The following is a 459,844-nucleotide window of genomic DNA, read 5'->3' as shown; positions in this document are numbered from 1 at the left end:
CGCCCTGCTGCTACCTGGAGCCCTTTGCCGGCGACATCCGCCGGGACGGTCTGGAAACGGTCTGGAACTCGCCCCGGGCCAAGGCGCTTCGGGCTTCGATCCTGGACGGCTCCTACCGCTTCTGCGACCCGGCCCGGTGCGCGGGCATGCAAAAGGCGCTGGCCGGGCTTCGCGGCGAAACCGTGGCCCGGGCCTACCAGACGCCCTACGAACTGATGCGCGCAAGCGAGTTGGACGCGGCCGGGCTCGGCTGGCTGATCCGCCTGGACCCCCGGGCCCCGGTTCCCGCGCCGAGTATCGTCTCCCTGGAGGACGACCCCACCTGCACCCTGTCGTGCCCCTCGTGCCGCACCGCCCCCCTGAAACTGGACCCCGGCGAAAGCCTGGCCCTGTCGCCCATCCACCAAGACCTGGCCGACCGGCTGGACCGGGCCGGCGGCGAACTCTGGCTCTGCGGGGCCGGCGACCCCTTTGCCAGCCCGGCCTATCGAAACTTTCTGGAGACTTTCGACCCGACCGCCCGGCCGCGCCTGAGGCTGCGCATCGACACCAACGCCGACCTGCTCACCCCGAAGATGTGGGCGCGCACCTGGGCCGCTATCCCGAGCGGGTGACGCTCCTGGCCGTGTCCGTGGACGCGGCCGAGCCCCGGACCTACACCCTGTTGCGCCGCGGAGGCGACTGGAACCGGCTCCTGGAGCGCCTGGCCTTTCTCGGGGCGCGCCGGCTGGAACACCCCTCCATGCGGTTGGCTTTGCGCATGATCGTGCAGGAGGACAACCTGGACCAGATGGCGGCCTTCGCGGACCTGGCCCGGTCCTTCCACGCCGACCGGATCGTGTTTTCGGCCCTGGACAACTGGGGAACCCGCGACGAATCCACCTGGAAGGCCCTGGCCGCGCACCGCCCCGACCACCCTCGCCACGCCACGCTTCTGGAGGCGCTGTCCCACCCGACCCTGAGCGGCCCGGACGTGGACCTGGGCAACCTGACCGCCCTGGCCCGGCGGAAGACGCCATGAGGACGCACGTCATGCCGGATTTTTCCCCATCGCCCCGGTCCACGGTCCGGACGGACCGCTCCGACTCCCCGACCAAGCGGTCCATGGCCCTGGCCTTTCATCTGCCCCAGTTCCATCCCATTCCAGAAAACGACGCCTGGTGGGGCAAGGGATTCACCGAATGGACCAACACGGCCAAGGCCGTGCCCCTGTTCGCCGGCCACTATCAACCCCACGTGCCGGCGGACCTGGGCTTCTACGACCTGCGCCTGCCGGAGGCCCGGCAGGCCCAGGCCGACCTGGCGGCCGAGTACGGCCTGGACGGCTTTCTCTACTGGCACTACTGGTTCGGGGGCGGGCGCAGGCTTCTGGAACGCCCGGTGGAGGAGATCGTGAGCTCGGGGCGGCCGGACTTTCCCTTCTGCCTGGGCTGGGCCAACCAGACCTGGTCCGGGGTGTGGCACGGCGCGCCCGACCGGGTGCTCATCGAGCAGACCTACCCCGGCCCGAAGGACGTGCGCGCCCACTTCGAAGCCCTGTTGCCGGCCTTTGCCGATCCGCGTCACTTCAAGATAGAGGGGCGAAACCTCTTCCTGGTCTACAATCCGGCCGGGCTGCCCGATCCCGAAGGTTTCACCGCGCAGTGGCGCGACATGGCCAGGGCGCACGGCCTGCCGGATTTCCACTTCATCGAGCACGGCAGCGCCCAATTCGTGGGACGCGGCTTCGACAGCAGGGTGGAGAACGCCCCGTTCATCGACTTCTGCCAGGCCAGGTCGCGCGTGGAATTCTTCGACGCGGCAAACGCCCCCACGGTGCGCGACTACGCGGCCTACGTCCGCCACATGGAGACCAAGCCCCTCGGGTCGGACGAACACCCCCTGGGCGTCAACGCCTGGGACAACACCCCCAGAAGCGGCGCGCGGGGCCACGCCCTGCACGGGTCTTCGCCGGAGCTCTTCGCCCGACACCTGGAATCGCTGCTGAAAAAAATCGAGGACCGCCCGGCCAGCCGACGCATCCTTTTTCTCAAGTCCTGGAACGAGTGGGCCGAAGGCAACCACCTGGAGCCGGACCTCAAGTGGGGCCGGCGCTACCTGGAGGTCTTGCGCGACGCCCTGTTCTCCCGCGCCCCGGGCCCGGAGTCGGCCCCCGAAACCGCAACCGTCCGGGAGGAGTCATGAACACCGCCCACGTGGAGCAGCTCTTCGACGACTACCGCATGGTGGCCATCATCATCCGCGCCGCCTACGACCGGCCGGGCATCGCCTTTTTCACGCCCAGCAACTTTTCCCAGCAGTTGGCGGCCATGCGCCACCCCAAGGGGCACACCATCCAGGCCCATCTGCACAAGCCCGTGCCGCGCCAGGTGCTCTACACCCAGGAAACCCTGTTCGTGCGCCAAGGCCGGGTGAAGGTGAATTTCTACGACGAGTCCAAGCGCTACCTGGACACCCGCATTCTCGAAACCGGAGACGTGATCCTGCTGGTTTCCGGCGGACACGACTTCGAAATGCTCGAAGACACGGTGATGATCGAGGTCAAGCAGGGGCCCTACGCCGAAAACCAGGACAAGGAGCGGTTCACGCCCGAACCGCGCGAGACGCCCGAAAAGACCTGAACACGCCGCGGCCCGGACCGCCCGCCCCGAACCGCTCGCGCCGGGACCCCGACGAAAGCCCTTTCGGCGCTGCGGAGCGCACCGTTGCGGGCCGAACGAAAGGGGCGTCTCGCGCCCGGCGTCACCGCGGGTCGGCATCGCGCTCCGGGTCCGGCTCCAGCACGTCGCGCGTCCAGCGTCCGCCTTCCTTCCGCCAAACCCGGGGGTCGCGAAACGTGTCGGCCACCCGGTCGAACTCCTCTTCCTCCATGCCCACGTATTCCAGCCAACGGGCCAAATCCCTGGGCTTGACCGGATCATAGCGGTTGACCAGCTCGATGGCCCGGTTCCTGGTGAGCAGCCCGGCCCGAATGTCCTTGGAAGCGTGGTCCGTGGCCCGGCCGTAGCCGAACTTCACGTACTTGAGGTAGTCGTGCACCCCGTTTTCGTGCATGTCGTCAAGGTTGGACATGGTGCGATAGGTGCGGTCGAACGGTTCGCTGGCGATTTCGAATCCGTAGCGTTCGGTCACCAGCTTGATGTGTTCATTGGCTTCCCAGGGAATGAAGTTGCCCAGATACAGGCCGCGCAGGCCGGTTTCCAGGATGCGGGCGTCGCTTGGATAGCGCCACAGGGAGAGATCGCGCGCGCTCAAGCCGTCACGCCCCACGAAATAGGTCCACTCGTAGCCCCTGGCGAAGTGTTCGAGCCGGTAACGGTAGCTCATCTCCGGGAAGTCGTTCATGGAGAACTGTCCGCTGAGGTCGGTGTAGCCGTGTTCGCCGTAGAACACCAAGGGAATGCCCCGCAGGGCCGCCTCGCGCATGGGAACCGTGGAGATGCCCACATGGGAGTGCCAATTCATGTCGCCCATAATGAAAAAGGCCAACCGGTTCAGCTTCTTGAGCGTACCTACCGAAGGGCGAACGATCACGTGATCCACGTCGAAGACCTCGCGCATGCGCAGGAGGTTTCGCCAACCCGGCGGCGTCCAGTTATTGCCGTCGTAGGTCACGAGCAGGGGATTGAGTCCGAACTCCTCCTTGAGCACATGCACCTGGAAATACGAGTCCTTGCCGCCGGACACGGCCACCACCACATCGTGGCGAGCGCCGTCCGGGCAGCGGGCCTTTTCCACGATGGCGCGCAACAGCTCCTTGCGTCTCGCCCACTCGCCCGGCGTGATGTTCGCCTTGGCCTCCGCGGTCTGGCACCCCGTGCAGACGCCCTGTTCGTCATAGTCCATGGGGGCGGCGGAAAGCGACGGATAGACGCAACGCACACACCAGCGCGCCCCGGGCGCCCCGCCCGCCGGAGGCTCCAGGGACCGGCCCGACCGGGCCCGGCGCATCCGCTCGGCCAGGCGCTTGTCCTCCCTGGCCTTGTCGTAGCGCGGTTCCCTCGGAAAATGGCGCGAACCGATCCCCATCGGCCGCATGAACGCTCCGGCGTCCAGGCAGGCCTGCTTGGCCAGGGGATAACTGAGCTCGAAAAAATGGAAGATATTGGCGGCCGCGGCCGCGCTGGCCCCGGCCTTGAGCACGGCGTCGGCAAAATGGGCGTAGGTCCCCACCCCGCCGCAGGCCACCACGGGGACATCCACGCGGTCGCTGACCAGCCGGATGAGCTCCAGATCGTAGCCGAGCCCCGAGCCGTCCCGGTCCACGGAGTTGAGCAGGATTTCGCCCGCCCCCCGTTCCCGGCAGGCCCAAGCCCAGTCCGCCGGGTCCAGGCCCGTGGCCCGCGAAGCTCCCGCCACCAGGACCTCGTATCCCCGGAGCGTCTTGCCGACATCCACGCTGACGACCACGCACTGGGAGCCGAAACGCTTGGCGGCCCGCTCCACCAGGTCGGGATCGTCGAACGCGGCCGTGTTCAGGGTGACCTTGTCCGCGCCGCCGACCAGACGCTTTTCAATGTCTTCCAGGGTGCGCACGCGTCCGCCGAACGTCAGCGGTATGGAGCAAACCTTGGCGATTTCGCGCAGCACGTCGAGCACGGAACTCCCCGCGTAGTGCTGTTGCAAGTCGTCACGGCGCAGGTCGTGACGACCGAGCGTGTCGCGACTGATGTCGAGCACCACCAGTTCGTCCACGTTCCAGCTCGACAGCCGCTCCACCGTGCTCATGGGATTGCCGATGACCTGATGCACCCGGAAGCCCTGGCTGCGCACGATCAGTCCGTTCTTGAGCAGCAACACGGGAACAAGACGCGGCCTGGCCCCCTTGTGGATCTTTCGTTCCGCCTGGAAACACGCTGTCATGTAAAGCCTCCCGCGCTTCAGGACCTGGCCAGCCGCGCGAAGTTGTTCAAGATCTCCAGTCCCGCGTCCTGACTCTTTTCCGGGTGGAACTGCACCCCCCACACCCTGTCGCGCGCGACCGCCACGCACACCTCCCCGGCGCCGAAGGCGATGGCCCCCACGCAGTCGCAGGACCGGGCGCATTCCAGGTGATAGCTGTGCACGAAATACAGAGACGCGCCGTCCTCCACGCCGGCGAACAGGTCGCTCGGGCGGGTTTGACGCACGTCGCACCATCCCATGTTCGGCACCCGTTCTCCGGGATCAACGGGCGCGAGGCGGCGCACCCGTCCGGGCACCAATCCCAGGCCCCGATGCAGGCCGAATTCCTCGCTCTCGTCGGCAAGAAGCTGCATGCCCAGGCAAATGCCCAGCACCGGCCGGCCGCTACGCGCGAAGTCGAGCAAGGATTCCACCAAGCCCAGACGACGCAGGCTGTCCATGCCGTCGGCAAAAGCCCCCACGCCGGGCAGTACGATGCCCGAAGCCTTGTCCAGGTCCCCGGGGCCGACGGCCACCTGCACCGGAACCTCCAGCCGACCGAAGGCGGACACCACCGAACCGATGTTGGCCACGGCGCTATTGATCACCGCGATCATGCGTCTTGTCCTCCCTGGAAGCGGGCCCCCCCGTCCGACACCCAGCGTTCCACCCGTTCGAGGTCCCGGGCGCTGTCGAATTCCGCCCAGGGAAAGCGGGCCGCCACCGCGCGCACCGGATAGCCCCGGGCGATAAGCCGGGACAGGGCCCCGGTCATGTCCAACCGGTCGCGGACCCGCCGGTCCAGCCCGGCGCGCAGGGCCTCCAGGGCTTGCCAGGACTGCGGCGTGAAGCGCAAAAGCCCCATGTACTGTCCCTCGATCTCCTCCACCGTGGACGGCTTGCCGCCGATTTCCACGATGTGGCCGTCTCGCAGGCGAAAGGTTTCGGCGTCGGCCAGGGGGTCGTCGAAGCGCGTCCGCCACAGGGCCAGCCAGTCCGGGTCGTAGGCCACGGCCAGGGGCGCGTCGCAGGCCAGGAGCTCGCGCACGGCCCTGGCCCGATAGACGATGTCGGCGTAGCAGACCAGGCAGGGCGAAGCCGCGAGCCATTGGCCGGCGCAAGACAGGGAGCTGACCATGTTGGTGTCGGCCCAGTCCGGGTTGTGGAACTCGGTGAGCCCGAATCCGGACAGCGCCTCGCGCCGGTAGCCGGTCACCACGGCGATGTCCTCCACGCCGGCCTGACGCAGGGCGGCGAGCTGCCAGTCGAGAAGCGGCCGGCCGAGAAACTCCACCAGGCACTTGGGCCTGTCCTGCGTGAGCGAAAGCATGCGGCTGCCACGGCCGGCGGCCAAAATCACGGCCTTGATCACATGGTTCTCCTCAAAAATACCCGTCGCCACTGGCGGGCTCAAAGCCGGGACCGACCTTCAAGCACAGCCCGCACCAGGGCCAGGTCCTCGGGGTGAAAGGGGTCTTCGCGTTCGGGATGCCAGAGCATGCCCCAAAGCGGGGCGTGGCGGCGGCGAACCAGCTCCGCCTTGCCGTCCGGGGCCGTGGCCAGGATTCGCCAGGCCGGACCGGGGTCCGACACGCCGTAGCGGTGAAAGCTGTTCACCTCGCGCTCCACGGCCCCGACCAGACGGTGACGCGTCCCGGCATGGCCGTCCACCGCCGTGAGCGTCGCCGCGTCCCGGGCCAGCAGAAATTGCATGCCCCGACACACGCCCAGCACGGGACACCCGGCCGCCAAGGCGGCCTCGGTCAGGGCGGCCTCGGTTTCGTCGCGCTCGGGCGCGTCCCCGCCGAGCGCGGCCAGGTCGTTGCCGCCCGAAAGCACCAGGCCCGCCGGGGCAAGCGCCCGCCACAGGGCCAGGGCCACGCGAACGTCGTTGGGGACGGGCGCGGCCAGAAAGCCGCACGCGGCCAGAAAGCGGACCATCCGCTGGTCCAGGGCGTCGCGCCGTTCGCCCCGGCCGGGAACCACGTCCACCCGCTGGGTAACCAGCACCGGCTTCAAGGCCGTACCCCGTCGCGGAACGCAGGCCGTCCCGCCGCCCTCTCCCCGGAAAGCGCGCGGTTCACCGCAGCACCTCCACCTTGCGGTTGGCGCAGTCTACGTCCAAAACCGCCGCGCTGGACCACACCTGGTACAAGCCCTCGCCCGCGCCCACCACGGCGGGCACGCCCAGTTCGTTGGCCCGAATGGCCATGTGGCTGTTGGCCCCGCCGTAGGCCGTGACCAGACCGGCCACCCCCCGCGAAAAGATCCAGTCGAAACCGGGGTCCGCGCTGGACACGCAGGCGATGCGCCCGGCCAGGCCGGCTGGGTCGTCCAGGGAGCCCACCTCGGCCCGCACCCGGCCCAGGGTCACGAAATTGGGTTGGGTCGGAGGCGGACAAAAGCTCCACACGTCCCGCTCGCTGGTGATGAGCGGAGGCAGAAGCAGGCTCAGGCACCGCTCGTGACCTTCACGTCCTTCGGCTATGGAGCGCCTGAACACGTCGCGAATGTCCGCCGAAGAGCGATGCAACTCGTATATCGTATCCACGGTCAGGTAGGAGAGGTCGTCGCGGGAAAAGCCGTGGCGTTCGCCCAGGTCGCCCAGAAAGGCCAGGGCATCGCTGACGTTGCGGGTGAACTTGAACTTGGCGGACTCGCGCAGCTCGATGCCGGCCTGGAGGAAGTCGAAAAAGCCGATGACATCATGGTCGAGCCCGTGGTGCCTGAGCAGCTTGGCGATCTCGCGCATCTGGGGCAGGCTCAGGGTGAAGGGCTCGCGCTTGTGGTTGCGGGGAAAGCGCGCGTTCCAGTCGAAGTACCTGTCCGGGGCCTCGTCGTAGCGTTGGGACAAAATGTCGTAGGTGCCGGGGCGCAGGTGACCGTACTTGGCCAGAAACACCGAGCGCTCCAGGCTGGCGAAGTCGCGGGGCAGTTGGCTGGACACGGTGTCCAGGTTGTTGAGGAACCGGTCGCGCTCCTGCGGGCTCACGACCCCTTCGGCCACCAGGGAGCGCAGCAGGATGACCGCGATGAACCCGGCCCTGGCCAGCCCGGCGAAGGGCAGGGTGCCGTGGCGCTTGCAGTCCTCGAGCAGCCAGTAGATGCGCGTGACCGGATCGGTGGCCCCCTGATAGAGCCTGGCCCGGCGTTGCCCCAGGCGTTCGATGCGTTCGGCGTCGTCGAGCCACAGGCCGCTCTTGGCGTTGATGATGCGGTTGGTGAGTCGACGCAGGCTCTCGGTCAGGGTCGTGCGGTCGGCCTCGGAAAACCCGGCCTGGCGCAGGGCGTCGAGCTTGGCTTCCAGGTCGAAGCTGTAGCAGGTGAACACGATCTCGAATTCGACCTTGTCGTGCAGATGGGGATTGGCCAGCAGCCGCTCCAGGTAGTAGTCGGCCAGCCGGTCCGCCAGGGAGTCCTCGATGTCGGCCGGAATGAACGAATTGAAGCTCACCCGCACGTCCACGTAGGGCTGGCCGCCGAAGTCGCGCAGCAGGGGATGACTGCGCACGTTCTTGTACCCGTACTTGTCGCGCTGGTAGGCCCAGGTGGAGTTGGTGATGAGCTCGCGGTAGAGCGAAAAGGCCAAGGGACGGGGCCGCACGCCGATGATCTCGGCCGGGTTCCAGTCGGGCATCACGCCGTAGATCGTCCGCCGGCCGTGGAGAAAGGGATGCGGCGCGAACCCCTCGGCCGCCTTGGCGGCCACGGCCCGCACCAGCGCGGCGTGCCGCGCCGGGTCCCGGGGGCTGGCGCGCATGACCAGGGGCCTGGCCTGAAGGAGGACCACGCCCTGCTCGTCCTGGGCGAACTCCACGTCCAGGGGCACGTCGGGGAAAAGTCCCTCCAGCTCGTCGATCAGGGCCGCCACACCGGCCAATTGCGGGGGAGCCGCGACCTCGGACCGGCTGTGCCGGCACCAGGTCGAACCGGCCTGGCCGGCGGTGACCGCCGCGGTGTCCCGGCCTTCGGTCCACTGCACCAGGGCGTAGGGCGCGCCCGAGGCCGGATCGCGGGTAAAGAAGACGCCGGCCCGCACCACGCCAGAAAGCGAGGGCTGCACCAGCACCTCGTCGCCCGGAGCGCTCCGCTCGCCGTAGGAGGCCACCACCGTGTCCACGGCCCGGCGCAGGGCCCCACGGCCCGACACCTTGTCCACGGAGGCGAACTGTCCGGCGCAGGAGGCCTCCCGGGCGTCCTCGGCCTGGCAACTCGAACGCACGATGAGCGTGGCTTCCCGGCCCAGGCGGGCCAGCGCCTCGTCGCACACGGCCTCGGGTTCGGCCCGCCAGCGGGTCACCGGAAAGCGGACCAGGGGCAACACCCTGGCGGAACGCACCACCGGGGCCAGGGCTTCGAGAGTGGCCGCCTTGGTGCCGAATTTCAGGTTCGCGGTCATGGAGCGCCTCGTCCGGGTCCGGGTCCGCGCGGGTCGCTTACGCGCCGGCGGGCTTTCGGGCCACGATCACGTAGATGTTGCAAAACTGGTCCGGAAAAAACCGCATGAGCGCATCTTGCAAGATTTGCCCCAGCCGCGACAACCTGTACCCCTCCCGGCGGGCCATGTTTTCGTCGAACACCTTGTGCCCCTGCGCGCGAAACATGGCGAACTTGTAGAAGATGGGCATGTTCTCCACGGGAAACAGGCTCTCCACCGCGAACCCCGCCCGCTCGAAGGCGGTGGTGAACTCCTGGCGGGTCAGATTCGCCTTGTGAAAACACCGGGTCCCGGACGTGCGCGAGCCCGACGGGGCTCGCGCGGCGGCCAGCCAGTCGGTGAGCCTGGTCTGGAAGTTGTCCGCGCGAAACGAGGCGCACACCCGTCCTCCCGGTTGGAGCACGCGCCGGGTCTCGGCCAGGGCCTGATCCAGGCCCGTCTCCAGATTGTGGTACAGCCCGAAGGCCAGCACGTGGCGAAACGCCCCGCTTTGAAAGGGAAGGCGCAAAATGTCCGCCACGGACAGACGCAAGGTCTGGTCCGCGCGTTTGAGCTTGGCGCAGGCCGACTCCACGAAATCCATGCCCACGATGTCGCGGCCCCGGTCGTGATAGGCGCGAAGCACCCTGCCCGCTCCGCATCCGGCTTCGAGCACGCGCCCCGGTTCGTCCTCCACCGTGATCCGGGCGTACTTGAGGGGATAGCCGTCCGGGTTTTCCGAGGCGTCGTCGGCCTCGACCGCGGCCCAGCGGCGGGTCCAGTAGTCCTTGTTGGAAGCCTGACGATAGGTGATGCGCATGAATGCCTCGCTTACAGGTTTGGACCGAGCCGATCGGCCACAAGCCGACCCACCAGGACGTTGCCCTTGGCGCTCAAATGCCCGCCGTACACATCTTCCACATACAGTTCGTCCAGGTCCCGGCCGAAAAAAGCCTCTGTGGCGTCCAGCACGGGAACCGCGTCCGCACAGCTCGTGAAAAACTTTCGGTATCGGTCGACGCCGGCCTTGGGGCTTTTCAGGTCCAGGAGCTGGGGCAGCACCACCGCCAGGGGAACCTGTCCCCTTGACCGGGCCGTGGCGGCGAATCGCGCCAGCACGGCCCGAAAAAGCGCCGTGGCTTCGGCGTCGTCGTACATGGCGTGGGCCTGGGCGATGTTCGCCCGCATGACCTCGGCGAAGGGGGCGGCCTCGACGCCGGGGCCGGACCGTCCGAGGCTTCGCGCCACCCGGCGCAGGATCAAAAGCCCAAGCAGGCGCGCTTGTCGCCCGGGGCGGCGAAAGAAACTGACCAGATACGGCCTGCGATACTGCAGAAGACGATATTTCTCGCGATAGAAGCGATCCTGGGCCTGGAGCGACTCCAGCCTGTCGGCCAGGGCGTACACGTCCTCAATCCCGTTCACCGGGCAGGGAACGCGTTCCAAGCGGTTGCCCGGGACAAGCTTGAAGCGCGGCTTGAAGGCGAAGGTGTTGCCGAATTCCAGGTAGTGTTTCCAAACACTCTGAATACGGCAGATGGTCTCGGGCACGAAGGCCAGCACCGTCGCCCTGACGCTTCGCGCCTGCGCCTGGAGTTCGTAGCGCATCAGAGCCTGGTCCACCCCGTAGTTGCCCACCCCGTAGTTGCCCACGCCCACGCCCAGAATGCGCGACACCTCGTTCTCCCAGGTCTCGTGGTCCGCCACCTGTCGACAAAAGGCGTAGGAATCGCCGAAGACCGAAACCGCTTCGTCCAGTTCGGGTCGGCTCCTGGCGCGCGAGCCGGTGGCGTCTATGCTCCAGGGTGCCGGTCCGTCACGGCCGCTCTCCAGGCCGGACTGGCCGGGTCGGCGTGTCCAGCCCAGGGCCGGGTCGAAACTGGAAGCGAAATACTTTTCCAACGCGGCCCGGTCGAAGTCGGGCAGGTCGTCGGCTTCGGTCACCAGCCATTGAAAATCATGCCGCAGACCACGTACCAGGACCTCAAGCCCGGCCTCGGCCAGCCCCAGACCGGCCAGCGCCCCAACAAGGACCAGGCTCATGGCCAACCCTGCCCGTCCGGGTCCCCAGCGCCCGAGGCCGACTCCCGGTCGTGCGCTCCGACCGGCGTCCGGCCTCCCGGTCTGGCCCGAGACGAGCCCTCCGCGTCCTGCGCCGTGGCGAAGTGCGCGCGCGACAGCGCGTCCGGCCCGCAGGCCAAGCCGGCCCGGCGGGCCACGGCCAACGCCAGCTCGCGCGGGGCCACGTCGAAGCCCGAGTTGTCCAGGACCATGTCGGCCAGGGGCGGACGGGGAAAGGCGATATCCACCCCCACCACGTCGCGGGTCTTGCCGGCCAGGGCCGGACCGTAGAGGCCCTTGTCGTCGCGCGCGGCGAGAACGTCCAGGGGAACATCCACGAACACCTCGAAATAGCGCGAATAGGTCGTCCGGCACCGGGCCTGGATGTCGGGAAAGATCGACAGCAGGCAACAGACCACGTTGATGTTTTGCCGGTCCAGCCAGGCGCACATTTCGAACAGGCGCACGGCGTTCACCCTGCGCCCTTCCACGGTGTAGTCCGCCGGGGAGCGGTCCTGGCCGAAGATGGCGCGCACCTGATCGCCGTCCACCAGCACGGTGGCCGGCTCGCGGGACTGCCACAGCCCGTGCAGGGCCCGCCCGATGGAGGTTTTTCCCGCCCCCGAAAGTCCGATCAGCCAGATGACCACGCGCTACTCCGACCTGCGGCCCTGGCCAAAAAGTTCCAGGAAAATCCTGGCGTTGACAAACGAAAAAACGAACTTGCTCAAGTGGTTGGGCAGGCGCTCCTGGCGGCAGAGCCGGTCCATGGATTCGCGGCGCACCAGGTCGAACACCGCCGCCGAGGGATCGAACAGGTACTCGCGCACTTGGGGATCGTCAAAGTCGATGATGCTTCGCACCGAGGTGTTGAAGCCCTTTTTGCGCCTGTCCAGACGCACCGCGTCGCAGAGCAGGCCCCGCACGGCCTGGCGCAGCACGTACTTGCCGTATCCGTCGCGAATCAGGTGACGGGAGGGGATGGCGTTGGCGAAGGTAAACAGCTCGGTGTCGAGAAAGGGGGTGCGGTTCTCCACGGAGCAGCGCATGGAGTTGAGATCGTCGGCGTCAAGAAACACGGGGGTGGCCTCGTGGAACAGCTCATTGAGCATGCGGTTACGCAAGAGGTCGTCGGTATAGGCTTCCTCGACAAAGGGCTCGTCGCAGGGGTCGACCAGAAAGGCGGCCAATTCGTCGCGTCCGTCGTAGACATGGTCGCGGAAGTCGGGGCGGGCGTCGTACAACCCTGGGTCGCGCAGCACGGGATTGCGCACCAGGCCCGCGATGTGGCGTCGCCAATCGTCCAGGGCCCGGCCGTATTCGGGCGTCCCCTTGAGCACGTGCAGGTGCAGGAGAAAGTGGTCGTAGTACCCGGTGAAAAGCTCGTCCGCCGAGCAGCCGGACAGCACCACCCGATACCCGGCCCGGCCCATGGCCTCGGAGAGTTGAGAATGCACGAAATAGGTGGCCGTGGCCAGGGGGGCGTCGTGGTCGGACACCAGCCCCCGCAGGCGGTCCAGCCCGCCCCGGTTGGAGACGGGCAACAACTGGTGGGGACACCCCAGGTCGCGCACCGTGGCCAGGATGTTGTCCCTTTCGTCGTAGCGCTCGTCCGTATCGACGATGGAAAAGGTCTCCAGGCGGGCGCCCAGGGCCTTCACGGCCACGCTGGCCAAGGCGGTGGAGTCCACGCCGCCGCTCAGGCACAGGGCCACGGGAACGTCGGCCCGCAGGCGCAGGGAAACGCTTCGTATGAGCCGGGTTCGCACCCCGTCCACGGCTTCTTCCAGGGTCATGCACGGGTCCTGGCGCACGACCGGAGCCCAAAAACGCCGGGCCGGGCCCGCGCCTTCGGGACCGACCGTGAGGACATGCGCGGGCGCAAGCTCCTCCACGCCTTCGAAAAAGGTGCGCCCGGTCTTGTGCAGGGCCTTGTAGCCCAAGGCCAAATAGCGCCGGACCTGCTCCCGATCGGGCCGGGGCCAGACCCCGGACAGCCCGGCCAGGAACTTGACCTCCGAGGCGAAATAGATCCCGTGCGGAACGCGCAGCAGGCGCAGGGGCTTTTCGCCGAACCGGTCGCGGGCCAGGGTCAGGCGGCCCGTGGAGGCCTCGAACACGGCGAAGCTCCACATGCCCTCGAAACGGTCCAGGCATCGCTCCCCGTACCGCCGCCAGCAGGCCAGCAGAACCTCGGTGTCCGACCGGGTGGAAAACGTCTCGCCCAAAGATTCCAGGTCGCGGCGAAGCTCGGGATGGTTGTAAAGCTCGCCGTTGAAGACCACGGTGGCGTCTGCCCTGGTCATGGGCTGGTCGGAGCGGGAATCCAGGTCCACGATGGACAGGCGCGAATGCAAAAGCAGAGCCGTGCGCCCTCCCCCGGCGTCCAGGCGGACGGCCCGCTGCCGGTCGGGCCCCCGAAGGCGCATACGCTCCAGGGTGAGGCGAACGGCCGCTTCGTCCGGGGGGCGCGAGCCGAAATAGCCGGCTATGCCGCACATGTCAGACCGCCGCCACCCGAAGCAGACCGAAAGGATCGGCTCCGGCCCGGTTGACGCCGTCCATGGCCGTGGGGCAACAGCGCACGCCACGCTCGGCCAGGGCCCGCGACACGGCCGGGGAGAAGCAGTGGGCCAACCCCTCGGGATAGGAATAATGCGTGGGATCGACGCCCGCGCGCTCGCGCAGCAGGTCGTGGCAGGCGCCCAGCTCCGCGTCCAGGGCCCGGGGCGACAGATGGCTCAGGATGGCGTGGGTGTGGCTGTGGCCGCCGATGGTGAACAGGCCCGAATCCCGGGCCTGGCGCACCTGGTCCCAGGTGAGCTTGCGGTCCAGGGGATGGTCCGACGACAAACGACCGGGACGGCCCAGCTCGGCGCACAGCGCGTCGGCGAACAGGTCCGCGTCGCAGGCCGGGTCGTTCTTCACCCGGTCGCGCACGGCCATGAGAAAGGCGACGCGACTTTGGGCGTCGTCCAGACGGAAGGGCTCCTCCCGCCAGTTTACGCGCAGGGCGCGGGCCGAAACGTCCTCCACCACGGACTCGATCCGGTCGATCCAGGACATGGCGTTGTGTTCGACGAACCCCGTGGTGACGTAGATGGCGGCCGGAATGTTGAAATCCGCCAGGATGGGAGCGGCCACGCTCAGGTTGTTCTCGAACCCGTCGTCAAAGGTGACGGCGAAGCTTCGGGGGGGAAAGCTTCCACCCGGCCGGCAGCCGGCCAAGGCCTCGTCCATGGTGACGGCCCGGCCCGCGCGGGCCAGCCGCTCGATGCAGCGGGCGAAGGTCGCGGCCTCAAGGTGTTTGAGGTTGGCGTTGCGCACCGCGCTCGTCTGCCTGGGGATGACCCCGTGAAAAAGAAAGATGGCCAGCGCATCTTCGCTCAGACGCGCCTCCAGGCGCTCGGGCAGGTCGAGGTCGGCGCGCGTCATGGGACAAGCCCCCGCGTGTGGGCGGCGAAACGCTGGACGCAGAGGTCCTTGAGCACGCCGGGCATGGCGGAATAATAACGGCCCGTGCGCCGCTGGGGCCGCGAGAGCACGTCGTTTTGCCGCTCCATCATGTCGGCGGCGCACACGCACAGCCGGACGCAGGCCTCGGTGTTGACGGCCCGCAGGGCGGAAAGGGGCATGCCCGACGTCAGGCGCAGGGCCTCTTGCAGCACGATGTCGCCGGTGTCAAGACCGGAGTCCACCCGGTGCAGGGTGGTGACCAAGCCCGCGAAGTCACCGTGGTAGATGGCCCACAGGTGGGAATCCAGGCCCCGGTAGTCCTCGGGGTCGCCGCCGTGCAGGTTGAGAAGCGGTCCGGGCGCGGCCTCGACCACGGCCCGGCCCAGGCGGCCCGCGCCGAACACCACGGCCAAGTCCGCTTTTTGCTCGGCCAGGGCGGCCACGGCCTCGGGGGCGTTCAGGTTCGAAAAACGCCGGGTAGGCAGCACGTCTTCGAACGCGGTCTCGACGCCGCCGAACCAGCGCTCGCGCTCCAGCCTTTCGCGCTCCTCTTCGAAGGGGTGCGCGGTCTCGAAGGGCCAACTCGGCCCTTGCGTCTCGCACAGCGCCGTCACCTTGTCGAAGCGGCGGGCCATGGCCCTGGCGAAATAGGCGTGGTGAATGGTCGGGGTGGTGAGCAGGACGATCTTCACGGCTCCAGGTCCTCTTCGGAGAAAATTTCGCCCAGGGCCAGGTCCCGGCGCAACACGCGCCCGAGAAGGCGGCCTTCCTCGCCGGGCGCCATGCCCGAACCGGGACGCACCCAGGTAAGGTCGTCCAAGGCGAGCGCGCGCCCGGCCTTCAGGCCGCGCCCCGCCGCGATGGATCGGCGCACCGCCATGCCCGTCGCGGCCTCGCAGGGCTGCGGGGCCTTGTGCGGGGCGCCGAGCATGGCCGACACTTCGCGGATGGCCTGCACCATGCGCGCCAGGTCCCTCGGGTCGGCGGAAAGCTGGTGGTCACGGAAATCCGAGTGTTTTTTGTTCAGGGTGAAGTGCTTCTCGACGATGCGGGCGCCCGCGGCCACGGCGTATATCGCCGCCTCCACGCCCAGGGTGTGGTCGGAATACCCCACCTCCACGTCGGGAAAGGCCTCGCGCAGCACGCGTATCGCCCCGAGCCCGGCCTGGTCGCCGGGCGTGGGGTAGCTGGCCACGCAGTGCAGCAAGGCCAGGCCAGGGTCAACGCCCAAGGCGCGCCACGCGGCCTTAACCCGGTCGCGCGCCCGCCCGGCCAGGGCCAAGTCGGCCAGACCGGTGGAGACGATCATGGGCTTGGCGAAACCGGCCACCAGGTCGATGAGCGGCCAGAAGGTGTTGTCGCCCGAAGCGATCTTGAACGCCGGCTGCATGTCACGCAGCAGGCGCGCGCTGCCCAGGTCGAAGGGCGTGGAGAAAAAGATCAGTCCCAGATCGGCGGCCTGATGGGCCAGCTTGGCGAACTCCTCGCCGCCAAGGCGCAGGGAGCGCAGGCGGGCCAGGCGCTCGGCGTCCGCGCGGGTGACGTAGTGCTCGGGCGTAAAGGTCTGGAACTTCACCGCGTCGGCTCCGGCCTCGGCGGCCAAACCCACCAAGTCCTGGGCCAGGGCGAAGCTGCCCTCGTGGTTGTTGCCGATCTCGGCCACGATGAAGACCTGTTCATCGGTGTCGAACGACCCGATTTTCATGCCTGTTCCCCCCGCCGGTGCAGATGTAAAGAGTACGACGCCGAAACCAAGCGAAAGCCCAACCCCTCGTAAAGCCGCATGGCCGGCGTGTTACCCCGCTGGGTGCCCACGCGCAAGGGCGACCAGGCCCCCCGGCAGGACCGGGCCGCGAAGGCGATCATGGACCGGGCCGCGCCCAGGCCCCGCGACGGGCCGTCTACGCCCACCAGGTCGATGACCACGGTGGCGTCCTGGGTCGCCAAAAGCTGGAGAAAGCCCTCCACCCGGCCCTCGCGCTCGCTCACCACCATCCAGTCTCCGCGCTTTCCAGTAAAAAAATTGGCCGCCCAGGCCTCTTTGATCCGCCCGGCCGCCTCGTCCCCGATCAAGGGATCGGCGTGGAACCGGTCATGCGCGAAGCCGTGACGGGCCACGGCCCGCACCCTGTCCTCGTCGCCCGGACGGGCAAAGCGGACCCGGAGCGGTCCCGGGTCCAGGGGAGCGGCCTCGCGTGCCAGGGTCAAGGTCGTGGCGACCACGCGAAAACCCACGGACCGCAACCGGGCCAACGCGTCCCGGCGCTCCGCCCCCAGGCTGGTCCAGACCAGACAGGGACCGGGCGGCAAATCGCCCGGGGTCACGGTCCCGCGCCCCGAAGACAGGACGTGGCACGGCTTGCCCAGCAGCCCGGACAGCCAGGCGTCGCCGGCGAACACGACGGGCGAAGCCTCCATGGCGGACCGGACCTAGTCGTTCACCTGAGGCGAACAGCCCCGAGCCTGGGGATTGAGCGTGGCAAAGAGCCGTTCGTACCAGTCGATGTAGCGCGGATAGCCCTTCTCCAGCGGATAGGCCGGCTCGTAGCCCAACAGTTTGCGGGCCTTGTCCACGGAAAGCGACCCGCGTTCCGGCATGAGGGCGTCGCGCTCCATGTGGCGGACCTTGACGCTTGGAAAACGGCTTTGCACCATAGCGGCCATTTCGTTGAGACTGCGCCCCTGTCCGTAGGTGAGGTTGAAAATCTGGTCGCGGGCCTCGGGACGTTCGATGGCCTTGCACACGCCCTGCACCATGTCGCCGATGTAGGTGAAGTCGAGGCGCTCCTCGCCGTCGCCCTTGATGACGATATCCTGGCCGCGCAGGGCGTTTTCGATGAACACCTGCCCCACCCGGCGGCTGATGCAGCGCTCCCCGTACAGGGCCGAAGGGCGAATGATGGTATACGGCAGGCCGAACACCTGATTGTACCCGATGACCAGCTTCTCGCCGCCGAACTTGAGCGCTCCGTAAATGCCCAGGGGATTGCAGGGGCTTTCCTCGGTGACCGTGCCGGACTCGAAATTGCCGTACACCATGCTCGACGAAAAGTAGATGAACTGCTCGACCTTGCCCCGCGACTGGTCCAGGGCGTTTTCCAGGGTGCGGAAGCTGTGGTCGAAGGTGCTGTAGGGGTCCTTGTTGGACTTGCTTGCGTGGGCGATGGCCGCCAAAAGTACCACTACATGGGGCTTGATCCTTTCGAGAAGCAAGGCCAGCCGAAAGTAGTCGCGCACGTCTTCCACGTAGAGCGGCACTCCGGCGTCTTGCAGAAGCTTGAGCCGATTCTGCACGATGCTCAAATAGAGGTCGCGTTCCTGCCCGGTGTAGTTCGAGCAATAGAGCGACAGCAGGTTGTTCACTTCCAGTCCGTCGATGACCGACACCTCGGCACCGCGTCGTTTGAGCTCCAGGGCCAGGTTGTGGCCGATGAATCCGGCCCCGCCGATGAGGACGATCCTGCGATTCTTGATGTCGATGGTATTGGCGTCCATAGGCCTCACTCGAAGGGCTAAAGGTGTTGGCGCACGACCGCGACGACCCGGTCCGCCACGTAGTCCATGTCGTCCGGGCCCAGGTGCGGCCCCACGGGCAGGGCCACGCCGCAATCGCTTATCGCCTCGGCCACGGGATACCGCTCGCGCGCATAGGGGGCCAACCCCTGGTAGTAGCGCATGCGCGGCACGGGTTGGGGATAGTAGACGCTCGTGCCCACGCCCGCCTCGCCAAGGTCCCTGGCCACCGCGGAACGCTTGGTCGCCAGGGGGCCTTCGAGCACCATGACCAGGCAGTAGTGCGCGCTTTCGGCCCGGGGATCGGTTGCGTCGAGCACGCGCACGTGCTCCAGGCCCGAAAGGCCCGCCTTGAGCCGGGAAAAGTTCTCCTCGCGTCGCCTGAGGATTTCGGGCAGCCTGTCCATTTGGACCAGGCCCAGCGCGGCCTGAAGCTCGCTCATGCGGTAGTTGAGCCCCAAATCCACCACGTCGTACACCCCCGGCTCGGACCGCTCGGCGTGGGACCGGTCCACTCCAAAGGCCCGCTTGCGGGCGATCCGCGCGGCCAGCTCTTCGCTTTTGCAACTGAGCATGCCGCCCTCGGCCGTGGTGATATGTTTGACCGGATAGAAGGAAAAACACCCCGCGTCGCCCCAGAGTCCCACGTGGACGCCGTTAAAACGCGCGCCCACGGCCAGGGCGCAGTCCTCCACCACGGCCAGTCCCCGATCCCGGGCCAAGGCCATGATGGACTCCATGTCGCAGGGAATGCCCAGGAAATGCACCAGGGTGACGGCCCGGGTACGCGGGCTCAGGGCCTTTTCCACGGCTTCGGCCGTGATGTTGCCCGTGGCCGGGTCGGCGTCCACGAACACCGGCCGCGCCCCGACGGCCATGACGGCGTGGGCCGTGGCCACGTGGGTCATGGCCGGCGTCACCACCTCGTCGCCCGGTCCGATCTCCAGCCCGATCCAAGCCATGTGCAGGGCCGCCATGCACGAACTCATGGACACGCAGCGCGCGCCCTGGCCCAGCCAGCGGGCGAAACGCTCCTCAAAGGCCCGGCACCGGGGGCCGTGCGTCAAAATGTTGCCGCAAAGGACCTCCTGGACGGCCTGACGTTCCTCGTCGCCGATCCAGGGTCGGCCGAAAGCAATGGTGCGGGAAGGGTTCATGCGTAGTCCACCTGTATGGGTTGGCGCTCGGCGTGGGACTTTTCCACGGCCGCGCACACGGCGATGACGTCGAGATACGAATGCACGTCCCGTGCCCAGTCGCGTCCCTGGCGGATTCCCAGGAGAAACCGGGAGAGGGATTCCCCCCTGTCGGCGGGCACGGGATCGTCTTGCCACGCCACCGGAGGCGTCCGGGGATCGCGGCTTGCGTGCAGCCTCGCCCCGGAGTCGTCGTAGAGAAAGGACCCCTGGGTTCCGTAGAGTCTGAGCACGTGCTGATGGCGATGCACGCAGCCGAAATTGGCCGTGAACCGGGCCACGGCCCCGCCGGACATGAGGGCCGATGCGGTCACGAAGTCGTCGTAGCGAAAAACGGAATCCCGCGTGCAGATCCGGTTGCCCAGGGCGAAAACCGATTCGGGACGTTCGCCCGTGATCCACAGGGCCAGATCGATCATGTGCACCCCGCCGCCGGCCATGACCGAGTAGTCGTCCTCGCGTCCGCGCCAGCCGGTCAGAATCTTTTCCAATCGGCCGTAAAGGTATTCCCCGTCCAGGGCGTAGATGCGGCCCAGTTCGCCCTGGCGCACGGCCCGGCGCAGGCGGCGATACAGCGGAGCGGCGCGCAGCACGAGGTTGCACCCCAGGGCGCGCGGAGGCGTCCCCGACGCCTTCCAGGCCGCGAGCAGCAGACGGGCTTCCGCCAGGGTGCGGCACACGGGCTTTTCCACGAACACGTGCTTGCCCGCCTCCAGCGCCGCCACCGCCTGACCGAAATGTTGGGCATCGTAGGTGGCGATGGAAACCACGTCCACTTCCGGATCGGCCAGGATCCGGGAAAAATCCGTCGTGGGGCGTCCCTGGCCCAGGGCCGCGGCCGTGGCCCGGGCCTTGTCCCGGTCCAGGTCGCACAGCCAGAGCAGACGACAGCCGCCCTCGGCCCGGTAGACCCTGGCGTGGCGTTCGCCGACGCCCAGCCCGACCACGGCCACTCCCAGAAGCCCCGCGTTCACGGCTCCCCCCGGCGACTCCATCCGTCCCCACAGGGCGCGCCGCGACACGTCCGCTCCTCGTTCGCCAGGCACCAGTCCTCGACACGCGCCAGATCCCCCGGTTCGTCCACGGCCAGGCTGAACCCCCTCGGGGCCGGCTCCGGGTTGGCGATGCTCACGATGCGAAAGCGCCCCGCGTTGGCGTAAAAATATTTCGTGACGTGTTCGCGTTCTTCCGGGAGCGAGGCCGCGCGCTCCACGGCGCGAAACGTCTCGGTCCGCACCAGTTCCACGCTGCGCCCGGGGGGGTAGGTGCGCGGCAGCACGTTGGTCACCAGGTCGCACGGCTCGTGGGCGAAGACCTCGGCCGCCCAGGCGAAAAGGGCGGGATCCAAGACGGGACTGTCCGCGCAGACCCGAAAAAAAGCCCGGCAGGGATGGCGGTCCAGGGCGAGCATGAAACGCCCCAGCACGTCTTCCAGCGGGCCGCGCGTGACGGCCGCACCCAGGCTGGCGGCGAACAGGGCCAACGGGTCGTCGCTGGCCTGGTCGCTGGTGGCCACCACCACGGGCAGGGCCGCATCGAAAGCGCGCAGGCGCTCCACCACCCGGGCCAGCAGGGGCTTGCCCAGAAACGGGGCCAACACCTTGCCGGGAAACCGGCGCGAACTCATGCGGGCCTGGACGATGGCGATCAGCGGCTTCATGCGAAAATCCTTCTCACCCCTGGACCTTGGCCGGTCCGGCCATCCCCTGGGCCAAAAACCGTTCCCGCAAGGATTCGGGCATCAGTTCCTCCAGGTCCCGGTCGCGCAATCCCATGAGCCTGAGCCAGGCCATGCAGAGGTCCCAGGACATGACTGTGGGGCCGACGCTGTCCAGCAGGGGCAGGGGCGGCTCCTGGGAAGGCCGACCGGCCAGAAGGAAAACGGCCCGGCAGGCCAGTTGAAACGAGAGGTTTTCCAGCCGTCCCAGGGCCGCATCCCGGGAAAACCCCGCCAGGCAGGCGTCCAGGTCCCGCTCGCGCAGCCAGCGCATGAGCCCGACCTGGGCGTATAAGCCCATGAAAGCCGGAAAATAGGCGTATACCTCCTCGACCAAGGCAGAGGCCCTGTCCAGGTCGCCCTGAAAAGCGCAGAGCGCGGCTTCGTACCCCTTCCAGCTGATATCCAGGCGACCAAGCGCCCTGTCGCGCTCGAACCAGAGCAGGGCCGCTTCGGCGTCGCGGCGTTGCACGAAATCGCCATGCCATCCGATCATGGCGAAACCGTTGCCGACCGAGTTGTCCTTGGCATAGGCCCTTTCCACCGTATCGGAGGCTTCCTCCCACCTTCCGGCCGCGGCCAGGGCGGCCGCGTGCAAAATGACGAAAATTCCCGTCAGCCGATCCTGGCGAGCGTCCCTCTCAAATCCCGGCAGGGCCTTGACCATGTCGTAATCTCTGGTTTGAAAGCGCCAAAGACTCGTCACGGCATGCAGATTGTATAAATACGGGTAACGGGCATAGGCGGCCTCGGCCACGGCGTGGGCCTCCCGGTCCCGGCGGCACACGGCCAGGGCCTCGCACAGATGGACGGTCCACCGAGCGGACATTCTTCCCGGGGAGGCGTCGCGTTCCATCCAGTCCAGGTATTGGTCGAAAAGAAACACGGGACGCAGGCAGAGCGCGCCGATACGGGAATGCTCGTCCCGCAGCCAGGGGCTGCCCGCATAGCGCCATCCGACCAGCTCCAGGGCCTGGTCGCGCCATCCCCGCACCGCGAGGGACACGGCGATATCCGCCGACCAGACAGGCGAAAGGCCCAGCGCCAGGGCCTGGTCGCGCAGGGCCGCGTACCCCCGGGCCACGTCCCCGCCGCGTGACCGGACCCAAAGGGCGAGCAGTTCTTCGCTCGGCTTTTGTCGCGCCTTCTCGTCCAGGAGCGTTTCCCGGCGGCAAAACGAACGGGACTGATGAAACGTGTGCACGCGCAGGGGCAGCAGGCCGAACGCGCGCTCGTCGTAGTCCGCCACGGCCTGGGCTACGGTCGCGCGCTCCAGGGTCAAGGCCGCCTGCCGGTCGGCCACATCGGCAAGCAGCCGCAGGGCCTGAATCAGGTCGGCTTCGCACGCGGCGCGCCCGGACGGGTCCGGGGACGCCGGATCGGCCTCCATCGTGTCCAGGGCTTGGCTCGCCCGCGCTAGCGTCGCGTCCAGGGCCGCGCGGCGGTGGAGAAACTCCCGGAGCCCGGGATGCTCGAACGCGTCCGGGGCCGTGCGCTCCGGCTCCTCGCCGGGGGTCGGGATCGCAACGGGCGTGGGGACGCGCCCCTCGCGCGCAAGGCGGGCGCGGGCCTGGTCGATCACCAGGGGAAACACCTCGCCCCCCCCGGCCAGAAAATCCTCGGGGCTTTCCAGGGCTGGACCGCGAAATCCCACCAGGGAGCCCTCGGGCTCGTACACCTCGGGAAAGCTCTGCCGGCCGCGAATACACTCGCCCGTGCCCGTGTTGCGCGTGGCCATGTTCCAGTCGTCGCGCCACCACCCGCCTCGAGGGGTCTCGAACGGCACGGCGATGTCCGCCTTGGGCAGCCGGGCCTGGGCCAGCAGGTTGAACACCGCCACCCGCGAGCGCGCCAGGGGGGCGGCGCGACCGGCGAGAACATACGAACGCCCTTCCAGGACCACGGTTTTTTCCGAACGGACCGGGAACAGGCCCCCGGGATCGCCTTCGCCGCGCGGGGCGTCCCGGGTGGGCAGCCCGAACAGGTGATAGCGGCAAGCGCCCCGGACCCGACTCGAAACGAGCGTGTCCCAGGCCTCGGCTCCGCGCAGAAAGACCGCTTCGGCACGACCCACCGAACAAAACAGGGGCAGCGCCGCCAGATCGCACGCGGAAAAGGCCGCCTGGCGGACCCGGCCGTCCTCTTCCAGCACGAGGAACACCCGGTCGCCAAGATCACGGCCGGTCTCATGGGACGCCCGCGCGCTTCCGAGAAGAACGCCTTCGTCGGGCAGCCATTCGAGCACCCGACCGGAAAAATCCCCCTGGGGCCAGGGGGCCGAGGAAGGCATGCGCACCGGCAAACTCACCCGCGCCGGCCCCGACGCTCCCACCGCCCGGGCCAGAAGCTCCCGCGCGCCCTGCGCCTCGTCGTCCACCGGAACGTAGGCCCGGCTGGCCAGCACGTCGAAGAATTCCTCCCACTGGCAGGGGTGGTCGCGGCTGGGGGTCATGGCGGCCACGGCCTGAAACGGTCCTTGGGTCAAGGCCTGCGCCGCCCGGGCCACCAGGTCCCGGTTCAAGGAGGCGGCGACGGGACGGACCACGAGCACCGCCGCTCCGGGACGTTGCCGGGCAAGGACGCGCACGGCGCCCCGCCATCCGGCGGGAAAGGGCGTATCCGGTTCGTCCGGCAAGGGGTCCGTATGCGCCATGACCCCGGCGGGCGGGTCGATCCGCCGACCTGGAGGAAAAAAAACGTGAATTTCGGCGTCCGTAGCCGCCCGCACCATCTCGAGAACCGTTTCCAGCCCGTTTTCGGACGCATCCTCCCCCTGGTCGAGGCAGGGAATGGCCACGAGAAGGGTCATGCCCGGCTCCATGGCCCAGGCGGGCGCGTTTTCGACGAAAATCGCCCCCTTCGGCCGGCGTCTGGCCTCGCGCCCCCTGGATGCCGCCCGGCCAGGCGGTTTCCACAGACGCGCGCATCAAGCAGAGAGAGTGCGGATCTCACGTTGAAAAAGCCCACGACGGGCTTTTTCAACGCACGGCTACGGCGCATGGGGCGTTTCCTCCTCCGGGTCCCAGCGGGCGAAGAGCTCGTTGGCCCGGGCCAGGTGATGGGGTTCGTCGATGTCGAGCAATTCGGTTTCGGCGCGTAGGGGATGGATGTAGAACTCGTGGAGACCTCCGGGTTGCAGCCAGAACCCGGAAAATAGGCCATACTCCCTGAAAAAACAACGCGAAGACAGTTCGCCCGGTCCGGCCAGGGGCAAAAGCCCTCCTCCCGCGCCGGGCACGTAATGGCTCCGGTCTCCGGCCGGCATGGCCCGCACCGTGCGCACGGAGCGGTAGCCCCGCGCCAGCTTGGAGACCAGCAAATCCATGAGGGCCCGCGTGCGAAACGGATGCGTGGGATAGAGCATGGCCATGGCCGAAGGTTCGTAGTTTTCGGTGCGCTTGAGCGTTTGCAGGACGTGGGAGATGACGTCGTCCAGGGAGGCGGTGTCGTGGGACAGCTCGGCCGGGCGCAGAAAGGGGACTTCCGCGCCCCAACGCCTGGCCACTTCGGCGATTTCCGGACTGTCGGTGGAGACCACCACCCGATCGAAAAAACGGCAGTTCACCCCGGCCAGCACGGAATGGGCCACCAACGGCTTGCCCCCCAGATCGGCCAGGTTCTTTCCCGGAATGCCCTTGGAACCGCCCCTGGCCGGGATCAGGGCCAGGATCTTGACCCCTTCGGGCTCCTGGCCGGGCATATCGACTCCGACTCGGCTCATATCGGCCTCCCCCGAAGACATCGACGCGTCAGGTTACGCCCCGGCCTTGCGGCGCGCCTCGCGCGCTTCCCGGTGGGCGCGCCACGCCTCCATGCCCCTGCGCTGGGCGGCCACCAGGGCCTGGCCGCTGATGGTGGGCAGGTCGAGCGCGCAATCGTTGAAGCCGTCCAGCCTGCCGCCTTCCACCAGCCAACCGTTGGCCAGGGCCTGTTCGTGCAGACGGGTGCCGGGAAACGGCGTGCACAGCGACAGTTGCAGTTCGTCGGGATCGAGCTCCAGGGCCAAGTCCATGGTGGCCCGGGCGCTGGCTTCGGTCTCGCCGGGCAAGCCCAGCATGAAGGTCAGGTGCATGCGAATGCCGAGCTCCCTGGTGATGTCGCAGGCCCGCTTGACCTTATCCAGTCCCAGGGCCTTGCCCGAGCCGTCGAGAAGGGACTGGCTGGCCGACTCCACCCCGTATTTCACCGCGCGCATGCCGGCGGCGTGCAGGGCTTCGAGAATTTCGCGGTCCATGAGGTCGGCCCGGGCCATCATGGCCCAGGGAACGCCCAGACGCCTGGCGTCCAGGGCGCGGGCCAGGGCCAGGGTGCGTTCGCGGCCCACGTTGGTGGTGTCGTCGTCGAAATAGTAGGATTGAAAATCGTAGGTCTTGACCAGCCACTCCACCTCGTCGGCCACCTTTTCGACGCTCCTGGGCCGAAAACGGCGCTGACCGTAGACCACCTGGGGCCACACGCAAAAGGTGCATCCAAAGGGACAGCCCCGGCTGGCCCACACCTGCACCGAAGGGCCGGGCAGGCCGAAGGGATTGTCCTTGTAACGATGCATGGGCAGGTGATGGTAGGCGTAGCGCGGCAGGCTGTCCAGGTCGTCGCAGGGCGGACGGGGCTCGCCCGCCCGGACCGTCCCGTCGTCCAGGCGCACGTGCGCGCCGGCCACCGGCGCGTGCGAGCCGGACAGGCGGGCGCGCATCAGGGCTTCGAGGGTGAGCTCGTATTCGCCGAAGCAGGCGAAGTCGACCAGGGGATGCCCGGCCAGCCAGGCCGGATCGCCCAGCGGCGCGTGCGCCCCGCCCAGTCCGACGGTCACGCCCGGCAGCAGGGCCTTGAGTTGGGCCACGGTGTCCAGGTCGCAGTCGATGGACGGGGTGGAGACCTCCAGAAAGATCACGTCCGGGGCGTAGGACGAAGCCCGGCCCAGAAAGGCCGGCAGTTTCTCCCCCTGGGCAACGCTGTCCACAAGAAGCACCCGCAAGTCGGGAATGCGTTCGAGCAGGGCCGTGGCCTGGGCCAAAAAATGGGGAAACGGCAGGTAGGGCGGCGGGGCCTGGTCGGGCCGCCAGCCTTCCATGTGCGGCCAGCGCGAGCCAGCCCGCACCCCCCACAGCCAGGGGCGCGTTTCGTCATGCCACGAAGCGTTGGCCAGCAGAATCTTGCAGGGCGCTGCGGATGTCATTTCGTTCTCCCGTGATGCGGTTGTCCTTGGCCAGCCCCACCATGACCAGGGCGGTAAAGACCATGGCGCGGTCCCGGCTGAGCCAGGGCTGGTGTCTGGCCACCATGTCGGCCAGTTGGCGAATGGTGCGCTTGCCGTCCATGGCGTCCCAGAGAAAGGCGTGGGCCAGCACGTAGCGCTCCATGTCTTCGAGGGTCCAGTCGTGCACGTAGCCCGCGATCAGATGCAGATGCGGATACGGCGAGCCGGACGTGGCGGTCAGGCGACGAGGCGTATCGTCGAGCAGGCTGTCGGGCAGAAAGTTCACCCGGTGGTGCACGTAGTGGGCGTTCTCGCGGCTCATGACCGTGCCCATGGTCAGGGCCTCGGCGGCGAACTCCGTGCCCCGGTGGGGCGTGGTGAGCTGGCCCAGCCCGCCGTCGGAACGCAAGTGTTCGGGCACCTTGGAGTTTATGCGCTCCAGAAAGCGCTTCTTGGCCGGATAGCTGGCCAGGTCTTCGCCCGGAGTGAAGAGCATGTGGGTGTAGAGCGGGGCCAGGCCGGCCCGCATGAGGTTTTCCGCCGCCTGGGCCATGGCGTCTATCTCCTCCCCCTTGTGGGTGAGGTCCGCGCTCTGCTGAGTGAAGGACTCGATGCCGATCTCCATGCCCACGCATCCGGCCCGCTTCATGAGCGGCAACAGCTCCTTGCGGCGGTTGATGTCCGAAGCGCGCGAAAGCCCCAGCCAGCGAAACTCCACCCCGCTTTCCAGCACGAGCTCGCATACCCGGTCCATGTGTCCGGGCTTGAGCAGCAGGTTGTCGTCCCAAAAGTGGAACTGGTTCACTGCGTAGCGACGATGGGCGGCAAACATCTGACCGGCCACGTACTCGGGACTGTTCCAGCGCACCCGGCGGTTCCACATGAGCGGCGAGGAGCAGAACGTGCATGCGAACGGGCACCCCCGCGACCCCATCAGCGGAAAGCGGTATCCGCCCACCACGTGCAGGGGATAGTTGTACAGCCGCCAGTCGGGCAGAAGCTCCCAGGCGGGATAGGGCAGAATATCCAGGTCCTTGATCATCTGACGCCCGGGATCTTGCCCCTTGGCCACGCCCACGCCGTCGATTCCAGACGGGTCCCCGCCCTCGCGCAGGGCCTCCACCAGGTCGCCCAGCGGAAGCTCGCCCTCTCCGGCCACAATGAAGTCGGCGTGCTCCAGGGTTTCGTCCGGGCACAAGGTGGCGTGCACTCCGCCTATGACCACATAGGCCTCGCCCTTGGCCCGCACCGCGTCGGCGATGGCGAAGGCCATGGGGGCCTGGGCGGTCCAGGCGGTGAGGCAGACCAGGTCGTAGTGGCGGCCCAGGATGTGGGCGATGACCTCGGCCGGGGCCGTGTCGGTGATGTGGGCGTCGACAAGCTCGACCTGAATGTCGGGAAACCGCTTGCGCAGCCACCCGCCCAACGCAAGAAGTCCCATGGGCATGGTCTTCTTGTGCCGCCGGTTGGCCCGGGCGAAGGGCGGATGCACCAGCAGCACCCGGTTGACGAAGCGCGACCCGCTCCGCGACCGGGCCACGCCCGGTCCCGGAGCGTCCCCCGGGGTCGGCGGAATGCGCAGGTCCGCCAGGGGATCGTAGGCCACCCGGACGAATTGGCGCACCCGGTCGGCCGGAGTGTACATGTCGTGGATGCGTTCCGCTTCCACCCCGCGCGTCAGCAGCCATTCGCGCAGGTTTTCCTGCTGAAAGTGGGTGCAGAGCACGAAATGGGCCGATCCCTGAAGGTCCAGTTCCGAAAGGGGGCTGACCGGCAAGGCCAGGGGCTCGGACTCTTCGCCTTCGTCCAGATGGTCGTAAAGGCGGTCGGTCCAGGCGGAAAGGTCCAGACGTTCGAGCACGCGCCGGGTGTGCTCCCCCGCGCCGAGCACGGCCAGGGGCAGACCCCGCTCCGTGAGCTCCCGCAGCGTTGCGGCCAGGCGTCTTACGGCCTCGGCGAAATGGTGCGAACGGTAATCCATGTCGGTCATTCCCCGCAAAGGGTCAAGGACCCGGCCCCGGCCTTGCCGGGGGTTTGCCAAACGTCGCGCTCCCCGGCCAACAGCCCGGCCAGACGGCCGGCCGCCGCGCGCAGGCTGTAGCGCCGCTCCACCAGGGCGCGGGCCTTGCGGCCCATTTCCAGGCGCAGGGCCGGATCGGTGAACAGGCGCTCCATTTTGTCGGCCATTTCGCGCTCGGTGGAGGCCAGAAAGACTTCCTGCCCGTCCACGCCCACGCCGGCGGCCTCCCCGATGCGCGTGGCCACCACGGGCAGGCCGGCGGCCATGTACTCGAAAAGCTTGGTGGGGCTCTTGGCCCGCATCCACTCGTAGTCGAGGCTCACGGGCTCAAGCGGCACAACGCCCACGTCCATGCCGGCCAGAAGCCCGGGCACGCGGTCGGGCGCGGCCCAGCCGTCGTAGGACACGGGCAGCCCCGGGAAATTCAGGCGCAAATGTTCGGGCACCACGTCCTCCATGCCCCGGCCCACGATGTGGAAGCTGAAGGGAATCCCCTTGCGGTGGACCCTCCGGGCCGCCCGGCAGGCCAGATCCAGGCAGTCGAGGATGCGCTTGCCCCAGATCTGGCCCAGCCAGACCATGCGCGGAACGGCGCTGGACGCGGCGCGTTCCGGGCGGTCCGCCGGGACGAAGCGCTCCGTGTCGGCCACGGTTTCGAGCAGGTGCACCCGGTCGTTGAAGGCCGAAAGGATGGGCGCGAGCGCCCGGCTGGACGCCAGACAGAAGCGGGCGCCGGAAGCCACCGCGCCAAGCGTTTGCGCCTGGCCGACGACCCCGAACCGGCGGGCGTTGACCTCGGGGTCCTTGAAGAGCGAAGACCGGCCCCGGTCGTCGTCGTCGTAGTCCAGCGCGTAGGGCCAGCCGTGGCGTCGGCAGACTTCCAGAACGGCCGCGGCATGGTAGTGGACCTTCTGGATGACGAAAAACGCCGGTCCCATGGCTTCAAGCCGGGCCACGGCCCTGTCCGTCAGCTCCTGCTTGAGTTCTTCGGCCACGTACAGCATGGCGGTCATTTCCAGGCCCTTGAGCGCCGGGGGGGCCAAATCGTCCTGAAAAGAAAACACCCGCGCGTCCACGCCCCGCTGCGCCAGGGCGCGGGCGAAATTGTAGGCCCGTATGCGGGTGGGGGCGTTGGTGTAGTCGGTGAGTCCCACGAAGACCACGGGCAGGCCGCTTTTCATGCCAATATTCTCCTAGCCTGCGGCCCGCGCGCCCCGCAACCGCTTGTCGGGGATGGCCGCCAACTCTTTTTCGAACATCTCAATCCTCCGCCTGTCGTGTCCGGTCGGGAAACAGCAGGGGAAGCACCCCGCCTTGCACCACGGATTCCCACCCGTAGCGCTCCTCGGCCAGGGCGCGCCCGGCCAGGCCCATGGCGTGGCCGCGCTCCGGGTTTTCCAGAAGCTCCCGCAGGGCCGCGGCCAAACCGCGCACGTCGCCCGGCTCCACGTAGAGCCCCTGGCGCCCGTGGGTAAAAAGCTCTCCCAGTCCGCCCGTGCGACTGGCCACCACCGGCCGACCGCAGGACATGGCCTCGATGGCCGTCATGCCCAGGGCCTCGGGCCAAAGCGACGGAACCAGGCACACCGCCGAACGGGCCATGAGCCCGGCCAGCTTGGCGTCGTCGTTTATCCAGCCCACGTTTTCCAGGTAGTCGCGCGTCACGGGCTTGCCCACCCCGGTGGTGAGCAGGGAAAACTCCACCCCGCTCGCGGCGAGCAGGTCGCAGGCCTCCAGGGCCCAGGAAAATCCCTTCTTGGCGTCGTATACCCGGCCGGCGAAAAGAATTTGTCCGGGCGTCACTTCGGCCCGGTCCACGGGCGCGAAGCGTTCCAGATCCACCCCGGAAGGCACCACGTGGGTCTCGGGGTTGTGGCGCGAGAGGATGTCGGCCATGGCCCGGTTGTAGCAGACAATGGCCGAGGCCTTGCCCAACGTGCGGGACACGAATTCGGGGTAGCCGGCCTCGAAAGCCCCGGCGTGCACGAGCTCGCGGCGAAAAAAGGCCTCGCGGGGGTTTTCCTGGGTGAAATAGTCCAGGCAGCACTCGATGCAGCGGCGGTGATGCGCCGGGTCCAGGGTCTGAAGCCAACTGTCCGGGCAGGGCTCGCCCTGGCGGAAGCGTTCGCCCGCCCCCCGAAAGCAGGCCACCTCGTAGGCATAGAAGCGCACCACCGGCCGGTAGTCGGCCAGGGCCGCCACCACGGCCGGCTTCATGGCCCAGCCGTCGCCCACGTACACGGCGTCGGGCGCGAAGGCGTCCACGGCCTGGCGCAGCTTTCGGCCCACCGTGGCGTCGGTGTATTCTTCGGGAGTCATGGCCACGAGCTGGGTCTCGAAAGGCAGCCGGGCCTCGATTCGGCCCCTGGTCATGAGGCCGTCCTTCACGGCGGGCAGAATGAAGCGCACGTGATGGGTCTTGGCCAGGTGGCGAAAGACCTCGTAGATGTCTCGCGGAGCCCCGCCGTGGGGCGGCCAGCCAAAGAGCAAGTCCACCACGGCGATCTTCTTGCCCGGTCCGGGCGCAAGCGTGCCCGGCAGCAGGATGTCCGCCCCTTCGGCTGCGCCGGCCCTGGCTTCGGCCTCCAGCCTGGCGGCCGCGATGCGCTCGGCCTTTTGCGCCCGCAAGGCCTGATCGCACACCCCGAGGGCCACGGCCTTGTCCAAGGCGGCCTCGGCCTCGTCAAAACGCAGCGCCCGGCGCAATATGTCGCTCTGGTTCAGATAGGCCGAGGGCTCCCCGCGATCTTCGGCCAGGTGGCCGAAGATCGCGATAGCTTCTTCCAGCCGGCCGGATCCCACCAGCAGCTCGGCCCTGGTGCGCAGGCAGGCGATATTTTCGGGGTTGTGCGCCAAGATTTCCTCCAAAAGATGCTCAAGCCGCTCCCAGGACAGCAGGCCCGAAGCGCCGGGTCCGGCCACGACCCGGTTCAGGGCCAGAATCGAAACAGCCGGCGCGGTTCGCGGCGCGACGGTCAGCACGTCCAGCAAAACGGCCTGAGCCAGGTCGTGGCGACCCCGGTGGATGTGATACCACACCCGGTCGCTCAACACGTCCAGCAGGGCGACGAACGCCTCCTCCCGGCCCAGGTCGCGGGCCAGACCCGCCAAATGTTCGACGCGCGCGCGACTCGTGGCCAAACGCTTGACCACCAGGTCGCTCTGGACGTCGATCCAGGCCTTGACATCCGGGTGGTCGGGCCGGGCCCTGCACAGGGTTTCCAGCAGGGGACGCCCCAGGCCGGCGCGTCCGGCCTCTTCGAGGTGCGCGGCCCGCAGGTAGGTGGGCCGGGTGGCTTCCGGAGCCAGGCTGGCGGCCTTGTCCAGGCAGGCCAGGGCCTCTTCGGAGCGGCGCGCCTCGCGCAACGACAGGGCTTTATGCAAATACCAAGCCGACGCCCGTGGGCCGTGGGGTTCGGCTTGCAACAGGGCCTGGTTGCGCCGGGCGGCGTCAAAAACCAGAGGGTCAGGACCGGCCGGCGCGCCCAGGCCGAAGAAGCGGTCCGCGCCGGTGAAAAAGGCCTCGCGAGTGAAATGTTCGGCAAAGGCCCGGCAGGCCGGGGCGCGTTCTTCCCTGGGGTAGTCGGCCAGCGCCCGGGCGGCCCGGGAAAAATCCTCGGCCGATTCGTGGGCGAACACCTCGCCCAGGCCGTGCTCCAGGGTGCGCCGGGCCGTCAACCCGTTGTCCGGGACCAGGCAGGGCAGACCGGCCCGCAGAGCCATGAGCTGGATGCCCGAGGAAATGTCGTGGCGGCGGTACGGCAGGGGCAAAATGCGCACCCGGGGACTTTGCAGGGCGGTTTCGAGAAACGCGTCCGGCACATAGTCGGCCAGTCCGAAGAACCGGCCCTGGTCCGCAAGGCGGGCAAAAAGCCGGGCTGCCCGCCGGTCTTCTTCCAAAGGCAGGTTGCGCCGGCCCAGGGCCACCAGGGAGAGGTCGTCACGTTCTTCCACCAGATCAAAGAGCCAGGAAGCGTTCTTGCGGGCCTCCAACAGGCCGGGCACGAGCAGCACCGGGCCGTCTCCGGCTTCCAGAAACGCGCGCAGTCCGGCCAGGCGCTCGCGCTCCTCGTCCGCAAGGTCCTCGGGCGGTCCCAGGCGGCGGTACGGATCGGGCACGTAGCGCAGAACGCCGTCCGGGGTGTCCAGGGCGGCCGCCTGGTATTCGTCGCTGGTGGCCACGGCCGTAAACAGTCGCTGGCGAGCGAGAAAATCCGGCAGGTCGCGCGAATGCAGCCCGCAAGGGTCGTAGCGCAGGCCCGAGGCGTAGAGCAGCCACAAATACGTGGGGCGGGGAAACCCCTCGCCCCGGCCGACCATGGCTTCCCACTGGTCCCACATCTCGTCGCCGTAGAGCACAAGCGTCAGGTCCGGTTCGAGCCGGGCCTGCATGTCCTTGAGCGCGGCCACCTGCACGGCCGGGCCGTCGTCGTCGAAGAGAATGGTCCTGAGCCGGTCGTAATAGAAGCCGGTCTCCCCGAGTTCGCGCACCAGGGCCTTGAAATCGGCCCGGTGGGCGAAGCGGCCCGGGTCGAAGGCGTGGAAACGCACGCGCGGATGGTCGGCGAAGCGGCGGTGAAAGAGGCCGCCTTCGTAGTGCAGCCCCAGGAAATGCACCTCGAACCCGCGCGAAAGCCCCCACTCGACGAAATTTTCCGCATAGATCAGGTGGTGGCCCATGGCCAGGGGGTCGTAGAGCAGGAGCCGGGGCATCAGTCCTCCTCGCCCACGCGGCGGGCCAGGTCGATCCAGTCCATGCCCAGGGCGTAGGGGAAAAGGGCCAGGGTCACGCCCAGGCATCCCCAGTCCCGGTCCGCCACGTCGCGACGCAGGATGCCCCACAGCCGTCCGGCGTGGCGCAGGTTGGAACGCGCGGCCCGCCCGACCCGAGGCGCGCTGAAGCAGCCGTAATAGTACCACTTCCAGAAGTTTTTCATCACCGAGGGCACGGTGTCGCGGCGCAGGTGCATGGCCCGGGCCCTGGGCTGGTACACCAGCACGTGCCGGTCGCGGATGAGTTCGCAGAGCTTGACGTCCTCGGCGTTGGTCCGGCACCGCTCGTTGTAGTAGCCTGCGTCCACGATGGCCTGGCGGCGAAAAAGGGAGTTGGAGCCCCAGACGAACGCCGGACGCCAAATGCGCTCCGGCCCCCGGCGCTGGAGCATGTGCCGGGCCCGCCAGCGGTCGGCCAGGACGGTCCGGTAGGTCTCGCGCAGTTCGCCGCCCACGGCCGAAACGTCCGGGGTCATCTCGGCCGCCAGATGCTCCAGCCAGTCGGGCTGCGGGGCCACGTCGGCGTCCACGGCGGCGATCAGGTCGCATTTGGCCTCGCGCACTCCGGTGTTGCGGGCGCTCGCCAGGCCCAGATTGCCAGGATGACGCACCACCCGCAGAGGATAGCGGGCGTTTGTCCAGCGCTCGGCCAGGGCCGCGGTGGCGTCGGTGGAGCCGTCGTCCACCACGAGCACCTCCTCGATCGGATGCGTCTGGGCCATGACGGCGGCCAGCACCCGGTCCAGGTAGGCGGCCGCGTTGTAACAGGGAATGTACAGGCTAACCCCCGGCACGAGTCCGCTCCTTTGCTTGGCGATGGGCTTTCCAGGTCTCCTGGAAGACGCGCAGGCCCTGTTCCAACTCCCGGCTGGTCAGGGCCTCGGTACGCACCGTGGCCCGGTTGCTGCCGTCGAACAGGTCGACCCGGTCGGCTTCGAGAAAACCGTTGGCCACGGCGAACGCGTGGAAAGGCGTGCCCGGAAACGGCGTGGCCAGGGAGACCTGAAGGGAATCGGGGTCCAGCTCCAGGGCCAGGCGCAAGCTGTCTCCCATGGTTCGCACGGTCTCTCCGGGCAGGCCCAGGGTAAAGGTCAGATGCGTCTTCACCCCAAGCGACCGGGTGTGGCGGATGGTGCGCTTGGCCGCTTCCAGGTCCAGGCCCTTGCCGCAGCGGGCCAGAATGTCCGGGCTGGCCGATTCCACGCCGTATTTCACCGCCACCAGACCGGCCGCGCGCAGGGCGTCCAGCATTTCCCCGTCCATGGAGTCGGCCCTGGCCATGACCGCCAGGTCCGCCTCGATCCCGCGCAGCCGGATCTCCTCGGCCAGAGCCAGCACGCGCCGCTTGCCGATGTTGAAGGTGTCGTCATCGAAATACACGGTCTTGAACCCGTAGGTCGCCACCAGGTGGGCCATCTCGTCGGCCACGTCGCGCGGGTCGCGCACCCGGTAGGCGTGCCCGCCGTACATGACCTCGGGCCACAGACAGAACGAACAGCGATGCGGACAGCCCCGGCTGGCCACCATGTTCACCATGAGGCCGGAGATGCCGCAGAAGTAGTCCTTGTAGCGGGTCATGGGAAAATGGCGGTAGGCGGGCCAGGGCAGGTCGGCCAGGTCCCCGAGCGCCCGGCGGGCGTTCACCCTGGGCGAGCCCGAGGCGTCGCGCCAGGCCAGGCCGGCCACGGCCGACGGGTCGAAGCCGGGTCGCGACAGGCCCTCGATCAGTTCCAGGGCGGTCCACTCGTATTCGCCCACCAGGCAGAAGTCCGCCTCCGGGTGTTTGGCCAGAAGGGCCGCCGGGTCCACGCTGGCCTGGGGGCCGGCCAGGACGGACACCACCCCGGGCAGGGCGGCCTTGGCCGCGCGGGCGTGGGCCAGGTCGTGGTCGAAGGACGCCAGGGCGGTCTCGGCGATGAGGACGTCGGGGGCGAAGTCTTCCACCCGCTTCCGGTAGGCCTGGACGGTCAGGCCCTCGGCGATGGCGTCCACGGCCAGCACCTCGGCGTCGCTTCGCTCCTCGGCCAGGGCGGCGGCGTAGGCCAGAAAAAAGGGAAAGGGAATATAGGGCAGAGTGGTTTCGTCCCTGGTGGGCATGGTGAAGGGCCAGCGCGACCCGGCGCGCACGCCGAAACGGCCCTCGGCCTTTTTCCAGGGCGGATTGGCGAAGAGAACCTTCACGCGTCCTCCCCCGCCGACGCCTTGCGGACCGGGCCGCGCAGGGCCGCGAGCGGCGCCTTCTGGGCCGCCTTCACCACGTGGGCCTGGGCGTAGTCCAGCCGTTGCCGCAGCAGCGGTCCGCGCAGGTCGGCCCGGTCAAAGGGGCGCAGCTCGCGCGAGCCCAGGCGTTCCAGATAGCTGGGAGCCATGCCGTCGCAGGCCGCGCGGGCCGCGCAGGACGCGCAGGGGCCGGGGAAGAGCGAAAACCGCTGGCCGCGCATGCCCACGACGCGCTCTCCGCCGGGCAGGATCTCGTCGACCGCGCGGTAGGCGAAGATTTCGCGCACTCCGGTCTCGGGGATGGGCAAGATCTCGGAACAAAATCCCGGCCCCCGGTCGAAGTTGCAGGCCCGGTTGCGCCACTCGAAGGGGTCGTAGGGCAGTCCGAGCACCCCCACCACGTGGCGGGCCAGGCCGGGATAGACGCAAAGCGGCATGTAGCGCAGGTTCACCGCCACTCCGGCCGCGTCGAGAAGGGCCACGGCCTTGGCGATGCGGGGGGCGATATCGGCGAAACGCGCCTGCACGCCGGCCACGCGGTGCTGGGAATTCCACTCGTGGTAGGCGTTGAAAAGAATAAAGTTGTGTACGTACACGCCGCGCGACACGCTTTCCCTGGCGATGGCTTCGAGTTGGTCCAGGTTTCCCTCGAAGATGACGGTGTTGGCCCCGTAGGGAACGCCGGCCCGGTCCAGACGATCGAGCGCCCGCCGCAGCCTGAACCAGGACCCGCCGGTAAAGCGCGCAAACGACTCCTCCTCCACGCTGTGCATGGAAAAGAGGAAGTCGGTCAGGCCCGCGTCCAGCAGCCGGCCCAGCAGGTCGTCGGGTCCGTCCAGGAACTGGCCCAGGGTGATGAGCCGACCGGACAGACCCCGCCTGGCGCCATGGGCCACGATCTCGACGATTTCAGGATGCAGCGAGGGTTCGCCGCCCGTTACGTCGTAAAAGGAAAGTCCCTGGTCGGCCAGTCCGTCCAGGATGGCCCGGCAATCGGTTCCGGACCGAAAAACGGCTCGGCGCAAAGCCCGGAACTGGTCGTCGGACTTGTCCCAGAAACTGTAGTAGCAGAACCGGCAGGAATGGACGCATTTGAGGCCCACGTCCAGGATGCCGCGCGGGCTCAAGGCGCCGGGGGGATGCCGGTAGACTTGGCCTGGTGGATGGTTGCTCACCGTTTCGACTCCCTGAGGTTTCGCGCCGCCGGCCTGGTATCGGCCCGGGCTTCCGGCCGGGGGCGGATGGCGGAAAATTCCGGCGCGGAAAATTCTTGCAAATGGCGAGCCGAACGTCCCGGGACGCGGCTTCGCGGCAATGTTGCGCGCAAGCGGCCGCATGCGAGGGACGCGCGGACGTCAAAAGCGCGACGCCGGGTGCGCGGCTTTCGCAAACCGCCGGCCGGGAGCCGGACGCTTGAAGGATGGCGTTTTGTCCCGGTCACCGCCCGTTCCCGAAGGAGTCGAGGTGCCGGCGGGCTTCGAGGACCAGGCGTTTGGACTCGCCGATGAGGCGGCGCCAGTTTTCCGGGGCGTGGATGTGCACCTCGCGTTCGCCGGCGTGGTCGCGCTTGGCGTAGAGGGCCTTGCCCACGTGAACGAACCGCGCCCCCCCCAGGGCGAAGCGCAAGAACAGGTCGTGGTCGTGGGCCAGGAGGGACTCGTCGTAGAAGCCGTGGCGCTCATGCAGACTGCGGCGATAGAGTTTGGCGTCTCCGCACAGATACCAGTCGCAAAACGAACGCGCGAAGCTGTAGTCGGGCAGGTCGAAGCGTCGGACCACCTCGAAGGCGTCGTTGACCACGAGCATGTCGGCGAAGACGAAGTCGGCCGGGGTTTCCTCCAGGGCGCGCACGAGTTCGACGTAGAGACCGGGCATGCACCAGTCGTCCGAAGGAACGTAGGTCACGGCCTGGCCCGTGGCGGCGCGAAAGCCGGCGTTGAGGGCCGCGGCCAGCCCCCGGTTGGTCTCGAAGGCGATGACCCGCACAGCGCGTCCCCGGGCCGGATAGCGGGGGTGATGCACGCGCAGGAGCGTGTCCGAGGTTTCGTCGTAGCGGCTGGCGTAGGAAGCCGTGTCCGCCCCCACGCGGGCAAGCCAGCCCTCCAGAACCCGGGCCGTGCCGTCGGTGGAGCCGTCGTCGACCACCACGATCTCCATGTCGGGATGGTCCTGGAACCACAGGGAGTCGAGGCAGGCGGGCAGATACTGGGCCTGGTTGTAGGTGGGCACGACGACGGAGACTTTCATGGACCGGTCCGGTTGGGGTTGGGCCGGCTGGACCGGCCTGGTGGCCGGTTACGGTACGGCAAAGCCCGGCCTGGCGCAACGGGGAGACGGCCGGACTTCGCCGGTTCCCCGCCCCGGGACGTGCCGTCCCGGACAAGCGGACCCGAGGCAGGAAACGAACCCGAAGTCCGCCCGAAGCGTTCCTCGCTGTTGCCCCGGACGCCCGCATGGGCTAAGCCTGGGGGGCATGAAATCGTTGGCGGTTTTCGAACAGCTCGGACTCTTGGTCAGGTCCTGCTCCCGCGGGGGAAGCGCGCCCCAGGGACAGGTCCACGCCTTTCATCACCACACGCCGCTGTGGGCCTACTGCCATCCCGGCCTGGCCAGGCCCTATGCCGGAAACGAGAAACTGCCCGACGTCTTTGCCGAACCTCCGGCGGGAACCACCCTGGCCCAGGCCATGGCCCGCACCCAACTGCTCGTCTTTCTGGGCGCGGCCCACACCCCCCAGCTCGAAGCCGCCCTGGCCAGGCCGCACGGCGTTTGCCTGGTCTTCGAGCCGGACCCCGAACGCATGGAGGCCTACCTTTCGGCGGTCAAACCGCACACCCTGCTGGCCCGCAGGAACGTGTTCTTCGTCACCGGCGACCCCGACGACATGATTCCGCCCCTGCTCTTTCTGCTGCCCGAGGACATCTGCGACCAAGGCTATCCCCTGTTCTTCGCCCGGGAGGGCCTGGCCGAGGCCCTACCCGAATACGTCCGCCGGGTGGAGGAGATGATTGAACTCTTCTACTACCGCAACGTCATCTATCCCCTGGACAGCCAGGAACACGTACGCGGCCTGCCCATCCGGCCCATGCTGCGCGAAGCCATCTACGACCGCTTCAAGCACCATTACGAGAACCTGCTGCCCTGCCTGACCTCGGGGACCCTGACCGACCTCACCGGAGCCTGCGCGGGGTATCCGGCCATTCTGTGCGCCGCCGGCCCGGCCCTGACCGACAGCGTGGATTTCGTGCGCCGCAACCGGGACCGGGCCGTGGTCATCGCGGTGAACAACGCCCTCAAGCCCCTGCTGCGGGCCGGCGTGGAGCCCCATTTCACCGTGATCAACGACACCTCGGTGGAGTCCGAGCGGAGCTTCGCGGACTTGGCCAAGCTCACCCACTGCGTGCTGGTGGCCCATTGCCAGTCCTGCAGCGGACGCGGCGCCTTCGCGAAAACCTACTTCTTCGGCAACTTTCCCGGCCAACCCTTTCCCAGGCGGGCGTCCCTCCTCCTGCACGGATCGGTCATCACCACGGCCTTCTCCCTGGCGGAACTCCTGGGCTGCTCCCAGGCCGTGCTGGCCGGCGTGCAACTTTCCTCGCCCGATCCCTTCGCCCTCAACTACGCCCCGGGCAGCATGCACGAAGCCCACCGCTCGGGATCGACCGACAAGACCGCCCTGCCCGGCCGCTGGCCCCAACTCTATCCGGCGCGCACCCTGGACGGACACCTCCACTACACCACCCTGAACTTCTTCGACGCGGCCCAGTGGTTCGCCGACCGCATCGCCCAGGCCACCCTGCCCGTGACCAACCTCTGTCCGACCAGCATCCTGGCGGGGCGCTCCATCCTCTTCGATCCCGATCCGGCGCTGCCCCCCCTGGACGGGCTGGACGAACGCCTGGCCGCCCTGCCCCGCGCGGACTTCTCCGGGCGTCGCGACCGCGTGATCGATCACATCCGACAGGAGATGACCCGGATCAAAACCAAGCAACTGGCCGCCAGGCAGGCGGGAACCAGCCTCGAGGCCGCCAGGGCTTTCATCGCCCAGTGCGACGCGGACAACTTTTCGTTCATGGTCCAGCGTTTCGCCGACTTCGACAACAAACGCTTCCATGCCGGATTTTTCGCCAGCCCAGACCCGAACCGGCAACAGGAAGCCGCCGCCTACTTCCTCACCCGCATGGACGCCATGTGCGCGACGCTGCTCAAGATTCTTCTCAAGCAGCACGCCGGCGCCTCCGCCCTGGCTCGCTGATTGTCTTTCGAGAAACGCGGCCCTCACAGGCCGAAGTATGCGCGCAGAAGCTTGGCCCCTTTGCGGCCCTGAAACAGACGACGCACCGGGCCGGAACTTACGGCCAGGGAACCCTCCAGCCAGGCGGGGGGACTTTTCGAGGAAAATCCGAGCCCCAGCCGGCCGCGCAACCAGGCCCGCAGGGCGTCGGACAGGGTCAGGGGCCGGCACAGGGAGCCAAGGCCCGATTCGCCGGGCAACTCGGCCACGGCCCGGGCCATGTACGGTTCGGGAAGGGACAGGAAACGGCGCAGGGACTGCACCGCGGTTTCGCGCAGGGCCAGCGCCACCTCCTGGCTCCAGCCGAATCGGACCAGGCTCCGGGCGAAAGCCAGGACGGTCTCCTGCAGCTCCTGGGTGTGCTCCTGTCCCATGGGCGCGGGTCCGAACAGGGGAACCGGCGCGCCGCTGCGCCGGGCGTATCCCAGCACGCGGCCGTGGTCGGCCCTGGTGAAGATGCGTTCGAGAAACAACACGTTGCGAAAAAGCAGGCTGTCCAGGGATCCGGGCACGGCCTGGGCCGCCCGTTCGATGAACAGAGCCCGGTGCGGTCCGGCCTCGCTTCGGCCCAGGCGTTTGTTGGTCAAACCGAAATACCAGCCGCGCACATCGGCTCCCTGGGGAGCCAGGACCGCGCGCAAGGCCTGTTGTGTGGTCAGGGTCCAGCCCATGTCGGCCACGGCCAGGACCGGCTCGTCCAGCGCCCCCTGGCTTTTCAGGTAGTCCAGAAGCGCCGTGCCGGCCTCGCGGGACTTGCGCGAAAGCAGCTCCCGACCGGGGGGGGATTCGAGAATCCGCCACAGCTCGTCGAGCGATTCCCGGAACGGCGGTTTGGCGGAATACAAGGCCGGCAGAGACTTTCCGGCCGCCTGGGACACCTCCTCGGGGGTCAGGCGCAGCCTGGTCAGCAGCTCCCCCACGGGTTTGCCCTTTTCGGCTCGGGCCAACCAGTCGAAATCCCTTCGCGTGAGGCCTTCGAGCCCCGTGGCGTTGAGCGCGCCCAGGGAGATGTGCAGATAGCGCGGTTCCGGGCCGCCCACCACGGGCGAAAGAATACGAGCCAGGCGATGAAGAACCTGGCCCTCGCGAGCCAGAAAGTAGAGCCTGCGCGCGCCCAGGCCTCCGGCGTCCTCCAGGGCCCAGGCCACGAACGCGGTCAGGGCCGGCGCGGCCACGTCGGCCGCCAGGGCGCGCAGACCGGAAAACCCCGGAGTCTCGGGAGCGCGCAGCCGGGCCAGGCGGCAGGCCCCCACCGTGCGCGACAAGCTGGGTCGGCAGTCCTCGTGCAAGCGCAGGAGCCTGGACTCGTGGCGGGTGAGCCGGGCTTCGGCAAAGGGCGCGACGCGCACCCCCAGCTCGCGGGGAGCCCGAACGTCCGCCCGAAGATCGGCCCCGGTGTGCTCCATGTCCTCGGGCAGAACGTTCTCCGCCGCCAGCACGTGGCGATACAGGGAGCCGGTTTCCTTGGCCTTGCCCGTGTCGCCCGAGCAATAGACCTCGCCGGCGAAGCCGTGGGTCTCCAGCAGCCGCCGAAGCGCCGCCGCCGGAATCTGGCTGCCCGAGACGTACACCACCCGCTCGCCGCGTCGAACAAGTCCGCGCACGCGGGCCAGGATCTCGGGCGCGGGCGCGACCTGCGTCACGATCAGGTCCTGTTCGGAACTCAGGAGTTGCTCGGGATCGAGCCCCCAGGGATTGTCCCGGGGAAAGCGTTCGTAGACCAGTCCCAGGCCGGCGGTTTCGACCTTGAGCTGGGACTGGACCGTGCGCTGGGCCTCCAGACGCAGACGCACGAACTCGTGCATGTCCTCCCGGACGGATCGGTCCGGCAGGACTCTGGCCGCCAGAAGGAAAAACAGGTCCGTGGGCCGGACGTAGGCCCGGATCAGGCAGGTGTCGAACACGGCGAAGGAATGCACCACGGCGGACATGCGCCCTGCTAGCAGACGCCCGGGCGCCCCGGCAAGCCCGGTCGCGCGCCCGGCTTCGAACATCCCGGCGCCGCGCGCCCTCCCCAGGCGCCGACGGTTGGGGCGCGGCGCCCCTCAGTACTTGAGGCTGGCGTCCACCCGCGCGCCGGAGACGCCCTTGATCTTGGGCGGTTTGAAGGGATCGGCCGTCATGGTGAACACGCGGGACTCGCTCAGCTTGGCCACGTCCACCAGATACCGCCGCGCCGCTTCCAGACGGTTCGCGGCCAGCCGTCGCCAGTCGTCGGGCAGGGGCATCACGGTCTGCGCCTGGGCCGGGGTCGGGGGCTCCTTGGCCGGGGACGTTTCCTCTCCGGCCTTTCCCTTCCCGGGCTTTGCCTTGCCGGGCGCGGGTTCCGTCCCGTCATGCCCGGAATGTCCCTCGGCCAGCGCCACCGAAAAGGCTCCGGTCTCCGTGGCCGTGTCCACATAGCTGGAAAGCTCCAGGTTCAGACGCGGGCGCTGGGCCAAGGCCTGGGCCAGTTCGGTGAGGGTCTTGGCCCCCTCGGGAGTGAGCTGGGCCGTGCCCGGCTCAAAGGGCACGGGAGCCGTGCGCCCGTCGGTCTTGGCCACGTTGAGAAAGGCCAGAGGCGAAAATAGAATCTTGGTGAAGGCCCCGGCCATGGCGCTCGATATCACGCCGCTCAGGTCCACCTTGAGGTTGTCCGTATCGCCGCTGACCGGAATGTCCATGGTGATGACCCCGTTGCTGTCCGTAAGCAGGCTCACGGCCAGGTCCAGGGGAATGTCCTTGCCGCCGGCGACCCGGGCCTTGGGGCCGAGCTGAATGCCCAGCACCACCACCCGGTTCTTGAGGTCGAAGAGCTTCTTGCCGGCCTTGTAGTCCAGGGTCAGGCCCAGCTTGCCCCGCGTGATGGGAAAGCCGGTGAACTGACGGCTCACGGACGAAAGTTCGGTAAGGTCCAGGTTGTCGAGCTTGGCCTTGAGGTCGAGCATGGGCTCTCCGCCCACCCAGCCGGCCTGGCCCTGGCCGGACAGGCGTCCCGCGTTTCCCACCACCGTGGACAGGGTCAGCTGGCCCGGTTGGCCGGTCTTTACGGGTTTGGCCTGCACGTTCAGGTCGGAGAGATCCAGGCGCGCCGGAGGATTCACCCCCAGAAAGCTCACGTCCAGACGCCCTTTTTGCAGAGTAAATTCGCCCAGATCCAGGGTCAGGGACGCCTGGTCCTTGGCCTCGGCCCGCGCCTCCCCCTTGGCGGGGGCTTTGCTCTTGGCCGCGTGCGCCGCTTCCTTCTTGGCCGTCTGGGCTTTGGTCGCGCCGGTCTTGGCGGCCGCCGGCTTGCCGGTTGCGGCCTCGCCCGGCAGCACGGGCTTGCCGTCCTTGTCCAGGGTCAGGACCAGGGCCGGGGCGGTCAAGCTCACGGACTTGGCCTTGACCACGGCGGAAGGCCAGGCGCAGTCGATGCCCCGGGCCGAAAAATCCGTCAGCCCGAGCAGGGGAGCCGTTTGTCCGGGCGCGGTCACGGAAATGCCGCTCAGCCCCACGTCGCCGACATAGCGCGCCGAAGGCGACGGGTCGGAAAACGACGAGGACAGCTCGCCGGAAAGCGTGAGCAGGCCGCCGGCCACCGTGACGGGCAGGCCGGGAACCAGACGCGCCGCGTCCGGCAGGGACAGTCCGGCCAGATTGAGCTTCACGGCCCCGTTGTGTCCAACGGGATCGGCCCGGCCGGACACGGAAAAACTTCCCTTGGCGAAGGCCTGGCCCTTGGCGTCGAACTCCACCGGGGCGGCCAAGGGAAACCCCGCGCCCCGCACGGAAAGCGAGTCGAACCGCACCTGGGCCGGCTTGGCGGCGGTGTCGGCCTGATAGTCCACCGTGAGGCCAGATGCCGCCAGTTCCCGCACGGCGTAGCGCCCCGCGCCGGAGGAAGCGCCCTGGCCGGCGGCGTTTCCGCCCTTGGCCGACTTGGCGTTCTTGTATCCGCCCGGTTTGGCTTCGGCGCTCCCCTGGTCCTTCGCTCCCGGAGACTGCTCGACGGCCTGGGCGGTCGACGCGGCCGCCCCCTGATCCGAAGCGGAACCGCCCGAAGCGGTCCTGGGCTTCGCCGCAGCCCCGGAGCCGCCCGGAGAGGTGGAAAAGAGGCGCTCCAACGTAAAATCGCCGGCCTGGTCGCGCACCAGGCGCAACCCGGCGTCACGGACCTCGACCTTGTCCACGTTCACGGACTTGCCCGCCAGGTCGGTCTGCACGCCGCCCAGACGCAGCCCGCGCAAGACCACCAGGGGCTTGTCGCCCCCGGTCCCGGACAGGCTGAGGTCGCTCGCGGACACATCGGCGGTGATCTTGCCCGTGGGGGAGCCGGCCTTTTCACCCACCTGGAACGAGGCCTTGCCCTGCGCCTTGCCGGCCAGGACCAGGTTGGGCAAAAGCCGGCGCAGCACCGGACCGGGCTTGGTCAGGTCCACGCCGTCCAGGGAGAGGCTCCCCGAGAGGTCAAGGGGCGAAAACCCTCCCGAAACCGCGCAGTCCAGGGACTCGAAATGGCTGCCCTGCCCCTTGAGGGTCAGTTTGCCCAGGCGTCCCGCGCCGAGGTCGAAATCGGCCAGGTCCAGGCGCAGGCCTTCCACACTGGCCTCCAGCCCAAGTCCCTTGTCCTTGAGGGTCGCCAGGCCGTTTTTCACCTCCACCTGGGCCACCTTCACCCCGAACGGGGGAGCCGGCTGCTTGGACTGCTCTTGCGGCAGGTCCACGGATTCCAGCAGGGCGTCCAGGGTGGTGCGGCCGTTTTCGTCGCGCACGAAACGCAGGGTGGGAGACGAAATCTCCACCTGCTCCACCGTGAGCCCGGGCGCGCCCAGGTCGAGTTCGGCCCCGTGCACGGACATGGATTCCAGGCCGAAAGCCGGGTTGCCTTCCACGGCCAGTTGCAGGCCGTCGAGCCGGGCGTCCACATCCACCACCGGGCTGCGGTCGCCCTGGGCCAGGTGGGGAAAGCGCACCCCGGCCAGGACGCCGATCCGGTCCAGATGAAATTCCAGGTTGTCGGCGGTCTTCAGGTAGGGAGCGTAGGGCTTGAGGTCCACGTCCTTGACCGAAAGACGGACCTTGGCCTCGGGCGCTGGACCAAAGGGATCGGCCTTGACCGTGAGCTGCACGCTGGACTTGTTGATCACCCCGCCGGAGGAAAACAGATCGCGCAGTCCGGGCTCGTCGCTGGTGAGCGACTTGATCCCAAAATGCAGGGCGGTCAGTTCCTGGCTCGATCCGGTCAAGGCGTCCTCGAAGAGCACCCCCCCGTCGGCAAGCAAGACATCGCGCAGGCGAAATCCCAGGCCCGGACGGGCGAAAATCACCGTTCGCGGCCCCTCCTGGGCGCTGGCTTGCCGGGACTGGCCGGCGGGTGGCGAGGCCTGGTTTTCAGAAGCCGTGGGTGGCGCGCCGGACGGTTGTCCATCCCCCTGCGGCCGGGAGTCGGCCTTGCGGTCGCTTGGAGACGGGGTCCGGTCTTGCGAAGCCTCGGGTTGAGAACCGCCGCCCTGGGCGTCCCGGTCCGGCGTCTTCTCGGTCCGGGCGTCTTGCGCCCGGGCGTTCGAGGCCGCCTGATCCTCGGCCTGGGGTTCGGGCAGCAGGTCGGCGATGTTGAGCCGACCCTTTTCGTCCCGCGCCAGGCGCACGAAGGGTTTTTGCACCAGCAGCCGGTCCACGGCCACACGGCTGGCCACAAGCTCCGAGGGGTCCAGATTCACCTCGAAATGCTCGAAGGAGACAAACACCTTGGCCCCGCCCGGTTCGCGCATGATGAAACCGTCCACGATCAGGTCGAAGGTCAGGGGATTGAAGCGAATGCGCTCCACGCTGACGGGGCGTCCCAATTTGGTGGCCAAGCGGCCTTCCAGCATGGCCTTGGCCACGGGCGGGACCAGAAAAAAACCGCACAGGGTGTAGACGACCAGGGCGTGCAGCGCCACCAGGCAGGCCGCGCCCAGGCGGCCCGACAGGATCGAACGCGCCTTGCGGACCGCCGCGACCGGCCAGCCGGCGCCGCGCCAAAGCCGTCCCACGGCCTCGAACCACCGGGCCAACGTCTGCTTTACTTGCCTGATTTTCTGATGGAGGAAGAACATGACAGTCGAAACCTAGCATAGATATGACCCGACCACGAATGAAAAATGCCCCGGACCAGCCGGGGTTGCGTTTTTTTCCCCCTGGGAGCACAAATGTCTTTTTGCACGCCACCCAATGAAGAACATAAAGGATATCGTTCATGGACCAGGCCGAAATCGTCATTGTGGGATCTGGAATCATCGGGCTCACCCTGGCCCGGGAACTGGCCGCCAGGGGCGCGTCGGACATTCTGGTCCTGGACAAGGAAGACACCGTGGCCCGTCACGCCTCGGGACGCAACTCGGGCGTGTTGCACGCGGGCATCTACTACGCGCCCGGGTCGGCCCGCGCCGCCACCTGTCTGGCCGGCAACCGGCTCATGCGCGCCTACTGCCAGGAACGGGGACTGCCGCTCTTCGCTTCGGGCAAGGTCATCGTGACCAAGGACGAGTCCGAAATCCCGCTTCTGGAAAACCTGTATCAAAAGGCCCTGAAAAACGGGGCCGAAGTGCGCCTCATCGACGAAAAGGAGCTGGCCGACATCGAGCCCTTCGCCATGACCCGGTCCAAGGCCCTGCACTCCCCGCTGACCGCGGTCGTCAATCCCAAGGCGGTCATGGCCAGCCTGCGCAAGGACATGGAAGCCTCGGGTCGGGTGCGCCTGCGCTTCGGCGTGACCGCCAAGGGACCGGCCGGGCCGGGACGCCTGGCCACTAGCGCCGGCGAGGTGGGGTACAAGCGCCTGGTCAACTGCGCCGGAGCGCACGCCGACGAAGTGGCCCATGCCTTCGGACTGGCCAAGCGCTATATGCTCATTCCCTTCAAGGGAATCTACCGGCTGCTGGTCCCGAGCGTGAACCACTTCGTGCGGGCGAGCATCTATCCCGTTCCCGATCCGGCCACCCCCTTTCTGGGCGTGCACTTCACCCGATCGGTCAAGGGCGACGTGTACGTGGGCCCCACGGCGATTCCCGCCTTCGGGAGGGAAAACTACGGCATTCTTTCCGGTCTCGACCGCCAGGCCCCGGAATTTCTCTGGCGCGACGCCAGACTGTTCCTCGCCGACAAGACGTTTCGCTCCGTGGCCCTGACCGAACCGCGCAAGTATTGCCCCTCCTTCTTCTTCCGCGAGGCGGCCAAACTGGTGCGCGGACTCTCGCCCGAACACCTGGCTCCCACAACCAAGGCCGGCATTCGCCCCCAGTTGGTGGATCGCCAAACAAACGCTCTGGTCATGGACTTTCTCACCGAAAGCGGCCCGGCGGAACTGCACGTGTTGAACGCCATCTCCCCGGCCTTCACCAGTTCCATGGCCCTGGCCCCGGCCCTGGCCGACCGTGTGGAAGCCCTGGCCGGCTGAGACACCCCTCCGAAAGCAAAAGGCCCCGGGGACGCGCAACCGTCTCCGGGGCCTTTTTCATCCCTCCGGCAGGCCAGGCACGCCCAAACCGTTCACGAGGGTCTTTGCGGGGGCGTGAAGTCGCGCGTCCAGCGGGCGATTCCCTTGGAAACACGCATAGTGGCGATTTGGCCCGGGAAGTAGTACGAGCCGACAGTCCAGTAGCCTATGTCATACACTGTAGAATTAGACACTGAAAAGGACTCATTCCCCGTGAGCGTGTTGGCGCTGAACGTAATGGCCACTCCATCTTTATATATACGCATCGCGCCGTCAGACCGCACCCACGCCAGATGCGACCACGTATTCGCTGCCAGAGCGGAACAAGGTCCGCTTACATAATGCTGCGACCCGCCGACTTCGTGCATGCACCGAAGGGAACTCCCCGCAAGAATCATAAAGTCAACCCGATTGTTGTTGTCAACGTACTGTTGGAACAGCGCATAGTTGTTTGGCAACGCATTGTACGGGCATACCCACGCGTCAAGGGTAAAGTCGCCAGATCCGAAGTTGAAGTCGTCGGAATACGGAATCGCCAGCTTCGCGCTGCTTCCGTTGAAATACAGCGACTTGGCTACACCGGCCGGCTTGTCCGTTCCGGTGGCGTCCATCACGGTGACGCCGTTGTTGGTCAGGGTCCGGCCCGACAGGGACGCGTCTGCCACGGCGTCGCCGGTCAGAAGCAACTTTGTGTAGGGATCGCGCCCGCGTTGACTGGGAGGCGAAACGATCACACCCATAATCTACTCCAACACCAGGTTGACGATTACGGTGAGGTCGCGCGCGTCGTCGTTGGTCCCGGCCGCGTCGATGACCACTTCGAGCGGCTGACCAAATCCAATCGCCGCGTTGGCCGCGGAGATGTCCGTGGTGGTGGCTGTCCAGGCCGCATCGCTCACGGCCAGGCCGGCACCCGCGTTGGCCGTCCCGACCAGCGCGCCGTTGCACGAGACGTTGACGTGGGGCTGGTCTGCCCCGGAATCGTCCACCAGCGGGCGCACCCGGAAGCCCACGCAATGCGCCGCCCCGCGCGTCCAGACGTACCGGAGCAAAAGCATATCCTGGATGGCCTGGGTGGTGGCCACAGCCGCGAAGCGTCCGGCAAAGGCGACGGTCTCCTGTACCAGGCGGGCCATGTCGCCGGAGTGCATCTCGCGGGCGGCATCACCACCAATGGTTTCCGTGTAGGGCGCTCCGGCGATGGTTACCACGCCCGCGTTGTAGGCCGTGACCAGGGCGTAGACCCAAGACGTGGACGAATTGGCGCGAAACCGGATCGGCCGCCCGGCCACAAAAACCGCCTGATTATCGGCGGTGTCTGCGACGGAGACGGTGGAATCATCGGTGCGGGCGGGAAGGGCGTCGAAGGTCGTCCAGGCTCCGGCGCTGGGGGCCACGTACTTGAGGCCGCAGGCCTGGCCGCTGTCGGCGACGAGCACCTGGCCGTCCGTTCCGGCGGGCAGACGGGCCGGCGTCCCGGCGGCGCTGAACGCGATCAGGTCGCCCTTGGCCTCGCCCACGCGCCGATCCACGGCCGGAACGTTCTCCACCAGGTCCAGGCCGAGGGTCTGGGCGTCCAGGGACTGCCAGGTGGCGTCGCCGCGCAAAAACCTCGCCTCGTCGCCCGCCGCGGGAGCCGGCACCAGACCGGCGGCTCCGCCCTGGTCCGCCGCGGCCCCGGCAAGATCGGAAACCGAAAGCGTCAGCCGTTCGTCCCCGCCGGGGTTCTCGATGGCCATGCCCATGGGGGCGTTGACGTCCAAGGCCTCGGAGAGCGTGGAGGCGGTTGTGTCGGCCACGCTCACCTTGACCGCGCCCACGCTGGCCACGGCCTGGTCGCGGGCGGCCTGGGCCACGGTGGCCGAAGACTGGGCCGAAGCGGCCGAGGCGGCCGAAGCGGTCCTGTCGGACTGGGCCGACGTGGCGTACTCCCGGCACTGGCGCAGGGCGGTGTACTGGCCGTAACTGCCAATGCTCGCCGGGGTGCGCAACACGATGCGCTTGACCTGCGTGCTCATGAGCGGGTCACCTCCGGGCTGACGGCCACCTTGCCCTCGGCCAGGCGGCTGACCGTGCCGTCCGGAGCGGTGAGTTCGCAGTCCCACACCCCGACGGATCTGACCAGGGCGGCGGTCTGGGCGGCGTTGAGATCCAGGTTTACCACGCCCAACTCGGCGTTGACCGTGCAGAGAAACACGGCGGCCGCGTTGTCGTCGGCGTGACGGTAGCGGATTTGGGCCGCGGCCCGGTATCCGGCGAGATTCACGGGTTGGCTGTTTTCGTCCTGGCACTCGATGTCCAGGCCAAAGGACGCGCCCTGGTCAATGCGAAGATCGTAGCGGTATGCCATGGATTACTCCGTGGGAAGCGCGGGCCAGGGGGTTTCGGGCGTCCAGTTCTCGGTCAGGTCGCGCAGGGCTTGGCGATAGGCGCGCCATGCCTGGCGGGTTTCGTCGGGCATGTTCACGTCGGGCATCTGGGTCCAGTCCGTGTCAGCCAGGCGGACGTTGCGCTCCCGGCGCAGGGCGGCCAGTTGCAAGGCGAGGTCGGCCTGCCAGGCCTGTCCGTCCCAGACGTGGCAGTCCGAGGGCGGAACGCTCAGGGTGAAGCCTTCGGGAACCGCACCCACGGCGTCCATGACCCGAGGCAAGCGGGTGGACGTGTCGTAGACCAGGGAGCCCCTGTGGTCTTCGACCAGGGTCCAGGTCTGCCCGTCGAAACGCGCGGCCCGGCCCGTTTCGGCTTGTGGAGGCGCCTGGTCGGTGGTTCCGGCCGGTCGCAGATAGTTGGGACGCCCGTCGATAAAGGGACGCGCCGGGGACAGCGGAGCGGACACCGGTCCCACGTAGGCCCCGGCGGCGTTGTAGCAATAGAGGATCATGCGGTTATCTCCATTTGATGCAGTAGAGCAGCGCGATGTTGGCGGGGCGGGTTTCCAGGCCCTGGGGCACGTTGGCGAAGGCGCTCGATATGAGTCCGTCGCTGGAAATGGTCATATCCAGGGTGTAGACGTTGTAGGGCGCGCCGGACTTGTTCCAGGCCTGGTAGTCGAGCAGCGCGCTCGACCCTTGCGCGCCACCGCCGTTGCCCAGGGGGTGGTTGTGTTTCTTGATGCTGTCGTCCTGAGTGCTGCCCACGTGATCGCCGCCGTGGCGCAACGCGGCCTGGGGGTCCAGCCCCCGGCTGTGATCCCATCCGCGCAGGAAGCGCCCCCGCAGGTCCGGCAACACGAAATAGCCGGGATCGCCCAGGCCGAACGCGTTGCCGATCACGTCGTAAAGGGCCTCGTAGTCGGCGATAAGCAGTTGGGAACCGTCGCATTCCAGCCAGTTGCAATCCGTGGGCAGGGATTCGGCGGCAAAGGTCGCCACCAGGCCCACGGGAAGATCCGGCGCGGTGGAAGGAAGTTGGGACGTGGCGATGAGCCCTTCGTCGTCCAGACGGGGCACGCCGCTTGGCTGGTTGTAGACGGACTGGTCGATCTTGAGCGCCAGCCCGGACTGAATCTGGTTGAGCCCGTCAAAAGCCGCCGTAAGGTCGCAATCCAGGTCGAGCACGGCCTGCTTGACCGAATCGCCCGACGGCGAAGCGTCGATGACGGTGTTGCGCGTAAACGCCATAGGCCTCCCTGCCAGGGGATGGCCCGCATCTTACGCAGGGATTGGCCGCCCGCACCCCACATAGGGCTATATGGGGGAAAAAAGCGCCCTCGGTTTGTTTTCAGCCGAATGAAAAAGGAAAAAGCACGCTCCTGCCCGGCCCGCAATGGCGGGGAAACCCCGCGCGACCCTTCTGGCGCCCTCCGCGAGGACGCCCGAAGGTTGCCGCTCCCGAAAACAAGAAGCGTTTTTTCGTGGGCCCCGCGTTAGTGCCTTGGCGTCCCGGAGGGGTCTTCGCCCGGGGAACGGGTGGCGTCCGCGGCGGGATCGGCCGGGTCCGGCTTCGGCGCGTCGGACGGAATCGGAGCGCTCCGTTGGTCCTGGCCGCCGGGACCGACATTCGCGGGCCAGAACGTCGTCTCTCCTGGCAGGGGGCCGCAGGAGTCGTGATGGGGCAAGCCCCGCAAGAACCGGTAGGCCAAAGCGAACACCGCCGCGTTGATCACCGAGGCCATGAAAAAAAGAATCAGGTTCAGGGGAGCCAGCAGCAGGGTTTTGCGCAGGTCCTCGGCGGCCCCGTAGTGACCGCCGATCATTTCCACCACCTGCCCGAGCACGCTGAAAAGCGCCCACGGCATGGCCATGAGCAGGAACAAGCGCATCTTGCAGTGCGCCCCAAGGGCGTAGGCCTGGGAGAACGAGGGCGCGCGCTCCAGGGCCGCGGCGGGAAACGCCAGGTAGACCGGGCAAAACAGAACCAAGAAAGCCATCACGAGCCCGACGGAAATCATAATCGACAAGGCCTTGTCGGCGTTGATCACCGTGACCTCTCCCACCGCTCCGGCCAACATCCCCGGCAAAAGGGCCAGGATCAGACCGACCGTCAGGGTAACACCCGCGAACAGCCAGTAGCCCACGTAGCGCAGGGATTGGCTGGTGAAGACGGCGGACAGGTAGCTTGAGGGGTCCATCTCGCCCAGTGCGGCCAACTGATAGGTGCGCAGCATGCAGGGCGTTATGGCGAAGACGCAAAACACCACGCAGGGAACGGTCGCCAGCCAGGTTTTGGTGAGGGCGTAGCCGCCCGCTCCCAACGCGGCCGCCGCCAAGACCAGTCCCAGGGCAGTGGCGTAAAGTTTGATCAGGGTCTTCAGATTGAGGGCGAGAAAGACAAAGGCCCTTTTGATGATGGGAAAAACGGGCAACGTGGGCATGGATACCACCGGGTTCGGGTTGAGCTTCCCGGTATGGTGACAAATTGTACCCGCACCCGTCAAATGTCTTCACTTGTCGGGCGTTCGCCATCCCTTGCGCTTGGCGGCGAAACGTTCGGTAAGGGCCTTGAACTTCTCCACCTGGCCGGGTTCGAGCTGGGCGGCGATGCGGGCCTCTCCCTCGGCCAGCACGCGCTCCTCTTCGGGCAGGCACGGGGCCTTCACCCGGCGCAGATCGTCCAGGGTTTGCGCCAGGATGGGGCCTATGGCGCTTTTTTGCCGCTCGGAAAGGTCGAGGGCCGAGTCGAGGCGTTCCATGAAGATGGCCTGGGCGGACATCTTGTCCTTCTTGCCCAGCAGGGGGTGGGCCGCCCGGATGTACAGGGCCGTGCCGGTGCTTCCGGCCAGAACGCCGGCCAGCAGAATGCCGATGCCGGCCCATGCGAGTTTGCGTTTGTCCATGCTCACGCCTAAAATCCCAGCCAGTGGGCTTCGGTGAACAGTCGGGAGAGGTCGCCCAGGGCGCTGGTCCGGCCGAACCAGGCCCAGGCCCAGGCCATTGCCGCGGACGCCAAGCCGCCGCCCGCCATGATCGGCGCGGCCACCCGGCGCAAGAACCAACTGTCGAGCATGTCCGCGGAGCGTTCGCGCACGTGGGCCATGACCTTGGCCGCGAACCAGGGCGGGACCTCCACGTTCGGCCGGGCCTGCACCACGGCCGCGCACACGGCGTCCAATCGCGTTTGGTCCTTCATGTCCGCTCCCCCTCGCGGCCAACCAGCTCCCTGGCCTTGGCCGCCATTTTCTTGCGCGCCCGGTGCAGGCGCACTTTCACCTTCGATTCGCCCCAGCCGAGCATGTCGGCTATCTCCGCCACGGCGTATTCTTCCGTATAGTAGAGTTCCAGGGCCAGCCTGTCCTCGACCGAAACCTCGGCCATGAGCAACTCCACGAGCTTTTCCGCCTCCCGGCGCGCGGCCAGCTCCTCATAGCCCTGGGCGCTGTCCGGGGACAAGACGTCTTCCAGCCAGGCCAGGTCGCGCGGATCGGAAAAATCCACGCTGCGCTCGCCGCGTCGGGCGTTTTCGCGCCAGTAGTCCGCGCTGCGCTTGAGCGCTATGGCGCACAGCCATGGCCGGAACCTGGCCGGATCGCGCAGGGCCGCCAATCCCACATAGGCGGCCACGAACGCTTCCTGGGCCACTTCGGCCACTTCGGCGCGCGGCAGATGGCGCGAGAGCACGCGAAAGAGATGATCCTGGTGACGGCGCACCAGCACGTCGAACGCTTCCGTGTCTCCCGCAAGAACGCGCTTTACGGCGTCAGCGTCGTCGTGCGGTGTCGTGGCCACGTCTCCTCCGCCTGATGTGTCGAAGCACATGCCGATTCGGTTACGTCCGAAGGCCGCATGACCGTCTTTTTGCCAACTCCGCGGCGGACGCGCCACGGGCGGCGCGACCCGGCTCTCCCCCGAAGCGAAACCCTTTCCGGTCCCGAAGCGGACTACAGGCCCGCCGGTTCTTTGTCAAAACGCCTTGCGCCCGATTTGCGCAGGGCGTAATAACACCGTGTTTTTCCAAGACGCGCGACGCCGCTTTTCCGAACGTCGCGACGCGCCGGAAGAACGCTTTCCGCGCGCCATCCCCGAGAGACAACGCCGCTCCCGCCCGGCACAACCCCTTCGTCGGAGGCAACGACATGTCCCTGCCCTCCACCGTCACCCACGGGTCCGCCGCTCCCTCCAGGCTGCCGGCCCTGCTGGACTGGCTCCAAATGCTTTCGGGCCTCGGCCTGACGGCTTTCATGGTCCTGCACCTGGCCTTCGTCTCCAGCGTGCTGGTCGGCCCCGGCCCCATGGACCGCCTGGCCGCGTTTTTCGAGACCTCGGGACTGGCCCAGGTCGGTGGAACGCTCGTCTTTGCCCTGCTGCTGGCCCACTTCGCGCTGGCCGCGCGCAAGATCCCCTTCGCCACCGACCGCCAGCGCGCGCTTTTGGCCGGGGCGCGCCGCCTGCGCCACGCCGACACCTGGTTCTGGGTGGTCCAGGCCGCCACGGGCATGGCGATCCTGGTCATGGGCTCCATCCACGTGTGGACCGTGCTGGCCGACATGCCCATCACCGCCCGCAAAAACGCCCTGCGCCTTCAGGACGGCTGGGCCTGGATCGGCTTCTATCTGGTTTTCGCCCCGGCCGTCTGGGCCCATACCGGCATCGGCGCGTACCGCGTGCTGGTCAAGTGGGGCCTTCTCGCCCCCCGGGGACGGGACGGCTTCAAGAAAAAGGACGCCCTGGCCGTGGCCGTGGCCCTGTGCCTGGGCCTGGCGGCGCTTGCGCGACTCGTGTTTCTCTCCACCCAATAAGGACGGGCTCATGCGGATAACGCAAACGGACCTCTTGTGCATCGGCGCGGGCCTGGCCGGCGAGCGCGTGGCCATAGAGGCGGCTGGCCACGGATTTTCGGTGGTGTGTCTTTCCCTGGTTCCGGCCAGGCGGTCGCACTCCTCGGCGGCCCAGGGCGGCATGCAGGCGGCGCTGGGCAACGCGGCCATGGGCGAGGGCGACAGCCCGGACATCCATTTTGCCGACACCGTGAAGGGATCGGACTGGGGCGCCGACCAGGAGGTGGCCCGCATCTTTGTGGACAACGCCCCCGTGGCCATGCGCCAGATGGCCTTCTGGGGCGTGCCCTGGAACCGCGTGGTCCCCGGCGAGCGGACCTATTACAAAGGCGGCAAGCCCTTTACGGCCTACGAAAAGCCGGAGAACGAGGGTCTCATCCACTCGCGCAATTTCGGCGGCACGGCCAAGTGGCGCACCTGCTACACCTCCGACGGCACGGGCCACTGCGTGCTCTACACCCTGGACAACCGGGCCGCCCAGATGGGCGTGGACGTGCGCGACAAGACCGAGGCCGTCGCCCTGATCCACGACGGCCAGGCCTGCATGGGCGCGGTGGTGCGCTGTCTCAAGACCGGGGAACTGAGCGTCTGCCTGGCCCGGGCCACCCTCATCGCCACGGGCGGTTACGGGCGCATCTACCGCGAATCGACCAACGCGGTGATCTGCGACGGCGGGGGCCAGATCCTGGCCCTGGACACCGGCGTGGTGGCGCTCGGCAACATGGAGGCCGTGCAATTCCATCCCACGGGCATCGTGCCCACCGACATCCTGGTGACCGAAGGCTGTCGGGGCGACGGCGGCACCCTGCTCGACGTGAACCTCTACCGCTTCATGCCCGACTACGAGCCGGAAAAGGCCGAACTGGCCTCGCGCGACGTGGTGAGCCGGCGTATGACCCAGCACATGCGCAAAGGCCTGGGCGTGCAAGGCCCCTACGGCGAGCACCTCTGGCTGGACATCCGCCACCTGGGCGCGGACCACATCAACACCAAGCTGCGCGAGGTCAAGGAGATCTGCGAATCGTTCCTGGGCGTCGACCCGGTCACGCAGCTCATTCCCGTGCGGCCCACCCAGCACTACTCCATGGGCGGGGTGCGCACGGACAAAAACGGCGCGGCCTACGGCCTTACGGGCCTGTTCTCCGCCGGCGAGGCCGCCTGCTGGGATCTGCACGGCTTCAACCGCCTGGGCGGCAACTCCCTGGCCGAGACCATCGTGGCCGGCATGCTGGTGGGGGCCAAGGTGGTGGAATACCTTCAGGGAACAGACGCCGTGTTCAAGACGGCCTGCGTGCGCGACGCCCTGGACCGGCAAAAGGCCCGCATCGCCGACCTGACAAACGGCGCGCGCGGGCGTGAAAACGTCTACGCCGTGCGCAACGCCATGTACGACGCCATCATGCGCGGCGCGGGCATCTTCCGCAACGCCGGCGACCTGACACAAGCCGTGAACACCCTGCAAGAGGTGCTGGACCGGGCCCGCAAGGTGGGGCTGGCCAGCGACGGAATCGGGGCCAACCCCGAACTGGCCCTGGCCCTCAAGATCGAAGGCATGGTCAAGCTCAGCCTGTGCGTGGCCAGCGGGGCCCTGGCCCGAACCGAGTCGCGCGGCGCCCACACCCGCGAGGACTTTCCCGACCGCAACGACCGCGACTGGCTCACCCGCACCCTGGCCACCTGGAAGCCCGGCGCGGACCTGCCCACCCTCGACCACGAACCGGCCACCCGCGTCTTCGAGCTGCCGCCCGGCGACCGGGGCTACGGCGAGGGCAAGATCATCCCCATGGAAACCCCGCCCAGGGCCTGAGCCGGGAGACGAGGACCGAACATGCCCAGAACGCTCACGTTCAACATTTTTCGCTACAACCCCCAGGACGCCGGAAGCCTGCCCCGCATGCAGGCCTTCTCCCTGGAGGAGACCGGGGCCATGACCCTGTTCATCGCCTTGAACCGCATCCGCGAAGAGCTCGATCCCGGCCTTCAGTTCGATTTCTGTTGCAGGGCCGGCATCTGCGGGGCCTGCGCCATGGTCATAAACGGACGGCCCGGGCTGGCCTGCAAGACCAAGACCGTGGACCTGCCGGACGCGATCACCCTCATGCCCCTGCCGGTCTTCAAGCTGGTGGGCGACCTCTCGGTGGACACCGGTTCCTGGTTTCGACAAATGTACCAGCGCGTGGAATCCTGGTGCCACACCGACAAGGCCTTTGACCCCGAGGCCCGGGAAGCGCGCATGGACAACGCCCTGGCCGAGCAAATATACGAGCTGGACCGCTGCATCGAGTGCGGCTGCTGCGTGGCCGCCTGCTCCACGGCCCTCATGCGCGAGGACTTTCTGGGGGCCGTGGCCCTGAACCGCATCGCCCGCTTCATGCTCGACCCCCGCGACGAGCGTACCACGGACCAGTACTTCGACGTGGTGGGAACCGACGACGGCATTTTCGGCTGCATGGGCCTGCTGGCCTGCCAGGACGTCTGCCCCAAACACCTGCCCCTGCAGGAGCAACTGGGACGCCTGCGCCGCAAGATGGCCCTGGCCGCGGCGGGGAATCTGTTGCCGAAGTTTCTGAAAAGGATGTTGAAGTAAGAGGGAAAAGAGGGGGAGGAAGTCCGGGGGGAAACTTTTTTTCAAAAAAGTTTCCCCCCGGACCCCCTTTCAAAAAACGTTGTGTGGGCTCGGGGGATAGTAAACGGCACGGGGTGAAGCCGGGCCGAAGCCCGTCGTCTTTGAAAGCGCTCCTGAAAGCCGCAAAGCGGAAACCGAGCGGATTGAAGCGGGACCGCAGCGCAGGCGTTTCAAGAGGCGGGCAAGAAGTCGTTTCTGGAAACAAAACCGTCGATATTTCAAGAAATAGGATTCGTCTCGGGAGAAACCGAGTAAAGCCGGAAGGTCCTCAGGGACCGAAGAGTGTGAAGCAAGGAGGAGCCATGCGAACCATCGCCGCGCAAACGGTCGTCGACGCCGTGGCCAAGATGTGCGTGGACGCCAACCGCGACCTGCCCGAAGACGTGCTGGCGGCTCTCAGAAAGGGGCTGGAAAACGAAACCAGCCCGGCGGCCGTGGAGGTGTTTCGGCAGCTTCTGGAAAATTCCGACCTGTCCAAGGCGACCGGCCTGCCCCTGTGCCAGGACTGCGGCTTGGCTGTTTTCTTTGTGGAGCTGGGCGAAGATGTCAGGGTGGAAAACCCGGGACTGAAGGCCGCCATCACCCGGGGCATGGTCGAAGGTTATGAAAAAGGCTACCTGCGCAAGTCGTCGTGCGACTGGCTGACCCGCAAGAACACCGGAGACAACAGTCCGGCCATCATCCATTTGGATCTGGTTCCGGGCGACACGCTCAAGATTTCGATGATGGCCAAGGGCGGCGGTGCGGAAAACATGTCGCGCGTGGTGATGTTTCCCCCGGCGGCGGGCTGGAAGGGCATTCGCGAATACGTCATCACCCGGGTGGCCGAGTCCGGCCCCAACCCCTGTCCCCCGGTGGTGGTGGGCGTGGGCATCGGCGGCAACTTCGAGCTTTCGGCCATCAACGCGAAAAAGGCCCTGCTCAGGCCCCTGGACGACACCCATCCCGATCCGGAGCTCGCCCGCCTGGAAGTCGAACTTCTGGCCGACATCAACAAGCTGGGCGTCGGTCCCATGGGGCTTGGCGGCAAGACCACCTGCCTGGGCGTGAAGATCCTCGCCGTCCCCTGCCACCTGGCCAGTCTCCCCCTGGCCGTGAACGTGCAGTGTCACAGCTCCCGACACAAGGAGGTGGTGCTCTGATGGCCGTGCACCATTTGCGGACTCCGCTCACCGACGCGGATATCGAAACCCTGCGATCCGGCGACGTGGCGTTCGTCACCGGAACCGTCCACACCGGCCGCGACGCGGCCCACAAGCGCCTGATCGACGCCCTGGACCGGGGGGAAGCCCCGCCCTTCGAGCTCGCGGGCGCGCTCATCTACTACGTGGGACCAAGCCCCGCCCCGCCGGGACGGCCCATCGGCGCGGCCGGTCCCACCACCTCCTACCGCATGGACACCTACGCCCCCCGGCTGCACGCCCTGGGCCTGAAAGGAACCATCGGCAAGGGTCGGCGTTCCCAGGAGGTCAAGGACGCCATGGTCGCGTGCAAGGCCGTCTATTTCGGGGCCACGGGCGGGGCCGGGGCGCTTCTTTCCCAGCGGATCAAGGCCGCCCGGATCATCGCCTACGAGGACCTTGGCCCCGAGGCCATTCGCCAACTCACCGTGGAAGACTTTCCCCTGCTGGTGATCAACGATTGCCATGGGGGGGAACTCTACGCTACCCCGGACCTCGAGGCGGCCCTGGGCAAACCTTGACGCCGCCCGAAAGGGGCGTTTACAGCCTCCCGGGTCTTCTCCAGGCGCTTTCGGACGGACCGGAAGCCCCCGCCGGCCGACGCCGTTTCAACGGCCGCGCGTATCGAGAACAGACGAAAGCCTTCATGAACCCTCAAGGAGCCTCCGACATGCCTTCCAGGATCGTCAAGAAGCGCAGCCTCATCCCGGGGCAGACCAGCGAACTGGTCATCGACGCGCCGCACATCGCGGCCAAGGCCCAGCCGGGCAATTTCATCATCCTGCGCGTGTGTCCCGAAGGGGAGCGCATCCCCCTGACCATCGCCGACACCGACAAGCAGGCCGGCACCATCACCATCGTCTTTCTCGTGCTCGGCAAGACCACCGCGCACCTGAACACCCTCAACGAGGGAGACGAAATCCTCGACCTGTGCGGCCCCCTGGGCAAACCCACCGCGATACACAAGGTCTCCGGCCCCGTGATCTGCGTGGGCGGCGGAACGGGTATCGCGGCCATGCACCACATCGCCAAGGGCCACCACCAGGCCGGCAACCACGTGGTGGCCGTTATCGGCGCGCGCACCAAGGACCTGCTGCTCTTCGAAGACGAACTTCGGCGTTTCTGCCCCGAAATGCTCATCACCACCAACGACGGATCCTACGGCCGCCAGGGCATGGTCACCGAAGTGCTGGTGGAACGGCTTGAATCCGACAAGACCGTGGCCGAGGTGATAGCCATCGGCCCCGTGCCCATGATGGCCGCCGTGGCCAAGGCCACCAAACCCTTCGGCGTCAAGACCACCGTAAGCTTAAATTCGATCATGGTGGACGGCATCGGCATGTGCGGCGCCTGCCGGGTGAGCGTGGGCGGAAAGACCAAGTTCACCTGCGTGGACGGCCCCGAGTTCGACGGCCAGCAGGTCGATTTCGCCGAGCTGACCCAGCGTCTTTCGTCCTTCAAGGAACAGGAACGCATTTCCTACGAGGAGTTCAAGAAAAGCCATGTGTGCAACTGTACCCGCTGAACCGAAGAAGGGGGCCAAGACGCCCCGCACGCCCATGCCCGAACAGGACCCCTCGGTCCGGGTGACCAACTTCAGCGAAGTCGCCCTGGGCTACACTCCCGAAATGGCCGCCGCCGAGGCCGCGCGGTGCATTCAGTGCAAGAAGCCCGGCTGCGTCAAGGGCTGCCCGGTGGAGATCAACATTCCCGGCTTCATCGCCAAGGTCAAAGCCGGGGACCTGGACGGCGCCTACAAGGTCATCAAGGGAACCAACGCCCTGCCCGCGGTGTGCGGACGGGTCTGCCCCCAGGAAAACCAGTGCGAAGGCTCGTGCATTCTGGGCAAGAAGGGCGAACCCGTGGCCATCGGCCGGCTGGAGCGTTTCGTGGCCGACACCTTCATGGCCAAGGACGCCTGTGAACAGCTCACCGGCGACGAGGCCTGCCACCTGCAACGCGAAGGCCTGAAAGTGGCCTGCATCGGCTCCGGGCCGTCGAGCCTGACCGTGGCCGGCTACCTGTCGTCGCTGGGCGTCAAGGTGCACGTGTACGAAGCCCTGCACGAACTGGGCGGGGTGCTGGTCTACGGCATTCCCGAATTCCGGCTGCCCAAGGCCATCGTGCGCAAGGAAATCCAAGCCATGTCCGCCCAGGGCGTGGAATTCTTCCCCAACTGGGTGGGCGGCAAGACCATCACCGTGCCCGAACTGCTGGAAAAGGGCTATAACGCCGTGTTCATCGGCGTGGGCGCGGGGCTTCCCACCTTCCTGAACGTGCCCGGGGAAAACCTGATCGGCGTGTTCTCGGCCAACGAGTTTCTCACCCGCGTGAACCTGGGCCGGGCCTACAACTTCCCCAAGACCGACACCCCGGCCTTCATCGGCAAGCATGTGGCCGTGTTCGGCGCGGGCAACGTGGCCCTGGACTCGGCCCGCACTGCCAAGCGCATGGGCGCGGAAAAGGTTTCCATCGTCTACCGCCGCACCGAAAAAGAGATGCCCGCCCGGCTCGAAGAGCTGCACCACGCCAAGGAGGAAGGCATCGAACTGCTCTGCCTGAACGCCCCCATCGCCTTCCACGGCGACGAAAACGGACGCCTGAAGAGCATGTCGCTCCAGCGCATGGAGCTCGGCGAACCGGACGAATCCGGCCGCTGCCGGCCCATCGCCTGCGAAGGCGACACTTGCACCCTGGATGTCGACATGGCCATCGTGGCCGTGGGCACCAGCGCCAACCCCCTCATCACCCAGACCACACCGGGCCTGGAAAAGACCAAGAGGGGCTACGTGGTGGCCAACGAGGAAACCGGCGAAACCAGCCTGCCCGGCGTCTTTGCCGGCGGCGACATCGTCACCGGCGCGGCCACGGTCATCTCGGCCATGGGAGCGGGACGCAAGGCCGCCAAGGAAATCGCCAAGCGCCTGCTGGGCGAGGCCGCGGTCCAGTAACGCACCGATCCGCCGACTCGATCTGACGACACACGGGGCGGTCCTTCCCAAGAGGGCCGCCCCTGTTTTTCCCCGCGCGTCCCCTTCCCGTTGCCTCGCGCCAGGCCTTGCGCTACGCCAGACCATGCTCGCCGAACTGGTCGAATACCTGCTCACCCCCTGTTCCGGCCAGGCCAGAAGGCTCGGCTACATGAGCCAAGCCGTGGGGCTTCGCGCCCGCCACCGCCGGCTGCGCGCAGCCTGGCGCGAACACCTGGAGCGAACCAGGGCCTTCATCCTGGAAGCCGCGGCCCAGGCCGATCCGTCCGGCCCGGCCCTGGTGCTGGGTTCCGGGGCGCTTCTGGACATCCCCTTTCGCGCGCTGTGTCAGCGCTTTCCTTGCGTGGTGCTGGCCGACATGGCCCATCCCTGGCCGGCCCGATTGGCCGTCTGGAGGGCGAAAAACGCCCGTCTGGTCCCTGTCGACCTGACCGGTTGCCTGCCCGAAGTCCTGGCCGGACGCCTGCCCGAACCCAGGGCGCTCGACCTCTTCGCGGACCTGCGCCCGGCCTTCACCGTATCGGCCAACCTCCTCTCCCAATTGGCGTTTCTGCCCGTGGCCAGACTCCAACACAGCGGACGCCACCAGCCCGAAGCCCTGAAAGCCTTTGCCCGAGGCCTGCGCCGGGAGCACCTGGAATGGCTTCGTCGCCTGCCCGGGACGCGCTGCCTGGTCACGGACCAGGAAAGCCGGCTGGGCGAAAGCATCCTCCCCCTGGTCGAAACCGCCGCTCTCGGCCCGCCGGCCGCCCGTTGGACATGGAATTTCGCCCCCCGGCCGGAAGTGAGCCGCCACGCCGACGAAGTGCGCCAGGTCGGAGCCTACCTGCTGTAGGGCTTCGCCCCACTCGCCCGGAGGGGACCCGCCCGTCGGCTTGGCCGTTTCGCCGCCCCGGTATTTTCCCTTTCTTCCCACATAAGGCCATATGGGTGGCGTTTCGCCTTTTCCTGAAGATAATCAGCCTTCGACTCTGCGTGAGAAGGAGGCTTCATGGCTCAGTCATCGGCCAAACAGTCGCGCGTCACCCAGGCGGTCATCGCCTTTGACGGCGGGCTCAACCGGGCCGACATGTTTGTTTTTTCATATTGAAATAAAACGATAATATTCATCTACTCAAACCACATGCCCCCAATAATGCCCCCAAGATTGCGCGGTACCCCTTTCAGAAGTCCAAAGGGGCACCAATGAAAAAGCCGCCCCGGAAGGCGGCCTTGACTGCCAAAGGGTCTATCTTCCCCCTCCCTGAAAGACCCTTTCGCGCATGTCTCCGTCGATTGCCGTTTCAAGTTGCTCCTCCATGTTCGGAGCAAGCCCCTTGAAAAAGTTGAGCCCGGTCTTTCCTTCAATGGCACGGATCGTTACGGCGTCTTCCCTGGACAAGCCCCGCCTTGGGGTCTCCTGCGGGAAAAAGAAGGCGATGGCCCTGGTATTGGTCGGATAGCCCGTTACGATGATCTTCCAATAGCCTGACGGCACCTTGTGAGGCGTTGTGGTCCTTGGCAACGGAGGCTGTTCATTCTCGTATGTGGTGCCGGTCATCACGAAGACTTCGCCAGCCTGGGCAAACTGTTTTTCTGCATCTTCCAGTTGCTCCCACGCCCCCATATTCAAGCTACCCTGCTGAGGGGTTATGTTCGAGAGGTAGTTCGTCTTGTACCATGAGTCAGTCCCTTTGAAGTCCGCCAGGGGGGCTTGGTGGCCGCGTTGATACCCTTTTTCGGACAGGCCGGCATAGTCTGCTGGTCGCGTCAAAGACAGCCTTCCTCGCGGCCTCCAGGCTCGGGGGCGCAAGCGACCTCCAGGGGCAAGGGGGCAGGCTGTGTTCTGGTCAAGGCCGTTCCCCACAAGAAAGGGCCAGCCTCGATTGAGACTGGCCCCGTGTGTGTTGTTGGCGGGCCGCCCATTGGCAACCCGCCAGATTGCGTCTAAATCTCCCAGCTTACGTCAGGGTGGCCAAGAATGACTTCCGCGCGTTCAACCAGGGCTCCCAGAACCTCCCCGGCGTGCTTGCCGTCCACCTCGGGGCAGGACTTTCCCCCATCGAGACACATGGCGAAAGCATAGATCGGCTTAAGAGCGCTTTTGACGGCATCGCGTTGATTGAGGTCGCGCCAATGGTCGGGAACGGGCAAGGACTCCTTGTGGCCGCATTCAGGCGGGTTACTGGCCATGCGACACCTCCCCGCCGGGCTCCTCATGCGTTTCGCCAACTCCTTCGAGCATCAGCGTAGCTCGCTCGTGCAGGGCCAGCACGACTTTGCCGGCGTCCGTCAGGAGGTCACTGGTTGCGTTGATCATGGGCATTTCCTGCAGGATGAGACCAAAGGATTCGAACGGTTCCAGGGCTTGCCTGATCCTGGCCGCTTCACCGATCTCCCAGGACGCATAGGCGATGCGCTTACCCATGGCGCACCTCGCCAGTCGCGGAACCCAGTACGTCAGCGGCAGGCCAAAGCAAATTCTCGCAATATTCGAGGATGTGTCCAACGCCTTCAAGCTCAACCTCCGAGAACGGCGGTTCGCCGCTGATCGAATCCGGCCGAAAGGCCCTGGCCAGGAACCGCATGATCTCTTGAACCTGCCCAACCCCCTTGGAAGCCAGGGCGCGGTTGTCTTCCTCGGTCTTTGCCGCTACCGATTTGTCAGCCATGATGCACCTCCCGTGTGCGTCTGGTCAGGCCCTGGCGGGTGTTGGCGCACCCGTCAGGGCCGTTTGCTTATCTCCGTTGACTCGATATATCGAGCATAGGCACGTTCACCAAGGTGTGTCAATAAATCGAGCCAGAGGAGGACAGCATGATTCAGGGGAAGGTCAAACAGACCATGGACGCGAAGGGGTTTTCCATCAGGGACTTGAACAAGGCGACGGGATTATCAACCAACACCATTCACCGGGCCAGGGGGGAGCAGTTCACGAAATGCACGCTCGAAACCCTGGCGGTCATCGCCGGGGCGCTGGGGGTGACGACGAAAGACCTCTATGATGAAACTCAATGAACTGGGGAAGGGCGATGGACGACCACCAAAGCACGTCCTGGCGGATCATGGCCGACTACGGTTGCGGTCTTTGGGATGACCAAGGATGGGGAACGGGGCCGGATAACGCGGAAATCAATGCCCCTGAGGGCTATGTAAAACGCTTTGACGAATGGCTTGATCGCTATGCAATTGAAGAAGAGGGTCTTGACCTGGATAGTTTCAATGAAGAAGGGCGCGCATTGGCCGTCGAATTGAAGACCTTGGTCGGGCCTGCCGTCAAGGTCACATACGTCTACGAGAAACCAACAGATGCCACTTACACCGGCCCTGATGAAGAAGAGATTGTTAACCCATGAGGAGTTGTCAGAAGCCGCCAGTATGGATATTTCAGCCCTGTCAGGCGCATCTCCCTGGCTAATAGAGGGCCAGACATGATCTCTGCCCTGGCGTTTTCGGAAGGCCCCGGCTTCGGCTGGGGCCTTTCTGTTGCTGGCGGATGGGCGGGACATCAACAAAAGAAAAACCCCGGAAGGTCAGAGGTCCGGGGGGCTCCAATTGCCCAAGGAGCTAACCTTCCGAGGCAGAGGGATAGTATTCATCGAACAGGATGTAGGCAATCCCTTGGACGAAGCAGCTTCCAGTTCAGAATAGCCCCTGTTCCGCCGTGCGGCCCAAGTCGTTTCCGACACCACCTGGTCACGGGCTTCAAAGAACATGCTCGGGCTGGCGGATGGCTGGGAACATTCCGGGCCCACCCCCTTCCCAAACAGGAACAGCCGCGCTGAAGGACATGTCCGGCCCTCTATTAGCCGGGGTTCTTCGTGCGCGGCTGCAATCTGGAAAATGCTGGGAACCCTGCCCGGAGTCAAGGGGCGTGCTCGGGCTGGGCATCCTTTTCCCTGGAAATAATCACCACGCGCTCTCGGGTCCCTGAAACCATACGGTTCACGAAGTCGGTATCATTTTCGCCTTGCTCACGGTCGAAAACCTGCCCGTTGGCGACCGCCCTCTGGCAGTCCCGGCCAGAGTGCACAATCACCACGCGGGGAATGGCGTCCGCGACATCAACCTTGCTTTCAAGGCGCGCAAGACGTTTTTCTATGCTGCTCATGCCTACTTCTCCTTTGCTTCCAGTGCCGAAAGCCTCTGTTCAATTTCGGTCGTCTCGATGGCTCGCCTATGGTGCTCCACCAGCCCGGCCAGGGTTTGGCCCTCGCTCGGGGTGATGGTCCCTTCAGCCACGGCCTCAAGGATCGCGCCCGTGGCTTTGGGCAGGTCCGCCGTGGTTTCGATCCTGGGCAACCCGGCCAAAGTCACGGGGGAATCCTTCCTGGGCGGGCACAGGCGGTCCAGCATGGCCCTCAACACCGGGCCATCCCCCCCAAGGGCAAGCTCCATCGCCTTTTCCACCAGGGCCTCGGCTTGCCCGTCGATCAGGGCTTGAGCCAACAGCGTGGACTTGTTCCGGCTTCCCTTGGGCCTTCCCGCCGGGTTTCCGGACTGTCCAGGACGCCAGGCGGAAGCTGGCGGCTTACGTGCTGTTTTCAGTGATTTTTCAGACATTGCTATTCCCCTCGGCATTGGCCACGAGTCTCGCCACGGTTGCCCAAGCGAGCCAGGCGGCTTCGAGAATCCCATATTCACACATCCACTGCTCGCGCACTTTGTCAGGCACACAGGACAGTGTGGTGAAAGCCTCATGCGCTTCGCGGTCGAACTCGTCCCCCAGGCCCGTATAGGTTGCCAGCCGTAGGATTTGCTCCAGGGTGTGGCAGGCGAAAGACGCCATGTCGTGCTGCTTCTCTTCCCAAGGCATTAGACCACCTCCAGAGGGTAGCAGGAGCAGAGGAAACAGGCCTGAAGGTCCAGAGCCACCCCGGAGGGACATGCTTTCGGGAGGTACAAGCCCTTCCAGCAGGGCAGCACGTAAAACCCGTGCCTGACGTGGGCGCTTTCCGCACGTTCGAGAAAATCTCGCGCGTCCATGGGGAGCAGCATGGGCACGGCCGTTGGCCAGTCCCACGCATCGCGGGCGGAGTCCCACATGAGGAGTGTATTGCGTGTCCAGGGAGGCTCGGCCAGGAGGAATCGGTTCCCTCGGGGAGTTCTCCATGGGGTGAAGAGACTATCCATGGCTCACATCCCTGAAGGGGTTTTCCACCTCCTCGGCCGGGACAGGGACACGGGACATGGGACACCCCTTGTAGGGGTGTGTCCCGGATGTCCCGGTAGTGTCCGACGGGACATTTCCTAAATGTCCCGGACATGTCCCGGATGTCCCGGTAGTAGAGGCCTCCCAGAGCGATTCAACCTCTCTAACCAAGCCGGCATCTGTCAGCTCACGTCGGGCACGAAGGAAAGCCTTCCTCCGAGCATCGGGCTTTTTGTCGGACATTCCGCCTGCATAGGTGGCCGCCCGCCATATATCTTCAGCGACAGGACCGCCCTCGACCTCGCAAGCTGCAACCAACGCATCAAGGGCCACCTGTTGGGCTTTGGGCAGCGCAGTGGATTGGGCCAAGGTGGCTAAACGCAGCACGCAAGAGGTGATTTCCCGCAAGGTCTCCGGGTCCGTCCAGCCCGTGCCGATTTCACCGGGCTCGAAGGCCATGTCCTGCGGGGGCTCGCAGTCCTTGCTCTTCGTGCAAGACAGCACGCGAACCTCACCCCGGGCCGCGAGGCGATATTCAAAGTCCAGGGCCGCCCGGAGCACACTCGAACCCCGAGAGCGGTCCTTGTTGGCGAGGCCGGAATGATGCACCACCAGGATCGCGCAACCGAAGCGGGCCTTCAGGGCGTCCAGGGCCGCCACGAAAGCGGTCATATCCTGGGAGCTATTTTCATCGCCCGCGCCGAAGTTGCGGTTCAAAGTGTCGATGGTCACAAGCCGGGGCTGGCCGTGCTGCTCCGCAAGTTTCGCCACCGCGCCCACCACGTCCGCCACGCCGTCGGCGTCCAGAAGCTGCGCCGGGGCGCTGGAAACGAAAAACGAGGTGGTGGCCGGGTCCACGCCGTGGGCCACGGTCCAGGCCCGTATGCGCTTGGCCAGGCCGTGGAACCCTTCGCCGGCCAAATAGAAGACCGGGCCGGGGTTCGGAACGGCGTGGCCGTGCCAGGGCGTCCCCGAGGCAATGCAAAGCCCCTGGTCAATGGCCAGGAAGCTCTTCATGCTTCCGGCCTCGCCGAACAAAACCGAGAGGCTTTCCGCCTCCAGGTAGTCGCGGATGAGCCAGCGCGTGGGCCTGGGAACGGCCAGAATCTCGTCAAGGGGCAAAAACCGGAAGGCTCGCGCTTGAGCCGCCGCCTGGTCCCCTGAGGGCTTCCACTCCTGAGCCGCCTTTGCCAAGTCCACCAGGGCCTCGCGCGTTCCCCCGGCCCCCAGCCAGTCGGAAACGTCGCCTTTAGGCGGGAGGCCGGGCAAGTCGAGAACCTTGACCGCCTCGGCAATTCCATGAAGCTGCGCGGCCACGTCCTGGGCGTGCTTTCGTCCAGGCTCGTCATTGTCGGGAAGGATGACCACAACCTTGCCCTGAAAGTGACTGTTGTACTCGGGCCGCCACTTGCCCGCGCCCATCGCGTTGCATGTGGCCGTGAGCCCTAGTTTTTCAATGGCATGTACGTCTTTTTCGCCTTCAGGGACGTAGACGGTGCCTGCAATCAACACCTCCGGCAGTCGGTAAGGCACAAGGTCGATTCCCTTGACGCTGGGAATCCAGCCACCTTGGCCGTCTGGTCTACGCTGCGTGAAGGTCTTGGGTTCCCACCGGGTCACCTGGAAGACAAGTTGACCGTCCGCCCCTAAATAGTCGTAAGCCGCCACCACGCGCTTGCGCGCCTGCTCCCTTGTCCCGGACGGAGCCGCGCCGCCCCCAGGATCAAGGCCAAGCTCCCGCGCCAGCTTGCGGGCGGCTTCTCCCTGCTTGAGCCCCTGAAGGGCCGCATACAGGCTTACAGGGTCATTCCATCGCGCTTCCCCCGCGAAGTCCCCACCCACGCACGTGGCCAAGTTCGTGGAGCACGAGCTACCGGGTTCGCCTCCGATGGAGCCGCAAACCCACTCGCCCCCCTCGCGCTTGCCGCCGGGCAACCACCGCTCCAACAGAGCGGGCAGGTTCGCCAAGGCCGCCGCGTTGATGCGGGCGAAGTCGATGCGACCGTTCATCTCGTCCCTTCCCCCTGGCGCAAGATGTACCGGGCCACGCGGTGCGGCCTGCCCTCGGGCGTGAGGTCCGTTGTCCAGACGGTGACGATGCTATGCCCCCGGCGGCGAAGCTCCATGACGCGCGCGGCGGGGTGCAGCACGTCCAGCTTGCTCCGGGCCTCCAAGGTGGTCAGGCTTTCACGGCGCAAGGCGTCCAGAAGGCGGGCGCGCTGGACTGAAGCGGTGTTGTTGTCGTGTTCCGGCATCAGGCCACCCCCAGGTGAAGGGTGTGAGCCAGGAAATCCGCCAGGACGGCGGGAGCACATTCGCAGGCGGCCAGAGGAACGAGAAACGCCTTGACGGCGCGGGTCTGGTTGGCGAGAAAAGGGGTGTCCGGTCCCATTTCCCGCAACCCCCGGCCCATGTGGTTGGGGGTTTTGCGTTTCATGGCTACGCGCTCCGCCGTCCGGCGACGATCTCTTCCACGATGGCGTCGATTTGCGATTCGGGCCAGGCCACGGCGCGCGCCCCCAGCTTCACAGGACGCGGAAACACCCCCTGACGGACTAAATCAAGGAAGCGGCTACGCTTGTAGGGAATGCGTTCGAGAACGGCTGGGAGGCGAAGAAGGCGTTCAGGTCGAGAGGCGGAAGGCGCAAGATTCTGCGTGTGCATCTGGACATTCTCCAAGATTGGGAGTGGCCGCCCTCCAGAGGGCGAATGTCCAGTTGATGCCGAAAAACGCCAGTGTACGCACAAGGGAAAGTTTGGTGTATTTTTTGATCAAACTTTTCCATGCCTAAAACCCGCATGGTTGCTAGGTTTTCAACTCCCTAATGATTTTTCCAAGGTTTTCCCTGCCAGCGCGGGAAGGGTCTATTTGCTCAATAAGGGCAACGCTGATTTCAAGAAAATCGCCCTTAGATTCGCCAGATACCCGGTCAACGTAACACCCCAGCCCCGAACCTCCGGCTTCGCGGTAAAAGACGTGCAGGCTTTCGAGGAACCCTTGCAGCGCGAAACCACGCAGAGGGCCGGTCTTCGCCTTCTTACTGATAGCCGGGCGAACGTTCATGCGGAAGTGTCGAAGATAGTCGCTTACGATATCATGCGATGGAAGCCCGCAGTGTCGGGGAAGTAACCATGCGACTGACCGCAGCACTAGAAGATCATTCCTTTTCTCTTGTAGCCGGTTGGCTTGCAGAATCTCAATAAGAAGCTGTGCTGCTTTGTCAGCCTCTCTTAGTTTGGCCTTGATTACCCTGGATGGCGCGGTCTCTTCTGCCTCCTTCGCGGCAAGATACTTTGCCGCCAACCACCGAATACTTTCCTTGCTCTTATCCGAAAAGCTCAACTGCGTGACCAGAAGAACCCTGTCGAAGTCGATGGTTGGTAAGCTGTCCTCGGTAATGACATAGGGATTGCATCGAGTGAACATATCTACGCCTCCCGGTGCAACGGCACCACCTTTCCTCCGGCCTTGAGCGCGTCCAAGTAGTCCGCCCATGCTTGCATCATCTTCCGGCGCTCGGGCAGATATTGCGCCCGGTCATAGGCCCGCGACACGCTGTTTCCGGTCACATGGGCCAACTGCGTTTCGATCAGGTGGTGCGGAAAGCCACACTCCCGAAGCAGCGTTGACGCCGTGGAACGGAAGCCGTGCGCGGTCATCTCGTCTTTGGTGTAGCCCAGACGACGCAAAGCGGCGGCCAAGGTCATCTTGCTCATTGCCCTGCCCGGCGTCTGATAGCTCGGGAACACAAACCGCCCTTCGCCGGTTATGGGCCGTAGTTCCTCCAGGATGACCAGCACTTGCCGGGACAAGGGCACGACGTGAGGCAAGCGCCGTTTCATCTTCTCGGCAGGTATGCGCCACTCTGCGGCTTCCAGGTCGAATTCCGCCCACTCAGCGCGGCGCAGCTCACCTGGACGCGTGAAGCAGCAGGCGGCCATTTGCAAAGCGGCCCGCGTCAAAGGGCCGTCATATCCTTCTATGGCCCGCAACAGGCCCGCCACGCCTTTCGGGTCGGTAATGGCGGCCCGATGCTGCACGACGTGCGGCGACAAGACCTTCTCCAGGCCCGCCGCCGCGTTCAACGTGGCCCGGCCCTCGGCAATGGCGTAGGCGAACACCGCTTCACAGTATTGGCGCAGGCGCTTTGCCGTATCGTTGCGGCCAAGCCCTTCGAGCACGCGAAGGGGGGCGAGAATGTCCGGCGCGCGAAGGTCCGTAATCGGAGCGGCCCCAAAAGCCGGGAACAGGTAGCGCTCCAGCCGGCGAATAATCTTGTCGGCATGGGGCTTCGTCCAGACGGCGACTTGCCGGGCGTGCCAGTCGCGGGCCACCACCTCGAAGGTCGCAACGGCCTTCTCGGCTTCGGCCTTGTCCTGCTTGCGCTTCTCGCTAGGGTCCACGCCTTCGGCCACCAGGGCGCGGGCGTCGTCCCGATGCTGGCGGGCCTGCTTCAAACTCACGTCTGGCCACAAGCCGAAGACCAGCCGCTTTTCCTGCCCGCCGAAGCGATACTTCATCCGCCAGGACTTGCCGCCCGAAGGCAATACTTCCAGGTACAGGCCGCCGCCATCGGACAGCTTGAAAGCCTTCTCCTTGGGCTTGGCGTTGCGGACTGCGGCGTCCGTCAGGGGAAGAATCTTTTTCGGCACGGGGGCACCTCCACACACAAAGGGGGCATCTTTTTAGGGGCACTGCCGAAAGCAGCACTTTATGCCCCTACGAATGCCCCCAAACTTGGCGGAAGTCAACGGACAAAACTGCCCCTTGCTGGACTATCTTTTTGGCCTATTCCTTGTAATTGCATGGTTTATCGGACAAGGAAAAAACTAGTCGGAATCTACTTGGTTGCCTCAACCGGGCGGACAACCCGGACAGCATCGCCGACAACCAATTGGTCGACGCGTGCAACATGTACTACGAAAGCGGGCAGAACATTCTGACCACCAGGCCGGGCCTCATGTGCGCGGCCGCCCCCCCGCCCGGCGCGCCCGATATCGTCAAGCTGCACGCCTACGTCAAAGGCGTGCTCGATGCGAGGATCCTGGCCGCCACAAGCGACGGCAAGCTCTACAGCCTGGATCTGGCGCCGGCCGAACCGGCATGGACCCTGGTCACGGACCTGGCCCAGTCCGGGGTCACGCCCTGCCTGGTCACATTCAACGACACCCTGATCATCGCCGACGGCGGAGCGCATCTGCGCGCCTTCGACGGTGAAACCGTCACCGAACTGGACGACTCTCCCTCGGCCACCGCCCTGGTGGAAATCGGAGGACGCCTGGCGGCCAACAGCGCCAGCGACCTGGACGCCGTGGTCTTCAGCCAGCCCGAGGACGCCACCGGCTGGAGCCTGACCGACGGCGCGGTCCTGGTGCGGGCCGGCTACGGCGACGGCCTGCGCGTTTCGGGACTGGGCGTTTTCAGCCAGGACCTTCTGGTCTTCAAGTCCGGCCAGGCGGGCAAACGCATCATGCGACTCAACACCGCCGGAACAACTTCGGACTGGTCGCTTTCCCAGATCTCGTCCCACATGACCGCCTCCAGCCCCCACGCCGTGGAGTTCGTGGGCAACAACCTGCTCTTCGCCGACAAGGGCGGCATCCACGACCTGGGCGGCGTGCAACAGTACGGTGACATTCAGGTGGGCGGGGTGGGCAGACCGATCAACCCCCTCCTGGGCGGCAAGAACGTGGCCGAACTCAAGCTGTTGCCCCGGCTGGGGGTCATGCTGGCCTTCGTGGAGGGCGACAATCAGGTGTTGGTGTTTCATCCGCACAACGGGACCTGGACCCGCTTCGATTTCCAGGGCCTCTTCCTGAAAACCGCCTGCCAGGCCGGGGACACCCTCTACCTGGCCGGAGCGGGAGGACGCCTTTACCGCCTGGGGCTGGGCGAATCGCGGGACGAGGTGGCCCCGGGCGACAAACGGGAAATCGCGGGCCTGGCCCGCAGCAAGGTGTTCGCCATGCCCGGAGAAGCCGTGCTGCGAAAATCCACCCTGAGCTACGAGGCGCTCACCCCCTGCCAGGGGACCCTGGCCGTGCTGGGCGCGGATCAGGTCAGCCCCGTGAACCTGCTCGACCTGCGGGGCAGCCCGGGCCTGGGAGCGCTGGCGGACGCCACCGGCTCCCTGGACGAGGCCACCCAGGCCCTGGGCGTTTCGGCTGAGGCCAAGACCGTGTCGCGCTCCCGCTTTCGGGACGCGACGCTGTCGTTTCAGATCGCAACCAGCAGCGGACGCATCCGGCTTCGGCAGTGTCAGGCCGAGATCGCCGCCGTCAACGGATAGACAAAGGAGCTCCCATGACCACCACATACGGACTCACGCAGTCCTACAACTTGGCGCAAGCCAACAACGTGGACCCCTACAGGCCCAAATCCTACCTTTCCGACAACCAGTGGTGGGGCAACACGGCCCAGAGCCCGGCCAGCACGACCTGGACCGCCCCGACCTACCAGAACTACAACTTCCAGAAGCTCGACTACTCCACTCCGGCCCCCACGTACCAGACCTATGCCCAGGACGCGCCCACCTACAAGGGACTCAACGGCGGAGACTACAACCGCTACGAACTCTCGGTGCGCACCCCCGGGGAACTGGCCGCCAACACGGCCTACAAGACGGCCAAGACCGATCTGGCCGACGCCTACTCGGCCAAGGGGCTCTACGGGTCGAGCCAGTACACCCGGCAGATGAGCGACAACCTGCAAAACAACTACATGAACACCCTGACCACCAATGCCGCCAACGCGGCCACGCAACGCTACAACCTGCAGCAGCAAGACCAGCAGTTCGCCTCCCAGCAGGAGATGCAGGCCTGGGTGGCCAGGATGCAGGAGAACCAGGCCGCCAACCAGCAGCGTTTCCAGTCCTGGACCACGGACTACGGATACAAGCAGAACGAAAACAACCTGCTGAACCAACTCGGCGCGCAGAACAACGCGGCCATGAACCAGTTCAACTACCAGAGCAGCGTGGCCCAGCGCGACTGGAACGATCAGCAGGCCAACCGGCAGATCAACTTCCAGAACTCCCTGGCCCAGGACCGGCAAAACTGGGACTTGCAGCGCCTGAATTGGGACACCACACAGAACGACAACGCCTGGAACCGCATTTTCGGCGTCTACGGCGACTACGATCCTGAAACGGAGCGCTACCAGAAGAAACTCCTGCGCGAACAGGTCAAGGCGGCGGAAAACTCCAATTCGAGCGGAGGACTGCTCTCCATTGGCAAAAGCCTCCTGAGCGGGCTGGGCGGACTGGGCTCCCTGGCGAGCCAGTTCTCTACGTTGGGGAAAACCACGAAATAAGTGCCTCCGTATTCCATGGACCGCACGTTGCCTTCGCTCGGTATCGCCTAGAGCAACACGCTCAGGTACTTTCTAAGGACGCAAGGCAAAAGCTCGGCAGGCCCGCAGGCGGGTCGCCCGGCAGAAAACCGCAGCCGGGTTCCGCACGGAACATCCGCGCGCCACCCACCCGGTACATTCCCCGCCTGGCGCAACAAAGAGGGGCTCCCCGGAGCCCCTCACATTGCGGTCATCCCTCAAGGACGAATTTCGCGCGCCGCGTCCAGGCGACGCAGCCGCCGCGCATCGCGCCGCGCTGGACTGTGGGCAGTGATGCGGCGACGCGCGGTCCCTGCTCAATCCTGACGCAAATCGAGCACGCGGGAGGTTTTGCCCGTTTCGACGCGCGGAAGGCTTCCGCTCTCCACGAGTTTTACTTCGAAACCGACGCCCAGCCCGGAGGCGAGGCTTTTCTTGACGCGCCCAAGAAACTCCTGCTGTTCGCGCATGCGGTCGAAGAGCACGTTTTCGCTGGCTTCGACTTCCACGGTGGCCTTGTCCAGGCCTTTTTCGCGTTCCAAGCGCACACGCCAATGGGGGGTGGCCCCTTCGACGTCGAGCAGGACATTCTCGATCTGGCTGGGAAAGACATTCACCCCGCGAATGATGAGCATGTCGTCGGCCCGGCCTCGGACGCGGGCCATGCGCACGAGGGTGCGCCCGCACGGGCAGGGTCCCGGCAACAGGCGGGTCAGGTCTCCGGTACGAAACCGCACCAGGGGGAACGCTTCCTTGGTGAGGGTGGTGAGGACGAGTTCGCCTTCCTCGCCGAAGGGCATGGGCTCGCCGGTCACCGGGTCCACAATTTCGACCAGGAAATGGTCTTCGTTCACGTGCAGGCCGTTCTGATGCAGGCACTCTCCGGCCACGCCCGGCCCCATGACCTCGCTGATGCCGTAGTTGTCCGTGGCCGTGAGCTTGAGGCGGTCTTCGATGCCGCGCCGGGCGGCTTCGGAGAACGGCTCTCCGCCGAACAGCCCGTAGCGCAGACTCAAGGCGTTGGCGTTGACGCCCATTTCCTCAAGGGTTTGCGCAAGGTACAGGGCGTAGCTGGGGGTGCAGACGAGCACGCTGGTCTTGAAGTCCTGCATGATGGCCACCTGGCGGCGCGTGCTGCCGCTGGAGGCCGGGACCACGGCCGCACCCAGGGCCTGCGCGCCCTGGAACAGACCGAAGCCGCCCGTGAACAGGCCGAAGTTGAAGGCGATCTGCACCACGTCTTCCCGGGTGACGCCGCCGGCGCAGAGCACGCGCGCCACCAGGGAGGTCCACTTGGCCAGGTCCCCGGCGGTGTAGCCCACCACCACCGGTCTGCCGGTGGTGCCCGACGATCCGTGCAGGCGCACCACCTCGCGCAGGGGCACGGCGAACATGCCGTAGGGATAGGCGTCGCGCAGCACGGACTTGTCGGTGAACGGCAGGCTGCGAAGCTGATCGAGCGAGCGGAAATCGTCGGGGTCCACGCCCAGCTCGGCGAACCGGCGGCGATAATAGGGCACGTTGCGCCCCACCCGGGTCAGGGTGGACTGCAACCGTTCGAGCTGGAGCTGGTCGAGGCTTTCCCGGTCCAGGGTTTCGTACTTGGGTTCCCACAGCATGGTCGGCTCCTTGGCGGGCGGGTCGCGGGGCGGCAACGGGGGAGCGCGCCGGAGCGCGTCGGCTCCCCCGGATGCGAGCGGGGCTGTTACGGCTTGGCCTTGCCCGCCTTCATGTCGTCGTTCATTTGCCGGTACAGGGGCATGTAGGCGTACTGCACCGCGACGACCTTGCGGCCGTCGTCGTAGGCCAGCTCGATGCTCACCTCGCCGCAGGTATAGTTGAACACCTTGGCGTTCTTGGCCATCTGCGTCGGCTGGCCGTACGTGGAATCGAAATAGCTCTTGAAGGTGTTGTAGGCGCTGGGGCCGCTGGCGGAAAACAACACCACGCAGAACCTGTTCTTGTAAAAGCCGTAACTCAGATCCTTGACAGGCACTCCTTGAAACGTCTTGTCGTCCTGGTATTTCTTGTAGAACTTCAAGTCGCGGCCCTTGTCCAGGGGAGCCATGTGCTCCATCTGACTCAGGTCGGCGCCGAACTTCATGCCCCGAAATTCTGTGACGATCCCGGCCTGGGCCAAAACGCTGGAAGCCGCGATCAAAAGTGCGGCCAGTGTCAAAATCGCCTTGCGAATCATGAGAACCTCCTCGCGGGACCTGTCCCGCATCTCAACGACTGGTGTCGCGCCCCAGGTAGGCGCGCTGCACATCCCGGTTGGCCATAAGCTCCCCGGCAGGGCCTTGCAGAATGACCCGTCCCGTTTCCATCACGTAGCCCCGGTCAGCCAGACGCAGGGCGAGCTTGGCGTTCTGTTCAACCAAGAGCACGGTGAGCCCCCGCCGGTCACGCAGTTCGGCGACACGGGTGAAAATATCGCGGCAGATGGTGGGAGCCAGGCCCATGCCCGGCTCGTCGAGCAAAAGCATCCTGGGTCTGGCCATGAGCGCGCGGCCGATGGCCAACATCTGCTGTTCGCCGCCGGAGAGGGTTCCGGCCGGCTGGCGGCTGCGCTCGGCCAAGACGGGAAACATGTCGTAGACCAGGCGCAAGTCCTCGTCGCGCTCGGCCCGGCGGGCCCGGCCCCGGCGGGTGTAGGCGCCGAGAAGCAGGTTGTCGGCCACGCTCAGGGGCTTGAACACCAGGCGGCGCTCCGGCACGTGGGAAAGTCCCAGGCGCACCACGGTCTCGGGAGCGGCACCGGTAATGTCCCGACCGTCAAACACGGTCTGTCCGCCCCCGGGGCGCAACAGGCCGGAAAGCGCGGCAAGCAGCGTGGTCTTGCCCGCGCCGTTGGCGCCGATCAGGGCCACGATCTCGCCGCTGTCCACGTGCAGCGAAACCCGGCGCAAGGCCTTGACCGCGCCGTAGGCCACGTCCAGGTTGGTCACGCGAAGCATCTATTGGTCCTCGCCCAGATAGGCCGCCACCACTTCGGGGTTGGCCTGCACCACGGCGGGCTCTCCCTGGGCCAACACCCGGCCGAAGTTGAGCACGGTCACCTGGTCGGAAATGTCCATGACCAGATCCATGTCGTGCTCCACCAGCAGCACGCCCACGCCCAGCTTGTCGCGCACGCGGGCGATGAGTTTGGCCAGGGCGGCGGTTTCGCGGGTGTTCATGCCCGCGGCCGGCTCGTCGAGCAGAAGGAGTTTGGGAGAGCTGGCCAAGGCCCTGGCCAGTTCGAGCAGACGCTGCTCGCCGTACGGCAAATCCCCGGCTGGCAGCGCGGCCTTGTCGACCAGGCCCACGAAGGCGAGACGCTCCAGGGCCAGCTCGCGAAGGCGACGCTCCTCGCGGTGAAAGCGCGGCGTGCGCAGCACGCTGTCGAGCACCGAATACCGGGCCAACAAGTGCGCGCCGGTCATGACGTTTTCAACCACGCTCATGGTGGTGAAGATTTCCAGGTTCTGAAAGGTGCGCACAACGCCGGCCCTGGCCCGCTGATGGGGCTTTTGTCCGCCGATGTCGCTCCCGGCGAGTTCGATGCGCGCTCCCGGCGAGGCCACGGCCCCGCTGATCACCCCGAGCAGGGTGGTCTTGCCCGCGCCGTTGGGCCCGATGACGCTGACAACGGCCCGGTGCGGTATGTCCAGCCCCACTTCGGAAAGGGCCTGCACGCCTCCGAAACGCACGCTTGCCCCCCTGACGCGCAGAAGCTCAGTCACGACCGGCCGCCTTGGCCTGGACCGCTTTCAGTCTGGCCGACCTGAGCCTGGCCACGATCCCCCTGGCCGCGCCGGCCAGGCCGCCGGGCAGGAACATCACGCAGGCGATGAGCAGCGCGCCGTAGACCAGGATGTCCACTTCCTCGAACATGCGCAAAAATTCCGGCAGGGAGGTGAGAAAGAACCCTCCGGCCACGGCTCCGGTGGTGCTGGCCATGCCGCCCAGAACCACCATGGTGAGCAGTTGCACGGACACGTTGAATCCGAAGGACGAGGGCGCGATAAATCCCAGGCAGTGGGCGTAGAGCGCTCCGGAAACTCCGGCGTACAGGGCCGAGAGCACAAAGACGAACAGCTTGTGCCGGGCGATGTCCACGCCCACGGACTGGGCCGCCGACTCGCTGACGTGCAGGGCGCGCAGGGCGCGACCCGTGCGCGACTCCATCAGGTTCTGGGACACGGCCACGCCCAGGACCAGCACCAGGGCGCACAGGGCGTAGTACGAAGTGTCCGAGGTGAACGTGTAGCCGAAGAGACGCAGGCGCTCGATGCCCGTGAAACCGGAGGGCCCGCCCGTCAGGTCCACGGCCTCGTTGAAGGCGATGGAAACGATGATGCCAAAGCCGAGTGTGGCCATGGCCAGGGAGTTGCCCTTGAGTTTGAGGGTGGGCATGCCGATCACCCAGGCCACCAGACCGGAAAGAACCACGCCGCCGCACACGCCGGCCCAGATGGGCCAGTGCCAGGTGACGGTGAGAAAGGCGGTGGCGTAGGCCGAAAGTCCCACAAAGGCCGCGTGCCCGATCGAAACCTGTCCGGCGTAGCCCATGAGCAGATTCAGGCCGAGCACGGTCAGGGCGTTCAGACAGCAGAGAATGAGCACGTTCAGGTAGTAGTCGTTGGCCAGGGCCACCGGGGCCAGGGCCAGAAGCGCGCATAGGCACGCCAGGGGGAGCAGGCGCCTGGGCCCGGACATGCTACACCCGCTCCGCGGAGCGGGCTCCGAAGAGCCCTGTGGGGCGCACGAAAAGAAGCCCCAGCAGGATGATGAAGGCGAAGGCGTCCTTGTAGGCCGAGGACACGTACCCCGCACCCAGGGCTTCGAGCACGCCCAGCAAGAGTCCGCCGAAAGCCGCACCGAAGGGGCTGCCCAGCCCGCCCAGGATGCAGGCCGCGAATCCCTTGAGTCCGAGCATGACGCCGACATCGTAGGAGGTGAGCGTCACCGGGGTGAGGATGGCCCCGCCCAGGGCTCCGAGAAAGCCCGACAGGCCGAAGGAGGCCATGGCCATGCGGGGAACGCTTATACCCATGAGCGCCGCGGCCTTGGGATCGGCGGCGCAGGCCAGCATGGCCTTGCCGTGGATGGTGATCGAAAAGAAGGCCTTGAGCAGGGCCAACACGGCCAGGGTGATGGCCAGCACCCAGAGGCTTTGCGGCGCCACGGCCGCGCCCAACAGGCTGATGGGCTTCGTACCGGAGAAGGCCGGCAGGGCGAAGGTATCCTTGCCCCAGAGGAGCATGGCCGCCCCGCGTACGAGAATGGAGATGCCTATGGTGACGATGACCAGTTGCACCGGGCCGGCGTTGGCCACCGGGCGCACCACGGTCCGTTCCACCAGCGCGCCCACCAGGGCGGTGACGAGCACGGCCAGGGCGACGGCGGCGGGCAGGGGCGCGCCCACGGCCATCAGGGCCACGGCCAGCATTCCCCCGAGCATCACGAACTCGCCCTGGGCGAAGTTGATGATGCCGGTGGTGTTGAAGATCATGGTGAAGCCCAGTGCGGTCAGCCCGTAGGTGGCTCCCGTGGTCAACCCCGAGATCAAATATTGCGACGCGCCGTGCAGCATGAAAAAAACCGGCGGCCCTGGACGGGCCGCCCGGGGATTACTCCTTCACGATTTTCCAGTCGCCGCCCTTGACCTCGATGAGCTCGAAGGCGTTCTCGTCCAGGCCGCCGTGGTCCGTGGGAGTGAACGTAAACACTCCGCCAACACCCGGGAACTTGGCGATCTTTTCCAGATTGGCGCGAATGTCGGCGGGCTTGTCCGACTTGCCGTCCTCGATGGCCTTGCAGACCAGCCGCAGGGAGTCCCAGCCGTGGCCGCCGAAGGTGGAGACCGGCGACTTGTACTTGTCCTGGTACTCGGCGGTGTAGGCCATGAGAAGCTTCTTTTGCGGCTGGCCATCGGGCAACTGGGAAGCCACGATGAGATGACCGGCCGGAAGCTTGAGGCCCTCGGCTGCGGGACCGGCCAATTCGATGAACTTTTTCGAGGCCACGCCGTGGCTCATGTACAGCGGAACGGCGATACCCAGTTGGGCGCGGTTGCGCGCCACCACGGCAGGTCCCGGATTGGTGCCCCAGCAAATGATGGCGTCGGGCTTGAGCCCGGCGATCTTGGTGAGCTGCGCGGTCATGTCGGTATCCTTGGGACCGTAGACCTCGTCGGCCGTGAGCGTGAAGCCCTGGGCGGGAATGAGCTCCTTGAGCACCTCGCGCCCGGCCTGTCCGAATCCGTCGGAAACGGTCAGGATGGCCAGATTCTTGTATCCCTTGGCCTTGGCGTCCTTGAGGATGCGCGCAGCCGCATGGCGGTCCGAGGGGGCCACCTTGAACACGAAGGGCTTCACCGGGTTCACGATCTTTTCGGCGGCGGACATGGATACCATGGGCACCTTGGCCGCTTCGGCTTTGCCCATGATGGCCAACGTGGACCCGGACGTGGTGGCCCCGATCAGGGCGCACACGCGGTCGCGCTTGAGCAGCTTTTCCGTGGCCAGGACCGCCTTGTTCACGTCGGATTCGTCATCATAGATGATGACCTCCACGGGACGGCCCAGCACCCCGCCGGCGGCGTTGATCTCTTTCTGCACCATTTCAAGGGTGTTCTTCTCCGGCTCGCCCAGAAAAGAAGCCGGGCCCGTGACCGAAACCACCGCGCCGATCTTGATCGGATCGGCCGCAACCGCCACCTGGGCCAAGGCGCACACCGCCAGCACCGCCAAAACGAAAACCCGCATTCGTCCTCCCCCTTCACCTGTCAGCGTTGTGTAGGCCCAAGGCCCGTGCGGCCAGGCGCACACGCCCCGCCGACTCCCGCCGCGTTTTCGCGCGACTCGATCCGCCTCGATACAGACCGCCGCCGGTCATGCGACGGCTTCGCGGCCCCGCAACGGCGTCCGGCACCCGCGGCGGCAAACGGCAATCGCCGTCCGCGCTTCAGGTCTCCAGCCTTGCGAATCTTTTTTTTGCGCTGCCCCGCCCTTACCGGTCAACCGCTTTGGGGTCAACCGCCTGAACGCAACGCGTGATCCTTAAGCCTGCGCTTTCATCCTGACCGGTTTGTTCCCACCCGGAAACCGTTTCCTTGCCATTGCATCCGACCCGCGTTGCTTCGGCTGGTCAGCCGGAAGCAAGTCTGCTAGCTCCTGTCCGCCCTGAGTTGGAGGCCATCCCATGAATTTCGTCCAAGCGTTCGTCCCCCACCCCCAGCAGATGCGTCAGGCGGTCAAGACCGCCCTGGCCGCCGTCATCGCCTACCTCCTCACCACCTTGCTGCGCCTTCCCGAAGGACAATGGGCTGTCATCAGCGTGGTGGTCGTCAGCCAGACCCACCTTGGCGGCTCGCTTCGCGCCGGCCGGGCGCGCATTCTCGGCACTGCCGTGGGCGCGGCCCTGGGCGTGGCCGCGCTCCTTGTCTTTGGCGCGAACACCTCCGGCCTGACCTTGGCCATCGGCCTTTCCATCGGCCTCTGCGCCTCCCTGCTCCATGTGCACGACAGTTTTCGCATGGCCGGCCTCACAGCCGTCATCGTCCTGGCCGGCGGCCACTACGACACCCCCCTGCTCTACGGCTTCACGCGGTTCCTCGAAATCTCCATCGGAGTGGGCGTGGCCCTGGCCGTCTCCTTCCTGCTCTGGCCCGCCCGCGCCGGCGAGGCCCTCAAACACGGTGTGGCCGAAACGCTTCGCCTGGAAGCCCGCTACTTCCAGGCCCTGGCCCACTGTCGCTTTCCAACCGACTGCAATCCCGAGAACGAACTGGCCGCGCGCGACGCCCTGGACAAATCCCGGACCACAAACCGCACCCTGCTGGACCAGGCCCGCAACGAACCCGCAGGATTCACGCGCGAAGAACACCTCGTCGTCTCTCTCTACAACTTCACCGAACGCATCGCCGAGCACCTGCTGGCCATGGAGCACGCCGTCCATTTCCCGCAGATCGAACCCCTGCACGGGCAGGTTTTCGAAGCCATCGAAGACCTTTGGACAAGCTGCACCGTCACCATGAACGCCCTGGCCGACTCCGTGGACCGCGACGTCCCCCTCCCCCCACTCGCCACCCTGCGCCTGGCAGCGCACAACGCCGACACGTCCTTCTCCCGACTGCGCGACACGCATGTAACACATGGATTTTCTTTGGAATCAGTCATGCGCTTCATGACCTACTACTTCAACATGCGTGAAGTCGCCGCAGAACTCGTCGGCATGGCCGATCGCGCCGAAATGTTGGTGGCACAAACGCGGTAAGGACTCGGGCGGAGGGAGGTGAAAGACGAACCCAGCCCCGCGCAAGCACACACCCTGCGGCGGGGAATCCTTTTTTCGCTCCGACAGCGCCTCGCCGCACGCCGAAACCCAGGCTGTTCAGACCGGCGAATGGACCAGGAAGCTTCTCCCCCGGCGCAGGCCCTGGAGCGACTTCGCCGCCCTGCTCGTCGCCCTCTCGGCGTCAGTCACAACGCCGTTCGGCATATTGCCTGGCGGCGCGTACGAAATTCGGGGCCCAGTGCGGAGCGCTCAAGGCGTGAATATGAGTATAGGCGGCAAAGGTATTCTGGAAGATGACACCGTCACGACCGTTCAACATGCCGGAACCGCGCTGCATTTCCAGGGCGAAGGTCGGCTTGGCGCCATGACCGGTGTAGCTGGAACGGGCCAGGCAGCGCGAATAATGAAACTCATGCCCGAGCAACGTATGCCCCAAAGGATGAAACGGGTTCTCATCCACGACAGTGGCCTTGGCGTAGCCCAGTCCCTGGGGACGCGCGCAGAGCGTTGTGGCCAGGGGAAACACGCCGGCCAGGGGATAGATGGCGTCCTCCACATGGAGTTCTTCGCACAGGTACATGAACCCGCCACATTCGGCATAGATGGGCATTCCGGCACGACTTGCCGCGCGCACGCGCTCGCGGGTGGCGGCGTTGTCGGCCAAGGCGGCGGCCTGCGTCTCGGGGAAACCGCCCCCCAGGTACAAACCGTCGAGCTCCGGCCACGGATCGCGCGAAAGCAGGCTCACGGGAACGAGTTCCGCGCCGGCCCGGCGGAGCGCATCGAGGTTTTCCTGGTAATAAAACCAGAGGGCCGCATCGAGCACGTAGCCTATGCGTGGCGGAACCCCGCCGCTGTTTTCGGACTCGGGCCATATGGACAGGCGGGGGACTTCCAGGTCCGGGGCCGTCCGCGCCGCGTCGAGAATTTTTCCCATGTCGCAACAGTCGCGCACAACCTGGGCCAAATTGTCGAGGATGGCCTCTTGTCCGGCGTATTCCCGATTGGAAATCAGGCCCATGTGCCGCTCGGGAATGGGATTTTCCCTCAACTTGGGCAAAAGCCCCAGCACCGGAACGTCCGTGTATTCCTCGATGGACTGCCGCAACACGCGCCGATGCCGCTCCCCGGCCGTTCGGTTGCAGACCACGCCGGCCAGCTTGAGGCCGGGTTCGAACGTGGCGCATCCGTGCACAATGGCGGCGGCGGTTCGGGTCATCTTGGTGGCGTCGAGCACCAGGAGGACGGGGGTGTCGAGTTGTCTGGCCAGACGGCTGGTGGAAAATCCGCCCTTGGCGTCCTTGCCGTCGAAGAGCCCACGGTTGCCTTCCGTGAAACTCAGATCCGCGCCGCGCGATTTCTCCGCGAACAGTGCGCGCAAAACGTCTTCATCAAGCAGATACGGATCAAGATTCGAGGCTGGACATCTCGCGGCGAGTCCCAGCCAAGCGGCGTCGATGTAGTCGGGACCTTTCTTGAAAGGGGCCACGTTCAGGCCGGACTGGACCAAAGCCCGGACCAAACCCAGGCTGACAATGGTCTTTCCGGCTCCGCCGGAGAGTCCCGCCAGGACCAGTCGGGGGATGTGCAGCATGCAAAGTGGCGGGCCTGGCGACCCGAGGAATGTTTGGGTTGAGTCCGCATCCCGCGCCCGGCGGCCAGAGGTTCGCACCCTTGGTGAGTTGGACGCGGGACGAGGACGGGTTGAAAAAGTGCGGCTATTCGCCTTCTTCGGTGGCGTGCTGCTTGCCGACGCCCTTGAGGCCGATCATGGTGGTGGAGCCGGAAGACCAGTACTCGAGGGTGCCTTCGGCGACCATCGTGTTAACCAGCTTCGAAACGGCCATCTTCTTCATGTCGGGCAGAAAGGCATAGAAGTCTTTCAGATAGAACTTGGACTTGTTCGTCTTGGCCTTCAGCGTGTCAATAATGACTTGCTTGGCGGTTGCGTCATCCATGGTGGACCTCGATGTGGATTGCGGGGGCGCGCCACGCGCGCCCCCGTCGTTACAAGGCTAGAACTTGAAGTTGGTCGACTGACGCCAGGTGAAGTAGGCGGGGTCGCGGAAGTCGTCGATCAGGTGGTGGGTGAACTCCAGCTCGCACTTCTTGAAGAAGCTCTCCCAGCCGATGCGCTCGGCCCAATCGCCCAGGCGCTCGTACTTGTTGGCTTCGGCGGCGTAGACGGAGATGATCTTCTTGACCGTCTTGGCCAGGGTGGGCCAACGGGGGGGCTCGTTGGGAATAAAGGCAACGGCCACCTTGGAGAACTTGGGCATGGAGATGCGGTTGGACACCTTGCCGCCGACCATGATGATCACGCCGTCACCTTGCTTGTCGGAAAGGGGCAGCGAGGGGCACATGGTGTAGCAGTTGCCGCAGTACATGCAGCGTTCCTGGTTAACCATGATGGTGTTCAGCTTTTTGCCGGCCACTTCGGTCTTGCCGGGCTTCAGAGCGCCGGTGGGGCAGGCGGCGATGGCCAGGGGGATCTCGCACAGGTTGTCGAGATACTCGTGGTCAACGATGGGGGGCTTGCGGTGGAAGCCCACGATGGCCACGTCGGAGCAGTGGCAGGCGCCGCACATATTCAGGCAGCAGGCCACGGCCACGCGCACGATGGCGGGCATTTTCATGGAGGTGAACTCTTCGAAGAGTTCGTCCATGATGACCTTCACCGTGCCGGAGGCGTCGGTGGCGGGGGTGTGGCAGTGCACCCAGCCCTGGGTGTGCACGATGTTGGAAACCGAAGCGCCGGTGCCGCCGACAGGGAACTTGTGGGAGCCCTGGGCGAACTTGCGGTTGTTCAGCTCGGTCTTGAGAGCCAGGGCTTTTTCCTTGGTGTCGACCATGAACTCGACGTTGTTCCGGGTGGTCCAACGCAGATGGCCGCCGCCAAACTCTTTGGCGATGGCGCACAGCTCGCGGACGTACTCGGTGGAAGCCAAGCGGGCGGAACCGCAACGCACGGTGTAGACTTCATCACCGGACTCGGCTTTATGCATGAGAACGCCGGCCTCGATGATTTCGTGGTAAAGCCATTTGCCGTAGTTCTTTTCCAGAACCGGGGGCAAGAATTCCTTGTAGAACCGCGGTCCGATGTCGGTGATGCGGTTCTCCATGGGCTTTGCTGGATTGTATCCGGAAGAAACGAAAGCCATAGTGGTTCCCCCTTTTTAGCGCTGGTGCAGTTTGCGGTATTCGTTGATATCGCGGGTCCAACCACCGGGCACTTCGTCTTCCTTCCAGAAGATGTAGGGGTTGGTGCGGGGCTCTTTGACATGCTGGGGCATGGCCGGCAGGCCGATGACGTCCAGAAGCTTCTGGAAGCCAACGCGCTTCATGGTCTCGCCCAGGCGTTCACGGTTCTTGCCTTCATCCATCCACCAGTCCCAGATGTTCTCAACGACTTCCTTGACTTCGTCATAGGGGTCTTCGCAGGGAATGAAGGGCACGAGCAGCGAGCTCATCTGAGCGCCGTCGAGGATGGGGGCCTTGGCGCCGCACAGGATCGAAGCGCCGCGCTCGTCACCCACGCGCAGGGCCTTGGGCATGACGTTGATGCAGTGCATGCAGCGGTAACACTCGGGGGTGTTGATGGTCAGCTTGGAGCCGTCCCAGCTCATGCACTTGGTGGGGCACTTCTCGATGACTTCCTTCTGGATGTCGAACTTGCCCCAGTTGCGGTCGGCGTGGGCGCCGGCGTTGGGGGCGATTTCGCCACCGACGTAGGCTTTCACAGCGGCCTGGTCGATCTTGATGTCGTCCTTCCAGGTGCCGATGACCGAGAAGTCGGAACGGGCGATGGCGCACACGCAGCCGTTCGGGCAGCCGTCGAATTTGAACTTGAACTTGTAGGGGAACTGCGGACGGTGCAGCATGTCCTGATATTCGTTGGTGAACGTATGGCAGATGTGCTGCGTGTCGATACAGGCGAATTCGCAGCGGGACATACCCACGCAACAGGCCGGGGTACGCAGGTTGGAGCCGGAGCCGCCCAGGTCCTGATTGAGGTTGTGGGTCAGCTCGTAGAAGATCTCTTCCAACTGGGGAGTGGTGGTGCCCAGCCAGATGATGTCACCGGTGGAGCCGTGCATGTTGGTCATGCCCGATCCGCGGAAGTCCCACAGGTCGCAGAGTTGCTCGAGGTATTCGGCGGTGTAGAACAGGCCGGAAGGCTGGTTCAGGCGCACGGTATGGAAGTGAGCAACGCCGGGGAACTTTTCAGGCTGGTCGCAGTAACGGCCGATAACGCCGCCGCCGTAACCGAACACGCCCACGATGCCGCCGTGTTTCCAGTGGGTGGTGCCGTCTTCGTACGACATCTCGAGGATGCCCAGAAGGTCGTCAATGGCGTCAACAGGCACCTGATAATCAATGTTTTTGGAATTCTTGTGCCTCATCTCCGCCGCGTTCTTCATGTCGGAGACGAAGCTGGGCCACGGTCCGCTCTCCAGCTGGTCCAGCAAGGGGGTCTGGTGTTTCGCCATGTGTTCCTCCAAAGAGTTGAAAGAGTTACAGCCCTATTTACGAAATCGCGCCCCGCCTTGACACGGATGGCGACGTTTTCCCACTTCGCTGGGCGGTTATGCCCCGAAAATGGGGAGGGAGTCGAGAGGCGGCAACGCTGAGAGGAGATGCACCGTTCATGCAAGTACCCGGCATTATTGCCAATCCGCCCAAATCAACCCACGCGTGAAGAATGTAACACGCTTCCCATTCGGGTGCAAAGGAAAAACACCCCCGACAAGCATTTGTACGCCTTTCCAGGCTTTCGGCTTGCCGGCGGCCAACCAAGCTGTTACTAATTTCACAAGAAATGGCAACGATTATTTCCATTCCAAATACCTGCAAACGATGCGGCGTCTGCTGTCAAAAAGGCGGTCCGGCCCTTCATGTGGCCGACACCGTTCTGCTGGGCGGCGGTCTTCTCCTGCGCGAGCATCTGGTGACCTTGCGCCGGGGCGAACCCGCCTACGACAACGTCGCCGACCGCCTGGTGGGACTCGCCGTCGAGATCATCAAAATCGGCGGGGAAAACGGCGCCCAGGCCTGTCGTTTCCACCGGCCCGAGCGCCAGGAGTGCTCCATCCACGAAAAGCGGCCCATCGAGTGCAGAGCGCTCGATTGCCGCGACACTCGGGCCATCGAGGCGCTTTACGACAAGGACCGCCTCTGCCGCGCCGCTCTGGTCAATACCCAGAGCGCGCTGTGGGAGATCGTGGCCTTTCACGAACGAACCTTCAGCGCCATCCATGCGGTGTCCTTGGCCCGCAGGATCGTGGCCGGCGACCGCGCGGCCGAGCACGAACTGGCCGACCTGGCCCGGCGTGAAGCCGACTTTCGCATGGCCTTTGCGGAGCGTTTCGACAATCCTCCGGGAGAAATGGACTTTCTCTTCGGCCGCAGTCTCGCCCAGGTTCTGGCCCCGTACGCCCTGTCCGCTCTTGCCGATCTCTAGCACCCTGTCGAAAACTCCCCGCTGAAGCGGCTCAAACGAACGGGTTGTCCCGCCATCGGGTTTGCTGTCAATTTCTCTCGCACACGGCCGTTCTTCTCTCTGTCGTTGCATCCGCAAATCCCCGGGGAATGGCGTTCGAACCTCCGAAAGGGTTCGCCAGAGGGCTCCCGACAGCGCACACTCGGACGCATATTCTCCAAATACGGTCGAAAAACAAGCGCCAACCGGAGTTGACGCTTCCCGCGGCCGAGTTTGCGGTTTCGCTTCAGGCATAGCGACGCCGCAGGGTTTTGAACAGCGTGGTCAGCCGGTGGGTGTAATCGTGTTGGGCCAGGATGCGTTGCCGGGCCGCTTGCGTGACGGCCACGCGGTACTCGGGATGGGCCAGGGCGTGGCGAACGCGCTCGGACAACTCCTCGGTCGTGGCGTAGATCGCCGACTCGCGATCCGGCTCGAAGAGTTCCGCCAACTGGTCGCGGGCGTCGGTGAGCACGAATCCGCCGCAGGCCGGGATGTCGAACACCCGCTGGTTGACCGCGCCTTTCATCTGCATGCTGGTGGCGTTGACGTTGACGGCGCAGGCCGGATAAAAACCCGGTAGATCCGCGTAGTAGTCGAGGGGCGGATGGTGCGACCACCCCGTGGAGGGCAGCAGGCTCTTCCAGCCGGAATCGCCGGCCACCAGGGGGCCGAAGGGCAAAAGGGCCCGAACCCGCTCCAGCCGGCTCTGCCGAGTGGCCTCGAAAGTGACGTACTGTTCCAGATCGAGCCGCTCCCGGGCCGAGGGCAGCCCGGCGCCGAGTTGGGGAGCCGTTTTGGCCAGAAAGGTGTCGGCCAGTCGCTCTTCGCTTTGGGCGAAGGAGCCGGCCGCTTCCCGAGCCTTGTCCGCAAGTCCGGGAAACCGGTCCAGGCGTTGGCGCAATCGCCGGACCGTGGTCACCATGGAATCGCCCACGAACCCCACCGGAACCGACCAGCCCGACTTGCGGGGCCGACCGGGCGCGAACACCGTGGTATCCGTCGCCAGGGGCAGGTAGGTCACGGATTCGAATCCCAGGGCTCGCAGAGGAGCCACGGTATCCCGGTCCCAGGCGAACAGGGCGCACCAGGAATTTTGCTGCCCGGAAAATTCGTGCAGGATAAGACGGGGACTGTCCACGAACCAGGAGGCCACGGGCAGACGCATGCGCTCGAAACAGCTCAACAGAAGGCCCTTCTGGTCCAGACCCAGGTGATTGACGGTCAAGGCGAAGTCGGGAACGAAACGGGCCGAAGCGTCCAGAAGAGCGGCCAGAAAGGCGGGCTCCAGGGTTTTCCCGCGCGCGATGTCGAGTCCGGCCACGGGCCACCCCAGACGGGCGCAGGCGTTTTCGATTTCGCGTTCGAGAAAGTAGCCCGAACGCAAGAGCAGCACGCGCGGGACCGCTTGTCGAAAACGCGGCCTGGCGACGGCGTTCCAGAAGGGACTTTCCGGAAGCGGTGCGCCCGAACAGGCGCTCGACGCGCCAAGGCGTTGCGAGCCAACGCCCGAGCGGACCCGATCGCGGCGCGCCTCACTGGCTCCCGGTTCCGGCCGAGCCGGGCCGGCGCCTCGCGCGTTCACCTCGGCCGGTCCACCGCTAGCGCTTGGCCTTGCCTTTGGACTGGGCGCTCTTGGACGTCTTGGCCGGGGGCGACGCCTGCCGATTCTTTCTGTCGGCGTCCTTTTTCTTGGTCAGCTCGGCAATCCTGGATTGCAGGGCGTCCACGCGCTGCTTGTTCTGCACGGCCTGCTTTTGCAGACGCTGCTCGAATTGGTTCTTCAGGTCGGCCTCGCGTGCGGCCATGTCGTCCTTGAGGGTTTTGATTTCCGCTTCCTGAGCGGCGATGATTTGGTTTTTCGCGGCGACCTCTTTCTTGAGTTCCTCGCCATTGCACCCGGCCAAGGCAAGAAGGCAAAGAGTCAAGACGACCCAGGCGGATTTCATGGGCATCTCCTATTTGACCTTTTTCACGAGTTTGCCCTGATCGTACATTTCGTCGCGCACCAGGACACCGTTGTCGTCGTATTCGCGGAGCGGACCCGAGAGCTTGCCGCCTTCGAATCCGGCCTCGATACGCAGCTTGCCCGTCTCGTGCCAGAGCTTGCTGCGCTCTGAAATCTTGCGCCCGTTGCGAAAGGTGGCCACCGTTTCTTCTTCGATGCGGCCCTTTTCGTCGTACCGCTTGATGGTCCACACGTCGCCATTTACGGACACGTCTTCGGCCAATTGTCCCGATTCGTACCAGACCTTGCTCGAAGCGAGCTTGCCGGCCTGATATCGGGCCTCCAACCGGGGCTTGCCCGATTCGTGCAGGTCACGGACCACTCCGGTGAAAGGTTGGGCATCCCCGCCCCGGTAGAAGAGTCCGCCGCGTTCCTGCAGATCCTCGGGAGCCGCCGCGGTCTGGGACCACGCCGGAACACCGGGCAACACCACGAAACCCACAACCGCCAACCAGGCGAAGAGTGCAAAAGAGACCATACGCATCCCGGTCTCAATAGCCCCAAGGGGAATTCGCTGGCAAGGCCTTAATCCCCTTGCTTTTGAAAACCGTACACGCTAGCTTTTTCGCCCGGGCCGAACGCCCGTGAGACAGGCCATCGAAGATAGAGCGCATGCGAATCCCCCACGCCAGAAAAAGTGAAAAGTCGTCCTCGTTCCTGAGCGCCCACCGCGGCGATCTTGTGGTCATGATCATCTGGGTCGTCAGCCTCATTCCGGCTTTCACGGTCTCGGTGTTCAAGGGCGATCCCCTGTACGCCTCGTTCATCACCATCCTCACGCAGTTTTTGGCGTCCTTCGGCACGCTGACCCTGTTCGGCGTGATTTGCCAACTCGTGTGTTACCGCTACGTGGAATCCTCCGAGGTCCACGACCGCATGATGGACGGGCTGTTCTACGGATTCCATGGCGGCATGGTGCTGTGGATCCTCTACGGCTTCTACCACATCTTCTTCGGCAAACGCACCATCGGGGAGATCAACTTCCTCATCGGTTTCGTGGGCTTCATGTGCGTCATCAGTTGCGCGGTGGGCATCACCGTGGGCTTTCTCGTGGGGCACGTGGAAGAGGCCAAGCGCCGGAGAAGCGAATAACCCCCCGCATCTGCGACGCCGAAGCCTTCAGCCCTCGGCTTCTTCCTGTTGCCGCGCCACACGGTGCAAATAGGCCGTCAGGTCGAACTTGCGTTTGAGCCCCGCCAAGGTCATGGACCGCACCAAGCCGAACACCGGCCGGTTCCCCCAGGCCCGATCGTGCACGCCGCCCACGCACCAGGCCGCGCCCGCGTAGCCGTTGGGGTCGCGTCCGTCCAGGCTGTACCGGTCGTTCAGGGCGATGACGCGCGCGAGCGCCGTGGCCGCGTCCGGGGACCATTCCAGGATCTTCTTGCCCCAATACATGCGCATATAGCCGTGCATCTTTCCCGTGGACGCCATCTGGCGTTGGGCCGCGTTCCAGGCCGGATCGCCCGTCCGCGCGGCCTCCAGGGTCTCCAGGTCGTAGAGGGCCGGGCGCGGATCGCCCAGATGGGCCTCGTGGCTGGCCCTGGCCCAGGCCGGAAAGCCTTCCACAGAGTCGTAACGCGGCGTGTGGAAACAAAAATTGTCCGCCAGCTCCCGGCGCACGATCAATTCTTCCAGAAAAGCCTCCTTGTCCTCGGCCGGCGCCTGGGCGCGCGCGGTTTCCAGAGCCGCGCGCTGGGCCGAGAGCATGCCGAAATGCAGCCACGGCGACAGGTTGGACTGCCCGTCCAGGTGCGCAAGGTTGCGGCGCGTCGCGTAGCCGGACAGGCGCTCGCGCAGGAAGTCCGCAAGGGCCCGGGCGGCCGCCGCCTCGCCAGGGACGAACGAACGCGGCGGACGAATTCCGGCCACACCCAGGACGCCGCGCAGCCGGTCCGGGTCGCGCGCGTCGGAAAGACTCTCCTGCGCGGTGAGGGCCAAATGCGCGGGCACAGGCGCGGCTTCGGGAAAGTCCTCGAGAAACTCCGGCAGCAGACGATGAATCTTGGGCCGAATGGTCCGCGCCATGTATTCGGCCTTGTCCGAGGCCACGAAGCAGGGAACCACGTTCCGGGAGTCCACTTCGTAGAGCGGACGCCCCAGGGACTTGGCGGCCAGGTCCAGCCAACGCCGCTTGTGCCGCAGGGGATCGAAGTCCGTCACCACTGCGGCGGCGTCCAGCCGGCGGACCAGGTCTGCCAGACGGGCCGGGGGATCGCCAAGCAGCAGCGCCAGGGGCACGTTCAGCCCGGCCAACGCGCGTTCCAGCTCATCCAACCCGGCCAACAAAAAGGCGAAATGCTCCAGCCTGGCGGCAGGATAGTCCGGGTCCAGACAAAAGGCCGCCGCCACGGGCCGCTCCAGGTTGCGGGCCATCTCCAGGGCGAAGAGCAGGGTCCAGTTGTCTCGCGCGCGCATGTCGCGATGCATCCAGCACACCACGGGCCCGGCGCCCGTGCGGCCCCCGGCCAGGAGACGCGCCCGGCGGGGGTTGACGGCAAGCAGAGTCATGTTTGTGCCTAGCGCGCCCGCGCGGTCATGACCAGCGCTTTCGCGCGGCCTTGCTCCTTGCCAAGACACTTTTTGGCGGCTACAGCCTGGGAATCGACTGTTTCACGAAAAATGGAGAACGACATGCCTTCATTCGACGCGGTAAGCCGCGTGGATCTTCAGGAAGTGGACAACGCGGTCAACAACACCATCAAAGAGATCGCCACTCGATTCGATTTTCGCGGCTCCAAAACCGAAGTGAGCCTGAACAAGAAAGACAAGGTCGTGGTCGTGGTCACGGATTCCGAGATGCGGGCCGGGGCTGTGCGCGACATGCTTGTCGGCCACCTGGTCAAGCGCAAGGTGGATACGCGCTCGATCGACTTCGGAGAGCCCAAGCCCGCCGGCGGACAGAATATCCGCATGGAGGCCAAGATCAAGGAAGGGGTGGACAAGGACACCGCCCGCAAACTGGTGGCGCGCATCAAGGAGTCCAAGCTCAAGGTGCAGGCCCAGATCATGGACGACATCCTGCGCGTGACCGGCAAGAAAATCGATGACCTGCAAGGCGTCATCCGCCTGCTCGACGCGGCCGAGACCGACGTGCCCCTGCAATACATCAACATGAAGAATTAGCGCGCCACGCGACCCTAGCAGCCCGTTGAAAAAGTCGATTCTTGCAGCCTGTTCAAAACACTTGTTGGCAAGGCGCGAAAAAAAATCAAGCCCGAAGCGGAGTTGACATCCTTATGAGGGTTTGAGCTTTTCGCAGCAACGCAGCCAGCAAGGAGTTTTCAACAGGCTGCTAGGGGCCGCCAACGCCACCGATGCCGCCGCTTCGCACGCGGTTCGCGGGACACGCGCCGCGAAGCGGCTCCACCGGGACGGATGGTTTCCGTCCCCACGGCCGGCCGGTACGTCGCCGCGTCGCCGGGAACCCACACCCGACAAGGAGGCCATCATGGGAACCATTCAGCGCGCGGCGGCCCTGGCGTTTTGCCTCGCGGTTTTCGGCTGCGCCAACGCCGATCGTCCCATCTCTCTGGACGAATTCTACTCCTTTTGCTGGCCCGCCCAGATCGACTACAACTGCCCGGACGACAACCTCTGTCAGGACTTCAAGGACTATCTGGCCCAGGAACACAAGGGCGTGCAGGACTGCGTGGCCGGCTGCCTGGCCCTCAACCAGGCCAAGAGCGCGGCCTTTCCCCTGAGTTGCGCCTACCCCCTGCAAAACGCCACGGACTGGTGCGAAAGCTATTGTCGCAGGGCCTACGCCCCCGGCGGCCCCCTGGCCGAACAGGCGACCGGGACCCCACAACCCGGCGGTGACGTCACCGAACCCGTGGCGCCCGGTACCGACTAGCGCCTTTGCCCCGGACGCCCGCGTTCCCGGGAAATCATTCGGCGGCTGCGGCGTCCAGGGCGTCGTCCGGGAAGACCTGTCCGCGGCATTGCTTTGACAAAAGCGGCGACGCGGGTTGTTCGTAGCAATCGGCGGTGAACTTGCCTTCGCCGCCCAGATGGCGCTCGTACCGCACCCCCCACTGGCGCAGTCCCATGAGAACCGGAGTCAGGTCCGCTCCCAGCGGAGTCAGGCTGTACTCCACCTTGGGCGGGACCTGGCGGTACACTTCCCGGTGGATGAGCCCGTCGGCCTCCAACTCGCGCAGGTGACGGCTGAGCATGCGATCCGTGGAATCGGGAATGCTGCGCTTGAGCTCCCCGAAACGCATGACGCCCATCAAGGCCAAATGGTAGAGGATGACCGGCTTCCACTTCCCGGCCAACACCCCCAGGGTGAGCTGAAAGTAGCAGCGATACCTCTTGTCCCCCAACTCCTTGACGGTACAGAGCTTGAGCATGTTCCCTCCGTGCTATACATGGGGATAGTATAGGACATTTCAGACCGTACTTGCGCGTTGCGCTCCCATGTGGCAGCCAGTACGTGCCGCACGGTGGTGCGGTCAAGCCCAACCCTGGAGGAAACATCCATGAAAGCAGTGGCCATCAACGCAAGTCCGCGTGAAAAGGGCAATACGGGTCGCCTGTTAAGCGCGGTGCTGGCTCCCCTGAACCAAGCCGGCTGGGAAACCGAACTCGTGCATATCGGCGGCAAGGACCTGCACGGCTGCCGGGCCTGTTACAAATGCTTCGAGAAGAAAAACGCCCGGTGTGTTTTCGCCGACGACACCTGCAACGACTGGCTGGAAAAGCTCTACGCCGCCGACGCAGTGATTCTGGGATCGCCCACCTACTTTTCCGATGTCTCCGCCGAAATGAAAGGCCTGATCGACCGGGCCGGCCTGGTGAGCATCGCCAACGGGGATCTGTTGGCCGGCAAGATCGGCGCGGCCGTGGTGGCGGTGCGCCGGGGCGGGGGCACCCACGCGTTCGACTCCATGAACCACCTGTTTCTCATGTCCGGCATGGTGGTGCCCGGATCGGCCTACTGGAACCTGGGCTACGGCCTGAACGAGGGCGACGTGGAAAAAGACGCCGAGGCCTTCAACAACATGGCCAACCTGGGCCGCATGATCGCCTGGCTGGGCGCGGCCATGGCCGACAAGCGCGACACAATGCCCAAACTGACCCGAGTCTAGCCGCGGATTTTTCCCGGAGGCTTGGCGGCTTCTGTCCTCAAGCCTCCGGCATTGCGGCGCTTTCGCGCGCAGTGCGCGTTCAGGCGTCCGGGTTCCCGGCGTTTTCCCCACTTGACAGGACGCCTATCATTTGAAAACGCCCACTGTATGACAACGAGCACGCGACATGCATGCCCCATGCGCAGGCAGGCGGGCAAAGAACGCTCCTTGTCGCGCATTCTTGCCGCGGGCACGGCCAGAATCCTGCGCGAAGGCCTGGATGGCGCGGCCATCGCCCAGGTCATGCACGACGCGGGCCTGACCCACGGGGCCTTTTACGCCCATTTTTCCGACAAGGACTCCCTGCTGCGCGCCTGTTTCAGCCACGGCCTGAGCGCCAACCGCGCCCGCTGGGTGGGGCCGCCCCGCGACGAACGCTTTGCCGACCGTCTGCGACGTTTGGCCAAGCGCTACCTGACCACGGCCCACCGCGACAGCCTGGAAACGAGCTGCCCTTTGGCCGCCCTGGCCTCGGACGCGGCCCGGTCCGATGCGGACTTCCGCGCCCTCTACGAGGTCGAATTCCGGCATACCTTGGAGGCCGTGCTGGGCGACGACCCCGCTATCCGGGAAAATCCGGCCCATCGGGCCAAGGCTTTGGCCTTTCTGGCCCTGTGCCAGGGCGGAATCCAGCTCGCCCGGGCCGTTGCCGACGACGCCTTTTCCCAGGAAATCCTCGCCGCCTGCCGAAACTTTCTCGAGTCCGAACACGGCGACGACCCCCAGCCCCCGACCGAACCGCAGACATCCTGATTCCACGCCCGGTTCACCCGGTTTGCCCGGTTCACCAAGTTTGCCAGGCTCGCTCGCGCCAGGTTCACCAAGTATGGCCCGCGCCAAGTTCGCCCGCGCCAAGTTCGCCCGGTATCACCCCTTGCCGGGCGTTGGTCGCCGCTGTGACCGGCCCCGTTGATCAGCCCATGAGCTTGGCCGCTATCCTGGCCACATAGGCGCCTTGCCAGCGCGCCGCTTCCAGCTCCACGGGCGACGGCATGCGCGAACCGTCCGAACCGGCGATGGTGGTGGCCCCATAGGGCGATCCCCCCTTGACCTCCTCCACGCCGGTCTGTCCCTGAAAGGCGTAGGGAAGCCCCACCACCACCATGCCGTGATGCAACAGCGTGATGTGAAACGACAAGATCGTGGACTCCTGCCCGCCATGCTGGGTGGCGCTGCTGACGAACACCGATCCCACCTTGCCCAAAAGCGCGCCTTCCACCCAAAGCTGGCCCGTGGCGTCGAGAAACTGGCGCATCTGGCCGCACATGTTGCCGAAGCGCGTGGGCGTGCCAAAGACAACCGCGTCAGCCGAGGCCAGTTCCTCCAGAGTGCACACCGGAACTTCGGCCATGGCCTGCTGCGCCTCAAGGGCGTGCATTTTTTCGAGCACGTCGAGGGGCAGGGTTTCGGGTACGCGACGCAACACCGGCGTGGCGTCGGGAATGTCCGAGATGCCTTGGGCCACGGCCTGGGCCATGGCGTGGATGTGGCCGTACAGCGAATAGTAGCACACGAGCACGTTCATAGGGTCGGTCCTCCCGCTCCGGATTGATGCCGGAGCATAGGCCTGGCGCTTGTTGGTGGCAAGCGCACGGGCAAAAAGCCCGAAACCTGGCGCAAGGTCGAACGGGAAGAACCCGCCCGGGGCGGATGCCGAGTCAGGGGGCGAAGGCGGGAATCAGTCCTCGACCTGCTGGTCGAGCGTGAGGTTGAGAGCCACGGCGTAGAGGTGGTGGAAGAAGTCGACGTACTCGATATAGACGTTGTTCGGGGCGGAGATACGCGCGGGGGCGAAGTTGATGATACCCCGCACTCCGGCGTCGATCAGGTAGTTGGCGGCTCGCTGGGCACGCTCGGGAGGCGTGGTGATGATGCCGATCTCGATGCCCAGTTCGTCGACCTTTTCCTTGAGCCGGCGGGAGCAGACCACTTCCAGGCCGGACACCTCCTCGCCGATCTTGAAGGGATCGCAGTCGAAGGCGCCCACGATGTGGAATCCGCGCCGGATGAAGTCCTGGTGGCGCAGGAGGGCCTTGCCCAGGTTGCCGATGCCCACCAGGGCGGCGTTCCACATGCGGTCAACGCCCAGGGCCTGCTTGATGGAGGTGATGAGGTCCTGCACGAAGTAGCCCACCCCGCGCACGCCGAATTCACCGAAGTAAGCGAGGTCCTTGCGAATCTGGGAAGGATTGACGTTGCAGGCCTTGGCCAGAATCTCCGACGAAACGACTTCGGATCCTTCGCGCTTGAAGGTTTCCAGGACTTGCACGTACAGGGCAAGCCTTTGAATGGTTGCGCGGGGTATATGGTCGCTTTTCACGGGATCAGGCCTGGGTTGGAGGTATGGAGCCGGGACGGAAAAACCGGGAGGACCATGCGGCCCTCCCGGCGACAAAAGACAATTACGCGCCCAGGGGCTTCACGAAGAGCAGGATCAGGCAGACGACCAGGGCGTAAATGGCCAGGGATTCGATGAAGGCCAGGCCCAGGATCAGGGTGGTGGTCAGCTTGCCGCCGACTTCGGGGTTGCGGGCGAGACCTTCGCAAGCGCCCTTGACGCCAAGGCCCTGACCGATGCCGCAACCCAGAGCGGCCAGGCCCATGCCCACGGCGGAGCCCCAGGCGGCCATGGGGGAGATGCCGGAGGCGGCGCCGTCGGCGGCGAAGGCCACGGCGGCCAGACCAAGCAGAGCGATGGTGTTCAGGGCGGTGAAGAGCAATTTACGCATGAGAGGTTCCTCCTCAAGTTACATATGTGTGTTGGCCAAAAAGCCATTTCCCCCGGGATTAGTGGGCGTGTTCGAAGGCTCCCTTCAGGTAGACCAGGGTGAGCATGAAGAACACGAAGGCCTGAATGAAGTCCGACAGGCCGAACAGGAAGTAGATGGGAATCGTGGAGATGACAGGGGCCAACATGAACAGGAGGATGAGAACGATTTCCTCGCCGCGTATGTTGCCGAAAAGTCGCAGGGTGAGCGACAACGGCCTGGCCAAGTGGCTGATGATTTCCAGGATCAGCATCATGGGAGCCAACGCGGGCATGGGGCCCATGAAATGCTTGATGTAGCCGGGGCCCCAGTTTCTCAGGCCCCAGTAGTTGTAGTAGACGAACACGAAAAGCGCCATGGGCGCGTTGGTGTTGAGGCTGTTGGTGGCCGAGTCGAAGCCCGGAATCAGGCCCATGAAGTTACAGGCCAGAATGAATATGAAGAGTCCGCAGAGCACGGGGAACACCCGGCGTCCGTCTTCGCCCATGTTTTCGACGGTGAAATTTTCCAGCCCGCCGATCATGAATTCAAAAAAGTTTTGCAGCCCGCCCGGCACCATCTGCATATTGCGCGTGGTCACAAGGCCAAGAACGATCAAGATGGCCATGGTAAGCCAGGTAAAAAGCACTTCGTTGGGGATATGCAACCCCGCGCTTTTCGCCGCCAGCTCCAAGAATATTACTGGATGATCCAATCCGCCTGCCATACCCTAGGCCTCCTTCGCTCGTTTAGACCCCGCCCCTTTCAGGACGCCCCACGAAACAAGTGTCGCCAACACCGTCGAAACCCCGGCCAGAACCGCCCACACGGGAGCCTTGGCCGTGACGATGAGCACGTACAGCACAACCGTGGTGCCGACAAGGCGCAGGGTGGACCAGAAAATGGTCCGACCGGCCAAGCCGACGGCGTTGCTCAGGGCGTGCTGGCCGAACCGGGCCAGCCACCAGAAATTGACCGTGACCAGCGCCGCCCCCGCGGCGAAGGCCGTTCCCCAAAGCCCTCCCCAGGCAAGAAGAAGGGCCACGACGGATGAACATCCCGCCAAGACGAGTTGCCCCAGCACAAGCCGACGGGCGTCGCGGTGGGTGAACCCCACCCGATAAAGCCCCCTGTCGAGCGCATCGAGCATCTTGCGATACATGCTTCCTCATACCCGGGCGTTCGCCCACGTCTCGCCGTGCGTTCGGCCCGCTCGCGAGCGGCGTCCGAACCGGCCGTCCGAAGCGCTTCAGGCCTTCGGGTCTCCCGATCGCGGAGTCCCGGCCTGCCCGTCGCCTTGCGCCCTTTCGCCCGTTCCGGATTCGTCGTGCGCCCGGTTGATGCGCATGGCCTCCAGATACATGGAGCGAAATCCCGCCACGATGCCGAACAGCAGCCACGCGATAAGCATCCAGGGCGAGGTTCCCAGCCACTTGTCCAGGTAGTAGCCGATCGCCAAGCCCACCAGCGTGCTGGCCACCATGTTGGTGCCCATGAGGCTTGCGCGGGAGATGGCGTCCCAGGTTTTCGAGTCGCGTTTCTTATTAAAGAACATGATCACCGATGCCGTGGTCAGCCCAGGGCTGCCACTCGTGCATTCGTTCACAAGTTTTGGGGAATTAACACAGCGCGCCGGCTTCCGTCAACGCGTCAGGCCCGCGCCACGAGCATTTCCCTTGCCGAACATCGGCCCGAATCCCTCGCGCCATGCGGACAACATCCCACGATACTTGATGATTTGAGTCGAAAAGCCTTTGTATCGCTTCGGTACAAACGTCTTCCGTCCGACTCGGCGCGGCGTGCGCCCGGAAGCGAAAAAACAAAGGCTCCCGAACGCGACAGGGCTTTCCTTCCATGAAGATTTCGGGAAACGCAACAAAAAAAACGCCTGTCCGTCGAGACGCCCGCCGCTTTGCTCCAAAGCGGCGCGCCAAGCCGCAACTTCCCTTGTTCGGCGCTCTTGACCCTGCCCGCATGCGACCAGTAAGAACCCAACCTTGACCTCGGGCAAAGACATCTTAAAGGAATACGACATGCTCACTCCAGATTTCGAAAAGGGCGGCGGCCTTGTGCCCGTCATCGCCCAGGACGCCACCACCGGCGAAGTGCTCATGCTGGCCTACATGAACCGCGAGGCCTGGGACAAAACCCTCGAAACCGGCGACGTGCATTACTACAGTCGCAGCCGCAAGGAGCTCTGGCACAAGGGCGGCACCTCGGGACACGTGCAGAAGGTCAAATCCCTGCGCCTGGACTGCGATCTCGACGCCGTGGTGGCCCTGGTGGACCAGATCGGCGGTGCGGCCTGCCACGAGGGCTACCGCTCCTGCTTCTTTCGCGAGATAAAGGACGGCAAGGAAAGCCTCTGCTGCCCCCGCGTGTTCGATCCGGAAAAAGTTTACGGGAAAAAATAGCGTGAACGCTCTCTCGTCGCACGCCGCGCGCGTGCTCACGGCCGTCGTGGGGCTTTGCGTCCTGGCAGGGGCCATGGCCGCGGGCGGCTGGGCCTGGTTCGTGCTGGTGCTCGCGGCCTGCCTGGTCGGACTGTGGGAATTTTACGCCCTCTTTCCTGCCGTCGGCCCGACGTGGCGCTGCTACGGCCTGGCCTGCGGAGCGGCCATGCTCGGTGCGACATGGCGCTTCGGCCCCTTGGCGGGATTTGGGGCGCTCCTGGCCTGCTTTTGGCTGGGACTGACCCTGCATCTGGCCTTCGGACGCCGGCAAGGCCCGCAAGCGGATCGCCCGGCCAAGGACGTGCCGACAGCGCCAGACACGGCCCATCTGCTGGTGCCCGCCGGCCTGCTCTACGTCCCGGGATGCCTGCTCTTCGCCCTGAGCGTCCCCATGGCCGGGGTGATCACGGTGCTGGCCGTGGTCATGGCCACGGATACCGGCGCCTACTACGCCGGCCACATGCTGGGCGGGCCCAAGATCTGGCCCCGCGTCTCGCCCAAGAAGACCTGGGCCGGAAGCCTGGGTGGTTTGGCCGCCGCCCTGGCCGCAAGCCTGATTTGCGCCCTGTGGCTGGGCGGGCCGGGACTTGGGGCCTGGCTGGTCCTGGGGGTGTGCCTTTCCCTTGTTTCCCAGATGGGCGACTTTATCGAATCCGGCCTCAAGCGAGCCTGCGGCGTGAAGGACTCGGGCGCGATCCTGCCCGGCCACGGCGGCCTGCTCGACCGCATAGACGGCCTGCTGCCCGCCCTTCTCGCCTATGCGCTGGCCCGCGCCCTGGCGGTGTTTCCATGAACGGCTACATCTCGTCCCTGCCCGGGACGGACTTTTCGCCCGAAGGGCCCCGTCGACTCTGCCTGTTGGGCTCCACCGGCTCCATCGGACGTTCGGCCCTGGCCGTGGTGGCGGACCATCCCGAAGAATTCACGGTCGTGGCCCTGACCGGCGGACGAAACGTCGCCCTGCTGGCCGAACAGGCCGCCGCTTTCCGTCCATCGGTGCTGGCCGTGCTCGGACCGGACGAGGCCCGCGCCCTGGCCGCGTCTCTGCCCTCCGGCTACGCGCCCGAAATCCTGTACGGCCCGGAAGGTTTTGTCGCCGCCGCCACCCTGGCCGAGGTCGACGTGGTGCTTTCGGCCATCGTGGGCGCGGCCGGCTTGGCCCCCACCCTGGCCGCCGTGGAAGCCGGAAAAATCGTGGCCCTGGCCAACAAGGAGTCCCTGGTGTTGGCCGGCGACCTGATCCGTCGGGCCTGCGCCCGCTCGGGCGCGGTCATCCTGCCGGTGGACTCCGAACACAACGCCCTGTTCCAGTCCCTGGCGGGACACAAGGGCCAATACGTGGACCATCTGGTGCTCACGGCCTCGGGCGGCCCCTTCCGCACCTGGCCGACCGAGGAGCTGGCCGGAGTCAGCGCGGCCCAGGCCCTCAAGCATCCCAACTGGTCCATGGGAGCCAAGATCAGCATCGACTCGGCCACCCTCATGAACAAGGGGCTCGAAGTCATCGAGGCCTGTCATCTCTACGGGTTGCCCCAAGAAAAGGTGAAGGTGCTGGTGCATCCGCAAAGCATCGTCCACTCCCTGGCCGCCTACCGCGACGGCTCGTTTTTGGCCCAACTGGGCCAGCCGGACATGCGCATCGCCATCGCCTATTGCCTGTGCTATCCCAAACGCCTCCCCCTGAATCTGGAGCCCCTGGACCTGGCCGCCCTGGCCACCCTGACCTTCGAACATCCCAGAACCGACGCCTTTCCCTGCCTGGCCCTGGCCAGACAGGCCCAGGCCGGAGGCCAAGGCTACTGCGTGGTGCTCAACGCCGCCAACGAAGTGGCCGTGGACCGCTTCCTGCGCGGACAGGCGGCCTTCGCCGACATTGCCCGCGCGGTTGACTGGGCCCTGGACGCCTACCCAGGCGATCCCGCCCCGGACCTCGCGTCCATCCTGCAACTCGACCAGGCCACCCGCCTCCAGGTGGCCGACTACCTTTCGGGAGCTTCATGACCGCATTGACCCTCAAGGCCGTATCCGTCGTCGTCGTCCTGGGCGTGCTCATCTTCATCCATGAATTGGGACACTTTCTTTTCGCCAGGCTCTTCGGCATGGGCGTGCGCACCTTCTCCCTGGGGTTCGGCCCCAAGATGTTCGGCGTGATGCGCGGGCAGACCGAATACCGCCTGTCGGCAATTCCCCTGGGCGGCTACGTCCAACTCGTGGGACAGGACGCCGAGGACGACACCACCGAAGGCTTCCCCCGCCAGGCCTGGTTCATTCTGCGTCCGGCCTGGCAACGCATGCTGGTGGTGGCGGCCGGACCGCTCTTCAACTTGGTGCTGGCCCTGGTCATCTATTCGTCCCTCTTCTGGGTGAACGGACGCTACGAAGTGCCAGCCGCCGTGGGACAGGTCACCGAAGGCGGAGCGGCCCAGAAAGCCGGACTCCAGCCCGGGGACGCCATCCGCGCCGTGGATGGACAACCCATCGCCTATTTCGGGGACCTCAAACGGCGGGTGGACCAAAGCGGAGGCCGCCCCCTGGTTCTCACCATCGCGCGCAAGAGCGAAACCTTCGACGTGTCCGTCACGCCCGACATCGTCAAGCGCAAGAACCTCTTCGGCGAAGACATCGCCCAACCGCTTCTGGGCGTGGCCTCGCCGGCCGAGACCATCAATATCCCCCTGGGACCGGGACAGGCGCTGACCGAAGGCGCCAGGCAGACCTGGGAGGTGACGAGCCTCATCGGCCAGGTGTTCGTCAAGCTCGTGCAGGGCGTTGTGCCGGTCTCCAACCTGGGCGGCCCCATCATGATCGCCGAAATGGTGGGCAAGCAGTCCGAACAGGGCTTCACCGCCCTGGCCTTGCTCACGGCCATGATCAGCGTGAACCTGGCCATCTTGAACCTGTTGCCCATTCCGGTGCTCGACGGCGGGCACATTCTCTTCTTCGGGCTGGAAATCATCCTGCGTCGCCCGGTGTCCGACCGCATCAAGGGCCTGACCACCAAGGTCGGCTTCGCCCTGCTCATGGGGCTGCTGCTTTTGGCCACCGCCAACGACCTGACGCGCCTCATCGTGGGAAAAACAGGATGATCCTGGCGGTGGGCGCCGCCGAGGAACGGCTCCAGATCGTACTCGGCGACCAGGACGGCATATCCCTGGTCTTTGAAGAAATCTGCCCCGGCCGCATGAACGAGGTTTTGGCCCCGGCCACGGCCGACCTCCTGGACCGGGCGGGCCTGGCCCCCGCCGACCTGGAGGCCGTGGCCTGCGTGCGCGGACCGGGCAGTTTCACTGGCGTTCGTCTGGCCCTGGCCTTCTGTCATGGCCTGGCCGTCGCCGCCGGGCTGCCCCTGGCCGGCCTGGACTATTTGCCGCTCCTGGCCTCCAGCGCCGCGCGGCGATTCCACGCGGATTCGGGCGAAATCCACGTCCTCACCCATTCGCGCCTGGGCAAGGTCTACCGCCAGGGGTTTCGCCTGCCGGACCTGACCCCCCTGGCCCCGCCGTCCGACGAACCCGCCGAGGAAAGCGCCAGGCACCTGGCCGAACGCGCCACGCTCGGCCAGGTGTTCGTTCTTGGCTCGGGGCTGGCCCGGAACGCCAACGTCCTGGAGAAAATGAAAAACGTCGTCCGTCTGGACCCCGCCGCCAACACCCCCGACTCCGAAACCCTGCTCGCCGCTGCCCTGCAAGCCCCCAGGACCGGACCTCCCGTGGACGCCCTTTACCTGCGCGGCTCCGACGCCGAGGAGAACCTGGACGCCATTGCCCGCAAGCGCGGGCTCGACCCGGAAGAGGCGCGCAAACGACTGGAGACGGCCTTGAAGAAAGGGGAACGCCAGGGATTGTAAAGCGGCGGCATGCCTCCACCGCTCCAGGAGGTCGGACTCCTCCTTCCCCCTCGTTTCCGTGGCGGCCAACGAGGCCTGCGCAGAAAAAACAAGAATATATATTCGGTAGGAAAGAAAAAGATCCTGCGGGCGAAACGTGAGCTTCGCCCGCAGGATCCCGATTCACTTTTCGGGGGCTTTGGCCGGGCCCGGCCGGCCAAAGCCCCCGAAGTTTTTTTGCGTCCTGGCCGTCACGCCTGGCCCCCGTCGGGTCCGGCTGACCGCCGCATGAAAGGCCTCTGCGAATCCCCGAAGAAATTCCTCCGGACCGTCGGAGGCCTTTTTCCCGCTTCCCGCTTACAACAACACGCCTTCTTCCTGGGCGATTTCCCGGCGCACTTCATCCATATCAATGACCAGGGGATCGACCAGATTGAAGCCGCAACCGCCGCCCCAATCCTGTTCGTCGGCGAACTTGCCGTCGTAGCGCACATCGTCGATGATAAGGAAGTCCTTCACCTTGAGCACGCGGTCCCAACGTTGCACGAAGAATTCGAACTTCGCGGGATCGAAATTTTCCACATTGTTCCACTGCCAGGTCATGTTGCAGTACTCGTCGTCATAGCCGAGCATACAGAGATGGCTGACCTTGGTATTGAAATAGATGCGCCGGCGAAGCAGCACGGCGTCGTCTGCGACATGGGAGCTGTCAAAGGGAACGTCCTTCCCGTCAACGGAGACGCGCATGACGCAATCGTCGTCATACTTCATGCCGCAGGTGCTCGTATTGCCGTTCTTCCACCAATGGATGTACTTCTGCTTGTAGATTTCTCTGCCAAGCGTGCGCACCTTTTCGGCGGTCTTTGAAGAAATCGGGTGAAGCGCCAAATCGCAGCGGCGTCCCATGATCGAGAGATGCAACACCATGGTGGACCTCCAAAGGGCGCATGGCAACCGTAGCGGCGACCACGCATCGGGGTTGGGTTTTCTTTTCGGATACTCGATTTCATTCAATTATGCCAGAGCCATGAGCCCTGAACGACCCGATATTGTGAAATTTCTCCCACCTTGACCGATTGCAAGGACCGAGCCAGATTAAGGCGAAACGCCCCGCGCCGGACGCAAAAAAGCCCCGGACACGGCAAACCGCGTCCGGGGCTTGGAGAGTGCGTATCGGCGTCGCGCTAGAGCACGCGCAGATGAACGGGCTCGGCCTTGACAAAGGGATAGGTGCGAATCTTGGCCAACGCGGCCAGCACGTCGCGCTGCCGCGCGTGATGGGTCATGAACACGATGGGCACCACGGTTTCGTCCGGGCAATCCGGGTCGGCCTTTTGCAACACCTGATAGATGGAGATGCCCGCCGCGCCCATGGCCCCGGAAAGGGCGGCCAGCACGCCGGGACGGTCTTCCACCGAGAAGCGGAAGTAGCGTTTGCTCACTTCCTGGTCCGCCGACAGCACGTCGGCCGGGGGCAGGATCTTTTCGGGAAAGCCCGTGTTGTTGGGCGCGGCCCCGTCGCGGGCCAGGGCCATGATGTCGGCCAGCACGGCGCTGGCCGTGGGGCGTCCGCCCGCGCCCTGCCCGTACAGCATGATGGAGCCCACGGCGTCGCCGGTCACGCGCACGGCGTTGAACGCCCCGTGCACCTGGGCCAACAGGTAGGAGTCGGCTAGCAACATGGGATGCACCCCGGCGCTGATCTTGCCCTCCACCATGCTGGCCTTGCCGATGAGCTTGATGCGGCAGCCGAACTCCTTGGCGTAGGCGATGTCGAGCGGCGTGACGCCCGTGATGCCGGTCACGGGCAGGTCGCTCAGGCTGTAGTCGCGTCCGTAGGCCAGCCGGATGAGCAGGGCCAGCTTGTGGGCCGCGTCCACGCCTTCCACGTCCAGGGTGGGATCGGCTTCGGCGTATCCTTTCTTCTGGGCCTTTTTGAGCGCCGCCTCGTAGGACAGGCCCTTGGAGGTCATCCGGGAAAGGATGAAGTTCGACGTGCCGTTCAAAATGCCGGTGACGTCGAGAATGTGATTGCCGGCCAGGGACTCCTTCAGGGTCTGCACGATGGGGATGCCGCCGCAGATGCTGGCCTCGTAGTACAGGCCCACGCCCTGTCGTTCGGCCACGGCGAAGAGCTCGGAACCGCGCTCGGCCAGCAGCGCCTTGTTGGCCGTGACCACGTGTTTGCCTGCCTCCAGGGCGGAAAGAACCAACTCGTGGGCCATGGTCTGCCCGCCCATGAGCTCGACCACGATGTCGACATCCGGGTCCCGGGCCAACTCCCTGGGGTCGTCGACAAGGCGCGCGCCGGCCGGAAAGGGCACGGGGCGCGCTTTGGTCCGGTCGCGCACGGCCAGGGCCATGACCTTGACTTCACGGCCCAGGCGGCGGGTGATCCAGCCGGCGTTTTCCGTGAGGATGGAAGCCAATCCCTGGCCCACGGTGCCGAATCCGGCCAGACCGAGGCGGACCGGAAGCTGACTCACGCCCCCCCCGACAGGACCCGTTTGATGCCGCGCATGGCCTGATTGATGCGTTGGCGGTTCTCCACCAGGGAGAAACGCACATGGTCGTCGCCGAAGTGGCCGAAGCCCAGACCGGGCGAAACGGCCACGTGTCCTTCCTTGAGCAGGAGCTTGGAGAACTCCACCGACCCCATGGCCTTGTATTCGTCGGGGATCTCGGCCCACACGAACATGGTGGCCTTGGGCGAGGGCACGTCCCATCCGGCGCGGGACAGGCCTTCGATCAAGGCGTCCCGGCGGTCCCGATAGACTTCGCAGATTTCGTGCAGGCACTCCTGCGGACCGTTCAGGGCGGTACAGGCGGCGATCTGGATAGGCTGGAAGATGCCGTAGTCCAGGTAGCTCTTGATGCGGGTCAGGGCGTGGACCATCTCCTTGTTGCCGCAGCAAAAGCCCACGCGCCAGCCGGCCATGGAGTAGCTCTTGGAAAGCGAGAAGAATTCCACGCCCACGTCCTTGGCCCCCTTGGCCTGGAGAAACGACGGCGCCTTGTAGCCGTCGAAGCACAGGTCGGCGTAGGCCAAGTCGTGGATGATCATGATGTCGTGTTCTTTGGCGAACTCCACGAGCTTGTCGAAGAAGGCCACGTCCACCACCTCGCCGGTGGGGTTTTGCGGATACGACACCACCAGGGACTTGGGCTGGGGCCATGTCTGCCGGGTGGCGGCCATCAGGTCGTCGAAGAAGTCGCGTCCCTTGCCGATGGGAATGCGGCGCACGTCGGCTCCGGCGATGATGGCGGCATACGGATGAATGGGATAGGCCGGGTCCGTGGCGAAGACCACGTCGCCGGGCTGAAGCATGACCAGGGCCAAGTGGGCCATGCCCTCCTTGGCACCCATGGTGACCACGGTTTCCGTGTCGGCGTCGAGTTCGACCCCGTAGCGGCGCAAGTACCAGTTGGCGATGGCCAGGCGAAGTCCCGCGATGCCGCGCGATGCCGAATAGCGGTGGTTTACGCCCTTCAGGGCTGCTTCGTTGAGCTTATCGACAATGTGCTTGGGGGTGGGAATGTCGGGATTTCCCATACCCAGATCGACGATGTCCACGCCTTGCCGGCGCATCTGCATCTTGAGCTCGTTGACCACGGCGAAGACGTAGGGTGGCAGGCGCTCCATGCGCGCGAATTTGTGCATCGCTTTCAACTCCCTGGTTATGAATAAGCGCGGAGACTAGCCCGACCCGCAACGCCTGTCAAAGGGCAAACCGGCAAATCACGTCTTGACCGCGCGCCCCTTGGCGTTTATGTACGACTTCCCATTCGCGGAGAGGTGTCCGAGCTGGCCGAAGGAGCTCCCCTGCTAAGGGAGTACATGGGCTAAAACCTGTGTCGAGAGTTCAAATCTCTCCCTCTCCGCCACCTTCGAGTGCAAAAGCCCCCGGCGTCAGACGCCCGGGGGCTTTTTCGTGGGCGGAGCGCAAGCGGGACAGGGCCGTTTTCTTTCCCGTCCACGCTGCGTCCACCGCCCGTCGCACAGTCCGTATTTCCTCTGGATTCGCCCCGTACTCGAATTTTCGCTAGAAATTCGCAAAATGCGCCACGTAGCGCAGAATATCTTCGTCGCCGGCCTCGCCCCGGGCCATCTTGCCCTTGAGCCGGGAGATTTCCGACGCCCGGGCCGCCCGGGGCATAAGGCTTTCCCCGCCGTCGTCGTAGGCGAGCACATGGCGCGCGAAGTCCGAATCGCGCTCCATGCGCTGGGCCACCTCTTGATAACGACGCGCGGCGGCGAGTGCTTCTTCCAGTTCGCGCCTGCGGTACAGATGAGCTGTGGCGTTGGCCAAAAGCGCCTGAAACTGAACCTCGTCCAAATCGGCCTCGCCGTGGCCCGCTACAAGCCGAATTCGCCCGGCGGGAACCTCGCGGCCGTTTCGTGACAAAAGAGCCTGACAATGGGGAAAACGCATGACGGATACCTCCGATGGGTCTGATGTCGCCCGGACTTGGCCGGACGCCCTGACGAGACAGACCGTTCCCGATATTTTTCACCCCATATACGGCCATATGGGAAACTATCTTGCAACACTCTTAATTTACAGAATATTTATTACACAGCCCTCACCGTTTCCGACTCGTCGCCACCTGTCGTCGTTGCGCGTTCTCGAAATTCAATGTACTCTATTCCAACATAGCCCTATATGTGGTGAAATTTATTTATTCCACCGTATGATCCTCCGAAAACCGTGCGCTCAAGCCGCACGCAGGAGGACATCATGCCTTATGACAACACACCCGCGCAGCCGGAAGCCCCGGACGCCGCGAGTTCTTTCAGAGGCTGGGGAACAGGATCGGCCGACCTGGGCCGCCAGACGGATTTCGCCAGCCAGGTGAGCGACTTCATGAACGCCGGGACCGCTGGCCAGTCTCAGACCGGCATGCCGGCCTGGCGGCCCATGGGCCTGTCGGCGTCGGGCGACGGCGCAAGCGCCCAGGCCCCGACGCTCCACCCGGTCACGCTGGACCGGGTCCAGGACTTTCTGTCCGGCGGACAGCGTATTCCCCCCTGGACCGGCGCGCCGACCTGGAACTGGTCGGGGCTGTCGTCGCCAGGCGCGACCGGAACGCAATCGCCCTTGAGCCTCACGGGTGCGCCGCAGCCGAACGGAGATTCCGGCGAGCATGCTGGTAAGGACGACCTTACCTGCGTACCATACGGCTACATTGATGCTGAAACCACTGTTCCCGCATCTGGCCCATATAACAGCAGCCCCAGCGCGGCGGAACGCGCCCAGGCCAGAGTGGACTATGCGCGCAGCCAGTTGGGTTCGACAAGGTGGACCATGGAAGACCACTGGTATTCACCAACAAAATATTGGAAATGCAACGAGTTTGTCGCCGCTATTCACCGAAATGGAGATCCTTGCGGATCAAGCTACCCAACCCTCCATCGTGAAGGCAGATTTGGACTGCTCAAGGATATAAGCAAGGCGACTCACATCGGCGAAGACATGCTCCATAACTACACAAATCCAACAGTTACCGATCTTGCAAATCCAGAATTTGAAAAAGACAAACTTGAATATCTCGACGTCAAGAATGCCCAACCAGGCGACATCATTGTTTGGCATATACCCAACACGGACGTACACCACAGCGCCATTTACGTTGGAGATGGCAAGGTGATTCATGCGAATGCGAAGGAAATCGTGGAAAAACCCCTTGCTGATGTTCACAAAGGCGTACAGCCTATTGTTCGGCGATACAACTAAGCAACCCGGCGGCTCACCGTTCCCCCCGGTGAGCCGCCATCAGGATGGCCTTATGGCTTCACAAGCGATCAACACAGGCGCTCAATCCAATCAATTCATCCTATCATGCATAAACACTTGCATACTTTTTATTTTTCAAATTATCCTGTTTGTTTTCATAGGCATACTCTTCCTGCTTCTTCCCTGGAAAACGATCTCAATAGATTACCTCTTCGGAGGCGAGCCGGCATCCAACGCCCTTTGGTATTTAGTTATCGTCTGGACGTACGACATAAAAAAACGCAACAAGACAAGGCTTCCCACAATTGCCTCAACAATTATATTGTGCATCGTTGTAAAACTTTGTTATGAACTATTTTTTTATTCACCAGTTATACTTTACGATCTTGGCATTGAAAAGTACGCTTTATACAAAATTGTCGCATGTTTCGACTCGTACAAATCCGCCATAACACATGCCATAAAGGATTTACCAATTTTCCTGATCGAATTTGCAGTATACAGATATATTGGCTTTATTGTTAACAGAGCAATCCTTCCTGCTGCCGACCGTATGTCTCTACGATTTGCAAAAATATTTCTCCTGCGAAAAGCACACAATATCGATACTTAACCTAAACACTCCTTGCCAAATCTATGGCGCCAACACTGCTACTTTGTTGCCAGAACTCAGCATACCATCTTTAAAATTACATTGACACACAAAAAAGTACCGGCTGTTTGCTCTCCGCTTGCCTTCTAAAATACATGCTCAGTATATTTAAAATGTTGTATCCTGTAGTTATTTAATTTCACAGTAGCCGACCTTGCGAACCCGGAATTCGCAAAAGACAAAATGGATTATCTCGACATCAAGGACGCCCAACCCGGCGACATCGTTGTTTGGTACGATCCTTCCCGTGGAGTCCATCATACAAGCGTCTACAGTGGAGAGGGAAATGTAATCGGTGCTGGACGAAAAGAGGTTACAGAGCAACCGTATAAAGGTCTATTTAATGGCGTTACACCAATTGTAAGACGGTATAAATAACTCAGCAACGAGGCCTCGCCTTGACAAAAGGCGGGGCCTCAACAAAGAATTTCCCCATGACAACAAGACACATTGTTATATGTAGTGTGACAAGTTTTTTATATATTTTTATTTATTTGATTTGCATCTTAATATTACAGATTATTATATACTGCGCATCATGCGTGACCCTAGACGTCTACATATGTCCATCCATACACAATACATATATTAACAGCCGTAACTGCATCCCATCTGCGCTTCGCATTTTGCCATTTCTATGGATATATGATGCGAGTATTAGCAACAATCGCAAGCTGCGATCGATGATCATAACAACCATACTTATCGGAGTTCTTCTTCCTCCCGCAGAAACCGCGCTCTGGTGGCTTTCCATCCCTCTATACAATATGGGATTTATAAACGATCTCGCTCCGAAGCTTCTCATCTCTCCGACTTCGGTCGATGAAGTTATCTGGGACACAGTGCGAACCATCCCCATCTTTCTCGTTGAACTCGCGGCGCTTCGCGCCCTTGGCTACGCCATCAACCGTCGGCTGTTTCCTTGCCTCGAACGCCTGGCGCGGGCGAGCGCGATTCGTATTCATGGCCGACTGCGCCGCCTCTGGCGCGACAAATCTTGACGAGAATCTTACGCGGCGTATGCGGACTGGCGCTGCATACCCGGCCGACACCAAGGGCGCCCAGCCCTCCCACCCGCGCGAAAGCGCCCCATTTCCCTTTCTCCTTCCTTGCCGTCCCCCTCCCCTGTAGGCCCTCCCCCACGCCGCCACCGACACTTTTCGCAATTTTCAAAAATGTCTCTTGCCATGGGGACAAACTTCCTCGCTTTGCGCAATCTTTTTTCCACGGGGATTTCCTGGCGCTGTTGACTTCATCCAGCGGATGGTTCAGAAGACAAGAAAATAACATTTTTGTAAAAGAAGGCCGCCCATGAAATTCACAGGTTACGATGTTGGCCCCTTTTACGACGAGATGTTCGCCGCGCCTGGGCAGCCCCGCGAAGGGGCCAAGCTCCTGGTGGAGAAGATCGAGTCCCTGCCCGACGGAGAGTTCGTGCGCCGTCAGCACAAGGCCGAACAGGCCCTCTACGACCTGGGCATCACCTTCACGGTCTACGGACACGAGGAGGGAACGGAAAAAATCTTTCCCTTCGACGTGACCCCCCGCATCATCGAGGCCAAGGACTGGGACAAGCTCGAAACCGGGCTCAAGCAGCGCATTTTCGCTCTGAACCTGTTTCTTGACGACATCTACCACGAACAAAAGATCCTCAAGGACGGCGTGATCCCCCGCGAGATCATCGAAACAGCCGAGGGATTTTTGCGGCCCTGCATGGGTGCCAGGCCTCATCACGGGGTCTGGGCCCACGTCACCGGCACGGATCTGGTGCGCGACGAACACGGCAAATTCTTCGTGCTGGAGGACAACATGCGCTGTCCTTCCGGCGTCTCCTACGTACTGGCCAACCGCACCCTCATGAAGCGCACCTTGCCCGAAGTGTTCGCGGCCTCCCGGGTGCGCCCGGTGGACAACTATCCGGCAAAGCTCCTGGACCTTCTGCTGCGCATGGCCCCGCCGCGCGCCTCCAGCCCCTGCGTGGCCCTGCTCACGCCCGGCATCTACAATTCGGCCTATTACGAGCATTCGTTTTTGGCCCTGCAAACCGGCATCGAACTCGTGCAGGGGCTCGACCTGGTGGTGGAAAACGACTTCGTGTTCATGCGCACCACCAAGGGGCTCGAACGCGTGGACGTCATCTACCGGCGTCTCAACGACGACTTTCTCGACCCCCAGGTCTTTCGGCCCGAATCCCTGCTCGGAGTCCCGGGCATCCTGTCGGCCTGGCGGGCCGGCAACGTCAGCCTGGCCAACGCCCCCGGCACCGGCGTGGCCGACGACAAGGTCGTCTACGCCTTCGTGCCGGACATCATCCATTACTATCTGGGCGAGGCCCCCTTCCTGTCCAACGTGCCCACCTACCTCTGCTGGCGCGACGACGACCGGGCCTACGTGCTGGACAACCTTGAAAGCATGGTGGTCAAGGCGGCCAACGAATCCGGCGGCTACGGCATGCTGGTGGGTCCGGGCTCGACCAAAAGCCAACGCGAGGAGTTCGCCGGGCGCATCAAGGCCAAGCCGCGCAACTACATCGCCCAGCCGGCGCTCAACCTCTCGCGCGCGCCGGTGATCGTGGACGACCATTTCGAAGGCCGCCATGTGGACCTGCGCCCCTACATTCTGCATGGAGGGGACGACGTGCAGGTCATTCCCGGCGGGCTGACGCGGGTGGCCCTCAAGAAAGGGTCGCTGGTGGTCAACTCGTCCCAGGGCGGCGGCAGCAAGGACACCTGGGTGCTCGAACACTAACCGCAAGGGGAAGGCGTATGCTTTCGCGCGTGGCCAACGCCGTCTACTGGATGAGCCGTTATCTGGAGCGGGCCGGCAACATCGCCCGTTTCGTCGAAGTCAACTGGCATCTCACCCTCGACCAGCCCGGGGCTGGGATGGAGGCCTGGAAACCCCTTATCGTCGCCAGCGGCGACAACGCCCTGTTCGAGGAGCGTTACGGCGAATACGACGCCGCCACGGTCATCACCTTTCTGAGCTTCGACCAGGACTCGCCCAACTCCATCGCTTCCTGTCTGTGGGCGGCCCGGGAAAACGCCAGGGCCATCCGCGAGGTCATTCCCTCGGAGATGTGGGAACAGATCAACATCTATTTCCACCTGGTGCGCGAGGCGGCCAAGCGCCCCCTGGAGGCCGTGGAAAACCCCTTCGAATTCTGCCAGCAGATCAAATTGCGCGACTTCACCCTGGGCGGAGTGGCCGCCGACACCATGATCGAAGACGACGCTTGGCACTTTGCCCGCATGGGCCGCCTCCTGGAACGCTGCGACAAGACCTCGCGCATCCTCGATGTCAACTGCCATCGCATGCTGCCCGGCGAGGGCGGGCCGACCATGGTGTTCGACTCCATCCACTGGGCCGCGCTCTTGCGGGCCACAAGCGCCCTGAACGCCTTCCGACGCTGCCGGGGGCGCATCTCGCCGGCCAAGGTGGCGGACTTTTTGCTGCTCGACCACGAATTCCCCCGCTCGGTGCTCTACGGCCTGACCAACGTCCAGGCCTCGCTGCACGCGATCACGGGCACGCCCTCGGGCATCTTCACCCGCGAGAGCGAGCGCCTGGTGGGCAGGCTGTGCGCCGATCTCTCGTACTTGACCATCGAGGAGGTTTTCGAGCACGGTCTGCACCGGTTCACGGACCGCTTGCAAACCCGCATGAACGAGGCGGACATCCGGCTGGGACGAGAATTCTTCGGCTACCCGGGACCGGAGTCGCAACAACAGGTGGAACAATGACATTCTGTTTGGGGATCACGGTGGAGGACGGCCTGGTTGGCATAGCGGACACCCGCATCACCGCGGGCAACGAGATGACCACGGCCCAGAAACTGAGCACCTACGAAACCCAGTCCGGGGCCTTGTTCTTCATGACTTCGGGACTGCGCTCGGTGCGCGACAAGGTGGTAACCTATTTCGAGGAAGCCCTGGAGACCTGCCAACCCCTGGACAAGCTCTACAAGGCCGTAAACATCCTGGCCGACATCATCCGGCGCGTGGCCAAGGAGGACAAGGAATACCTGGACCAGTCCGGGCTCACCTTCAACATCCACATGCTCATGGGGGGGCAGTTCGAGGCCGACGCCACGCACAAGCTCTACCTCATCTACCCCCAGGGCAACTGGGTGGAGGTGTCTGCCGGCACGCCGTATCACATCATCGGCGAAACCGGATACGGCAAACCCGTGCTCGACCGCACGCTCAAGCACGCGGATTCCATCCACTTCGCGCTCAAGGTGGGCTGCCTGGCCTTCGACTCCACGCGCATCAGCGCCGCGGGGGTGGACTTCCCCCTGGATGTGGTGGTCTACTCCAAAGGCAGTTTCACCCTGATCGAACACCGCTTCGAACAAAAGGAGCTGGCCCACATCTCCACCTGGTGGCAGGAACGGTTGCGGGAAAGCGTCCACGCCCTGCCCTCGGAGTGGATCGAAGCCATCGCGGCCGAACTGTCCCCGGTCACCCGCAAGCTCCACTGCAAGACCGGCGAGTAGAACCGTGCGCTTTCGCGTCGTACACGAAACCCGCTACCGCTACTCCAAGCCGGTGTTCCTGGAGCCGCATCTGGTGCGGCTGTGTCCGGCGTCCGGCCCGGCCCAGCGCCTGGAGAGCTTCGCCCTGGAGGTGACGCCGCGTCCCTCGGGCTCCTGCGCCCTGCTCGACGCCTGCGGCAACACCGTGCACAACCTGTGGTTCGAAGGTCTGTGGGACGAACTCGCGGTGCGCGCCACCCTGACCGCCAGCACGCTGCGGACCAATCCCTACGACTACCTGCTCGCTCCCGGGGCCATGACCCTTCCCGTGGACCTGACCCCGACCGAACGCCTGACGCTTGAACCCAGCCTGGTCCCCACGGGCTGTCCCGTGGCCGGGGACCTCTCCCGCGAACTGAACGCCCTGGTCCAGGGCGACAGCGTGGCCTATCTCCATGCGGCCAACGACTGGCTGCACCGCAACGTGTCCGTCACCCCCAGACCCGAACCCGGCCTGCAAAGCCCGGCCCGCACCCTGGGCACGCGCCGGGGCGCCTGCCGGGACGTGAGCCTGGTGTTCATGGAGTTGTGCCGCCTGGCCGGCCTGCCGGCCCGGTACGTTTCCTGCTACCAGGCCGGCGATCCGGATCAGACCGAACACGACCTGCACGCCGTTGCCGAAGCCTACCTGCCCGGCGCCGGATGGCGCGGCTTCGACCCCACCCTGGGCCTGGCCGTGGCCGACGCCCACCTGGCCCTGTGCGCCAGCCCCTTCGCCGAAGACACCGCCCCCCTGACCGGGACGTTCCGGGGCGATGGGGCCACGGCTCGACTCACCCACCGCATCGTCATCGACATCCTGGACTGATCTCCCTTCGCCCGGGCTCGCGGCGCCAGGGACTTCCGAGCCCGGAACGCCCACAAGCCGAACGCGCGCGTCGGTTTTGCGCGCGTTTTGCGGTTCGCGCCGAGCGTTCGCGGCCGCGTTCCGGGCCGTCTCCTTGTCAGGTATTTACTGCTTTTGGCGAGAATATCTTTACAACAGCAGGCGCATGGGCTAGTGCTCATAGACACGCGGATGAGTATTCGATTACGTCAACGCTGCCGGACGAATATGCCGAGACGCATTCCCGGCGAGGGAGCTGCCATGAGCATGGTGGAAAAGGTCAAGCAGGGCATCGCCCGCATGGCGCGGGACTTCGGCGGGCCGTCGGCCCTTGCCGAGCGTTCCGGCGTGGGCCAGCCCAACCTCTCCAAGTTTCTGGCGGGCAAGGCCATTCCCCGTTTCGACACCATCGCCCGGGTGCTTGAAACCCTGGGAGCCAGGATCGTCTTTCCCGACGACGAAAAGAACACCACCCGGCCGGTGGTCTTCGCCTCCGCCCGGCGCGGCGCGGTGGCTACGGAGAGCGCGCCCCAACCCGCTCCGGAAAACTACATGGCCATCCCCCTGGCCCTGCCCCCCGCGGCGGCCGGTTCGGGGCTCATCCCGGCGGACGCCGTGCGCGGTTGGGTATTGGCCCTCAAGGACCAGTCGTCCATCCGTTACCGCACCAACCTGGTGGCCCTGGAAGTGGGCAAGGGGCAGGAATCCATGGCCCCCACCCTGCATCCGCTCGATATCGTCCTGGTGGATCGCGACGACTTCCGCCCCGAACCCGACGGCTCCATCTTTCTCGTGCGCGAGCCGGGGCCGGACGGCGAAGTGTCCCTCAAGCGGGTGTACACCAGCCGCAAGCAGGACCGGACCCTGCTCACCTTCCTGTGCGACAACCCGGACCGGCGCTCCTATCCGCCCTCGGTCTACTGCCTGGAAACCGACTACCAGTCCGACTTGCGTCGGGCCATGGTGGGACGGGTGATCTGGGCCTGGTCGGACATGACACGCAAATAGACCTCCTCCGTCGCACGGCGGAATGCGGCGGGCGTCCCCGAAGCGTCGGGTTGCGCGGTTTCGACGACCGGACCGCGCGACCCGGCCGGGACGTCCGCCTGCGCCATTTCGGCCCACGCCCGGCCGTCCGGTATTCTTTTTCTCCCATTTTTCTTGCTCCTTATTCTATTCGCACAAATATTCTTAAACGAATAGTTCTTGTACACCAAAGGCCCAAACAATCGCGTCTCCCCGAATTTTCTGGCAGATTCTAGCGCAGCAAGATATTCTTTTAAGAAATTTGATGTTGACTTTAATTCGATTACGAATATTGTCCCCGCCTGACGCCACCTGACGGCTTTCCTGGCAAACGCGGTGAGGCCGGTACCGGCAGACCCAAGGCCAGAGCGCTCCGAGGCCCAATCACGGGGGCCAGGCGGGAGAGAGGGAAGACCACAAGCCCAGCGGCCGGGAAGCGAAATCGACAAGGCGTATTCGTCAGGACTTACCTGACACCCAAGGCCGGCGAGGGAAAAACCATCCGGCCCCGCGCGGCGCGGGTGGACCGCTGCACAGTATCGTCAAACATCCGGCCGGGAAAAACCATGCCAGGGGCTTTCCCGGCCGGGATCAAACCAAGGAGTCCGCCGTGACACGCCCGCGAGCGAACCGTTCGACACGGTTCCCGGTCTCGAATCCGGGGCCTTTTCTGGACCGGCGGTGATCGAACCGCGCTGCGCCTTGTGCGCCCACTGGGACACTCGAGACGCCCTGGTGGGTTGGTGCCAAGAGATCACCGGCGTGTTTCGCGCCCTGCCCGAAACCTGTGTGGACGGATTGGCCACGTGCCGTACGGCCGCCGTCGGAAGCTGTCGCCTCTTCACTCCCTCGGACGAGACCCTGCGGGAGGAAAAGGCCTGGAAAGACCATGAAAACGACCTGCGCCGGGCCGCCGGAACCGACTATCCGGCCAGTCTGGCCCGGTAGTCATAAAAGTAGAGTGCCAAGGAGTACCCATATGGCCTACATCGGCGCGAAACTCGAAGCCGTCCACCCCGAGCCGCCCACCCCGCTGTTGCCCGCGGGAGAATATCCCTGCGTGGTGACGGACAGCCTGCTCATCAAATCCCGTGCGGGCCGGCCGCTGCTCAAGTTGGTGCATGAAGTCACGGAGGGCCCGTACGCCGGACGCAAGATTTTCGACGGCGTCCTGCTGGACCATGAACCCGGACTGGCCCGACTGAAGATGCTGGCCATCAAGTCCGGCCACCCGAATCCGAATTTCGTCAGCGACTCCGAAGAACTGCACGGCCTGCGCTTCGTGGCTAGGCTTTCGGTGGAAACCGGCGACGACGGCGAGACGCCCCTGCGCAATCAGGTCCGGGCCTATAAGGCCCTGGACTCGCGGACCAGCGTCCCGTCCGATTCGCAAGACCGTTTCCGGGCCGGCGCCCGCCAAGTTTTCTGACCGGCGCTCTTTTCGACGAATCGGAACATTTTGTACCTCCAACCAGGCCAGGCGCACCCCCACGCGAGCGAGCGCCGGCCTGTCCCCATAGAGACCGGTCGAGCAGGGCGGACCGGCCCTTCCCACCCCATCCCCGCACCCTCCGGGGGTCGGCATACGCCGGCCCCCGCGCCCGGGGAAAGCCAGAGAGGTTTGCATGCTGTGTCCCGTCTGCGGCCAGGAAACCCGGGTCATCGAAACCGACAAGCTCGAAAGCACGGTGCTGCGCGTTCGCTGGTGCAAGAACCCGAAGTGTCGCCAAACCTTTGAAACCCAAGAAGCCGTTTCGGGTCTGTCCGAGCGCGACGCTTTCCCCAAGAACCCGCCCCGGATGCACACTCCCGGTCCGGGGCCGCGCGCAAAGGGTCCGGGACAGGGCCACGTCTCAAACGCAACTGGCCGTTAAAAAATGCCGATCCACGCGCCCCGTTCAATAGCCTGTTGAAAAATCCTTGCTGGCTGCGTTGCTGCGAAAAACGCAACCCCTCAACGGATGCCAACTCCGCTTCGGGCTTGACTTTTTTTCGCGCCTTGCCAGCAAGTTTTTTGAACAGGCTGCAAGAATCGACGTTTTGGGCGGGCTGTCAACGGCAAACCAAGGGCAAACGCCGACCCAGTTCGATCCCCCGCGGGGAGAGTTCGGCCACATACGGCCACACTTCCACCCCGGCGTCCACGGCCTGCCAGAATTCGCGCGCATAGTCCGGGTCGATCAGGTCGGCCGGTCCGAAACAGGAGGCGTCCGGACGCTGCACGAGAAAAAACAGGGCCGCGCGCGTTCCGTCCCCGGCCAACCGGCTCAACTCCGTCAGGTGCTTGCGCCCCCGCTCGGTGGGCGCGTCCGGGAAAAGAGCCACGTCGTCCTCGGACAGGGTGACGTTCTTGGCCTCGATGTACACCGGTCCCCCCGGACCATCGGCCAGGGCGTCGAGGCGTCCGCCGGGAAAGGGCGGTTCCAAACGCAAACGCGTTGTCCCGGCCAGTTCGGGCAGACGCGCGGCGGCCCAGGCGGCCTTGAGAAGCCGGTTGGGCGTGGCCGTGTTCACCCCCACCCAAAAGCCTTCCCTCCCGGAACCAAAGCGGACCATCTCCAAGGTGTGGACGTATTTACGCGCCGGATTGTCGCTTGCGCTCAGGAGAATCTCGCTCCCCGGACGCAACAGCCCCAGCATGGAGCCGGTGTTGTTCGTATGGGCGGTGAAAGCACCGGACTCGTCGTAGGCGTCCACTAAAAAACGCTTGCGTCTCCCCGCCAAACGGGCCGCGCGAAGCGGAACACGGAAGGGCAAAAGCGGCCGGTATGAATTTACTGTCGGCAATTTTTCCTCTACAACGGGCGCTGGCCGTTTCGCCGTCAACTCGCTCAAAAAGAGACCTCCATGCGCACCGCTCTCAAACTGTCGCGTATCAAGCCCTCGGCCACCCTGGCCATGAACACCATGGCCCAGGAACTCAAGGCCAAGGGCAAGGCCGTCATCAGCCTGGCCGTGGGCGAACCGGACTTCCCCACGCCCGACCACGTCAAACTGGCCGCCAAAGAGGCCATCGACGCCAATTTCACCCGTTACACCCCGGTACCAGGCATCCCCGAGCTGCGCCAAGCCGTGGCCAACTATTTCAGGAATTCCGCCGGAGTCGAGGCCCCGCCCGAGGCGGTCATCGTCTCCAACGGCGGCAAGCAGGTTCTGTACAACCTGCTGGTGGCGCTCATCAACCCCGGCGAAGAGGTGCTCATCCCCGCGCCCTACTGGGTCAGCTACCCCGACATGACCCTGCTGGCCGGCGGCACGCCCGTGCCCGTGCCCAGCGACCCCGAAAACGGCTTTCTGGTCAGCGTTGACGAACTGGAAAGGGCCCGCACCCCGGGGTCGCGCATTCTCATGCTCAATTCGCCCTCCAATCCCACCGGCGGTTGCTACACCCAGGACCAGCTCGACGCCATCATGGAATGGGCCATGGCCAACGACCTGTTCGTCATTTCCGACGAAATCTACGACCAGTTGGTCTATCCCCCGGCCACGGCCGGAAGCTGCGCAAAATGGTGGACCAAGTATCCCGAGCGGGTGGCCGTGGTCAACGGCGTGTCCAAAAGCTTCGCGATGACGGGTTGGCGCGTGGGCTGGTGCCTGGCCCATCCCGACCTGGTGAAGGCCCAGGCCAAGATCCAGGGGCAATCCACCTCCAACGTGTGCTCCGTGGCCCAAAAGGCCGCCCTGGCCGCCCTGACTGGCGGGTTCGAGCATGTGGAGGTCATGCGCCAGGCCTTTCAGCGTCGCCGGGATCTGGCGCTCGAAATCATGGCCGGCTGGCCCGGTGTGCACTGTGCGGTTCCGGGCGGCGCGTTCTATCTGTTTCCCAGTGTGGCCTCGCGCTACGATGCCTCCTGCCCGAACAGCGCGGCGCTTTGCGCGCGCATACTCGAAGAGGCCCTGGTGGCCCTGGTGCCGGGCTCGGCCTTCGGCGACGACCGGTGCATCCGCTTTTCCTACGCCGTGGCGGACGAGACCCTCATCCGGGCGCTGGAGGCCGTGGGCAAGATACTCGGAGCGTAGGGCCGGCCGCGACGCAAAGGCGTATCCCGGCGCGCCGGACCTTCAGCCAGACTGACAACCGATCCCACAAGGAGCAAGCGCTATGTCGAAAAACGTTCTCGACTGGACCAACGCCTTTCCGTCCCGCGTCTCTCCCAGCGCCGGACAGGCCCGCATCGGCTGGTTCGTGGAGAAGCTGGCCACGGAGCTTTCCGGGGCCGACGGCGGCAAGCTGCCCTTCATCAACCTGCCGCACTGGCCGGCCCTCAAGTCCCAGCTGGCCGAGTTGGCTCCCAAGCTCAAACGCTTCGAACACATGCTGCTTCTGGGCATCGGCGGTTCGGCCCTGGGCGCTCGCGCCCTGCAAAAGGCCTTTTTTCCGGCCCAGGACCAGCCCTGCCACGCCGGCCCCTGGCTCTGGATCGCCGACAACGTGGACGCCGCGTCGCTTACCGCCTATTTCACCAAACTGCCCGCAGAAAAGACCGTGGTGGTGGCGGTGAGCAAGTCCGGCGGCACCATCGAGACCACCAGCCAGTATTTCCTGGCCATGCAGTGGCTGCGCGACAACCTGGGCGACGCCTGGAAGGACCATCTGGTCATGGTCACCGGCGAGGAAGGGTTCTTCCGGCAGGAGTCGAAACGCCACGGCTTCGCCACCCTGCCCGTGCCCACCTATCTGGGAGGACGGTACTCGGCGCTTTCGGCCGTGGGGCTCATCCCGGCGGCGTTTCTGGGCATCGATTACGAGGCCCTGGTCGAAGGCGCCCTGGCGGTCACCTCGCCCCTGTTCGAGACCATCCTGTCGCCCAAGATACTGGCCGAACACCCGGCGTGGAAACTGGCCACCTGGAACTGGTCCCTGGTGGACGCCGGGTTCAACCAGCTCATCTTCTTCAGCTACGTGCCGCCCCTGGCCACGTTCGGGGCCTGGTTCGCCCAGCTCTGGGCCGAAAGCCTGGGCAAGAACGGCAAGGGGTCCATGCCCATTCCGGCCGTGGGCGTCACGGACCAGCACTCCATCCAGCAGATGTTTTTGGACGGCCCCAAGGACAAGGGCTGCCTCTTCATCACCAGCGACAACATGCCCGAGGGCTTGGCCTTTCCCGGCTCCCTCCCCGACGAGTTCGGCTACCTGCGCGGCAAGATGCTCGGCGACCTGCTCGACGCCGAAGCCCTGGGCTCGCGCATGGCCATGACCCAAAACAACATTCCCCTGGTGGGGGTCCACCTGTCCCGCTGCGCCGAACACGAGGCCGGACGCCTCATGGCCCTGCTTGAACTGACCACCGTGTTCACCGGCTGGCTCTTGAACATCGACCCCCTGGATCAGCCCGCCGTGGAGCTCGGCAAACGCCTGGCCAAGGCGCGTCTGGGCGCTCAGGGTCTGACAAAAGAAAAGGCCGACCTGGAGGCCTTTCTCACTCAGGCGCCCAACACCACGGAGTTCTAGCACGTGAATGCGCCCCGGGAGGCCGGCGAGGAACGGTCTTTCAACCTGGTCAAGGTGGTCTCCTGGGGCACGCTCGTGCTCATCGTGTTGGCCAGCCTGTTTCTGTCGATGTTTTTGGCCAACTACGCCCGCCAGATGCTCCTGGCGAAACAGCAGGAGTACGCCCTGCTGCTGGCGGAAAACCTCAACCACCAAATTTTTCGACGTTTCACCCTGCCGAGTTTTCTCAAATTCAACGCGGTGGAGCTGTCCAACCCCGAACAATACGCCCTGCTCAACACCGTGGTGCAGTCCACCATCGAAAATTTTTCGGTGCTCGACCTGCGCATCTTCGACCACAACAAGGTGGTTTCCTTCGCCCTGGACAAGAACCTGGTGGGCCAGCCCGGCCTGGCCGGCGAGGCCGTGGAGCGGACCCTGGAAAAAGGGTCCTACAATTTCGACATCATTTACCGAATGAGCGCCCTGGAAGGCCTCTTCAGCCAGGTGATTCCCCCCCAGAGCGTGGTGCTGCGCACCACCTACGCCCTGCGCGCCGAAGTGGGACTGGAAGCCGGCAAGCCGTCCGGCCCCATCATGGGCGCCATGGAGTTCACCCAGGACATCACCGCCGACTACCAGAAGGTGCTCACCTTCGAACGCATCATCGTCTTTTCGGCCCTGGCCACGGCCGTGGCCGTGTTTTTCATCCTGCGCATGGTCCTCACCCGCATCGACCGGGTGAACGCCCAGCGCCAGGGAGAACGCGAGGCCTACGAACGCGAACTCATGCAGCACGAAAAGCTCGTGAGCATGGGCCGCATGGTGGCCGGCATCGCCCACGAGATCCGAAACCCCCTGGGCATCATCCGCTCCAGTTCCGAGCTGCTCATGACCCGGCTGTCCGACAAGGACGCCCTCACGGCCAAGATCCTGGCCGCCATCCACGAGGAGTCGGTGCGCCTTTCCAAGACCGTGGGCGACTTTCTCGACTACGCCCGGCCCAAACCGCCCCAGGTCGACCCCATGGACCTGGCCCTGGTGCTGGACCAGGCCCTGGCCTTTCTCGAACAGCGGTGCCGGGAACTCAAGATCGAAGTCGTGCGCGACTACCCGCACAGCCTCACCGTGAAGGGCGACAAGAACCTGCTCTACCGGGCCATCTACAACGTGTTGGCCAACGCCATGGAGGCCATGGCCGACCTGCCCGCCGACCCCGGGGAAACCCTGCGCGGACAAATCGTCATACGCGGGCTGACCGCCGAGGGCCGGGTGATCCTCTCGGTGGTGGACACCGGACCGGGCTTCGACCCCAAGGTGCGCGACAAGCTGCTCGACCCGTTCTTCACCACCAAGGCTTCGGGCACGGGCCTGGGCCTGGCCATCGTGTCGAGCATCCTGCAAAGCCACGGCGCGACCATGGAGCTCGGCGACAACCCCGAGGGCGGCGCCAGGGTGGACATCACCTTCAGCGCGGCCTAAAATCCCTCCCATGCCCACACAGATTCTCGTCCTCGATGACGAACGCAACTATGTGCTCATTCTGGAAGCCCTGCTCACCGACGCCGGCTACGCCGTCACCGCGCTGGACGACCCGGAAATGGGCCTGGCCTATCTGGAAGAGTCCGAGGTGGATCTGGTCATCACGGACATGAAAATGCCCAAAATGACCGGACAGCAAGTGCTCGAACACGTGCGCAAGGCCTACCCCCACGTGCCGGTCATCATCATGACCGCCTTCGGCTCCATCGAAGGCGCGGTGGAAGCCATGCGGGTCGGGGCCTTCGACTACGTGACCAAGCCCTTCTCCAACGACGAACTCATGCTCACGGTGGCCAAGGCGGCCCAGTTCGCCAAGGCGCAACGCGAAAACATGCTGCTGCGCCAAAGCCTGGAAGAGCGTTTCGCCGTGCACCAGATCATCGGCCGGTCCAAGGCCATGGCCAGCGTGCTGGAGCTCGTGGAGCGGGCCGCCCCCTCGCGCTCCACCGTGCTCATCACGGGCGAGTCCGGCACGGGCAAGGAGATGGTGGCCAAGGCCATCCACTTCGCTTCGCCCAGAAAGGACGGACCGTTCATTCCGGTCAACTGCACGGCGCTCAATCCCGGGGTGCTGGAAAGCGAACTCTTCGGCCACGAAAAAGGGTCGTTCACCGGCGCCGTGGCCAGGCGTCGCGGCCGGTTCGAGATGGCCAGCGGCGGCACCCTGTTCCTGGACGAAATCGGCGAACTGTCGGCCGAGCTTCAGGTCAAGCTCTTGCGGGTGCTGCAGGAACGCACGTTCGAACGCGTGGGCGGAACCGAATCCATCGAGGTGGATATCCGGGTGGTGGCCGCCACCAACAAGGACCTGCAACAGGCCGTGGCCGCCGGAACCTTTCGCGAGGACCTCTATTACCGCTTGAACGTGGTGCGCATCGACATGCCGGCGCTGCGCGAACGCCGGGAGGACATCGCCCTGCTGGCCGGACATTTTCTGCGCAAGTACGCGGCGGAAAACGACAAGGCCCCCCGCTCCTTCACCACCGAGGCCATGGACGCCCTGACCGGCTACGAATGGCCGGGCAACGTGCGGCAGTTGCAAAACGTGGTGGAGCGTTGCGTGGTGCTGGCCGCGGGAGACCAGATCGGCGTGGAGGACCTGCCGGCCGAGCTGCGCGACGAGGAATCGCAGTACAAAAGCGCCGTGGATCTTCTGCCCGTGCGCATCAACCTCGGCGAGACCCTGGAAAAGATCGAGGCCGCCCTGGTGCGCCGCGCCCTGGCCAGAAGCGACTTCGTGCAGGTCAAAGCCGCAGAGATGCTGGGACTTTCCAAGAGCCTTTTGCAGTACAAGCTAAAAAAGTACAATATCGCTGGGCATTAGCCGCCCATTGAAACATCCCTTCGACGAGGTCGATCCGGGCGGACGGCCCGTTCGAAATCCTCTCGCACCGAACACGTGTGATCCACCAAGGGAAGACGCGCACTCCGGAAAAACCGAACGCGCCCTTGGCCGTGTCCCGTGCCTGGTCGTCGAAACAGTCGATTCGTGCAGCCTGCGAGAATGTTGCACCAGGCTGTTCCGCAAGGCGGTCAACGGGCCTCTGTCACCAATCCACCGGACAGCGCACCACCTTGCCCGCCTTGTTGGTGTAGAGCAGGTACCCGTTGTCGCGGCCGAAGAGGTAGAGGTCACGGGTGATTTCCACGTCCTTGCGGCAATAGGCCTCGATATCGGCCAGGCGGCCTTCCTTCCACCATTTGAGCGCCTTCAGGCCGTCGGCGCTCTTGGCCGCGCCCAGGGTGGCCTGGGCCAGGGTGTCGAGCGAGATCCTGACCCCGAGCCGGGCATGAATGCGTTCGAGCATGTCCAGGGTGGGCAGGTCCGCCAGCTTGAAATCGCCGTAGGCCCCCAACACCGAGTAGTCGAACCGCTTGATGTTGAATCCCACCACCAGGTCGGCGGCGCGCAGAGCCTCCACCAGGGCCTGCGCCTGATCCTCGCGAAAGGCCCGGCTTTCGTTCAGGACCGAGTCGTACACCACGCCCAGGCTCATCTTCATGCGGTCGGCGCGCCCCCAGCCGCCCACCTCCTGGGCCGAAAGCTGCGTTTCCAGGTCCATGACCGCGAAGCGGGCCGGGAGGACCTTTTCCCCCGCTTCGGGCTTGGCCGGCTCCGGCGGGGAGGCCACCAGCTCGACCACCGCGCCGTCTCCCTCCTCGGACACGCCGTCAAGGATGGCCTGCAAAATGAACTGCGAGGCCAGCTTGTCGATAGGGCGATTTCCCGAGCCGCACTTGGGCGAATGCACGCACGAGGGGCAGCCGTTTTCGCAGCCGCAGCCGGCGATGGCGGCCAGAGTGCGGGTGAAAAGCTCCTCCATGCGGCCGAAGGCCTGGCGCGTGAGCCCCACTCCGCCGGGCATGGCGTCGTAGATGAACACCGCCGCCCTGGCCAACTGGGGGTGCAGGGGCGTGGAGATGCCGCCCAGGTCGTTGCGATCCGTCAGCACCAGGAGCGGCAGCACGGCTATGGCCGCGTGTTCCGCCGCGTGGATGCCGCCCATGAAGTGGAAAAGCCGCCGTTCCGTCTCGTCCTGCACGGGGCGGGGGATTTCGAACCACAGCCCTTCCGTCTCGAAGGTCAGCGGGGGAAAATCCAGGGGCACGATGTTGAGGAGCTGTCCGCCCCGGGTCTTGCGCCGCTCGTACCCGGTGATGGTCTCGGTGACCTTGAGCCGGCCCAGGCCCACCCTGGCCCCGAAGGCCCGGCCGTGGTCCAGCACTTCCAGGATTTCCGTGGTCTTGTTGCCGCGCACGCGGGTGTAGTAGTCCACTTTTTTCTCTTCCACCCGCACCCGCTTGTCCGCGATGGAGAATTCGGTCACCAGGTAGAGCCGCCCCCGGTGAAGGTAGACCGCGCCGGGGTGGGTCTCGCGAAAGGCCCGGTGCTCGTCCACGAACCCGATGCCCTGTCCGGTCTGATCCTCTATGTGGTAGCGGCCTCCGGCTCCGCGCAGGTCCACGTCCCGATGGGGCGACTTTCTGGCCGCGAAATAGCGTCGCCCTTCCTTGTCGAGCAACAGCTTTCCTTTGGCGGCCAGCATTTCCACCTGCCTGGCCGCTTCGGGCCGAGCCAGCCAGGGTTCGTCCAGGGCCAAGGGGAGTTCGGCGGCCGCGCACTCCAGGTGACGGGCCAAAATGATGGGATTGTCGGGATTGATCACCGCGTCTTCGGGCGGGCGGTCGAAAAAATCCTGGGGATTTCGCATGAAATACTGGTCCAGGGCGTCCTCTCCGGCCACCAGCACCACGGCCGAGTCCCCGAGCCCCCTGCCCACCCGGCCCCCGCGCTGCCAGGTGCTCATGACCGTGCCCGGATATCCCACCAGAATGCACAGATCGAGACCGCCGATGTCGATGCCCAGCTCCAGAGCCGAGGTGGTGATGACGGCCAGCAGGTCTCCCGAGGCCATGCGGGCTTCGATGTCGCGGCGTTCCTCGGGCAAAAAACCGGCCCGATAGGCGCTGATGCGCTTGGCCATGGGGCCGGCCCGTTCGCTGGCCCACAGGGCGATGAGCTCCACCATCTTGCGCGACTGGGCGTAGACAATGGTGCGAAGCCCCCGGTGCAGGGCCGCGCGCAGGAGTTGGATGGCCGTGTTGGCCGCGCCCTCCAGAGGATTGATGAAAAGAAAGTGGCGCTTTCCCGAGGGCGCGCCGGATTCGCTCACGGTCTCCACCGGCAGATCGGTCAGGGCCTGGGACAGGGCGGCCGGGTTGCCGATGGTGGCCGAGCAGAACACGAAAGTCGGCCGGGCCCCGAACCGGGAACACACCCGCTCCAGGCGACGAAACACGTGGGCCATGTGCGAGCCCATGACTCCCCGATAGGTGTGCACTTCGTCCACCACCACGTAGGCGAGCCCGGCCAGGAACGTGGCCCAGGTTTCGTGATGGGGCAGAAGCGAGAGGTGGAGCATCTCGGGATTGGTGAGCAGGATGTTGGGCGGATTTTCGCGCAACTTCTTGCGCCGGTAGGGGCTGGTGTCGCCGTCATAGATGGCGGCCGTGGGCCGCGACGACTTGGGCAAGGGCGCGAGAAACTCTTCCAGGGAGCGCAACTGGTCCTGGGCCAAGGCCTTGAGCGGGAAAAGATAGAGCGCCCGCCCGGCCGGATCGGAAAGCACCTGGTCGAGCACCGGCAAGGTGTAGGTCAGGGTCTTGCCGCTGGCCGTGGGCGTGGCGGACACCACATGGCGTCCGGCCCGGGCCAGGGAGGTGGCCAGCGCCTGATGGCTGTAGAGGCGCGTCAGGCCCCGCGCGGCCAAAAGTTCGCGCACGGCGGCCGTAAAGGGACGCACGGGCTCGCCGTAGAGGGCTTGGCGAGCCGGAAGAACGCGGTGGTGGCAGATGCGGTTTTTGAAACGCTCGGCAGCCTTGAGCGCCGCGACGTATTCCTCGATATCGGATGGATTCTGGGGAAACATGCCCGTCCTTGCGCGATGGCGCGGCCCGCAGAACGCGGGCGTTTGCGCGAGTGTACGGCTCTTGTCCGACCTTGGCAACCGGACGCGCCGGCGCGTCCCTTTTCCCGAGGCCGAGGAGCCCAGCCGGCCAGCAGAGCCGCGCCCCCGGCCCGGCGATCGCGCGGGCGTTGTTTTGCCCGGTGTTTTGGATTACCAAACCGGGCGACGCCACCGTAACGCCCTTCGGCCGACAAGGACGCTTCCCGTATGACCACCTCCGCCTTCCCGGAAAAACGCTCCCGCCTGGACCTGGGTTTCCTGGCCCTTCTGGCCCTGGTTGTCGCGGCCAACTGGCTGGTGGAGCCCAAAGTCGTGCAAAACGACACCAGCGCCGCGCTGCAGCAGTTTTTCTGCATCTACAACGAGTTCTTTTTCCACGGCGAGCTTCAGGGCTGGGACCCCTTCTATTTCTTCGGCGTGGCCACGGACGTGCGCCTGCTCACCGCCATGTCCTGCCCGCTCTATTTCACGGCCGTCGCGGGCAAACTCCTGCACGTGCGCGACGCCTTTACGCTGTTCAAATGCGGGCTGGTGCTCGAACAGATCCTTCTGACCACGGGCGTGTACCTGCTCGGCCAAAGCCTCTACCGCCACCGGCGGGCGGCCCTGTTCACGGCCCTGTGCGCGGCCCTTTCCGCGGTGTGGATCATCCAGGTGTGGTTCAACTTCCGCAACTACGCCCTGATGCCGTTCGTGCTCTTTTTCGGCGTGGAGTTCTTCCGCAAACAGAAACCGTCCCTGCTCTTCGCGGCCGGCGTGGTTTTCGTGCTCTCGCAACTGGGCTCGCCCGGCTATTTCGCCCCCGTGCAGGTGCTGGTCCTGACCGTCTTTCTGGGCCTTTTGGCCCTGACGCGCCGCGCCCGGGGGCTTCCCGTTCTGCCCGGCCCCGGAGCCTGGCTCGCGCCCGGGTCCCTGGCCTGGCTGGCCATTTTGACCGTGATCGGCCTGAGCTTCGTCTCCTTCTGCACCACCCTGCTCCATTACGACGTCATGGCCGGCTACGGCGGACGCGATCCGCTGACCGGCAAGGCCACCCTGCACAACTACCTGACCGTGCTCGACGACCCGGCCAAGGCCTTTTCCAGCCTGTGGGAACTGGTTTACGCCGCTCCCCGGGACTGGATCTTCACCCTCTACGCCGGGCTTTTCGCCGTGCCCTTCGCCCTGTATGGGCTGGCGCTGCGCCGCCACCACCAGAGCCCGGCCCTGGCCCCCACCCTGGCCGCCCTGGGGGCGTGCCTGGCCCTGGCCCTGGGACAGGCCACTTTCGTGGCTCCCCTGGCCTACCACGTTTTTCCCCTCATGGACCGCACCCGCTACCTGCTGGCCCAGTTGGCCCTGGTGAAGTTTTTTCTCATCCTGCTCGCAGGCTTCGGAGCGGACCTCTTTCTGGACGCCCTCGCGGGCGAAGCCGACGAATCCAGACGCCGCGTGCGTCTGGCGGCCTGGCTGTGCGCCGGAGTCTGCGCGGCCGTTCTGGTCGTGGACCTGACGTACGGCATCTCCCACGGCTATCCCTATGCGGCGCAACTGTTGCCCTACGCCTTTCACTTCCTGCCGCTCGGGCTGCTGGGCGGATTCGCCCTGTACCTGTTCACCACCGACCAGGCCCGGACCAGGGCCTTCGCCTGGCTGTTCGGCTTGGCCGGGACGGACCTGGCCTCCTACGCTTTTCTGCTGGTGTTTTCCTTCCTGCCCACGCCCCCGGCGGGCGCTCCCGGCCACACGGGAGACGCCCCGCTCACCGAGCGCCAATTCCGCCAAGGACTCGAAGAAATGCGCCAGGCCTTTCTGGTTCGGCCCTCCGTCTATCAGCAAACCCGTTTTCCCTCGGCCCAACTGGCCATGCGCGATCCCCTGAGCGCCAGGCGCCTGGCCTACTACAACCTCGAATACGGCGACCTCTTCAACTTTCTGTTCCTCGACGTGTGCGACCCGACCCCGCGCGCTCCGGTCACCCACATCAACACGGGCCTGGTGCGCTTCACCCACGCCAAACTCGGCCTGGACCTGGACGAAAGCCTGCACCTGGACAATCCCTGGATCATGAACAGAGTCTTAAGTCCCTGGCGCTACGTGGGATGCGGGACGCCCAAGGCCTTTCTGGCCGCCGACGTCTTCAAGGCCGACAGCCCGGCCCAGGCCGCCGCCTACCTGGCCGAAGTGGGCGACGCCGACGTGCGGCCGGTCGTGTTGCCGGCCGAGCCCTATTACGCGCCCTTGACCGAAACCCAGCGCCGCCTGCGGCCCACGGTGCTTTTGTGCCCGCGCGAGGGCCTGTGCCAGGAGGCCGATCCGGGCGACCCCGCGTTCTGGGACGCGGCCCGCGCCGCCTTCCCCGACTTCCGGCGCACCGTTTTCTACACCTACCCCCAGCCCAAGACCGTGGTGAAATACCGTCTGGGGCCGGACAAACCCGCCGACGCGCCGCTCATGCCCCGCACCTGGACCCTTTCCGGCTCCAACGACGGCCGCCACTGGACCGTGCTGGACCGCCGCGACGACGTTCCCGCCTGGGAGCCGTCGGGACATCGGGATTTCGTGCTTTCGGCCCCGGCCGCGTACCGCTACTACGTGTTTGACGCGGAACGCGCCGGCGAGGGCGGACGCTTCAGCCTGGGCGCGTTGAGCCTGCTCGCTTTCGGCGACCTTGCGCCGCCGGACCGCAAGGCTCTGCCCGTCACGGTGGAGAACTTCCGAGCCAACGGGGTGACCATGCGCGCCGACGTGCCCCCGGGCGAACCGCGCTGGCTGGTGTATCTGGACAACGCCGACCCGGGCTGGACGGTCCTGGTGGACGGCCACAGCGCCCCCCTGTACCTGGCCAACCTGGCCTTCAAGGCCGTGCGCCTCGACCCGGGGTCGCACACCGTGGTCTTCGACTACCGGGGCAAGGGGAAAAGCCGTCTGATCGGCTGGGAATTTCTCGTGTGCGCCACCCTGTTCACCCTCTGGGGCCTGTGGCTGACGGCGGCCCTGGCCTTTCCGGCCCTGCCCCGGCCCTGCCCCCGCACGCCGCGAAATCGGTAAGGAGCCCCCCATCAAACGCTGCCTCGCCTGCCACACCCCCTTCGACCGGACGGACTGGACCTGTCCGGCCTGCAATTTCGTACCGGAGCCGATACGAACCATTCCCGCCTTCGCGCCCGCCCTTTCCGGCGTCGACGACCAGTATCCGCCCGAAGTCTACGAGCGCATGGCCCGACTGGAGGAGACCTTTTTCTGGGGTCTGGCCCGGAACCGCCTTGTGGGCCTAACCCTGGACCGGCTCTTTCCCCGGGCCCGGACATTTTTCGAGGCCGGATGCGGCACGGGCCATGTGCTCGGCCACCTGGCCCGAACCCGCTCGGACCTGGAGCTCACCGGCTGCGACCTGCACCTGGAAGGCCTGGCCATAGCCCGGCAACGCGCGCCGCGCGCGGAGCTTTTGCAGGCCGACATCACGGACCTGCCCTTTCGCGAGCACTTCGACGTGGTCGCGGCCTTCGACGTGATCGAACACCTGGACAACGACGCCCCGGCCGTGGCCGAATTGGCCCGGGCGCTCAAGCCCGGGGGAGGTCTTCTGCTGGCCGTCCCGCAGCATGGCTGGCTCTGGTCCCAGTGGGACACGTTCTCGCACCACCGTCGCCGCTACGGCCGCGGCCGGCTCACGACCCTGGTGCGCGAGGCCGGTCTTACCCCGATCTGGGCCACCTCGTTTCTCACGCTGTTGTTGCCCGCCCTGATGGCCGCACGCATGGTCGAGCGCCTGCCCGGAGTCAAGGCACCCACCGATCCCCTGGACGAGATGCGCCTGGCCGCCCCTCTCAACGCCCTGTTCGCCGGGGTCTGCGCCCTGGAACGCACGCTCATCCGGGCCAAGGTCCCCATGCCGGCCGGCGGCTCGCTGCTCATGGCGGCGGTAAAGCCGTGAACGCGTTCCGCACGTTCGCCCGACCGCCCCGCCCGGACGCCCCGGACCCGCGCGCTCGACACGGAGCGAGGACATGAGCGTGACGAACCGTCTCATCCCCCTGGCCTGGGACAGCGACCACTTCGGCCTGCCCATGGGGCGCATCGAGGCCAGCGGCCTGGAAGACGCGGCCGCCCTGCGCCTGGCGGAAGAGGCCCGCGCCCGGGGGCTGGCCCTGGTGGAGGCCTTTTGCGAAGTCGGCGACCCGGCGAGCGTCGCGGCCCTGGAAGGAGCGGGATTTCGCCACCTGGAGGTGAAGGTCCATCTGGACATGGCCCTGGACGCCCCCTCCGAGACGTCCCCACCCCGGTCCGAGACGGCGCTCTCCCCGGCCACGCCGGAACAGGCCCCGGGCCTGGCCCAGGCCTTTTGCCGCTCCTTTGCGGATTCCCGCTACCTGCGCACGCCAGGCGTCAGCGTGGAACGCGTCCACGCCCTGTACGCCACCTGGATCGACAAGTCCGTTCGCGGGACCTTCGATCACCTCTGCCTCACCCTCACGCGGGACGGACGCGCGGCCGGCATCTGCACCCTGCGCTTCGACGCCGCCCTGGCCCGCATCGGCCTGTTCGCCATGCACCGAGACTTTCGCGGCCAGGGCCTGGGCCTGGCCCTGCTTCAGGGCGTGGCCGACCACGCCAGACAACGCGGCTTGTCCGCCCTCGCCGTCACCACCCAGGGCGGGAACATCCCCGCCTTGCGCCTTTACGGCCGGGCGGGCTTTCTGGTACGTCGCATCCAACTGTGCATGTATCGAAGGCTCCCGTGACCATATCCTCGTCCCCTTTTCCGTCCGTTTCCGTCGTGGTGCCGGTGTACAACGCCGAGCGCAGCCTGTCCGAACTCTGCAAGCGCCTTGCGGCCGTGCTGGACGGCCTGGGCCTCGACTGGGAGGCCGTGCTCGTGGACGACGGCAGTCGCGACGCCAGTTGGAGCGTCCTTTGCGACCTGGCATCCTCGAACGAGCGCCTGCGCGCCGTGCGCCTCATGCGCAACCACGGCCAGCACAACGCCCTGCTCTGCGCCGTGCGCCTGGCGGGAAAGGACGTCATCGTCACCCTGGACGACGACCTGCAACATCCGCCCGAAGAAATTCCCAAGCTTCTGGCAGAGTTGGCCAAAGGTCACGACGTGGTGTACGGCGCGTTCCCCGAGGAGCGTCAACCCCTGCTGCGCCGTCTGGCCACCCGCGTCACCAAGCGCGTCCTGCAAAGCGCCATGGGCGTGAGCGCCGCCAAGACGGTCACGGCCTTCCGGGCGTTTCGCACCGAGTTGCGCCAGGCCTTCGCCGGGTACCAGGGCCCCATGCCCAACCTCGACGTCCTGCTTTCCTGGGGCGCGGCGAAGTTTTCCAGCACCGCGGTGCGCCACAACCCGCGCCAGACCGGAACCTCCGGCTACACCGTGCGCAAACTGGCCGTTCACACCCTGAACATGGTCACCGGCTACACCGTGCGCCCCTTGCAACTGGCCAGCCTGATGGGCTTCGCCCTCACCCTGGTCGGGCTCTGCCTCCTGCTCTTCGTGCTCGGGCGCTACATGGTCTCGGGCACCACGGTGCAGGGATTTCCCTTCCTGGCCTCCATCATCTGCCTGTTTTCCGGCGCGCAGCTCTTCGCCCTGGGCATCATGGGCGAATACTTCGCCCGCATGCACCTGCGCCTCATGGACAAGCCGGTGTACACCGTGGCCGAAACCGTCAACTGCCAAAAGCCCGCACCCAGACCATGACCTACCGCATTCCCTTCAACCGGCCCTGTTTCGCCGGAAACGAACACCGCTACATCCAAGAGGCCATGGCCAGCGGCAAGATTTCCGGCGACGGCATCTTCACCAAGCGCGCCCAGGCCCTACTCGAAGACCGCCTGGGCCTTTCCAAGGCCCTGCTCACCACGAGCTGCACCCACGCCCTGGAGATGACCGCCCTGCTCCTGGACCTTAAACCCGGCGACGAGGTGATTCTGCCCGCTTTCACCTTCGTGTCCACGGCCAACGCCTACGTGTTGCGCGGAGCCAAGCCGGTGTTCGCCGACATCCGACCCGACACCCTGAACATCGACGAATCGACCCTGGCCGGCCTGGTTACGGAGCGTACCAAGGCCGTGGCCGTGGTGCACTACGCCGGAGTGGGCTGCGAGATGGACGCCATTAACGCCCTGTGTCGTCAGCGCGGCCTGGCCGTGGTGGAAGACAATGCCCACGGCCTGTTCGCCGCCTACAAGGGGCGGATGTTGGGGACGCTGGGCGACATGTCCACCTTGAGCTTTCACGAGACCAAGAACATCACCTGCGGCGAGGGCGGGGCCCTGTGCCTGCCGGGGCCGGACTTGGCCCAGCGGGCCGAAATCCTGCGGGAAAAGGGCACCAATCGGGCCCGATTTTTCCGGGGAGAAGTGGACAAGTACTCCTGGGTGGACCTGGGATCGAGCTACGTGCCCTCCGAGGTGCTGGCCGCCTTTCTCTTCGCCCAGTTGGAACGGGCCGAGGCCATCCAGAAAAAACGCCGCGCCATCTGGGAGCGCTACGACGCGGAACTGGCCGACTGGGCGAAGCGCATCGGCGCGCGCCGCCCCGTGGTTCCGGCGCACTGCGACCAGTCCCACCACATGTATTATCTGCTCATGCCCAGCCTGGAGAGCCGCACCCGCCTGATCGAGGCCCTCAAGGACAAAGGCATGCTGGCCGTATTCCACTACCTGCCGCTACACCTGTCCACCATGGGAAGACGCTTCGGCGGCGAGCCCGGCCAGTGCCCGGTCTGCGAGGACGTGTCCGACAGACTGGTGCGCCTGCCCTTCTACAACGACTTGAGCGACGAGGAGCAGGGTGAGGTCATCGCGGCCATGACCGGTTTCGGCGGCTGATCGTTTGCCCTTGCGAAAAGATGTCGCGCGCGTTTCACACCGCTCGAAAAAAGACGCCGACACGACGAAAAAGCCTCTCACGTCCGAAACGCAACGCGCATCCGGCCAGGGCCCGACGTTCTTGCAGACAGCGAGTGAGCGGGGATTTGTGCGACTGGCCTTCAATCACAAGACAAACGGTTGCCGCAGGCGCATGGTCAGCCCCGTCCCGACCGAGACAGAACGCTCCACGCCGTGCCAACGAGACGCCGGACCAGTTCCTTGGCCAGGGTCACACTCGTGAAACCGAGAAGCTGGTTCGCGTGCATGTTGATTTCCGCGGCGGAGCCATCATACACGGAGCGCCCATCCGGCAAAAAGGCGGACGCCGGGAGTTCCCCCGCCCCCAAACCGGGAAGGTCCGAGGCATCGAGAAGCGTGCGACCGTCATGCCCGGAGAAACTGTATCCGAACAGCGCCAAGTCGTTGCGACACTTCTCCGCCACAAGCCGGGCCAAGTCCTTCGTGTAAAATTTTTTGTAATCGCGAAACTGCGCGTCGCGGGAGCTTCGAACGCGTTCGCCAGGCCTCGTTGCCGCCGGCAAACCCAGCTTTTGAAGAAGAGCGTTCAGTGACTGGGTCAACGTTTCCTGGCGCAGAAGATAATGCGGGACCAATTTGCCTTGGGCGTCGAAAAGCTGAAAGTAAAGCGACCGCCGTTGCGCCTCGATAAGCCATGGAAACGCGTCGTCGCAGAATTTTTCGCAAAAGTCTTTAAAGGATGAAAACGGCCAATACAGATTGCATCCGCCACGGGCACGGCATGTTGTCATGGATATTCCCGGGGGCCAATACGGGAACCCGTACGTGTACATCGACACCAACAGGTCAAAGGGATTTCTCACCACCGCTATCCGGACAGAATCCGTAAATCCCTCAGAGTCTTCCGCTTTCACGTTGAACCCTCGGGAAAAATACTGCACCGGTTTCCCGTCGCACACGCAATGGCTTCCGTGATAATAGCGCAACCCGTCTGTGGAGCGCAGGACTTCGTCGAGATATGTTCCCGCAGTTTTCGGGACATGGATAAAAAAAATTTTCTTATCCGCCTGATCTTTGTCGGCATCGATACATTCAGACATAAGGGATGGGTAAGAGTTGATCGTCCTGTTGCAAGAGGAAAATGACAACACGGCATGGCGAAAACGTGAAAGAAAGGCACCCGCAACTGCCTGGAGTCCTGAGGAGCGAGCCCGTTTCCGGTTCTCTTTGGAGTGCTGAAACAGCATCAAGCGCGATACAAAATCCCCGATCGAGCGACCCTGTCGACAACCCGCTAGTCCTTCCAGCTCTTGGCCACGAACCCGCCGTTCACCAGGTCCGGCTTGTTGTAGGGAAAGACTCCCCCTTCCAGGTTGGTGAAGCTCCCGCCCGCGCCCAGCACCACGGCGTGTCCGGCGGCGGTATCCCACTCCCAGGTCTTGTTGAAGCGAATGTAGAGGTGGGCCGCGCCTTCGGCCACGCGGCAGAACTTGACCGACGATCCGGCAACGATGACCTCGCGATTGGGATAGCGCTCCAGGTACACGTCCAGCCTTTCGTCGGGGTGCGAACGGCTGGTCACGGCCACCAGGGGTTCTCCGGGCACGGGCCGGGCCACGGCGATGGGCTCGGCCGAAGCGCCTCCGATCTGACGCAAGGCCCCGCGTCCCGGCCCCCCGGCATAGAGGGTGTCGGTCACGGGGACATAGACCACCCCGAAGATCGGAACGCCGTCCTCGACCAGGGCGATGTTCACGGTGAATTCCCCGTTTCGCTTGACGAACTCCTTGGTGCCGTCCAGCGGGTCCACCAGCCAGAAGCGCCGCCAGGACTTGCGGGCCGCGTATTCCGCTCTGGCCGACTCTTCCGAGAGGATGGGAGCCAGGGGGGTCACGGCCTTGAGCCCTTCCACAATGATGGCGTTGGCCGCCCGGTCGGCCTGGGTGATGGGGGAATGATCGGCTTTTTCCTCCACGGAAAAGGCCGTGGCGTAGATGTCGAGAATGGCCCGGCCCGCTGTCCGGGCCAGGGCGCACAGGGCGTCTTGGTCGATCTGCAACATGGCGGCTCCTTGTATCAAGCCTGTCGAACTCTCGCGCCGGTCAGGGCGCGTACCCGGACAGCACTTCGGACGCCGGGCCGCTGGCCGCCACCCGGCCGGCTTCGAGCACCAGGGCGTGGGTGGTGGCCCAGGGAATTTCCCGGGGATTGTGCGTCACGGTCACCAACTGGCATCCCTGGGCGGCCAGGTCGTCCAGCAGGGCCAGCACGTCGCTTCGGGCCTCCGGGTCCAGCCCGCCCAGGGGCTCGTCAAGCAACAGCACCTCGGGGCCGTGGACCACGGCCCGGCCGATCATGACCTTGCGCGCCTGCCCCTGGGACAGCGCCTCCAAGGGATGGTCGGCCAGGTCGACGAGTCCCAGCCGGGCGAGCAGACCGTCCACGGCCTTGTGTTGACGCTCGGTGGGGGTGTCGTAAAGGCCCATGCTGCCAAAAAATCCCGAAAGCAGGGATTGGCGCGCCGTGGTCTCGGGAGGATACTCGGCCTGCACGTCCCAGGCGGCATAGCCCAGACGGGCGCGCACGTCCCAGAGGCTGGCCGGTTCGGGCAACCCGAAACGAAACGCCTGTCCCGCCGTGGGATGCAGGTCCGCCGAAAGCAGCTTGAGGAAACTCGACTTGCCCGCGCCGTTCAAGCCCAGGACCACCCAGTTTTCACCCGGATGCAGGGCCCAGCTCACGTCGCAAAGCACGTCGCGCCCGGCCAGGGTCAAGCCGGCCCGGCGCAGTTCCAACAAGGGTTGGCCTCCGGTTTCGGTCCGCGCCCGGAAGACCGGCTTGCGCCGGGCCGGGGCCAGGCGTCGCGCGGCGTCGGCCAGGGGACCGGTGAAACGCACCCGTCCTGCGGCGAGCACCGTGGCCGTGAAGTCCAGGTCCGGCAGGCTGGACGGATGGTGGGTGGCGGCGGCCAGTCCCACGCCCTCCTCGGCCAGGCGGACCAGGATCCGCCCCAACCGACGCCGCGAGGGGGCGTCCAGGCCGTCCAAGGCCTCGTCCAGGAAAATCCAGGCCGGCTTGCGCACCAGGGCCCTGGCCAGGAGCACGGCCATGGTCTGGCCCTGGGAAAGTTCGGAAAGGGGACGATAGGCCAGGTCCTCCGCGCCCACGCGGTCCAGCGCATCCAGGGCGGCCTGGCGTTCGGCCTGGCCCAGCGTTCCGGTCGGCAGGGGGGAATCGGTCAGCCCCGCCGCCGCGATGAGCCAGGCGTTCACGGCCCAGCCCCGACGGCGATAGAGGTCGCGCAAATCGGCTCCGGCCAGGCCGATCAAGGGGCGCACGGTGAGAGGGCTGTCCTGGGGCAGGCCGTCCACCACGTAGCGTCTGGTCCCGGCGAAACCGCCTCCCGGCAGTTGGTCGGGCCAGATGTCGCCCCGGGCCAGACGCAACAGCGTGCTCTTTCCCGCCCCGTTGCTCCCGAGCAGGGCCACGCGCCCGCCAGAGGGCAGATTCCAGGTCACGTCGTCCAGCAGCACGTCGTCACCACGGCTCACGCGCACGTTTTCCAAGTGAATATCGAGGTTCATGACCGCGTCACCCTATCCCCAGGCCCGGCAAAACACCAGCCCGACCGGCCCGCGCCCGGACGGGAAGCCGCTTCGGCGCAGGAAGGCATTGCAATCGGAAGAGGGATTGTTCATGATTGTTTTTTCCAGTTCACGACAGGGGAGGATCGCCGTGGCCGAAAAGTGTTCCGTGTTGCTTGTGGATGACGAAGCGGAATTCATCGAAACCCTGGCCAAACGTCTGAAACGGCGTGGGCTGGAGGTCAGCCTGGCCAACTCGGGCCAGCAGGCGCTGGATTCACTGGCCGCCAACCCCGTGGACGTAGTGGTTTTGGACGTGAAAATGCCCGGCATGGACGGCATCGAGGCCCTGACCCGCATCAAGGCCCTGGTTCCGGGGGTGGAAGTGGTCATGCTCACGGCGCACGCCAACGTCGAAGTCGCACTCAAGGGCATGGAGCTGGGCGCGTTCGACTACCTGATGAAACCCGTCGAACTCGACGACCTGCTCTACAAGATCCAGGACGCCAAGAAGAAAAAGTCCCTCGGGGCGTGAAGTCGCCGTCGTGATAGCGCGGGTCAAAGATTTTCTTTCCGGACTGTTCGGTTCCGGGGCCGGCAAGGGCGAGCCGCTTTCCGACGAGGCCATCCAGGCCGAGTTCAAGAAACGCTACCACAACTTCCGTCTCTTGCTCACGGCCAACAAAAAAGCCCTGGGCGTGATGGCGGAAATGGAAAACGCCCTGCGCGGCCAGTCCGTGTTCGGCATGAGCTACGTGCGCTCCCAAGCCACGGCGGCCTCTGTAAACGTGTTCCGCATCGTCAAGCACTTGTCCGAAATAGCGCCCGGCAAGTACGACGCCCTGTTCGAACGCATCAAGGAAATCCAGTCCCGCATCGGCCTGATCCTGGCCCGCCAGGCTCCGACCACGGCCACGGAGTTCGCCGTGCCCCTCGAACGGGTGGGACGCGACATGGTGGACCAGGTGGGGTCGAAAATGGCCAACCTGGGCGATCTCATGACCCGGCTCCATCTTCCGGTGCCGCCGGGATTCGCCATCACGTCGCTGGCCTACACCCGCTTCGTCCGGGACACGGGCCTGCGCGACGAGGTGAACCGGCTCATCCAGTCCGTGGGCGGAGGCGACCACGCGGCCCTTCTGCCCCTGTGCTCGCGCATCCAGCAGATGATCGTCTCGGCCGAACCGCCCCGGGACGTGGTGGAGGCCATCGAACAGGCCTACCGCGAACTGGAGGCCAAGACCCAGCCGGGCGTGCGGGTGTCGTTGCGCTCCAGCGCCCTGGGCGAGGACGCGCGCGGCCAATCCTTCGCCGGACAGTTCCGCAGCGTGCTCAACGTGGCGGCCGAGGACCTCATCTACACGTACAAGGAAATCCTGGCCAGCAAGTACAGCCCCCAGGCCGTGACCTACCGCCTGGCCAAGGGCATCCCCGACGAAGACGTGGCCATGTGCGTGGGCTGCATGGCCATGATCGCAGCCCGCAGCGGCGGCGTGGCCTATTCGCGCAATCCCATCTCCATCCGCGACGACGAGGTGTACCTGCACGCCTCCTGGGGCCTGGCCAAGACCGTGGTGGACGGGGCCGTGGACTCCGACCTGTATGTGGTGCGCCGGGGCAATCCGCCCACCATGGTTTCCGAACGCATCGGACGCAAGGACCGAGTGTTCGTCTGCGACCCGGTGGAAGGCGTCTGCCGCACGGACGCCGCCGGCGACATGGCCGACCAGCCCTGCCTCACCGACGAGGAAGCTCTGCGCCTGGCCGATCTGGCCATCCGCCTGGACCAGGCCTACGGCGAGCCTCTGGACATCGAATGGGCCATGGACGAGGCGAGACGCCTCTATCTTTTGCAATGTCGTCCCTTGCAGCAGATCGAAACCGGGGCCAAACGCCCGGAAGGCGCGTTCGGCCAGCCCCTGGCGGCGGGCGGCGTGACCGGAAGCCCCGGCGTGGGCACGGGCACGGTGCACACGGTGCTGCGCGACATGGACATGCTCACGTTCGCCCCGGGTTCGGTGGTGGTGGCCGTGGACGCGGCCCCGCGCTGGGCCACCCTGTTGCCGGGAGCCGCCGCCCTGGTGGCCGAACGCGGCAGCAGCGCCGGACACTTGGCCAACGTGGCCCGCGAATTCGGGGTTCCGGCCATCATGGGCCTGTCCGGCGCCGTGGAGCTGCTGAAAAACGCCGGAGAAGTCACCGTGGACGCCGACGGCCTGGCCATCTATCCCGGCCGGGTCGAGGCCCTGATCTCCCTGGCCGGCCCCAAGCCCGAAACCCGGGCCGCCCAGTCGCCCATGCACGCCATCCTGCGCGAGGTGCTCGACGAGGTGGCCCCGCTCAACCTGACCGACCCCAAATCCTCCCAGTTTTCCCCGGAGGGCTGCCGCACCCTGCACGACATCACCCGCTTCTGCCACGAGAAGTCCGTGGAAGAAATGTTCCGCTTCGGGCAGGACTTCCATTTCTCCAAACGGGCGTCGAAGCAGCTCAAGTACAAGGTGCCCATGAAGTGGTGGTTCGTGAACCTTGACGACGGCTTCAGCCGCGAGGTGCCGGGCAAGTACGTGCTGATGGAGGAAATCGCCTGCGAACCGGTGCACGCCCTGTGGGAAGGATTCACCGCCGTGCCCTGGGAGGGACCGCCGCCCATGGACGGGGGGGGATTCATCTCCATCGTGGCCCGGTCCACGGCCAACCCCAACATCGACGCCTCGATGCATTCGGCCTACGCCCAGGGCAACTACTTCATGATCTCGCGCCACTACATGTGCCTGAGTTCGCGCTTCGGTTACCACTTTTGCACCGTTGAGGCCCTGGTGGACGACCGAGAGAACGAGAACTACGTCACCTTCCAGTTCAAGGGCGGAGCGGCCGAAGCCGAACGGCGGACCAGACGGGCGATCTTTGTGGGGGAAATTCTCGAAGCCTTCGACTTCCGGGTGGAGATCCACCAGGACGAGATGCAGGCCATCTACGCCAAGGGCCCCATGGATGTCATGCTCGACCGGTTGCGGGTGCTGGGATACCTGCTCATGCACACCCGCCAGCTCGACATGATCATGACCAACGACGCCCTGGTGGCCCACTACCGTCAGCGCTTCCTGCGCGAGCTTCGCGACCTGCTGCGCGCCTCGGGCGAGCGCTACATGAACGAGGCCCTGCGCGGACAGGAGATCGGCTAGCCGCCTGTTGAAAGATCCTTGCTGGCTGCGTTGCCGCGAAAAACGCAAGCCCTCAACGGATGCCAACTCCGCCTCAGGCTTGACTTTTTTGCGCGCCTTGCCAGCACGTTTTTTGAACAGGCTGCACGAATCGACTCGTTGGGCGGGCTGCTAGCCCAGGCCCCGCCGGGCGGCATGGGGCGGACGCCGCGTTCGGACCGACCACGCGGCGCAAGCGCCGCCGAAAAGGCGTACCCCGGCGCGCGGGCGACGGCGAACAGGTCCGGCGTTGGTCTTCCGCTACCGGTTTTCCGTGATAAAGGGCAGAAGGATTTCCGCGACCTTCTTGTGGACCTGTTCGTTGGGGTGCCCGTCGTTGGCGTTGACCACCATGTCGGCAACCTTCCAATCCCTGAACGCGGGGCTCAGATCCACGGCTTCCATGCCGAGGTCACGACAGGCCTGCGTCACCTTGGCCGAAAGCGGAGCGCTTCCCGCAACGTCCTGAAGCAGGGGAAACACCGCCACCACGACCTTGATGTTGCGCGCCTTGCAGTACCGGGCCAAGGCCTCCAGTTCGGAACGGTGTTCCTGCCATACCGCCGGGTCCTCGTAGGCGCCCTGCAGGGCCGACCAGAAGGAGCGCGTCCCCCCCGCCATGTTCCCCATGCGGGCCAATCTCCAGTACACGTAATTGACCAGCGGAGAATTCTTGACGAAAAACCCCATGATCCCGGTGGGATTGCGGATGGTGAAGGGCACGTCGTACTTGTGGACCAGGGCCGCGTGATAAATGTCGTTGAGAACGTAGCCCAGGATGACCACATCGGGCTGCACCGGGTAGGCCTTCAGGGCGGCAAGCTCGTCCACGGTGTCCCAGCCGAGCTTCGACGCCGTGTACACCCGCCACCGCGGCGCAAGGTCCCGGGCCAGGATGTCGCCAAAGCGATCCGCCGGGTCGTTCACCCCGTGTCCGGCGGCGAAGGAGTCGCCAAGGATCATCAGGGTCTTTTGTCCCGGAGCCGGCGGGGTCGCCTCCCGGTCGCGAAAGCCCAGGGAGTTTATCGTGGTCCAATGCCGTTCGAACCACTTCCGGCTGGAGTAGGTCAAATTGAAGCCGTCGGACTGATCCTGGACATAGGTGAAATACAGTTCGATACACGCCAAGGGCAAGGAGATCGAACAGGCCAGGAGCAAAACGGTCATGGCCGCCTTGCTGGCTCTCCACCGGGAGACGGCGACCATGGTCAACACGCCGAGAAACAGAAACGAAAGAACGAAAATACTTATTCCCATGGAAACTCAACAGGGGCGACACCATGCGTTTTCATCGCGAAAGCGCTCCCGCCGGACGCTGCCGTCCAACGAACGCACCCCGCGACCCAAAAAAGCGACACCTTAGCCGAAAAGTCCCCGCAGGCGCGATCCGCCGTGCGGACGCGGTCCCGACACGCGGGCAGTGCGCGTTTCCGGCACGCCCGTGGGCGCGTCAGGCCGGCGCGGGTTTGGGACAGGCGGCGGAAACGGTTGCGTCGCGCATTCCGCAAGGCCGCCTCATGGTCTGGAACGGTACACGACAAGGATTGCCAAGGCAAACCCCGGCCTTGCAAGGCGGAAAAGCCCCGTCGCCCAAAGCCGGCAGGCACCCTGCCGGTCCCTGAAAAGAGGCGATGCGCGCGGCCCTTTCCAATGCGTCGCCGCCACGGCGCGAAAACAATCCCCCGCACCGTGGCTCGTGCCTGCACGGGTTTGGCTTTCGCAAAAAGACACCGCCGGCGGCTTCTTTCCAGAGGCCATCCAGGGAGTATCCCATGCTCAATCCCTTTCCGGTTGAACCCCCAATTCCCGTGGCGTTGCGCCTTGCAGCAGGGCGGTGAGGTTGGCCAGATGGGTTTCCATGGAGCAACGGGTATGGGCATAACGCAGGGCGTTTTCGCTCATGGTGTCCAGGCGTTGGGGATTTTCCCAGAGAAAACGCAGCTTGCGGGCCAAGTCCTCCGCGGAGTGCGCCTGGAAGGTCATGCCGGTGACGCCTTCCTCAATGAGTTCGGGAATGGCTCCGATATCCGCACCCAGCACGGGCGTGGCGTTCAGGTAGCTTTCCACGATGGCCTGGGGGGCGTTGTCCGGGGAGACGCTCGGCACCACGCTCAGCCGAGCCGTGGACACCAGTTCCGACAGGGGAGCCAGGGGCAGGAAGTCCAGAAAACGGATGGACTTGCGGAAGCGTTCCCGAACCAGGGTTTCCAGATGTTCCCGCCAGCCATCGTAGGACCGGCCCACAATGACGAGTTCCGCGTCCAGGTCGGCCATTTGAAAGGCCCGCAGCAGGACGTCGTGGCCTTTTTCCGGGGAGATGCGCCCGAACGCGACAATGGTGCGGGTCTTTTGCCGCCTGGGGCCGTCCGGGCGCACGCTGGTCAGGGTGACGTCCGCCGGCTGGGGCAGGACGGCGATGCGCTCGGCGGGCATGCCCGCGTCGAGCAGACGCTGGGCCATGAACACGCTGGGCGTCACGAAAGCGTGGACAGGACGGTAAATGTGCAAGCGGTCGTGCACGTACATGGAAAAGGCCCGCACGGCCGACGCGCCCAGGCTGCCATGCACGCAACGGTAGCGCACGGCGTTGTAGTGCGCCCTTCGCGAGCACAGGTCGCAGAACTTGCCGTCGCGAATCATTCTGTAATTCGAGCAGATCAGGTTGTAATCGCCCAGGCGCATGACCGTTCGCACCCCGCGCGCGGCCAGGGTGTCGATGATGCTTGGGGACATGAAGTTGTAGATGTTGAGCAGATAGGCCGCGTCGGCTTTGCCCATCCGATCCAGCAAGGCGGAAAGCTTGCGTCTGGCCTCGAAGGAGTAGATCGCCCGTCCCAGCAACCGGGGCAGGGTCCGGATGGTTTTGGGCAATTGGCTAAAATAAATCTGATCCGGCTTGCCGGGCGGTTCGAGAAAACAGGAAGTATACGGACTCGGCCAACTGCCCGCGTAGGCCACGCTGAAGGGGGCCACCTGGTGTCCGGCCTTGGCTAAGCGGCGCATGACATTGCTGAGATAGCGTTCCGTGCCGCCGTTCAGAAAAAAATACTTGTTGCAAAAGACGAGACGCATGATTCGGCCGCCGGGTGAAAGGGGGGGGACGCCAGGGACACGGACCTGACCGGCTTCGATCCCAAGCTCTTAGTCAAAACCGCGCAGTGCGCGGAAATATGGCGCGCATCCGGGTTTCAGGGAACGAAAAACACCTGGCGCAAGCCCCTCTGCGCGGGATTGACCGGATGGCGTCGTCCTCGACGCTCCGCTCTCAGGCCAGGGAAAAGCCCAACCGGCGCAACTCGGCCAGCAGGGCCTCTTCTTCGATGGGCTTTTGCAGAAACGCCACGGCCTCGCCCAGGTACATGGCGTTGTGGGTGTCTTCGGCGTCTTCCAGCACCGAGGTGATGATCACCTTGCACTGGTCGTTTTTTTCCACGCCGTGGTCTTTTTCCACCTCGCGCATTTCACGCAGGGCGTTGGGGCCGTCGATGACGGGCATAAGCAGGTCCATACAGATAAGGCGGTATGGGCTGCCTTGGGCCAAGGCCTGATTGAAGAGCATGACGGCTTCCTCGCCGTTCGCCGCGGTGTCACACACGGCGTAAGGGTGCAGGATATACTCGAGAAAACTTCGACTATAGAAATCGTCATCGACAATGAGCACCCGCATCGTCTCTCCTCGACAGTTGCGGCCCACCGAGTGTGCCCTGTTTTTCCAAGCCTTTTGGGGTCTACCCTCCTCCTTGGCGCGTTGTCAAGAACGCGGCTTGCCGCTCGGAAGACGGAGCGGCAAGCCGGGCTCATGGTGTTACGAGAGCAAAATACGTGTTCCGCAGCCGAACGAAAAGACACAGCCCTCTCGTTTTTCCTGTATTGCTGGTCCCGAACAGGTTTTTGCGGCCAGCGCTAGACCTGAAAGATCAACATGAGGCCGAGAATGGTCAGACCGGCCACGGCCACACGCTTGACCACCAGCGGGCTGACGCGCTTGGCTATCTGCGGGGCGATAAAGCCGCCAAGGATGGCGGCGGGGAACATGATCAGAAAAAACGTGGCGTCGAAATTGCCGAATTGATAGTGGCGCACGCTGCTCATGAGGGTATTGAACGCGATGGCCAAAAGCGAACTGCCCACCACCAGGTACATGGGCAGGCCCAGCACCACGGTCATGAGCGGCACCATGAACGGCCCGCCGCCGAAACCGAACATGGAGGCCACGATGGCCAGGAGAAAGGCCCCGATGCAGCCCACGACGATATTGACTTTGAATTCCTGTCCCCAGAATTCCACGGTGATATACATGGGTGTATTCCTTCTGCTTGTGCGAATGGATTAAGCGGACTTGTCCTTGGAGGATTCCTCGGCGCGCTTCTTGAATTCCTTGAGGATGGCCTGTTCCTTTTTGTTGCGCTCCAGGTAGCGGGGCGTGGTCTGCCAGAACATGAGCGCGGCCAGGACCAAAAGGATGTAGCCGAAATACGACTTGTACTGGCTCACGGTGACCAGCTCGGTCAGTTTGGGGCCGATGAATCCGCCCGCGGCCATGGAAAGCCCCATGATGACGCCAAGCTTCCAGTTGATGAACTTGATCTTCGTGTAATTGTAGACGCCCGAGAGCTGGGAAAACAGGACCGTGGGCGTCACCGTTCCGGCCACCACGGTGTGCGGCAGGCCGGGCCAGATGGTCAGCAGCAGGGGATTGAGCAAGAATCCGCCCCCAGCGCCCATGAGCACGCCGAAAATGCCGATGCACAAGGTGAGCAGAAAGGGCCAGAACACGTTCACGCTGGCGCCCGCGTTGGACATGTACAGGATGGGAAAGGCGATGGAGTTTTCCACCCGCACCGGCTGGGACGCGAGGTCCTTGTCCGAATAGGCGGTCAGGGTGTAGACGCCCGGCGCGCTGCCCGAGGGGATCGTGACCCGGGCCGTGAAGGTTCCGTCCGGCTTGACGTCCACCCCGGGGGCGAGCAACTTGCCCGCCAGTTGGTAGCGCGCCTTGACCAGTTGCATGGAGCGCTGTTTGGTCTGCTTGTCGTCCAGCGGGGGCAACTTGTCCCCGCGCGAGCCGATGATGGAAGCCGTCAGCGAAGTCTGGAACGCGTCGATGGCCACCTTGGCCGGGACCTGATAGGCCACGTCCGCCCCGAGTTCCTTCAGGGCCTGGGAATAGGCGAACTTGCGCTTCTGGGCCTTGAACCGCTCGAAGGCCTCTTTTTTGTCCGCCGGCACATAGATCTGATAATATGCCGGGATGTCGTGCGAAAGATAGAGCTTGTACGGACGCACCCCGTCAGGTCCCGGACGGTTGTCGAAAAACACCGCCCGCACCTTCTTGTCGTTGTACACTTCCACATACACCGGCTTGCCCGGCTCGGTCTTGCCGGTCAGGACCAGTTGCCCGCCGTTTTCCAGTTTGGTCTTGTCCACGCTCAGGCTGATTCCGGCCCGCGCCTGGTCCGCCTGAACCGCGACCGGCGCGGACTCGGGCTGGGTCTGGGTCTGGGTCTGCGCCTGCCCCGAGGGCGTCACGAAATAGGACGCCGCCACGAGGCCAAGCATCAACAGGGCCACAATGCCGCGTTTCGTAGGCATGTTCTCGCTCCTTGTGCTGGCTTGGCCCGACCCCGACAGCCCGGGGCCGGCGTTGTTACCGCACCGGCCGCAACTCGCGTGAAACGCTTGCAGCCGGTGTCCGCTTCCGTTTGTTCGTCCCGGCCCGACCGACGCCTTTCAGACGCTCGGGCGTGGCCGTTTCGTCGCGCGGTGTTTGCAGGGACAACTCAAACTGGACCCGCTCTTGGCTTGGAGCTGCGACTCGGTACGACTCGATCGGATCGAGTTCTCACAATGACACCTTGTTCGAAAACGCGGAAATTTCTTCATCGAAGAAATCGATTCGACCGGCGCGGCAGCGAGCGCGAAAGGAGGGGCCAGAATGCTTGCGGATTAACAATCTGTCCGGGCGAAATCAAGATGGCACCGCGTGTTGGCGGCGCCGTGGCCAGGCAACCGGGAAAGTCGTCCGGCAAATCACGTCTCGTTCCCCCCGCCGCCTCCCTTTGCGCGGGGCGCGCCAGGCAAAAATAACACCGCCACCCCAGGAAGGCACCCCTCCCCGGGATTGCCTTGGAACCGGGCCGATCGTACACTTGAAACATGCGTCAGATCCTCTTCAGCGCCCTCGCCCGGAGCATCGCCCTGCTGGGCCTCTGCCTGTTGACGACCCTGGCCCTTTTCCCCTTCCGCGCGCTCGCCCAGGAATCCCCGCCGCCGGACCCGACCCTGGACCTGCCCCTGCCCCGGGGCGTCCCCACCACCGCGCCCGGGCTGGAACGCCGCATGGCCGCGCTGACGCAACGCCTTTCCTGGGCCAGTCCCGGCTCCGACGAGTCCCTTCGGGCCTCCATGGGCCTTGGCGTCCTCAAAGTGATGGCCAAACGCTTCGACGAGGGCACGGCCCTGCTCGACCCGGTGGCCCGTTCCGGTAGCCCCCTGGCGGGCTGGGCCTGGCTCTATCTGGGGCTGGCCCGGAGAAACCTGGGCGACCCGGCCCAGGCCCTGGCGGCCTTCGACCAGGCCCAGTCCGGTCCGCCCGAGCTCTCGCCGGCTAGGGAGGCCGCCCTTCTGCGCCTGTATTGTCTGGAAGCCCTGGGACGAGACGTTCAAGCCTTGGAGGGCTACCGCAATCTTCTGGCCCGGCCCGGTCAAGCCTTTCGCCCGGTGCATCTCTGGCGCGCGGCCTCACTGTGCGACAAGTCCGGAGACTCGGCCCAGGCCCAAACCTACCTGCGCGAACTGATCGTGCAACACGCCTGGTCCGCATCCGCGCAAAAGGCCCTGCCCCTGGCCCGGGACATGTTCGGCGCGGGACGCGCCGACTGGTCGCCCGACGCCCCGGACGTCCTGGCCGCCCGGGCCGCGACGCTCATGGACCACGCGCTGCCCGGTCGGGCCCTGCCCCTGGTGGACCAACTGGCCGTCACCGCCGGGGCCGATCCGGCCCAGGCCCTCTACCTGCGCGGACGCGTGGCCTACCTGCGCCGACACACCCAGGAAGCCGCCGACGCCTTCGCCGCCCTGGCCGAACTGCATCCCGCCTCGCCCCTGGCGCCGTGGGCGCTCTACCAGCAGGCCCGCTGCCTGTGGCGTTCCGGCGAGGAGAACGACGCCACGGCCATGCGGGAACTGCTGCGGGCCGCCCTGGCCCGGGCCGACCAAAACTCGGACCTTGTCCCCTCGGCCCTGCGTCTTCTCATGCTGGCCAACCTGGAACGCGCCCGCTTCGATCAGGCCGCCGACGCGGCGCGCCGCCTGGCGGCCATGGAGCCGACCGGAAGCGAGAACGCCCGTCAGGCCGTCTGGCTGCTTGGCCTCATCGCCCTGGCCAAGGGGGACTGGGCAGCGGCCGAAACCGAACTGACGACCTGGCTGGGGGAGGCGCAAAACGCGGACCGTTCCGCCGGGCTGTACTGGCTGGCGCGCGTCGCCGGGGCCAAGGGCGACAAGGACCTTGCCGCCGAACGCTTCCGTCGGGCCTTTTCCGCCCGGCCCGGAGGCTACTACGCCGCCCTGGCGGAAGAGCGCCTGGCGGCCATGGGGCAATCCCCGCTCCGACCGGAGCCGGTTCCCGGCTGCCCGGGCCGGGCCAACGACGGGCCTGGGGCCGAAACCAAAACCGAACCGCCCCGGCGGGCGAGCGGCGAATCGCTCGACGCGGCCACCGCCCGAGCCAACGACGTTTCCGGCCTATCCGGCGACGCCACGAGCGGCGCGGCCGCCGACATCCCGGCCTCTTCCGCCGGCGACGATCCCGCCGCCGAGGCCGAAACCACCTCGGCGACGGCGGTTGCCGAAACGCCGGAAGCCTCGTCCGCAGAAGTCCGGACCGGACTGGAGCGGGCCAGACTTCTCGAAGAATGCCAACTGCCCGAACTGGCCGAACGCGACCTGGCCGCCCTCCTGGCCCGCTATCCCACGGCGAAGCCCGTGGCCCTGGCCTGGGCCAAACTGGGCCAATCCCGGGGCGACCCTCTGGGCGCGGCCAGGGCCGTGTCGCGGGCCTACGCCCAGTGTCTGGCCCAGGGCGCGCCGGAAGACCTGGCTCCCCTGCGCGACATTCTCTATCCGCGCCATTTCACCGACCTTTTGGCCCAACAACTCGCCGGCGCCGCGGTGGATGCCGACCTCGTATGCGCGCTCATCCGTCAGGAAAGTTTTTTTCAACCCGCGGCCGTTTCCCCGGCCGGAGCGGTGGGCCTGATGCAGATCATGCCCGCAACGGCCAGGAATCTGGCCGCCCGCCTGGGCTACCGGGACTTCCGGCCCGAATCCCTCAGGGATCCGGCCGTCAACATTCGACTGGGAGTGCGCCTCTTTCTCGACCGCCACGAGCGCTACGGCGGCAACGTGGCCTTCGCCCTGGCCGCCTACAACGCCGGACACGTCAAGCTCAAGGTCTGGGCCGCCCATTTGGGCGGACTCGAACCCGACCTCTTCACGGAATTCATCCCGTACGGGGAAACGCGCGACTACGTGAAGCGCATTCTGGCCAACCGGGCCATGTACCGCCGCCTCTATCCGCAGGGCGCGGCCTCCGGCCCGTCGTAAGGTTCAGGCCACGCCTTCTTCCCTCGCGGCCAGGGACACGGCCCGGCCGGCCGCGCCCCGCAGCCCGGCCAGCTCGTTTCGCACCAGACGGACCCCCATGGTCTTAAGCAACTGCTCGTGGGTGTGGGAACGCGTGAACTCGTCGGCAAAGGCCCGGTGCCGAACGGACCAGAGATTCTTGGCCGCCACTCCAGCGCACACGAAGAGTCCGCCCAGGGGCAGGGTCTCCAGAGCCCAGTCGCGGCAGGCTCGGCCGTAGAACCGGGCGAACCAGGCCGCCGTGGGGTCGTTCTCGCCGACCGTGGCCGACACCTGGGAGGGATCGAGGTCCTGGCCGGTGAGAAAGGCGTGCGTCAGCGCCAGGCCCGACCCGGAAACCACGGTTTCCCACCGGGCATAGGGCTCCCGGGTGCGCGCCAGCACAAAGGCCTCGAAATCGGCCTCGTCCCGCCCCACAAAGGGAAAGGCCGCGTGCCCGCCCTCGGAGGGCAGGACCAGGCAACCGCCGCGCCCGTCCGGCAGGAGCACGCCTTTGCCCAAACCGGTGCCCGCCCCGATGACCGCCTGGGTTTGGCCGGCGTCGAACGGGCCGGGAAGCACCGTGACCAGATCCGCCTCGGCCTCCTCCCGACAGCCCAGGGCCTGGGCCGTGAAATCGTTGAGCAGTTGGGCGCGCCTGGGCAAAAGGCCGTCGGGCAGCGCGTCCAGATCCAGGGTGAAGTCGATGTTGGGCGGACGGCAGAAGCGTCCGCGTTCCACCGGCCCGGCCACGGCCACGGCCGCCGCCTGGGCGCGGCTCACCGACGCGCCCAGGCGGCGGGAAAGTTCGCAAAGCAGGGCCTCGAACGAGGGAAAGGCCCCCGTGGGCAGGGAGACCAGGGCCGCGGGAGGCGCATTGCGGCCGCAACCGTGCGCCGGGAAAAGGGCGAAGCGGCTGTTGGTGCCGCCGATGTCGCCGGCCAGGACCAAAGGCATGTCGCTGTTCATGCCCGAAAAGTAGAGGCAAACGCCCACGCGGGCAAGGCCCGGCTTGTCAGGCGCGGGCTTTTCTGGAAAAACCCGGCCATCTCGTGCGTGCAGGAGGTCCTTATGAAACGCGCACTGCCCGTTGCCCTGGCCGTTGTCCTGGTCGTTCTCGTCGCTTCCGCCCAGGCCGCTCCCGTCCCCTTCAAAACCCTGCTGGACGTGATCACCCTGAAGCTGCCCGGCTGGGAGCCCGGCGAGCCCCAGGGCCAGACCATAACCCAGCCCTTCGAGGCCAGCGTGGCCACGCGGGAGTTCACCAAGGGCGACCTGGTGATCGAAGTGGCCATTTACGACGGCGGCCCCCAGTACGCCGCCGCCATCACGGCCATCAACCATTCGAACATCCAGACGTCCGAACAAAGTGTGAAAAGCCTCACCATCAAGGGGTACAAGGCGGTTCTCTCCGTGGGCTTCAAGGAGGAAGTGGCCGACCTGCTCATCGCCGTGAACGACCGGTTCGTGGTGGGCCTCAACCTGACCGGTTCCGTGGACGTCGAGCTGCTCAAGTCCGCAGCCGAACAGCTCGACCTCGCCAAGCTGGCCGCCATGGCCAAATAATGGACCTGGAAGTCGAAATCCCCAACTTTTTTCCCATCGACGAGCGTCTGGCCTGTTGCGGCCAGCCCCGGCCCGAGCGATTCGCCCTTCTCGCCCGGGCCGGGTTCGAAACCGTGGTCAACCTGGCCACCGAGTCCTCCACCGGTCACCTGCCGGAAGAACCCGCCCTCTGGCGCGACCTGGGCGTGGAGTTCACCTGGCTGCCCGTGGCCTGGGACGCCCCCCGTCTCAAGGACTATCTCGCCTTCGAAGCCTGGCTCGCGCCCAGACGCCCCAGGCGTTGCCTGGTCCACTGCGCCTTGAACTGGCGGGCCAGCTTTTTTGTGTGTCTCTACCGCATTCGACGCGAAAACGTCCCGCCGGGACAAGCCTGGCGGGACGTTCTGGAAGTCTGGGAGCCGACCCCGGCCTGGACCGCTTTGGCCCGCCGGACGCTCGGGGCGCTCTCCCCGGTCTGATCCCGGAGGCACGCTTCACCGGGCGCGCGTCCTTCACGGGGCGACCGGCTCGGACAAGGCCCGCGGCGGCGGAGTTCAGCCGGTCCGACCGCTCACCACCCTCCGGATGAGGGCCAGGGCCACGGGGTCCGGCTTGCGCTCCAACCTGCGGTAGGCCCGACCGTCCGGCGTTCTGTCCAGAAAACCCCGGTCATAGAGTTCGCGACGCAACAGGGCGTGGTCGCCGAAGGTGTGCAGGGTCGCGAGCCGGGCGTTGACCGCGGCCTCGTCCCCGGCCGGACCGGAAGGGAACCGCGACCACACCACCCACAGGCAGTGCGTTTGCTGGCCGTGCTTGCCTGGCCAGCGCGTCATGCGACCGGACTGGTCGAAGTAGCGCAGCAAGCGATTGAGTCGCCGCTGATCCACCGGCTCGGATTGATCCGCACGGCCGTCGTCCGGGGCGACAGCCGGGTCCCGCCGGCCTAACCGGGCGAAGTCCTGTTCCGCGACCGCCTTGGTCCCGCCCGGTCGCGGACCATCAGGTCCGCCTCCCGGCGTTTCTTCCGAAGCGGGCGCGGCCGGAAACGCGGCGACCAGGGCCTCCACCTGGAGACCGGCCTGACTCCGGGCGTCGCGAAGATGCTGAAAGTTTTGAAATCCGGCCGAACGGGCCAACATGTTGAGCAGTTCGAGGTGGCCGGGCGAGCGGCCCAGGGAACAGAGCTGACGCGACAGGGCCTTGGCAAAGGCCGAAACGTCGCGCACGGGCAGGGAAAGCGCAGTGCGGCTCATGACACATCCTCATACGCGCCTCTCCGTCTGACGGAGGCCGGTGGTCGCCGACTTGCGGCTCGGCACGCGCTTGAGGTGTCGAGAGCTGTGGGAATTCCGGCAGGTTTAGCTCCCCTTTCGGGGCGGCGACGCCTGGGTGAACTGCCGACCGGCCTTTTCGCTACACCACGCGCGGGCCATTGGCAACAGGCGGTCCGCCTTCCCGGTTCCTCAGCGCGCAGGCCCCATGCGTCCGATCAGGGCCGCCACTTCGCGCAACATGGCCCCTCCCGTCTCGCGCAGCCCCCGCGAAGCGGCATCGGCCGTATCGTCCACCGCATGGAGTCCGCCGGGAAACACGGCTTCGCCCTGGGCCGGGCCCTGCGCCTCCACCAGAACGGCCTTGGCCCGCGTGACGAGAAAAGCCGTCCCCTCCGGAGAGTCCCCGACCTCCTCGCGAAGCGCGCTTCTGGCGTGACGCACCAACTTGGCTCCGTCGTAGACCTCTTCCAGGTGGTCGCTGCGGCGCTCGTAGCACCACGCGGCCCCCGACGCGTTGCGCCATCCCGGCCGACCGGACTCCTGGCCGCTCTCCACGGCCAGACCGTCCTCCCGGCGCGTGACCAGCCGGCTCGCGTCCGTGGATTCGCTCGTCCACTTGACGCTCAGGGGAACGTTGCGTCCGACGCTTAACCCCTCCAGGCTTTTGCCCGCCATGTGGCCGCGCACGTTCCAGGCAAACGCCGAAGGCAACGCGCAGGCCCGGGAAAAAACCAGCGACAGCAGGTCGCCGGCGGTCAGGGCGTCGGCCTGGCGGACTTCCTCCCCCGTAAGGCCCAACAGGGTCAGCGCCCCGGGAGCCGCCCCGCCCAGGCAGGGCGTGACGGCCTGGCCCCAGGCCCGACCGGCGGACCGGTCGTGCGGCGACCAAGCCGACGAAGCCCGACGCTTGCGCGCCCCGCAGTCCGGGTCCAAAACGTCTGAAAAGGCCGTCTCCCCGGTCTGGCGGCCCTGGTCGTCATAGCGGATGACGAACGCCGACAGGGCCCCGCCCAGTCCCCCCTCCCGGCACGACGTCACGTCCAGGGAAGTGAGCGCGGCCAGCTCGCCGCCGACGTACTCCTGAATCACGGCCGAATAGCGCACCAGCGCCCCGGAATCCGCGGCGGGCAGCACCAGCAGGGCGCCCGCCCCGTCCACGTGCACGCTCACGGTGTCGTACATTTCCCGAATCAGTCGGCCCGCGTTGTACCACCGGACGTCGCGCTGGAGCATGGCCGAAGTGGCCGCTCCGGCCGCCTGTCCCACGCCGTCCACTTCGGCTCGCACCTCCAGGTCGACCTGGCCCGCGGTATCGAAACGGGTCAGGGCGCTCACCGCCTTGCCGCCCGACACCGAAGCCGACCGCCTCGCGCACAGCCGCTTCCCGTCGTACTCCCAGATCTCGGCCCGGGTCCGGTCCACGGTCGTCACCCGCGTGCGCCCTCCCCCCAGGTCGGCCGTCCCGGCCGACCGGCCGAACAGCTTGCGCAAGACCGCGTCGGACGACTCCCCGCGCGACTCCTCGGGGACTTCCCCGCGCGACTCCTGACCTGCGGAAAGAGGCAACACCCCAACGCGCCGCCGACATTCCTCGCAAGAAATGCCCCGCTCCGAAATATCGCGCCGCGACATACGTCGCTTCATCCGCCGCGCGGGCGGTCCGGTCCTGGCCGTGGACGATCCCGACGACTGCGCCATAGCCCCTCCTCAAGACCGAACGAAGCGCTCTTCCTCCGGCCGTTTCGGTGGCGATTTTTCCTCGCTATCGGCCGATTCACGAATTTCTTTACGCGGTTGGGACGGGAAAGACCTCTTCCCCGACAACAGGACGGGTTTTTTGTCCGAACCGGAGCTGACGCTTGCCTCCTTTCCCGCCATCCTGCAAAATGACGCCATGGCGGATTCCACCTCACCCCAGGCCGCGATCGACCTCATCTGCATCCCTCCGGCGGGATACGCGGCCTATTGGCTGTCGATCAAAAAACTCCTGGACGCCAAACGCGGCGCGCAAAACCTGGCCGCCGAACTGACCCTGGCCCAGGAGCCCTATACCCGCTTTCTGCTGGAATCCCTGTCCAGTTCGGCCACGGAAGAAATCCTCCGCCGCATGGCCCACATCAAGGCCCGCACCGTCTCGCGCGACCACCGGCGCAAGCTGCGCCTCATGCGCACCGCCGCCTGCGCCGTGGCTTCCGGGGAAAACCCCCGCAAGACCCTCATCACCCTGTGCGGAGCCTTCGGCATGCCCGTGGCCAGCGAAGACAAAACCATGGAACAAGCCCAAGGACTGCTCGAAAGCCTGCGCGCCGGAAACCTCGACCTGGCCGTGTTCCCGGACGTGTCCCACGCCACCCGCGCCGAGGAACTCATCCTCAAACTCCTCTTCCTTCAACTGCTCAGCCGGCGCGAAGGCAAAGCCAGCCTGCTGCCCTTCCTGCCCGGCATCTCCTTCCCCTACTTGGCCGACGCCCTGCGGCTCTGCATCGACAACATCGACGAACCCTTCATCCGCCGACGACTCGACGCCCAAGCCCGCGAAATGACCATAGACGCCGCGCACAAAATGACCATGGGACTCGAACTCGCCCTGGCCATCAAAAACCGCCGCCCCTACGACGAAACCCTGGCCCTGGCCAAGGCGTTTTTGCTGGATGTGTAGTCCGGGGAGAAAAGAGAAGAAATGAAGAGTGGGAGGTTCCGCCCCCGCACCCCCGCCAGGGGGAATGATTCCCCCTGCCCCCCCGGTTGCCTCCCCGAACGCGCACCGACCCCGCAGGTCCCGTCTTTCCTTCTCTCGCTCTCCCTTGCGGCGGTCTGGGGGCGGAGTCCGCCCCCAGCGGGGTCCAGGGGCGCCGCCTCTGGCCGCCGAAGGCTTGCGCCTCCCGCCGGCATCTACCAGACCGGCTCGTACTTCGAATCGGCCAGGTTCCATTTCCGGGAATGAACATGGACGCGGTCGGTGGGGGCTCCGAGGGGATTGACCAGGGGTCCGTGGACGTGGGTCCAGGCGAGGACGCCGCCGGCCAGGTTCACGGCGGGCACGCCTTGCCCGGCGAGTCGCGCCACGAGGTCCACGCCGCGTTCGCCGTTGGAGCAATAGACCACCACGGTGCGCCCCTGGGCCATTTCGGGATCGGCCAGGAATTCGCTGGCTCCCACGGCGTCGGGCAGCATGGACACGGCGCGTTCGTAGGGTTCGCGGTCGTCGACGAAGATTGCGGTTTGTCGACGCAGAAGACTGAGGGCGTCCCGGGCGGAGATGTCTTGTCCCTCGGGATGGCTTTTCCGAAATCGGGCATAGCGGGAGGCGAGTTCGGCCTGTTTCCAGGCATCGGTGCGCTCCGGCCCGGAATTGGAGCAGGCGGCCGCCAGGACCAGCGCAATGAGAACGAAAAGCAGGGGCCAACAGTGCAAGACGCGAAACGCGCGCGGGGGAAGGGGAACTGTCGTCATACCGTACAGGGCGCAAATCGGGTTCAGGTTGCGTCACGAAAGCGTCCGGCCTATTCGCCGGGGGAGGGGCGACCCGTGGCGGGTCTTGGCGAGGCGAACGAAAAACGACAGTCTTGGCCGCCTCCCCGGAACGTCCTTTCGGATATAGACAAATCCGCGCTCCGATTCCAATTCATAATTTCCATGCAAAGAGGAAAAACACATCCAAGACCGCGATGGAAGCCGTATTGCCACAATCCTGTAGTTGCCTGACGGCGCGGTTTCTGGCATTTTGCGCTGGCTTCCGAGAGGAGAATATGGCCAACACGAAGAAAAAGAAGAGTTTTTGGTTTTCCGCCAGCACGGCCGAAGCCCGGGACACCGGCATGGCCATGACGCTGATCTGCATGCTGGTGGCCCTTTTCGGCGACAAACGTCCGTTTCTGCTGGCCGCCATCGCGGTGCTGCTGGTGAACATGGTGGTGCCCGCGGTGTTCAAGCCGGTGGCCAAGCTCTGGTTCGGCTTGTCGCACCTGTTGGGCACGGTGATGTCCAAGGTTCTGCTGTCGCTTGTCTTTTTTCTGGTGCTGACGCCCATGGGGTTGTTGCGGAAACTGTTCGGCAAGGACTCCATGCAGATGCGTCGGTTCAAGAAGGGCGACGGTTCGGTGTTTCGCGTCCGCGAGCACACCTTCACCGCCACAGACATCGAAACCCCCTACTGAAGCAAGGATACGACTCCATGAGCTTTCTCGGCGATTTGTGGGGCTTTCTCAAAGTCCGCAAGAAATTCTGGCTGTTGCCCATCATCTTGGTGCTGTTGTTGTTCGGCGTGCTCATCGTGCTGACCAGCGGGTCGGCCATCGCGCCCTTCATTTACACCTTGTTCTAAGCGCGTCGGAGGTCCGTTCGGACCTTCGCGCGAAACGCCACATCCGGCGGCCGCGCCCCCCGCGCGGCCGCCAAACCCAGGACTCCCCATGCCCGACGCCATTCTCGGACTGTCCGCCTATTACCACGATTCCGCCGCCGCCCTCATCATGGACGGAAAAATCGTGGCCGCCGCCCACGAGGAACGCTTCACCAGGCGCAAGCACGATCCGTCGTTTCCCACCAACGCGGCTTCGTACTGCCTGGCCGAGGCCGGACTGGGCCTCAAGGACCTTTCGGCCGTGGCCTTCTACGACAAGCCGTTCCTCAAGTTCGAGCGCCTGCTCGAAACCTACCACGGCTTCGCCCCGGCGGGCCTGACCAGCTTTCTTTCCGCCATGCCCGTGTGGATCAAGGAAAAGCTCTTCATGAGCCGCATGCTCAAGGAGGAGTTCGCCAAACTGGGCGACGGCGCTCCCCGGGTGCTTTTTCCCGAGCACCACCTGTCCCACGCGGCCAGCGCCTTTTATCCTTCGCCTTTCGAAGAGGCCGCCATCCTCACCATCGACGGCGTGGGCGAGTGGGCCACCACCACCATCGGCCTGGGCCAGGGCAACACCATCCGTTTCCTGCGCGAGTTGGACTTTCCCCACTCCCTGGGGCTTCTCTACTCGGCCTTCACCTACTATTGCGGATTCAAGGTCAACTCCGGCGAATACAAGCTCATGGGCCTGGCTCCCTACGGCAACCCGAACTCGGAGCGCGTGGAGGAAATCCGCCGGAAAATCCTGGACACGCTCATCGACTTGCGTCCCGACGGCTCCATGCTGCTCAACATGGACTATTTCGACTACGCCACCGGGCTCAAGATGTGCAACGAAACGGCCTGGAAGAAACTCTTCGGCCTGCCCAAGCGCGCCTCGGAAACCGACCTCAGCCAGGAATACATGGACATGGCCCTGGCCATCCAGGAGGTCACCGAAGACGTGGTGCTGCGCCTGGGCCGCACCGCCAAGGAGTTGACCGGCTGCGACTTCCTGACCATGGCCGGCGGCGTGGCCCTCAACTGCGTGGCCAACGGCAAGCTCCTGCGCGAGGGGACCTTCAAGGACATCTGGATCCAGCCGGCCGCCGGCGACGCGGGCGGCGCGCTGGGAGCGGCCCTGGCCGCCTGGCACGTCTGGAAGGGCGCGCCGCGCACCCCGGCCAAGCGCGACTCCATGCAGGGGTCGTATCTGGGACCGGAGTACTCCCTGGCCGACGTCAAACGCGTGGCCGCCCGTTGCCACGCCCCGTTCCACTACTACGACGACTACGACAAGCTCTGCGAAAAGGTCTGCGAACTCCTGGCCCAGGGCAACGTGGTGGGCTGGTTCCAGGGCCGCATGGAATACGGCCCCCGGGCGCTCGGCAACCGCACCATCCTGGGCGATCCGCGCAACCCCGAGATGCAGAAAAAGCTCAACCTCAAAATCAAATACCGCGAGGGCTTTCGTCCGTTCGCCCCGTCGGTGATGGAAGAAGCCATCACCGACTACTTCGAGATCGACCGGCCCTCTCCCTATATGCTGCTCGTGGCCCCGGTGGGCGAAAAGCATCGCAACCCCCTGCCCCAGGGCTACAACGACCTGGGCATGTGGGATCGCCTCTATGTGGTGCGCTCCGACGTGCCGGCCATCACCCACGTGGACTATTCGGCCCGCATCCAAAGCGTCAGCCGCGACGTCAACCCGCGGTACTGGCGGCTTATCGACACCTTCCGGCGCACCCAGGACTGTCCGGTCATCGTCAACACCAGCTTCAACGTGCGCGGCGAGCCCATCGTCTGCACCCCCGCGGACGCCTACCGCTGCTTCATGCGCACCGAAATGGACTTCCTGGTGGTGGGCGACGCGCTGTTCGTCAAGACCGAGCAGCCCCCCCTGCCCGACGACAGCGACTGGCAGAGCGAATACGAACTGGATTAGCCCCAGAAAAAAAAGCGAAAAGCACAAGTGGGGGGCCTGCGCGCCCCCCGCGCCCCGCACTGCTTCGGGGCACGCATGTTTTCCCCTTCCTCTCCCTCGCCCTTGCCGCCGGGCACGAAACGTGCAATGGCATTTGGCATGAAAAAAACGCTACGCATAGTGTTCTGCGCGCTACTGTTGTGGGCAATGGCCCCGCAGGTTCACGCCATGGACGAGGAGTTGGTGGCCCGGTGCGTTTTGCGTGAAATTCTGGCCTCGCTCACCTGCAAAAAACCGTCGGAATTTCGCTACGTCGGGCGACGCGACGAGGTATACGTCTTCAATACGCACTACGGGGCGGTGTTTGCCGAATTCTACTGTCAGGTTTTCGACAAGGACGTGATCGTGACCAGCAAGGCGTGGCAGGGGCACATGGCTTCGGCCCGGCTGAATTTCGAGGTGGCTCCGGGCTGCATCACGGCCACGGTGAATTCGCCCTGGGACGACTGCCAGGCGCCTTCCACGGTGCAATGCTGCGGCACGGATTGACGGCGGATCACCGCAGGCCGCGCAACCAGGCATAGCCCGCCGCCAGGGCGACCACGGGATAGACCGGCCAGGCGAGATGCTCGCCCAGCAAGACGAAGGCCGCGCCGGCAACGCCCAACCCCACCAGCCAGGCCTCGCGGTAGGGGCGCAGCCCGGGGTCCTTGCCGCGCGGGGCCATGTTCAGCAGGGGCACGGGTTCCCGCCGTGTCGGAGCGCTTTCCGAAGGTCGCGGATCGCGCGGGGACTGAAGCTTGTGCCCGCACACCTGGCAGGCCGTGGCCTCGTCGGGATTGTCCGCTCCGCACTTTGTGCAAATCATGCCGGGATCTCGCGTTGACACGCCGGGCCATATCCCGGCACATGTGTTTTTTGAGCAACCCGAAGACACCGCGAGACCGCCATGCCCGACACTCCTTCCCAAAAGCTCTTCAGCATCAATCTGCCAATGTGCCACGGATGCGGGGCCTGCGCCGAAATCGCCCCGGAACTCTTCACCATGGACCCGGACGCCGACCATCCCCGCCAGTTGGTCACCGAAGCGCCGGAGGAGCAAATCCGGCAGGCCATGGCCTATTGCCCCAACGACTGCATAGAAATCGAGGGCGACGCCTGACCAGCCGGCCGGGACGTTCGGAAACCGCCCCGCCCCCGGGAGACGCGCTCCCCTTTTTCCCGCGTTTCCCCCGGCCTTTTCACCCCGCGCCCGCGCTTTCCACCGTGACCAGGGGCGCGTCCGCAAAATCGAAGCACAGGATACGTATGTGCGGCCCCTTGCCGGCAAAGGCTCGGGCGGCGGCCAGGGCCCGGGCGGCGGTCAGGGTGACGAAGCGACCGCGCACCGACGGATCGTCCATGAGTTCCAGGGCGTGGCGGGCGGTATTGGCCTGGGCCACCCCACGACGCAGGTCCAACGGGGCTCCGGCCAGGGAGGCCAGGTCGGCCAGCAGGGCCGTGTCCGTGGCGCCGGCGTGGGCGTGGGTGTACTCAAGGCCCTGGGCCATCTTGACCAGCTTGCCGAAATAGCATCCCCAGACCAGACGCGTAAAACCCAGCCCGGCGGCCAAACGCAGCGAAAACGCGAAAAAATCCGCCGCCTGCACCAGGGCGAGTTCGGGCAGATCCGGGCAGGCCGCAGCCAGCAGACGCTCGCTGCGCCGGCCCGTGGAAAAGCCCGCCACGGCAAGTCCGGCGGCCCGGGCCACGCGCAGGCCGGAATCGATGGTGGCCTTCCAGGCCGCATGGCTGAACGGCTTGACCACGCCGGCCGTGCCCAGGACGGAAAGCCCCCCCACCACGCCCAGCCGGGGATTGAGCGTGCGCCTGGCCAGGGCCTCGCCGTTTTCTATCTCCACCAGCACGCTGGCCGCGCCCGCGTAGACCCCCTGGCGCAGGGCCTCGCGCGCGCCGGCCACGATCTGGGCCATGGGCGCGGGATTGATGGCCGCCCGCCCCACAGGCACGGGCAGTCCGGGACGGGTCACTCGGCCCACGCCCGATCCGCCGTCCACCGAAACATGCCCGGCCGGGCCTGCCGGGTCCAGACGCACCAGGCAGCTTATGCGCGCGCCGTGGGTGGCGTCGGGGTCGTCGCCCCCGTCCTTGATCACAAAACCGCGCCACCCGCCGTCATCGGGACGCACGCACTCCACGGGAACGCGCAGTCGCCCGCCGCCGGGCAGGGGAACGTCGATCCGCTCGGCCACGGGCAACCCCAGCGCGACCAGCAGCCCGGCCTTGGCCGCGGCCGTGGCCGCCGTGCCCGTGGTGAAACCGTGACGCAGGCAACTCGGGTCGCCCGCGCGGCTCACGACGCGCCCCCGGCGCAGCGCATGGCCTCGACGAAGTTGGCGGCCAAGTCCTGGTTGGAGGCGAAATGCACGTGGGTGTAGGCCCCCAGAGTCCGCCCGGAGAGAAAGCCGTCCGGCGCGGCCATCCCTCCCGCACGCCCGGTGCGGACATAGATCCCCGGCCCCGGGGCGTCCTCGAAAAAGGAGTAGTGGAACTCGTGGCCGCGGGCCACGGTCCCGGCCGGTCCCAGCGGAGTGGGCGCCGTGAAACGCGCCTCGCGATATCCCAGGGCGGCGAAGCGCCGCCCCATGCGCGCGCGAAAGGGAAACACCCCGGCCATGGCGTGGAATGTGCCGGCGCCATCGCGCACGCCCTCCATAAGCAGCATAAATCCCCCGCATTCGGCGTATACCGGCCGCCCCGAGGCGCAAAAGGCGCGCAGGCCCGCGAGCATGCCGGTGTTGGACGCCAGTCGAGCGGCGTGCAACTCGGGATAGCCGCCGGGCAGGTACAGTCCGTCCAGCCGCGCAGGCGGATTCGCGTCGTCCAGGGGGGAAAAAAACACGCTCTCGGCCCCGGCGCGCGCCAGCAGGCGCAAATTTTCCTCGTAGCAAAAGGAAAAAGCCCGGTCCCTGGCCACTCCCAGGCGCACGGCCCCGCCAGCGGGCGGGGCGTCGGACTCCAGTCCCCAGGCGGCCAGCAGGTCCGGGGACAGCAGCGGCGCGGCCGCAAGCACGGCGTCCAGGTCCAGACCGGCCTCGACCCAATCGGCCAGGTTTTCCATGAGACGTTCGGTCTCGGCCAGGTCCTCGGCCGTGACCAGCCCCAGATGGCGCGAGGGCAAGACCACGCCGGGGTCGCGGGGCAGAAGGCCCAAAAGGGGCGGCGCGCCCGGACCGGCCAGGGCCTGAGCCAGGATATCGCGATGGCCCGGTCCGCCCACCTTGTTGCACACCACGCCGACCGTGTTCAGGTCCGGGTCGAAGCGGGCGAATCCCCGGACCAGGGCGGCCACGCTGCGGGCCATGCCCGAGACGTCGACCACGAGGAGCGCTCCGGCTCCCGTGAGCTTGGCCATGTGGGCCGCGCTGCCGCGTTCGTCCGCGCCGTCCAGGCCGTCGAAGAGCCCCATGGCGCCCTCGATCAGGGCCACGTCCGCTCCACGGGCGCCGCGGGCGAAGATCCCCCGGTTGGTCCGGTCGGAAAGCATCCAGGAGTCGAGGTTGGTGCTCACCCGGCCGCAGGCCAAAGCGTGCAGCCCGGGATCGATGAAATCCGGCCCGGTCTTGAAGGGCGCGACCGTAAGCCCCCGGCGAGCCAAGGCGCGCAGCAGGCCCAGGGTGAGGGAAGTCTTGCCCCGCCCGCTGCCGGTGGAGGCGACAAGTAGCGCTTTCGTCATGGCCGGGGATGGTATAGCACTGCCGGAAAAAGGCAATCGCATGGACAAACCCGTTGCGCTCAAGGCCTTTCGCCAGATACCGGGCGTGGGGACCAAGTGCGCCCAGGACCTCTGGGACCTGGGTTGCCGCGACCTGGACGACGTGGCCCGACGCGACCCCCGCGAAATGTACGACGCCCTGTGCGCCCTGGCCGGGACCCGCGTGGACCGCTGCATGCTCTACGTCTTTCGCCTGGCAGCCTTCTACGCCCGCACCGGCCCCGAAGACCGGCCCCCGGAAAAACTCAAGTGGTGGCGCTGGAAAGACGACCCCAGCCAGGACCATGCGTGGCCGCAGGGCGAAGGCTAGGGCGCGTCCCTGAAACGCCCGCATCCGGGAACGTGCAAGAGGAATTGTTTGGAATGCCTCCGGCGGCCCGAGGGGGTGACCCCCTCGGGGCTCCCCGATTGCCTGCGGGATGCTGGTCGGCCGCGCCAGGCCCTGAACAGGCGCGAAGAAAAAAAATAATCAGGGCCTGTTTTCGGCTTCGCCGAAAACAGGCCCTGATTTTTATCACTCTCTTTTCGCGTTCGTCTTTCGTTTCGCCCCGTTTCACCTCTCCCGCTCTCCCTTGCGGGGGTCTGGGGGCGGGCTCCGCCCCCAGCGGGGTCCAGGGGCGGCGCCCCTTTGGCCGCCGGAGGCATTGCAACCCGTGATCGTAAAGGCTCCTCGCGCGGTTTTCAAGAACGCGACACGTGCTGGCCGTTTGCCCCGTCCCGCTCCGCGCTGCCCGGCCCTTCCCCGCTCTGCACGGCCCACAGCCCGGCGTACACGCCCTCTTCGTCCAGGAGCTCCTCGTGGGTCCCGCGTTCCACGATGACCCCGTCCACCAACACGACGATTTCGTCGCTGTGGCGAATGGTGGAAAGCCGGTGGGCCACGGCCAGGGTCATGCGCCCCCGGCGCAGCCCCAGGAGATTCGTTTGAATGAGCTCCTCGGTGCGGGTGTCCACGGCCGAGGTGGCCTCGTCCAGGATCAGGATGGCCGGATCGCGCAGCACGGCCCGGGCCAGGGAGATGCGCTGGCGCTGTCCGCCCGAGAGCTTGACCCCGCCTTCGCCCACGGGCGTGTCGAAACCGTGCGGCAACTCGCGGATGAACTCCCACGCACCGGCCACCTCGGCGGCCTGGCGCAGGGCGTCGTCCGGGGCCTGGGGACTGCCCAGGCGAATGTTGTCGGCCACCGTGCCCGAAAAGAGAAAGGCGTCCTGCGAGACGTAGCCCATGTGGCGGCGCAGGCTTTGCAGGGTGTAGTCGCCCAGGGGACGCCCGTTGAGCAGGATCGCCCCGGATGCCGGCTCCACATGGCGCAGGAGCAGCTTGACCAGGGTGGACTTGCCCGCGCCCGTGGGCCCGACCACGCCCAGCACCCGGCCCCGCCGCAGACGCAGGCTCACGCCGTTGATGACGGCCGGACGGTCCGGGTAGGCGAAACGCACGTCGTCGAAGTCCACCCGCTCGGGGCGCTCTTCCAGGGACATGGCGTCCGGCTTGTCGTCGATGCGGGGAGCGAGGTCCAAAAGGGCCGTAATGCGTCCGGCCGCCGCTTCGGAGCGCTGCACCTGATTGATGAGCATGCCCATGACGAAGAGCGGCAGCACCAGGCGCATGGCCAGGAGCACGAAGGTGGCGTAGTCGCCGAGCGTCGGGCCCAGGCCTTCGAGGGTGAGCCACCCCCCGCCGGCGATAAGCAGGGCGTAGGCCACGCCGGCCACGGCGTACAGGGTCGGGATGAAACGCGCCCTGGCCTTGGTCGCCGCGATGGCCTCGTCCCGGTAGTCGGCCGAGCGGTCGCGCACCAGCCTGGCCTGTTCAGCCTCGGCGGTGAAGGCCTGAATGACCCCCATGCCGCGCAGGTTGTTGTCGATCACGGCCGACACCTGGCCCACGGCCTCGCGCGCGGCCCGGTACCGGGGGCGCACCTTGGTGGCGAAGTGGCGCACCGCGGCCACGGCCACGGGCATGGGCGCGAGCAGCAGCAGGGCGAGCCGCCAGTCCAGCCAGAAGAGCACGCCGAAGGTGCCGGCGAAGGTCACCACCAGGCGCACCAGGCTGGTGGTGGCGTCGGCCAGGAAATTTTCCATGGTGTCCACGTCCGAAGAGACCACGGAGAGCAGGTCCCCGGCCTGGCGGTCCTCGAAGAAGCGCATGTCCTGACGTTGCAGGTGTTCGTACAGGGTCACGCGCAGGTCGTGGCGCACCTGCTGGGCTATGTTGTCGAGCTGGTAGTCGCTCACGGTCTGAAACAGCGCCAAGAGCAGAAACGACACCAGCACGGCCAAGCCGTAGTACAGGAGGGTGCGCCAGGAGGTCAGGCCCCCGTGTTGGGCGGCGGTTATGGCGTCCACCACCCGGCCCACCAGCACCATGGGGGCCAGGTCGCAGGCCCGGGCCAGCACGTTGGCCCCCGCGCCCAGCAGGAACCGCCGGCCGTACGGACGCACGAAGGGGATGAGACGGACGAGCCGCCAGGAATGGTTGAGTGGCATCCGCGCGGTCTATCCCAAACCGGTTGCCGCGTCACCCGGCGGCGAATCCGGTCAATGGGGGGGCGGACGCCGCTCCCACAGACGGGATCGAGGAGACAAAAGAGCGCCTTGCCGGATGCCCCGCATGCGACAACCGGTCATGCTGAAACGCGATGCGGACGTTGCCCCGGAGGCTGAGGGGAGCGGGGTCGATCGTCGCGGCGCGTTGCGGGCATGGTCGCTCGCGAAGCGTAAGGCGCGACGTTTTCTTCCGGCCGCTTCCGTTTTACGCCGCTTGCGCGTCTTCGCTGTCCATCTCCCTGCGGGACTTGACGAAAAACCACGCCACCACGCCAAACGTCACGGCGGGCGAGAGCCAGTGGGGAATGTGCATGTCGAAAGCGTCGAGCACCATGATCCAGCCCAGGAAGAAGATCGAGTACATGGCCCCGTTCTTGAGGTAGCGATACTTCTTGATGCGCTCGACGTTTCGCACCGTGAGTTCGCGCACCACAAAGGCCCCCAGGCCGTTGCCCAGAAGGATCAGCGGCACCGACAGGGTGAAGGCGAAGGCCCCCAGCACGCCGTCGATGGAGAAGGTGGCGTCGATGATTTCCAGGTAAAAGATCTTGGCCAGGTCCGACTTGTGGGAATGCATGAGCTCGCGTTCGCTCTGCTCGGCGTTCTGCTTGAAGCCGTGGGTGATGAAAAAGGCCGTGGACCCCACCACGGCGCCAAAGGCCACCATCTCGCCCTTTTTCATGGCGAACCACACCAGGACGGTCAAGAGCACCGAAACCACGGCGTAGAACCACACGCCCTGACGCATGAAAAAGCGTTCGCCCGGCAGACCGAAGTTTTTGTCTTCGAGAAACAGCCAGTGGCAAAAAAGAAAAAGCAGAAACACACCGCCGCCCATGAGCAGAATGGGAGACGAGGCGTCCACCGCAGCCATCACCCGGGGATCGCTGGAAAAGGTGGCGGTCAGGGCTTCCATGGGGCCGACCCCCGGCGTCACCACCCAGACGATGAGCCAGGGCAACAGGCCGCGCACCGCGAACACCGCGATGAGAATGCCCCAGATAAGGAACCAACGCCGGTATTTTTTCCCCATGGTGGAGAGCACTTCGGCGTTGATGATGGCGTTGTCGATGGAGCTTATGGTCTCGAAGAGGCACAGTCCGGCCACGGTGAAGGCTGCGGAAAGAATGGTCATGGTCTGCAGGTGTTGGCTAGGGTTTTTCCAGGCGCGGCCGGGCGCGGGGAGCGCGGGATCTCGCGGTCGCGGGACGCCGTGTTTTCGCCCTGTCGCGGGTTGCGCCCTTGTGGCGGAAGTCCCGCCGCGCCGGCCCGGTTCACAACGCGACGGACCCCGAATCGAGCAGGATCTTCACCCCGATGGCGATGAGCACCAGCCCGCCCAGTATTTCGGCATAGCGGCTCACCACCGCCACCCGGCCCGCCAAGGCCCCCAGATGCAACCCGCAGGCCGTAATGAGCGCGCAGACGAGCCCGATGACCAGGGCGGGAGTCCAGATGGGCGTTCCAAGCACGGAAAACGTGAGCCCCACGGCCAGGGCGTCGATGCTGGTGGCCACGGCCAGGAGCAAAAGGGCCAGGCCGCGAGTGGGATCTTTGGTCGCGCAGGCTTCCTCGTCCTTGTGAAAGGCCTCCCAGAGCATCTTGGCCCCCACCAGGGCCAGCAGGCCGAAGGCGGTCCACCCTGTGTAGCGCTCCACAAAGGGGCGCACGGCGAGTCCCAGGACAAAGCCCGCCACGGGCATTCCGCCCTGGAAGAGTCCGAAGGCTCCGGCCATGCGCAGGGTGTGGCCCGAACGCACCTTGGGCAGGCACACGCCCGTGGCCAGGGCCACGGCGAAGGCGTCCATGGCCAGGGCCACGGCCAGAGCCAGAAGAGTGGGAAAAGGCATAACGCTGTGTCCTCGATGGGTTGACGTCGGGCATCCAGGAAGCTCGGTACGACAGATTCGCAAAAACCAAAATGATTATTGCCGGGCCTTTTTCTCGCGCCGCAGTGGAGGCCGGTCCGGGCGGGCGCGAAAGACCGCGTCTTGGCCAGGAGGAAAAGCGGGGGCTACCAGCCCGCCCAAAAAGTCTATTCTTGCAGCCTGTTCAAAAAACGTGCTGGCAAGGCGCGAGAAAAAGCCAAACCCGAAGCGGAGTTGGCATCCGTTGAGGGGTTGAGCGTTTTGCAGCAACGCAGCCAGCAAGAATTTTGCAACAGGCTGCTACGGGTCGTGGAAGGCGCGGGGCGAGGGGAGCGAGCACGCGCGAAACAAGCCGGGCGGATCGTCGTCCGGTCCGCCCGGCTCGGGAGTCGGCCGGGCGCGGGACACGGAAGCGGGCTATTTGTGGGGGCCCAGCCAGGACAGCAGGTTGAAGGGCGTGTACCCGTTGTCGGGGTCTTCGGCGTACCGGCAGCCCAGGGGGGAGTCCGGTTCCTTGTGCCGAATGGATTCGCCCGACCCGGCGAAGAAGGAGCAGTCGTTGTTGTTGCACACGAGAATAAGGCCCCAGCCGGACTCGGGCGGTCCCACCCAGGGGGAGAGCTGCACCCCGCAGTGGGGGCAGAAGCGGGTTTCAAGCGTCATGGTTGTCTCCTTAGGGGAAAAAAACATCGCCGGACACCGTCCGGCGCTCAGCAACAAGTAGCCACGTCCGGCCCGTCGTCAAGGGCCGCATATCGATGACGCGAACGCGCCCGGGCCGAAAGCCGCCGGTCCGGGCGCGGGAAAGGGAGTCGCTGTCGCTACAGGCTGATGGGATGCACGTTGTCGCGCACCCAGTAGACCAGATTGTACTTTTTGGTAAACAGATCCACCATGGACGAAAGCACGGACTTGTCCACTTCCTGAATGCGGATGAACACCTTGCGATAGCCTTCCTCGGCGGTGTCGTAGGAGGTCAGCACCGAGAGCACCCGGGCTCCGTAGTCCTTGAGGTCGTCGAAGACGCGCTTGAGCGTGCCGGGGACGTTTGGCATGTTGAAGGCCAACTGCACGCCGCCCTCGGTGGCGCCGGTGATGTGCACGAGCACCTTGAAGACGTCGGAATTGGTGATGATGCCCACCACCTTGTTTTCGTCGTCCACCACGGGCATGCCGCCGAAATTGTGGTTCATCATGAGGATGGCGGCCTTTTCCACGGTCTCGTTCGGCTTCACCGAGATCGGGTTTTTGGTCATGATGTCCTTGATCTTGATTTCGGAGAGCAGATAGTAGAGTTCGTGCATGTCCAGGGAGGTGGCCTTGGAAGGCGAAGCCTCCTTGAGGTCGCGATCCGAGACGATACCCACGAGCTTGCCCGACTCGTCCACCACGGGCAGGCGGCCGAACTTCCGCTCCCGCATGATCTTGGACGCCTTCATCATGGAAGTATCGGGCCTGACGGTCACCACGTCTTTCGTCATCCATTCCCGAACGAGCATAGGCTTCTCTCCTTGGGTTGTCCCTGGCGTAGCTGGCCGTTGAAAAAGTCGATTCGCGCAGCCTGTTCAAAAAACGCGCCGGCGAGGCGCGAAAGAAAGTCAAGCCCGAAGCGTATCGCCAATACGCGAAGGTTTGATTTTCGTGAAGCCACGCGGCCCGCGGGGATTTTTCCGCGGGCCGCGCAGGAAAGCACCGTAACAAAAGCCCCCGCCCGAGGGCAATGACCAGTCGCCCCCGGAACGGATGCGATCAGTTCCCGGAAGTCGGGACCAGGCCGGGGAATTGTTCGCGCAGGATGTCGAACAGGCGCTTGGCCACCAGGGCGTTGGCCTGGTCGTCGAAGTGGCACTCGTCGGTGAAGCGTTTTTCCTTTTCCCCGTGAAAGCAGTCCAGCAGGGAGACGTACGCCGCGCCGTGTTTCCGCGCTTTTTCCCACTCGGCGAACCTGGTCTCGGCCTGGCAGAAAAAGTAGTCCTTCGACCCCATTTCATTGTCCACGCTCTGGTGCTCCCGGCACAGCGCGGGCTTGAAGTCCCGGTACGGCTGGAGGCACGCCAGGTATTTTATGCCGAAGGCCTGGCAGATGGTGGCCATTTTTTCGACGGTCGACAGATAGTTGTCGAGCGCGCCCTGAATCCGGTCCGGCAGGGTCGCGTCCAGTTCCGGGCGGATGAGCGGATAATACGACGCCGCCGTCTGGTTCATGTGCTTGGTCTGCTCCGCGCCCAGGTTGTCCCAGCGCATGGGGGGCCAGCCGACCCGGCCGTTGTAGTACATGATGTGCTGGATGTCGTTGTACCCGTCGAACGAGATGACCAGATCCGGTTTTTCGTCCAGCAGGTCCTGCACCAGGACGGCCAGTTCCTGGTTGGAAATAAAGGACAGCGTGGAGGCGTTGATGTAGGCGGTGGGCACGCCGGCGTCCTGAAACAGCCGGGCGAGCCGGGCGATTATGGCGTCCTCGTTGGTGGTGCCCTGAAACGCGACCGATCCGCCGACGATGGCTATGCGAAATTCGCGCTTTTCGGCGGCAAGTTCCGGGGAGCGCTGTCCAAGCGAGTTGGTGACGATGTGCACCGGCCCGGTCCGCGACTGCGCGTCCACCGAGGCCATGGCCTTGAACCCGCAATACGGATGCACTTTCCGGTAGTCGAAGTCGTCCAGGCTCATGGTCTTGGCGTCGCCGGCCGTCTGGTTTTCCACGGCTTTTGATTCGGACAACTGTTTGAGGAACTGACTCGTCCGTTTCTTGTAGACGTGGACTTCGTAAGAATGCAGGTACACGGCCGACAAACCGGCGACAAGGCCGGCCAGCACCACGACGATGATGCCGTAATACAGTATTTTTTTCATGCTCCACACACCGCCTTGCGCGTGTTGCCTCCCGGCGAACCGGCTTTCGCCGGCCGCCGGGCGTTCGTTCACAATTCGTCGGGCTGGCGTATCCCATGCCCCTTCTCCCCGCAAAACATTTTTGGCGGCCGCCGCCCGGCGCCGCCGCCGGCCTTTCGCCCCTGCCGAGCCCTTCGCCGGACCTTGATCGACGGGCCGCCTCGGAGTAGAGTTCCCACGGGGAGTGGTGCGACCCGCGCCCGACCTCCTCGATCCTTTCGTCCATCAGCCAAGGAGAATGCCCCCGCCGGGGCGAACCGTTCTATGGTCAAGCCCGTTCCTTTGCCCGTGCACACGTTGCGCGCCGTCTGTCCGCCCGAATCCATCCCCTACGCCGACAGCCGGGAGATTCCCGCGGGCGAGGTTTCCACCGCGGCCTTTCAGCCCCGGGCCATCTCGGCCCTGGAGTTGGGGCTCTCCCTTTCCGGGCGCGAATACAACGTCTTCCTGGCCGGCGACCCGTATCTGGGCCGCACCTATTTTCTGCAGGGATTCCTGAGCCCCGTGGCCGCCAAGAGCCCCACCCCGCCGGACTGGATCTACACCTACAACTTCGAGGACGAAGACCGTCCCAGGGCCATCCGTCTTCCCTCGGGCCAGGGACGCCGCCTCAAGACCGACCTGGCCAAGGCCGTCTCGGCCGTGCGCGAGGAGATTCCCTCGCGCTTCGAGCAGGAAGCCTACGTGAGCAAGCGCCAGACGCTGGCCCGCTCGTTCCAGTCCGCCCGGGAGGACCTGTTCTCCGAGATGGAGTCCCTGGCCTCGCGCAAGGGCTTCAGCCTGGAAATGGACGACTCCGGCGCGCTGACCCTCTATCCCCTGCTGGAAGGCAAGGTGGTCAGCGACGAGGAGTACGAACGCATGGACCCCGAGGTGCGCAAGCGCCTGAAATCCCAGGGCGACACCGTGATGAACGACCTGGGCGGCTCGCTGCGCAAGCTCTCCCTGGAGGACCGGGCCTACAAGGAACGCGAAAAGAAACTCGACCAGGAGACCGTGGCCGAAGTGGTGGACTGGCACCTGGCCGGCCTGCTGCGCGACTTCATGTCCCACAAGGAGGTCGAGGATTTCCTGCGCTCGGTGCGTCAGGACATCATCGAGAACTTCGAGGGTTTTCTCGTCAAGGACCCCCAGCCCGCCGGACAGCATCCCGGCCTGGACCAGGGCCTGACCGCCGACGACCTGGAAGCCCGTTACGAGGTCAACCTCTTCGTGGACAACTCGCGCACCGTGGGTGCGCCCGTGGTGGTGGAAGACCACCCCACCCACCACAACCTGCTGGGGTGCGTGGAGCGCGAGTCCGACTACGGCGCGCTCTACACCGACCACACCCTGATCAAGGCCGGCTCGCTCCAGCGCGCGCTCGGCGGCTACCTCGTGTTGCGCATCGACGACCTGGTGCACGGCGGCATGGCCTGGGAAGGCCTGTTGCGCGCCCTGCGCTCGGGCCTGTGCAAGATCGAGGACCCCTCGGACGGCGAACAGACCCGCACCCGCACCATAGAACCCGAGCCCCTGCCGCTTACGGCCAAAGTCATCCTGGTGGGCAGCGACGAGGCTTACGAAATTCTGCTCTACGGGGACGAACGGTTCCAGAAGCTCTTCAAGCTCAAGGCCCACCTTCAGGACTACATTCCGCGCACGCCCGAAAACCAGGCCCGCTACCTGCCCCTTCTGGGCCGCATCATCGCCCAGGCCCAGCTCAAGCCTTTCGACCGCCAGGCCCTGGCCCTGCTCGTCGAACAGGCCTCGGCCCTGTGCGAGGACCAGGAGCGCCTCACCCTGCGCCTGCCCCTGCTGCGCGAACTCATGATCGAAGCCTCGGCCCTGGCCGGGCTCAAGGGCCGCACGGTGGTGGACGGGGACGTGCTGCGCCAGGCGCGCGACGCGCGGTTCTTCCGGGCCAACCTGCTCGAAGAGGAATACCTGGTCGAATACGACCGCGAAATCATCCGCGTGGCCACCTCCGGCGAAGCCGTGGGCCTGGCCAACGGGCTTTCCGTGCGCATGTACGGCGATTTCGCCTTCGGGCTGCCCCATCAGATCGCCTGCACCGTGGGCGTGGGCCACGGCGGCATCATGGACCTGGAGCGCGAGGCCGAACTGGGCGGTCCCATCCATACCAAGGGCATGATGATCCTCAAGAGCTACCTCATCAACCAGTTCGCCCAGGACAAACCCGTGGTGCTCACCGGCAGCCTGTGTTTCGAGCAAAGCTATGCCGAGGTGGAGGGCGATTCGGCCTCGGGCGCGGAACTGGCCGCCCTGCTTTCCGCCCTGTCGGGACGGGCCATCAGCCTTTCCTACGCCTTCACCGGGGCGGTGAGTTCGTCCGGAGCCATCCTGGCCGTGGGCGGGGTGAACCAGAAGATCGAAGGCTTCTTCGAGGTCTGCCGCCGCCGGGGCCTGACCGGCGACCAGGGGGTGCTCATCCCGGCGGATAACGTGGTCAGCCTCATGCTCAAGGAAGAAGTGGTCCAGGCCGTGGCCGAGGGAAAGTTTTCCATCCACCCGATCCGAACCATCGAAGAGGCCATGGAAATCCTCACCGGCCTGCCCGCCGGCCAACGCGCACCGGAAGGAACCTACCCGGAAGGGTCGCTGTTCCGGCTGGTGGACGAGCGCGTGGCCTGTCTGGCCAGGCTCGCCGCCAAATGGGGCGGCGGGCGCAACCCCCTAAGCTGCGAGTCATGACGCCCATGTCCAAAGTCTGGATTCGAGAAAAAATGCCGGAGTTCGCCCGCGACCTGTTGCGGGACTTTTGCCTGTCCGTGGACATCCTGGAAGCCCAGTTCATCAACTTCGACGACAATTCCAAGGTGTCGTTCGAGGTCTTTCGCGACCTCCTGGGCGTGGAGATGAACAAGGGGCTGCTCTGGAGACTCAAGGACACCGCCCACCACCTGTTTCAAAACGACGGCAAGCAGGAGCTCACGGGACAGTTTCTCGAATGGAGCCTGGGCTACATCTTCCACGAGACCATGAAGCTCAAGGAAGACGCCTACCAGCAGCAGAACTACGGTCCCTGGTTCACCGAACTGCTCGACCGCGAACTGCCCGAACGCGAACACATCATCTCGCGCGAACTCTTCCAGATGCTCTTGCAGACCAACGAGTCCATCCGGCGCGAGGTGGCCCGGGTGCGTTTTTTCATCGTGCAATGCCGCAAGCTCTTCATCGAATACCTCCGCGACCAGAGGGAAAACGCCCTGCTGGGGCGTCTGCTTTTCGACCATGAAGAACTCATGCGCAAGACCTTCGGAGCCGACTACGACGACCTGCAGCTTTCCATATACGGCCGCCATCCCGAGATGCTCTTCGTCATGGCTTCCCAGAGCCTGCGCCAGGGCGGCTGGATGACCCATGCCCAGGAAGCCGCAGACCGGGCCGCGGCCATGGCTCCGGACAATCCTCGAGTCTTGCGGGAAAAACAAATCGTTGATACCTGGCAAATAAAGGTCAAGTCCTGATGGCCCCCGCCATCCCCTTCGTCCGTCTGCGCCGTTTCGCCAGTCCCCCTTTTTTTCCCCCCAGCCCAAGGAGGATTCTAAAAATATGAGCCTTATGCACTTGAACCGCACCACGCCTCGCCTGCGCCTGGAAAACAGAACCAAGCCCGAACTCTATCGCGAGGCGTTTCCCTATACGAAAATCAGTCGGGTGGCCTTCGACGACACGTTCATCCTGCCCCGCCCGGCCGATCCCATGTTCCTCACGGACACCACCTTCCGCGACGGACAGCAGGCCCGCCCCCCCTACACCGCCAAGCAGATCGCCCACATCTTCTCGCTTCTGCACAAGTTGGGCGGGCATTCGGGCCTCATCCGGGCCAGCGAGTTCTTTCTCTACTCCGACAAGGACCGCCAGGCCGTGGAAGCCTGCCAGGCCATGGACTACAAGTACCCCGAAATCACCGGCTGGATCCGGGCGAACAAGGCCGACCTCAAGCTGGTCAAGAGCATGGGCCTCAAAGAGACCGGCATGCTCACCTCGGTGTCGGACTACCACACCTATCTCAAGCTCGGAAAAGACCGCAAAACGGCCATGAACGACTACCTGGCCGTGGTGGCCCAGGCCCTGGAGTGGGGCATCATCCCCCGCTGCCACTTCGAGGACGTGACCCGGGCCGACATCTACGGCTTCTGCCTGCCCTTCGCCCAGAAGCTCATGGAGCTCTCCAAGGACGCCGGACTGCCGGTGAAGATCCGTTTGTGCGACACCATGGGCTACGGCGTGCCCTATCCCGGCGCGGCCCTGCCCCGGTCCGTGGCCAGGCTGGTGCGCGCCTTCACCGACGAGGCCGAAGTCCCCGGGCACTGGCTGGAGTGGCACGGCCACAACGATTTTCACAAGGTGCTGGTCAACGGGGCCACGGCCTGGCTTTCCGGTTGCAGCGGCGTCAACGGCACGCTGCTGGGATTCGGCGAGCGCACGGGCAACGCCCCCATCGAGGCCATGGTCATCGAGTACGTCTCCCTGACCGGCGAGGACGACGCGGCCAACACGCCGGTCATCACCGAAATTGCGAGCTATTTCGAAAAAGAGCTCGACTACGTGATTCCGCCCAACTACCCCTTCGCCGGACGCGACTTCAACGCCACCAGCGCGGGCATCCACGTGGACGGCCTGGCCAAGAACGAGGAAATCTACAACATCTTCGACACCCAGAAGATCCTGGCCCGCCCGGTGCCCATCATCATCACCGACAAGACCGGCAAGGCCGGCGTGAGCTACTGGATCAACAACAATCTGGGCCTGGACGAAGAGCATTCCGTGGACAAGCGCCATCCGGCCGTGGACAAGATCTACGCCCGTATCATGGAAGCCTACGAAGCCGGACGCAACACCTCCTTCTCCAACCAGGAGATGCGGGCCCTGGTGAAACGCTACATGCCCGAACTCTTCGCCTCGGAGTTCGACCACCTCAAGAAGCTGGCCCACACCATGGCTTCTCAACTCATTCTCAAGCTCTCCGAAGAGGACTGCGTGCGGGCCATCCAGGCCGATCTGGCCTCCGGCTGCATGGAGCGTTTCCTGTCGGAATACCCGTTCATCCAGTTCCTCTACCTGGTGGACAAGACCGGGCGCCTGGTGTGCAGCCACGTGGGCGACCCCATCGACCGGCCCAAGTTCGCCCCCATGGTGCCGGGCGTGAACCTGTCCGACCGGGAATGGTTCATCAACCCCATGCGCAACGGTCGACTGCACATCACGGACTTCTACCGGTCCACCTTCACGGGCAAGCTCTGCCTCACCGTGGCCGTGCCCGTGGCCAACGAGCGCGACGAAATAACCGGCGTGCTCGGCGCCGACATCCGCTTCGAGGAGCTCATCAAACGCCAAAGCGACCTGGAGCATGACCGCGGTCCTCAAAAACTGGCTTAACCGGCCCTTTGTCCTGCCCCTGACCTGCATCATCTGCATCCTGTTGGGGGCGGCGGCCGGATTCGCCCACTACGAGGCCGACACCCAGGGAGAACCCGTGGGGTACTTCCAGGGCTTGTGGTGGGCCATGGTCACCCTCACCACCGTGGGCTACGGCGATTTCGCCCCCAAGACCCTGCCCGGACGCGTGCTGGGCATGGTGGTGATGGGTTCGGGCATCGGTCTGGTATCCACCCTCAGCGGCGCCATGGCCTCCTGGCTCATGGAACGGCGCCTGAAAAAACGGCGGGGACTCGTCAACCTCATGAACGAAGGCCACATCATCCTGCTCGGCTGGAACGCCCACGGCCCAACCCTGGTGCAGAGCCTGACCCGTATTTCCGGCTTCGCCCAAGCCCGGTTCGTGCTCGTGGGCGACATGGAGCCCGCCCGGTTCGAAGACATGGCCGCCGGACTGGGCCTGGCCGACCGCATGGACTTCGTGCGCGGACTGGCTTCGCAAAAAGCCGTGCTCAAACGGGCCAATCCGGCGGCGGCCAAGCTGGCCTACATTCTCTCCTCGGGGGGACTCTCCCCCGAGGAGGCCGACAACCAGGCCGTGCTGGCCGCCCTGACCTTCCGCAGCCTGACCCAGACCGTGCCCTTGTACGCCGAAGCCGCCCTGGAACAAAACCGCGAACACCTCTGGCGGGCCGGCGTCACCCAGGCCGTGGGCCGGGAGGAGCTGGCCGGGCTCACTCTGGGCTTCATGGCCGCCCACCCGGTGATGCACGACATGCTCCAGGCCCTGCTCACCGGCTCCGGCCAGGGATTTCCCCGCTTTCGCCCCCTGAGCGCCGAGGACAAGGCCAAAAGTTTCAAGGACGTGGTGCGCCAAAGCCTGGAACGCGGCGGCGACCTGCCCATCGCCGTGTGCCGTATGCCCCGCGAAATCACCCTGCACGACCTGCTCGACACCACCCAGGCCCTCGACCAGTTCGTGCTCGACCTCTTTCGCAACGCCGGACGCGACACCACCCTGGGCAACCAAGGGCCCAAGGTGGTGCTCAATCCCGGCCCCAACGTCAAATTGGCCGATTTCGACGGCGTCATCAGCCTGCCCAGCCCCCAATGAACGACATCCGCTGGAACACCATCGCCCTGTTCGAGGGCCTGAGCGAGGACGAACTGGCCCTGGCGCGCCCCCTCTTCGACAAGCAAAGCGTGGACAAGGGTCAGGTGGTGGTGGCCGAAGGCGACAAGGGATCGGAAATGTTCGTGCTGGTTTCCGGCAAGGTGCGCGTGGTCAAGTCCATGCTGCTCAGCGGCATCGACATTCCGGCCCTCACCGGGCAGGACCCGCGCAAGGTGCTGGTGGTGCTCACCGGCGAAACCCACCCCATGTTCGGCGAAATGGCCCTCATCGACTCGGACACCCGGTCCGCTTCGGTGGAGACCCTGGAGCCCTCGGTGTTTCTCAAGACCGACCGCGAACGCTTCTTCGGCCTGATCGAACGCGAACCGAAGCTGGGATGCAAGCTGCTCCTGCGCATCGCCTCCCGCATGTCCGCCGTGGTGCGCTCCACCAATCACGAGGTGGTCAAGCTCACCACCGCCCTGGCGCTGATTCTTTCGGGCGCGGGGCAACGCGGCGCATGAGCCCGGCCCTGCCCACCCACCAGGACCTGGCCCGCGCCGCCAAGGTCACCGTCACCACCATCAAGAGTTATCGCCGAAAGTTCCCCGAATTTTTTCCCGTGGCCAGCCAGGGCAAACCCCTGCGCTTCGAGCCCGGAGCCGTGAAGACCGCCTTGGCCGTGAGCCGCCATTTCCGAACCGGACTCAGCGTGGACGCCGTGCGCACCAAACTCGTGGAGGAGTTCGGACCGCCGGCCGGCCCGCGCCTCCCCGAAACCGACGCCCCCGCGCCACCGCCCCAGGCCTCGGACCCCCTGGCCCGCATCGAAACCCTCATGAACGGGCTGTTCTCCCTGCAAAACCGCACCCACTCGCTGATGGCCGAACTCGTCGCCAAGCTGGACACCCTGGCCGACCGGCTCGGACCGCCCCGGGACGCTCCGGCCCCGGCGCCACCGCCTGCCGGTCCGCATCCCCCCGTCGACATGCTCGCCCTGCCCGTGGTCATCCAGGGCGCGAGCGGCCAATACCTGGGCGTCACCACCAAGGCGGGAACGCCCTTTTCCCTGGACCAGTTCGAAGGCTACCTGCGCCGACGCGCCCGGAACCTGGGGTGCCCGGCCTCGTCCTGGGCCTTTCGCCGGGGGTCCTGGGTGCTCGCCCTGACCGGACCGGGCCAAGCCCACGAACACCACTTCCGTCTGGCCCACACCCCGCGCGGCAATACCGTGGCCCTGTTCCACCAACTCGTGGTCGGGGGCAAGGTGGTGTCCGAAGCCTTTTTGCAGACCTTTCTGCGCCAAGTGAAGGAAACCTTTGATGGTTGATCCCATGCTCACCGCCTCGGACCTGGACAAGGAAGAACGCAAACGCTGCGGCGAAGGCCTGGTCCGAACGCTGCACGTCCTGTTCGACCGCCTGCGCCTGGAGCTCGAACGCGAAGACCTCCAAACCGCCCAGGGCACGGCCCGCGCCCTGGCCGCGGACCTGGCCCGCCTGGACGAACTGGTCTCAGGCGACGTTCCCCCGCCGGCGCCGACGCTTCCTCCCCTTCCCGAATCACCCGACGCCCTGGCCATGCAGGCCTTTCGCCGAAAGGCTTGCGCCGCCTTCGAGCATTTCTCCCGCCGCCTGGACGCCCTGAAATCCGGCCCCTGGCGCTCGCGCGTGGACACGGACATCCGCCGGGCCGTGTCGCGCCAGCGGTTTCGCCACGGCCTGGCCCTGGCGGGAGTCGCCCTGATCGCCGGGCTCTGGTTCTGGAGCCAACAGTCCAGAATCCACGCCCAGGAACTCCAGGTGAACCAGGCCAAGGCCCAGACCGCCATGAACACCCTCAAGTTTTTGAGCCTGGCCGCCTGGCAGGCCCAGAACACCTCCGGCAAGACGCTCAACGAACTGGTGCGCGACATGAACGTCGACTGCGCCGGCATCGACATCAACGCCAGCCTTCCCAACTCCCCCTGCCGCGAGGACTGGGTCTTCAACCGCGAAGCGCTGTTCACCCGGTTCATCCCCCCGCCGGGGGAGACCAAGCACGCCCCCGGCGAGATCTATTTCGACCCCTGGGGCGGCCCCTACCTCGTGCTGATCCAACCTGGGCGGCTTCCGCGCATTGCCTGCGCCGGTCCGAGCGGACGCCTGGGCGACCCCGGAAACCTGAGCGTGGACGTTCCCTACTGGCCTGTCGGAACAGACGCCCCGAACAAAGCGGACACAAAGACGGGAGGCGAAGAGGCAAGGCCCTGAGAGCGAGCCTGGGCCCGGGCTCCCGCGATATCGACGCAGCGGCCCCGCCGGGCGACGCCAACAAAGCGTCCGCGCAGCCTGCCGAATACTCCGGGCTGGCCGCGTCCTTGCGCAAAACCCAGCCCCGCAGCCATGCGGGCACCGCTTCGGGCTTGATTTTTTACGCCTTGCCAGCGCGTTTTTTTGAACGGACTGCGGGAAGGAACTTTTCAACGGTCTCGTGACAGGCGACGCCGGCCGCGCGGCGCCAAAGACAACGGCCTTTATTTCCCCTTCTGTCCGCACAGCCAGACAAAATTCTCCAACACCCCGAGTACCTGTCCGCACAGCCCGCCGCCCGCCGCACCCGACCCCGGCGGGGGGCCGAACAGCGTGAGACGGGCCTCGGCCAGCCCCCGCTGGGGCACGGCCTGGGGGTCCACCCGCCACAAGGTCAGCGCCAGGCGTTCGGCCAACAGATAGCCGGACAGACCTTTGGCCAGCAGGTCCGCGTTCCGGGCAAAACCCCGGGCCTGCGCGCGCCAGTAGTCCAGGGCCTGTGGCCCCGGCGTCTGACGGCGGGCGTGGTCCAGCATGGCCAGCAACCCGGAGATCTGCGCCCCGGGCAATCCCTGTCGCCAGCCCAGCAGCCAGGGCTCGCGCCAGGTGAGCAGACCGTGTTCGATGCCCAGGCGGGCCGTGTCCAGCATGGCGTCCATGGCCCGTTCGAGCGCCGGATCGTTCCAGGCGGGATCGCCTCGGCCCATGGCCCAGTCCGGGGCCGGAGAATCCGGAACGCGGGCCAACCCCGCCAACTCGGCCAGGATATGCCCCAACCAGGCGTTGGCCTGGGGAGAGGCCGGAGTTTCCAGGTGGGCGTGGGAAAGCACGTATCGGCCCCGTCCGTGGCGTCCGGCCACGATGCAGGGATCGCCCTCGGAAAACGACGGGGCCAGGCGCACCCCGTAGAGGGCCTCCCAGTCCTCCAGGGTTTCTCCCGGCACCATGGCCAGGGGGATGTCGGCCATAAAGAAATCCGGTCCCGGCTTGCCGTAGCGGGCCACCACCTCCACAGGGCCCTGGTCGGGGGCGCGCGTTCCTTTCGGCCCGCCCCGGCGCGCTCCCTCGCGATTGCCCGGTCCTGGCGCGTCTTGAGGAAAAAAACGGGCCGGCCACCACACCGGGGCCAAGGGCGCGTCGTCGAGCTCGCGGGGCACGTAGACGCTTTCCGGGTCGGGTGTGAGATGCACCCCGCCGCTGGCGAAGTGTTGCAGGCGGGTGGCGAAAGGCGCGCGCGTCCAGGGACAAAGCCCCAGCCCCCCGGGCACCGTGAGGCCCAGGCCGGCCCCGCCGCAGATGCCCAGGTAGGCCCCGCCCGAGGCCACGTACTCGCGCACCGCGGCCAGGCCGGCCCGTCCCAGGCTTGCCCCCTTGCGGCTGGCGAACCCGCCCGGAACAAGCAGACAGGCGGGCCGTTGCTCCGCAAGCGCGCCGGCGCGCACCTGTCGGGCGCTCACCAGACGCCAGGGCAGGTCCCAGGCCGACAGCGCCCGGGCCAGAAGCACGCCCCAGAGGTGGGATTCGTCCCAGAGCAGATGTAGCATTCCCATCCCTACCCCCGAAGGCGGTAAGATGACAACGGCCGGGAAAAGCAGTATGGGCACGGAGTTTGTCTTTGGGCCGCTCGCCGGGCGGCCACTTCCCAAGGAGTCTTCCCCATGTCCGAAACCACCCTGGCCAAGGGCTACGAACCGGCCGAGGTCGAAGCGCGCTGGACCGACTTCTGGCGTGAAACCGGAGCGGGCACCGCCGACCCGAATGCTCCGGGCGAGCCCTACAGCATCGTCATTCCCCCACCCAACGTCACCGGGGCCCTGCACATGGGCCACGCCCTGAACCTCACTCTGCAAGACATTCTCTGCCGCCACATGCGCCAAATGGGTCGCAAGGTCCTGTGGGTGCCCGGCACCGACCACGCGGGCATCGCCACCCAGAACGTGGTGGAGCGCAAGCTGGCCGGCGAAGGGGTGTCGCGTCACGACATCGGGCGCGAAAAATTCATCGAGCGCGTATGGGAGTGGCGGGCCGAATACGGCGGACGCATCCTCAGCCAAATCCGGCGCATGGGCGCTTCGGTGGACTGGACCCGCGAACGCTTCACCATGGATGAGGGCCTGTCGCGCGCCGTGCGCGAAGTCTTCGTGCGCCTCTACGACGAAGGCCTCATCTACAAGGGCGACTACATCATCAACTGGTGTCCCCGTTGCCAGACCGCCCTGGCCGACCTGGAAGTGGAGCACAGCGCCAAGCAGGGCGCGCTCTACCACATACGCTACCCGCTTGCCGACGGCAGCGGCGAAGTGATCGTGGCCACCACCCGGCCCGAAACCATGCTGGGCGACACGGCCGTGGCCGTGCACCCGGAGGACGAACGCTACGCCGGCCTGGTGGGCAAGTCCGTGACCCTGCCGCTGGCCGGACGCACCATCCCGATCATTGCCGACGCCTACGTGGACCGCGAATTCGGCACCGGCTGCCTCAAGGTGACCCCGGCCCACGACATGAACGACTTCGAACTGGGCCGCCGCCACAACCTGCCGGTGATGAAAGTCATGGACGGCCAGGGCCTCATGAACGAGCTGGCCGGTCCGGCCTACCAGGGCCTCACCCGCGAGGAGTGCCGCAAGAAGGTGGTGGCCGATCTCGAAGCCGGCGGCTTTCTGGTGCGCAAGGAAGACCACGAGCACAACGTGGGCGAATGCTACCGTTGCAAGACCGTGGTGGAGCCCTACGTCTCGCCCCAGTGGTTCGTGAAGGCCGGCCCCCTGGCGGCCGTGGCCCGCAAGGCCGTGGAAGACGGTCGCACGGTCATCTACCCCGAGCACTGGACCACCACCTATTACCACTGGCTGGACAACATCCGCGACTGGTGCATCTCGCGCCAGATCTGGTGGGGGCACCGCATTCCGGCCTGGACCTGCCAGGCGTGCGGCAAGCTCATCGTGTCCAAGACCGACCCGGACCGCTGCCCCTGCGGCGGCGAACTCGTCCAGGACCCGGACGTGCTCGACACCTGGTTCTCGTCCGCGCTGTGGCCCTTCTCCACCCTGGGCTGGCCGGACAAAACCCCGGAACTGGCCACGTTCTATCCCACCTCGGTGCTGGTCACGGGTTTCGACATCCTGTTCTTCTGGGTGGCCCGAATGATGATGATGGGCCTGCATTTCATGGACGAGGTCCCCTTCCGCCATGTGTACATCCACGCCCTGGTGCGCGACGGCGAAGGCAAAAAAATGAGCAAATCCACGGGCAACGCCATCGACCCCGTGGAAATCATCGGCAAATACGGCACCGACGCCCTGCGCTTCACCCTGACCGCCTTCGCCGCCATGGGCCGCGACATCAAGCTGGCCGAGGAGCGCATCGAGGGATACCGCCACTTCGTCAACAAGCTCTGGAACGCCGCCCGGTTCAGCCTCATGAACCTGCCCGAGCAGGGCAGGCCCCAGGCCGACCTCACGGGCGAGCTGCCCCTGCATCACGCCTGGATCCTCACCCGTCTCGAAGAGATGAAGGAAGAAACCGCCAAGGCCGTTGAGGAATACCGCTTCAACGACGTGGCCCAGGGCCTGTACTCCTTCCTGTGGCTGGAGTTTTGCGACTGGTATCTGGAGATGGTCAAACCGGACATCTCCTCGGACGATCCCCGCACGCGCGACGTGGCCCAGACCTGCCTGTGGACCGTGCTCTCCGAGCTTCTGGTGCTGCTGCACCCGGTGATCCCCTTCGTCACCCAGGAAATCTGGAGCAACCTGCCCGGCCACGACGAAAAAGACATCTCTCGCGCTCTCTATCCCGAAGCCCGCCCCCACCACCGCCATCCCGACGCCAAGCGCCGCATGGCCCTTTTGCAGGACGTGGTGGTCAGCGTGCGCAACATCCGGTCGGAGCTGTCCATCAATCCGGGCTACAAGCTGGAATGCCTGGTGCGCACCTCCTCGGCGGAAGACCTGGCCGTGCTCAAGGAGAGCGCCGGGCTCATCGCCGTGCTGGCCAAGCTGGCCGGATTCACCGCCGGCCCGGACGTCACCGCGCCCAAGGCTTCCGCCAGCGCGGCCGCGGGCGGCAACGCCGTGTTCGTGCCCCTGGCCGGCGCCGTGGACTTCGACGCCGAACTGGCGCGGCTGAACAAGGAACTGACCAAGACCTCGAAAGAAGCCCAGATCGTGGCCCGCAAACTGGCCAACGAGGACTTCACCAGCAAGGCCCCGGCCGAGGTGGTGGCCAAGGAGCGCGAAAAAGACCAGACCCTGCGCGACAAGGTGGCCAAGCTCGAAGAGCTCAAGACCAGAATCGAAAGCCTCAAGGGATAATCCCGGCCTTTGGCCGTCAAAAAGCCCGGATCGTCGGACGGTCCGGGCTTTTTGACGTTTCGGGGTCTCTCCCCTTGACCCGTCGGCTTCGGCGTGACATTTGTATGTGCAAGCAAACAACCCCGAACGCCATGACCACCACGCAAACCCTGCTCGACCACTGCCTGTTCTTCACTTCCACCGCCCTGGCCCGCACCCTGTCGCGCCTGGCGGAGCAGGTGTTCGCGCCCACCGGGCTCTCCCCCTCGCACGCTTTTTTGCTCATGCTGGTCATCGAAAACCCCGGCATCACCCCGAGCGACCTGGCCGGGCGATTGCACCTGGCCCAGTCCACGGTGACGCGTTTCGTGGACCAGTTGGTGCGCAAGGGCTTGGTGGAGCGCAAGGCCTCGGGACGGTCCGCGCTCATAAGCCCCACCCGGGCCGGGTGCGATCTGTCGCCCGTGTTGTCCAGGGTGTGGCGCGAACTCTACGCCCGCTACAGCGCGACGCTGGGAGAGGACCGGGGCGTGTCCCTGACCAAGGCCGTACGCCAGGCCTGCCGGGACCTGGACGAAAGTTGACCCGGGTCGCGGCTCCGCCCGATTGAAATTTGCGTGTACAAGCAAACGTCGCGGCCGAAATCATCCGCGCAAACCGCAAGGAGCGTCCCGCATGAACATCGTCGATCTCGGTCCCATCAGTTCGCTCTATCCGTCGCTCGCCACCATTGTCGGGTCCATGGCCGACGGCAAACCCAACTTCATGGCCGTGGCCCACGTGGGCATCATGAACCACGGCCAGCCGCAGTACATTTCCGTGGGCATCAACAAGATGCACCACACCCACAAGGCCATCCAGGCCACGGGCGAATTCAGCGTGAACATCCCCGGCGAGGACCTCATGGTCAAGACCGACTACGTGGGCCTGGTCACCGGGCGCAAGACCGACAAGTCCGGCGTGTTCGACGTGACTTTCGGCGAGCTGGCGAACGCCCCTCTGGTGCGCGAATGCCCGGTCTGCCTGGAATGCCGCGTGCATACCGTGATCGACTTCCCGGAACACAGCGTTTTCGTGGGCGAAATCATCCACACCCGAGCGCACGAGGACGTGCTCAACGAAAAAGGCAAGATCGACATCGCCAAGGTCAAACCCCTGCTCTTCGCCATGGGCACCGTGGCCTACTACGGCCTGGGTCCCAAGCTCGGCAAGGCCTGGGGATCGGGCAAGGCGCTGGTGAAAAAGACGGACGAGACCGCAAGTTAGCGGAACGAAGAAACCGGGGAAAAGCGGGGCCGCGCGCCCCGCATCCCGCCAGAGACGCGGATTTCCCCTGCCGCCCGTCTGCGAAACGGAGCCGAAAAGCCGCAAGCCGGACGCGCGCGTTCGCGTCAACGCAGGCCCAGTTGCGCCCGTTGGCGCGGGGTCATGGGTTGGAGATACTCCATGAGCGCCTCCGGCCCCAGGATGTCGAGACTCTGGCGCAAGACCCTGAGCTCCATGTCGGTGAAGGGGGCGGGAACGTTCATTTCGTTCGCCCGGGGGGCGCCGGCCGGCCGAGGCCCGGAATCGTCCAAGGCGCGCGACGCGGCGAAACTCCGTAGCCGCATTTTCCCTGGCAATTCCCCGTGCTTGTTACCGCTTCGTCTCCAAATACCGCCCCAGGCGTTCCAAGCCCAATTCGATGCTTTCCATGTCGCCGGCGTAGGAAAAGCGCAAATATCCTTCCCCACCGGGGCCGAAGTCCACGCCGGGTGTCACGCCCACCAGGGCGTTTTCCAGGATGTCCTTGGCCAGAGCCAGGCTGTCGTGGCTCAAGTGTTTGACGTTGGCCATCACGTAGAAGGCCCCGGTCGGCTCCACGGCCACGCCCAACCCCAGGCGCTTGAGTCCGGTGATGAGGCGCGTGCGGCGTTTGGCGTATTCTGCGGTCATGGCGTCCACTTCGGCCTGGCACTGGGTCAAGGCGGCCAGCCCGGCCCATTGGGCCACGGACCCGGCGCAAATAAACAGGTTTTGCTGCATGCGCCGCATGGCCGGCAGGTAGCGTTCGGGCACCACCACCCAGCCCAACCGCCAACCGGTCATGGCCCACAGTTTGGAGAAGCCGTTCAGGACGAACGCCTGGTCCGTGAACTCCAGCACGCTTCGGGCCCGGCCTTCGTAGGCCAGGCCGTGATAGATCTCGTCGCTGACCAGCACGGTGTCCAATCCGCTGAAGGCTTCCAGGTGCTCGGCGGGAATCACCATGCCCGAGGGATTGGACGGGGAATTGAGCATCACGGCCCGCGCGCGGGCGGCCAGTTCCGGGGTCAGGGTGCGCGGGGTGAACTGGAAACCGTCCGCCTCCTCGGTGGCCACGCGCTCCACCCGCCCGCCGGCCAGGAGCACGAAATTGGGATAGCAGGCGTAGTGCGGGTCCGTGAGCAGCACGGTGTCGCCCTGATGCAACAGGGCGTGAAACGTGAGCAGCATGGCCGGAGAAGTGCCCGACGTGACGATGATGCGATCCGGGTGCAGGTCCACCCCGTACCCCGCCCGGTAGTGCTCGCAGATGGCCTCGCGCAGGGCCGGCATGCCCTGGGAATGCGTGTAATGGGTCTGGCCGTCGCGGATGGCCTTGATGGCGGCCTCCTTGACCGGCTCGGGCGTGTCGAAACCGGGCTCGCCCAATTCGAGATGGGCGACGCGCTTGCCCTGGCGCTCCAGGGCTCCGGCGCGTTCGAGAATGTCCATGGCCAGAAACGAAGTGATCCGTTGCGTGAGGGGATTGGGCATGTCGGACTCCGGGAAGGATGCGAATACGGAAAGGCGCTGCGGGGCCGAGGCGTCGTGTTGGATTGCGGGGCCGATTTTCGGGAAACCGTCCCCGACGGCGCAAAAATGCCATGGCGACGCCGCGAAAGCAAGCCGGACCGGTCGCGGCCTGGCGACATCGCATGCGCGCAAGACGATCCTTGTCAGGAAACACCGATATGGTCTATGTCCAGATATCGAAGAACTCTTTGGGGCCGCCATGCCGGAACACCTTGCCTCTCCCAAGACCATCCTCACCGTGGATGACGACCTGCTCATTCGCTCCAGCCTGGCGGCGTGGATCGAGGATTCGGGCTATCGTCCCCTTCAGGCGTCCAACGGCCAAGAGGGACTGGCGTTGCTCCAGGAACACGCCCCGGACCTGGTGCTGCTCGACCTGTGCATGCCCGACATGGACGGGCTGGACTTTCTCGAAGAAAAACGCCGACGCAACGACGAAACCCCCGTCATCGTGGTGTCGGGCCAGTCCGACCTGCAAGACGCCATCCAGGCTTTTCGCCTGGGGGCCTGGGACTACATCACCAAGCCCATCGAAACATTCGAGCTGCTCGACCACGCGGTCTCGGTGGTGCTGGAACGCCGGGAGCTGGCCAACAAGGTGCACGCGGCGGAAGCCCGGTACGCCAACCTGGTGCAGAATATCCCCCTGGTCATCTTCAGCCTTGGGCCGGACCTGGAATTGCGGTTCGTCAACCGGGCCTGCCACTCCCTGCTGGGCTTTAGCCGTGAGCAGGCCATGGCCGAACCCGGGTGGCTCCTCAAACGCGTGCATCCCGACGAGCGCGAGGTGGTGCGTCACGTGCTCGAACAGAGCCAGACGGACAGCGCACTCACTTTTTCCAAAACCTGCCGTTTCCTACACAAGACCGGACGCCTGGTACACGGCATCATCAAGTCCATCCCCCACGCCGGCGTTGCGCCCAACGGCGAACCGGGCGGGGTGGAAGGCGTGATCGTGGACATCACGGACCGCCTGATGCTGGAAAAGTTCCTCATGCAGAAGGAAAAAATCAAAACGCTGGGGGCCATTTCCGCCGAAGTGGCCCACGAGATCCGAAATCCCCTGGTTTCCATAGGCGGTTTCGCCAGGCGACTGCTCAAAAAGGAGCCGGACCAGCCCGAGGCGGCCATCATCTTCGGCGAGGCCCAACGGCTGGAACGCATCCTGGACCGCATCCGCAACTACCTGAACCCCGTGCGCATGCACCGCGTCGCCTTGCGCTTGTCGGACGTGGTGTACAGTTGCCTGGCGCTTCTGCGCCCGGAGCTGGAAGCCAATCTGGTGGTTCCCCGGCTCGAAATCGCGGAGCACCTCCCGGATGTGGAAGAAGACCCGGACCTGCTCACCCAGGTGGTGATCAACGTAGTGCGTTTCACCCTGTCCGCCATGCCCGCCAAGGGGGAAATGTGGATCAGGCTCTTCGCCAGCGAAAAATACGTGCACGTGGAGGTGGGGGGAGAACAGGCCAAGCCTGTGGAAGACGCGGAAAAGCTCTTTCTGCCCTTTGACGAGGGGGGCGACACCATCGGCCTGCCCTATTGCCATCGTCTGCTGCGCAGCACCGGCGGTTCCCTGACCTTCGAGCAGAAGGACGCCAAGGGAGTGTTCACCGTGTCCCTGCCGCCACGCGCCGGCAGGGCTCCGGAGGAAGCGAGCCCCGCCGACGCGTCGTGATCGGCTGGAAGATCGTCGGGTTTACGGCATCAAGGCCTTCGTCTGGTCCTTGCAGGCCAGGCCCGTGGCGCACATGGCCCCGATGGTGTCCTTGAGATCCCGGGCCACCTTGGCCAAATCGGCGACGGAACCGGACGAATGGTCCATGACGTCGGCCGTGCGGGCGGCGATGGTGTTGATTTCATCCACCGAACGGTTGATCTCCTCGCTGGCGGCGGACTGTTCCTCGGCGGCCGTGGCGATGGTGCGAACCTGATCGGAAGTCTGCTCGATGAGTTCCACGATGGCGGAAAGCGCCTGCCGCGAGTGTCCGGCCTTGAGCGCGCCCTGGTCGATCTGACGCACCGTGTCCTCGGTGGTGGCCACGTTCTTGCGGGCGCTGTCCTGAATGGCCTGAATGGCCTGGGACACTTCGCTCGTGGCGTGCATGGTCTTTTCGGCCAGTTTGCGCACCTCGTCGGCCACAACGGCGAAGCCCCGTCCGGCCTCGCCGGCCCGGGCCGCCTCGATGGCCGCGTTCAGGGCCAGCAGGTTGGTTTGATCCGCGATGTCGGCGATGACGGTCATGATCTGGCCGATACCCTGGGCGTGATGCCCCAGCTCGCCCATGTCGCGCGAGAGGTTGGCGGCCAGGGTGCTCAACCCTTCGATGGCGTCGGTGACCTCGGCGACGCTCTGGGCGCCCTCCTGGGCCTGGGCCTTGGCCTTGTCGGCCAGATCGGCCACCTGGGCGGAGTTCTTGGCCACTTCGAGCACGGTGGCGTTCATTTCCTCCATGGCCGTGGCCACGTCGGCTATGCGGGTGCGCTGGGTGGAGGTGGCGTCGCCGGCGTCGGTCATGTTGTCCTTGAGCTCGTGCGCGGCCACGGACAGGCGCTCGGAAATGTCGTTGGCGGAATCAGCGGCCCGGGCGATGGTGGTGTTTTGTTCCTCCATGGCCTGCTGCTGCTGGCGAATGACCGTCAGATCGAACCAGATGGCCAAAACGCCCAGGGGCTTGCCGTCCATGTCCTTGAAGGGCGTGCTGGTGACGTGGAAGATGCGCTTTTCTCCGCCCGGGGTCACGTAGTCCACTTCGCCGCTGGACATCTGTCCGCTTCGAATGGCGTCGGTCACCGTGGTCTCGCGGCCGGGGTCCTTGAAGTAGAAATCACCCGAGGTCTGGCCCAGGAAGTCCTCCGGCTTGCCCGTATATCCCGCTGCGCTCAACATGTACTGGTTGACGAAAATAAGCTTGTTGTCCTGGCTGTAGACGATACAGGGCAGGGTGACGCCGGCCAGCACGCCTTCCGAAAAGGCCAGCTTGTTGCGCAGCTCGCTCACCATGGTGCGGATGTTGTCGGCCAGGTGTCCGAGTTCGAGCTGGAAGGTTTCGTTGAGTTGGGCGCGCAGGTCGCCCTTGGCCACGGCGTCGGTGAAGGCCTCGATGCGGTGCACCGGGCGGCTGACCAGCCTGATGCTGATGAAGGCCACGGCCCCGACCAGAATGAGCAGGCCGACCACGCCGCTGGTGATGAGGATGGTGCGTTGGCGCAGGGCCAGGGCGGTCATTTCATCGACATAGGCGCTCATGCACACGACCCAGCCGGTCTTGGGCTCAGTGGCGAAGGCCATGAACTTTTCGCCGTCTTTCCACTGGTAGTCCACCACGCCGTTTTTCTTTGCCAGGGCGATCTGGATGAACTTGTGCGAGGCCACGTCCTTGAGGAGCATGCCCTTGTCGGCCGCGTGGGCCATGACGCGTCCCTCGCCGTCCAAAATGAAGCCGTACCCGCGCTTGCCGAACCGCCAGGGGTTCAAGGTGGCCACGGTAAAGGCGTTCAGTTTGGGAAACACCGCCACGCCGCCGAGCACTTTGCCCGATTTGTCCTTGACCGGAGAGGCGGCTGTGAGGGTCAGATTTTCCTTGTCCCCGTCGGCGGCGTGGGCCAAGTTCGAAATATAGGTGGACTTTCCGTCGTCTATGGACTTGACGAACCGCCGGCCCGCGAAATCCTTTCCGGCCAGGTTCCTGCCCGAGTCGTCGAACCCGACCACCACCTTCCCGTTGCGATCGAAAACCAGCATGGCCCAGTAGGAATGCTTGTAGCTCTCCATGTAATTCTTCAGGCGATCGGCGGCGCGCACCGGAGAGAGCGTGAACACCTCGACCACGGCGGCCTGGCCGGCGAGGTTGAGGGCGATGTTCTCGGCGTTGAAAATGAATTCGGCCAGGCTGCGTTCGGTGCTCTCGGCGGCCTGGGTGATGGCTTGGCGCTGCATGGAGCCGGCCATGTCTTCAGAGGAGTGCGATACGTATAGGATAAGCGGAATGAAAATGGCCAGAATGGCCGCGGTGACCGAGACAATTAAAACCGAACTGATGCTTTTTTTAAACATGCCGCCAACCTCCTTACGGGCATTTCGTCAAGAGTCGAAAAAACGGCCTGCCTGGCACTCCTATGGCTGGGGGTTGCCGCCCGAAAGGTTCGCGGGGGGACCCGGCCCGGTCCGGGTATCACAAGAAAGGGGGACCGCCGCCTGTATTCGAAAATACGGGAACCCTGGCGCGAAACCGTTCTTGCCGCTGGGCGCAGAGCGTCGGGATCCCTTTGGCCAAGGGGCTCGGACGCTCGGGAGACTCTGTTGATTTTTTGAGCGTACCACATGGGCACCGATTGCACAACGCTATGATTTGCAAAGATTTTCTGAAGAAAGTCGCCGGACTCCCGGAGCTTGGCCGGCCCGCTTTTGCCGGCTTGCGTTTTGGTGTAGGAATGACGCCCAGATCGCCAAGCAAAGGAGACGCCTGTGCACGAAGAATCCATGGCAAGCGTGATTCGGGATTATCTCACCGGCGAGGAGTTCGCCGAAACCTCGTACGAGGAGTTCCGCCAGGCCCTGGCCAAGCTCCTGGTGGAAGAGCGCGGCTATCCGCGCGAGAGCCTTACCACGAAAATAGGGGTGTGCGTGGACATCGATGGCTCGCCCTATACCCGTATGGTCGACCTGATGGCCAAGGGACCGGACGGACGCCCCTTGTTGTTGGTCATATTCTGTTCGGGCGAGCCGGGAAGCTACGTGCGCGAAGCCCTGGCCGCGGCCCGGCTGCACGAGCCGCCGGTCCCCCTGCTGATCACCACGGACACCAAAACCGCATGCCTGATCGAGCAGGCCGGCGGCGAGGTGCTGGCCACGGGCATGCGGGCCATTCCCTATTACGACGACCTGCCCGGCCTGGCCGAGGCCCATCCCGCGCGGACCATTTCGCCCGAGCAGGCCAAGCGCGAGGGGCGTATCCTGTTCGCCTATTCCGAGTTGCTCGCCGGGGGATGCTCCCGCTCCCAGTGCGCCTGCAGGCCCAAGCCCAAAAACTGAGCCGTCCGCCTCGCGGGAGAGGACTCGGGGGAAGACGCTTTCCGATCGGTTGAAAGCCCCTGCCCCCGGTTTCTTTCCCCATTGGTCCGGAAGTGGTCCGCTCGGGGAGTCGGCGCGTTTTTTCAGGGAAAGAACGGCCGCGGCGTCAGCGCCGCTTGACCGGCAGTTCGATGATGAAGCCCGCACCCTTGCCCGGGGCGGACTCCACGGTGATGGCGCCCTTGTGGCCGTTGGTGATGATGAAATACGAAACCGAGAGCCCGAGCCCGGTGCCCACGCCCGGGGGCTTGGTGGTGAAGAAGGGTTCGAAAACCTTGCGCCGGATGGTTTCGGTCATGCCGGGACCGTTGTCGCGCACTTCCACCCGCACCTTTTCTCCGGCCAGATTGCGGGTGCGCAACAGGATCTTGCGGGGCACGCCGTCGGGCTGCGAGGCTTCGGCCATGGCCTGGGCCGAGTTCTTGAGCAGGTTCATGAAAACCTGCTGCATCTGTATGGGCGAGCACTGCACCTGCGGCAGGGAAAGGTCGTAGTCGCGTTCGATGCTCACGTGCCTGAAGTCGTACTTCTTCTTGAGGTCGTAGTCGGTGGAGCACAGCTCCACGGACTTGTCGAGCAGCTTGTTCATGTCCGCCGGCGCGCCCACCGACTCGTTGGAGCGCGACAGGTCGAGCATGCTGGAAACGATCTGCGCCGCCCGCATGGCCGCAGTGCGCACGGATTCCACCATGCTCACCACCTCGCGCATCCGCAAATAGTCCTGCAGGGACTCGAAGCTGAAGCCGGCCTTTTGGGCCGCCTGCCGGTTGATCGGCGAATCCGAGGTCAGCCGGCGCAACACCACCTGCGAGCTTTGCAGAATGCCGCTCAGGGGATTGTTGATCTCGTGGGCCATGCCCGCGGCCAGGCCGGCCACGGTGACCATCTTTTCAGTCTGGATGAGCATTTCCTGCATGCGCTTGCGCTCGGTGAGGTCCACGAACATCACCATCACCAACTCGCCGATGCGTGACAGGTGGAACTCGATGGTCTTGGTCATGCCGTCCTTGGCCGTGACCTCGGCCTCGAAGGAGGGGATGGGATTCGATCCGTTCCGGCTGGCGGCAAGCTGCTCCCGGAACATGCCCATGCATTCTTCCCGGGTTTGGGGATCGGGGTGCACGTTTTCCCACCACTTGTCCAAGGTGTCCACTTCGTCGGGCGTATAGCCCAGGATCTCGGTGAACTTGGCGTTGGCCCTGGTGCTGCGGTCGCGCAAGTCCACCACGGCCATGGACAGCGGCGAGGTTTCGATGAGCAGGCGGAAGTACTCCTCCTGGCGGCGCAGGTCGTCCTCGGCGCGCTTGCGTTCGGTGACGTCGATAAAGACCAGGAGCTCGTTTTCGCCCAACATGGTCCCATGCACTTCCACCACGCTCAGCGAGCCGTCCTTGCAGGCCACCCGCAATTCGTCCAATTGGGTATGCGCCCTGTCGGACTGCAACAGGAGCTTGTTTTTCCGTATGGTCTCCAATTGGGCCGCGCGCCGGGCCGGATCGGGAAAGGCCCGTTCCAGCCATTTCTCCATGGTGTCCACCTCTTCCTTGGCATAGCCGAAGAGGGACAGGAACCGCTCGTTGATGAACACGGCTTGGCCTTCGGGAGAACTCAGCACAATGGGCACGGGCATGAAAGTGACCAGCAGGCGGAATTGGGCTTCGCTGCGGCCCAGGTCCTCCACCAGGTTGGCCAACTGGGCGGTTTTTTGCCGCACCCGCCGACGCAGGGTGGCGTTGAAAATCACCAGCGCCACCACCACGAACGCGAACCCCACTCCGGCGTACAAAAAACGGCGCAGGACGGTCGGATTGGCCACGGGCGCCCCCATCCAGCGGTTTTCGATGGCCTCGCGCTCCCTGGGGGAGATGCGCTCGAATCCCGTCTCCACGAGATCGAGCAGGGCGGCGCGTCCCTTGCGCACGGCCCGATGGAACTGGCCGGAATAAAGAACGAAGCCCACGCGGAACTCGTCCGCCAGATTGCGCTTGTACAGGTAGTAGAGGGCCGGAGGCCTGTCGATCAGAAACACCCGGATGTCGTGACGCGCGGCGGCCTCTATGACTTCCGCGTAGCTGTCGTACTCCTGCACCGTGGTCACGCCCTGGGCCTTGAGCACGTTCACGCCGGAGTCGCCGGTCTTGACTCCCACGGTGAATCCCTTGAGCGAGGACGTGTCGCGCAGGCCGCTGATGTCCTTATGAAAGAAAATCGGGACTTCCAACGTGACGTAGGGCTTGGAAAAATCGTAGAGCGCTTCGCGCTCCGGGGTCTTGAACAGGGTGTCTATGACATCGGCCTCGCCCGCGGCCATGATCCGCTGGACCTTGTCCCAGTTCGTGGCCTCCAGCTTCACCCGCACGCCGGTGCGCGCCTCCCACAGGCGCCATTCGTCCACCAGGATGCCCTGGAGTTCTCCCTTGTCGTTGCGGAAAACATAGGGAGGATAGTTGTCGTCCAGGACCACGGTGATGCTTCGCGGCAAGTCTTGGCCCTGGAGCCCGTGGCCGACGGTGGAGGCGAACGCGGCGCACGCGCAAAAAACCGCCCACGCCAGGAGGCAGGCCAAAAAGACGGGGCGCGCCCGCCCGAAGACCGCGGCCGTCCGGGAGCGACGCGCTCCGTCCCACGCGATCTTTCGCAAGTCGTTCATCGTGCCCTTCGTATCGGCGAGGGCCTTTCCCGGGTACGCGGCCCGAAGGCCGACCGGTGGAAACATGCTTTCTCCCGTCGTGCGGCCGAATTCTGTCGCGGCCAGGTCGCTCGGCGGATTGGGAAGCGCCACGGCGCGAGCATTTCCCGCGCATCCGGCGCGGTCCGTCGGCGACTGTCGACGGCAGGCTGCGCGGTCGTCTGAAGGCGACCGACTGCGGACCCCGCTTCCCTCGTATTTTGAGGATACATGGGCCTAGCGTAAGACGCAACGTTCCTTCTTGCCGACTTTCGGGCTGTCCGAAGAACAGCGGGAGGCGATTCGTTGAAAAAACAACAAAACAGGCATGTGCTTTTGTAATTTCGCGCCGGATTTTCCCCAGGAATCCGCTTCGCCCGCGCCGGACATCGCTCCGGGAGCGCGTGCAACGCCTCGCGTCCGACTTCGATATTTTCTTGAAAGGCATGCCGACGCCTGGTCCCGCGCCATTTGTCCCAAAATGCGAACCAGACGCCTCCAGGCCTTTTGACGGCGGCCGATCCATTCTGTATGTTTGTTCGCTTCGGCAAATTGAATACGAATCTGGTGAACTATGGCTGAAAAAGTGGTGGTCATCGGCGGATCGGGCTTCCTGGGAAGCCATGTGGCCGACACCCTCTCCGACGCGGGCTACGCCGTGGACATCCTCGACGTCACCCCTTCCCCCTGGCTTCGCCCCGACCAGAACATGATGGTGGGCGACATCATGGACCGCGAAGTGCTCGACCGGACCCTGGCCGGCGCGCGCTACGTCTACCACATGGCGGGCATCGCCGACATTGTCGAGGCCTCGGATCGACCCCGGGAAACCCTGAGCACCAACATCATGGGCAGCGTGGAAGTCGTGGAAACCTGCGTCCGCCACAAGGTCGAAAAGCTGCTCTACGCGTCCACGCTCTACGTCTATTCCGACAAGGGCTCGTTCTACCGCGTGAGCAAGCAGGCGGTGGAGCTCATTCTCGAAGGCTACCACGAGCGCTTCGGCCTGCCCTACACCATCCTTCGCTACGGTTCGCTCTACGGTCCGCGCGCCCAGGACTGGAACGGGCTCATGCGCTTCGTGGTGCAGGCGGTCAACGAAGGCCGCATCGTCTATCCCGGCACGGGTCTGGAGCGGCGCGAATACATTCACGTGGCCGACGCGGCCAAGCTCTCGGTGCGCGCCATCGACAAGGCCTACGACAACCAGTGCCTGACCGTCACCGGCACCCAGGTCATGACCACGAAGCAGATGCTCGAAACCATCCGCGAAATCTACGGCGAAGGGATCGAGCTGATCTTCACCACCCGGGAACACGGCTACAACCTGTTTCGCTACGACACCACGCCCTACCGCTACACGCCCAAACTCGGCATGAAAGTCGTGCCCAACGAATTCATCGACCTGGGCCAGGGCATTCTCGAACTCATCGGCGAGGTGTGCTCCCGCCGCGAACCCCCGAAGGACTGATCCATGCTCCACGAGGCATTCTCCGGCAGCCGCGCCCTGGTGGCCGGCGGCGGCGGTTTCATCGGCAAGGCTTTGACCGCCCGCCTGCGCGCCTTGGGCGCGCGGACGGACGTCTTGGGGCTGCGTCCCGGCCCGGACCGGCTCGCCCTGGACCTGCGCGACCGCCAGGCCCTGGCCCGGGGGCTTGAGGGGCGCGACTACAACTACGTCTTCAACCTGGGCGGCTACATCAACCACGCTCCCATGGCCAAGGGCGGGCTGGACGTGCTGGACACCCACCTGGGCGGCGCCGTGAACCTCATCGCCGCCCTGTCCGGCCATCCCCTCAAGGGGTTCGTGCAGGTCGGCAGCTCCGACGAATACGGCCAAAGCCCGGCCCCCCAGCGCGAAGATATGCGCGAAGCCCCCTTCTCGCCCTATTCGGCGGCCAAGACGGCGGTCAGCCATCTCGTCCAGGCCCTGGCCCGCACCGAGGGCTTTCCCGGCAGCGTGGTCCGGTACTTTCTCGTCTACGGTCCCGGCCAGGACAGCGCCCGCTTCCTGCCCCAAATCATCCGGGGGGCCCTGGAGGACCGGGAGTTCCCCACCTCCCTGGGCGGCCAATTGCGCGACTTCTGCTACATCGACGACGCCGTGGAAGGCGCCCTCCTGGCCGCCTGCCGTCCGCAAGCCCGGGGAGAGGTGTTCAACATCGCCTCGGGCCGGCCCGTGAGCATCCGCGAGATGATCGACACCGTGGTCGGCCTGGTGGGCACGGGCCGCCCCCAATTCGGGGCGCATCCCTACCGGCCCGGCGAGAACATGGCCCTGTGGGCCGACGTGGAAAAGGCGAAGCGCCTGCTCGGTTTTCAAGCCCGCGTAGGCCTTGCGGAAGGACTCGGCCTGACCATCGCCCATTTTCGCGAGATGGCGGAGGACCGCTGATGACCGCGGAGCGCGGCCTGGCCCGGACCGGGTTTCGCCCCAAGGTCAGCGTGGTCATGAACTGCTTCAACGGCGAACGCTACCTGCGCGAAGCCATCGAGTCGGTCTTCGCCCAGACCTACGACAACTGGGAAATCGTCTTCTGGGACAACGCCAGCACCGACGCCAGCGCGTCCATCGCGAAAAGCTACGGCGAAAAGGTGCGCTATTTCCGGGCCGAGTCCACGACCCTGCTCGGCCCCGCCCGGGTGGAGGCCTTCGCCAGGGCCCAAGGCGATCTGGTGGCCATGCTCGACACGGACGACCGCTGGGAGCCGGAAAAGCTCGCCCTCCAGGTCCCCCTGTTCGAGGCCGACCCGATGCCCGGCCTGGTCTACTGCGACGCCGTGCTTTTCGACGAAACCGGGACGCGACGGGCCTTTTTCGATACCGTGCGTCCGGCGCGGGGCCGGTGCTTCGCCGAGCTTCTGCGTTCGAATTTCATCTGCACGGGCACCATGGTCTTTTCCCGTGCGGCCCTGGACGGCGTCCGCCCCCTTTTCGAGCCGGACATGACCATGGTCATGGACTACCTGCTCACCCTCAAGGTTGCCTACGCCCACGGGCTGGACTATGTGGACAGGCCTCTGGTCGGCAATCGGGTGCATTCGGGGAGCGAATCGACCAAAAAATGGGACCGTTTCGCCGTCGAACTCAAACGAGCCTGCGAAAACCTGGCCGCAACCCTGCCCGGAATCGAACGACGCTTCGGCCCGGAACTGGACGCGGCCCAGGAAAGAGCGGACATGGAACTCGCCATGAACGCCTGGATCGCCGGCGACCCGGCCAAGACAAGGAACATCCTGGCCCCGCGCGCCACGTGGCCGGCCAGGCTCATCCGCCTGGGCACGCGCCTCTATCCCTGGCCGTTTCCGGCGGAACACCTGCGCCGCGCCAAGCACGCCCTGGCCGGGCTGCTGGGACGCCCGCGCTCGCCGTTTCGGACGCACGGCGGCCGAGACGAATCGTTTAGCGCCACGAAGGGGAAACAATGCAGACGGTGATTCTGTGCGGCGGCCTGGGCACCCGGCTGGCCGAGGAAACCCAGCTGAAACCGAAGCCCATGGTGGAGGTCGGGGGCCGACCCATCCTGTGGCACATCATGAACATCTACGCCGCCCACGGCCTGACCGACTTCGTGCTGGCCCTCGGCTACAAGGCCGAAGTCATCAAGGACTATTTCCTGCACTACCACGGCCTCACCAGCGACCTGAAGATCCACCTGGGCTCGGGACAGGTGGAGTACGCCAACACCCTGGCCGAGGACTGGACCGTGCACATGGTGGACACCGGCCCGGTCTCCATGACCGGCGGCCGGCTCAAGCGGCTGGAATCGATTCTTCGCCCCGGCGGGACCTTCTGCTTCACCTACGGCGACGGCGTGAGCGACGTGGACGTGGCCGGCGCGCTGGCCTTTCACCGCGCGCACGGGAAACTGGCCACGGTGACGGCGGTGCGTCCGCCGGCCCGGTTCGGGGCCATGGTCTTCGACGGCCAGCGGGTGGTCAGTTTCAAGGAAAAGGTGCAAACCGGGGAAGGCTGGATCAACGGCGGGTATTTCCTCTTCGAGCCGGGCGTCTTCGACTATCTGGAAAACGACGCCACCATCCTGGAGGAAGCCCCCCTCGAACGCCTGGCCGCGGACGGCCAGCTCATGGCCTATCGCCACGAGGGGTTCTGGCAGTGCATGGACACGGTGCGCGACAGAAACCACCTGGAATCGCTCTGGAAGACCGGCAAGGCTCCCTGGAAGGTTTGGCGCGACTGAGGGGCTCCGACGGCCTGTCGCGAAATCCCCGCCGGTCGCGTCGCCCCGAAAAGCCGCCCCTCGGCGGACACGGCCACGACGCTTCCGGCTTGACTTTTTCCCCCGCCCTGGACGAGCGTTTCGTGAACCGGCCGCTGGAATCGACTGTTGGAACGGACTGTTAGGAAGGAGAGACCGATGCGCATTCTCATCACCGGCAACATGGGCTACATCGGCCCCCTGTGCCTGCGGGAATTTCGGCGCACCAGGCCCGACGCCGCCCTCGTGGGGTTGGACGCCGGCTTTTTCGCCCACTGCCTCACCGGGGCCGGGTTTTTGCCCGAATGCCAGGCGGACGTCCAATATTTCGCCGACGTGCGCCAGGCCCCGGACCAGGCCTTCGCCGGGGTGGACGCCGTGGTGCACCTGGCCGCGGTCTCCAACGACCCCATCGGCAAGTTTTTCGAGGCGGTCACCGACGCGGTGAACCACAAGGCCACCCTGGACATCGCCCGCCGGGCCAAGGCCGCCGGAGCCAAGCACTTTGTCTTCGCCTCCAGTTGCAGCATGTACGGCTCCGCATCGGACGCCCCCCGCGACGAGACCTCCACGCTGGCCCCGCTCACGGCCTACGCCCGGTCCAAGGTGGCCAGCGAGAAGGGGTTGGCCGAACTGGCCGGCCCCGACTTCACGGTCACGTCCCTGCGCTTCGCCACGGCCTGCGGGTTCAGTCCCAGGCTGCGCCTCGACCTGGTGCTCAACGACTTCGTGGCCGGCGCCGTCTCCTCGGGCAAGATCACCATTCTTTCCGACGGCACGCCCTGGCGGCCGCTCATCCACGTCAAGGACATGGCCCGGGCCATCGACTGGGCCGTGGACCGGCCCCAGGACCGGGGCGGCGCTTTCCTGGCCGTCAACGCCGGCTCCAACGCCTGGAACCACCAGGTCAAGGACCTGGCCCAGGCCGTGACCCGGCTCGTGCCCGGCGCCACCATGTCGATCAACCCGGACGCGGCCCCGGACAAGCGCAGCTACCAGGTGAATTTCGACCGGTTCGCGGCCCTGGCCCCGGACCACCAACCCCTGGTCAGCCTGGAACACGCCGTGACCGAACTGCGGGAAGGGCTCGAAGCCATGCGCTTCAACACCCCGGATTTCCGCGAGACGGCCTTCATGCGCCTGAAGGTGCTCACCTCCCACATGGAGGCCGGCCGGCTGACGCCCGAACTCACTTGGACCCTCCAACCCAGGAGTTGACCGCCATGCGGTTCACCGCTCTGCCCCTTTCAGGGGCCTATCTCGTGGAGCCGACCCCGTTTCGCGACGAACGCGGATTTTTTTCGCGCATCCACTGCGCCAAAGAGCTTCAGGAGGCCACCGGCCAGACCAAGCCCATCGCCCAGATCAACCACTCCCGCACCGAGGAGCCGGGCTCCATCCGGGGCATGCACTACCAACTGCCGCCCTACGCCGAAATGAAGATCATCAAATGCGTGCGCGGCGCGGTTTTCGACGTGATCATCGACCTGCGCAAGGATTCGCCCACCTTCCTGCACTGGTGCGGGGAGATTCTTTCGGCCGACAACCTGCACCTGATGGTGGCCCCGGAGGGCTTCGCGCATGGGTTCCAGAGCCTGGAGCCGGGCAGCGAGGTCATCTATTTCGTCACCGAGCCCTATGCCGCGGGCAAAGAGGCGGCCGTGCGCTTCGACGACCCCAGGATCGGGATCAAGTGGCCGCTGCCGGTGACCGTGGTCTCGCAAAAAGACCGGGCCACCCCCGACCTGCCCGTCGATTTCGCGGGGCTTGTGCTGTAGGCCCCGCGGCCTCGAAAGAAACCCCTTGCATTTCGAGGACTATGCAGAAAAAACATTTCAACGGGATTCCAAGAGTGCAATGATGTCTGTACGCATGCGGTACACCCCTCAGATGCGCACCTATGACGCCCTGCAGCCGGTCTACCTGCCGCATCTGAACTTTTTCCAGCCCCCGAACTTCACGAGCCCGGTCGTCAATACCGACGCCATGGGCTTTCGGTATTCCTACCTCGGCGACAAGCGAATCGACTGGCACGGCACGAACGAGACAGTGGACGTGCTGCTTGGCGGCTCCACCGCCTTCGGGGTCGGAGCCACCAACGACCGGGCCACCATTCCCTCGATCCTCTCGTCGACAAACGGCGTTCCCTGCCTGAACTTCGGCGGCCGGGCCTATTCCGAATTTCAGGAGCTTCTGCTTTTTCTCCTGTTCGCTCCCGAACTCGCCATACGCAATCTGTTCATCGTCTCGGGCGTGAACACCGTGTATATCGGCCACAACAGTCGCTTTGCCTTGAAAGGCACCACGGGAACCTTTTTCGAGGAAAACTTTCGCCAAGGGTTTTTCGCGGCCCATTTCGGCTGGAAACAACGGCTTGCCGTCCGATTCGCCAAAGCCCTCAAGGGAAAGCCGGGCCGGAGATATCATTTTATCGACTATCTGACATCCCAGGACATCAAAGACCTGTTCCTCGGGAAAACCACCCTGGACGCGCTGGACGCCCGCTACGCCAACGCGTTGTTCACGCTCGACCAGGACGACGCCACGGTCCATACCCGGATCGAGCAGGCCATGCGCACCTACCTGACCACCTTGTCCGGCATCTGCCGTCAGCGAGGCATACGGTTGGTGTTTTTCGTGCAGCCCTTCGCGCCGTGGGTGGAGGGGCCGTTTTCCCCCGAGGAAACCGCGCTTTTTGATGCGCTCGACCAGGCGCAACCCGAACTATGGGAAATCATGAGCACGTCCCTGGGGAAAGCGGGCGCGTGGTATGTCCCGCTTCTGCAACGGCTGTGCGACGAGACGGGCGTTCCCTGCGTGGATCTCAATGCCTTTGTCGCTTCCGTAAAGTCGGGCGAGCGGATGTTTTTCGTGGACAGAGTGCATTTGACTGATGAAGGCTATGAAACGCTTGCCGCACGCATTGCGAAGGAAGGTGACTCGTGATCTGGTGGATTCTCTTGGGCGTGGCTGTCGTCGTGGTTGCGGGTGTTGTCGTTCTCAGACAACGCAAAAAGGAAAAAGACAAGGACATGTATCCGCTCTGGTGACGCCGCCCCGAGCCTTGACCCGCGATGTTTCCCGCCTGGCCCGCGAAAGGACAGAGCGTCTCGAACCTGGGCTATTCGCCGGGGACCCTGGCGACGCACGCCACGGCTCGCGTCCCGCGCGCCCGTGGCTCCGCGCCGCAAGCCGGCCGGCCCTTCGATCCTGACGGCCCCGCCCCGCCTTGACACCCCTTGGCCCCTGGCCTAATCCAGAAGCGCCGTTCCCCCGCCCAATACGAGGATTCGCATGCCCCAAGAACCGGTCATCTGTTCGCGCTGCCTCTACGATACCACCATTCCCTCCATCCGTTTCGATGAAAACGGCGTTTGCCAGTTCTGCAAAATCCACGACGAGATGGAGAAGCTCTACCCCCTGGGCGAAGAAGGCGACCGCCGCCTGGCGGCCATCGTGGACGACGTCCGGCGCAAGGGACGGGGCAAGCCCTACGACTGCGTGGTGGGCCTTTCCGGCGGCACGGACTCCACCTACACCCTGCTCAAGGCCGTGGAATTGGGCCTTCGCCCCCTGGCCGTGCACTTCGACAACGGGTGGAACTCCGAAATCGCGGTGCGCAACATCGAAAACGCCACCAACCGCCTGAAGGTCGACCTCTACACCCACGTGGTGGATTGGGAAGACTTCAAGAAACTGCAAATTTCCTTTCTCAAGGCCTCGGTCTCCGACGCGGAAATCCCCACGGACATGGCCATCCACGCGGTGCTCCACCAGGTGGCCGCGCGCGAGGGGCTCAAGTACATCCTGCTCGGACACTCCTTTCGGGCCGAAGGCATCGTGCCCAAGGAGTGGACCTACTTCGAAGGCCGCTACATCAAGAGCGTACACAAGCGTTTTTCCGGCTCCTCGCGCACCGGCGTGCCCGAACTTTCGCCCTGGGACCTGTTCCGGTTCATGATCCTGGGACGCATCACCGTGGTCCCGCTGCTCAACTACATGGACTACGGCAAGAAGGAAGCCCAGGAGGCCATCGCCAAGGCCGTGGGCTGGGAAGACTACGGCGGGCACCACCATGAATCGCTCTACACCAAGTTCTTCCAGTCGTACCTGTTGCCGGTCAAGTTCGGCATCGACAAGCGCAAACTTTCGCTCTCGGCCCGGGTGCGCTCGGGCAAGATGGACCGGGAGGAGGCCCTGGCCGTCATCCGGGCCAATCCCTATCCCTCGCAGCCGGAGCTCGTGGAGTACGCCCTGGAAAAGCTCGGCATGACCAGCCAGGAATTCGACGCCATCATGGCCGAACCGCCCAAAAGCTTTCACGACTACCCCACGTACTATCCCCTCATGAAAGCCATGAAGGGTCCGCTCACCCTGGGACACCGTCTGGGCCTTGTGCCGTCCATCCTGTACTACAAGTACGTGTACTAGCCACGCCCCATGAACGTCATCGTCGACTATGGACTCGGCAACCTGCGCTCGGTGCTCATGAAGTTCGAGCGGCTGAAGATCGCGGCGGTGGTGAGCGCCGACCCGACCGTGGTGCTCGCGGCCGAACGGCTGGTACTGCCGGGCGTGGGCTCGTTCGACGCGGGCATGCGCAACCTGCGCGAACGCGGCCTGATCGAAGCCCTGAACCGCCGGGTGCTCGAAGACCGCGTGCCGGTGCTGGGCATCTGCCTGGGCGTGCAACTCTTCGCCGCCGACAGCGAAGAGGGCGACTTGCCCGGCCTGGGCTGGATCGACGCCCACGTGCGCCGCATCCGCCCCCCCGAGGCCGCCCGGGGCGTGCGCGTGCCCCATGTGGGTTGGAACACTGTGGAACGCGCCCGCGACTGCCTGCTCTTTACCGGAATCGATCCGGCGCTTCGCTGCTATTTCACCCACTCCTACGCGGTGTTCTGCGATGATCCGACCCAGGCCCTGGCCACCACCACCCACGGCGAAACCTTCGCCAGCGTGGTGGGCAAGGCCAACATCCTGGGCACGCAGTTCCACCCGGAAAAAAGCCACCTGCACGGGCTCGCCATGCTCAAAAACTTCGCCACCCTCAGCTGATGCTGCTGCCACGCGTCATACCCGTCTTGCTGCTCAAGGGTCGGGGCCTGGTCAAGGGCGTCGGATTCTCCAAGCACGTCTATGTGGGCGACCCTGTCAACGCGGTCAAGATCTTCGACGCCAAGGAAGTGGACGAGCTGCTCATTTTAGACATCACCGCCACCCAGGAAGGCCGCATCCCGCCCCTCGAACTCGTACAGAAGGTCGCGGACCAGTGCCTCATGCCTTTCGGCGTGGGCGGCGGCATCCGCACCGTGGAAGACGCCCGGCGCATTCTGGCCGCCGGAGCCGAAAAGGTCTGTCTGAACACCGCCGCCCTGGAAAATCCCGACCTGGTGAGCGAATTGGCCTCCCAGTTCGGCAGCCAGAGCGTGGTGGTCTGCCTGGACGTGAAGCGCGGCTGGCTGGGTGGAGCCGGCGTGTGGTCGCGCTGCGCCGCCAAACGCGTTCTGCCCGACCCCGTGGCCGCCGCCAGACTCATGGTCGAAAAAGGCGCGGGGGAAATCATTATAAGCGACGTGGCCCGCGACGGAACCATGAGCGGCTACAACCTGGAACTCACGCGCCAGGTGGCCGACGCCGTGGACGTGCCCGTTATCGCCCTGGGAGGATGCGGCTCGCTCGAACACATCCGCCAGGCTTTCGACGCCGGCGCCCAGGCCGCCGCTGCCGGCGCTTTTTTCGTCTTCCATGGACCGCGCCGCGCCGTGCTCATCACCTACCCCGGCAAGGACGAACTGGCCGGCATTCGAGGACGGTAAGCGGGAAGATGGGAGGGGGAAGACCAGATGGAAGAGCCTCCGGCGGCCGGGGGCGAAGCTCGCCCCCGGCCCCCCGCGATGGGCAGGGTGTTTTCCGGCCGGGCGCGCCCGGCCGGAAAACACCCTGCCAAGAACGTCAGGCCATGACCGAATCCGTCCCCAACCAACTTCCTCCCCGCGTCGCCCGTCGTCCGGGACCAAGGCGCGCCTTGGCCCCGGACGACGGGCCGCTGGGGAGCCCCGAGGGGGTCACTCCCTCGGGCGGGATGCAGGGGCGGCGCCCCTGCTTTTCTCTTCTCCCCCCCCTCTTCCTCCTTCTCTTTGGAGCCTCCCCATGTGCGGCATAGCCGGGGTGTACCGCCTGGGCGGGGCCAGGGACGACGACGCAGCGCTGGTTGCGGCGATGAACGCGGCGCAGGCGCATCGGGGTCCCGACGCCGAGGGGATTTCGCGGGTGGGGGCGTGCGTGTTGGGGCACCGTCGACTGGCCATCATCGACCTGTCGGACGACGGCCGCCAGCCGTTCGTGTCGTCCTGCGGCCGGTATCATCTGGTATTCAACGGCGAGGTGTTCAACTACATCGAGTTGCGCGAGGAGCTGGAGGCCAAGGGGCGCGTATTTCGTACGAAAACCGACACCGAAGTGCTGCTGGCCGCGTTTATGGAATGGGGCCGTGCATGCCTGGACCGGCTCAACGGCATGTTCGCCTTCGCGGTGTACGACGTGGAGAAAGGGCGTCTGTTTCTGGCCCGGGACCGTTTCGGCATCAAGCCGCTCTACTGGGCCAAGTGGAACGGAGCGCTGGTGTTCGCCTCGGAAATCAAGGCGCTCCTCAAGGCACGGGGACTTTCGCGGGCCGTGCATGAGGGCGCGCTGTTCGATTACCTGGTTTTCAACCGCACGGACGTGGGCGAGGACACGTTTTTCGCCGAGGTGAAGCGTCTGCCCAAGGCCAGTTGGGCCGAATGGGGGCCGGACGGCGAGCGCCGAGGCGTGTGGTGGAATCCGAAAAATTTTCTGGGCCGTCACGAGGACGTGGGCTTCGACCAGGCCGCGGCCGCGGTGGAGGAACTCATCATCTCGGCCGTGACCCTGCGCATGCGCAGCGACGTGCCGGTGGGGTCGTGTTTGAGCGGTGGGCTCGATTCGTCGATCCTGGTGGGGGTGGTGTTCGACCGGCTGGGCGCGGGACCGGGCTTTTCGGCCTTCACGGCGGCGTTTCCCGGAACGGCGGTGGATGAAACCCGCTACGTGGACGACATGGCCAAGCGTTTCCCGTTCACGAACCACCGGATCACGCCCACGGCCGAAACGGCCCTGTCCGAACTCAAGGCCCTGGTCTACCACAACGACGAGCCCACGGGCGGAGCGGCCATCTACGCCCAGTACGAAGTCATGCGCCTGGCCAGGGAGAACGGGGTCACGGTGCTGCTCGACGGCCAGGGCGGGGACGAAGCCTTCGCCGGGTATCAGTATTTCCACGGCTTCTGGCTGTACGGGCTGTTGCGCTCGGGCAAAGTCCGGACCTTCGGCTCCGAACTCGCGCGGGTTCTATCCCGACGCCAGGACAAGTCCGCCCTGCAAACGCTGGTGTTTCTCTGTCTGCCCAAAGCGCTCAGACGCTTGGCCTTGCGCCGGCAAAATCCCTTCGTCGAGCGGGAGTTCTTCGACGCGCACATGGACCAGAGCGTCATCGCCCGGGAGTTTTTCGGCGTCGGGAACCTGGGCGAGTCCCTGGCCGGACACTACGACTACAAGCTCGAACACCTGTTGCGCACCGAGGACCGCAACTCCATGGCCTTTTCCATCGAGTCGCGGGTGCCGTTTCTCGACTACCGGTTGGTGGAATACGTGCTCGGCCTGCCCGACGAATACAAGATTTGCGGCGGACAGACCAAGTACTTGCAGAAGCGGGCCGCCGGGCGCTACGTCACGTCCTCCATTCTGGAGCGCAAGGACAAGTTGGGCTTCGCCACCCCCATGGACGCCTGGATGGCCTCACCCGCGTGGCAAGACCTGGCCCGCCAGAGCGCCGAGCGCGCGGGCAGGGACTTCCCCGGGGTCTTTGATCCGGCCGGAGTGTCGTTTGACAAGGCGGACCATTGTTGGAAAGTTATCCAGCTCGCCCTCTGGCGCGAAATCTTCGCCTAAGTCCCGACCGGACGCCTGCGGGCCTTGAACCCCGCGGACTCGACCCCGGTCCCGGACGCGGCGGTTCCCGAACAAACAGCGAAAAACGAGGCGGATCGTGGTATATATCGGCATCAACGAGGGAATAAACGCCTCCGTGGCGGTGTGCGACGCCGGCCGCATGGTCTACGCCTTGCAGGAAGAACGCCTGAGCCGTGAGAAGAATCATATGGGATTTCCCCATTTGGCCCTGGACGCGGCCATGGATTTCTGCGGGCTCAAGGCGGACGACGTGCGCGGGGTGTGCCTTTCCAACCGACACAGCCCGGATGTCACCCTGGAGGACTTCAAGCGCCAGTACGCCGAAGCCGCCAAGGACTGCACGTCGCTGGTGCGCGACGGCAACGTGGAGACCCTGTGTTACCTGGCCTATAGCCACTTGGGTCCGGGGTTGCGCGGGAAGGTGAAAAACACCCTGCTCAAGGGAAAGTTCGCCAAGCGCAACCGCACCATGGAGGGCCACCTGGCGGCCCACGGCCTGGGCCAGGTCCCGACACTGCGGGCCGAACACCACTTCAACCACGCGGCCGCGGCCTATTACGGCCTGTGCCGGGACTTCTCCAAGCCCTACGTGGTGCTCACCCTGGACGGCGGCGGGGACGACAGTTGCTCCCACGTGTATCTCGCCCGTGACGGCAAGCTCACTCTGCTGGCCAAGACTCCGTCGGGACATTCCCTGGGCCAGATCTATTCGGCGGTCACCTATTTCATGGGCATGACCCCCCACGAGCACGAATACAAGCTCATGGGCCTGGCGCCCTATCCCGACCCCAAGCATTCGGACTGGATCGCGAACACCTTTCGCTCCTATCTCGACCTGGACCCCAAAAACCCCATGCTGTTCAGGCGCAAGATCGCCGAACCCACCCATCGCCTCATGGGCCGTCTGCGCCGAGACTTTGTTCGGGTACGCTTCGACAACCTGGCCGCCGGGCTCCAGGCCTTTGCCGAGGACCTGCTGGCGCGCTGGGCCAGGGCCGTGGTTTCGGCCACGGGCGTGGGCCGGGTGCTGGCGGCGGGCGGGGTGTTCATGAACGTGAAGGCCAACAAACGCATCGCCGAACTGGGCGAGGTGGCCTCGTTCGAGGTCTTTCCCTCCTGCGGGGACGAAACCCTGCCGTTCGGCGCGGCCTGGGCCGCCCAGGCCGAAGCCGACCCGTCCACGCTGGGCAACATGCGTCTGGACCACCTCTACCTGGGTCCCGAGGCCGGCGCCGACCTGCCCCAGGCCCTGAAACGCTTCGCCGGCACAATCACCGCCGAGCGCCTGGACGATCCCGAGGACGCCGTGGCCGGACTTTTGGCCCGGGGACGCATCGTGGCCCGCTGCTCGGGGCGCATGGAGTTCGGGGCCAGGGCCCTGGGCAATCGCTCGATCCTGGCCAACCCCTCGGACCTGGGCGTGGTGCAGGTGATCAACCGCATGATCAAGCAGCGCGACTTCTGGATGCCCTTCGCCCCGGCCATGACCCGCGAAAGCGCCGAACGCTACGTGGCCATTCCCGAATCGTTGCCCAAGGATACCATCTCGCCCTTCATGATGCAGACCTTCGACACCACGGACCTGCGTCCGCACTTCATGGCCGGCGTGCACAACGCCGACCGCACGGCCAGGGCCCAGATCGTCACCGAAAAGAGCAACGCCCGCTTCCACAAGCTCATCGAGCGGTTCGGGCAGCTCACGGGCCAGTCCGTGGTGCTCAACACGTCGTTCAACCTGCACGGCTACCCCATCGTCACCGGGGCCGTGGACGCCGTGGACGTGCTCCTGCGCTCGGGCCTGGACTGCGTGGTGGTGGACGACACCCTCATCCGCAAGACCGCGGGCACGGCGTGAACGTCTGTTTCGACCTGGGCCACCCCGGGCACGTCCATTTTTTCCGCCACGCGGCCAGCCTGCTGGAAGCCAGAGGGCACCGGGTGTTCTTCACCTGCCGGGACATGGCCATCGTGCACCGGCTGTTGGCCGCCCAGGGACGAAAAGCCGCCTCCATGGGGGCCAAGCGCCAGGGACGCCTGGGACTGGGGATCGAACTGGCCGAGCACACGACCCGGCTGGCCGCTTTTCTGGTGAAAAACCGCATCGACGTGACCGCGTCCATAGGCGGAACACTGTGCGTGGTGGCGGCCCGGATCACCGGCCGACCCTGCGTGGTCTTCACCGACACCGACACCGCCACCATGGAAAACCGTATCGTCTATCCCCTGGCCACCTGCCTGGCCACGCCCCAGGGGTATCCCCACGACCTGGGAAACAGGCAGCGCCGCTACCGGGGATTGCACGAGCTGGCCTACGCGCATCCCGACCTCTTCACACCCGATCCGGCCGTGGCCGCGCGCTACGGGCTGGACCCGCAACGGCCTTACAGCGTGGTGCGCCTGAGTTCCTGGGAAGCCGGCCACGACCTGGACATGCGCCGGGCCCAGCCGGCCGAAAAGCTGGCCCTGGTGGCCCGACTGGCCGAAAAGGGAACCGTGGTGGTGGTGCCGGAAGGCGACTACCCGAAGGAACTGGCCGCCGTGGCCCCGCCCCTGACCCCGGCCCTGGCCCCGGAGGACTTCCACCACCTGCTGGCCTTTTCCCGCTTCTGCCTGACCGAAGGAGCCACCACCGCCTCGGAAGCCTGCCTGCTCGGCATTCCCGGACTCTACATCAACCCGGCCCGGCCCTTTTACATCGGTGAACTGGCCGCCTACGGCCTGCTTGCCCTGGCCCGCCCCGGACACGACGACCTGACCCAAGCCCTGGAAGCCCACCTGCCCCTGTCCGACGACCGCGCCACCTGCCGCGACACGGCCCGGCGCATCGTGGCCGAACGGGTGAATGTGGCCGCCTTCGCCGCCGACCTGGTGGAGGAGTTCGGCCGGCGGTAGGGGCAGAGGAAACGGCAAGCGCCTCTGGCGGCCAGGGGCGCCGCCCCTGGACCCCGCTGGGGGCGGAGCCCGCCCCCAGCCCCCCGCATGTGGCGGACTGGCTCCCGGGCCGGCAAAATATTTCGTGAATCACAAGCCCCGGTCCAAAACCGAAGTCTTTATGCGTCTTCAGGCGATGCGCGGATGTCGAATCGCGGTCACGCACAGGGGGGGGACCGGGGGGAGTCACTCCCCCCGGCCGCCGGAGGCATAATTTTACCCGTCAGTCGCTCGCGCGCTCCTGGCCGGCCGCTTCGGCGGCCAACTGTCCGCAGGCGGCGCTGATGTCCTGTCCTTTGCTCTTGCGCAACGTGACCGTGACGCCCTTGTCCCAAAGCATCTTCTGAAACGTTTCCACGCGGCCGGGGTCCGGGGCTTGGTAGGGCAGTCCGGGCGAGGGATTGTAGGCGATGAGGTTGACCTTGCCCTTGACGCGCGAGAGCAGGCGCACCAACTCCCGGGCGTGCTCCGGGGCGTCGTTGACTCCGCCCAGCAGCACGTATTCGAAGGTCAGGCGCTCCCGGGACTTGAGGGGGTACTGGGCCAAAAGGGCCAGCAGGGAATCCAGGGGCAGACGCGCGGCCTTGGGCATGATTTCGGCGCGCAACTCCTGGGTGGGGGCGTGCAGGGACACAGCCAGGGAACCGAGCCCGGTACGTCCGTATTCCAGGATTCCCGGCGCGACGCCCACCGTGGACACGGTGATGCGCCGCGAGGAAAAATCCAGCCCCTGGGGATGGTGAAGCGATTCCAGGGCGGTGATGAGGTTGCGGTAATTGAGCAGGGGTTCCCCCATGCCCATAACTACCAGGTTTCGCAGCCCCAGGCGCCCGCCGGCTTGGGCCAATTCACGCCGGGCCACCAGAACTTGGCCCAGAATTTCGCCGTGGGTCAAATTTCTGGTCAGGCCCAGGGTTCCGGTGCGGCAGAAGGTGCAGCCCATGGAGCAGCCCACCTGGGTGGAAAGACACTGGGTGAAGTGGTCCCTTTCCGGGATGAGCACGGTTTCGATGGCCTGGCCGTCGGCCAGCCCGAGCAGGAGCTTGACCGTGCCGTCGCGACTCTGAAGCCGACTGAGCACCCGGGGGGAGACAAGCGTGGAAACCTCTCCAAGGGCCTTGCGCAGGTCCTTGGAGAGGTTGGTCATTTCTTCCGGGTCCGTGGCCCCTTTCTGCCACAGCCACTGCCAGACCTGTCTGGCCCGGTAGGGCGGCTGTCCCAGTCCGGTGACCAGGGTTTCCAGCTCGTGGAAGCCCAGGTCCAGGAGATTGGGCTTGTCGGAGGAGGGGATCATCCTCCCAATTGTTCCTTCTGGGCATAATGCTTCACGAAATCCACGGCCTGCTCCACCGAGGCCACGTCCCCGCACACCTGCGCTTCGAGCAGGGCGTCGCGGATGATACCCACGGTGGGTCCGGGATGCAGCCCGGTGATGGTCATGATCTCGTTGCCGTTGAGCAGGGGCTCCAGCTCTTCCTCAGGCACGTGCGTGCGTTCGAGCATCTTGAGGTTGTGGTTGAATTCCTTGTAGTTGCCGCCCCGGCTGCGGATATCGGCCCGGGCCAGCTCGATGAGACGGGGATATTCGGCCAGGGCCTGGAAACGTCGGATGCCCTTGTCCGTGAGCATGGAGAAAAACCGCGTGTGGTTGCGCACCAGGTGGCAGACCAGATCGATCTCCGTGGACGTGAAACGCAGGTGGGTGAGGATCTTGCGGGTCACCTTGGCCCCCACCCGGTGATGCTGGTGGAAAGTCCACACGTCGTCCACGATTTCGGCGGTGTAAAGCTTGCCCACACCGATGAACAGGCAGGAAAAGGCCCCGAACCAGTCATAGGGCAGCTCGGCCGAGTAGTTGCGCATCACGGCCAGGGCGTGGTCGAAGACGGTTTCTTCCTCGTTGTCGTTTTTCTTCTGCTTGATGCGGGCCAGGGCCGCCACCTCGGGAATGAGCCCGTGCAGGATCATGGACTCGTAGAGCAGGTTGACGAAGGCGGCCAGGTTGGAGGCCTCGACCTTGCGCCATTCGTCCACGATGTCGGTGACCGAAACGTAGTCCAGCACCCGTTTGGCCCCGCGCAGGATGGCCATCCAGGTATTGGGCTCCACGGGGATGCCGAAATTGGCCGAAAAGCGCATGGCCCGCACGGCGCGCAAGTAGTCCTGGCGCAGGGTCTGGTCGGGAATGCCGCGCAGGCGCACCACGCCGGCGGAAAAGTCCGCGAAACCGTCGAAGGTGTCGGCCACCTTGGGCATGAAGGGACACACCAGGTTGGCCGGCAGTTCGTCGGTTTCGGCCAGATGCTTGAGCATGCGGGTGGTCATGCGGGTGAGGCACTCCTCGGGATGGGAGGCGTCGGCCGTGTCGGCGGGGAGAAAAAAGAAGGTCGCGGCCCCTTCGTGCAACTGGGCGAAGGGTTCGCCCTGGGAAGGCTGGACGCTGGGAAAGAGCTTCTGCAATTCTTCGAAACTGGCGTCGGTGCAGATATCGAGTTCGGGCTTGGGCAGTCCTTTGAGGACTTTGTTCTGCAAGGTGGCGTTGACCACGTAGGCGTCCGACCCATTGCGCCCGATGGCTTTGCAGATGGCGACGGCGTCTTTGTACGGCTGACTCATGAACCCTCCGCGAAAAGCTTTTTGCCGAAAGCCTCATGCACGAGGCGTCCGGCCACAAAATTGGCGCGCACGGCGCCGGTGAGCGTCTGGCCCAGGCAGGGCGTGTTCTTGCCCTTGGACACCAGCGCCTGGGCCGTGACCTTCCAGGAAGCCTGGGGGTCGAAAAGCAGAAAATCGGCCGGATCTCCCGGAGCGAAGCGATTGACCGGCAGGTTGAAAAGCTCACCCGGCCTGTGGCACCAAGCCCGCACCAGGGCCTTGGCGGAAAGCGCCTTGCGGGTCACCAGCCCCCAGGTCAGGCACAACGCGGTCTCGAAACCGGAAATGCCGTTGGGGGCCTCTTCGAAGGGGGTTTCCTTTTCATGGGCGGCATGGGGGGCGTGGTCCGTGGCCAGGATGTCGATCACCCCGGTTTCCAGGGCGTCGAGCAGGGCCTGCTGATCCTGGAGGGTGCGCAGCGGAGGGCTGACCTTGGCGGCGGTGTCATAGTCGCCCACGGCGTCCTCGGTAAAGGACAGATAGTGGGGGCAGGTCTCGGCGCTCACGGCCACCCCGCGCGCCTTGGCCTGGCGGATGACCTCCACGGTGTGGCGGCTGCTCACGTGGGCCAGGTGGATGGAGATGCCCAGGTACTCGGCCAGGAGCACGTCGCGCGCGGCCTGGATGGCTTCCCCCACGTCGGGCTGTCCGCGCAGGCCCAGCCGGGCGCTGAGCACCCCTTCGTTCACGCCCGCGCCCGGGGCCAGAGTGGGGTCTTCGCAGTGGTCGATGACCGTGAGCCCCAGGTCCGAGGCGTACTCCACGGCCCGGCGAAAGATTTCCGTGCTGGCCACCGGGCGTCCGTCGTTGGACACGGCCTTGCAGCCGGCCCGGGCCAGTTCGGCCATGGGGGCCAGACTCGTTCCCTCCAAGCCCATGGTGAGCGCGCCGATGGGAAACAGGCGCGGCCCCCGGGGGTGGGACAGGGTGGCCCGGTCGAGCATGAACTCGGTGACCGAGGCGTTGTCGTTGACCGGACTGGTATTGGCCATGCACATGACGTTGGCAAAACCGCCCTTGGCCGCCGCGGCCAATCCCGTGGCGATGGTTTCCTTCCATTCCTGTCCGGGTTCGCGCAGGTGGGCGTGGGCGTCGGTCAGGCCCGGCAGCAGCACCAGGCCCGAGGCGTCGGCCACCTTGGCCCCCTCGGGCGCGGGCTGGCTTCCGGCCGGTTCGAGCCCCACCACCCGGCCCTTGGCCAGGAAGAGGTCCACCTGATCTTCGGGACGCTCGGCAGGCGTGGCCGCGCGAATCACCATATCGACTTGGGACACGGCGTTACTCCTTGCGTTCCTTGCGGGTGACGAGAAGGTGCAATACGGCCATGCGCACGTCCACTCCGGCGCTCACCTGGTCGAGGATCAGGCTGCCCGGCGAGTCGGCCAGGTCCGACGAAATGTCCATGCCCCGGTTGATGGGACCGGGGTGCATGACGACCACGCTTTTGGCCGCCTTGGCCAGGTGGCGTTCGCCCAGGCAGTAGCGGGCGGCGTATTCGCGCAGGTCGGGCAGAAGTCCGGCCTGCTGGCGTTCGAGTTGCAAGCGCAGGCACATGATGACATCGACCCCGCGCGCGGCCTCGTCCAGGTCGGAAAAGTACGGAACGCCGAAGGACTGGGGCGCGGCCGGCAGCAGGGTGCGCGGGGCGCACAGACGCACCGTGGCTCCCAGCTTGGTCAGAAGGTCGATGTTGGACCGGGCCACCCGGCTGTGGGCGATGTCGCCCAGGATGAGCACGTGTTTCCCTTCCATGCCGCCCAGTCGCTCGGTGAGGGTGAAGGCGTCGAGAAGGGCCTGGGTGGGATGGGCGTGCCAGCCGTCGCCGGCGTTGATCACCGAACAGGCCAGGCGTTTGGCGATGAAGTCCGCCGCCCCGCTGGCCTGATGCCGGATCACGATGGCGTCGGGATTCATGGCCTGCAAGGTGAGCACGGTATCCTTGAGGGATTCGCCCTTGGCCAGGGAACTGCCCGTCTTGGCCAGGGCGAAGGTGTCCGCCGAAAGGCGCTTGCCGGCCACGTCGAAGCTGGTCTTGGTGCGGGTGGAGGGCTCGGCGAAAAACAACACCACGGACTTGCCCTTAAGGATCGGCACCTTTTTCACCGGACGGCTGTTGATCTCGTGGAAAGACTTGGCGGCCCGCAGGATTTCTTCGATATCCTCGCGGGAAAGCTGGTTGATGCACAGCAAGTCCTTATGTGGCCAGGTCATGGAGTTCCTTCCGGCTTTTAAGGTGGCGTTCGGCGCGGCGTCGACGGTTTTCCCATACGCACACCGCCGCGTCAATCGTCCAACGCGATTTCCAGGTCGGCGGGAAGCATGGAGAAACGCGCCTTGGACCCGGCGCGCACGGTTCCGTAGTCGGAAAGGCCCAGCGCCCGGGCCGGAGTGCGGGTGACCATGGCCAGGGTGTCGACCGGGGAACAGGTCCCGGGAAACGTCTCCAGGAAAAAGCGCAACTCGTCAAAGAGGTTGAGCGTCTCCACCGAGGCCGTGGAGTCCGTGCCCAGACAGAGCGGAACCCCGGCCGCCAGGAGCGCCGCCGGATCGGCCCGCCCCGAGCCGATGAGCGCGTTGCTGCGCGGACACAGGCAGACCGTGGCCCCGCTGCGGGCCAGGGCGGCCACGTCCCCAGGGGTGAGATGCACGGCGTGCACGGCCAGGGTGCGTTGGTCCAGAAGCCCCAGGGAGTCGGCCCAGGCCGTGGGGGTGCGGCCCGGCGGTCGGAAATCCTTTGGAATAAGCCCGCGCTTGAGGGCCAGGGCGAACTCTCCCTGTCCCGTGGCCAGGACTTCGAGTTCGGCTTCATGTTCGGAAAGATGCAGGGAAAAGGCGCGTCCATGGGCCAGGTCCCAGGCCTTGGCCGCGCGCAGGTTTTCCGGCGACGTGGAATACAGCGCGTGTCCGGCCAGACTCAGACGCGCGGGGGCCACGTCTTGCGGGAGCGACCAGGGCGCGTAGCCGATGACCTCGTGCTGCACCACGCCGCCCATGTCCGCCTGATCCAAAGCCCGAGCCACCAGGGGAGCCACGCGTGTGGCCACATCGGCCACGGCCGCGGTTCCGCAGGACTCCAGATCGTCCAGGGCCCGGGCCACGTCCTGGCCGGTCACGTCGTACAGGGGCTGGTCCATGAGCCAGCGCACCCAGGCGGGAAATCCCCGGCCCCGAAACGGCGGGGGAGAAAGATGCGAAAGCTCCAGGTGGGTGTGGGCGTTGACCAGGCCGGGCAGGAGCGCCACCTGGCCCAGGTCTTCCACGGGACCGCGGTGGCGTCCGCGCAGGCCCGGCCAGGAACCGACCTCCACGATGCGATCGTCGACCACGGCCACGGCCGCGTCTTCGAGGACCGGACGCCCCGGCTCCATGGAAAGCAGGCGCGCGGCCCGCAACACGTACGCCGGCTTGCGGCGAAGCGCCCTCAGGCGGCGCATGGGTGTATGGTCATGGTGAAACGTTCTCCCTTGATGAACACGATGTCTTTGCGCTCCAGGCCGAGCGCCCGGTAGGCCGGGGCCAACTCCCCGGCGTGGCCGAAGAACTCGCCGCTGAACCGGGATGGCACCTCCAGACGCGCGGCCCTGCGGCCGTCCAGCAGTTCGGCCACGTGGGCGAGAAGCGCCCTGGCCCGCACCCGCATGCCCAGCGCCGGATGCCACGGTCCGGCCAGGCGCGCGGCGAGAAGCCCGGGCTCCGGGGCCAGGCCGATGCGAGCCACGTTCACTCCGGCCCGCCACAGGGCCAAAACGGTTGCGGGAAGGACTTCCAGGCACAATTCCAGAGACCACGGTTCGAACGCGCCCCTCCGCCATACGGCTTCCAGGCCGGTTCCTTCAAGCACCAGACAAGGGTGCAGGCGCACAAAAGAGGCCCCCAGCCTGGCGGCCTCGGCCGCGTCGGCCTCCAGATCGTCCGGCGTGTGCCCGGGCAGGCCGGGCAGCAGGTGCACGCCAAGGTCCAACCCGGCTTCCAGCACCTGTTCGCAGGCCCGGCGGCTGGCGTCGCCGTCGTGGCCACGCCGGGCCAGGGCCAGGGGTTCGTCCTGAAAGGACTGCACGCCAAGCTCGATCCGGGTCAATCCCGCGTCGGCCAGGCGCGCCAGCAGTCCGGGCGACACGGCGTCCGGCCGGGTGGAGCAGCGAATGCCCGATACCGCCCCCCGCGCCCGAAACGGAGCCGCGACCTCCAGAAATCGAAAGGCGAAATCGTCCGGCAACGCGGTGAACGTGCCGCCGTAAAAGGCCAATTCATGCCGACGGGAGGACGTGCGAAGCGCAAGGGCCTGGCCCAGGGCGTCCACCTCGCGCTGCAGATCCGGCCGGGCCTTTCCGGACTGTTTCTCCTGGGCGCAGAAGAGGCAACGTCCGGGACATCCGGCCTGCGGGAGAAAAACTGGAAAAACAGGAAGATACGAAACCGGAGGCTGAGGATGCGAAAAAGGAACCATATTTTCGGCCCTTGCTGGGGTCACTTTTTTCCAAGACCTCTTGCAAAAAAATTTCTCACGCGCTAGCAGAGAGTTATGTGTTTTCCCACGAGCATTTGCCTGGAGGCGGAGAAGAACAGATGACCGATCCGAATTGTATATTTTGCAAAATTGTTGCCGGCGAACTCCCCTGCGCCAAGGTGTACGAGTCCGAGCGCGTCCTTGGGTTTCTCGATATCGCTCCGGTGCGGCCGGGGCATTGCCTGCTCATCCCCAAGGCGCATTATCCCGACCTGTACGCCCTGCCCCCCGAGGAAGGGAAAGCCCTGCTCCACGCGGCCGCCGTCGTGGGCCGAGCCATGGAGGCCGCCTTGGGCTCCACGGGGTGCAACATGGGCATGAACGTGGGAGCCAGCGCAGGTCAAATGGTTTTTCACGCCCACGTTCACGTCATCCCCCGAGTGGAAGGGGACGGGCTGTCCCTGTGGCCTCAGACCGGCTACGAGTCGCCGGATCAAATGCGGAGCTTGGCCATGGCTATCGCGGCGCAAATTCGTTAACCATTACCGCCCCCCTCGGAGGAGCCATGAGCGGCAAGACTTTGACCAAGGCGGACATCGTCGACTTCATCTATGAAAAGACCGAAAAGAACCGGGCGGAAGTAAAGGTTTTGGTGGACAACCTGCTCGATATCATGCGCCAAGCCATCAAGCGCGATGGATCGTTGCTGGTGTCGGGGTTCGGCAAGTTCGACGCCTACGACAAGCGCGCCCGGAAGGGCCGCAATCCGCAGACCAGCGACTCCATCGTGCTGCCCCCCCGCAAGGTGGTGGTGTTTCGGCTGTCGCGCAAGTTTCGGGCGGAACTCAATCCGGAGGAGGAAGCCTAGTACCACAAAACCCCAAAACATGACACCCTCGAATTGATGCGGGTGCGGAGACACGGGTGTGCCGGTTTCCGCACCCGCTTGCAGTCTCGGCCGCGCGTCGACGCGTCACTGGGCGATGACAAAAGCGTCGGGATAGTCCTTGCGCAGCCTGTCCAATCCGGCCTGGGCTTGCGCCAGGGTCGGGAAGGTTCCGGCCTGAACCCGCAGCAGCCATTGCCCCGTCTGGCTTCCTTCTTCTATTCTCGATTCCAGGTATCCCTTGCGCAACATGTGCAAAATGGTTTTGTCGGCATTGGAGCGCATGGAAAAGGCCCCCACCTGCACATAGAACGGGCCGGGCAGCTCGCCGTCCTTCTGGCCCGGAATGGCGCCCACCGTGGCCAGACGCACCCGGGCCGTGCCTTTTCCGGTCATGCCGAGGGCGAGGGCCGCCCCGCGTGAAAGATCCACGATACGCCCCGAGACAAAAGGCCCCCGGTCGTTGACCCGCACATGCACCTGGCGTCCGTTTTCCAGGTTGGTGACGCTCAACATGGTGTTCATGGGCAACACCTTGTGAGCGCAGGTCATTTCGCACATGTCGTAGGTCTCGCCACAGGCGGTGCGCTTGCCGTGAAAGTCGGGTCCGTACCAGGAGGCCACGCCTTCCTCGGCAAAGCCGTGGGCCGAAGCCAAGGGGTAGTAGGTTTTGCCCCGGATGGTGTACGGCCGCTGCGTGCCTTTGCCCGTGTAGACGACGGGCTTTTTCGAGGAACAGGCCGCCAAGGCCAGGCAGAAGAGGACCAGAACAAGGGCCGTGATACGCTGGCGCATGATTGCGGCCTAAGCCAAGCCAGGAATTCCCGCAAGCGGGCGCGCGGGCTTGGGCGGCGTCCGAGGAGAAAAATGCGCCGCAAGGCCAAGAACCTGTTGACAGGCACCCCCTGTTGAGCTAATACCAGCGCTCTCGCGCGTTGGGGGATCGTCTAGCGGCAGGACTATGGACTCTGACTCCATCAACCTAGGTTCGAATCCTAGTCCCCCAGCCAACGCGCACCATGCGTCCCCATCGTCTAGCCTGGTCCAGGACGACGGCCTTTCACGCCGTTAACAGGGGTTCAAATCCCCTTGGGGACGCCAAGAAAATTCAGGGACTTACAGCAAGCAAGCCGTAAGTCCCTTTTTCTTTCCCCACACTCTTCCCCACAAACTCGTTGGAAATCGGGCATTCCACCAGCCCGTCACCCCTTGCTTGTGGGGAGCGTCGAGGGGGAAATGCGTCGCCCGCCATGAGCGGGGGCCTGTCACCTCCGGGCTTCCCCACACGCGTTCCCCACACCTGTCTTCCCTTGTGGCATTGAGATTGCTACGCGCGCACGCGCGTGCGTCAGTGTTCACTTTCGCTGCTACAGCCCCATTTCCCCTATCGCGCGTAGTTGTTTCCGATGCCTATTTTAACCTATCGCGCGTAGTTGTTTCCGCGCCCCCCATGACCACGCAAAAAGGGCCTGCCCCTCGCGGAACAAGCCCCCTTTCCCCGTACCAGGATCGCGCGCACGGTCCCGGACGGTGTATGTGTAGGCCCCGGCGATTAGACCGACAAAGTCGGCTCGATTTTCGCCTGTGAGCCTGTGAAATTCATCAAGCGCTTGCCATGAGCCCGGAGTTTCTGACGCTGTTCAACTCCGATGTTCGGATTTCGCCCAAGACGGTATGGCCAGCACGGGCATGGCTCATGAATGCCGTAGCCCAGGAAGGCGTCGCAGTCCTTCGCGCCCTCGGGCCGGCAGTCGGCGCACTTGCCCTTGATGACACGGAGCAGGGACCGGCTCACGCCCTCGGGGATGCTCCCCAAACGGTAGGGATGGAACGGACACGTCACGGATGGACAAGCCGCCACTTCCGGCGAGGACCCGCCGCAACACCAGACGCAGTAGGCCCGGATCGCCACCAGGGGAGAACGGCGCTTGCCTTGGAAAATGGCGCTCATTGGCCAGCCTCCTCTACCCGCAACCGGGCTTCGTGCTGAATACAGGCTCGCCACCTGGCGGAGTGTGCCGAGTCACGGCTCACGTGGTTCTTCGGCACGGCCAGCCAGGCCACCACGCCATGCGGGTCATGCTCGAACCGGACCAAAGCCGCCAGGGAGGGATCGGTGGGCGGAATGGGAGGGACCGCCTCTTGTCCAAGGCTCAGGGTCGAACCCCTATGCTCAATATTCTCAGTATTCTCAGAATACCCCTCTGAAGCCCCTTTCGGGGCAATTTTGAGGATTGTGAGAATATTGCTCCTAGGTGTTGATCCTTGAGCGCGGGGAGGCTCAACCTCGGACCACTTTTCAGCGAACCCCATGGCGTGCCTCCCAAGTCAGAGGGTTGACCGCATAGGCCGGGCTCGGTTTTCTCCCCGGTCCGGTCCTGTCCGCCTCCATTTGAAAGATGAAGGCCCGTTCTTCCAGGAGCGCCAGGCCGGGGTTGACCTTTTCCATGGTGGGAAAGCGGCCCTTGACCTTTTGGAGCGCGTCCCGCGCCGTGAACCGTTCCACCCGGTCACGCACGATCCAATGCAAGACGGACTTGGCGCACTCTTGGGCCGGGTCCGTGCCCATGAGCGAGTAGGCGGCCCTGGCGTGTTCGGCCAGGATCGCAGCCACGCTCAAGGCGGATTGCATGACCTCTCGGGTGATGGCCTGCCGGTGGGGCTCCTGGACGGTGGCGACATGAAACAGGCCGGCGAGGCGCACGGCCTGACCGGGGAACTTTCCGGCCCAATCCGTCATGTGCTCGAACTCCCCGCCGGGGCGAAGCTCCGTCTCCACCATTTCCGAGAATCGCCGCCACAAGTCATAGGCCTCAGGCTCCAGGCAAACACGGTAGGCGGTGGGCTCGCCGTGCTCATCCAGCGCCCACGGCAGGGCCAAGAGGCGATGCAAGGTGGCCTTCCAGGCCTCGGCAACCTCGAAGGGAATGGGGGGCGTCTCCGTGGTCCTGCTCCCCAAGCGGCTTTGCGGCATGAAGAAAAGGAAACGCCCAACCAGGCCGCGCCCTCGGAAGCCGGGCCGGTTGGCAAGGCCCTGGACGATCTCGGGTTGCGGGGAAATGCACAGGGTCAAATGCGGGTCCGTCAGGAAAATGGAGTCCCGCCCGCGTCGGTCTATCTGGCAGGGCTCCCCGCTCCAGAATTTGAGCACCGCGTCAAGATTGGGAACGCCGTTGGAATACTTCCCGGCCAGGGTGTCGAACAGGCCGCCCTCCGCCTCCAAAAGGCCGATGCGCTCCCCGTGTTTCTCCATAAGCGCCCCAAGAGCTTCCGGCGTGAAGTCATCGGCCAGCAGGCGCGGGGAAGCGGGCACGTCGGGCAGCTCGCGCTCCATGGCCTTGATCTCCTCGACGATCTCCCGCCGGGCTTCGGGCGTGGCGGCCCTGCCCGCGTTCTGCCGCTTCTGCTCGATGGCCTTTTCCAGGGTCTTGCGCTCGCTCTCAGCGTCCCGAATGACTTCGGCGGCTTCTATGCGGGCCTGTTTCTGCCACTCCACCAGGGGACGCTTGCAGGCCTCCACCGTTGCGGACTTTCTTTCCCCCGGAGGCAAAGGGCACAGGGCGTAGTGGTTGAGCCCTTCGGAGTAGCCATCCTTCACCTGGACGCGAAACTTGCGTTGAGCGGCCACGGCGACCGCTCCCAGCGAATTGCAGAGGGCAAGCTCAAAGGGAACTTGTACGGCTTCCGCCAGGGCAGCGGGGAACTCCCGGAGGATGCCGGGCACGATCTCCGGCGGAATGGGCGGCGGGGCCTGCTCCTCGAAGAACACGGGAGCGCATGGCGCTGGTTTGGCCTGCTCAATGCGCTGGGCAACCCCCACCACTTCGGCCAGGTCGCGGGCGTTGTCGTGCGCTCCGTCGAAGATGGCGAGGGACGCATCAACCAGCCGTCGCCGGGTCTCCATCTCCCCGACGATGCGAACGGCTTCATTGAAGTTGCCGGTGAACCCCGACGCGAAGCCAGCCAAGTAGGGCCGCCCCCCGATCAAGTCGAGTTCCCTGGATTGGGCCAACGCTTCGGCCAGGGTCAACATGTCCAGGGGCGTGTTTTGCTCCTTGAGCCGGAGCATGGCCCTGAACACGGTTTGGTGCTCACGGCTGTAGAAGCTCCCTGCCGTCAGACCCACGTCGAGCATCCGCTCGGGGCGCGACAGGATGCCCGCAAGCACCGATTGTTCGGCGTCAGGGTCCGCAGGCGGCGTTCTGGTCAGGTCGGGATTCTGGTTGACGGCGCGGGTCAGGTCGGTCACAAAGGGGGTGCGGAGCCCCTTTCCATTTTTTTCCGCAAGGCCCGGCCCCCCAGCCGGGCTTTTGCTTTGCATGGGGCTATTCGGCATCGGGAGCCCCCTACCGGCCCGCCCGCTCGGGCATGGTGTCGATGGTCAGAACCTTGCGGGCGTTGCGGAAGGATTCCAGGTCGGCGGGATCGTACAGAACGCGCCGCCCCAGCTTGGCGTATTTGGGGCCTTTGCCCTGGCTTCGCCAGACTTCCAGGGTCCCGGCGGACAAGCCCAGAAAGGCCGCCGCGTCTTTGGTGTTGAGACTTTTACCCATGGCGATTCTCCTTGTGGAAGTTTCGGCCCGGTGGGGCCGGGTTAAACTTCTGATTGGAGAACACCTAGGCGAAGAAAAATCGAGGTACGCCGTATCGTAACCCTCTGCCGTATCGTGAAAAAGGTACGCCGCGTCGTGAGGCGGGTTGTTCACGGCGCGGCGCGGGGAAGCACGATACGGCGGGGGGAGCGGGAAGGGGAGAAGCTAAGGATTTACGCGGGCTCCAACGATACGGCAGGGGGATCGCGGTCGCCGTCAACCAAGTCATCCGGGAGCCCCCGACGCATTGCGCGGAGTGCTTCACGAGCAGGCCTAGAGCCAAAACGTGTTTCCCACATTTGCTCGTGTTGAAGGTAGGAACAGGCTTTCCCCGCTTGGGCGCACTCCACGGCAAGGCTAACGGCTTGCTGAAGGCGTCCTGCCCACCGTCCTGCTGTAGTTTGTGCCCGTGCCTCATTGGCCGGGGCGGTTCTGGGGGCCGGCATGTCGTTTTCGTTTGTGCCAGCCTTCAGGCGCTCAATCTCTTGCGTCAGGCGCTCGTTTTCCTGGCGGGCCTGGGCAAGCTGGGTTTCGAGTTCGGCAATCCGCTTGGGAGATTGAGCAGACGGAGCTTTTGAAAAAAGTTCGGGGTGTTCCGATTCAAACTGCTCAATATCCTTGAGATGGAACAATGCTGAATCAAGATTATGCACATCGAAAATCAAATTATCAAACTGGCGCAACCCTTCAAAGTCAGAACGGGACATTGACAATCCTCCAGTACACCGGGAGATGTTCGTTTGATTGGATCAATTTTACGAGCTGTGCAGGGCTTATATTCCACCTCTTACAAAGACAGTCCGAAGTTAAGAAGGTTGTGTTTGATGTTTCATAGTCTTCAATTATTTCGTTTGTGTTGTTATCCGTGGCTATAGGGTACGTTAAAAATGGGCATTGTTTCTCGTGCGCAACAACTTCAGGTCTAACGAGATATATCCCATCTAAATCACACCAGTCGTCATACTTCCAATCAAGTTGAGCTATGTGAGTGCAAAGGTATATGTTTTCGCCTTTTGGATTTATTCTTGGCTGCTTGCGGCAAAGAAACAACGTGAAGTCATATTGTTGCAGTCTTTCCCCAAAATCTGGATTGTCTTCATTCCATCGTTTCCGAACGTCTTCGGCAAGTTCAATGTCATTACTGGAAAGTACTTGCTCTTTCTGAAGCTCAACGCTTCCCATTCTAAGCCCCCTCGGCTTCATCCCTGAATGAATCCCCGCCCAGGCCGCCAGGGACGCGGCTTTTCGGATGGCCTATCCTAGGGCGGGGAAATTGTTCTACGCCTCGGCTGGCGCGTCCGCCTTCGCCGTGGGCACGGGTTCCACGAGTTCCCATCCGGTCGCCTCATGTTCGGCGCACCACAGGGAATGTGCTTGCTGCATGTTCAACCAGAGGTCGGGCGTGGTGTTGAAGGCCCTGGACAGACGCAAGGCCATGTCAGGCGTCACCCCGGCCCGTTCGTTGAGCACGGCGGACAGATGCTTTCGGGACACTCCCAGCGCTTCGGCCAGCTTGGTTACGGTCAGGCCCAAGGGCTCCATATACATGCGTCGAAGAATGCCGCCAGGATGGGACGGCTTGCGCGTCATCTTGCGCCGCAACGGTTCAGTGGTAGTCGAGGTAGTCAACATCGTGGGCGTCTCCTTGCTCCATGCGAAATATCAGCCGCCAGTTGCCAGACACTTTCACTGCCCAAAACCCGGCCCGGTTTCCCTTCAGCGGGTGCAGGGCCGAACCTGGAAAGCCCATGTCCTCGGGACGGCGGGCGTTGTCGAGCAGGTCCAAGATGTCCGTCAGCTTTTGGGCGTGCTTGGCCTGAACGCCCTTGGTGGAGCCGTCCAGGAAAAGCGTTTCCAAGCCCTTGTGCTTGAAGCTCCTAATCACTGTAACCACTCTGGTTGCGGCTGTCGAGATTGACCACCTTGGCCTTGGGTTCTTCCTGGGCAGCTTCACCGAACAGCCGGCCCGCCACGTCGGACGCGCGCTTCAAGGCATCGTCCCTCAAGTGGGCATAGCGTTGGGTCATGCGCGGGCTCTTGTGGGTCAAGAGCGTCTGAAGCTGGTACAGGTCCACTTCGCCGCTTGAGGCCAGCGTGGACGCATAGAGGTGACGCAGGCCGTGCAGCGGGCGGAACTCGGCGGGCAGGCCGGCGCGGGCCTTGATCTTGTTCGAGGCAATCTGAACCGTCGTGCGCTGTCCGCCCCCCTGGCCGGGGAACACGTAGGCGCTGCCCGGCGTCCTGGGATGTTCCTTCAGCACTTGGCGGGCCATGACGTTCATGGGAATGCGCGAGGTCTTGCCGCCCTTGGGAGCCCGCAACGTGATGTGCCCGCGCTCGAAGTCCAGGTCGCGCCATTCGAGCTTGAACAACTCCCCGCGCCGCATTCCCGTGTACAGGGCCAGGAGCATGAGCCCCTTGATTTGAATGTTCGGTTCCTCGGACAGGGCCTTGAGGAGCCGGGCCAGTTCTTCGGGGTTCAGGTCCTCGGTGGTTTCGTTGTCCACTCGGGGAATGGCGATGTGGAGCTTGTGCGGGTCCGGGGCCTCGGCAAGCCCCTTGGCCGCGCCGAAGCGGATGATGCGCCGAAGCAGGGCTAGGACGTGCTTGACCGTCTGGGGGCTCTTGCCGGCCTTGGCCAGCTTCAGACGGAGCCGGTCCACGTCCAGGGTGATGAGCCCGGAAGGCTCCCGATCTCCGAAGGCGGGGAGCAGATACTTGCGGGCGCGGCTGTCATCGGTGCGCAGCGTGTGCGCCCCTGGTCGCTCGGGATGGTGGCGCTTGTACTCCTCCCACAGGCGGGCGACGGTCCAGCGGTTTTCCTCCGCCTCCCTGGCGGCCCTGATCTTTTCCCGACGCACGGCGTTGGGGTCTTCGTCTCCCTGAATGCGACGGGCGCGCAGGGCGTTGGCCTTGGCCGGCGTCATGTCGTCCTGAAACTGCCGCCCCGCCTTTTCCTCGATCAGCTTCCCGTCACGCCGGTAGCGGATGTAGTACACGCGCTCGGGCTTGCCCGTGCCGGTGGCCTTGGCCTCGATGTAGGTGACGCCAGGGTACTGTGTTTTGATTCTCTTGACAGCGGACATGTCGGCTCTCCTCGCGGGGTGTTACAGGGGAGCCGCCAAGGACGGTGTTCACGCGGGAGCCGTCGAAATCCTTCCCCACAGTTTCCCCACACTCTTCCCCACACGCAAGGCAAAAATAGGGGGTAGACGGGGGGAAGTCAAGGGAAAGAACTTCTGTGATTATTGGAGATATTGCGGAAGGATAGTAAGACAGGGTAAAATATATTAATGGCCTTTCACGCCGTTAACAGGGGTTCAAATCCCCTTGGGGACGCCAAGAAAATTCAGCGGTTTACGTCAACCACGTAAGCCGCTTTTTCTTTGGTCCACACGAAGTCCACATCCCTCCCCCTGACGGTAGCGCAAATCGGCCGGCGTCTTGTGCGACAAAGAGGAAGGGGAGGCCAATCTGACCTCCCCCAGCCGTACTCCGCTCAACTATTTATTGAATGATATCATCATCACTTGGCAAATTAAACTTTGGGCTGATAAATAATTCGTACTCCTCGTCAATCGTCTCTATGCCGTGCATGAGATTCGGAACACTTTGCAGCCCAAGGTCAAGCAACCGAGCACCTACTCCACGTACTGGAACTTTCTCGTATGTATTGTGCTTGCCTTTTACCTTTCTAAACATAATGTACGTCACGCCGCGCACAGTTTGCGCATACTCAACTCTTGCATCATTCTTCTTGCTAAGATAAATTGTTTTATGAAGCTTAGACTTTTTCTTTGACATAATATTTTCCTTTGTTTTGTTGTATTGATTAATTGCTTATCCATAAATAATTTTAGGGGTTATTTTCCGTAGTGCGATGATTGACGCCGCCAAGTGGATCAATGCCAAATAGGTTGCCGCAAGCTTTTCATAGCGTATCGTCAGCTTGCGGAACCGGTTGAACCAGGAGTGGCAGGCTTCAACGACCCATCGCCGTGCTTTGAATGAAGGATTTTCCACCTTCTCTCGCCGTTCTTCGCCACGAGGGCGCACGTGGGGCTCGTACCGGCCGCGAGCATTACCTTGCGAGGCGCTTCTCCCGCATATCCAGCATCCGCGCATAGATTTTCGCGCTCGGATTCCATCACCGGCTCTGCAATTTTGTTTGCTAAAACCGCTTTCAACTGGCTGACGTCATGCCGGTTGGCTCCTGTGACGACGACCGATAACGGGACGCCACGCCCGTCCACAAGAATATGGCGCTTTGTTCCTTTTTTTTCCTCGATCCGTGGGATTTTTTCCAGAACCCTCTTTGGCCAATGGAGCCTTGTTCATGCAGCCATCGATTGACTGCCACTCCCAAGCGATTCCTTCCATGTCATCATGCTCTGACAACCCTCGCTGCCAAAGCTCCAGAAAGAATCCAGCTTGTTCCCATTCTCTGAAATATCGGTGAACTGCACTCGGACTACCAAACATTTCCTTGGGCAACGCTTTCCATTGGATGCCAGTCCGCAACACATACACAATAGCGGAAAAGACAGTACGCGGTTCAAGAGGTTTTCTTCCCCCTCCAACCTTGCGTTTATATTGCTTATCCCCGTCCCTCTTTGGCCTGGGGGTCAGGGGCTCAACAATCTCCCAGAACGAGTCGGACACTTCCCATGATTTTATGCTCATCTGCTTGTCTCCACTGGAGAAAAGCATACTAAAACTTGTGTGCCAAGGCAATATTATTTATGGATAAGCTCTAAAAAGCAGGTCTCCATGCAAGGAGAGTACGAGACGCGTGACGGCAGCACGTTGCGGGTGGACTTCACCGGCATCATAGCGGATGCTTTGCTAGTCAAGGACTTCCTTGACCCTCAGCTGCGCGCGACCGACGAAAAAACCTGGAAGTCGAATTTTCCTTGACCTTCGAGGATGGTCTCGGGCTTGATGCCGACGAGCCCGAAATCCTCACTGAGAAACTGTGTAAATTTGGAGCCGGGGGGCTTATGTCTCGGCCCGGGCTAAGGCAAGACTAGAAAATGCGTCATAAAGCGGTTGCTGGCAATAGTTCCGGGAAGACGGTCCCACAGTATGAGCTGCGTGCCCGCCAGCTTCCTTCCTTCGGACTTGAGCTTGAGGTCTGGCAGGTCCCGTCCTCAAGCACGCCTAACGTCACCACACCGGTCCGCATTGCCGGCCTTGGCGGTCGCAACCTTTCACTCATCGAGCATCGCATTGTTCGCCACCTCGGCAGGGCCGGGGTTGACCTGGGCGGGATTGCTTTGACCGGCGCAAAGCATTCACCTTTGGACGAGGATTTGGCCCTGAATCTTGGCCTGCTTTTTCGCATGCTGGCTCCCATGCGCAACCGCGACAACATGCGAGCCGTGGCCCAGGGCATTGAGATCATGGCTAGGGAAGAGGCGGCCTATTGGCTGGGCATGGCCATGCACCGCAAAAATCCCCGTCGGGTGCTTATGGCTCTGCGGATTTTGTTGATCGACCCCAAAGCCCAATGAGGCGAGGCGGTAAGGATGCTCTCGAAGAAACTTTCACAACTCCTGAAAGCTCCCGAAGGAGCCAATGTCGAGTTCAAGGAGGCCAAGAACTCCTTCGATAGGAAGGAATTATTTAGATATTGTATCGCGTTGGCCAATGAGGGCGGCGGGGAATTCGTGCTTGGTGTAACGGACGCCATGCCCAGGCAGGTCGTTGGAACCAGAGCCTTCGGCGACCTCGACGACACCCGAAATGCCATCTACCAAACCACACGCCTGAACGTCGAGATATTCGAGGAGACCAGGGCCGGCGGGCGGGTGCTCATTTTTGCTATTCCCTCAAGGCCCATGGGAATAGCCTTGGAATACGAAGGCCGCTTCCTGATGCGACGAGGCAGCAGTCTCGTTTCCATGACCATCGACCGGCTACAGGCCATTATTGAGGAAACGGTCCCTGATTTTTCAGCCGAGGTTTGTCCGGGCGCAACTTTATCCGATCTGTCTCCCGAGGCTATCGACAAGTTCCGTCATCTCTGGGGACAACAACCTGACCGCTCGCACCTTCTGGACCTGCCCGACCGGCAACTGTTGGAGGATGCAGAATTGCTGGTCGATGGCGGCGTAACCAGGGCGGCCCTCATCCTTTTTGGGACCGCCAAAAGTCTCAGCCGCTATGTGGCGGATGCCGAGATCATTTTCGAATATCGGCACGCGGAGGGGGATATCGACCCCGCTGTCCGGGAATCCTTCCGGGAAGGGCTTTTCCTCTATATTGACCGCCTCTGGGCGTTGGTGAACCTTCGCAACGAAGTCCATCCCTACCAGATGGGCATGGTCCGTCGCGACATCCCATCGTTTCGCGAAGAAGTCATCCGCGAGGCCCTGCTCAATGGCGTTTGCCACAGGGATTACCGCTATCGGGAATCCATCTTCGTCCGCCAATTTCCTGGACTCATCGAGGTCGAAAGTCCCGGAGGATTGCTGCCTGGCGTCACCATTGAGAACATGCTCTTCAAGCGGGCGTGGCGGAATCGCCGCATTGCCGAAGCGCTTGAAAAAGCGGACCTGATCGAACGCTCCGGCCAAGGCGTTGACCGCATGTGGCGGTTGGCCGTCCTGGACGGCAAGCTGCCACCCGACTATTCCCGAACCGACGACCATCATGTGTACCTTCGTCTGCATGGGACCATCCATGACCCGGCCCTACTTCGGTTCCTGGAGGAGGTCGGGGCGGAGCGCTACCGGACGTTTAGCGCCATGGATTTTGCCGTGCTCCATTTCGTGAGCCAGGATCAGGAGATTCCCAAAGATTTTAAAGGGCGCGCCAACGGGCTTGTCGAGCAGGGAATATTGGAACGGGTGGGGCGCAAGTTTATTTTCGCCCGTCGCTACTATGAGATGCGGGGCGAGGCCGGGGTGCATACCCGCAAGCGCGGCTTGGACCGGGAGACGAACCTGTTTCTTGTGCGCAACCATCTCCGGTCCTGCGGGGCGAAAGGCTGTGTTCTGGCCGAGTTGCAGCCCGTGCTCCCGCATGTCAAGCCCCGGATGCTCTCCAGTTATCTGGAAGAATTGAAGCGGCGCGGCCAGGCCCGGGTGATAGGTAAAACCAAGGGAGCCCGGTGGTACCATTTGATCGGGAATGATGGTTAAGTTCGGTCAATTTCGGGTAAATATTTACCAGAAAGATCTGTAACCCATACGTATCATTCAGCTTTGTTTGTAAAGTTGAATTGCCGATTGGTTAATTCCGGGGTAAATTCAGGGGAGCTGTCAGCCGGTGGAAGGCCGCTCGCAATAAAGGGAAAGATTTCATGTCCAAACGCCTGATCGAGTCCTGGCTGCCCATTGCCGAAATCGGCATCGAAAGCCTGCGGGAACGTACCCCCATGACGCCGTTTCCGGCTCCCAATCGCCTCCACGTCTGGTGGGCACGCCGTCCCCTAATTGCCTCCCGGGCGGCTGTGCTGGCCTCGCTCTGCCAGAGGACGCGGATCACGAGATGTTTCTTCGGGTGCTGGGAATTCATGGCGATCCGGTGGCGTGTCGGAAGAGGATCAAGGAAGCTCGGCGCAAGGGGGAACGGTTTGAGGGCGCAGCGTACGATTATAAACGGGCTTTCCAATACTTACCTTCGTCGGCAGAGAAAGGCTGGGTAGCTGAGGAAATCGGCAAGCTTGGCCCAAAACGGGCGAAGTGCCTTGATCCAACGGCCGGTGGTGGGAGCATACCATTCGAGGGGCTGCGTGTAGAGCTGGATACCTTCGCTAACGACATAAATCCGGTTGCGGCCTTCATTTTGCGATGCACGGTGGAATTCCCCTCCACTTTCGGTCTGGCCGTCCTCGATAAATTTCAAAGAATTTCAAATTATTACTTAAAATTGCGTGAAGAACGCTTGCTGCCATTTTTCCCGCCGGAACCCTTCGAGAACGCCATTCCGACCAATTTCATCTGGGCCCGCACCATCACCTGCCCTTACTGTGGTGGCCTTGTCCCTCTTTCCCCCAACTGGCGTCTGACCCCGGAGGGAATCGGAGTGCGGATTCTTCCCCAGGTCGGCGGCGGCCCCTCCTCTCCTGGCCGTATCTGCCAATTTGAGATTGCTCATAAGACGACGGAACACTCCGAGGGCACGGTCACTCGGGGTGACGCCAAGTGCCCGTATCCGGATTGCGGGTTGGTCATTCCCGGCGAGGAGATCAAAGCTCAGGCCCAGGCGGGCAAGATGGGCGAACAGCCCTTCGCCGTGGTCTACAAGAAAAAAATCGTGACCCTGACCAAGGCCGGCAAGCCCCGCGAGAAATGGGAACGCGGCTACCGTGCCCCTCGGCCGGAGGACGACGTGTCGGCCGTCTGGGTCATGGCGACCCGGGGCGCTGCGGTTGCGCTCCGGCTGCCCAACCGGACTTTTCTCTCTTGCAAAGCCACGCCGTCCCGCCTCAACCGACAGATCTTTCCCCTCTTGCCGCCGTGTGCATCAGGGGCATGACAGGCTGTCCCGGATCGCGATTTGATTCCGGCTCCCCTTTCCAGTAGATATGTCCGCGCGACGCGGCCAGGGGCTTCGTCAAGCACAGGAGAGACTCCATGAACAGGGTGGTAACGCCGGCCCGAGGCAGGGCAAGATATTCGAGGTCGCGACCCGGCACGAAGGACTATCGTCCATGACCCTGACCCGCAAATGCCTCTTTTTTTGCTGCCTGATACTGGGCAACCTGGCGCTTTTCGGGCTCATGGAATGGGGCGCCTCGGTCGTGGTCGGCCACTTCGGGCTCAAACAGAGCGAGACCCGTATCTTCAACGCAAAAAACGGCCGAGATGACCGCTTCATCGTCCAGTACGACGAGCGGCTCGGCTATCGCCTTGTCTCAAAAAACCGGGACATCTCCAAGTTCGAGGACTCCACCGGCCGGACGTTTTCCCGGCAAAAGCCCGACAATGTCTACCGCATCGTCTGTCTCGGCGGATCAACCACCTACGGCGTGGGCGCGGACAAGACGAACGCCTTTCCCTGGATCCTGGAGGACCTGCTGGCCCTGGTCTACACCCGATGCGGTTTGCGCTTCGAGGTGCTCAACGTCGGAGTCATGGGTTACCACAGCTGGCACTCGCGCATCCGCCTCAAGGAAGAACTCCTGGCTCTGCGTCCCGACTTGGTCCTGACCATGGACGCCGTCAACGACCTCGTGTGCAGCACGGTGGTGGAGGATTCCCTGGCCTTCATCCAAGAGAAACAACGGCTCCTGGGGCTCACCAACGCCCGCGGCGAACCGAGTCTCCTGGCGCGCGGCGACGCCTTTCTCGGCAAGCACCTCAATCTGTACGTCCTGCTCAAGTACCTTGGCGTCAAGCTCGCCCAGCCGAAAATTTCCCCGACGGACATGGCCGCCAAGATCAAGGCTTTCGGCTACCAGGACAACGTCACGACCATGGCCCGGGAATGTCGGGAGCACCAAACCGATTTCGGCATCATAAACTACCCCTGGTTGGCCACCCCTCATCCTGGTCCTGAAGCCGCCGAAGTGCTGCGGCAGGCCTCGACTCCCCTCTACCTCTTCGGCAAGCTCTGGTTCCCCAAGGCCAACGCCGCAGTGGCCGGGGAGACGGGCGCAACGCACATCAATCCCCAGCCGGTCTTCGATGCCTGGCTGGCCAAGACACCGGACCGGGCCGGCGAACTCTATTTCGACGACATCCATTTCACGAAACTCGGCAACCTGCTCCTTGCCCGCGAGGTATTCAAGGGGCTGGCGCAAGTTCCCTCCTTCCGTCGCTTCACGTCCGGCTGCCCGGTGTCCGATCCGGCGGTCGCCCTGGCCAATGCCGTCAAGCTCCAGGCCCCCCGCATCCACTTCACCAACGGCTGGCCGCGATCGGGAGAGACGCCGTGCCCCTTGAAGCTGGTCCGCACCGAGAACCTTGGCGTCAAGTCTCCGGACGATTCCGGTCGTCAGTTCCTGCGCCCGGCGCGCACCGATCAGCCGGGCCTGGCCTTCTTCACGGCAACCGCGGCCGTCTCCAGCGCCCCCATGCGCTACACGCTCCATACGGCCTTCTTCTTCCCCAGGGTGTCGGGCCCCTCGGACCGGGTGGAAGTGCTGGTGAACGGCAAGGACGTGTTTTCCCTGCGCGGCATGCAAAGCGGCCAGTGGACCGGCCTTTCCGACCGGTTCGGCCTGTATCTGCCGGCCCTGGCCCCGGGCGCGGAAGTGACCGTGCGCCTGTCAGGCAAGGCCCAAGTCTGGCTCGTCGGGGGAGACCTGATTTTCGGCCACGACGAGACCTTTCCCGGCCTCTGAGGGCACAACGCCATTCGCACGACACCTGCGGTTGCGCAACACTCCCCCCAAACGCACTTCCCTGCACGGGTCCGTTGACAGCCTTTTGCCAGAGGCCGTACAGAGAACTCGCAGTTGAGGAAATCCTTCGAGAAACGGAAGACGGTGCAAGTCCGTCGCAGACGCGCTGCTGTAACCGGTCGAACAGGCGGCGACCACTGGGGCAAGTCCCTGGGAAGGACGCCGCCGACATCACAGGCTCGTAGCCTGACGCCGGAAGCCAGAAGACGCCTCGAAGGTCGTCCGCACTGGGCCTCGCGACCTGGGCCTGGGCGATCCGTCGTGCGGCCCGTGCCGCGCGTGTGCGTGATCGTCGGCCCGCTTTCCCTAGGGAAAGCGGGTTTTTTCATGCCGGGACTCTTCCCGGGGCCGGGTCTTGTCCGTGGCCCGTGCGGGTATCCGTCACGGTCTCGCGACCAAAGACCAAGGAGACGATCATGTTGACGCACGTTCTGGGTTTTCCCCGCATGGGACGGCGACGTGAGCTCAAAACCGCCATGGAGGGCTTTTTCGCCGGCCGAGTCGGCCGCCAGGCCCTCGAAGACCAGGCCCGCGCCCTGCGCCTGGCCCACTGGGAAGAACAGCGCCGCGCCGGGCTCGATCTGGTGGCTGTGGGCGACTTTTCCCTCTACGACCACATGCTCGACACGGCCCTGCTGCTCGGGGCCGCGCCCGCGCGTTTCGGCCGCGCCGCTCCCGGCGACCTGGACGCTTATTACCGCATGGCCCGGGGCGCGGGTCCCGAATACGGCGACCAGCCGGCCATGGAGATGACCAAGTGGTTCGACACCAACTACCACTACATCGTGCCGGAGCTGGCCCCGGACCAGGCCTTCGCCCCTGACGCCTCGGCCCTGGCGACCCAGGCCCGCGAGGCCAGGGCGGCCGGACACCGGGTCAAGGTCGTACTGCCCGGACCGCTCACCTTTCTGGCCCTGGCCAAGGGCGACCGGCCGGGCGTCGATCCCCTGGACCTGCTCCATCGCGCGGCCGAGGCCTACGGCGACGTGCTGGAGGACCTGAGCCGGGTCTGCGAATGGATACAGCTCGACGAACCCGTGCTGGCCACCGATTTGCGCCAGGACCTGGCGGAACGCTTCCGCCGGACCTACGAGGAGCTTCTGCTCCGCACCAAACGTCCGAAGCTTTTGCTGGCCACCTATTTCGGGGCCGTGGACCACAACGCCGCCTTTTACGAAGACCTGCCCCTGAACGGTCTGCACCTCGATCTGGTCCGCGCTCCGGGCCAATTGGAGGCGCTGTTGCCGCATCTGCCCCCGGAGACCTCGCTGTCGCTTGGCGTGGTGGACGGACGCAACGTCTGGCGGGTGGAAGCCGACCAGGCCCTGGCCGTCATCGGCCGGGCCATGGATATCCTTGGGGACGCGCGTGTGCTGGTGGCTTCCTCCTGCTCGCTTCTGCATGTACCCTTCGATCTTGAGGGTGAGGACAACCTGGCCCCCGAGGTGCGGGACTGGATGGCATTCGCCGTGCAGAAATGCCGGGAAGTGCGCTGTCTGGCCAACCTGGCCCAGGGTGCGGGCGACAACGGCTGGCTCGAAGACAACCGCCGGGCCTGGCGGGCCAGGCGGGCAAGCCCGCTGGCCAATGACCCGGCCGTGCGGACCAGGGTCCGGACGCTCACGCCGGACATGGGCCGGCGCGCGACCCCCTACGCCAAGCGGGCCGCGATCCAACGCGAGCGCCTGCGGCTGCCCCTTCTGCCCACCACCACCATCGGGTCGTTTCCCCAGACGGCCGCGATACGTTCCATGCGCAGCAAGCAGCGCCAGGGGACTGTCTCGAACAGCCAGTACGATGCCTTTCTCGCCGAGGAGATTCGCGACGTGGTGGCCAAGCAGGAAACGCTCGGCCTCGACGTGCTGGTGCATGGCGAACCCGAACGCAACGACATGGTGGAATACTTCGGCGAGCGCCTCAAGGGGTTCTGTTTCACCAGACACGGCTGGGTGCAGAGCTACGGCGCGCGTTGCGTCAAGCCGCCCGTGCTCCACGGCGACGTGAGCCGTCCCGCGCCCATGACCGTAAAGTGGACCAGCTTCGCCCAGTCGCTCACCGACAAGCCGGTCAAGGGCATGCTCACCGGCCCCGTGACCATACTGCGCTGGAGCTTCGTGCGCGACGACCAGCCCCAGACCGAGACCTGCCGCCAGATCGCCCTGGCCATCCGCGACGAGGTGCTGGACCTGGAGGCCGCCGGCGCGACCGTGATACAGGTGGACGAACCGGCCCTGCGCGAGGGACTGCCCCTGCGCCGCAGGGACTGGGACCAGGCCCTTTCGGCCTACGTGGACTGCTTCCGCTTGGCCTCGAGCGGCGTGGGCGACGCCACCCAGTTGCACACCCACATGTGCTACAGCGAATTCAACGAGATCGTGGACGCCATCGCGGCCCTGGACGCCGACGTCATCAGCATCGAGGCCAGCCGCAGCCGCATGGAACTGTTGGAAGCCTTTCGCGTCTTTCGCTACCCCAACGAGATCGGCCCCGGCGTCTACGACATCCACAGTCCCCGCGTGCCCTCGGCCCGCGAGATGGCCGAGCTTCTGCGCCTGGCCTCAAAAGTGATCCCGGCCGAAAGGCTCTGGGTCAACCCCGACTGCGGCCTCAAGACCCGGGACTGGCCCGAGGCCCTGGCCGCCCTGGCCAACATGGTGGAAGCGGCCCGAACGGTGCGCGCCGAGCTGGAGGCGTGCGCGATCGCCGACGTTCTGGAAGCGTAACAGACCGCGCGGCGGTCCTGGCCAAGACAGGGAACCATGGGCGACTACTCTGCACGCAAAAGTGAAATGACGGCCTTTCTGGAAAGCCCCCCGCTCGACACGAACCTGCGCCAGTATCTTGGCGTGGTCGTGGAGCTTTACGCCCATGGCCGCGACGCCCAGGTCCTGGGCTTGTGCAGAGCCCTGGCCAGGGCCGCCCTTGCCTGGTCCGCAGCCGGATCCTTTCTCGGGGTCGTGGCCTGGCGGCTGGTCCTGCCGGGCCCCGGGGAAATCCCGGCCCGGCAGGCCCTTCTGGACACCATCGCCCTGGCCCGTGCGGCCAGCGGACAGGCTGAAGGCGTGGACCAGGTTCTGCTTTTCGTCGACCTGACGCCGGAGAAAAGCGGCTAGCCCGGGTCCTTTCGCGGTTGTGCCCGCAGACCAGGAGGAACCTCCCGGCAGGGATGGCGAAGGGCTGACGCGCGTCGGCGACCGGCCGCATCACGCCAGAAGACCCCGTTGGCTCGTTGACGCGGGCAGAGGGGGACAACGCCGCCCGCGCCGGGGATGTCAGCCCGAAAGTTCCGCATGGACTGCGGCCGGCCCCCCCCTGAGCGACCTCAAGCCCGGACGGCGGGGCGTCCGACGTAGCCCACGGCCTGCTCAGCATCCAGGACGTCAACGGTTTCGCCTACATCGATCCGTCCATCAACATCACCGCCGCCATCGTCAAGCAGGTCGATCAGGTGAAATGACCGAGAAGGCCGAAAAGGAAGCGCGCGGGTTTTCATAGGCCGGCCTCTAGAAACACCTTGCCGATACGAGCTGTTGTGTTGCCGAGACATGAAAAGCCGGAAAGAATCGTTCTTGCCATGCCTCCTGTCGCGTGGTGCCTCGTTCGAATGCGATGCGTTGGCGACAGGCCCCGAGCCAAGCGCCCGTGCGTCCCCGCATTCGTGACGACGAGCATGTGCGACCCGGACGTGACCGGCCCTGTCCAACTTTCCGCCCGATTGACAAAGAGCGGCTCCCCGAGAACAATGCGCGCAAGAGAAACGCACATCGGCTCCCCTTCGCCAGTGCCCGAGGAAACGCCGCTCCATGCCACGACCATTCTCCCCGACCGCGAATCCGAACCCCACCTGGGAAGCCCGTTACGCGCACATGTTTCCGCCCACCATTCGCAAGCGCGGGGAGGAATACTTTCGCCTGGGCCGGGTCTCGCTGGAAAAAGCCAACCCCAGGACCATCGCCGCCACCGTTGAAGGGTCGGAAGAGTACCTCGTCGACCTGGCGGACGACGGCAGATCCGGCCGGGGGGCCAGGGCGTCCTGCGAATGCTCGCACTTCATGAGCGGGCATCTCTGCAAGCACCTCTGGGCGGCCATTTTGGCCGCCGATGCGGAGTTGAAAGCGCGTTTCCCGGCCCAACACGCTCCGGGGAAAACCGGTTCGCCCTGGCGCGAGCTGCTTTTTCCCGCCGTGTCGAACCAGAACAAGGAGACCGCGTCCAAAACGTCCTCCGGCGCGTACGTCCTTCGCTATGAGCTTTCCATCTCCCGAGGCCGGGTCGCCTTGTCGGCCTTGCGGCAAGCTGTCCTGAAAAACGGCGGGCTCGGCAAACAGGTGGCACCGGCCTCCGCGCAGGTGCTTGACGACGAGAACCTGTCCGAGACGGACCGGTCCATCCTGGAGGCCATGGTTGTCCTGACCGCGCGAAGCTCTCCTCGTTACGGCAGGTGGAACGCCCCCGCCCAGCCGTCACCCCTTGAGGACTGCCGGCTCGACACCCGGGCCTTGACCCGTACGCTCCCCCTGTTGGCCGCCTCGGGCCGCTGTCGGACGTTTTTCGACGGCAGGATCATCGCCGATCCCCTGGAGGCGGGGGAACCGTTCGAGGGCAGGCTGGAGTTCAGCCTGGTCAAGGCCTGTCTGGCGAAGGGCCGCCCGGACCTGGAATACATTCCCCACGTGCGCCTGGGCGACGAATCGGTCCCCTGTTCGCGCATCCCCGTGTTTCTGGACGCCAAGCCCCTGCACTGCATTGTCGAGGGGCGTCTGCACAGCCTGCCCGGTCCCGACCTGCAGTGGGTGCAGCGCATCCGCGACTCGCAGCACAAGGTGCGGGTGCCCAAAACCGACGTCAAGGCGGTGTTCCAACTGGCGCAGGACGGGCAAGCGTTCGGCCTGGAACTGCCCGAGGCTCTGGGGCCGAGGGCCCTGACCGCCGTGCAGCCCCGCCCGTGTCTGGAAATCGAGGCCCTGGAAGGCGGACACGAGGCGCGGCTCTGGCTGGACTACGCCGGATCGGAAATTCCCTTCGAGGACACGCGCCCGTCACTTCTCGACATGGAAGCCTGGACCCGGGTCGACCGCCAGCCCGAGGTGGAACGCCAGTTCGACAAACGGCTGCTCGGGACCGGTTTCGCGAAGCAGGAGGGAGGGCGATACCTGCTCGAAGCCTCTGCCTGGCACATGCTCGCCGCGCTCGCCCCCCTGGTCGAGGAAGGGTGGACCGTACGCAGCCGGGCGGGAAAACCCCTGGTTGCTGGCGCGGTTTCCCCGATACGGGTGACCAGCGGGGTGGACTGGTTCGAGCTGGAGGGCGCGATGGCCTTCGGGGACGTGATCGTGCCCTTGCCCACGGCGGTGCGCGCGTTCCTGCGGGGAGAAAAAACCCTGGACCTGCCGGACGGAACCACCGGCGTGCTGCCCGAAGACTGGCTGTCTTTGCATGCGCCTGGCCTGTCGTTGGCCGGAGAAGAACGAACCGGAAACGCGGGTTTGCGGTTCCATGCCGCCCATGCTCCGCTGCTGGACGAATTGTTCGAGGACCGGGCCGTCTCCCTGGAGCGGGACTTCGCCCAGCGCCTTCAGCGCATGAAGGACTTCTCCGGAGTCACGCTTCCCGCTCCACCCGTGGGTTTGCAGGGCGCGCTTCGTCCCTACCAGCGCGAATCCCTGGGCTGGTTCGACTTTTTGAAGACGTTCGCGTTCGGCGGCATCCTGGCCGACGACATGGGCCTGGGCAAGACCGTGCAGGTGCTGGCCTGGCTCATGCTGGAAAAAGAGCGCGGCCAGTCCGGGCCGTCGCTGGTGGTCGCGCCCACGTCGCTGGTCTTCAACTGGCGGGCCGAGGCCACCCGCTTCGCCCCGGACCTGCGCGTTCTCGTGCACGCCGGGTTGGACCGGGCAAGCCGCGTAAAAACCTTTGAAGAACACGATCTGGTGCTCACCACCTACGGCCTGTTGCGCCGGGACGCCCCGGTCCTGCAAAAGACCCGCTGGAAGTGGCTGATTCTCGACGAGAGCCAGGCGATCAAGAACCCCGACTCCCAGACCGCCAGGGCCGCGCGCATGTTGCAGGCCGACCACCGGCTCTGCGCCACCGGCACCCCGGTGGAGAACAGGCTGGACGAACTGTGGTCCCAGATGCACTTTTTGAACCGCGGCATGCTCGGTTCGCGTTCCGGCTTCGACGACCGGTTCGCCAAGCCCGTTTCCCAGGGAGACCAGGCGGCCAAAGACCTGCTGCAACGCCTGGTCCGGCCGTTCGTGTTGCGCCGCACCAAGGAAGGCGTGGCCACCGACCTGCCCGAAAAGCAGGAATCCCTGGTCCGGTGCGAGATGCCCAAGGAACAGCGGGCCGTCTACGCCCGCCTGCGGGAGCACTACCGGTGCGAGATCCTACGCGCCGTGGACGAAGTGGGCCTGGGCCGCTCGAAGATCAAGGTGCTGGAAGGGCTTTTGCGCCTGCGCCAGGCCGCCTGCCATCCCGGTCTGGTGGGGGCGGAGGCCGCCGGATCGGGCAAACTCGAAGAGCTTGTCCGCCTGCTCAGGGAAGTGGTCGAGGGCGGGCACAAGGCCCTGGTGTTTTCCCAGTTCACACGGTTCTTGACGCTCATACGCAAGCGGCTGGAGGCCGAAGGCATCGCTTACGAATACCTTGACGGACGCACCCCGGCCAAGGCCAGGGAGCAACGCGTGGCCGCGTTCCAGGACTCGTCCGGGCCTCCGGTCTTCTGCATCAGCCTGAAAGCGGGCGGCACGGGGCTCAACCTGACTGCCGCCGACTACGTGTTTCTCATGGACCCCTGGTGGAATCCGGCCGTGGAAAGCCAGGCCGTGGACCGCGCCCACCGCATCGGCCAGGAGAAAAAAGTCTTCGCCTACCGGCTCGTCTCGGACGACACCATCGACGAGAAGGTGCTCGCTCTGCAAAAGGAAAAGCGGGAACTGGCCGCCATTCTGGAAGAAGGGGCCACCTCCATGATCGGCGCGCTCACCCGCGAGAACCTGGAGTTGCTGCTTTCCTGAACGCGAGCGGCTTTTGAAGTGGGGCTGTACATGGGCGATCTTGAGGTATGGTTTGTCTACCTGGTGCAATGTTCCGACGGCAGCTTGTATTGCGGAATTACCAAGGACATCCCCAGAAGACTGAAAGAACATAACGGCCTTTTGCCCGGTGGCGCACGGTATACGCGCTCGCGGCGACCAGTCGAATTGATCGCCAGCGTCTCGGTGGGGCAAAGATCAGAAGCCGCCAAGCTTGAATGCCGCGTCAAGCGTCTGCCAAGGGAGAAAAAGCCTCTGTTCTTGCGAAGCGTCGGTCCGCGTCCCTGTGATTCGGTCGGCTAAACGAATGGATGGATGGGACTTGGTCGTCAAGGCGATCAGCAAGGGACGATGTATCTGGCCTGGGACGAGATTCCCCGGTCGCGCGGTCACGCCTTTTACGACCGTCTTCAGCAGATTTTGCGCAAATCCGGGCTTGACGCCTTCGCCGAGAAGCTGTGCAAGCCGTTCTCCTCAGCCAAGGGTCGTCCCTCCATTCCGCCTGGGCGGTATTTTCGGATGCACCTGGCGGGGGTATTTCGAGGGTATCGGCAGCGAACGAGACATCGAGTGGCGGTGCGCCGATTCACTCTCGCTCCGGGACGTTCTTCAGCTTTCGACCAAAGAGTCTGTCCCGGATCATTCCTCGCTCAGCCGGACACGATCGCGATTGCCCTTGGCGATCCACCAGGAGGTGTTCACCTGGGCGCTCAAGGTCTTGAGCAAAGAGGGACTGGTCATAGGCGCCCGGATCGGCGTGGACGCTTCGACCATGGAGGCCAACGCGACGCTCAAGACCATCGTGCGCCGGACACGGGCGAGAGCTACCGGCAGAGGCTTGTGCGCATGGCAAGGAGAGCGGACTCGAGTCTCCGACGGATGAAGACCTGGCGCGGATGGACCGCAAGCGCACGGGCAAGACGCTTTCGAACAAGGACTGGCGTTCTCCGGTCGATCCCGAGGCGAAGATCACCAAGAGGAAGGATGGCCGGACGCACTTGGCGTACAAGCCCGAGCACGCGGTGGATCTGGAAGCAGCGCGGTGGTGGCGGTCGAAGTCCACGAAGCGGACAAGGGCGACACCTCGACGCTGCCAAAGACGCTGGAAGCGGCCCGGGAATGTTTGGGGCGAGTCACTCCCACACCGCCCTGTCCGGACGACTCGGCTGACCTGGTCGCGGACAAAGGGTATTTCTCGCGCGAGGGGCTCAACAGCTTGTTGAAAAATTCTTGCTTGCGCGTTGCTGCGAAAAGCAAGCAAACCCTCAACGGATGCCAACTACGCTTCGGGCTTGATTTTTTCTTGCGCCTTGCCAGCAAGTATTTTGAACAGGCTGCAAGAATCGACTTTTTCAACACGCAGTGAGCCTTCAAGGAAACCTACAACACCCGCTGGCGGATCGGGCGGCATGGCTACAGGACGCCAGAGCGGTACCGGAAGAAGCTCCTTGCGGCCATGGGCAAGGCGGCCTGATTGAGACGAAATACTGTCCAAGAAACCCTGGACCGCTACAGCGACCCGGTTCAAGCCGGTGCTGGACAAAATCAACAAGGTGCTGACGGAATACGCCCAGGACCACGCTCTGCTCAGCATCCAGGACATCAACGGCTTCGCCTACATCGACCCCTCCCTCAACATCACCGCCGCGATCATCAAGCAGGTCGATCAGATCGAAATGAAACTCTTCCCGCAGCTTCCGCACCTCGTTTAGCAGCCTGTTGGATAATCCTTTGAAGCCAGCGCGCGCCGCAGGCCGGGCGGAGCGAGACTGTCCATGCTCCCCCTCGCGCGCATCATCGCCAATTGCCCATCAGGATAAACGGCGCCCAGTAGTACGGATGCGCGAAGGTCGGGCCGGTCCAGGGTGTGGCCTCGACCGGGGCCTGCGTGGGTTTGGCAACAATGGAAAACGGTAGGCCGCGCGCCTTGCCGGCCGCGTCGGTCGCGGCCGCCTCGCCGTTGATGAAGCGAATCTGCGCCTGACGCAACGCTTCGGCCTTGGAAAGATTCTTTTCCTGACGCAGGCGGTAAAAATCCCGCATGAAATACCCGGTGCTCGCATCCGCGACCGGCCAAAGCGTGGCCAGCACGGCCTTGGCCCCCTTTTTCTGGGCGACGATGGCCAAACCATCGAGCTCGCGCCCGTCGGCATCCTGAGGGATGACCCCGGTTTCGCAGGCTGACAATGTCAGCAGGTCGACGCCCGCAAAATCGTAGCTCCCGAGACGAAACTGGGCCAGGGTTAAACGTTGTCCCCCGCCCAAGAGAAGAAACGAGTCCGTGTCCCGACCGCCGGGGTGAAACACAAAGTGCGAGGCCACATGGACCGCCGGCCGGCTCTGCAGCACCTCTTGAGTAAAAGTGCCCAGATTGAAATCCTCGTTCAGGTAGATGACGCCGGACAGTCTTTCCTTGTCCATCGCACCGGAGGGCCGGATGATGCCGTTGAGTTCCTCGACCACACCGGGCAAGGCGGCATACTCGCCGCCTGTGCTCACGCCGAAACCGGTAACGCTCCATTCCCGCCGGGAAGTTTGCCCGAAGTTCCCACGCATAACCGGCGTAAAAAGGGAAAGACTGAAACGCTCAACCAGGTAGGCCTGACCATTGTGCAGGGCGGCCATGGGCACATACCGCAAGGCCCCGTCCAGGGAAAAGACAAGATGATCCGTTCCCAGGCGTTGCAAATCCTTGATCACCGGAGCCAGGAGCAGATCAAAGAGTTTGCGACCGGAGGGAACCGGATCGGCACGGGGATCAAGCAAGGCTTGGCGAAATTGACCGACCAGACGGTTCAGCTCTACGGAAGGAATATACGAACAATAGGAGTGCTCTTCCGTAGCGGTAGTCAGCAGAATGTTCAGACGGTCGGACCTCACGATATAGGAGAGCATGGCCGGCCGACCGGGAACTCCTTCCAGCTCTTTCCCGGCGTCGCCGTCGAAACGCTCGGCCTTGAGCCGCTCATAACGATCGGATTGCACAGAGGCGAAGGCGGCGGCACACTCCTCAAGGAGATGGACGCAGGCCGTGCGGCCAGCCGCAAGTTGGGTTTTTACGGCTTCCAACCGCTCGTTCTCCTCGGGAGCCCTCTGGATTTTCCGCTCAAGTTCCTGGCGCTTGGCATCGAGCTCGGCGAGGCCTGCCGCGGCTTGGGCAATACGATCGGCCCAAGGTGATTCAAAAGAATTATACAGGGCTTGTGCGTGGCGAGGATCGCCCGCACGGATGTCCTTGCGGGTGTATTCGAAGTGCTCCTGCTCCTTGAGCATCACCAGAATTTGTTGCGCTTCGCTCAATCTCCCCTCCTGCATGAGGAGATCGATCAGCTCTCGGTAGATCGTCTGTTTGCGATCAAGAAAAGACTTTTGGAGGATTTTGTCCAAAGGCTCCATACGTTGTCGCAGCGTTTGAACGGCATTGACCGACAGTTTTCCAAAAAAAATCGCTGCGGCCTGATTGTCGGTAGCGCGCAGGCTGTCACGCATGATGCCGCAGGAAGTCTGCACATCCACGATATCGTTATATTGACTGGCCAGAGCAAAGGCAAGGCGGGCCAAGTCCGTAGCGCATTGAGAGTTTTTTCTGTGTTGACAAATGAATGCCAGAACATTTGTTAGAAAAATCGTCTTGGGACTGTTTTCCAACCTTTTGTCATAAATATCCATGCATCGCTGTATCATTTGCTCCGATTCATTATTTTCCTCATCAATATAAAGCAGCACAATGGCAAGGAGCGCCATGCTGTCGGCGGTGTCCGTATGGTCAGGTCCCAAAACATTTGTCTGAATGACCAGCGCCTGCTTCAAAAGTTCAGAAGTCCGAGCAATATTTTTCCGAAGGAAAAACATTAACGCCTTGTTTTTCAAGATATTGGCAAGCTGTAAGTGTTTTGGGCCCAGTGTTTTTTCCGTGATGGCTAGAGCCTGCTCGAAAAACGGCTCGGCTTTGTCATACGCCCCCAAATTACAATACAAGACAGCCAAAACCTCCAGGCCCTTTGCCATGTCGGGCGATTCCAACTCCTGCGATTTCCAAATAGCCAAGGCCTGCTGCAACAGGGACTCGGCCTTGGCATACTCCCCTCGCAGATTGCAAAGAATGGCCAAGCTTTTATAGAGAGTGGCAGACTCTGGGGAGTTCATCTTCCCAGACCGGGAGAGAATATCCAGAGCTTCTTGCAGAACGTGCTCTGCCTGCGAATACTCCCCCATTTGGATATATACATTCCCCAACGAAACAAGGGATCCCACAATGTCAAAACGAGAACTATCGTGGAAGTTGCGAAAGATATGTAGCGCCCTTTGGAGCTGTGCGTCCGCTGTCGTGAGGTCGCCGAGCAAGAAATTGACAAGAGCAAGTCTCGACAGGCTTTGCCCTATATACGGATGCTCAGGGAATAACCTTCGTTCATAGATAGCCAAAGATTCTTCACAGTACTTGTGTGCCTTTTGCAGGTCGCCCATATCAATAGAAAGCATTGCGAGCTTGGCGAGATAATCGGCCGTGTCAGTGTCCGTTCCATAATGCCACTGTTTTACCAATGAGATGGCCCGCAGCAACAGCTCCTCGGCCTGCTGAAAGGAATGCAGCGCCTTATGAATTTCAGCCAGCCTTGCGAGTTGCAGCGCCAACCCCACGTGGTTCGGTCCAAAAGCGTTCTCCCATAACTGCACAGCCTGTTGTGCCACTGGCAATGCCTCAACGTATTGCCCCTTGGCGACGAGTTCAGTCGCCCGAGCTTCAACGTGTCGGACATGATCCAAGACCGCATCGGCGACAAACGAATTCGGTTCCTCGCCTCTCGCCTTGGCCAAACGCGTCCCCAATTGCTTGAGAAATTCCAGATCGCCGCCCTGGTAACTCTTGAGAAGGCCACCCATTGCCTCCACGCCATCGGGATTGTAACGCAAGGCGGCTTCAAAAGCCGCTCTGGCCGCCGCATAGTCTTTGTGCCGGTAGAGTCCCCAACCCAGAAGAACTCTTGCCGCGTAGGAATCCGGCGCGGCCGCCACAGCCTTGCGGTAGGGCTCAAGATCCGGCTTCATCGCCTGCCCGGGGTATCCAGACAGGGACAAGAGATGCTCCCGCCGGACTTCCCCAAGAGTGCGAAGCGCGGCGAGGCTCAATGTCTCCTTCCAAAGCGCCTTGGCCCGAAAGCGTGGATCGATTGCCGGGCCTTGCGTCTCCAACAAGGCCAATGCGGCCGCGCGGAAACGCCGAAGGCCTGTAGACACATCCAACGGTAAAAAGGCCTCTGTTGTCTTTTTGGAAAACGCGTTGTAGAGCCAAGCCGAGACTCCAAGTTGTCCATGCACCGCAATTCTTCCGCCCATGACAAGGCGAGCTTGGGCAATGTTAGCCACCTCACCTGGCGATGGCCCCGTCTCCAGTCCCGCGATATAATCTGTAAATTTCTGACCCTCTGGAAACAGCTTGCCAATGTACCAGCCGAACTGGCAATATCGCAGTTTGCCATGAGCGGCCAACGTTGTTTCCAGCATATATTGCACGCCCAAGCCAATGCAGTCGTGTGACTGCCCTGTGGCTGGAAGTATAGGCAATACCAAGACCTTGAAGTGCGAACTCTCGTAATGCATGTCCGCTTTGTGCTTGGTATCGGCCAGGGCGCACCATGGGAAGGAGAGCAGAAGCAGCAAACACGTCAGGACACGAAAAACAAAAAACGGCATAGACGCACTCCTGAGCTGTGAAGAGTTTGCAGTATACCGTTTCTCTTTTCAAGAACAACCCTGCAGGCGCCGGCCGCAGCGGCGCAAGCGTGTCGCGTTCCACAAATAACTCGGCGCTATATTGGCAGGGCATCCCCTCGTATGTCACCGGATCGTTTGGAAATGGCCGCCACTCGCTTCGGCGTTGCGGGCGTCACGGGCGAGAGTGGCTGTCGTTCAAGCGTCTGGACCGCGACACTCGGCCAACGCGGCGGGCTGCTGGCGCAGCATGTCCTCCGGGATCATTTCGATGATCTTGTCGGCGGCCTGTTCCTCGCTGTCGTACAGCGAGCTGTCTATGGTGACGTGATATTTCGCCGAATTGCGCCATTCTTCCCCCGTGTACTCCAGGCAGTAGTTGGCGCGTTCACGGTCCAGCTTTTCGAGCTCCTTGCTGGAAACCGATGCGCTCACGCCGTATTCCTTGATGATCTTGGACTTGCGGTAGGCCTCGTTGGCATGGATAAAGACATTGAAGCAGTGCGGGTTTTCCTTGAGGACAAAGTTGGCGCAACGTCCCACGATAACGCACGGCCCCTTGCTGCTGATGTCGCGGAGAATCTTGCTTTGCGTCAGGAAAAGCACGTCGGAGGGCGGGAGCTTGTCCTTCACATAGGCGTAGTTCTGCCTATAGAGTTCGTCGAGCAAGGTTCCGGCCAACTTTTGCTCGTTTTCCCGGATGTATTCCTCGGTAAAGCCGCTTTGTTCAGCGGTGATGTTGATGAGTTCCTTGTCGTAGAAGGCGATGCCCAATTTTTTCGCGATCTCCTGGCCGATGCCGTGCCCGCCGCTGCCGTATTCTCGGGAAATGGTGACGACAAGATACTGGTTGCGTTCCGCGGGCCGGGGGGCGAGCCCCTTCGGTCCGGGGGCGCCGTCGCCCAGCCAGGAGTCGATCCAGACGATCTTGCTGTTGTAGAACTTGACAAGAGAGCCGACCAGAAGGGCCGCGAGAACGGTCCCTTCGCGTATGCCTTCCAATCTGTGAAAAAAGAGCACGGTGCTGATCAGGCCGACGACGACCATCGAGCTGTCCAACGTGACCTTGACCTTGCCGAATCCCGTCTGAAACGTGTCGGAAAGGACCACGGCGAAACCGTCGCCGGGGAGATAGGTCAGGTTGGCCTTCACCAGCAGGAACACGCCGAATGCGATGAACACGCAGCTCAACAGGCACAGCGACATCTGCCATGCGTAGGCGGAGACGTTGAGTCCGCCGATGACGTAGAGGGCCAAGTCGATACAGTAACCGAACACGGTGACCGCGGCCAGTTGCGAAAGATGGAGCCAGGTGAACCTCTTGCGCAAAATAAGGAACTGGGCCAGGACAAACAGCGCGTTCATCAGAATGGTCAGCTCGCCGATGGTGAGAGCGAATTTCAGGCTGTATATATACGGAATACAGGAAATGGGCGACACCCCAAGATTGGCCTTGACCGAAAACGCGACGCCGAACGCCAGGACGCTTATGCCGACAATGGTGACAAGGACCCGTTTGCAGGATGTTTTCAAGGGATCTCTCTGGTGCAATTGTTTCACGGGATTGTTTGAATCGGCCGGCTTCGCCCAAAACCATTCATACCGTTCTGAAACTGCAAGGGGCTCATGGCCGTCGGGGATCGAAAAGGGTGGTGAAACGTCGAAAAACTCATGCCCGCACGAGAGGCGAGCTCCTCGATGCGCAACGGCTTGGAGGAGTGCTCCCGCAGCCAGTCCAGCGCTTTCGTGATCTGCTGCCCGTGGCTTCCCTTCATGGCGATCTGGCGCAGAGGCATTCCCTGGTCGCCAACACGCAGCCGGTGGAGGATTTCTTTCCGCAACAACGGAGCCAATATCGGTATGTCCGTCGGCTCGTCAAGCAGCTCGACCACCCACGCCGCCGTCGGCGACGACGACAGCGTCGAAATCAAGACGGTGCCCCGGGTACGGCGCACTCGGCGTTTCCCCGTACCTTTTTGCATCCAGGAAACGCGGTCGCGGGGAGGGACGGGAAGCGCCCCGGCTCGTGGCCAAGGGCGTGTGCCGGAGCCGGAGTTGAAACACGTCGGCCCGGGACGAAATTCCCCGGTCGCGGTTCTCGCGGGGGCCGTAGCCGAAAACAGGCCTTCGCGGCGGCCGGCCGACCTCCCGTGTCCGCGAGTTACTTCCAATTGCCCATGAGGATGAACGGGGCCCAATAGAAGGGATGGCGGTACGTCCCGGCCGGCTCGGCGTGGGCGCTGGTGGGCGTCTGGCGCTGCGCGTCGGTCTGCACGGCTTGGCCGCGCCTGGTCGAGGCGGCGCACGAGGCCTCTCCCTTGATGAAGGCCAGTTGGGCCTGGCGCAGGGCTTCGGCCTTTGAGACATGTCCGTCCTGGTGCAGACGGTAGAAGTTGCGCATGAACAGGGCGGTGCTCTGATCCGCCACGGGCCAGAGCGTGGCCAGCACCCCTTTGGCCCCTTTCTTCTGAACCAGCGCCCCGAAGCCTTCCACCTCGCGGCCACCCTCGCCGTTGCCGCCCATGGCCGTCTCGCAGGCCGAGAGTGTCAGCAGGTCCACCCCGCCCAGGTAGTAGTCGCCGTCGCGGAGTTCCGAAAGCGACAGGGGCTTGCCGTCCCCCAGAAGCAAGAAGGACGACAGGTTGTCGCCCGGCTCGAACTTGAAGTGGCTGGCGATATGCAGGGCCGGGTAATTCTCCACCAGGGCGTCGCGAAAACTGTTCAGGGTAAACTCTTCATCCAGGCGCGCCACACCCGGCATGACCCCGTCCCCGCCCTTGCCGTCGCCCACGATGCTCCGAAGTTCGTCGGGAACCCCGGACAGGGCCGAGAACCCCCCGCAGGCCTTGCTCACCCCGAATCCGGCCAACTTCCACTCCGGTGCGGGTTCGTCCTTGATCTTGTCCCGAGCCGCCTCGGTGAACACGGCCACGGCATAGCGTTCGGCCAGGTACGATGTCTCGTCGCGCAGGGCCGCCACGGGGATGTACCGCAGGGCCCCGTCCAGGGAGACCATGAGGATCTTGGTTCCGGCCTCGGCCAAATCCTTTTCGATGGGGGCGACGAGGCAGGCATGGAGTTTTTTCGCGGCTGGCGCGGGATTGCTCGACGGTTTTTGCAGCGCCTGGCGGAACTCGTGGACCATGCGGTTCAGGTCCGCCTGTTTGACCTCCACCTTGCGGGCCAGAATCACCCTCGGGGTGGTCACCAGGATGCGCAGGCCGTCCGGGAGAACCAGATAATGCACCAGGGCGACCTCCGGTCCCAGGGCACGGACCATCCCCCGCAGGTCGGTGTCGAGTTGCTTGGCGGCCAAATCCGCCTTTCGGTCCTCGCCTTGCGCGTTGAAGGTCGCGACGATCTCCTTGAGGGTTTGCTGAAACGCCCCGTGGGCTTGATTCAGTTCGGCCCTCCCCGCCTTCAGGCGGGCGGTTTCCGCCTCCGTGCGGGCGCTGCCCTTCTTTTCAAGGTCGGCGACCTCCTTGCCCAGGGCGGCCAGGCCCTTTGCGGCCTTGTCCTGGCGGATTTCTGCGGCCTGCTCGCCCGGGTTCAACGAGACGGGAGTGAAGGTGACGTCCGCGCCGGAAGCGTCGCGGCGAACGAAGTCCAGGTATTCTTCCTCCTTGAGCATGCCCAGCACCTGCTGTCCCTCGGCCAGGCGTCCCTGGTCGATGAGCAGATCGGCCAGGCGGCGATAGACGGCCTCCTTGTCTTTCATGAAGGACTTCTGAAGGGACTGCCCAAGCGTGGCGATGTCCCGCCGCAGGGATTGGAGAACGCTCACGGCCCGCTTGCCGAAATAGATGCCCGCGCCCGGATTGCCCGTGCCGGCCTCGATCCGGGAAAGTCCGGACAGACAGCGCCAGAACAGCAGGGGCTCCCTCGTTTCGGTCAGGATGGGCAGGGCTTGTTCGTAGGCGGATCGAGCGGCCGGGATGTTTCCGGCCGCCAGTTCCATCTCTCCGGTCTTGACCAGGACTCGCGCGGTGAGTCCGACCGATCCCATTCGCCTGAAGGCGTCCAGGGACCGGGCATAGGCCTCGCGCGCCGCGTCATAGTCTTCGAGTTTGACATAGCAATTGCCGATGTAGCTTAAGGTATACCCCTGCCCCCGCACGTCGCCGATTTCCATGCGCAAGGCCAGGGCCTCCCGCAGGAACCGCAAGGCCAGCGTATACTGGCCAAGGAGACGATAGGCATCGCCAACGTTGCCGAGGGCGATCCCCTCGCCGCGCCGGTTTCCAATCGCCCGTTTTATCTTCAAAGCCCGCCGGAAATACCGCAAGGCCCTTTCGTATTGCCCGAGATCCTCATACACGACGCCGATGTTGTTGAGCACCGCGGATTCCCCGCTGCGGTCCCCGAGCTCCCGGTCGATCGCGAGCGCCTGTTTGTACAACTCCAAGCCTTCGCGATACCGGCCGCGCCGCTTGTGCACGATAGCGATGTCTCCGAGGGCGTCTCCCTCGCCGGAGCGGTAGCCGATCCTTCGGCTGATCTCCAAGGACAGGTTGTAGTTTTTCAGCGCCTCGTCATTTTGGCGCAGGTCATCGAGCACGGTTCCGACTCTTCTGAGCTGGATGGCCTGGCCTCGCAAGTCGCCGGTTTGCCGCGCGATGTCCAGGGCGAGCCGCACCAGTTGCAACGCCTCGTCGGTCCGTCCCTGCTTGCGATAAATCTTGCCGATGTTGCCCAGGCAGGCTGCCTCGCCCTGCCGGTCGCCGATCGCTTTGAAGAGGTCCAATGCCCGACGGTGCAGTTCCAGCGCCTGGTCGTATTGCCCAAGGTCCTCGCGCACCACGCCCAACCGATTCAGGAACTGGCCTTCGGCGCGCCGGTCGCCCGCCTGGCGGGCCAGTTTGAGGCCCTTTTCAAAAGTCTTCAGGGCGCGTTTGAAGTTGGAGGTCTCCTCCGCCTTGTTCCCCTGTTCCAGCAGGGCCGCCAGACGGCCCTGGCCGGCGGAGGCGGAACCCAGCGCCGCGGCCAACAGGAACAGGGTCAGGAAAACGATTGCGAGGTGTTTCATGGAACTCTCCAAGTCTTGCTGTCCGCGGGCATGCGATGCTGCGCTCCTGCCCGCCCGAGGCGCGAACACAGGGCATGCGGTCCTCTGGCCCAAGAGCCTGGTCGGCGTATGCATCGTCCCCTTGGTAGCCGAAAACAGTTAACGCGTGGCAACGCCGGTCGCTGCGCTCCTTCCAAACAGGAGGCGATACCGGAGACGTGTACCACACAGGCGGGTTCCATGAAAAGCATCGAGAAAACGTACGAACTGGGATCGACAAGGCTTGTCCCGATCGAGCCTGCGGACCCGGGGGACTACCGGGAGTCGCCCCCGGCGACGGGTTCGGCCCGCATATGATGGACCGCGCCGGGATCAAAGGACAGCCGCACCCGGCCTCCCTGGCGAACCTGGCCGCCGATGGCCAGCCGGTGCTCCAGCCGGGCCAGGAAACGCGCCGGGCCGCATTGCACCACGGCGGTCCAGGCGAAGCCGATCCGGTCCAAGGCCACCACCTCGCCGTCAAGGCTCACCCAGTGTTCGGGCGCGTCTAGGTTCAGGCCGACGGCTATGTCCTCCGGCCTGATGGCGGCGTGGCCCCGTTCCCCGGGTTGGCCCTGTCCCGGACCAAGCGCCAGGGACAAGCCGGCGAAGTGGCAGCGGCCGTCGGCGTATGTGGCCGGGAAGATGTTTTCCATCCCCACAAACCGGGCGATGAAGACCGTGGCCGGTTTCTGGAAGATGTCCAGGGTGGGGCCGGCCTGTTCCAGGCGTCCCTTGTTGATGACCGCCGTGTGATCGGCCAGGGTCAAGGCGTCCACGAAATCGTGGGTGACCATGAAGAACACGGCCCCGGTGGCCTGATGCAACTGGATCAGGCTCTGGCGCAGGCCTTCCCGGAACTGGGGGTCCAGCGACGACAGGGGTTCGTCCAGCAGCACCACGCCCGGCTTGCAGGCCAGGGCCCTGGCGATGGCCGTGCGTTGTTTTTCCCCGCCGCTCAGTCCCGCCGGCTTGCGGTCCAGCAGGGGGGTGATGCGCAGCATTTCGGCCAGCTCCCGGGCCAGGCGAGCGCCTTCGGCCCTGCCGATGCCGTGGTAGCGTTGGCCGTAGACGATGTTTTCCAGCACGGTCATATGGGGGAACAGGGCGTTGTCCTGGTAGACCAGCCCCATGCCCCGCCCCTCGGGCGGCAAGCGGGTGATGTCTTGGCCGTCGAGAACGATGCGGCCGTGTTGCGGCTTGGTCAGTCCGGCCAGGCTTTCCAGCAGCAGGGTCTTGCCGGAGCCCGTCGGTCCCATGATGGCGAAAAAGGCGCCCGCCTCCACCCGCAGGGAAACCGGTCCGAACGCGAAGCCGGGAAATTCCAGACGCAAGTCCTTGATTTCGATCACGACGCACGTCTCCTGGGTTGGGAGATCACCCGCAAGAAGAGAAAAAACACCATGGAGACCAGAATGAGGATCACGGCCACGGGCTGGGAATACTTCAGGCCATAGGCGGTGAACCGCTCATACATGAGCACCGGGGCGACCATGGGGTGGTAGGCCACGATGATGACGGCGCCGAACTCGCTGAGGGCCCTGGCCATGCACAGGATCAAGCCCACCAGCAGGTAGCGCCAGGAAAGCGGCAGGGTGACGCGCCAAAACGTGGCCCCGGGCGGGGCCCCCAGGGAGCGGGACACGTTTTCCAGGCGGGCCGGCACGCCTTCGAAGCCCGCCTTCACCGTGTTGACGAAAAACGGCATGCCCACGAACACCAACACCGCTACAATACCGGTCACGCTGCCCAGCAGCGACACGCCAAAGGCGTTCAGGGCGTCGCCGACCCAGTGGCCGCGTCCGGCTATGGAGAGCAGGGCGATGCCCACCACCGGATGGGGGATCATGATGGGCAGGTCGATGCAGCTTTCCACGATCCGTTTGCCCGCGAACTCGCGCCGGGCCAGGAGATAGGCCAGAGGCGTGCCGAACGCCAGGGCGATGAGGGCGGCCGCGGCCGAAGTGGACAGGGACAGCCACACCGCGCGCAGCACGTCGGCGTCATGCAGGGTTTCCCAAAAGATCTTCGGGTCCGGGGCCAGCATCACGTGGGCCAGGGGACCGAAAATAAAAAACAGGACCAGGGCCGAGGAGCTCAGCATCCAGGCGTAAAACGCCATGGACGGGAGACGCCGACGCCTGGCCGGCGTCTCCCGCGCGGCCGCTCCCGGAGGGGCGGTGGGAGTCATGACCTTATGGCTTGACCGCGACATAGGGTTGCAACGCGGCGGGCATGCTCGCTCGCATCTGCTCGGTGGGCACGATCACCGGGATGATCGGCGGCTGGCCCATGGACTTGAGCACCGCCAGGCCGCCCTTGGGATCGAACAGGTATTGCAAAAACGCCTCGGCGGCTTCCTTGTTCGGGGCGTTGTTCAGCATGGTGACGCCATAGGTGATGGACGACCCCACACGCTCGATGGTTTCTCCGGGCTTGGTTCCGGAAACGGACACCTTGGCCTGCGCGTAGAAGGGGTCCATGGCGTAATCGCTGAGATTGAGGTGGTTGTTCAAGGCGACGTACTTCAGGTTGTGCTGCACGGCCACAGACAGATATTCCCAGGCGTAGTCCATATTGCCGGACTCCAACAGGGACACGAGCTCCACGGACTTGGGCCGCACGTTTTCCATGGGCCGGTTGGCCAGGAGTTTGTCGTACAGGCCGGGCTTTTTGTAATAGAGCTGGGCCAGTTGCATCACCATGAGGCTGCGATATCCGCAGGGGTCCACGTTCGGGTCGGCATGTCCCCAGACCACGCCCTTGCGTTGCAGGATCTCATACCAGTTGTCCTGGTTGATCTCCTTGGCGAACTTGGACTTGTCCGTATAGCAGAGCACCATCTGGTTGGAAGCGAACCGGGCGTTCCAGGAGGCGAACTTCGGAATCAGATTCTTGTCGATGACCACGTAATCGGCCGAGGCCATGATGTCGGCCGGTTTTCCCACTTCGGAGATGAGCCGGGCCATCTTGGTCGAGCCGCCGGCTTCCCGCTGGATATCCACCTTGGGGTATTTGGCTTCGAAATCCTTTTCCATGGCCGCAAAAGGAACGGAAAGCGAGCCGGCATGAAAGATAACCAGTTTTCCGGACGGCTCGGCCTGACAGACCCCGCCCAGGGCCAACGGCGCAAGCGCGCCCACGACAAGCAGCGTCATCAGCAGGCGAAACATGACGACCTCCTTACTATTGCGTTTCCGCAGTGTTTGATGGTTGCAAGGCTCTCACAAGAGATTCCTCCCGTCCAGGCCGGCGTTCGCCCCGATGCTCCCGGTTCCCCTGGCCGGCCGGGGAGGCCAGCAGGCCGCCCAAAAAGTCGATTCGTGCAGCCTGCTCAAAAAACTTGCTGGAAAGGCACGAGAAAAAGTCAAGCCCGAAGGGAAGTTGGCATCCGTTGAGGGGTTGAGCTTTTCGCAGCAACCCAGCCAGCAAGTTTTTTTCAACAGGCCGCCAGGCGAAGCGCGCGCCCGGACACGGGCCAAAAGCCCCCCGTCGGTTCGCTTGGCGGGCGCCATTGCCAACCAAAAGTAACCAGTTCAAACCATGTTGACCGATGAGCGAAAATATGAATTATCCTTCCACTGACGACCATGAACTGTCGGCGGTATTGAGCCGGCCCCCCCCTTTTCTTCATGGAGGATTCCGATGAGTGATAAAATCATACGTGTCAATATGTCGGATTTGAGCGCCAAGGTCGAGGCGGTTCCCAAGGACTGGATGGGTCTGGGAGGACGCGGCTTGACGTCCACCGTCGTGGCGGCCGAGGTCAAGCCCACCTGCCACCCCCTGGGCAGGCACAACAAGCTGGTCTTCGCGCCCGGCCTGCTCTCGGGCACGACGGCGGCCAACTCCGGCCGGCTTTCCTGCGGCGCGAAAAGCCCGCTGACCGGCACCATCAAGGAAGCCAACTCCGGCGGCACCTCGGCCCAAATGCTGGCCAAGCTGGGCGTCAAGGCGCTCATCATCGAAGGCAAGCCCGCGCGTGACGACATCTGGTACGGCCTGAGCATCGACGCCAACGGCGCGACCCTCAAAGAGGAAACCGAAACCGTGGGCATGGGCAACTTCGCCGTGGTGCAAACGCTCAATGAACGTTTCGGCCCCAAGGTCGGTGTCATCACCATCGGCCCGGCCGGCGAGATGCGGATGGCCGCCGCCAACATCTCGGTCAAGGACCCCGACAACCACATCCGCTCGCACGGCCGCGGGGGCCTGGGCGCGGTCATGGGGTCCAAGCGCCTCAAGTTCATCGCCATCGCCTCCACCGACGAAAAGGTCGCCCTTGCCGATCCCGAGGCCTTCAAGGCGGCGAACCGCGCCTTTACCAAGGCCCTGGTCAACCACCCCGTCAGCAAGGCCCTGGGGCAGTACGGCACCAACGTGCTCGTCAACATCATCAACGAAGCCGGCGGAATGCCCACCAGGAACTTTACCGCGGGCCAGTTCGAAGGGCACGAAGCCATCTCCGGCGAAACCATGTACGACACCATCGTCGCCCGGGGCGGCAAGCCGACGCACAACTGCCATCCCGGCTGCGTCATCAAGTGTTCGCAGGTCTATAACGACCTCAAGGGCCAGTACCGGACCTCGGGTTTCGAATACGAGACCATCTGGGCCCTGGGCGCGGACTGCGCCATCGACAACCTCGACTGCGTGGCCGAGGCCGACAACCTGATGGACGACATCGGCGTGGACGCCATTGAGGTTTCCGTGGCCTTCGGCGTGGCCATGGAGGCCGGCGTGCTCCCCTTCGGCGACGGCGCCGGGGTCTGCCGTATCCTGCGGGAAGACGTGGCCAAGGGCACGCCCCTGGGCCGCATCCTCGGCAACGGCGCGGGTTCCGTGGGCCGAACCTACGGCATAACCCGGGTGCCGGTGGTCAAGAACCAGGCCCTGCCCGCCTACGACCCGCGCGCCATCAAGGGCATCGGCATCACCTACGCCACCTCCACCCAGGGCGCGGACCACACCATGGGCTACACCATCACCACCAACATCCTGGGCGTCGGCGGGAAGGTCGACCCGCTGAGCAAGGAAGGCCAGGTGGAACTGTCGCGCAACCTGCAAATCGCCACCGCCGCCATCGACTCCACGGGCATGTGCCTGTTCATCGCCTTCGCGGCCCTGGATGACGCCACCTGTCTTCCGTCGCTCATCGACATGATCAACGCCCGCTTCGGCATCAGCCTGACGGCGGACGACGTGACCAACCTCGGCATGAACATTCTCAAGACCGAACACGCTTTCAACTTGGCCGCGGGTTTCACCAACAAGGACGACCGCCTGCCGGAGTTCTTTTCCGAAGAGCCCATCGCCCCGCACAACGTGGTCTGGGACATCAGCGACGAGGCCATCGATTCGTTCTGGGATTTCTAGGAGGTTCGCAAGACAGCCTTTCCACGGTCGGCTCCAAGACGTTTTTTGCCACCTTTGCTTCACAGAACGTTTCGCGCCCCCTGGACAACCGGGGGGCGCGAACCCCAAGAAACACCATGCAATGCACCGTCAAGCTCTTCGCGTATTTTCGGAACAACCGCTTCAAGCAACAGGTCATGGACGTCGCCGAGGGGACCACGGTGGAAATGATCATTGACTCCCTTGGCCTGCCGCGTGATGAAGTCGGGGTGACCATGATCAACTCGCGCCATTGCGAACTGAACCAGCGCCTGGCCGAGGGCAACCAACTGGCCATCTTTCCGGTTATCGGCGGGGGATGAGCCCTCGCCCCGGCCACAGGACGCCAGGCGGCCCGGCCGGACAAAACAGACGCGCGCGGCACGGTTGCGGGACGAATTCCCCGTGAAAACACTCGGCTTGGGAGCGCGAAAGGGTATGGAAGGATTCTTCAATCTGGTTAGTCCGGAACACGTTCTGGCTCTGCTCCAGGAGTTTCCCCCGCTCGGCGCCGAAAACGCGCCCCTGCACGAGGCCCGGGGGCGCATTCTGGCCCGGGAACTGGTCGCCGGAGAGCCGGTCCCGCCGTTTTCCCGATCCACCATGGACGGCTACGCCGTCCGCGCGGCGGACACCTTCGGCTGCTCCGAGTCCCAGCCGGCGCTTTTGACCTTGACCGGGGAGATCGCCATGGGCTCCTCCAGCCGGGATCTGCGCCTGCGTCCGGGACAGGCCGCCCGCATTTGGACGGGCGGGGAACTGCCGCCCAGGGCGGACGCCGTGGCCATGGTCGAGCATACGCAAATGCTGGACCCCGAGACGGTAACCGTGTTCCGGCCGGTCGCGCCGGGAACGAACGTCATCCAGGTCGGCGAGGACATCGCCCCCGGGGCGGTTCTCCTGGACCGGGGCCACTGCCTGCGGCCCCAGGACCTGGGGCTTTGCGCGGGCCTGGGCCTCACCAGCGCGCCGGTCCGGCGACGCCCCCGCGTGGGCGTACTTTCCACCGGCAACGAACTGATACCCCCCGGCCAGGACACGCAGCCGGGCAAAATCCGCGACATGAACTCCACCACCCTGCAAGCCCTGGTGGAGGAAGCCGGCGGCGTCTGCGTTCCCCTGGGCATCTGCGGCGACGACCATGACGCCCTTTTGCGCGTCTGCGCGAACGCCCTGCCCGACATCGACATGCTGCTCGTTTCCGGCGGCAGCTCGGTGGGTCGCGCGGATTTCACGGCCCGCGTTTTTTCCGCCATCCCCGGCTGCTCCCTCCTGGCGCACGGGGTGGCCATCCGTCCCGGCAAGCCCACCATCCTGGCGCGCCAGGGCGACAAGGCGCTTTGGGGATTGCCCGGGCATGCCGCCTCCGCCATGGTGGTCTTTTACTGTTTCGTGCGCCCCCTGCTGCGGCAATACGCGGGCCTGGGCGTATCCCATGGGCTCAAAAGCGTCCGGGTGCTCACCGCGCAGCAGATTCCCTCGGTCGTCGGACGCGAGGACTACGTTCGGGTGCGGCTCACGGCCGCGGCTCACGGCGAATTGCCTCTGGCCACGCCGATCTACGGCAAGTCCGGGCTGCTACGTTCGCTGGTGCGGGCCGACGGCCTGCTTGCCGTCGGACGCGACGTGGAAGGCCTGGACCAGGGGGTCGAGAGCCAAGTGCTGCTGTTTCCCTGAGGTGTCGTCAACCGTTACGGGCCGTGGTCTGTCCAGGGTCCGAAAAATCCGTGAGCATCCTCATGACGCGAAAAATCTATCTCAACATGAAGCCCCTGAAAGAGGCGCAACGGATATTCTGGTCCCGGTTCTCGGACCATGAGACCGGCAAACGGACCATTGCCGCCCGCGAGGCCTGCGGTCGGGTGACCGCCAGCCCCGTCCGGGCGCGCTTTTCCTCGCCCTCGTTCAACTCGGCGGCCATGGACGGCCTGGCCGTGCGGGCCGAGGACACCTTCGGCGCGTCCGACGACACCCCGCTCACCCTGCACGTGGATGCCAACGAAGCCGTGATGGTCAACACGGGCTATCCCCTGCCGGAGGACAAGGACGCGGTGCTCATGATCGAAAACGTGCTCCTGAGCCAGGACGGCGCAAAGGCCGTCATCCGCGCGCCGGCCTACCCCTGGCAGCACGTGCGCAAGGTGGGCGAAGACATCGTGGCCACGGAGCTGCTCTTTCCCTCGGGCCATCGTCTGCGGCCGATCGACATCGGCGCGTTGCTTTCGGCCGGTTGCGCCACGGTCCAGGTACGCATGCGCCCCGCGGTGACCATCCTCCCCACGGGCAGCGAGCTTGTCAGGCTGGAGGACTCCCCGGAGGGCGTCCCGGCCGGAAAGACCATCGAATCCAACGCCTCGGTGCTGGCCGAGCTGGCCGTTCAGGCCGGAGCCGAGGTGCGGATCGAGCCGATCATCCCGGATGATTTCGAGACCATCGTCGAACGCGTGCGCAATGCGGTTTCCCAGGCCGACCTGGTGATCGTCAACGCCGGCTCCTCGGCGGGCAGCGCCGACTACACGGTGCGGGTCATCGAACGGCTGGGGGCGGTTCTGGTTCACGGCATCACCATCATGCCGGGCAAGCCGACGATCCTGGGCGAAATCGACGGCAAACCGGTGGTCGGCATGCCGGGGTATCCGGTCTCGGCCGTCATCGCCATGGAACAACTGGTGCTCCCCCTGCTGCGGCGCATGCAGGCACTGGACGTGCCGGAACCGGACATCCTCCGGGCGGTGCTGGCCAAGGACCTGCCCTCGCGCGTGGGCATCGAGGAGTTTCGCCGGGTGGTCGTGGGCCGCATCGGCGCGGTCCATGTGGCCGCGCCGCTCCAGCAGGGCGCCGGCTCCATCACCACGCTGACCCGCGCCAACGCCATCTTCCGCATTCCCGCCGCGTCCGAGGGGGAAGTCCGCGACCGCGAGGTGGATATCGAACTCCTCGTGCCCCGCAACCAGGTGGAGCGCACCCTCCTGTGCACGGGCAGCCACGACCTCTGCCTGGATGTGCTCGACGACCATCTGCGCCAACGCGCGCCCGCCTATTTTCTGGCGTCCACCCATGTCGGCAGCCTGGGCGGCATCATGGCCCTCAAACAGGGCATGTGCCACATCGCCGGTTCGCATCTGCTCGATCCCGAGGACGGCTCCTACAACAGACGCGCCGTGCTGCGCCACCTGGCCGGCAGGGATATCCGCATCGTCACCCTGGTGCACCGCGAACAGGGATTCATCGTCCGCAAGGGCAACCCCTCGGGGATCGCCGGCATCCACGACCTGACGCGCAAGGACGTGCGCTTCATCAACCGCCAGGCCGGTTCCGGCACACGCGTGCTGCTCGACTACGAACTCTCCCGCAACGGACTCGATGCCGACGACATCCGGGGCTACGACGACGACGAGTACACGCACATGGCGGTAGCCGTGTCCGTGCTCTCCGGGAAGGCGGATGTCGGCATGGGCATCAAGAGCGCCGCCAGGGCGCTGGATCTGGATTTCGTGCCCGTGGTGGAGGAACGCTACGACCTGCTCATCCCGGGAGAACTCTTCGAAACGCCCATGATCCGGGCGGTGCTTGAGACGATCGACGCCCCGGCATTCCGGCGGGCCGTGGAAGCGTTGGGCGGATATTCCACCCGGGAGACGGGACAGCCGGTCCCCCTGGATTGATCGGGCGAGCGGGTCAGGAGTCGTGTTGAACCAGGAAGTCGCATTCCCGGAGGTCAACGTGCATCCAGCCCTCGCGCAAGGCGGAGGGAAGCCCCAAAAGCAGCTTGACCGCCTCCGCGGCCTGAAGGCTCGCGATTACGGCCACGGTGAAGGAAAGGACCGCCGGCGTCTGCGCCGCCGTGGACACGCGCGCCGGATAGAGACGGTCCAGCAGGTCGCCGCCCGGCATGTGCACGCCCACCTGGCCGCACCAACCGGCGACGGCGCCATGCACCAGGGGCAGACCGCGGCGACCGCACAGCGCGGCCAGATCGCGCCGGGCGGGGAGGTCGTCCAGGCAGTCGACCACGACATCCACCCGGAAGGCCTCGTCGGCCTCCTGGTCCCGGAAGTCGGACGCAAAGGCGCGCACCGTGCCGAAAGCATGCACTTCCGACGCCCGACGGGCCGCCGCCTCCGCCTTGTTGCGTCCCATGGTGGAACGCAGGGCGTTGAGCTGACGATTGCAGTTGCTAGGGGAGAACGCGTCCGGGTCGAAAAGGTGCAGCCGGCCCACCCCGATCCGGACAAGTTCGTCGACAACATGGCCGCCCAACCCGCCGCAGCCGACAACGGCCGCGCTTGCGTCGCGCAGCCGGTCTTGCTGCTCCGCAGTGACCGCGCCCAGGTTGCGCAGAAGGGTCTCGGGAAAGGACGACACGGCGTAGGCTCGCTTCACACCTTGCAATGGCATGACGATAGGGCCAGGCATGACCACTGTCAATTGCGGCCTCGACAGACGCGCGCGACAGGGGCGTCGCCGTGCGCAACGTCCTGTCGCATTCTCGATGCCCGGGCGGCGGGCGGCGATCCGACATGACGGCTGCGCGCACAGGGGCCGAAAACGACCGGCAACGGCAATCCCTGCGCTGGCTGGACATCGCCGCGCGCACGGCCCACCTCGGCGCGGCCGCCATGCTGTTCGGTTGCGCGGCGACGGCCGGACCCGCCGGGAATTCGACCCTGTGGCAAGCTGTTGTTCTCGCAACGGGCTTTCTCCTGGCGGCGCTGGAATGGCTCCGGGACCGGCACTGGCCGCACCGCGGAGCCGGCCTTTTGACCTTCCTGCACGTCGGGCTCGTTGTCGTGTTGCGCTTTCATCCCGACTGGACATTGGCCCTGCTCTGGGCAATCCTCGTTGTCGGCAGCGTGTGTAGCCACATGCCTCGCGGCTACCGCCACTGGTCGATTGTGCAGGGCTGGGAGCGACGGGAAAATACCGGCCCAAACGGGGCGGACGCCGGGTAAGCCCACTTTTCGGAGGCGGAAATGACCCATCTGATGACGACCAGGGAAGTCGCCGAGTTCCTCCATGTGAACGAGAAAAAAGTCTATTCGCTGATTTCCGACAACAGGCTGCCCGCGACCCGGGTCGCCGGCAAATGGGTCTTTCCCAGGCACCTGATCGAACAGTGGGTTGAAAACAACACCATCAACTTTCCGGCCCATGCCCGCTCCATAACGACCAATCCACGGCTGGTGGTGCTCGCCGGCAGCAACGACCTGCTCCTGGACAAAGCCATCGCCTTGTACAACCGATCCTTCCCAGGGCGTCTCGCGGTCTTCGCCAACATCGGCAGCCAGGGCGGAATCCTGGCCCTGCGCAAGGACCTTTGCCACATCTGCGCCAGCCACCTCATCCAGGACGACGAAGTCGAATACAACTTCCAGTTCGCGGCCGAATTGTTCGACGAAATGCCCGTGGTGGTCAATTTGTGCCGCCGGCACCAGGGATTGCTCTTCCGCAAGGACAATCCGCTGGACATTCACTCGGTGGCGCACCTGGGACGCCCGGGCGTGCGGCTTGTCAATCGCGCCCTGGGCACCGGCACCCGGGTGTTGCTGGACCGCGAGCTGGAAAAGGCCAACCTCCGGGGCGACAAGATCTGCGGATACGACAATGAAGTCTCCCGGCACATGGATGTCGGCCTGGAAATCCTGGCCGGTCGGGCCGATGTCGGCCCGGCCATCGAGCCTGTCGCGGTCGCCCTGAATCTCGGCTTCCTGCCGTTGCGCTGGGAGCGCTACGACCTGCTTGTCTGCAAAAACGTTTTTTTCGAAAAATCGATCCAGAGCTTCATCGGCTTGATCCGGTCCGAAGAATTCCTGGGAAACGCCAGGGGCCTTGCCGGATACGACACCACGTCAACCGGCAGCGTGGTCTTTCAGGAATCCCAGGAATAGATTCGCCCCTGCGCGCCCCCTCCCCCGCAAACCACGAACAAAAGACAAAACCGATGCCTCCTGAAGCTGATTGCCGAATCACGATGGCGCTTTCGAGCGCCCTGGCGCGTACATTCGCCTCCTTGTTGCAGGAGGGATTTTACTGTTTCCTCGCGGCGCCCGTCTCCATCCGGGACTTCCTCCTTGGACTGCCCGGATTTTCGGCGGATTATATCGAAAACGCGGTGCAGACCATTTTTCACAACGGCGTCGCGACCGACAGCCTGGACACCCCCCTGCGCGCCGGCGATACGCTGGCCCTCTCGGCGGCGATGCCGGGACTTGCCGGAGCCATTTTCCGGCGGGAAGGCATCCACGCCTCCCTGCGCAGCACGGTGGAGGAGCCCGCGCACCCGGCATCGAACCGGGAGGGGTTCATCCTGGTCAAACTCTACAACAACGTTGGCGCCGACCGCATCGTCGATATACTGCGCCACGGCGTGCGTCTCTCCAGCGGCGCGCTGACCAGTTTTTTCAAACGACGCGCCGACTTGTCCCATCAGCCCATGCGGATCTTCCATGAGGGCCACCGCATTGCGATAGACCAATTGCTGGACCTTGTTTCCACGCGGCAACAGGTTGAACTGACGCTGCTGCCCGGCTGAGCGCCGCACGAGGCCCCGGGTGCCTCAACAGGCTGGCGAAAATGGACCTGAGGACCGGACGGCTACGGGCGCTTTCGCCCTTTGGCCGGGCCGGACGCGAGCAGGCGTCGCAGGCAGCCGAGCAGCCTCGGGCCCGCGTTGTCCACCACGTGGCAGGAGAGGATCTTTTTGCGCCCCGCAAGGCCCTTGTCCCGAAGCCGGACCGGATCGGCGATCAGGTCCGTGACGGCCCGAGCCATGGCGCGCGTGTCTTCGAAATCGACCACGACCCCGATATCCGGGGTGATCAGTTGGCAGAATTCCCCCACACCGGCGAAACACACGGCCGGGGAACCGCATTCATAGGCCTCCATGCCGGCCAGGGACGAGTAGTCCTCGCGCGAGGCCAGGAGAAAGAGGTCGCTGGCCAGCAGGTAGTCCTTGTAGTTCGCCTTGGCCCCCAGAAAACGCACCGGGGAATCGGGATCGTCCATGCCCAGCAGGGCGTAATCCAGGTCCGGGGCCGGGGACTTGCCCCCGATCCAGCAGAACAGCACGGGCGAACGGGTCGATCCGCGGACCATTCTGGCCACTTCCACGAACAGATCGGTTCCCTTGCGCCACTCGGCGTAGCCGCATCCCAGCACGATCGTGGCGTCCATGGGCAGGCCCAACGCGCGACGCTTGGCGGCCTTGTGTCCGATCTGATCCCGGGAGACGGTGGGCGCGAAAAACGCCTCGACCACATCAATCCTCTCGGGGGGCAGGGCGTGCCGGGCAACCAGGTTGTCCTTCACCTTCACCGACCCGGCGATGTAGTGGTCGGTGTACGCGAACAGGGCGTCCAGCCGGTCTTGGCCGACATACGTGCGCAGCACGTATTCCAGCTCGTGCACATAGGTGACGATCGGCGCGTCAAGCGAGGCCAACAGGTCATAGGCCTCGGCGCAGAAGGTCGTGTTGCCGAAAACCGCGTCCACCGGCCCGCCGCAAAAGGCCTCGAGCCGCCGCAGGCTCTCCTGGCGGTCCAGGCCCGGGGGCGCGATGTCCCCATGAAATGACAGCACCGGACCGAGCTCCTCGAATTGCCCGAGCAGCTCCCCTCCCCAGAGGGAGAGGATGCGCAGTTCGATATCCGTATGCTCGCCAAGCCAGCGCAGCCAGTGGAGCAACAGAAGCGGCGCTCCCGTGCGGGTGAAATCGTGGGAGATGACAAGCAGTTTCATCCCGGAGCCCCTGGAAGATGTCCGCGGTGCGGGCGCTTCCCCAACGGGGGCGGCGGGGGCCCTCTCCCGGTCCAGACGAACCAGGCCCCGTTCCAGGGAAGCCAGTCGGTTTCGCACCAGAAACCCGGATTTCCAATAGGAACGCTCAAACCCGCTATAGATGCTTTCCACCGAGGGGTCCGGCCCCAGGTCCACGGCCAGGGGCATGCCGTCGCCAACGTGCTCCACGGCGTCGAAATGGACAAGGTCGCCCAGGATGGCGGCCTCGATCGGCCCGGGGTCCCTGGCCAGGTCCAGGATGGCCTCCTGGCAGGCGGCGGGAGAAAACATCGGGTCGTCCATGTCGCGCGGGGCCAGCGCTTCCAGGACGGCCGCCTGGTACACGGACAGTTTTTCGTCGTACTGCCGCCGTTCTTCCGGATTGTCCGCGAACCGGGGACGAAACCGCCCGAAGCGGCTTTCATATCCGCAGACCCCGCCATGCGGCGCGGCGTGCAGCATTTCCATGAGGATGACCGGTCCCAGGGGCGAAAACAGTTTCGGGTTTTGGCAGACGTGTTCGTGCCAGGCGGTCATGGCGTGTTCCAAAAAGCCGTGGAGAACGCGCCCGTCCCGGCGATGGGTGTTGGTGCAGTCGAGCAGGCCGAGATAGTATCCGGCGATATCGCCAGCAAAGCCCAACCGTTGCAGGGCCGCCGTGAAGCTGGCTTGCAGACTGCCGGCCCAGCCCAGATCCACGGCCGCGATGTTCCGAAACCGTTTGAAATCGAAACGGCTCAGGTAGGCGTCCAGATTCGCGCGATGGCGGGCGAACTCCAGGCGCAGCGGAATTTCGATATCGGACAGGAGGCGGCACATCCTGTCCGCAGAGGCCGCGTCCCGGTTCACGACATCGTCCGGGCGCAAGCCGTGGCGGTCGAGAACCTCGGCCAGCCGGTCGGGGGCAAGCCGCACGCCCGTGCGCGTCAGGAAGTCGCGGACCGTCTTGGGCTGGGTGCCGGACAGGAGGAACGTGAACGCCTTTTCGTCCAGAGCGACGATGTTCGCCATGCACAAGGTGTAGCGGGACACGCAGCAGTAGGCCGAAGGAGGCAGGGAGGCGTTCGCGGCTCGAAAGCGATCGTATATCCTTTTGAGCAGATGGCCGTCGCGCGAGAAAAACAGGACCAGATCGTGGCGATTTTGCAGGGCGCATTGGGCAATCCACGCGACCAGGGAACCGTGGAGAATCGGCCCGTGGGTGCGCCCCAGGAAATCGAAAAACCGTCGGGAATCGGTTTCGGCGAGCCCTGACGGCCAATGGGACGCCTTGAGACGGCTCAAGGGGAGAATGTGCCGCTCCAGGGGGCGCGTCTTGGCCATGGCGAGGCGGCGGTGATCATGAACGGCGTGGCGAATGCCCAAACGCTCCGGCATGGCCGCGTCCGCGTGGAGGTTGTCGCCAATATGCAGCACGCGGTGCGCGGCGAGCTCGAACGTGTCCAGAACGGCCCGGAAAAGACCGCCGTCGCCACCTTTGGTCGTCAGCCGCTCCGAGGAGAGAAACACCTCGAGAAAGCCCTCGTAGCCGTTGTCGAGAAGCATGGCCTCGATCACCGGGCGGGGCAGGTACATGTCCGAGACGAACACCACGGGCAGCCTTCTGCCCCTGGCCCGACGGAAAAGGTCCAGCACCAGGGGATCGGCCGTGACGCAGGCGCGTTCAACGGCTATTTCGATCTCCTTGGCCTTTTCCAGCAGCCAGGGCGCCCACCCCGTTCGGACCTGGACGTGGCTGTAGATCGAGGCCAGACTGGTCTCCGCGACTCCGTGCGCCTGCCTGGCCGTCTGTCGGGCCTGGCGTTCGGCTTGGCGTCGGATGCGCGCGAAGTCGGGCAGGATGAAACCTTGTCCGGCCAGTTCCTCCTGCACCTGACAAAATACGTGGTCCGGTTGGCTGAAAGAGCGCCGCAGGGCTGTGTCGAAGATGTCCAGGGAGAGAAGGCGGATGTCGCGGGGCAACACTGTGGGCAGCCCGGACGTCGTCACGATTTTTCCCCCTCGAAATTGTCGATGCGCCACTGCAGGTCCATGGCCGTCTGCCACCACCGGTCGGCGTCCGCCCTGCTTTGGGCGGCGTCGGCCCTGCTTTGGGCGACCAGGTCCCGGGCCTTGCGGAGTGCCTCGTCCCGGGCCTGGACCAGGCCCCGCTCCCGGGCCTCGGCTTCGTGTCGCAGGTGCATCCTGGCGAGGGGCACGGCCGTTTCCAGTTCGCCGATGCGCGTGTAAAACAGGGCCAGTTGGGGCAATCCCACCTCCAGCAGGTGGCGATAGAGCCGATCGCCCTTGGGGAACAGCAGACCCAGCCCAAAAGCGTGCTCGAAAAGCAGCGACGGATGGTCCAGGGACAATTCGCGCCAAAAGCGCGTGGTCCCATGGCGCTCCGTGAACACGTCGTGCAGGAACATGACGCCTTCGTCGGCCAGCTTGGGCAGCCATGTCCGGTAGTCCTGGGCGACCGCTTCGTACGTGTGGAATCCGTCGATGTGGAGCAGGTCGATGGAGCCGTCTTCAAAGTCCGCCGCGGCGTCCTCGAACTGCTTGCGCAGGGCCACGGTCCGCAGGGACGGAAAACACGCGTCGCACACCTTTTGGAAGGTTTCGAAGACCTCCTCGCCGTAAAACGTATCGTGCGCGTTGCCGATCCAGTTGTCCACCGCGTAAAGACGCATCCAGTCCAGGCCTTCGTCCTTGGCGGCCTGACAGAAGGAAAAGAAGGCGCAGCCGTGAAAGACCCCCAGCTCCACGACCACCCCGGGCCGGATGTTCGCGACGTAGTCGTAGGCGAACTGGCGGTGTCCCGCCCACGGCGCCAGGGCGATTTCGGGGTTGAGGGCGTCCGCCTCGTACACGGCGGGCCGGAAGCGCCAACTAGGAAGCATGCCCGCCGCCTCCCTTCCCGACCAGGCCCAACGCGGCTCGCCGGAGGGGCCGCCAGACCGCGCGCAACGGCCAGGTGAGGATCCCCACCCAGAGATGCAGATCCCGGACCTTGGCCCAAACGGCCCCCTCCACCTCCCGGCTCCGGGCGGCCCCTTGCGCCAGGTCGTTGAGCAGCGCATGGTCGCTCGCCAAAAGCCCGGCACGCTCGTCAACCCTCTCCAGGCGCTGGTCGATCTCCCGCAAAAGCCGCTCGGAACGCGCTTGCGCAGCGCCAAGCTCCTCGAGAACCCGCAGTCGCCGCAGGGCCCCTTCCAGGGCGTCTTGCCTGGCCACGACCGCGCGCAGCTCGGCCAGTTCGCGTTTGAGCGCTTCCACCTCCCCCAACACGTCCACCAGAAAGGGGTTCCCCTCCAAAAGCCCGCCGGCCGGGCGCGACGTGTCCGCCAGGGAACGCCGAAGGGCCTGGTTGCGCACCAGGGCCTCTTCCTGTCGGCGGACGTCGCAGTCCCGGCTGTTGGCATAGGGAGTGCCCTGGAGATTCGTTCGGCGATGGCGATACGCCAACGCCTTGGGGACGACGCCTATTTCACACAGGCAGGAAAGCCGGGTGAGAAACTCCCAGTCGCCCAGGGTCCACAGCGCCTCGTTGAGCCCGCCGAGGACATCCAGGGCGGCCCGGCGAAACACCAGCGAGCAGAAGGGAATGTGGTCGCGGACCAGCAGCTTGGAAAACGAGACGGCCGACATGTCCGGGCTGTGGTCCACCTCGTTTTCAAGCAGAACCTCCCCGTTTTCAATGCGCTCGCTGACGAGCCGCGCGCGGCTCGCCACGCCGCCGAGACGTTCGTTGCCCGGGGTGCGCAGGCAGGCGATGGTTTCCTTCAGAAAGTCGGGCGACCACGTGTCGTCGTCGTCCAGAAAGGCGACGAACTCGCCCACGCCGCCTTGCAGGCCGATGTTGGCCGCCTTGGCCCTGCCCAGGCAGACGGGATTGTGCCGTATCTCCAGGCGGTCTCCGAAAAGCTGCCTGTACGGGGCCAGGCAGGCCTCGACCTCGGACGCCGGGCCGCCGTCGTTGACCAGGACCAGGCTCCAATCCGTATAGGTCTGCGCCAGCACGGTTTCACACGCCCGTCGCATCAACAACGGCCGGTCCCTGGTGCGCATGACCACGTTCACCTTCCCCGCGGCGTCTGGCGTCGGTTTGGGCCAGTCGGGGTCCGGGGTTGAGAATGTCATGGTGCGAAGGACGTCCTGCATGGCGATTGTCCCTTTCGAAAAAATTGTCGGATACTTGCGTCCCGCCCTCGGGAGGCGGGTCGCTTCGTTTTTTCCTCACCGCGGCGCGGCCGTCTCAACCGTGCGTCGCGACCGGTCGACACCGGACGAAGTGCAGTGTCCCGTTGAAAAGCCCATGCACGTCCTTGTGCGGGGCGACCCCGGAAAAATGAAAGATATTGTGCGCCCAGCAGACGATCGTATGGGCCTTGGAGGCCAGCCCGTCCCCCAAACCGGGGGTGAGAAAATAGTCGCCCGCGGCGATGTCCGGCCAGGTGAAACTCAAGCTGATGCGGTACGTTCCCGGACGCAGCGGGTCCAGGGGCAGGCCCGCGCTCAAGGTGTTCTGGCCGAAGAGAAAGTTGCCGAAACGGTCCGCGAGCAGGTAGCCGACGATGGGATGGGCGATGTCGCGCAGGACCGTCATATGCAGGTGGAGACGCACGGTCGCGCCGGCCATGACGTGGCCCTGGTGGGGATTGTCGTTCACCTCCACGGCGAAGGCCGTGAACACCGCCCCCAGGTTCCCGCTCAACTTGTCCGGGGGGATGTCGCTCGGGGGGGGCGCCTCCCCGGAGCAAGAACACGCCCCCGTCTCGTTCTCCGCCTCCACCCGGACCTCCGGGGTACGCGCCAGGCGAATGTAGGCCTCGATCCCCTCCAGGGGGGGGCCGTCGAACACGAGCCGGCCCCTGTCGAACACAAGCACCCGGGTGGTCATGCTGGCCACGGTCTCCAGGCTGTGGGTGACCAGGACCTTGGCCACCCCGCGCATCCGGCGCTGCATGAAGAGGTTGCATTTCTGCTGAAAAAACACGTCGCCCACCGCGAGCACTTCGTCGATCAACAGGATGTCCGGGCTGGTGTGCGCCGCGACGGCGAACGCCAGGCGGACGTACATGCCGCTGGAGTAGCAGCGCACGGGCTTGTCGATAAAGTCGCCGATGTCCGCGAAGGAGACGATGTCCGGGTAGCGTCCGCGGATTTCGTCTTCGCTCATGCCCAGCAGGCGGGCGTTGAGGAACACGTTTTCCCGCCCGGTGAACTCGGGATTGAAGCCGGCGCCGAGTTCGAGCATGGTCCCGATCCTGCCGCGGGTTTCCACGTTGCCGCCGCTGGGGGCCAAGGCGCCGCACAGGATCTGCAACAGCGTGGACTTGCCCGAGCCGTTGCGCCCGAGAACGCCCACGGATTCCCCCCGGTCGATGCTGAAACTGACATCGGCAAGGGCCTGGACGTCGGTGTGGTACCGCTTTTTCCAGCCGAAAAGGTACTGCTTGAGCCGGTCGCTCGGGGTCTTGTACAGACGGTACGACTTGGAGAGGGCCTGCGCGCGGATGACGGGCCTAGACGACATCGGCGAAACCCTGGCGCGTTTTCAGGAACCAAACGTAGCCCAGCCAGGCCGTGGCCAGGGAGAGCAACAGGGAAAACGAAAAGGAGGCCCACTGCGGCATGACGCCGAAAAACAAACCGTTGCGAACGTCCTCGATGGCCCAGGCCAGGGGGCTCCAGCCAAGGAGCGTCCCGGTCCAGCCCTTGACGGCGGAGAGCGGATAGAACACCGGGCTCAAGAAGAGGAGCAAGGTCGTCGCCACCTGCGTCAGCGGTTTCAAGTCCCTGAGGTAGACGCCCAGGGACGACAGGAACCAGGTGAGCCCCAGGGTAAAGAACACGAGGGGCAGGCAAGCCACCGGCGCAAACAGGGCGGTGAGCGGAATCTTGCCGAGCAGGACCACGCAACACACGAGCAGGACCGCGCTGCCGAGCGCGGCGTGGAACAGGGCGTCCAGAATGGAGACCCAGGCCAGGATTTCAAGGGGAAAGACCACCCGTTTGATGTAGCTGGCGTCCTCCAGCATGAGCCCCGGCGCCCTGTTGACGCATTCGGCGAAAAAATTGAAGACGATGAGTCCGGCGAAAAGGATCAGGGCGTACTGCGCCCTGGAGCCGTCCCCGCCTTCCCAGCGCACGTTGAGCACGTTCATGAAGACGAAAAGATAGATAAGCGCCGTGGTCAGGGGAAGCCCCACGGACCAGGCGAGTCCGAACAACATTCCCCGATAGCGCGACTGGATGTTTCTGACGACTAGACGGCGTATGAGGGTACGGTTTGCCCAATAGGAAAGCACCATGGAACTCGTCGGAACTGTCATGCGTCATGGGCGCGGCCACGCTCAACAGCCGGCGCGTCCATGCTCCGAATGTCGAAAGGGCTAGCAAAACGCATCCCGCAAGTACAGCGCTTTTCTGACCAAATTCCGCGCAACGCACCACGCCGCCGGCTTTTTCCAGCGACGGCGCAGGGTCATCCGCCCGATGCCGTCGTCGTCGACAACCACCAGGCCGTACCCGGACAAGGCCCCCTGGCGTGGGAGGCGAAGTCCTCTTCAGCCGGGTCGTCCTGGAGAAAATCCGCCTCATCCTGCCCGGGCAGGCCGAACACCACTGCCAAGACCAACCCGCCAACGAACTGAACCTCCCAATATTTCGCCGTGACACTATACCGCCGCTTTCATGCCCCGCCCGGGGCCGAGCGAAGCCGGGAAGGACCCTTGACAAAACAGGAGACGCCTATTAGTTAGGCGACAAACAAAATGTTTAGGCGCCTAAGCATCCCGCCAGCGTCACACCAACCGGAACGAGGCGATGCTCCAACTCAAAGCCCTGCCCAGCTACGAAACCCTCATGGAGAAAGCCCAGCGCTATCCCTCCATGAACATTCAGGTGACCGAGACGTTCCTGCACGTCCTGCGCGCCGGGTGCGCCCTGCGCGAACGCGTGGAGCGACAACTGGCCGCATTCGGCCAGTCCTATCGGCGGTTTTTGCTGTTGTGCCTTCTCAGCCGCGGCCCCGAGCCCGTGCCCATGTCCCGCCTGGCGGAAATGGCCGGCGTGACCACGCCCACCATTTCCGACGTGGTGGCCGGCATGGTGCGCGACCGTCTGGTGGACCGCGTGGAGGACGCCCGGGACAAGCGCAAGGTGCGCATCGCCCTGCGCGCCGAAGGACAGCGCATTCTCGACGATATGCTGCCCAGGCTGCACGCCTTCAAGACCGCCGTGATGCAGGACCTGGACGACCAGGAGCTCAAAACCCTGGTGACCCTGCTTTCCAAGGTCCGGCTCGACGCCGGAGACTCTTCCAAGGAGCCGCGAACGACATGCGACAATCCCTGACCCAACCCGGACAGACTTCCGCCTCTCCCCTGGCCAGGCGCAAGCGGGCCATGCTGGCGTTTCTCGTCCTGCTGGCCGGGGCCCTGGCCCTGGGCGGCGGGCTGTGGTGGTCCCAGGCCCGGGCCTACGAGACCACGGACGACGCCTTCATCGCCGGGCACGTGACCACGGTGTCCGCCCAGGTGGCCGGCCGAGTGGCCGAGGTGCTGATGGAGGACAACCGTCGGGCCGATGCCGGAGACACGCTGGTCCGGCTCGATCCCGATCCGTTTCGGGTGAAGCTCGACCAGGCCAAGGCCGACCTGAACGAAGCCGAACGCAAGCTCGAAGAGGCCAGGTCGCGAAGCCAGGCCGCCAGGGCCACGGTGGAGCAGGCCAGGGCCGACGCCGAGTCGGCCGCCGCCCAGATGGCCAACGCCCACACGGACCTGTCCCGCTACAACCGGCTCATCGCCACGGGGGCGGTGTCGCAGCAGGCCCGCGACAACGCCGACACCCTGTCGCGCACCACCGCGGCGGCGCTCACCTCGGCGCGCAAGCGCGTGGCCGCCGCCGAAGCGGAGGCCACCCTGGCCGCCACCCAGATCGAGACCTCCCGGGCCGGGGTGGAAAAGTGCCGGGCATCGGTGGAGCAAGCCGCGCTCGACCTCTCCTACACCGAGGTGAAAGCCCACGTTTCCGGGCGGGTGACCAAAAAAAGCGTGGAGCCCGGGGATTACGTGCAGCCGGGCCAGACCCTTTGCAGCCAGGTGCGTGACGACGTGTGGGTGGTGGCCAACTTCAAGGAGACCCAACTGCGCGACATGCGCCCGGGACAGTCCGTGACCTTTACCGTGGACGCCTATCCCGACCACGAGTTCAAGGGCCACGTGGACAGCTTTCAGGCCGGAACGGGCGCGGTGTTCAGCCTGTTGCCTCCGCAAAACGCCTCGGGCAACTACGTGAAGGTGGTGCAGCGCGTGCCGGTGAAGATCGTGTTCGACCACAAGCCCGGCGAGGCCGGCCTGCATCTGGCGCCGGGCATGTCCGTATCGCCCCGGGTGCGGGTGGGGTAGCCGTGGCCGCCGCGCAGCCGCAGCCCTGGCGGCCGTCGGCCGGCCTGTGGGTCATCGCCGTTTCGGTGATGTTGCCCACGGTCATGGAGGTGCTCGACACCACCATGGCCAACGTGGCCCTGCCCCACATGGCCGGCAACCTGGCCGCCAGCCAGGACGAATCCACCTGGGTGCTCACGAGCTACCTGGTGAGCAACGCCATCATCCTGCCCCTGACCGGATGGCTTTCCGTGCGCCTGGGGCGCAAGCGGTTCCTCATGGCCTGCGTGGTGCTCTTCACCATGGCCTCGGCCCTGTGCGGCGCGGCCATGAGCATGCCCATGCTCATCTTCGCCCGCGTGGTGCAGGGGGCGGCCGGCGGCGCGCTCCAACCGCTGTCCCAGTCCATCCTGATGGAAAGTGCTCCGCCGGAAAAACGCGGCATGGCCATGGCCGTTTTCGGCATGGGCGTAGTGGTGGCCCCCATCGTTGGGCCGACCCTGGGCGGCTGGATCACGGACAACTACTCCTGGCGGTGGATGTTCTTCATCAACCTGCCCATCGGAGTCATGGCCCTGGTGCTGTGCCAGAGCTTCATCGAGGACCCGCCCTACCTCAAGGAAGCCCGCGAGCGTTCCTCGACCGTGGACTACGTGGGGTTCGCCCTCATGGCCGTATGGCTGGCCACCTTGCAGATCATTCTGGACAAAGGGCAGCAGGACGACTGGTTCGAGGCCGCATGGATCGTCTGGTTCAGCGTGGTGTCGTGTCTCTCCATGCTGGCGTTCATCGTGTGGGAATTGCGCGTCAAGCACCCCGTGGTGAACCTCAGGGTGCTGGCCAACACCAACTTCGCCACGGGAACGGCCATGATGACCCTTTTGGGCATGGTGCTCTACGCCACCATCACCCTGCAACCCCTGTTTCTGCAAACCCTCATGGGCTACTCCGCCCTGGACAGCGGACTGGCGCTCAGTCCCCGGGGCATCGGGGCCATCATGGCCATGGTGGTGGTGGGCCGTCTCATCGGCAAGGTGGATTCGAGAATTCTCATCACCTGCGGATTCACCGTGCTGGCCCTGGTCTCGTTCCACTTCGGCAGCATCAACCTGGATATCACCCAGGCCCACATCGCCATGCCCAACGTCATCATGGGCGTGGCCATGGGTTTCATCTTCGTTCCGCTGACCACGACGGCCCTGGGCGGGTTGCCCCGGGAACTCATGGGCGACGCTTCGGGCATCTTCAACCTCATGCGCAACATCGGCGGCGGCATCGGCATTTCCATCGTCACCACCATGATCGCGCGCAGCGGGCAGTTTCACCAGAACATGCTCTCCGAAAACATGGGACCGGCCAATCCCCGCTTCCAGGAGTTCTTCCAGGGCCTAAGCGTCTACATGTCCAAGATCAGCGACCCGGTGACCGCCAAAATGCAGGCCCTGGCCGTGCTCGATTCCCTGCTCGGCCAGCAATCGAGCCTGTTGGCCTACCTGGACAACTTCCGTTTTCTGGGGGTGCTGTGCCTGCTGTGCATCCCCGGCGCGCTCATCCTGCGCCAGAAGAGCCCGGCGCGCGGTCCCGTGGCCCCGCACTGACGCCGCAGAAGGCTTTGGAACACGCGCCCGCGCCGGGTATTTTTCACATCGGCGCGGGCGTTTTTGCTTCCCTTGCCTCGCGGCCCCGCTCAAAAACCAGCAGACTCGACGAAACAAGCACCACGGCCACGGCGCCCAGGTTGTGGCAGACCGAAGCGGCCACCGGGCTCAAGATCCCGAAGGAGCCGCCCAGAACCGCGGCCGCGTTCACGCCCAGTCCCAGGACCATGTTGGCCTTGATGAGACGGACCATGCGCCGCGACAACCGGACGAGAAAGGGCAGTCGGGCGATTTCGTCCCGCGTGAGGGCGATGTCCGCGGTCTCCAGGGCCACGTCTGTTCCGGCGGCGCCCATGGCCACGCTCGCGTCGGCCTGGGCCAGGGCCGGGGCATCGTTCACCCCGTCGCCCACAAAGAGCACGCGCTGGCCCCGGCGTTGCAAATCCTTGACGATCTCCAGCTTGTCCGCCGGCTTGAGCCCCCACCAGGCCCGGGACAGGCCCACGGAGTCGGCCAACTGGCGCACCGAGGTCTCGTGGTCGCCCGAGAGCACGCCCAGGGTGGTCACGCCCAGGCCGCGCAAGGCCTGAATCGTCGCGGCGGCCGTGGGGCGCACGGTGTCGGCAACGCCGATCAGCCCCAGGGGGGAGGCGTCCCGACTCACCACCAGGGGGGTGACCCCGCTGCGCCGCATGGCTTCCAGGGCCTCGCCCAGCTCCAGCGGCAGGGGTCGGACTCCGCAGACGTCCGCCGCGCCCACCTCCACCACGGACCCGGCCAGCACGGCGCGCACGCCCACGCCGATCTCGGCCAGCACGTTCTCGGCCCGGGCCAGAACCACCCGGGCGTAACGAGCCGCGTTCACCACGGCCCGGGCCAGGGGATGCGCGCAGTGTTCCTCCACGCTGGCCGCCAGGCGCAACACGTCGTCGCCGTCCAGGCCACGCCGGGGCACGATCCGCTCCACCCTGGGCCGGCCCAGGGTCAGGGTGCCGGTCTTGTCGAAGAGCACGGCGTCCACCTTGGCAACGCTCTCCAGCGGCCGACCGCCCTTGACCAGCAGGCCGGCCCGGGCGGCCCGGGCCACCGCGGCCACGGCGGCGGTGGGAGCGGCCATGAGCAACGCGCACGGGCATCCGGCCACGAGCACGGCCACGGCCCGGTCCGCTTCACCGGTGATCCACCAGGCCACGCCGGCCGCGAACAGCACCAGGGGCGTGAACCACCTGGCGTAGGCGTCCACCAGACGGGCGGCGCGGGGCTTTTGGGCCTCGGCCACGGCGATCAGGGCCACGGCCTTGCCCAAGGCCGTGGAGCGGCCCACCTGGGTGGCCACGATTTCGAGCACCCCGTTGTAGCTCAGGGACCCGGCCAGCACGTCGTCGCCCACACCGCGCGTGCGAGGCAGGGGCTCGCCGGTCAGGGACGACTCGTCCACCGCGCTCTGGCCGGCCTCGATCCGGCCATCCACGGGGATGCGCTCGCCGGGACGCACCAGCAGGCGGTCGCCCGGACGCACCCGCTCCACGGGCACGTCCACGGGACGCCCCTCCACAAGCAGCGCGGCCCGGTCGGGAGCCACGGCGGCCAAGGCCTGGATGGATTTGCGGGCCGAGTCCCCCACCGCCTCTTCCACCAGGGAACCCAGCGTCATGACAAAGGCCACCACGGCGGCGGTGAGCACCTCGCCCCGGGCCACGGACGCCACAAGAGCCAGGGCCACCAGTTCGTCCACGTTGACGCGGCGCTCCCACAATCCCTTTGCCGCTTCCGCCACGATGGGCAGGCCGGTCAACGCGGCCGATGCCGCCGCCAGGGACACGCACGCCCAGGCGGGAAACACGTCCCACCGCTGTGCGGCCCAGGCCAGAAGGGCCAGCGCGCCGCCGCCCAGGCAGCGCGCGACCTCTTTCGCCTCCACAAGGTCCCGGTAGGTACCGAGCCGCGAAAATCTTCCGATCATGGTGTGCTCCTCAGATGTTTTGATTTTCAAAATATCTTAGAAGCATTCTGTTTGATCGTCAAACTACTTTTCGCAAAATTCCCCCTCCTCGCCACACCGGACGGCGAACGAAAAAGAAACCGCGCCCCGAGGCCCGGGACGCTAGATCTCGCGCTTGCGGAAGGCGGCGATCATGTCCCAGGTCAGGCTCATCCGGGACTCCTCGGCCGGAAGCTCGGAGCGCGCCACCCAGACCGCCTCGGACAGTTCGTCCGAGTCCAGGGCCACGGTGCGCGCGCCCTGGAGGTCGGCGAAAAACCCCATCAGAATGGACTGGGAAAACGCCCAGGGTTGGCTCTTGTAGTAGCGGACATTGGCCACCTCCAGGCCCACCTCCTCCATGACCTCCCGCGCGATGGCCCCTTCCAGGGTTTCGCCCGGCTCCACAAATCCGGCGATGAGGGCGTAATTCTTGTAGTCGCGGCCGGCGTACTTGGTGAGCAGGATGTCCTCGCCGTCGCGCACGCCCACGATGACCACGGGCGCCACGGCCGGATATTCGACCACGCCGCACTGCGGGCACTGGACCGCGCGCTCCCCCCGCCGGCGTTCGAGCACCCCGGAACACTGGCCGCAATAGCGATTGTGCCCGTACCAGCGCCCCACATGGAACGCGGTCGCGCAGGCGAAGGCCAGCCCGGCCGGACGCACGGAGCGCACCGAGTAGATGTTTCGATACCGGTAGTCTCGCGCCTCGTCCGTCTGGTCCAGCGAAAGAAAGAAGGCGCGGTCGTCGAGGGAGAACAGGTAGACCAGCCCGTCGGTTTTGTCCTGAAGCGCGGGCCGCATCTCGCCGAAGGTGGGCAGAACCAGACTGCCGTCCTCGATCTGCAACAGGACGCGGCTGTCCCTGGTGAAGAGGACGTAATCGTCTTCCCGGGGCGCGTCGCGGTCCGGGGCGTAGACGATCCTCTGCGGGTCGATGTCCTGAAACATGCACTGCCTCGCATGGCTTTGCGCGGCGGCGAAAGACGAAGGCCAGGACGACCTCCCCCGGCGTCGCGCGCGGGGGTGATGATTGCCGTGATGCGCGCAAATGTCCAGAGCCGACGAAACCGGGCCAAAACGCGCAGCCCGGACCGAACCGACAGGAGCGCGGTCGTTGCGGGGCGCGCAAGGCCTGCGCGCGGTCCGAAAGCCCCGGCGCGAAAGACGCTCGCCTACTCCCTCTCGTCGAAGAGGTCCTTGACGTCCACACGTAGCGCTCCGGCAAGCGCTTCCAGGGTATCCAGGCGGCATTTCCTGAATTCCCCGCCCCGAAGGCGCACGATGGTGCGCTCGGTCACGCCGGCTTTCACGGACAGATCGCGAATGCTCGCTCCGTTTCGCTCCATGATTTCTTTTAACTTGCCGACAATCATAGGTCCCCGTAATCAGCCATGAAAGGAGAATTTATACCGGAATTGCAGCGCCTTGAGATGCAGACGCCGCGAGTCCTTGCGCACCCGCTCCCGCACGCGCGCCGCCGGCTCCGCGAGAAAGCAAAAGAACACGGCGTAGGCCATGGCCACATACAGCCATACGGCAAACAAACCGTGCGACACCCGTTTCCACGCGCTTGACGCTTCATTCCTGACGACCATGGCTTGCCCCTGTCGCGCGGCGCGCCTTTGTCCGCACGCCGCGCGCGAGTTTCAAGAACGCCTCCGGGTCTGTCCTTGTGGTGAAACAGGAAAAATCCCTTTCCCGGCCCGTTGCCGGGGCGCGACTCCAGCCGCCCGAGGCGAAGCGGAAATCCGCCCGGCGCTACGCGGCCTTTCTTTTCCTGGTTCGCCTGTTTTTCGACGCGGCCACGCCGCGCATCACCAACACGAAGAAGACCGGCACAAACAGCACGCCCAGCACCGTGGCCGCGAACATGCCGCCCAAAACGCCCGTGCCGATCGCGTGCTGGCTGCCCGAGCCCGCTCCCGAGCTCACGGCCAGAGGCAACACGCCCAGCATGAACGCCAGGGAGGTCATGATGATGGGCCGAAGTCTGAGCCGCACGGCTTCGGCGATGGCCGCGTACATGTCGCTGCCGCCCTCGTAGAAGGTCTTGGCGAACTCCACGATGAGAATGGCGTTCTTGGCCGACAGGCCGATGGTGGTGAGCAGGCCGACCTGGAAATACACGTCGTTGGACAGGCCGCGCCCATAGGCGGCCAGGGCCGCGCCGAACACGCCGATGGGCGCCACCAGCATGACCACGGTGGGCACGGACCAGCTCTCGTAGAGCGCCGCCAGGCACAAAAAGACCACCAGCATGGAGACCGCGTACAGGGCCGGGGCCTGGGATCCGGAAAGGCGTTCCTGGTAGGAGAGCCCGGTCCATTCGAACCCGATGCCGGCGGGCAGTTTGGCGATGAGCGCCTCCATGGCCTTCATGGCGTCGCCCGAGCTCTTGCCCGGAGCGGGCTTGCCCTGGACCTCCACGGCGGGCAGGCCGTTGTAGCGCTCCAGGCGCGGGGAGCCGAAGGTCCAACGCCCTGACGCGAACGAGGAAAACGGCACCATCTGGCCCAGGGTGTTGCGCGCGTACCATTTGAAGATGTCGTCTGGCATCATGCGATACGGGGCGTCGCCCTGCACGTAGACCTTCTTGACCCGGCCCTTGTCGATGAAGTCGTTGACGTAGGCCCCGCCCAGCGCGGTGCTGAGCGTGTCGTTGACCTCGGCCATGGTCAGGTTGAGGGCCCCGGCCTTGGCCTGGTCGATGTCGATCTGGTACTGGGGGTTGTCTTCCATGCCGTTGGGCCGCACCCCCGTGAGTTCGGGGTTTTGCGCGGCCATGCCGAGCAACTGGTTGCGCGCCAGCATGAGCTTGTCGTGTCCCAGCCCGGAACGGTCCTGCAGGAAGAGGTCGAAGCCCGTGGCGCTGCCCAGGTCGATGACCGCGGGCGGGGTCAGGGCGATGACCATGCCGCTGCGCAGGTGGGCCAGGGCCTGGTTGACCCGGCGGGCGATGTCCTGGGCGGAGCGGCCCGGACCTTTGCGCTCGCTCCAGTCCTTGAGCTGCATGAACACGGAGCCCATGTTCTGGCCCCGTCCGGCGAAGCTGAACCCGGTCACGCTCAGGACGGAGTCTACGTCCTTTTCGTTTTCGGTGATGTAGCGCTCCACTTCCTTGATGACTTCCAGGGTGCGCTCCTGCGGGGCCCCGGGCGGCAGGTGGATCATGGCGAACAGGATGCCCTGGTCCTCCTCGGGCAGAAAGGCCGTGGGCAGGCGCATGAAGAGGAGCGCCAGGGCGCCGCAGAGCACCACGTACACGAAGAAGGCCCGGCCCGGTCGACGGATCAGACGCTTCACCACGCTTTGGCAGGCGAGGTTGGACCGGTCGAACGAGCGGTTGAACCAGCCGAAAAATCCCTGGCTGAGGTGGCTGTGCCCCTGGTGGGCGCTCTTGAGAAAGCTTGCGCACAACGCGGGCGTGAGCACCAGGGCCACGAACACGGACAACAGCATGGAGGCCACGATGGTGAGCGAGAACTGGCGGTAGATCACGCCCGTGGACCCGGTGATGAAGGCCATGGGCACGAACACGGCCGAGAGCACCAGGGCCACGCCCACCAGGGCGCCGGTGATCTGCTCCATGGACTTGCGTGTGGCTTCACGCGGGGGCAGCTTCTCTTCGCTCATGATGCGCTCGACGTTTTCCACCACCACGATGGCGTCGTCCACGAGCAGGCCGATGGCCAGCACCACGCCGAACATGGTCAGGGTGTTGATCGAGAACCCGCACGCGGCCATGACCGCGAACGTGCCCAGAAGCACCACGGGCACCGCGATGGTGGGAATGAGCGTGGCCCGGAAGTTCTGCAAAAACAGGTACATGACCAAAAAAACCAGGGCGATGGCCTCGATCAGGGTCTTGATGACCTCCATGATCGAAACGTGGACAAAGGGCGTGGTGTCGTAGGGAAACGTGTAGATCAGGCCGGTGGGAAACGTCTTGGAGAGGCGCTTGAGCTCCTTCTGCACGTTCTTGACCGTGTCGAGCGCGTTGGCCCCGGTGGCCAGCTTCACGGCCAGGCCGGCGGAGGGCTTGCCGTTGTAGCGCGCGATGGCGTCGTAGCTCTCGTTGCCGATCTCGATGCGGGCCACGTCCGACAGGAGCACCGAGGAGCCGTCCGGGTTCACCCGCAAAAGAATCTTGGCGAACTCTTCGGGCTTTTCGAGCCTGGTCTGGGACATGATGGTGTAGCTGATCTGCTGTCCGGCCAAGGACGGCGTTCCGCCCACCTGGCCCGCGGCCACCTGGGCGTTCTGGGCCTGTATGGCAATTTTCACGTCCGCGGGCGTGAGTTTGTAGTTCTCAAGCTTTTGCGGATCGAGCCAGACGCGCATGGCGTACTGCGACCCGAACAAGGTGGCCTCGCCCACGCCATCCACGCGGCTGATGGAGTCAAGCACGTAGCTGGAAACGTAGTCGCTCAGGTCGCTGTCGTTCATGGACCCGTTTTCGGAAACAAAGCCGATGACCATGAGAAAGCTCGTGGAGGCCTTGGCCACCTGAATGCCCTGGCGCTGCACCTCTTCGGGCAGAAGCGGCGTGGCCAGGGAGAGCTTGTTCTGCACCTGCACCTGGGCGATGTCCGGGTCGGTGGAGGGGTCGAAGGTGAGGGTGATGCTGGCCTGCCCTATAGCCTCGCTGGTGGAGGACATGTAGCGCAAGTCGTCGATGCCTTTCATCTTCTGTTCGATGACCTGGGTCACCGTATCTTCAATGGTCTTGGCCGACGCGCCGGGGTAGGTGGCCGTGATGCTGATGGCCGTGGGCGCGATGCGCGGATACTGGGCCACGGGCAGCTTCATGATGGAAAGCGCGCCCGCCAGCATGATGATGATGGCGATGACCCAGGCGAAGACCGGACGATCAATGAAAAATTTCGCCATGATGTGTGCACCGCCTCAGGATTTGGCCGGACCGGCGCTCTGGTCCAGGCGCTCGGGGGACACGGGCTTGGCCTTGGCTCCGGGCCGCACCTTCTGCAATCCGTCCACGATGACCCGATCTCCGGCTTCAAGGCCCGAGCGCACCAGCCACTTGTCCCCCACGGCGCGGCCCAGATCCAGGGTCCGCTCCTCCACCGTGTCGTCGCGGCCCAGGACCAGGGCGGTGGCGGCGCCCTTGGGATCGCGGGTCACGGCCTGCTGCGGAACCAGCAACGCGTTTTCCCGCACGCCCTCCTCCAGCACGGCCCGCACGTACATGCCGGGCAACAGCTCGTGCTCGGGATTGGGAAACGCGGCGCGCACGGTGATGACTCCCGTGCTCTGGTCCACGGTGATGTCGGAGAACTGCAATTCACCCGAATGCCGGTAGGGCGTTCCGTCCTCGAACATCAGGCTGACCACGGGCTTGCCCGCAGCGGACTTCTTGAGCTTGCCGCTGGCGAAATCCCGCTTGAGGCGCAGGACCTCCTGGCTGGGCTGGGTCAGATCCACGTACAGGGGATCGATGCTCTGCACCGTGCTCAACGGCTGGGCCTGATTGGCCGTGACCAGGGCGCCCGGCGTGAAGTTCGACTTGCCGATACGTCCGGAAACGGGCGCGGTGACCTGGGTGTAGCGCAGGTCGATGCGCGCGGTTTCCAGCGCGGCCTTGCAGGCCGCGATTTCGGCCTCGGCCTGGCGGATGGCGGCCTGGGCGTCGTCGTCGTCCTGCTGGGAAATGACCTTTTCCTTGATCAACTGCCGGGTCCGGGCGGCCTTGAGGCGCACGGGCACGGCGTTGGCCTCGGCCTTGGCCAGGGCGGCCTTGGCGTTGTCGTAGGCGGCCTGGTAGCGCGCGGGGTCGATCTGGTACAAGACATCGCCGGCCTTGACGTCCGCGCCCTCCACGAACAGCCTGTTTTGCAGGATTCCGCCCACCTGCGGACGCACCTCGGCCACCAAGTAGGCCGAAACCCGCCCGGGCAGGATGGTGGAGACGGTCACCGGCTCGCTCGCCAGGGTGACCACCCCGACCTCGGGCTGGGGCGGGGCCGCCGGAGGCCCTTCCTGGGCGTGGCCGCCGGAATCTCCACCGAGCCAGAACGTCAGGCACACGGCGGCCACGGCGAAACACAATACGAGAACAAATGCCTTTTTCAGCATGACGAATCCTTTTGCTTGTCGTGTGGGACGCTATGGTACGAGGAGTGCGGCCGTCTCAGGACGCCCGCTGTTTGAGGCGCTCTATTCCGCCGAGGGAAAATTCGGTCACATCTTCCACAAGCCGCTCCATGTCCTCGCCCCTTCCTTCCAGGCTGGGCTGCAAATGCAGCATTGCGCCCTTTTCGTAGACCACGCACTGGCCCGAGATGCTGTAGGCGCAACGCACGGCCACGTCCCGGGAAACGCCCGGCCAGAGTTCGCCCACTATGGCGACGAGGCCTTCGTGGTTCGGCCGGATGTGCTTTTCCAGAATGGGTTCGAAGGCGGAGGACGGGGAAAACATCTCCTGGGCGATCAGCTTGCCGAGCCCCCGCGAAACCGGGTCCTCGTGACCCAGCAGGCGGTTGAAAAAGGCGCGGATGAAGGCCTTGAGCTTGTCTTGCGGCGGCGAATCCGACGTGACCCCGTCGTCAAAGGGATAGCGCACGTTCAAGTCGTTCAGAAACGAGTCGAGCACCATGGTGTAGAGGTGTTCCTTGTTGCCGAAATGGTACTTGACCAGGGCCACGTTGGCCTTGGCTAGGGCGCAGATCTCGCGCAAGGTGCCGTCGTTTGCGCCGCGTGCGGCAAAGACCCGGCGGGCCGCTTCCAAAATCCTGTTTTTTCCCGATGACGAACCGAGCATGGCGGAGAACACCCGTGGCTAAACAGCGTTTAATTTTTGTTAAACGGTGTTTAAGCTCCGGAACTGCCTTTGTCAAGTTTCCAGCGTCGAGGCCGTGCGAAAAACCCGCGCCGCGCGAGGCGACACGGTTCCCGGGGGATCTGGAGTTTCCCGGCGCCCGGACGGCCCGGAGGCCACGGCGCAGGAGGCAAAGACAAAAACGCGGCGCGCCAGCCGACGCGCCGCGTTCGATTCCGCGGAAGGTCTTGAAAAAACGAAAGGGGTGCGGGGGGGGCCGACCTACTGCGCGCCCTGCCCTTCGTGATGCTTCTTGCGCTTGTAGCCCTTGATGCCAAGCAGGGTGAGGGCGCCCTTGGCGAAGAGCATGAACTCGGACAGGCGGCGCACCCGCAACGCCTTGCGCAGGATGGGAAGGGGCCGGAAGTAGAAGCGCCGGTAGCACTTCTTGAGCAGCTCCGACAGCTCGCGGCGCGAGAGGTATTCTTCCCAGATGGGCTCCACGAAGTTGGGAATGGGATTTCTGGCGTGTTTGCGCCAGATGTCCGGGTCGAGGAGCTTCTTTTGCTTGGCCAGGTCGAAGATGGCCGTGCCGTGGTAGATGATGCAGATGTTGAACTGGGCGAAGTCCGAATCGATGGCCACGGCGTTGTCGATGAGGCGCTCCACGTCCTGGCGGGTGCGGTGGTGGGGAAAGCCGATGATCCAGTTCGTCGAGGTGAGGATGCCCACCTTGCGGCACAGGCGCATGGCCCGAAACACCTGTTCCGTGGTGATTTTCTTGTTGATGGCCTTGAGGCCCTCGTCACTGGCGTCCTCGACGCCGAAGAGAATCTGGCGGCAGCCGGACTTCTTCACCAGGACGAGCATTTCCTCGTCCACGGCGTCCACCCGGCCGCGAAACGACCAGACCACGTCCTTCCAGCCTTTGTCCAAAATGGCCTGGGCTATGGTCTTGACCCGCTTGGCCGAGGCGTTGAACAAATCGTCGAAGAAGAAAAATTCCCGAATGCCCTGGGCGTGATAACTTTCCATTTCGGCCAGAATGTTCTCCACGCTGCGCGAACGATACGTGGAGTACGGCTTGCAACAGAACGTGCAATGGAAAGGACACCCCCGCGAACTGCATATGGTGCCCACGGGCAGCCCGGTGCCGATGGCGCTGAAATAGCGCTTGAAGTCCACCAGGTCGTAGGCCGGAAAGGGCAGACGGTCGATGTCCTTGACGTAGCCGGGCTCGCCGGTGTTCACCACGCGGCCGTCCTTGCGCATCCACACGCCCGGGATGGCGTCCAGGGGCTTGCCGTCCTCCAGGGCGTCGAGGAAGTCGGGGAAGGTTTCCTCGGCCTCGCCGGTGATCAGGTAATCCACCTCGGACTGGGCCATGGACTCTTCGGGGAACAGCATGGTGTGCGGACCGCCCCACACGATGGCGGCGTCCGGCAGCGCCTGACGCAGCCTGCGGGTGAGAATGAGCGCGTCGTAGAGGTTGGGCGTGTAGACCGTAAGCCCCACCACGTCCGGACGCCACGCCTGGGCCATTTCAGCCACCCGGGCCGGCGAGAGGCGGTCGAGAATGCAGTCGATCAGGCGCACCTCGTGGCGACCCCGGGCGCGCACCGCCCCGGCCAGGTAGAGGATGCCCATGGGCGGAAACACCCCGATATCCGACGCTTCGATGTCCCAGTCGTCGGTGGTCTTGCCCACGTGGGCGTCCGGTACGTTCATGAGCAGTACGCGCATGTCAGCTCTTCTCTCCGATGTTCTTCAGGACTTTGGCCGGCACGCCGCCGACCACCGTATACGGGTCGACGCGTCCCGTGACCACCGCTCCGGCGGCCACGACGCTCCCCTGCCCGATGTCCGCCCCGCCCAGCACCACGGCTCCAGCCCCGATCCAGACGTTGTCGCCCACCCGGATGGGGCGGCCGGTATAGGCCCGGTCGGCCGCCGAAACGGACGGATCGGCGAAATCGTGATCCCCGGTGACCAGCACCGCGCCCGGTCCCACCAACACCTCCCGGCCCAGGGTCAACCCGCCCTGCCCCGAGGCCAACACCGCGTTGACCCCTATCCAGCAACTGGCTCCGGTGACGATGCCCTCGCCGGGGCGCGCGTTGGAAACATACGAGCACAGATAGGCCCCGCGCATGACCCGGGTGCACTCGCCAAGAATGATCTCGGCCCGCGAGGCGTGGATGCGGCAGAGACGGTCGATGTAGACGCTTTGGCCCAGCACCAGGCTGTCCATGTGAAAAATCTCCACCCCGCTTTCGGCCACGGGCGCGCGTGAGCCCCGGCCCAGAAGCGGCCGGTAGACAAACTGACGGGCGGCCATGCCCACGGGGCCGGGCACCCAGCCCACGGCGTACTGGGCCGACTGCTCCAGCACGTAGCGAAGCGCGGTGCGGGCGCGCGTGCCCAGATAGGTGGCGAAGGACCCGGCCGAGGCCCGGCCCATGTAGTCGCGCAACACGTCCTCGCGGCCGGAAGCGGTCTTTCCGGCCATGTCAGGCTCCTCCCGCGTCGCGCCAGCTCAGGCAGGCCTCGACCACGCGGTCCACAGCCCAGCGGTGCAATCCGGGATGGCAGGGCAGGCTCACCACGCGCGCGGCGTTCGCCTCGGCCACCGGGCAGGGGCCGCCCAGGGATTTGGCCGCCAGATAGGCGTGACGCGTGAGCGCCAGGGGGTAGTGCACCCCGGTGTCCACGCCCCTGGCCTTCAAATGGGCGCGAAAACCCTGGCGGTCGGCCGGGCGCACCACGAACAGATGGGGCGCGGTCCCCTCCGTCTGGGGAACCGGGTCCAGAAATCCGAGTTTTTCCGAGTAGCGGGCCGCGATGTCGCGCCGGATGTGGTTGTCATGGTCCAGAACGCGCAGCCGCTCGCACAACAGGGCGGCCTGCATCTCGTCCAGGCGGGAGTTGAAGCCCGCCATGACGCACTCGCCCGAGGCGTCCTGGCCGTAGAACCGCATGCGGCGCAGGGCTTCGGCCATGGCCGGGTCGTCCGTGACCACGGCCCCGGCGTCTCCGTAGGCCCCGAGGTTCTTGGTGGGATAAAAGCTGAAGGCCGCGGTCTTGCCGAAGCGTCCACAGGAGATTCCGCCCAGACGCGTGCCCGTGGACTGGGCGCAGTCCTCCACCACGGTGAGGCCGAGCTCGGCCGAGACCTTGAGAATCTCGTCCATGGCGCAGGGGCCGCCGTAGAGATGCACCGGCGCCACGGCCACGGCCCCGAGCGCGGCCGCCTGGCGCAGGCCCTCGGGGTCCAGAGTCAACGTGACGGGATCGACATCGACGAAAACCGGCACGCACCCGGCACGCAGCACGGCCACGGCCGTGGGCGGAGCGGTCAGGGCCGGCACCGCCACCGTGTCGCCCGGTTTGACGCCGGCCGCCCACAGGGCCAAGGTTATGGCGTCGGTGCCGTTCGCCACGCCCACGCAGTACTTGGCGCCCAGCCAGGCGGCGAACTCGTGCTCGAAGCGGGAAACATGGGGGCCGAGAATGATCTGCGGCCCGGAAAGGGCCTTGCGGGCGGCCTCGCGAAGCTGCCGGCCCACCGGGGCCGACACGGCCCGCAGGTCGAAAAAACCCACCGGGGCGTCCGGGTCCTCGGGGCGCGGGGCCTGGCCCACCACCTTGTCCACAATGAACAGCGGGCGCTTGCGGGTCTGTTCCAGATTGATCCACAGGTAGCCGCCGATAACGCCGAACCCCAGAAAAAGCACCGTGATGACGACCAACTGGGACAGCATCATGGACGCCCACCCCGGAGTGGAGATGAGCCCGAACATCGAGGCCAAAAGAATGTAGAGCATGCCCAAAAGGCACAGCCCCGTGAGCCCCAGACCCACCAGGCCGAAAAGCTTCATGGGAAAGCTGGAAAAGGCCACGATGGAGTGCAGCGCGTAGGAGAGCTTGCGCGAAAAGCTCCACATGCTGCGGCCATGCTTGCGCGGGGCGCGATGGTAGGGCAGCACGGCCCGGTCGAATCCCGCCCAGAGAATCAGCCCGACCAGGCTGGTCTTTTTTTCGGCGGATTCCAGGATCACGCGCACCACGGCCTTGTCCACCAGACAAAAATCGAAGCCGCCCGGCGGCATGTCCTTGAGGGCGATGCGGCGAAACACCCAGTGGAAGGCGTCGGCGAAAATCCTGGTGACCAGGGGGTCGTCGCGGTCCGCCCGGGAGCAGAGCACCACTTTCTTGCCCTCGCGCCACTTGGCGACCATTTCGGGCAGCATCTCGGGCGGGTCTTGCAGGTCTGCGGAAAGGATCACGGCCGCGTCGTGGTCCGCCACCTGAGCCAGTCCCGCCGCTATGGCCACGAACGAACCATGGTTGCGCGACAACAGAAGCCCGCGCACCCTGGGGTCGCGCCGGGCCAACTCCTCGATGACGGTCTGGGAGTCGTCCGGGGAGCGGTCGTTGACGAACTGGAGCGTGAGTTCGACTCCGGCCTTGTCGGCCGCGGCCACCACGCGCTCGTAGAGTTCGGGCAGGCTTTGCTCGTTGCCGTATACCGGCACCACCACGGCCACGCGCGCCAGAGGCAGGGGGCTAGGCATTGCGGCACCACATGTCGACGTCCGGAGCCTGGCCGCGCCAGTCGCCCTTGGCGCAGGCCAGCCCGCCCTTCACCTCGCGAAGCGGCGCTCCGCAAATGCACACCAGCCCGGCCTCGCGGGCCGGATTGCCCTTGACCAGGGTGAAAGGAGGCACGTCGCGGGTGACCACGGCCCCGGCCGCCACCAGGGCGTAGCGCCCCACGCGCACGCCGGGCAGGATGATCGCCCCGGCCCCCAGCGAACAGCCTCGTTCGAGCACCGTGCGCGGATGCGTCACGGGGCGCCTGGAACGCGGATACCGGTCATTGGCGAAACTGACGCCCGGGCCGATAAACACGTCGTCCTGGACTTCCAGTCCGTCGTAGAGGGCCACATGGCATTTGACCGTCACCCGGTCGCCCAGAACCACCTTGTTTTCCACGAACACGCCATCGCAGATGTTGGCCTCGCGTCCGATCACCGCGCCGGGCAGCACGTGGGCGAAAGCCCAGATGCGTGAGCCCGCGCCCACGTTTTCGCTTTCGCACAGGCCCTGCGGATGGACGAAATACTCTTTTTCAGCGCTCACCAGTAATACTCTTTGTTTTGTCGGTAAAAATCCACGGTCTTGGCGACGCCCTCCCGCAGGGAGGTGGCCGGAGTCCATCCGGTGGCGGCGTGGATCTTGGTAATGTCGGTATAGAAGTCGCCCGGCTCCTGCGCCTGGCGTTCGGCCGAGAACGGAGTGTGCTCGATGCGGCCCGTTTTGGCGCTCTCCACGATGATGCCGGCCATCTCCAGAAAGTTGGAGGGCTGGTCGTGGCCCACGTTGTAGACCTGCCCCACGGCCGCGTCCTCGGCGGCCAGCAGCAGCAGGGCGTCCACGCAGTCGTCGATGTAGAGAAAATCGCGCTTGATGAGCCCGGTGCCGAACACGGGGATGGTCTGGTCGTCCAGGGCCAGGCGCACGAACCAGTTGGCCACGCCGAAACGGTTGTGACGCATCTGGGCCCTGGGCCCGTAGATGTTGGTCAATCTGGTGAGCACGCAGGGGATGTTGTGGTTGCGCCAGTAGGCGGCCAGAATGTGCTCGGCGGCCAGCAGCGAAATCTCGTAGATGCCCTTGGGCTCGGTCTTGGCGTCTTCCTTGGCGGGCAGTTCGAGCACCGAGCCGTACTGCCCCCGCGACCCGAGCTTGATGACCTTGGCCCGGGGGTTGTGCTGGCGCAGGGCCTCCATGACCACGGCGGTGCCGCGAATATTGATGTCGATATCCGGGAAGGGGTCGCTGAGGCTTTTCAAATGGCAGACCTGGGCCGCGCTGTGGAACACGTAGTCCTGCCCACGCACCAGCCAACTCATGGCGTGCTCGTCGCGGATGTCGCTGTAGTTGATGCGCACCGCGTCGCGAATCTCGCGCACGTTGAACGGGTTGCCCCCGTACTCCTCGATCATGGCGTCGACCAGGGTCACCCGGGCCCCGCATCCGGCCAGCCGCAAGGCCAGGCTCGATCCCACGAAGCCCATGCCGCCCAGCACCAGCACGTTCTTGTCCGAAAACGAGGCTTCCACGTCGCGCATTTTCCGGTTGTCCATCGCCATCCTCATCGACCGGCCCGGCCGATCAGAAAAAAATCTTGCCGTCCTTGGTCCACAACTGAGCCCACCGCCCCTGGAGCACGATTTCCAGCGAAGCCCTATATCCCCGGTCGAAGGAGTTGTCCAAGCACGCGACGCACAGCCTATACTGACGGCTGATGGAGGTCCAGGCCCCCTCCCGGCCCTGCAGGAGAAACAACGGCCTGGGCCAGCCCCCGTTCGGCTGGATCACGCTCACCCGCGAGTCGGCCCCGCCCACCCGGGGGTAGAAAAGAAGCTCGTCGCGGTCCTTGATCACCTGAACCCGCACCCGGGCCGGACGCGCCGGATCGCGCGGGGAGAGCGTCATCCAACCCGTGACGTCGGCCGGGGAAAGCGCCACGTTGTCCGCGTCGGTATAGGCGATTTCCTGTTCCACATTGGAGCAGCAAAAAAGCTTTTCCCGGTTGTCCGTGACGGACTGGAACGGGACCGCCAATTCGCACCAGGCCAGGGCCACGGCGTTGGGCGAACGCGCGAACACGATCACGCCGGCCGCCAGCGCCAGCGCGGCGAACACGGCGTCGACCCAGCGCGACGCGAACGGATGTCCCTTGCGTCGCCCACGGCCGGCCGGATCTACGGTGGACATGCCCCCCCCTCGTTTTCGTACAGGCCCTGCGGCCCCATCCTGCCCAGGAGGCGGAAGTGAAACGGCGCCAGGCTCATGTCCTGGGAAAAAGACGACCCCGCGAGATACCGGGAGCGCACCGTGTCCAGCGGCCCCTGGCCGGAGTAGAACTGACAACCGATCCCCAGGGGTACGCTCAGGAGATAACGCCCGTACCCGCTGTACAGCACGGTGTTGCACCAGCGGTCCAGACCGGGCCGGTACGCCATGCGGCCCTCGATGTCGCGCGAGGCCTCGGCCAGGCGGACCTTCAAGGCGGCGGTGTCGTAGTATTCGGCCATGCGGTCCAGGGTGAAAACGTGCAGGCCGAACGGCAGGGCCAGCAGGTTCAGCCCGATCAGGGCCCAGGGGAGCACGGCCCGGCGCGAGGCGGCGTAGACGAAGAGCGAAAGGGTCAGATGCGGACCGAGCACCCGGTATCCCCAGGGGCCGTACACCACGTAATAGACCGCGAGCAGGGCCGCCACGCCCAAAAGATTGACCGCGTGCAAGGCGCTTTCCAGCATCAAGACGTAGGGCGCGCGGCCGTCTTGTCCGGGCTCGCGCCGGGACTCCAGCCAGGCGACCGCCGTGGCGCACAGGCCCAGGGCCAAGGCCTCGACCAGCAGGAGCGAATAGAGCGGATACTGTTCGCCCAGGCCTTCGAAATTGGCCTTGACCGTGGCCAGGAGCAGGCTCGCGTCGCCGCGGGCAAGCCCCTGCAGGAGCCTGTCCCCGCCGGTGAAGGCCGTGACGAACGGCGCCCTGGTGGCGCCGTAGAGCGCCATGCATCCCGCCAGGCAGGCCAGGGCCTTGCCGGCCTGGATGGCGGCCCGTCGCGCCGTGCCGGGCTTTTCCAGAAAGAAGAACACGAAGTACAGAAGCCCGAAGCTGTGGCGCAGGAGCGCGGCATAGGTCAGACAGGCGAAGGTCAGGGCCTTGAGCGGACGATAGCGCCGGTCGCCGGGCCCGAGGGAAAACAGCGCGGACCACAGCCCGGCCAGGACCAGGGCCACCGCGAACAGCAGAGACTCCGACCAGTTGGAGCACTGGTACAACAGCAGATAGTGGAAGCTGGCCATGAACGCGGCCAGAAGGGCCAGAAGCCCGGGGCGGGCCCCGGTCAACGCCGCATAGGCCAGACAGGCCAGGCCCACCAACAAAAAGTTGAGGGTCACGCCGGTGGTGTAGGTCCACTGTCCGCCCAGGCGGGCCAACCCGCCGTACAGGGCCACGTACCAGGGACCGTGGTGCCAGGCCGACCCCAACAGCGGGGTCATTTCGTTCATGCCGTAGTAGCCGTGGGCGAACCCGGCCCGAAAAAACGAACCGGCCTCGTGCCAGTACATCATGGGGTCGGGCGGACCGGGCACGTAGCAGGCCAAAGACGAATACAGCAGCTTGCCCAGAAACAACTGGGCGAGCGCCGGCCCCACGCCCACCGCGATCGCCAGGATCAGCGCGCACAGCGCGAGGCGAGCCCCCAGGCGGGGAATGGAGCCGAGGCGAAAAAGCCTTTCGGCCCATGTCGGACGCTTCACCATGGCTTCATCCGCCGGTCCGCCTGGCCCCGAGCAGTCGCGGGTCCACCGTGGCCACGAGGATGCCCGTCACGATGAGCCCGCCGCCCAGCACGTGGAACAGGGAGATGCCTTCGTGCAGCAGCAGCACCGACTCCACCGCGGCGAAAAGCGGCAGGGAATAGTACACGATACCCGCCAGCACCGGTCCGATCGCCGTGATGGACCAAGTCCACAGCAGATAGGCGACGAACGAGCAGCCCACCCCGGTGTAGAGCACCCCGACCACCACCGCCGTGGTGCAGCGGGGCGTGGGCAGGACGAGCATTTCCCAGACCAGGGCGGGCAGGGTGAAGACCGTGCCCAGAAGGAACGTGACCGCGTTGAACCCTTCTATGGAGACGCTGGGCGGACGCCTGCGCATGAAGAGCGAATAGGAGGCGAAGCTGGCCGCTCCGGCCAGGGCCCAAAGGTCTCCCGGAGCGAAACGCACCCGAGCCAGATTGGACCAGTCTCCATGGGCCACCAGTTCCAGCACGCCCAAAAGCACCACGCACACGCCGACCAGGCGACGCCAGGTGATGGGTTCGCCGTAGACCACGCGCGACAAGATGATGATCATCACCGGCGCGGTGGGCACGAGCAAGGCCATGTTCAGACTCTGGGTGGTCTGCCCGGCCTTGTAGATGAAGGTGTTGAGCACGCTCACGCCCAGAAAGGCCATGGCCGACAGGTAACGCCAGTGCCGGCGCATGCCCGGCCAGTCGGACCGGAGCTTGGGCAGGGCCAAGGGCAACATGCAGACCAGGGCCACCAGCCAGCGCCAGAAGTTGAGCTGGATGGGGGCGATCTCCTGAGCCACTCCCCGGGCCACCACGAAGTTGCCCGACCAGATGATCGTCGCGCCCAGCGCGGCCAGATATCCGGCCGTTTTCGCATTCATGGACATGGAGCACGCGAAGCCTGAATAGACGGTTAGCGGAAAACTGCCAGGGACTCCCCACGGACGACGTTCGCCGGGGGGAAAGAGTCGGGGCGTTGGGCGAACGCTTGCGCCGGCGCGGCCGAGACGTTCCCCGCCCCCACGCCGGCCGGTCGGTTCGCCGGAAACGGCGGACGGATGGCGTCACCGCGCGGCCAGTCCGCACGCGGTTTCCATCGGCCGAAGCCGCGCGCCTGTCAACATCGGGATTTCTCCCGGGGCCGGTTCGTCGCGGAAGCCCGGTCAGGGCGTGGTCCCTCCGCCGGACTCCTGGGGCGAAACGGCGGCCGGTGCGCCGTGCGGGGACGGGGCATGGAGGCGGCGGGGCCTGGGGACGACGGCCTTGCGGGCCTGGGGCTGGGACGACGCCCCGGGTTGGACCTGGGACGCGGGCGGGTTCCCGGCCTGGGGGCCCTGCGCGGCGGGCTGGGGAGGATTTTCCGGCGTTTCGGGCGCAAAAGCCTGCCCGCGCTCTCCCTCCGGGGCGGTCGTCGCGCCCGCCCCGTCCGTGCCGGGCGCCACGGGAGCGGAGGGAACGGAATTCGGCGCGACGGTCCCCGGCGGGAGCGGACGATCCTGGTCGACCAGGGGGCTCACGATTTCGTGAATCTTGCGCGCCAGGTGCCGGTTGGCCTCCGCGCCGACATGCGTCACGTCCACGAAGGCCTGGCCGGCGAAGTCGTCCAGGGCGCGGCTCAGGTCCCTGGCCGCCACCCCGTCCGGGGCCTTGCCCGCGAAGGCTTCCAGTCCGGCGCGCATGCGGTCGTAGCAGGCGCGCATGTGGGCGTGAAAGGCCTCGTCGTAGCGGGCGTCTATGTCTTTTTCGCTTTCCGAAAGTTCGCGTTTTTCCGTCAGAAACGGCTGCAACAGAAACACCGCCCTGGCCGAGCGGCACCGGGACATGCGGGCCATGGCTTCCCAGTCCTCCAGCCAGCCGTCGGTCAAGGCCTGACGCCATTTCGGTTCGCCGTAGCCCGCTTCGGCCCGGAGCCGACGCATATGCACGATGTCTTCCTTGAACACCACGTCGTCGAACAGGCACCGCAACAGCGCGCTCGACCGAAGCACCAGGCTCACCGATCGCCGGAAGCCCGCCGTGTTGGTCGTCAGGGCGCAACCGGCCTCGACCGTGGCCCAATTGGCGGGGTAGCGCGGCCGGGGATCGTCGAAATAGGGCAGGGAAACGTCGTTGGCCCCGTCGTAGACGATGACCAGATCGGGACGGAGGGGGAGCGCGTCGAGTTCGAGGCGCAACCGCTCCTGGCGGGCCACGAACCGCGCGGCCCCGTAATTGTACACGCGCACTTCGGGTCGGCCTTCGGCGTGAAAGACCTCTTCCAGGGCCTTGGCCAGGGAGGGATCGCCGTCGCCGACGGTCGAACCGCCCACCATGACGATGCGATATGTGCCGTCCCCGTCCGTTTTCTGGTCCAAGGCTTCGCGGGGGCCGTCGAAACAGAGATAGGGAACGATCCCGCCGACCTGATGAAACGCCGTGAAATGCTTCGCCACCATGTCGAGTCGGAACAGCCCTTCCAGGCCGGCCAGCGCCAGGACGGTGACGAAAAACAGCGTGCGCTGCCTGAGGGCCGCCAGGCGCGTCAAAACGACCAGCCAGGCGACCATGCCCAACACCACGGCCAGCAGCAGGACCAGAAAACCGCCCGAATATCCCCAGAGCGCGGGATGGGCGGATTCATGCCCGAACATCGGCCAGAGAAGATACAGCGCCAGCGCCCAGATCAGCAGGTTGCCCAGGCGGTATCCGCCCCCGCCGGAGATGTGGCGGGCGGCCTGAAGGTTGAGCCTCGGTTCGAAGGCGTGTTCTTGATTCATACTCGTTTGCACCGCGAGGGTTTGCCGCGAGGGCCCGGGACTCGGCCGACCGACCCGGACGCCGAAAAATCCAGTCGCCCGACGGCCCGGCGTCCGGCTCGCGACCTTGGCCGGACGGGACGAAAAACGCGACGTGACCCGTTTGCTCATCAGGAAAAGCCGAATGTCCGCGTTTCAAAGCCGCCACACGGGTCCGCAGGCGTCACGATCGCCTTTTGGCCCGGAAAACATTCGCCTGATGCGTCCGACTCGGCTCTTTCACAATACCGGCCCAAGCGCAAGAGGGGCGACCGTGCGCTCCGCGCGCCCCGCCAGTGACCAGAATGCGGGCATGCTGAACATTTCTGTCCATTTTCGACAAAATTGTCGGACACGTTGCTTCGCTAACTAAGGAGAATAACAACGATATCAAACTGTTGACTCTTGGAGCCCAAATTGCTAAAAATGTCTATTCCGTCCCGAGGTGTCTACCATGGCTTCCGCCAGCATCGACTTGCCCATTACCGTCTTCGAGCGCGTATTTTTTTCCTCCCCCAACGCGGCCCTGCTGCACGACGCGAACCGGACCGTCTTGTTCGTCAACCAGGCCTTCGAGGAACTCTTCGGCGCGACCCGGGCCGACGTGGTGGGGCACTCGCTGGACGGCGTGGTCCGGCTGTCGCCCAATCGACGCTTTGCCGACGGAGAAATCTGGCGGCTCGGCGAAGACGATCGCGCCGGCTCCCCCCGCGCGGCCAGGGCCGGCGTCCTCACCACCCACGTGGCCGTGATCCGGTTTCCCGTGGGCATGGTGGGCGGGCGCGAGGTCTCGTGTCTGCTCTTGCGCGACATCACCTCGCGCAACCGGGCCGAGCAGCGTCTGCGCCAGGCCGAGACCAAATACCGCTCCATCGTGGAAAACGCGGTGGAAGGCATCTTTCAGACCACGCCCCAGGGTCGCTATCTGGAGGCCAACCGCACCCTGGCCCGCATCTACGGGTTCGACTCCGTGCCCCAGATGATCGACTTCTTCCGCGACATCAAGAACCAGCTCTACGTCGACCCCACCCGGCGCGACGACTTCGTGCGGCTCCTGACCAATCACGACGTGGTGCGCGACTTCGAATCGCGCATCCGAAAGCGCGACGGCGAGATCATCTGGATATCGGAAAACGCCCGCGTGGTGCGCGCCGAATCCGGCGATCCCCTCTACTACGAGGGCACCGTGGTCGACATCACCGACCGCAAGCGCGCCGAGGAGGCCCTGGCCGCCCAGCGGGCCTATTTCAGCCAGCTTTTCGCCAACTCGCCCCAGGCCATCTCGCTCATCGACATGCATCGCAACATCGTGGACGTCAACGCCGCCTTCGAATCCCTGTTCGGCTACCGCGCCGAGGACATCAAGGGCTTCGGCATGCGGGCCTTCATCGTGCCGGAAAACCTGCTCACCGAGTGCGAGAACATGCGCATGGCCATTCTGGCGGGCAAGTCCGTGCAGCGCGAGTCCGTGCGCCGGCACAGGGACGGACGGCTCCTGCCCGTGGCCATCATCGGCTTTCCCATCGTGCTGAAGGACTCGCTCCAGGGCATCGTCTACATCTATCAGGACATTTCCGAACGCAAGGCCTTCGAGGCCCAGATCAGCCACCAGGCCTTTCACGACGCCCTGACCGGCCTGCCCAACCGCACCCTCTTCGCCGACCGGCTGGATCGCGCCCTCTCCCGGGCCAAGCGCCACGACGACAGCCAGTACGCCGTGCTCATGATCGACCTGAACAAGTTCAAGACCATAAACGACACCATGGGACATCAGGCCGGGGACTCCCTGTTGGTGGAAGTGGCCAGGCGGCTGCAACACTGCGTGCGCTCCATGGACACCGTGGCCCGTCTGGGCGGGGACGAATTCGCGGTCATTCTCGAAGAGCTGCGGGTCCAAAAGGAAGTCATGACCATTGTGGACCGCATTGTGACCGAAATAGGCCGCCCGTTCACCCTGTTCGGCTCCACCGTGACGCCCGCCGCCAGCATCGGCATCGTGCTGCGCACCCGCGAGTACAATTCGTCCGAAGATCTCATGCGCGACGCCGACATCGCCATGTACCGGGCCAAGGAGCAGTCCCGCCCCGCCGTGATCTTCGACCGCAAGATGCACCAGGAAATTCTGGAAGCCATGAGCCTGGAGGCCGACCTGCGCCTGGCCCTGGAACGGGGTGAACTGCTGCTGCACTATCAGCCCATCGTGGGCGTGCAGTCGGGACGCATCGAGGGGTTCGAGGCCCTGGTCCGCTGGGACCACCCCGTGCGCGGGCTGGTGCCGCCCGACCGTTTCATTCCCCTGGCGGAAGAAACCGGGTTGATTCTGCCCCTGGGACGCTTTGTGATCAGCGAAGCCTGCCGCCAAATGAGCGACTGGCAACGCGATTACGAAGAGGCCGACGGCCTGTACGTGAGCGTCAACGTCTCCTGCCGACAGTTCGTGCGCGACGGCCTGGTCGAACACGTGGCCGAGGTGCTGGGCGAGACCGCCTTGCCGTCTTCCTGCCTCAAACTCGAAATCACCGAATCCGTGCTCATGCACGACGCCGACCACACCGCCCGGGAACTCGGCCGGCTCAAGCAGCTCGGGGTCATGATCGCCATCGACGACTTCGGCACCGGGTATTCGTCGCTTTCCTACCTGCGCCAGTTGCCCATCGACCACCTGAAGATCGATCGGTCCTTCATTAGCGGCGCTTCCTGCAACGGCGAAAGTCAGGAGATCGTCAAATCCATCATCGCCCTGGCCCGCAGTCTGGGGCTCACGGTCATCGCCGAAGGCGTGGAGCGCGAAGACCAGCTCGAACGCCTGCGCTGCGTCGACTGCGACAAGGCCCAGGGATTCATGTTTTCCCGGCCGGTGGACAAAAGCCAGGCCGCGCGGCTCATTCTGAACGACGCCTGCGGGAAGCGCTCGGGATGACCGCCCGGCTCGGAGGAAGAATCGCCTCTGGCGGCCCGATGGGGTGACCCCCTCGGGGCTCCCCGGTTGCCCGCGCCCCCGCGACGGCCGCGCAAGATCCCGCCCGGCGCGAAAGATTTGGGAAAGAAAGAAGAGTCAGGGGCCTGGTTCCGACGCCGTCGGAACCAGGCCCCTCAATTTTTGCGTCCGTCACGTGTTGGCGCGGACTTCAGGCCGCCGACCCCCTTTCGGGGGCGGCCTGGGGGAATGATTCCCCCTGGCCGCCGGAGGCTTCCGTTTCTTTACGGATTCTGGGGCAGGTCCGGTCCCGACTGAAGCTTGGTCAAGGCTTCGGAGAGCTTGGCCGCCTTCTTGGCGCTGACGTAGGTGAGGATCTCGCCGGCCTGGCGTCCCTTCATGCCGGCCAAAATCTTGACGGCCACGGATTCGTCCAGGGTTTCGAGCACCGACGCCGCCTGCTTGGCCTTCATGTTCGTGTAGACGTCGATGAGGTGACGCATCTTCTCGTCCTTGAGCGCGTTGGCCTGGTCGAGCATGGACTTGATCGTCGTTTCGAGCTGCTGCAACTTGGCCGTGCGGCTGTTGAGGTCGTCCTCAAGAGCGTGCAGGGCCTGTTCCTTGCGGTCAAGCTGGTCGGCCCGGTCCTTGAGCTCGCGCGCCGAGAGCAGGGAGTCCGGCGGGGCGGCCGGAGCGGCCGGCGCGGGCTTGGCCGGCTGGGCCGCCGGGGCTGCTTGGGCGAGTTGCGCGGCCTGGGCCTTGGTTTCTTCCAGCACCGCGTCGCGCGCCATTTGAAGAAGGGGATTTTCCCGGGACGCTTTGGCCGGCGCGGCCGCAACCGAAGGGGAAGCGGCCGTTTCCACCTGATGGGAACCCAGGGAAAGGTCCAACCACACCAGCACGCCGAGTTTCGCGGCGGCCAGAAAGGCCACGGCCACGGCAAGCTTAGACAGACGCAGGCCGAAACCGGAGCGTGGCTTGTTCGTCGAATTGAGCCTGTTCCTTTCGCTGTTCTTCGTCGGCATGTCGGGTCGCCTTTTTTTCCTTGAGTTTTTCCAGGAGCTTGCGTTGCTTGGCCTTTTCCACCAGCTCGGCCCTGCGGGCGGCGGTGGCCTGGACCAGGCGGGAAAGATTGGTGTGGGCCACGGCCAGATCGGCGTCCAGGCGGTCCTTGTATCCCCGCCAGAGCCAGATGTCCGCGGCGGTCATGCTCGGGTTTTCGAGAAACCGGGCCTCATGCTCGGCAAGGGACGCGCTCAGGGAAGCGCACACCGCGCGTTGATCGTTTTCTGCGGCCAAAGCCTTGGACAAGGCCAACTTGGCCTGGTCTTCCAGTTGGCCCCGGTAGTCGAGAACCTGGTCGAGCGTAAAGCGAAACGGACGAGTCATAGCCGAACTTTAAGCAAATACCGGGCCACACGCCACCGGGGCATGGGCCGAAAAAGGCCGTGGGGGTCTTTACCGGGCCAAGCCCGGTCACGAACGACTCGCATCGCGTCTTTTGGAACATCCCGAAGCGGAGTGGGCATCCGTTGAAGAATTTTTCAACGGACTGCAAGAATCGCCTTGTTGGGCGGGCTGCTAGTGGGCCATGGCCATCTGTTTGCCGTCGTGGGTTTCGGCCTCGATGATCTTGAAGCCCTCTTCCAGCAGACGGGTGGCCTCGCGCTGGCGGATGCCCCGGGTCCGGGCTCCGAGCACCACGGCCACCAGCCGGGTGTTCCCGCGCTTGGCCGTGGTGATGATGTTGAAGCCGGACGAGCAGACAAACCCGGTCTTCAACCCGTCAACGCCCTCCACCCGGCCGAGCAGGGTGTTGGAATTGTGACGCACCCGATTTTTCCAGGTGAATTCGGTCATGGAATGGATGGCCAGCAGTTCGGGAAAGCGGGTGAGGTATTCGCGGGCCAGTTGGGCCATGTCGCGGGCCGTGGTGACTTGGCCGTCGGCCGGCAGGCCGTTGGGGTTGAAAAAGTGGGTGTTGGTCATGCCGAGGGCCTTGGCCTTTTCGTTCATGGCGGCCACGAAGGGCGACACGTCTCCGTGCCCCAGATATTGGGCCACGGCCACGCAGCCGTCGTTGGCGCTGACGATGGCGATTCCCTTGATGAGGTCGGACAGGACCACGTTCTCGCCGGTGCGCAGGTGCATGGACGACCCGCCCGCATGGCTGGCGTCGTAGGTCACGGGAATCACCGTGTCGGGCTGGAGCTTGCCCTGTTGGATGTACTCGTTGATGAGGTACAGGGTGAGCACCTTGGTCAGGGAAGCCGGGGCGATGGGCAGATCGGGCTCCTGGGCGAAGAGCACGCGTCCGGTCTTCATGTCCATGAGCAGGGAGGCCTTGGTCTCCACCTGGAACTCGCCCTTGTACGAGGCCGGAGTCCGGGAGACGGCCCTGGCCTGGCGGCGTTCTTTCTTGCTTCGGGATTTGGCCTGTTCGGACTTGCGTTTGCCCTTGCGCGGGGAGGACGTTTCCTTGTCGACCTTGGCCGAGGCCCGGCTCGAACTCGCCTTGCTTTTTTTCTTGGAGGACGTTTTCTTGGAGGAGGATTTCTCCGAGGTCTGGGTCTTGCGCGAGGAGGTCTTATCCGTCTTGGTCGATTTGGCCATGCCGCCGTCCGCGGCAAAGACGACGCACAACGCCACTGCGACACAGAGAAACGCAATCCATTTACGCATTCGATTAGGGCTCCTTCACCTCAAGTCGCGTAGATATCGCATGGCCCATGGCGTCGGGAACGCCTCGCGGACATGGACCTGGCCGCGACGAAAGAAAAACGGCGGGGTCGCGGCGAACGAAGGCGGCTTTCCAGAGAACAGCCAAAGGCTTGCTATCCTGAAACCTCTTGCCCGGGCAACTCTTTTTTCAACACTTGCGGGCTGGCGCACTGTATTGCGACGCCACGCGCACTGCAACGTTTGCCTGTCGCAGTGCGCCGCTTGGACATTGTAAAGTCGAAAAACGCCCCGCCCGCTTACTGGGACGAACCGGATTTCGTTTCCGACTCGCCGGTCTGGGAAGGATTGGCCTGGGGCTGCTGGGCCTGCTCGGCGGGCTTGGCCTGGTCCGCCGGTTTGGCGGCCTCGGCGGGCTTTGAAACGTCCGCGGGTTTTGTCGGTTCCGCGGGCTTGGCGGTGTCCGCCTGCTTGGCCGATTCAGCGGGCTTCGGGGCGTCCGCCGGCTTGGCGTTTTGGGCCTGCTTGGCCAAATCGCCCTCGAGCTGGCCGATGAGCAGTTCGGCCGCCACGGCCAGGGAACGCAGATCCGCCTTGGCATAGGCGTTGCGCGCGGCCAATATCTGGCCCCCGACCACGTCGATGAGCCTGGCGTCCAGACGCACCGAGCCGCCGGTCTTGGCCACCGATCCGGTGAGCACGCCCTGGGCCCCCACCATGGCGCCGATGGCCTGGGCCGCGGTTCCCGGGGCCTTGGACCCCGCGCCGAACTGCATCTCGTCGATCACCTTCTTCAACGCGGCCCGCTCCACCACGGAAAAACTGCCGGAATTGACCGCCGCCGTGATGCAGAATTCGGCCGTGAGTCGGCCCAGATTCTCCTTGGCGGCCTCGTCGGTGACGGGGTCGAACTCCAGGATGGCGATCTTGTAGGGCTGTCCCTTGGCCTGGACCAGGCCGGCAAGGGGGGTCAAGACCAGAAAAAGGGCGATCAACGTCAAACATGCCAAGCGCATGGGGCGGTCTCCTCCGGATTTGTCGCGACGTTTCCGAAGCGGCCGCCTCGCGGGCCGACCGGTCCGGGCGGACGAACGAAGCGAATTCTATACGCTTCATCTCCGACTCGCAACCCGGCCAAAGAAAAACGAAACGGCCGGAGAGCCACGCTCCCCGGCCGCACACGCTCTCTGCGTCCCGCGTTACTGGCGCACGCCGCGTTCGAAACGCGACTCCTTGCGGGCGATAAGATAGGCGCCAAAGCTTCTGGCGTCGGCGAACACCCGGTCGCCGTGGACTTTGTCCGAAACCCGGGTCAACTGTCCGGCCAAGGCCGTTTCTTCGTGGATCCACCAGGACCCGGCGGGCACGGCCTGGCCGCAGCAGGCAGTGACCAGGTCCGTCTCGGCCCGGCCCCAGAGCCGCCCCTTCTGCTTGGGCAGGTTGGTGCAGACGCTGGCCACCAGGGCGTCGATGTCGGCGTCGGTGATGGCGGCCTTGCGCTTCCAATAGTCCAGGCGTCGCACTTCCACGGCCAGTTTGCGGATCTCGCCGTAGAGTTCCTCCAGGGTGGCCCGGGCGTGGGAAAAGGTGCGGCGGCGGCCGTCGTCGTCCAGGACGTAGTAATAGGCGTACCCCTCGGCCGGAAGATCCTGTCCCACCTGGGCTACGGCGTAGCCCTTGGGAAGAACGTCCTGCACGAGGCGGCGCAGGTTCATGGGGATGCTTTCCATATCTAACACCTTGATATATTTTAATTTGATAGTATTCTCGTCACCAAAGCCTGCCGTTATTATATCGTCTTCAGAAAAATGTAAAGGCTCCCGACATCGCCGGCCGCGGCTTGACTTTCCCGACCGGTCGAGCGAGCAAGACAGTCGTCAGGCCCAGGCGAACCGCCCGCGAGGGCTCCTCCCGCGACGCGCGTCGCCCCTTACGCGCAGCGCATGCACCCGACGGACGCGACTTTCGCCAACGGGCCACGCTTCGGCCCTCGCGGCCACTTCCCGGGTCCACGTTCGGCCCCGCACCGCAGGAGACAACCATGAAATATGTCATATTCGAAGACTTCGCCGGGCAGCCCGCGCCCATCCTGTTTCCCGACCGCATCAGCCACGACGAAATCCGCGAACAGGTGCCCTATTCGCGCGTACTTTCCGCGGGATACCTGCGCCTGTCGGACCAGGGACTGGCCGTCAGCGGACTTTCGACATCGCTCAACCTGCGCTCGCGCCCCGAAGACCTGGACATTATTGTGCGTCATCTGTCCGCCCAGGCCTAGCTTTTTGCTTCGCGCGCAGGTACAGGCATGAAAAGAGCGGGCCGTTTTCGCGGCCGGCCTCCCCAAATCGCCCCCAACTTCAAGGAGAATACCGTGGAAGAAGAATTTGAAATCGATCCCCAGGACCTGCTCCTGGAAAACTCCCTGCGCGTGGTGTTTCGCGCCGCCCAGCTGCTCGACGGCGAGGACTTGAGCGCCGCCGATCTCAAGAACGTGTCCGGCGCCCTGCGTGACGCCACGGACATCATCCTGGCCATGGAGCACGTCTGCTCCTGCATGGACGAAGACGGGGCCGAAGGCGAATAGGCGGGCATGCGCATTTTTCGCCAAATAGCGTTTTTTCTCACCTTCCCGGTGTACACCCTGGTGTTCAGCACGGCGTGCTGGCTCCTGGCGGGCATCGGGAAGGAATCGAGTTTTTCCTACCGGCTCGAAACCCTTTGGGCCAGGCTGTGCCTGTGGACGGCCGGAGTCGAGGTGCGCGCGGACCTCTCCGCCCTCAAGCCCGGACAGACCTACGTGTTCATGGCCAACCACCAGAGCCAGTACGACATCCTGGTCATGTTTTCGGCCCTGCGGAACTATCCCATGCGTTTCGTGGCCAAGGAGAGCCTGTTCAAGATCCCGATCTTCGGCTGGGCCATGCTGCGCACCGGGCACATCCCCGTGCTGCGCGAGAATTCGCGCAAGGCCATGCGGTCCATCGACCAGGCGGCCGAGGCCGCCAAACGCGGACTTTGCATGCTCATCTTTCCCGAGGGCACCCGCAACCTCGACACCTCCGCCCTGGCCGATTTTAAGATCGGCGGCATGATCATGGCCCTCAAGTGCGAACGTCCGGTCGCTCCGCTGATCATCACCGGATCGGGCGAGCTGCTGCCCAAGGGCAAGATCGTCCCCAAGCCAGGCGTGGTGCGGGTCACGGCGCTCGACCCCTTCGACGCCACCGAGCGCTACACCCTCAAGCGCCGGGAAGAATTTCGCCTCTGGCTGCACGGCCACATGAACGCCGCCTACAAGGAGCTTCGCGCGTGTCCCCCGGCCTGACCCTGTACCCCCTGGGCGGCCTGGGCGAGATCGGCATGAACTGCATGGGCATCGCCCACGGCGACAGCCTCATCGTGGTGGACTGCGGCCTCATGTTCCCCGAAGACTACCTCTTCGGCGTGGACGTGGTGATCCCTCGCTTCGATTTCATCCAGGCGCGCAAGGCCCAGCTCAAGGCCATCGTGCTCACGCACGGGCACGAGGACCACATCGGCGCCCTGCCCTGGCTTCTGCCCTACGTGGACGTTCCCATCTACGGCTCGCCCTTCACCCTGGGCCTGGTGGCCAAAAAGCTCGAAGAGCGCGACCTGCTCAAATACGCCGACCTGCGCCCGGTGAAAAAAAACGACCGGGTGGAAATGGGCCCCTTCCACGTCAATTTCTTCCGGGTCTGCCACTCCATCGTGGACAGCTACGCCCTGGGCATCGAAACCCCGAGCGGGCGCATCCTCCATACCGGCGATTTCAAGATAGACCGCCAGCCCATGGACGACAACGCCACGGACCTGGACGCCATCCGGGCCTTCAGCGAACCCGGGGTGCTGTGCATGCTGTCGGATTCCACCAACGTGGAGCGCGAGGGCTTTTCCCTCAACGAGATGGAGATCAAGAACTCCCTGTCCGAGATTTTCCGCCAGGCCACCGGCCGCATCATCATCACGCTGTTTTCCAGCCATATCCAGCGCATGCGCGAGATTCTGGAGCTGGCCCACGAAACCGGCCGCCGGGTGGCGGTTTCCGGCAAGAGCCTGGCCTCCAACATGGAGTTGGCCAAAAACCTGGGCCACCTGCAGGTGCCCGCCGAGGTGGAGGTCGGCCTGGACGATCTGGCCTCGGTGCCGCTGGACAAGACGGTGCTGCTGGTCACGGGGTCCCAGGGCGAGCCGCTGTCCGCGCTGTCGCGCCTAGCCTCGGGCGAACACCGCCAGTTACGCGTGGAGCCGGGCGATCTGGTCATCATGAGTTCGCGGTTCATTCCCGGCAACGTCAAGGCCATCACCAAACTCATCGACAAGCTCTACCGCCTGGGGGCCGAGGTCTACTACGAGCGGGTGCAGGCCATCCACGCCTCGGGACACGCCCACCAGGAAGAGTTGGCGCTCATGCTCGACTGCGTGAAACCCAAATACTTCGTGCCCGTCCACGGCGAGTACCGCCACCTGGTCAAGCACCGCCGCCTGGCCGTGGAACGCGGCGTGGCCCCGGAACGGGCCCTGGTCATCGAGGACGGACAACCCCTGACCTTTCTCGAAGACGGCGGCATCCGCCTGGAGGACGCCATCGGCGTGGACCAGGTCTATGTGGACGGCAAGGGCGTGGGCGACGTGGGCCACGCCGTGCTCAAGGAGCGCCAGCTCCTGGCCGGCGAGGGCATGGTCGTGGCCGTGCTGGTGCTGGACGAAAAGACCGGAGACATCCTCATCGGCCCCAACATGGTGTCCAAGGGCTTCGTGTTCGAACAGCAATACGCCCACGTGCTGGAAGACGCCAAGTGCGTGGTCCTCGACGCCTTCGAGGACCTGCCCCCCGGCAACCTGGAAAAACTTTCGGAGCGCACCCGCTCCGGCCTGCGCCGCTTCTTCCGCAAGGTGTTGGGCCGCGATCCCGTGGTGGTGCCCCTGGTCATCTCCATCTGATGCGCATTCTGCGGGTCGAATACGCGGGGCGGATGTTCTTCGCCTCGCTTCGCGGCCGCGAACTCTCCTGCATGGACACGTCCCTGGGCCTGGACCAGCCGTTGCCCATCGACCAGGTGCGCGCCCTGCCCCCGGTGACCCCGACCAAAATCGTGGGTGTGACCCTGAACGCCCGCGAATTGGCCCGCGAACTGGGCATGGCCCCCCCGTCCGAGCCGGAAATCTTCTACAAGCCGCCCTCGGCCCTGTGCGGCCCCGGAGACTCCATTCTCCTGCCTCCCGGAGTCGGCCGGGTCCTGGTGGAAGGGCAGTTGGCCGTGGTGCTGGGCAAACACGCCCGCAACGTCTCGCCCGAGGAGGCCCCGTCCCACGTGTTCGGCTTCTGCCTGGCCGCCGACGTCACGGCCGTGGACATGGCCGGAGCCGGAGCGGGCGTTTCCCGGGCCAAGTCGTTCGACACCTTTTTGCCCCTGGGCCCCTGGATCGAAACCGAAGTCCCCGACCCCATGGAACTCGTGGTCACCGCCCAGTTGAACGGCCAGGTCGTGGGCCACGGGGCCATGGCCGACATGGCCTTTACCCCCTACGAACTGGTGAGCGTCCTGTCGCGCGGAATGACCCTGCTCCCCGGCGACACCATTTTGTGCGGGGCCAGCCGGGCGCGCGCCCTGGTGGAGCCGGGCGACGAGGTCCGGGTGGAGGCCGCCGGCGTGGGGTTGCTCATCAATCCGGTCATGACCGAGCCGCAGAACCTGCAGTAATCCGCCGCGTCACGCGCCCCCCGAGCGGCTCCGCGCCCGGGACTTGCCAATTTTTCGCCATCGGGGTACAGAGCCCCGTTCATTAATGCCGCACACGCCGGAACACCGCCCCGGGGTGCCCGCAGAAGCGGGCGGGAGCGGACCAACGGCGTGGAGGAAACAACCCAAAGGAGAGCCCCATGGCTTACGTCACCATGAAGCAACTGTTGGAGACCGGCGTGCACTTCGGTCACCAGACCCGCCGCTGGAACCCCAAAATGCGCCCCTACATCTTCGGCGCGCGCAACGGCATCCATATCATCGACCTGCAGCAGACCGTGAAGCTGTTCCAGAAGGCCCACGATTTTCTGGTCGACACCGTGGCCCAGGGCGGCAAGGTCATCTTCGTGGGCACCAAGCGCCAGGCCCAGGAGGCCGTGAAGAAAGAAGCCGAACGCAGCGGCCAGTACTTCGTGACCAACCGCTGGATGGGCGGCATGCTCACCAACTTCCAGACCATTCGCGGCTCCATCGACCGGCTCAAGAAGCTGGAGATCGCCTTCGACGACGGCTCCATCAAGCGCTACCACAAGAAAGAAATCGCCATGTACGGGCGCGAAGTCACCAAGCTCAACGCCACCCTGGGCGGCATCAAGCACATGGACGCCCTGCCCGGAGCGGCCTTCGTGATCGACCCCAAGCGCGAGGAAATCGCCGTGAAGGAATGCCGCAAGCTGGGCATCCCCGTGGTGGCCGTGGTGGACACCAACTGCGATCCCGACCTTATCGACTACATCATCCCCGGCAACGACGACGCCATCCGGGCCATCAAGCTGTTCGTGACCTGCGTGGCCGACGCCTGCCTCGAAGGCGAAGCCTCCTCCAAGGAGCAGGCCGCCGGCGAGGCCAAGGAAGAAGCCCCGGCCGAAAAGCCCGAGGTCGCCCCGCAAGCCGGGACCGACGAACCCCAGGAGGACAAATAACAATGGCTCAGATCAGCGCTTCGTTGGTCAAAGAATTGCGCGAGCGCACCAGCGCCGGCATGATGGACTGCAAGAAGGCCCTTGAGGCCTGCGGCGGCGACTCTGAAAAAGCCATCGCCTGGCTGCGCGAGAAGGGTCTTTCCAAGGCGGCCAAAAAGGCCGGCCGGGCCACCTCCGAAGGGGTGATCGGCTCCTACGTGCACTCCAACGGCAAGATCGCCGTTCTGGTCGAGATCAAGTGCGAGACCGACTTCGTGGCCCGTGGCGAAAAGTTCCTTGAATTCGCCAAGAACGTGGCCATGCAGATCGCGGCCACCAGCCCGGTGTGCGTCAAGCCCGAGGACATTCCGGCCGAGCTGCTGGACAAGGAAAAGGCCATCTACGAGGCCCAGACCCGCGCCGAGGGCAAGCCCGAAAAGATGCTCGACAAGATCGTCGAGGGCCGGATCAAGAAATACTACAAGGAAGTCTGCCTGGTCGAACAGGCCTACATCAAGGACGACAAGATGACCATCGGCGGTCTGCTCAACGACCTGGTGGCCACGCTTGGCGAAAACATTCAGATTGGGCGCTTCGTGCGCATGCAGCTCGGCGAAGACGCCGCCAGCGAAGAATAACCGAAACGGGCCGCGAGGCCCGTTTTTTTTGCGACGCGGGGGCGTCTCTTCACGGGAAGGGGCGCCCCCGCCGCGCGAAGGGCCCATTCCCGCCGCCGCATTGCCTCCTCCCAACCCGGGCGGGGACGTGGGCGTCCCAGGCGAGCGCTTCGGCCTCGCGCCCTGCAACCACCCAAGAGGTCATATGGACAAGTTGCGCTTTAAAAGAGTATTGTTCAAACTTTCCGGCGAAGCCCTGGCGGGAGACAAAGGATTCGGCATCGACCCGGCCACCGTGACGACCTTCTGCTCGGAAATCGCCGAAGCCGCGGCCATGGGCGCGGAAGTGGCTCTGGTCATCGGCGGCGGCAACATCTTTCGGGGTATGTCCGCCTCGGCCTCGGGCATGGACCGGGCCAGCGCCGACTACATGGGCATGCTGGCCACGGTGATGAACGCGGTGGCCGTGCAAGACGCCCTGGAAAAGCTGGGACTCTCCACCCGAGTGCTCTCGGCCATCACCATGCAGGAGGTCTGCGAGTCCTATATCCGCCGCCGGGCCATACGGCATCTGGAAAAAGGGCGGGTGGTCATCTGCGCGGCCGGCACCGGCAACCCGTACTTCACCACGGACACCGCCGCCGCCCTGCGCGCCATGGAACTCAAGTGCGAGGTCATCATCAAGGGCACCAAGGTCAATGGCGTCTACGACAAGGACCCGAAAAAATTCGACGACGCCGTCCTCTTTGACCGTTTGACCTACATGGATGTATTGGAACGCCAACTGGCGGTGATGGACTCCACGGCCATCAGCCTGGCCATGGACAACCGCATGCCCATCGTGGTGTTCAACATGTTCGAACCCGGAAACCTCAAGCGGGTCATTACCGGACAAAAAGCCGGAACCATCGTGGAATAAGAAGGAGACGACAATGGACAGCGTGCTCGCCGACGCCAAAGACAGGATGATCAAGGCCCTCGCATCCCTCGAAAAGGACTTCTCCCACCTGCGCACCGGCCGGGCCTCCACGGCCCTGCTCGACGGTATCAAGGTGGACTACTACGGCACGCCCACGCCCATTGACCAGATCGCCTCGGTGTCCACCCCGGACAGCCGCACCATCACCATCCAGCCCTGGGACCGCGGGGCCTTCGGCCTGGTGGAAAAGGCCATCATGAAATCCGATCTGGGGCTCACCCCGGTCAACGACGGCAAGCTCATCCGCATCGGACTGCCGCCGCTCACCGAAGACCGCCGCAAGGAACTGGTCAAGGTGGCCAAGAAATACGCCGAAGAGGCCAAAGTGGCCTGCCGCAACGTGCGCCGAGACGCCAACGATTCGTTCAAGAAGAAGCAAAAAGACAAAAGCCTCTCCGAGGACGACGCGCGCAAGGGTGAAAACGAGGTGCAGAAACTCACCGATTCCTTCGTGGCCAAGATCGACCAGTCCCTGGCCAAGAAGGAAAAGGAAATCATGGAGATTTGACGATGGATCACCCGGTGCGGAAAGTGCCGCGCCATCTGGCGGTCATCATGGACGGCAACGGACGCTGGGCTCAGCGCCGGGGTCTTTCGCGCAGCCAGGGCCACAAGGCCGGCACCGAGACGGCCAAGGCCCTGGTCACCCGGGCCAGGGAGCTGGGCATCGCGCATCTGACGCTCTACACCCTGTCCAAGGAGAACCTGCGTCGCCCCCAGGACGAAGTGCGCACGCTGTTCGACCTGCTGGTGCGTTTTCTCAACAAGGAGCTGGACAGCCTGGTCAAGCAGGACATCCGTCTGAATATCCTGGGCGAGCTCGACGCCTTTCCCCTCCCGGTGCGCCAAGTGCTCAAGCACGTGATGGCCAAGACCGCCCATTGCAAGTCCATGATGCTCAACCTGGCGCTCAACTACTCCGGCCGGGAAGAAATCCTCGCCGCCTGCCGCAAGCTGCTGGCCAAGGGCCTGCGCCCCCGGGACCTGACCGAAGAGGTCTTTTCCGCCGAACTCTACACCGCCGGCCAGCCCGACCCGGACCTGGTCATCCGCACCAGCGGCGAGGTTCGCATCAGCAACTACCTGCTCTGGCAGAGCGCCTACGCCGAATTCTACTTCACGGAAACCGCCTGGCCCGACTTCGATTCGGCCGAGCTGGACAAGGCCCTGGACGACTACTCCAGCCGGCAACGCCGCTTCGGCATGACCGGCGAGCAGATTCGCGCCCGGGACAAGGCCGAATAGACCGCCCATTCCGCAAAGAAAGCGGGAGTCTGCTCCTCGCGCCAAGGCGAGGGGCAGGCTCCCTGCTTTTCGTTCGCCGTCAGGGCGTCAGCCCCTCTCGTGGGGGCGGACGGGGCGTTGCGCGGCCACGCTCCAGCGTTCCAAATTCTCTTGCAAAAGACTCCAAGAGCGCCAGTAACGGCGCGAAGCGGAAGGGGACTCAAAAGGGACTGACCCTCTTTTGCCGCCGGAGGCGTCTCAAACGACGAATTTGGCGGTCCGCATTCCTCCACCGAGGGCGTTGGTTTTTTGGACGCGCGCGAATATTCAGACCGGCTCGTCGGGCAGGCGCACCTTGACGCAGGTCCTTCCGTTGCCGGTGTGCAGCGCCACGCCGCCCCCGTGAGTCTGGGCGATGAGACGGGCCGAGTACGCACCCAGCCCCGTGCCGCCGGCCTTGCCGTGGGAGGCGTATTTTTCGAAAAAATGATCCCGCACAGCCTCGGGCGCCTCGCCCTGGTTGCAGACCGCGATGAGGCTCCATCCGGCCTCGCGTCCGAACAACACGCGCACCGTTCCGCCCAGGGGCGAAGCTTCCAGGGCGTTTTTCACCAGGTTGGCCAACATGGTGTAGAGCAGCAGCTCCTCCCCCAACATGGCGAACGGAAGCTCCGTGGCGTCGATCTCCAGCCGGTAGCCGTTGCGCACGTAGGCCGGCCCCACGTCGGACCACACGGTCCGGGCCAGGGACACCCCGTCGATACGCTCGGGGGCGAGCGCGTAGACGCCCTTTTCCATGCGATACAGCGACAGCGACAGGGTGATCATGTCCTGCATGCGTCGTCCGGCGGCCAGGATCATGCGCACCATTTCGCGCTGTCCCTCGTCGAGCCCCTGGTCTTCGAGAAGCAGTTGCGGCAGACTGAGGATGGCCGAAAGCGGACTCTTGAGGTCGTGGCGGGTGATGCGCTCCACGTCTTCGCGCAGCCGCTCGGCCTGGAGCCGGTCGGCCAGCTCCGAGACCTCGTGGCCCAGGGAATCGAAAAAGTGTTCCAGAAAGTCCGTGGCCATTTCCGGGCTGTAGCGTCCGGGCCGCACATCGGCCGCCAGGGCCAGGGCCACGAGATATCCGGGACGAAATCGGTCTTCCAGGGGATAGACGAAGCAGGACTGGAACCGCGCCCGCTCCTCCTGGGAAAACAATCCGGCCGGGGCCTGGCTGACGGCCCCCAGGTAGACCTTGCCGCCATCTTCCGAGGTGGCCATGGCCAAAAGGTCCTCCTGGGAAGCGAACTGACATCGTTCCGGCGCCAGATCGGCGAAGCGTTCCCGGTCGAGCACCAGGCGCACCAACCCCACCCGGAAAAACGCGCGCAACCGGTCGAGCAGGTCGGGCAGGTCGTCGAGGGTTCGCAGCCGGCGCACCATGGCCGCCCCCTGGCGCACCCGCTCGAAGGTGCGCAGGCTTTCCTCGTAGCGGCGCGTGACCTCGCCCAGGGCCGTGCGCAACCCCAGCCGGGCGGTGCTGACCTTGGCCAGGCGCTCCTCCAGAACGGCCCTTTCCCGGGCCACCGCGAGCACGGCCTGACGCAACGCCTCCACCTGTCCGACCAGATGGGGCCCCCCTTCCTCACGGGAGGACTTCTCCAGGGTTTCGAGTTGGCCAAGCGCAGCCGCGAGGGTGGAATGCATGGACATGGGTCAATCATATCCCAGGTCGAAGTATCTTGGAAGACAAGGAAGGGCTTGCCCCGTAAACGTTGTCGTGCGACTCGAACGGCATCCGAGCCCTCCCCCCAGGAGAAACCATGGATATTCCCCCGCTTATGCTCGCCCAACTCCCGGCTGGCTGCCAACCAAACTACGCGGACCAAATGACGGTTCGGGGGCGAACGGACCTGCGTCGGTTTCTGGCCGGCATGTTCTCCACCCGTCCCCGGTGGATGGACGCTCTCTTTTGGTTGCGCGGCCTTTTGGCCCGCCTTTTCGCGCTCAACCATGAATTTGCCCCGACCAAACGCCTGGACCCGCTCGACGTGCCCATGACCCCGGGCCAGACCTTGCGCTTTTTCACCGTGGTGCGCGCCCGGGAGAACGCCCACTGGATCGCCCTGGCCGAGGACCGTCACCTGGCGGCCTTTCTGGGAGTGCTGACCACCCCGGAAAGCGACGGGCAAACCCGTTTCGATGTGGTCACCGTGGTCTGCTACCGCCACTGGACCGGACCGGCGTATTTCACCCTGGTGCGTCCTTTCCACCGGCTGGTGGTCACGGCCATGGCCCGGGCCGGAGCGAAAGCCGGCTCGCGATGAGGCAGTCTTTCCGGCCGCACGAACCACCCGGCCCAGGCCGCGCGTCCGCAAAGACAACGCCGGACCGTCCCCGTCAGCCCGCGCACCTTCTGGCTTCCCCGAAGTCTTGCCAAGCCGGGCGTTATTGCCTAGGTATTCTCGCTCTCACGTCGGGGCGTAGCGCAGTCTGGCAGCGCACCTGCCTTGGGCGCAGGGGGCCGGAGGTTCAAATCCTCTCGCCCCGACCATATTTTTCCCAAGAAAAGAGTCGGCTCGCAAAAGCAAGTCGGCTCTTTTTTGTTGCAAAATCGCGGCACTCCTTCGGAGGACCAGCCTCGCGTATTGGCGCAGGGGGGTCAGACTTGCCTTTTCCCTGAGGGTCATTCATCTTCTCGGGGCAACAGGAACCAGCATGGGACGATCTGGGCATGGAAACGGTTCCTGTTGACTCTTATCGTGTTTTTTTGCTGGAGAACGCCATGGCGGACGGACAGGAAAGCGGCAAAATCACTTTGGACGGTGTGCCTCATTACTTTCGATTCCACAGGAAATACCATCGCGTCGGGTCCGTTTTTGGAAACGACTGGTTCGCCCTCAAGGCGGAATCCTTCGCGAGGTTTTTCGGGACTCCGTTCTTTCTCGTCGCCCAGACAATTATCGTCAGTGTATGGATAGCTATAAACATTTACAGCCCATACAGATTTGACCAGTATCCCTTCATACTGTTGAACCTTGCATTCAGCCTGCAAGCGGCATACGCCGCTCCGCTCATTCTCCTGGCCCAAACACGGCAGGCGGATCGAGACAAGGCCCTGGCGGAAGCCGACGCGCAACACAGGGAAGCGCTGGCGCAGGCGATACAGCAACGCCAGATGGACACCGCCAAGCACAACGAAGAACTCACGCAGCTTGTGCGTCAGAATACGATCATCACGGAGATGGTCAAGGAACTCAGCCAGCGTATTGAAGTGCTGACAACAGAGATACACAAAACGGTTGTCACCAAATAATCGCCGGGACTCGCCCTTTCGGGGCAAATTTTTCGCGTGGTGACCGCTGCCGAGAACGCCCCTCCCGGGCCGCGACAGCGCGCCGCATCGGGCAAGACAACGGGGGATGGGCATCGCTCCGGCAGTGTTTCGCCGGGCCTTGCCCATCCCCCGTTTTGTCATCGCGACCCGCGAGGATTTTTCAGCGGGCGCCTACGCGTGTTCTTCGCTGACCTCGCAGACGTTGTCGTAGGTCACGCGGTCCGCGTATTCGGCCTGCTTGCCCTTGTTCCAGCGCGAAACCGGCCGATAGTAGCCCACCACCCGGGTGAACACCTCGGCCTGGCTGCCGCAGATCGGGCAGAAGTGGTGCTCGCCGTGCAGATACCCGTGATCTTTGCAGACGCTGAACGTGGGCGTTATGGAAAGATAGGGAATCTTGGTCAGGGTGAAGGCCTTGATGATGAAACTCTTGAGCGCCTCCAGGTCGGCCACGGACTCGCCCAGGAAGGTATGGAACACGGTGCCGCCGGTGTAGAGGGGCTGCAGGCGGTTCTGGTGCTCCAGTGCGGCGAGCACGTCCTGGCACTGGCCCACCGGCAGGTTGGTGGAATTGGTGTAGTACGGCGTGCCGTTGCCCGAGGCCTGGATATCGGCGTACAGATTCTTGTCGATCTTGGCCAACCGGTAGCTGGTGCCCTCGGCCGGGGTGGCTTCCAGGTTGTAGAGGTTGCCGGTTTCCTCCTGGAAACGGGCGGTGATGGTCCGCAGGTGGTTCAAGACCCGGGTCATGAGCCGCACGCCGGCCTCGGTCTCAATGCCCTTGCCCAGGATGTTCATGCAGGCCTCATGCCCGCCCACCAGGCCAATGGTGGAAAAGTGGCCCCGGTAGCCGTTCTTGAGATACCGGGCCGACCAGGGGAACATGCCCCGATCCAGGTAGTCCTGGATCATCTTGCGTTTGAACTCCAAAGCCACCTTGGCCAGTTCGGCGTATTCCTCCACCAGGTCGAGGAAGTCCTCTTCGCCCTGGGAGAGATAGGCCAGCTTGGGCAGATTCAGGGTGACCACGCCGATGGAGCCGGTCAGGTCGCCCGCGCCGAACAGACCGCCCACCTTCTTGCGCAGCTCGCGCAGATCCATCTGCAACCGGCAGCACATGGAGCGCACGTCCTCGGGGTCCAGGTCGGAATTGATGAAGTTCTGGAAGTACGGCGCGCCGTACTTGGCGGTCAGTTCCAGCAGCTTCGAGCCGATGGGCCCCTCCCAGGGAAAGTCGGCCGTGACGTTGTAGGTGGGGATGGGAAAGGAAAAAATCTGGCCGTTGTAGTCGCCCCCGGCCATGACTTCCAGAAAGGCCTGGTTGAACATGTCCATCTCGGCCTGAAACTCGCCATAGGTGAAGTCTTGCAGCTTGCCGCCCAGGATCACCGCCTCGTTCGCCAGGTGCTTGGGGCAGGCCAGGTCGAAGCTCAGGTTGGTGAAGGGGGTCTGTCCGCCCCAGCGCGAGGTGGTGTTCACGTTGAACACGAACTTCTGCATGGCCTGCAACACCTGCTGGTAGTTCAACTGGTCGTGGCGGATGAAGGGCGCCAGGTAGGTGTCGACGTTGTTGAAGGCCTGGGCGCCGGCCCATTCGTTTTGCAGGGTGCCCAGGAAGTTGACCATCTGGCCCAGGGCCGAATCGAAGTGGCGGGCCGGGCCGGCGGCGCTGCGGCCTTCCAGGTTGAAGCCTTCGAGCAACAGGTCGCGCAGGCTCCAGCCGGCGCAATAGCCGGCCAGGCCGAAGGAGAGGTCGTGCAGATGGAAATAGCCGTGATCGTGGGCCTGGCGCACCTCTTCGGGATACTTCTCCAGGACGTAGCGGGCCTGCACCGTCCCCGAAAGATGGAGCATGAGCCCCTGGAACGAGTGCGTCATGTTGGCGTTTTCCGAAACGCGCCAATCCGCCTTGGACAAGTAATTGTCGATGGTGTCCTTGATGTCGAGGTACGCGGCCTTCTGCTCGCGCAGGGCGCGGCGCTTTTCGCGATAGATCACGTAGCGCTTGGCCACGTCGAACAGGCGCGACTCCATGAGCACGCGTTCGACCATGTCCTGCACCATTTCCTGACGGGGCACGTCGATGCCGGCGAGTTTTTCTTCCACCTTGCGCGACATGCGCTTGGCCAACAGGGGGTCCTGCACGCCACTGGCCCTGAGGGCCTTGAGAATGGCCAGGGCGATGCGGTCCACGGACCAGGTTTCCAGACGGCCGTCACGTTTCTTGATCTGAAGAGGCATAGGGGGTCTCCCCGCCCCGCTTGGGGGCAACGAAGGGTTGTTCGCGCAGAGTCATTCCGTCAGGGAGGACGGCCCGCACTCGGGCCACGTCCTCACCGGTCAGCATTGGATCGAGCGTTATGCGAAAGGCCACGCGACCGGGATGGGCCGCTGCCAGTTCAATGCAGCGCGTCAGGCTCGCCCGGGCCGTCTCGGCCGCGAGCGCGCCGCCCGTGAGGGCCGGATACATCTCCCACGGACCTTTGAGGTCCACGCTCAGGCACAGGCCGGGCCAGGTTTCCAGCAGGGCGTGAACCACGTCCGGGCGGGTGCCGTTGGTATCGACCTTGAGGGGCAGTCCCAGGGGAACCAGGGCCGCCACCAGGGACTCCAGGCCGGGATCGGCCGTGGGCTCCCCGCCACACACCACCACCCCGTCCAGCCAGGGTTTGCGCCGGGCCAAAAAGGCCAGCACCTCGCCCAGGGGTTTGGGTGCGTGCCGATGCGGGGTCCAGGCCAGGGAGCCGTTGTGGCAGCCCGGACAGCGCAGGTTGCAGCCGCCCACGTAGACCACGGCCGCCGTGCGCCCCGGCCAGTCGCAGAGCGAAAACGGGGTCATCCCCCGCACCAGGGCGGGAGTGTGCGCCGGTTCGTGGCGGACGGTTTCGGGGGACAAGGGGTGCGACACATTGCGCATGGAGTTGCGGTCCAATTTTCTTCATACCCCAGGGGGAGACGTTTGTTAAGAGAAATACATTCAACAATAACAACATGATGCGACGCCGCGGTTCGCAACTGCTTGACAATCTTGCGGTTTCCCTTTTTCGCCGGGTCGGCCTATGGAAAAAATCGATTGGCCACACGGTGCGGACGCGCGAAAAAAGCGCCCAACCGGTCGTTACCATTCCGATTTTTCAAAGGGGAGGTGTCGAATTGGGGGGGAAGCACAGGACGTTTCCCAGGCGTCCTGCCCAGCCGGTACTATCGACTTTTCCCGCTCCCATGGCAAGCCCCGCCAGGGGTCGCCCGGCCCGCCCGACAGGCCCGCCGGGCCGGCAAGCCCCGCCCGGCGCGGCATGCGGGGTCGCAGCCGCTCGGGGAAAAAACATCGCGCCTGGCCGGCTCGGGTCCGTTCGAAGGACATGGGCCGGCCACGACACAAAATATTTCATTATTTCAAGATGTTTTCTATCCGTTTTACACAACGGAACGTTCAGGACGGGACGGAAGGAAACAGACGGCGCGCCCCGGTCGACGACCGCGGCGCGCCGGCCCCCCGCTATTTGAGATGCCCGAAGGCGACCTTGGCGTGCGCCACCCACAGGGCGCGCAGGGCTTCCACCTCGCCCGTGCCGCGCAGCACCGGTTCGGTGGCGATGCCGGCCTTCTTCATGACCGAGGCGAAGGAGTCGTCTTCCTTGCCGGCCATGTCGTTGTGGGCGTGGTCGCCGGCCACGGCCATGAACGGCACGAGCAGGGCCTTCTTCACGCCCTTGGCGGAAAGGGCCTTCACGGCGTCATCCAGGGTGGGCCAGCCCTCCACGGTGGCCACAAAGGCCAGGGGGTCCTTTTCCCACAGGGCATACTGCATGCCCGGGTAGTAGATGTTGGCCGGATGCTTGGTTCCATGCCCCATGAACACCACGGCCTCGCCGGCCTTGCGTTTGGGCAGGCTTTCCAGCAGGGCCTGGGCGACTTTTTCCACGTCCTCGGTGGAGTACAGCAGCGGCGCGCCCATCTCGACCTGGCGAATGCCCTTGGGCAGGCCGGCAAAGGCCTGGGCGGTCTTCACCAGCCCTTCGTACTCCTCGCCGGGGATGGTCTGGAGCGACTGCACGGCCACCTGGGTGAAGCCGTCGTCAGCCAGCTTGGCCAGGGCCATCATCGGGGAATCGAGGGTCTTCTTCTGCTCCTTGGCCACCTTTTCCCGAATGATCTTCGACGTATAGGCCCAGCGGATCTCCACGCCGGGAAAGGCCTTGCGCATGTCGCGGTCAAGGGCGTCGAACGCGGCCCAGGCTTTGGGCACGCTGGTGCCGAAAGCCACCAGCAGCAGGGCTTTCTTGTCCTGTTTAACGGCCGGTCCGTGAGCCAGGACCGGCGGGCTGGACAAGACCAGGGCCAAAAACCCGAGAACCAAGACGCGCCACAGCGAGGGGTGGAGTTTCTTCATGGAAATGCTCCGTGCGGTTTGGGGCCTTTGGCAGGAGGACGCAAAAAAGCCGCTTCCCGCGTATGACGCATGGAAGCGGCCCGCATTCGCCCTTCGATCCCGCGCAAACGAAGACCCGTCGCCTCGCGGGGCAAATCGTCAGGCAGGTCTTCCGGCTCGTCCCGCCGGCTTCGGCCTTCCCGGGCGTTGGCCCAGTGACCTGTTCAAGGAAGCCGGCTTTTGATGGGACCCACGGCGGCGGCACCGCTCCCGATTTCCACGGGATTCCCTATTCTCCCCTGGCGGGGCACCTGACGGGCACGAAATACCCCGCCCACGGGGCGAAGTCAACGCGCGTTCCCCGCAGGCGTAGCCGAAAGATGACACGAAAACAAAAATGCCGCACCGCCGCAGTCGGGACGGTCCACCCGACCGACGGACGTTCCGACAGCCGCTAAGAGCCCGTTGAAACAGTCGATTCTTGCAGCCTGTTCAAAACAACTTGCGGGCAAGGCGCGAGAAAAAGTCAAGCCCGAGCGGAGTTGGCATCCGTTGAGGGGTTGCGTTTTTCGCAGCAACGCAGCCAGCAAGGATTTTCCAACATGCTGCTAACCGGTCGCGGTTTCGCCGCTCACTCCTCGATCTGCCGATTGATGAAGGCCAGGGTCTTTTCGGGCAGGGCCTTGGCCGCGTCGGACTCGCGCAGGGCGGTAAGGTCTTCGGTGATGGTGAGCATGAGATCGGTGAAGCGCGATTGCTGGCGCACGCGTTCGCGCATGTCCTGGCTGAACCAGGCCTGCTTGAGCAGCTCCGCCGCATGGTGGTGGATCATGAGCGCGATGGGCTTGGGCATGGACGTGTACGAGGCCAGCATGTCGGCCTTGAGGTCGTCGATGCTCTCCAGAAACTCGGCGAACTGGGCGGTCTGGCGCTGTTCGTCCAGGCGGATGCGCTTGCGCTCCTCCTCGAAGCGGATCTCCAGCCGTTCCAGGTCCTGTTGCAGTTCGAGCTTGGCCACGGCCCGGTCCTGACGCATCTTCTCCAGTTCGGGCAGGTGGGCTTGGCGCCACTCGACCGATTCAGTCTTGACGGTGTAGACAATCCTGGAAATGAACCGGGCAATGTTCTCCGGTATGGCCATACTGCAACTCCTTCTGGAGAAAAGCGTCCAACGTGCGGGACACGCTTTCGGGCTCGGCCCGGTCCAGGGCGTGCGAAAGCTGCAAGAGCCGTTCGAAGCGAAGCGTCTCCACGCTGCCTTCAATGAACGCCTCGGTCTGGAACACGGTGGCGAACTCGATGGCGTCCTGTCTGGCCCGAATCTTGTCGGTGATCAGGGCGGCCAGTTCCTCTATGTTTCGTCTCTGGCACTTTTCGGCCATGGTCTTGCGGGCGTGGGCGCCCCTGTCGCGCTCCCGGACGAGTCGGCGGGCGTTTTTGTCCGCCGACCGGCGCATTCGCGCCTCGGCGTTCAGGGAAAACAGGGCCAAAACCAGGGCCGTGGTCACCAGAACCAGGTAAAGCACCGCCACCGACGAGGCGAAAAAGGCGGAAACATATGTATACAGCATCATGAGCGTTCCGAATGCGGCGGACAGGTTTGGGCCGTCGGGAAAACCCGTGGCCCTCGCCGCGATGGGTTCGGCCGGGTGGTGCCGTCCGCCCCGCGCGCAAACTACCGATTTTCCCCCGCGCCGGCAACGCGCTTTTCACCCCGTCCGGGCGCTTGAGCGCAAAACTCCCGGACGGGAGGAAGAACGCCCCGCGACTCAACGCGCGGCAGCGGTCCTTTCCATGAGCCCGAGCGCGTTGCCACCGGCGAGCTTTTCGCGCGTTTGCGGGCTGAGCAGGCGCAAAAGCGTCCGATAGCGATCCATGGTGGCCTGATACTTGCCCCAATGGGCCACGACATCCGATCCGATCAGGAAACGGTCGGGATACTTTTCGAAAATGCGGACCCAGGTGCGCAACGAGGCCTTGTTTTTGGCGATGTAGTCGTCGAACACCACCCAGGAAATGTCGAACAGCAGGTTGGGATACTGGTCGAGCAGGCGCGTCGTCACCTCGGGCAGGGTCGGCACGTCCACCCGGCGCGAAATGCCCACGTGCGCCCAAATGAACGTCACATCGGGAAACCGCCGCAGGGCGTCTTCCATCTCCGCCAGGTAGATGGGATCGTTGCGCCCGGCGGAACTGATGTTGTGGTGGATGAGCACGGGCAACTTGTGCTTGCGCGCCACCTCGTACACCGCCAGCAGGGCCGGATGGTTGGCCCGGGGCGGTTCGCCGTAGGTATAGGCCGTCAGGTCGTCGTGACGGCTCATCACCTCGCCGATGCCCATCCACAGGCCGGGATAGGCCTGGATCAGGCTCTCGATCTGGGCGGCGGCGTTGCGGTCCAGGGGATTGATTCCGCACAGGAAGGGAAAGAACCGGTCGCGCACGCTTTGCGGCTGTCGCTCCAGCTCGCGGGCCAAAAACAAGTCCGTGGCCGAGTAGTAGTAGGCCCGGGAGTCCGTGGCCAGGTAGTAGGCGGGACGCACGGGGTCCGATTCGGACCACATTTTCAGGATGGGCATGCCGAACACGATGGCCTTGTCCACCTTGGCGGCGTCCATGGCTTGGATCAGTTTCGGAAATCCGTCCGTGGTGTGGGTGAAGTCGTAGAAATGCAAGTGACTGTCGCATTTCTCGGCTCCCTGGACCGCAACAACCGGAAAAGCGACAAACGAAAACAACACGATCCAAAAAACGGCAACACGGCTGAACAAAAGAGGCATGACGGCATCCTTGCGGTTTGGGGTGTGGCGGGGGCGATTTGTCCTCCCCTTACCCCAAAGCGCACGGTGCGGGCAACCTCGGGCCGTGATCCGCCCCTCCCACGGTGCGTGTTCCTTTTGAAAACGCCCCCCGCGGTTGCGAACAACGCTTCGGCCCTGGCGCCGCGTCGCGCCGCGACCGGGAAAGGGCTCCCCGGTCCGGTCCTGAAAACGCGTCAGGGACGCAGGCGCGCGGCAATGTCCTCCAGCTCGTCCAGGAAGTCCTTCACCGCGAGGCGCAAGTTGTCCAATGTTTCGCGGGAGCAGGCCAGGTTGCCGCTTTTGCCCTGGCGTTCCAGCTCGGCCGCCAGGGCATGGGCCTGCGGGAGGCCGAAGTTGCTGATCTCGCCCTTGAAGAGGTGTCCCACCCGCTGAATCTGGGTGGCGTCGCCCGCTTCGACCGCTTCCCGCAGGGCGGACAACCGTTCGTCCGCGTTCTTCTTGAAGAGCGCGATCATTTCCAGCAACAGGTCCGTGTCCCCGCAGAAGTTTTCCAGGAGCTTTTCCAGATTCACGCTCTTGGCATCCGCCCTGGCGACTTGGCCCTGACAGGCCGTCTCTTCGGCCGGCTGCTCCTTTTTAGGGTCGGACACGGGCCTCGCCCGCTTCCGGGGAGGCTGTTCCTCCCGGCCCTGGGCCTGCGGCGCGGCCACGTGTTCCAGCGTGTCGAAGAGCGTGGCCGCGTCCACCGGCTTGGTCAAGTAGCCGTCCATGCCGGCGGCCAGGCAGTTGTCCCGGTCCGAGGCCATGGCGTGCGCCGTGAGGGCGATGATGGGCGTGCGTTGGCCCGCGCCCCCCTCGGCCTCTATGGAGCGGATGCGCTTGGCCGCTTCCATGCCGTCCATGAGCGGCATCTGCACGTCCATGAGGATCACGTCGAAGCCCGCGTTGGCCGCCGCGTCCACGGCTTCTATGCCGTTGTTGACCAGGGTGACCGTGTGCCCCATGTCGCCCAGCATGTAGCGGATGACCTTCTGGTTGAAGGGCGAGTCCTCGGCCACCAGGACGTTCAGGGGCCTGGCCGTGGCCAGGGAGCGGGGCGGCTTGGTGGCTCCGGGTTCCGAGACCTTGCTGATCCTGCCCAGGGACATGAGGATGGTTTCGAGCAGTTGCGAGGGATCGAACGGCTTGAGCAGGAAGTCGGCCACGCCGGTCTGGCCCCGCACCTCGCCGGGCTCCACATGCCCGGAGGACAGCAGGATGAACGTGGGCGACAACAGATGGGGACGGCTGGCCACCTCGCGGGCCAACTGCAGGCCGTCCATGCCCGGCATCTGATAGTCGCTCAGGATCAGGCGGACGTTCTTCCCTTCGGCCTGCAAGGTCTTGAGATGCATCAGGGCCGCGTCCGCGCTTTCGGCCTCGTCCACCTTGGCCCCCCAGGCGAGCAGGAGTTCGCGCAGAATCTTGCGGTTGGTGGCGTTATCGTCCACCACCAGGGTGGGCAGGTCCCGCAACGCCGACGCCTCCACGGAGCACTCCTCGCACGCGTCGCCGCGGCACAGCGGAAATTCCGCCTCGAAAAAGAACACGCTGCCCTGTCCCGGCTGGCTGCGCACGCCAAGCTCTCCGCCCATCATGGCCACCAGTTGGGAGGAGATGGCCAGTCCCAGCCCCGTGCCCCCGTACTTGCGGGTGAGCGAGACGTCCGCCTGCTCGAAGGGGGCGAAGATCTTTTGCTGATGGCGCTCGTCGATGCCGATGCCCGTATCGGACACGCTGAACCGAATCCTGGCCCGTTCCTCCGTGTTCTCGACCTTGTCCACGCTCACGAGCACCTCGCCCTTGGCCGTGAACTTGATGGCGTTGGCCACCAGGTTGGTGATGACCTGTTGCAGGCGGGTGGCGTCGGCGTGGACGGCGTAGGGGGTGTCCGGGGCGATGCGCAGCAGCAGTTCGAGTCCCTTCTGGTGGGCGGCCTGGGCCTGGGCCCGAAGCGTCAGGGACAGCAACCGTCTGAGATCGCAATCGCTCGGTTCGAGTTGCAGCCTCCCGGCTTCGATGCGGGAAAAATCCAGCACGTCGTTGATGACCGACATAAGCGACGTGGCCGAAAACAGAATGGTCCTGGCGAAGTCTTCCTGGCGTTCGTCCAGCTTGGTCTTGAGGAGCAGGGAGCACATGCCCATGATGCCGTTCATGGGCGTGCGGATCTCGTGGCTGGTGTTGGCCAGGAAGGCGCTCTTGGCCTGGCTTGCGGACTCGGCCGCCAGCTTGGCCTCCATGAGGTCCGACACGTCGCGCACGATGCCCAGCAGGACCGCGGGCTGGCCCTCCTCGCCCTGATCGAGCACCATGCCCACTTCCACCGGGGTCAAGCGGTCCGGGCCCACGCGCATCCGGTGCAGAAAGAACGCCTTGTCGATGCGCTTTTCGGCCAGGTCCTCCACCGCGCGACGCGCCGCCTCCACGCGCTCGGGATCGGAAAGCGCGAAGAAATCCGCCTCTTCGGCGTCTTCCAGGCGCAACACGTCCCGAAAGCGGTCGTTGCAATAGGTGACGCGCCCGGTTCGATCCATCTCGAAATAGCCCTGCCCCAGGGCTTCGAGCATGTTGCGATGCTTGCGCTCGGAAAGAAGCAACGCCTCGTGGGACCGGGTCTTTTCCTCCAGCCGGGCGTTGAGCACCATCTGCGCCGCGTTCTTGCGCCAAATGACGGCCAAGCCGCCCAGAAGCACCAGGCAGATGACCCCCGCCGCCGTGGTGATGAGCCACGGCGACACCAGGCCCAGGGCCTCGTGGGAGTCCACCACGCCCAGCACGTTGAGCGGCGTGCCCAGCACCGGAGCCCAGACAACCAGAAGGTCCTTGCCACACGGGGTGACGGCGCTGTCCGCCGGCAGGGACACCTCGACCAGTCCGGCCTGCTGGAACGGTTCGGGAATGCGGGCGAGCACCCCGTCGCCCAGTCGCCCCTGCAACACGGTCACGGGCTTTTTGCCCTCGGTGATGCAGAACAGGCTGTGGGTTCCCGGCATGGTGTTGCCCACCAGCTTCTTCAGGGCCGCCTGGAAATTGAGCCGGGCGTAGAGCCGGCCCACCTCCCGCCCCTTGACCATCACCGGATGCCACAACACCACGCGCGGAGGCTGGACGGAGCGGTCGATCCGTATGCGCAACAGGTCCGGGAAGAGAGAGCGGCGCGTCGCGGCCGGCCCCATGAAATCGACGGCCGGCGCCTGGGCGGCCTTGGGGTCGACCGACTCTTCCACGGCGCGGGCGATCTCCGTGCCTTCGTCGTTCACCAGCGTGAAACTTTCATAGAGGGAAGCGCCGCCGAGCCTGCGGTCTTCGATGATCTTCTGAAGCTGCTCGGTGATGGCCAGGCGACTGGCCAGCAGTCCGTAGGCCTCGGACATGCCCAGGGCCTTGTTCTCGAAATAGGACGCCACCCCCCGGCCGTCGCACAGGGTCCGCAGGTCGTTTTCGCGTTCGTAGAGAAAGTAGTTGAGGGTTTTGGCCAGGTTCTGGGCGTCTTCCTGAACTCCCAGCCGGACGTTTTTCTCCAGGGCCATGCGCGAGGACTGGTTCTGCCACAACAGGTAGGCGAAGGTGATGATCAGCAAAATCACCCCCGCGGCGCTGGCGACCTTGTTCATAAGTGCGAAACGCGCGCGCATGGCCGGACTCTCTCCCCTACTTCTTGAAGAAACCCGGCATGTATTCGAAAACCAGCGGATAGTACTTCTTCACCATCTTGTCGTATTCGCCCGAAGCCATGAGCCCGGAAAAGTAGCGGTTGAACTCGTCGTGCAGGCGGGGCTGCTCCTTGGCGAAGGCCGGGGCCATGTTCTGCTGGTCGGTCATGGGGCCGATGATCTTGATCTTGCCCGGGAACTTCTGCAGGGCCACCAGGGCGTCGGGCACGTCCAGCAGGGTGGCGTCGGCTTCTCCCATGATCACGGCCGGGGCTAGGTCGTTCAGGCTGCCGGGGAACAGCTTGGCCCCGGCTCCGGTGGGCTCCAGGTTGAAAAGAGACGGATCGAGACAGGTGCCGGTCTTGCACAGCACGGTCATGCCCCTGAGCTTGGCCCGGGTGAGCTGGATGTCCTTGTCGATGTCGCCGGTGGGCTTGATGGGCGTGACCGCGGACTCGGACTTGACCACCAGCCAGACCTGGGTGGGAAAGGTCGGCCGGGAGAAGTTCACCACCTTGGTGCGCCACGGCAACACCGTCAGGCCGTTGGCGATGATGTCGCCCCGCACGGGGGCTTGGCCCTTGATCTCGACGTTGGCACCCTGCGGCTTGATGACCTTGCCGGTGAGATCGGCGAACACGGTGGGCCAGTCCGACGCGACGGACTCGTAGCGCACGCCCAGGTGTTTGGCGAACCCCTTGACGATCTCGACGTCCAGGCCGTCGCCCTGGCCGGTCACGAAGTTGGCGTAGGGGATGGTCAGATGCCGCAGGACGCCGGCGGCCTTGACCGCGTCCAGGTCTCTGGGAGCCGCGTGCGCCGCGTCGGGAAAGCCCGACCAGGCCAGAAGCGCGAAGGCGAGAATCAGCCGGAAAAGAAGAACGGTGCGAGCCATGGAGGATTCCTTTTCTTGATGATGTTCCGTTGTCGTTTGCGATTTCCCGTTTGCCCGTCCCGATTTCCCCCGCCTCGGCGTCGCGATCTCGACGCCCCCCGGGGCCCGGGGAAACAAGCCGTCCCGTCCGTTTCCCAAAGCGCGCTTCCGCGCATCCCGCGAAAAAACGCCGGCGGTTCTCCCGTTTGAAGCCTTAACACAGGGGGCAACGCTTTGCGAAGCGCGGAAGCGATTCCCGTTGCAATTCCTTTTTTCCGCCCGGCCCGATCCCGTTTCCGCTGCCGGGGCGGACGGCTTCGGTCGCCGCTCAAATTCCCCCGCCTTCGGGTTCATGGCGCAGGACGGCCCTGTCGTAGGCGGACAACACGTCCTTCTCGCGCAGGGTCCCGATCAACTCCCTGGTAATCGGATCGAGCACCGGAAGCTGGGAATACCGGCCGTCGTTCATGATCTGCATGGCCGTGAAAATGCTGTCTTCCGGCGTGAGCACGGCGAGGTGGGTGGTGGCCACGTCCTTGGCCGTGAGGCTGCGCGCCCGGGCCTCGTCGCCTAAAAAGGGGCGGATGTCGCGAAACGAGATGATGCCGAAGAGCCTGTTGTCGGCGTCGAGCACATGCAGATACGAGGCGTTGCGGTCGTGAAACGTTTCGATGATCTGACGCATGGGCATGTCCGCATGCACGACATCGAGCTTGCGATCCATGGAGTCGCGCACCGCCATGGAGCGCAACAGGGTCTGGGAGGCGTCCTGCTTGAGGTCCACGCCCCGCCGCAGGAGCTTCAAGGTGTAGATGTTGCCCTTCTTGAGCGTCGCGGCCACCACCGTGCTGAGGATGCATGAGATCATCAGCGGAAGAATGATCTTGTAGTCGTTGGTCATTTCGAAAATGATGAGAATGGCCGTGATGGGGGCATGGGTGCTGCCGGCCACCAGCGCGCCCATGGCCACCAGGGCGTAGGCCCCGGGCCCGGACGTGACCTGGGGAAACAGGGTGTGGACGACCCAACCGAAGAACCCGCCGGTCATGGCCCCCAAAAAGAGCGAGGGCGCGAACACCCCGCCCGAGCCTCCGCTGCCGATGGTCACGGACGTGGCCAGAATCTTCACGAAAATCAGGGCGAAGAGCATCCAGGCGGCCAGTTGGTCCGTGAGCGCCAGGTTGATGGCCCCGTATCCCACGCCGAACACCTGGGGAAAGCCCTGAAGAAGCCCGCCCATGACCAGCCCGCCCAGAACCGGCTTGACGAGCCTGGGCAGGGGCAGGGCGTCGAAGACGTCTTCGGTCTTGTACAAGGTGGTGACGAAGGCCACGGCCACCAGGCCGCAGAAGACGCCCAAAAAAGGGTAGACGGCGTATTCCCAAAGGCTCGAAATGGTGTAGGCCGGAATGACGAAGGCCGGAAAATCGCCGAAATACTGCCGGGAAATCACCGTGGCCGTGACCGACGACAACACCACCGGCGAAAACGACGTCAGGCCGAAGTCGCCCAACAACACCTCCAGGGCGAAGAGCACGCCCGCGATGGGGGCGTTGAAGGTGGCGGCGATGCCGGCGGCCGCGCCGCACCCCACCAGGGTCTTCTGCTGAAAGGGGCTGGCCCGCAAGGCCAGGCCCACGGTGGAGCCCACCCCCGAACCGATCTGCACGATGGGTCCCTCCCGGCCCACCGAGCCGCCGGAACCGATGCAGATGGCCGAAGCCAGGATCTTGACCAGGGCCACCCGCTTGCGGATGCGCCCGCCCTTGAGGAGCACGGCCTCCATGACCTCGGGCACGCCGTGCCCCTTGGCCTCGGGAGCGCCGAAGGTGACCAGCAGGCCCACCAGCAGGCCGCCCAGGGCGGGCATGGCCACCAGCACCATGGGCGAGAGCCCGGAGACGAACGTGAGGATGTCGTTGGAATTGCGGTAGAAGAGCCACTGAAAACCGCGAATGGCGAACCGGAACAACACGGCCCCGTACCCGCCCAGAACCCCGATCAGAATGGCCGGCACAAGCACGGACAGGCGCGGATCGATCCGAAACCCGGCGACCATTTCCCCGACGAATTCACGAACCCTTTTGGCCATCGTTCGCCTCATCGACTTCCGGCGCGGGCCGCGGCTCACGCCTCGTTTTTCGGCGTCCTCGAAGCGACGCCCACACGTCGTGTCCCGGCGAATTCCACCATCGCACGACCCGGACCGCGAGATATTTTCCCACATCAGGGTGAACCATGGAAGCGTTTGGCGCAAGCGTCGCGAGACGGAAAATGAGCGCGAATCCTCTTTTCCGAACGCAACCGCCCGGACGCGCGGGGGTGTCGCGCGAGGCGGACGCAAACAGGAACTGTTTCACTCCAATTCCCTTGCCGGTTGCCAACATCCCACAACAGCGCGATAAGAGTGACCAAAAAACAGCCCGCGTCCCGAAAAACCGCAACCGCTCGCCCCAGGCGACCGCTTGCCCGGGCCCACACCAAACACCGGAGGATTCATGGGCACTTTCGTGATTCATCCCCTCGTGCTGGGAACCAAGGAATTCGACAAGGGAATGATGACCTACCAATTCGACTACGGGCAGCCCTACACCATTCCCATCTACGGCTGGTATCTGGAGGGCGGGAACAAACGCATCCTCGTGGACACCGGCGAAATGCGCCCGGTGGTGTCCGAAAGCCGGGAAGCGGCCATCGGCGGAAAAATCCACACCTTCGCCGAAGGCCTGGCCCGCTTCGGCATGACCCCGGCGGACATCGACGTGGTGGTGCACACCCACCTGCACAACGACCACTGCGAAAATGACAGCCTGTGCGAAAACGCCGTCTTCTACGTCCACGAAAAAGAGCTGGAGCACGCCCGGAATCCACACCCCCTGGATTACCGCTACAACGAGGAATACATCGAAGACGTGGTGGAAGCCGGGCAGGTGGTGACCCTGTCCGAAGACGCGGAAATCGTGCCGGGCCTGCGCATGGTCCACACGCCGGCCCACACCGAAGGCGGCATGTCCGTGTTCGTGGACACCCCGGCGGGCTTGACCGTTATCACGGGGTTTTGCGTCATCCGGGAGAACCTTTTCCCGCCCAAGTCCGTGCGCGCCCGGGAGATGGAAGTCATTCCGCCGGGCACCTGCGTCAACAGCTACGCCGCCTACGACATCGTGCGCCGCATTCGCGACGCGGCGGACATCGTGGTGCCCCTGCATGAGCCGTCCTTCGCCTCCGGCGCCCCCATCGGGGGCAAATAACGCGCCGCAAGCCTCACGCCCGGGCCGCCGGAGCACGAGCCTGATGACAAACCCCGACTTCGGGGTTAGTCATCCGGCCCAGGTCGTCACGGGTTGGACGCCTGCCACCCCGGGGCGCATCCCCCCGACAATCCAAACCCTATGTCGAAAAAAGAGGTCGCTCGCTTCATGTCTTCTCCCAAGACGCTCTATTTTGTCCATTGCGTGGACACGGAAGGCCCCCTGTACGAATCCCTCGCGGCAAAATTCGAGTGTCTGGAACGCTCGTTCGGGCTCCGTTTCAAACCGAGCGCGCAACGCCTCGCCGAACTCCAGCAGGGACGGGGCCTTCCCGACGACCTGCGGGAGCAGGTCATGGAGTTTCTGGCCCCAGGACGCAGAAACTACAAGGAAGACTGGACGCAAGTCGACGAAATGGTCGACGAACTCATGAGCCCCGAATGGCGCCAGCGCCACGCCGATGACGCGGGCAACGGCTACGTCTTCAGTTGGTTCGTGGTCGACCATGTGGGGCACGACTTCAACCCGCGCCGTCGCGCCCTCGGGTTTCACACCATTTACGATCACTACGTGGAGAAGCTCGCCGCGTTCGCGCCGCCGATGGACAAGCTCTATTTCCACTACCATCCGGTGTCCTATTTCCACGCCGCCAACAAAAATTCCAACAGCTTCAGCTACACCAACCACCACCTCCAGGCCCTGAGCCGCCGGGTCATCGACCATTTGGACTTTCCGGCGGCCTTTCGGCCGGGATTTCATCTCGAACGCCCGGACATCAATTTCTTTCTGGAGCAGTGGATTCCCTTCGACTACGGCAATCAGGGCATGCCGGAACGGGAAGAAGACCGAAAACAACGCGACATCGGCGGCGGCCGCTACGGCGACTGGCGACGCGCCCCGGACCTCTGGGACGTGTACCACCCGAGTTTCGCCGATTACCAACGCCCCGGCGGCATGAAACGCTATATCGCCCGATGCCTGAACCTGGACTCCCGGCTACGCCCCATCTCCGAAGCGGAAATCGAGCGGGCCTTTGTCCAGGCTTCCACCCGGGGATCGGCCATCCTGTCCATCACCAACCATGACGAACGCGAGATGCGACCCCAGATCGACTGGTTCATGGACACCGTGCGCGCGGTCGGCTCCCGCCACCGGGACGTGCGTTTCCTCCACGCCAACGCCGTGGACGCCATCCGCCAACACTGCCGGCTGCCCCGGGTCGAGCCCGTGAGCCTTTCCTTCCGCTGGAACGACAACACGTTGGAGATCGAGGCGGACAAGCCGATCTGGGGTCCCCAGCCCTACTTCTGCTTCAAGACGCACGATCAGCGCTACATTCACGAAAACTTCGATTTCCAGGGGGAGCAGGGTTGGAGCTTCACCTTCGACGACGACACCATCCCCACCTCCTGCCTGGAAGGCATCGGCGTCGCCACGAACGACGACTTCGGCAACACCGTCGTCTTTCGTCTCTCTCCGGACAAGGACCTCGACAAAACGCGACACCGCGTTCTCAACGCCCCCTGCTTCCCCGTGGCGGGCTGAGGACGCCGGAAACGCCGGCAATCCCCGGCGCGACGACAACGCGGGCAGGGCACGCCGGGGCCGACCGAAAAGTCGACCGCGCGCGGACCGGTTTCGCGCCGCGACAGGCCTCGCCGCCTGTCCGCGTCGTTCGCCGCAGGGTCAGCGCAGCTTGGCCTCGCCCTCGGCCAGGGACTCCAGGCGCTCTTTGTCGAGCAGGGTGATGGTGCGGTTGTCCATGGCGATGAGTCCGGCGTCCGCCAGCCGGGCCAGGGTGCGCGAGAGCGCCTCGCGCGTGGAGCCCAGAAGACCGGCCAGATGGCCCTTGCTGATGTCGAGGGCGAAGGTGTCGCGGTCCTGGTCCTCGGCGCGCAGGAGCAGATACCCGGCCAGACGGGCCGGCAGTTCGCGCAGGGTGAGTTGCCCGATCATGGCGGCCATCTGGCGCAGCCGCAGGGAAAGCGCGGCCAACATGGCCATGGCCAGGCCCACGTCGCGCTCCATGAGCCGGGTGAGCACGTCCTTTTCGATGAACAGCACGCGCGAGGCCGCTATGGCCATGGCGCTGGCCGGATACTTGGCCCCCTGGAACACGGGCGCTTCGGCAAAGGGCTCGCCCGGACCCAGCACGTGCAGGATCTGCTCCTTGCCTTCGGGAGAGGCCTTGTAGATCTTCACCTGCCCGGAAAGCACCACGAACAGCCCCTTGGCCTTGACTCCCTCGAAAAAAATCATCTGCCCCCTGTCGTAGCCGATCACGGCGGAGTTGCCCTCCAGGGTGGCCAATTGCGCCCCGGACAGGCTGGAAAACAGGGGAACCTTGGCCAGAACCGACAGGGTGGTCGCGGAGGAAGGGGAAACCATACCCCCTTCGTAGCCGATTTTTGATCCAAGTCAAAGCGCGCCGCGCTCTTCCGGGAGAGCCTGGGGGGGACGAACCTTCAAGCGGAGCCTGTCGAACATGTCCTCGTTTCCCCTCGCGGCACTCGTCTGCCTGGCCAGCCTGCTTCCCGCGGCCCACGCCCTGCGCTGGCACGGGCTCTGGCCGGCGCTGGCTTGGCTGGCCCCCCTGGCCTGCCTGGCCCTCACGCGGCGCCCCTTCGCCCGGCTCGCGGTCCAGGCCGCCCTGGTCCTGGGCGCGCTGGACCTGGCCCACACCGGGGCCATGCTGGCCGGAACCCGCCTGGCCATGGGGCTGCCCGTGATCCGGCTGGCGGCCATCATGACCGGGGCCGTCCTCCTGCCCCTGGGTGCGGCCCTGGTTCTGGCATGGGCCCAGGACCGGACTCTAGGACGGACGGGGCGCGATACCGCGCCAACCCGCGGGGGGCCGGGATTTTTGGCCTGCGCCCTGGTCTTCGCCGCGCTGTCCCTGGTGGAGCGCAAAGGCCCTCCCGGACTGCTGCTGGCCGACCGGTTCGCCGCCGGAGCCGGCTGGCTGGAGGCCGCGCTTTTGGCCCTGTACGCCGGGTTCGTGGCCCAGGGGCTGGCCGATCCCGCCCGGTCGCCAACGGTGCGCCGGACGGTCTGGACGGCCTTTTCCCTGGTCTTTTTTCTGCAACTGGGCCTGGGGCTGGCCGGGTTTCCCCGCTTTTTGTTCAACGCCTCCCCGCACCTGCCCGTCCCCGCCCTGATTCTGGCCGGCCCCCTCTACCGGGGCGAGGGGCTGTTCATGCCCATTTTGTTCGCCCTGTCCGCCCTGCTGGCCGGCCCGGCCTGGTGCAGCCACCTTTGCTACGTGGGCGCGTGGGACGACGCCTGCGCCAGGACCGGAACTCCCCGGCCCGCTCCGGCATGGATGGCCCGGGGCCGGGCCGGACTGGCCCTTTGCGTGCCGGCCGCAGCCTGGGGCCTGCGCCTGGCCGGGGTGGGGCCGGCCTGGGCCGGGGCTTTGGCCGCCGGATTCGGACTGGTCGGGGTGGGGGTGATGCTTTTTGTCTCGCGCCGGGCGGGATACATGGCCCACTGCGCGGGGTTTTGCCCCATGGGCCTGGTGGCCGGACTGCTGGGCCGGCTCTCTCCCTGGCGGCTGCGCATCGGGCCGGATTGCACGGCCTGCGGGGCCTGCGCCAGGGCCTGCCGCTACAACGCCCTGCGCCCCGAGCATCTGGCGGCCAGGCGGCCGGGCCTTTCCTGCTCCCTGTGCCTGGACTGCCTGCCCCGTTGTCCCAAAGGCAGCCTGACGCTTACCGCCTTCGGCCGCGACCGTCCCCTGGTGCGCACGGCCTTCGCCGTTCTGGCCGCCTGCCTGCACACGGTTTTTCTCGGACTGGCCAGAATGTAGCTCGCACCCGTTGCCCTGCGGGGCCTCGTCCTCTACACTGGGGAAAACACGGGAGGCCTTCATGGACGACGTCCTGCCCACAGTGCTGGTGGCTGACGACGACCCGGCGCAACGCCGGCTCATCCGCCTGGGCCTCGAACCCAGGGGATTCCAGGTGATCGAGGCGTCCAACGGCCGCGAGGCCGTTGATCTGGTGCGCGAACGCTCGCCCGATCTGGTGCTTTTGGACCTGCGCATGCCGGTTCTGGACGGACTGGGCTTTCTGGCCGAGGTGGACGCCCGCGCCCTGGAGATGCCGGTGATGGTGGTCTCGGGCGTGGACGACGTTTCCGAGGCGGCCCAGGCCTTCAAGCTGGGAGCCGTGGACTACGTGCCCAAGCCCCTGACCAGCTTCGAGCTGGTGGAACAGGCCCTGCGCAACGCCCTGTCGCGCCGCGACCTGGCCCGCAAGGCCCGCAAGGTGGAAGGACGTTACCACACGCTGGTGGAAAACGTGCCCATGACCGTGTTTCTCATGGACAGCCAGCGGTCCTTCCTCTTCGTGAGCCGCCACCTGGAGGCGATGCTGGGCGAATCTCCCCAGAGCGTGCTCCACAAGCCGGACTGGCTGGTCAACCGCGCCTACGCCCAGGACCGGGAAAAGCTCGAACGCCTGCTTTGCGCCACCCTGACCCATCAGGACAAGCCCCGCTCCGGCGAATGCCGCCTGCTCAAGAGCGGCGGGGGAATGGCCTATTGCCTGCTCAAGGTGATTCCCTTGCGCGACGATCCCTCGCAGGAGCCCCTGGCCGAGGGCGTGATCCTGGACATTTCGGACCGGGTGGCCCTGGAAAAGTTTCTGGTGCAGCGCGAAAAGCTCAAGACCCTGGGGTCCATCGCCCAGGGCCTGGCCCACGAGATCAGAAATCCCCTCATGAGCATCGGCGGTTTCGCCAGACGCCTGCGCGACAAGTACCCGGAAGCCCACGAGGCCGAAATCATTTTCAGCGAGGCCAAGCGGCTTGAAGACCTGCTGGCGCGCACCCTCAACTACCTGACGCCGGTCAAGATCAAGACCGAGACCTGTCCGGTGGGGCAGACCGTGCGCGACGCCATGGGCGTGCTGTCCTGCGAAGCCGACGCCCGGGGCGTTGCCGTGCGTCTGGACCTGGGCCCGGAAACCGCGCAAGTGCAGGAAGATCCCGAGCTCATGACCCAGGTGCTCATCAACCTGGTGCGCCAGATCCTGGGCCAGACGCCCGAGGGGGGATCGCTTTCGGTTTCCGCCTCGGAGAGCGAAAAGCACGTCAGCCTGGTGATCGCCGCCACGTCCCCCCCGGAAGCGGAGGGATCGGCCGTGTCGTACTTGCCGTTCGACCACTCCGACGCGGAGTCGGGTCTGCCCTTCGCCCGCAGGATGCTCGGCCTCATGGGGGGCAGCCTGGAAATCGAAACCCGGGACGGTCAGACCCTGGCCACGGTCAGGTTGCCCAAAAAACGCGAGCGTCTGTAACGCGGCCCCGGCCCTTACATTCCTGTGGCGTTTCGGCGGCTAAGAACGCCCGGCCCCGACATTGACGCCGGGATCGTCATGGCCTAACTGGCCGTTGAACAAGTCGATTCTTGCAGCCTGTTCGAAAACCGGCTGGCAACGCTTATCAAGGAGACACCCATGCGGCGCTTCATCGTCTTGGCCTTCGTCGCGCTGGCGCTTTGCGCCTGCACCAAGCCCCCCTATCAGAAGCCCCAGGCTTCGATCGAGGACCTGGATGCCGACTACCAGGATTGCTACTCCCTGGGCGCGCTCAAACACTACACGCCCGGCCAGACCGTCAGCGTGGAGGACGCCACCAAGTCCTGCATGCGGGAACGCGGCTACCAGCCCGCCTGCCTGCGCTAGCAGTCTGTTGAAAAATCCTTGCTGGCTGCGTTGCTGCGAAAAGCTCAACCCCTTACGGATGCCAACTCCGCTTCGGGCTTGATTTTTTCTCGCGTTTTGCCAGCAAGTTTTTTGAACAGGCTGCAAGAATTGACTTTTTGGGCGGGCTGCTAGACGACGCGGCCTCGGCCACCCGGGATTTTCCGTTTCCCCTTGCCGCATCCGGCCGCCGGGTCTTTTCGGCGGCCTTTTTTTCGTTTTTTCCCCCAAAGTCTGTCCGCCCCGCGACCGCCCGCCTTGGCAGCCGGCCCAGCTCCGGCTATAGGCCGGCCATGGCTGAATCGACCTTTCGCCTGCTCATGGTGGTGGCCTATCAGGGCACGGACTTCGCCGGCTGGCAGTACCAGCCCGAAGGACAGGGGAGAAGCGTGCAGGCCTGCCTGGAGGCCGCCCTCTCCAAGGTGGCCGGACGGCCCGTGCGCGCTCACGGGGCCTCGCGCACCGACTCCGGCGTCCACGCCCTGCACCAGGTGGCGCACGCCGACCTGCCCCTCTCCCGCGCGAGCGTGCCCTGGACCAAGGCCCTCAACACCCTGCTTCCGCGGGACATGGCCGTGGTCCTCACCCGCCGGACCCCGGACGACTTCCACCTGCGCCGCGCCGTGGCTTGCAAGACCTACGCCTACACCCTGTGGCACGCCCCGGACTTCACCCTGCCCCAGCGCCGGCCCTTTGTCTGGGCCGTGGGGCCCCTCGACTTTTTGGCCATGGAGGCCGCGGCCGCCCATCTGGTCGGCCGCCACGACTTCGCCGCCTTCCAGAACACCGGCACCCGGGTGGCCAGCACCGTGCGCACCGTGGACAGCCTGATCCGGCATCCGGGCCAGACGACCTTCGAATCCGTCTGGCGCGTGCGGGGTCACGGCTTTCTCAAACAGATGGTGCGCAACATCATGGGCGCGCTGGTCTGGGTGGGCAGGGGTAAAGCCGAACCGGATTTCGTCCGATCCCTTCTTCTGACGAGGGACAGAACCCTGGCCCCGGCCACCGCGCCGGCCCGCGGTCTGTGCCTCGAACACATGGAGATCGAGGGACTTGGCCGACTATCCGCTGAGCGCCATCCAGACGGGGAAGACCCTGAACGCGACCCAGGTCAAACGGGACTTCGGGGCCAGGGAGGTTCTGCGCCAGGCGCTCATCGTCAAGAGTGAGCAGGAGGACTCGTCCGGCTTCGTCCAACCGGCCCTGGCCGGCGTGGACCGGGCTCTGTCGCGCTTCCAGGACGCCCTGGCCGCCTTCGCCTGGCCCCAGGGAACCCCGCCCTGGTTCCAGTCGCGCCTGGTGACCGGCTCTTCGGACACCGAAGGCCGCCTGGGCGGGACCACCCGTTCGGGATCAGACGCCACTCCCGAAATCAAGATGGTTTCCTCGGGCTTCGACGCAGCCCAACCCTCGGGCCTGGACGCGGGCGACTACGCCTTCACCCTGTCGCTTGGCGGCGTGACCGAAAAGGTGGCGGTCAGCCTTGGCCAGGGCGACACCTGGGGCGACGTGCTCGCCAAGACGCGAAACGCGGTCAACGCCGGGGAGCTGCCCGTCCGGGCCGACGTGGTGTACAACAACGCGGCCTTTTCGGCCGATCCGGGCATGACGGGGGTGGGGTCCGTGCTCGCCTTTTCGGTCAATCCCGCGCGCGCGGACCAGAGCCCGCAGGCCGTGGACACCTCGGGAGGGCTGCTCCGGGCCCTGGGCATGACCGCCACGACCGACGCCGTGGGCCCGGCCCGGACCGGACCCTACGACGTGAACGTGCGCGCCCTGGCCCTGCCCGCCGTTTTCGCCTCCGCCCCCGTGGATCCCCGGGCCTCGGCCGACTCCCTGGGGTTCACCAGGGGACGCTACGACCTGGCCCTGACCACCTCCGTTTCGGACGACACGCCGGCGACCTACCTTTCCAACACCTTCGACCCGGAGGAAGCCACCGGCCTTTCGCCCGGAACGTACGCCTTCACGTCCACGTCGAACGGCGAGACACGCTCCCACCAGGTCACCGTGGGCTCGGGCTGGACCTGGGGCGACGTGCTGCGTGCCACCACGGCCGAAATCAACGGCCAGTACTTCCGGGTGAACTCGGACGATCCCGCCATGACGGCTCCGTCCACGACCTTTTCCCAGCCCGGGGTGAACGCCCGGGTGGAGGCCGCGCCCATTCCCGACCCCACCCGCCCCAATGTGACCTCCGACGGCCAGATGGCGGCAGTGGAAGGATCGGTCGGAGGCGACTTCACCCTGTCCGACGGAGCGGGCGGCCTGCTTTCGGCCCTGGGGCTCACCAACCGCCTGGTGGGAACCACCGCGTCGTTCACGGTGGGGGCCGGGGACACGGCCCGCGACGCGCTCACGAGCCTGGCCGTGGCGACCGGCGACGCCGGGGGAGACGCGCTTTCGGCCGGCCTGTCCGGCGGGTTCCTGCCGTCGTACGCCGTGGACGGCATGGCCCTGCGCCAGGAGGCCGTGTCCCTGGCGCTCATCCAGCAAAACAGGCGCATCGGCCAGAACCTGAACCTGTCGGAAGGCTCAGGAGGGGCGCTTTCCCCCCTGGGGCTGGCCACGTCGGCCTGGCCCGGACAGGACGGCCAGGCCGACATCAACGGCGTGGCCCACGTGTCCGAAAACAACACGTACAGCCAGGACCAGGGCCGCCTGCTGCTGACCGCGACCGACGACACCGGGGAGAGCCTGCCCCTGCGGGTGACCGAGGGCATGGCCCAACTGGAGGAGAGCCTGGGCCGGGTGACCGGAGCCTACAACGACCTTCTGCGCACACTCTCCAACAACGCCGACATTCTCGACCCGAGCGTGAAGGCGACCCTGGAAGAGCCCCTGGCCGCCCGGTCGGGCGCGCTTTCCGGGTTCGGGCTGGTCAGGACCGGTCGCCTCGGTCAGGTCTGGACCAACCTCGACACCTTCTGGCAAGCCGCCTACGCCGACCAGGACGCGGCCCGGTCCCTTTTCGCCGACCAGGGGACCGGGCTCATTCCGGCCTGGAGCCGCGCCGCGGACAGCCTGCGCGCCGCCGGACAGGACTCCTGGCTCAAGCCGCTGGCGGACTTTGAAAAAAACCGACCCAACCTGACCAGCGAACTCGACCTGGAACGCAAGAACCGACTCGTCGATCTGCTGGGATGAAGGCCGCCGCCAAGGCGGCCGGCAAACGCGCCGCTTCGGGCGCCTCCCCCGAAACGTCCGCCACGGCCCAAGAGCAAGCCGCGTCCCGGGCGCGGAGCGCATACGCAAGGAATTGACTTGCGCGAAGTGGGCGAGATCGGTCTGGATTTTTCACTGTTGAAGGGTCCGTATTTCCTGTCCAGCAACGGCTGATTTTGGTTTGACAAGACTTTTGCGAATGTGACACATGCCTTGCAGCCTTGTAGGATGGGGATATATCGGCTCCGATTTTTCAAGGCCAACCACATATCTCGACGACTCGCGCCCGCAGGGCGCATATCCGAGTGGAGGACTCCCAACATGGTCGCAGCCGCCAAAGGCAAGTATCTGTTCACTTCCGAATCCGTCACCGAGGGCCATCCCGACAAGGTGGCCGATCAGATTTCCGACGCCGTTCTGGACGCCATCTTCCGGCAGGACCCCCAGGCCCGCGTGGCCTGCGAAACCCTGGTGACCACAGGCGTGGCCTTTATCGCCGGCGAGATAACCACCTCCGCCTTCGCCGACTTTCCGGCCATCGTGCGCGAAACCGTGAAAAACGTGGGCTACAACAGCTCGCACATGGGATTCGACTGGGAGACCTGCGCCGTCATCTCCTCCGTGGACAAGCAGAGCGCCGACATCGCCCAGGGCGTGGACCGCACCAAGCCCGAAGAACAGGGCGCGGGCGACCAGGGCATGATGTTCGGCTTCGCCGTGGACGAGACCGACACCTTGATGCCCGCTCCCATCTACTACGCCCACAAGCTGTCGCGCCGCCTGGCCCACGTGCGCAAGGAAGGCATTCTCGACTTCCTGCGCCCGGACGGCAAGACCCAGGTCTGCGTGGAATACCAGGAAGGCAAGCCCATCCGCATCGACAACATCGTGGTTTCGTCCCAGCATGACGAGCACGTGAGCCACATCGACCTGGTGGATTCCATCAAGGCCGAAGTCATCGCCAAGGCCCTGCCCGAGCAGATGCTCGACAAGGACACCAAGATCTACATCAACCCCACCGGCCGGTTCGTCATCGGCGGCCCGCTGGGCGACTGCGGACTGACCGGCCGCAAGATCATCCAGGACACCTACGGCGGCATGGGCCACCACGGCGGCGGCGCCTTTTCCGGCAAGGACCCCTCGAAGGTGGACCGCTCCGCGGCCTATTTCGCCCGCTACGTGGCCAAGAACGTGGTGGCCTCCGGCGCGGCCAAACGCTGCGAAGTCCAGATCGCCTACGCCATCGGCGTGGCCGAACCCGTCTCGGTGCTGGCCAGCTCCGGCGGCACGTCCGACATCCCCGACGAGGTGCTGACCCAGGCCGTGCGCGAAGTCTTCGACATGCGCCCCTACTTCATCACCACCCGCCTGGACCTCAAGCGTCCCATCTACGGGCTGACCTCCTGCTACGGCCACTTCGGCCGCGAGCTGCCCGAGTTCACCTGGGAAAAGACCGACGCCGTGGCCGACCTGCGCACGGCCCTGAAACTCTAGGCTCTTTTCTCCCCTCGACCGCGACAGGCCGGGCCGAAAGCCCGGCCTTTTTTGCGGACATCTCCCGGCGACGGGGCTTGCGAACGTCGCTTCCGGGCCGCGCGACCCCACCGTCCTTTTGCGCCCTTCCCGTTTTCACCGAACTCCCCGGCCGGGTCACGTCCGTGCGTTTCGCCCGGGGCGCTGGCGGCGCCCATTTCCCGGAAAACGCCCTCCCCGGGTATTCGCGCCACGCTGCAGGCTCGACCGCCGACGCGCCTGGCCGACGGGTCTGTTGAACAGACCGCGCGAGGCGACTTTTCAACGACCAGCACAAACGCGGAAGCGAAAGATCGCCGACACGCGTTGACAATTTTTTCCCTTTTCGCTTATTATAATACATATTGTTAAATAATTATTGAAAATCATTATATTTCCTTGAGAGTTGACACGGCTTCCTCCAAACACCTCCCGGAGCGAACATGATGAAGGGGAAATGGAAAACGGTCCTCCTGGTCGGTCTGGGAATCCTTATCGCCTTTCCCCTGTTCAGCATCACCTATTACACCATGGTGCGCACCTCCACTCCCGGATTCTGCTCTTCGTGCCACGAGATACAGCCGGCCTTCAACGACTGGACCCTCTCCACCCACCACAACAACGCGCGAGGCGTGGTGGCCGACTGCATGGACTGCCACCTGCCGGCTCCCCACGATACCGTGAACTTCTTCTACATGAAGGCCCTGCACGGGGCCAAAGACGTGATCGCCCACCTGGTAAACGGTCCCGACGCCTACGATCGGGCCGCGAACCGCGAGGCGGCCTATGCCGGCTTCACGAACGATCAATGCCTGAAGTGTCACCGCAACATCCTCTACATTCCCGGCAAACGCGGAGCCATGCTCGCCCACAAGGAAGTGCTGTACCCCCGCGCCGGATACGATAAGAAGTGCGTCGACTGCCACCGCAATCTCGTTCACGTCGGGCGCACCCGGTACACGTATCTCAGGTAAGCAAGAACGCCACCGCGCGGGCGCGCGCAAACGTGGGAGCGACGGAGGGACACGCATGAAAAAATGGACGATTCCCGGGCTTGTTCTGTTCTCGGCCGGCGTGGTGATGCTGGTGGCCGGCGCACCGAACCTCTTTGCCGAGGAAAAGGGCAACAACACCGGCGAAACCAAGGTGCAGATGAACATGCCCACGCCCAAGGAGTTCAAGATCGAACGGGGCATGTCCAAGCAATCCCAGGCCTGCATCGAATGCCACAAGACCGAGACGCCGGGGCTGTTCACCGACTGGGCCATGAGCCGACACGCGGCGGCCAACATCAACTGCCTGGACTGCCACCAGGCCCAGGAATTCGACCCCGGCGTCAGCAAGCGCCACTACAAGCAGTACGAACGCTCGGACACCAAGTGGGGCACGTCGGAATACCGCGTGCCGGTGCAGGCCGCGGTCACGCCCAAGACGTGCTCCCGCTGCCACCCCGACGAAGTGAAGCAGTACGCCAAGAGCAAGCATGCCAATACCCTGGAGATCATCTGGAAGATCGATCCCTGGCTCAATCACGGCCTCAACAACGCCACCGAGCGCACGGCCGGCTGTTTCAAGTGCCACGGCACGGTGCTGGCCACGGACAAAAACGGCGAAATCGATCCGGCCACCTGGCCCAATGTGGGCGTGGGCCGGCTGAATTTCGACGGCAGCCTGGGCAGTTGCAGCAGTTGCCACACTCGGCACCGCTTTTCGGTCATGGACGCCCGCAAGCCTGAAGCCTGCGGCGCCTGCCACCTGGGCCCAGATCATCCGCAGATGGAAATATTCAAGGAATCCAAGCACGGCGACATCTACGACGCGTTCGGCTCCACCTACAACTGGACCAGCGCGCCCGGCTCCTGGACGCCCGGCGTGGACTACCGCGCCCCCACCTGCGCCGGCTGCCACATGTCCGGCTCCGGCTCGGTCATCGGCACCCACGACGTGACCGAACGCCTCAGTTGGGAACTCCAGGCCCCGCTGACCATCCGGCCGCAGGACTTCAAGCCCTTCCCGGCCCACAACAACTGGGAAGTGGAGCGCAAGAAGATGCAGGCCGTCTGCACGCAGTGTCACGGCGATCCCTGGGTGAAGGCCCATTACGCCAACCTGGACGCGGCGGTGCAAAACTACAACGAGATCTACTTCAAGCCGGTGAAGCAGGTCATGGATCAACTCTACGCCAAGAAGATCATCGACGAAACGCCCATGTTCAACACCAAGATCCAGTGGGACTTCTACGAACTGTGGCACCACGAAGGCCGCCGCGCCCGCATGGGCACCGCCATGATGGCCCCGGACTACGCCTGGTGGCACGGCTTTTACGAGTGCAAGAAGAAGTTCCAGGAGATCATGGAGGAAGCCCAAAGCTACCTGGACGGCTCCAGAAAGCCCTACCGCTATCCCGCGATGCCGGGCTCCGGCGGCGACACCACCCGCCCGGCCCAGATCTTCAAGGACCAGAAGCAGGGCGGATAAACCCCACGCCGCCCGGAGCGATCCGGGCGGTTTTTTTTGGCGAAGGCCCGGACCCTCCGGCGGGATTTCCCCGCGCCGCCAAGGCTGGGCGCCGCCAGACCCCCGCCAACCCTTGCCAATCGGGCGGAACCGGGCTAGCTACCGCGCAGGGCCAGGCAACGTCCGTCGTTTGGCCAACATGCAAGGAGGTTTTTCCATGTCCGCCCCTACGCTCAAGCTGGGCATTCCCAAAGGCAGCCTGCAAGAGGCCACCGTCAAACTGTTTGAAAAGTCCGGCTGGAAGATCAAGGAGCATCACCGCAACTATTTTCCTGAAATCGACGACGACGACATCACCTGCTCCATGTGCCGCGCCCAGGAAATGAGCCGCTACGTGGAATCGGGCCTGCTCGACTGCGGCCTGACCGGCAAGGACTGGATCCTCGAAAACCAGTCCGACGTGGTGCTGGTGACCGATCTCATCTATTCGAAGGTCAGTTCGCGCCCGGCGCGCTGGGTTCTGGCCGTGGCCGGGAACTCGCCCTTCAAGCGCCCCGAAGACCTGCAAGGCAAGCGCATCGCCACCGAACTGGTGGGCTACACCAAGCGCTACTTCGAGCAGGCCGGCATCAACGTCGAAGTGGAATTTTCCTGGGGAGCCACTGAAGCCAAGGTGGTGGAAGGCCTGGCCGACGCCATCGTGGAGGTGACCGAGACCGGCACCACCATCAAGGCCCACGGGTTGCGCATCATCGCCGAGGTGCTCATCACCAACACCCAGTTCATAGCCAACAAGGCCGCCTGGGCCGATCCCTGGAAGCGCAAGAAGATCGAAAACATGGTCCTCTTGCTTCAGGGCGCCCTGCGGGCCGAAAAGCTGGTGGGCCTCAAGATGAACGTGCCCGCCGGCGGCATGGGCAAGATCATGGCCCTGCTGCCGAGCCTGACCTCACCCACGGTGGCCAACCTGTACAATTCCGACTGGCTGTCGGTGGAAGTGGTGGTCTCGGACGCCACGGTGCGCGATCTCATCCCCAATCTGCGCGACGCCGGCGCGGAAGGCATCATCGAATATTCCCTCAACAAGGTCGTGTAGCCTTTTCCGGCGGGAGGGCCGTTTCGTCCCGAAAGGTCCTCCCGTCGACGTTCGCGCCGGCCTTTCCCGCCTGGACGCCCCGCCGCGCCTGGACGTCCTGTCGCACCTGATGCGGCGCTCGCGCCGAAAAGCGTCCGCCCCTTCGGCGGCGGCATTTCCAGCCCCCGACCGACCAGGCGCGCGTCTTTTCTTGCGCGCCCCCACAGGCGCGACACGCCCCGAAGTCACCGCCTTCCTCCGCAGCCCGACCCGCCGGGCCACGCCCTCCCTTTCCTGGAACACGCGGATATGCGGCGAAATCCCGTTGACAGAAACCTGCCCTTTCCTTGAGAACGATTTGTCGAAGGCTCAAGGACGATCTTGTATGCGGTCGACATCTCCGGCTCCCTCGGGAGCCTTTGGTTATGGACCGACTTATAACAGAATATAAATAGCCCGGGTGTTCATGCGCGTGCAGTCAGGCGAGAGCGTCAATCCCGCCGACACCTTCTATGCCCATTGGGGGTTCATCCAGTCCGAAATCCGTCGCCGGTTTCCCCGTCAGGAAACCCTGGCCGAGGAGGCCTTGAACTACGTTCACGAAAAGTGCGCCGAGGACGGCTGGAGCAAAATCACCCAATATCAAGGCCGGTCCTCCTTCAAAACGTTCTTGAGAGCGGTGACCCTGCGCCTTGTCGAGGATTTTTCCCGCCAACGCTTCGGCAGGCGCAGACCCCCGGCCTGGGTGAGGCTCAAGGGCGGATTCTGGGAACGCCTGTACCGGTTGCTCTGCCTGGAGGGACTGAGCCGCGACGCCGCCGCGGAAACCCTCGAAGCCCAGTCCCCGGGCAAACCGGGCCGCAAAGCCGCCCTGACGGCGGGCCGAACCATCCTGGAAAACATTCCCGATTGCGGAGCGCAATCGCCCCGGGAAACGCCGCTGGAGGAAACGGAGCCCCAACCCGACCCGCACGACTGCAACGAGCACCTGAAGTCCCCGGAAGACCTCCTGGCCATCAAGGAGCGCTCGGCGTTTCTCCAGGCCGTGCGCCTGTGTCTGGAACTGCCCGAGGATTTTCCCGCCCAGTCCGACGCGGACCAACTGCGTCGTTTTCTGCACGCCCTGCGCACCAGGATGCGGTTGTCGGCCGAGGAGCGGCTGTTGCTTCGCCTGGTCTACCAGGACGACCTGAACGTCACCAAGGCCGGAGCCTTGCTGGGCCTTGGACAGGACCAGGCGCACGGCCGGCTGCGACGCCTGCTCGGAAGACTGCGGGAGGCAATTCGCGCCGCGCTTGTCAGCCTGGGCGAAGATCCTGAAACATCCCCCCTGCTCCGCATCGCAAAGCGCGCTTGACGACGGTTGTGCGCATTTCGTCCGTCCTACTGAAAGGCGAATGGATTTCATGGTTGGAACGATCAAACAGGAGTACCTATGCGCCCACGTATTCGGTGTCTGCTGCTCTGCATCATACTGGTTCACTGTGGAGTACTATGCGCCCGGGCCGCCGATCGTCCCCAACTCGTGGTTCTGCCCATCCTGCCCGCCCAGGGCCAGGCCGACGACGGCCTGGGACTCGGGGTGCAGAACGCGCTCGAAATGACGCTCTACGTGCACGACGGGCTGAAACGAGAAGCATTTCTTTGGGAAATCAAGAAACTCTTTCCGTCCGAAAAGGACTTTCTGGACTACGCCGCCGGGCGCGGACCGGGCTTGCCGCCAGCCCAGGCGGCAAAACAGGCCGAGGTGCGCTACGTGCTGGAAGGCCGAATCACCGACGCCGCGCAACGAACCGTGTCGGTTCGACTTTTCGATGCCCAGACCGGATCGACGGCCGAGTCCGTTCTTCCCCTGGACGCGGACACGGGGCTCAAGGGCCTGCGCGAGGGGCTCCTGGACGTTCTTGCCGCCAACGGCCTGCCCCTTTCGGCGCAGCAGCGATCCAAGGCCCTGTGGGAGGAAAAGACCAGCCTCCCCGCACTCAAGGCCCTGGGAGCGGCCACCCGGGAGCATTATACGGTACTGACGTTCAAGCCAAAAGGGGCCAAACCGTCCCTCAACCCGTATCAGCAGGCGATCCAATTGGCTCCCGAGTCCTACCTGGCCCGCAACTGGTTGGGGTGGGGGCTCTGGAGGACTGAGGACCTCCCTGGCATCAAGCGGGAATTTGAAGCGGCCGTCACACTGAACCCGTCCGGCGTCGACGCTTTGGACGGGCTGATATCCATTGCCAAAAAACAGAATGATATTCCCGGGCTGAAGCAATGGAGCGCCCATGTGGCACAGGCCCTTGGGAAAAATCCGGACGAGGCCGTGGCGACGGGTTTGTTGAAGTATGCCGAATCGCTGCACGCCCAGGGGAAGAACAAGCAAGCCTTGCAGCCCGCACGAGAAGCCCTGGCCCTGCGAGAGAAAGTCTTGGGACCGGAACATCCGGACGTGGCGTCGATCTTGGACGTGTTGGCCGATGTCGCTCAAGCGGACGGTGACTACGCAACGGCGAAGCCCCTGTACGAACGCGCCTTGGCCATCCAGGAGAAGGTGCTGGGGCCGGAGGACGACAGCACGCTCATCACAATGGTCAGCCTAGCGGAGGTATTGAAGAAATCCGGCGACTTGCCTGGGGTCAAAACCCTATACGAACACGTTCTGGCTACCGTAGAGAAACGATACGGGCCGGAGCATGCGGAAGTCGCAATGGTTTTGAACGCTTTGGCGGAAACACTCGATGCGCTTGGCGACCACGCACAAGCAAAAACCATGTATGAACGCGCTCTCGCCATTTATGAAAAAACAGAAAAACAGAACAAAGAATATCTTGCCGACGCGCTCTATACGCTTTCCCAAGCAATCGCATCGAGTGAAGACCGGCCTTGGGTCAGAGAGATGTACAGTCGCATCACAACTATCTGCGAACATACCTATGGTCCAGACAGCAAGCAGCTAGCAGATTCCCTTGACGATATTATAAAGGAAGATATTTCCGCTGGAAATTTTAACGATGCCATAAAAAATCTCAGCCGTTGTATAGCAATACGAGAAAAAATACTTTCTCACAATCACCAAGACACTACTAAATGCCTAGGTACGTTATGCCTTGTTGCCAAGGCTGCTGGCAATATTGACCTTTCTCGTGAGGCCTGTGATCGATATCAGCGTATCACAGGAGAAATGCCTAGTGTAAAGGAGGAATTTGACAAAAACTTCAAGACGATGATGGCACGTTTGAAAAGCGGTGTGCCACAAGAAGCATTTCACTATGCAAAACTCGCTCTCGTCGATTCCGAGATGGAATACGGTAGAGAGAGTGTGGAGTCTGGTGTCGTAATGGCGCTCATGGTAGGTGTGTTCCATGAACAAATAGCCCAAGAGCAGTCAAAAGAGCTGACGGAGCGCGCAAAAGCCATCCTGACAAAGCCGACATCGGAGAAACATCCTCAATTTCTCGCTGGTGTTGATTTCCTGGCCAGTGCGCTCGAACGGGATCACCGTTTCGACGACGCACTGCGCCTCCGGCGAAAAGCGGTCGAGGTTTCTCAATCCATCAACGGAGCTGAAGATACGCAAACAGCCACAGCCTGTGGACAATTGGCATACGTTTTGGACGAACTGGGGAGCCACGCCGAGGCACGAAATTTTGCGCAACAAGCTGTGAACATCCATGTAAAGAATATTGGCCCTGAGAACAAATCCACCATCGACAGCATGACACTTTTAGGGAGAATCATGCAAAGGATGGAGGACTACGAAGCCGCAAAAGGTGTTTTTGAACAGGTCGTCAACTTGAGCAAAAAGGTATTCGGCCCCGGAGACCTGAGGACTGCGACTGGCTATAACAATCTTGCCTTTGTATCCACGCAGCTTGGCGACTACTCCACGGCTAAAGAACTTTACGATTCGGCATTGCAGATTCGCGAGAAAGAACTCGGCTCGAACTCCCCTGCCGTTGCCACTGTGCTGTCGAACATCGCAGCACTGTATTATAATATTTCAGAAGTAGACAATTCAATAAAATATCTCAAACGTGCGTTAAGCATCCTGGAAGCTGATCCTCATCGCGACGAAGCTGCCATTGCACAAGCAGCTCACAACCTGGCTGCAGCTTTGCTTGAAGCCTCTGAAGATATAGACCAAGCATTTCAACTGGAAAATACAGCTCTTGGAATAATAAAAAAGCTTTATGGAGACAACCATCCATACACCATTCCAATACTTCTCAATATTTCAAAAATACACTTTAACAAGAATCAACTCAAGGAATCCTTGCGTCGAATTGAAGACGCGCTACTGGTATGCGCTGCCACAAACAACACCATGAGCAGCGAATCTGCCACATTGCTGGCATCAAAAGGCGTAGTTGAAGAAACTCAAGGACACAAGGAAGAAGCCCGTAAAAACTATGAACAGGCCCTGTTCATAAGCCTGTCCATAGGGAACCCAGAGCTGACAGGCAAAATGTATACCGCCCTGGCAACATACCACAACAATACTGGGAAATATTACTTCGCGACGTTATTCGGAAAGAGGGCCTTCAACCTCGTACAAAGGAATCGAGCCAGTGTATCAAAACTTGGACTCAAAACTTTTGAAGCATACTCTTACAGTAAAGAGAGCGCATCGAAAGGACTAATGGATTCTCTTCTTCTGCAAAATCGCGTTGATGAAGCGCTGCAAGTGCATCGGGCATTTAAAAATAAAGAATTCTACAATTTTATGCAGCTCACGTCACACACAAATTACGACCAGGCACTACAAGCCCAGTACACGCGGGAAGAATCCCGCTGGGTGAAGCGGATCGATGAATTTGCAAGTCGTTTGAAACCAATTGTCAATCTGTACATACAAATCGAAAAATCAAATTCTAATAATAGTTCAAAGGGTCAAGAAGTTCATAAACTCAAAAAACAAATAAACGATTTCAGACAAGAATTCTCAGGGATTCTTGACGAAATGGGAAGTTCCCTCAGCTCAACAAATACAAATTCGGGCGAGATTCACGAAACCGCCAGCCTGAAAAAGGACTTGAAAGATTTTGGCCCCGACACAGCCTTTGTCCAATTTCTTATGTCGGAACAGCATTTTTGGATAATTGCAATAACGAAAGACAAAACAATATGCACAACACCAAAAGAAAAGTGCAACAGAGATCTCATCGAATTTTTCTCCCTTCCATTAATTTACAGTTTGCATTCACCTCAAACAAACCCACATGCCCCGGCACGATCACTTTATAAATTGCTCATCGAACCTATCGCAAAAGAGCTGGACAGCATGCATATTCAGAACCTGATGCTTTCGCTCGATGATATCTTGCGATATGTGCCATTCGCCGCTTTGCATGATGGGGAGCGTTACCTGATTCAACGCTACGGTTTGGCCCTGCTCACCTATTCCGCAAGGGCAAGCTACAAAGATGCGCCCATCCAAAATTGGAAGGTCACAGGCCTCGGGACAACCAAAGCCCTGCAAGGGTTCTCGCCTTTACCTGGCGTACGCGAGGAAATGGACTCCATCGCTCGGGTCTTGCCCGCGACCATTCATCTTGACAACGAATTCACCAAGGACTCCTTACGTAACGCCTTGAACTCGGGAGGGCCTGTTATCCATATCGCCAGTCACTTCAAACTGAATCAAGGCCACGCCAAGGATTCTTTCCTGCTGTTAGGCGACGGCTCACGATTGACTCTGGAAGAGTTGGATAAGGATTACCAGTTTACAGGCATGGACATGCTGACTCTTTCCGCCTGTGAAACGGCTGTGGACAGCATAGACAAGGGCGACGGCAGTGAGGTGGAAAGTCTTGGCGCGCTGGCAATCCACAAGGGGGCCAAAGCTGTCCTGGCAACTCTATGGCCAGTGGCGGACGAAAGTACGGCAATCATCATGGGCCGATTTTACGAACTGCGCCAGAAACAAGGGCTCTCGCGCGCACAGGCCCTGCGAAAAGCCCAAATGTCCCTCCTGGAAGGCACCGCTCGACCAAACCCAAATGGACCCGCGCGTGGTCAAGCCATTCACACTTCCAGTGCCTCAATGAAGAAACAGAAGAAATGGCTCGATATCAAGCCCGGCGAATACCCTGGTTACACACACCCTTATTATTGGGCGCCCTTCGTTCTCATGGGCAATTGGCGATAGACGACTCGCCTTGCGACAAGCACTCGCCGCGACACCCCGTTGCGCCTTGCCGACGGGTGTAGCGTGCCGACCGACTGCCGGAGGCGCTGGGCAACTGTTGGAGTGTTGAGCCTGGGGGCTCAACAGCCCGCCCAAAAGTCGATTCGTGCAGCCTGTTCAAAAAGCTTGCTGGCAAGTCGCGCAAAAAAGTCAATCTGAAGCGGAATTGGCATCCGTTGAGAGTTTGAATTATTCGCAGCAACGCAGCCAGCAAGGATTTTTCAACATGCCGCCTAGCGGGAGCGTTTTTCTTGCATCAAGTCCACGGCCATGCGCTCGCCCAGGGTGAGAAGCACCTCCTTGGCCACGCGTACGGATTCGGGTGGGATGCCGTCCAGCAGTCGACGTTCCAGGACTTGAGCGTTTTGCACCAGTTGGTCGAAGAAGCGCTTGGCCTTATCCGTCAGCACCACATGCCGCATGCGTCTGTCCCCGGCCACGGCTTCCCGCCTGACCAGGCCTTTGGCTTGCAACCGGTCCAGGATATGCACCAGGGTCGAAGCCTCCACGTTCACCTCCGCGGCCAGTTGACGCTGGGTGAGGGGCTCGGGACTGATGATCAGGGAGCACAGCACCGTGAGCGACGCGCTGGAGATGCCGTAGGGGCGCAGCTTTTCGTCGATCAACCCGCGCCACGCCTTGGAGATTTCGTGCAGCAAATAGCCGAACGACTCGGAAGGATTCACCGCCTCCCCGTCCGCCGGACAGGACCTGTTTGAACGCATCGGACCTCCCCGTCTGCATGAAAAATCCGCCGCCGCGCGCGGCCTGGCAACGCCTTCGAGCAATGCGACGCTTTCTTCCCTCTTGAGACGCCAACCGCCGCGCGGAGTGTCGCCGTCACGTCCCCACGCGTCCCGGCCCGGGAAAATCCGGGCTTTTCACGCCCTCCACGTCCACCATACCCGTGTCGCATCCGTGAAAAGCAGGCGCGCCTTTCAAGAATAAAGACAAAAATTTCAGCCTGTTCTCCACGAAACGAACAAACGTCTCCCGCATGGACGCCACACTAGCGTGTCGGCGCGAAAACCGGAAGGGGTGCGCTGCCCGGCGGCACGGCCCCGACCGCCCGACCTGTCGAAACCGCAGGACAGGGTGTCGCACCAGGCTTGCGACAGGCTGTCGCACCGCGCGTTGTCGTTTCCCGCGTCCCGGTCCCGAAAAGTCTATCCCTGGCGCGAGAGCTGAAATCGAAAGCAAACTTGCGCGTATCCTCTTCATATTACAAATATATTGTGATCCGCCCCGGGCAAAACCGCGTCGGGCGCGCTCAGGGAAGACGCCGGAAGCCACGTTCGCCCCGACGCCAATTCAAAAGCCGCGACAGCCCTACAAGCCAAAATCAACACTCTTGCCACAACGAGAGGACATGTCTTGCGCCTGTGGCGTCCACGCGAAGCGACGCACGATCGCTGGAGCGATCGAAATCAAAAAACGCAATGAATAGCGAATGTTATTGGCGTTCTCGCGAGAATCCTACCATGCAGACCATTTCGGGCATGAATCATGCTCTTCAGGAAAGACGCCGAACAATGATGTGGGAAACGGCCCGTATGGTATTTTGCGGAGCTGTGTCGCGACATTGCATGCGACATGTTCATGCGGATGGATGTTTCGTGTGCGATGAAGAACTTTCGGCACCGTGAAACATACTCACCTTCAACAAGCGAGGATGGGCACTTATGAGTTTCAATTTTACTGAAGAGCAGCAACTCATCAAGAACATGGTGCGGGAATTTGCCGAAAACGAAGTGCGCCCCATTGCAGCGGAGATAGACAAGAACCACAGGTTCCCCGTGGAGACGGTCAAACGCATGGGTGAAATCGGACTCATGGGCATCACCATTCCCGAAGAATATGAAGGCTCGGGCGGCGACACCGTGTCCTACGCCGTGGCCGTGGAAGAGCTGGCCAGGGTCTGCGCCAGCCACGGCGTGATCTTGTCCGTGCACATGTCGGTGTGCACCTATCCCATCTACTCCATGGGCACGCCCGAGCAGAAGAAAAAATACCTGCCCGACCTGGCCAGCGGACGCAAGATCGGCGCGTTCGCCATCACCGAGCCGGGCGCGGGCTCGGACGCGGCCGGACAGACCACCACCGCCGTGATGCGCGACGGCAAGTACTACCTGAACGGCACCAAGATCTTCATCACCAACGGCGGCTACGCCGAAGTCTTCCTCGTGCTCGCGGTGACCGATGCGTCCAAGGGCCTCAAGGGTCTGACGGCCTTCATCGTGGAAAAAGGCTTCCCCGGCTTCAAGGTGGGGCAGACCGAAGACAAAATGGGCCTGTGCGCCTCCTCCACCACGGAGATCATCCTCAAGGACTGCGAAGTGCCGGCCGAAAACGTGATCGGCAACGTGGGCGAGGGTTTCAAGGTGGCCATGAAAACACTGGACGGCGGACGCATCAGCATCGCGGCCCAGGGTGTGGGTCTGGCCCAGGGCGCGTTCGAAGCCGCGACCAACTACTCCAAGGAACGCAAGCAGTTCGGTCGGCCCATCAGCGCCAACCAGGGCATCCAGTGGATGCTGGCCGACATGGCCGTGGACATCCAGGCCGCCAGGCTGCTGGTCTACCAGGCCGCCCAGTACAAGGACTTGCACCTGTCCTACAGTCTGCCTTCGGCCATGGCCAAACTGCGCGCCGCCCAGACGGCGGTGAGCACGACCATCAAGGCCGTGCAGATTCACGGAGGCATCGGCTACACCAAGTCCTACCCCGTGGAACGCTACATGCGCGACGCCAAGGTCATCGAAATCTACGAAGGCACCAACGAAATCCAGAAAATCGTCATTGCCGGCCATATCCTGAAATAGTCTCAAACGCCTTCCGAGACATCCTCCGGGGGCCGCCGATCGGACGGGTCGGCGGTCTTCGGCGGGCCCTTTCCGCAGCGGACCGCGGGAGCGGCCGCGATCCTCCCCCCTCTCCATCGCCCGAACGCTCCCTGACGACAGGGCTCGACGCAAAGCTACCGAGTCGGCCGGGGCGTCCTTCGCCCCCGCCACGCCACGAGCCGGGACGCCCTCCGGGAGGGTGCGCCCGGCGCGATGCGTCTGGCCGCATCCTCGCCGACGCGCGGCAAACGCCGGGAGTCGGCCCTGGCCGCTTTGGCCCAGGCGTCCCCGAACGTCCGCCGATTGCCTCCCTCCCCTTTCTCTGGGCGCCCAAAAAGTCGATTCGGGCAGCCTATTCACAAAGCGCGCTGGCAAGGCGCGAAAACAGTCACGCCCGAAACGGCGTGCGCATCCGTTGAGGGTTTGCGTTTTAGGAGCACCGCAGCCCGCGGGGATTTTCAACACGCTGTTGTGCTTCCGTTGTCCGCGCCGGGCCAGCCTGATGTCGCGTGCCCTTCGCTCCTGGACGGGTTTGCGCACGACACCCCGGGTTTCGACGGTGTTTCCCTGGACACGGTGTCGTGTCGCGGACCTGCGACACGGTGTCGCGTCAGAAGTGTCGCCCAACCGTAATACGCCGGAATTTGTTCACTTTTGAACAAGCGGCCCGCCCTGGCCACTCGCATGACAAAAAGGAAACCCTAACCCGCTTTATTCATTCACTTCACCGGGCTGGTCGCTTCGGGCGAAGGGCCTGGTCTCCCGGCTTCTCCGCTCCCGCTCCTTTCGGCATTGCGACTGAAAATGTCGCCGCGTTCCAACGCGATACGACTCACATGTCGCGCGAAATGACATGTCACAGCGTTGTGAATCCCTGGGCCCGGATTTTGGGGGAAAGCAAGCGCCACGAGAATTAATGCTAATCATTCCAGACAAATGCCCGGCAATTTTGCTCCAGGAGAGCGCTTTTGTTTCGCAAGGAACAGAACGTGCAACATCATGATGAAACAACAACGTCAGCACGCCAGAGTTCTGTAACAACAGATTCCGTTGGCGTGAAAACAGCGCACTACGTCAGCACACGTGACTGTTGTTCGTGTGTCGCTGTGGAGATTTGCTTCGTCGTCGTGTCCATTACAGGACTCAAGACCCGCAAGCAACAGGACTTTTGTTTCGCATTAACCTGAAAGGAGCAATCGATATGAATGAATCGGTCATCGTAAGCGCCGCGCGCACCCCGGTCGGCAAATTCGGAGGCGGTCTCAAAAGCTTTTCGGCTGTCGAACTGGGCTCGCTGGCCATCCGGGAAGCCGTGAATCGCGCCGACATGCCCGGCGAGGACGTGGATCTGGTCATCATGGGCCAGGTGTTGCAGGGCGGCTGCGGACAGATTCCCTCGCGCCAGGCGGCGGTCAAGGCCGGTCTGCCCACTTCGGTGCCGTCCGAGACGCTCAACAAGGTGTGCGCCTCCAGTTTTCGCGCCGTCACCCTGGCCGACCAGATCATCCGTTGCGGCGACGCCCAAATCGTCGTGGCCGGCGGCATGGAGAGCATGAGCAACGCTCCCTACGTGGACTTTGACCACCGCTGGGGCAAGCGCATGTTCAACTCCACCCTGGTGGACCTCATGGTGCACGACGGCCTGTGGTGCCCGGTCTACGACCGCCACATGGCCGTGCACGGCGGCGTGGTAGCCACCGAGTACGGCATCTCCCGCCAGGCCCAGGACGAATGGGCCGTGCGCAGCCAGACCCGCGCGGCCGAATCCGTGGCCAAGGGCGTGTTCCGGGAAGAGATCTTCCCCGTGACCGTCAAGGGCAGGAAGGGCGACGTGATCGTCGCCGACGACGAAGGCCCCCGCCCCGGCACCACCTACGAGGCCCTGGCCAAGCTGCCCCCGCTCTTCACCAAGGACAACACGGTCACGGCCGGCAACGCCCCCAGCACCAACGACGCCGGGTCCGCCCTCATGGTCATGAGCGCCGAGCAGGCGGCCAAGCGCCAGATCAAGCCCCTGGCCACCATCGTGGGCCACGCCATGTCCTCGGAGGACATCCCCTACATCGCCACCGCGCCGGGCAACGCCGTGGTGAAGCTGCTCAAGAAGGCCAACCTGTCGGTGGACGACATCGACCTGTTCGAGATCAACGAGGCCTTCGCGGCCGTGGTGCTGGTGAGCGGCAAGATCGCGGGCTGGGACCCCGAAAAGGTCAACGTCAACGGCGGGGCCATCGCCCTGGGTCACCCCATCGGCGCTTCGGGCGGACGCGTGATCATGACGCTGATCTACGAAATGCGCCGGCGCAAGGCCAAGTACGGCGTGGCCGCCATCTGCAGCGGCGCGGCCCAGGGCGACGCCATCCTGGTTCGCTGCGACTACTAGTCGCCGCAAGTATCGAAAAGAACGAACAAAAAGGAGAGAGACGTTCATGACAGTTTCGAAGATCATGGTTGTCGGCGCGGGACAGATGGGTTCGGGCATCGCTCAGGTCGCGGCTCAGGCCGGGTACAAGGTGGTCCTCAACGACATCAAGGACGAATTCGTGGCTCGCGGCATGGGCCGTATCGAAAAGAACCTGGAAAAGGACGTCAGCAAGGGCAAAAAAACCGCCGAGCAGAAGGCCGAGATCCTGGGCAACCTCACCGCCAGCACCTCGCTCCAGGACGGGGCCGACTGCGACGTGATCATCGAAGCCGCCGTGGAGAACATGGCCATCAAGTCCAACATTTTCAAGGAGCTCGACGGCATCTGCCCGCCGGCCACCCTGTTCGCCTCCAACACCTCCTCCCTGCCCATCACCGAGCTGGCCGCCGTGACCTCGCGCGCCGACAAGTTCATCGGCATGCACTTCATGAACCCGGTTCCGGTCATGAAGCTGGTCGAGATCATCCGCGGCCTTGAGACCACCGACGAGGTCTACAAGATCATCGAAGACATGAGCGTGAAGTTCGGCAAGGAGCCCGTCGAGGTCAACGACGCCCCCGGCTTCGTCTCCAACCGCGTGCTCATGCCCATGATCAACGAAGCCGTCTTCTGCCTGTACGAGACCGTGGGCAAGCCCGAGGCCATCGACAAGGTCATGAAGCTGGGCATGAACCATCCCATGGGCCCCCTGGCCCTGGCCGACCTCATCGGCCTGGATACCTGCCTTTCCATCATGGAAGTGCTCTACGACGGCTTCAAGGACGGCAAGTACCGTCCCTGCCCGCTGCTGCGTCAGTACGTGAAGGCCGGAAGGCTGGGCGTGAAGGTCGGCCGAGGCTTTTACTCGTACAAATAGTCCCACCAGGACACCCCCCGGCCCCCGGACGTCCGGCCCAGACGCGCCCCACCCGGCCGGACGTCCGGGACAGCCCCGGCGGCGACGCGACATCTCCGGACGCGCGCCGCCCGGGGGCCCGGGCGCACGCCCGGTCCGTCTTCGGGACGTCACCATGACACTGTTGTTTGGGGATGGGTCCAAGCCAAGGCGGTCGCGCGCCGCATCCAGCGGACCCGAATCCGGATGCGGCGCGCGGCGGACTCATGCGCCGCGCGGCCCGACCCACCCGGGCGCCCAGGCGACGCAACGCACCCTCGACTCCAAGGAGCACACCATGGCCTCGTACGAAACCCTGATCGTGGAAAAAGAAAACGGACTGGCCCTCGTCACCATCAACCGGCCCAAGGCCTTGAATGCCCTCAATTCGGCCGTGTTGAGCGAACTCGACGCGCTCTGCGACGAACTGGCCACGGCCGACGACGTGCAATGCGTGATCCTCACCGGCTCGGGCGACAAGTCCTTCGTGGCCGGGGCCGACATCTCCGAAATGCACACCATGACCGCCATGCAGGCCCGGGCCTTCGCCAAGAAGGGGCAGGCGGTGTTCAACAAGATCGAAAACCTGCCCATGCCGGTCATCGCGGCGGTCAACGGCTTCTGCCTGGGCGGCGGGTGCGAGCTGGCCATGTCCTGCGACATCCGGGTGGCCTCGCAAAAGGCCAAGTTCGGCCAGCCCGAAGCCGGCCTGGCGGTTCCGCCCGGTTTCGGCGGCACCCAGCGCCTGCCCCGCCTGGTGGGCAAGGGTCGCGCCAAGGAACTGCTCTACACCTGCGACATCATCGGCGCGGACGAGGCCTACCGCATCGGCCTGGCCAACGCCGTGGCCGCCCCGGAAGAACTCTTGAACACGGCCAAGGCCATGGCCGCCAAGATCCTGGCCAAGGGCCCCCTGTCCATCACCATCATCAAGGCCTGCGTCAACGAGGGCCTGGACACCGACCTCGAAACCGGCTGCGCCTACGAGGCCGAAGCCTTCGGCCTGAGCTTCTCCACGGCCGACCAGAAGGAAGGCATGGGCGCGTTCGTCGAAAAGCGCAAGGCCGCCTTCACCGGGAAATAGCCGGCTCCGGCGGCGGACTTGCGCCCGGCGACCAAGGGCCCAAGTCCGCCGCTCTCCCTGACGGACGACTCAAGCCCCCCCGCACGACGCGGCGGGGGCGCGGGAGAGCCGCGTCCATTGGGGACCGGTCGAATGGGAAACCCTGGTCACCACCACAAAAGGGAGGAGCACATGGCAGAGGGCGCAATGGAGCCCAGATGGGGACAGCCGTGGACCGGCATCGCGGCGTTCGTCACGTTCCTGGCCGTGGCCTGGAGCACCTGGTTCGTGTTCAGCGACCCGCGCGGGCCCATCGGATGGTTTCCCTATCCGTTCGTCATGTACCTGGCCATGATGATCCTGGTCGGGCTCTGGCAACACATGTTCCTGGGCGACTGGCCCTTCCAGAACATCAAGCAGCCCCTGAAAGGGGTGGTCATGACCCTGGCCAACGTCGTGGGCGTGTGGTTCGTCATCGACGTGCTGTTCTACCGGGTGCTGGGCCTGGGCTTCAACTTCCTCAGCTACTACGGTCTCGAAGCCGCCAACCAGGCCGGACAGTTGCCCAAGACGGCCGCGCCCGGGGCCACCGGCATGCTGGCCCAGGCCGCCGTGGTGGGATTCGTGCTCATCGGCTTCTATTCCTACCCGGTGTTCACTATTTTCTTCAACAAGTGGCCGGCCGGCCCCTCGAACCTCAAACAGCCCGAAAAGGGCCTGTGCGAGATCGCCTGGGCCAGTCTGGTGACCCTGTTTCTCTACGCCGTGTTGGTGACGCCCTTCTTCGGCCTGGTCTTCCCCGGCGTGGGCCTGGGCAAGCCCTGGTGGAGCGGTTTCGCCGGCACCGGACACCTGCACTGGGTGTTCGGCTGGTGGGAATGGGCTATCATCGTGCTCTTTTTGTCGGCCAACGTCTGGCGCATGAAGCCCTGGACCGCCATCCACCTGCCCCAGCCCTGGAAGGGCCTGGTCTGCGCGGCCGCCTCCCTTGTCCTGGCCTACGCCCTGGCCCTGGTCTGCCGGGCGGTGGTCCCCCTGTGGGTTCCGGCCGAGACGTTCGAGATTCTCAAGGCCGCCAAGGGCGCTTCGGAAATGCAGCGTTTTCTCTGGCTGCACTCGGCCGAGATCGCCGGCTTCACCCTGATCCCGTTCCTGGTCTGGCACCACTACTTCGACGACATGTCCCCGGCCGCCGACCCCGACAGTTGGGCCGGCTTCGCCTTCCGCACCGTGGGCGTGCTGGTCCTGGCCGGGGCGAGCTACTGGGTCTTCTACTTCCTCAACTTCGGCCACTGGGGCCTGGGCAACCACCACATGGGCGCGCTGCCCGAACGGTTCATCCACGGCGAGTCCCTGGTGTGGAACTTCTGGTGGATCATCCCGGTGCTTTGGAACGACTGGTTTTTCCACAAGTGGCCCTTCTACGTCCACAAGACCGAGCATTCCCAGGCTGACGCAACGTGAACCACTCTACCCCAACAAGGGAGCGCACATGAGCAGCGAGAAAAAAATCACCCTGCAAGAAGCGGCCGAGATCGTCCGCAACGGTTCCCGCATCACGTTTTCCGGTTTCACCATCTGGCGGCGGCCCATGGCCATCCTCTACGAGCTGATTCGCCAGAAGAAGCGCAACCTGCACCTGATCGAGGTCAACGGCGGCCCCGAGACCGAATTCCTGGTGGGCGCGGGCTGCGTGGACGTCTGGGAGTCCTGCTGGGTCGGCCACGAGCTCTACGGCAAGTACGGAGCCAACGTCTCGCGCAAGGTCGGGACCAAGGAACTGCTCGTGGAAGACTACAGCCACGCCGAAATGCTCTACCGCTTCACGGCCGCGGCCTCGGGCGCGCCCTACGCCGTGACCCAGACCTCGCTCGGCACCGACATCCACAACCCGGCCTACGACATGCTGGGCCGGGCCGGCAAACGCGACGGCAAACGCATAGCCAAACACAAGTACGTCTTTGACGACGATCCCTTCTTCGGCGACGGCCGCCAGGTGCTGGTGCCGGCCGCCAAGGTGGACGTGGCCATCCTGTGCGTGCAGCAGGTGGGCGAGGAAGGCACCGTGCGCGTGCGCGGCCAGTACTACTCCGACCCGGAGGTGGCCCGCGCGGCGGACGTCACCATCGTCATGGCCGAGGAAATCGTGCCCGAGTCCTACCTGCGCCGCGACGCCGACCAGAACACCATCGCCAGTTTCGAAGTGGACCACATCCTGGAGTGCCCCTACGGCGCACACCCCACGGGCATGTTCGGCTGGTACGACGTGGACGGTCCCTTTCTCAAGGCCTTCTACAACGGAACCCGCACCCAGGAGGGGTTCGACGCTTTCGCCAAGGAGTGGATCCACGGCCTGGACCACCTCGCCTACCTGGAAAAGCTGGGCTGGCCCCGCATGTTGAACCTCAAGGCCAACAGCGCCCTGAACTACAGACCCCGCGAGCACAAGGGAGGCAAATGACATGAGCGCCTACGCATCCGCCGACGAATACAATCTGGCCGACCTGCTCTGTTGCGCCGCCTCGCGCGAGGTCAAGGACAACGAAACCGTGTTCGCGGGCACCGGCCTGCCCATGGTGGCCATCATGCTGGCCCAAAAGACCCACGCCCCCAAGCTCAAGCTCATCTTCGAGGCCGGCACCCTGGACGGACGTCCGCCCGAACTGCCCACCTCGGTGGGCGACGCCCGGTGCGAGACCGGAGCCTCGCGCTCCTCGGGCCTGTTCGACGCCTTCAGCATCGCCCAGCGCGGCTACGTGGACCTGGGCTACCTGGGCGGGGCCGAGATCGACCGCTTCGGCAACGTCAACACCACCTGCATCGGCGACTACCTGAACCCCGAACTGCGCCTGACCGGCAGTGGCGGCAACCCGGACGTGAACTCCTTCGCCAAGCGCACGGTGTTCATCATGGTGCACGAGAAACGCCGCTTTGTGGAAAACGTCAGCTACATCACCAGCCCCGGGTGGCGGGTGAAAAAGTGGCCCGAAGGGAGCTGGATCCCCAGACGCGAACTCTACGGCTCGGCCTACCGGGGCGGGCCCTCGGCCGTGATCAGCACGGCGGGCGTGTTCCGCTTCGACGAGGGCGACGGCCACATGTACCTGGACACCTGCCACCCCGGAAAGACCGTCGGGGAGATCAAGGACCTGTGCCAGTTCGACCTGGACGTGTCCCGCGTCTCGGGCGAAACCGCCCCGCCCACCAGAGAGGAACTGCGCCTCATCCACGAGGTGCTCGACCCGGACGAGATCTTCATTCCCAAGAAGAAATAACGCCTCTGTGGCGCTCTTGAAAAGCATGAAGAGCTTGCAACAACGCAGTGTGTAAAGCCTCCGGAGGCCAAAAGGGCGAGCCCCGTGGAATCCCCTTCGGCTTTGCGAGGCAGGGCCGGACCCGCCCGTTTTGACGGCGGGTCCGGCCACCGGGACCATGGACTGACGGCCGCGCGCGAGCCGCCGGGCCAGGAACAAAGGAGCACCGAGATGAAGACACTGGAAGGAGTGCGTGTCGTCAATCTGGCCGTGAACCTGCCCGGACCGGCGGCCGCCAGGGAGCTTGGCCGCATGGGGGCGCACGTGATCAAGGTGGAGCCGCCCGCCGGCGACTACATGGAGCACTACAGCTCCCAGTGGTACCGGGACATGGCCAAGGATCACGAAATCGTGCGCCTGGACCTCAAAAACCAGGCGGACATGGCCCGGCTCAAGGAGCTTCTGGACACGGCCGATGTGCTGCTCACCGCCACCCGGCCGGCGGCCCTCGAACGCATGGGCCTGGGCTGGGACGCCCTGCACGCGGCCCATCCCCGGCTGTGTCAGGTGGCCATTGTGGGCTATCCGGCCCCGCGCGACAACGAGGCCGGCCACGACCTGACCTATCAGGCCGCGCTGGGGCTTCTCCAACCGCCGGCCATGCCCCGAGCGCTTCTGGCCGACATGGCCGGGGCCCAGCGGGCCGTGAGCGAGGTCCTGGCCCTTCTGGTGGCCAGGCAGCGCACCGGCGAGGGCGGCTACGCCCAGGTGGCGCTTTCCGACGCGGTGGCCTTCATGGGCGAGGTCGCGCGCTACGGCCTGACCGCGCCCGGCGAGATCCTGGGCGGAGGCGTGCCGGAATACCGGCTCTATCCCGCCAAGGAGGGCTGGGTGGCGGTGGCGGCCCTGGAACCCCAGTTCCGCAAACGTCTGGAAGCCGAATTGGGTCTGGAAAATTCCGTCGAGTCCTACAAGGGCGCCTTCGCCACGCGCACCGCGCGCCAATGGCACGACTGGGCCGCCGAACGCGACATACCCATCGCCGAGGTGCGCGACCTTTGAGCCGGACGAAACGCGTGCGGCGGCGGGTTTGCCGACGCCTTTGGGCGGGCGCGGGGCGCGCCCGTTCCCATGGACGGCACGCCCGAAAAACCCGGGCGCAAGGCCGCCGAAAGGCGCTCCTGGCGCTGATTTCGGGCCGCACCGCGCACAAAACCCAGCTTGATGGTCGTCTTTTCACTTGAGCGCCGGGGCGTTGATTTGCTAACGATCAGGGACCACCCCAAGTCGCGCGATTCAAAGCGCTTCGGTCGCCTGGGCGAAAGCGCGGGCGAACGCTCAAGTTCTTGCGCCATGGCGGGCGTAAGCGGTCCGGGGCGGACCGTTTGCGCCAAGGCCGCCAGACGGTCGACGAGGTTCCCGAGCCTCGGACCGCAGAGCCGCAAGGCGGCGCATCCAACCGGGGATGCTCCGGGCATCGGGGAGAAAACTTCTGCAGTACAGGGAGGTTTTGTCTGACACAGGGCGCGTCGTAATGCAATACGCTGGCTGGAAATCCTTCAATATGCGGTCGCTGTGCTCTGAATGCCATCCGTCATTGAAGTCACACGGCCGAGGGGGTTTGTTGTATGGGCAACGCCGCTATCCATGTGATCACGAGAGACGAGGATATTCACTACTGTGACTACAGAACGTATGAAGACTTGCAACAGGAGAATGCGGAACTCAAAACAGAGATCCAGGCCCTGCGCCGCAGGATGATGGCCTTCGAACAGGCGACAAGCATCCTACAGGACGGTTTCTTGCTGACCGATCCCAACTGCATCATCACCGACATCAACGAATCCTGCTGCAAGTATTTCGAAGTGACCCGCCAGGACGTGCTGGGCAGACACATCACCGCCCTTGTCCACAATTCCAAGCTCCCTGAAGTCCTGGAGCAAAGACGCACCGACGTCGACGTGGTCCACACCTTCGCCGAGGGCCAAAAGTCCTCGGGCGAGCGCATGCTGGTGGTCAGCCGCCTTGCGGTCATGCAGGGGGACGAGATGATCGGCGGAGCCGCCTTTCTCAAGTTCTCCGGCTACACGGAAAAGGTCGTCAAGATGCTCTACGACATGGGGCAGGAACTCGACTACTACCGCAAGGAGCTGATCCGCCACTCCATCGACCAGTGGTCCTTCGACAACCTGCCCTCGGCCAACGAGTCCTTTCGGGAAGCCAAGCACATGGCCGACCGCTTCGCCCAGTGCGACTTGCCGATTCTGCTCCTGGGCGAAACCGGGGTGGGCAAGGAGGTGTTCGCCAACGCCGTCCACCTGGCCAGTCCCCGACGCTTCGGCCCGTTCGTGAGCGTCAACTGCACCTCGATCCCGGCCGAGCTGCTGGAGGCCGAACTGTTCGGCTACGAGGGCGGGGCCTTCACCGGCGGCAAGCCCGGCGGGCGGCGGGGCAAGTTCGAGCTGGCCGACCAGGGCGTGCTCTTTCTCGACGAGGTGGGCGACATGCCCATGTCCATGCAGGTGAAGCTCCTGCGCGTCCTGCAGGACAACTGCATCGAGAAGATCGGGTCGGAAAAGCCCCTTCGCGTGGACGTGCGCATCATCACGGCCACCAACCAGAACCTGGAGCGCAAGATCGAACTCAAGGAGTTCCGCGAGGACCTCTACTATCGCCTCAACGTGCTTCCCATCCAGATACCGGCCCTGCGCCAGCGCATGGAGGACATTCCGGCCCTGGCCCAGGTCTTTCTGGACGAGCTCAACCAGCGCTACGGGCAGCATTTCACCCTGGCGCCCCAGACCATGCGCTGTCTCCAGTCGTACTCCTGGCCGGGCAACATCCGCGAGCTCAAGAACGTGATGGGCCGCATGTTCATGATGACCAGCGACGGCAAGGTGATCCTGCCCGAGAAGATCCCGCAATACATCCTCACGGCCATCAACGCCAACGAGGAGCAGCTCTTCACGGCCACCTCGGAAAAAGAGGACCGGGAGCACATCCTGCGCGTTCTGCAGAAGCACAACTTCAACTGCGCCAGAACGGCCAAGATGCTGGGCATTCACCGGGGCACGCTCTACACCAAGCTCAGACGCTACGACATCAACATCTCCCAGTTGCGCGACGGAGAGCTGTGAACGCATCGCCCGGCAGGGCCCGCTTTTCCGGGGCCCGGGCCGGGCGCGCCAACGTTCGGGCGCGCCTGTCCCGGCAGGCGGGTCCGAAGCGCGGTCACACCCCGCTTTCGTCGTCGAGTTCGTTCATGAAGCGCACGTCTTCGGTCCAGCCTTCGCGCACCTTGACCCACAGGTCCAGGTGCGCGGGTTGGCCAATGAGCTCCATGATCTCCTGACGGGCCTGGGTGCCCACCTGCTTGAGCAGGGCCCCGCCCTTGCCGATGACCATGCCCTTGTGCCGGTTCTGGGAGACGTAGATCACGGCGCTGACCCGCGCGCCGGCGCTGGTCTCGCGCCATTGCTCGATGCCCACGGCGGTGTTGTACGGCAACTCCTGGGACAGGGCGAGAAAGAGCTTTTCCCGGATGATTTCCGCGGCGAGAAAGCGCAAGGGCGCGGTGGAAAGCTGATCCTCGTCGAACTGGGGCGCTCCCTCGGGCAGGAAGGCGAGAATTTCGCCCACCAGCGACTCCAGGCCCTGCTGCTTGAGGGCGGAAACCGGAACCACGGGCGCGCCGGGCCACACCTCGCCCAGCCGGGCCATGAGCGGCAACAGGGCCTGGCGTCCGGGCAAGGCGTCCATCTTGTTGAGCAGAACCAGCACCGGCAGGCCCGAACGTTCGATGGGCCGGGCCAGAATCTTGAGGTCCGCCTCGAAAATCTCGGGCTTGCGGGAATATTTGGCGGCGTCGAGCACCACCACCGCGAGTTGGGCCTGGGCCAACGCCCGCCAGGCCGACTCCACCAGGCGGCTGTTCAACCGACTTCCCCGCGGCACGTGCACGCCCGGGGTGTCCAGAAACACGATCTGGGCGTCCGGACGGGTAAGAATGCCCGTCAACTGATTCCGGGTGGTCTGGGGTTTGGGGGTGACGATGGCCAGCTTCTGGCCCAAAAGGGCGTTCAGCAGGGTGGACTTGCCCGCGTTGGGCGGCCCGATCAGGGCCACATAGCCGAATTTGTGTCCGCTCACGCGCGTATGACTCCTTGGGGAAAAACGTGGAACCCCGTCGGCTCCCCTTGCCAACCGGGTACGTCGTGGCTATAGCCGGCCTGTCATGGCAAAAGAACTCATCATCGTCGAGTCTCCGGCCAAGGTGAAGACCATCAAGAAGTTCCTCGGGGACAAATACCTCGTGGAGGCTTCGGTGGGCCATGTGCGCGATCTGCCGGCGCGCAAGCTCGGGGTGGACGAAACCGACGGCTTCACCCCCGAATACGGCGTCATCCCCGGCAAGGAAAAGGTCGTGGCCCAACTCCAGAAGGCCGCCGCCAAGGCCTCGGCCATCTACCTGGCCCCGGACCCGGACCGCGAAGGCGAAGCCATCGCCTGGCACATCGCCGAGCTGCTCAAGGACGCGCAAGCCCCGATCAGTCGCATACAGTTCAACGAAATCACGGCCAAGGCCGTGCGCGAAGCCTTGGAGCATCCCCGCGAGATCAACGAGAAGCTTTTCAATTCGCAGCAAGCCAGGCGCATACTCGACCGGCTGGTGGGATACAAGCTTTCTCCTCTGCTGTGGAAGCGGGTGAAGAAGGGTATCTCGGCCGGACGGGTGCAGTCCGTGGCGCTTCGCCTCATCGTGGACCGCGAAAAGGAGCGCCTGGCCTTCAAGCCCCAGGAGTACTGGCTCTTCAAGGCCAAGCTGGCCGCCGAAACCCCGCCGCCCTTCGAAGCCGACCTGACCAAGCTGGACGGCAAAAAGGCCCAGGTGAAAAATGGCGAGGAGGCCGCCGCCCTGTCCGCGGAGCTGGAAAACCAGCCCTTCGCGGTCAAGGACGTGGCCGAAAAGCAGCGGGCCAAGTCGCCGCCGCCGCCGTTTATCACCTCCACCCTGCAACAGGCGGCCAACCAGCGCCTGGGCTACGGGGCCAAGAAGACCATGGGGGCGGCCCAGCGGCTCTACGAAGGCGTGGAACTGGGCGAACGCGGCATCCAGGCCCTCATCACCTACATGCGAACCGACTCCACCCGCATCGCCGACGAAGCCCGCGACGCGGCCAAGGAATACATCGTCGAAACCCTGGGCAACGAATTCTACCCGGACAAGGCCCGGGTCTTCAAAAGCAAGGCCGGCGCGCAGGACGCCCACGAAGCCATCCGGCCCATCGACGTGCACATCGCCCCGGCCGACGTGGCCGGACTTTTGCCCAAGGACCAGTATCAGGTCTACAAGCTGGTCTGGGAGCGATTCCTGGCCTCGCAAATGGCCGCGGCCAAGTTCTGGGACACCACGGTCACCGTGGAGTCCGGCCGGGCCGAATTCCGGGTCAAGGGCGAGCGCCTGCTGTTTCCCGGCTATCTCAAGGTCTACGGCCAGGACGCCCAGGAAGAGGGCGAGACCGGCCCCAAGACCCTGCCCGCCCTGACCAAGGGACAGGCCCTCAACCTGCTCGAAATCCGCAAGGAGCAGAAGTTCACCCAGCCGCCGCCGCGCTTTTCCGAGGCCTCGCTGGTGCGCGAACTGGAAGAAAAGGGCATCGGACGCCCTTCGACCTACGCGGCCATCATCTCCACGCTTATCGACCGCGACTACGCCCGGCTTGAAGAAAAACTCTTCGCCCCCACGGAGCTGGGCACGACCGTTTCCGACCTGCTCACGGCCCATTTCGCCGCGGTCATGGACGTGGGCTTCACCGCCGGCATGGAAGAAGCCCTGGACAAGGTGGCCGAAGGCGGCACCGACTGGCGGAGCCTGCTCGCCGAGTTCACCGGGGACTTCTATCCCACGCTTAAGAAAGCGGCCAAGGAGATGGCCGACGAGGACACCGGCTTGGTCTGCCCGGAGTGCGACAAGCCCCTCAAGGTGAAATTCGGCCGCACGGGTCCGTTTCTGGCCTGTTCGGGCTATCCCGAGTGCAAGTTCACCTCGAATTTCACCCGCGACGAGACCGGGGCCTACCAACTGGCCGAACGGCTCATCAACCAGGATTCCGGCCTGGTCTGCCCGGCCTGCGGCAAGCCCATGCTGGTGAAGTTCGGGCGGCGCGGGCCGTTTCTGGCCTGTTCCGGGTACCCGGACTGCTCCTCCACGGCCAATTTCACCCGCGACGAGTCCGGGGCGTTCCATTTCGCCGAAACCGGCCCCGAGGAAGCGCCCCAGGTGGTGGGCAAGTGTCCGGAGTGCGGCAAGGACCTGCTGCTCAAGAAGACGCGCACCGGCAGCCGGTTCATTTCCTGTTCGGGATATCCCAAGTGCAAGTACTCCAAGCCGTTCTCCACGGGCGTGCCCTGCACGCGCGAGGGCTGCGACGGCGAATTCGTGGAGAAAAGCTCGCGCTACGGCAAGATCTTCTACTCCTGCTCGCGCTACCCCGACTGCACCACCGCCGTGTGGGACTGGCCCGTCCAGGAGACCTGCCCGGAGTGCGGTTCGCCCATCCTGGTGAAAAAGAGCGGCAAGCGCCGGGGCAATCACCTGGCCTGCCCGGTCAAGACCTGCAAGTACTGGCGGTCGCTGGACGAGGAGGGCGCGCCGGAGCCGACGTCCAAGCCGCTGGAGATCGCCAAGTCGAAAACGGCCGCCACACCGGCCGAGGCCCTCGCGCCGCAACCGGCCGACAAGCCGGAAACCGCCGCCAAGCCGGAAGCGGCGGTCCAACCGGCGTCCGCCGAGAAGGCCGAACCGGCGACCAAGCCGAAAACGGCCGCCAAACCCAAGGCCGCGGCCAAGCCGAAGACGACGACCACGGCAAAAGCCGCAGCGAAGCCGAAAGCGGCCGCCAAGCCCAAGGCGACGGCCAAAGCGAAAACAGCCGCCGAGCCCAAGGCGACGGCCGAGAAGAAAGCAGCGGCCAAGCCGAAGACGGCGACCAAGCCAAAAGCCGCAGCCAAAAAGAAGGCCGACGGAAAAGACAAGGAAGACGGCGAAACGAACTAGCCGCCGGGCGCATTATCGAAGAACGCTCTGGGCGCTCCTTCGCAAGGGGGAGCGCCTTTTTCGTCGAAAGGCCGGGCCTTGACTTTCCCCGGGCATTTTTCCACTTCCCATGGACACCATGCGCATCCAGCCCAGCGACACGGCGGAAGTCCCGCCAAAGGACACGTCACGGGACCAGGCCTCCCGGCCCCGCACGCCCCGCTCCCGGCTTTTCGTCCGGGCCGGCGTCGTTCTGGCGGTGCTGTTCCTCTCCTTCTGGCAGGCCCAGCCCTACGTGCCCACCCAGGTGCGCAGCTTCTTCGGCGGCGGGGACATCAGCTATCTCTACTGGCTCTTCGCCTGGCAGCTCGACCGGCTGGCGGCGCTCGATTTTTCCGGCCTGGCGAACGCCCCGGTGTTTTTTCCGGCGCCCTACGGCGCGGCCTATTCGGGACAGGTGCTCTCCACCTCGCTCGCGGCCCTGCCCCTGTACCTGGCCGGGGTCGATCCCTATCGCCTCTACAACCTCTTCGTGTTCTGGACCTATCCCCTGTGCTTTCTCGGGGCCTACCTCTTCGCCCGGCTGGGCGGCTTCCGGCCCGCCTCCTGCCTCACGGCGGCGGCCTTGTTCGCTTTCAATTCCTACCGGCTCAACACCGGCGGGTACTTGAGCCACATGGCCATGCAGTGGATTCCCTTCGTCCTGTATTTCCTCACCCTGTTCCTGCGCACCGGCAAGGCCCGCCACGCCTGGCTGTGCTGTCTGTTCTTCCTGCTGCACGCCGGAGCCAGCGAACACAACTTCGTGCTGGGCACCCTCTATTTCGCTTTGTACGCGGCCCTGTACGCGGCCCGGACGCGCCTTACCCCCGAGGCCGAAAGGCCCGACGGACGAAAGGTCGCGACGTTTCTCGGCAAAGCGGCGGGGCCGCTGGTCGTGGCCCTGGCCGGATCGGCGGCGCTCTACTGGCCCAGCCTCATGGTGGCCCGGGACAACGGCGTCCGGCGCAGCCTGGCCGACACCCTGCTCTACGCCGCCGACCTGGAACACTTCCTGGGGGCCACGCTCACCTGGCTGTTTACGCCGCTGTTCAAAGCCTTCGCCAAGGCGGGCAACATCCTCTGGCCCACCTTGGCCGGGCTGACGCTTTTTGCGCTGGGGGTCTGGCGACTGTCCGGCGCGCGGGAGCGGGGCAAAACGCGCCGAGGTCCGTGCGCGTTGGCCACGGTCGGGCTGGTCGCGATCCTGGCGGGAGGCTTCGCCCTGAAGTCCTGGCCGGACCCGGACCTGTTCCAGGCCTGGTATTTCGTGTCGGCTCCGGCCACGGGGCCGTTGCACGCCGCGCTGTGCCTGGCGGCCGGAGTCGGCCTGGCATGGCTCATGGTGCGCGGGTTCGTCTGGGCCGCGCGTCTGCCCGAGGCGGTGTTTTTTCCCGGCGCGGCGGCCTATCTGGCCTTTGTGGGCTTTCTGGCCTCCCTTGGCCCCCTGGTCAAGGTCCACGGCCTGCTCCTGGCCGTGAATCCGGCGGCCTATCTCGTGTACGTGCTGGTTCCCGGCGGAGACGCCGTGCGGGCCGTGACCCGGTCCTTCCATTTCTTTTCGCTGTTTTTCGGGGTGGTGTGCGCCTTCGCCTTCGACAGACTGCTGGCCAGCCGGTCCCGGGCCGGGCGCGCGCTGGCCTGGGGCCTGGCCCTGATCCTGCTTCTGGATCTCGTCCCGGCCTGGGCTCCCGACTTCACGCTGCGCCGCCAAGTCCCGGAGACGCCCGGCGAGTACGTCTGGCTGCGTTCGCGCCCCACGCCGGGCCCGGTGCTGGAGATCCCCCTGGGCGAGGATTCCAACTTCATGGAACGGGCCCTGGTCCACCGCAACCCCCTGGTCAACGGATTCGGCAGCTTCTTTTGGCGCGGCTACGCCGTGTTGCGCCAGGCCCTGGAAAAGCGCGGCCCGGCCGGGAGCCTGGACGACATACAGGCCCTGGGCACGCGCTACCTTCTCATGCACGACGCCGGGCCGACCCCGCCCGAGCGCCTGGGGCCGTTCGCGCTCCGGGCGCGCTTCGGCTCCACGGCCTGCTACGAAAACCCCGACGCCGCCCCGAGCCCGGCGCCGCCGGATCTGCCCCGGCGCATGCGCGCCCACCTGTACGGACTGGACGGAGACCGCCTGGCCGTGGTGCTTCATTTCACGGGCCTGGAACGCCCCTTCGTCACAACGCGGCGTCTGCCTCTGGAACTCACCCTGGTCCATGAGGATGGAAGCTCCCGGCGCTTCACCCTCTGGTTGCCTCCGGGACTGTGGGGCCCGACCTCCCAGTGGGACAGCGCTTCGGACGCCCACCTTGCCTTGCGGCGTCCGAACGGCCGATTTCCCCTGCGGGTCGAGCTGGACGGACAGACCCTATACGAACGCCGCGAGGGCGATCCCCCGCCGCGCGTGGCCAGCTTCGACACCATCATGACCGACCTGGCCCGCATCAACCTGGCCCTGACGGCCTTCTTCCGCACCTATGGCGTCTATCCCCGGGGCGACTCCACGGACGTCACCGACGACCGGGGACGCCATAACCCGGAGTGGATTCGCGGCCTGGTCCCGGAATTTCTGCCCGAGCTGCCCCGCGACCCCCGGGGGCTTGCCGACCCGTACCGGGGCTACCTGTATTTTTCAGACGGCATGAGCTTCAAGCTCATCGTCCACGCCGCCCCGGACGGATACAAAATCCGCTCTCGCTATCCCCAAGTGGCGGACCCGATACGCGGCGACGCCTACGGGGTGTTTCAGCCCCAGGCGGCCCGCTGGTAGGCGCGCAGAGCGCCTCGCGCCGGTCAAACCTTCCTTTTTTTGTCAAGATTCCCCGAGCGCCACCCGGCCGGTGTTTACAGCGAAGCCCAGGACCGATACGCCTCATGACCAAGGGAGGCGGTCATGCAACCGTTGCAGACAAAAAAATCCTTGCGCGCCCAGTTCAACCTGGCCGTGGCGCTCATGTCCCTGGCGGTGGTGGCGGCCACGGCCCTGGCCTTCGCCTGGGCGTCGCGTTCCATCCTGGGCGAATTCGCCGCCAAGCTGGCGGTCAAGCAAGCCCAGCTCGAACGCAACAAGCTGCTCTCCCTGGTGGAACGCGAGCTCACCCTGGCCCGGGCCCTGGCCGCCGACCCGGAAGTGCGACGGTTCGTGACCGACGAAAGCGACCCCGCGATCCGGGCCCAGGCCTTCGAGGAGTTGGAGAACTACCGCTCGCTGTTTCGCGACCACAGTTATTTCGTGGTGGTGGACAAGACCCTGCACTACCTGATCAACCACGACGGCCACCTGGAAAGCGCCCACCTCTCCAAGGACCAGACCGCCGACCGCTGGTACTTCCAGAGCCTGGACAGCCCGGACGACTACGCCCTCAACCTCGACTTCAACCGCACCATCCAGGCGGCCAAGGTCTGGTTCAACGTGGTGGTGAAGGACGACCAGGGCCGACGGGTGGGCCAGGCCGGCACCGGACTCGATCTCACGGACTTTCTGCGCGAGGCGGTCAACACCGACCAGCCCGGGGTGACGCCGGCCGTGGTGGACCGGGCCGGAGTGATCATGGCCCATCCCGACCCGTCCCTGGCGGCGCACAACGCCGTGGCCAAGACCGACAGGATCACCCTGTTCACCCTGCTGCCCCAGGGTCGGGACAAGTCCCGCCTGGCCCAGGCCCTTTTGCGTCTGTCCAACGCCCAGACCGAAGTGGAGTCCTTTCCCGTGACCCTGGCCTCCGGCGCGGCCCACGCGGCCGTGGCCGCCATCCCCGAAATCGGCTGGTACGACGTGGTGCTGGTGGACCAGGCCTCGGTGATGGGCTGGCGGGTGTTCGGGCCCCTGGCCGGGGCGGTGCTGGTCTGCCTGGCCGCCGTGATGGCCGGGATCTCCCTGCTCACGGGGCGGCTGGTGCTCCGTCCGTTGTCGCGCCTCACCCGGGCCTCGGGGGAGATGGCCCAGGGCCGCTACGGGCTCGAACTGCCCGTGGACCGGCGGGACGAAATCGGCCAGCTCACCGCGAGTTTCAACACCATGAGCGCCAAGGTGCAAGACGCGGCCCGCAATCTGGAAAATCTGGTGGAAGAACGCACCGCCCAGCTCACGGCCGCCAATCAGAGCCTCACCGAGTCCCGCCAGGCCATGCTCGAAAGCCTGCGTTACGCCAGGGTCATCCAAACGTCGATTCTGCCCCGGCCCGAGCACATGGCCCAGGTCCTGGGCGAACATCTGGCCCTGTACCGGCCGCGCGACATCGTGGGCGGCGACCTCATCCACCTGTCGGACGCTCCCGACCACTTCCTGCTGGGCGTGATCGACTGCACCGGACACGGCGTGCCTGGCGCCTTCATGGCCATGACCGCCCATTCCGTGCTCAACCACGTGACGGCCGTGGTCCGCGATGGCGACCCGGCCCGCATTCTGGCCGAAACCGACCGCGTGCTGCGCCACACCCTGGATCTGCGCCAGGACGGACCCGGCGGCGTGGACTGCGGGCTGGACATGGCCCTGGTTCGCGTGGACAAAACCCAAGACCGGCTGGTATTCGCCGGAGCCGGGCTGCCGCTTTTTCTCGTGGACCAGCGCGGAGTGACCCGTCTCAAAGGGCAGAGGCGCCGGGTGGGCTACAGGGGGCGTGGCGCAACGCCCTGGACCAATCAGACCGTGGACTCCCTGGCCGGCAGACGCGTCTACGCCTCCACGGACGGCTTCTGGGACCAGGGCGACGACGCCAAGGGCTACGGCTTCGGCCTGGCCCGTTTCGAATCCCTGCTGACGCAATCCCTGTCCACCGCGTTCGCGGACCAGGCCCGGACCTTTCAGGCCGCGCTCGACGCCTACCGAGGCGCAAGTCCCCAACGCGACGACATCGCCGTGGTGGGATTCGCCTGGCACGAACCTTCCCGCGAGGACGCGGCGCATCCGGCTTCCGAAACCGATGCCGGGCCGCGAAAACCTTCTGGAGAGACAAGCGCATGAACCTTTTCAGGATTCGCGAGGAGTTTACCGACTCCGGCATCATGATCTGCTTCAACGGCCCGTTTTCCCACAGCATCATCGAAGAACTGGGCAAGGCCGTGCGCAACCACTTGGCCGCGGAAAACATCACCAAGGCCCAGGTGATGGATGTCTTCGCCATCTACATAGAATTGGCCCAGAACGTGAAACTACTTCGCCAGCCGCGACCTGCCCGTGGAACAGACCAGCTCCTCCATCATCACCATAGCCAAGCAGAACGGCAGATACATGGTGACCTCGGGCAACAACGTCCTGAAAAACGACGTGGCCAAACTTTGCGCCGACATCGACACCTTGAACGCCCTGGACGAGTCCAGTCTGCGCAAGCTCTATCGCTCCCAATTGCGCAAACCCACCCCCGAGCAGGCCCTGGGCGCGGGACTCGGACTCATGGAGGTGGCGACCAGGTCCACGAACAAGCTCACCTACAACGTGCAGGACCTGGACGGCGCATACGCGTTCTTCAGCCTTACGGCCTACGTCTAGCTTTCAAGGAGCATTTCCATGCAACCTCTCGACATACCGGCCTCTTCCGCCTCTCCGGCGATACGCTTTCAGGCCGATCCGCCGACGCTTCTCATCCGGGGAGAATCCTACCCGGAAAATTCCTTCGAGTTCTACGCCCCGGTGCTCTCCTGGCTGGGAGACGCCCTGGGCCAGGTCCCGTCCTTCACCGCCGACATTAACGTCAGCTACATGAACAGCAGCAGCACCAAATGCATGCTCGACCTGCTCGACCTCCTGGAGGAGGCCGCCGGCCGGGGCGTGAACGTGCGGGCCGTGTGGCGCTACGACCCCGAAAACCCCCGGTCCCTGGACTTGGCCGAGGAATTCCAGGAGGAAGTCACCTTTCCCTTCGACATCGTCACGGAGGCCGGCTGACCATGCCCCGTCGCGCCGCCACGCCCCAGTCGGACAGCTTCCTGTCGCGCGCGGAAAACGCCCTTCGCAATCCGCCCGAACCCGACGCGCTGCTCGAAGAGTTGCGCCTGCTGGCCGAAGCCTACAAGACCCTGCGCCACAAGCTCTACAAGACCCTGGCCATAAGCGACGCCTACCAGGCCGAAAGCAAGGAGCTTTCGCTCAAGCTCGAAGAGTCGGCCGCCCGGTTCGAGCAGTTGCGGGCCATGACCCTGCCCATCTGCGTACGCTGCCGAAAGGTGCGCGTGGACGACGACTACTGGCAGCGCCTGGAGTCGTACATGGCCAACAACCTCGACGTGATGTTCTCCAGCGGCCTGTGTCCCGAATGCGTGGACGCCACCCGCAGGGAGCTGGGCCAGGCCGCGCCCGGCGCGCCGAGCCCCCGTCCCGCCGCCGCGCCCGCGCGGGGCAAGCGCCACGCCCCGGCCCCCGACGATCCCAAGGTGGCGCAGGCCCTGGCTTTGGCCGCCAGCGCCGGGGAGCTCAACCCCGCCCTGGGACGCGAAGTGGGCCAGCTCGCCCAGAATTACGCCAAGCTTTCCCGGCGGTTCAACAAGATCCTGACCATAAGCGACTCCTACCAGAGCCAGTTGCGCGACCTGAACTCCCGCCTGGAGCTGATGGCCCGCACCGACCTGCTCACCGGCCTGCCCAACCGCTGGGAGATGAACAACCGCCTGGAAATCGAACGCAGCCGGGCCGAACGCCACAACGCGCCGTTTTCGCTGGTGCTTGGCGACATGGACCACTTCAAGCTCATCAACGACACCTTCGGCCATCAGGCCGGCGACACGGTCTTGCGCCGGGTAAGCCAGGCCTTGAGTCAGGCCTTGCGCTCCGAGGACGTGTGCGCCCGCTGGGGAGGGGAGGAATTTCTCATGCTTCTGCCCGAAACGCGCCTGGATCAGGCCGTGATCGTAGCGGAAAAATTGCGCGCCGTGGTGGGCAAGCTGGCTTTCGCCTGGGACGGCGTGGCGGTCAAGGCCACCATCAGTTTCGGCGTGGCCCAGTATTTTCCCGGCTCGGGCGTGGACGAATGCCTCAAGCGGGCCGACGACGCCCTGTACCAGGCCAAGGGCCGCGGTCGCGACCAGGTGGCCCGGGACGAGACGCCAAACGGCTGAACCGTTGGCCCCGGCCGAAAGATCCGGGGGGACCGGGCCCGGCCGACTCCTGGCGGCCCGGCCTCATCCCGGGGAAAAAAGCAGCCCGAGCGAAGCCCCAACGCCCCCCAGCACCACCCACAGGATGTCGACCCGAAGCCGCAAGGCCCCGAAGGCGCACAGGCACAGCCCGATATTGGCCGGACTCCAGGCCACGGGCCGGGCCAAGACCACCACCATGGCCGCCATGAGTCCTCCCAGGGTGGCCAGGCAGGCGCGCAGAGCGCGCCGGAACGCGGCCGAGCCGAGCAGGCTGTCGCAACGGGGCACGGCCCAGACGAGAAGGGTGATGGAGGGGGCGAACATGCCGATGGCCGCCGCGGCCGCGCCGACCACCCCCTGCACCGCGTATCCCACAAAGGCCGACGTGATGACGATGGGTCCGGGCGTGATCTGACCCAGGGCGATGCCGTCCAGAAAGGTCTTTTCCGTGAGCCAACCCGCGTTGCGCACCACTTCGTGCAGCATCATGGGCAGGGCGGCGAACCCCCCGCCGAAGGCGAAGAGGTCCACGCGCATCATGCGCAGCGCCAGTCCCGCCAGGTCCGTCGAATACGCCGCCAGCAGTCCGACCAAGAGGCCCAGCCCGGCGAGCAGCCGGAAACAGGCGTTTCGCTGGTTCGCGGGAGCCGACGCCTGGGCCCCGCACGCGGCGGCGGGCGCGTCCCCGTAGGCCACCGCTCCCAGGAGCGTCGCCGCCACGACGATCAGCGCCGGCGGAACCTGGAGCAGCACCCCGCAGGCCGAGCCGAAGCCGATCAGCGCGTCCATGAAACAGGCCGTGTACTTTCTGACGAAATCCAGCGCGGCGCTGGCGATGATGGCCACGACCACGGTCTTCAGGCTGGCGAAGGTAGCCAGTATCCAGCCCACGTTTTGATACCGGAAATAGAAAAACGACAGGGCGGTGATGAGCCCGAAGGCGGGCAATCCGAATCCGACGAACGCGGCCAAGGCCCCGGCCAGTCCGCGCAGCCGAAAGCCCACGAAGGCCGCGACCTGCATGGCCGTGGCGCCCGGAATCATCTGGCAGAGGGAGAGCCCCAGGCGAAAGTCCTCTTCGGTGATCCAGCGGCGGCGCTCGGCGGCCAGAGCGCGGATGTGCCAGACCATGGCCGGACCGCCGAACGCGGTCAGTCCGAGGCGCAAAAACGTCCCGAAGAGCGTGGCCAGGGGGACTTTCGGCGGCGCGTGCGCGCCGTTGGGCGGTGTTTCGGGATTCATGAGGATCCGGGTTCCCTATGCGCGCGCCCCCCGGGAGTCAATGCCCGCCTTGCGGCGCGCCGCCTCGAAGCCCGGAGCCCTGGCGGCGGGCCCGGGAAAGCGCCCCTCAGCGCGACTGGGCCAAACTGCGCCGAAACAGCGACAGGGCGAGCAGAAAAAATCCCAACCCGATGCCGAAGGTGGCCAAAAGCTGGTGCCAGACCATATCCAGGCCCGCCCCCCGGTAGAGAATGGCCTGGGCCAGGCTGACGAAGTGCGTGGTCGGGGCGAACTCCATGACGTTGCGCACCAGCTCCGGCATGCTCTCGCGCGGGCTGACGCTGCCCGAAAGGATCTCCAGGGGCAAGATGACCAGGATCATCATGAGTCCGAGCTGCGGCATGTTGCGCGCCAGGGTGCCCAGAAAGATGCCGATGCAGGCCGTGGCGAAGAACTCGCACATGGCCCCGCACAGAAACAGCGGAATGGACCCGGCCAGGGGCACGCCCAGGGCCCAGCGCACCACCAGCGCCAGGGAAAGGGCCACGGTGGTCACCACCACCAGGCCCATGGACCAGATCTTGGCCAAAAGGATTTCCACGGCGGTGAGCGGCATGACCATGAGGTGTTCGAGCGTGCCGCGTTCGCGTTCGCGCACCAGGGCCGCTCCGGCGAGCACGATGGAGAGCAGGGTGATGTTGTTGATGATCTCCATCACGCTGCCGAACCAGGAACTGGTCAGGTTGGGGTTGAACTTGACCCGCGTGTCCAGGCTCACCCTGGAGGCGGTCGTCCCCCGGTAGCGCTGGACGAACGCGTTCACCTCGCCCAGGACGATGTTTTGGATGTAGCTGTTGCCGATGAACGCCTGGGTCATGATGGTGGCGTCGATGTTCACCTGGATGTCCGGGCTTCTGCCGGCCAGCACGTCGTGTTCGAAATCCGGCGGGATGTCGATGACGAAGAGAAAGCGCCCCGCGTCCAGGGCCGGGTCCATCTGGTCGCGCTCGATCAGTCGCGGAGTCTGAAAATAGGGACCGTAAAAGGCCTGGACGATGCGCCCCGAGAGCATGGACCGGTCCTCGTCCACCACGGCGATGGGGGCGTTGTGCAGTTCCTGAGAACTGGCCCTGGCCACCACGTAGATGCCGCCGGTGAAGGCCCAGATGATGACGCCCAGCAGCACCTTGTCGCGCCAGAGGCTTTGCAGCTCCTTGACGCCCAGGCGATACACGTTCGAGAGAAAGCGCATGGTCATTTCTCCTGCTTGGGTAGAAACGCGACGCTCAGTCCCAGCAGAACCGGCACGCAGGCCGCGATGGCCGCGAAATCGGGCAACAGGTCGCCCATTGAGAGCGCCTTGGTGAACACGCCCCGGCTGATGTTCAGAAAATACGTGGCCGGAAACACCTTGCCGATGAACGCGCCCGGCCCCTGCAGGGCCGCCACCGGGGTGGTCAGGCCCGAGAAGGAGACGGTGGCCATGAGGGTGAAGATGGCGGTCACGGCCAGGGCCGCTATCTGGGTTCGGGTAAACGACGACACCAGAAGCCCGATGCCCGTGGACACCACCACGAACACCAGCGCGGCCAGGGTCAGGGTGGGCAGGCTGCCCTTGAGGGGCACGTCGAAAAGAAACACGGCCTCGGCCGTGAGCCCGGCGAAGCTCAGCATGCTCACCCCCACATAGGGCAGTTGCTTGCCCAGCAGGAATTCCACCCGGGTCACCGGGGTGACATAGAGATTGGTGATGGAGCCCAGCTCCTTTTCGCGCACCACGCCCAGGGCCATCAGGATGGCGGGGATAAAGAGCAGAAGCAGGGGAATGACCGCCGGCACCATGGCGTAGAGGCTCTTGAAGTCCTGATTGTAGCGGTAGCGGACCTGGATGCCGGCGTTGGCCGCCGGAATGGACAGCCCCGCCGTGCGGGCCAAGTTTTGCAGATAGAGGGCGTGTACGCCTTCGATATAGCCGCGCACGGTCTCCCCGTGAAAGGGCATGGCCCCGTCCACCCAGACGGCCACGGACACGTTGCGCCCGCGTCTCAGGTCGCGGCCGAAGTCCGGCGGAATCTCCAGCGCGGCGTTGAGCTCGCCGGAGGCCATGCGCCGGTCCAGGTCGTGGGTGTCCCTGAGGGGAGGACGCTCCAGAAAATAGCGCGACCCGGACAGGTTGCGGGTGTAATCCCGGCTTTCCGGGGACTGGTCCCGGTCCAGAACGGCGAATTTCAGGTCTTCCACGTCGAAGGTGATGCCGAAGCCCAGGATGAACAGCAAAATGACCGATCCCAAAAGCGAGATGATCAACCGGACCGGATCGCGCACGATCTCGCGCGCCTCTCGCCCGGCGTAGGCCAGCAGGCGGCGCGGGCTGAAGGCGCGGGCCAGGGCCTGGTCCGGGGACCAGTCCGGAGCCTGGGCCGTGCCGGACGCGTCGCCGGATTCGCCCTGGAGCGTCTCGGTCTGGCGCGGGGCGTTCTTTGCCTCCCCGGCCGGCTCCGGGCCGGACGCGCCGTCGGGTGCGGCCGGGGGCCTCGGGGCCCTGGACGCTGCGGACGACGCCTGGCCGACCGCCCGTGTCGATGCAGCCCCGGACGCCTCCGCCGGCCCGACCCCGTCCTCGGTTTCGCCCGAGGCCTCTTCCAGATAGTCGATGAAGGCTTCCTCCAGAGTGGCCTTGCCGCGCAATTCGGCCAGGCGCGCGGGCGCGTCGCTGGCCAACACCCGGCCCGCGTGCATGAGCGAGATGCGGTCGCACCGCGCGCCTTCGTTCATGAAGTGGGTGGAGACGAAGATGGTCACGCCCTGGTTGCGGGACATGTCCACCAGGATCTCCCAGAATCCGTCCCGGGCCACCGGGTCCACGCCCGAGGTGGGCTCGTCGAGAATGAGCATATCCGGGCTGTGGATCACGGCCACGGCCAGGGAAAGCCGCTGCCGGATGCCCAGGGGCAGCCGGTCGGCCAGGGCGCGCTCATGGGGCTTCAGGTCGAAACGCGCGAGCATCTCCTCCACGCGGGGCTCCACCCGGGGGCCGGGAATCTGAAACAGCCTGGCGTGCAGGGCCAGGTTCTGACGCACGGTGAGCTCCTCGTACAGGGAAAAGCTCTGGGTCATGAACCCCACGCGCTTCCTGGTCTCCAGGTCGCGGGCGTCCATGGGGCGGCCGAACAGCAGGGCTTGGCCCTCACTGGGGGGAAGAAGCCCGGTGAGCATCTTCATGGTGGTGGTCTTGCCGCAGCCGTTGGACCCCAGAAAGCCGAAGATCTCCCCCCGCCGGATGGTAAAATCCACGTGGTCCACGGCGGTGAAGGAGCCGAAACGCATGGTCAGCCCCTTGGCCTCGATGGCCGGCGACTCGTCGCGCCCCACGGGCAGCGGCGGGACCACCAGGGTCTTGTGTCCCAGGCGCTTGGCCTCGGGCAGCAGGCGGATGAAGGCTTCGTCCAGGTCGGACGCGCCGGTGCGCTCCAGCATGGATTGCGGGCTTCCCTGGCCGATCACCCGGCCGGCGTCCATGGCCACCAGCCAGTCGAATCCCGTGGCCTCCTCCATGTAGGCCGTGGCCACCACCACGCTCATGCCTTCCCCCCCGGAACGGATGCGCTCGATGAGCCGCCAGAACTGGCGGCGCGAGAGCGGGTCCACCCCGGTGGTGGGTTCGTCGAGAATGAGCAGATCGGGATCGTGCACCAGGGCGCAACACAGGCCCAGCTTCTGCTTCATGCCGCCCGAGAGCTTTCCGGCCGGGCGGTCGGCGAACGGGGACAGGCCGGTCGCGCCCAGCAGGTCGGCGATGCGGCGCTCGCGCTCGCGACGGTCCTGGTCGAAAAGCTTGGCGAAAAAGTCCAGATTTTCGCGCACGGAAAGGGTCATGTACAGGTTTCGGCCCAGGCCCTGGGGCATGTAGGCGATGCGCGGGCAAACCCGGGCCCGATGTCCGGGATCGGCCATGTCGCCGCCCAGGGTCTCCACGTGGCCCAGCTGGATGCGCCTGGCCCCGGAAACCAGGGCCAAAAGGCTTGATTTGCCCACCCCGTCCGGACCGATCAGGCCGACCATGCGCCCCGACGGAATCTCCACGCTCACATCGTCCAGGGCCGCCACCGAGCCGTAGCGCAGCCCCACGCCGACAAGCCTGGAGGCCGGCTCCGCGGTCACGGGGCGGACCTCGTTTCGCCCACCAGGGGCGGGACCTCGCGCGGCCAGGGCGCGTTCGAATCCAGGCGCACGTAGGCCACGCCGGGCAGGCCGGTCTTCACCTGCTTGGCATGGGCGCGCAGCAGGTCGGGCGCGATGTGCACCTTGATGCGAAACATGAGCTTCTCACGCTCGGTGCGCGTCTCCACGGCCTTGGGCGTGAACTGGGCCTGGGGCGAGACGAAGGTCACCTTGGCCGGAATGGAAATGTCGGGGCGCACGTCCAGCACGATGCGGGCCTCGGCCCCCAGGGCGGCGCGCCCCACCTGCGCGGTGGGCAGAAACAGGGTCATGTACACGTCGCTCAGATCGAGCAGCGTGAGCACCCGTCCCCCCACGCCCAGGATCTCGCCCGGTTCGGCCAGGCGGTAGAGCACCCGCCCGTTGATGGGAGAAATGAGCGTGGCGTCGGACAGGTCGGCCCGGATGGTCTCGGCCTTGGCTCGGGCGGCCTCGATGGCGGCCTGGGCCTCAAGCACCCCGGCCTTGGCCGACTCCAGCCCGGCCCGGGCGGAAAAGACCTGGGCCTGGGCCGCCTTGAGCTGGGCCGTGTTGGTCTTGGACGTGGTGAGGTCCACGTCCAGACGCTCGCGCGGCACCACGCCGTCGGTATGGAGCTTCTGGGTGCGGCGCAGTTCGATGTCGGAGAGCTGCAACTGGCTGGAACGCTGGGCCACCAGGGCTTCGGCGGCCAGGATTTCGTTCTGGCGTTGGGCCACGGCGGCCACGGCGCCGGCCTTCTTGTGCTCGGCCTGCATGATGGCGGCTTCGGCCTCGCGCAGGTCCGCGTCCAGGACCTTGGTGTCCATGCGGGCCAGGGGCTCCCCGGCGGTCACGTCGTCGCCCTCCCTGGCCAGCACGGACACCAGACGCCCGGCCATCTTGGTGGAGATGTCCACCTCCGTGGCTTCTATGCGCCCGTTGCCCACGGCGAAAGCTCCCGGGTCCTGGCGCGGATGCAGCACGGTCCAGGCGAAGTATCCGCCCACGGCGCAGGCCAGAACCACAACGACGAAAACCAGGCGGCGCGAAAGACTTTGGGACATGGGTCTCACTCCGTAAAACGCGTTCGCGGAAACCGGCGGGCCTCGAAACCAGCGAAGAGGCGGAGCGGCGTCCGCAGGGCGTCATCCATTTTGTTGACAGCGTAACCAATTTTTCCCGTCGAATGAAGAGGGTTCCCACCCCCCGAAAAAGCGCTCCCCGCCCCGGCCACGCGCCCAAACCGGCCCCTGGGCCTCCGGCGCGCCAAGGTCGCTCTGGCCCTTCGACGTGATATGGAGTATGCTGGTATAAATACTAAATACGCAATCATATTCGGTAAATACGCTTTTTTGAAATACGAAGGATCGTTTTTCAGGACGGTATTGCTACTGGGGAGCGCATCCTGCCGTCATGACCCGGCGACCTCGGTGAACGTCTGTCGTTGATATATCAATTTTATTCCACGCGCAAACCGCGCCCCGTGGTGTCTTGATGAACGAACTCCCCGGCTACACACTTCTCTCCCGCCTCCACGTCGGATCGCATTTTCAGGTCCATCGGGCCTTGCGCCAAGAGGACCAAACGCTTGTCGCCGTAAAGTTCCCCATGGGCCACACCCCGTGCAAGGAGGAAGTCTATCTCCTTGCCAGAGAATACGCCATCCTGCGGCTTCTCGCCGGGCGCGGCGCGGTGCGCGTGCTGGGCTTCAAGCGTCTCGGGGCCATTCCCGCGCTCGTGCTGGAAGACATGCAGGGCCAACGCCTGGCGGAACTGGCCAGGCAGCAAGTTCTTTCCGTGCAGCGCTTTCTCGACCTCGCCGCGTCCACGGCCCAAGCCCTGGACCGCGTGCACAAGGCCGGCGTGCGCCACGGCGACGTGACCGCCTCCAACATCCTGGTTTCGCCTGGCGACGCCTCCTGCCGATTTCTCGATTTCGGAGCCGGGTTTCGCGCCGGACTCCCCCCGCATCGCCAAATCCTCGGCCGCCCCACCCACCTGGCCCCGGAACTGGCCGGACGGCCGGAAAACCGCCTCAGCGTGGCCACGGACATCTACGCCCTGGGCGTCACGTTCCACGAACTGCTGACCTCGCGCCTGCCCTTCGAAAGCGCCGACCCCATGGAGCTCGTCCACGCCCACCTGACCAAAATTCCCGACGACCTCCGACTCCTGAGGGAAGACTTGCCCCCGATCGTGTCCGATATCGTCCTGAAATGCCTGGCCAAGGACCCCTGTCGTCGCTATCGCTCGGCCGCCGGCCTGGCCTGGGACCTGAAGCGGTGCCGGGATGCCCTGTCCGAACCGGAAACCGCCGCGGTTTTCGACCTGGGCGAACACGACGCGCCCGACGTCCTGGAAGCGCCCACGGCGCTGGTCGGCCGACAGGCGGAAATGCTGTCCCTGGTCCAGGCCTTTGACCGGACGGTGGCGGGCGGGTTCGAAACGGTGCTGATCCGGGGCGCGACCGGCATGGGCAAAACCCGTCTGGTGGAAGAACTCCGGGACAAGGTCCGGGAACGACGGATCTTCTTTCTGGAAGGAAAATGGGAGTCCCGGCGTCGGGACGCCCCCTACCTGGCCCTGGCGCAGGCCCTTTCCGGAGCCGTGCGCCAGATGCTCGGCCTGCCCGAGCGGGAACTCGCGGCCTGGCGTCAACGCCTGACCCAGGCGCTGGGCGACGACGCGGGGCTGCTCGTGAAAGCCCTTCCCGAATTGGCCCTGGTGATCCAGCCCAATTCCCGCTTTGCCCTGGCCGTCCCGCTGGAAGCCAAAAACCGGCTGGCGCGTCAGCTCGGGGCCATGTTGTGGACGCTTTCGCTCTACAGCCAGTCGGTCGTCCTGTTCCTGGACGACCTGCACTGGGCCGACGCCGACAGCCTGGAGTTGCTCAAGGCCCTGCTCTGGAACGCCAACGCCTCGCACTGCCTGGTCCTGCTGACCTACCGCGAGACGATCCTCGCGGAAAACCCCGCCGCCCTGGCCTTTGTGCGGGCCCTGGAGGCCAAGGGCGCGGGCAAGGTGTCGCATATCGGCCTGGCCGGATTGGACAGGACCTCGGTGGCCCAATACCTGGGCCTGGCCCTGGGCGAATCGCCCGAGGCCTTGGCCGGGCTGGCCAAGGCGTTTCACGAACAAACCGGCGGCGCGCCGTATTTCATGGCCGAACTGCTGCGCAACGGGGATTTCGTGCGGGAAAGGGGAGTTGCGGACAAGGACGGCGCGCGCCCGCGGGACGCCCAGACGCCCCGGCCCGGTCCCGACCGAGAAACCGGCGCCCGGATGGCGGCCTTACGCATCGCGGCCCTTTCGGCTCTCGAACGGGAAGCCCTGCAACTGGGAGCCTGCCTGGGCAGCCGTTTCGACGCCCTGATACCGGCCCGCGTGCTCGGCGTTGGCGAAGACCAGGCCTTTTCCCTGTTTCAGGCCAGCCTGGACCAGGCCATCGTGCTCCTGGACGTGGAAGGCGACCCCGACGGCTCGGAGCGGGGACAACTGCGCATGCGTTTCGCGCACGATCTGGTGCTCGAAGCCGCGTACGCCAGTCTGCCGCCGCCGCGACGGGCCCAAGCCCACGAACGGCTGGCCCGTTGCCTGCTCCGGGCGTTTCCTCCGGACGAACATCCCACCAAGATCTACGCCATCGCGAACCAGATTCTTTTGTGCGACCACCCGGAACCGGCGCAAGCCCGGGAGTTCGCCGCGGCCCTGGACAAGGCCGCGCAAGAGGCCATCAACGCGGTCGCCTTTCCCGCGGCCTGGACCTTCGCCTCGGCCGGCATGCGTCTGCTGGAGCCCGAAGCCTTTGCCGCGCCCGACGGCCTCACCCTGGCCCTGTGGAGAACCGGCGCCCAGGCCGCCCTGTCCGCAGGCCTGGACCACGAGTTCGAGGCGGTTTCCGCCCAGGGCTTGCGCCTTGCGACCCGCGCCGAGGACAAGGCGGATCTTCTGGCCCTGCGCGCCAGGTGGCACGCCCGAGCCGGCCGGCACGAAGCCGCCGTTTCCGAGATGCGACGGGCCCTGACGTTTCTGGGAGACGCCAACGCGGACCCGGTCGACCCCTCCCCCCAGACCGAGGAACTCCTCGGGAAGATCAAGACGCTGCTGGGCCGACGCCGCGTGGAGGACCTGGCCCAAAACGCTCTTCTGGCCGACCCGCGAACCAAGGCGGAGCTCGACGTCATCAACGCCGGCATCCTGTCCGTGCTCAACGTGGATACGGGACTGTACGCCTCCGTGGTGGCCCGTTCGGTTTTCCTGCAAATGGACAAGGGGCTCTATCCCCCGTCCTTTCCGGCATTTACCCGCCTGGGCAACCTGCTGGGCGTCTGGCGCGACGACGACCAGGCCGGACTGGCTTTCACCAGGCTCGCCCTGGACCTGAGTCGACAGCAGCATCACTCCGAGTCGTTTTTGTCCTCCGTGGATATCGTCTCGCGTTCGGTACTGCCCCGCACCCAGAGTTTTCACTGGCTGGACGGACTGTTCGACGAAGGCCAGGGACTGGCCGAAACCACGGGCGTTTCGTATCCCACGGGCGTTTTTCTCCTGGCCAAGGCGCGTCTGGACTTTTTCATGGGGCGCCCCCTCACCGCGTTGGCCAATTGCCTGCGCCGCCTGGGCAGGGAGGCCCAGGCCCAGGGCGACCGGATGAGCCTTCTCGACGGCGTGGCCATGTATTTCGGGTTCAAGGGCCTGACCGAGGACGCCGCCGCCACGGCTCCGGGCCCTGCCCCCCTGACCGAAGGGCGGGTGCTGCGCGAGCTCACCGCCCACCGGCAGCATGTGTCCCTGACCGACTACAAGACCTGCAAGATGGCGTCGTCCTACCACTTGCGACGCTACCGGGCCGTGTTGGCGCTTCACCGCCTGGCCAAGGCCAACAAACTGACGGACACGGCCTCCCTGGCCATGGTGCCGCAACATTTCTACGCGGCCATGAGCCTGTTGGCCCTGTGCAACGAGCGGAACATGGACCTCGGCCCCGGACGGCTGGCCTTTCTGGAAGAAACCCTGGACCTTTTGCGGGACCTGGAAGCCCGGTGCCCGATCAATTTTTCCAGCTGGAGCCGGCTGCTGCAAGCCGAGCACAGCCGCGCCGTCAAAGCGCCCGTGAACGAGACCGTGGCCCTTTTCGAACGGGCCCTGCGCGCTTCCCGGCGCAACGGATTCGTCCAGAACGAGGCCCTGGGGCGCGAACTCCTGGGGCGGTTCTTCCTCTCCCAGGGCCGGGCCGCCCTGGCCAAGCCGATGCTCGGCCAGGCCATCGCCGGATACCGCGCCTGGGGGGCCGAGAAAGTGGCCTCCCGTCTGCAACACGAATTCGGCCCGCTTCTGCGCAAGAGCCGCGACGACATCTTTCCCGCCGGACTGGAAACCGCGCCCATCTCCCAGGAGACCCTGGACCTGCTCACGGTGCTCAAGTCCGCCCGCATCATTTCCGCCGAGACCAATCCCAGCCGGCTGATTCCCCTGCTCATGGGTATCCTGGCGGAGTCGGCCGGGGCCGAACGCGGGGCGTTTTTCCGAATGGAGCGCGGAGAGCTCCAACTGGTGGCCCACTCCCGCCCCAAGGACCCCCGGCGATTCGAACTCGTGCAGCCCGGACGGGAGCCCAAGTGGGACTCGGTGTACACGGCGCTGCGTTTCGTGGCCCGGACCGGGGAGAGCCTGGTGTTGTCCGACGCCTCCACGGACTCGATCTTCGGGGGCGAGGCCAAACGCCAAGCCGTTTGGACGCGCTCGCTCTTGTGCCTGCCGATTCCCGGTTTCAGCGGCCCCGTGGGGCTGGTGTACCTGGAAAACAACCAGATGCCCGGCGCGTTCACCGCCGCCCGACTGGGCGTGGTCCGCACCCTGGCCGCCCAGGCCTCTGTGGCGCTGGAAAACGCGGCGTTGTTCGATTCCCTGCGGGTGGCGGAAAAAAAATATCGCGGCATCGTGGACAGCGCCCCGCTGGGCATCTTCCAGACGAACCGCGACGGCGTGCTGACCGACGTCAACCCCGCCCTGGCCGTGATGTTGGGGTTCGTGTCCGCCCGCCACCTGCTCGCGACCGAACGCCGGGTGCTCGACTTCTGCCTCGACAACCGGGACCTGCGTCGGCTCCTCAAACGCCAGCCGGGAGAACGCGACGCGCGCGGCCTGGAAATGCCCCTGAGCCGCAACGACGGGTCCATCCTCTGGGCCAGGTTGCATATTCAGCGGGAACGGGACGCCTCGGGCAGAAGCCTGCGCTTCATGGGCATGGTGGAAGACATCACGGCCCTGAAACAGTCCGCCGAGCAGTTGCAACGGCTCAATCGCGACCAGTTGCGCATCCAGGAGCAGGAGCGGGTCCGCATCGCCATGGACCTGCACGACAACGTGGCCCAGAACCTGCTGGCCATCAAGCTGGGCCTGGGACAGGCGGCCGCCCGGCCCGAGCTGGCCGCGGTGGACGGCCTGGCCCGCACGCTCGCGAAACTCGCCGCCGGACTGACCGACTCCCTGGCCGCGGTGCGCGATCTTTCCCACGCCTTGCAGCCGCCCGACCTGGACGGCCTCGGCCTGGCCGGAGCCCTGGAGAGCTTTTGCCGGGACTGCTCGAGAAAGTCCGACACGGAGGTGGATTTCCTGGCGGCGGGCCTGGAAGCCCTGGCCCTGGACCGGCAGGCCCAGGCGCACTGCTATCGTCTGGTTCAGGAGGGGGTCAGCAACGCCCTGCGTCACTCCGGCGCGGACCGGATCACCGTTCGCCTGACGGTGTCCCACCCCAAGCTCATCATCCGCATCGAGGACAACGGGTGCGGGTTCGACGTGGCGGTCAAAAGCGCCGCCGCCCTCCGGGAAAAACGCATGGGCCTGCGGGGAATGCGAGAACGCGCGCACATTCTGGGCGGAGGGTTGCGCATCCAGTCGCGCCCGGGCGAAGGCACCCGCATCCTGGCCGAAGTCGCCAATCGAAGAGAGCAGGACCGTGACTAAGAAAAACATCCTCATCGTGGACGACCACCCGTTGATACGCGAAGGGCTCAAGCACATCGTGAACTCCGCCCCGGACCTGAACGTGATCGCCGAGGCGGGATCCGCCTCGCAGGCCCTGCGCCTGGCGCAAACCCTGCGGCCGGACGGGCTGACCATGGACCTCTCCCTCCCGGACAACAGCGGAATTTTCGTCCTGGAAGAGCTCGCGAAGAACGACTCCTCCCCCCCCGTGCTGATGCTCAGCATGCACTGCCAACACTCCAGGATTCTCGAAGCGTTTCAGGCCGGAGCCATGGGCTACGTAAACAAGGAGTCGGCCGCGGAACTGCTCATCGAGGCCCTGCGCACGGTGCTGCGCGGGGAGATCTACCTCGACGCCTCCCTGTCGATGAGCGTGCTGGACCTTTTGCGCGCCCCGACCCGGCCCAGGTATCGGTCCGACAGCGGGTACTCCACCCTGACGCCCCGCGAACAGGAAGTCATGCGGCTGCTGGCCGAGGGCCTTTCCGCCAGGGATATCGGCAAGCGTCTCTTCATCAGCCCCAAAACCGTGGACAACCACCGGGCGAACCTCATGAAAAAACTCCGCCTGGACACCGCCACGGACATCGTCCGCTACGCCGCGCGCCTGGGGCTCATCGACATCTCCTCCTGGAAGGATTCCTAGCAGCCTGGAAAATCCTTGCTGGCTGCGTTGCTGCGAAAAACGCAAACCCTCAACGGATGCCAACTCCGCTTCGGGCTTGACTTTTCCTCGCGCCTTGCCAGCACGTTTTGTGAACAGGCCGCACGAATCGTGCTTTTGGGGCGGGCTGCTAGGGATGCGTCCACGAAATACGCGCCTACGCATTCCCTCCCCCGAAAAATCCCGGACTTTCCCCGGTTTTTTGCGCCTGTTCCCTGAACGCCGACCCAGCGTTTCACTTTTTTTTGAAACGTGCCGCATCGAACGCTCCAAATGGGCGACAAGATATTGGATTCATGGGCTGTATTCGGAACTGCCTGCGTAGGCGGAGACGAAAATAAAGACTCGACCCTGACGTTTATTCTGTGATATACTGTTTTATCGTAAAAGAATAGAGACGCAACCCAAAGATATTCCGTCGCTTTCACCAGCGCGCCTTTCGCAAAGCCTTTCATCCGCCAGGAGGAAAAGATGTCCCACAACGGTCAAGACGTCCTCGACATCGGCACGACGCGAATCGGGCAACGGTATTTTTACGGGGTGGAAGTTCCCCTGAACAACCCCGCCTGGTCCGGGCCCTGGGATTGCGCGGAATTCGCGTCCTGGTGCGCCTACCAGGCCTACGGATTGATCTTCGGGGCGGGAGGGGCCACACGCCCGGACAAGGCCACGCCCTACTCCGGGAGCTGGTACGCGCAGGCGAAGAAAACCGGCCATGCCATCGATTGGCGGGAGGCGTTGCGCATTCCCGGCGCGGCGCTGATCCGGGCCCCGACCACGGGCCGGCATGGCCACGTCGCCTTCTCCATGGGCGACGGCGAGCGCACGCTGGAGGCCCGGGGCGCCGCGTACGGGGTGAACATCTTCGACCGCGCGGGCTCCAGGCCGTGGAGCATCGGCTGCCTGCTGCCGGGAGTCGACTACGAGACGAACCCGGGCGCGCACGCGGCGCCGCACGTTCAGCCCGCGTCGGCGGCCCTGTCCAAGGAATTTCTTTGCCTCCGCACGCCGAACGCGAAGGGCGCGGACATTCTCGCCGTGCAAAAGGCACTTGCCGCAAAGGGAATCCACCCGGGGCCGCTCGACGGCTCGTTCGGTCCGCTGACGCACGCCGCGGTGCTTTCGTTCCAGATCATGCAGGGGCTCGAAGTGGACGGCGTTGTCGGACCGGCGACCGCCAAGGCGCTCGGCCTGGCGTTTCCGATCGCCGGAAGCGAAGGCGACGCCCGGGCATACGCAACGGCGAGCACCCCCCAAGTCCCCGGCCCGATACCCCTTGCGCCGCATGCCGACACCTTCGACGGGATCGCCGCGATCACGCGTTCGGGCAAGCGCTTTAGCGCCACGACCGTGTCGGGCGAACGTTTTCTCATTGGCTCCATCACGACATATCACCAGGACGGCATCCTGCGCACCGGCCTTTCCCGGGGGGGAGGCGCGCCCAGTGACAGCCTGAACTTCGGGGTCTATCGCGCGAAGGATTGGGTCGATACCCTGGGCCAATGGGCCACGTTCATCGAGCCGACCCTTTCCGCGGAGAGCGACGCCCACTTCGCGGGCCTCAACACCTATGATCGCACCGCCTTCACCTTTGGCGCGCCGCAGTTGGCCGCGCACACGCCCCAACGGAACTTCGTCATCTATTTCCGCCGTCTCCTGGCCTTGCCCCAGGCCGATCAGCACTTCCCCGAACTCTCGTTGCGCCCCAACAACGCGGGAGAGACCACCATCCATCTGCAAACGGACAAGGGGTTCGTCGATCTCGAACAGGCCGAGTCGGTCACCAGGCCCAGCGGCGCCTCGGAAATGCAGCTCGTCAAGCTGATGGCCTACCTCAACGCCTCGGCCACGGCCGTCGACGAGGCCGAACTGCTGGCGGCCGCCAGGCTCATGAACTGGCTGCGCCTGGATCCGAAGGCCAAGGAGCTCCAGATCGCGGTTTTCCTCGAGCACGCGCAGGACAACCTGGCTTGGGCCAAGAAGAAGGTGGCCGGCTTCACCGGTTCGGACTGGGAAATCGCCCTCTGGATCATGGACATACGGCACCAGGGGCGCGGCAGCCGCGCGGAAATGAGCGCCGCCCTGGCCTCGGCCAACCCCGTGGAGGCGCTGCGGGCGATCGGCCCCGCGCAATACAAGTCGCGGGTCAAAAAGGTGGCCGAAGCCGTCGCCGCGCTCAAGGCCTCGGGTCTGCTGGACGGATTCACAGTATAACCGGAGGGGGTGCGCCATGCGATGTTCGACAGCGAAAATCCTGAGCCTGGCCGGAGCCGTCTGGCTTCTCGGCGTCAGCCCGGTCTTGGCGGACGACGCCTCCGGGCAGTTGTCGGAGGTGCTCGTCAAACGCCTGCTCCCCGAGCTGGGGGGACTTTTCGTGGTGGCGACGATCATGGAGTCGGCGTTGACCACGCTGTTCAATTGGCGTCTGTACCGCGAGTTCTTCAACGGCCGGGCGTGCAAGACCTTGGTCATGATCGGCGTTGGCTACTTTATCGTCAGCGGTTTCAGTTACGACATCGTCAGCCGGGTCATCCATGAGGCGGGAGGAACGACCAATTCCCCCCTGGTGTCGACCCTGCTGTCCACGTTGGTTCTCGCGGGGGGCAGTTCCGCCGTCTTCGAATTGTTCAAGCGCCTTGGCCTGCGCCCGCCGGCCGTGCAGCCGGCGCCGGCCACGCAACCCGGAGAGGGGAAGGCCTGGGTTTCGGTTCGCATAGACCCCGTAAGCCCCGGACTCGGCCCCGTTTCGGTCTTTTTCGAAAAGATCGAGGATCCAACGCCCCAAGAACAGGCGTCGCCGCCGCTGTGCGGCGTTCTGGGCAAGCGCCCCTTCCTGAAGCGTTTGCTGGGCATCTTCCTGGCCGACCCGCTGCGCTTCCCTCCGTCCGGCGGACGAACGGTGGACGCGCTGAGCGTGTACCGCATCACGGTGCAGGCGAAACAGTACAACCCCATGGACCCAGAAACCACGAACTGCGTATTGAAGCAGACGGTGTTCGTCGGGCGGTTCGCGCAACGCGCGGTCGTCGACTTCGTATACCGGCTTTCCGCGCGTTCACAGGAGGATAAAAAGTGACGAACGACTCCACGGAACGACCTGTCGATCCCGATATCACGAAGCAGACTGTCGACCGCAATACCCCGGCCCTGGCCCTGTCCGGCGGGGGATTTCGGGCCACGCTGTTTCACGCCGGCGCGCTGATGCGACTCAATGAGCTGGGATGGCTGACGAAAGTCACCAGGATTTCCAGCGTTTCAGGCGGTTCCATCACCAGCGGCGCCCTGGCCGCCGCCTGGCCCAGGCTGACGTTCGCCAACGGCGTGATCACCAATTTCCTGGAGGCGGTGGTCAGACCGCTTCAGGAATTCTGCGCGCGCTCCATCGACACCATGGCGATCGGTTGGGGGGCGTTCCTGCCGGGAATCACCATCGGCGACATGCTGGCCAAGGCCTACGACGATCTCTTCGCGGGCATCACCCTGCAGGACCTGCCGGACACGCCGCAGTTCGTGTTCAACGCCACCAACTTGCAGACCGGACGGCTGGTCCGTTTTCAGAAAGTGCGCCTGGCCGACTACACCATAGGGATAATCCCGAATCCCAAGATCCGGGTGGCCCTGGCGGTCGCGGCATCGAGCGCCTTTCCGCCGGTGCTGTCCCCCGTGGAAATCACGGTGCATCCGCAGGATTGGAAAGACCCGGGCGACGCCATCCATTTCGGCGATCCCGCGTATACGGGCCAGCTTTCGCTCATCGATGGCGGCGCCTACGACAATCTCGGCCTCGAAACCATCAACGACTTCGCGACCATGATCGTCAGCGACGCCGGGGCTCCGTTCAGCGTCGGGGAAGAAACCGGAGCCTTCTGGCCGAAGCAGGCCATGCGCGCCCTCGACATCGCCACGAACCAGAGCCGCTCCTTGCGCAAGCGCATGCTCTTCACCGAACGCGCGGACAAGAAGCGCGTTGCCGTCTACTCCGGCATCGACAGCAACCCGGACGAATATTCCGCCCCGCAAAAAATCCGGGTCGATCCCGCGGTGACGGCCGCCCTTGCGCGCATGCGCACCCGTCTCAATCCCTTTTCCCCGGAGGAACAGGGGAAGTTGCTCAACTGGGGCTGGTTGATGATGGACGTGGCGGCCCGTTCGTATATCGCCAAGGAGATTCCCGCGCCGGAGACCCTGCCCTTTCCCGAGTATCCGCTGCACTGACCACCCCCATTCATGAGGCTTCGCATGGTTGACTCCGCTTACACACTCGACCCCGGCGATCCGCGTCGCGAGCAGGAAGGCCTTGTCTATCTGGACCCGAACCGCGTCAACGCTCCCGCCGCGCATGTTCTGGTCATTGGTGTGGCCGCCTATCAGTCCCACGAATTACCCGACCTGCTCGATACCGCCACGTATTCCGCGCGGGCGGTCGCGGACTGGTTCCTGGCCGAGCCGCCCCTGGGATTCAGAAATCCCGACTGCCCGCTGGGCAGCCTGGCTGTGTTGCTGTCGGAAACGCATGGTACCGCCCGAGCAAAGTATTTGGGCAGCGACGTGCCCCGGGCCACGTTCGACAACGTCAAGACGGCGGTCCAGGCCTGGGCGCGGCGAATGAACAGCAATAAAGACAACCTTGTTGTGCTCTATACCGCCAGCCATGGGGAAAGCTTTCTGAAAAGGACCGCCGTCCTGCTGGAGGACTATGGCACCAACGACATGCTCGCCACCACCGGCATGGTGGAGATTGAGCAATTCATCCAATCAATGGGAAACCTCAAACCCGTGTCGCAACTGCTCCTCTTCGATTGTTGCCGCAATCCGGGCGCTTTTCCCTTTTCCTGGGGCGAGCCGATAGGCGACCAGCTCATTTCCTACAAACGCCCTGCGGACGACCACGGCTTGCCGCGCAAGCAATGGGTGGTCTGCTCCACGCCTCTTGGCGAAACGGCCCTGGGCCAGATCGGAAAACCGACGTTGTTCGGCACCGCCTTGCTGGATGGACTCAATGGCGTGGCCGCGGACACCTCCTCCGCCGATTGGCCGATCAGGCCGGGCCTGCTCATCGACAAGATCGATCACATCCTGCGCCTGCACCGCCTGCCGGCCGAGGCCAAGCCCCAGACGCCGGAAGGGCGCATGCTCGGCACTTTTGACATCACCTTTCCGGGGGAGTTCGCGGACATACCGGTGTATGTCTCCCTGGACGACCCCACTCAATGGTCGGACGCGACCATAACGATTTCACGCGATGATGCGGCGGACATCATCCGGACCGGAACGAACGCCGGCTCTCCGTTTGTCAAGGAAACCATTCCCGCCAACAGTCTGATCAAGGTCGTCGCCGACAGCAGCAACGGACCGCTCGGCCAGGCGAAGCGACGCATCTTTCCCCCCGCGTCCTTCGTGAAGATTTCGACCGCCGCGTCGTCGACGCCCTCCGCCACGCCCCCGCCTTCCGCCGCTGCGTCGTTGACGCTTTCCGCCACGTCCGCGGCTTCCGCCGCATCTCCGGCTTCCGTCGCATCCCCGGCTTCCGCCGCATCCCCGGCTTCCGCCGCCGCATCGACGCCTTCCGCTTCCGGCCTGCAGGGCATGGGCCGTTTGGCGATGCGGATTTCCAGCCCGATGTTCGCGCAACAGGCCGTGAGCCTCGAAATGACGCGAACCGACAAGCCCGCGGACGCCCCGGTGCGAAAGCTGCTCCCTCTCGCCGACGTAACGACGCTCGATGTCGATCCCGGCAGCTATGCCGTCACCGTCCGCACCCCGGACGGGCAGGCGCATTACCGCGACATCCGGGTCAAGGCCGATCAGGTCCTGGCCGAGACGTTCGAGACCCCGGAAGCCCCGTACGAATGGCTCCAGACCGCCGCGACGATCGGCGCGGCGTCGGGCACGGAGGCAACACCAAGCCTCCGGGCAACGGAGGAAACACCGCCCGCCACGGCCGTGCCCGCCTTCTTTGCCAAGTTTCTCCAGGAGGTGCGATCCTCCTTCAAGTTCTTCAACCTCGGCAAGTCCAGCCCTCGCGTTGATACGACGCTGCAAATGTCCACCTGCGAGCCCTTCGTGCATTTTCGGGTCATCGGGCCCCTGGGGCCGGACCTCCGGGCGCGCCAGACCGATGCCCCCCCCGATGTCGCCCTGGGCGTGGAACAAGACGGCGAGCGGTTTCTGAGCTTGGAAATCAAGGACCAATGCGCCTCCCGGTTCGACAGTCCGGGCGACTCGCCACTGGTCTTCGCCGAGATCGTCCTGGCGGACCGGAAAGAAATCGTGGTCATCCCGACCATAGGCAACAGCGGCGTCAACGTCGGTTGGCTTCCGCACCTTGTTGTCGACCGGCTGACGCCGCTGTCCCTGAGCGCCACCACCGCGTTTGTCGCAGACCGGAAATGGACGGGGCTCCTGGGCTTTCTTGGCTCCCGCAACATGGAGGTCGGCGCCCGGCTCCTGGACGACGGCATGAGAATCATGGCCATGCACGCCCTGCGCGACACGATCAAAAACCCGCTGGCCGCCGCTGCCGGGGCCTTGATCGCCGTCTCGGCCGCCAAACCCGGAGCCGACGAGGAGCTGGACGCCTGGCTACGCGATCTGGCGACGCAGTTCCCGAATCTCCCGGACGGAGCGGTAATCCTGGCCCGGTGGCTGCTCACCCGGGCCCGTTCGTCCAAAGAGCTCGCCCAGGCGCGCACCTGGTTCGCCATAGGGCTGGAGCGCGGCGTTCCGTGTTATTCGCTCTCCGCCGATTGGCTGGCGCGCGGACTCGAAAGCCTGCCCGGAGACGACAAGGAACTGCTGGAGATGCAAACCTCGGCGCGCTACTTGGCCAACAGGGTCGATTCCGGCCTGGCCTTCACCGTGGCCCGCGCCGACATCTAGCAGCCGCGAATGTTCGTTTCGTCGATAACACACTGAAATTTTTTATTTTCAATGGGCGCTTCGCGCGTGATGCGCCCTGCGATCCTTCACAAGCGCAAGGAGAGACGCCATGTCCATATTTCGATTGACCATGCATCCGGCATCCGATGGCGATGCGCTGCTTCTCAGTTGGGGAGAGGACAACGCCCCGCATCATGCGCTGATCGACCTCGGACGTTCGGGAGATTATCGCCACCTGAAACCGCTGCTTCAACAAGCGGGCCAGTTCGAGTTGTTCACGATCACCCATATCGATATCGACCATATCGGAGGGGTGGTGTCCCTGTTCAAGGAAACAAAATTGCCCTTCACGCCGAAGCACATATGGTTCAATGCCTATGACCAACTGGTCGCGGCCAGAAACCGCCTTCCCCCGAGGAGCGTCACGTTGGGGACGAATCAGGGTGAACAGGTGTCGCAAGGCATCGGCAACAACAACTGGCCCCTGAATAAACAGTTCGCCAGCACGGTCGTCTCGGTGGACAGCCCCGAAGGAAGCCAACCGATCCCTTTCCCTGGCGGCCTCACCCTGCGGCTGCTGTCCCCCTCGGACACGAAGCTCGCTCAACTCCTTCCGGCCTGGGACAACGAGTTGCAAAAAGCCCGGATGCGCTTGGGCGACGCGGACGCGCCCCCTCCCGCCCGGGCCGGCGGCCACGTGGCCATGGGCGGGATCAACGTCGACTCTTTAGTGTCCCAGCCCTTCTCCAAAGATATGAGCGCGCCCAACGGAAGCAGCATCGCCTTTCTTGCGGAATTCGAGGGCAAACGCATTCTGCTGGGCGCGGACGCGCATGCGGACGTCATCGAGGCGTCGCTGAGCGCGTTGGGCGCTTCAAAAGACAGCCCGTACCCCATCGCTTGCCTGAAGGTCCCTCATCACGGCAGCAAGGCCAACACCTCTCCCGCCCTGCTCGACCTGATCGATTGCTCCTGTTTCGCCTTTTCGACCAACGGCACCCAACATGACCATCCCGACCCGGAAACGATAGCCCGCATTCTGAAAAAATACCAAGAGAGAGACAAAAGGCTGTTCTTCAACTTCCGACAGCCCCACACCGCCGTCTGGGACGCCCCCGCATTGAAACACCAGTGGAAGTACGACTGCGTGTTTCCGACGAACAACACGCAAGGCGTCACCATCGACATTTGACCTCCACGGGCAACGCCCCGCGGTCGCGGCCGGACGTTGCCAGGAAAGACGTTTGCGTCTACCGTGCCGCAAGCTCAGTGAACGATGCGTTGAAAAAGCCGATTGTCGCGGCCTGTTCAAGACACTCGCTGGCACGGCGCGAACGAACGTCAAACCCGAAGCGGCGCATGCGCACGGCCCGGGGGTGACGCGCCCGAAGCGGACGCGGCCAGCGGGGAATTTCGACGGACCGCCAAGGAGGACACCGCCGTGACCCGCGTCCCCCGCGCCCTGGCCCTGTGCCTGGCCCTGTGCCTGGTGGCCCCGGTCCCGACCGGCTGGGCCAAGACGGCCAAACCGGCGGCTCCCGCCGCCCCGGCTCGCGACCCCAACGCCCAGAGCCTGATGGAGTTTTTCAAGGACGAGGAACTCAAGTCGGCGAAGAATCTGGACTTCAAGATCATCGGGGGATACGCGGACATTCATACCGACTCGGCCCAGTCGTCGGGGCGCTACTTTCTGGCCGGGCAAAACATCGCCGCCGTGGCCCCGGACATCTACCGCCTGGACCTCACCTTCAAGCACAAGTACCAGCGCGACATCATCGACTACAATCCCGAGTATTTCTTCACACAACAGCGCAGCTACTACTTCTGGTACAACGGCGGCAAACGCCTGGTGTTCAAGCTCGGTTCCGGGAAAAAGACCTTCGACACCTCGAAAAAAGAAATCACCCAGATTAAGGTGCAGTCCCTGGAGACCTACACCGTGGAACGCCAGAAGCTCCTGATCAACCTGCAGTTCAAGGACGCCGGCACGTCCGTCACCCTGGAAATCCAGTTTCTGTAGACGGTCCCGCGCGCACTGGAACCCGCCCGCTTCGCAGCGTGCAGAGGCCCAAACGTGTCCGGAACGACGCGAAACGAAGCCCGCCCCCGGAACCCCGCATCGCGGGGTGGGGGCGGTGGATCAAGGCTGGTGCGTGCTGGTGAGTGGCGGGTAAGGCTAAACGGTGGGAAATTTCGCTTTCAAGCCGATTCCTTAGGATACGGCTTGCTTGACGGACGACGCGCCCGGTTCGGCCCGGTTTCCGCGGCGTCGGCCGGCCGTCTCGGCCGACGCCGCGGAGCCACCTTTGCCATGTCCTTTGCGCCTATCCAAATATCGCCCGGTGGTCCGATCCCCCGCAGGCCACCGGGGCGTCCGGGGCAATGGCATCCCCCCGGACGGGGCTTGAGGCGGTAGCCTCAAGCGTCTCTTTCGCTGCAAGGCGTTCTCAACCGCATCCCTCGCCGCCGCCGGTGCATCCGCTGGCGGCGCAGCAGCCTCCGGCCTTGCGCATCTTGAAGGCGTCGAAGTTGCCGGTCTTGTAGGCCGCGTCCAGGCCCTGGGTGATGAACCCGCCCATGGAGACCACGACGAGTCCTTCTTCTTCGAGAATGGTCTTGGGCGTGTCGCCCACGCCGCTGACCAACACGGCCCGGCAGTCCTTCAGGCTCTGGGCCAGGGCGTGCCAGCGGTTGGGTCCGCCGCCGGCCGGAGGGGCCGGGCGATCGGCGACATGCGCGTAGCCGCCCTTGCCGTCCTGGCCCCAGACGGAAAACGTCAGGGCCTCGCCCAGGTGCTGGTTGACGAGCATGCCTTCCCGGCTGGCCACGGCCACGTACGGGCGCGAGGTGTCCATGCCGGCGGGCAACTGGGAGCAACTCTCCAGGAGCCCGGAAAAATCGCGGGAGCAGTCGTGTTCCAACAGGCCCACGGCGTCGGCCCGGCAGCGCTGGCAGTGGCGCATCTGGGGCAGGTAGGTTTCGGCCGTGGCCCGGGCGGCTTCCACCTGGTCCTTGGTGGGGGCCGGAACGTTTTCGAACTTGGTGTCGGCGTTGGGAATGAGCGCCATGCAGTTGAAGAGGTCCACGCCCAGGGTCTTCATCTTGGCCGCGATGGCCTCGGTGTGGTGGTCGTTCACGCCCGGGATGAGAATGGAGTTGACCTTGACCAGAATGTCCCTGGCCTTGAGCAGACGAATGGCCTCCTCCTGGCGTTCGAGCAGCACGCGCCCGGCGTCGGGTCCCCGGTAGAGCACCTTGCCCACCCGGGCCCAGGCGTAGACGTTGGACGCGATGTCCGGGTCCACGGCGTTGACCGTGACCGTGACGTGGGACACCCCGATATCGGCCAACTCGTCCACGTGTTCGGCCAGGGCCAGGCCGTTGGAGGACAGGCACAGGATCATGTCCGGCCACCGGGACTTGATGCGGCGCATGGTTTCCAGGGTTTCCTTGGGATTGGCCATGGGGTCGCCCGGACCCGCGATGCCGGTCACCGTGACCTTGGGCATGACAGCCAGGACTTTTTCCATGTAGGCCACGGCCTGGGCCGGACTGAGCACCGCGGAGGTGACGCCCGGACGCGACTCGTTCACGCAGTCGTACTTGCGGTTGCAGTAGTTGCACGAAAGGTTGCACTTGGGCGCCACGGGCAGATGCACGCGGGCGCAAGTGCCCTTGGCGTCCTTGTTGAAACAGGGGTGCTTGGAGAGGTCCATGGCCATGGGGGGCTCCTTAGATGTATCCGTAGCCGATGTCGGAATCGGCCTGCTTCTTTTCGATGACGGCGTTGACCACACGGTCGAAGAGGTTCTGCGCGCCCTGGTAGCCGAGGCTGAGCAAACGGTGCCCGCCGAAACGGTCGTGAATGGGAAAGCCCACCCGAACCAGGGGAACGCCCATTTCCCGGGCCAGGCGATAGCCCTTGGAGTGGCCGAGAAAGAAATCCGGGGCCAGCTCGCGGGCCATGTCGGCGATGTCGTAGAAGTCCGCGCCCTCGCGCACCTCGGGCAATTCGGGCATAAAGCCCTCGCACGCGGCGTGGACCGCCGCCTTCATCCGGCCGGACTTGCCGCCCCCGGCCACCAGCACCGGGCGCACGCCGATCTCGGCCATGAGCGAGGCCAAACCCACGCAGAGGTCTTCTTCGCCGTAGATCACGCAGCGCTTCTGGGAGACGTACTTGTGCCCGTCCACCAGGGAGTCGATGTAGCGGCCGCGTTCCAACTGGTAGCGCCGGGGCGTCTCGCGGCCGGAGAGGGTTTCCAGAACGGAAAACAGCTCGTCCGTGGCCCGCAGGCCGATGGGCAGGCCCATGCGGTTGAGCGGCACGCCAAAGCGTTCGCGCAGAAGCGAGCCGGCGGATTCGGGCTTTTCGGGGTCCGGCAGGGTGGCCCCGAACTCGATGCTGGCCGGAGCCGAGCCCATGCGCTTGATGGCGGCCAGCGGGGTCCCGCCGGAGGGAATCTTTTCGTAGTCTTCCAGGGCCGGACCGTCCAAGGTCTCGGAATAATCGGGCAAAATGGTCGCGCTCAGGCCGAAATGTCCGAAAACGTCCTTCAGGAGGCGGATGTCGGCCGGAGAAATGAACCCCGGAAACACGTTCACCGCGTCGGTGGGTTCGGCGTTGGACGCCAACTGGTCGGCCAGGGCCAGCACCGCGGCGTGGAAGCCTTCCATGTGCGAACCGGCGTAGCTGGGCGTGGACACGTTGACCACGTCGGCCAGGGGCAAACCGGCGAACTCGCGCTTGAACTCCTTGATGAGGCCGGACACGTCGTCGCCGATGGTCTCGGTCAGGCAGGTGGTGGCCACGCCCACCAGGGACGCGCCATACTTTTCCATGACCGTGAGCAGGCCCTTCTTGAGATTGGGCCCGCCGCCGTGGATGGCGTGCTTCTCGCCCAGCGAGCTGGAGGCGATGTCCATGGGCTCGCGAAAATGGCTGATCAGATAGCGGCGCATGTAGGTGGCGCAGCCCTGGGAGCCGTGCAGAAAGGGGATGGCCCCTTCCACGCCGCGAAACACCAGGGTGGCCCCCAGGGGCTTGCACAGCTTGCAGGCGTTGGTGGTGGAGACGTAAGACTCCACGGCCTTGCGCCCGGACTTGGCCTTGGACAGGGGCAGGGTGGCGGGGGCGCTCATGCGGCCACCTCCTTCTTGGCGGCGGAGTTGAGGGCGGCCTTGGCCCGGCGGGGCACGAAGCGCCAGACCGGGCTCATGACCGTGCGGTGCACTTCGAGGGCGAAGTTGTACATGCCGATGAAGCCTTCCAGGGCTTCCTTGCGTTCGTGGTTGTGGTCGCAGAATCCCACGCCCAGCTTGAAGGCGATGGGGCGCTCCTTGACGCCGCCCACGAAGATGTCCACGTCCTTTTCCTTGATGAAGGCCGAAAGTTCGAGAGGGTTGGAGTCGTCGACGATGATGGTGCCTGGGTCGCACACGGCTTCCAACTCGGCGTAGTCCTCTTCGGTGCCGGTCTGGGAACCGGCGATCACCACCGTCATGCCCAGGTGCCGAAACGCCTTGATGAGCGAAAAGGCCTTGAACGCTCCGCCCACGTAGATGGCGGCCTTCTTGCCTTCCAGGTCCCGGCGCATCTCCTGAAGCTTGGGATAGAGCACGGCCAATTCTTCACGCACCAGATCGGCGGCGCGCTCGGCCATGCCCGGGTCCTTGTCGGCGAAGAACTCGGCCACCTTGTACAGGGCCTCGGCCATGTCCTCGATGCCGAAGTAGGAGACCTTCATGAAGGGCATGCCGTACGCGTCCTTCATCATCTTGGCCAAGTCCATGGTGGAGCCCGAACACTGCACAATGTTGAGCGCCGCGCCGTGCGCCCGGCGGATGTCGGCCACCCGGCCGTCGCCGGTGATGTTGGCCACCACCTGGATGCCCATGCGTTCGAAGTAGTCGCGGATGATCCAGATCTCGCCGGCCAGGTTGAAGTCGCCCATGATGTTCACGGAAAGGGGGGACACGTCCGAGACGTCGCCCGTGCCCATGAGGGTGAACATGGCCTTGCAGGCCGCCAGGTAGCCCTCGCGCTTGTTGCCCTTGAAGCCTTCGGACTGCACCGGAATCACCGGAATGCCCTTTTCCTTCTCCACCTGCTTGCACACGGCGGCCAGGTCGTCGCCGATGATGCCCACGATGCACGTGGAGTAGACAAAAGCCGCGTTGGGCTTGTGGCGGTCGATGAGTTCGGTCAGGGCGGCCTTGAGCTTCTTTTCGCCACCGAAGATGACGTCCATCTCCTGCAGATCGGTGGAAAAGGACAGCCTGTGCAGTTCGGGACCCGAGGAGAGAGCGCCCCGAATGTCCCAGGTGTAGGCGGCGCAGCCGATGGGACCGTGCACCAGGTGCACGGCGTCCGCGATGGGATAGAGCACCACCCGCGACCCGCAGAACACGCAAGCCCGCTGACTTACGGCGCCGGCCAGGCTGTCGCGGTTGCAGGCCAGGGAGAAGGTTCCCTCACCCTTGCGGTATATCTGGTCCTTGCGTTCTTCGAAAATGGCCTGGTCCATGTGTGCCTCTCGTGCGGAGATCCGCTGCCCGGTCGCGACGACGACAATGGTGAAGCGACTCGAGATTGCAGAGGCTTATCAAGACCCGTGCCAGAACGTATCTAACTAAAATAACAGGCTTTTTTTGATTTGCGCGCGACAAGGACCGCGCGGGATGCGACAAATTGGAAGAGGGATTGTACAAAAATGTACGAAGAAGCGCGCAAACGCGGCCGGTCAGGCCGACCGCACGCGCGCCTGGCGATAGCGCTCGATGGGTCCCTGGAAGAACCGGTGAATGGCGTAGCTGGCCGCCAGGGTGGCGACCAGGGTCCAGGGGATGACCACCCAGGTGCTGGAGACGTAGTACTGGCTGATGATGAAAAGAAAATGGTGCGTGAGGTAGACCGGGTAGGAGAGTTCCCCGAACTCCCGATCGAACGCGTTGTGGCGCGTGAGGTGAAACAGCGTCGGAATGGCCAGAAAGGCGAAGGGATAGACGGCGAAGGATTTGCCCTGCGCCCCGGGCACCACGGGATAGACGAAAAGGTAGGCCCAGAAGGCCGCGCACAGGGCCTTGGCGGCCAGGCCGGACAGCAGGCCCGTGTCCTTGAAGCGCTGGTAGACGCGAAACGACAGCACACCCAACAGGAACAGGGAAAATCCCGAGGTGGGGAACCGAAACGGCCAGAACTCGTCCATGCCCGGCTGCAAGTCGAGCCCCATCTTGAGGGCCAAGAGCGGCAGGACCAGCAAGACCAGATTCCTGGAACGCCACCTGACGAGAAACGGCGCGAACAAATAGCAGAGAAACTCCACCTCCACGGACCACGCCTGGGGGATGGCCAGTCCCAGGAAGCCCGGCATCGACCCCGGACAGTTCAGGCAGACCCCGCCCTCGGGCGCGAGCGAAATCATGAAAAGCCCGTCCTGCCCGAACAGGAACAGGTTGGCCACCACGGCCCAGCATCGGACCCAGACCGGGGCCATGCCGAACCAGTGCAGAATGGGAGCGGCGAACATTTCCCGTTTGTGGATCAGGGAGGTCACGGAAAAAAACGCCACGATGCATCCCAGCAGCAGGAGATACGTGGGATACAGACGCAGGATGCGGTTGGTGAGAAACAGACGCACCCGGCCCGGACCGGCGTATTTTCCGCTCAGGATAAGGGCCATATAGAAGCCGGAAATCATGAAAAAGATTTCCACGGCCAACCGGGCTCCAGGCCCGACGTTGGAGGGCATATGGAAGACGGGCAGGAAATGATTGATGCAGACCGTCAAGGCCAGAAAGACGCGTAGTGTTCCCATGCTGAGTCTATTCGGAGCCGCAAGCGGGGGAGCAAGGCGTCTCCGGGCTCCTGTCGGCGCGAGGGCGTCCTGTGCTTAGCCGATGGGGACGGGGTTTGGCAAGATCATGGCCGTGTCCCGGCGGGACGGATCGGCGCTTGAAAATAGGGATTTGCCCTATTCATTATCCTATTGGCTTGGGATAAATTTTCCGACCGTGTGCAGCATGAAACCGCTTGATGGATCCTGCGGCAACAAGAAAATGCCAGGAGTGCCTTATGGACTGTGAACTGCTTGAAAAATGTGGGTTTTTCAACAATTTTTGCAAATCGAATTCCGTGGCGGCCGGCTTTTCCGCTCTGTATTGCAAGTCCCAGGAGAAATCGAATCTCTGCGAAAGGAAAAAATACAGGCTGAAAAACGGCAAGCCCCCGCCCGACAACATGGCGCCGACCGGAAAAATGCTCTAGTCACGGCCCATGCCGCGCCGGGAAACCCTGGCGGGACACGGCATGCACAACATTTTCGCATGGGGCGGGCTTTCGGGCCGGCCCCTTCTTCGTTTTGCCTCGGCGGCGGCTCGCCACGCCCCGAGCGCACTCCGCCTTCCCGGAAAAATCCGCTTGCCGACTCACGCGCGGCGCCCCCCGGCGCAAGTCGCCGTGCGCCACGCCCCCGAGGCTCTGGCGAACCGACGCTCGGCCCGCGCCCTACTGCGCCCCGGGCTTCACCACGCCGAAACGGGCCAGAATTTCCGCCAACTTGGCCTGCAGATTCGGAGTGAATTTGGCCACCAGGGGCAGGTTCACCAGGGCCACCACTTCGGAGCGGAACTGTCTGGCGCTCCACAGACGCTGCACCGCGGTGACCAGCTTGGGCTCCATGTTGGAAAGGCGCAAGGCCTCGGCCAGGTCCTGTATGGTCTTGGCCTTGAAGAGCAGCCAGTTCGGCGAGGTGGGATCGTCCTCGAAATAGACCTTTTGGCGAATGCGGTTGAGGCCCTCCGACGCCAGGGCCTCCACGGTCTTGCGCGACGCCCGGCGGTGCTTGAACAGACGCACCTGCACCTTGCTGCCCGCGTCGTCGCCGGCCTTTTCCGTCATGAAGCCCAAAAGCGCCAGTTCGATCATGAGCTGATAGGCGTGGCGCATGGCCACCGGATGGAACGCCCCGGCGGTGGTGAACACGGCGTCCAGATCCCGGGGGCTGAAGCTCTTGAGGGCCCGGCCCATGTCTTCCCGGCTGATGCCCAGGGCCAATGCGCCGCCAACGCACAGGGCCAGCACCTGATTCTTGAGAAAGGCCTTGACCGTGGCGGGGTCCTCGTCTTCCCCCACGTCGGGCAGATGGCCCAGGGCCGCCGCCCCGGCCTTGGCCGTGACCTGGTCCATGGCGGCCACGCGCCCCAGAAATTCCGCGTCGGTCTTGGCGTATTTTTCGTGCAACAGGGACTTGGGCAGTCCCGAGACCAGGCCGGCGGCGAACACCGCCGCCTGTCGGGCCTCGAACACGGTCTGGACGTGCTCGAAAGCGGTCTGGAGCCGGGTCTTGTCGATGGTCTTGTCCCCGACCCCGGGCAGTCTGGCGGTAAGGGCGTCCAGGGAGATGCGCAGGGCCAGAAACGCCCCCTCCCGCACCAGGCGGTATTGCTCCCCGGCCAAAACCTCGTCGTAGGCCTTGGCCACGAACTCGAAGAGAAACGTCTCGAAGAAGCCGCGCCAGTAGCGCGCGTCCGCCTCGCCGGCATTGGCCAACTCGTCGATGCGGGCCAGGGCCCCCTCGCCGAACCGGTGGAGCACGGTGTCCCCGAGTTCGTCCCGGATGATGCCGATAACGAAAATGTATCCCTGCAGGCATTTGGCCAACAGGGTCTCGCCCACCAGCAGGGCGCTTTCCAGGTCGGGGATCTGGTCCTCGGCCCCGGTGCGCTTGGCCACCTCGTACTGGTTGAGCTGGGCCACGAACTCCACCAGCCATTCGCGCAGGTGCGCGTATCCGGGCTGGGTTTCGCACCGCGTGGTCAGGGTGTTGACCAGATTCTGCTGGTCCGCTTCGCTGGCGGGAAATTCGGAAATGCGCTCCTTGTTGGCCGAAAGCAGCGACAGCAAAATGTCTCGCTCCACCACTTCGCGCCTGGACGAGGCTTCCTTGAGTTGGCGAAGGGTGATCAGGCAGGCTTCGAATCGGGCCTGGGCTTCGGGGGTGGCTTGGGGCATGGCGCAGTTCCTGATTTTTGAGCGCTGGGGCGCATCCCCCTTGTACACGGAAACCGTCCGGGGGAAAAGCGCCAGAGCCGTTTTTGACTACTCGCCACCGCCACGAAATCCGGACAGAGCCGCCCCCGCCAGAGCCAGTCCGGCGGCTGCGGTCAAGGCGGCCGAGAACCCCGAAAGAAAGGCGCTCTGGCCGCCCAGACCGGCCAGGACGGCCGTCTGGCGATACTGTTCGAACACCGCCGTGGCCAGGGCCACTCCGCAGACCATGCCCAGGTTGCGCACCAGGGCCATCAGGCTGCCGGCCACACCGCTTTTGGACCGGGGAGCGCTGCCCAGCACCGCGCTGTTGTTGGGGGCCATGAACACCCCCGCGCCCAGCCCCACGCAGGCCTGCCCCAGGGCGGCGCGCCAGAAGGTGGCGTGGGGACCGAGAAGGGTTTGGGCGTAGAGCGCCCCGGCCAGCACGATGAGCCCCCCCGCGGTGAGCAGGGACGCGGGCGCCTTTTCGGAAGCCAACCCGGCCAGCGGGGCGACCACGGCCGTGACCAGGGGGTGCATGGCCAGCACCAGGCCGGTGTCCGCCGCGGTCATGCCGACCACGTTGGTGAGCAGAAACGGCAACAGGATGATGTTGGCGAAGAGGGCCATGAAGCACAACAGCGAAGCCAGGTTGCCGAGGGCCAGGGGGCGGATGCGGAAAAGCGACAGGTCGACCAGGGGGCTTTCGGCCCTGGCCTGGCGGCGCAGAAACAGCGCCAGGGCGCAGCCGGCCACCACGCACGCGGTCAGGGTGCGCGGCGAGGACCAGCCCCATTCGCCGCCGTGCCCGGCCACCAGCAAAAGGCTCACCATGCCGGCGGCATAGATGAGCGCGCCCACGAAATCGAAGGGTTCCGGGGCGCTTCGCCTGTCGTCGGGCAGCACCACGTGGGACAGCGCGGCCCCGGCCAGGCCGATGGGCAGGTTGAGGAAAAAGAGCATCGGCCAGCCCCACAGCCCCATGAGTAGTCCTCCCAGGGCCGGACCGGCCAGCGAGCCCAGGGAGACCACCATGCCGATGGTGCCCATGGCCCGCCCCCGAGTGGGGCCGGGGAAGCTCATCATCACGATGGCCGGACCGTTGGCCATGAGCAGGGCCGCTCCCACGGCCTGGACCACCCTGGCGCCCACCAGCCACCAGATGCCGTGGGCCAGGCCGCACAGGGCCGAGGCCGCGGCAAACACGAGAAAGCCCAGACGATAGGCCCCGCGACGCCCGTACATGTCGCCCAGACGCCCGAAGGCCGGCAGCAGACACGAAATGCACAGAAAATAGGCCGACACCACCCACTGGGCCTGGGGCAGGTGAACGCCGAAGTCCTTGGCCACCACGGGCAGGGCCACATTGACGATGCCGCCATCCAGGGTGGCCATGAAGGTGCCTGTGCACGACACCGCCAGGCAGGCCCAGGGGTTGGCGCAAAAGCCGTGCTCCGGCCCGGCGGAAGCGTTGGGGGGTCGAGTCATCCTGTCTCCGAGAAACGGCCGGAGCCGCCTGATTGCCGAGTTCCTCCAAAGGACGCGAAACGGTCCTTCGCGCGGCAGCGATAGCGGGAAGACGCGCACGAGGCAACCCCGCCGCCCGCGGGGAACGCGAAAGGCCCGACCCTGGTCCCGCGCCCTGTCGGCAGGCGCGACCCGCACGCGGGGCAACCGTGGCCAGGGCGTGTGTTTCGGGCTCCGCGCCACGAGAAACCGCCGGAAACTTTCGTCCCCGGCGGTCCACCCTTGGAGGTTCGCGGCCCGGCCGCAAGCAGACTCTAAAGAAGATATTCTTCGCAGACTTCCCCGTTTTCCAGGGCGTCGAGAATTTCGTCCACCTTGTCCTCGCTGTCCACCCCGCCGTACCACCAGGCTTCGGGGTAGACCACCATGATCGGACCCTGCTCGCACTGTTTGAGGCAACCCGTGCCCGTGATGAGAATGTCGAGCCCCCGATCCAGGATCTCGGTCTCCAGGTATTGCAGAAGGCCGCCGCCCGATTTGTAGCAGACGCCTTTGGGTTCGCCCTTGGCCCGAAAGCTGTTGCAGACCAAAATATGATGTGTAGGCTTGTTGACCATGACTTGTCTCCCTCGCGCGGATCGTGCCGGGACGCCTGCCCGTGGCTCGCCGCCTTGACGTTTTTGCGCGCCCCGCTCGGGGGGGTCCGGGGGGAATCCTTCCCCCCGGCCGCCGGAGGCGTCTGTTTGCCTCTGTCTTCTGTTTTAGAACACGAGCTCGAACTGAATCTCGCTGTCGTCGCGGTCGCGGCGCGAGAGAATGGCGTCGAGCATCTTTTCCATCAGGCGCATGGCGCCCTTGTAGCCCACCGACGGGAAGTACGAGTGCCCCATGCGGTCGAGAATCGGGAAGCCGTGCCGGATAAGGGGGATGTCCTCGTCGCGCGACACGTACTTCAGGTAGGTGTTGCCGATGAGCAGATCCACGGGCTCCTGCTTGATCCACTGGTGCAGCAGGAACATGTCGCCCGGGCACTTGACCTTGACCTCGCCGGGCACGTCCTTGACGATCTCGCGGATGGTCCGCTCGAACTTGTTGCCCGGCGTTCCCGAGACGATGTAGGCCGGGATCATGCCCAACTCCACGAGGAAGCGGGTCAACGGGATGAGCTGATCCGGGTCTCCGGCCAGGGCCACGCGCTTGCCGTGGAAGTACTGGCTGTAGTCGCTCAGGATGTCGATCACCTGGCCGCGTTCGAAGTCGATCACGGCCGGCACGGGCTTTTCGGCCACGGAGTGCATGGTCTGGATGAAGGCGTCCGTGGCGGCCAGTCCGATGGGCAGCTCAAGCAGGGTGCAGGGCACCTTGAACTCCGCGTCCAAGTGCTTGGCCGCGGCGGCCGTGGCCCATTCGCCCAGGGCCAGGGTGCGCATGGCGTCGCCGGCGCTGGCGATGTCCTCGATCTTGGCCCCGCCCTTGGGATACATCTCGTAGACGCCGGTCAGAGGGGCGTTGACCACCCCGGAAGTATCCGGGAACAGGTTGAACTCCACCCCCATGAGCGTGGCCAGACGACCGATTTCGGCCATGTCCGACGGCTCGCAGAAGCCGGGGATGATGTTGAGCTTGCCGTTCTTCACCCCCGTGGACTTGGCCAGGTACTTCGCCATGCCCAGCACCATGTTCGAATAGCCGGTGACATGGGAGCCCACGTACGAAGGCGTGTTGGCGTGGATGACGTACTTGCCTTCCGGCACCTTGCCGTCGCTTTTGGCCTTTTCCACGATCTGGGTCAGGTCGTCGCCGATGGTCTCGGAAAGGCAGGTCGAGTGCACGGCGATGATGTCCGGTTCGTAGACCGAGAACATGTTCTGTATGGCGGTGAGCAGGTTGGACTGCCCGCCGAACACGCTCGAACCTTCGGTGAACGAGCTGGTGGCCGCGGAGATGGGCTCCTTGTAGTGACGGGTGAGCGCCGAACGGTGGTAGGCGCAACAGCCCTGGGAGCCGTGGGAGTGCGGCAGGCAACCGTGGATGCCCAGGGCCGCGTACATGGCGCCCACCGGCTGGCAGGTCTTGGCCGGGTTGATGGTCAGAGCCTGCCGATCTTCGTTGATTTCCGCCGTTGTGTGCTTGAGAAGCGTCATGGTTTGTTCCTCCTAGCCGACCACGTAGGAAGCTTCGAGTTCCGGGCCTTCCTTGTGCCAGGGGGCCTTGATCTTGTCCCACACCTTGGTGCTCGTGATGCGGTCGATTTCCCGGTAGAAATTGACGGCGCCCTTGAATCCGGCGAAGGGTCCGCCGTAGTCGTACGAATGCAACTGCTTGAGCGGCACGCCCATCTTCTGCACAGAGTACTTTTCCTTGATGCCGGCGCAGAAGACGTCAGGCTTGTAGATCTCGATGAGCTTCTCGGCCTCGAACTGGTTGAGGTCGTCGATGATCATGGTCTTCTTGGGCATGTCGGGGATGAGTCCCTCGTACTCCTTGAACTTGAAGCCCGAGTTCTCCAACTCCTTGCGCCGCTCTTCGCTCAAGCGGGGCTTGTACTCGTTGGGGTCGGCCTCCACGTGCAGTTCTTCGATGTTGCGCGAGTCGGCGTCCACCTTGATGTCGGGGATCACCCGGCGGCCTTCGTAGTCGTCGCGGTGGGCGAACTCGTAGCCCGCGGCCAGGGTGGTCATGCCCATCTCGTGGAAAAGCTCCTGGTAGTGGTGGGCGCGCGACCCGCCCACGAACAGCATGGCGGTCTTGCCCTGGGTGCGGGGGTGCACCTCGGCCAGGGCGGCTTCCACCGGGGGCATTTCCTCGGCGATGACGTCCTCCACGCGATCCATCAGCTCCTTGTCGCCGAAGTAGGCGGCGATCTTGCGCAGGCTCTTGGCCGTGGCGTTGGCGCCGATGAAGTTGATCTTCACCCAGGGGATGCCGTACTTGGTCTCCATCATGTCGGCCACGTAGTTGATGGAACGGTGGCACATGACGGTGTTCAGGTCGGCGGTCTGCGCCGAGGCGAAATCGTTGTAGGTCGAGTTGCCCGAAAACGTGGCGTTCAGGACAATGCCGCACTTGTTGAGTATGCGCTCGATCTCGAAGGCGTCGCCGCCGATGTTGTACTCGCCCAGGATGTTGATGACGTACTTGCCCGTCTTGTTGGGCGTGTCGGACGTGCCGATCACCTCGGTGAAGATCTTGTTGTTGGCGATGTGGTGCCCCGCCGACTGGGACACGCCCTTGTACCCTTCGCAGGAGAAGCCGAACACGTTGATGCCGAGCTTCGCCTTCATCTCGCGGCAGACGGCGTGCACGTCGTCGCCGATGAGGCCCACCGGGCAGGTGGAGAACACCGCGATGGCCTTGGGCTTCAAGAGGTCGTAGGCCTCCTGGATGGCCTGCTTGAGCTTCTTTTCCCCGCCGAAGATAATGTCCTTGTCCTGCATGTCCGTGGAGAAACAGTAGGGCATGTAGTTCGCCGCGTCCGGGGCGCTGGCGTCGGTCTGGTTGCGCCTGGTCAGCCAGGAGTAGAACCCGCAGCCGATGGGACCGTGGGTAATGTTGACGATGTCGCGGGTGGGGCCCAAAATAACGCCCTTGCAGCCCGCGTAGGTGCAACCGCGCATGGTGATGATGCCGGGAACCGTACGGACGTTGGCCAGGATTTCCCGCTCGTCGTTGCCTTCGTTCTCCGTGACGAAAATCTGCTGGGACCGCTTGCGCGCCACTTTCGGCGGATACTTGGCCAAAAGCTCCTTCTTGGCCTCTTCTGGATCGATGGGGGGCGAGACCACATGGTCCTTCATCGGTGCGTCCATATATACCTCGTGTCGGGCTCGACGAGCCCGGCTGTTATTCGATGGCGGGAGCGCCGGCTTCTCCGGTGCGCACCCGCACGGAGTCGGCAACCGGGGCCACGAAGATCTTGCCGTCGCCGGCGGCGCCTGTCCTGTTGGCCTCCATGATGGCCTTGACCACGCCTTCCACCTTGTCGTCGGGCACCACCACGGTGACCACGCGCTTGGCGAAAAGCTTTCCCTTGCTGCCCAGAACCTCGGCGGCCTCCTGGTAACCCTCGGCCGCGCCCTGGGCCACCAGGGCGTTGACCAGGCCCTTGCCCCGGCCCCAGGCCTCGTGGGCGAAGAAGGCGGCCAGGCCGGACTCCGTCAAGGCCCGCTTGGTCTGGTTCATCTTGTTCATGCGGATGACGGCGATGACTTCCTTCATGGCCTGGCCTCCCCGACCGAAGACAGGTCGGTTTCCTTGACGCCCGAACTGATGGTGTACATCTCCTCCACCGGGGTGACGAAGATCTTGCCGTCGCCAAAGTTGCCCTTGCCCCCGGTCCGGGCGGCTTCGATGATGGTCTTGACCACGAACTCCTGGTCCTTGTCGCCGACCACGGTCATGACCATGACCTTGGGAATCTCGTCGTAGGTGATCTCGCCGATCTTGATGCCGCGCTGTTTGCCGCGCCCGGCCACCGACATCTTGGTGGCGGCCGGAAATCCGGCGTCCATGAGCGCCGCCAGAACGTCGTCCGCCTTCTCGGGCCTGACGATGGAACGGATCATGATGAGCATGCGGGTATCTCCTGCTGGTTGGGGTTCACGTCGTCTGGGTCTAGTTGGCGATGCCGTATTCCACGAGCAGCTTTTCGAGTTCCTCGATGGCCAGCGGCTTGGGAATGACGAACATGGAATTGTTTTCGATCTTCTTGGCCAGGGTCAGGTACTCGTCGGCCTGGGGGTGCTCGGGCGAGTAGTCGATGACCGTCTTGCGGTTGAGCTCGGCCCGCTGCACCTGGTTTTCACGGGGCAGAAAGTGGATCATCTGGGTGCCCAGGCGATCGGCCAGGGCGGTGATGAGTTCGGCCTCGCGGTCGACCATGCGGGAGTTGCAGATGAGCCCGCCCAGGCGCACGCCGCCGGCTTCGGCGAACTTCACGATGCCCTTGCAGATGTTGTTGGCCGCGTACATGGCCATCATTTCGCCGGAGACCACGATGTAGATCTCCTGGGCCTTGCCTTCGCGGATGGGCATGGCGAACCCGCCGCACACAACGTCGCCCAGGACGTCGTAGAAGGCGTAGTCAAGGTGCTTGTCTTCCTTGTAGGCGCCCAACTGTTCGAGCAGGTTGATGGAGGTGATGATGCCGCGCCCGGCGCAACCCACGCCGGGTTCCGGACCGCCGGACTCCGTGCACATGGTGCCCATGAAGCCGACCTTGAGGATGTCGTCGAGTTCGACGTCCTCGCCTTCCTCGCGCAGGGTGTCGAGCACGGTCTTCTGCTGCAATCCGCCAAGGAGCAGACGGGTGGAGTCGGCCTTGGGGTCGCAGCCGACGACCATGACTTTCCTGCCCATCGAAGCCAGACCGGCCACGGTGTTCTGTGTGGTGGTGGACTTGCCGATGCCGCCCTTTCCGTAGATAGCGATCTTTCTCATACACGCCTCCCGGGTGATGATGGATTTTGTCGAAAGCGAAACTCCTCTCGCAAAGGGCGTGCCAGGGCGACCTGTTTTTTACAATTTTCGTTATTCTCGTGTTTCGGCGCGGGCTGCGGGGCGTGCCGCTCCCGGAGGCGCTCCGGCGAAACTCGGGGTGCGACAGTTTTGTCAGACAATATTGTAAGAAAAGTTCCTTCAAAATTGTCCAAGAGGAAGGACGCAGCGAGCGGCGGGTCGAAAAGAACGCGCGCGACCGGTTCCCGGGGGTGGGCCGGCAACCGATCGCGCTTGAGTCGCGTGGGAGGGGAAATACCGAGGGGAAAAGAGGGGGAGGCGGTCCGCCCGCCGGGGTCAGCGGGGGCTTTCGGGCTCGTCCCGGCAGGAGGAGCAGACCCGGTTTCGGCCCTGGGCTTTCGCTTCGTACAGGGCCCGGTCCGCGTCCTTGAGCACGCTTTCGATGGAGTCGTGCCCCAGGTCGACGCTGGCCACCCCGATGCTCACCGTGGTGTGAATTGTGGAATTTCCATTGGCCACGGACAGCTCGGCAATGGCCTTGTGCAGACGCGAGGCCGTGAACAGGCCCTGGGTTGCGTCGGTCTGGACCAGCAGGGCGGCGAACTCCTCTCCACCGATACGGCAAAAGAGGTCGGAGCCGCGCAGGAGGTCTTCGCAGACCTTGGCCACGGCCACCAGCACCATGTCCCCGGCGTCGTGGCCGAATCGGTCGTTGATGGATTTGAACCGGTCGATGTCCAGCACGAGCAGGCTCAAGGGCGTGCCGTAGCGTTTGCAGCGTTCGAATTCCCGCTGCCCGCGATTGCAAAATTCCCGCCTGTTGCCCACCCCGGTGAGCGGGTCGGTGCGCGCCAGGGTGTTGAGCTTTTCTTCATGCAGCTTGATGGTGGTGACGTCGCGGAAACTCCAGATCCACCCCGTATAGTTCAGTTCATCCACCGTCTTGCGGGAATTCACCGCGAAGTACTTGCCATGTTTGGTAAGAAAAACGTAGTCGTTCAACGAAAAAATGTCGCCGTTCGACGGCGAAAGCTTCACCGCGCAATTCGAATTGGAAGCGCAGCTGCAAATCGCCTCGAAAAAACTCCACACGCTGCTTCCGACATAGTCCTTCGAAATGTTGAACATGGAGTAGATCTGGCAATTGACTTGCTCGATGTGCAGACTCCGGTTGGCGACGACTATGCCGTCGAATATGGAATCGATCGTCGTGCGCAGGATGGACTCGCTTCTGACCAGCGCTTGCTCCATTCGTTTTCGATACGTGATGTCCACGTTGCATCCCCGTCGCCCGAGATAGACGCCGCGCTGGTCATAGATTGGCCTGCACGTGTGCAGAATCCACGCTTCTTCTCCGTTTTTCTTCCTGACCAGCAGTTCGATTTCGCAATGCGCCTCGTGATTGTTCCGAATGAACTCCTCATGCTTCAACCAGGTGTCGCGCGAGCGTTGGGCCATGATGCATTCCAGGAGCGACTGCGAACAGAAGACGTACTCCTGGGTGGTGTAGCCGGTGACGGCTTCGCAGGCTTGCGAAACCCACACCAGCTTCCCGGCCGGGTCTCGCCAGAATTCCCAATGGTAGGTATAGTCAGCAATAATACGAAGCGTCTTCACATCGTCAATCATACCAAAACCTATCGCCGTATTCCGTTGACTTGTAAACGTTCTATCACATTGCAGCTTGCCGTCGTAGCGGGATGAACTCAACTTCCAGCCTCCGAATATGCACAATTCAATGTGCCATATTCCTTCAGGCTCTGGTTCAGGTCAATCCGTGAAATGGAATACTCCTTATTACAACGGGGAATAGTGTTGCAGACATTAGGATTTTCTTGCAGATGTAAATAAGAAAGTTGGCCTTGCCCTGTTTCATGATTATTGATAGCGCTTCAGGCCGTTTGGCGACGGGCATGTGAAGACGCTTCCTGGCTATCCGTCCCGCCGTGGCATCGAACCTCAGACAAACTACCATTGCCCATGCACTGCCTATGGTCGTGCGCGTCTCTTGCCAAAAAACTGGTGCTCAATGCTTTACAATAGGGAATTTGACTTAAATCTGCTTCCAGCTTTGAAAGTTCTTCTCGCCGAAAAACATATTTCCCGGGCCGCCTTGCGAATGGGCGTCACCCAGTCGGCGATGAGCAAAATGCTCGACAAGCTTCGTCAGGCGTTCAAGGACAAACTCCTGATCCGGCGCGGAGGAGTATACGTCCTGTCCCCCCTGGCGGTCCAACTGCAAAACGCCCTGGAAGCGGTGATGCCGTCGCTTTCCGCCATTTTGAACGGCCACGAGTTCGATCCTTCCACGATCAACCGGGTGTTCAACATCGCGGCCACCGATTTCGGAGCCTTCATCATCGTCCCCCACCTGATCGAGGCCCTCAAGGACAAGGCCGCCTCGGTCCGGATCGTTCCCTGGAGCGACTCCGTTTTCGACGACCTGCGCCTGGGCGCCGTGGACATCGCTTTTTGGCCGTATCCGGCCCCGAAAGAGTTCAACTTCCGCACCGTGCTGCAATGCGGCATGAAATGCCTGGTCCAGAAGGCCCAGGCTCCCCAGTCCGGCCGCATCACGATGGACGACTACATCGAACGCCAGCACGTGTGCGTCACCCGGTCGGACAAGTACAACTCGCTGGTGGACCTCCTGCTCTCGGCGCGGGGCTACTGCCGCAACATCAAGGCCTATGTGCCCTATTTCATGGCCGCCGCCTTCGTGGCCGCCTCGTCCGAATGCGTGGCCACCGTGCCCGACCTCATGGCCGCCCCCCTCGCCGCCGTCACCGGGACCCAGATCGTCGATCCCCCGAAGGAATTTCCGACCATCGACTACCTGCAGGTCTGGCACGAAAGCATGGACGGCAACGTGGCCCACGCCTGGCTGCGCGACAGGATTTACGAGGTGTGCTCGAACATCACCGCCTCGTAACAGCTTGTTGAAAAATCCTTGCTGGCCGCGTTGCTGCGAAAAACGCAAACCCTCAACGGATGCCCACTCCGCTTCGGGCTTGACTTTTTTGCGCGCCTTGCCAGCACGTTGTTTGAACAGGCTGCATGAATCGACTTTTTGGGCGGGCTGGTAAGGCCGCGCCATCCTGTCCGAACCACGTTTTCGTCTTCCCGGAATCCACCGGCCATCCGCCCATCCCGCCGCGCCGCCCCACGGCGCGCCGGCCTGCTCCGGCATTGACACGCCATCGCACTTTTCCTACACGATGAGGTATCCTACCCTTTCCTATGGGTGCGACTGGCCTTCGGGCTGGTCCCTGGCCTCGCGCGGTACAAGGACCAGGCCGGACCGAACCGGGAACCTTTCACCTGATGAGGACGCCATGAAGACTGTTTCGTACGCGTGTTGGGCCCTGCTGCTGTGCTGTTTTATCGCCCTGTCCGCTTCGCCGGCCTCGGCCCAGTTCGGAGTGCTGCAAAAAGGCCTCGACGCGGTGACCAAATCCAAAGACAGCTCGTCCGGCTCCGCGCCGGCCGCCACATCCGGCAAGGGCTTCTCGGGCGGCGTTTCCAAGCCTCTGGCCCAGGCCACGACCTTCAAGAACACGTCGCGCAATTTTGAATTCACCATCCCGGCCGGATGGGAAAAGGTGTCGGGCGAGCCGGATTCCGAGGACGTCAGCTACCAGATGCCCGGAACCACCATGGGCTTTACCGTGCACATGACCCGGATGCAGATGAGCTTTCCCGCCAAGTCCTCGGTGGACGCCAGCCTCAAGTCGGCCAAGGAGGACATAAAGATCGACAAGCTGCTGGAAGCCAAGCGGCGCGACGACGGCACGCCCAAGAAGAAGTGCGGGATCATCGGCTGGGAAGTGGTGGAAGCCCCCCAGAAGAACGGCATCCAGCGCATCATCTGGCAGGGATACGACAAGGACAACTACTACATGAATTTCATGGCCTTCAGCGCCAACGAGGACTTTACCGCCTCGCGGGAAACGCTGCGCCGGATCATGGACTCCATCAAGTTCTGCAACAACTGACCGTCTCTGACCGAAGGGCGGGGGAGGCCCGGCCTCTCCCGGCCCTTCGCCGCACAGGGGGCCAACCCCCTTACGCTCCCGGTTTCCGCGGCGTTCGGCCGCCCCGCTCCGTTCGCGGGAAGCGCCGCGCCCCCCAGGCGCGCCTCCGGCCGCTTTTCAGGCCGAGGCCACCAGGTTCATGACATCGCGGGCCATGGTGCGGCCGCAACGCTCCTTGCCCAGTTCGGCCCGGTTGTCGTCCGAGGCGCAGCCGGCCAGGGCGTCTTCCAGCCGGCACGAGTACCGGGAATCCCAGATCTCGTGGATGCCACCCATCTTGTAGAAATTGTCCAGACCGGGCGCGAACACCGGCAACGTGTGACTGAGCCCTTCCAGAAAGTCCTGGGAAAGATGGGTCACCTTGGCCATGGCCGGCAGGTTCATGACCGAAGTCCTGGCGTCGTGAAAGGCGCACACCCGGTCCGCGCACATGCCGCAGGCGATGAACCCGCCCGCCACCGAGTTGCCGTAGACCACGGCCAGCAATTTGTGTCCCCGGCGTCGGGCCATGTCCTGCAGGGCGGCCAGGTTGGCGATGTATTCGAAAAGTCCGAGCAACTCTTCGCGCAGGGCCATGCGCTGGCCGCTGTTGTCCACTAAAAGCACGATGGGACGCCCGGGATGGTCGCGCATGACGTTTTCGAGCCCCTGACCCAGGGCCAAAATTCCCTCCAGCCCGATGGGGGCGTTGTTCGCGGCCCCGAGAACCGCCGCCGTGGTTTCGCCCCGGTCGCCGATGCGGGCCTGACCCGTGAGCACGTTTCCCTTCATTTCCACGCGCCAACCGGCCGGAAACAGATTCTTCAACGCTTCGACCAGGTTCATGCTCGTCCCTCCCCAAGCGCCTTTCGCTCGGCCTCAAGCTCCCGGACGTCCATGTCCGGGATGGCCTCCGGGTGCGCAAAGCCCATGGCGCGCCAGACGTCCAGGGCGTCGCGAGCCTGGCCGAACCGCTCCAGGCGCTCGGCGAGCGCCGCCCGCTTGGCGGCCAGGCTTTCCAGGCTGTAGTCGACGGGTTCGTCCATGGCCCGGATGACGGCCTGGCGAAAGGAGGGAATGTCGTCCTCCACCAGGTGGCGCACCGCGCCGAACAGGTAACGGTTCTTGCCTCCCGTGGTCCGCCAGACCAGGGCCTTGTCGTGGGAATCGAAGGCCTGGGCCCCCATGGTGGTCTCGATGACCTCGGGACCGGATACGCCCATGCGTCCCCGCGCGGAAGCGACGAGCAGGTCGCAACAACCGCAAACGATGCCCGCGCCCCCGAAACAACCGCGCGAACCGCCCACCACCCCGATCACCGGCACGCCCGCGTGGCGCAGGTCGAAAACGCCGCGCATGATTTCCGTGACGCCGATTTCGCCGGCGTTGGCCTCCTGAAGACGGACCCCGCCCGAATCGAAGAGAAAGACAAAGGCCTGCGGCCGCACGCGCAGGCTCCGCTGGAGCATTCCGGCGATCTTGGCGCTGTGGACTTCCCCGAAGGCCCCGCCCATGAACCGGCCTTCCTGGGCGGCCAGGGCCACGCGCCGCCCGGCAATGCGGGCGTCGCCCACCACGGCCCCGTCGTCCGGCGCGGCCGGCAGGTCGAAATAGGCCAGGCTCGGGCTGGACGCGCCTTGGCCGGGTCCGCAAATTTCCGAAAAGCTCGCCTCGTCGACCAGGCCTTGGATGCGTTGCCTGGCGCTGGCTTCGAAATAGCTTTGTCCGGTGGTGTTCATGGCCTTGCCTCGTGTGGTCGTCGCGTGTTGCCCAAGCCCCAAACGCCCCGCGACCCGTTTGCCCGCGCCAGGGCCCCCGCCGCCGCCTCACCCCTTGAAGCCGAGGACCAACACCGTGATGTCGTCGGCCTGGGGGGCTTCGCCGGCGAAAACACGCACGTCGGCCATGAGCGCCTCGCCCACGGCTCGGGCCCCGCGTCCGCCAAGGCCGGCCGCCACCCGCAGCAGGCGGTCGTTGCCGTAGAATCCGCCCTGGGCGTCCATGGCCTCGTTCACGCCGTCGGTGTAGACCAGCAAGGAATCTTCCGGCTCCAGGGTCAGGCGCATGTCCGCATAGGGGGCGTCGTCCATGACGCCCAGGAAAATCCCCTTGGGCACATCCAGCAAGCCGGCCCGGCCGCGGCGCACCAGCACCGGCGGGTTGTGCCCGGCGTTGGAGTAGGTCAGCTCTCCGGTGGAAAAGTCGAAAAGCCCCAGAAACATGGTGACGAACAGCAGGGCTTCGTTGTCCACGGCCAATTCGTTGTTCACCCGGGCCAAAATGGCCGCGGGCGTGCTTTCCGCTTCGGCGATGCCCTTGACCAGGGTTTTGGTCACGGCCATGAACAGTGCCGCCGGCACGCCCTTGCCCGACACGTCTCCCACCAGGAACAGAAGCCTTCCGTCGGCCAACAAAAAGAAGTCGAACAGGTCGCCGCCCACCTCCAGGGCCGGCTCCAGCTCCGCGTGCAGATCGAACCGCCCGATCTCGGGAAAGGGCGGAAAGCGCTTGGGCAGAAAACTCATCTGGATGGTGCGGGCGATCTTGAGCTCCGACTCCATGCGCTCTTTCGCCTTGGTGGTTTCGGTGAGGTTGGCGATGTAGTCCTTGAGGGCCAGACGCATTTCCTCGAAGCTCCTGGCCAACTGTCCCACCTCGTCGCTCGATCCGTTCACGGGCAGGGGCGCGTCCAGATCTCCCCGGGCGATCTGGGCCGTGCGGCCGGCCAAGGCCTTGAGCGGTCGGGTGATGCCCGAAGACACCGCCACCACCGCCACCACCAGAAGCCCCAGCCCGCAGAACACGATGCCCGCCACCTGGCGGCCCAGGCGATCCAGGTCTTCGAAAAGTTCGTCCTCGGGCAGCACCAGCCCCATGGACCATCCCGTGCCCGGCACCGGCGCGTAGGACAGCCACGCGCCCCGTCCCGTCACGAAATCGGGCAGGCGCACGAATCCCTGTCCGCCCCGGATCATGTCCTGTCCGATGCGCCTGAGCGCCGTGTCGCCGGCCGCCTCGGCCATGCTGAAAATGCTTTCACGCATGATGCGGTCCTGGTCCGGGTGGGAAACGAACACCCCGTTGCGACTCAGAAGAAAGGCGTACCCCGTGCGCTCCACCTGAATGGAGCCCACCAGGGACCGCAGCCAATTCAGCGACAGGTCGGCCGTCACCACGCCCAGAAAGGTTTTCTTGTCGTTTTCGACGTGAAAAAACGGCACGCTGTAGGTGCTCATGACCACGCCCCCGCCACCCTCGTCGAAATAGGGCTCGCTCCACTGGGGGGTTCCCAGTTCGCGTGGGATCAGAAACCAGTCCGCCGAGGGGTAGCCGTAGGCCTTGCCCAGGTTGGCGTATTCCACGCCGTCCTTCTTGCGAAAGGCGTAGGGCGAAAAATACGGCTCGGACCGGTCGTAGGCCCCGGGATCGTAGGCCACGCAGGCCCCGTACACGGCCCGGTTGAAAAAGATAAAGCCCGTGAGGTCGCGCAATACGGTCTGGCGCGAGGGTTTGGACTTGGCGTAGGAGGCGGCCAGAAGGCCGGGAACCTCCTCCACCGAAGCCAACGTGGACCGGATGCGGCCGATGCCGGCCTGGGTGAGGTTGTGGGCGTTCGCGGCCGCGTCGTTCAGGATGGTCTGGCGCGAGGAGTGGTACGAATAGGCGAAGGCCCCGAGAAAGATGCCCGCGGTGCAGGCCAGGGTGAGCAGCGAGAGCTTGAAGGCCAACCCTCGCGAGCGCGGGGCCTTAACGGATGTCGGCATGAAACTCCTCGTAGGTCACGGGGCGCGCCAGGAGCCCGGCCTGGCGCAGGGCCCGGGCCATGGTGTCGAACTCCTGGCGGGACAGGGGACCGGGCCCGGAAGCGCCTTCCCGGGGGGCCATGGCCTCGACCAGGCGCCCCAGCATCCACTTTTGGTGCATGCGGTTGGTGGGCAGGTTGGCGGCGCGCACCCGGTCCATGACGATGTCCAGGGCCTCGTCGGGGTGGGCGAAGACGTACAGCCAGCCTTCGAGACTGGCTTCGGTCACGGCCCGGCAGAGTTCCGGGTCGCTGGCCAGCGTCGCGTCCAGGCAGTAGAGGCCGTCTTCGGGAAAGTCGAACCCGTAGTCGCGCAGCGGAAACACGATGAGATCCTTGGGGTCCAGGCCGGAGTTCAGCAGGGTGTGGTACTCGTTGTAGTACATGGCGCAGGCGGCGTCCGTTCCGCCACGCAAAAACAGATCCACGCTGTAGGCCTGGGGCAGGTGGACGACCGTGACGCCGTGCCGGGCGAAAAAGGCCTCGGCCTGCAGGCTGAACTCCTTGCCCCACAGGCTCACCCGCTTGCCCTGGAAATCGGCCGGGCTCTTGATGCCGCTTGCGGCCCGGGCCACGAGGAGCAGGGTGGAGCCGCGCATGATCTGGGCCAGGTTGACCAGGGGCAGGCCGGCGGCGCGCTCCTTGAGGGCGGTGGACAAGAACAGAGTGCCGAACTGGGCCCGGCCCTCGGCCAGGAGCCTGGAGGGGGGATTGTACGGCCCACCGCGCAGGATGGTCATGTCCACTCCGTGGGCGGCGTAGAAGCCCTTGGCCTTGGCCACGTAATAGCCGGCGAACTGGGCCTGGGGCTCCCACTGGGGGATGAGCGTGGCCTTCTTGAGTTCGCCCGCCAAGGCCCCGGAGGCGGCCCACAGGGCCGAAACCAGGAGCAGCATGAAAACGATGAGACGTCGCCGTGAGGACATGGAGCGCACTCTAGCCAACGCGCCGGGCTTTGGGAAGACGCGACGGGCCACGACCCTCGACCGCGCGATTGCCCGGGAGAGGACTTTCGGGCTACCGTGGCGCGAACGCGCCCCCGAGCGGCGCACCCCAACCCGGAGACCGCCATGCCCGCGCCCTGGATCGACATCTCCCGCCCGGTATTTTCGGGCATGTCCGTTTGGCCCGGCGATCCGCCCACCACGCTCGACCGGTTCCTGGACCAGGCCCGGGGCGATCCCTGCACCGTGACCGCGCTGGGCATGAGCGCGCATTCCGGCGCGCATGTCGAAGCGCCCCTCCACTCCCTTGTCGCCGGGGCGAACATGGACTCCTGGCCCTTTGAAACCGGCATCGGCCGGGCCCGGGTGGTGGCCCTGGAACACGTGGAGGCGATCACCGAGCGGGAACTGCGGCCGCTACGCCCCCGCCGGGGCGAACGTCTGCTCTTCAAGACGGCCAATTCCGCCGCCCCGGTCCCGCGCCGGGCCTTTACCCCCGCCTACGTGGCCCTGACCCCGGACGCCGCCCGGTTTCTGGCCCGACGCCAGGTGCGCCTTGTGGGAATGGACGGGCCCTCGGTGGGGCCTTTCGACGAGCCGGAAGCCGCGGTCCACCGCGCCCTGCTGCAAGCCGGCGTCTGGGTCCTGGAAAATCTCGATTTGAGCGCCGCCCCTCCCGGCCCGGTCGAACTCGTCTGCCTGCCCCTGCGCCTGGCCGGAGCCGAAGCCGCTCCGGCGCGGGCCGTGCTGCGGCCGCTTGCGCCCCGCCTCCGCCGGGGGTGACGGCGTCGCGGCCTCACCGGGGCGTCTCGCCAGCGGGAAGGCCTGCGCGCCGCTTGGCAAGGACCGGACGCCCATCGCGCCCGCGCGGAGAAATCGCGCAACCGCCCGGGGAGCAAGCGACTTTTCCCGCTCTTTAATTGACACAACATCTGCATACTCGTATGAATAAAATTGGTCTCTCACTTGGTGTTTCAACCGTCTTGAATTCCAGGGAAGGCGCCACGGCGTGAATTTCCCGAGCGAGCGGACCATGAAACTGTCACGGTATATTCCCTTCCTCATATTGGCCGCCTTTGTCGCGGCCGGGGCGCTTTATTGGGAATACGCCACGCAAGACCAATCCCTGGCGCGAGTCCGCAGCACCCGCTCCCTGCGCATCGGCTACGCGGTGGAAGCCCCCTACGCCTTTCTCACCGCCGACGGGGAGGTGACCGGACAGTCGCCCGAACTGGCCAGGCAGGTATGCGCCGCGCTGGGAGTGGAGCGCATCGAATGGCGTCTGGCGGAATTCGGCTCGCTTCTCGACGAACTTGAAAACAGCCGCGTCGACGTGATCGCCGCCGGAATGTTCATCACCCCGGCCCGGGCGGAGCGGGTGGCCTTTTCCGAGCCCTTCTTCCATGTGCGCCAGGGGCTTCTCGTCGCCGCGGGTAACCCCCTGCGGCTGCACGACTACACCAAGGCCGTCAGCCTGACCGGGGCGCGCATCGCGGCCCTGACCGGTTCGTTCGAAATCCAGTTGCTCGAACGCCTGGGGCTTCCCCAGTCCCGCCTGCTCCACGTTCCCGACGCCCAAACGGGCCGCGCCGCCGTGGAGTCCGGCCTGGCCGACGCCCTGGCCCTGTCCTCGGTCACCATCGCCTGGATGGCCACGCGCGACCAGTTGGGCAAGACCGAAATGGCCGACCCCTTCGAACAACCCAACTCCGACCTGACCGGCGCGGCCGGGTACGGGGCCTTTGTATTTCGCAAAAAGGACAAGGCCCTGCTCAAGGCCTGGAACGCCGCCCAGAGCCCCCTGGTACGCGCTCCCGAATATCTCGCCCTTATCAAGCGGTTCGGGTTTTCCCCCGGCGAATTGCCAGGAAACGTCAGCGTAAAGGATGTACTCGCCAGGTGAACGCCATTTCCTCTCCTCCCTCTGCACGGTCCCTGACCCAACGACTGCTCGGCGGAAGGGTGGAGATGTGGGCCACGGTGTTCTTGTCGTTCGCGGTGTGCGCCAGCCTGGCGTTCATTCATGTGCGCCATCACAACATCCTGAACGAAGTCTCCAGGCGGCTCGATACCCTGCGCAGCGCGCGCATCGACCTGGCCAACGGCTTCCTGAGCGCCATCTTGGCCGACGAGGAGCGCTCCCCCTTCCAGAAAGACCAGGGGCTGGCCCTGCTCAAGCAGGCCCTGGACTCCTTCGAGGGCTCCATGGCCGAATACCGGGACCAGGACCCGGAAGCCGCCCTGCGCTTTCGGGCCAGCATCGACCTCTTCAACCTGAACCTGGGCGAATGGAAAAAAGCCGGCACCACCCGGGTGGCCAAGGAAGCCGCCCTGCGCATCGCCTTTCACGATCTCGAACGCCAGGCCGACCGCATCGACGCCCACACCAGGAGCCGCCTGCGTCAGCTTTCCTCCCGCCTGGACGAGGAGTTCTTCTTTTCCCTGATCGTGGCGGCGGCCCTGCTCACGGGGCTGGGAATCCTGGTGTTCACCGCGGGACAGGCCAGACGGGAGGCCGAAGAGGCCCGCCAGGCCCTGGCCGAACGCCACGAGATCACTCTGCGCAGCATAGGCGACGGCGTGGTGGTCACGGACGCCCTGGGCAAGGTGGAGCTGCTCAATCCCGTGGCCGAAGAGCTTACCGGCTGGTCGGACGGCGAGGCCCGGGGGCGGCCGTTGAGCGACGTGTTCCTCATCCGCAACGAAAGCGACGGCCGGACCGTGGAAAATCCCGTGGACCGGGTGATCCGGGAGGGATTCGTGGTCGGCCTGGCCAACCACACCCTGCTGGTCTCCCGCCAGGGCGTGGAACACCCCATAGCGGACAGCGCCGCGCCCATCCGCATCGCGGACGGGACCATCATCGGCGTGGTGCTGGTCTTTCGCGACCAGTCGGAAGAAAAGCGCTACCAGTTGGCCCTCAAAGAAAGCGAACTGCACTACCGCACCCTGGCCGACAGCGGACGCGCCCTCATCTGGACCTCGGGCACCGACAAGCTTTGCGACTACTTCAACCAGCCCTGGTTGCGTTTCACCGGACGCGACCTGGACCAGGAACTGGGCGACGGCTGGCTGGACGACGTGCATCCCGACGACCGGGAACGCTGCCTGGCCCGCTACGGGGCGGCCTTCGACAGCCGCGCGCCCTTCTCCCTGGAGTACCGGCTGCTGCGCGCGGACGGCTCCTACCGCTGGATCGTGGGCGACAGCGCCCCCCGCTACGACACCAACGGCGAATTTCTGGGCTACATCGGCCACTGCATCGACATCACCGAGCGTCGCCACGCCGAACTGGCCCTGCGCGAAAGCGAAGAGCGCTTCCGCACCCTGACCGACAGCGCGCCCGAGGGCATTTTCGTCGAGGCGGACGGAACCTTCGTCTACGCCAACGAGGCCGCCGCCCGGCTGTTCCGGGCCCAGACCCCGGCCAAGCTCATGGGCTCCCCGGTCCTGGACCGTTTCCATCCCGAACGGCGATTTTCCGTGGGCGAAATCCTGCGCGTGGCGAGCGGGGAACGCCGCCCCCTGCCTCCGGCTTCCGAGGTGGTCATGTCGCCCGAGGGACAGGCGATCGAGGTCGAATTGACCGCCGTGCCCTTCACCATCAACGACCGGAGCTGCTGCCTGGTCTTTTTCCACGAGACGGGCGAGCTCAAACGCGCGGCCGAGGCCATGCGCAAGGCCAAGGAGGCCGCCGAATCCGCCAACCTGGCCAAGTCCGAATTCCTGGCCAACATGAGCCACGAAATCCGCACGCCCCTGAACGGCATCCTGGGCATGCTCCAACTGATGGGCACCACGGAACTGGACGCGGAACAAAACGAATACCTGTTGTCGGCCATCCAGTCCTCGCGCCGGCTGACAGGGCTGCTCTCCGACATTCTGGACCTTTCGCGCATCGAGGCGGGCAAGCTCGCCATCCACGAAACCGACTTCGCCGTGGAGGACCTGCGCACCGCCGTGCTGGAGCTTTTCTCCCTGGCGGCCGAAACCAAGGGCCTTGGCCTGAGTTTCTCCATCGACGAACAGGTGCCCCGCAGGCTTTGGGGCGACGAAACCAGGCTGCGCCAAGTGCTTTTCAACCTGGTGGGTAACGCCGTGAAGTTCACCGAGCACGGACAGGTGCGGGTGGAGGTCATGGCCCTGGAACCCGGGAACTTCATCCATTTTCGCCTGCTCTTCATCATCGTGGACACCGGCATCGGCATCGCCGACGAACAGCTCAAGAGCGTGTTCGAGCCCTTCGCCCAGGGGGAAGGGTCCTATCGGCGGCGCTTTCAAGGCGCGGGGCTTGGCCTTTCCATCGTGCGCAAGCTGGTGACCCTCATGGGCGGAGAGCTTTCCATCGACAGCACCCTCGGCCAGGGCACCACGCTCTATCTCTCCCTGCCGTTTCGCCCCCCCGGAGGCGAAGCCGCGCCCCAAGAGGCTTCCCAGACTCCGGCTCAGGCCAACACCGGCGAAAAGCCGCACGTGCTCGTGGCCGACGACGACTGGATAAGCCTGACCACCTGCCGCAAGATGCTCGAAAAAGCCGGTTTCACCACCGTGGGCGTCCAAAATGGCCAAGAAGCGCTCAAGGCCCTTCCCGCCCAGCACTTCGACCTGCTGCTGTTGGACGTGCAGATGCCGGTGATGGACGGCATCGAAGTCAGCCGCGCGGTTCGCGCCGGGCAGACCTCCTGCGCCCGGGACACCCCCATCGTGGCCATGACCGCCTACGCCATGAGCGGCGACCGGGAAAAATGCCTGCACGCGGGCATGAACGATTACGTGTCCAAGCCCGTGGACATGACCACTCTGCTTGCGGTCATCGACCGGGTGTTGTCCGCCCGGGACAAGACCGCCCCGCCGAGCCAAACGTAAGGCCCGACCAGCGAGCGCCCCGCAACCCCTTTCCACTCCTTGCTTCCTGCGCGTTTGTCTACCGATAGGTTGCCGATAGGCTGTCTCTTCTGCCGCCCCGTCGGCCGGTCCCGGAGCGGTCCGAAGCCCGATTGCGCCGCGTTTTTCTCCCCCAGCGACCGCACAACTGGTGCGTTTTTCCCGGCCTTCGGCACCGGGAAACAGGCCGCGATTTCCGGGAGTTTTTCCCAAGAGTGTAAAAACGGTTGAGCCCGGACGGCTCGTTTGCTACCTGCCGGGAACGGCGTCGCCTGTCGCGGGCCCCAGCAGGCCATGCGGCCGGCTGGCGGCCGCCGTTCCCGGCCGAGCGCGCCAACCGAACAGGACACCTCATCATGCGTCTTCATCGAATCGTTTTCGCACCCCTCGCCGCCGGGCTCTGTTTCCTGGCGTCCGGGGCCGCCACGGCCTTGGCCCAAAACCCCGACGCCCACCATCTGGCCGAAACCGTCGGGACCAGCCTGGGCCTGGTCTGGGTCGCGCCCTTCGCGGGCATGCTGCTTTCCATCGCCGTGTTTCCCCTGGCCGCCCCCCACTTCTGGGAGCGCCACTACGGCAAGGCGGCCGCCTTCTGGGCCCTGGCCTATCTGGTCCCCTTCGCCGTGACCCACGGCGTCTCCCTGGGGTTGTACCAGGTGGCGCACACGGTGCTGACGGAATACCTGCCCTTTATCATTTTGCTGCTGACCCTGTTCACCATCGCCGGGGGCGTGTGCCTCACCGGCTCCCTGGTCGGACGCCCCCTGGTCAACACCGGCATGCTGCTCCTGGGAACCGCCCTGGCCAGTTGGATGGGCACCACGGGCGCGGCCATGCTGCTGGTGCGGCCGCTGCTGCGGGCCAACGCCGCCAGACGCCACAAGGCCCACACCCTGGTGTTCTTCATCTTTCTCGTGGCCAACATTGGCGGGTGCCTGACCCCGTTGGGCGATCCGCCACTTTTTCTGGGTTTTCTCAAGGGCGTGTCCTTCTTCTGGACCACGACGCACCTCTTCGCGCCCTTCGCCCTGGTGGCCTCCATTCTTCTGGCGCTGTACCTGGCCCTGGACAGTTGGTTGTACGCCAGGGAACGCAAGGCCGCGCGATCCGAATCCCCCCCCGAAACCCAGGCCCCAAGCGAACCCGCGGCGAAACCCGAAAAGCTGCGCCTGGAAGGGGCCAAGAACCTTCCGCTTCTGCTTGGCGTGGTCGCCGCGGTGCTCATGAGCGGCATCTGGCGTCCCGACGCCGGGCTGACCGTGTTCCATGTGCGCCTGGAGGCGCAAAACCTGTTGCGCGACGCCATCCTGCTCGTTCTCACCGGAGTGAGCCTGCGTATCACGGACCAGGCCGTCCGGCGCAAAAACGCCTTCGACTGGGCCCCCATCCTGGAAGTGGCCAAGCTCTTCGCGGGCATCTTCCTCTCGATGATTCCGGCCATCGCCATCCTCAAGGCCGGGCCGGACGGCGCGCTGGCCCCCCTGGTGGCCCTGGTCAGCGACGGCGGCAAGCCGCTTCCGGCCATGTACTTCTGGCTCTGCGGCGGACTGTCGAGCTTTCTTGACAACGCGCCCACCTATCTCGTCTTTTTCAACACCGCCGGCGGCGACGCCCAGGCGCTCATGACCCAAGCCGGCGTGCTCTCGGCCGTTTCGGCCGGGGCGGTGTTCATGGGGGCAAACTCCTACATCGGCAACGCCCCCAACTTTATGGTGCGCAGCATCGCCGAGTCGGGAGGGGTCAAGATGCCCAGCTTTTTCGGATATATGCTCTGGTCTGGCGGAATACTCGTCCCGTGTTTTCTGCTGACCGCCTACGTGTTTTTCCGGTAACCGCACCGGCCCAGGGCCGGAGGAGGACGCCATGATCAGGCTCGAACGGGTTCTGGCCCCGGTGGACGGTTCGCCGTCCTCGATAAACGCCGTGAAATACGCGACCAATCTGGTCGCGCCGTGGAAGGCCACGCTTTACCTGCTGCACGTCTGGCATCCCCTGCCCATGAGCATCGGCGGCGATCAGGCCGAAACCCTGCGCCGCGAACACGAGGCGGAAGCCATGGCCCTGCTGGATAAGTGCCGGACCATGATCGAACCCTGCAGCATTCCGGTCGAGCGCCTGGCCCGTCCCGGCCGGGCGGAATACGTCATCCTGGACATCCAACAGGAATACGACTGCGACCTCATCGTCATGGGCTCGCGCGGGCTGACCCCCCTGCAGGGCTTTTTCCTGGGCAGCGTGGCGGTCAAGGTGCTGCACGGCGCAACGTGCCCGGTGCTGGTCACCCGCTCCCTGCGGGACAAGTATCTGGTGGGTTCCTGCACGACCCCGCAAGGTCCCGACGCTTCATAAGCCCAGCCGCGGCGCGCCCCGAAAGACGCCCGCGTCCGGAAACGTCGCGCTTCGGGCTCGCCGGCAAAACGCGAAGCAACGGCCGGCCCGAAGCGAAGTTCGCCTCCGTCGGGGGGGGGGGCGTTTTCGAAGCGGGCGCTGCCAGCGGGCCTTTGCGATGGAGCGCAATGCAACTTTTTTGCATAAACCGCCCGGCCTCCTCCCTGTCCGAAAACAGTCCGCCACCCCGGCCAAGCCCGCCTCCAGGTCGCATTCAACCCGCGCAAATTCTATCCAAAAGAGAAAAAACTGCCCATCCGACATCGCATGCTCGCCAGCGGTAAACACCTTCGCGATTCACGGTTACCCATGCCGTCCGACCGTAGAAGACCGTGCTTTTCCCCTCGCTGGCGTTGACGCCATGCCCCCTAGCACGTACCACATACAAGCGTGTAGCGTTGCCTGATCGCCCGTTCCACGCAATCGCCTCATTCTCCGGTCGGAGTCTCACAATGGAAGAGCGCGCCCCGAAAGCCAGGAACAAAAGCATCTCCTTGCAATTGGCCTTGACGCTGCCCTTCATGCTTCTGGTTTTGTGCTGCTCAAGCGTTATCGGCTGGTTTTCCTTCAACAGCGGACGCAAAGCCGTCCTCGACGTCGCGGACCAACTCCAGGCGGAGGCCCTGCACCGCGTGGAAGACCAGTTGCGCTCCTCGCTCGAAATCCCCCATCAAGTGAACGCCTGCTGCGCCCAGTCCCTCAAGACCGGAGTGCTCGACCTCCAGGACGCCCGTCTGCGGGGGCGGTTTTTCTATGGAGTGGTCGCCACCCACCCCCGCATCGCCTATGCCTATTTCGGTTCCGCGAACGGCGAGTTCGAAGGAGCCAAGCGCCTGCCGGAAAACGGCATCGAACTCGTCCACGCCGGCGCCGACACCGGGGGAGTCCTGGTGCTCCACCGCGCCTCGGCCCTGGGCGACCCGCTGGAGCCCGCCACGGCCTCCACGGCCTTCGACCCCGCGACAAGCCCCTGGTATCAGGCCGCCGCCCGGTCCGTCGGGCCGGCCTGGAGCCCGGTGCGCCACCGCTACGACCTGGGCGATCTGACCATTACCGCCACCCTGCGGGTCAACGACGCAAAGGGAAAACTCGCCGGGGTTTTCGGGGTGGACTACTCGCTCGACAACCTCAACCGCGCGCTCAAGACCTTCAATCTCGGCCCCTCGGGCGAAGTCTACCTCATGGAGCGCTCGGGCCAGCTCCTGGCCACGCTCTCGGGCGGCCCCCAGGACGTGCTGGTCAAACGCGAAGACCGGCTGGAACGCGTGACCGCGCAGGACTCCAACCTGCCCAAGGTCGCGGCCAGTTCCCGCCTGCTGGCCGACCTGCCCGGCGGATTGTCCGCCATCGTGGGCGAACGCTCCGACACCTTCATCCTCAACGGCCAGCGCCAGTACCTCCAGGCCAGGCCCTTTTCGGACGGCCTGGGCGTGGATTGGCTCATGGTGGCCGTGGTGGCCGAAAAGGACTTTCTCGGCGGCATCGACAGCAACATCCGCCAGACCGCGTTGCTGCTCATGGCCGCCGTGCTGGTGATCGTGCTCGTGGGCATGCGCATCGCCACGCTGCTGTCGCATCCGGTGGAACGCATGGTCGAAACGGCCAACGCCCTTTCCCACGGCAACTGGGACGTGGACATCAAGGCCCCGCCCACCCGGGAGCTGGGCAGCCTGGCCCTGGCCCTGGATTCCATGGCCCGCCAGCTCAAGGACTCCTTCGAGCGGCTCAAGGACCAGAACGCCGTCATCGCCTCGCACAACCGCTCCCTGGAAGAAGCCGTGGCCAGGCGCACCGCCGAACTCAACCTGCTGCACGAACGCCTGCGCGGGATGTTCGAGGCCATTCCCGGCTTTATCCACGTCATCGACAAGAACTTCGAGCTGGTGGACATCGGCGACAAGACCCTCGCCGCCATAAACCGCCCCCGCGAGGAGGTGCTGGGGCGCAAGTGCTACGAAGTCTTCCACGGCATCGACGCGGTGTGCCCCCACTGTTTCCTGGCCGACGGCAGGAACCGGCTCGACGTTTCGGTCCGGCCCTCCCTGCCGGAAGAGGAGTCGCTTTTCGGTTGCTCGTTCATGGCGTATTCGGCCCCCATCCGGGGTTCGGACGGCAAGATATGGGGATACATCGAATGCCTGATGGACGTGAGCGCCCTGCGCGCCACCGAACAGGAGCTCATGGCCGCCAAGGACCAGGCCCTGGACGCCGTGCGGGCCAAGAGCGAATTCCTGGCCAAGATGAGCCATGAAATCCGCACTCCCATGAACGCCATGCTCAACATGACCCTGCTCACCCTGGACACCCGGCTCACCGCCCAACAGCGGGAATGGCTGAGCTCGGCCAGACGGGCCGCCGAGCACCTCAAGGGACTCATCGACGATATTCTCGACTTCTCCAAAATCGAAGCCGGCCGCCTGGAGCTTTCCCGCCAGGTCTTCGACCTCCCCCGGCTTCTGCGCTCCCTGGCCGTCATGTACGCGGACATGGCCAAACGCAAAGGGCTCACCTTCGAGGTGCTGGTGGACGTCTCCCTGCCCAGGGCGGCGGAAGGCGATCCCAAACGGCTGCGCCAAGTGCTCCACAACCTGCTCAGCAACGCCATGAAGTTCACGGAAAAGGGCGGACTGCGACTCACCGCCACCCAGACTTCCCCCGCGGGAACGGTCGCGGACCGGTCCTACAAGGCCTTCACCCTGTCGATCTGCGTGAAGGACACGGGCATCGGCATCCCCGAAGAACTGACCCCGGCCATCTTCGGCCTGTTCGAACAGGCCGACTCCTCCATCAGCCGACGCTTCGGCGGCACCGGGCTGGGACTGGCCATCAGCCGCGAGCTGGCCCAGCTCATGGGCGGCGACATCACCGTGCAAAGCGCCGTGGGCAAGGGCAGCACCTTTTGTTTCACGGCGGTGCTTGAAACGGGCGACGAGACCCTCCTGCCCGCTCCGGCCGCTCGCCAGCCCTCGCCCACGGCCCGGCAGGCCCACGACATCCTGGTGGTCGAAGACAACGTCGAAAACCAGAAAGTGGCCCTGGCCCTGCTGACCAAACTGGGCCAGCGCGCCACCCCGGCCATGAGCGGACGCGACGCCCTGGAGCTTTTGCGCGCCCGACTCTTCGACCTGGTGCTGATGGACGTGGAAATGCCCGGCATGGACGGCTTCGAGACCACCCGGCGCATCCGACGCGGAGAGGCCGGCAAGGAAGCCAGCCCGGTTCCCATAGTGGCCATGACCGCGCATGTGCTTTCCGGCTACCGGGAAAAATGCCTGGTGGCGGGCATGGACGGCTACATCCCCAAACCCGTGGAAATGGCCCAGCTTGCCGAACTGGTGAGCGGACTGGTCCCGAAACGCTCCGGCCCCCCCCAGCCCGTGCGGGGCCCTGCGGAACCGGCGCTCCTGGATCGCGAAAGCGCCGTGGCCCGGCTGGACGACGAGCAGTTGTACCGCGAGATCGCCGAATCCCTGCTTTCCGGGCTTCCCTTCCGCCAGGCCGATCTGCGGCGGACCCTGGCCGGAGGCCTGCGCGAGGAGTTCGGCCGCGCGGTCCACACCCTCAAGGGGCTGCTGGGCACCGTGGGCGCCATGCGCGCCGCGGAAATGGCCCTGAGAGTGGAAGCCCTGGCCCAACCGGGCGAGGTGAAGGAGCTGGAAACCCTGCTCGACCGCCTGGACCAGGAACTCGACCTGGTGCAAGAGGCCCTGCGGGAGGCGCTGGGCCAGAGCTGACCGGTTTCGCCACGGGAAAAAGCGGAAACCCGGCGCGCCAGGCCGGCGCGCCGGGGCGATCGTCAGGACCTTACGGGCAGGGTATGGCTTCGTACACCGTCGAGCCGTTCTTTATGACTTCCCGATAGCACTTGGATTCCACCCTATAGACCGTGTGCCCGGACGAATTGGCAATGGCTATGGCCGTGGCGGGCAAAACCGTGAGCATGGCTCCCAAGGCCACACCGGCGGCCACGCCCGAGACGGGCGGAGGGCCGTAGTAGCCCGGGGCCACGGGAACCGGCACGACCACGGGGGGACGCCGATAGCCCGGCGGCGGAGGCGGCGGAACCACCCGCCCGCGCGGAGCGGCCACAACCCCGCCGCCCGGTCCGCGCGCGGCGGCCGCACCGCCCGGCATGCGCGCGGCGGCCGCACCGCCCGGCATGCGCACGGCTGCCGCTCCACCCGGAGCGCGCACGGCGGCCGCCCCACCCGGAGCGCGCACGGCGGCTCCTCCCCTGGCGCCCACGGCAACGGAACCGCGCGGCGTGTAGGCCACCGATCCGCGCGGCCCGGAAGCCGCTCCAAACCCCCTGGCGGCGCCGGACGACGGGACCAGCCAATCCCCCAGCAGGGTCATCGCCACGGTCAGGCTCACGACCAGGGCCAGGGAGGCCCATCGCGTAACCCCCGGCAGCATGCGGGACCTCATGCGATCACCTCCCCTTCTTCTTGGCCTTTTTGGCCTGCTTGGCCGGGCCGGTGATGACGGCGTCGTCCCGATTGAATCCTTCGCCGGGCTTGTAGACGAAGGTCTCGGCCGGGCTCTCGTCGGACTGCCAGCCGGAAAAGACGGCCACGAACTGCGGCGCCATGGGCAGGCCCTTTTCGGTGATGAGAAACTGGAGGGGCAATCCGGTCTTTTCGCTGTCGATCCAAATCTGCCAGTCCACGTCCTTGTCCTGGAAGAACAGGTGATCGCATACCACGCCGTTCACCTTGGATTTTCCGATGTAATACGCGGCTTCATAGGTGAGCGTCTGGCAGGGGTTGCCCGACAGCAAGTCGCCCAGGGGCGCTTCCAGCCCGTATTGCCGGGCCAGCTCGTTGAGCAGGGCGTCCGTATCGCCGGTAAAGTTCAACTGTCCGTAGACCTTGCGGTCCGGCAGGGCCAGGATGAAGGTTTTGCCGTCGTACACGGTTTCGGCCATCAGGTCGTCGCCGTTGGTCACCACCCGGAAAAATCCGGGCCGCTTGGCCGTGATCTCCATGTCACGGGCGAAGCGAATCTTGGAGCCGTCCCGGTACACCTTGTCCAGGGTCACCAGCGCGTGGACCTTGAAGCCCTTGAGCTCGGTCAGGGCCTTGCAGGTTTTTTCCAGCAGGGCCACGGCCTTTTCATGGGTGTCGGAAACGGATTTGGCCTGGGCTTTGTGTTTGGCGGCCAAGCCGGGACCGGGCAGCGCCAGAAGCGCGGCCAGGGCCAAGCCGAAAAGCATGGGGACGAAACGCGAACGCATTGCCTGCCTCCAGGGCTAAAAGGTGAAAATAACCGCCGGTGCGGAAGCCGATTGAAAAAACGCTACCAGACCGTGCGCAGATTTCAACGCATTTTCCGTCCGGGGCCGCCAGCCTCCCGCCACCGCCGTGCGCCCGCCCGCGCTCGGTCATGCGGGGGTCGGATTGTCGCACACATAGTGTCCGATGGAGCAGGTGAAGCGGTATTTGTCTCCCCGGTGCAGGGCGCGGGAAAATTCCACGGCCCGCCCCTCGTCATTGAAGACCACGCTTTCCACCCAAATGCAGGGACAGGTCTCGGCTATCTGCAACAGCTCGGCTTCGCGCCGGGTGGGCAGCACGGCCCCGATTTCCTGACGGGAATGGATGAGGTGCATGGGATAGACCCGGCCCACCACGTCGTAGAGTTGCACGTCCAGACGATGTTCGAGAATGCCCGGGAACAGCTCGGCCGGCAGGCGCGAGCGTTCCAGCACCAGGGGCACGCCGCTGGCCAGCATGAGCCGGTAAAGCGACACCACGGGATCGCCCGGGGAAAGCCCCAGGTTTTCGGCCTCCTCCTGCGAGGCCGGCATGATGGCGGCCTCCAGGGTGACGTAGCGGGGCTCGAGCCCGGCCCCCACGATGTCGGCGTGATAGGTGGTGATGTTTTCCAGGGCGCGGGTGAGCACCGGGCTTTTTTCCGACAGCAAAAAGGTGCCCCTGCCCCGTTTGCGCACGAGAATATGGTCCCCCACCAGCTTGTCGATGGCCTGGCGCACGGTCATGCGATGTACGCCGAACATGCGGGCCAGTTCGCTTTCGCCCGGGATCTTGTCGCCGGGGCGAAACGTCTTTCCGGTGATCTGGGCGGAGAGCCACTCGTAAATGACTTGATACTTGGGTTTTGCGGCCATGTGCTTCTCGCGGCGCTTGCGGGGGGGCGGCCTTGCGCCGCATACGGCCCGGAGTTTCCGGCTGTTTCCAACCGGAGGTGCGGATCGCCTGTCCCATCTTGGGACACGGTGACCGAAAAATGAAAAAATATCAATTTTGAAAAGAACTTGACAAGCGAAGCGGCCGACGACTAGCCATGTCTAGACAAAGTACGAAAACCGCCGAAGACGCGTCAAGTCCGGCGCGCCCCTTCGGCAAACCCGCCGCCTTCCCCCCGAACGCGGCCGACCGCAGGAGCCCGCACCATGCCCCATGCCGCCAAAGACCCCGCGGCCTTCATCGCCGCCGACCGCGCCCACGTCTGGCATCAACTCTCCCAGCATCAGCCCTTCGCCGACAAGCCGCCCATGATCGTGGCCGAGGGGAAGGGCCTTCGCATCAAGGACATCCACGGCAATGAATACCTGGACGCCACCTCGGGCGGGGTCTGGTGCGTCAACGTGGGGTACGGGCGCGACCGCATCGCCGACGCCGTTTGCGCCCAGCTCAAGAAAATGCCCTATTACGCGGCCAGCGTGGGCAACCTGCCCTTTATCGAGCTGGCTGAAATGTTGGCCCCCCACATGCCCGGACTGACCCGCACCTATCTTTCCAACAGTGGATCCGAAGCCAACGAAAAAGCCTACAAGATGGTGCGGGCCATGGCCCACCTCACCGGCAACACGTCCAAGAAAAAGATTCTCTACCGCAACCGTGACTACCACGGCACCACCATAACGGCCCTCTCCAGCGGCGGACAGTACGAACGACGCGACTGGTTCGGCCCCTTCACCCCCGGATTCGTGGAGTTTCCCCACGCCTGCTGCTACCGGTGCGCCTTCAACAAGACCTATCCCGGCTGCGACCTCGACTGCGCCCGGTCCGTGGAGCGCATCATCCTGGCCGAAGGCCCCGAAACCGTGGGCGGCCTGATCGTGGAACCCATCACGGCCGGAGGCGGCATCATTCCCCCGGTGGCGGAATACTACGACGTGCTCGCGGCCATCTGCGCCAAGTACGGCGTGCTGCTCATCCTCGACGAGGTGGTGTGCGGCATGGGTCGCACCGGAACCATGTTCGGCTATCAGCACTACGGCGTGGCGCCGGACATCGTCACCATGGCCAAGGGTGTGGCCAGCGCCTACATGCCCATAGCGATCACCGCGACCACCGAAGCCGTGTTCCAGGCCTTCGTCAACGATCCCTCCGACAAGCTGGCCTATTTCCGCGACATCAGCACCTTTGGCGGCTGCGCCGCGTGCTGCACCGCCGCGGTGGAGAACCTGAAGATCATCGAGGAAGAAAACCTGCTCCAGCGCGTCACCGAGAAGGGACGCTCGCTCAAGGCCGCGCTGGAAGAACTGCTCTCCCTGCCGGGCGTGGGCGACGTGCGTGGCAAGGGGCTGTTGTGCGGGGTGGAGTTCGTGGAGGACAAGGCCACCAAAAAGCCCCTGGCCGAGGCCAAGGTGGCCCGCATAGCGGCCGAAGCCGCAGGACACGGGGTGCTGGTGGGCCGGGCCAACCGCTCCCTGCCGGGCATGAACAACTTCATCACCCTGGCCCCGGCCTACGTCATCACCCAAGACGACATCGAACGCATCGTGAACACCCTGCGGGACACCATCCTGAAGGTTTTGGTCTGATCGAACCGCTCGACAATCCGGGCCAAGACTTGCCACCGCGCGCGCCCGCGGGTACAATTTGCAAATCCGTTGCAAAATCTGCCACGCGGGCCCGTGCGGTCCGCCCGTGCGCGGGGCCGTCCCGGCAAGGACGCCCCGCCCCACTCCTTTCCACCTCGCGCCGGCCTGGCAGGGGCTTTCGCGATCCACGACCCGAGAGGACACCATGAGCAAATCGACTCCCTTCGCGGCGGAAAAAGCCACCGGAGAACGCTACGCCTGCGGACGCCCGCAAGACCGCCAGGTCCAGGACATTTTGGCCTACGGCAACCACGGGGCAAGCCCTGTTTTGCGAGCCGGCGCCTTGGCCGCTCACGACATCGTCGCCCCCAAGCCGAAGGCGGAAAACGGCGTCTTTTTCGGCTGCTATCGGCCTTTCACCACACCGTATTGGCTTCAGGCCGCCCTGGGCTGTCTCGACCTGCTGGGTGTTTCCAACACGTTTTTCGACAAGGAATACTGCTGCGGCCTGCCCCTGATCATGCAAACCGTGGGCGAAGACCAACAGGCCGCGCGAGCCGCGTGTCGCGAGTTCAACCGGCTCAACACCGAACTGGCCGAGTCCAAGGGCGCGTCCACCCTGGCCTACTGCTGCGTGGGCTGCGCCTATACGGCCAAGGGGGTTGCGGCCGATCCCGACCGCCATGTCTACATCCTGGACCTCATCGCCCAGGCCATGCCCACGATCCCCGTGCGCACCGACCCGGCGCGCTTCGCCTACTTTGAAGGCTGCCACGTGTTCTACCGCGAACAATTCCCCGGCGTGGACTTCGATTGGCCGGCCTATCGCACCATGTTCGACGTTTTCCCGGACTTCGACGTGGTGGACCTGCCCAACTCCCTGTGCTGCAAACGCGCCGGCGACGCCATCATCGACAAGGCTCTTGAACAGGAGGTGACCACCCTGGTCTGCGCCTGTCCGGGCTGCGCCGCGGGACTGCGGGAAAAGGGACGTCCCAAGGGCGTGCGGGTTAAAACCGTGACCGAAACCCTGCTGGCGGGATTGCAGGCGGGATTGTAAGCGCAAAAAGCGGAGGGACAAACGCACGAGCCCGGAGAGGGGGCCTCCCCCTGGGAGCGCCAAAAAGATTTTTGAGGCAACCAACGATTTATCCGTTGACATCCCCCCTCTCCAGGCTTAACAAATTTCCCTCACGCGTCGGGATGTAGCGCAGTCTGGGAGCGCACCTGAATGGGGTTCAGGGGGTCGGAGGTTCAAATCCTCTCATCCCGACCACAAATTTCCCCAAAAATTGGGCGGTTAGCATGAAAAATTGCTGACCGCCCATTTTTCGTTTTCAGGGGGCCGGGTTGTCTGTTGTGTTGGCTGACCGTTGGCCTTTCTGTTGGTTTTGGGGAATGCGTTTTGGGAATGGTTGTGAAATGATGAACTTGCAGTGATATAGGGCTATTACACAAGTGCTCTATATTGTTTAATATATTTAGTTAGAGTTGCCCGCTTGAGTCAAATCGTTTGGTTTCCCTTCCTGCACTTTACTGAAATCGTTTGGTTTTGATGGCCTGTTGGAGCTGTTTCCGTATGCGCAGGTGGCTGCGCTAATAAAATCTTATAGAATTTTGTATCCACTAGATTCTTGCCATGCAGCTACAAGCTTAAAAAGGTTGGTTTTTTCAAAATGAAGCTTTTCATATCCTATCCTTAAAATACGATGTATATTGTCTACGCAAACAGATTTACTGTCCGCACTCCCAAGAAGTTTGCGAAGAGAGCGTGATACTGTCCAGCATAAGTCATGACCATTGCAAAGATGTCTGCGGTCATGCTTTTTAGATAGTATTTTGTAAATTTCCTCTTTGACAACCGCGCTGTCAAAACTGCGTTTTTCAGAGGCATTAAATACCGATGCTATTAGCCGTATAAGGTCACAGGATAAATCCGAGGAAGATATAAATTTATATTCCGTACTGGGAAGCCTTTTGAATGTTAAATTCTCTCCACTTTTCATTGACCATAGTCTAAAAGCTCCGATTATTTGTGCCGCTCCATACAACAAGTCTTTCAAAGAACATTTGCATATTGATAGTGCTTGGTCTATCTTTTTGCTGCTGCCATACTCGTCATAAAGTTTATTAAGGGCAGGGCTCTCAATTAAATATATTTCAGCATCATGATAGTCAGTATTCAGGATGTTATTGCATTCATAATGCGTTGGTTCATATATAGCAGAAAAATCTGCGTCAATAATGCAAAGAACTCCTTCTACGGAATCCATATTGATAAGTTTGGTCGCAGAAATAGCGTTTTCTTTTCCACATGCAACAATTATTGAACATTCCCCGGTATCAATTAATTTTTTATAAAATTTAGAATCTGCATCTCCTTCAACTACTAATATTGTGCCAGCATGGGCATCTCTTTCCAATAGTATCTGCGAGGCGACGGTATCAGGGGTTATTTCAGTGTCAACGGTGTCAGTCATCATCTATAGCCCCAGGCCTACTCTTAAGTCGCGCCGGTCATTAATTATCTGCGGTGAATGTGTGGCCAATAACACACGCATTTCATTGGCAGAAATAATTTCGAGCAAGTCTGGGACGAACTGCTTTTGCCATCCAACATGAAGAGATAACTCTGGTTCGTCAATTAGAAGCAAAGTGTTCGCACCCATTTTAAATATTATTTCATAGAAAAGAACAATCTCGTGCTGTTCTCCTGATGATAATTGATTTAAATTGATAGGTTCTCCAGTCATTGTCTCTACAATAAAGCCTTTGTTCCTGTCACATTTAATCTTTTTCTTTGCGCCATCCATTCGCTGCATTAAAAATTTTCCATTTATAATGTTTAAAAAAACGGACACCTTTTTGAATAAAGAGTCAAATATCTCTAATTTTGAAAAATTATCTTCAACATAAACCTGTAATACGTTTAATGTGCTGTTGTCAGCATGGCCTATTGCGATGGGAACGTATCCTTCTGAAGAGTCCAATATGCCAGCTTCAACAAGCTTAGATCTTTTTTCTTCAAGTCTCTGTATTTGGCCTTGAATGTCGATCGGGCTCCCATTGGGTATTGATCTTGTAGAAAGTTCAATAACCCGCTGCGGAAAAGTTCTGTCCCTTTCTTGCGATTTATTTGTAAATTCAGCCAATTGCTCCTGAATCTTTTCGCGAAGATCAACGGCCTGGCCTTCAACTACGGCTATTGAGGCTGGCCTTGGCGAAACTGCACCCCGAATGCGACGCGGAGAAAAGTCGAGAAGTCTTTGTGTTTCAATAAATCTGCAATCTATAGAATTGATTGTTGCTGTTAGCCACTCGGGCGGAGCGTTCTTTCCTGAGTGCTCTATGTCATCTCTCATTGAATACTTGATATACATATTGTCTGACTTGATTGCGCCACCATAAATATTGAAAACATCATCAATGTCTAATCGAATGTTTCTGATAGTGTCTAGCCATTTGTGTGGCCCAACCCTCTCTAGGCTGGGAATTATTTCCTCAATAATTTCTAAAGGGAACTGTCTTCGTATTCGTGTGTTCAGCTTGTGTTTATACTCTTCACTTTTTGCGCCACCTATCTCGAGTATAAACTTCAATTCTGAACATTGCTTGCCATCATTTCTCTGAATCACTTTGATTGTTGACCCGTCGTCAAACAACAAAGAGATTGATTCATACGGCGTATCCATAAGCGCTCTAAAGTTTGTCTGGAAAAACGCATTTATAATGCGTAGAATTGCTGTTTTTCCGTAACCATTTGGTGCTGTGATTATTGTTACACCATCTATTTGATTTAAGTCTATAGTATGGTCAAATGACTTGAACAGTTTGAATACATTAAATTTTACAAGATGCTTTGACATTATAGGCTCCTGCGTGCTCACTATTGTGAAAGATAGTCCTAGCCAAAGAAACAGCCCCACCCATCCTCTTTGATCACGCTCAAGAACTCCTCAACAGTCTTCACCTCAGGACAAGGCTCATAGCGGGTCCATTTTAGATTTCCCCGCATCCAGTAGACTTTCCAGGTCTTCGACTTCTTCACGTATGCAGCCTTGGCGACCATGCCCTCGATCAATTTGCCCTTCTGCATGAAATGAGGGCGGATTTCGAAAAGCTCTATGGTCTGCTTCGCCTGGTCCACCCGGAATCCCCAGCGGAGCTGGTCGCGGATGTCGGGAGGCGGGCCGTGGTCCTCGCAGAACTTCTGGAGAAGTTTCTCCAGGCGAGCATGTTCGAATTCGCTTATGGGCATTGGTATCACTAATGTTTGATCATCTCGCCGACATTTGTTGCCTGAATGAATTTTGCTGGATTGTCTTGGCCAGTGGCAAGAACAGCGAAGTGCTCTTTCCCACATTTGATCTTTGCACCTTCCTTGTGGCGGAGGTCATCCCACCAGAGGCTACCCTTGGTCTCGACGACGAAGTAGAGTTTTTCCTTGCCTTCATCCTCGACCAGGACTGCCCAGTCTGGATTGTATGTCCCAAGCGGAGTTGGGACTTTGAACCAGCCTGGAAGCTTGGCGTAAACCTTCACTGCTTCGTTCATCTCTAATCCTTGAGCAAAGCCCTTCTCTACGCCTCCGGAGTCGAACACAACGTGGTCATAAACTGACCTTTCAGATTTAATGGTGTTCTTGAGATAGCCGGTCAACTCCTCTTTCTCGAAAAGTTCCTGTGCATAGAAGAACTTGTCACCGATGCGGCGATACTTGATGCCGTCAATCAGAGCCATACGCTTAGTTCTGGTTACTGCCTCAGTCGCCAGTTGAATGAACTCTTGGGGATTACGCTTGAAATCGTTCAAGCGGCGACTTTGAATGAGAATTCTCACGATACTTTTCCGGGTAAGCTGCGTCTTGTCCTGAAGGTCTGTCAGGATATCTGGCAGCTCAATGTCCGTCTCGTTGACCGTAGTGTAGCCAGAGGCACCTGTTTCTTTTGCCTCCACGCCAGCCTTACCAATGGCGAGATTGGCATTTCTGAACTGCGCTCGTGTTTTACTGATGGCGGGGCCAGTTTCAATTGACTTGGCACAATCCTGAATCAGCTTCTCGTTGTCGAAATCAACTCGGTATGTAGTCTTGTGCTTGATCCTATCCCACAGCTCCTTGAATTCAGGGCTCAGGAAGCGTTCTTTGTTGGGCTTGATTGTAATGCGTTCATCAGCGTTTTTTACTTCCAGGCGACCAGAGAGTTTGCGGAGGATGGCTTTGATCTCCGTCTGCTGCTCTTCAAACTCTTTGGGCAGTACCAGCGTGTTTTCCTTCAACGCTGTCCTGAGAGTGTCCTGGACTTTGCCTTTCTTATCCAGGAAGTCATTCGCCTTCAGGAATTCCCAAATTTTTTCCGATTGCTCCACACCAAGGGGCTTGGTCTCGCCATTTTCATCTGTCACTGCGATGGTGGCAAACTGGTGCTTTTCGACGATGCCGAACCGAATACCTGTATCGGCTTCAATTTCTTTCTGAAGCGTTTCAGCAAAGTGTTCGTAACTCTCGTTGGCAATAACTGTCAGTGTGTTTATGGCGAACCCACGGAGCCGTTGACCATCTTGGTTGACGCAGAGCCTCAAGCCTCGTCCGATGGATTGCCGCCTAGCCAGTTCCGTTCCGATGTCACGTAGGACGCAAATTTGGAACACATTAGGATTGTCCCAGCCTTCGCGTAGGGCAGAATGGGAAAAGATGAACTTCAGCTTGGATTCAAAGCTGAGAAGCTTTTCCTTCTCACGCATGATGAGGCTGTATGCGCGTTCAGCGTTGTCTCTGTTTGTCTGGTTGTTATCTTCTGTCTCGGTCCAGGAGCCTTTCTTGTCGATGGAGAAGTAACCGTTATGGACCTGGTTAACCTCCACGCTTAAGTCAAGGCCTTCGAAGAGCGTCTGGTAATCGTAATCCTTGGAGAGTTTGCGGTATTCTTCCTCAAACATGGTGGCGTATTTGCCCTTCACCCAATTTCCGTCTTCATCGTATTGGCGATAGTACTCCACGCTGTCGATGAAGAAGAGGCTGAGTACCTTGACGCCAAGTCCTAACGCGGCAAAACGTTTCTCCTTGTCCAGGTGTTCCTTGATGGTGCGGCGGATCATGAGCCGCTTCAAGTCATCCTGATTCACTCCTCCATGCTCATCGCCAGGAGTCAGGACCTTCTCCCCATTGGGGAACTTCAGCTCGATGGACTGGTTGTTTTTGCCGCAGGTGATGGTGCCAATACGAAAATTCTCATAAATGGCCCGTCCAGTTTCCTGCTCCAGGTCATCCCCATCCTGAACCGTAAGGATGCTCGGCTTGACATTCCCACCTTGCTGAATGTGCGCTTCGATCTTGGCAGAGATGGTTCCGCGTCGATTTTCGGTGGACATGAGCTTCACATAGGGTTTGTTGTGACCGCCTTCGACCTCCAAAGCCGCCACTTCGATTTGCTTGACCAGCTCTTTGTCGTAGGCATCCACAGCGTCCAGACGATATACCATGTGGTGTTTGTCTACGTGGGTAGCAGAATAGCGGAGCGTGCAGAGAGGGTTCATTGCCTCGATTGCTTTCTTTCCTTGTCCGGTTAAGCCTCCGTCAACGCTCTGTGGCTCGTCTACAATGACGATGGGGTGAGTAGCCCGCACCAAGTCGATAGGTTTTTCCCCGCCGGTCTTTTCGCTCTCTTTGTAGAGGTTGTTCACGTCCTTCTTGTTGATGGCCCCGACAGTGACAACCATAATCTGAACGTTAGGGCTTGTGGCGTAGTTGCGTACCTGACCCATCTTAGACGAGTCATACTGGAAATATTCGTATCCCTTGGCTTCAGGATATATACCTTCGAAGTGGTCGCGTGTAATCTGAAGGGTCTTGTACACACCTTCTTTGATGGCAACGGATGGCACGACAATGAGGAACTTGGTGAACCCATAACACTTGTTCAGCTCAAATATAGTGCGGAGATAGACATAGGTTTTTCCTGTTCCAGTTTCCATCTCAACGGTAAAATCACCACTTTTCAGCGATTCGGACGGACGCAATCCATTATTGAGCTGAATGTCTTTCAGGTTCTCCTGAAGCTCATCATCCAAAAGCTGTAATCGATTACCAATGCCAAGGTCTGATTCAACCATTCCATGGGCGTAAGTTTTTGATACAGTGAACTCTGTACGGCAGATTTCCTGACCTTTAAAAAGTCCTGCAACGGATTCAATGGCTGAGAGCTGATAGTCGAGGTCGCCTTCAAAATGGAGCTTCATGGTAAAAGGACTCCTTTTACAGGCTGCGGATGTGCTTGATACCGCCCTGTTCTAAAATGGCGGTAATATTGGTCTTGGCGATATCATTTTCAAATGCGCTGTCTCGGAACACAACCTGCGTTTCACTGACCGGATCAAGCTCCTTGTGCCAGTCGATAATACCTTGGGCTAGGTCCTCAATCTGGTCGCGTTCAATCTTCTTGTCGAGACACGCGAACAGAGCACCAAATCCGATACTGTAAACGGTCTTTCCCGAGACCTCCTTTTTCTCAATGGGGGCAGTCAGTTCAACTCCGCGTTTGAGGAGGAGTTCATAGAGCAAGTCTTGTTCACTTCTGCCTGGGACAAGGTGCTCGGTGTGGCCTATGAGGGTTTGTTCGAGGTCTGTCTTATCCGGATTCCAGGCAACAATGTTGCTGCTATCGAGCTTGAAGACTTTGAATCCAGTATCTGCATTATTATTTTCTAAGACATCTGAAATCGAGGAGATGGCTCTACGAATTCTCTCTTTAGAAATATCTGCAATCGTGCGGAATCCAGCTTCGTAGGCTTTCTTTGTTTCTTCCCTTGGTTGCTCTTTATCTTTTACAACATCGTATGTCTTTTCAGGTAATTGAACGAGGATGAACTGAAATTGTTCGTCATAGTCAACGAGGCTTTGATAAACAGCGTGTGCAGTTGTTCCTGAGCCAGCAAAAAAATCCAGAATGATATCGCCGGGCTCCATGCTTTGCTGAATGATTTCTTGGATCATCCCAATAGGCTTTGGGGTTAATTGCTTTGCATCCAACTCTGGGAACAGTTTGCCTAAATTTTTTGTAGCATTATCAGTAGAAAACCTATTCCCCATCCAGATTGACTTTGGAGTACTTCTTCTTTCCCCCTCATCGCCGTCAAGGAACACCTTATATGACACTCTCCATGTGCCATTCCTTGTTTCTCTTGCACAGATGATATCAACATTTTCAGCGACTTTTTCTTTCTTCCATCTCCAACGACCATCAACACCGTTGCTTTTTACGGGATAAATTTCATTACAATACTGAAGTGAACTTTCCAATCTTACTTGACCTGTTTTCTGGTCTGAGTAAATTGGGTAATACAAATTTGGTCTTTCCGCCCTTGTATCCGCACCACCTCTTTTTCTCAGATCTCGCCATTGGTATTTTTTACCATCACCGTCGTCTTCTCCATATTCTTCAAGTTTATCCTTGGACAGCGGTAGACCGCGCGAATTATATCCATCCATTTTGTAAATCAAAACAGACTCATGACAGGTGGCGATCCCTTCACGATCATTTCTTCCTTTCAAATTATTGACTACTGCCACTTCAGATATCCTGTTGCTTTGTCCAAAAATCTCATCACAAAGGCATCTAAGGTTTGTCACCTCGTTATCATCAATGGATATAAAAATGATCCCGTCAGAACGGAGCAATCCTTTTGCAACCTTAAGTCGTGGATACATCATATTAAGCCAGTTGGTGTGAAAACGCCCTGAGCTTTCAGAATTTGTCGAAAACTTATACCCTTCGTCGTCCAGCTGGCCAGTATAATTCAAATATGTATTGATATTTTCTTTAAAGCAGTCAGGGTACAAAAAGTCTTTCCCTTTATTGTATGGTGGATCTATGTATATTGTTTTAATTTTCCCAGAATAACTCCGCTGAAGTATCTTCAGTACCTCAAGATTGTCTCCCTCAATAAACATGTTTTGTGTTGTATCCCAGTTTACACTCTCTTTAGGACATGGACGAAGTGTGCCTGTTGACGGGGTTAGGGCAATCTGCCGAGCTTTCTTTTTCCCGAACCAGTTGAGCCCATACTTCTCTTCACCTTCGGCAACTTGATCACCAAAAAGTTGCCGAAGCACTTCAAAGTCGATCCCATCTTCTGTAAAGGCTTCTGGAAAGATGTTCTTTAGGGCTTTCAAATTCTCATCCATCACGTTCAGACTCATGCCATCCTGCTCAGTCAATTTCTCCATGGGGGTATTCCTCAAATCTCAGCTTTGATCGCTTCCATGCGATCCTTGATCTGTTTGCTTTTAGTATTCAACTGAACTTGGTTGCCCAAGTTCTTTTCTTTTTTGAGCTTGTTTCGAAGCTCAGTCAATTCCCGCTCCAATCGTTCCAGTTCCCTCAGGGCCTCACCACGATCTACGCTTTCGCCCTGCCCAGAAGGAGCCAAAGAATACGCTCTGGTATGAACCGCGCAGTTATAGGCAATAATGCGTTCAGCAATGTCTTGGTAGAACTGGAAAAAATTTTGAAAGGAAAGATTCTTGACTTGGAAGTCATTCAAGAAGTTGCGTTGCCAATCCTCAGGCGACTCAAGCGAAATCCACCCCGTGTCGTGATAAGACTCAACCACCATCTTGTTGCTGTCGGCTCGATTGATCCGCTTCAAGCCCACGTTGAGGGCAATGCTGGAGCCACAAGAAAAAACAATGACCACAGGGTATGGAATCGCTTTCTGGATGACTTCGGCGATTCGTGAATGGCGCTTGTCGGACGAGAGCGTGACCTGGATCAGAGCAACTTCCAGATACTCATGGGTATCATCCTCAAAACTCGGAATATTAATGGTAGAAGGCTTGAGGGTGTACTCCCATTCGATGGATTCTATGTCTTCCTTGAACGCTTTCTTGTCCGTGGCGTTGAGCTGTCCGTTTTCGTAGAAGTGTTTTTTGAACAACCTTTTTCCGAGATAACAGGGTTCTGGAACGGCAAGGTTGTTGTAGAAGTCTTCTATGGTAGCTGGAAAGACCATCACGCCCCTACAATCAGGTAACTGACCACTTCAAAGTCATCCATCCCATGGAAGCTGTCCTTGGTCAGATTGGTGCCGCCACGCGAGAACAGGCTTTCGACCCCTTTTCCCTCGGACTTGCCGACAATGCCATTCACCGCCTGTTCAAGTAGGTTGCGGTAATGGTTCATATCCCTGCCGTTCTTTGTCTGGGAGTTCATTCGAGCTATGGCGTCCTGATCCGGCTCAGTGCGTCCCATGGATTGCTTCTTCAGAACGTCCAGCACCTTCTTGGCCTGAGTGTACCCGAATCGGACCTCACCGTTATCCGTGACATAGACGAGATAATGAGGAGCCAATGCGTAGTCCTCATCGTCCATATTCTTGCCGATGTTCTTCAGGCAGAACACGACCCCCGGCTCCAATCCGTCTTCCTTAAGATCGGCATCCAGGCTCGTCACCGCGTACAGTCCGGTAGGGGCTTTCTCCAGCGAGTCAGCGTGGCCCTTCATGTACGCTGAAAGGTCCATCTTGAAGTCATTCAGGGTCATGTCAGTGATGGATACGCCGCCGGAAATGTCTTCCAGGTCAACCACCGTCTCCTGGAGTTGTTGGAGCTGCTTTCGCCGATACTCCAGGTCGTTCATGCGGGTCACGTTGTCCTGTTCGATGACGTTCTCTTCACCTGTGGCAGAGATATCAAGAAGGACCATGCGTCCACTGACCCGCGCTTCCAGGTTGATATATTCGTCAAGCTCCATGTTGGGCCAGTAGTTGACGAGCTGGATTTTTTTGTTCTTGGAGCCAAGCCGGTCAATGCGGCCGAACCTTTGGATGATCCGCACAGGGTTCCAGTGGATGTCATAGTTCACCAGCCAATCGCAGTCCTGAAGGTTTTGTCCTTCTGATATGCAATCGGTGGCAATCAGCAGGTCGATTTCATCCGTGGCTTCGGCATTGATTTTATCGCGCTCTTTCGAGACAGGAGAAAAAGCGGAAAGCAGGGCATCGAATTCGCATCGTATAGTTTTCAGGGTGCATTTGTTTGATCCGCCTCCGGTAATGAGGGCCGAATTCAACTTCAGATTCTTCTCTGCCCAGGGGGCGATGTACTCATAGAGGTAGTTTGCGGTATCAGCAAAGGCGGTGAAGATGATGACCTTCGTGTTTCCCGGATTGATCGGCTCATCTCGTTTGAGCTTGATAAGCTCTCTGAGGTTCTTCAGTTTGGCATCCCTTTTCGCTGTGACCTTGCGAGATTCGTCGAGGAGGTAGCTCAGCTTCTCCCTGTCTTCTTCCAAATCCTGCTTCCAGCGAATCTGATCCATGTCCTTGATCAGAACCTTGACCTTTCTGCCGATCAGGAAGTCCTCAAACTCAGGGGAGTCCACCTCAATGTCTTCGATACCGACCTCCTCAATCTCCTCGCCATTGTGGTTTTCAAGCTTCTCAAGAAGTTTTTGCACTTCATTCAAAAGCTTTTCCAAGGTCATGCCGAAAGAGTTGATCGAGCTTTCCATTCGCTTGAGGAGGTTGACACGCATGAGGTGGATCAAGCTCTGTTCGCGGTCCACCTGACGGAACACGGACTTCCCGTCTTTCACAAGGATGTCGTACTTGCGGTCATATTCAGTGCGCTTCTCCATGCGGACATATTTCAGGGGAGAATATGCGCTGAGGTTCAACTTTCGAATGGTCCTGTTGATTTCTTTGAGAGGAGGGAACTCGCCATCAAGGTCGATGTCTTCCTTGATGTTTATGGGCTTGAGGCGTTCAGGAAATTCGCCGATTTCGGCGACATTGTAATACTTCTGAATGTGCTTACGGGACCTTGCAATGGTGAGCATATCGAGGAGCTTGAAGTAATCGAAATTGAGCGCGTCAAGCAGCCCTTCGGTCGTCCGATCCTTCTCATCCAACTTGAGCCACAGGTTGAACCGTGTCTGGGCCTTACGAAGCGTCTCCTCAATGCTGGCAATACCTTGCTCTTTGTAAATGAGATCGAGCCCTTCAGTAATGAACGCCACCTGATTCTTGAGGTCGTTCATCCGGTTGTTCACCGGAGTAGCGGAAAGCATGAGTACTTTCGTCTTAACCCCTGCACGGATGATCTCATCCATGAGGCGGGAATATCTGGTCAGCCCCTTGTCGGACTTGGTGACGTTCCTAAAATTATGGGATTCGTCTATGACAACGAGGTCATAGTTGCCCCAGTTCAAAGTCTCCAGGTTGATCTCACCAGACTTGCCAGTGAGCCGCGTAAGATCTGTGTGGTTCAAAACATCGTAGTTGAAACGATCCTTGGCGAGAATATTTCGCATGTCGTTGACAGTGTAGATAGACCAGTTCTCACGAAGCTTTTTCGGACAAAGGACCAGCACACGGTCATTTCTCAATTCATAGTATTTGATGACAGCCAATGCTTCGAATGTTTTTCCAAGTCCAACACTGTCAGCGATAATGCATCCGTTGTACTTTTCAAGTTTGTCAATTGCGCCGAGGACTCCGTCCCTTTGAAATCTATACAATTTGTTCCAGACTGCAGTGTCTTTAAACCCTGTCTTTGTCTTGATAATGTTCTCTTCATCAATGTCCTCAAGGAGGTCATGAAATGCGTGGAACAGGGTAATAAAATAAATGAACTCTGGATCGTTATCTTGCGAAAGAGTTTCGAGTTGTTTAAGCAACAATTTCTTGGCATCGAAAGTTGCAGTCCGATTACTCCAGAGGCTGTCAAACCATTCTAGAAGTGCGTCCGTGCTTTCTTTCTCCGCAATCCCCATATTTATGTGGTGTCGTATTGATTCAACATATCCCAGACCTTCACTCGTAAAGGGAGAACTGCCCTGGATGGCGAAAGATGATTCATTGCCTTTGAGATGGAACAAATTTTGGGCAATTGAATTTGCGGAGATAGCAGCTTTAACTTGAGCCTTTGCTTCAATAAATTTTGAGCAAGATTGTGCTAAGTGCTTTTGAATCAGTTGGTTCTTCAGACGATTCTCATGTATTCCTCCTGAGAGAGATGGCAGAGTGCCATCTGAACTTAGAGATGCGTCCGAGACAAGAAGGCGAATTGAGGTGAGCTTCTCAAGCTCCTTTCGTAAGTATTGAAAACCATACAGAGAAAAGGAATCTGCAATTACTGCTAGTTTGCCGCCCTGTGCAAGCTGTCGACGAAGTACATCTCCGACTTTCCCGTGTTTTTTGTTGTCTATCAGCATGGATTTGAACGGTGGTGAGTTATGTACACTTCAACCAATTCAGTTCGATAATTTCATTTGCCAACCAAACAAGCTCAACCTCGGAAACGTTCTCTAACAGCTGGGATTTATATTTCGTAGGGAGCTTTTCGCCCCTATCGATCATGGCTTTCAGTTGCTCTTTTTCGTGGTCAGTCAGGCTCATCGCACTCCCTCGTTCCAAAATATCACTACGAACTACGCTTGTGACACGGAGAATAACGCTTAAGCTTTCACTGTCGATTTTTTACTGATGGCAAATCAGTAGTCCCTGTGGCTGACAAATACATTCCCGTCGCCATGTTGACAAGGACTGACAAGATATTCGGAAAATTCCATTTGTCTATCCACAAGGACAGCTAGGCTCTTGCCATCAGCGCTCAAGCTCTTAGCGTTTGCGCAGGAGGCTGCGCTTATAGAAATAGAAGGAGAGCCCATGAAAACCTCCTGAACGACAGCGGGCAAAGGCTCCTGGTTCCTTTTCCCTGACCACCAGAGATGGAGGCTGACGAGGGGTTTGACGGAAGGGTTGCCTGAGCGAGTCACAGGGGATCAGGAATATACCCATCCCTGATTTTCTCCTGGGCCATCTTTGGCCCTCCCCCTGGCCTTTCACTGGACCTCCCCCGGTTTCCAACAAAACATGGCTTTCCTGGAGCTTTTCCCTGGAGCTGGACCTTTGGCCGTCCCTAATCCTGTCCCTTCAGGAGGGGCCAAATATGGATGAATGTTCGTTTTTCCATTGATCTGGAAAATTTGTTCGAATTCAGAGATTCTCCTCCAGTTTCAGCGTAAGGGGGTAGCTGAACCAAAAACGCAGGGAGCTGCGCATTCAGTTCCCCCCTCGCTCCTCCACCCATCTCCCCAAATTCTCCCCCCGTCGTGACCTCCTCCCCGAGCTGAGGCTACCCTCCCCGGGAATCCCCTTTCCCTACCCCTGGAGGAGCCTATGCCTGACAGTCCGACCCCCAACATCATCTTCAGCTACACGCGCGCTGACGCATTGGCTGACGGCGTTCTGATCGACATCACCCATACTGCGAAATCCTACGGTTTCAAACTGCCCTTCGCCATCTCAGATGCGCTCTACCATGGGTATGTCGAGCCTCCTGATGATCTGGAAGCGCTGGGGCAGTCCCTGGAGGGACGTCTCCATGACCTTCTGACCCTGGCAAACATCGCCGCCAGAAGAAGTATGGGGGAAGACAGGGTCTACTTCAAGGTCGCGTTTCTCATGCGTCCAGCGAAGACGGAGACGGTCCAGGTCGTCCTTCACGTCGGGCCTGGCGATTCCGGTGAACCGGTGCTGACCCTCTGCCTGCCGGAGGACCTGTGAGCACACCTTCCGCTCCTGATGACGCGTATGACCTGGATCGGCTGGATCAACTGGATGCCCTGCTGGCCCGCTTTCGTCCCATTGAGCACCTCTTTCAGATGATGGGAGCGGTTGATCCTGGACTTGGCGACGGTGCCGAACTGGTTCGGGGATGCTCTGAAATCGGCCTGAACCTGACCGGCCAGTTCCGAAAGGAACTGGAGCGGGCCTTTGAACAGTCACCTGACGCGAATGAATGAGCTCGGCCAGCGCGAAAGGCCCGTCCCGAGCGGAAAGTCAAAAAAGTGGCGAAAGCTCGGGTGCTGGCGTCGCTACTTGAAAAAGACCTGGCTGACCCGAAAGAAGCTGCGCAGGCGGCTTTCATCCGCATTTTCTATTTGTTTTATAAGGAGTTGTCGAACGTCATCGACGGAAAGCTCGAACTCCGCAAGGTTGAAGAGCTCCGCCAGAGGAATGGCGAAAGCGGCGGCCAAACTTTCCACCGTGGTCAAGGACGGGTTCCGAGCTCCCCGTTCGATTTCCCCGATATACTGCAAGGACAACCCGGAGAGCTCGGCCAATTTTTCCTGGGTCATGTCCCTGCCGCGCCTGATAGCGCGAATTTTCTTCCCGAAAAGTTCCTGAACAGTGCTCATTTCCTACCCCTTAATAAGGATAGGAGAGAAAAATTGGCCCTATAAGCAACGATGGTCTAGATTTTGCTTTTAAAAAGTCGTCGATAGACGCTGAAAGATTTTGCATCGGCGGCGTTGAAAAGCCAGTCCGGCCGGGAATGCCCCTGGGAGCACGGCCAGCTCAGAAGGAGAGGACTCATGTCGTTAGTCATCAACCACAATCTGATGGCGCTGCACGCGGCCAGGAATCTGGACAACAGCTATTCCCTGTTGGGAATTTCGACCCGAAGACTGTCCTCAGGCCTGCGAATCAACTCGGCGGCGGACGATCCGGCAGGTCTTGCGATTCGGGAAATGATGCGGGCGGATATCTCCGCGTTCAACCAGGGCATGAGAAATGCAAATGACGCGGTATCAGCCGTTCAAACTGCTGACGGTGCGCTTTCAATCATTGATGAAAAGTTGATTCGAATGAAGGAGTTGGCTGTTCAGGCTGCCACTGGAACCTATACGTCGGATCAACGGCTGATCATCGATTCCGAGTATCAATCCATGGCTTCCGAGATCACGCGCATAGCAAGTTCAACAAAGTTCAATGGTATATACTTGCTCAATGGAAACCTGGCTTCGTCCGAACATAACGGGAATGGGCTGAATCCTGTTGGAAAGCTCAAGATACACTTCGGGGTGTCAAACTCAAGCGCTGAAGATTATTACTACGTTCAGATAAACAACTGCACATCGTCTTCATTTGGCATCGGAAACAATGCAAACAATGTAATAAATCAGCCTCAGAACTATGCATACTTTGAGAAGCTCCGCGATTCTGCGGCAACTGCTGCGTACAACGCCACGTATTCTTCCGAATACCAGACAACTTTTAATACGATTTATGCTCAGCGTATATCGGAGGGACTTGATCCGGCCGCTGCCCGAGAAAGCGCAAATACGTTGGCTGCTCAGGTTGCCGAACCCAGAGCTCAAGCCGACAAGTCTTCCATAACGGATTCTTTGAACAATGCCTATGATGATGCTTATGGCACTGCTTACAGCTCTGCATATACGCAATATCTTGCGCGTGGATACTCGGCTGCGGAAGCTTCCCGATTAGCGGATGGCGACGCAGCCAAGGCTGGAATAGAGGCGTCCCTTTCGGAATCGACGAAGTTCATTTCTGGAAATCCTACGGAAATGCCTCTTCAAAATGTTTCCGGGGCCGAGCTTCTGATGCGAGCAGCTTCCAATGCGACGTTTACTGCCTCATATACAGCTGTTTACAATGACCAGTTTCCGTCGGAATATGCTTCGCAGTTAGCAGCCCAGTCTCCTCCGAAAGACCCGGCAGCCGCTGCGGCAGCCGCACATAGCATTGTGCATCCTATTGCAGAATCGACAGCATCAACGAATGGGACTGCTGTCTATAATGACTTGAAGCAGGTTTATGATGAAAATTGGGTGCCAACGTACAACACGACATATACGAGCGCCATATCCGCTGGACGTTCTGTGGATGAAGCGACCGCCTTGGCTACAGATGCGGCAAACAACGCTGGGTGGACAGCCATGCAGAATGAGCTGACATCAATGGGGTCAGGGACTGCTACGTATATTCCAGGAACATACGCACTTGATGATTTTGGTGGCCTGTTGACACAAACTCAAATCCTGGGCTCGGCAAGCACTGGAGCGTCGACCTGGTTGAGCAACAACGGTGTGTACCAACCCTCAAGCATCACAAATGCGGGGAGCACTTTTTCTTCCGAGCATGTGTATGAGTATCATTATGCGCGCGACGGCTACTCCATCTCCACACAAGAAGCGGCCCAACGCGCCCTGGCGGCTCTTGACCGTGCAATCGTGTCCAAGGACAGAATCAGAGCAAATCTTGGAGCGATACAAAACAGGCTGACGAACACAGTAACGAATTTGTCCGTGCAGGTAGAAAATCTCGTTTCGGCTGAGTCAAGCATATCGGACGTCGACGTGGCAACGGAAATGACAGAGTATACTCGCCAGCAGATTTTGACTCAAGCTGGTGTGGCCATGCTTTCTCAGGCGAATTCGTTGCCGAAGATGGCGTTGCAACTTATTCAAGGATAATGGGTGGGCTACATGAATGTTAATGGAGTCGGTGGCTATGGTTCCTCTTTGATAACGCCGGAAAAGGCTCTATCCGACAACCAATCTCCGACTACCGCTGCTCAAGGAAAGTCTGCATCTTCTGGTGATACAGTGAGCTTAAGCGCGCAAGCTTCAGTCCCAAGGTCAGCGTTTAACACTGACGATGAATACAATGCCTACCAAAGCGTCATTGCGCAGGCGCAGAGCGATCCCAATCAGATTGTAAATGCGCATAGCGGGCTGGACACCGACCGTGTTTATCGCTTGCTCGGACTGATTGAGTAACGAGGTGGCGACTTGATTCCTTTGAGAAGTCGGAGGAGCCAGGCTGTCTTGGCTCTCCACTTCATAGGAAGCCACCTGAGCGCCATCTGCTGTCGGAGATGACGAAGGGCGGCCACTTTCCACCCGAAAGGGAGTGTCTGCCCCAGTCATCTTTTTCCTGAAATCCAGCCAGGTTCCCCGCTTGCTCCGGTCTTGTTGAAAGGCTGGAGGTTCTCGTTGCCCTTACCCAACAAGCTCCTACTCATTGGGCCTGTCGTTTTCTCTCGAAGAATTCATTGTGGTTACTTGTGGACATCTCTCATAAAGATGCTCTTTTCAATCCTGCCAAGGTAAAGACCACGATACTGTCCAAGGCAAATGCTTTGCCGAAGATGGCGTTGTAGTTCGACCAAGCCGGTTTGAGTGAATTCAGGATGAGTCATTTGGTCAGACTCATTACAAGCTCAGATTTGGACAGTTTGCGCAGGTGCCTGCGCTTCCGGTTTCGCACTCAGCTCCAATGCTGACCGGATTTACAAACGCCAGAAGGAATTGCTATGGCTGGCCATGGCGAAAATTTCTAAGAAAGCGTCTTTCGACGATACCGACCGTCTTAAAAATGTAGCGCTCTGGTATTGGGAATATATGCGACGCAATCCGCTGTATAGAAGGTATTGCGCTGTAATTGACAGGTATAACAATTTTTTTCAAAACATTGGCGTGTATGACTATATGCAGTCGAAAGAGTATATTGATGAGATGATGGAGTACTCATCGACTCATGAGGGAAAGGAGGAGTTGCGTTACACGCCCTTCAGGCTGCGCTTGGAGCGGGATCATGGGGAACAGGCCGGGCTTCTATTTTTCAAGTATGGATTTTTGAGCTTTGGATTTGAAAATAAATTTGGAAGGATCTACAAGTCCTGTACCGATGGAGTGGATACGGACGCTGTAATCATGAAGCTGATTAACAACGACGATGTTTCATTTTCTACTGAAAACATTGCGGATATCGCGGCACTGGTCAAACTCAACGGACAATGGCTCATTACAGTCGATGGTTTTACTCCGAACACATTCTGCTTTGATCTTAAGCGGTCAAAGGAGATAAAGATTTTACCACAGGCTATTATTGAAGAGCCTGGAAAGGTTGGGCTTGAAGTCTATGCGTTGAGTATCATCAATAAAGCCGTTGAAAGCCTGCTCGAAAAACAACAGGTTCCCCTGGAAACGTATGAATCCGTGTACAAGCTCAGTTTGGCTGGGAAGCATATCAATAGTACCGATGCCATGCGGCTGACCATGCTCTGGATGTGGGACAAGGCCCACGAGGTCGACGGGCAAGAGCCGCTACCGTTCGACCAGGTCTACCGCCTGCTCAAGGATAGGATTGAAAAAGCTGGCGCTACGGGTGGGGTTTGGGAGCAGATTCTCTATAGGAAGCCCAGGATTCGTGAGTACTACGAATCAACCGAACGCTGCATTCAGCAAGTCACTATAATTCCACTGAAATCAAAATAGCCAGCCCACTCTGGGCTGTTGCCATTTTCTTTTTCCAGAATTTGGCAAGTAGTCTTCGCCCTTCTCTTTAGTGTGCCTCCATCGACAGCGAACACAGGTTGCTCGTCATTGGGACGAGGACCCCCTTCGCCAAATACCCCGGAAGGGGAAATGTTGGAGGACACCATGTCTCATAATGACAACGTAAATATTGACCAAGGCATCACTGGCGGAACCGGCTGCACTGGCGGAACTGGTGGAGCCGGCAGCCCCCCTTTCACCACCGAAAGCACTATGTCGATTCAGGACGGGTTGAAGTTCCTGAACAATTCCGGTCAGACTGTCGAGGACTTCGCCAAGGCCGCTGCGTATGAAGGTTTGGTCGGAGCCACCGGCGGGGTGGGTCAGATTCCTTCCACTGTCGAGCTTGCGCAGAAGCAGCATGTCAGCGCTGCTACCATGCGCGAAACGTTGGTGTCGGAAGTCAACTCTAAGACCGACGAGAATGCAATCATCGAAGAACTTAAGACTCACTGCGGCGAGTTCAACAAGTTTCAGGACAAGGCCAATTCCTTTCTCGCCTTCTACGCTTTTCGCATGGGACTTAACCTGAGCAGGCTTCAGAACATTCGTTACAGCAAGAACTACAACGACTGGACTTCCTGGTCCGAAAAGAACGTTCCATTCATAAAGAAGCGGACCCGAGAGAAGTACATGAGCCTGGCCTCCCTCCCCATGGTTGAGGAGCACCTCTGGCTGGGAATCGAGCGCCTTGCCGCGATGGGCACCTTTTACAACGGTTTGGCTGACACGGACCGGGAGTCCCTTGGTTCTGACCCGATCAGCAGTCTCCTGAAGAAACAGGGCTTCAGCGAGAACATGGACGACGACGAGCGCAAGGCCCGCGCGGACGCCATCATCGAAGTCCTCAAGCTCGAAAGGTTGAATGTATTTATCGACCCGAAGGTGATGGAAAATTTCCTTGCCGTCCAGGATCCGCTGACCGGCGATGAGCGCAAGTACCTCAAGAAGTTAGCCAAGGAGCAGGGCGAGTCGGCGCCTTCCGAACTCCTTGTGAAGGTCACCACCCATCAGGTCAAGAGGAAGGACTTCATACCCCAGCAGGATGACGACGCCCAGACGCAACAGGAAGGTGAAACATCCACCAGCGGAGGTCAGGAGGAAGCTCCGCAGGTCCTTTTACCTAATGTCGATGCCCTGCTTGTCCAGGCCAGCGAGTCCATCAAGCCCTATATACATATGGGTCGGAAACTCAGGGGCAAGGTCGATTTAACTCTTGTCGACAGTCTGATCGCTGACCTCCTGGCGTTCAAGAAGGTCGTCGAGGAATCCGCCAACGCGTAGCACGAACCCCCACATCCGGGTCCCCTTGGCACTGCCTGGGGGACTCGGCACAAGGAGGAAACTGTGAAAATTTTTTTGTCCGCTCTGAGTATCCCAATCATCAAGGACCTGAACAGGATCAATCCGGCATGGAAGCCCAACGTGCTCCTGACCTTCTATGGCCTGGTTGAGCACATGAGCTACCTCTCCGTATACCGTCACATGATCGGCGACGTGATTCTTGATTGTGGAACTCACAGCCTATACGAACTTTATAGACAAAGGTATGAACGGGAGCGTGCTGCTAAGAGACTTTTCAACAGATTCAAATACTTTGCAAAGGTCATGCAATCTAAATTTGATTTTATCTTCAGCTTCGACGAGAAATATGAGCCGGACAGCTTCGAGCACAACTGGGAGCTCCAGGTTGAACTTGAGAACGAAGGGATCAATGTTGTCCCGGTTCTACACAACCTCTCGAACAACGACGCGGATCGTCTCATTGCCGGCGGGTACAAGATGGTCGCCATCGGCCAGTGCCATGGAGAAAACCGTGACGACCTCGCTGTTCTTTCGCCTGTTGTCAACAAGCTCTACAGTGCAGGAATCAAAGTCCACCTGTTCGGAATGACGAGCCCCAAGCTTATTGGGTATGTTCCAGCCTACTCCTGCGACTCGAAGACCTGGCTGGACTACGGGAAAAGGGGCCGCGTCCTTTACTGGAATCCCGTGAATCCTGGCTTGGACAAGGCGGATTTGCTGTACTTCCCCAAGCACCAGAACCCGTCCACAACGAGTTCTGGTGTCTACTACCATGACTACCCGCACCTGGAAGCCTTCGAGGAACAAATCAAAAACAAGTTGTGCATTGGACGGCGTGACCTGCTTGGGCTCAGACACGCACATTATTGTCAGCTGGTGAATGCCCTGTACTTTCTAGAACTGGAGGAGATGATCACGCGCAGACATCTCGATGAGGACATCAAGTTCGATTAGCCCTGACCGTATATGGACACAGTGGACCGGCCCAGCGCCGGTCCTTTTTATTGAGCGACGGTGGGGTAGGGTTTGCCAATGCAGAAAGTAACGAATATGGTTGTGGTCAGTAGTCCCCTTGGACCAGGAAGCTTCAGTTTCTTCATTCCCATCACAATCTACGAAATTCATTCGGTAAAAAAGAAGGGCCGTCAAAAGACGACCCTTCCCCTCTATATGAGACAGCACTGCCTGTGCGGATCACAGCAGCCGCTGAGTATCCAGCAAAGGGAACACCGCCAACGGTGAGGCTGACGGTGTTCGATTTCGTTGTGGGTGGTTTTTTGGAGGGCAATCCCACAAGTAAGCATACCCCCAGGACAGTCAAGAGGCTGATCGAGGAAGAGCCTTCTCCTTTTTCCTTCACCCAAACCAAATGAGCAGGAGCCTGCGTTTTTGGAAAAGTCAGAACAGGACTGAATCGGTATGCAATTTGGCTGACTCATCTTCTGCTCCTGTTGGGTAACGAACGCCACAGCACTGAGCCAAAAGAAACTCTGATCTCTAGAGCAGCCACTTGAAAATAGATATATGAAGAAAATAGAGCCACAATATTGTTGGTGAACAACTTAGAGCGGAACATCAAACAAAAATGAGTGAGGTGACTGTATGGATTCAAGGAATGCAAAACGACGATTTATTGAATACATTGGAAACAAAGTAATGTACTCAACTTGTGGACATGAAAACTACCAGTGGGGGGATGTCAACTCCGAAGTTCTTGCGAATGCGCAGTTCATCCACCTGCCGAAACAGAGATTTCAGTATGTTGGGGTTGACCTCGACTGGGAAGGCTCGGCGAGTCTGTGGATGGATGAAGGATTCCCTGAACCGACCATAACAATTATTACTCCAACATCGAATCATTCGAAATTCTTCTACGAACTGGAGCATCCCGTGACGATTCCCAGGTACTGGGGTTCGCAACACATCAACTTCAAGCCATATTTGTACTTCAAGGATGTGAAATTGGGATTGACCCTGGCGATGGAAGGTGACCTGTCCTATTCTGGAACATCCATGAACAATCCATTCTATAGGAATCTTGAACAGAATACTATAAAAACGGAAAACGGCGAAGTTTCGAGCAAGTGGAAAGTCCACTGGGCTGACAAGAGGTATGCCCTTGAGTATCTTGCCGAATTCGCCGTCTTCCCAAAAAGAAAACGGTATCAGACTTCATTCGAAGACAGCGACAGTAGAGAAGTCACCCTGTTTAATTCCACGAGAGCATATGCATATGAATATGTTCATCAATTTGATGAGTACAACTTGTTTCACGAGGCCGTTGCCTCCAATGCTTTGGAAAACTGGTTAAAGCTCAGTCAGATTGAGAAAGATCATCCTCTTATGGAAAAAGAAGCGCATTCTGTCGCAAAGGCTGTCTCCAGATGGGTCTGGATGCGTCGCAAAGACAGATGGATGAAGCGATTCACCTGGGATATTGGAGCTCTCGGTTTTGAAGCACTGGACAAAAGCACCTTGTCTGAAGAAGAATTGAAACTTGAAATTCATAATCGTAAATCGATTGGTGCAAGATATGCTAATGAAAAACGTAGAAGAAATACTGAATCTAAAATCCACGGTGCATGTGAAGAACTTGTTAGGAGCAATCAAAAGGTAACACGTAAAAACATCTCTGAAATGACTCAACTCAGTCTCAAAACATTAAACAATTACAAAGAGACAATTAAATATTTTAAACTTAAAAGTATACAAATTCAATAACTATATAATATTACTCAAGTGCATTGATTTCCAATGCCAAGTAACCTTAATATAGCTAACTACCTTTTTTTGGGGGTTGGGGTGGTGTTCAGAACGAGACAGATGAATCGAGAAAAATTGAAACTGGAAAATCTGGAGACACAAGCCCCCGCCAGGGATGAACGTTCATCTCCTGAACACATGCAACGCATCCAAAGGATTGCACAAGCAGTCCACATGAGCTCTTTGCACGTTTATCTGAAAGTATTTTATGGAATTCGAACAGTTGGTGTCAATGAGATATCTATGGAAAAATGGAACATCCTGTCTGAACCATGGTTACTGCATGAACAATCGCATTTTCAAGGTGATTGATAGAGATATTAATCCATACTGTTAGCAATGCTAAAGAATCGACGATTCAGGTCATGGGCGCCTTGAACGTCAACCGATCCAAGTCTCGCTGGTGTGCGAGTGTCGCTGTATTTTGGTGACAAGGACAAAAAATTCAATCTTCTCAAGGAAAACCATGTTCATCGCCCTCATCGAATGAACATGCTTGAGAAGAACCAGCCGGGTAGGAGTGATCCGCATGGTGAAGTGGTTGAGTCCGAGGAGGCGGCCAGTATTTCCATGGTGATGGAATCAAGCCGTGGTGGCGCGACGATTGAGCGAGGAGCATGGCCCTCTGAAGCTTGAAGATGCAAATCCTCTCAATTGTGAAGTCGTCGTATGCGATTAGGCGCTGGACGTCACTGAACGGATCGGTTTTCGAACCAAGGGAAACCTGATGGGAGTTCGCTCAAGAGCGTGAGGACTCCAGACTCCATCAGGCGGCTGCGTTTCCATAAGGGAAGCACCGGGAACATTCTTTCCAATCGGCAAGGAAGACAAGTCATTTCTGTTATTACAGGGGGACTTGGCCTTCAATCCATTCAATATACATCTCTCTTGCGGACTCTCTGTCCGCCAGAACAACACAAACACACGTTCCCGGTATCGCCGGATGCGGGAAAACCGCATGTCCGGTGGTGATACGGGGCTTGGGTCGGTGACGATCCTCTCTACCGTCGGCTGTCCGACTCCGCATTCTTGCCGGTGCGGGGTTCAGCAGTCTCGATTTGTCGATTCACATTGCGAAACAGGATGTTTTACATGGTAAAGTCCTGTTTTTTTGCAGATATTCATGATAAATCATGAAAAATAGCTGAAAATTGCGCATTTTCACGCGATTTTTGCGCATATTTATGCGGTTTTGAGCATTCTGCGAACGCCTGGTTCCAATTCCTCCCTGTCGTCGTCAACTGCTCCTCCGTCTCCGGTTCAGCCCCAAATCCCTGCCCCATATTTCAATTCTCCTGCAAGTTCTCCCCTTGGGCCAAGGGTCTGGTCCTGAAACTGCTCAAACATCCAGGAAGGGGCCTTTTTGTCCCAAAGAACGTTTTTCGTTGCTTCTTCGCCACAGAATGCGTGCTGAACAACGCCACATAACAGCCAAATCACGTGGTTGAGCACAGCGTATGTCACTATGTGGCAGAAAAATACAGATATACACCACCATAATCTTTTCAAAACGAGGAGAAATGGCATGGCTAAGAAGCAAACCTCAGACGGTGAAGCTCCCAAGCGGTTCGAATCGAAGTACAACCCAACGGTGCTCAAGCAACTCATCAACGAGAAGCTGAACGCCAATCAGATCATGGAACGCATGAACATCAAGCATAAGCAGGTGCTCAAGCAGTACATTCTGCGGTTGTGCAGCGAGGAGAAGATCTACCATGACGTGGAAGGACTGTATACGAAGTCCACATCCCGTCCGCGAGTGAACTCCAAGGGACAGCTGGTGCTGAACATGGAAAATTTGCTCCCGGAGCACATGGAAGTGCTGCCCGGAGACGAATTCTCCGTCGCCTTCGAAGATGACAGGCTCATCTTGACGAAGGTGTGAAGGCCAATGCCGGAAAAGCCAATCCTGATCAAGGAATGGCTTTTTCGTTTCAGATCATGCGCAAAGCGAGTCAAGAAGGAAAGTACGGTATTGCCCAAGATCGTACATTGGGATTTTTAAAAAAGGCAAAGAAGTTCAATGGGATAACCATGTTTTCATGGAAATCCCGACGTCGAGGCCTGTTTTGAATGAACGATTCCAAGGTGTTTTGGAGCAAAAGCCGGATTCCGGAGGTGTTGCGATGAAGGTCGGACCTTTCATCGAGATGAAGCACGTGAAGGCCATCAAGAAGGTTCTTGCGGATCGTCCGCGTGACCGATTGCTGTTCATCATGGGCATAAACACTGGACTCAGGGTGCAGGACATCCTGGCCTTGAAGGTCAGGGACGTTGCCTCTGTCAGAGTCGGTGATCGGATTCCGATCATTGAGAAGAAGACGGGAAAGGAAAACGTCCTGATGATGAACTCTGAAATCAAGGCCGCGCTGGACATCTATTTGTCCACCGCAAAGCCGAAGGAGGAACATTACCTGTTCAAGTCTCGCAAGGGCAAGAACTATCCGCTCACCACCTATGCGGTGACCATGATGGTAAAAAGGTGGGCCGCCGAGATCAACGTCAAGGGCAACTATGGAGCGCATTCGTTGCGCAAGACATGGTGTTATTTCCAACGCAAGCAATATGGCGTGAGTTGGGAGTTGATCGCCAAGCGGCTCAATCACAGTAGTCCTGGAGTGACCAGACGTTACCTCGGTGTGCAGGCCGAGGAAGTCGAGGAAATCCTGCTCAACTCGGTATAACCTGTAACAGGGGCGGAAGCCCCTTTTGTTCGATCAGGAGCGTGTGGTGAACACAAAGAGTAAAAGAAGCAAAATGCGGTCGCCTTTCTGTAATGTTGGGGATGGAGTTCATGTCTCCATAGAAGTCAAGCAACTGGTGCATCTCATGATTGAGATGGACAAACTCGGTTTCTTCTCACACTTGAAACAGTCCGGCGAGAACATGTTTGACCCGGAGTCTCTGGGAAAGTTCATGGAGACGTTTCTCAATGGTGACAAGTTCTCTGTGAACGTCGAACTGAACACCAACGTCGATACTCCTTCCGATAATCTCCAGTAGACTACGTTTCAATATTCCAAACAATCAACCCTGGGAGGTTCCAATGGGCGTCTATCAACGCGATGGGCGGTGGATGGTGTATTACAACGAGAACGGAAAGCGCCGGGACAAGAGCTTCGGTCGCGGTGACGAGGCCAAGGTCAAGGCGGAAGCATTTGACCGGATGATGAAGCAGCCAGTGAAAGCCAATCAAATCGTTGTCGAACAAGATTCGACACAAAGACACTGTAAGTAAGGAGCCAGTCATGTACTACGAAACAAAAATTATTCCGTGCCGTAATCCTCACTGTAAGAAGAGGGTTAAAGTCCCATTTGACTTCGAAGAGAGTGTTCCGTGTGAGTCGTGTGGGAACAGGTTCCAAGGGTACGTTATGCGAGGAAAGTACCCTGACGATTCGTTGGATACATTTGATGTATTTGTTGAAGATGAACACAAAGAAGAACAGCTCACGATGTTTTGAGCTCGAACTAATCATCATACTATTTCCAATGATGCTAACAACACTGTTTACGGTCAAACAACCTCAAAAGCTTGTGCGTGGCTCTTGTTGCAAAATTTGTTTCCGTGCAGTCTGACCTATGTCGGCGTATAATATCAATGGGTGTTTTTGTTTAAATTTTTCAAAATTCAATCTTTCATATTGATCATGGAGAATGCAATGGGAGTTTATCAACGTGACGGAAGATGGATGGTTTACTACTGGGAAAATGGTAAGAGAAAGGACAGATCGTTTGGCCGTGGGGCTGAAGCGTATAAGCAGGCAACGGATTTTGACACTGCTATAAAAGTGAAAAAAGAACTGGTTAAGTCCACCTGGCGTCATCAAGAAGTATCACCCGTGAATCACATGGAACAAAAGGCGGAATCAAAAGTTCACTACATTACTCCGCCTGCGCTGCAAGATGGAATACGCCTTCTTCAGTTGACTGACCACTACATTAATCATCTCAAAGCGTCTGGAAGATCGGATCGACATGTCCGCAGCATTGAACTTCATGTGAAGAACCAGTTTCTCCCTGTGATTGGAAACAAGGTCGTTGACTCCATGACCTATGCAATGGATATGCTTCCGTTTATTCGCCACTTTCAGGAAGTGAGCGATAAGACGGGGAAGAAGCGCTCAAAAACAACGGTGAACCGCTATACGGATTACCTCAATGCGGTCTTCAACTTTGGACTGGAGATGGGATTGACCAAAACAAATCCCATGAAGGGTCGAAAGAAGACCAAGGAGCGCCCTCGTGAAGTCCAGATAAACCTCGACGATGTCAAGAAGATCATGGAACATGCGGACACTCATGTTCGCTGGGCCATCGAAGTATGTTTCACTTTGGGTCTTCGTCCAGGCGTATCTGAACTTTTCTCCATTCGGTACGATCAAATCGACTGGAATGCCCCATCCATCAAGGTGTACGCTTCGAAAACGCAGACGACGCGGGTGATCCCACTCAGTCCGACGTTTGCCCAGAAGTTGCGAGAGATGGAAGCCACGTCGAAGTCCGGGTATGTCATCGAGTATCATGGGAAGCCGGTCACTCGGATGAACAAGGCCTATCAGGCCGCGTGTGAGCGAGCCGGGATCAAGGTGCCGACCCGTATGTACGATCTTCGACACCTCTTTGCCACGACCATGCTGAGCAGAGGAGCGGACCTGGCTGCTGTCTCGAAACTCATGGGGCATGCGAACGTGACCATGACTGCGGACACGTATTACCAGTACCTTCAGGGAGAAAAGGAGCGGGCGGTCAGCTTGTTGCCAGAACTCTGCGCTGTGAGTTAGTGAAGATGGGGTGGAGATATCCACCCCATTTTTTACGGAATCAATGAGCTGGCGAGAGGTTGAGATGCTCGCAGGGTATCTGAACCAAAAGCGCAGGCGGCTGCGCATACGGAATCCCGATGCTTCTCTACCATATCCTTCCCCAATCAGCTTACGAGGTCCTTCTTCAGCGGGGATACTTGATTGGAGACGGTCGCCGCGTCTGGGTTGGGGTGCGCCATGCTTACGATTGGATGGTTGCGCAAATGGAACGTCGGTTGCCGAAGCGGTCGGGGAAAGCCGGCAAGTATCCTCTCTGGGCCTGGG

The 459,844-nt window shown here is 63.8% G+C and carries 382 protein-coding genes, 6 tRNA genes, 7 pseudogenes and 2 riboswitches (2 of these 397 cut by a window edge); of the genes and pseudogenes, 193 read left to right on the top strand and 202 right to left on the bottom strand.

What is annotated here, in order from left to right; translation table 11 throughout:
* The 4 genes in view from ACYQ01_RS14120 to ACYQ01_RS14105 are tightly spaced (each overlapping or abutting the next) and all read left to right on the top strand, a layout consistent with a single transcriptional unit that may run on beyond the window.
* A protein-coding gene (locus ACYQ01_RS14120; protein WP_459934500.1) for an SPASM domain-containing protein crosses the window boundary here: on the top strand, positions 1-614 show its 3' end. 3,658 nt of this gene lie to the left of the window's left edge; 614 of the gene's 4,272 nt are visible here — the last part of the coding sequence; its start codon lies beyond the left edge, outside the window; the stop codon is at positions 612-614.
* On the top strand, positions 578-1,021 hold the full coding sequence (locus ACYQ01_RS14115; protein WP_459934499.1) for a hypothetical protein: 444 nt from the start codon (positions 578-580) through the stop codon (positions 1,019-1,021). Before ACYQ01_RS14120 ends, ACYQ01_RS14115 begins: the two co-directional genes overlap by 37 nt.
* On the top strand, positions 1,018-2,184 hold the full coding sequence (locus ACYQ01_RS14110) for a glycosyltransferase WbsX family protein (RefSeq protein WP_459934498.1): 1,167 nt from the start codon (positions 1,018-1,020) through the stop codon (positions 2,182-2,184). The genes ACYQ01_RS14115 and ACYQ01_RS14110 overlap by 4 nt, the downstream gene beginning before the upstream one ends.
* Positions 2,181-2,621, top strand: coding sequence for a cupin domain-containing protein (locus ACYQ01_RS14105; RefSeq protein ID WP_459934497.1), 441 nt, complete (start codon positions 2,181-2,183; stop codon positions 2,619-2,621). The genes ACYQ01_RS14110 and ACYQ01_RS14105 overlap by 4 nt, the downstream gene beginning before the upstream one ends.
* A gap of 121 nt (positions 2,622-2,742) precedes the next feature.
* On the opposite strand, the gene ACYQ01_RS14100 is transcribed toward ACYQ01_RS14105, so the two are convergent.
* The 27 genes from ACYQ01_RS14100 to ACYQ01_RS13970 form a co-directional block, all read right to left on the bottom strand.
* Positions 2,743-4,863 carry an N-acetyl sugar amidotransferase gene (locus ACYQ01_RS14100; RefSeq protein WP_459934496.1) on the bottom strand — a complete coding sequence of 707 codons (2,121 nt, stop codon included), beginning with the start codon at positions 4,861-4,863 and terminating at the stop codon, positions 2,743-2,745.
* A 17-nt stretch (positions 4,864-4,880) separates the two neighbouring features.
* Positions 4,881-5,501: an imidazole glycerol phosphate synthase subunit HisH gene (gene hisH / locus ACYQ01_RS14095; protein ID WP_459934495.1), complete on the bottom strand. Its 621-nt coding sequence runs from the start codon at positions 5,499-5,501 to the stop codon at positions 4,881-4,883.
* Positions 5,498-6,256, bottom strand: a complete 759-nt coding sequence (locus ACYQ01_RS14090; RefSeq protein ID WP_459934494.1) for a phosphocholine cytidylyltransferase family protein — start codon at positions 6,254-6,256, stop codon at positions 5,498-5,500. The genes hisH (ACYQ01_RS14095) and ACYQ01_RS14090 overlap by 4 nt, the downstream gene beginning before the upstream one ends.
* A gap of 38 nt (positions 6,257-6,294) precedes the next feature.
* A complete protein-coding gene (locus tag ACYQ01_RS14085; RefSeq protein ID WP_459934855.1) occupies positions 6,295-6,894 on the bottom strand; it encodes a gamma-glutamyl-gamma-aminobutyrate hydrolase family protein in 600 nt (199 codons plus the stop codon).
* A 70-nt stretch (positions 6,895-6,964) separates the two neighbouring features.
* Positions 6,965-9,283 carry a PEP/pyruvate-binding domain-containing protein gene (locus ACYQ01_RS14080; RefSeq protein ID WP_459934493.1) on the bottom strand — a complete coding sequence of 773 codons (2,319 nt, stop codon included), beginning with the start codon at positions 9,281-9,283 and terminating at the stop codon, positions 6,965-6,967.
* 37 nt (positions 9,284-9,320) lie between these two features.
* Positions 9,321-10,121 carry a class I SAM-dependent methyltransferase gene (locus ACYQ01_RS14075; RefSeq protein WP_459934492.1) on the bottom strand — a complete coding sequence of 267 codons (801 nt, stop codon included), beginning with the start codon at positions 10,119-10,121 and terminating at the stop codon, positions 9,321-9,323.
* Positions 10,122-10,132: 11 nt separating this feature from the next.
* Entirely contained in the window at positions 10,133-11,344 is a 1,212-nt protein-coding gene (locus ACYQ01_RS14070; protein ID WP_459934491.1) for a hypothetical protein, read from the bottom strand.
* The gene (locus ACYQ01_RS14065) at positions 11,341-12,012 is read right to left on the bottom strand and encodes an adenylyl-sulfate kinase (protein ID WP_459934490.1); all 672 of its coding nucleotides are present in this window, start codon (positions 12,010-12,012) and stop codon (positions 11,341-11,343) included. Before ACYQ01_RS14065 ends, ACYQ01_RS14070 begins: the two co-directional genes overlap by 4 nt.
* 3 nt (positions 12,013-12,015) lie before the next feature.
* Positions 12,016-13,863: an asparagine synthase (glutamine-hydrolyzing) gene (asnB, locus tag ACYQ01_RS14060; RefSeq protein WP_459934489.1), complete on the bottom strand. Its 1,848-nt coding sequence runs from the start codon at positions 13,861-13,863 to the stop codon at positions 12,016-12,018.
* A 1-nt stretch (position 13,864) separates the two neighbouring features.
* A complete protein-coding gene (locus ACYQ01_RS14055; protein ID WP_459934488.1) occupies positions 13,865-14,797 on the bottom strand; it encodes a polysaccharide deacetylase family protein in 933 nt (310 codons plus the stop codon).
* Positions 14,794-15,510 carry a formyltransferase family protein gene (locus tag ACYQ01_RS14050; RefSeq protein WP_459934487.1) on the bottom strand — a complete coding sequence of 239 codons (717 nt, stop codon included), beginning with the start codon at positions 15,508-15,510 and terminating at the stop codon, positions 14,794-14,796. Before ACYQ01_RS14050 ends, ACYQ01_RS14055 begins: the two co-directional genes overlap by 4 nt.
* On the bottom strand, positions 15,507-16,523 hold the full coding sequence (locus ACYQ01_RS14045) for an N-acetylneuraminate synthase family protein (protein ID WP_459934486.1): 1,017 nt from the start codon (positions 16,521-16,523) through the stop codon (positions 15,507-15,509). Before ACYQ01_RS14045 ends, ACYQ01_RS14050 begins: the two co-directional genes overlap by 4 nt.
* Positions 16,520-17,236 carry a GNAT family N-acetyltransferase gene (locus ACYQ01_RS14040; protein ID WP_459934485.1) on the bottom strand — a complete coding sequence of 239 codons (717 nt, stop codon included), beginning with the start codon at positions 17,234-17,236 and terminating at the stop codon, positions 16,520-16,522. The genes ACYQ01_RS14045 and ACYQ01_RS14040 overlap by 4 nt, the downstream gene beginning before the upstream one ends.
* A gap of 12 nt (positions 17,237-17,248) precedes the next feature.
* Positions 17,249-18,313 carry an NAD-dependent epimerase/dehydratase family protein gene (locus ACYQ01_RS14035; RefSeq protein WP_459934484.1) on the bottom strand — a complete coding sequence of 355 codons (1,065 nt, stop codon included), beginning with the start codon at positions 18,311-18,313 and terminating at the stop codon, positions 17,249-17,251.
* Between the two features lie 17 nt (positions 18,314-18,330).
* A complete protein-coding gene (locus ACYQ01_RS14030; RefSeq protein WP_459934483.1) occupies positions 18,331-19,488 on the bottom strand; it encodes a DegT/DnrJ/EryC1/StrS family aminotransferase in 1,158 nt (385 codons plus the stop codon).
* On the bottom strand, positions 19,485-20,549 hold the full coding sequence (locus tag ACYQ01_RS14025) for a Gfo/Idh/MocA family protein (RefSeq protein WP_459934482.1): 1,065 nt from the start codon (positions 20,547-20,549) through the stop codon (positions 19,485-19,487). Before ACYQ01_RS14025 ends, ACYQ01_RS14030 begins: the two co-directional genes overlap by 4 nt.
* On the bottom strand, positions 20,498-21,187 hold the full coding sequence (locus tag ACYQ01_RS14020) for a cytidylyltransferase domain-containing protein (protein WP_459934481.1): 690 nt from the start codon (positions 21,185-21,187) through the stop codon (positions 20,498-20,500). Before ACYQ01_RS14020 ends, ACYQ01_RS14025 begins: the two co-directional genes overlap by 52 nt.
* A gap of 13 nt (positions 21,188-21,200) precedes the next feature.
* The gene (locus tag ACYQ01_RS14015; RefSeq protein WP_459934480.1) at positions 21,201-24,053 is read right to left on the bottom strand and encodes a hypothetical protein; all 2,853 of its coding nucleotides are present in this window, start codon (positions 24,051-24,053) and stop codon (positions 21,201-21,203) included.
* A gap of 180 nt (positions 24,054-24,233) precedes the next feature.
* Complete coding sequence (locus ACYQ01_RS14010; protein ID WP_459934479.1) at positions 24,234-24,965, bottom strand: acylneuraminate cytidylyltransferase family protein; 732 nt, start codon at positions 24,963-24,965, stop codon at positions 24,234-24,236.
* Between the two features lie 33 nt (positions 24,966-24,998).
* A complete protein-coding gene (locus tag ACYQ01_RS14005; RefSeq protein ID WP_459934478.1) occupies positions 24,999-26,420 on the bottom strand; it encodes a B12-binding domain-containing radical SAM protein in 1,422 nt (473 codons plus the stop codon).
* The gene (locus tag ACYQ01_RS14000) at positions 26,368-28,422 is read right to left on the bottom strand and encodes a B12-binding domain-containing radical SAM protein (protein ID WP_459934477.1); all 2,055 of its coding nucleotides are present in this window, start codon (positions 28,420-28,422) and stop codon (positions 26,368-26,370) included. The genes ACYQ01_RS14005 and ACYQ01_RS14000 overlap by 53 nt, the downstream gene beginning before the upstream one ends.
* A 5-nt stretch (positions 28,423-28,427) precedes the next feature.
* Entirely contained in the window at positions 28,428-29,642 is a 1,215-nt protein-coding gene (locus ACYQ01_RS13995; RefSeq protein ID WP_459934476.1) for a glycosyltransferase family 4 protein, read from the bottom strand.
* Positions 29,643-29,721: 79 nt separating this feature from the next.
* The gene (locus ACYQ01_RS13990; RefSeq protein ID WP_459934475.1) at positions 29,722-33,174 is read right to left on the bottom strand and encodes a glycosyltransferase; all 3,453 of its coding nucleotides are present in this window, start codon (positions 33,172-33,174) and stop codon (positions 29,722-29,724) included.
* Complete coding sequence (locus tag ACYQ01_RS13985; RefSeq protein WP_459934474.1) at positions 33,174-34,028, bottom strand: glycosyltransferase family 2 protein; 855 nt, start codon at positions 34,026-34,028, stop codon at positions 33,174-33,176. The genes ACYQ01_RS13990 and ACYQ01_RS13985 overlap by 1 nt, the downstream gene beginning before the upstream one ends.
* Positions 34,015-35,415, bottom strand: coding sequence for a B12-binding domain-containing radical SAM protein (locus ACYQ01_RS13980; RefSeq protein WP_459934473.1), 1,401 nt, complete (start codon positions 35,413-35,415; stop codon positions 34,015-34,017). The genes ACYQ01_RS13985 and ACYQ01_RS13980 overlap by 14 nt, the downstream gene beginning before the upstream one ends.
* Positions 35,412-36,629, bottom strand: coding sequence for a radical SAM protein (locus ACYQ01_RS13975; RefSeq protein WP_459934472.1), 1,218 nt, complete (start codon positions 36,627-36,629; stop codon positions 35,412-35,414). Before ACYQ01_RS13975 ends, ACYQ01_RS13980 begins: the two co-directional genes overlap by 4 nt.
* A 262-nt stretch (positions 36,630-36,891) precedes the next feature.
* Positions 36,892-37,701 (bottom strand): glycosyltransferase family 2 protein, encoded by an 810-nt coding sequence (locus ACYQ01_RS13970; RefSeq protein ID WP_459934471.1) that lies wholly within the window; start codon positions 37,699-37,701, stop codon positions 36,892-36,894.
* Positions 37,702-37,927: 226 nt separating this feature from the next.
* Here ACYQ01_RS13970 and ACYQ01_RS13965 point away from each other — a divergent pair, with 226 nt between their 5' ends.
* The gene (locus tag ACYQ01_RS13965; RefSeq protein WP_459934470.1) at positions 37,928-39,709 is read left to right on the top strand and encodes a 6-hydroxymethylpterin diphosphokinase MptE-like protein; all 1,782 of its coding nucleotides are present in this window, start codon (positions 37,928-37,930) and stop codon (positions 39,707-39,709) included.
* Positions 39,710-39,732: 23 nt separating this feature from the next.
* On the opposite strand, the gene ACYQ01_RS13960 is transcribed toward ACYQ01_RS13965, so the two are convergent.
* Together ACYQ01_RS13960 and ACYQ01_RS13955 are read right to left on the bottom strand one after the other, a co-directional pair.
* Positions 39,733-41,679 (bottom strand): hypothetical protein, encoded by a 1,947-nt coding sequence (locus tag ACYQ01_RS13960; RefSeq protein ID WP_459934469.1) that lies wholly within the window; start codon positions 41,677-41,679, stop codon positions 39,733-39,735.
* 114 nt (positions 41,680-41,793) lie between these two features.
* Positions 41,794-45,807, bottom strand: a complete 4,014-nt coding sequence (locus ACYQ01_RS13955; RefSeq protein WP_459934468.1) for a DUF748 domain-containing protein — start codon at positions 45,805-45,807, stop codon at positions 41,794-41,796.
* Between the two features lie 140 nt (positions 45,808-45,947).
* Here ACYQ01_RS13955 and lhgO point away from each other — a divergent pair, with 140 nt between their 5' ends.
* Positions 45,948-47,147, top strand: coding sequence for an L-2-hydroxyglutarate oxidase (gene lhgO / locus ACYQ01_RS13950; RefSeq protein ID WP_459934467.1), 1,200 nt, complete (start codon positions 45,948-45,950; stop codon positions 47,145-47,147).
* Positions 47,148-47,239: 92 nt separating this feature from the next.
* Here lhgO and ACYQ01_RS13945 read toward each other — a convergent pair whose 3' ends face one another.
* From ACYQ01_RS13945 to ACYQ01_RS13905, 9 genes are all read right to left on the bottom strand, one after another.
* A complete protein-coding gene (locus tag ACYQ01_RS13945) occupies positions 47,240-47,926 on the bottom strand; it encodes a LamG domain-containing protein (protein ID WP_459934466.1) in 687 nt (228 codons plus the stop codon).
* Positions 47,927-47,929: 3 nt separating this feature from the next.
* The gene (locus ACYQ01_RS13940; RefSeq protein ID WP_459934465.1) at positions 47,930-49,204 is read right to left on the bottom strand and encodes a hypothetical protein; all 1,275 of its coding nucleotides are present in this window, start codon (positions 49,202-49,204) and stop codon (positions 47,930-47,932) included.
* A complete protein-coding gene (locus ACYQ01_RS13935) occupies positions 49,201-49,536 on the bottom strand; it encodes a hypothetical protein (protein WP_459934464.1) in 336 nt (111 codons plus the stop codon). Before ACYQ01_RS13935 ends, ACYQ01_RS13940 begins: the two co-directional genes overlap by 4 nt.
* Positions 49,537-49,539: 3 nt before the next feature.
* Positions 49,540-50,067, bottom strand: a complete 528-nt coding sequence (locus tag ACYQ01_RS13930; protein ID WP_459934463.1) for a tail fiber assembly protein — start codon at positions 50,065-50,067, stop codon at positions 49,540-49,542.
* Positions 50,068-50,071: 4 nt separating this feature from the next.
* Entirely contained in the window at positions 50,072-50,806 is a 735-nt protein-coding gene (locus ACYQ01_RS13925; RefSeq protein WP_459934462.1) for a phage tail protein, read from the bottom strand.
* Between the two features lie 245 nt (positions 50,807-51,051).
* Complete coding sequence (locus ACYQ01_RS13920) at positions 51,052-51,999, bottom strand: hypothetical protein (protein WP_459934461.1); 948 nt, start codon at positions 51,997-51,999, stop codon at positions 51,052-51,054.
* 69 nt (positions 52,000-52,068) lie between these two features.
* The gene (locus ACYQ01_RS13915) at positions 52,069-52,461 is read right to left on the bottom strand and encodes a hypothetical protein (protein ID WP_459934460.1); all 393 of its coding nucleotides are present in this window, start codon (positions 52,459-52,461) and stop codon (positions 52,069-52,071) included.
* 8 nt (positions 52,462-52,469) lie between these two features.
* Positions 52,470-52,754 carry a hypothetical protein gene (locus ACYQ01_RS13910; protein WP_459934459.1) on the bottom strand — a complete coding sequence of 95 codons (285 nt, stop codon included), beginning with the start codon at positions 52,752-52,754 and terminating at the stop codon, positions 52,470-52,472.
* Entirely contained in the window at positions 52,751-53,350 is a 600-nt protein-coding gene (locus ACYQ01_RS13905) for an RNA polymerase sigma factor (protein ID WP_459934458.1), read from the bottom strand. Before ACYQ01_RS13905 ends, ACYQ01_RS13910 begins: the two co-directional genes overlap by 4 nt.
* 347 nt (positions 53,351-53,697) lie before the next feature.
* On the opposite strand from ACYQ01_RS13905, the gene ACYQ01_RS13900 reads away from it, so the two are divergent.
* From ACYQ01_RS13900 to ACYQ01_RS13865, 8 genes are all read left to right on the top strand, one after another.
* Positions 53,698-54,360, top strand: coding sequence for a succinate dehydrogenase/fumarate reductase transmembrane subunit (locus ACYQ01_RS13900; RefSeq protein ID WP_459934457.1), 663 nt, complete (start codon positions 53,698-53,700; stop codon positions 54,358-54,360).
* 10 nt (positions 54,361-54,370) lie between these two features.
* Positions 54,371-56,206 carry a fumarate reductase flavoprotein subunit gene (locus tag ACYQ01_RS13895; RefSeq protein ID WP_459934456.1) on the top strand — a complete coding sequence of 612 codons (1,836 nt, stop codon included), beginning with the start codon at positions 54,371-54,373 and terminating at the stop codon, positions 56,204-56,206.
* A 21-nt stretch (positions 56,207-56,227) separates the two neighbouring features.
* Positions 56,228-56,986, top strand: coding sequence for a fumarate reductase iron-sulfur subunit (locus tag ACYQ01_RS13890; protein ID WP_459934455.1), 759 nt, complete (start codon positions 56,228-56,230; stop codon positions 56,984-56,986).
* Between the two features lie 341 nt (positions 56,987-57,327).
* On the top strand, positions 57,328-58,167 hold the full coding sequence (locus ACYQ01_RS13885; RefSeq protein WP_459934454.1) for a fumarate hydratase: 840 nt from the start codon (positions 57,328-57,330) through the stop codon (positions 58,165-58,167).
* Entirely contained in the window at positions 58,167-58,727 is a 561-nt protein-coding gene (locus ACYQ01_RS13880) for a Fe-S-containing hydro-lyase (protein ID WP_459934453.1), read from the top strand. The genes ACYQ01_RS13885 and ACYQ01_RS13880 overlap by 1 nt, the downstream gene beginning before the upstream one ends.
* Before the next feature lie 149 nt (positions 58,728-58,876).
* The gene (locus ACYQ01_RS13875) at positions 58,877-59,731 is read left to right on the top strand and encodes a sulfide/dihydroorotate dehydrogenase-like FAD/NAD-binding protein (RefSeq protein ID WP_459934452.1); all 855 of its coding nucleotides are present in this window, start codon (positions 58,877-58,879) and stop codon (positions 59,729-59,731) included.
* A complete protein-coding gene (gene gltA, locus ACYQ01_RS13870; protein ID WP_459934451.1) occupies positions 59,709-61,157 on the top strand; it encodes an NADPH-dependent glutamate synthase in 1,449 nt (482 codons plus the stop codon). The genes ACYQ01_RS13875 and gltA overlap by 23 nt, the downstream gene beginning before the upstream one ends.
* A gap of 124 nt (positions 61,158-61,281) precedes the next feature.
* Positions 61,282-62,031 carry a hypothetical protein gene (locus ACYQ01_RS13865; protein ID WP_459934450.1) on the top strand — a complete coding sequence of 250 codons (750 nt, stop codon included), beginning with the start codon at positions 61,282-61,284 and terminating at the stop codon, positions 62,029-62,031.
* 393 nt (positions 62,032-62,424) lie between these two features.
* On the opposite strand, the gene ACYQ01_RS13860 is transcribed toward ACYQ01_RS13865, so the two are convergent.
* From ACYQ01_RS13860 to ACYQ01_RS13845, 4 genes are all read right to left on the bottom strand, one after another.
* Complete coding sequence (locus ACYQ01_RS13860; protein WP_459934449.1) at positions 62,425-63,042, bottom strand: DNA/RNA non-specific endonuclease; 618 nt, start codon at positions 63,040-63,042, stop codon at positions 62,425-62,427.
* Between the two features lie 80 nt (positions 63,043-63,122).
* On the bottom strand, positions 63,123-63,368 hold the full coding sequence (locus ACYQ01_RS13855) for a hypothetical protein (RefSeq protein ID WP_459934448.1): 246 nt from the start codon (positions 63,366-63,368) through the stop codon (positions 63,123-63,125).
* A complete protein-coding gene (locus ACYQ01_RS13850) occupies positions 63,358-63,603 on the bottom strand; it encodes a hypothetical protein (RefSeq protein ID WP_459934447.1) in 246 nt (81 codons plus the stop codon). The genes ACYQ01_RS13855 and ACYQ01_RS13850 overlap by 11 nt, the downstream gene beginning before the upstream one ends.
* Complete coding sequence (locus ACYQ01_RS13845; protein ID WP_459934446.1) at positions 63,596-63,847, bottom strand: hypothetical protein; 252 nt, start codon at positions 63,845-63,847, stop codon at positions 63,596-63,598. Before ACYQ01_RS13845 ends, ACYQ01_RS13850 begins: the two co-directional genes overlap by 8 nt.
* Before the next feature lie 146 nt (positions 63,848-63,993).
* Here ACYQ01_RS13845 and ACYQ01_RS13840 point away from each other — a divergent pair, with 146 nt between their 5' ends.
* Together ACYQ01_RS13840 and ACYQ01_RS13835 are read left to right on the top strand one after the other, a co-directional pair.
* On the top strand, positions 63,994-64,194 hold the full coding sequence (locus tag ACYQ01_RS13840; protein WP_459934445.1) for a helix-turn-helix domain-containing protein: 201 nt from the start codon (positions 63,994-63,996) through the stop codon (positions 64,192-64,194).
* Positions 64,195-64,208: 14 nt separating this feature from the next.
* Positions 64,209-64,532 carry a hypothetical protein gene (locus ACYQ01_RS13835; protein WP_459934444.1) on the top strand — a complete coding sequence of 108 codons (324 nt, stop codon included), beginning with the start codon at positions 64,209-64,211 and terminating at the stop codon, positions 64,530-64,532.
* A 509-nt stretch (positions 64,533-65,041) separates the two neighbouring features.
* On the opposite strand, the gene ACYQ01_RS13830 is transcribed toward ACYQ01_RS13835, so the two are convergent.
* The 10 genes from ACYQ01_RS13830 to ACYQ01_RS13785 form a co-directional block, all read right to left on the bottom strand.
* Complete coding sequence (locus ACYQ01_RS13830; RefSeq protein WP_459934443.1) at positions 65,042-65,287, bottom strand: hypothetical protein; 246 nt, start codon at positions 65,285-65,287, stop codon at positions 65,042-65,044.
* A 2-nt stretch (positions 65,288-65,289) separates the two neighbouring features.
* Complete coding sequence (locus tag ACYQ01_RS13825) at positions 65,290-65,739, bottom strand: DUF5681 domain-containing protein (RefSeq protein WP_459934442.1); 450 nt, start codon at positions 65,737-65,739, stop codon at positions 65,290-65,292.
* The gene (locus ACYQ01_RS13820) at positions 65,732-65,992 is read right to left on the bottom strand and encodes a hypothetical protein (protein WP_459934441.1); all 261 of its coding nucleotides are present in this window, start codon (positions 65,990-65,992) and stop codon (positions 65,732-65,734) included. Before ACYQ01_RS13820 ends, ACYQ01_RS13825 begins: the two co-directional genes overlap by 8 nt.
* Positions 65,992-66,309, bottom strand: coding sequence for a hypothetical protein (locus tag ACYQ01_RS13815; protein ID WP_459934440.1), 318 nt, complete (start codon positions 66,307-66,309; stop codon positions 65,992-65,994). The genes ACYQ01_RS13820 and ACYQ01_RS13815 overlap by 1 nt, the downstream gene beginning before the upstream one ends.
* Positions 66,302-68,338 (bottom strand): AAA family ATPase, encoded by a 2,037-nt coding sequence (locus ACYQ01_RS13810; RefSeq protein ID WP_459934439.1) that lies wholly within the window; start codon positions 68,336-68,338, stop codon positions 66,302-66,304. The genes ACYQ01_RS13815 and ACYQ01_RS13810 overlap by 8 nt, the downstream gene beginning before the upstream one ends.
* Positions 68,335-68,583, bottom strand: coding sequence for a helix-turn-helix domain-containing protein (locus ACYQ01_RS13805; protein WP_459934438.1), 249 nt, complete (start codon positions 68,581-68,583; stop codon positions 68,335-68,337). The genes ACYQ01_RS13810 and ACYQ01_RS13805 overlap by 4 nt, the downstream gene beginning before the upstream one ends.
* Positions 68,583-68,765: a hypothetical protein gene (locus ACYQ01_RS13800; RefSeq protein ID WP_459934437.1), complete on the bottom strand. Its 183-nt coding sequence runs from the start codon at positions 68,763-68,765 to the stop codon at positions 68,583-68,585. Before ACYQ01_RS13800 ends, ACYQ01_RS13805 begins: the two co-directional genes overlap by 1 nt.
* A 2-nt stretch (positions 68,766-68,767) precedes the next feature.
* Entirely contained in the window at positions 68,768-68,992 is a 225-nt protein-coding gene (locus tag ACYQ01_RS13795; RefSeq protein WP_459934436.1) for a helix-turn-helix transcriptional regulator, read from the bottom strand.
* A 142-nt stretch (positions 68,993-69,134) separates the two neighbouring features.
* On the bottom strand, positions 69,135-69,755 hold the full coding sequence (locus ACYQ01_RS13790; RefSeq protein ID WP_459934435.1) for a hypothetical protein: 621 nt from the start codon (positions 69,753-69,755) through the stop codon (positions 69,135-69,137).
* Between the two features lie 2 nt (positions 69,756-69,757).
* Positions 69,758-70,981 carry a tyrosine-type recombinase/integrase gene (locus ACYQ01_RS13785; RefSeq protein ID WP_459934434.1) on the bottom strand — a complete coding sequence of 408 codons (1,224 nt, stop codon included), beginning with the start codon at positions 70,979-70,981 and terminating at the stop codon, positions 69,758-69,760.
* 260 nt (positions 70,982-71,241) lie between these two features.
* Here ACYQ01_RS13785 and ACYQ01_RS13780 point away from each other — a divergent pair, with 260 nt between their 5' ends.
* Together ACYQ01_RS13780 and ACYQ01_RS13775 are read left to right on the top strand one after the other, a co-directional pair.
* A complete protein-coding gene (locus ACYQ01_RS13780) occupies positions 71,242-72,618 on the top strand; it encodes a hypothetical protein (RefSeq protein WP_459934433.1) in 1,377 nt (458 codons plus the stop codon).
* Positions 72,619-72,632: 14 nt separating this feature from the next.
* Positions 72,633-73,640 carry a hypothetical protein gene (locus ACYQ01_RS13775; protein ID WP_459934432.1) on the top strand — a complete coding sequence of 336 codons (1,008 nt, stop codon included), beginning with the start codon at positions 72,633-72,635 and terminating at the stop codon, positions 73,638-73,640.
* 335 nt (positions 73,641-73,975) lie between these two features.
* Here ACYQ01_RS13775 and ACYQ01_RS13770 read toward each other — a convergent pair whose 3' ends face one another.
* The 7 genes from ACYQ01_RS13770 to ACYQ01_RS13740 all read right to left on the bottom strand — a co-directional run bounded on the left by ACYQ01_RS13770 (position 73,976) and on the right by ACYQ01_RS13740 (position 80,410).
* Entirely contained in the window at positions 73,976-75,277 is a 1,302-nt protein-coding gene (locus tag ACYQ01_RS13770) for a phenylacetate--CoA ligase family protein (RefSeq protein ID WP_459934431.1), read from the bottom strand.
* 86 nt (positions 75,278-75,363) lie between these two features.
* The gene (locus ACYQ01_RS13765) at positions 75,364-75,855 is read right to left on the bottom strand and encodes a hypothetical protein (RefSeq protein WP_459934430.1); all 492 of its coding nucleotides are present in this window, start codon (positions 75,853-75,855) and stop codon (positions 75,364-75,366) included.
* 31 nt (positions 75,856-75,886) lie between these two features.
* Positions 75,887-76,615: an ABC transporter ATP-binding protein gene (locus ACYQ01_RS13760; protein WP_459934429.1), complete on the bottom strand. Its 729-nt coding sequence runs from the start codon at positions 76,613-76,615 to the stop codon at positions 75,887-75,889.
* Complete coding sequence (locus ACYQ01_RS13755) at positions 76,616-77,383, bottom strand: ABC transporter ATP-binding protein (RefSeq protein ID WP_459934428.1); 768 nt, start codon at positions 77,381-77,383, stop codon at positions 76,616-76,618.
* A complete protein-coding gene (locus ACYQ01_RS13750) occupies positions 77,376-78,359 on the bottom strand; it encodes a branched-chain amino acid ABC transporter permease (RefSeq protein ID WP_459934427.1) in 984 nt (327 codons plus the stop codon). The genes ACYQ01_RS13755 and ACYQ01_RS13750 overlap by 8 nt, the downstream gene beginning before the upstream one ends.
* A gap of 1 nt (position 78,360) precedes the next feature.
* Positions 78,361-79,236: a branched-chain amino acid ABC transporter permease gene (locus tag ACYQ01_RS13745; RefSeq protein ID WP_459934426.1), complete on the bottom strand. Its 876-nt coding sequence runs from the start codon at positions 79,234-79,236 to the stop codon at positions 78,361-78,363.
* Positions 79,237-79,273: 37 nt separating this feature from the next.
* Positions 79,274-80,410 (bottom strand): ABC transporter substrate-binding protein, encoded by a 1,137-nt coding sequence (locus ACYQ01_RS13740; RefSeq protein WP_459934425.1) that lies wholly within the window; start codon positions 80,408-80,410, stop codon positions 79,274-79,276.
* A gap of 436 nt (positions 80,411-80,846) precedes the next feature.
* On the opposite strand from ACYQ01_RS13740, the gene ACYQ01_RS13735 reads away from it, so the two are divergent.
* Complete coding sequence (locus tag ACYQ01_RS13735; RefSeq protein WP_459934424.1) at positions 80,847-81,920, top strand: FUSC family protein; 1,074 nt, start codon at positions 80,847-80,849, stop codon at positions 81,918-81,920.
* A gap of 202 nt (positions 81,921-82,122) precedes the next feature.
* Here ACYQ01_RS13735 and ACYQ01_RS13730 read toward each other — a convergent pair whose 3' ends face one another.
* From ACYQ01_RS13730 to dsrA, 4 genes are all read right to left on the bottom strand, one after another.
* A complete protein-coding gene (locus ACYQ01_RS13730) occupies positions 82,123-83,535 on the bottom strand; it encodes a cobyrinic acid a,c-diamide synthase CobB (protein WP_459934423.1) in 1,413 nt (470 codons plus the stop codon).
* A 124-nt stretch (positions 83,536-83,659) separates the two neighbouring features.
* A complete protein-coding gene (locus tag ACYQ01_RS13725) occupies positions 83,660-83,899 on the bottom strand; it encodes a dissimilatory sulfite reductase D family protein (RefSeq protein ID WP_459934422.1) in 240 nt (79 codons plus the stop codon).
* Between the two features lie 57 nt (positions 83,900-83,956).
* Positions 83,957-85,102 (bottom strand): dissimilatory-type sulfite reductase subunit beta, encoded by a 1,146-nt coding sequence (gene dsrB / locus ACYQ01_RS13720; RefSeq protein ID WP_459934421.1) that lies wholly within the window; start codon positions 85,100-85,102, stop codon positions 83,957-83,959.
* A 15-nt stretch (positions 85,103-85,117) separates the two neighbouring features.
* Entirely contained in the window at positions 85,118-86,431 is a 1,314-nt protein-coding gene (gene dsrA, locus ACYQ01_RS13715) for a dissimilatory-type sulfite reductase subunit alpha (protein ID WP_459934420.1), read from the bottom strand.
* Between the two features lie 329 nt (positions 86,432-86,760).
* On the opposite strand from dsrA, the gene ACYQ01_RS13710 reads away from it, so the two are divergent.
* A complete protein-coding gene (locus ACYQ01_RS13710) occupies positions 86,761-87,402 on the top strand; it encodes a YkgJ family cysteine cluster protein (RefSeq protein WP_459934419.1) in 642 nt (213 codons plus the stop codon).
* Between the two features lie 265 nt (positions 87,403-87,667).
* On the opposite strand, the gene ACYQ01_RS13705 is transcribed toward ACYQ01_RS13710, so the two are convergent.
* The 3 genes from ACYQ01_RS13705 to ACYQ01_RS13695 form a co-directional block, all read right to left on the bottom strand.
* A complete protein-coding gene (locus ACYQ01_RS13705; protein ID WP_459934418.1) occupies positions 87,668-88,816 on the bottom strand; it encodes a CgeB family protein in 1,149 nt (382 codons plus the stop codon).
* 205 nt (positions 88,817-89,021) lie between these two features.
* Positions 89,022-89,369, bottom strand: coding sequence for a hypothetical protein (locus ACYQ01_RS13700; RefSeq protein WP_459934417.1), 348 nt, complete (start codon positions 89,367-89,369; stop codon positions 89,022-89,024).
* Positions 89,370-89,378: 9 nt separating this feature from the next.
* Complete coding sequence (locus ACYQ01_RS13695; protein WP_459934416.1) at positions 89,379-89,906, bottom strand: toxin-antitoxin system YwqK family antitoxin; 528 nt, start codon at positions 89,904-89,906, stop codon at positions 89,379-89,381.
* Between the two features lie 134 nt (positions 89,907-90,040).
* Here ACYQ01_RS13695 and ACYQ01_RS13690 point away from each other — a divergent pair, with 134 nt between their 5' ends.
* Entirely contained in the window at positions 90,041-90,520 is a 480-nt protein-coding gene (locus tag ACYQ01_RS13690; RefSeq protein WP_459934415.1) for a hypothetical protein, read from the top strand.
* Positions 90,521-90,547: 27 nt separating this feature from the next.
* Here the strand turns inward: ACYQ01_RS13690 and ACYQ01_RS13685 are convergent, their stop codons facing one another.
* Entirely contained in the window at positions 90,548-91,939 is a 1,392-nt protein-coding gene (locus ACYQ01_RS13685) for a deoxyribodipyrimidine photo-lyase (RefSeq protein ID WP_459934414.1), read from the bottom strand.
* 123 nt (positions 91,940-92,062) lie between these two features.
* Here ACYQ01_RS13685 and ACYQ01_RS13680 point away from each other — a divergent pair, with 123 nt between their 5' ends.
* Both ACYQ01_RS13680 and ACYQ01_RS13675 read left to right on the top strand, forming a co-directional pair.
* A complete protein-coding gene (locus tag ACYQ01_RS13680; protein WP_459934413.1) occupies positions 92,063-92,554 on the top strand; it encodes a YajQ family cyclic di-GMP-binding protein in 492 nt (163 codons plus the stop codon).
* A 325-nt stretch (positions 92,555-92,879) separates the two neighbouring features.
* Positions 92,880-93,284 (top strand): hypothetical protein, encoded by a 405-nt coding sequence (locus ACYQ01_RS13675; protein WP_459934412.1) that lies wholly within the window; start codon positions 92,880-92,882, stop codon positions 93,282-93,284.
* A gap of 34 nt (positions 93,285-93,318) precedes the next feature.
* Here ACYQ01_RS13675 and ACYQ01_RS13670 read toward each other — a convergent pair whose 3' ends face one another.
* Entirely contained in the window at positions 93,319-93,783 is a 465-nt protein-coding gene (locus tag ACYQ01_RS13670) for a winged helix-turn-helix transcriptional regulator (RefSeq protein ID WP_459934411.1), read from the bottom strand.
* A gap of 129 nt (positions 93,784-93,912) precedes the next feature.
* Here ACYQ01_RS13670 and ACYQ01_RS13665 point away from each other — a divergent pair, with 129 nt between their 5' ends.
* Positions 93,913-94,521, top strand: coding sequence for a flavodoxin family protein (locus tag ACYQ01_RS13665; RefSeq protein ID WP_459934410.1), 609 nt, complete (start codon positions 93,913-93,915; stop codon positions 94,519-94,521).
* A gap of 207 nt (positions 94,522-94,728) precedes the next feature.
* Positions 94,729-95,313, top strand: coding sequence for a TetR/AcrR family transcriptional regulator (locus tag ACYQ01_RS13660; protein WP_459934409.1), 585 nt, complete (start codon positions 94,729-94,731; stop codon positions 95,311-95,313).
* Between the two features lie 160 nt (positions 95,314-95,473).
* Here ACYQ01_RS13660 and wrbA read toward each other — a convergent pair whose 3' ends face one another.
* The 7 genes from wrbA to ACYQ01_RS13625 all read right to left on the bottom strand — a co-directional run bounded on the left by wrbA (position 95,474) and on the right by ACYQ01_RS13625 (position 99,342).
* Positions 95,474-96,085, bottom strand: coding sequence for an NAD(P)H:quinone oxidoreductase (wrbA, locus tag ACYQ01_RS13655; RefSeq protein WP_459934408.1), 612 nt, complete (start codon positions 96,083-96,085; stop codon positions 95,474-95,476).
* Between the two features lie 153 nt (positions 96,086-96,238).
* Entirely contained in the window at positions 96,239-96,880 is a 642-nt protein-coding gene (locus ACYQ01_RS13650) for a redox-sensing transcriptional repressor Rex (protein WP_459934407.1), read from the bottom strand.
* An 82-nt stretch (positions 96,881-96,962) separates the two neighbouring features.
* A complete protein-coding gene (atpE, locus tag ACYQ01_RS13645) occupies positions 96,963-97,289 on the bottom strand; it encodes an ATP synthase F0 subunit C (protein WP_459934406.1) in 327 nt (108 codons plus the stop codon).
* A gap of 58 nt (positions 97,290-97,347) precedes the next feature.
* The gene (atpB, locus tag ACYQ01_RS13640; protein WP_459934405.1) at positions 97,348-98,034 is read right to left on the bottom strand and encodes a F0F1 ATP synthase subunit A; all 687 of its coding nucleotides are present in this window, start codon (positions 98,032-98,034) and stop codon (positions 97,348-97,350) included.
* Positions 98,035-98,037: 3 nt separating this feature from the next.
* A complete protein-coding gene (locus tag ACYQ01_RS13635; RefSeq protein ID WP_459934404.1) occupies positions 98,038-98,469 on the bottom strand; it encodes an ATP synthase subunit I in 432 nt (143 codons plus the stop codon).
* 87 nt (positions 98,470-98,556) lie between these two features.
* Positions 98,557-98,862 (bottom strand): AtpZ/AtpI family protein, encoded by a 306-nt coding sequence (locus tag ACYQ01_RS13630; RefSeq protein ID WP_459934403.1) that lies wholly within the window; start codon positions 98,860-98,862, stop codon positions 98,557-98,559.
* A gap of 87 nt (positions 98,863-98,949) precedes the next feature.
* Positions 98,950-99,342 (bottom strand): hypothetical protein, encoded by a 393-nt coding sequence (locus ACYQ01_RS13625; RefSeq protein ID WP_459934402.1) that lies wholly within the window; start codon positions 99,340-99,342, stop codon positions 98,950-98,952.
* Here ACYQ01_RS13625 and hisI point away from each other — a divergent pair.
* From hisI to tsaB, 5 genes are read left to right on the top strand one after another with little or no spacing between them, the layout of a single operon-like run.
* Positions 99,341-99,721: a phosphoribosyl-AMP cyclohydrolase gene (hisI, locus tag ACYQ01_RS13620; RefSeq protein ID WP_459934401.1), complete on the top strand. Its 381-nt coding sequence runs from the start codon at positions 99,341-99,343 to the stop codon at positions 99,719-99,721. The two genes, ACYQ01_RS13625 and hisI, sit on opposite strands and share 2 nt — an antisense overlap.
* A 1-nt stretch (position 99,722) precedes the next feature.
* On the top strand, positions 99,723-100,553 hold the full coding sequence (locus ACYQ01_RS13615; protein ID WP_459934400.1) for a phosphatidate cytidylyltransferase: 831 nt from the start codon (positions 99,723-99,725) through the stop codon (positions 100,551-100,553).
* Positions 100,550-101,761 carry a 1-deoxy-D-xylulose-5-phosphate reductoisomerase gene (locus ACYQ01_RS13610; protein WP_459934399.1) on the top strand — a complete coding sequence of 404 codons (1,212 nt, stop codon included), beginning with the start codon at positions 100,550-100,552 and terminating at the stop codon, positions 101,759-101,761. Before ACYQ01_RS13615 ends, ACYQ01_RS13610 begins: the two co-directional genes overlap by 4 nt.
* Complete coding sequence (gene rseP / locus ACYQ01_RS13605) at positions 101,758-102,846, top strand: RIP metalloprotease RseP (protein ID WP_459934398.1); 1,089 nt, start codon at positions 101,758-101,760, stop codon at positions 102,844-102,846. The genes ACYQ01_RS13610 and rseP overlap by 4 nt, the downstream gene beginning before the upstream one ends.
* Positions 102,843-103,607, top strand: coding sequence for a tRNA (adenosine(37)-N6)-threonylcarbamoyltransferase complex dimerization subunit type 1 TsaB (gene tsaB, locus ACYQ01_RS13600; RefSeq protein WP_459934397.1), 765 nt, complete (start codon positions 102,843-102,845; stop codon positions 103,605-103,607). The genes rseP and tsaB overlap by 4 nt, the downstream gene beginning before the upstream one ends.
* A 336-nt stretch (positions 103,608-103,943) precedes the next feature.
* Here tsaB and ACYQ01_RS13595 read toward each other — a convergent pair whose 3' ends face one another.
* The 3 genes from ACYQ01_RS13595 to ACYQ01_RS13585 all read right to left on the bottom strand — a co-directional run bounded on the left by ACYQ01_RS13595 (position 103,944) and on the right by ACYQ01_RS13585 (position 107,247).
* Positions 103,944-104,513: a hypothetical protein gene (locus ACYQ01_RS13595; protein ID WP_459934396.1), complete on the bottom strand. Its 570-nt coding sequence runs from the start codon at positions 104,511-104,513 to the stop codon at positions 103,944-103,946.
* 257 nt (positions 104,514-104,770) lie between these two features.
* Complete coding sequence (locus ACYQ01_RS13590) at positions 104,771-106,072, bottom strand: homoserine dehydrogenase (RefSeq protein WP_459934395.1); 1,302 nt, start codon at positions 106,070-106,072, stop codon at positions 104,771-104,773.
* Complete coding sequence (locus ACYQ01_RS13585; RefSeq protein WP_459934394.1) at positions 106,069-107,247, bottom strand: aminotransferase class I/II-fold pyridoxal phosphate-dependent enzyme; 1,179 nt, start codon at positions 107,245-107,247, stop codon at positions 106,069-106,071. The genes ACYQ01_RS13590 and ACYQ01_RS13585 overlap by 4 nt, the downstream gene beginning before the upstream one ends.
* A 129-nt stretch (positions 107,248-107,376) precedes the next feature.
* Here ACYQ01_RS13585 and ACYQ01_RS13580 point away from each other — a divergent pair.
* A tRNA-Ser gene (locus ACYQ01_RS13580) sits at positions 107,377-107,471 on the top strand.
* 158 nt (positions 107,472-107,629) lie between these two features.
* On the opposite strand, the gene ACYQ01_RS13575 is transcribed toward ACYQ01_RS13580, so the two are convergent.
* Positions 107,630-108,019 carry a hypothetical protein gene (locus ACYQ01_RS13575; protein WP_459934393.1) on the bottom strand — a complete coding sequence of 130 codons (390 nt, stop codon included), beginning with the start codon at positions 108,017-108,019 and terminating at the stop codon, positions 107,630-107,632.
* Between the two features lie 306 nt (positions 108,020-108,325).
* Here ACYQ01_RS13575 and ACYQ01_RS13570 point away from each other — a divergent pair, with 306 nt between their 5' ends.
* The 9 genes from ACYQ01_RS13570 (at position 108,326) to ACYQ01_RS13530 (ending at position 117,791) form a co-directional block, all read left to right on the top strand.
* A complete protein-coding gene (locus tag ACYQ01_RS13570) occupies positions 108,326-109,321 on the top strand; it encodes an NlpC/P60 family protein (RefSeq protein WP_459934392.1) in 996 nt (331 codons plus the stop codon).
* A 1,335-nt stretch (positions 109,322-110,656) separates the two neighbouring features.
* Complete coding sequence (locus ACYQ01_RS13565; protein WP_459934391.1) at positions 110,657-110,974, top strand: hypothetical protein; 318 nt, start codon at positions 110,657-110,659, stop codon at positions 110,972-110,974.
* A 310-nt stretch (positions 110,975-111,284) separates the two neighbouring features.
* The gene (locus ACYQ01_RS13560) at positions 111,285-112,721 is read left to right on the top strand and encodes a circularly permuted type 2 ATP-grasp protein (protein WP_459934390.1); all 1,437 of its coding nucleotides are present in this window, start codon (positions 111,285-111,287) and stop codon (positions 112,719-112,721) included.
* Between the two features lie 17 nt (positions 112,722-112,738).
* A complete protein-coding gene (locus tag ACYQ01_RS13555) occupies positions 112,739-113,716 on the top strand; it encodes an alpha-E domain-containing protein (RefSeq protein WP_459934389.1) in 978 nt (325 codons plus the stop codon).
* On the top strand, positions 113,713-114,471 hold the full coding sequence (locus ACYQ01_RS13550) for a proteasome-type protease (protein ID WP_459934388.1): 759 nt from the start codon (positions 113,713-113,715) through the stop codon (positions 114,469-114,471). The genes ACYQ01_RS13555 and ACYQ01_RS13550 overlap by 4 nt, the downstream gene beginning before the upstream one ends.
* Positions 114,472-114,475: 4 nt before the next feature.
* A complete protein-coding gene (locus ACYQ01_RS13545) occupies positions 114,476-115,318 on the top strand; it encodes a transglutaminase family protein (RefSeq protein WP_459934387.1) in 843 nt (280 codons plus the stop codon).
* 279 nt (positions 115,319-115,597) lie between these two features.
* The gene (locus ACYQ01_RS13540) at positions 115,598-116,344 is read left to right on the top strand and encodes a S24 family peptidase (RefSeq protein WP_459934386.1); all 747 of its coding nucleotides are present in this window, start codon (positions 115,598-115,600) and stop codon (positions 116,342-116,344) included.
* A 699-nt stretch (positions 116,345-117,043) separates the two neighbouring features.
* The gene (locus ACYQ01_RS13535; RefSeq protein ID WP_459934385.1) at positions 117,044-117,310 is read left to right on the top strand and encodes a hypothetical protein; all 267 of its coding nucleotides are present in this window, start codon (positions 117,044-117,046) and stop codon (positions 117,308-117,310) included.
* A 31-nt stretch (positions 117,311-117,341) separates the two neighbouring features.
* Positions 117,342-117,791: a hypothetical protein gene (locus tag ACYQ01_RS13530; protein ID WP_459934384.1), complete on the top strand. Its 450-nt coding sequence runs from the start codon at positions 117,342-117,344 to the stop codon at positions 117,789-117,791.
* A gap of 623 nt (positions 117,792-118,414) precedes the next feature.
* Here the strand turns inward: ACYQ01_RS13530 and sfsA are convergent.
* Positions 118,415-119,119: a DNA/RNA nuclease SfsA gene (sfsA, locus tag ACYQ01_RS13525; RefSeq protein WP_459934854.1), complete on the bottom strand. Its 705-nt coding sequence runs from the start codon at positions 119,117-119,119 to the stop codon at positions 118,415-118,417.
* Positions 119,120-119,209: 90 nt separating this feature from the next.
* Between sfsA and ACYQ01_RS13520 the strand changes: the two genes are divergently transcribed.
* From ACYQ01_RS13520 to ACYQ01_RS13505, 4 genes are all read left to right on the top strand, one after another.
* Positions 119,210-120,382 (top strand): pyridoxal phosphate-dependent aminotransferase, encoded by a 1,173-nt coding sequence (locus ACYQ01_RS13520; protein WP_459934383.1) that lies wholly within the window; start codon positions 119,210-119,212, stop codon positions 120,380-120,382.
* An 82-nt stretch (positions 120,383-120,464) separates the two neighbouring features.
* The gene (locus ACYQ01_RS13515) at positions 120,465-121,814 is read left to right on the top strand and encodes a glucose-6-phosphate isomerase (protein WP_459934382.1); all 1,350 of its coding nucleotides are present in this window, start codon (positions 120,465-120,467) and stop codon (positions 121,812-121,814) included.
* Positions 121,815-121,817: 3 nt separating this feature from the next.
* A complete protein-coding gene (locus ACYQ01_RS13510) occupies positions 121,818-123,275 on the top strand; it encodes a sensor histidine kinase (RefSeq protein WP_459934381.1) in 1,458 nt (485 codons plus the stop codon).
* Positions 123,276-123,285: 10 nt separating this feature from the next.
* Positions 123,286-124,659 (top strand): sigma-54-dependent transcriptional regulator, encoded by a 1,374-nt coding sequence (locus ACYQ01_RS13505; RefSeq protein ID WP_459934380.1) that lies wholly within the window; start codon positions 123,286-123,288, stop codon positions 124,657-124,659.
* A 223-nt stretch (positions 124,660-124,882) separates the two neighbouring features.
* Here the strand turns inward: ACYQ01_RS13505 and ACYQ01_RS13500 are convergent, their stop codons facing one another.
* Positions 124,883-127,765, bottom strand: a complete 2,883-nt coding sequence (locus ACYQ01_RS13500) for a DEAD/DEAH box helicase (RefSeq protein ID WP_459934379.1) — start codon at positions 127,763-127,765, stop codon at positions 124,883-124,885.
* 246 nt (positions 127,766-128,011) lie between these two features.
* Here ACYQ01_RS13500 and ACYQ01_RS13495 point away from each other — a divergent pair, with 246 nt between their 5' ends.
* The 5 genes from ACYQ01_RS13495 (at position 128,012) to rffA (ending at position 134,623) form a co-directional block, all read left to right on the top strand.
* Positions 128,012-130,834 (top strand): hypothetical protein, encoded by a 2,823-nt coding sequence (locus ACYQ01_RS13495; protein WP_459934378.1) that lies wholly within the window; start codon positions 128,012-128,014, stop codon positions 130,832-130,834.
* Between the two features lie 166 nt (positions 130,835-131,000).
* Positions 131,001-131,720, top strand: coding sequence for a class I SAM-dependent methyltransferase (locus tag ACYQ01_RS13490; RefSeq protein WP_459934377.1), 720 nt, complete (start codon positions 131,001-131,003; stop codon positions 131,718-131,720).
* A 73-nt stretch (positions 131,721-131,793) separates the two neighbouring features.
* Complete coding sequence (locus ACYQ01_RS13485; RefSeq protein WP_459934376.1) at positions 131,794-132,528, top strand: GNAT family N-acetyltransferase; 735 nt, start codon at positions 131,794-131,796, stop codon at positions 132,526-132,528.
* Positions 132,525-133,490, top strand: a complete 966-nt coding sequence (locus ACYQ01_RS13480) for a glycosyltransferase family 2 protein (protein WP_459934375.1) — start codon at positions 132,525-132,527, stop codon at positions 133,488-133,490. Before ACYQ01_RS13485 ends, ACYQ01_RS13480 begins: the two co-directional genes overlap by 4 nt.
* Entirely contained in the window at positions 133,487-134,623 is a 1,137-nt protein-coding gene (rffA, locus tag ACYQ01_RS13475) for a dTDP-4-amino-4,6-dideoxygalactose transaminase (RefSeq protein WP_459934374.1), read from the top strand. The genes ACYQ01_RS13480 and rffA overlap by 4 nt, the downstream gene beginning before the upstream one ends.
* A gap of 197 nt (positions 134,624-134,820) precedes the next feature.
* On the opposite strand, the gene ACYQ01_RS13470 is transcribed toward rffA, so the two are convergent.
* From ACYQ01_RS13470 to ACYQ01_RS13460, 3 genes are read right to left on the bottom strand one after another with little or no spacing between them, the layout of a single operon-like run.
* Positions 134,821-135,891, bottom strand: coding sequence for a sulfotransferase family 2 domain-containing protein (locus tag ACYQ01_RS13470; RefSeq protein ID WP_459934853.1), 1,071 nt, complete (start codon positions 135,889-135,891; stop codon positions 134,821-134,823).
* A 47-nt stretch (positions 135,892-135,938) separates the two neighbouring features.
* Positions 135,939-136,706: a 3'(2'),5'-bisphosphate nucleotidase CysQ gene (gene cysQ, locus ACYQ01_RS13465; RefSeq protein ID WP_459934373.1), complete on the bottom strand. Its 768-nt coding sequence runs from the start codon at positions 136,704-136,706 to the stop codon at positions 135,939-135,941.
* Between the two features lie 40 nt (positions 136,707-136,746).
* Complete coding sequence (locus ACYQ01_RS13460; protein WP_459934372.1) at positions 136,747-138,228, bottom strand: ATP-binding cassette domain-containing protein; 1,482 nt, start codon at positions 138,226-138,228, stop codon at positions 136,747-136,749.
* Positions 138,229-138,379: 151 nt separating this feature from the next.
* Here ACYQ01_RS13460 and ACYQ01_RS13455 point away from each other — a divergent pair, with 151 nt between their 5' ends.
* Positions 138,380-138,763 (top strand): response regulator, encoded by a 384-nt coding sequence (locus tag ACYQ01_RS13455; RefSeq protein ID WP_459934371.1) that lies wholly within the window; start codon positions 138,380-138,382, stop codon positions 138,761-138,763.
* Positions 138,764-138,773: 10 nt separating this feature from the next.
* Entirely contained in the window at positions 138,774-141,413 is a 2,640-nt protein-coding gene (locus tag ACYQ01_RS13450; RefSeq protein WP_459934370.1) for a PEP/pyruvate-binding domain-containing protein, read from the top strand.
* Between the two features lie 279 nt (positions 141,414-141,692).
* On the opposite strand, the gene ACYQ01_RS13445 is transcribed toward ACYQ01_RS13450, so the two are convergent.
* The 4 genes and pseudogenes from ACYQ01_RS13445 to ACYQ01_RS13430 form a co-directional block, all read right to left on the bottom strand.
* Positions 141,693-142,688 carry an SGNH/GDSL hydrolase family protein gene (locus tag ACYQ01_RS13445; protein WP_459934369.1) on the bottom strand — a complete coding sequence of 332 codons (996 nt, stop codon included), beginning with the start codon at positions 142,686-142,688 and terminating at the stop codon, positions 141,693-141,695.
* Between the two features lie 519 nt (positions 142,689-143,207).
* On the bottom strand, positions 143,208-144,503 hold the full coding sequence (locus ACYQ01_RS13440) for a glycosyltransferase (RefSeq protein ID WP_459934368.1): 1,296 nt from the start codon (positions 144,501-144,503) through the stop codon (positions 143,208-143,210).
* A gap of 193 nt (positions 144,504-144,696) precedes the next feature.
* Entirely contained in the window at positions 144,697-145,098 is a 402-nt protein-coding gene (locus ACYQ01_RS13435; RefSeq protein ID WP_459934367.1) for a response regulator, read from the bottom strand.
* Between the two features lie 236 nt (positions 145,099-145,334).
* Positions 145,335-146,990: pseudogene (locus ACYQ01_RS13430) on the bottom strand (sulfite exporter TauE/SafE family protein).
* 597 nt (positions 146,991-147,587) lie between these two features.
* Here ACYQ01_RS13430 and ACYQ01_RS13425 point away from each other — a divergent pair.
* The gene (locus ACYQ01_RS13425) at positions 147,588-150,038 is read left to right on the top strand and encodes a transglycosylase SLT domain-containing protein (RefSeq protein ID WP_459934366.1); all 2,451 of its coding nucleotides are present in this window, start codon (positions 147,588-147,590) and stop codon (positions 150,036-150,038) included.
* A 3-nt stretch (positions 150,039-150,041) separates the two neighbouring features.
* Here ACYQ01_RS13425 and ACYQ01_RS13420 read toward each other — a convergent pair whose 3' ends face one another.
* Complete coding sequence (locus ACYQ01_RS13420) at positions 150,042-151,052, bottom strand: glucokinase (RefSeq protein WP_459934365.1); 1,011 nt, start codon at positions 151,050-151,052, stop codon at positions 150,042-150,044.
* 75 nt (positions 151,053-151,127) lie between these two features.
* On the opposite strand from ACYQ01_RS13420, the gene ACYQ01_RS13415 reads away from it, so the two are divergent.
* Together ACYQ01_RS13415 and ACYQ01_RS13410 are read left to right on the top strand one after the other, a co-directional pair.
* Entirely contained in the window at positions 151,128-151,622 is a 495-nt protein-coding gene (locus ACYQ01_RS13415) for a hypothetical protein (protein ID WP_459934364.1), read from the top strand.
* The gene (locus ACYQ01_RS13410) at positions 151,622-152,080 is read left to right on the top strand and encodes a protein tyrosine phosphatase family protein (RefSeq protein WP_459934363.1); all 459 of its coding nucleotides are present in this window, start codon (positions 151,622-151,624) and stop codon (positions 152,078-152,080) included. The genes ACYQ01_RS13415 and ACYQ01_RS13410 overlap by 1 nt, the downstream gene beginning before the upstream one ends.
* A 75-nt stretch (positions 152,081-152,155) precedes the next feature.
* Here the strand turns inward: ACYQ01_RS13410 and ACYQ01_RS13405 are convergent, their stop codons facing one another.
* Entirely contained in the window at positions 152,156-152,854 is a 699-nt protein-coding gene (locus ACYQ01_RS13405; RefSeq protein WP_459934362.1) for a DUF2087 domain-containing protein, read from the bottom strand.
* A 210-nt stretch (positions 152,855-153,064) separates the two neighbouring features.
* On the bottom strand, positions 153,065-154,441 hold the full coding sequence (locus ACYQ01_RS13400) for a hypothetical protein (RefSeq protein WP_459934361.1): 1,377 nt from the start codon (positions 154,439-154,441) through the stop codon (positions 153,065-153,067).
* A gap of 271 nt (positions 154,442-154,712) precedes the next feature.
* Between ACYQ01_RS13400 and ACYQ01_RS13395 the strand changes: the two genes are divergently transcribed.
* On the top strand, positions 154,713-155,534 hold the full coding sequence (locus ACYQ01_RS13395) for a hypothetical protein (protein ID WP_459934360.1): 822 nt from the start codon (positions 154,713-154,715) through the stop codon (positions 155,532-155,534).
* Between the two features lie 233 nt (positions 155,535-155,767).
* Here ACYQ01_RS13395 and ACYQ01_RS13390 read toward each other — a convergent pair whose 3' ends face one another.
* The gene (locus tag ACYQ01_RS13390) at positions 155,768-156,289 is read right to left on the bottom strand and encodes a rhodanese-like domain-containing protein (protein WP_459934359.1); all 522 of its coding nucleotides are present in this window, start codon (positions 156,287-156,289) and stop codon (positions 155,768-155,770) included.
* 335 nt (positions 156,290-156,624) lie between these two features.
* Here ACYQ01_RS13390 and ACYQ01_RS13385 point away from each other — a divergent pair, with 335 nt between their 5' ends.
* The 4 genes from ACYQ01_RS13385 to ACYQ01_RS13370 all read left to right on the top strand — a co-directional run bounded on the left by ACYQ01_RS13385 (position 156,625) and on the right by ACYQ01_RS13370 (position 159,672).
* Positions 156,625-157,032 carry an SxtJ family membrane protein gene (locus ACYQ01_RS13385; protein WP_459934358.1) on the top strand — a complete coding sequence of 136 codons (408 nt, stop codon included), beginning with the start codon at positions 156,625-156,627 and terminating at the stop codon, positions 157,030-157,032.
* Positions 157,033-157,049: 17 nt separating this feature from the next.
* Positions 157,050-157,199, top strand: coding sequence for a DUF5989 family protein (locus tag ACYQ01_RS13380; protein WP_173082343.1), 150 nt, complete (start codon positions 157,050-157,052; stop codon positions 157,197-157,199).
* An 88-nt stretch (positions 157,200-157,287) separates the two neighbouring features.
* A complete protein-coding gene (locus ACYQ01_RS13375) occupies positions 157,288-159,144 on the top strand; it encodes a carbamoyltransferase family protein (RefSeq protein WP_459934357.1) in 1,857 nt (618 codons plus the stop codon).
* 186 nt (positions 159,145-159,330) lie between these two features.
* Positions 159,331-159,672: a hypothetical protein gene (locus ACYQ01_RS13370; protein WP_459934356.1), complete on the top strand. Its 342-nt coding sequence runs from the start codon at positions 159,331-159,333 to the stop codon at positions 159,670-159,672.
* Between the two features lie 7 nt (positions 159,673-159,679).
* On the opposite strand, the gene ACYQ01_RS13365 is transcribed toward ACYQ01_RS13370, so the two are convergent.
* Positions 159,680-159,991, bottom strand: coding sequence for a zinc-ribbon domain-containing protein (locus tag ACYQ01_RS13365; protein WP_459934355.1), 312 nt, complete (start codon positions 159,989-159,991; stop codon positions 159,680-159,682).
* Between the two features lie 81 nt (positions 159,992-160,072).
* Between ACYQ01_RS13365 and ACYQ01_RS13360 the strand changes: the two genes are divergently transcribed.
* On the top strand, positions 160,073-160,285 hold the full coding sequence (locus tag ACYQ01_RS13360; protein WP_459934354.1) for a ferredoxin: 213 nt from the start codon (positions 160,073-160,075) through the stop codon (positions 160,283-160,285).
* Between the two features lie 79 nt (positions 160,286-160,364).
* Here ACYQ01_RS13360 and cbiD read toward each other — a convergent pair whose 3' ends face one another.
* Positions 160,365-161,480: a cobalt-precorrin-5B (C(1))-methyltransferase CbiD gene (gene cbiD / locus ACYQ01_RS13355; protein ID WP_459934353.1), complete on the bottom strand. Its 1,116-nt coding sequence runs from the start codon at positions 161,478-161,480 to the stop codon at positions 160,365-160,367.
* Positions 161,477-162,859, bottom strand: coding sequence for a cobyrinic acid a,c-diamide synthase CobB (locus tag ACYQ01_RS13350; RefSeq protein ID WP_459934352.1), 1,383 nt, complete (start codon positions 162,857-162,859; stop codon positions 161,477-161,479). The genes cbiD and ACYQ01_RS13350 overlap by 4 nt, the downstream gene beginning before the upstream one ends.
* Before the next feature lie 40 nt (positions 162,860-162,899).
* Between ACYQ01_RS13350 and ACYQ01_RS13345 the strand changes: the two genes are divergently transcribed.
* On the top strand, positions 162,900-163,208 hold the full coding sequence (locus ACYQ01_RS13345) for a helix-hairpin-helix domain-containing protein (RefSeq protein ID WP_459934351.1): 309 nt from the start codon (positions 162,900-162,902) through the stop codon (positions 163,206-163,208).
* Between the two features lie 371 nt (positions 163,209-163,579).
* On the opposite strand, the gene ACYQ01_RS13340 is transcribed toward ACYQ01_RS13345, so the two are convergent.
* The 6 genes from ACYQ01_RS13340 to ACYQ01_RS13315 form a co-directional block, all read right to left on the bottom strand.
* On the bottom strand, positions 163,580-165,388 hold the full coding sequence (locus tag ACYQ01_RS13340; RefSeq protein ID WP_459934350.1) for an ABC transporter ATP-binding protein: 1,809 nt from the start codon (positions 165,386-165,388) through the stop codon (positions 163,580-163,582).
* Between the two features lie 265 nt (positions 165,389-165,653).
* Positions 165,654-166,583 (bottom strand): DUF475 domain-containing protein, encoded by a 930-nt coding sequence (locus ACYQ01_RS13335; RefSeq protein ID WP_459934349.1) that lies wholly within the window; start codon positions 166,581-166,583, stop codon positions 165,654-165,656.
* 139 nt (positions 166,584-166,722) lie between these two features.
* Positions 166,723-167,298, bottom strand: a complete 576-nt coding sequence (locus ACYQ01_RS13330; protein ID WP_459934348.1) for a manganese efflux pump MntP — start codon at positions 167,296-167,298, stop codon at positions 166,723-166,725.
* A 435-nt stretch (positions 167,299-167,733) separates the two neighbouring features.
* Complete coding sequence (locus ACYQ01_RS13325; protein WP_459934347.1) at positions 167,734-167,979, bottom strand: hypothetical protein; 246 nt, start codon at positions 167,977-167,979, stop codon at positions 167,734-167,736.
* 158 nt (positions 167,980-168,137) lie between these two features.
* Complete coding sequence (locus ACYQ01_RS13320; RefSeq protein WP_459934346.1) at positions 168,138-168,815, bottom strand: CBS and ACT domain-containing protein; 678 nt, start codon at positions 168,813-168,815, stop codon at positions 168,138-168,140.
* A 250-nt stretch (positions 168,816-169,065) separates the two neighbouring features.
* Positions 169,066-170,169 (bottom strand): SGNH/GDSL hydrolase family protein, encoded by a 1,104-nt coding sequence (locus ACYQ01_RS13315; RefSeq protein WP_459934345.1) that lies wholly within the window; start codon positions 170,167-170,169, stop codon positions 169,066-169,068.
* A 303-nt stretch (positions 170,170-170,472) separates the two neighbouring features.
* On the opposite strand from ACYQ01_RS13315, the gene ACYQ01_RS13310 reads away from it, so the two are divergent.
* The 7 genes from ACYQ01_RS13310 to ACYQ01_RS13280 all read left to right on the top strand — a co-directional run bounded on the left by ACYQ01_RS13310 (position 170,473) and on the right by ACYQ01_RS13280 (position 178,959).
* The gene (locus tag ACYQ01_RS13310; RefSeq protein WP_459934344.1) at positions 170,473-172,902 is read left to right on the top strand and encodes a Lon protease family protein; all 2,430 of its coding nucleotides are present in this window, start codon (positions 170,473-170,475) and stop codon (positions 172,900-172,902) included.
* A 5-nt stretch (positions 172,903-172,907) separates the two neighbouring features.
* Positions 172,908-173,678, top strand: coding sequence for a hypothetical protein (locus tag ACYQ01_RS13305; RefSeq protein WP_459934343.1), 771 nt, complete (start codon positions 172,908-172,910; stop codon positions 173,676-173,678).
* An 85-nt stretch (positions 173,679-173,763) separates the two neighbouring features.
* Positions 173,764-175,593 (top strand): cache domain-containing protein, encoded by a 1,830-nt coding sequence (locus ACYQ01_RS13300; protein ID WP_459934342.1) that lies wholly within the window; start codon positions 173,764-173,766, stop codon positions 175,591-175,593.
* Complete coding sequence (locus ACYQ01_RS13295) at positions 175,565-176,707, top strand: potassium channel family protein (RefSeq protein WP_459934341.1); 1,143 nt, start codon at positions 175,565-175,567, stop codon at positions 176,705-176,707. The genes ACYQ01_RS13300 and ACYQ01_RS13295 overlap by 29 nt, the downstream gene beginning before the upstream one ends.
* Complete coding sequence (locus tag ACYQ01_RS13290; RefSeq protein WP_459934340.1) at positions 176,704-177,231, top strand: Crp/Fnr family transcriptional regulator; 528 nt, start codon at positions 176,704-176,706, stop codon at positions 177,229-177,231. Before ACYQ01_RS13295 ends, ACYQ01_RS13290 begins: the two co-directional genes overlap by 4 nt.
* Positions 177,228-178,037, top strand: coding sequence for a hypothetical protein (locus ACYQ01_RS13285; RefSeq protein ID WP_459934339.1), 810 nt, complete (start codon positions 177,228-177,230; stop codon positions 178,035-178,037). The genes ACYQ01_RS13290 and ACYQ01_RS13285 overlap by 4 nt, the downstream gene beginning before the upstream one ends.
* The gene (locus ACYQ01_RS13280; RefSeq protein WP_459934338.1) at positions 178,030-178,959 is read left to right on the top strand and encodes a hypothetical protein; all 930 of its coding nucleotides are present in this window, start codon (positions 178,030-178,032) and stop codon (positions 178,957-178,959) included. Before ACYQ01_RS13285 ends, ACYQ01_RS13280 begins: the two co-directional genes overlap by 8 nt.
* 263 nt (positions 178,960-179,222) lie before the next feature.
* Here the strand turns inward: ACYQ01_RS13280 and ACYQ01_RS13275 are convergent, their stop codons facing one another.
* Positions 179,223-180,548: a biotin--protein ligase gene (locus tag ACYQ01_RS13275; RefSeq protein WP_459934337.1), complete on the bottom strand. Its 1,326-nt coding sequence runs from the start codon at positions 180,546-180,548 to the stop codon at positions 179,223-179,225.
* Between the two features lie 108 nt (positions 180,549-180,656).
* On the opposite strand from ACYQ01_RS13275, the gene ACYQ01_RS13270 reads away from it, so the two are divergent.
* The 3 genes from ACYQ01_RS13270 (at position 180,657) to ACYQ01_RS13260 (ending at position 184,556) form a co-directional block, all read left to right on the top strand.
* On the top strand, positions 180,657-183,311 hold the full coding sequence (locus ACYQ01_RS13270; protein WP_459934336.1) for a valine--tRNA ligase: 2,655 nt from the start codon (positions 180,657-180,659) through the stop codon (positions 183,309-183,311).
* Positions 183,312-183,415: 104 nt separating this feature from the next.
* Positions 183,416-183,874, top strand: a complete 459-nt coding sequence (locus tag ACYQ01_RS13265; RefSeq protein ID WP_459934335.1) for a MarR family winged helix-turn-helix transcriptional regulator — start codon at positions 183,416-183,418, stop codon at positions 183,872-183,874.
* Between the two features lie 91 nt (positions 183,875-183,965).
* On the top strand, positions 183,966-184,556 hold the full coding sequence (locus tag ACYQ01_RS13260) for a flavin reductase family protein (protein ID WP_459934334.1): 591 nt from the start codon (positions 183,966-183,968) through the stop codon (positions 184,554-184,556).
* 125 nt (positions 184,557-184,681) lie between these two features.
* On the opposite strand, the gene ACYQ01_RS13255 is transcribed toward ACYQ01_RS13260, so the two are convergent.
* Together ACYQ01_RS13255 and ACYQ01_RS13250 are read right to left on the bottom strand one after the other, a co-directional pair.
* Positions 184,682-184,819, bottom strand: coding sequence for a hypothetical protein (locus tag ACYQ01_RS13255; protein ID WP_459934333.1), 138 nt, complete (start codon positions 184,817-184,819; stop codon positions 184,682-184,684).
* 106 nt (positions 184,820-184,925) lie between these two features.
* Positions 184,926-186,068, bottom strand: a complete 1,143-nt coding sequence (locus tag ACYQ01_RS13250; protein WP_459934332.1) for a pyridoxal phosphate-dependent aminotransferase — start codon at positions 186,066-186,068, stop codon at positions 184,926-184,928.
* Between the two features lie 238 nt (positions 186,069-186,306).
* Between ACYQ01_RS13250 and ACYQ01_RS13245 the strand changes: the two genes are divergently transcribed.
* A complete protein-coding gene (locus ACYQ01_RS13245; RefSeq protein WP_459934331.1) occupies positions 186,307-187,782 on the top strand; it encodes a response regulator in 1,476 nt (491 codons plus the stop codon).
* 21 nt (positions 187,783-187,803) lie between these two features.
* On the opposite strand, the gene ACYQ01_RS13240 is transcribed toward ACYQ01_RS13245, so the two are convergent.
* The gene (locus ACYQ01_RS13240; protein WP_459934330.1) at positions 187,804-190,161 is read right to left on the bottom strand and encodes a methyl-accepting chemotaxis protein; all 2,358 of its coding nucleotides are present in this window, start codon (positions 190,159-190,161) and stop codon (positions 187,804-187,806) included.
* A 411-nt stretch (positions 190,162-190,572) separates the two neighbouring features.
* Here ACYQ01_RS13240 and ACYQ01_RS13235 point away from each other — a divergent pair, with 411 nt between their 5' ends.
* Positions 190,573-191,139 (top strand): type I restriction enzyme HsdR N-terminal domain-containing protein, encoded by a 567-nt coding sequence (locus tag ACYQ01_RS13235; RefSeq protein ID WP_459934329.1) that lies wholly within the window; start codon positions 190,573-190,575, stop codon positions 191,137-191,139.
* 145 nt (positions 191,140-191,284) lie between these two features.
* Here the strand turns inward: ACYQ01_RS13235 and ACYQ01_RS13230 are convergent, their stop codons facing one another.
* Positions 191,285-193,828: a PAS domain S-box protein gene (locus tag ACYQ01_RS13230; RefSeq protein ID WP_459934328.1), complete on the bottom strand. Its 2,544-nt coding sequence runs from the start codon at positions 193,826-193,828 to the stop codon at positions 191,285-191,287.
* A gap of 255 nt (positions 193,829-194,083) precedes the next feature.
* Positions 194,084-194,443 (bottom strand): hypothetical protein, encoded by a 360-nt coding sequence (locus ACYQ01_RS13225; RefSeq protein WP_459934327.1) that lies wholly within the window; start codon positions 194,441-194,443, stop codon positions 194,084-194,086.
* On the opposite strand from ACYQ01_RS13225, the gene ACYQ01_RS13220 reads away from it, so the two are divergent.
* The 13 genes from ACYQ01_RS13220 to ACYQ01_RS13160 all read left to right on the top strand — a co-directional run bounded on the left by ACYQ01_RS13220 (position 194,421) and on the right by ACYQ01_RS13160 (position 208,950).
* Positions 194,421-195,317, top strand: a complete 897-nt coding sequence (locus ACYQ01_RS13220; RefSeq protein ID WP_459934326.1) for an NAD-dependent epimerase/dehydratase family protein — start codon at positions 194,421-194,423, stop codon at positions 195,315-195,317. The genes ACYQ01_RS13225 and ACYQ01_RS13220 overlap by 23 nt on opposite strands.
* 3 nt (positions 195,318-195,320) lie before the next feature.
* On the top strand, positions 195,321-196,241 hold the full coding sequence (locus tag ACYQ01_RS13215) for an NAD-dependent epimerase/dehydratase family protein (RefSeq protein ID WP_459934325.1): 921 nt from the start codon (positions 195,321-195,323) through the stop codon (positions 196,239-196,241).
* Complete coding sequence (locus ACYQ01_RS13210; protein WP_459934324.1) at positions 196,241-197,284, top strand: glycosyltransferase; 1,044 nt, start codon at positions 196,241-196,243, stop codon at positions 197,282-197,284. The genes ACYQ01_RS13215 and ACYQ01_RS13210 overlap by 1 nt, the downstream gene beginning before the upstream one ends.
* The gene (gene rfbF, locus ACYQ01_RS13205) at positions 197,272-198,048 is read left to right on the top strand and encodes a glucose-1-phosphate cytidylyltransferase (RefSeq protein ID WP_459934323.1); all 777 of its coding nucleotides are present in this window, start codon (positions 197,272-197,274) and stop codon (positions 198,046-198,048) included. The genes ACYQ01_RS13210 and rfbF overlap by 13 nt, the downstream gene beginning before the upstream one ends.
* 177 nt (positions 198,049-198,225) lie before the next feature.
* Complete coding sequence (locus ACYQ01_RS13200) at positions 198,226-199,284, top strand: NAD-dependent epimerase/dehydratase family protein (RefSeq protein WP_459934322.1); 1,059 nt, start codon at positions 198,226-198,228, stop codon at positions 199,282-199,284.
* A 5-nt stretch (positions 199,285-199,289) separates the two neighbouring features.
* Complete coding sequence (gene rfbC, locus ACYQ01_RS13195; RefSeq protein ID WP_459934321.1) at positions 199,290-199,844, top strand: dTDP-4-dehydrorhamnose 3,5-epimerase; 555 nt, start codon at positions 199,290-199,292, stop codon at positions 199,842-199,844.
* 94 nt (positions 199,845-199,938) lie between these two features.
* Entirely contained in the window at positions 199,939-201,012 is a 1,074-nt protein-coding gene (locus ACYQ01_RS13190) for an SGNH/GDSL hydrolase family protein (RefSeq protein WP_459934320.1), read from the top strand.
* 348 nt (positions 201,013-201,360) lie between these two features.
* Entirely contained in the window at positions 201,361-202,497 is a 1,137-nt protein-coding gene (locus ACYQ01_RS13185) for an N-acetyl sugar amidotransferase (RefSeq protein ID WP_459934319.1), read from the top strand.
* 9 nt (positions 202,498-202,506) lie between these two features.
* Complete coding sequence (hisH, locus tag ACYQ01_RS13180) at positions 202,507-203,124, top strand: imidazole glycerol phosphate synthase subunit HisH (protein ID WP_459934318.1); 618 nt, start codon at positions 202,507-202,509, stop codon at positions 203,122-203,124.
* Positions 203,124-203,885: an AglZ/HisF2 family acetamidino modification protein gene (locus ACYQ01_RS13175; RefSeq protein ID WP_459934317.1), complete on the top strand. Its 762-nt coding sequence runs from the start codon at positions 203,124-203,126 to the stop codon at positions 203,883-203,885. Before hisH (ACYQ01_RS13180) ends, ACYQ01_RS13175 begins: the two co-directional genes overlap by 1 nt.
* Positions 203,886-204,219: 334 nt before the next feature.
* Positions 204,220-206,037, top strand: coding sequence for an asparagine synthase (glutamine-hydrolyzing) (asnB, locus tag ACYQ01_RS13170; protein WP_459934316.1), 1,818 nt, complete (start codon positions 204,220-204,222; stop codon positions 206,035-206,037).
* A gap of 97 nt (positions 206,038-206,134) precedes the next feature.
* Positions 206,135-207,913: a carbamoyltransferase C-terminal domain-containing protein gene (locus ACYQ01_RS13165; RefSeq protein ID WP_459934315.1), complete on the top strand. Its 1,779-nt coding sequence runs from the start codon at positions 206,135-206,137 to the stop codon at positions 207,911-207,913.
* Positions 207,910-208,950: a DUF354 domain-containing protein gene (locus ACYQ01_RS13160; RefSeq protein WP_459934314.1), complete on the top strand. Its 1,041-nt coding sequence runs from the start codon at positions 207,910-207,912 to the stop codon at positions 208,948-208,950. Before ACYQ01_RS13165 ends, ACYQ01_RS13160 begins: the two co-directional genes overlap by 4 nt.
* A gap of 262 nt (positions 208,951-209,212) precedes the next feature.
* Here ACYQ01_RS13160 and rlmN read toward each other — a convergent pair whose 3' ends face one another.
* The 6 genes from rlmN to ACYQ01_RS13130 form a co-directional block, all read right to left on the bottom strand.
* Positions 209,213-210,283, bottom strand: a complete 1,071-nt coding sequence (rlmN, locus tag ACYQ01_RS13155) for a dual-specificity RNA methyltransferase RlmN (protein WP_459934313.1) — start codon at positions 210,281-210,283, stop codon at positions 209,213-209,215.
* On the bottom strand, positions 210,280-211,605 hold the full coding sequence (locus tag ACYQ01_RS13150; protein ID WP_459934312.1) for a tRNA nucleotidyltransferase/poly(A) polymerase family protein: 1,326 nt from the start codon (positions 211,603-211,605) through the stop codon (positions 210,280-210,282). Before ACYQ01_RS13150 ends, rlmN begins: the two co-directional genes overlap by 4 nt.
* Entirely contained in the window at positions 211,602-212,918 is a 1,317-nt protein-coding gene (locus ACYQ01_RS13145; RefSeq protein ID WP_459934311.1) for a dihydroorotase, read from the bottom strand. Before ACYQ01_RS13145 ends, ACYQ01_RS13150 begins: the two co-directional genes overlap by 4 nt.
* A gap of 4 nt (positions 212,919-212,922) precedes the next feature.
* Complete coding sequence (locus ACYQ01_RS13140; RefSeq protein WP_459934310.1) at positions 212,923-213,855, bottom strand: aspartate carbamoyltransferase catalytic subunit; 933 nt, start codon at positions 213,853-213,855, stop codon at positions 212,923-212,925.
* Between the two features lie 71 nt (positions 213,856-213,926).
* Positions 213,927-215,078, bottom strand: a complete 1,152-nt coding sequence (locus ACYQ01_RS13135; RefSeq protein WP_459934309.1) for an amidohydrolase family protein — start codon at positions 215,076-215,078, stop codon at positions 213,927-213,929.
* Complete coding sequence (locus ACYQ01_RS13130) at positions 215,066-216,091, bottom strand: elongator complex protein 3 (protein WP_459934308.1); 1,026 nt, start codon at positions 216,089-216,091, stop codon at positions 215,066-215,068. The genes ACYQ01_RS13135 and ACYQ01_RS13130 overlap by 13 nt, the downstream gene beginning before the upstream one ends.
* Before the next feature lie 119 nt (positions 216,092-216,210).
* On the opposite strand from ACYQ01_RS13130, the gene ACYQ01_RS13125 reads away from it, so the two are divergent.
* Both ACYQ01_RS13125 and ACYQ01_RS13120 read left to right on the top strand, forming a co-directional pair.
* Positions 216,211-216,630, top strand: coding sequence for an HIT family protein (locus ACYQ01_RS13125; RefSeq protein WP_459934307.1), 420 nt, complete (start codon positions 216,211-216,213; stop codon positions 216,628-216,630).
* Positions 216,631-216,656: 26 nt separating this feature from the next.
* A complete protein-coding gene (locus tag ACYQ01_RS13120) occupies positions 216,657-216,959 on the top strand; it encodes an integration host factor subunit alpha (RefSeq protein ID WP_459934306.1) in 303 nt (100 codons plus the stop codon).
* Between the two features lie 105 nt (positions 216,960-217,064).
* On the opposite strand, the gene ACYQ01_RS13115 is transcribed toward ACYQ01_RS13120, so the two are convergent.
* Positions 217,065-217,772 (bottom strand): septal ring lytic transglycosylase RlpA family protein, encoded by a 708-nt coding sequence (locus ACYQ01_RS13115; RefSeq protein ID WP_459934305.1) that lies wholly within the window; start codon positions 217,770-217,772, stop codon positions 217,065-217,067.
* Between the two features lie 141 nt (positions 217,773-217,913).
* Here ACYQ01_RS13115 and ACYQ01_RS13110 point away from each other — a divergent pair.
* Both ACYQ01_RS13110 and ACYQ01_RS13105 read left to right on the top strand, forming a co-directional pair.
* Positions 217,914-217,987, top strand: a tRNA-Gln gene (locus ACYQ01_RS13110).
* A gap of 13 nt (positions 217,988-218,000) precedes the next feature.
* Positions 218,001-218,078 (top strand) — tRNA-Glu (locus ACYQ01_RS13105).
* A gap of 451 nt (positions 218,079-218,529) precedes the next feature.
* Here ACYQ01_RS13105 and ACYQ01_RS13100 read toward each other — a convergent pair.
* From ACYQ01_RS13100 to ACYQ01_RS13065, 8 genes are all read right to left on the bottom strand, one after another.
* The gene (locus tag ACYQ01_RS13100; RefSeq protein ID WP_459934304.1) at positions 218,530-218,928 is read right to left on the bottom strand and encodes a hypothetical protein; all 399 of its coding nucleotides are present in this window, start codon (positions 218,926-218,928) and stop codon (positions 218,530-218,532) included.
* 348 nt (positions 218,929-219,276) lie between these two features.
* Entirely contained in the window at positions 219,277-221,298 is a 2,022-nt protein-coding gene (locus ACYQ01_RS13095; protein WP_459934303.1) for a YfjI family protein, read from the bottom strand.
* Between the two features lie 25 nt (positions 221,299-221,323).
* Entirely contained in the window at positions 221,324-221,530 is a 207-nt protein-coding gene (locus ACYQ01_RS13090; RefSeq protein WP_459934302.1) for a helix-turn-helix domain-containing protein, read from the bottom strand.
* 212 nt (positions 221,531-221,742) lie between these two features.
* Complete coding sequence (locus tag ACYQ01_RS13085; protein ID WP_459934301.1) at positions 221,743-222,276, bottom strand: hypothetical protein; 534 nt, start codon at positions 222,274-222,276, stop codon at positions 221,743-221,745.
* Positions 222,263-222,751, bottom strand: coding sequence for a hypothetical protein (locus tag ACYQ01_RS13080; RefSeq protein WP_459934300.1), 489 nt, complete (start codon positions 222,749-222,751; stop codon positions 222,263-222,265). Before ACYQ01_RS13080 ends, ACYQ01_RS13085 begins: the two co-directional genes overlap by 14 nt.
* 96 nt (positions 222,752-222,847) lie before the next feature.
* The gene (locus ACYQ01_RS13075; RefSeq protein WP_459934299.1) at positions 222,848-223,201 is read right to left on the bottom strand and encodes a HigA family addiction module antitoxin; all 354 of its coding nucleotides are present in this window, start codon (positions 223,199-223,201) and stop codon (positions 222,848-222,850) included.
* Positions 223,176-223,454, bottom strand: coding sequence for a type II toxin-antitoxin system RelE/ParE family toxin (locus tag ACYQ01_RS13070; protein WP_459934298.1), 279 nt, complete (start codon positions 223,452-223,454; stop codon positions 223,176-223,178). Before ACYQ01_RS13070 ends, ACYQ01_RS13075 begins: the two co-directional genes overlap by 26 nt.
* The gene (locus ACYQ01_RS13065; RefSeq protein ID WP_459934297.1) at positions 223,447-224,655 is read right to left on the bottom strand and encodes a tyrosine-type recombinase/integrase; all 1,209 of its coding nucleotides are present in this window, start codon (positions 224,653-224,655) and stop codon (positions 223,447-223,449) included. The genes ACYQ01_RS13070 and ACYQ01_RS13065 overlap by 8 nt, the downstream gene beginning before the upstream one ends.
* Before the next feature lie 184 nt (positions 224,656-224,839).
* On the opposite strand from ACYQ01_RS13065, the gene ACYQ01_RS13060 reads away from it, so the two are divergent.
* Positions 224,840-224,911: transfer RNA gene (locus ACYQ01_RS13060), tRNA-OTHER, on the top strand.
* Positions 224,912-225,076: 165 nt separating this feature from the next.
* On the opposite strand, the gene ACYQ01_RS13055 is transcribed toward ACYQ01_RS13060, so the two are convergent.
* The gene (locus tag ACYQ01_RS13055; protein ID WP_459934296.1) at positions 225,077-225,373 is read right to left on the bottom strand and encodes a hypothetical protein; all 297 of its coding nucleotides are present in this window, start codon (positions 225,371-225,373) and stop codon (positions 225,077-225,079) included.
* Between the two features lie 36 nt (positions 225,374-225,409).
* A pseudogene (locus ACYQ01_RS13050) lies at positions 225,410-226,252 on the bottom strand (IS5 family transposase).
* A gap of 87 nt (positions 226,253-226,339) precedes the next feature.
* On the opposite strand from ACYQ01_RS13050, the gene ACYQ01_RS13045 reads away from it, so the two are divergent.
* The 12 genes and pseudogenes from ACYQ01_RS13045 to ACYQ01_RS12990 all read left to right on the top strand — a co-directional run bounded on the left by ACYQ01_RS13045 (position 226,340) and on the right by ACYQ01_RS12990 (position 240,672).
* Positions 226,340-226,486 carry a hypothetical protein gene (locus tag ACYQ01_RS13045; RefSeq protein WP_459934295.1) on the top strand — a complete coding sequence of 49 codons (147 nt, stop codon included), beginning with the start codon at positions 226,340-226,342 and terminating at the stop codon, positions 226,484-226,486.
* 116 nt (positions 226,487-226,602) lie between these two features.
* On the top strand, positions 226,603-227,082 hold the full coding sequence (locus ACYQ01_RS13040) for a DUF7680 family protein (protein ID WP_459934294.1): 480 nt from the start codon (positions 226,603-226,605) through the stop codon (positions 227,080-227,082).
* A gap of 15 nt (positions 227,083-227,097) precedes the next feature.
* Positions 227,098-228,714 (top strand): RNA/DNA-binding domain-containing protein, encoded by a 1,617-nt coding sequence (locus ACYQ01_RS13035; protein ID WP_459934293.1) that lies wholly within the window; start codon positions 227,098-227,100, stop codon positions 228,712-228,714.
* Between the two features lie 161 nt (positions 228,715-228,875).
* A pseudogene (locus ACYQ01_RS13030) lies at positions 228,876-229,034 on the top strand (DUF1156 domain-containing protein); the annotation flags it as partial.
* A gap of 29 nt (positions 229,035-229,063) precedes the next feature.
* Positions 229,064-230,053 carry a hypothetical protein gene (locus ACYQ01_RS13025; RefSeq protein WP_459934869.1) on the top strand — a complete coding sequence of 330 codons (990 nt, stop codon included), beginning with the start codon at positions 229,064-229,066 and terminating at the stop codon, positions 230,051-230,053.
* A gap of 175 nt (positions 230,054-230,228) precedes the next feature.
* Positions 230,229-231,863 carry an SGNH/GDSL hydrolase family protein gene (locus ACYQ01_RS13020; RefSeq protein ID WP_459934292.1) on the top strand — a complete coding sequence of 545 codons (1,635 nt, stop codon included), beginning with the start codon at positions 230,229-230,231 and terminating at the stop codon, positions 231,861-231,863.
* A 100-nt stretch (positions 231,864-231,963) separates the two neighbouring features.
* A riboswitch (cobalamin riboswitch) is annotated at positions 231,964-232,151 on the top strand.
* Between the two features lie 188 nt (positions 232,152-232,339).
* On the top strand, positions 232,340-234,646 hold the full coding sequence (gene metE / locus ACYQ01_RS13015; protein ID WP_459934291.1) for a 5-methyltetrahydropteroyltriglutamate--homocysteine S-methyltransferase: 2,307 nt from the start codon (positions 232,340-232,342) through the stop codon (positions 234,644-234,646).
* 36 nt (positions 234,647-234,682) lie between these two features.
* Positions 234,683-235,036: a hypothetical protein gene (locus ACYQ01_RS13010; RefSeq protein ID WP_459934290.1), complete on the top strand. Its 354-nt coding sequence runs from the start codon at positions 234,683-234,685 to the stop codon at positions 235,034-235,036.
* 690 nt (positions 235,037-235,726) lie between these two features.
* A complete protein-coding gene (locus tag ACYQ01_RS13005) occupies positions 235,727-238,942 on the top strand; it encodes a DEAD/DEAH box helicase (RefSeq protein WP_459934289.1) in 3,216 nt (1,071 codons plus the stop codon).
* A gap of 30 nt (positions 238,943-238,972) precedes the next feature.
* Positions 238,973-239,263, top strand: coding sequence for a GIY-YIG nuclease family protein (locus tag ACYQ01_RS13000; protein WP_459934288.1), 291 nt, complete (start codon positions 238,973-238,975; stop codon positions 239,261-239,263).
* 12 nt (positions 239,264-239,275) lie between these two features.
* A pseudogene (locus ACYQ01_RS12995) lies at positions 239,276-240,179 on the top strand (transposase); the annotation flags it as partial.
* 313 nt (positions 240,180-240,492) lie between these two features.
* A complete protein-coding gene (locus ACYQ01_RS12990) occupies positions 240,493-240,672 on the top strand; it encodes an OmpH/Skp family outer membrane protein (RefSeq protein WP_459934287.1) in 180 nt (59 codons plus the stop codon).
* 82 nt (positions 240,673-240,754) lie between these two features.
* On the opposite strand, the gene ACYQ01_RS12985 is transcribed toward ACYQ01_RS12990, so the two are convergent.
* The 7 genes from ACYQ01_RS12985 to wtpA all read right to left on the bottom strand — a co-directional run bounded on the left by ACYQ01_RS12985 (position 240,755) and on the right by wtpA (position 252,889).
* Positions 240,755-244,654: a CHAT domain-containing protein gene (locus ACYQ01_RS12985; RefSeq protein ID WP_459934286.1), complete on the bottom strand. Its 3,900-nt coding sequence runs from the start codon at positions 244,652-244,654 to the stop codon at positions 240,755-240,757.
* A 216-nt stretch (positions 244,655-244,870) separates the two neighbouring features.
* Positions 244,871-246,205: a DUF6198 family protein gene (locus ACYQ01_RS12980; RefSeq protein ID WP_459934285.1), complete on the bottom strand. Its 1,335-nt coding sequence runs from the start codon at positions 246,203-246,205 to the stop codon at positions 244,871-244,873.
* Positions 246,206-246,228: 23 nt separating this feature from the next.
* Positions 246,229-246,603: an AraC family transcriptional regulator N-terminal domain-containing protein gene (locus ACYQ01_RS12975; RefSeq protein WP_459934284.1), complete on the bottom strand. Its 375-nt coding sequence runs from the start codon at positions 246,601-246,603 to the stop codon at positions 246,229-246,231.
* 230 nt (positions 246,604-246,833) lie between these two features.
* Positions 246,834-249,698: a CHAT domain-containing protein gene (locus ACYQ01_RS12970; RefSeq protein ID WP_459934283.1), complete on the bottom strand. Its 2,865-nt coding sequence runs from the start codon at positions 249,696-249,698 to the stop codon at positions 246,834-246,836.
* 293 nt (positions 249,699-249,991) lie between these two features.
* On the bottom strand, positions 249,992-251,068 hold the full coding sequence (locus ACYQ01_RS12965; protein WP_459934282.1) for an ABC transporter ATP-binding protein: 1,077 nt from the start codon (positions 251,066-251,068) through the stop codon (positions 249,992-249,994).
* Positions 251,065-251,907, bottom strand: a complete 843-nt coding sequence (locus ACYQ01_RS12960; RefSeq protein ID WP_459934281.1) for an ABC transporter permease — start codon at positions 251,905-251,907, stop codon at positions 251,065-251,067. Before ACYQ01_RS12960 ends, ACYQ01_RS12965 begins: the two co-directional genes overlap by 4 nt.
* Before the next feature lie 4 nt (positions 251,908-251,911).
* Positions 251,912-252,889, bottom strand: a complete 978-nt coding sequence (gene wtpA, locus ACYQ01_RS12955; RefSeq protein WP_459934280.1) for a tungstate ABC transporter substrate-binding protein WtpA — start codon at positions 252,887-252,889, stop codon at positions 251,912-251,914.
* A gap of 472 nt (positions 252,890-253,361) precedes the next feature.
* Between wtpA and ACYQ01_RS12950 the strand changes: the two genes are divergently transcribed.
* The 4 genes from ACYQ01_RS12950 (at position 253,362) to ACYQ01_RS12935 (ending at position 258,775) form a co-directional block, all read left to right on the top strand.
* Positions 253,362-255,092, top strand: a complete 1,731-nt coding sequence (locus ACYQ01_RS12950) for an aldehyde ferredoxin oxidoreductase family protein (RefSeq protein ID WP_459934279.1) — start codon at positions 253,362-253,364, stop codon at positions 255,090-255,092.
* Between the two features lie 116 nt (positions 255,093-255,208).
* Positions 255,209-255,433: a MoaD/ThiS family protein gene (locus ACYQ01_RS12945; RefSeq protein ID WP_459934278.1), complete on the top strand. Its 225-nt coding sequence runs from the start codon at positions 255,209-255,211 to the stop codon at positions 255,431-255,433.
* 115 nt (positions 255,434-255,548) lie between these two features.
* Positions 255,549-256,787, top strand: a complete 1,239-nt coding sequence (locus tag ACYQ01_RS12940; RefSeq protein WP_459934277.1) for a molybdopterin molybdotransferase MoeA — start codon at positions 255,549-255,551, stop codon at positions 256,785-256,787.
* Between the two features lie 50 nt (positions 256,788-256,837).
* Positions 256,838-258,775, top strand: a complete 1,938-nt coding sequence (locus ACYQ01_RS12935; RefSeq protein ID WP_459934276.1) for a molybdopterin biosynthesis protein — start codon at positions 256,838-256,840, stop codon at positions 258,773-258,775.
* A 13-nt stretch (positions 258,776-258,788) separates the two neighbouring features.
* Here ACYQ01_RS12935 and ACYQ01_RS12930 read toward each other — a convergent pair whose 3' ends face one another.
* Positions 258,789-259,508 (bottom strand): HesA/MoeB/ThiF family protein, encoded by a 720-nt coding sequence (locus ACYQ01_RS12930; RefSeq protein WP_459934275.1) that lies wholly within the window; start codon positions 259,506-259,508, stop codon positions 258,789-258,791.
* Between the two features lie 68 nt (positions 259,509-259,576).
* Between ACYQ01_RS12930 and ACYQ01_RS12925 the strand changes: the two genes are divergently transcribed.
* Genes ACYQ01_RS12925 through ACYQ01_RS12915 form a run of 3 tightly spaced genes read left to right on the top strand, consistent with a single transcriptional unit; the run spans position 259,577 to position 261,642 of the window.
* Positions 259,577-260,062: a hypothetical protein gene (locus tag ACYQ01_RS12925; protein ID WP_459934274.1), complete on the top strand. Its 486-nt coding sequence runs from the start codon at positions 259,577-259,579 to the stop codon at positions 260,060-260,062.
* 21 nt (positions 260,063-260,083) lie between these two features.
* Complete coding sequence (locus tag ACYQ01_RS12920; protein ID WP_459934273.1) at positions 260,084-260,998, top strand: substrate-binding domain-containing protein; 915 nt, start codon at positions 260,084-260,086, stop codon at positions 260,996-260,998.
* 53 nt (positions 260,999-261,051) lie between these two features.
* On the top strand, positions 261,052-261,642 hold the full coding sequence (locus ACYQ01_RS12915) for a hypothetical protein (protein WP_459934272.1): 591 nt from the start codon (positions 261,052-261,054) through the stop codon (positions 261,640-261,642).
* A gap of 62 nt (positions 261,643-261,704) precedes the next feature.
* Here the strand turns inward: ACYQ01_RS12915 and ACYQ01_RS12910 are convergent, their stop codons facing one another.
* The 5 genes from ACYQ01_RS12910 to ACYQ01_RS12890 form a co-directional block, all read right to left on the bottom strand.
* Positions 261,705-264,875 carry a glycosyltransferase gene (locus ACYQ01_RS12910; protein WP_459934271.1) on the bottom strand — a complete coding sequence of 1,057 codons (3,171 nt, stop codon included), beginning with the start codon at positions 264,873-264,875 and terminating at the stop codon, positions 261,705-261,707.
* Positions 264,872-265,768, bottom strand: coding sequence for a class I SAM-dependent methyltransferase (locus ACYQ01_RS12905; protein ID WP_459934270.1), 897 nt, complete (start codon positions 265,766-265,768; stop codon positions 264,872-264,874). Before ACYQ01_RS12905 ends, ACYQ01_RS12910 begins: the two co-directional genes overlap by 4 nt.
* On the bottom strand, positions 265,758-267,008 hold the full coding sequence (locus ACYQ01_RS12900; RefSeq protein WP_459934269.1) for a glycosyltransferase family 2 protein: 1,251 nt from the start codon (positions 267,006-267,008) through the stop codon (positions 265,758-265,760). The genes ACYQ01_RS12905 and ACYQ01_RS12900 overlap by 11 nt, the downstream gene beginning before the upstream one ends.
* Positions 267,009-267,123: 115 nt before the next feature.
* Positions 267,124-268,404 (bottom strand): ABC transporter ATP-binding protein, encoded by a 1,281-nt coding sequence (locus tag ACYQ01_RS12895; protein WP_459934268.1) that lies wholly within the window; start codon positions 268,402-268,404, stop codon positions 267,124-267,126.
* Entirely contained in the window at positions 268,394-269,182 is a 789-nt protein-coding gene (locus ACYQ01_RS12890) for an ABC transporter permease (RefSeq protein ID WP_459934267.1), read from the bottom strand. The genes ACYQ01_RS12895 and ACYQ01_RS12890 overlap by 11 nt, the downstream gene beginning before the upstream one ends.
* Before the next feature lie 514 nt (positions 269,183-269,696).
* Between ACYQ01_RS12890 and ACYQ01_RS12885 the strand changes: the two genes are divergently transcribed.
* Genes ACYQ01_RS12885 through ACYQ01_RS12875 form a run of 3 tightly spaced genes read left to right on the top strand, consistent with a single transcriptional unit; the run spans position 269,697 to position 272,859 of the window.
* On the top strand, positions 269,697-270,227 hold the full coding sequence (locus ACYQ01_RS12885; RefSeq protein WP_459934266.1) for a MarR family winged helix-turn-helix transcriptional regulator: 531 nt from the start codon (positions 269,697-269,699) through the stop codon (positions 270,225-270,227).
* The gene (locus ACYQ01_RS12880; RefSeq protein ID WP_459934265.1) at positions 270,212-271,282 is read left to right on the top strand and encodes an HlyD family secretion protein; all 1,071 of its coding nucleotides are present in this window, start codon (positions 270,212-270,214) and stop codon (positions 271,280-271,282) included. The genes ACYQ01_RS12885 and ACYQ01_RS12880 overlap by 16 nt, the downstream gene beginning before the upstream one ends.
* 2 nt (positions 271,283-271,284) lie before the next feature.
* The gene (locus ACYQ01_RS12875) at positions 271,285-272,859 is read left to right on the top strand and encodes a DHA2 family efflux MFS transporter permease subunit (protein ID WP_459934264.1); all 1,575 of its coding nucleotides are present in this window, start codon (positions 271,285-271,287) and stop codon (positions 272,857-272,859) included.
* A gap of 43 nt (positions 272,860-272,902) precedes the next feature.
* On the opposite strand, the gene ACYQ01_RS12870 is transcribed toward ACYQ01_RS12875, so the two are convergent.
* From ACYQ01_RS12870 to ACYQ01_RS12795, 16 genes are all read right to left on the bottom strand, one after another.
* Positions 272,903-274,822: a heavy metal translocating P-type ATPase gene (locus tag ACYQ01_RS12870; protein WP_459934263.1), complete on the bottom strand. Its 1,920-nt coding sequence runs from the start codon at positions 274,820-274,822 to the stop codon at positions 272,903-272,905.
* Positions 274,823-274,963: 141 nt separating this feature from the next.
* Positions 274,964-275,797: an NAD(+) diphosphatase gene (nudC, locus tag ACYQ01_RS12865; protein ID WP_459934262.1), complete on the bottom strand. Its 834-nt coding sequence runs from the start codon at positions 275,795-275,797 to the stop codon at positions 274,964-274,966.
* A gap of 224 nt (positions 275,798-276,021) precedes the next feature.
* Entirely contained in the window at positions 276,022-276,222 is a 201-nt protein-coding gene (locus ACYQ01_RS12860) for a helix-turn-helix domain-containing protein (RefSeq protein ID WP_459934261.1), read from the bottom strand.
* Between the two features lie 12 nt (positions 276,223-276,234).
* Positions 276,235-276,444, bottom strand: a complete 210-nt coding sequence (locus ACYQ01_RS12855) for a hypothetical protein (protein ID WP_459934260.1) — start codon at positions 276,442-276,444, stop codon at positions 276,235-276,237.
* Positions 276,445-276,607: 163 nt separating this feature from the next.
* A complete protein-coding gene (locus ACYQ01_RS12850) occupies positions 276,608-279,739 on the bottom strand; it encodes an efflux RND transporter permease subunit (RefSeq protein WP_459934259.1) in 3,132 nt (1,043 codons plus the stop codon).
* 15 nt (positions 279,740-279,754) lie between these two features.
* Complete coding sequence (locus ACYQ01_RS12845; protein ID WP_459934258.1) at positions 279,755-280,942, bottom strand: efflux RND transporter periplasmic adaptor subunit; 1,188 nt, start codon at positions 280,940-280,942, stop codon at positions 279,755-279,757.
* Positions 280,943-280,997: 55 nt separating this feature from the next.
* The gene (locus tag ACYQ01_RS12840; protein WP_459934257.1) at positions 280,998-281,627 is read right to left on the bottom strand and encodes a CerR family C-terminal domain-containing protein; all 630 of its coding nucleotides are present in this window, start codon (positions 281,625-281,627) and stop codon (positions 280,998-281,000) included.
* A gap of 279 nt (positions 281,628-281,906) precedes the next feature.
* Positions 281,907-283,367, bottom strand: a complete 1,461-nt coding sequence (locus ACYQ01_RS12835) for a B12-binding domain-containing radical SAM protein (RefSeq protein ID WP_459934256.1) — start codon at positions 283,365-283,367, stop codon at positions 281,907-281,909.
* Position 283,368: 1 nt separating this feature from the next.
* A complete protein-coding gene (locus tag ACYQ01_RS12830) occupies positions 283,369-284,133 on the bottom strand; it encodes an acyltransferase (protein WP_459934255.1) in 765 nt (254 codons plus the stop codon).
* A gap of 1 nt (position 284,134) precedes the next feature.
* The gene (locus ACYQ01_RS12825; RefSeq protein WP_459934254.1) at positions 284,135-286,198 is read right to left on the bottom strand and encodes a DegT/DnrJ/EryC1/StrS family aminotransferase; all 2,064 of its coding nucleotides are present in this window, start codon (positions 286,196-286,198) and stop codon (positions 284,135-284,137) included.
* Positions 286,191-286,766 carry an acyltransferase gene (locus ACYQ01_RS12820; protein WP_459934253.1) on the bottom strand — a complete coding sequence of 192 codons (576 nt, stop codon included), beginning with the start codon at positions 286,764-286,766 and terminating at the stop codon, positions 286,191-286,193. The genes ACYQ01_RS12825 and ACYQ01_RS12820 overlap by 8 nt, the downstream gene beginning before the upstream one ends.
* Positions 286,763-287,773, bottom strand: coding sequence for an NAD-dependent epimerase/dehydratase family protein (locus ACYQ01_RS12815; RefSeq protein ID WP_459934252.1), 1,011 nt, complete (start codon positions 287,771-287,773; stop codon positions 286,763-286,765). The genes ACYQ01_RS12820 and ACYQ01_RS12815 overlap by 4 nt, the downstream gene beginning before the upstream one ends.
* 28 nt (positions 287,774-287,801) lie before the next feature.
* On the bottom strand, positions 287,802-288,407 hold the full coding sequence (locus tag ACYQ01_RS12810) for a hypothetical protein (RefSeq protein WP_459934251.1): 606 nt from the start codon (positions 288,405-288,407) through the stop codon (positions 287,802-287,804).
* Entirely contained in the window at positions 288,395-289,969 is a 1,575-nt protein-coding gene (locus ACYQ01_RS12805; protein ID WP_459934250.1) for a hypothetical protein, read from the bottom strand. Before ACYQ01_RS12805 ends, ACYQ01_RS12810 begins: the two co-directional genes overlap by 13 nt.
* A 4-nt stretch (positions 289,970-289,973) precedes the next feature.
* The gene (locus tag ACYQ01_RS12800; RefSeq protein ID WP_459934249.1) at positions 289,974-290,894 is read right to left on the bottom strand and encodes a DMT family transporter; all 921 of its coding nucleotides are present in this window, start codon (positions 290,892-290,894) and stop codon (positions 289,974-289,976) included.
* Positions 290,895-291,170: 276 nt separating this feature from the next.
* Positions 291,171-292,763 carry an SGNH/GDSL hydrolase family protein gene (locus ACYQ01_RS12795; protein WP_459934248.1) on the bottom strand — a complete coding sequence of 531 codons (1,593 nt, stop codon included), beginning with the start codon at positions 292,761-292,763 and terminating at the stop codon, positions 291,171-291,173.
* Between the two features lie 472 nt (positions 292,764-293,235).
* On the opposite strand from ACYQ01_RS12795, the gene ACYQ01_RS12790 reads away from it, so the two are divergent.
* Positions 293,236-295,701: a sensor domain-containing protein gene (locus ACYQ01_RS12790; RefSeq protein WP_459934247.1), complete on the top strand. Its 2,466-nt coding sequence runs from the start codon at positions 293,236-293,238 to the stop codon at positions 295,699-295,701.
* Between the two features lie 281 nt (positions 295,702-295,982).
* On the opposite strand, the gene ACYQ01_RS12785 is transcribed toward ACYQ01_RS12790, so the two are convergent.
* The 5 genes from ACYQ01_RS12785 to ACYQ01_RS12765 all read right to left on the bottom strand — a co-directional run bounded on the left by ACYQ01_RS12785 (position 295,983) and on the right by ACYQ01_RS12765 (position 300,107).
* Positions 295,983-296,723 carry a MotE family protein gene (locus tag ACYQ01_RS12785; protein WP_459934246.1) on the bottom strand — a complete coding sequence of 247 codons (741 nt, stop codon included), beginning with the start codon at positions 296,721-296,723 and terminating at the stop codon, positions 295,983-295,985.
* A complete protein-coding gene (fliJ, locus tag ACYQ01_RS12780; protein WP_459934245.1) occupies positions 296,644-297,087 on the bottom strand; it encodes a flagellar export protein FliJ in 444 nt (147 codons plus the stop codon). The genes ACYQ01_RS12785 and fliJ overlap by 80 nt, the downstream gene beginning before the upstream one ends.
* Before the next feature lie 192 nt (positions 297,088-297,279).
* A complete protein-coding gene (locus ACYQ01_RS12775; protein WP_459934244.1) occupies positions 297,280-298,380 on the bottom strand; it encodes a D-alanyl-D-alanine carboxypeptidase family protein in 1,101 nt (366 codons plus the stop codon).
* 296 nt (positions 298,381-298,676) lie between these two features.
* Entirely contained in the window at positions 298,677-299,393 is a 717-nt protein-coding gene (locus ACYQ01_RS12770; protein WP_459934243.1) for a FlgO family outer membrane protein, read from the bottom strand.
* Between the two features lie 183 nt (positions 299,394-299,576).
* Positions 299,577-300,107 (bottom strand): hypothetical protein, encoded by a 531-nt coding sequence (locus tag ACYQ01_RS12765; RefSeq protein WP_459934242.1) that lies wholly within the window; start codon positions 300,105-300,107, stop codon positions 299,577-299,579.
* A gap of 311 nt (positions 300,108-300,418) precedes the next feature.
* Here ACYQ01_RS12765 and ACYQ01_RS12760 point away from each other — a divergent pair, with 311 nt between their 5' ends.
* The 10 genes from ACYQ01_RS12760 to uppS all read left to right on the top strand — a co-directional run bounded on the left by ACYQ01_RS12760 (position 300,419) and on the right by uppS (position 307,882).
* Entirely contained in the window at positions 300,419-300,655 is a 237-nt protein-coding gene (locus ACYQ01_RS12760) for a hypothetical protein (protein WP_459934241.1), read from the top strand.
* Between the two features lie 93 nt (positions 300,656-300,748).
* Positions 300,749-300,961, top strand: coding sequence for a hypothetical protein (locus ACYQ01_RS12755; RefSeq protein ID WP_459934240.1), 213 nt, complete (start codon positions 300,749-300,751; stop codon positions 300,959-300,961).
* A 6-nt stretch (positions 300,962-300,967) separates the two neighbouring features.
* Positions 300,968-301,702, top strand: coding sequence for a lysophospholipid acyltransferase family protein (locus ACYQ01_RS12750; RefSeq protein WP_459934239.1), 735 nt, complete (start codon positions 300,968-300,970; stop codon positions 301,700-301,702).
* Positions 301,703-301,737: 35 nt separating this feature from the next.
* Complete coding sequence (locus tag ACYQ01_RS12745; RefSeq protein ID WP_459934852.1) at positions 301,738-303,339, top strand: ribonuclease J; 1,602 nt, start codon at positions 301,738-301,740, stop codon at positions 303,337-303,339.
* A complete protein-coding gene (locus ACYQ01_RS12740) occupies positions 303,339-304,100 on the top strand; it encodes a fumarylacetoacetate hydrolase family protein (RefSeq protein ID WP_459934238.1) in 762 nt (253 codons plus the stop codon). The genes ACYQ01_RS12745 and ACYQ01_RS12740 overlap by 1 nt, the downstream gene beginning before the upstream one ends.
* Positions 304,101-304,279: 179 nt before the next feature.
* Positions 304,280-305,062: a 30S ribosomal protein S2 gene (gene rpsB, locus ACYQ01_RS12735; RefSeq protein ID WP_459934237.1), complete on the top strand. Its 783-nt coding sequence runs from the start codon at positions 304,280-304,282 to the stop codon at positions 305,060-305,062.
* Between the two features lie 2 nt (positions 305,063-305,064).
* On the top strand, positions 305,065-305,679 hold the full coding sequence (gene tsf / locus ACYQ01_RS12730) for a translation elongation factor Ts (protein WP_459934236.1): 615 nt from the start codon (positions 305,065-305,067) through the stop codon (positions 305,677-305,679).
* A gap of 184 nt (positions 305,680-305,863) precedes the next feature.
* Positions 305,864-306,577 (top strand): UMP kinase, encoded by a 714-nt coding sequence (gene pyrH / locus ACYQ01_RS12725; RefSeq protein ID WP_459934235.1) that lies wholly within the window; start codon positions 305,864-305,866, stop codon positions 306,575-306,577.
* 13 nt (positions 306,578-306,590) lie between these two features.
* Positions 306,591-307,145, top strand: coding sequence for a ribosome recycling factor (frr, locus tag ACYQ01_RS12720; protein ID WP_459934234.1), 555 nt, complete (start codon positions 306,591-306,593; stop codon positions 307,143-307,145).
* Between the two features lie 2 nt (positions 307,146-307,147).
* Entirely contained in the window at positions 307,148-307,882 is a 735-nt protein-coding gene (gene uppS / locus ACYQ01_RS12715; RefSeq protein ID WP_459934233.1) for a polyprenyl diphosphate synthase, read from the top strand.
* A gap of 306 nt (positions 307,883-308,188) precedes the next feature.
* Here the strand turns inward: uppS and ACYQ01_RS12710 are convergent, their stop codons facing one another.
* Entirely contained in the window at positions 308,189-309,559 is a 1,371-nt protein-coding gene (locus ACYQ01_RS12710; RefSeq protein ID WP_459934232.1) for an ATP-binding protein, read from the bottom strand.
* Positions 309,560-309,669: 110 nt separating this feature from the next.
* Here ACYQ01_RS12710 and ACYQ01_RS12705 point away from each other — a divergent pair, with 110 nt between their 5' ends.
* From ACYQ01_RS12705 to ACYQ01_RS12695, 3 genes are all read left to right on the top strand, one after another.
* Entirely contained in the window at positions 309,670-310,173 is a 504-nt protein-coding gene (locus ACYQ01_RS12705) for a DUF2867 domain-containing protein (RefSeq protein WP_459934231.1), read from the top strand.
* 150 nt (positions 310,174-310,323) lie between these two features.
* A tRNA-Pro gene (locus ACYQ01_RS12700) sits at positions 310,324-310,400 on the top strand.
* A 180-nt stretch (positions 310,401-310,580) separates the two neighbouring features.
* Entirely contained in the window at positions 310,581-311,162 is a 582-nt protein-coding gene (locus tag ACYQ01_RS12695; RefSeq protein WP_459934230.1) for a DUF1003 domain-containing protein, read from the top strand.
* A 192-nt stretch (positions 311,163-311,354) separates the two neighbouring features.
* Here ACYQ01_RS12695 and ACYQ01_RS12690 read toward each other — a convergent pair whose 3' ends face one another.
* The 9 genes from ACYQ01_RS12690 to ACYQ01_RS12650 all read right to left on the bottom strand — a co-directional run bounded on the left by ACYQ01_RS12690 (position 311,355) and on the right by ACYQ01_RS12650 (position 324,978).
* Positions 311,355-313,424, bottom strand: a complete 2,070-nt coding sequence (locus tag ACYQ01_RS12690; protein WP_459934229.1) for a ribonucleoside triphosphate reductase — start codon at positions 313,422-313,424, stop codon at positions 311,355-311,357.
* Positions 313,399-314,100 (bottom strand): radical SAM protein, encoded by a 702-nt coding sequence (locus ACYQ01_RS12685; protein WP_459934228.1) that lies wholly within the window; start codon positions 314,098-314,100, stop codon positions 313,399-313,401. Before ACYQ01_RS12685 ends, ACYQ01_RS12690 begins: the two co-directional genes overlap by 26 nt.
* Positions 314,101-314,682: 582 nt before the next feature.
* Positions 314,683-315,576, bottom strand: coding sequence for a sirohydrochlorin cobaltochelatase (locus tag ACYQ01_RS12680; RefSeq protein WP_459934227.1), 894 nt, complete (start codon positions 315,574-315,576; stop codon positions 314,683-314,685).
* Positions 315,577-315,700: 124 nt separating this feature from the next.
* Positions 315,701-315,885, bottom strand: a riboswitch (cobalamin riboswitch).
* Between the two features lie 301 nt (positions 315,886-316,186).
* Complete coding sequence (locus tag ACYQ01_RS12675; protein ID WP_459934226.1) at positions 316,187-316,696, bottom strand: hypothetical protein; 510 nt, start codon at positions 316,694-316,696, stop codon at positions 316,187-316,189.
* Entirely contained in the window at positions 316,635-317,129 is a 495-nt protein-coding gene (locus ACYQ01_RS12670) for a hypothetical protein (RefSeq protein WP_459934225.1), read from the bottom strand. The genes ACYQ01_RS12675 and ACYQ01_RS12670 overlap by 62 nt, the downstream gene beginning before the upstream one ends.
* A gap of 195 nt (positions 317,130-317,324) precedes the next feature.
* The gene (locus ACYQ01_RS12665) at positions 317,325-318,230 is read right to left on the bottom strand and encodes an amidohydrolase family protein (RefSeq protein WP_459934224.1); all 906 of its coding nucleotides are present in this window, start codon (positions 318,228-318,230) and stop codon (positions 317,325-317,327) included.
* A 320-nt stretch (positions 318,231-318,550) separates the two neighbouring features.
* Entirely contained in the window at positions 318,551-321,994 is a 3,444-nt protein-coding gene (locus tag ACYQ01_RS12660; RefSeq protein WP_459934223.1) for a hybrid sensor histidine kinase/response regulator, read from the bottom strand.
* Between the two features lie 16 nt (positions 321,995-322,010).
* The gene (locus tag ACYQ01_RS12655) at positions 322,011-322,907 is read right to left on the bottom strand and encodes a transporter substrate-binding domain-containing protein (RefSeq protein ID WP_459934222.1); all 897 of its coding nucleotides are present in this window, start codon (positions 322,905-322,907) and stop codon (positions 322,011-322,013) included.
* Between the two features lie 307 nt (positions 322,908-323,214).
* Positions 323,215-324,978, bottom strand: coding sequence for a chloride channel protein (locus ACYQ01_RS12650; protein ID WP_459934221.1), 1,764 nt, complete (start codon positions 324,976-324,978; stop codon positions 323,215-323,217).
* 406 nt (positions 324,979-325,384) lie between these two features.
* Here ACYQ01_RS12650 and ACYQ01_RS12645 point away from each other — a divergent pair, with 406 nt between their 5' ends.
* Positions 325,385-326,137, top strand: a complete 753-nt coding sequence (locus tag ACYQ01_RS12645) for an N-acyl homoserine lactonase family protein (protein WP_459934220.1) — start codon at positions 325,385-325,387, stop codon at positions 326,135-326,137.
* A 168-nt stretch (positions 326,138-326,305) separates the two neighbouring features.
* A complete protein-coding gene (locus ACYQ01_RS12640; protein ID WP_459934219.1) occupies positions 326,306-327,682 on the top strand; it encodes a hypothetical protein in 1,377 nt (458 codons plus the stop codon).
* Positions 327,683-327,823: 141 nt separating this feature from the next.
* Here ACYQ01_RS12640 and ACYQ01_RS12635 read toward each other — a convergent pair whose 3' ends face one another.
* A complete protein-coding gene (locus tag ACYQ01_RS12635) occupies positions 327,824-328,525 on the bottom strand; it encodes a Crp/Fnr family transcriptional regulator (protein ID WP_459934218.1) in 702 nt (233 codons plus the stop codon).
* A gap of 97 nt (positions 328,526-328,622) precedes the next feature.
* On the opposite strand from ACYQ01_RS12635, the gene ACYQ01_RS12630 reads away from it, so the two are divergent.
* From ACYQ01_RS12630 to ACYQ01_RS12580, 11 genes are all read left to right on the top strand, one after another.
* Positions 328,623-329,945 carry a 4Fe-4S binding protein gene (locus ACYQ01_RS12630; protein ID WP_459934217.1) on the top strand — a complete coding sequence of 441 codons (1,323 nt, stop codon included), beginning with the start codon at positions 328,623-328,625 and terminating at the stop codon, positions 329,943-329,945.
* Between the two features lie 61 nt (positions 329,946-330,006).
* A complete protein-coding gene (locus ACYQ01_RS12625; protein ID WP_459934216.1) occupies positions 330,007-331,437 on the top strand; it encodes a response regulator in 1,431 nt (476 codons plus the stop codon).
* Positions 331,438-331,596: 159 nt separating this feature from the next.
* Positions 331,597-331,824: a hypothetical protein gene (locus tag ACYQ01_RS12620; protein ID WP_459934215.1), complete on the top strand. Its 228-nt coding sequence runs from the start codon at positions 331,597-331,599 to the stop codon at positions 331,822-331,824.
* Positions 331,825-332,135: 311 nt separating this feature from the next.
* A complete protein-coding gene (truA, locus tag ACYQ01_RS12615; RefSeq protein ID WP_459934214.1) occupies positions 332,136-333,014 on the top strand; it encodes a tRNA pseudouridine(38-40) synthase TruA in 879 nt (292 codons plus the stop codon).
* Entirely contained in the window at positions 332,899-334,992 is a 2,094-nt protein-coding gene (locus tag ACYQ01_RS12610) for a hypothetical protein (RefSeq protein ID WP_459934213.1), read from the top strand. The genes truA and ACYQ01_RS12610 overlap by 116 nt, the downstream gene beginning before the upstream one ends.
* 339 nt (positions 334,993-335,331) lie before the next feature.
* Complete coding sequence (gene metK / locus ACYQ01_RS12605) at positions 335,332-336,504, top strand: methionine adenosyltransferase (RefSeq protein WP_459934212.1); 1,173 nt, start codon at positions 335,332-335,334, stop codon at positions 336,502-336,504.
* 461 nt (positions 336,505-336,965) lie between these two features.
* Positions 336,966-337,496: a cytochrome c3 family protein gene (locus ACYQ01_RS12600; protein ID WP_459934211.1), complete on the top strand. Its 531-nt coding sequence runs from the start codon at positions 336,966-336,968 to the stop codon at positions 337,494-337,496.
* A 55-nt stretch (positions 337,497-337,551) separates the two neighbouring features.
* The gene (locus ACYQ01_RS12595; RefSeq protein WP_459934210.1) at positions 337,552-339,000 is read left to right on the top strand and encodes a multiheme c-type cytochrome; all 1,449 of its coding nucleotides are present in this window, start codon (positions 337,552-337,554) and stop codon (positions 338,998-339,000) included.
* A 196-nt stretch (positions 339,001-339,196) separates the two neighbouring features.
* A complete protein-coding gene (gene hisG / locus ACYQ01_RS12590; RefSeq protein ID WP_459934209.1) occupies positions 339,197-340,075 on the top strand; it encodes an ATP phosphoribosyltransferase in 879 nt (292 codons plus the stop codon).
* Between the two features lie 445 nt (positions 340,076-340,520).
* Complete coding sequence (locus ACYQ01_RS12585) at positions 340,521-341,411, top strand: hypothetical protein (protein WP_459934208.1); 891 nt, start codon at positions 340,521-340,523, stop codon at positions 341,409-341,411.
* 78 nt (positions 341,412-341,489) lie between these two features.
* Positions 341,490-346,193, top strand: coding sequence for a CHAT domain-containing tetratricopeptide repeat protein (locus ACYQ01_RS12580; RefSeq protein WP_459934207.1), 4,704 nt, complete (start codon positions 341,490-341,492; stop codon positions 346,191-346,193).
* A 272-nt stretch (positions 346,194-346,465) separates the two neighbouring features.
* On the opposite strand, the gene ACYQ01_RS12575 is transcribed toward ACYQ01_RS12580, so the two are convergent.
* The gene (locus tag ACYQ01_RS12575; protein ID WP_459934206.1) at positions 346,466-346,957 is read right to left on the bottom strand and encodes a MarR family winged helix-turn-helix transcriptional regulator; all 492 of its coding nucleotides are present in this window, start codon (positions 346,955-346,957) and stop codon (positions 346,466-346,468) included.
* Positions 346,958-347,914: 957 nt separating this feature from the next.
* Between ACYQ01_RS12575 and ACYQ01_RS12570 the strand changes: the two genes are divergently transcribed.
* The 9 genes from ACYQ01_RS12570 (at position 347,915) to ACYQ01_RS12530 (ending at position 359,828) form a co-directional block, all read left to right on the top strand.
* Positions 347,915-349,054 (top strand): acyl-CoA dehydrogenase, encoded by a 1,140-nt coding sequence (locus ACYQ01_RS12570; protein ID WP_459934205.1) that lies wholly within the window; start codon positions 347,915-347,917, stop codon positions 349,052-349,054.
* Positions 349,055-350,276: 1,222 nt separating this feature from the next.
* On the top strand, positions 350,277-351,458 hold the full coding sequence (locus ACYQ01_RS12565; RefSeq protein ID WP_459934204.1) for an acetyl-CoA C-acetyltransferase: 1,182 nt from the start codon (positions 350,277-350,279) through the stop codon (positions 351,456-351,458).
* 46 nt (positions 351,459-351,504) lie between these two features.
* The gene (locus ACYQ01_RS12560) at positions 351,505-352,356 is read left to right on the top strand and encodes a 3-hydroxybutyryl-CoA dehydrogenase (protein ID WP_459934203.1); all 852 of its coding nucleotides are present in this window, start codon (positions 351,505-351,507) and stop codon (positions 352,354-352,356) included.
* A 316-nt stretch (positions 352,357-352,672) separates the two neighbouring features.
* On the top strand, positions 352,673-353,458 hold the full coding sequence (locus tag ACYQ01_RS12555; RefSeq protein ID WP_459934202.1) for an enoyl-CoA hydratase-related protein: 786 nt from the start codon (positions 352,673-352,675) through the stop codon (positions 353,456-353,458).
* Between the two features lie 171 nt (positions 353,459-353,629).
* Positions 353,630-354,901 carry a hypothetical protein gene (locus ACYQ01_RS12550; RefSeq protein WP_459934201.1) on the top strand — a complete coding sequence of 424 codons (1,272 nt, stop codon included), beginning with the start codon at positions 353,630-353,632 and terminating at the stop codon, positions 354,899-354,901.
* Between the two features lie 28 nt (positions 354,902-354,929).
* Positions 354,930-355,898 carry a CoA transferase subunit A gene (locus ACYQ01_RS12545; RefSeq protein WP_459934200.1) on the top strand — a complete coding sequence of 323 codons (969 nt, stop codon included), beginning with the start codon at positions 354,930-354,932 and terminating at the stop codon, positions 355,896-355,898.
* Between the two features lies 1 nt (position 355,899).
* A complete protein-coding gene (locus ACYQ01_RS12540; protein WP_459934199.1) occupies positions 355,900-356,712 on the top strand; it encodes a CoA-transferase subunit beta in 813 nt (270 codons plus the stop codon).
* 210 nt (positions 356,713-356,922) lie between these two features.
* Positions 356,923-357,753 carry a CoA transferase gene (locus tag ACYQ01_RS12535; protein WP_459934198.1) on the top strand — a complete coding sequence of 277 codons (831 nt, stop codon included), beginning with the start codon at positions 356,923-356,925 and terminating at the stop codon, positions 357,751-357,753.
* Positions 357,754-358,319: 566 nt separating this feature from the next.
* A complete protein-coding gene (locus ACYQ01_RS12530) occupies positions 358,320-359,828 on the top strand; it encodes a sigma-54 interaction domain-containing protein (RefSeq protein WP_459934197.1) in 1,509 nt (502 codons plus the stop codon).
* A gap of 94 nt (positions 359,829-359,922) precedes the next feature.
* Here ACYQ01_RS12530 and era read toward each other — a convergent pair whose 3' ends face one another.
* Positions 359,923-360,840, bottom strand: a complete 918-nt coding sequence (gene era / locus ACYQ01_RS12525) for a GTPase Era (RefSeq protein ID WP_459934196.1) — start codon at positions 360,838-360,840, stop codon at positions 359,923-359,925.
* 85 nt (positions 360,841-360,925) lie between these two features.
* Here era and topA point away from each other — a divergent pair.
* The 6 genes and pseudogenes from topA to ACYQ01_RS12495 form a co-directional block, all read left to right on the top strand.
* Positions 360,926-363,316, top strand: a pseudogene (gene topA / locus ACYQ01_RS12520) (type I DNA topoisomerase); the annotation flags it as partial.
* A gap of 550 nt (positions 363,317-363,866) precedes the next feature.
* Positions 363,867-366,530 carry a hypothetical protein gene (locus ACYQ01_RS12515; protein ID WP_459934195.1) on the top strand — a complete coding sequence of 888 codons (2,664 nt, stop codon included), beginning with the start codon at positions 363,867-363,869 and terminating at the stop codon, positions 366,528-366,530.
* 123 nt (positions 366,531-366,653) lie between these two features.
* The gene (locus ACYQ01_RS12510; protein ID WP_459934194.1) at positions 366,654-368,723 is read left to right on the top strand and encodes a SpoIIE family protein phosphatase; all 2,070 of its coding nucleotides are present in this window, start codon (positions 366,654-366,656) and stop codon (positions 368,721-368,723) included.
* A gap of 213 nt (positions 368,724-368,936) precedes the next feature.
* Positions 368,937-369,248 carry a SiaB family protein kinase gene (locus tag ACYQ01_RS12505; protein ID WP_459934193.1) on the top strand — a complete coding sequence of 104 codons (312 nt, stop codon included), beginning with the start codon at positions 368,937-368,939 and terminating at the stop codon, positions 369,246-369,248.
* 18 nt (positions 369,249-369,266) lie between these two features.
* Positions 369,267-369,644, top strand: a complete 378-nt coding sequence (locus ACYQ01_RS12500) for a DUF1987 domain-containing protein (RefSeq protein ID WP_459934192.1) — start codon at positions 369,267-369,269, stop codon at positions 369,642-369,644.
* Positions 369,645-369,646: 2 nt separating this feature from the next.
* A complete protein-coding gene (locus ACYQ01_RS12495) occupies positions 369,647-370,810 on the top strand; it encodes a diguanylate cyclase (RefSeq protein ID WP_459934191.1) in 1,164 nt (387 codons plus the stop codon).
* Between the two features lie 63 nt (positions 370,811-370,873).
* Here the strand turns inward: ACYQ01_RS12495 and chrA are convergent, their stop codons facing one another.
* From chrA to ACYQ01_RS12475, 4 genes are all read right to left on the bottom strand, one after another.
* Entirely contained in the window at positions 370,874-372,073 is a 1,200-nt protein-coding gene (chrA, locus tag ACYQ01_RS12490) for a chromate efflux transporter (protein WP_459934190.1), read from the bottom strand.
* Between the two features lie 106 nt (positions 372,074-372,179).
* A complete protein-coding gene (locus ACYQ01_RS12485) occupies positions 372,180-373,304 on the bottom strand; it encodes an ABC transporter permease (protein ID WP_459934189.1) in 1,125 nt (374 codons plus the stop codon).
* 2 nt (positions 373,305-373,306) lie between these two features.
* Complete coding sequence (rbbA, locus tag ACYQ01_RS12480; RefSeq protein WP_459934188.1) at positions 373,307-376,213, bottom strand: ribosome-associated ATPase/putative transporter RbbA; 2,907 nt, start codon at positions 376,211-376,213, stop codon at positions 373,307-373,309.
* On the bottom strand, positions 376,210-377,298 hold the full coding sequence (locus ACYQ01_RS12475) for an HlyD family secretion protein (protein ID WP_459934187.1): 1,089 nt from the start codon (positions 377,296-377,298) through the stop codon (positions 376,210-376,212). Before ACYQ01_RS12475 ends, rbbA begins: the two co-directional genes overlap by 4 nt.
* A gap of 430 nt (positions 377,299-377,728) precedes the next feature.
* Between ACYQ01_RS12475 and ACYQ01_RS12470 the strand changes: the two genes are divergently transcribed.
* From ACYQ01_RS12470 to ACYQ01_RS12435, 8 genes are all read left to right on the top strand, one after another.
* On the top strand, positions 377,729-383,200 hold the full coding sequence (locus ACYQ01_RS12470) for an AAA family ATPase (protein ID WP_459934186.1): 5,472 nt from the start codon (positions 377,729-377,731) through the stop codon (positions 383,198-383,200).
* Positions 383,193-383,867: a response regulator gene (locus tag ACYQ01_RS12465; RefSeq protein ID WP_459934185.1), complete on the top strand. Its 675-nt coding sequence runs from the start codon at positions 383,193-383,195 to the stop codon at positions 383,865-383,867. Before ACYQ01_RS12470 ends, ACYQ01_RS12465 begins: the two co-directional genes overlap by 8 nt.
* Positions 383,868-384,356: 489 nt before the next feature.
* Positions 384,357-386,099 (top strand): peptidoglycan-binding protein, encoded by a 1,743-nt coding sequence (locus tag ACYQ01_RS12460; RefSeq protein ID WP_459934184.1) that lies wholly within the window; start codon positions 384,357-384,359, stop codon positions 386,097-386,099.
* 16 nt (positions 386,100-386,115) lie between these two features.
* A complete protein-coding gene (locus ACYQ01_RS12455) occupies positions 386,116-386,961 on the top strand; it encodes a hypothetical protein (RefSeq protein ID WP_459934183.1) in 846 nt (281 codons plus the stop codon).
* Positions 386,958-388,100 carry a patatin-like phospholipase family protein gene (locus ACYQ01_RS12450; protein ID WP_459934182.1) on the top strand — a complete coding sequence of 381 codons (1,143 nt, stop codon included), beginning with the start codon at positions 386,958-386,960 and terminating at the stop codon, positions 388,098-388,100. Before ACYQ01_RS12455 ends, ACYQ01_RS12450 begins: the two co-directional genes overlap by 4 nt.
* Before the next feature lie 24 nt (positions 388,101-388,124).
* A complete protein-coding gene (locus ACYQ01_RS12445) occupies positions 388,125-390,764 on the top strand; it encodes a caspase family protein (protein WP_459934181.1) in 2,640 nt (879 codons plus the stop codon).
* Between the two features lie 109 nt (positions 390,765-390,873).
* Entirely contained in the window at positions 390,874-391,956 is a 1,083-nt protein-coding gene (locus ACYQ01_RS12440) for a ComEC/Rec2 family competence protein (RefSeq protein ID WP_459934180.1), read from the top strand.
* A 249-nt stretch (positions 391,957-392,205) separates the two neighbouring features.
* Positions 392,206-392,784: a hypothetical protein gene (locus tag ACYQ01_RS12435; RefSeq protein WP_459934179.1), complete on the top strand. Its 579-nt coding sequence runs from the start codon at positions 392,206-392,208 to the stop codon at positions 392,782-392,784.
* Positions 392,785-393,211: 427 nt separating this feature from the next.
* Here the strand turns inward: ACYQ01_RS12435 and nifB are convergent, their stop codons facing one another.
* The 13 genes from nifB to ACYQ01_RS12370 all read right to left on the bottom strand — a co-directional run bounded on the left by nifB (position 393,212) and on the right by ACYQ01_RS12370 (position 409,347).
* Complete coding sequence (gene nifB, locus ACYQ01_RS12430; protein WP_459934178.1) at positions 393,212-394,486, bottom strand: nitrogenase cofactor biosynthesis protein NifB; 1,275 nt, start codon at positions 394,484-394,486, stop codon at positions 393,212-393,214.
* A gap of 10 nt (positions 394,487-394,496) precedes the next feature.
* Positions 394,497-395,906 carry a nitrogenase component 1 gene (locus ACYQ01_RS12425; protein ID WP_459934177.1) on the bottom strand — a complete coding sequence of 470 codons (1,410 nt, stop codon included), beginning with the start codon at positions 395,904-395,906 and terminating at the stop codon, positions 394,497-394,499.
* The gene (gene nifE / locus ACYQ01_RS12420) at positions 395,903-397,291 is read right to left on the bottom strand and encodes a nitrogenase iron-molybdenum cofactor biosynthesis protein NifE (protein WP_459934176.1); all 1,389 of its coding nucleotides are present in this window, start codon (positions 397,289-397,291) and stop codon (positions 395,903-395,905) included. Before nifE ends, ACYQ01_RS12425 begins: the two co-directional genes overlap by 4 nt.
* A gap of 216 nt (positions 397,292-397,507) precedes the next feature.
* A complete protein-coding gene (locus tag ACYQ01_RS12415; protein ID WP_459934175.1) occupies positions 397,508-398,581 on the bottom strand; it encodes an acyltransferase family protein in 1,074 nt (357 codons plus the stop codon).
* A gap of 689 nt (positions 398,582-399,270) precedes the next feature.
* On the bottom strand, positions 399,271-400,776 hold the full coding sequence (locus ACYQ01_RS12410) for a hypothetical protein (protein WP_459934174.1): 1,506 nt from the start codon (positions 400,774-400,776) through the stop codon (positions 399,271-399,273).
* Between the two features lie 87 nt (positions 400,777-400,863).
* Positions 400,864-402,282 (bottom strand): DHA2 family efflux MFS transporter permease subunit, encoded by a 1,419-nt coding sequence (locus ACYQ01_RS12405; protein ID WP_459934173.1) that lies wholly within the window; start codon positions 402,280-402,282, stop codon positions 400,864-400,866.
* A gap of 293 nt (positions 402,283-402,575) precedes the next feature.
* Entirely contained in the window at positions 402,576-402,878 is a 303-nt protein-coding gene (locus ACYQ01_RS12400) for a (2Fe-2S) ferredoxin domain-containing protein (protein ID WP_459934172.1), read from the bottom strand.
* Between the two features lie 144 nt (positions 402,879-403,022).
* Positions 403,023-404,405 (bottom strand): nitrogenase molybdenum-iron protein subunit beta, encoded by a 1,383-nt coding sequence (gene nifK / locus ACYQ01_RS12395; RefSeq protein ID WP_459934171.1) that lies wholly within the window; start codon positions 404,403-404,405, stop codon positions 403,023-403,025.
* 12 nt (positions 404,406-404,417) lie between these two features.
* Positions 404,418-406,070, bottom strand: coding sequence for a nitrogenase molybdenum-iron protein alpha chain (gene nifD / locus ACYQ01_RS12390; RefSeq protein ID WP_459934170.1), 1,653 nt, complete (start codon positions 406,068-406,070; stop codon positions 404,418-404,420).
* 34 nt (positions 406,071-406,104) lie between these two features.
* Positions 406,105-406,479: a P-II family nitrogen regulator gene (locus tag ACYQ01_RS12385; RefSeq protein WP_459934169.1), complete on the bottom strand. Its 375-nt coding sequence runs from the start codon at positions 406,477-406,479 to the stop codon at positions 406,105-406,107.
* On the bottom strand, positions 406,476-406,835 hold the full coding sequence (locus tag ACYQ01_RS12380; protein ID WP_459934168.1) for a P-II family nitrogen regulator: 360 nt from the start codon (positions 406,833-406,835) through the stop codon (positions 406,476-406,478). The genes ACYQ01_RS12385 and ACYQ01_RS12380 overlap by 4 nt, the downstream gene beginning before the upstream one ends.
* A gap of 40 nt (positions 406,836-406,875) precedes the next feature.
* Positions 406,876-407,700 carry a nitrogenase iron protein gene (gene nifH, locus ACYQ01_RS12375; RefSeq protein ID WP_459934167.1) on the bottom strand — a complete coding sequence of 275 codons (825 nt, stop codon included), beginning with the start codon at positions 407,698-407,700 and terminating at the stop codon, positions 406,876-406,878.
* A gap of 354 nt (positions 407,701-408,054) precedes the next feature.
* A complete protein-coding gene (locus tag ACYQ01_RS12370) occupies positions 408,055-409,347 on the bottom strand; it encodes a sensor domain-containing diguanylate cyclase (RefSeq protein WP_459934166.1) in 1,293 nt (430 codons plus the stop codon).
* Positions 409,348-409,747: 400 nt separating this feature from the next.
* Here ACYQ01_RS12370 and ACYQ01_RS12365 point away from each other — a divergent pair, with 400 nt between their 5' ends.
* Both ACYQ01_RS12365 and ACYQ01_RS12360 read left to right on the top strand, forming a co-directional pair.
* Entirely contained in the window at positions 409,748-410,650 is a 903-nt protein-coding gene (locus ACYQ01_RS12365) for a LysR family transcriptional regulator (protein WP_459934165.1), read from the top strand.
* 403 nt (positions 410,651-411,053) lie between these two features.
* Positions 411,054-411,713, top strand: coding sequence for a hypothetical protein (locus tag ACYQ01_RS12360; RefSeq protein ID WP_459934164.1), 660 nt, complete (start codon positions 411,054-411,056; stop codon positions 411,711-411,713).
* 156 nt (positions 411,714-411,869) lie between these two features.
* Here ACYQ01_RS12360 and ACYQ01_RS12355 read toward each other — a convergent pair whose 3' ends face one another.
* The 4 genes from ACYQ01_RS12355 to ACYQ01_RS12340 form a co-directional block, all read right to left on the bottom strand.
* Positions 411,870-412,577 carry a biotin-independent malonate decarboxylase subunit gamma gene (locus tag ACYQ01_RS12355; protein WP_459934163.1) on the bottom strand — a complete coding sequence of 236 codons (708 nt, stop codon included), beginning with the start codon at positions 412,575-412,577 and terminating at the stop codon, positions 411,870-411,872.
* Positions 412,574-413,470, bottom strand: coding sequence for a biotin-independent malonate decarboxylase subunit beta (locus ACYQ01_RS12350; RefSeq protein ID WP_459934162.1), 897 nt, complete (start codon positions 413,468-413,470; stop codon positions 412,574-412,576). The genes ACYQ01_RS12355 and ACYQ01_RS12350 overlap by 4 nt, the downstream gene beginning before the upstream one ends.
* Before the next feature lie 87 nt (positions 413,471-413,557).
* Positions 413,558-415,495 carry a SpoIIE family protein phosphatase gene (locus ACYQ01_RS12345; RefSeq protein ID WP_459934161.1) on the bottom strand — a complete coding sequence of 646 codons (1,938 nt, stop codon included), beginning with the start codon at positions 415,493-415,495 and terminating at the stop codon, positions 413,558-413,560.
* Entirely contained in the window at positions 415,479-416,459 is a 981-nt protein-coding gene (locus tag ACYQ01_RS12340; protein ID WP_459934160.1) for an ABC transporter substrate-binding protein, read from the bottom strand. Before ACYQ01_RS12340 ends, ACYQ01_RS12345 begins: the two co-directional genes overlap by 17 nt.
* Positions 416,460-416,603: 144 nt before the next feature.
* On the opposite strand from ACYQ01_RS12340, the gene ACYQ01_RS12335 reads away from it, so the two are divergent.
* The 6 genes from ACYQ01_RS12335 to ACYQ01_RS12310 all read left to right on the top strand — a co-directional run bounded on the left by ACYQ01_RS12335 (position 416,604) and on the right by ACYQ01_RS12310 (position 427,483).
* The gene (locus ACYQ01_RS12335) at positions 416,604-417,260 is read left to right on the top strand and encodes a cyclase family protein (RefSeq protein ID WP_459934159.1); all 657 of its coding nucleotides are present in this window, start codon (positions 416,604-416,606) and stop codon (positions 417,258-417,260) included.
* A 250-nt stretch (positions 417,261-417,510) separates the two neighbouring features.
* On the top strand, positions 417,511-418,380 hold the full coding sequence (locus tag ACYQ01_RS12330) for a transporter substrate-binding domain-containing protein (protein WP_459934158.1): 870 nt from the start codon (positions 417,511-417,513) through the stop codon (positions 418,378-418,380).
* Entirely contained in the window at positions 418,377-421,343 is a 2,967-nt protein-coding gene (locus ACYQ01_RS12325) for a PAS domain S-box protein (protein ID WP_459934157.1), read from the top strand. The genes ACYQ01_RS12330 and ACYQ01_RS12325 overlap by 4 nt, the downstream gene beginning before the upstream one ends.
* Before the next feature lie 374 nt (positions 421,344-421,717).
* A complete protein-coding gene (locus ACYQ01_RS12320) occupies positions 421,718-423,193 on the top strand; it encodes a sodium:proton antiporter (protein ID WP_459934156.1) in 1,476 nt (491 codons plus the stop codon).
* 31 nt (positions 423,194-423,224) lie between these two features.
* Positions 423,225-423,710, top strand: coding sequence for a universal stress protein (locus tag ACYQ01_RS12315; RefSeq protein WP_459934155.1), 486 nt, complete (start codon positions 423,225-423,227; stop codon positions 423,708-423,710).
* 491 nt (positions 423,711-424,201) lie between these two features.
* Positions 424,202-427,483, top strand: a complete 3,282-nt coding sequence (locus ACYQ01_RS12310) for an ATP-binding protein (RefSeq protein ID WP_459934154.1) — start codon at positions 424,202-424,204, stop codon at positions 427,481-427,483.
* A gap of 70 nt (positions 427,484-427,553) precedes the next feature.
* Here ACYQ01_RS12310 and ACYQ01_RS12305 read toward each other — a convergent pair whose 3' ends face one another.
* The 3 genes from ACYQ01_RS12305 to ACYQ01_RS12295 form a co-directional block, all read right to left on the bottom strand.
* On the bottom strand, positions 427,554-428,177 hold the full coding sequence (locus ACYQ01_RS12305; protein ID WP_459934153.1) for a hypothetical protein: 624 nt from the start codon (positions 428,175-428,177) through the stop codon (positions 427,554-427,556).
* Between the two features lie 4 nt (positions 428,178-428,181).
* Positions 428,182-428,985 (bottom strand): DUF2092 domain-containing protein, encoded by an 804-nt coding sequence (locus ACYQ01_RS12300; RefSeq protein ID WP_459934152.1) that lies wholly within the window; start codon positions 428,983-428,985, stop codon positions 428,182-428,184.
* Positions 428,986-429,132: 147 nt separating this feature from the next.
* A complete protein-coding gene (locus tag ACYQ01_RS12295) occupies positions 429,133-429,879 on the bottom strand; it encodes a GntR family transcriptional regulator (RefSeq protein ID WP_459934151.1) in 747 nt (248 codons plus the stop codon).
* A gap of 285 nt (positions 429,880-430,164) precedes the next feature.
* Here ACYQ01_RS12295 and ACYQ01_RS12290 point away from each other — a divergent pair, with 285 nt between their 5' ends.
* The 3 genes from ACYQ01_RS12290 (at position 430,165) to ACYQ01_RS12280 (ending at position 432,817) form a co-directional block, all read left to right on the top strand.
* Positions 430,165-431,541, top strand: coding sequence for an aminotransferase family protein (locus tag ACYQ01_RS12290; protein ID WP_459934150.1), 1,377 nt, complete (start codon positions 430,165-430,167; stop codon positions 431,539-431,541).
* 205 nt (positions 431,542-431,746) lie between these two features.
* The gene (locus ACYQ01_RS12285) at positions 431,747-432,601 is read left to right on the top strand and encodes a heterodisulfide reductase-related iron-sulfur binding cluster (RefSeq protein WP_459934149.1); all 855 of its coding nucleotides are present in this window, start codon (positions 431,747-431,749) and stop codon (positions 432,599-432,601) included.
* A gap of 139 nt (positions 432,602-432,740) precedes the next feature.
* Positions 432,741-432,817, top strand: a tRNA-Pro gene (locus tag ACYQ01_RS12280).
* Positions 432,818-433,148: 331 nt separating this feature from the next.
* On the opposite strand, the gene ACYQ01_RS12275 is transcribed toward ACYQ01_RS12280, so the two are convergent.
* The 7 genes from ACYQ01_RS12275 to ACYQ01_RS12245 are packed head-to-tail and all read right to left on the bottom strand — an operon-like array spanning position 433,149 to position 444,752.
* Entirely contained in the window at positions 433,149-434,024 is an 876-nt protein-coding gene (locus ACYQ01_RS12275; protein WP_459934148.1) for a DUF4435 domain-containing protein, read from the bottom strand.
* Entirely contained in the window at positions 434,025-435,407 is a 1,383-nt protein-coding gene (locus ACYQ01_RS12270) for an AAA family ATPase (protein ID WP_459934147.1), read from the bottom strand.
* Between the two features lie 38 nt (positions 435,408-435,445).
* The gene (locus ACYQ01_RS12265; protein WP_459934146.1) at positions 435,446-435,799 is read right to left on the bottom strand and encodes a DUF3024 domain-containing protein; all 354 of its coding nucleotides are present in this window, start codon (positions 435,797-435,799) and stop codon (positions 435,446-435,448) included.
* Positions 435,800-435,807: 8 nt separating this feature from the next.
* Positions 435,808-438,777 (bottom strand): type III restriction-modification system endonuclease, encoded by a 2,970-nt coding sequence (locus ACYQ01_RS12260; protein WP_459934145.1) that lies wholly within the window; start codon positions 438,775-438,777, stop codon positions 435,808-435,810.
* Between the two features lie 16 nt (positions 438,778-438,793).
* Positions 438,794-440,764 carry a site-specific DNA-methyltransferase gene (locus tag ACYQ01_RS12255; RefSeq protein ID WP_459934144.1) on the bottom strand — a complete coding sequence of 657 codons (1,971 nt, stop codon included), beginning with the start codon at positions 440,762-440,764 and terminating at the stop codon, positions 438,794-438,796.
* A gap of 11 nt (positions 440,765-440,775) precedes the next feature.
* Entirely contained in the window at positions 440,776-441,549 is a 774-nt protein-coding gene (locus tag ACYQ01_RS12250; protein ID WP_459934851.1) for a DUF4391 domain-containing protein, read from the bottom strand.
* Positions 441,549-444,752, bottom strand: coding sequence for a helicase-related protein (locus tag ACYQ01_RS12245; protein ID WP_459934143.1), 3,204 nt, complete (start codon positions 444,750-444,752; stop codon positions 441,549-441,551). The genes ACYQ01_RS12250 and ACYQ01_RS12245 overlap by 1 nt, the downstream gene beginning before the upstream one ends.
* Before the next feature lie 967 nt (positions 444,753-445,719).
* On the opposite strand from ACYQ01_RS12245, the gene ACYQ01_RS12240 reads away from it, so the two are divergent.
* From ACYQ01_RS12240 to ACYQ01_RS12150, 19 genes and pseudogenes are all read left to right on the top strand, one after another.
* Entirely contained in the window at positions 445,720-446,106 is a 387-nt protein-coding gene (locus ACYQ01_RS12240) for a DUF6573 family protein (protein WP_459934142.1), read from the top strand.
* Positions 446,103-446,345 (top strand): hypothetical protein, encoded by a 243-nt coding sequence (locus ACYQ01_RS12235; protein WP_459934141.1) that lies wholly within the window; start codon positions 446,103-446,105, stop codon positions 446,343-446,345. The genes ACYQ01_RS12240 and ACYQ01_RS12235 overlap by 4 nt, the downstream gene beginning before the upstream one ends.
* Before the next feature lie 45 nt (positions 446,346-446,390).
* Complete coding sequence (locus ACYQ01_RS12230; protein WP_459934140.1) at positions 446,391-446,786, top strand: hypothetical protein; 396 nt, start codon at positions 446,391-446,393, stop codon at positions 446,784-446,786.
* Between the two features lie 132 nt (positions 446,787-446,918).
* A pseudogene (locus tag ACYQ01_RS12225) lies at positions 446,919-447,491 on the top strand (flagellin N-terminal helical domain-containing protein); the annotation flags it as partial.
* 1,023 nt (positions 447,492-448,514) lie between these two features.
* A pseudogene (locus ACYQ01_RS12220) lies at positions 448,515-448,820 on the top strand (flagellin); the annotation flags it as partial.
* Positions 448,821-448,823: 3 nt separating this feature from the next.
* Positions 448,824-449,126, top strand: a complete 303-nt coding sequence (locus ACYQ01_RS12215; protein ID WP_459934139.1) for a hypothetical protein — start codon at positions 448,824-448,826, stop codon at positions 449,124-449,126.
* Between the two features lie 546 nt (positions 449,127-449,672).
* Positions 449,673-450,626 carry a hypothetical protein gene (locus ACYQ01_RS12210; RefSeq protein ID WP_459934138.1) on the top strand — a complete coding sequence of 318 codons (954 nt, stop codon included), beginning with the start codon at positions 449,673-449,675 and terminating at the stop codon, positions 450,624-450,626.
* A gap of 165 nt (positions 450,627-450,791) precedes the next feature.
* Complete coding sequence (locus ACYQ01_RS12205) at positions 450,792-451,970, top strand: hypothetical protein (RefSeq protein WP_459934137.1); 1,179 nt, start codon at positions 450,792-450,794, stop codon at positions 451,968-451,970.
* Positions 451,971-452,033: 63 nt separating this feature from the next.
* Positions 452,034-452,945 (top strand): hypothetical protein, encoded by a 912-nt coding sequence (locus ACYQ01_RS12200; RefSeq protein ID WP_459934136.1) that lies wholly within the window; start codon positions 452,034-452,036, stop codon positions 452,943-452,945.
* Between the two features lie 648 nt (positions 452,946-453,593).
* On the top strand, positions 453,594-454,712 hold the full coding sequence (locus ACYQ01_RS12195; protein ID WP_459934135.1) for a replication initiation protein: 1,119 nt from the start codon (positions 453,594-453,596) through the stop codon (positions 454,710-454,712).
* A gap of 102 nt (positions 454,713-454,814) precedes the next feature.
* Entirely contained in the window at positions 454,815-455,066 is a 252-nt protein-coding gene (locus ACYQ01_RS12190; protein ID WP_459934134.1) for a hypothetical protein, read from the top strand.
* 99 nt (positions 455,067-455,165) lie between these two features.
* Positions 455,166-455,390, top strand: coding sequence for a hypothetical protein (locus ACYQ01_RS12185; protein ID WP_459933993.1), 225 nt, complete (start codon positions 455,166-455,168; stop codon positions 455,388-455,390).
* 889 nt (positions 455,391-456,279) lie between these two features.
* Positions 456,280-456,639 (top strand): hypothetical protein, encoded by a 360-nt coding sequence (locus ACYQ01_RS12180; RefSeq protein ID WP_459933992.1) that lies wholly within the window; start codon positions 456,280-456,282, stop codon positions 456,637-456,639.
* Entirely contained in the window at positions 456,636-456,827 is a 192-nt protein-coding gene (locus ACYQ01_RS12175) for a hypothetical protein (RefSeq protein WP_459933991.1), read from the top strand. The genes ACYQ01_RS12180 and ACYQ01_RS12175 overlap by 4 nt, the downstream gene beginning before the upstream one ends.
* A gap of 53 nt (positions 456,828-456,880) precedes the next feature.
* Positions 456,881-457,438, top strand: a complete 558-nt coding sequence (locus ACYQ01_RS12170) for a tyrosine-type recombinase/integrase (RefSeq protein WP_459934848.1) — start codon at positions 456,881-456,883, stop codon at positions 457,436-457,438.
* A gap of 46 nt (positions 457,439-457,484) precedes the next feature.
* Positions 457,485-457,757: a hypothetical protein gene (locus ACYQ01_RS12165; RefSeq protein WP_459933990.1), complete on the top strand. Its 273-nt coding sequence runs from the start codon at positions 457,485-457,487 to the stop codon at positions 457,755-457,757.
* A 43-nt stretch (positions 457,758-457,800) separates the two neighbouring features.
* On the top strand, positions 457,801-457,992 hold the full coding sequence (locus ACYQ01_RS12160; RefSeq protein WP_459934133.1) for a hypothetical protein: 192 nt from the start codon (positions 457,801-457,803) through the stop codon (positions 457,990-457,992).
* 424 nt (positions 457,993-458,416) lie between these two features.
* Positions 458,417-459,538 carry a tyrosine-type recombinase/integrase gene (locus tag ACYQ01_RS12155; RefSeq protein WP_459934132.1) on the top strand — a complete coding sequence of 374 codons (1,122 nt, stop codon included), beginning with the start codon at positions 458,417-458,419 and terminating at the stop codon, positions 459,536-459,538.
* 119 nt (positions 459,539-459,657) lie between these two features.
* On the top strand, positions 459,658-459,844 hold the start of the coding sequence (locus ACYQ01_RS12150; RefSeq protein WP_459934131.1) for a DUF3841 domain-containing protein. Its footprint extends 251 nt past the window's final position; 187 of the gene's 438 nt are visible here — the first part of the coding sequence; its start codon is at positions 459,658-459,660; its stop codon lies beyond the right edge, outside the window.

The sequence above is a fragment of the Fundidesulfovibrio butyratiphilus genome (assembly GCF_054657235.1).
Note: the sequence above shows the minus strand (reverse complement) of the source record. Positions and strands in the feature narration are given on the sequence as shown.

Excerpts from the sequence above, each read along its gene's own strand:
- ACYQ01_RS13245 (WP_459934331.1), top strand. The coding sequence starts at position 186,307 with ATGCCGGAACACCTTGCCTCTCCCAAGACCATCCTCACCGTGGATGAC.
- asnB (WP_459934489.1), bottom strand. The coding sequence starts at position 13,863 with ATGTGCGGCATAGCCGGCTATTTCGGCTCGCGCCCCCCGGACGAAGCG.
- ACYQ01_RS12860 (WP_459934261.1), bottom strand. The coding sequence starts at position 276,222 with ATGATTGTCGGCAAGTTAAAAGAAATCATGGAGCGAAACGGAGCGAGC.
- ACYQ01_RS13260 (WP_459934334.1), top strand. The coding sequence starts at position 183,966 with ATGAACATCGTCGATCTCGGTCCCATCAGTTCGCTCTATCCGTCGCTC.
- ACYQ01_RS13295 (WP_459934341.1), top strand. The coding sequence starts at position 175,565 with ATGACCGCGGTCCTCAAAAACTGGCTTAACCGGCCCTTTGTCCTGCCC.
- ACYQ01_RS13795 (WP_459934436.1), bottom strand. The coding sequence starts at position 68,992 with ATGCACACGCAGAATCTTGCGCCTTCCGCCTCTCGACCTGAACGCCTT.
- ACYQ01_RS12155 (WP_459934132.1), top strand. The coding sequence starts at position 458,417 with ATGGGAGTTTATCAACGTGACGGAAGATGGATGGTTTACTACTGGGAA.
- ACYQ01_RS13840 (WP_459934445.1), top strand. The coding sequence starts at position 63,994 with ATGATTCAGGGGAAGGTCAAACAGACCATGGACGCGAAGGGGTTTTCC.
- rfbF (WP_459934323.1), top strand. The coding sequence starts at position 197,272 with ATGCAGACGGTGATTCTGTGCGGCGGCCTGGGCACCCGGCTGGCCGAG.
- ACYQ01_RS13540 (WP_459934386.1), top strand. The coding sequence starts at position 115,598 with ATGAGCATGGTGGAAAAGGTCAAGCAGGGCATCGCCCGCATGGCGCGG.
- ACYQ01_RS13665 (WP_459934410.1), top strand. The coding sequence starts at position 93,913 with ATGAAAGCAGTGGCCATCAACGCAAGTCCGCGTGAAAAGGGCAATACG.
- ACYQ01_RS12445 (WP_459934181.1), top strand. The coding sequence starts at position 388,125 with ATGGTTGACTCCGCTTACACACTCGACCCCGGCGATCCGCGTCGCGAG.
- ACYQ01_RS13340 (WP_459934350.1), bottom strand. The coding sequence starts at position 165,388 with ATGCCACTCAACCATTCCTGGCGGCTCGTCCGTCTCATCCCCTTCGTG.
- ACYQ01_RS13995 (WP_459934476.1), bottom strand. The coding sequence starts at position 29,642 with ATGAAAAGCGGCCTGCCCGTGGTCTTCGTGGGACTCACCGACTACACC.
- ACYQ01_RS13790 (WP_459934435.1), bottom strand. The coding sequence starts at position 69,755 with ATGTTCACTCGATGCAATCCCTATGTCATTACCGAGGACAGCTTACCA.
- ACYQ01_RS13895 (WP_459934456.1), top strand. The coding sequence starts at position 54,371 with ATGCGGATAACGCAAACGGACCTCTTGTGCATCGGCGCGGGCCTGGCC.
- ACYQ01_RS12825 (WP_459934254.1), bottom strand. The coding sequence starts at position 286,198 with ATGCCTAGCCCCCTGCCTCTGGCGCGCGTGGCCGTGGTGGTGCCGGTA.
- ACYQ01_RS14020 (WP_459934481.1), bottom strand. The coding sequence starts at position 21,187 with ATGAAGCCGCTGATCGCCATCGTCCAGGCCCGCATGAGTTCGCGCCGG.
- ACYQ01_RS13185 (WP_459934319.1), top strand. The coding sequence starts at position 201,361 with ATGCCCCAAGAACCGGTCATCTGTTCGCGCTGCCTCTACGATACCACC.
- ACYQ01_RS12555 (WP_459934202.1), top strand. The coding sequence starts at position 352,673 with ATGGCCTCGTACGAAACCCTGATCGTGGAAAAAGAAAACGGACTGGCC.
- ACYQ01_RS13675 (WP_459934412.1), top strand. The coding sequence starts at position 92,880 with ATGGGAACCATTCAGCGCGCGGCGGCCCTGGCGTTTTGCCTCGCGGTT.
- ACYQ01_RS12270 (WP_459934147.1), bottom strand. The coding sequence starts at position 435,407 with ATGTCAAAGCATCTTGTAAAATTTAATGTATTCAAACTGTTCAAGTCA.
- ACYQ01_RS13740 (WP_459934425.1), bottom strand. The coding sequence starts at position 80,410 with ATGCGGGTTTTCGTTTTGGCGGTGCTGGCGGTGTGCGCCTTGGCCCAG.
- ACYQ01_RS12305 (WP_459934153.1), bottom strand. The coding sequence starts at position 428,177 with ATGAGGTCCCGCATGCTGCCGGGGGTTACGCGATGGGCCTCCCTGGCC.
- ACYQ01_RS12645 (WP_459934220.1), top strand. The coding sequence starts at position 325,385 with ATGGGCACTTTCGTGATTCATCCCCTCGTGCTGGGAACCAAGGAATTC.
- ACYQ01_RS12960 (WP_459934281.1), bottom strand. The coding sequence starts at position 251,907 with ATGACTCCCACCGCCCCTCCGGGAGCGGCCGCGCGGGAGACGCCGGCC.
- ACYQ01_RS12540 (WP_459934199.1), top strand. The coding sequence starts at position 355,900 with ATGAGCGCCTACGCATCCGCCGACGAATACAATCTGGCCGACCTGCTC.
- ACYQ01_RS13890 (WP_459934455.1), top strand. The coding sequence starts at position 56,228 with ATGCCCAGAACGCTCACGTTCAACATTTTTCGCTACAACCCCCAGGAC.
- ACYQ01_RS12930 (WP_459934275.1), bottom strand. The coding sequence starts at position 259,508 with ATGCCATTGCAAGGTGTGAAGCGAGCCTACGCCGTGTCGTCCTTTCCC.
- ACYQ01_RS13940 (WP_459934465.1), bottom strand. The coding sequence starts at position 49,204 with ATGAGCACGCAGGTCAAGCGCATCGTGTTGCGCACCCCGGCGAGCATT.
- ACYQ01_RS13485 (WP_459934376.1), top strand. The coding sequence starts at position 131,794 with ATGAGCGTGACGAACCGTCTCATCCCCCTGGCCTGGGACAGCGACCAC.
- ACYQ01_RS13880 (WP_459934453.1), top strand. The coding sequence starts at position 58,167 with ATGGCCGTGCACCATTTGCGGACTCCGCTCACCGACGCGGATATCGAA.
- pyrH (WP_459934235.1), top strand. The coding sequence starts at position 305,864 with ATGGACAAGTTGCGCTTTAAAAGAGTATTGTTCAAACTTTCCGGCGAA.
- ACYQ01_RS13575 (WP_459934393.1), bottom strand. The coding sequence starts at position 108,019 with ATGCGTTTTCCCCATTGTCAGGCTCTTTTGTCACGAAACGGCCGCGAG.
- ACYQ01_RS13025 (WP_459934869.1), top strand. The coding sequence starts at position 229,064 with ATGTTTCTTCGGGTGCTGGGAATTCATGGCGATCCGGTGGCGTGTCGG.
- ACYQ01_RS12895 (WP_459934268.1), bottom strand. The coding sequence starts at position 268,404 with ATGTCGTCTAGGCCCGTCATCCGCGCGCAGGCCCTCTCCAAGTCGTAC.
- ACYQ01_RS13240 (WP_459934330.1), bottom strand. The coding sequence starts at position 190,161 with ATGTTTAAAAAAAGCATCAGTTCGGTTTTAATTGTCTCGGTCACCGCG.
- nifD (WP_459934170.1), bottom strand. The coding sequence starts at position 406,070 with ATGGACGCACCGATGAAGGACCATGTGGTCTCGCCCCCCATCGATCCA.
- ACYQ01_RS12640 (WP_459934219.1), top strand. The coding sequence starts at position 326,306 with ATGTCTTCTCCCAAGACGCTCTATTTTGTCCATTGCGTGGACACGGAA.
- ACYQ01_RS12880 (WP_459934265.1), top strand. The coding sequence starts at position 270,212 with ATGCGACAATCCCTGACCCAACCCGGACAGACTTCCGCCTCTCCCCTG.
- ACYQ01_RS13125 (WP_459934307.1), top strand. The coding sequence starts at position 216,211 with ATGACCGATCCGAATTGTATATTTTGCAAAATTGTTGCCGGCGAACTC.
- ACYQ01_RS12485 (WP_459934189.1), bottom strand. The coding sequence starts at position 373,304 with ATGCGCTTTCTCTCGAACGTGTATCGCCTGGGCGTCAAGGAGCTGCAA.
- ACYQ01_RS13045 (WP_459934295.1), top strand. The coding sequence starts at position 226,340 with ATGCAAGGAGAGTACGAGACGCGTGACGGCAGCACGTTGCGGGTGGAC.
- ACYQ01_RS12600 (WP_459934211.1), top strand. The coding sequence starts at position 336,966 with ATGATGAAGGGGAAATGGAAAACGGTCCTCCTGGTCGGTCTGGGAATC.
- ACYQ01_RS12315 (WP_459934155.1), top strand. The coding sequence starts at position 423,225 with ATGATCAGGCTCGAACGGGTTCTGGCCCCGGTGGACGGTTCGCCGTCC.
- ACYQ01_RS12180 (WP_459933992.1), top strand. The coding sequence starts at position 456,280 with ATGGCTAAGAAGCAAACCTCAGACGGTGAAGCTCCCAAGCGGTTCGAA.
- ACYQ01_RS13310 (WP_459934344.1), top strand. The coding sequence starts at position 170,473 with ATGGTCAAGCCCGTTCCTTTGCCCGTGCACACGTTGCGCGCCGTCTGT.
- ACYQ01_RS13370 (WP_459934356.1), top strand. The coding sequence starts at position 159,331 with ATGGCCCCGCAGGTTCACGCCATGGACGAGGAGTTGGTGGCCCGGTGC.
- ACYQ01_RS13680 (WP_459934413.1), top strand. The coding sequence starts at position 92,063 with ATGCCTTCATTCGACGCGGTAAGCCGCGTGGATCTTCAGGAAGTGGAC.
- ACYQ01_RS13815 (WP_459934440.1), bottom strand. The coding sequence starts at position 66,309 with ATGGATAGTCTCTTCACCCCATGGAGAACTCCCCGAGGGAACCGATTC.
- ACYQ01_RS12915 (WP_459934272.1), top strand. The coding sequence starts at position 261,052 with ATGCCTCCTGAAGCTGATTGCCGAATCACGATGGCGCTTTCGAGCGCC.
- ACYQ01_RS12530 (WP_459934197.1), top strand. The coding sequence starts at position 358,320 with ATGGGCAACGCCGCTATCCATGTGATCACGAGAGACGAGGATATTCAC.
- ACYQ01_RS13135 (WP_459934309.1), bottom strand. The coding sequence starts at position 215,078 with ATGCGCCGCCTGAGGGCGCTTCGCCGCAAGCCGGCGTACGTGTTGCGG.
- ACYQ01_RS13115 (WP_459934305.1), bottom strand. The coding sequence starts at position 217,772 with ATGCGCCAGCGTATCACGGCCCTTGTTCTGGTCCTCTTCTGCCTGGCC.
- ACYQ01_RS12405 (WP_459934173.1), bottom strand. The coding sequence starts at position 402,282 with ATGACTCGACCCCCCAACGCTTCCGCCGGGCCGGAGCACGGCTTTTGC.
- nifB (WP_459934178.1), bottom strand. The coding sequence starts at position 394,486 with ATGGCCATGGACCTCTCCAAGCACCCCTGTTTCAACAAGGACGCCAAG.
- ACYQ01_RS13505 (WP_459934380.1), top strand. The coding sequence starts at position 123,286 with ATGCCCACACAGATTCTCGTCCTCGATGACGAACGCAACTATGTGCTC.
- ACYQ01_RS13800 (WP_459934437.1), bottom strand. The coding sequence starts at position 68,765 with ATGAAACGCAAAACCCCCAACCACATGGGCCGGGGGTTGCGGGAAATG.
- ACYQ01_RS13875 (WP_459934452.1), top strand. The coding sequence starts at position 58,877 with ATGCCTTCCAGGATCGTCAAGAAGCGCAGCCTCATCCCGGGGCAGACC.
- nifE (WP_459934176.1), bottom strand. The coding sequence starts at position 397,291 with ATGGACCAGGCCATTTTCGAAGAACGCAAGGACCAGATATACCGCAAG.
- ACYQ01_RS12670 (WP_459934225.1), bottom strand. The coding sequence starts at position 317,129 with ATGATGCTGTATACATATGTTTCCGCCTTTTTCGCCTCGTCGGTGGCG.
- ACYQ01_RS13220 (WP_459934326.1), top strand. The coding sequence starts at position 194,421 with ATGGCTGAAAAAGTGGTGGTCATCGGCGGATCGGGCTTCCTGGGAAGC.
- ACYQ01_RS13175 (WP_459934317.1), top strand. The coding sequence starts at position 203,124 with ATGCTGCTGCCACGCGTCATACCCGTCTTGCTGCTCAAGGGTCGGGGC.
- chrA (WP_459934190.1), bottom strand. The coding sequence starts at position 372,073 with ATGAATCCCGAAACACCGCCCAACGGCGCGCACGCGCCGCCGAAAGTC.
- ACYQ01_RS13850 (WP_459934447.1), bottom strand. The coding sequence starts at position 63,603 with ATGGGTAAGCGCATCGCCTATGCGTCCTGGGAGATCGGTGAAGCGGCC.
- ACYQ01_RS13265 (WP_459934335.1), top strand. The coding sequence starts at position 183,416 with ATGTGCAAGCAAACAACCCCGAACGCCATGACCACCACGCAAACCCTG.
- ACYQ01_RS13745 (WP_459934426.1), bottom strand. The coding sequence starts at position 79,236 with ATGCTGCACGGCGCGTCGCAATATTTGATCTCGGGGTTGACCACGGGA.
- ACYQ01_RS12705 (WP_459934231.1), top strand. The coding sequence starts at position 309,670 with ATGGATATTCCCCCGCTTATGCTCGCCCAACTCCCGGCTGGCTGCCAA.
- ACYQ01_RS13055 (WP_459934296.1), bottom strand. The coding sequence starts at position 225,373 with ATGTCAAAGAAAAAGTCTAAGCTTCATAAAACAATTTATCTTAGCAAG.
- ACYQ01_RS12295 (WP_459934151.1), bottom strand. The coding sequence starts at position 429,879 with ATGGCCGCAAAACCCAAGTATCAAGTCATTTACGAGTGGCTCTCCGCC.
- ACYQ01_RS13315 (WP_459934345.1), bottom strand. The coding sequence starts at position 170,169 with ATGAAAAAAATACTGTATTACGGCATCATCGTCGTGGTGCTGGCCGGC.
- ACYQ01_RS14010 (WP_459934479.1), bottom strand. The coding sequence starts at position 24,965 with ATGAGCCGAGTCGGAGTCGATATGCCCGGCCAGGAGCCCGAAGGGGTC.
- ACYQ01_RS13630 (WP_459934403.1), bottom strand. The coding sequence starts at position 98,862 with ATGTTCTTTAATAAGAAACGCGACTCGAAAACCTGGGACGCCATCTCC.
- ACYQ01_RS13780 (WP_459934433.1), top strand. The coding sequence starts at position 71,242 with ATGTACTACGAAAGCGGGCAGAACATTCTGACCACCAGGCCGGGCCTC.
- ACYQ01_RS13435 (WP_459934367.1), bottom strand. The coding sequence starts at position 145,098 with ATGCGGGTGCTCATTGTCGATGACGATTTCTATAGTCGAAGTTTTCTC.
- ACYQ01_RS13425 (WP_459934366.1), top strand. The coding sequence starts at position 147,588 with ATGCGTCAGATCCTCTTCAGCGCCCTCGCCCGGAGCATCGCCCTGCTG.
- ACYQ01_RS12675 (WP_459934226.1), bottom strand. The coding sequence starts at position 316,696 with ATGGCCATACCGGAGAACATTGCCCGGTTCATTTCCAGGATTGTCTAC.
- ACYQ01_RS12385 (WP_459934169.1), bottom strand. The coding sequence starts at position 406,479 with ATGAAGGAAGTCATCGCCGTCATCCGCATGAACAAGATGAACCAGACC.
- ACYQ01_RS12890 (WP_459934267.1), bottom strand. The coding sequence starts at position 269,182 with ATGGTGCTTTCCTATTGGGCAAACCGTACCCTCATACGCCGTCTAGTC.
- ACYQ01_RS12470 (WP_459934186.1), top strand. The coding sequence starts at position 377,729 with ATGAACGAACTCCCCGGCTACACACTTCTCTCCCGCCTCCACGTCGGA.
- ACYQ01_RS12515 (WP_459934195.1), top strand. The coding sequence starts at position 363,867 with ATGCGCATCCAGCCCAGCGACACGGCGGAAGTCCCGCCAAAGGACACG.
- ACYQ01_RS13625 (WP_459934402.1), bottom strand. The coding sequence starts at position 99,342 with ATGTCGTATTCCTTTAAGATGTCTTTGCCCGAGGTCAAGGTTGGGTTC.
- ACYQ01_RS12905 (WP_459934270.1), bottom strand. The coding sequence starts at position 265,768 with ATGCTTCCTAGTTGGCGCTTCCGGCCCGCCGTGTACGAGGCGGACGCC.
- ACYQ01_RS12205 (WP_459934137.1), top strand. The coding sequence starts at position 450,792 with ATGTCTCATAATGACAACGTAAATATTGACCAAGGCATCACTGGCGGA.
- ACYQ01_RS13215 (WP_459934325.1), top strand. The coding sequence starts at position 195,321 with ATGCTCCACGAGGCATTCTCCGGCAGCCGCGCCCTGGTGGCCGGCGGC.
- ACYQ01_RS14045 (WP_459934486.1), bottom strand. The coding sequence starts at position 16,523 with ATGAAAATCGGGTCGTTCGACACCGATGAACAGGTCTTCATCGTGGCC.
- ACYQ01_RS12580 (WP_459934207.1), top strand. The coding sequence starts at position 341,490 with ATGCGCCCACGTATTCGGTGTCTGCTGCTCTGCATCATACTGGTTCAC.
- rpsB (WP_459934237.1), top strand. The coding sequence starts at position 304,280 with ATGGCTTACGTCACCATGAAGCAACTGTTGGAGACCGGCGTGCACTTC.
- ACYQ01_RS14110 (WP_459934498.1), top strand. The coding sequence starts at position 1,018 with ATGAGGACGCACGTCATGCCGGATTTTTCCCCATCGCCCCGGTCCACG.
- ACYQ01_RS13750 (WP_459934427.1), bottom strand. The coding sequence starts at position 78,359 with ATGTCCGGGCCCAGGCGCCTGCTCCCCCTGGCGTGCCTATGCGCGCTT.
- ACYQ01_RS13080 (WP_459934300.1), bottom strand. The coding sequence starts at position 222,751 with ATGGGAAGCGTTGAGCTTCAGAAAGAGCAAGTACTTTCCAGTAATGAC.
- ACYQ01_RS13810 (WP_459934439.1), bottom strand. The coding sequence starts at position 68,338 with ATGAACGGTCGCATCGACTTCGCCCGCATCAACGCGGCGGCCTTGGCG.
- ACYQ01_RS13885 (WP_459934454.1), top strand. The coding sequence starts at position 57,328 with ATGCGAACCATCGCCGCGCAAACGGTCGTCGACGCCGTGGCCAAGATG.
- hisG (WP_459934209.1), top strand. The coding sequence starts at position 339,197 with ATGTCCGCCCCTACGCTCAAGCTGGGCATTCCCAAAGGCAGCCTGCAA.
- ACYQ01_RS12920 (WP_459934273.1), top strand. The coding sequence starts at position 260,084 with ATGACCCATCTGATGACGACCAGGGAAGTCGCCGAGTTCCTCCATGTG.
- ACYQ01_RS13325 (WP_459934347.1), bottom strand. The coding sequence starts at position 167,979 with ATGACGCTTGAAACCCGCTTCTGCCCCCACTGCGGGGTGCAGCTCTCC.
- ACYQ01_RS13320 (WP_459934346.1), bottom strand. The coding sequence starts at position 168,815 with ATGCTCGTTCGGGAATGGATGACGAAAGACGTGGTGACCGTCAGGCCC.
- ACYQ01_RS14035 (WP_459934484.1), bottom strand. The coding sequence starts at position 18,313 with ATGGACGCCAATACCATCGACATCAAGAATCGCAGGATCGTCCTCATC.
- ACYQ01_RS12655 (WP_459934222.1), bottom strand. The coding sequence starts at position 322,907 with ATGGCTCGCACCGTTCTTCTTTTCCGGCTGATTCTCGCCTTCGCGCTT.
- ACYQ01_RS13520 (WP_459934383.1), top strand. The coding sequence starts at position 119,210 with ATGCGCACCGCTCTCAAACTGTCGCGTATCAAGCCCTCGGCCACCCTG.
- ACYQ01_RS12475 (WP_459934187.1), bottom strand. The coding sequence starts at position 377,298 with ATGTCCCAAAGTCTTTCGCGCCGCCTGGTTTTCGTCGTTGTGGTTCTG.
- ACYQ01_RS12460 (WP_459934184.1), top strand. The coding sequence starts at position 384,357 with ATGTCCCACAACGGTCAAGACGTCCTCGACATCGGCACGACGCGAATC.
- ACYQ01_RS13690 (WP_459934415.1), top strand. The coding sequence starts at position 90,041 with ATGCGAATCCCCCACGCCAGAAAAAGTGAAAAGTCGTCCTCGTTCCTG.
- uppS (WP_459934233.1), top strand. The coding sequence starts at position 307,148 with ATGGATCACCCGGTGCGGAAAGTGCCGCGCCATCTGGCGGTCATCATG.
- ACYQ01_RS12800 (WP_459934249.1), bottom strand. The coding sequence starts at position 290,894 with ATGTCCATGAATGCGAAAACGGCCGGATATCTGGCCGCGCTGGGCGCG.
- rlmN (WP_459934313.1), bottom strand. The coding sequence starts at position 210,283 with ATGATCCCCTCCTCCGACAAGCCCAATCTCCTGGACCTGGGCTTCCAC.
- ACYQ01_RS13415 (WP_459934364.1), top strand. The coding sequence starts at position 151,128 with ATGAAACGCGCACTGCCCGTTGCCCTGGCCGTTGTCCTGGTCGTTCTC.
- ACYQ01_RS12750 (WP_459934239.1), top strand. The coding sequence starts at position 300,968 with ATGCGCATTTTTCGCCAAATAGCGTTTTTTCTCACCTTCCCGGTGTAC.
- ACYQ01_RS14015 (WP_459934480.1), bottom strand. The coding sequence starts at position 24,053 with ATGACCCTTCTCGTGGCCATTCCCTGCCTCGACCAGGGGGAGGATGCG.
- ACYQ01_RS12810 (WP_459934251.1), bottom strand. The coding sequence starts at position 288,407 with ATGTCCACCGTAGATCCGGCCGGCCGTGGGCGACGCAAGGGACATCCG.
- tsaB (WP_459934397.1), top strand. The coding sequence starts at position 102,843 with ATGATCCTGGCGGTGGGCGCCGCCGAGGAACGGCTCCAGATCGTACTC.
- ACYQ01_RS13360 (WP_459934354.1), top strand. The coding sequence starts at position 160,073 with ATGCCCGACACTCCTTCCCAAAAGCTCTTCAGCATCAATCTGCCAATG.
- ACYQ01_RS14100 (WP_459934496.1), bottom strand. The coding sequence starts at position 4,863 with ATGACAGCGTGTTTCCAGGCGGAACGAAAGATCCACAAGGGGGCCAGG.
- ACYQ01_RS13595 (WP_459934396.1), bottom strand. The coding sequence starts at position 104,513 with ATGGTGTTGCATCTCTCGATCATGGGACGCCGCTGCGATTTGGCGCTT.
- ACYQ01_RS12745 (WP_459934852.1), top strand. The coding sequence starts at position 301,738 with ATGAACTGCATGGGCATCGCCCACGGCGACAGCCTCATCGTGGTGGAC.
- ACYQ01_RS12985 (WP_459934286.1), bottom strand. The coding sequence starts at position 244,654 with ATGCCGTTTTTTGTTTTTCGTGTCCTGACGTGTTTGCTGCTTCTGCTC.
- ACYQ01_RS12690 (WP_459934229.1), bottom strand. The coding sequence starts at position 313,424 with ATGCCTCTTCAGATCAAGAAACGTGACGGCCGTCTGGAAACCTGGTCC.
- ACYQ01_RS12790 (WP_459934247.1), top strand. The coding sequence starts at position 293,236 with ATGGCTTCCGCCAGCATCGACTTGCCCATTACCGTCTTCGAGCGCGTA.
- nifK (WP_459934171.1), bottom strand. The coding sequence starts at position 404,405 with ATGACGCTTCTCAAGCACACAACGGCGGAAATCAACGAAGATCGGCAG.
- ACYQ01_RS13970 (WP_459934471.1), bottom strand. The coding sequence starts at position 37,701 with ATGAAAGTCTCCGTCGTCGTGCCCACCTACAACCAGGCCCAGTATCTG.
- ACYQ01_RS12370 (WP_459934166.1), bottom strand. The coding sequence starts at position 409,347 with ATGATTGACGATGTGAAGACGCTTCGTATTATTGCTGACTATACCTAC.
- ACYQ01_RS12900 (WP_459934269.1), bottom strand. The coding sequence starts at position 267,008 with ATGACATTCTCAACCCCGGACCCCGACTGGCCCAAACCGACGCCAGAC.
- ACYQ01_RS12680 (WP_459934227.1), bottom strand. The coding sequence starts at position 315,576 with ATGAAGAAACTCCACCCCTCGCTGTGGCGCGTCTTGGTTCTCGGGTTT.
- nudC (WP_459934262.1), bottom strand. The coding sequence starts at position 275,797 with ATGTTTCAGGACATCGACCCGCAGAGGATCGTCTACGCCCCGGACCGC.
- ACYQ01_RS12595 (WP_459934210.1), top strand. The coding sequence starts at position 337,552 with ATGAAAAAATGGACGATTCCCGGGCTTGTTCTGTTCTCGGCCGGCGTG.
- ACYQ01_RS12950 (WP_459934279.1), top strand. The coding sequence starts at position 253,362 with ATGAGTGATAAAATCATACGTGTCAATATGTCGGATTTGAGCGCCAAG.
- ACYQ01_RS13460 (WP_459934372.1), bottom strand. The coding sequence starts at position 138,228 with ATGAACCTCGATATTCACTTGGAAAACGTGCGCGTGAGCCGTGGTGAC.
- ACYQ01_RS12360 (WP_459934164.1), top strand. The coding sequence starts at position 411,054 with ATGAAGACTGTTTCGTACGCGTGTTGGGCCCTGCTGCTGTGCTGTTTT.
- ACYQ01_RS12400 (WP_459934172.1), bottom strand. The coding sequence starts at position 402,878 with ATGGTCAACAAGCCTACACATCATATTTTGGTCTGCAACAGCTTTCGG.
- ACYQ01_RS13075 (WP_459934299.1), bottom strand. The coding sequence starts at position 223,201 with ATGTTGACTACCTCGACTACCACTGAACCGTTGCGGCGCAAGATGACG.
- ACYQ01_RS13765 (WP_459934430.1), bottom strand. The coding sequence starts at position 75,855 with ATGATTCGCAAGGCGATTTTGACACTGGCCGCACTTTTGATCGCGGCT.
- ACYQ01_RS13405 (WP_459934362.1), bottom strand. The coding sequence starts at position 152,854 with ATGAGCCGCACTGCGCTTTCCCTGCCCGTGCGCGACGTTTCGGCCTTT.
- ACYQ01_RS13830 (WP_459934443.1), bottom strand. The coding sequence starts at position 65,287 with ATGAGCAGCATAGAAAAACGTCTTGCGCGCCTTGAAAGCAAGGTTGAT.
- ACYQ01_RS12380 (WP_459934168.1), bottom strand. The coding sequence starts at position 406,835 with ATGCTCATCATGATCCGTTCCATCGTCAGGCCCGAGAAGGCGGACGAC.
- ACYQ01_RS13735 (WP_459934424.1), top strand. The coding sequence starts at position 80,847 with ATGAATTTCGTCCAAGCGTTCGTCCCCCACCCCCAGCAGATGCGTCAG.
- ACYQ01_RS13300 (WP_459934342.1), top strand. The coding sequence starts at position 173,764 with ATGAGCCTTATGCACTTGAACCGCACCACGCCTCGCCTGCGCCTGGAA.
- ACYQ01_RS13845 (WP_459934446.1), bottom strand. The coding sequence starts at position 63,847 with ATGGCTGACAAATCGGTAGCGGCAAAGACCGAGGAAGACAACCGCGCC.
- ACYQ01_RS12835 (WP_459934256.1), bottom strand. The coding sequence starts at position 283,367 with ATGCGCGTACTGCTCATGAACGTACCGGACGCCCACGTGGGCAAGACC.
- ACYQ01_RS13925 (WP_459934462.1), bottom strand. The coding sequence starts at position 50,806 with ATGGCGTTTACGCGCAACACCGTCATCGACGCTTCGCCGTCGGGCGAT.
- ACYQ01_RS14005 (WP_459934478.1), bottom strand. The coding sequence starts at position 26,420 with ATGACATCCGCAGCGCCCTGCAAGATTCTGCTGGCCAACGCTTCGTGG.
- rfbC (WP_459934321.1), top strand. The coding sequence starts at position 199,290 with ATGCGGTTCACCGCTCTGCCCCTTTCAGGGGCCTATCTCGTGGAGCCG.
- ACYQ01_RS13000 (WP_459934288.1), top strand. The coding sequence starts at position 238,973 with ATGGGCGATCTTGAGGTATGGTTTGTCTACCTGGTGCAATGTTCCGAC.
- ACYQ01_RS12830 (WP_459934255.1), bottom strand. The coding sequence starts at position 284,133 with ATGGCCGGAAAGACCGCTTCCGGCCGCGAGGACGTGTTGCGCGACTAC.
- ACYQ01_RS12770 (WP_459934243.1), bottom strand. The coding sequence starts at position 299,393 with ATGCGCTTGGCATGTTTGACGTTGATCGCCCTTTTTCTGGTCTTGACC.
- ACYQ01_RS12845 (WP_459934258.1), bottom strand. The coding sequence starts at position 280,942 with ATGCTGAAAAAGGCATTTGTTCTCGTATTGTGTTTCGCCGTGGCCGCC.
- ACYQ01_RS12195 (WP_459934135.1), top strand. The coding sequence starts at position 453,594 with ATGGATTCAAGGAATGCAAAACGACGATTTATTGAATACATTGGAAAC.
- ACYQ01_RS13200 (WP_459934322.1), top strand. The coding sequence starts at position 198,226 with ATGCGCATTCTCATCACCGGCAACATGGGCTACATCGGCCCCCTGTGC.
- fliJ (WP_459934245.1), bottom strand. The coding sequence starts at position 297,087 with ATGACTCGTCCGTTTCGCTTTACGCTCGACCAGGTTCTCGACTACCGG.
- ACYQ01_RS13490 (WP_459934377.1), top strand. The coding sequence starts at position 131,001 with ATGGCCCGACTGGAGGAGACCTTTTTCTGGGGTCTGGCCCGGAACCGC.
- ACYQ01_RS13280 (WP_459934338.1), top strand. The coding sequence starts at position 178,030 with ATGGTTGATCCCATGCTCACCGCCTCGGACCTGGACAAGGAAGAACGC.
- ACYQ01_RS12410 (WP_459934174.1), bottom strand. The coding sequence starts at position 400,776 with ATGCCCCAAGCCACCCCCGAAGCCCAGGCCCGATTCGAAGCCTGCCTG.
- ACYQ01_RS13095 (WP_459934303.1), bottom strand. The coding sequence starts at position 221,298 with ATGCAAAGCAAAAGCCCGGCTGGGGGGCCGGGCCTTGCGGAAAAAAAT.
- ACYQ01_RS13005 (WP_459934289.1), top strand. The coding sequence starts at position 235,727 with ATGCCACGACCATTCTCCCCGACCGCGAATCCGAACCCCACCTGGGAA.
- atpE (WP_459934406.1), bottom strand. The coding sequence starts at position 97,289 with ATGCGTAAATTGCTCTTCACCGCCCTGAACACCATCGCTCTGCTTGGT.
- ACYQ01_RS12425 (WP_459934177.1), bottom strand. The coding sequence starts at position 395,906 with ATGAGCGCCCCCGCCACCCTGCCCCTGTCCAAGGCCAAGTCCGGGCGC.
- ACYQ01_RS12245 (WP_459934143.1), bottom strand. The coding sequence starts at position 444,752 with ATGCTGATAGACAACAAAAAACACGGGAAAGTCGGAGATGTACTTCGT.
- ACYQ01_RS12765 (WP_459934242.1), bottom strand. The coding sequence starts at position 300,107 with ATGGAAAGCATCCCCATGAACCTGCGCCGCCTCGTGCAGGACGTTCTT.
- ACYQ01_RS13805 (WP_459934438.1), bottom strand. The coding sequence starts at position 68,583 with ATGCCGGAACACGACAACAACACCGCTTCAGTCCAGCGCGCCCGCCTT.
- ACYQ01_RS13290 (WP_459934340.1), top strand. The coding sequence starts at position 176,704 with ATGAACGACATCCGCTGGAACACCATCGCCCTGTTCGAGGGCCTGAGC.
- ACYQ01_RS13330 (WP_459934348.1), bottom strand. The coding sequence starts at position 167,298 with ATGCCTTTTCCCACTCTTCTGGCTCTGGCCGTGGCCCTGGCCATGGAC.
- ACYQ01_RS12695 (WP_459934230.1), top strand. The coding sequence starts at position 310,581 with ATGGAAACGGTTCCTGTTGACTCTTATCGTGTTTTTTTGCTGGAGAAC.
- ACYQ01_RS12685 (WP_459934228.1), bottom strand. The coding sequence starts at position 314,100 with ATGCGCAATGTGTCGCACCCCTTGTCCCCCGAAACCGTCCGCCACGAA.
- ACYQ01_RS13010 (WP_459934290.1), top strand. The coding sequence starts at position 234,683 with ATGGGCGACTACTCTGCACGCAAAAGTGAAATGACGGCCTTTCTGGAA.
- ACYQ01_RS12710 (WP_459934232.1), bottom strand. The coding sequence starts at position 309,559 with ATGTCCATGCATTCCACCCTCGCGGCTGCGCTTGGCCAACTCGAAACC.
- lhgO (WP_459934467.1), top strand. The coding sequence starts at position 45,948 with ATGGACCAGGCCGAAATCGTCATTGTGGGATCTGGAATCATCGGGCTC.
- ACYQ01_RS13500 (WP_459934379.1), bottom strand. The coding sequence starts at position 127,765 with ATGTTTCCCCAGAATCCATCCGATATCGAGGAATACGTCGCGGCGCTC.
- nifH (WP_459934167.1), bottom strand. The coding sequence starts at position 407,700 with ATGAGAAAGATCGCTATCTACGGAAAGGGCGGCATCGGCAAGTCCACC.
- ACYQ01_RS13760 (WP_459934429.1), bottom strand. The coding sequence starts at position 76,615 with ATGCTTCGCGTGACCAACCTGGACGTGGCCTACGGCGCGGTCAAGGCC.
- ACYQ01_RS13585 (WP_459934394.1), bottom strand. The coding sequence starts at position 107,247 with ATGCACAAATTCGCGCGCATGGAGCGCCTGCCACCCTACGTCTTCGCC.
- ACYQ01_RS14105 (WP_459934497.1), top strand. The coding sequence starts at position 2,181 with ATGAACACCGCCCACGTGGAGCAGCTCTTCGACGACTACCGCATGGTG.
- ACYQ01_RS13915 (WP_459934460.1), bottom strand. The coding sequence starts at position 52,461 with ATGGACAAACGCAAACTCGCATGGGCCGGCATCGGCATTCTGCTGGCC.
- ACYQ01_RS12345 (WP_459934161.1), bottom strand. The coding sequence starts at position 415,495 with ATGCCGACATCCGTTAAGGCCCCGCGCTCGCGAGGGTTGGCCTTCAAG.
- ACYQ01_RS12870 (WP_459934263.1), bottom strand. The coding sequence starts at position 274,822 with ATGATCGGAAGATTTTCGCGGCTCGGTACCTACCGGGACCTTGTGGAG.
- ACYQ01_RS12170 (WP_459934848.1), top strand. The coding sequence starts at position 456,881 with ATGAAGGTCGGACCTTTCATCGAGATGAAGCACGTGAAGGCCATCAAG.
- ACYQ01_RS12785 (WP_459934246.1), bottom strand. The coding sequence starts at position 296,723 with ATGCCGACGAAGAACAGCGAAAGGAACAGGCTCAATTCGACGAACAAG.
- ACYQ01_RS13955 (WP_459934468.1), bottom strand. The coding sequence starts at position 45,807 with ATGTTCTTCCTCCATCAGAAAATCAGGCAAGTAAAGCAGACGTTGGCC.
- ACYQ01_RS13725 (WP_459934422.1), bottom strand. The coding sequence starts at position 83,899 with ATGGATGACGCAACCGCCAAGCAAGTCATTATTGACACGCTGAAGGCC.
- ACYQ01_RS13040 (WP_459934294.1), top strand. The coding sequence starts at position 226,603 with ATGCGTCATAAAGCGGTTGCTGGCAATAGTTCCGGGAAGACGGTCCCA.
- ACYQ01_RS13635 (WP_459934404.1), bottom strand. The coding sequence starts at position 98,469 with ATGTATCGCAAGATGCTCGATGCGCTCGACAGGGGGCTTTATCGGGTG.
- ACYQ01_RS12290 (WP_459934150.1), top strand. The coding sequence starts at position 430,165 with ATGCCCCATGCCGCCAAAGACCCCGCGGCCTTCATCGCCGCCGACCGC.
- ACYQ01_RS14000 (WP_459934477.1), bottom strand. The coding sequence starts at position 28,422 with ATGGATTACCGTTCGCACCATTTCGCCGAGGCCGTAAGACGCCTGGCC.
- ACYQ01_RS12850 (WP_459934259.1), bottom strand. The coding sequence starts at position 279,739 with ATGGCGAAATTTTTCATTGATCGTCCGGTCTTCGCCTGGGTCATCGCC.
- truA (WP_459934214.1), top strand. The coding sequence starts at position 332,136 with ATGGCTGAATCGACCTTTCGCCTGCTCATGGTGGTGGCCTATCAGGGC.
- ACYQ01_RS13440 (WP_459934368.1), bottom strand. The coding sequence starts at position 144,503 with ATGCGTCTCGTCTTTTGCAACAAGTATTTTTTTCTGAACGGCGGCACG.
- ACYQ01_RS13020 (WP_459934292.1), top strand. The coding sequence starts at position 230,229 with ATGACCCTGACCCGCAAATGCCTCTTTTTTTGCTGCCTGATACTGGGC.
- ACYQ01_RS12285 (WP_459934149.1), top strand. The coding sequence starts at position 431,747 with ATGAGCAAATCGACTCCCTTCGCGGCGGAAAAAGCCACCGGAGAACGC.
- ACYQ01_RS12510 (WP_459934194.1), top strand. The coding sequence starts at position 366,654 with ATGCAACCGTTGCAGACAAAAAAATCCTTGCGCGCCCAGTTCAACCTG.
- ACYQ01_RS13825 (WP_459934442.1), bottom strand. The coding sequence starts at position 65,739 with ATGTCTGAAAAATCACTGAAAACAGCACGTAAGCCGCCAGCTTCCGCC.
- ACYQ01_RS13100 (WP_459934304.1), bottom strand. The coding sequence starts at position 218,928 with ATGAGCGCCATTTTCCAAGGCAAGCGCCGTTCTCCCCTGGTGGCGATC.
- ACYQ01_RS13960 (WP_459934469.1), bottom strand. The coding sequence starts at position 41,679 with ATGTCCGCCGTGGTGCATTCCTTCGCCGTGTTCGACACCTGCCTGATC.
- tsf (WP_459934236.1), top strand. The coding sequence starts at position 305,065 with ATGGCTCAGATCAGCGCTTCGTTGGTCAAAGAATTGCGCGAGCGCACC.
- ACYQ01_RS13345 (WP_459934351.1), top strand. The coding sequence starts at position 162,900 with ATGGACAAACCCGTTGCGCTCAAGGCCTTTCGCCAGATACCGGGCGTG.
- ACYQ01_RS13270 (WP_459934336.1), top strand. The coding sequence starts at position 180,657 with ATGTCCGAAACCACCCTGGCCAAGGGCTACGAACCGGCCGAGGTCGAA.
- ACYQ01_RS13225 (WP_459934327.1), bottom strand. The coding sequence starts at position 194,443 with ATGACCACCACTTTTTCAGCCATAGTTCACCAGATTCGTATTCAATTT.
- gltA (WP_459934451.1), top strand. The coding sequence starts at position 59,709 with ATGTGTGCAACTGTACCCGCTGAACCGAAGAAGGGGGCCAAGACGCCC.
- ACYQ01_RS13120 (WP_459934306.1), top strand. The coding sequence starts at position 216,657 with ATGAGCGGCAAGACTTTGACCAAGGCGGACATCGTCGACTTCATCTAT.
- ACYQ01_RS13445 (WP_459934369.1), bottom strand. The coding sequence starts at position 142,688 with ATGGGAATAAGTATTTTCGTTCTTTCGTTTCTGTTTCTCGGCGTGTTG.
- wtpA (WP_459934280.1), bottom strand. The coding sequence starts at position 252,889 with ATGTTTCGCCTGCTGATGACGCTGCTTGTCGTGGGCGCGCTTGCGCCG.
- ACYQ01_RS12365 (WP_459934165.1), top strand. The coding sequence starts at position 409,748 with ATGCTTTACAATAGGGAATTTGACTTAAATCTGCTTCCAGCTTTGAAA.
- ACYQ01_RS14040 (WP_459934485.1), bottom strand. The coding sequence starts at position 17,236 with ATGGAGGCTTCGCCCGTCGTGTTCGCCGGCGACGCCTGGCTGTCCGGG.
- ACYQ01_RS13090 (WP_459934302.1), bottom strand. The coding sequence starts at position 221,530 with ATGGGTAAAAGTCTCAACACCAAAGACGCGGCGGCCTTTCTGGGCTTG.
- ACYQ01_RS12260 (WP_459934145.1), bottom strand. The coding sequence starts at position 438,777 with ATGAAGCTCCATTTTGAAGGCGACCTCGACTATCAGCTCTCAGCCATT.
- ACYQ01_RS12550 (WP_459934201.1), top strand. The coding sequence starts at position 353,630 with ATGGCAGAGGGCGCAATGGAGCCCAGATGGGGACAGCCGTGGACCGGC.
- ACYQ01_RS12760 (WP_459934241.1), top strand. The coding sequence starts at position 300,419 with ATGAAATATGTCATATTCGAAGACTTCGCCGGGCAGCCCGCGCCCATC.
- ACYQ01_RS13150 (WP_459934312.1), bottom strand. The coding sequence starts at position 211,605 with ATGAGTCAGCCGTACAAAGACGCCGTCGCCATCTGCAAAGCCATCGGG.
- ACYQ01_RS12340 (WP_459934160.1), bottom strand. The coding sequence starts at position 416,459 with ATGTCCTCACGGCGACGTCTCATCGTTTTCATGCTGCTCCTGGTTTCG.
- hisH (WP_459934495.1), bottom strand. The coding sequence starts at position 5,501 with ATGATCGCGGTGATCAATAGCGCCGTGGCCAACATCGGTTCGGTGGTG.
- ACYQ01_RS13385 (WP_459934358.1), top strand. The coding sequence starts at position 156,625 with ATGGCCAACACGAAGAAAAAGAAGAGTTTTTGGTTTTCCGCCAGCACG.
- dsrA (WP_459934420.1), bottom strand. The coding sequence starts at position 86,431 with ATGGCGAAACACCAGACCCCCTTGCTGGACCAGCTGGAGAGCGGACCG.
- ACYQ01_RS13210 (WP_459934324.1), top strand. The coding sequence starts at position 196,241 with ATGACCGCGGAGCGCGGCCTGGCCCGGACCGGGTTTCGCCCCAAGGTC.
- ACYQ01_RS13610 (WP_459934399.1), top strand. The coding sequence starts at position 100,550 with ATGAACGGCTACATCTCGTCCCTGCCCGGGACGGACTTTTCGCCCGAA.
- ACYQ01_RS12795 (WP_459934248.1), bottom strand. The coding sequence starts at position 292,763 with ATGAATCAAGAACACGCCTTCGAACCGAGGCTCAACCTTCAGGCCGCC.
- ACYQ01_RS12300 (WP_459934152.1), bottom strand. The coding sequence starts at position 428,985 with ATGCGTTCGCGTTTCGTCCCCATGCTTTTCGGCTTGGCCCTGGCCGCG.
- ACYQ01_RS13410 (WP_459934363.1), top strand. The coding sequence starts at position 151,622 with ATGGACCTGGAAGTCGAAATCCCCAACTTTTTTCCCATCGACGAGCGT.
- ACYQ01_RS12440 (WP_459934180.1), top strand. The coding sequence starts at position 390,874 with ATGTCCATATTTCGATTGACCATGCATCCGGCATCCGATGGCGATGCG.
- ACYQ01_RS13335 (WP_459934349.1), bottom strand. The coding sequence starts at position 166,583 with ATGACCATTCTTTCCGCAGCCTTCACCGTGGCCGGACTGTGCCTCTTC.
- ACYQ01_RS13035 (WP_459934293.1), top strand. The coding sequence starts at position 227,098 with ATGCTCTCGAAGAAACTTTCACAACTCCTGAAAGCTCCCGAAGGAGCC.
- ACYQ01_RS12660 (WP_459934223.1), bottom strand. The coding sequence starts at position 321,994 with ATGCGCGCGCGTTTCGCACTTATGAACAAGGTCGCCAGCGCCGCGGGG.
- rffA (WP_459934374.1), top strand. The coding sequence starts at position 133,487 with ATGACCTACCGCATTCCCTTCAACCGGCCCTGTTTCGCCGGAAACGAA.
- ACYQ01_RS13670 (WP_459934411.1), bottom strand. The coding sequence starts at position 93,783 with ATGCTCAAGCTCTGTACCGTCAAGGAGTTGGGGGACAAGAGGTATCGC.
- ACYQ01_RS13695 (WP_459934416.1), bottom strand. The coding sequence starts at position 89,906 with ATGGTCTCTTTTGCACTCTTCGCCTGGTTGGCGGTTGTGGGTTTCGTG.
- ACYQ01_RS12335 (WP_459934159.1), top strand. The coding sequence starts at position 416,604 with ATGCCCGCGCCCTGGATCGACATCTCCCGCCCGGTATTTTCGGGCATG.
- ACYQ01_RS12560 (WP_459934203.1), top strand. The coding sequence starts at position 351,505 with ATGACAGTTTCGAAGATCATGGTTGTCGGCGCGGGACAGATGGGTTCG.
- ACYQ01_RS12255 (WP_459934144.1), bottom strand. The coding sequence starts at position 440,764 with ATGGAGAAATTGACTGAGCAGGATGGCATGAGTCTGAACGTGATGGAT.
- ACYQ01_RS14070 (WP_459934491.1), bottom strand. The coding sequence starts at position 11,344 with ATGAGCCTGGTCCTTGTTGGGGCGCTGGCCGGTCTGGGGCTGGCCGAG.
- ACYQ01_RS12945 (WP_459934278.1), top strand. The coding sequence starts at position 255,209 with ATGCAATGCACCGTCAAGCTCTTCGCGTATTTTCGGAACAACCGCTTC.
- ACYQ01_RS13515 (WP_459934382.1), top strand. The coding sequence starts at position 120,465 with ATGTCGAAAAACGTTCTCGACTGGACCAACGCCTTTCCGTCCCGCGTC.
- ACYQ01_RS13855 (WP_459934448.1), bottom strand. The coding sequence starts at position 63,368 with ATGGCCAGTAACCCGCCTGAATGCGGCCACAAGGAGTCCTTGCCCGTT.
- ACYQ01_RS12535 (WP_459934198.1), top strand. The coding sequence starts at position 356,923 with ATGAAGACACTGGAAGGAGTGCGTGTCGTCAATCTGGCCGTGAACCTG.
- ACYQ01_RS12570 (WP_459934205.1), top strand. The coding sequence starts at position 347,915 with ATGAGTTTCAATTTTACTGAAGAGCAGCAACTCATCAAGAACATGGTG.
- ACYQ01_RS12855 (WP_459934260.1), bottom strand. The coding sequence starts at position 276,444 with ATGGTCGTCAGGAATGAAGCGTCAAGCGCGTGGAAACGGGTGTCGCAC.
- ACYQ01_RS12635 (WP_459934218.1), bottom strand. The coding sequence starts at position 328,525 with ATGGTTTCCCCTTCCTCCGCGACCACCCTGTCGGTTCTGGCCAAGGTT.
- ACYQ01_RS13230 (WP_459934328.1), bottom strand. The coding sequence starts at position 193,828 with ATGAACGACTTGCGAAAGATCGCGTGGGACGGAGCGCGTCGCTCCCGG.
- ACYQ01_RS13085 (WP_459934301.1), bottom strand. The coding sequence starts at position 222,276 with ATGTCCCGTTCTGACTTTGAAGGGTTGCGCCAGTTTGATAATTTGATT.
- ACYQ01_RS14030 (WP_459934483.1), bottom strand. The coding sequence starts at position 19,488 with ATGAACCCTTCCCGCACCATTGCTTTCGGCCGACCCTGGATCGGCGAC.
- ACYQ01_RS13555 (WP_459934389.1), top strand. The coding sequence starts at position 112,739 with ATGCTTTCGCGCGTGGCCAACGCCGTCTACTGGATGAGCCGTTATCTG.
- ACYQ01_RS12775 (WP_459934244.1), bottom strand. The coding sequence starts at position 298,380 with ATGCGTAAATGGATTGCGTTTCTCTGTGTCGCAGTGGCGTTGTGCGTC.
- ACYQ01_RS12310 (WP_459934154.1), top strand. The coding sequence starts at position 424,202 with ATGGAAGAGCGCGCCCCGAAAGCCAGGAACAAAAGCATCTCCTTGCAA.
- ACYQ01_RS12265 (WP_459934146.1), bottom strand. The coding sequence starts at position 435,799 with ATGCCCATAAGCGAATTCGAACATGCTCGCCTGGAGAAACTTCTCCAG.
- ACYQ01_RS12840 (WP_459934257.1), bottom strand. The coding sequence starts at position 281,627 with ATGCTCGGTTCGTCATCGGGAAAAAACAGGATTTTGGAAGCGGCCCGC.
- ACYQ01_RS12565 (WP_459934204.1), top strand. The coding sequence starts at position 350,277 with ATGAATGAATCGGTCATCGTAAGCGCCGCGCGCACCCCGGTCGGCAAA.
- ACYQ01_RS13190 (WP_459934320.1), top strand. The coding sequence starts at position 199,939 with ATGCGGTACACCCCTCAGATGCGCACCTATGACGCCCTGCAGCCGGTC.
- ACYQ01_RS13910 (WP_459934459.1), bottom strand. The coding sequence starts at position 52,754 with ATGAAGGACCAAACGCGATTGGACGCCGTGTGCGCGGCCGTGGTGCAG.
- ACYQ01_RS12630 (WP_459934217.1), top strand. The coding sequence starts at position 328,623 with ATGTCCTCGTTTCCCCTCGCGGCACTCGTCTGCCTGGCCAGCCTGCTT.
- ACYQ01_RS12940 (WP_459934277.1), top strand. The coding sequence starts at position 255,549 with ATGGAAGGATTCTTCAATCTGGTTAGTCCGGAACACGTTCTGGCTCTG.
- wrbA (WP_459934408.1), bottom strand. The coding sequence starts at position 96,085 with ATGAACGTGCTCGTGTGCTACTATTCGCTGTACGGCCACATCCACGCC.
- ACYQ01_RS13570 (WP_459934392.1), top strand. The coding sequence starts at position 108,326 with ATGCCTTATGACAACACACCCGCGCAGCCGGAAGCCCCGGACGCCGCG.
- hisH (WP_459934318.1), top strand. The coding sequence starts at position 202,507 with ATGAACGTCATCGTCGACTATGGACTCGGCAACCTGCGCTCGGTGCTC.
- ACYQ01_RS13820 (WP_459934441.1), bottom strand. The coding sequence starts at position 65,992 with ATGCCTTGGGAAGAGAAGCAGCACGACATGGCGTCTTTCGCCTGCCAC.
- ACYQ01_RS13130 (WP_459934308.1), bottom strand. The coding sequence starts at position 216,091 with ATGGTTCCTTTTTCGCATCCTCAGCCTCCGGTTTCGTATCTTCCTGTT.
- ACYQ01_RS13700 (WP_459934417.1), bottom strand. The coding sequence starts at position 89,369 with ATGAAATCCGCCTGGGTCGTCTTGACTCTTTGCCTTCTTGCCTTGGCC.
- rseP (WP_459934398.1), top strand. The coding sequence starts at position 101,758 with ATGACCGCATTGACCCTCAAGGCCGTATCCGTCGTCGTCGTCCTGGGC.
- ACYQ01_RS12970 (WP_459934283.1), bottom strand. The coding sequence starts at position 249,698 with ATGAAACACCTCGCAATCGTTTTCCTGACCCTGTTCCTGTTGGCCGCG.
- ACYQ01_RS12275 (WP_459934148.1), bottom strand. The coding sequence starts at position 434,024 with ATGATGACTGACACCGTTGACACTGAAATAACCCCTGATACCGTCGCC.
- ACYQ01_RS12320 (WP_459934156.1), top strand. The coding sequence starts at position 421,718 with ATGCGTCTTCATCGAATCGTTTTCGCACCCCTCGCCGCCGGGCTCTGT.
- ACYQ01_RS13365 (WP_459934355.1), bottom strand. The coding sequence starts at position 159,991 with ATGATTTGCACAAAGTGCGGAGCGGACAATCCCGACGAGGCCACGGCC.
- ACYQ01_RS13285 (WP_459934339.1), top strand. The coding sequence starts at position 177,228 with ATGAGCCCGGCCCTGCCCACCCACCAGGACCTGGCCCGCGCCGCCAAG.
- ACYQ01_RS13495 (WP_459934378.1), top strand. The coding sequence starts at position 128,012 with ATGACCACCTCCGCCTTCCCGGAAAAACGCTCCCGCCTGGACCTGGGT.
- ACYQ01_RS12740 (WP_459934238.1), top strand. The coding sequence starts at position 303,339 with ATGCGCATTCTGCGGGTCGAATACGCGGGGCGGATGTTCTTCGCCTCG.
- ACYQ01_RS13835 (WP_459934444.1), top strand. The coding sequence starts at position 64,209 with ATGGACGACCACCAAAGCACGTCCTGGCGGATCATGGCCGACTACGGT.
- ACYQ01_RS13685 (WP_459934414.1), bottom strand. The coding sequence starts at position 91,939 with ATGACTCTGCTTGCCGTCAACCCCCGCCGGGCGCGTCTCCTGGCCGGG.
- ACYQ01_RS12240 (WP_459934142.1), top strand. The coding sequence starts at position 445,720 with ATGCCTGACAGTCCGACCCCCAACATCATCTTCAGCTACACGCGCGCT.
- ACYQ01_RS12885 (WP_459934266.1), top strand. The coding sequence starts at position 269,697 with ATGCTCCAACTCAAAGCCCTGCCCAGCTACGAAACCCTCATGGAGAAA.
- ACYQ01_RS12160 (WP_459934133.1), top strand. The coding sequence starts at position 457,801 with ATGGGCGTCTATCAACGCGATGGGCGGTGGATGGTGTATTACAACGAG.
- ACYQ01_RS13935 (WP_459934464.1), bottom strand. The coding sequence starts at position 49,536 with ATGGCATACCGCTACGATCTTCGCATTGACCAGGGCGCGTCCTTTGGC.
- ACYQ01_RS13920 (WP_459934461.1), bottom strand. The coding sequence starts at position 51,999 with ATGCCCACGTTGCCCGTTTTTCCCATCATCAAAAGGGCCTTTGTCTTT.
- ACYQ01_RS13770 (WP_459934431.1), bottom strand. The coding sequence starts at position 75,277 with ATGCTGTGGGAACCCAAGTACGAAACCCTGGACCGGGAAAGCCTCGAC.
- ACYQ01_RS14080 (WP_459934493.1), bottom strand. The coding sequence starts at position 9,283 with ATGACCGCGAACCTGAAATTCGGCACCAAGGCGGCCACTCTCGAAGCC.
- ACYQ01_RS13380 (WP_173082343.1), top strand. The coding sequence starts at position 157,050 with ATGAGCTTTCTCGGCGATTTGTGGGGCTTTCTCAAAGTCCGCAAGAAA.
- ACYQ01_RS12210 (WP_459934138.1), top strand. The coding sequence starts at position 449,673 with ATGGCGAAAATTTCTAAGAAAGCGTCTTTCGACGATACCGACCGTCTT.
- ACYQ01_RS13550 (WP_459934388.1), top strand. The coding sequence starts at position 113,713 with ATGACATTCTGTTTGGGGATCACGGTGGAGGACGGCCTGGTTGGCATA.
- ACYQ01_RS12495 (WP_459934191.1), top strand. The coding sequence starts at position 369,647 with ATGCCCCGTCGCGCCGCCACGCCCCAGTCGGACAGCTTCCTGTCGCGC.
- ACYQ01_RS12190 (WP_459934134.1), top strand. The coding sequence starts at position 454,815 with ATGAATCGAGAAAAATTGAAACTGGAAAATCTGGAGACACAAGCCCCC.
- ACYQ01_RS12250 (WP_459934851.1), bottom strand. The coding sequence starts at position 441,549 with ATGGTCTTTCCAGCTACCATAGAAGACTTCTACAACAACCTTGCCGTT.
- metE (WP_459934291.1), top strand. The coding sequence starts at position 232,340 with ATGTTGACGCACGTTCTGGGTTTTCCCCGCATGGGACGGCGACGTGAG.
- ACYQ01_RS13275 (WP_459934337.1), bottom strand. The coding sequence starts at position 180,548 with ATGGGAATGCTACATCTGCTCTGGGACGAATCCCACCTCTGGGGCGTG.
- ACYQ01_RS13945 (WP_459934466.1), bottom strand. The coding sequence starts at position 47,926 with ATGGGTGTGATCGTTTCGCCTCCCAGTCAACGCGGGCGCGATCCCTAC.
- ACYQ01_RS13565 (WP_459934391.1), top strand. The coding sequence starts at position 110,657 with ATGATCATAACAACCATACTTATCGGAGTTCTTCTTCCTCCCGCAGAA.
- ACYQ01_RS13530 (WP_459934384.1), top strand. The coding sequence starts at position 117,342 with ATGGCCTACATCGGCGCGAAACTCGAAGCCGTCCACCCCGAGCCGCCC.
- ACYQ01_RS13730 (WP_459934423.1), bottom strand. The coding sequence starts at position 83,535 with ATGCTGCACATCCCCCGACTGGTCCTGGCGGGACTCTCCGGCGGAGCC.
- ACYQ01_RS12330 (WP_459934158.1), top strand. The coding sequence starts at position 417,511 with ATGAAACTGTCACGGTATATTCCCTTCCTCATATTGGCCGCCTTTGTC.
- ACYQ01_RS12355 (WP_459934163.1), bottom strand. The coding sequence starts at position 412,577 with ATGAACCTGGTCGAAGCGTTGAAGAATCTGTTTCCGGCCGGTTGGCGC.
- ACYQ01_RS14075 (WP_459934492.1), bottom strand. The coding sequence starts at position 10,121 with ATGCGCATCACCTATCGTCAGGCTTCCAACAAGGACTACTGGACCCGC.
- ACYQ01_RS13375 (WP_459934357.1), top strand. The coding sequence starts at position 157,288 with ATGCCCGACGCCATTCTCGGACTGTCCGCCTATTACCACGATTCCGCC.
- ACYQ01_RS12805 (WP_459934250.1), bottom strand. The coding sequence starts at position 289,969 with ATGGTGAAGCGTCCGACATGGGCCGAAAGGCTTTTTCGCCTCGGCTCC.
- ACYQ01_RS13775 (WP_459934432.1), top strand. The coding sequence starts at position 72,633 with ATGACCACCACATACGGACTCACGCAGTCCTACAACTTGGCGCAAGCC.
- ACYQ01_RS13990 (WP_459934475.1), bottom strand. The coding sequence starts at position 33,174 with ATGCCCCGGCTCCTGCTCTACGACCCCCTGGCCATGGGCCACCACCTG.
- ACYQ01_RS12625 (WP_459934216.1), top strand. The coding sequence starts at position 330,007 with ATGGACGACGTCCTGCCCACAGTGCTGGTGGCTGACGACGACCCGGCG.
- ACYQ01_RS13350 (WP_459934352.1), bottom strand. The coding sequence starts at position 162,859 with ATGACGAAAGCGCTACTTGTCGCCTCCACCGGCAGCGGGCGGGGCAAG.
- ACYQ01_RS12500 (WP_459934192.1), top strand. The coding sequence starts at position 369,267 with ATGCAACCTCTCGACATACCGGCCTCTTCCGCCTCTCCGGCGATACGC.
- cysQ (WP_459934373.1), bottom strand. The coding sequence starts at position 136,706 with ATGTTGCAGATCGACCAAGACGCCCTGTGCGCCCTGGCCCGGACAGCG.
- metK (WP_459934212.1), top strand. The coding sequence starts at position 335,332 with ATGGTCGCAGCCGCCAAAGGCAAGTATCTGTTCACTTCCGAATCCGTC.
- ACYQ01_RS12455 (WP_459934183.1), top strand. The coding sequence starts at position 386,116 with ATGCGATGTTCGACAGCGAAAATCCTGAGCCTGGCCGGAGCCGTCTGG.
- ACYQ01_RS12585 (WP_459934208.1), top strand. The coding sequence starts at position 340,521 with ATGCGCGTGCAGTCAGGCGAGAGCGTCAATCCCGCCGACACCTTCTAT.
- atpB (WP_459934405.1), bottom strand. The coding sequence starts at position 98,034 with ATGGCAGGCGGATTGGATCATCCAGTAATATTCTTGGAGCTGGCGGCG.
- ACYQ01_RS13065 (WP_459934297.1), bottom strand. The coding sequence starts at position 224,655 with ATGTCCGCTGTCAAGAGAATCAAAACACAGTACCCTGGCGTCACCTAC.
- ACYQ01_RS12650 (WP_459934221.1), bottom strand. The coding sequence starts at position 324,978 with ATGGCCAAAAGGGTTCGTGAATTCGTCGGGGAAATGGTCGCCGGGTTT.
- asnB (WP_459934316.1), top strand. The coding sequence starts at position 204,220 with ATGTGCGGCATAGCCGGGGTGTACCGCCTGGGCGGGGCCAGGGACGAC.
- ACYQ01_RS13865 (WP_459934450.1), top strand. The coding sequence starts at position 61,282 with ATGCTCGCCGAACTGGTCGAATACCTGCTCACCCCCTGTTCCGGCCAG.
- ACYQ01_RS13560 (WP_459934390.1), top strand. The coding sequence starts at position 111,285 with ATGAAATTCACAGGTTACGATGTTGGCCCCTTTTACGACGAGATGTTC.
- ACYQ01_RS12415 (WP_459934175.1), bottom strand. The coding sequence starts at position 398,581 with ATGGGAACACTACGCGTCTTTCTGGCCTTGACGGTCTGCATCAATCAT.
- ACYQ01_RS13140 (WP_459934310.1), bottom strand. The coding sequence starts at position 213,855 with ATGACCTGGCCACATAAGGACTTGCTGTGCATCAACCAGCTTTCCCGC.
- dsrB (WP_459934421.1), bottom strand. The coding sequence starts at position 85,102 with ATGGCTTTCGTTTCTTCCGGATACAATCCAGCAAAGCCCATGGAGAAC.
- ACYQ01_RS13305 (WP_459934343.1), top strand. The coding sequence starts at position 172,908 with ATGTCCAAAGTCTGGATTCGAGAAAAAATGCCGGAGTTCGCCCGCGAC.
- ACYQ01_RS13250 (WP_459934332.1), bottom strand. The coding sequence starts at position 186,068 with ATGCCCAATCCCCTCACGCAACGGATCACTTCGTTTCTGGCCATGGAC.
- ACYQ01_RS13900 (WP_459934457.1), top strand. The coding sequence starts at position 53,698 with ATGTCCCTGCCCTCCACCGTCACCCACGGGTCCGCCGCTCCCTCCAGG.
- ACYQ01_RS12575 (WP_459934206.1), bottom strand. The coding sequence starts at position 346,957 with ATGCGTTCAAACAGGTCCTGTCCGGCGGACGGGGAGGCGGTGAATCCT.
- ACYQ01_RS12350 (WP_459934162.1), bottom strand. The coding sequence starts at position 413,470 with ATGAACACCACCGGACAAAGCTATTTCGAAGCCAGCGCCAGGCAACGC.
- ACYQ01_RS12815 (WP_459934252.1), bottom strand. The coding sequence starts at position 287,773 with ATGGACAACCGGAAAATGCGCGACGTGGAAGCCTCGTTTTCGGACAAG.
- ACYQ01_RS13470 (WP_459934853.1), bottom strand. The coding sequence starts at position 135,891 with ATGCTGTTTCAGCACTCCAAAGAGAACCGGAAACGGGCTCGCTCCTCA.
- frr (WP_459934234.1), top strand. The coding sequence starts at position 306,591 with ATGGACAGCGTGCTCGCCGACGCCAAAGACAGGATGATCAAGGCCCTC.
- ACYQ01_RS14055 (WP_459934488.1), bottom strand. The coding sequence starts at position 14,797 with ATGACGCGCGCCGACCTCGACCTGCCCGAGCGCCTGGAGGCGCGTCTG.
- ACYQ01_RS13710 (WP_459934419.1), top strand. The coding sequence starts at position 86,761 with ATGGCAACGATTATTTCCATTCCAAATACCTGCAAACGATGCGGCGTC.
- ACYQ01_RS13255 (WP_459934333.1), bottom strand. The coding sequence starts at position 184,819 with ATGAACGTTCCCGCCCCCTTCACCGACATGGAGCTCAGGGTCTTGCGC.
- ACYQ01_RS12620 (WP_459934215.1), top strand. The coding sequence starts at position 331,597 with ATGCGGCGCTTCATCGTCTTGGCCTTCGTCGCGCTGGCGCTTTGCGCC.
- hisI (WP_459934401.1), top strand. The coding sequence starts at position 99,341 with ATGCTCACTCCAGATTTCGAAAAGGGCGGCGGCCTTGTGCCCGTCATC.
- ACYQ01_RS13930 (WP_459934463.1), bottom strand. The coding sequence starts at position 50,067 with ATGATCCTCTATTGCTACAACGCCGCCGGGGCCTACGTGGGACCGGTG.
- ACYQ01_RS12545 (WP_459934200.1), top strand. The coding sequence starts at position 354,930 with ATGAGCAGCGAGAAAAAAATCACCCTGCAAGAAGCGGCCGAGATCGTC.
- ACYQ01_RS13965 (WP_459934470.1), top strand. The coding sequence starts at position 37,928 with ATGAAATCGTTGGCGGTTTTCGAACAGCTCGGACTCTTGGTCAGGTCC.